The organism is Primorskyibacter sp. S187A (assembly GCF_049800955.1).
Lineage (GTDB): Bacteria > Pseudomonadota > Alphaproteobacteria > Rhodobacterales > Rhodobacteraceae > JAKVBH01.
The window spans coordinates 894,993-1,351,114 of sequence record NZ_JBNAGA010000001.1 but is presented as its reverse complement, the minus strand read 5'-3'; the positions used below and the strand labels follow the sequence as shown (position 1 = coordinate 1,351,114).

436 protein-coding genes, 8 tRNA genes, 3 pseudogenes and 1 riboswitch (2 of these 448 cut by a window edge) are annotated in these 456,122 nt (G+C 61.1%); of the genes and pseudogenes, 228 read left to right on the top strand and 219 right to left on the bottom strand.

Annotation, left to right across the window (positions count from 1 at the left end):
• The 4 genes from ACP15S_RS06795 to ACP15S_RS06780 form a co-directional block, all read left to right on the top strand.
• Positions 1–984 carry the 3' portion of a TRAP transporter large permease gene (locus ACP15S_RS06795; RefSeq protein WP_425038814.1) on the top strand. 324 nt of this gene lie to the left of the window's left edge, so only the last 984 of its 1,308 coding nucleotides appear in the window; the start codon falls outside the window, past its left edge; its stop codon occupies positions 982–984.
• Between the two features lie 16 nt (positions 985–1,000).
• On the top strand, positions 1,001–1,930 hold the full coding sequence (locus ACP15S_RS06790) for a hypothetical protein (protein WP_425038813.1): 930 nt from the start codon (positions 1,001–1,003) through the stop codon (positions 1,928–1,930).
• Positions 1,931–2,001: 71 nt separating this feature from the next.
• The gene (locus ACP15S_RS06785) at positions 2,002–2,643 is read left to right on the top strand and encodes a GntR family transcriptional regulator (protein ID WP_425038812.1); all 642 of its coding nucleotides are present in this window, start codon (positions 2,002–2,004) and stop codon (positions 2,641–2,643) included.
• Positions 2,640–3,665 (top strand): AbrB family transcriptional regulator, encoded by a 1,026-nt coding sequence (locus ACP15S_RS06780; RefSeq protein WP_425038811.1) that lies wholly within the window; start codon positions 2,640–2,642, stop codon positions 3,663–3,665. The genes ACP15S_RS06785 and ACP15S_RS06780 overlap by 4 nt, the downstream gene beginning before the upstream one ends.
• On the opposite strand, the gene ACP15S_RS06775 is transcribed toward ACP15S_RS06780, so the two are convergent.
• Positions 3,662–4,756 (bottom strand): isocitrate/isopropylmalate dehydrogenase family protein, encoded by a 1,095-nt coding sequence (locus tag ACP15S_RS06775; RefSeq protein WP_425038810.1) that lies wholly within the window; start codon positions 4,754–4,756, stop codon positions 3,662–3,664. The two genes, ACP15S_RS06780 and ACP15S_RS06775, sit on opposite strands and share 4 nt — an antisense overlap.
• A gap of 19 nt (positions 4,757–4,775) precedes the next feature.
• Positions 4,776–5,426 carry a GntR family transcriptional regulator gene (locus ACP15S_RS06770; protein ID WP_425038809.1) on the bottom strand — a complete coding sequence of 217 codons (651 nt, stop codon included), beginning with the start codon at positions 5,424–5,426 and terminating at the stop codon, positions 4,776–4,778.
• A gap of 139 nt (positions 5,427–5,565) precedes the next feature.
• On the opposite strand from ACP15S_RS06770, the gene ACP15S_RS06765 reads away from it, so the two are divergent.
• Positions 5,566–6,309, top strand: a complete 744-nt coding sequence (locus ACP15S_RS06765; protein ID WP_425038808.1) for a sulfite exporter TauE/SafE family protein — start codon at positions 5,566–5,568, stop codon at positions 6,307–6,309.
• On the top strand, positions 6,306–6,956 hold the full coding sequence (locus ACP15S_RS06760; protein ID WP_425038807.1) for a GntR family transcriptional regulator: 651 nt from the start codon (positions 6,306–6,308) through the stop codon (positions 6,954–6,956). The genes ACP15S_RS06765 and ACP15S_RS06760 overlap by 4 nt, the downstream gene beginning before the upstream one ends.
• Here the strand turns inward: ACP15S_RS06760 and ACP15S_RS06755 are convergent.
• Complete coding sequence (locus ACP15S_RS06755) at positions 6,953–7,966, bottom strand: LacI family DNA-binding transcriptional regulator (RefSeq protein ID WP_425038806.1); 1,014 nt, start codon at positions 7,964–7,966, stop codon at positions 6,953–6,955. The genes ACP15S_RS06760 and ACP15S_RS06755 overlap by 4 nt on opposite strands.
• A gap of 160 nt (positions 7,967–8,126) precedes the next feature.
• On the opposite strand from ACP15S_RS06755, the gene ACP15S_RS06750 reads away from it, so the two are divergent.
• The 10 genes and pseudogenes from ACP15S_RS06750 (at position 8,127) to ACP15S_RS06705 (ending at position 18,308) form a co-directional block, all read left to right on the top strand.
• On the top strand, positions 8,127–9,638 hold the full coding sequence (locus ACP15S_RS06750) for a tripartite tricarboxylate transporter permease (RefSeq protein WP_425039666.1): 1,512 nt from the start codon (positions 8,127–8,129) through the stop codon (positions 9,636–9,638).
• On the top strand, positions 9,635–10,099 hold the full coding sequence (locus tag ACP15S_RS06745; RefSeq protein WP_425038805.1) for a tripartite tricarboxylate transporter TctB family protein: 465 nt from the start codon (positions 9,635–9,637) through the stop codon (positions 10,097–10,099). The genes ACP15S_RS06750 and ACP15S_RS06745 overlap by 4 nt, the downstream gene beginning before the upstream one ends.
• A gap of 52 nt (positions 10,100–10,151) precedes the next feature.
• Positions 10,152–11,120, top strand: a complete 969-nt coding sequence (locus tag ACP15S_RS06740) for a tripartite tricarboxylate transporter substrate binding protein (protein ID WP_425038804.1) — start codon at positions 10,152–10,154, stop codon at positions 11,118–11,120.
• A 172-nt stretch (positions 11,121–11,292) separates the two neighbouring features.
• Positions 11,293–12,699: an acylating sulfoacetaldehyde dehydrogenase gene (gene sauS / locus ACP15S_RS06735; RefSeq protein WP_425039665.1), complete on the top strand. Its 1,407-nt coding sequence runs from the start codon at positions 11,293–11,295 to the stop codon at positions 12,697–12,699.
• Positions 12,696–14,186 carry an AMP-binding protein gene (locus ACP15S_RS06730; RefSeq protein WP_425038803.1) on the top strand — a complete coding sequence of 497 codons (1,491 nt, stop codon included), beginning with the start codon at positions 12,696–12,698 and terminating at the stop codon, positions 14,184–14,186. Before sauS ends, ACP15S_RS06730 begins: the two co-directional genes overlap by 4 nt.
• Before the next feature lie 124 nt (positions 14,187–14,310).
• Complete coding sequence (ihfA, locus tag ACP15S_RS06725; RefSeq protein ID WP_425038802.1) at positions 14,311–14,613, top strand: integration host factor subunit alpha; 303 nt, start codon at positions 14,311–14,313, stop codon at positions 14,611–14,613.
• A 17-nt stretch (positions 14,614–14,630) separates the two neighbouring features.
• Positions 14,631–14,889 (top strand): annotated as a pseudogene (locus ACP15S_RS06720) (MerR family transcriptional regulator); the annotation flags it as partial.
• Positions 14,890–15,839: 950 nt separating this feature from the next.
• A tRNA-Pro gene (locus ACP15S_RS06715) sits at positions 15,840–15,916 on the top strand.
• Positions 15,917–15,977: 61 nt separating this feature from the next.
• On the top strand, positions 15,978–17,057 hold the full coding sequence (locus ACP15S_RS06710; protein WP_425038801.1) for a 2'-deoxycytidine 5'-triphosphate deaminase: 1,080 nt from the start codon (positions 15,978–15,980) through the stop codon (positions 17,055–17,057).
• A gap of 153 nt (positions 17,058–17,210) precedes the next feature.
• A complete protein-coding gene (locus ACP15S_RS06705) occupies positions 17,211–18,308 on the top strand; it encodes a hypothetical protein (RefSeq protein ID WP_425038800.1) in 1,098 nt (365 codons plus the stop codon).
• Between the two features lie 4 nt (positions 18,309–18,312).
• Here the strand turns inward: ACP15S_RS06705 and ACP15S_RS06700 are convergent, their stop codons facing one another.
• The 8 genes from ACP15S_RS06700 to ACP15S_RS06665 form a co-directional block, all read right to left on the bottom strand.
• Positions 18,313–18,483, bottom strand: a complete 171-nt coding sequence (locus tag ACP15S_RS06700) for a hypothetical protein (protein WP_425038799.1) — start codon at positions 18,481–18,483, stop codon at positions 18,313–18,315.
• Positions 18,484–18,486: 3 nt separating this feature from the next.
• Complete coding sequence (locus tag ACP15S_RS06695) at positions 18,487–18,723, bottom strand: hypothetical protein (RefSeq protein ID WP_425038798.1); 237 nt, start codon at positions 18,721–18,723, stop codon at positions 18,487–18,489.
• A gap of 102 nt (positions 18,724–18,825) precedes the next feature.
• Positions 18,826–19,494 carry an SMC-Scp complex subunit ScpB gene (gene scpB / locus ACP15S_RS06690; protein ID WP_425038797.1) on the bottom strand — a complete coding sequence of 223 codons (669 nt, stop codon included), beginning with the start codon at positions 19,492–19,494 and terminating at the stop codon, positions 18,826–18,828.
• Positions 19,495–20,289, bottom strand: coding sequence for a segregation and condensation protein A (locus ACP15S_RS06685; protein ID WP_425038796.1), 795 nt, complete (start codon positions 20,287–20,289; stop codon positions 19,495–19,497). It abuts the gene before it with no gap.
• 71 nt (positions 20,290–20,360) lie between these two features.
• Positions 20,361–21,350, bottom strand: a complete 990-nt coding sequence (locus tag ACP15S_RS06680; RefSeq protein WP_425038795.1) for a glycoside hydrolase family 3 N-terminal domain-containing protein — start codon at positions 21,348–21,350, stop codon at positions 20,361–20,363.
• Positions 21,351–21,357: 7 nt separating this feature from the next.
• Positions 21,358–22,446, bottom strand: coding sequence for an SPOR domain-containing protein (locus ACP15S_RS06675; RefSeq protein ID WP_425038794.1), 1,089 nt, complete (start codon positions 22,444–22,446; stop codon positions 21,358–21,360).
• 129 nt (positions 22,447–22,575) lie between these two features.
• Positions 22,576–24,306: an arginine--tRNA ligase gene (gene argS / locus ACP15S_RS06670; protein WP_425038793.1), complete on the bottom strand. Its 1,731-nt coding sequence runs from the start codon at positions 24,304–24,306 to the stop codon at positions 22,576–22,578.
• 132 nt (positions 24,307–24,438) lie between these two features.
• A complete protein-coding gene (locus tag ACP15S_RS06665) occupies positions 24,439–25,602 on the bottom strand; it encodes a deoxyguanosinetriphosphate triphosphohydrolase (RefSeq protein ID WP_425038792.1) in 1,164 nt (387 codons plus the stop codon).
• A gap of 75 nt (positions 25,603–25,677) precedes the next feature.
• Between ACP15S_RS06665 and ACP15S_RS06660 the strand changes: the two genes are divergently transcribed.
• Positions 25,678–26,001 carry a HesB/IscA family protein gene (locus tag ACP15S_RS06660; protein WP_425038791.1) on the top strand — a complete coding sequence of 108 codons (324 nt, stop codon included), beginning with the start codon at positions 25,678–25,680 and terminating at the stop codon, positions 25,999–26,001.
• A gap of 53 nt (positions 26,002–26,054) precedes the next feature.
• On the opposite strand, the gene ACP15S_RS06655 is transcribed toward ACP15S_RS06660, so the two are convergent.
• From ACP15S_RS06655 to ACP15S_RS06645, 3 genes are read right to left on the bottom strand one after another with little or no spacing between them, the layout of a single operon-like run.
• A complete protein-coding gene (locus ACP15S_RS06655) occupies positions 26,055–26,960 on the bottom strand; it encodes a DMT family transporter (protein ID WP_425038790.1) in 906 nt (301 codons plus the stop codon).
• Positions 26,957–28,048: a DUF6902 family protein gene (locus ACP15S_RS06650; RefSeq protein ID WP_425038789.1), complete on the bottom strand. Its 1,092-nt coding sequence runs from the start codon at positions 28,046–28,048 to the stop codon at positions 26,957–26,959. The genes ACP15S_RS06655 and ACP15S_RS06650 overlap by 4 nt, the downstream gene beginning before the upstream one ends.
• 51 nt (positions 28,049–28,099) lie before the next feature.
• Positions 28,100–28,273, bottom strand: a complete 174-nt coding sequence (locus ACP15S_RS06645; protein WP_425038788.1) for a hypothetical protein — start codon at positions 28,271–28,273, stop codon at positions 28,100–28,102.
• 319 nt (positions 28,274–28,592) lie between these two features.
• On the opposite strand from ACP15S_RS06645, the gene xth reads away from it, so the two are divergent.
• Complete coding sequence (xth, locus tag ACP15S_RS06640; RefSeq protein ID WP_425038787.1) at positions 28,593–29,375, top strand: exodeoxyribonuclease III; 783 nt, start codon at positions 28,593–28,595, stop codon at positions 29,373–29,375.
• A gap of 128 nt (positions 29,376–29,503) precedes the next feature.
• Here xth and ACP15S_RS06635 read toward each other — a convergent pair whose 3' ends face one another.
• Positions 29,504–30,613, bottom strand: a complete 1,110-nt coding sequence (locus tag ACP15S_RS06635) for a HupE/UreJ family protein (protein ID WP_425038786.1) — start codon at positions 30,611–30,613, stop codon at positions 29,504–29,506.
• Between the two features lie 100 nt (positions 30,614–30,713).
• Here ACP15S_RS06635 and ACP15S_RS06630 point away from each other — a divergent pair, with 100 nt between their 5' ends.
• The 3 genes from ACP15S_RS06630 (at position 30,714) to ACP15S_RS06620 (ending at position 33,287) form a co-directional block, all read left to right on the top strand.
• Positions 30,714–31,598, top strand: coding sequence for a PfkB family carbohydrate kinase (locus tag ACP15S_RS06630; RefSeq protein ID WP_425038785.1), 885 nt, complete (start codon positions 30,714–30,716; stop codon positions 31,596–31,598).
• On the top strand, positions 31,595–32,497 hold the full coding sequence (locus ACP15S_RS06625) for a pseudouridine-5'-phosphate glycosidase (protein ID WP_425038784.1): 903 nt from the start codon (positions 31,595–31,597) through the stop codon (positions 32,495–32,497). The genes ACP15S_RS06630 and ACP15S_RS06625 overlap by 4 nt, the downstream gene beginning before the upstream one ends.
• Positions 32,498–32,588: 91 nt before the next feature.
• On the top strand, positions 32,589–33,287 hold the full coding sequence (locus ACP15S_RS06620) for a DUF502 domain-containing protein (RefSeq protein WP_425038783.1): 699 nt from the start codon (positions 32,589–32,591) through the stop codon (positions 33,285–33,287).
• 31 nt (positions 33,288–33,318) lie between these two features.
• Here ACP15S_RS06620 and ACP15S_RS06615 read toward each other — a convergent pair whose 3' ends face one another.
• Positions 33,319–34,362, bottom strand: coding sequence for a patatin-like phospholipase family protein (locus ACP15S_RS06615; RefSeq protein ID WP_425038782.1), 1,044 nt, complete (start codon positions 34,360–34,362; stop codon positions 33,319–33,321).
• 122 nt (positions 34,363–34,484) lie between these two features.
• The gene (locus ACP15S_RS06610) at positions 34,485–35,270 is read right to left on the bottom strand and encodes a 3-hydroxybutyrate dehydrogenase (RefSeq protein ID WP_425038781.1); all 786 of its coding nucleotides are present in this window, start codon (positions 35,268–35,270) and stop codon (positions 34,485–34,487) included.
• 490 nt (positions 35,271–35,760) lie between these two features.
• Between ACP15S_RS06610 and ACP15S_RS06605 the strand changes: the two genes are divergently transcribed.
• The 4 genes from ACP15S_RS06605 (at position 35,761) to ACP15S_RS06590 (ending at position 39,273) form a co-directional block, all read left to right on the top strand.
• A complete protein-coding gene (locus ACP15S_RS06605) occupies positions 35,761–37,578 on the top strand; it encodes an extracellular solute-binding protein (RefSeq protein ID WP_425038780.1) in 1,818 nt (605 codons plus the stop codon).
• A 189-nt stretch (positions 37,579–37,767) separates the two neighbouring features.
• Positions 37,768–38,244: an arsenate reductase ArsC gene (locus ACP15S_RS06600; RefSeq protein ID WP_425038779.1), complete on the top strand. Its 477-nt coding sequence runs from the start codon at positions 37,768–37,770 to the stop codon at positions 38,242–38,244.
• Positions 38,241–38,891 (top strand): aquaporin, encoded by a 651-nt coding sequence (locus tag ACP15S_RS06595; protein WP_425038778.1) that lies wholly within the window; start codon positions 38,241–38,243, stop codon positions 38,889–38,891. The genes ACP15S_RS06600 and ACP15S_RS06595 overlap by 4 nt, the downstream gene beginning before the upstream one ends.
• Before the next feature lie 151 nt (positions 38,892–39,042).
• Positions 39,043–39,273: a hypothetical protein gene (locus ACP15S_RS06590; protein WP_425038777.1), complete on the top strand. Its 231-nt coding sequence runs from the start codon at positions 39,043–39,045 to the stop codon at positions 39,271–39,273.
• On the opposite strand, the gene ACP15S_RS06585 is transcribed toward ACP15S_RS06590, so the two are convergent.
• On the bottom strand, positions 39,274–39,900 hold the full coding sequence (locus ACP15S_RS06585; RefSeq protein ID WP_425038776.1) for a helix-turn-helix domain-containing protein: 627 nt from the start codon (positions 39,898–39,900) through the stop codon (positions 39,274–39,276).
• 63 nt (positions 39,901–39,963) lie between these two features.
• Between ACP15S_RS06585 and ACP15S_RS06580 the strand changes: the two genes are divergently transcribed.
• The 3 genes from ACP15S_RS06580 to ACP15S_RS06570 are packed head-to-tail and all read left to right on the top strand — an operon-like array spanning position 39,964 to position 43,379.
• Positions 39,964–41,505, top strand: coding sequence for a class I adenylate-forming enzyme family protein (locus ACP15S_RS06580; RefSeq protein WP_425038775.1), 1,542 nt, complete (start codon positions 39,964–39,966; stop codon positions 41,503–41,505).
• 12 nt (positions 41,506–41,517) lie between these two features.
• Positions 41,518–42,156 (top strand): DsbA family oxidoreductase, encoded by a 639-nt coding sequence (locus ACP15S_RS06575; protein ID WP_425038774.1) that lies wholly within the window; start codon positions 41,518–41,520, stop codon positions 42,154–42,156.
• Positions 42,153–43,379, top strand: coding sequence for an MFS transporter (locus tag ACP15S_RS06570; RefSeq protein ID WP_425038773.1), 1,227 nt, complete (start codon positions 42,153–42,155; stop codon positions 43,377–43,379). The genes ACP15S_RS06575 and ACP15S_RS06570 overlap by 4 nt, the downstream gene beginning before the upstream one ends.
• Positions 43,380–43,382: 3 nt before the next feature.
• Here the strand turns inward: ACP15S_RS06570 and ACP15S_RS06565 are convergent, their stop codons facing one another.
• A complete protein-coding gene (locus tag ACP15S_RS06565) occupies positions 43,383–44,492 on the bottom strand; it encodes a PQQ-dependent sugar dehydrogenase (RefSeq protein WP_425038772.1) in 1,110 nt (369 codons plus the stop codon).
• Positions 44,493–44,646: 154 nt separating this feature from the next.
• Between ACP15S_RS06565 and ACP15S_RS06560 the strand changes: the two genes are divergently transcribed.
• The 7 genes from ACP15S_RS06560 (at position 44,647) to ACP15S_RS06530 (ending at position 50,747) form a co-directional block, all read left to right on the top strand.
• Complete coding sequence (locus ACP15S_RS06560) at positions 44,647–45,843, top strand: ABC transporter substrate-binding protein (protein WP_425038771.1); 1,197 nt, start codon at positions 44,647–44,649, stop codon at positions 45,841–45,843.
• A 96-nt stretch (positions 45,844–45,939) separates the two neighbouring features.
• A complete protein-coding gene (locus ACP15S_RS06555; RefSeq protein ID WP_425038770.1) occupies positions 45,940–46,716 on the top strand; it encodes an ABC transporter ATP-binding protein in 777 nt (258 codons plus the stop codon).
• 78 nt (positions 46,717–46,794) lie between these two features.
• Positions 46,795–47,508, top strand: a complete 714-nt coding sequence (locus ACP15S_RS06550) for an ABC transporter ATP-binding protein (protein ID WP_425038769.1) — start codon at positions 46,795–46,797, stop codon at positions 47,506–47,508.
• 2 nt (positions 47,509–47,510) lie between these two features.
• Positions 47,511–47,903 (top strand): hypothetical protein, encoded by a 393-nt coding sequence (locus tag ACP15S_RS06545; RefSeq protein WP_425038768.1) that lies wholly within the window; start codon positions 47,511–47,513, stop codon positions 47,901–47,903.
• A gap of 131 nt (positions 47,904–48,034) precedes the next feature.
• The gene (locus ACP15S_RS06540) at positions 48,035–48,448 is read left to right on the top strand and encodes a hypothetical protein (protein ID WP_425038767.1); all 414 of its coding nucleotides are present in this window, start codon (positions 48,035–48,037) and stop codon (positions 48,446–48,448) included.
• Positions 48,448–49,458: a branched-chain amino acid ABC transporter permease gene (locus ACP15S_RS06535; protein WP_425038766.1), complete on the top strand. Its 1,011-nt coding sequence runs from the start codon at positions 48,448–48,450 to the stop codon at positions 49,456–49,458. The genes ACP15S_RS06540 and ACP15S_RS06535 overlap by 1 nt, the downstream gene beginning before the upstream one ends.
• Positions 49,455–50,747, top strand: a complete 1,293-nt coding sequence (locus tag ACP15S_RS06530; RefSeq protein WP_425038765.1) for a branched-chain amino acid ABC transporter permease — start codon at positions 49,455–49,457, stop codon at positions 50,745–50,747. Before ACP15S_RS06535 ends, ACP15S_RS06530 begins: the two co-directional genes overlap by 4 nt.
• A gap of 13 nt (positions 50,748–50,760) precedes the next feature.
• Here the strand turns inward: ACP15S_RS06530 and ACP15S_RS06525 are convergent, their stop codons facing one another.
• Positions 50,761–51,378 carry a methyltransferase domain-containing protein gene (locus ACP15S_RS06525; RefSeq protein WP_425038764.1) on the bottom strand — a complete coding sequence of 206 codons (618 nt, stop codon included), beginning with the start codon at positions 51,376–51,378 and terminating at the stop codon, positions 50,761–50,763.
• Between ACP15S_RS06525 and ACP15S_RS06520 the strand changes: the two genes are divergently transcribed.
• Positions 51,353–51,643 carry a hypothetical protein gene (locus ACP15S_RS06520; protein WP_425038763.1) on the top strand — a complete coding sequence of 97 codons (291 nt, stop codon included), beginning with the start codon at positions 51,353–51,355 and terminating at the stop codon, positions 51,641–51,643. The genes ACP15S_RS06525 and ACP15S_RS06520 overlap by 26 nt on opposite strands.
• A gap of 100 nt (positions 51,644–51,743) precedes the next feature.
• Here the strand turns inward: ACP15S_RS06520 and mfd are convergent, their stop codons facing one another.
• Together mfd and ACP15S_RS06510 are read right to left on the bottom strand one after the other, a co-directional pair.
• Positions 51,744–55,217, bottom strand: a complete 3,474-nt coding sequence (gene mfd / locus ACP15S_RS06515; RefSeq protein ID WP_425038762.1) for a transcription-repair coupling factor — start codon at positions 55,215–55,217, stop codon at positions 51,744–51,746.
• Positions 55,218–55,270: 53 nt separating this feature from the next.
• Positions 55,271–55,801: a component of SufBCD complex gene (locus ACP15S_RS06510; RefSeq protein ID WP_425038761.1), complete on the bottom strand. Its 531-nt coding sequence runs from the start codon at positions 55,799–55,801 to the stop codon at positions 55,271–55,273.
• A gap of 149 nt (positions 55,802–55,950) precedes the next feature.
• Between ACP15S_RS06510 and hemB the strand changes: the two genes are divergently transcribed.
• Together hemB and ACP15S_RS06500 are read left to right on the top strand one after the other, a co-directional pair.
• A complete protein-coding gene (gene hemB / locus ACP15S_RS06505) occupies positions 55,951–56,943 on the top strand; it encodes a porphobilinogen synthase (protein WP_425038760.1) in 993 nt (330 codons plus the stop codon).
• A 118-nt stretch (positions 56,944–57,061) separates the two neighbouring features.
• The gene (locus tag ACP15S_RS06500; protein WP_425038759.1) at positions 57,062–57,619 is read left to right on the top strand and encodes a YSC84-related protein; all 558 of its coding nucleotides are present in this window, start codon (positions 57,062–57,064) and stop codon (positions 57,617–57,619) included.
• Positions 57,620–57,676: 57 nt separating this feature from the next.
• On the opposite strand, the gene ACP15S_RS06495 is transcribed toward ACP15S_RS06500, so the two are convergent.
• Together ACP15S_RS06495 and ACP15S_RS06490 are read right to left on the bottom strand one after the other, a co-directional pair.
• Entirely contained in the window at positions 57,677–58,432 is a 756-nt protein-coding gene (locus ACP15S_RS06495; RefSeq protein ID WP_425038758.1) for an SDR family NAD(P)-dependent oxidoreductase, read from the bottom strand.
• Between the two features lie 64 nt (positions 58,433–58,496).
• The gene (locus ACP15S_RS06490; protein ID WP_425038757.1) at positions 58,497–58,766 is read right to left on the bottom strand and encodes an usg protein; all 270 of its coding nucleotides are present in this window, start codon (positions 58,764–58,766) and stop codon (positions 58,497–58,499) included.
• A 192-nt stretch (positions 58,767–58,958) separates the two neighbouring features.
• On the opposite strand from ACP15S_RS06490, the gene gyrA reads away from it, so the two are divergent.
• Positions 58,959–61,685 carry a DNA gyrase subunit A gene (gene gyrA / locus ACP15S_RS06485; RefSeq protein WP_425038756.1) on the top strand — a complete coding sequence of 909 codons (2,727 nt, stop codon included), beginning with the start codon at positions 58,959–58,961 and terminating at the stop codon, positions 61,683–61,685.
• Between the two features lie 101 nt (positions 61,686–61,786).
• Here the strand turns inward: gyrA and ACP15S_RS06480 are convergent, their stop codons facing one another.
• From ACP15S_RS06480 to ACP15S_RS06445, 8 genes are all read right to left on the bottom strand, one after another.
• Positions 61,787–62,239 (bottom strand): CoxG family protein, encoded by a 453-nt coding sequence (locus ACP15S_RS06480; protein WP_425038755.1) that lies wholly within the window; start codon positions 62,237–62,239, stop codon positions 61,787–61,789.
• A gap of 138 nt (positions 62,240–62,377) precedes the next feature.
• Positions 62,378–63,172, bottom strand: a complete 795-nt coding sequence (locus tag ACP15S_RS06475; RefSeq protein ID WP_425038754.1) for an XdhC family protein — start codon at positions 63,170–63,172, stop codon at positions 62,378–62,380.
• Positions 63,169–64,353 carry a vWA domain-containing protein gene (locus ACP15S_RS06470; protein WP_425038753.1) on the bottom strand — a complete coding sequence of 395 codons (1,185 nt, stop codon included), beginning with the start codon at positions 64,351–64,353 and terminating at the stop codon, positions 63,169–63,171. Before ACP15S_RS06470 ends, ACP15S_RS06475 begins: the two co-directional genes overlap by 4 nt.
• Entirely contained in the window at positions 64,350–65,225 is an 876-nt protein-coding gene (locus ACP15S_RS06465; protein ID WP_425038752.1) for an AAA family ATPase, read from the bottom strand. Before ACP15S_RS06465 ends, ACP15S_RS06470 begins: the two co-directional genes overlap by 4 nt.
• 65 nt (positions 65,226–65,290) lie before the next feature.
• A complete protein-coding gene (locus ACP15S_RS06460; RefSeq protein WP_425038751.1) occupies positions 65,291–67,720 on the bottom strand; it encodes an aerobic carbon-monoxide dehydrogenase large subunit in 2,430 nt (809 codons plus the stop codon).
• On the bottom strand, positions 67,717–68,211 hold the full coding sequence (locus ACP15S_RS06455) for a (2Fe-2S)-binding protein (RefSeq protein WP_425038750.1): 495 nt from the start codon (positions 68,209–68,211) through the stop codon (positions 67,717–67,719). Before ACP15S_RS06455 ends, ACP15S_RS06460 begins: the two co-directional genes overlap by 4 nt.
• Before the next feature lie 12 nt (positions 68,212–68,223).
• Complete coding sequence (locus ACP15S_RS06450; RefSeq protein WP_425038749.1) at positions 68,224–69,078, bottom strand: FAD binding domain-containing protein; 855 nt, start codon at positions 69,076–69,078, stop codon at positions 68,224–68,226.
• 111 nt (positions 69,079–69,189) lie between these two features.
• On the bottom strand, positions 69,190–70,353 hold the full coding sequence (locus ACP15S_RS06445) for an MHYT domain-containing protein (protein ID WP_425038748.1): 1,164 nt from the start codon (positions 70,351–70,353) through the stop codon (positions 69,190–69,192).
• Positions 70,354–70,487: 134 nt separating this feature from the next.
• Here ACP15S_RS06445 and ACP15S_RS06440 point away from each other — a divergent pair, with 134 nt between their 5' ends.
• Complete coding sequence (locus ACP15S_RS06440) at positions 70,488–71,255, top strand: hypothetical protein (protein WP_425038747.1); 768 nt, start codon at positions 70,488–70,490, stop codon at positions 71,253–71,255.
• Positions 71,256–71,286: 31 nt separating this feature from the next.
• On the opposite strand, the gene ACP15S_RS06435 is transcribed toward ACP15S_RS06440, so the two are convergent.
• The 3 genes from ACP15S_RS06435 to ACP15S_RS06425 are packed head-to-tail and all read right to left on the bottom strand — an operon-like array spanning position 71,287 to position 74,700.
• A complete protein-coding gene (locus tag ACP15S_RS06435) occupies positions 71,287–72,762 on the bottom strand; it encodes a carboxypeptidase M32 (RefSeq protein ID WP_425038746.1) in 1,476 nt (491 codons plus the stop codon).
• Positions 72,763–72,765: 3 nt separating this feature from the next.
• The gene (gene ctaA / locus ACP15S_RS06430) at positions 72,766–73,905 is read right to left on the bottom strand and encodes a heme A synthase (protein ID WP_425038745.1); all 1,140 of its coding nucleotides are present in this window, start codon (positions 73,903–73,905) and stop codon (positions 72,766–72,768) included.
• Between the two features lie 27 nt (positions 73,906–73,932).
• Positions 73,933–74,700: an RNA methyltransferase gene (locus ACP15S_RS06425; RefSeq protein WP_425038744.1), complete on the bottom strand. Its 768-nt coding sequence runs from the start codon at positions 74,698–74,700 to the stop codon at positions 73,933–73,935.
• A 154-nt stretch (positions 74,701–74,854) separates the two neighbouring features.
• Between ACP15S_RS06425 and ACP15S_RS06420 the strand changes: the two genes are divergently transcribed.
• Positions 74,855–75,496, top strand: a complete 642-nt coding sequence (locus tag ACP15S_RS06420) for a thiamine phosphate synthase (protein WP_425038743.1) — start codon at positions 74,855–74,857, stop codon at positions 75,494–75,496.
• Positions 75,497–75,500: 4 nt separating this feature from the next.
• Here the strand turns inward: ACP15S_RS06420 and ACP15S_RS06415 are convergent, their stop codons facing one another.
• The 3 genes from ACP15S_RS06415 to ACP15S_RS06405 form a co-directional block, all read right to left on the bottom strand.
• Positions 75,501–76,337: a lysophospholipid acyltransferase family protein gene (locus tag ACP15S_RS06415; protein WP_425038742.1), complete on the bottom strand. Its 837-nt coding sequence runs from the start codon at positions 76,335–76,337 to the stop codon at positions 75,501–75,503.
• On the bottom strand, positions 76,334–77,107 hold the full coding sequence (locus ACP15S_RS06410; protein WP_425038741.1) for a GNAT family N-acetyltransferase: 774 nt from the start codon (positions 77,105–77,107) through the stop codon (positions 76,334–76,336). The genes ACP15S_RS06415 and ACP15S_RS06410 overlap by 4 nt, the downstream gene beginning before the upstream one ends.
• A gap of 119 nt (positions 77,108–77,226) precedes the next feature.
• Positions 77,227–77,379, bottom strand: a complete 153-nt coding sequence (locus ACP15S_RS06405; protein WP_425039664.1) for a DUF3553 domain-containing protein — start codon at positions 77,377–77,379, stop codon at positions 77,227–77,229.
• A gap of 66 nt (positions 77,380–77,445) precedes the next feature.
• Between ACP15S_RS06405 and ACP15S_RS06400 the strand changes: the two genes are divergently transcribed.
• Complete coding sequence (locus ACP15S_RS06400; RefSeq protein WP_425038740.1) at positions 77,446–78,069, top strand: histidine phosphotransferase family protein; 624 nt, start codon at positions 77,446–77,448, stop codon at positions 78,067–78,069.
• Between the two features lie 15 nt (positions 78,070–78,084).
• Here ACP15S_RS06400 and ACP15S_RS06395 read toward each other — a convergent pair whose 3' ends face one another.
• The 9 genes from ACP15S_RS06395 to ACP15S_RS06355 form a co-directional block, all read right to left on the bottom strand.
• Positions 78,085–79,350 (bottom strand): glutamate-5-semialdehyde dehydrogenase, encoded by a 1,266-nt coding sequence (locus ACP15S_RS06395; protein WP_425038739.1) that lies wholly within the window; start codon positions 79,348–79,350, stop codon positions 78,085–78,087.
• A gap of 93 nt (positions 79,351–79,443) precedes the next feature.
• A complete protein-coding gene (proB, locus tag ACP15S_RS06390) occupies positions 79,444–80,550 on the bottom strand; it encodes a glutamate 5-kinase (RefSeq protein WP_425038738.1) in 1,107 nt (368 codons plus the stop codon).
• Positions 80,538–81,575, bottom strand: coding sequence for a GTPase ObgE (obgE, locus tag ACP15S_RS06385; RefSeq protein WP_425038737.1), 1,038 nt, complete (start codon positions 81,573–81,575; stop codon positions 80,538–80,540). The genes proB and obgE overlap by 13 nt, the downstream gene beginning before the upstream one ends.
• Positions 81,576–81,707: 132 nt before the next feature.
• Positions 81,708–82,250: a GNAT family N-acetyltransferase gene (locus ACP15S_RS06380; protein WP_425038736.1), complete on the bottom strand. Its 543-nt coding sequence runs from the start codon at positions 82,248–82,250 to the stop codon at positions 81,708–81,710.
• The gene (locus tag ACP15S_RS06375) at positions 82,247–82,855 is read right to left on the bottom strand and encodes a LysE family translocator (RefSeq protein ID WP_425038735.1); all 609 of its coding nucleotides are present in this window, start codon (positions 82,853–82,855) and stop codon (positions 82,247–82,249) included. The genes ACP15S_RS06380 and ACP15S_RS06375 overlap by 4 nt, the downstream gene beginning before the upstream one ends.
• A complete protein-coding gene (locus tag ACP15S_RS06370) occupies positions 82,852–83,352 on the bottom strand; it encodes a GNAT family N-acetyltransferase (protein WP_425038734.1) in 501 nt (166 codons plus the stop codon). Before ACP15S_RS06370 ends, ACP15S_RS06375 begins: the two co-directional genes overlap by 4 nt.
• An 89-nt stretch (positions 83,353–83,441) precedes the next feature.
• Positions 83,442–83,711, bottom strand: a complete 270-nt coding sequence (gene rpmA, locus ACP15S_RS06365; protein ID WP_425038733.1) for a 50S ribosomal protein L27 — start codon at positions 83,709–83,711, stop codon at positions 83,442–83,444.
• Positions 83,712–83,722: 11 nt separating this feature from the next.
• Positions 83,723–84,364, bottom strand: a complete 642-nt coding sequence (locus ACP15S_RS06360; protein ID WP_425038732.1) for a 50S ribosomal protein L21 — start codon at positions 84,362–84,364, stop codon at positions 83,723–83,725.
• Between the two features lie 261 nt (positions 84,365–84,625).
• Complete coding sequence (locus ACP15S_RS06355; RefSeq protein ID WP_425038731.1) at positions 84,626–85,504, bottom strand: DUF2059 domain-containing protein; 879 nt, start codon at positions 85,502–85,504, stop codon at positions 84,626–84,628.
• A 161-nt stretch (positions 85,505–85,665) separates the two neighbouring features.
• On the opposite strand from ACP15S_RS06355, the gene ACP15S_RS06350 reads away from it, so the two are divergent.
• Positions 85,666–85,755 (top strand) — tRNA-Ser (locus ACP15S_RS06350).
• A gap of 95 nt (positions 85,756–85,850) precedes the next feature.
• Here the strand turns inward: ACP15S_RS06350 and ACP15S_RS06345 are convergent.
• Positions 85,851–86,027: a hypothetical protein gene (locus tag ACP15S_RS06345; RefSeq protein ID WP_425038730.1), complete on the bottom strand. Its 177-nt coding sequence runs from the start codon at positions 86,025–86,027 to the stop codon at positions 85,851–85,853.
• Between the two features lie 318 nt (positions 86,028–86,345).
• Here ACP15S_RS06345 and ACP15S_RS06340 point away from each other — a divergent pair, with 318 nt between their 5' ends.
• From ACP15S_RS06340 to ACP15S_RS06315, 6 genes are all read left to right on the top strand, one after another.
• Complete coding sequence (locus tag ACP15S_RS06340; protein WP_425038729.1) at positions 86,346–86,624, top strand: hypothetical protein; 279 nt, start codon at positions 86,346–86,348, stop codon at positions 86,622–86,624.
• A gap of 191 nt (positions 86,625–86,815) precedes the next feature.
• Positions 86,816–87,205 (top strand): hypothetical protein, encoded by a 390-nt coding sequence (locus tag ACP15S_RS06335; protein WP_425038728.1) that lies wholly within the window; start codon positions 86,816–86,818, stop codon positions 87,203–87,205.
• Entirely contained in the window at positions 87,202–87,897 is a 696-nt protein-coding gene (locus ACP15S_RS06330; protein ID WP_425038727.1) for a MotA/TolQ/ExbB proton channel family protein, read from the top strand. Before ACP15S_RS06335 ends, ACP15S_RS06330 begins: the two co-directional genes overlap by 4 nt.
• On the top strand, positions 87,875–88,273 hold the full coding sequence (locus ACP15S_RS06325; protein ID WP_425038726.1) for a biopolymer transporter ExbD: 399 nt from the start codon (positions 87,875–87,877) through the stop codon (positions 88,271–88,273). The genes ACP15S_RS06330 and ACP15S_RS06325 overlap by 23 nt, the downstream gene beginning before the upstream one ends.
• Positions 88,273–88,650 carry an ExbD/TolR family protein gene (locus ACP15S_RS06320; protein ID WP_425038725.1) on the top strand — a complete coding sequence of 126 codons (378 nt, stop codon included), beginning with the start codon at positions 88,273–88,275 and terminating at the stop codon, positions 88,648–88,650. The genes ACP15S_RS06325 and ACP15S_RS06320 overlap by 1 nt, the downstream gene beginning before the upstream one ends.
• A 14-nt stretch (positions 88,651–88,664) precedes the next feature.
• Positions 88,665–89,798 (top strand): TonB family protein, encoded by a 1,134-nt coding sequence (locus ACP15S_RS06315; RefSeq protein ID WP_425038724.1) that lies wholly within the window; start codon positions 88,665–88,667, stop codon positions 89,796–89,798.
• A gap of 95 nt (positions 89,799–89,893) precedes the next feature.
• Here the strand turns inward: ACP15S_RS06315 and ACP15S_RS06310 are convergent, their stop codons facing one another.
• Positions 89,894–91,912 (bottom strand): TonB-dependent receptor plug domain-containing protein, encoded by a 2,019-nt coding sequence (locus ACP15S_RS06310; protein ID WP_425038723.1) that lies wholly within the window; start codon positions 91,910–91,912, stop codon positions 89,894–89,896.
• A gap of 231 nt (positions 91,913–92,143) precedes the next feature.
• Between ACP15S_RS06310 and ACP15S_RS06305 the strand changes: the two genes are divergently transcribed.
• Genes ACP15S_RS06305 through ACP15S_RS06280 form a run of 6 tightly spaced genes read left to right on the top strand, consistent with a single transcriptional unit; the run spans position 92,144 to position 96,686 of the window.
• A complete protein-coding gene (locus tag ACP15S_RS06305; RefSeq protein WP_425038722.1) occupies positions 92,144–93,199 on the top strand; it encodes a hemin-degrading factor in 1,056 nt (351 codons plus the stop codon).
• 26 nt (positions 93,200–93,225) lie between these two features.
• Entirely contained in the window at positions 93,226–94,086 is an 861-nt protein-coding gene (locus ACP15S_RS06300; protein ID WP_425038721.1) for a heme/hemin ABC transporter substrate-binding protein, read from the top strand.
• A gap of 4 nt (positions 94,087–94,090) precedes the next feature.
• On the top strand, positions 94,091–95,164 hold the full coding sequence (locus tag ACP15S_RS06295; protein ID WP_425038720.1) for a FecCD family ABC transporter permease: 1,074 nt from the start codon (positions 94,091–94,093) through the stop codon (positions 95,162–95,164).
• A gap of 3 nt (positions 95,165–95,167) precedes the next feature.
• On the top strand, positions 95,168–95,956 hold the full coding sequence (locus ACP15S_RS06290) for a heme ABC transporter ATP-binding protein (RefSeq protein ID WP_425038719.1): 789 nt from the start codon (positions 95,168–95,170) through the stop codon (positions 95,954–95,956).
• Positions 95,957–95,982: 26 nt separating this feature from the next.
• Complete coding sequence (locus ACP15S_RS06285) at positions 95,983–96,312, top strand: antibiotic biosynthesis monooxygenase family protein (protein WP_425038718.1); 330 nt, start codon at positions 95,983–95,985, stop codon at positions 96,310–96,312.
• Positions 96,309–96,686: a glyoxalase superfamily protein gene (locus ACP15S_RS06280; RefSeq protein ID WP_425038717.1), complete on the top strand. Its 378-nt coding sequence runs from the start codon at positions 96,309–96,311 to the stop codon at positions 96,684–96,686. Before ACP15S_RS06285 ends, ACP15S_RS06280 begins: the two co-directional genes overlap by 4 nt.
• A gap of 598 nt (positions 96,687–97,284) precedes the next feature.
• On the opposite strand, the gene ACP15S_RS06275 is transcribed toward ACP15S_RS06280, so the two are convergent.
• A complete protein-coding gene (locus ACP15S_RS06275; RefSeq protein ID WP_425038716.1) occupies positions 97,285–98,088 on the bottom strand; it encodes a LuxR C-terminal-related transcriptional regulator in 804 nt (267 codons plus the stop codon).
• Positions 98,089–98,268: 180 nt separating this feature from the next.
• Here ACP15S_RS06275 and ACP15S_RS06270 point away from each other — a divergent pair, with 180 nt between their 5' ends.
• Both ACP15S_RS06270 and ACP15S_RS06265 read left to right on the top strand, forming a co-directional pair.
• Positions 98,269–98,682, top strand: a complete 414-nt coding sequence (locus ACP15S_RS06270; protein ID WP_425038715.1) for an ester cyclase — start codon at positions 98,269–98,271, stop codon at positions 98,680–98,682.
• Positions 98,682–99,854, top strand: a complete 1,173-nt coding sequence (locus ACP15S_RS06265; RefSeq protein WP_425039663.1) for a CynX/NimT family MFS transporter — start codon at positions 98,682–98,684, stop codon at positions 99,852–99,854. Before ACP15S_RS06270 ends, ACP15S_RS06265 begins: the two co-directional genes overlap by 1 nt.
• A 297-nt stretch (positions 99,855–100,151) precedes the next feature.
• Here ACP15S_RS06265 and ACP15S_RS06260 read toward each other — a convergent pair whose 3' ends face one another.
• Positions 100,152–101,333 (bottom strand): alpha/beta fold hydrolase, encoded by a 1,182-nt coding sequence (locus tag ACP15S_RS06260; RefSeq protein ID WP_425038714.1) that lies wholly within the window; start codon positions 101,331–101,333, stop codon positions 100,152–100,154.
• Between the two features lie 182 nt (positions 101,334–101,515).
• On the opposite strand from ACP15S_RS06260, the gene ACP15S_RS06255 reads away from it, so the two are divergent.
• On the top strand, positions 101,516–101,683 hold the full coding sequence (locus ACP15S_RS06255; protein ID WP_425038713.1) for a hypothetical protein: 168 nt from the start codon (positions 101,516–101,518) through the stop codon (positions 101,681–101,683).
• A 138-nt stretch (positions 101,684–101,821) separates the two neighbouring features.
• On the top strand, positions 101,822–103,372 hold the full coding sequence (locus ACP15S_RS06250; protein WP_425038712.1) for an acyl--CoA ligase: 1,551 nt from the start codon (positions 101,822–101,824) through the stop codon (positions 103,370–103,372).
• Positions 103,373–103,998: 626 nt separating this feature from the next.
• Here ACP15S_RS06250 and ACP15S_RS06245 read toward each other — a convergent pair.
• The 5 genes from ACP15S_RS06245 to ACP15S_RS06225 form a co-directional block, all read right to left on the bottom strand.
• A complete protein-coding gene (locus tag ACP15S_RS06245) occupies positions 103,999–105,048 on the bottom strand; it encodes an L-idonate 5-dehydrogenase (RefSeq protein WP_425038711.1) in 1,050 nt (349 codons plus the stop codon).
• 8 nt (positions 105,049–105,056) lie between these two features.
• On the bottom strand, positions 105,057–106,334 hold the full coding sequence (locus tag ACP15S_RS06240; RefSeq protein ID WP_425038710.1) for a TRAP transporter large permease: 1,278 nt from the start codon (positions 106,332–106,334) through the stop codon (positions 105,057–105,059).
• Entirely contained in the window at positions 106,334–106,831 is a 498-nt protein-coding gene (locus ACP15S_RS06235) for a TRAP transporter small permease (RefSeq protein WP_425038709.1), read from the bottom strand. Before ACP15S_RS06235 ends, ACP15S_RS06240 begins: the two co-directional genes overlap by 1 nt.
• 92 nt (positions 106,832–106,923) lie before the next feature.
• Entirely contained in the window at positions 106,924–107,901 is a 978-nt protein-coding gene (locus tag ACP15S_RS06230; protein ID WP_425038708.1) for a TRAP transporter substrate-binding protein, read from the bottom strand.
• Positions 107,902–107,913: 12 nt separating this feature from the next.
• Positions 107,914–108,639 carry a GntR family transcriptional regulator gene (locus ACP15S_RS06225; RefSeq protein ID WP_425038707.1) on the bottom strand — a complete coding sequence of 242 codons (726 nt, stop codon included), beginning with the start codon at positions 108,637–108,639 and terminating at the stop codon, positions 107,914–107,916.
• Between the two features lie 127 nt (positions 108,640–108,766).
• Between ACP15S_RS06225 and uxuA the strand changes: the two genes are divergently transcribed.
• On the top strand, positions 108,767–109,978 hold the full coding sequence (uxuA, locus tag ACP15S_RS06220; RefSeq protein ID WP_425038706.1) for a mannonate dehydratase: 1,212 nt from the start codon (positions 108,767–108,769) through the stop codon (positions 109,976–109,978).
• Complete coding sequence (locus ACP15S_RS06215) at positions 109,975–111,447, top strand: mannitol dehydrogenase family protein (RefSeq protein ID WP_425038705.1); 1,473 nt, start codon at positions 109,975–109,977, stop codon at positions 111,445–111,447. Before uxuA ends, ACP15S_RS06215 begins: the two co-directional genes overlap by 4 nt.
• 606 nt (positions 111,448–112,053) lie before the next feature.
• Here the strand turns inward: ACP15S_RS06215 and kynU are convergent.
• The 7 genes from kynU to ACP15S_RS06180 form a co-directional block, all read right to left on the bottom strand.
• A complete protein-coding gene (gene kynU / locus ACP15S_RS06210; RefSeq protein WP_425038704.1) occupies positions 112,054–113,250 on the bottom strand; it encodes a kynureninase in 1,197 nt (398 codons plus the stop codon).
• 51 nt (positions 113,251–113,301) lie between these two features.
• Entirely contained in the window at positions 113,302–113,928 is a 627-nt protein-coding gene (locus ACP15S_RS06205) for an STAS domain-containing protein (protein WP_425038703.1), read from the bottom strand.
• A 23-nt stretch (positions 113,929–113,951) separates the two neighbouring features.
• Positions 113,952–115,067 (bottom strand): SulP family inorganic anion transporter, encoded by a 1,116-nt coding sequence (locus ACP15S_RS06200; RefSeq protein WP_425038702.1) that lies wholly within the window; start codon positions 115,065–115,067, stop codon positions 113,952–113,954.
• 45 nt (positions 115,068–115,112) lie between these two features.
• Positions 115,113–116,741 carry an alkaline phosphatase family protein gene (locus tag ACP15S_RS06195; protein WP_425038701.1) on the bottom strand — a complete coding sequence of 543 codons (1,629 nt, stop codon included), beginning with the start codon at positions 116,739–116,741 and terminating at the stop codon, positions 115,113–115,115.
• A gap of 71 nt (positions 116,742–116,812) precedes the next feature.
• A complete protein-coding gene (locus ACP15S_RS06190; RefSeq protein WP_425038700.1) occupies positions 116,813–117,838 on the bottom strand; it encodes a TAXI family TRAP transporter solute-binding subunit in 1,026 nt (341 codons plus the stop codon).
• A gap of 21 nt (positions 117,839–117,859) precedes the next feature.
• Entirely contained in the window at positions 117,860–119,422 is a 1,563-nt protein-coding gene (locus ACP15S_RS06185; protein ID WP_425039662.1) for a TRAP transporter permease, read from the bottom strand.
• 18 nt (positions 119,423–119,440) lie between these two features.
• The gene (locus ACP15S_RS06180; protein ID WP_425038699.1) at positions 119,441–119,719 is read right to left on the bottom strand and encodes a hypothetical protein; all 279 of its coding nucleotides are present in this window, start codon (positions 119,717–119,719) and stop codon (positions 119,441–119,443) included.
• A 119-nt stretch (positions 119,720–119,838) separates the two neighbouring features.
• Between ACP15S_RS06180 and ACP15S_RS06175 the strand changes: the two genes are divergently transcribed.
• Positions 119,839–120,615 carry an IclR family transcriptional regulator gene (locus tag ACP15S_RS06175; protein ID WP_425038698.1) on the top strand — a complete coding sequence of 259 codons (777 nt, stop codon included), beginning with the start codon at positions 119,839–119,841 and terminating at the stop codon, positions 120,613–120,615.
• 207 nt (positions 120,616–120,822) lie between these two features.
• On the opposite strand, the gene ACP15S_RS06170 is transcribed toward ACP15S_RS06175, so the two are convergent.
• Genes ACP15S_RS06170 through ACP15S_RS06160 form a run of 3 tightly spaced genes read right to left on the bottom strand, consistent with a single transcriptional unit; the run spans position 120,823 to position 123,905 of the window.
• Positions 120,823–122,757: an acyl CoA:acetate/3-ketoacid CoA transferase gene (locus ACP15S_RS06170; RefSeq protein WP_425038697.1), complete on the bottom strand. Its 1,935-nt coding sequence runs from the start codon at positions 122,755–122,757 to the stop codon at positions 120,823–120,825.
• Positions 122,754–123,350 (bottom strand): SDR family oxidoreductase, encoded by a 597-nt coding sequence (locus tag ACP15S_RS06165; protein ID WP_425038696.1) that lies wholly within the window; start codon positions 123,348–123,350, stop codon positions 122,754–122,756. Before ACP15S_RS06165 ends, ACP15S_RS06170 begins: the two co-directional genes overlap by 4 nt.
• 27 nt (positions 123,351–123,377) lie before the next feature.
• Positions 123,378–123,905, bottom strand: coding sequence for a MarR family winged helix-turn-helix transcriptional regulator (locus tag ACP15S_RS06160; protein ID WP_425038695.1), 528 nt, complete (start codon positions 123,903–123,905; stop codon positions 123,378–123,380).
• 177 nt (positions 123,906–124,082) lie between these two features.
• Here ACP15S_RS06160 and hmgA (ACP15S_RS06155) point away from each other — a divergent pair, with 177 nt between their 5' ends.
• Genes hmgA (ACP15S_RS06155) through fahA (ACP15S_RS06145) form a run of 3 tightly spaced genes read left to right on the top strand, consistent with a single transcriptional unit; the run spans position 124,083 to position 127,334 of the window.
• Positions 124,083–125,432: a homogentisate 1,2-dioxygenase gene (gene hmgA / locus ACP15S_RS06155; RefSeq protein ID WP_425038694.1), complete on the top strand. Its 1,350-nt coding sequence runs from the start codon at positions 124,083–124,085 to the stop codon at positions 125,430–125,432.
• A 5-nt stretch (positions 125,433–125,437) separates the two neighbouring features.
• The gene (gene maiA / locus ACP15S_RS06150) at positions 125,438–126,073 is read left to right on the top strand and encodes a maleylacetoacetate isomerase (RefSeq protein ID WP_425038693.1); all 636 of its coding nucleotides are present in this window, start codon (positions 125,438–125,440) and stop codon (positions 126,071–126,073) included.
• 10 nt (positions 126,074–126,083) lie between these two features.
• On the top strand, positions 126,084–127,334 hold the full coding sequence (gene fahA / locus ACP15S_RS06145; RefSeq protein WP_425038692.1) for a fumarylacetoacetase: 1,251 nt from the start codon (positions 126,084–126,086) through the stop codon (positions 127,332–127,334).
• A 70-nt stretch (positions 127,335–127,404) separates the two neighbouring features.
• Here the strand turns inward: fahA (ACP15S_RS06145) and ACP15S_RS06140 are convergent, their stop codons facing one another.
• Positions 127,405–128,145 carry a pirin family protein gene (locus tag ACP15S_RS06140; protein WP_425038691.1) on the bottom strand — a complete coding sequence of 247 codons (741 nt, stop codon included), beginning with the start codon at positions 128,143–128,145 and terminating at the stop codon, positions 127,405–127,407.
• Between the two features lie 71 nt (positions 128,146–128,216).
• Positions 128,217–128,648, bottom strand: a complete 432-nt coding sequence (locus ACP15S_RS06135) for a DoxX family protein (protein WP_425038690.1) — start codon at positions 128,646–128,648, stop codon at positions 128,217–128,219.
• 108 nt (positions 128,649–128,756) lie between these two features.
• On the opposite strand from ACP15S_RS06135, the gene ACP15S_RS06130 reads away from it, so the two are divergent.
• The 11 genes and pseudogenes from ACP15S_RS06130 to ACP15S_RS06080 all read left to right on the top strand — a co-directional run bounded on the left by ACP15S_RS06130 (position 128,757) and on the right by ACP15S_RS06080 (position 139,369).
• A complete protein-coding gene (locus ACP15S_RS06130) occupies positions 128,757–129,662 on the top strand; it encodes a LysR family transcriptional regulator (protein ID WP_425038689.1) in 906 nt (301 codons plus the stop codon).
• A 160-nt stretch (positions 129,663–129,822) separates the two neighbouring features.
• Positions 129,823–130,560 carry an adenine phosphoribosyltransferase gene (locus tag ACP15S_RS06125; protein WP_425038688.1) on the top strand — a complete coding sequence of 246 codons (738 nt, stop codon included), beginning with the start codon at positions 129,823–129,825 and terminating at the stop codon, positions 130,558–130,560.
• An 11-nt stretch (positions 130,561–130,571) separates the two neighbouring features.
• Positions 130,572–131,192, top strand: a complete 621-nt coding sequence (locus ACP15S_RS06120) for a phosphoribosyltransferase family protein (RefSeq protein WP_425038687.1) — start codon at positions 130,572–130,574, stop codon at positions 131,190–131,192.
• A 267-nt stretch (positions 131,193–131,459) separates the two neighbouring features.
• A complete protein-coding gene (locus ACP15S_RS06115; RefSeq protein WP_425038686.1) occupies positions 131,460–132,344 on the top strand; it encodes a LysR family transcriptional regulator in 885 nt (294 codons plus the stop codon).
• Positions 132,345–132,491: 147 nt separating this feature from the next.
• Entirely contained in the window at positions 132,492–133,631 is a 1,140-nt protein-coding gene (locus ACP15S_RS06110; RefSeq protein ID WP_425038685.1) for an ABC transporter substrate-binding protein, read from the top strand.
• Between the two features lie 72 nt (positions 133,632–133,703).
• Positions 133,704–134,567: an ABC transporter permease gene (locus tag ACP15S_RS06105; protein WP_425038684.1), complete on the top strand. Its 864-nt coding sequence runs from the start codon at positions 133,704–133,706 to the stop codon at positions 134,565–134,567.
• Positions 134,564–135,364: an ABC transporter permease gene (locus ACP15S_RS06100; protein ID WP_425038683.1), complete on the top strand. Its 801-nt coding sequence runs from the start codon at positions 134,564–134,566 to the stop codon at positions 135,362–135,364. The genes ACP15S_RS06105 and ACP15S_RS06100 overlap by 4 nt, the downstream gene beginning before the upstream one ends.
• The gene (locus ACP15S_RS06095; RefSeq protein WP_425038682.1) at positions 135,361–136,446 is read left to right on the top strand and encodes an ABC transporter ATP-binding protein; all 1,086 of its coding nucleotides are present in this window, start codon (positions 135,361–135,363) and stop codon (positions 136,444–136,446) included. The genes ACP15S_RS06100 and ACP15S_RS06095 overlap by 4 nt, the downstream gene beginning before the upstream one ends.
• A 4-nt stretch (positions 136,447–136,450) precedes the next feature.
• The gene (locus ACP15S_RS06090) at positions 136,451–137,344 is read left to right on the top strand and encodes a polysaccharide deacetylase family protein (protein ID WP_425038681.1); all 894 of its coding nucleotides are present in this window, start codon (positions 136,451–136,453) and stop codon (positions 137,342–137,344) included.
• Complete coding sequence (locus tag ACP15S_RS06085; RefSeq protein ID WP_425038680.1) at positions 137,341–137,784, top strand: nucleoside deaminase; 444 nt, start codon at positions 137,341–137,343, stop codon at positions 137,782–137,784. Before ACP15S_RS06090 ends, ACP15S_RS06085 begins: the two co-directional genes overlap by 4 nt.
• A gap of 185 nt (positions 137,785–137,969) precedes the next feature.
• Positions 137,970–139,369 (top strand): annotated as a pseudogene (locus ACP15S_RS06080) (NCS1 family nucleobase:cation symporter-1).
• Between the two features lie 367 nt (positions 139,370–139,736).
• Here ACP15S_RS06080 and ACP15S_RS06075 read toward each other — a convergent pair.
• Positions 139,737–140,438: a GntR family transcriptional regulator gene (locus ACP15S_RS06075; RefSeq protein WP_425038679.1), complete on the bottom strand. Its 702-nt coding sequence runs from the start codon at positions 140,436–140,438 to the stop codon at positions 139,737–139,739.
• Complete coding sequence (locus tag ACP15S_RS06070) at positions 140,435–141,799, bottom strand: formimidoylglutamate deiminase (RefSeq protein ID WP_425038678.1); 1,365 nt, start codon at positions 141,797–141,799, stop codon at positions 140,435–140,437. Before ACP15S_RS06070 ends, ACP15S_RS06075 begins: the two co-directional genes overlap by 4 nt.
• Before the next feature lie 75 nt (positions 141,800–141,874).
• Here ACP15S_RS06070 and hutI point away from each other — a divergent pair, with 75 nt between their 5' ends.
• From hutI to ACP15S_RS06035, 7 genes are read left to right on the top strand one after another with little or no spacing between them, the layout of a single operon-like run.
• A complete protein-coding gene (gene hutI, locus ACP15S_RS06065) occupies positions 141,875–143,068 on the top strand; it encodes an imidazolonepropionase (protein ID WP_425038677.1) in 1,194 nt (397 codons plus the stop codon).
• The gene (hutH, locus tag ACP15S_RS06060; RefSeq protein ID WP_425038676.1) at positions 143,065–144,606 is read left to right on the top strand and encodes a histidine ammonia-lyase; all 1,542 of its coding nucleotides are present in this window, start codon (positions 143,065–143,067) and stop codon (positions 144,604–144,606) included. The genes hutI and hutH overlap by 4 nt, the downstream gene beginning before the upstream one ends.
• A complete protein-coding gene (gene hutG, locus ACP15S_RS06055; RefSeq protein ID WP_425038675.1) occupies positions 144,603–145,403 on the top strand; it encodes an N-formylglutamate deformylase in 801 nt (266 codons plus the stop codon). The genes hutH and hutG overlap by 4 nt, the downstream gene beginning before the upstream one ends.
• On the top strand, positions 145,400–147,073 hold the full coding sequence (gene hutU, locus ACP15S_RS06050; RefSeq protein WP_425038674.1) for a urocanate hydratase: 1,674 nt from the start codon (positions 145,400–145,402) through the stop codon (positions 147,071–147,073). The genes hutG and hutU overlap by 4 nt, the downstream gene beginning before the upstream one ends.
• Before the next feature lie 14 nt (positions 147,074–147,087).
• Positions 147,088–148,128 (top strand): Rieske 2Fe-2S domain-containing protein, encoded by a 1,041-nt coding sequence (locus ACP15S_RS06045; RefSeq protein ID WP_425039661.1) that lies wholly within the window; start codon positions 147,088–147,090, stop codon positions 148,126–148,128.
• A gap of 39 nt (positions 148,129–148,167) precedes the next feature.
• Positions 148,168–148,971 carry a phytanoyl-CoA dioxygenase family protein gene (locus ACP15S_RS06040; protein ID WP_425038673.1) on the top strand — a complete coding sequence of 268 codons (804 nt, stop codon included), beginning with the start codon at positions 148,168–148,170 and terminating at the stop codon, positions 148,969–148,971.
• A 10-nt stretch (positions 148,972–148,981) separates the two neighbouring features.
• A complete protein-coding gene (locus tag ACP15S_RS06035; protein ID WP_425038672.1) occupies positions 148,982–150,025 on the top strand; it encodes a GlxA family transcriptional regulator in 1,044 nt (347 codons plus the stop codon).
• 56 nt (positions 150,026–150,081) lie between these two features.
• Here the strand turns inward: ACP15S_RS06035 and ACP15S_RS06030 are convergent, their stop codons facing one another.
• Positions 150,082–151,314 carry an aminopeptidase P family protein gene (locus ACP15S_RS06030; RefSeq protein ID WP_425038671.1) on the bottom strand — a complete coding sequence of 411 codons (1,233 nt, stop codon included), beginning with the start codon at positions 151,312–151,314 and terminating at the stop codon, positions 150,082–150,084.
• A gap of 471 nt (positions 151,315–151,785) precedes the next feature.
• On the opposite strand from ACP15S_RS06030, the gene ACP15S_RS06025 reads away from it, so the two are divergent.
• Positions 151,786–153,885 (top strand): hydantoinase/oxoprolinase family protein, encoded by a 2,100-nt coding sequence (locus ACP15S_RS06025; RefSeq protein WP_425038670.1) that lies wholly within the window; start codon positions 151,786–151,788, stop codon positions 153,883–153,885.
• Positions 153,886–153,890: 5 nt separating this feature from the next.
• Entirely contained in the window at positions 153,891–155,600 is a 1,710-nt protein-coding gene (locus tag ACP15S_RS06020; RefSeq protein ID WP_425038669.1) for a hydantoinase B/oxoprolinase family protein, read from the top strand.
• Between the two features lie 383 nt (positions 155,601–155,983).
• Here the strand turns inward: ACP15S_RS06020 and ACP15S_RS06015 are convergent, their stop codons facing one another.
• From ACP15S_RS06015 to ACP15S_RS05985, 7 genes are all read right to left on the bottom strand, one after another.
• On the bottom strand, positions 155,984–157,369 hold the full coding sequence (locus tag ACP15S_RS06015) for an FGGY-family carbohydrate kinase (RefSeq protein WP_425038668.1): 1,386 nt from the start codon (positions 157,367–157,369) through the stop codon (positions 155,984–155,986).
• On the bottom strand, positions 157,366–157,680 hold the full coding sequence (rhaM, locus tag ACP15S_RS06010) for an L-rhamnose mutarotase (protein WP_425038667.1): 315 nt from the start codon (positions 157,678–157,680) through the stop codon (positions 157,366–157,368). The genes ACP15S_RS06015 and rhaM overlap by 4 nt, the downstream gene beginning before the upstream one ends.
• Positions 157,680–158,666, bottom strand: a complete 987-nt coding sequence (locus ACP15S_RS06005; RefSeq protein ID WP_425038666.1) for an ABC transporter permease — start codon at positions 158,664–158,666, stop codon at positions 157,680–157,682. Before ACP15S_RS06005 ends, rhaM begins: the two co-directional genes overlap by 1 nt.
• A complete protein-coding gene (locus tag ACP15S_RS06000; RefSeq protein WP_425038665.1) occupies positions 158,663–159,646 on the bottom strand; it encodes an ABC transporter permease in 984 nt (327 codons plus the stop codon). The genes ACP15S_RS06005 and ACP15S_RS06000 overlap by 4 nt, the downstream gene beginning before the upstream one ends.
• Before the next feature lie 12 nt (positions 159,647–159,658).
• Positions 159,659–161,191 (bottom strand): sugar ABC transporter ATP-binding protein, encoded by a 1,533-nt coding sequence (locus tag ACP15S_RS05995; protein WP_425038664.1) that lies wholly within the window; start codon positions 161,189–161,191, stop codon positions 159,659–159,661.
• Between the two features lie 71 nt (positions 161,192–161,262).
• Positions 161,263–162,264, bottom strand: a complete 1,002-nt coding sequence (gene rhaS / locus ACP15S_RS05990) for a rhamnose ABC transporter substrate-binding protein (protein WP_425038663.1) — start codon at positions 162,262–162,264, stop codon at positions 161,263–161,265.
• Positions 162,265–162,304: 40 nt separating this feature from the next.
• Positions 162,305–163,105: a DeoR/GlpR family DNA-binding transcription regulator gene (locus ACP15S_RS05985; protein WP_425038662.1), complete on the bottom strand. Its 801-nt coding sequence runs from the start codon at positions 163,103–163,105 to the stop codon at positions 162,305–162,307.
• Positions 163,106–163,291: 186 nt separating this feature from the next.
• On the opposite strand from ACP15S_RS05985, the gene ACP15S_RS05980 reads away from it, so the two are divergent.
• Together ACP15S_RS05980 and ACP15S_RS05975 are read left to right on the top strand one after the other, a co-directional pair.
• Positions 163,292–165,394 carry a bifunctional rhamnulose-1-phosphate aldolase/short-chain dehydrogenase gene (locus ACP15S_RS05980; RefSeq protein WP_425038661.1) on the top strand — a complete coding sequence of 701 codons (2,103 nt, stop codon included), beginning with the start codon at positions 163,292–163,294 and terminating at the stop codon, positions 165,392–165,394.
• A gap of 9 nt (positions 165,395–165,403) precedes the next feature.
• The gene (locus ACP15S_RS05975; RefSeq protein WP_425038660.1) at positions 165,404–166,642 is read left to right on the top strand and encodes an L-rhamnose isomerase; all 1,239 of its coding nucleotides are present in this window, start codon (positions 165,404–165,406) and stop codon (positions 166,640–166,642) included.
• A 33-nt stretch (positions 166,643–166,675) separates the two neighbouring features.
• Here the strand turns inward: ACP15S_RS05975 and ACP15S_RS05970 are convergent, their stop codons facing one another.
• The 8 genes from ACP15S_RS05970 to ACP15S_RS05935 all read right to left on the bottom strand — a co-directional run bounded on the left by ACP15S_RS05970 (position 166,676) and on the right by ACP15S_RS05935 (position 174,538).
• On the bottom strand, positions 166,676–167,371 hold the full coding sequence (locus ACP15S_RS05970; protein ID WP_425039660.1) for an RraA family protein: 696 nt from the start codon (positions 167,369–167,371) through the stop codon (positions 166,676–166,678).
• Entirely contained in the window at positions 167,352–168,119 is a 768-nt protein-coding gene (locus tag ACP15S_RS05965) for an alpha/beta fold hydrolase (protein ID WP_425038659.1), read from the bottom strand. The genes ACP15S_RS05970 and ACP15S_RS05965 overlap by 20 nt, the downstream gene beginning before the upstream one ends.
• Before the next feature lie 4 nt (positions 168,120–168,123).
• Positions 168,124–169,254 carry a hypothetical protein gene (locus ACP15S_RS05960; protein ID WP_425038658.1) on the bottom strand — a complete coding sequence of 377 codons (1,131 nt, stop codon included), beginning with the start codon at positions 169,252–169,254 and terminating at the stop codon, positions 168,124–168,126.
• Between the two features lie 5 nt (positions 169,255–169,259).
• On the bottom strand, positions 169,260–170,273 hold the full coding sequence (locus tag ACP15S_RS05955) for a LacI family DNA-binding transcriptional regulator (protein WP_425038657.1): 1,014 nt from the start codon (positions 170,271–170,273) through the stop codon (positions 169,260–169,262).
• A gap of 4 nt (positions 170,274–170,277) precedes the next feature.
• Positions 170,278–171,336 (bottom strand): ABC transporter ATP-binding protein, encoded by a 1,059-nt coding sequence (locus ACP15S_RS05950; protein ID WP_425038656.1) that lies wholly within the window; start codon positions 171,334–171,336, stop codon positions 170,278–170,280.
• Positions 171,337–171,426: 90 nt separating this feature from the next.
• Positions 171,427–172,254, bottom strand: coding sequence for a carbohydrate ABC transporter permease (locus tag ACP15S_RS05945; RefSeq protein WP_425038655.1), 828 nt, complete (start codon positions 172,252–172,254; stop codon positions 171,427–171,429).
• Positions 172,255–172,257: 3 nt separating this feature from the next.
• Positions 172,258–173,130 (bottom strand): carbohydrate ABC transporter permease, encoded by an 873-nt coding sequence (locus tag ACP15S_RS05940; RefSeq protein WP_425038654.1) that lies wholly within the window; start codon positions 173,128–173,130, stop codon positions 172,258–172,260.
• A gap of 79 nt (positions 173,131–173,209) precedes the next feature.
• Positions 173,210–174,538 (bottom strand): ABC transporter substrate-binding protein, encoded by a 1,329-nt coding sequence (locus ACP15S_RS05935; RefSeq protein ID WP_425038653.1) that lies wholly within the window; start codon positions 174,536–174,538, stop codon positions 173,210–173,212.
• Between the two features lie 131 nt (positions 174,539–174,669).
• Here ACP15S_RS05935 and ACP15S_RS05930 point away from each other — a divergent pair, with 131 nt between their 5' ends.
• Entirely contained in the window at positions 174,670–175,428 is a 759-nt protein-coding gene (locus ACP15S_RS05930; RefSeq protein WP_425038652.1) for an HpcH/HpaI aldolase family protein, read from the top strand.
• A complete protein-coding gene (locus tag ACP15S_RS05925) occupies positions 175,416–176,399 on the top strand; it encodes an ester cyclase (protein WP_425038651.1) in 984 nt (327 codons plus the stop codon). Before ACP15S_RS05930 ends, ACP15S_RS05925 begins: the two co-directional genes overlap by 13 nt.
• Before the next feature lie 28 nt (positions 176,400–176,427).
• On the opposite strand, the gene ACP15S_RS05920 is transcribed toward ACP15S_RS05925, so the two are convergent.
• Positions 176,428–177,051: a TetR/AcrR family transcriptional regulator gene (locus tag ACP15S_RS05920; RefSeq protein ID WP_425038650.1), complete on the bottom strand. Its 624-nt coding sequence runs from the start codon at positions 177,049–177,051 to the stop codon at positions 176,428–176,430.
• 90 nt (positions 177,052–177,141) lie between these two features.
• Between ACP15S_RS05920 and ACP15S_RS05915 the strand changes: the two genes are divergently transcribed.
• The 6 genes from ACP15S_RS05915 (at position 177,142) to ACP15S_RS05890 (ending at position 184,959) form a co-directional block, all read left to right on the top strand.
• Positions 177,142–178,299, top strand: coding sequence for an efflux RND transporter periplasmic adaptor subunit (locus tag ACP15S_RS05915; RefSeq protein ID WP_425038649.1), 1,158 nt, complete (start codon positions 177,142–177,144; stop codon positions 178,297–178,299).
• 21 nt (positions 178,300–178,320) lie between these two features.
• Complete coding sequence (locus ACP15S_RS05910; RefSeq protein ID WP_425038648.1) at positions 178,321–181,482, top strand: efflux RND transporter permease subunit; 3,162 nt, start codon at positions 178,321–178,323, stop codon at positions 181,480–181,482.
• Between the two features lie 62 nt (positions 181,483–181,544).
• A riboswitch (cobalamin riboswitch) is annotated at positions 181,545–181,755 on the top strand.
• 107 nt (positions 181,756–181,862) lie between these two features.
• Entirely contained in the window at positions 181,863–182,204 is a 342-nt protein-coding gene (locus tag ACP15S_RS05905) for a DUF1636 family protein (RefSeq protein ID WP_425038647.1), read from the top strand.
• The gene (locus ACP15S_RS05900; RefSeq protein ID WP_425038646.1) at positions 182,201–182,983 is read left to right on the top strand and encodes an ABC transporter ATP-binding protein; all 783 of its coding nucleotides are present in this window, start codon (positions 182,201–182,203) and stop codon (positions 182,981–182,983) included. Before ACP15S_RS05905 ends, ACP15S_RS05900 begins: the two co-directional genes overlap by 4 nt.
• An 11-nt stretch (positions 182,984–182,994) precedes the next feature.
• The gene (locus ACP15S_RS05895; RefSeq protein ID WP_425038645.1) at positions 182,995–183,945 is read left to right on the top strand and encodes an ABC transporter substrate-binding protein; all 951 of its coding nucleotides are present in this window, start codon (positions 182,995–182,997) and stop codon (positions 183,943–183,945) included.
• Positions 183,946–184,959 (top strand): FecCD family ABC transporter permease, encoded by a 1,014-nt coding sequence (locus ACP15S_RS05890; protein WP_425038644.1) that lies wholly within the window; start codon positions 183,946–183,948, stop codon positions 184,957–184,959. It abuts the gene before it with no gap.
• Between the two features lie 66 nt (positions 184,960–185,025).
• Here ACP15S_RS05890 and ACP15S_RS05885 read toward each other — a convergent pair whose 3' ends face one another.
• The 7 genes from ACP15S_RS05885 to ACP15S_RS05855 form a co-directional block, all read right to left on the bottom strand.
• A complete protein-coding gene (locus ACP15S_RS05885) occupies positions 185,026–186,531 on the bottom strand; it encodes an aldehyde dehydrogenase (NADP(+)) (RefSeq protein ID WP_425038643.1) in 1,506 nt (501 codons plus the stop codon).
• Positions 186,532–186,670: 139 nt separating this feature from the next.
• Positions 186,671–187,582, bottom strand: a complete 912-nt coding sequence (locus tag ACP15S_RS05880; RefSeq protein WP_425038642.1) for a dihydrodipicolinate synthase family protein — start codon at positions 187,580–187,582, stop codon at positions 186,671–186,673.
• Between the two features lie 223 nt (positions 187,583–187,805).
• On the bottom strand, positions 187,806–189,272 hold the full coding sequence (locus tag ACP15S_RS05875) for an aldehyde dehydrogenase (RefSeq protein ID WP_425038641.1): 1,467 nt from the start codon (positions 189,270–189,272) through the stop codon (positions 187,806–187,808).
• Between the two features lie 10 nt (positions 189,273–189,282).
• The gene (locus ACP15S_RS05870) at positions 189,283–190,320 is read right to left on the bottom strand and encodes an LLM class flavin-dependent oxidoreductase (RefSeq protein ID WP_425038640.1); all 1,038 of its coding nucleotides are present in this window, start codon (positions 190,318–190,320) and stop codon (positions 189,283–189,285) included.
• A gap of 12 nt (positions 190,321–190,332) precedes the next feature.
• On the bottom strand, positions 190,333–191,244 hold the full coding sequence (locus tag ACP15S_RS05865; RefSeq protein WP_425038639.1) for a flavin reductase: 912 nt from the start codon (positions 191,242–191,244) through the stop codon (positions 190,333–190,335).
• Positions 191,241–192,056, bottom strand: a complete 816-nt coding sequence (locus tag ACP15S_RS05860) for an alpha/beta fold hydrolase (protein WP_425038638.1) — start codon at positions 192,054–192,056, stop codon at positions 191,241–191,243. The genes ACP15S_RS05865 and ACP15S_RS05860 overlap by 4 nt, the downstream gene beginning before the upstream one ends.
• The gene (locus ACP15S_RS05855) at positions 192,028–192,630 is read right to left on the bottom strand and encodes an amino acid synthesis family protein (protein WP_425038637.1); all 603 of its coding nucleotides are present in this window, start codon (positions 192,628–192,630) and stop codon (positions 192,028–192,030) included. Before ACP15S_RS05855 ends, ACP15S_RS05860 begins: the two co-directional genes overlap by 29 nt.
• Positions 192,631–192,729: 99 nt before the next feature.
• Here ACP15S_RS05855 and ACP15S_RS05850 point away from each other — a divergent pair, with 99 nt between their 5' ends.
• From ACP15S_RS05850 to ACP15S_RS05810, 9 genes are all read left to right on the top strand, one after another.
• Complete coding sequence (locus tag ACP15S_RS05850; RefSeq protein ID WP_425038636.1) at positions 192,730–193,428, top strand: GntR family transcriptional regulator; 699 nt, start codon at positions 192,730–192,732, stop codon at positions 193,426–193,428.
• Positions 193,429–193,668: 240 nt separating this feature from the next.
• Entirely contained in the window at positions 193,669–194,169 is a 501-nt protein-coding gene (napF, locus tag ACP15S_RS05845; protein WP_425038635.1) for a ferredoxin-type protein NapF, read from the top strand.
• Positions 194,166–194,468 (top strand): chaperone NapD, encoded by a 303-nt coding sequence (locus tag ACP15S_RS05840; protein WP_425038634.1) that lies wholly within the window; start codon positions 194,166–194,168, stop codon positions 194,466–194,468. Before napF ends, ACP15S_RS05840 begins: the two co-directional genes overlap by 4 nt.
• Positions 194,455–196,944 carry a nitrate reductase catalytic subunit NapA gene (napA, locus tag ACP15S_RS05835; protein WP_425038633.1) on the top strand — a complete coding sequence of 830 codons (2,490 nt, stop codon included), beginning with the start codon at positions 194,455–194,457 and terminating at the stop codon, positions 196,942–196,944. Before ACP15S_RS05840 ends, napA begins: the two co-directional genes overlap by 14 nt.
• A 41-nt stretch (positions 196,945–196,985) precedes the next feature.
• Entirely contained in the window at positions 196,986–197,810 is an 825-nt protein-coding gene (gene napG / locus ACP15S_RS05830; protein WP_425038632.1) for a ferredoxin-type protein NapG, read from the top strand.
• On the top strand, positions 197,807–198,739 hold the full coding sequence (gene napH, locus ACP15S_RS05825) for a quinol dehydrogenase ferredoxin subunit NapH (RefSeq protein WP_425038631.1): 933 nt from the start codon (positions 197,807–197,809) through the stop codon (positions 198,737–198,739). The genes napG and napH overlap by 4 nt, the downstream gene beginning before the upstream one ends.
• Entirely contained in the window at positions 198,736–199,164 is a 429-nt protein-coding gene (locus tag ACP15S_RS05820) for a nitrate reductase cytochrome c-type subunit (RefSeq protein ID WP_425038630.1), read from the top strand. The genes napH and ACP15S_RS05820 overlap by 4 nt, the downstream gene beginning before the upstream one ends.
• A 24-nt stretch (positions 199,165–199,188) precedes the next feature.
• Complete coding sequence (locus ACP15S_RS05815) at positions 199,189–199,851, top strand: NapC/NirT family cytochrome c (protein WP_425038629.1); 663 nt, start codon at positions 199,189–199,191, stop codon at positions 199,849–199,851.
• A gap of 105 nt (positions 199,852–199,956) precedes the next feature.
• Positions 199,957–200,199, top strand: coding sequence for a hypothetical protein (locus ACP15S_RS05810; RefSeq protein WP_425038628.1), 243 nt, complete (start codon positions 199,957–199,959; stop codon positions 200,197–200,199).
• Positions 200,200–200,224: 25 nt separating this feature from the next.
• On the opposite strand, the gene ACP15S_RS05805 is transcribed toward ACP15S_RS05810, so the two are convergent.
• From ACP15S_RS05805 to ACP15S_RS05775, 7 genes are all read right to left on the bottom strand, one after another.
• Positions 200,225–201,460, bottom strand: coding sequence for a DUF2201 family putative metallopeptidase (locus tag ACP15S_RS05805; RefSeq protein WP_425038627.1), 1,236 nt, complete (start codon positions 201,458–201,460; stop codon positions 200,225–200,227).
• A complete protein-coding gene (locus tag ACP15S_RS05800; protein WP_425038626.1) occupies positions 201,457–202,563 on the bottom strand; it encodes an AAA family ATPase in 1,107 nt (368 codons plus the stop codon). Before ACP15S_RS05800 ends, ACP15S_RS05805 begins: the two co-directional genes overlap by 4 nt.
• On the bottom strand, positions 202,560–203,267 hold the full coding sequence (locus ACP15S_RS05795) for a hypothetical protein (protein ID WP_425038625.1): 708 nt from the start codon (positions 203,265–203,267) through the stop codon (positions 202,560–202,562). The genes ACP15S_RS05800 and ACP15S_RS05795 overlap by 4 nt, the downstream gene beginning before the upstream one ends.
• Positions 203,264–204,814 (bottom strand): alpha/beta hydrolase, encoded by a 1,551-nt coding sequence (locus tag ACP15S_RS05790; protein ID WP_425038624.1) that lies wholly within the window; start codon positions 204,812–204,814, stop codon positions 203,264–203,266. Before ACP15S_RS05790 ends, ACP15S_RS05795 begins: the two co-directional genes overlap by 4 nt.
• A gap of 421 nt (positions 204,815–205,235) precedes the next feature.
• Positions 205,236–207,839, bottom strand: a complete 2,604-nt coding sequence (locus tag ACP15S_RS05785) for an ATP-binding protein (protein WP_425038623.1) — start codon at positions 207,837–207,839, stop codon at positions 205,236–205,238.
• On the bottom strand, positions 207,839–208,345 hold the full coding sequence (locus tag ACP15S_RS05780; protein ID WP_425038622.1) for a response regulator: 507 nt from the start codon (positions 208,343–208,345) through the stop codon (positions 207,839–207,841). The genes ACP15S_RS05785 and ACP15S_RS05780 overlap by 1 nt, the downstream gene beginning before the upstream one ends.
• A 177-nt stretch (positions 208,346–208,522) precedes the next feature.
• Entirely contained in the window at positions 208,523–208,780 is a 258-nt protein-coding gene (locus ACP15S_RS05775; RefSeq protein WP_425038621.1) for a DUF1289 domain-containing protein, read from the bottom strand.
• 215 nt (positions 208,781–208,995) lie between these two features.
• Here ACP15S_RS05775 and ACP15S_RS05770 point away from each other — a divergent pair, with 215 nt between their 5' ends.
• The 4 genes from ACP15S_RS05770 to ACP15S_RS05755 are packed head-to-tail and all read left to right on the top strand — an operon-like array spanning position 208,996 to position 213,228.
• On the top strand, positions 208,996–209,613 hold the full coding sequence (locus ACP15S_RS05770; protein ID WP_425038620.1) for a paraquat-inducible protein A: 618 nt from the start codon (positions 208,996–208,998) through the stop codon (positions 209,611–209,613).
• Entirely contained in the window at positions 209,580–210,233 is a 654-nt protein-coding gene (locus ACP15S_RS05765; RefSeq protein WP_425038619.1) for a paraquat-inducible protein A, read from the top strand. The genes ACP15S_RS05770 and ACP15S_RS05765 overlap by 34 nt, the downstream gene beginning before the upstream one ends.
• Positions 210,230–212,665 carry an MlaD family protein gene (locus ACP15S_RS05760; protein ID WP_425038618.1) on the top strand — a complete coding sequence of 812 codons (2,436 nt, stop codon included), beginning with the start codon at positions 210,230–210,232 and terminating at the stop codon, positions 212,663–212,665. The genes ACP15S_RS05765 and ACP15S_RS05760 overlap by 4 nt, the downstream gene beginning before the upstream one ends.
• Positions 212,665–213,228, top strand: coding sequence for a PqiC family protein (locus ACP15S_RS05755; RefSeq protein WP_425038617.1), 564 nt, complete (start codon positions 212,665–212,667; stop codon positions 213,226–213,228). The genes ACP15S_RS05760 and ACP15S_RS05755 overlap by 1 nt, the downstream gene beginning before the upstream one ends.
• On the opposite strand, the gene ACP15S_RS05750 is transcribed toward ACP15S_RS05755, so the two are convergent.
• The 3 genes from ACP15S_RS05750 to ACP15S_RS05740 form a co-directional block, all read right to left on the bottom strand.
• Positions 213,225–214,139 carry a DMT family transporter gene (locus ACP15S_RS05750; RefSeq protein ID WP_425038616.1) on the bottom strand — a complete coding sequence of 305 codons (915 nt, stop codon included), beginning with the start codon at positions 214,137–214,139 and terminating at the stop codon, positions 213,225–213,227. The two genes, ACP15S_RS05755 and ACP15S_RS05750, sit on opposite strands and share 4 nt — an antisense overlap.
• 49 nt (positions 214,140–214,188) lie before the next feature.
• Positions 214,189–215,199 (bottom strand): pyridoxal-phosphate dependent enzyme, encoded by a 1,011-nt coding sequence (locus ACP15S_RS05745; RefSeq protein ID WP_425038615.1) that lies wholly within the window; start codon positions 215,197–215,199, stop codon positions 214,189–214,191.
• Positions 215,200–215,293: 94 nt separating this feature from the next.
• Positions 215,294–215,692, bottom strand: a complete 399-nt coding sequence (locus ACP15S_RS05740) for a GFA family protein (protein ID WP_425038614.1) — start codon at positions 215,690–215,692, stop codon at positions 215,294–215,296.
• Between the two features lie 138 nt (positions 215,693–215,830).
• Between ACP15S_RS05740 and ACP15S_RS05735 the strand changes: the two genes are divergently transcribed.
• The 3 genes from ACP15S_RS05735 to ACP15S_RS05725 all read left to right on the top strand — a co-directional run bounded on the left by ACP15S_RS05735 (position 215,831) and on the right by ACP15S_RS05725 (position 218,954).
• Complete coding sequence (locus ACP15S_RS05735; protein ID WP_425038613.1) at positions 215,831–216,712, top strand: TPM domain-containing protein; 882 nt, start codon at positions 215,831–215,833, stop codon at positions 216,710–216,712.
• A gap of 241 nt (positions 216,713–216,953) precedes the next feature.
• Positions 216,954–218,492 (top strand): trimethylamine methyltransferase family protein, encoded by a 1,539-nt coding sequence (locus ACP15S_RS05730; RefSeq protein WP_425038612.1) that lies wholly within the window; start codon positions 216,954–216,956, stop codon positions 218,490–218,492.
• Positions 218,493–218,621: 129 nt separating this feature from the next.
• Entirely contained in the window at positions 218,622–218,954 is a 333-nt protein-coding gene (locus ACP15S_RS05725; protein WP_425038611.1) for a DMT family transporter, read from the top strand.
• 68 nt (positions 218,955–219,022) lie between these two features.
• On the opposite strand, the gene ACP15S_RS05720 is transcribed toward ACP15S_RS05725, so the two are convergent.
• A complete protein-coding gene (locus tag ACP15S_RS05720; protein WP_425038610.1) occupies positions 219,023–219,211 on the bottom strand; it encodes a VPLPA-CTERM sorting domain-containing protein in 189 nt (62 codons plus the stop codon).
• A 345-nt stretch (positions 219,212–219,556) separates the two neighbouring features.
• On the opposite strand from ACP15S_RS05720, the gene typA reads away from it, so the two are divergent.
• Together typA and ACP15S_RS05710 are read left to right on the top strand one after the other, a co-directional pair.
• Positions 219,557–221,374, top strand: coding sequence for a translational GTPase TypA (typA, locus tag ACP15S_RS05715; protein ID WP_425038609.1), 1,818 nt, complete (start codon positions 219,557–219,559; stop codon positions 221,372–221,374).
• Positions 221,375–221,816: 442 nt separating this feature from the next.
• Positions 221,817–222,164 carry a hypothetical protein gene (locus ACP15S_RS05710; RefSeq protein ID WP_425038608.1) on the top strand — a complete coding sequence of 116 codons (348 nt, stop codon included), beginning with the start codon at positions 221,817–221,819 and terminating at the stop codon, positions 222,162–222,164.
• A gap of 288 nt (positions 222,165–222,452) precedes the next feature.
• Here ACP15S_RS05710 and alaS read toward each other — a convergent pair whose 3' ends face one another.
• Together alaS and recA are read right to left on the bottom strand one after the other, a co-directional pair.
• Positions 222,453–225,113 carry an alanine--tRNA ligase gene (gene alaS, locus ACP15S_RS05705; protein WP_425038607.1) on the bottom strand — a complete coding sequence of 887 codons (2,661 nt, stop codon included), beginning with the start codon at positions 225,111–225,113 and terminating at the stop codon, positions 222,453–222,455.
• 149 nt (positions 225,114–225,262) lie between these two features.
• Positions 225,263–226,342 carry a recombinase RecA gene (gene recA, locus ACP15S_RS05700; RefSeq protein ID WP_425038606.1) on the bottom strand — a complete coding sequence of 360 codons (1,080 nt, stop codon included), beginning with the start codon at positions 226,340–226,342 and terminating at the stop codon, positions 225,263–225,265.
• Between the two features lie 178 nt (positions 226,343–226,520).
• Here recA and ACP15S_RS05695 point away from each other — a divergent pair, with 178 nt between their 5' ends.
• Entirely contained in the window at positions 226,521–227,138 is a 618-nt protein-coding gene (locus tag ACP15S_RS05695; protein WP_425038605.1) for a gamma-glutamyl kinase, read from the top strand.
• Here ACP15S_RS05695 and ACP15S_RS05690 read toward each other — a convergent pair whose 3' ends face one another.
• The 3 genes from ACP15S_RS05690 to guaB form a co-directional block, all read right to left on the bottom strand.
• Positions 227,139–229,448, bottom strand: a complete 2,310-nt coding sequence (locus ACP15S_RS05690; RefSeq protein ID WP_425038604.1) for an ATP-binding protein — start codon at positions 229,446–229,448, stop codon at positions 227,139–227,141.
• 113 nt (positions 229,449–229,561) lie between these two features.
• Positions 229,562–230,719 carry an RsmB/NOP family class I SAM-dependent RNA methyltransferase gene (locus ACP15S_RS05685; RefSeq protein ID WP_425038603.1) on the bottom strand — a complete coding sequence of 386 codons (1,158 nt, stop codon included), beginning with the start codon at positions 230,717–230,719 and terminating at the stop codon, positions 229,562–229,564.
• Positions 230,720–230,724: 5 nt separating this feature from the next.
• Positions 230,725–232,173 carry an IMP dehydrogenase gene (gene guaB / locus ACP15S_RS05680; RefSeq protein ID WP_425039659.1) on the bottom strand — a complete coding sequence of 483 codons (1,449 nt, stop codon included), beginning with the start codon at positions 232,171–232,173 and terminating at the stop codon, positions 230,725–230,727.
• A 172-nt stretch (positions 232,174–232,345) separates the two neighbouring features.
• Here guaB and ACP15S_RS05675 point away from each other — a divergent pair, with 172 nt between their 5' ends.
• Positions 232,346–234,358, top strand: coding sequence for a protein-disulfide reductase DsbD family protein (locus ACP15S_RS05675; RefSeq protein WP_425038602.1), 2,013 nt, complete (start codon positions 232,346–232,348; stop codon positions 234,356–234,358).
• Positions 234,359–234,372: 14 nt separating this feature from the next.
• Here the strand turns inward: ACP15S_RS05675 and ccmI are convergent, their stop codons facing one another.
• The 9 genes from ccmI to ACP15S_RS05630 all read right to left on the bottom strand — a co-directional run bounded on the left by ccmI (position 234,373) and on the right by ACP15S_RS05630 (position 243,357).
• The gene (ccmI, locus tag ACP15S_RS05670; protein WP_425038601.1) at positions 234,373–235,524 is read right to left on the bottom strand and encodes a c-type cytochrome biogenesis protein CcmI; all 1,152 of its coding nucleotides are present in this window, start codon (positions 235,522–235,524) and stop codon (positions 234,373–234,375) included.
• The gene (locus ACP15S_RS05665) at positions 235,521–236,000 is read right to left on the bottom strand and encodes a cytochrome c-type biogenesis protein (RefSeq protein WP_425038600.1); all 480 of its coding nucleotides are present in this window, start codon (positions 235,998–236,000) and stop codon (positions 235,521–235,523) included. Before ACP15S_RS05665 ends, ccmI begins: the two co-directional genes overlap by 4 nt.
• Positions 235,997–236,551 carry a DsbE family thiol:disulfide interchange protein gene (locus ACP15S_RS05660; RefSeq protein ID WP_425038599.1) on the bottom strand — a complete coding sequence of 185 codons (555 nt, stop codon included), beginning with the start codon at positions 236,549–236,551 and terminating at the stop codon, positions 235,997–235,999. Before ACP15S_RS05660 ends, ACP15S_RS05665 begins: the two co-directional genes overlap by 4 nt.
• Before the next feature lie 3 nt (positions 236,552–236,554).
• Entirely contained in the window at positions 236,555–238,552 is a 1,998-nt protein-coding gene (locus ACP15S_RS05655; protein WP_425038598.1) for a heme lyase CcmF/NrfE family subunit, read from the bottom strand.
• A gap of 422 nt (positions 238,553–238,974) precedes the next feature.
• Positions 238,975–240,372 carry a TRAP transporter large permease gene (locus tag ACP15S_RS05650; protein WP_425038597.1) on the bottom strand — a complete coding sequence of 466 codons (1,398 nt, stop codon included), beginning with the start codon at positions 240,370–240,372 and terminating at the stop codon, positions 238,975–238,977.
• Between the two features lies 1 nt (position 240,373).
• Positions 240,374–241,018, bottom strand: coding sequence for a TRAP transporter small permease subunit (locus tag ACP15S_RS05645; protein WP_425038596.1), 645 nt, complete (start codon positions 241,016–241,018; stop codon positions 240,374–240,376).
• Position 241,019: 1 nt separating this feature from the next.
• Positions 241,020–241,436 carry an MmcQ/YjbR family DNA-binding protein gene (locus tag ACP15S_RS05640; RefSeq protein WP_425038595.1) on the bottom strand — a complete coding sequence of 139 codons (417 nt, stop codon included), beginning with the start codon at positions 241,434–241,436 and terminating at the stop codon, positions 241,020–241,022.
• Positions 241,437–241,445: 9 nt separating this feature from the next.
• Positions 241,446–242,462, bottom strand: coding sequence for a TRAP transporter substrate-binding protein DctP (dctP, locus tag ACP15S_RS05635; RefSeq protein ID WP_425038594.1), 1,017 nt, complete (start codon positions 242,460–242,462; stop codon positions 241,446–241,448).
• A 91-nt stretch (positions 242,463–242,553) separates the two neighbouring features.
• Positions 242,554–243,357 carry a DUF2189 domain-containing protein gene (locus tag ACP15S_RS05630; RefSeq protein WP_425038593.1) on the bottom strand — a complete coding sequence of 268 codons (804 nt, stop codon included), beginning with the start codon at positions 243,355–243,357 and terminating at the stop codon, positions 242,554–242,556.
• Between the two features lie 269 nt (positions 243,358–243,626).
• Between ACP15S_RS05630 and ACP15S_RS05625 the strand changes: the two genes are divergently transcribed.
• Both ACP15S_RS05625 and gatB read left to right on the top strand, forming a co-directional pair.
• The gene (locus tag ACP15S_RS05625; protein ID WP_425038592.1) at positions 243,627–244,835 is read left to right on the top strand and encodes a hypothetical protein; all 1,209 of its coding nucleotides are present in this window, start codon (positions 243,627–243,629) and stop codon (positions 244,833–244,835) included.
• Positions 244,836–244,896: 61 nt separating this feature from the next.
• Positions 244,897–246,408 (top strand): Asp-tRNA(Asn)/Glu-tRNA(Gln) amidotransferase subunit GatB, encoded by a 1,512-nt coding sequence (gene gatB, locus ACP15S_RS05620; protein WP_425038591.1) that lies wholly within the window; start codon positions 244,897–244,899, stop codon positions 246,406–246,408.
• Positions 246,409–247,016: 608 nt separating this feature from the next.
• Here gatB and ACP15S_RS05615 read toward each other — a convergent pair.
• Genes ACP15S_RS05615 through ACP15S_RS05600 form a run of 4 tightly spaced genes read right to left on the bottom strand, consistent with a single transcriptional unit; the run spans position 247,017 to position 249,882 of the window.
• Entirely contained in the window at positions 247,017–247,427 is a 411-nt protein-coding gene (locus ACP15S_RS05615; RefSeq protein WP_425038590.1) for a DUF6326 family protein, read from the bottom strand.
• A gap of 25 nt (positions 247,428–247,452) precedes the next feature.
• Positions 247,453–248,526: an RNA polymerase sigma factor gene (locus ACP15S_RS05610; protein ID WP_425038589.1), complete on the bottom strand. Its 1,074-nt coding sequence runs from the start codon at positions 248,524–248,526 to the stop codon at positions 247,453–247,455.
• Positions 248,526–249,269, bottom strand: a complete 744-nt coding sequence (locus ACP15S_RS05605; RefSeq protein WP_425038588.1) for a MipA/OmpV family protein — start codon at positions 249,267–249,269, stop codon at positions 248,526–248,528. The genes ACP15S_RS05610 and ACP15S_RS05605 overlap by 1 nt, the downstream gene beginning before the upstream one ends.
• Positions 249,270–249,276: 7 nt before the next feature.
• On the bottom strand, positions 249,277–249,882 hold the full coding sequence (locus ACP15S_RS05600; protein WP_425038587.1) for a hypothetical protein: 606 nt from the start codon (positions 249,880–249,882) through the stop codon (positions 249,277–249,279).
• A gap of 74 nt (positions 249,883–249,956) precedes the next feature.
• Between ACP15S_RS05600 and ACP15S_RS05595 the strand changes: the two genes are divergently transcribed.
• On the top strand, positions 249,957–250,493 hold the full coding sequence (locus ACP15S_RS05595; RefSeq protein ID WP_425038586.1) for a hypothetical protein: 537 nt from the start codon (positions 249,957–249,959) through the stop codon (positions 250,491–250,493).
• Between the two features lies 1 nt (position 250,494).
• Positions 250,495–250,716 (top strand): helix-turn-helix domain-containing protein, encoded by a 222-nt coding sequence (locus ACP15S_RS05590; protein WP_425038585.1) that lies wholly within the window; start codon positions 250,495–250,497, stop codon positions 250,714–250,716.
• Positions 250,717–250,728: 12 nt separating this feature from the next.
• Here the strand turns inward: ACP15S_RS05590 and ACP15S_RS05585 are convergent, their stop codons facing one another.
• The gene (locus ACP15S_RS05585; protein ID WP_425038584.1) at positions 250,729–251,838 is read right to left on the bottom strand and encodes a serine hydrolase domain-containing protein; all 1,110 of its coding nucleotides are present in this window, start codon (positions 251,836–251,838) and stop codon (positions 250,729–250,731) included.
• Positions 251,839–252,009: 171 nt separating this feature from the next.
• Between ACP15S_RS05585 and ACP15S_RS05580 the strand changes: the two genes are divergently transcribed.
• The 6 genes and pseudogenes from ACP15S_RS05580 (at position 252,010) to ACP15S_RS05555 (ending at position 258,159) form a co-directional block, all read left to right on the top strand.
• The gene (locus ACP15S_RS05580; protein ID WP_425038583.1) at positions 252,010–253,179 is read left to right on the top strand and encodes a M48 family metalloprotease; all 1,170 of its coding nucleotides are present in this window, start codon (positions 252,010–252,012) and stop codon (positions 253,177–253,179) included.
• A 394-nt stretch (positions 253,180–253,573) separates the two neighbouring features.
• Positions 253,574–254,163: pseudogene (locus tag ACP15S_RS05575) on the top strand (tyrosine-type recombinase/integrase).
• Positions 254,164–254,409: 246 nt separating this feature from the next.
• Positions 254,410–254,865, top strand: a complete 456-nt coding sequence (locus ACP15S_RS05570; protein ID WP_425038582.1) for a (2Fe-2S)-binding protein — start codon at positions 254,410–254,412, stop codon at positions 254,863–254,865.
• 17 nt (positions 254,866–254,882) lie between these two features.
• Positions 254,883–256,916 (top strand): molybdopterin cofactor-binding domain-containing protein, encoded by a 2,034-nt coding sequence (locus ACP15S_RS05565; RefSeq protein WP_425038581.1) that lies wholly within the window; start codon positions 254,883–254,885, stop codon positions 256,914–256,916.
• 338 nt (positions 256,917–257,254) lie between these two features.
• Positions 257,255–258,025 carry a helix-turn-helix transcriptional regulator gene (locus ACP15S_RS05560; protein ID WP_425038580.1) on the top strand — a complete coding sequence of 257 codons (771 nt, stop codon included), beginning with the start codon at positions 257,255–257,257 and terminating at the stop codon, positions 258,023–258,025.
• A gap of 11 nt (positions 258,026–258,036) precedes the next feature.
• Positions 258,037–258,159: a hypothetical protein gene (locus ACP15S_RS05555; RefSeq protein WP_425038579.1), complete on the top strand. Its 123-nt coding sequence runs from the start codon at positions 258,037–258,039 to the stop codon at positions 258,157–258,159.
• A gap of 3 nt (positions 258,160–258,162) precedes the next feature.
• Here the strand turns inward: ACP15S_RS05555 and ACP15S_RS05550 are convergent, their stop codons facing one another.
• The 9 genes from ACP15S_RS05550 to ACP15S_RS05510 form a co-directional block, all read right to left on the bottom strand.
• Positions 258,163–258,648 carry a DUF2867 domain-containing protein gene (locus ACP15S_RS05550; protein ID WP_425038578.1) on the bottom strand — a complete coding sequence of 162 codons (486 nt, stop codon included), beginning with the start codon at positions 258,646–258,648 and terminating at the stop codon, positions 258,163–258,165.
• A 91-nt stretch (positions 258,649–258,739) separates the two neighbouring features.
• Complete coding sequence (sigJ, locus tag ACP15S_RS05545) at positions 258,740–259,651, bottom strand: RNA polymerase sigma factor SigJ (RefSeq protein WP_425038577.1); 912 nt, start codon at positions 259,649–259,651, stop codon at positions 258,740–258,742.
• 1 nt (position 259,652) lies between these two features.
• Positions 259,653–260,087, bottom strand: coding sequence for a carboxymuconolactone decarboxylase family protein (locus ACP15S_RS05540; RefSeq protein WP_425038576.1), 435 nt, complete (start codon positions 260,085–260,087; stop codon positions 259,653–259,655).
• Positions 260,088–260,210: 123 nt separating this feature from the next.
• Positions 260,211–260,714: a GNAT family N-acetyltransferase gene (locus ACP15S_RS05535; protein ID WP_425038575.1), complete on the bottom strand. Its 504-nt coding sequence runs from the start codon at positions 260,712–260,714 to the stop codon at positions 260,211–260,213.
• A gap of 57 nt (positions 260,715–260,771) precedes the next feature.
• Positions 260,772–261,200: a glyoxalase superfamily protein gene (locus tag ACP15S_RS05530; protein ID WP_425038574.1), complete on the bottom strand. Its 429-nt coding sequence runs from the start codon at positions 261,198–261,200 to the stop codon at positions 260,772–260,774.
• Positions 261,197–262,585 (bottom strand): MATE family efflux transporter, encoded by a 1,389-nt coding sequence (locus ACP15S_RS05525; protein WP_425038573.1) that lies wholly within the window; start codon positions 262,583–262,585, stop codon positions 261,197–261,199. Before ACP15S_RS05525 ends, ACP15S_RS05530 begins: the two co-directional genes overlap by 4 nt.
• A gap of 231 nt (positions 262,586–262,816) precedes the next feature.
• Positions 262,817–263,773, bottom strand: coding sequence for a class A beta-lactamase (gene bla / locus ACP15S_RS05520; RefSeq protein ID WP_425038572.1), 957 nt, complete (start codon positions 263,771–263,773; stop codon positions 262,817–262,819).
• Positions 263,770–264,636, bottom strand: a complete 867-nt coding sequence (locus tag ACP15S_RS05515) for a class I SAM-dependent methyltransferase (protein WP_425038571.1) — start codon at positions 264,634–264,636, stop codon at positions 263,770–263,772. Before ACP15S_RS05515 ends, bla begins: the two co-directional genes overlap by 4 nt.
• Positions 264,637–265,119: 483 nt before the next feature.
• Positions 265,120–266,103: a LysR family transcriptional regulator gene (locus ACP15S_RS05510; protein WP_425038570.1), complete on the bottom strand. Its 984-nt coding sequence runs from the start codon at positions 266,101–266,103 to the stop codon at positions 265,120–265,122.
• A gap of 90 nt (positions 266,104–266,193) precedes the next feature.
• On the opposite strand from ACP15S_RS05510, the gene ACP15S_RS05505 reads away from it, so the two are divergent.
• From ACP15S_RS05505 to ACP15S_RS05465, 9 genes are all read left to right on the top strand, one after another.
• A complete protein-coding gene (locus ACP15S_RS05505; RefSeq protein ID WP_425038569.1) occupies positions 266,194–266,835 on the top strand; it encodes a class I SAM-dependent methyltransferase in 642 nt (213 codons plus the stop codon).
• 66 nt (positions 266,836–266,901) lie between these two features.
• Positions 266,902–267,582, top strand: coding sequence for a DUF2306 domain-containing protein (locus tag ACP15S_RS05500; protein WP_425038568.1), 681 nt, complete (start codon positions 266,902–266,904; stop codon positions 267,580–267,582).
• 32 nt (positions 267,583–267,614) lie between these two features.
• The gene (locus ACP15S_RS05495) at positions 267,615–268,019 is read left to right on the top strand and encodes a DUF6326 family protein (RefSeq protein ID WP_425038567.1); all 405 of its coding nucleotides are present in this window, start codon (positions 267,615–267,617) and stop codon (positions 268,017–268,019) included.
• Positions 268,016–268,717 (top strand): hypothetical protein, encoded by a 702-nt coding sequence (locus ACP15S_RS05490; RefSeq protein ID WP_425038566.1) that lies wholly within the window; start codon positions 268,016–268,018, stop codon positions 268,715–268,717. The genes ACP15S_RS05495 and ACP15S_RS05490 overlap by 4 nt, the downstream gene beginning before the upstream one ends.
• A gap of 51 nt (positions 268,718–268,768) precedes the next feature.
• Complete coding sequence (locus tag ACP15S_RS05485; protein ID WP_425038565.1) at positions 268,769–269,308, top strand: adenylate kinase; 540 nt, start codon at positions 268,769–268,771, stop codon at positions 269,306–269,308.
• Between the two features lie 156 nt (positions 269,309–269,464).
• Positions 269,465–269,641: a hypothetical protein gene (locus ACP15S_RS05480; RefSeq protein ID WP_425038564.1), complete on the top strand. Its 177-nt coding sequence runs from the start codon at positions 269,465–269,467 to the stop codon at positions 269,639–269,641.
• A 625-nt stretch (positions 269,642–270,266) separates the two neighbouring features.
• The gene (locus ACP15S_RS05475) at positions 270,267–272,780 is read left to right on the top strand and encodes a penicillin-binding protein 1A (RefSeq protein ID WP_425038563.1); all 2,514 of its coding nucleotides are present in this window, start codon (positions 270,267–270,269) and stop codon (positions 272,778–272,780) included.
• Between the two features lie 250 nt (positions 272,781–273,030).
• The gene (locus ACP15S_RS05470) at positions 273,031–273,651 is read left to right on the top strand and encodes a VPLPA-CTERM sorting domain-containing protein (protein ID WP_425038562.1); all 621 of its coding nucleotides are present in this window, start codon (positions 273,031–273,033) and stop codon (positions 273,649–273,651) included.
• Positions 273,652–273,788: 137 nt separating this feature from the next.
• Positions 273,789–274,874 (top strand): fatty acid desaturase, encoded by a 1,086-nt coding sequence (locus ACP15S_RS05465; protein WP_425038561.1) that lies wholly within the window; start codon positions 273,789–273,791, stop codon positions 274,872–274,874.
• Positions 274,875–275,001: 127 nt separating this feature from the next.
• Here the strand turns inward: ACP15S_RS05465 and ACP15S_RS05460 are convergent, their stop codons facing one another.
• The gene (locus ACP15S_RS05460; protein WP_425038560.1) at positions 275,002–275,670 is read right to left on the bottom strand and encodes a VPLPA-CTERM sorting domain-containing protein; all 669 of its coding nucleotides are present in this window, start codon (positions 275,668–275,670) and stop codon (positions 275,002–275,004) included.
• 353 nt (positions 275,671–276,023) lie between these two features.
• Between ACP15S_RS05460 and prfB the strand changes: the two genes are divergently transcribed.
• Together prfB and ACP15S_RS05450 are read left to right on the top strand one after the other, a co-directional pair.
• A complete protein-coding gene (gene prfB / locus ACP15S_RS05455) occupies positions 276,024–277,151 on the top strand; it encodes a peptide chain release factor 2 (RefSeq protein ID WP_425038559.1) in 1,128 nt (375 codons plus the stop codon).
• A 93-nt stretch (positions 277,152–277,244) separates the two neighbouring features.
• On the top strand, positions 277,245–278,633 hold the full coding sequence (locus ACP15S_RS05450) for an amidase (RefSeq protein WP_425038558.1): 1,389 nt from the start codon (positions 277,245–277,247) through the stop codon (positions 278,631–278,633).
• Between the two features lie 2 nt (positions 278,634–278,635).
• On the opposite strand, the gene ACP15S_RS05445 is transcribed toward ACP15S_RS05450, so the two are convergent.
• Positions 278,636–279,850, bottom strand: coding sequence for an N-acetylmuramoyl-L-alanine amidase (locus tag ACP15S_RS05445; protein WP_425038557.1), 1,215 nt, complete (start codon positions 279,848–279,850; stop codon positions 278,636–278,638).
• 3 nt (positions 279,851–279,853) lie between these two features.
• Complete coding sequence (locus tag ACP15S_RS05440; RefSeq protein ID WP_425038556.1) at positions 279,854–281,002, bottom strand: pyridoxal phosphate-dependent aminotransferase; 1,149 nt, start codon at positions 281,000–281,002, stop codon at positions 279,854–279,856.
• Positions 281,003–281,071: 69 nt separating this feature from the next.
• Here ACP15S_RS05440 and ACP15S_RS05435 point away from each other — a divergent pair, with 69 nt between their 5' ends.
• Together ACP15S_RS05435 and ACP15S_RS05430 are read left to right on the top strand one after the other, a co-directional pair.
• A complete protein-coding gene (locus ACP15S_RS05435) occupies positions 281,072–282,382 on the top strand; it encodes a M48 family metalloprotease (protein ID WP_425038555.1) in 1,311 nt (436 codons plus the stop codon).
• Between the two features lie 13 nt (positions 282,383–282,395).
• Positions 282,396–283,145 carry a DsbA family protein gene (locus ACP15S_RS05430; RefSeq protein ID WP_425038554.1) on the top strand — a complete coding sequence of 250 codons (750 nt, stop codon included), beginning with the start codon at positions 282,396–282,398 and terminating at the stop codon, positions 283,143–283,145.
• A gap of 314 nt (positions 283,146–283,459) precedes the next feature.
• Here ACP15S_RS05430 and ACP15S_RS05425 read toward each other — a convergent pair whose 3' ends face one another.
• The 5 genes from ACP15S_RS05425 to ACP15S_RS05405 form a co-directional block, all read right to left on the bottom strand.
• Positions 283,460–284,794, bottom strand: coding sequence for a sensor histidine kinase (locus ACP15S_RS05425; RefSeq protein ID WP_425038553.1), 1,335 nt, complete (start codon positions 284,792–284,794; stop codon positions 283,460–283,462).
• Between the two features lie 46 nt (positions 284,795–284,840).
• Positions 284,841–285,974, bottom strand: coding sequence for a flavodoxin-dependent (E)-4-hydroxy-3-methylbut-2-enyl-diphosphate synthase (gene ispG / locus ACP15S_RS05420; RefSeq protein ID WP_425038552.1), 1,134 nt, complete (start codon positions 285,972–285,974; stop codon positions 284,841–284,843).
• A gap of 130 nt (positions 285,975–286,104) precedes the next feature.
• Positions 286,105–287,721 (bottom strand): helix-turn-helix domain-containing protein, encoded by a 1,617-nt coding sequence (locus tag ACP15S_RS05415; protein ID WP_425038551.1) that lies wholly within the window; start codon positions 287,719–287,721, stop codon positions 286,105–286,107.
• 106 nt (positions 287,722–287,827) lie between these two features.
• The gene (gene hemA / locus ACP15S_RS05410) at positions 287,828–289,051 is read right to left on the bottom strand and encodes a 5-aminolevulinate synthase (protein WP_425038550.1); all 1,224 of its coding nucleotides are present in this window, start codon (positions 289,049–289,051) and stop codon (positions 287,828–287,830) included.
• A 258-nt stretch (positions 289,052–289,309) separates the two neighbouring features.
• Positions 289,310–289,954: a VPLPA-CTERM sorting domain-containing protein gene (locus tag ACP15S_RS05405; protein ID WP_425038549.1), complete on the bottom strand. Its 645-nt coding sequence runs from the start codon at positions 289,952–289,954 to the stop codon at positions 289,310–289,312.
• Between the two features lie 192 nt (positions 289,955–290,146).
• On the opposite strand from ACP15S_RS05405, the gene ACP15S_RS05400 reads away from it, so the two are divergent.
• Positions 290,147–291,523 carry a M20/M25/M40 family metallo-hydrolase gene (locus ACP15S_RS05400; RefSeq protein WP_425038548.1) on the top strand — a complete coding sequence of 459 codons (1,377 nt, stop codon included), beginning with the start codon at positions 290,147–290,149 and terminating at the stop codon, positions 291,521–291,523.
• 102 nt (positions 291,524–291,625) lie between these two features.
• Positions 291,626–292,504, top strand: coding sequence for an alpha/beta fold hydrolase (locus ACP15S_RS05395; protein WP_425038547.1), 879 nt, complete (start codon positions 291,626–291,628; stop codon positions 292,502–292,504).
• Here the strand turns inward: ACP15S_RS05395 and ACP15S_RS05390 are convergent.
• On the bottom strand, positions 292,501–292,935 hold the full coding sequence (locus ACP15S_RS05390; RefSeq protein ID WP_425038546.1) for a MarR family winged helix-turn-helix transcriptional regulator: 435 nt from the start codon (positions 292,933–292,935) through the stop codon (positions 292,501–292,503). The two genes, ACP15S_RS05395 and ACP15S_RS05390, sit on opposite strands and share 4 nt — an antisense overlap.
• Positions 292,936–293,010: 75 nt before the next feature.
• On the opposite strand from ACP15S_RS05390, the gene hmgA (ACP15S_RS05385) reads away from it, so the two are divergent.
• The 6 genes from hmgA (ACP15S_RS05385) to ACP15S_RS05360 all read left to right on the top strand — a co-directional run bounded on the left by hmgA (ACP15S_RS05385) (position 293,011) and on the right by ACP15S_RS05360 (position 298,959).
• On the top strand, positions 293,011–294,366 hold the full coding sequence (gene hmgA, locus ACP15S_RS05385) for a homogentisate 1,2-dioxygenase (RefSeq protein ID WP_425038545.1): 1,356 nt from the start codon (positions 293,011–293,013) through the stop codon (positions 294,364–294,366).
• 57 nt (positions 294,367–294,423) lie between these two features.
• The gene (locus ACP15S_RS05380; RefSeq protein WP_425038544.1) at positions 294,424–294,537 is read left to right on the top strand and encodes a FeoB-associated Cys-rich membrane protein; all 114 of its coding nucleotides are present in this window, start codon (positions 294,424–294,426) and stop codon (positions 294,535–294,537) included.
• A 1-nt stretch (position 294,538) separates the two neighbouring features.
• The gene (gene fahA, locus ACP15S_RS05375; RefSeq protein ID WP_425038543.1) at positions 294,539–295,789 is read left to right on the top strand and encodes a fumarylacetoacetase; all 1,251 of its coding nucleotides are present in this window, start codon (positions 294,539–294,541) and stop codon (positions 295,787–295,789) included.
• 57 nt (positions 295,790–295,846) lie between these two features.
• Complete coding sequence (locus ACP15S_RS05370) at positions 295,847–296,797, top strand: MBL fold metallo-hydrolase (protein ID WP_425038542.1); 951 nt, start codon at positions 295,847–295,849, stop codon at positions 296,795–296,797.
• Between the two features lie 319 nt (positions 296,798–297,116).
• A complete protein-coding gene (locus tag ACP15S_RS05365; protein ID WP_425038541.1) occupies positions 297,117–298,745 on the top strand; it encodes an FAD-dependent oxidoreductase in 1,629 nt (542 codons plus the stop codon).
• A 13-nt stretch (positions 298,746–298,758) separates the two neighbouring features.
• Entirely contained in the window at positions 298,759–298,959 is a 201-nt protein-coding gene (locus ACP15S_RS05360; RefSeq protein WP_425038540.1) for a DUF2783 domain-containing protein, read from the top strand.
• Between the two features lie 446 nt (positions 298,960–299,405).
• Here ACP15S_RS05360 and ACP15S_RS05355 read toward each other — a convergent pair whose 3' ends face one another.
• Complete coding sequence (locus ACP15S_RS05355; protein ID WP_425038539.1) at positions 299,406–300,278, bottom strand: glycosyltransferase family 2 protein; 873 nt, start codon at positions 300,276–300,278, stop codon at positions 299,406–299,408.
• A 99-nt stretch (positions 300,279–300,377) separates the two neighbouring features.
• On the opposite strand from ACP15S_RS05355, the gene ACP15S_RS05350 reads away from it, so the two are divergent.
• Complete coding sequence (locus ACP15S_RS05350) at positions 300,378–301,148, top strand: hypothetical protein (RefSeq protein WP_425038538.1); 771 nt, start codon at positions 300,378–300,380, stop codon at positions 301,146–301,148.
• A gap of 36 nt (positions 301,149–301,184) precedes the next feature.
• Positions 301,185–302,999, top strand: a complete 1,815-nt coding sequence (locus ACP15S_RS05345) for a leucine-rich repeat domain-containing protein (protein ID WP_425038537.1) — start codon at positions 301,185–301,187, stop codon at positions 302,997–302,999.
• Positions 303,000–303,334: 335 nt separating this feature from the next.
• On the opposite strand, the gene ACP15S_RS05340 is transcribed toward ACP15S_RS05345, so the two are convergent.
• Positions 303,335–303,411, bottom strand: a tRNA-Asp gene (locus tag ACP15S_RS05340).
• 211 nt (positions 303,412–303,622) lie between these two features.
• Here ACP15S_RS05340 and ACP15S_RS05335 point away from each other — a divergent pair.
• Positions 303,623–304,390, top strand: a complete 768-nt coding sequence (locus ACP15S_RS05335) for a polysaccharide deacetylase family protein (protein ID WP_425038536.1) — start codon at positions 303,623–303,625, stop codon at positions 304,388–304,390.
• A gap of 15 nt (positions 304,391–304,405) precedes the next feature.
• Here ACP15S_RS05335 and ACP15S_RS05330 read toward each other — a convergent pair whose 3' ends face one another.
• Together ACP15S_RS05330 and ACP15S_RS05325 are read right to left on the bottom strand one after the other, a co-directional pair.
• Positions 304,406–304,663 (bottom strand): hypothetical protein, encoded by a 258-nt coding sequence (locus tag ACP15S_RS05330; RefSeq protein WP_425038535.1) that lies wholly within the window; start codon positions 304,661–304,663, stop codon positions 304,406–304,408.
• Positions 304,664–304,773: 110 nt separating this feature from the next.
• Complete coding sequence (locus ACP15S_RS05325) at positions 304,774–305,523, bottom strand: helix-turn-helix transcriptional regulator (protein ID WP_425038534.1); 750 nt, start codon at positions 305,521–305,523, stop codon at positions 304,774–304,776.
• 231 nt (positions 305,524–305,754) lie between these two features.
• On the opposite strand from ACP15S_RS05325, the gene ACP15S_RS05320 reads away from it, so the two are divergent.
• Positions 305,755–306,636, top strand: a complete 882-nt coding sequence (locus ACP15S_RS05320) for a LytTR family DNA-binding domain-containing protein (protein WP_425038533.1) — start codon at positions 305,755–305,757, stop codon at positions 306,634–306,636.
• Positions 306,637–306,714: 78 nt separating this feature from the next.
• Here ACP15S_RS05320 and ACP15S_RS05315 read toward each other — a convergent pair.
• The 7 genes from ACP15S_RS05315 to tgt all read right to left on the bottom strand — a co-directional run bounded on the left by ACP15S_RS05315 (position 306,715) and on the right by tgt (position 313,136).
• Positions 306,715–306,790: transfer RNA gene (locus ACP15S_RS05315), tRNA-Val, on the bottom strand.
• Between the two features lie 46 nt (positions 306,791–306,836).
• Positions 306,837–307,409 carry a histidine phosphatase family protein gene (locus ACP15S_RS05310; protein ID WP_425038532.1) on the bottom strand — a complete coding sequence of 191 codons (573 nt, stop codon included), beginning with the start codon at positions 307,407–307,409 and terminating at the stop codon, positions 306,837–306,839.
• Positions 307,410–307,470: 61 nt separating this feature from the next.
• Positions 307,471–307,545: transfer RNA gene (locus ACP15S_RS05305), tRNA-Val, on the bottom strand.
• Positions 307,546–307,566: 21 nt separating this feature from the next.
• Positions 307,567–308,100, bottom strand: coding sequence for an HU family DNA-binding protein (locus ACP15S_RS05300; RefSeq protein ID WP_425038531.1), 534 nt, complete (start codon positions 308,098–308,100; stop codon positions 307,567–307,569).
• Between the two features lie 237 nt (positions 308,101–308,337).
• Positions 308,338–310,743 carry an endopeptidase La gene (lon, locus tag ACP15S_RS05295; RefSeq protein WP_425038530.1) on the bottom strand — a complete coding sequence of 802 codons (2,406 nt, stop codon included), beginning with the start codon at positions 310,741–310,743 and terminating at the stop codon, positions 308,338–308,340.
• Between the two features lie 432 nt (positions 310,744–311,175).
• Positions 311,176–311,757: a VPLPA-CTERM sorting domain-containing protein gene (locus ACP15S_RS05290; RefSeq protein WP_425038529.1), complete on the bottom strand. Its 582-nt coding sequence runs from the start codon at positions 311,755–311,757 to the stop codon at positions 311,176–311,178.
• A 251-nt stretch (positions 311,758–312,008) separates the two neighbouring features.
• The gene (tgt, locus tag ACP15S_RS05285) at positions 312,009–313,136 is read right to left on the bottom strand and encodes a tRNA guanosine(34) transglycosylase Tgt (RefSeq protein ID WP_425038528.1); all 1,128 of its coding nucleotides are present in this window, start codon (positions 313,134–313,136) and stop codon (positions 312,009–312,011) included.
• A gap of 289 nt (positions 313,137–313,425) precedes the next feature.
• Here tgt and ACP15S_RS05280 point away from each other — a divergent pair, with 289 nt between their 5' ends.
• From ACP15S_RS05280 to ACP15S_RS05245, 8 genes are all read left to right on the top strand, one after another.
• Positions 313,426–314,475, top strand: coding sequence for a PucR family transcriptional regulator (locus tag ACP15S_RS05280; RefSeq protein WP_425038527.1), 1,050 nt, complete (start codon positions 313,426–313,428; stop codon positions 314,473–314,475).
• Positions 314,476–314,631: 156 nt separating this feature from the next.
• On the top strand, positions 314,632–316,017 hold the full coding sequence (gene rimK / locus ACP15S_RS05275; protein ID WP_425038526.1) for a 30S ribosomal protein S6--L-glutamate ligase: 1,386 nt from the start codon (positions 314,632–314,634) through the stop codon (positions 316,015–316,017).
• A 342-nt stretch (positions 316,018–316,359) separates the two neighbouring features.
• Positions 316,360–316,869: an SRPBCC family protein gene (locus ACP15S_RS05270; RefSeq protein ID WP_425038525.1), complete on the top strand. Its 510-nt coding sequence runs from the start codon at positions 316,360–316,362 to the stop codon at positions 316,867–316,869.
• Positions 316,870–316,882: 13 nt separating this feature from the next.
• Positions 316,883–317,233: a YciI family protein gene (locus ACP15S_RS05265; protein ID WP_425038524.1), complete on the top strand. Its 351-nt coding sequence runs from the start codon at positions 316,883–316,885 to the stop codon at positions 317,231–317,233.
• Positions 317,230–318,441: an RNA polymerase sigma factor gene (locus ACP15S_RS05260; protein ID WP_425038523.1), complete on the top strand. Its 1,212-nt coding sequence runs from the start codon at positions 317,230–317,232 to the stop codon at positions 318,439–318,441. The genes ACP15S_RS05265 and ACP15S_RS05260 overlap by 4 nt, the downstream gene beginning before the upstream one ends.
• Positions 318,442–318,504: 63 nt before the next feature.
• A complete protein-coding gene (locus ACP15S_RS05255; RefSeq protein ID WP_425038522.1) occupies positions 318,505–318,867 on the top strand; it encodes an SUF system Fe-S cluster assembly protein in 363 nt (120 codons plus the stop codon).
• A 73-nt stretch (positions 318,868–318,940) separates the two neighbouring features.
• Positions 318,941–319,321, top strand: a complete 381-nt coding sequence (locus ACP15S_RS05250) for a HesB/IscA family protein (protein ID WP_425038521.1) — start codon at positions 318,941–318,943, stop codon at positions 319,319–319,321.
• Positions 319,322–319,648 (top strand): TfoX/Sxy family protein, encoded by a 327-nt coding sequence (locus ACP15S_RS05245; protein ID WP_425038520.1) that lies wholly within the window; start codon positions 319,322–319,324, stop codon positions 319,646–319,648. It begins immediately after the preceding gene.
• 16 nt (positions 319,649–319,664) lie between these two features.
• Here the strand turns inward: ACP15S_RS05245 and ACP15S_RS05240 are convergent, their stop codons facing one another.
• Both ACP15S_RS05240 and ACP15S_RS05235 read right to left on the bottom strand, forming a co-directional pair.
• Positions 319,665–320,303 (bottom strand): VPLPA-CTERM sorting domain-containing protein, encoded by a 639-nt coding sequence (locus tag ACP15S_RS05240; protein ID WP_425038519.1) that lies wholly within the window; start codon positions 320,301–320,303, stop codon positions 319,665–319,667.
• Positions 320,304–320,393: 90 nt separating this feature from the next.
• Positions 320,394–321,305, bottom strand: a complete 912-nt coding sequence (locus tag ACP15S_RS05235) for an isopenicillin N synthase family dioxygenase (RefSeq protein ID WP_425038518.1) — start codon at positions 321,303–321,305, stop codon at positions 320,394–320,396.
• Positions 321,306–321,397: 92 nt separating this feature from the next.
• Between ACP15S_RS05235 and tpiA the strand changes: the two genes are divergently transcribed.
• Positions 321,398–322,144 (top strand): triose-phosphate isomerase, encoded by a 747-nt coding sequence (gene tpiA / locus ACP15S_RS05230; RefSeq protein WP_425038517.1) that lies wholly within the window; start codon positions 321,398–321,400, stop codon positions 322,142–322,144.
• A 118-nt stretch (positions 322,145–322,262) separates the two neighbouring features.
• Here the strand turns inward: tpiA and ACP15S_RS05225 are convergent, their stop codons facing one another.
• From ACP15S_RS05225 to ACP15S_RS05205, 5 genes are all read right to left on the bottom strand, one after another.
• The gene (locus ACP15S_RS05225; protein ID WP_425038516.1) at positions 322,263–323,639 is read right to left on the bottom strand and encodes a TRAP transporter large permease; all 1,377 of its coding nucleotides are present in this window, start codon (positions 323,637–323,639) and stop codon (positions 322,263–322,265) included.
• Positions 323,639–324,316: a TRAP transporter small permease gene (locus ACP15S_RS05220; protein WP_425038515.1), complete on the bottom strand. Its 678-nt coding sequence runs from the start codon at positions 324,314–324,316 to the stop codon at positions 323,639–323,641. The genes ACP15S_RS05225 and ACP15S_RS05220 overlap by 1 nt, the downstream gene beginning before the upstream one ends.
• Positions 324,317–324,442: 126 nt before the next feature.
• Positions 324,443–325,447 (bottom strand): DctP family TRAP transporter solute-binding subunit, encoded by a 1,005-nt coding sequence (locus tag ACP15S_RS05215; protein ID WP_425038514.1) that lies wholly within the window; start codon positions 325,445–325,447, stop codon positions 324,443–324,445.
• A gap of 276 nt (positions 325,448–325,723) precedes the next feature.
• Entirely contained in the window at positions 325,724–326,953 is a 1,230-nt protein-coding gene (locus ACP15S_RS05210; protein ID WP_425038513.1) for a sigma-54-dependent transcriptional regulator, read from the bottom strand.
• The gene (locus tag ACP15S_RS05205; RefSeq protein ID WP_425038512.1) at positions 326,950–328,710 is read right to left on the bottom strand and encodes an ATP-binding protein; all 1,761 of its coding nucleotides are present in this window, start codon (positions 328,708–328,710) and stop codon (positions 326,950–326,952) included. The genes ACP15S_RS05210 and ACP15S_RS05205 overlap by 4 nt, the downstream gene beginning before the upstream one ends.
• 62 nt (positions 328,711–328,772) lie before the next feature.
• On the opposite strand from ACP15S_RS05205, the gene ACP15S_RS05200 reads away from it, so the two are divergent.
• Entirely contained in the window at positions 328,773–329,957 is a 1,185-nt protein-coding gene (locus ACP15S_RS05200) for a cytochrome P450 (protein ID WP_425038511.1), read from the top strand.
• On the opposite strand, the gene ACP15S_RS05195 is transcribed toward ACP15S_RS05200, so the two are convergent.
• Entirely contained in the window at positions 329,954–330,412 is a 459-nt protein-coding gene (locus ACP15S_RS05195; protein WP_425038510.1) for an Lrp/AsnC family transcriptional regulator, read from the bottom strand. The two genes, ACP15S_RS05200 and ACP15S_RS05195, sit on opposite strands and share 4 nt — an antisense overlap.
• Positions 330,413–330,564: 152 nt before the next feature.
• On the opposite strand from ACP15S_RS05195, the gene cobA reads away from it, so the two are divergent.
• The 6 genes from cobA (at position 330,565) to ACP15S_RS05165 (ending at position 335,468) form a co-directional block, all read left to right on the top strand.
• Positions 330,565–331,305 carry a uroporphyrinogen-III C-methyltransferase gene (cobA, locus tag ACP15S_RS05190; protein WP_425038509.1) on the top strand — a complete coding sequence of 247 codons (741 nt, stop codon included), beginning with the start codon at positions 330,565–330,567 and terminating at the stop codon, positions 331,303–331,305.
• Complete coding sequence (locus tag ACP15S_RS05185) at positions 331,305–331,604, top strand: DUF2849 domain-containing protein (protein WP_425038508.1); 300 nt, start codon at positions 331,305–331,307, stop codon at positions 331,602–331,604. The genes cobA and ACP15S_RS05185 overlap by 1 nt, the downstream gene beginning before the upstream one ends.
• Positions 331,604–333,271, top strand: coding sequence for a nitrite/sulfite reductase (locus ACP15S_RS05180; RefSeq protein WP_425038507.1), 1,668 nt, complete (start codon positions 331,604–331,606; stop codon positions 333,269–333,271). The genes ACP15S_RS05185 and ACP15S_RS05180 overlap by 1 nt, the downstream gene beginning before the upstream one ends.
• Before the next feature lie 51 nt (positions 333,272–333,322).
• Positions 333,323–334,039, top strand: coding sequence for a phosphoadenylyl-sulfate reductase (locus ACP15S_RS05175; protein WP_425038506.1), 717 nt, complete (start codon positions 333,323–333,325; stop codon positions 334,037–334,039).
• Complete coding sequence (locus tag ACP15S_RS05170) at positions 334,036–334,479, top strand: DUF934 domain-containing protein (protein ID WP_425038505.1); 444 nt, start codon at positions 334,036–334,038, stop codon at positions 334,477–334,479. Before ACP15S_RS05175 ends, ACP15S_RS05170 begins: the two co-directional genes overlap by 4 nt.
• A 140-nt stretch (positions 334,480–334,619) precedes the next feature.
• Entirely contained in the window at positions 334,620–335,468 is an 849-nt protein-coding gene (locus tag ACP15S_RS05165) for a ferredoxin--NADP reductase (RefSeq protein WP_425038504.1), read from the top strand.
• Positions 335,469–335,592: 124 nt separating this feature from the next.
• Here ACP15S_RS05165 and ACP15S_RS05160 read toward each other — a convergent pair whose 3' ends face one another.
• Positions 335,593–336,591: a hypothetical protein gene (locus tag ACP15S_RS05160; RefSeq protein WP_425038503.1), complete on the bottom strand. Its 999-nt coding sequence runs from the start codon at positions 336,589–336,591 to the stop codon at positions 335,593–335,595.
• A 193-nt stretch (positions 336,592–336,784) separates the two neighbouring features.
• On the opposite strand from ACP15S_RS05160, the gene infC reads away from it, so the two are divergent.
• Positions 336,785–337,333: a translation initiation factor IF-3 gene (gene infC / locus ACP15S_RS05155; RefSeq protein ID WP_425039658.1), complete on the top strand. Its 549-nt coding sequence runs from the start codon at positions 336,785–336,787 to the stop codon at positions 337,331–337,333.
• Between the two features lie 344 nt (positions 337,334–337,677).
• Here the strand turns inward: infC and ACP15S_RS05150 are convergent, their stop codons facing one another.
• The 5 genes from ACP15S_RS05150 to ACP15S_RS05130 all read right to left on the bottom strand — a co-directional run bounded on the left by ACP15S_RS05150 (position 337,678) and on the right by ACP15S_RS05130 (position 344,216).
• On the bottom strand, positions 337,678–338,676 hold the full coding sequence (locus ACP15S_RS05150) for a molybdopterin-binding protein (protein ID WP_425038502.1): 999 nt from the start codon (positions 338,674–338,676) through the stop codon (positions 337,678–337,680).
• Positions 338,673–339,647 carry an XdhC family protein gene (locus ACP15S_RS05145; protein WP_425038501.1) on the bottom strand — a complete coding sequence of 325 codons (975 nt, stop codon included), beginning with the start codon at positions 339,645–339,647 and terminating at the stop codon, positions 338,673–338,675. The genes ACP15S_RS05150 and ACP15S_RS05145 overlap by 4 nt, the downstream gene beginning before the upstream one ends.
• Positions 339,648–339,759: 112 nt before the next feature.
• On the bottom strand, positions 339,760–341,013 hold the full coding sequence (locus ACP15S_RS05140; RefSeq protein ID WP_425038500.1) for a vWA domain-containing protein: 1,254 nt from the start codon (positions 341,011–341,013) through the stop codon (positions 339,760–339,762).
• A gap of 144 nt (positions 341,014–341,157) precedes the next feature.
• Complete coding sequence (locus tag ACP15S_RS05135; protein ID WP_425038499.1) at positions 341,158–343,119, bottom strand: ATP-binding protein; 1,962 nt, start codon at positions 343,117–343,119, stop codon at positions 341,158–341,160.
• A gap of 182 nt (positions 343,120–343,301) precedes the next feature.
• Positions 343,302–344,216, bottom strand: a complete 915-nt coding sequence (locus ACP15S_RS05130) for an AAA family ATPase (protein ID WP_425038498.1) — start codon at positions 344,214–344,216, stop codon at positions 343,302–343,304.
• 192 nt (positions 344,217–344,408) lie between these two features.
• On the opposite strand from ACP15S_RS05130, the gene ACP15S_RS05125 reads away from it, so the two are divergent.
• The 10 genes from ACP15S_RS05125 to ACP15S_RS05080 all read left to right on the top strand — a co-directional run bounded on the left by ACP15S_RS05125 (position 344,409) and on the right by ACP15S_RS05080 (position 356,037).
• Positions 344,409–345,449 carry a glycosyltransferase family 2 protein gene (locus ACP15S_RS05125; RefSeq protein ID WP_425038497.1) on the top strand — a complete coding sequence of 347 codons (1,041 nt, stop codon included), beginning with the start codon at positions 344,409–344,411 and terminating at the stop codon, positions 345,447–345,449.
• Positions 345,446–346,087, top strand: coding sequence for a hypothetical protein (locus ACP15S_RS05120; protein ID WP_425038496.1), 642 nt, complete (start codon positions 345,446–345,448; stop codon positions 346,085–346,087). Before ACP15S_RS05125 ends, ACP15S_RS05120 begins: the two co-directional genes overlap by 4 nt.
• Positions 346,087–348,387: a glycosyltransferase family 2 protein gene (locus ACP15S_RS05115; RefSeq protein WP_425038495.1), complete on the top strand. Its 2,301-nt coding sequence runs from the start codon at positions 346,087–346,089 to the stop codon at positions 348,385–348,387. The genes ACP15S_RS05120 and ACP15S_RS05115 overlap by 1 nt, the downstream gene beginning before the upstream one ends.
• Positions 348,388–348,391: 4 nt before the next feature.
• Positions 348,392–349,096, top strand: a complete 705-nt coding sequence (locus ACP15S_RS05110; protein WP_425038494.1) for an FkbM family methyltransferase — start codon at positions 348,392–348,394, stop codon at positions 349,094–349,096.
• Positions 349,096–350,157 carry a glycosyltransferase family 2 protein gene (locus ACP15S_RS05105; protein WP_425038493.1) on the top strand — a complete coding sequence of 354 codons (1,062 nt, stop codon included), beginning with the start codon at positions 349,096–349,098 and terminating at the stop codon, positions 350,155–350,157. The genes ACP15S_RS05110 and ACP15S_RS05105 overlap by 1 nt, the downstream gene beginning before the upstream one ends.
• A 94-nt stretch (positions 350,158–350,251) precedes the next feature.
• A complete protein-coding gene (locus ACP15S_RS05100; protein ID WP_425038492.1) occupies positions 350,252–351,175 on the top strand; it encodes a phosphoadenosine phosphosulfate reductase in 924 nt (307 codons plus the stop codon).
• Between the two features lie 41 nt (positions 351,176–351,216).
• Positions 351,217–352,254 (top strand): dihydroorotase, encoded by a 1,038-nt coding sequence (pyrC, locus tag ACP15S_RS05095; protein ID WP_425038491.1) that lies wholly within the window; start codon positions 351,217–351,219, stop codon positions 352,252–352,254.
• A gap of 66 nt (positions 352,255–352,320) precedes the next feature.
• Positions 352,321–353,001, top strand: a complete 681-nt coding sequence (locus ACP15S_RS05090; protein ID WP_425038490.1) for an orotate phosphoribosyltransferase — start codon at positions 352,321–352,323, stop codon at positions 352,999–353,001.
• Positions 353,002–353,182: 181 nt separating this feature from the next.
• Positions 353,183–354,673, top strand: coding sequence for a replicative DNA helicase (locus ACP15S_RS05085; protein WP_425038489.1), 1,491 nt, complete (start codon positions 353,183–353,185; stop codon positions 354,671–354,673).
• A gap of 170 nt (positions 354,674–354,843) precedes the next feature.
• Complete coding sequence (locus ACP15S_RS05080) at positions 354,844–356,037, top strand: DegT/DnrJ/EryC1/StrS family aminotransferase (RefSeq protein ID WP_425038488.1); 1,194 nt, start codon at positions 354,844–354,846, stop codon at positions 356,035–356,037.
• On the opposite strand, the gene phaR is transcribed toward ACP15S_RS05080, so the two are convergent.
• The 3 genes from phaR to ACP15S_RS05065 form a co-directional block, all read right to left on the bottom strand.
• Positions 356,038–356,589, bottom strand: coding sequence for a polyhydroxyalkanoate synthesis repressor PhaR (phaR, locus tag ACP15S_RS05075; RefSeq protein WP_425038487.1), 552 nt, complete (start codon positions 356,587–356,589; stop codon positions 356,038–356,040).
• 187 nt (positions 356,590–356,776) lie between these two features.
• Positions 356,777–357,217: a phasin, PhaP gene (locus tag ACP15S_RS05070; protein ID WP_425038486.1), complete on the bottom strand. Its 441-nt coding sequence runs from the start codon at positions 357,215–357,217 to the stop codon at positions 356,777–356,779.
• A 149-nt stretch (positions 357,218–357,366) separates the two neighbouring features.
• Positions 357,367–359,160, bottom strand: coding sequence for a PHA/PHB synthase family protein (locus tag ACP15S_RS05065; RefSeq protein WP_425038485.1), 1,794 nt, complete (start codon positions 359,158–359,160; stop codon positions 357,367–357,369).
• A 137-nt stretch (positions 359,161–359,297) separates the two neighbouring features.
• On the opposite strand from ACP15S_RS05065, the gene phaZ reads away from it, so the two are divergent.
• Complete coding sequence (gene phaZ, locus ACP15S_RS05060; protein ID WP_425038484.1) at positions 359,298–360,623, top strand: polyhydroxyalkanoate depolymerase; 1,326 nt, start codon at positions 359,298–359,300, stop codon at positions 360,621–360,623.
• A gap of 53 nt (positions 360,624–360,676) precedes the next feature.
• On the opposite strand, the gene ACP15S_RS05055 is transcribed toward phaZ, so the two are convergent.
• Positions 360,677–360,988: an arsenate reductase family protein gene (locus ACP15S_RS05055; RefSeq protein ID WP_425038483.1), complete on the bottom strand. Its 312-nt coding sequence runs from the start codon at positions 360,986–360,988 to the stop codon at positions 360,677–360,679.
• 179 nt (positions 360,989–361,167) lie between these two features.
• Between ACP15S_RS05055 and ACP15S_RS05050 the strand changes: the two genes are divergently transcribed.
• Positions 361,168–361,374: a cold-shock protein gene (locus ACP15S_RS05050; RefSeq protein WP_425038482.1), complete on the top strand. Its 207-nt coding sequence runs from the start codon at positions 361,168–361,170 to the stop codon at positions 361,372–361,374.
• On the opposite strand, the gene ACP15S_RS05045 is transcribed toward ACP15S_RS05050, so the two are convergent.
• Positions 361,371–362,276 (bottom strand): LysR family transcriptional regulator, encoded by a 906-nt coding sequence (locus ACP15S_RS05045; RefSeq protein ID WP_425038481.1) that lies wholly within the window; start codon positions 362,274–362,276, stop codon positions 361,371–361,373. The two genes, ACP15S_RS05050 and ACP15S_RS05045, sit on opposite strands and share 4 nt — an antisense overlap.
• A gap of 86 nt (positions 362,277–362,362) precedes the next feature.
• Here ACP15S_RS05045 and metF point away from each other — a divergent pair, with 86 nt between their 5' ends.
• Both metF and ACP15S_RS05035 read left to right on the top strand, forming a co-directional pair.
• A complete protein-coding gene (gene metF / locus ACP15S_RS05040; RefSeq protein WP_425038480.1) occupies positions 362,363–363,229 on the top strand; it encodes a methylenetetrahydrofolate reductase [NAD(P)H] in 867 nt (288 codons plus the stop codon).
• A gap of 48 nt (positions 363,230–363,277) precedes the next feature.
• Positions 363,278–364,024 carry an SDR family NAD(P)-dependent oxidoreductase gene (locus tag ACP15S_RS05035; RefSeq protein WP_425038479.1) on the top strand — a complete coding sequence of 249 codons (747 nt, stop codon included), beginning with the start codon at positions 363,278–363,280 and terminating at the stop codon, positions 364,022–364,024.
• A gap of 9 nt (positions 364,025–364,033) precedes the next feature.
• Here the strand turns inward: ACP15S_RS05035 and ribD are convergent, their stop codons facing one another.
• From ribD to cobT (ACP15S_RS05010), 5 genes are all read right to left on the bottom strand, one after another.
• Positions 364,034–365,143, bottom strand: a complete 1,110-nt coding sequence (gene ribD / locus ACP15S_RS05030; RefSeq protein WP_425038478.1) for a bifunctional diaminohydroxyphosphoribosylaminopyrimidine deaminase/5-amino-6-(5-phosphoribosylamino)uracil reductase RibD — start codon at positions 365,141–365,143, stop codon at positions 364,034–364,036.
• A gap of 9 nt (positions 365,144–365,152) precedes the next feature.
• The gene (gene nrdR / locus ACP15S_RS05025; protein ID WP_425039657.1) at positions 365,153–365,626 is read right to left on the bottom strand and encodes a transcriptional regulator NrdR; all 474 of its coding nucleotides are present in this window, start codon (positions 365,624–365,626) and stop codon (positions 365,153–365,155) included.
• Between the two features lie 169 nt (positions 365,627–365,795).
• Positions 365,796–366,296, bottom strand: coding sequence for a histidine phosphatase family protein (locus tag ACP15S_RS05020; protein WP_425038477.1), 501 nt, complete (start codon positions 366,294–366,296; stop codon positions 365,796–365,798).
• Entirely contained in the window at positions 366,287–367,036 is a 750-nt protein-coding gene (locus tag ACP15S_RS05015) for an adenosylcobinamide-GDP ribazoletransferase (protein WP_425038476.1), read from the bottom strand. The genes ACP15S_RS05020 and ACP15S_RS05015 overlap by 10 nt, the downstream gene beginning before the upstream one ends.
• Positions 367,033–368,061, bottom strand: a complete 1,029-nt coding sequence (gene cobT, locus ACP15S_RS05010; protein WP_425038475.1) for a nicotinate-nucleotide--dimethylbenzimidazole phosphoribosyltransferase — start codon at positions 368,059–368,061, stop codon at positions 367,033–367,035. Before cobT (ACP15S_RS05010) ends, ACP15S_RS05015 begins: the two co-directional genes overlap by 4 nt.
• Before the next feature lie 84 nt (positions 368,062–368,145).
• Here cobT (ACP15S_RS05010) and alr point away from each other — a divergent pair, with 84 nt between their 5' ends.
• The 4 genes from alr to ACP15S_RS04990 are packed head-to-tail and all read left to right on the top strand — an operon-like array spanning position 368,146 to position 371,088.
• Positions 368,146–369,183 carry an alanine racemase gene (gene alr / locus ACP15S_RS05005; protein WP_425038474.1) on the top strand — a complete coding sequence of 346 codons (1,038 nt, stop codon included), beginning with the start codon at positions 368,146–368,148 and terminating at the stop codon, positions 369,181–369,183.
• On the top strand, positions 369,180–369,956 hold the full coding sequence (locus tag ACP15S_RS05000; RefSeq protein ID WP_425038473.1) for an MlaE family ABC transporter permease: 777 nt from the start codon (positions 369,180–369,182) through the stop codon (positions 369,954–369,956). The genes alr and ACP15S_RS05000 overlap by 4 nt, the downstream gene beginning before the upstream one ends.
• On the top strand, positions 369,953–370,699 hold the full coding sequence (locus ACP15S_RS04995) for an ABC transporter ATP-binding protein (protein ID WP_425038472.1): 747 nt from the start codon (positions 369,953–369,955) through the stop codon (positions 370,697–370,699). The genes ACP15S_RS05000 and ACP15S_RS04995 overlap by 4 nt, the downstream gene beginning before the upstream one ends.
• Positions 370,699–371,088, top strand: coding sequence for a hypothetical protein (locus tag ACP15S_RS04990; protein ID WP_425038471.1), 390 nt, complete (start codon positions 370,699–370,701; stop codon positions 371,086–371,088). The genes ACP15S_RS04995 and ACP15S_RS04990 overlap by 1 nt, the downstream gene beginning before the upstream one ends.
• On the opposite strand, the gene ACP15S_RS04985 is transcribed toward ACP15S_RS04990, so the two are convergent.
• A complete protein-coding gene (locus ACP15S_RS04985; RefSeq protein ID WP_425038470.1) occupies positions 371,066–372,202 on the bottom strand; it encodes an MFS transporter in 1,137 nt (378 codons plus the stop codon). The two genes, ACP15S_RS04990 and ACP15S_RS04985, sit on opposite strands and share 23 nt — an antisense overlap.
• Before the next feature lie 188 nt (positions 372,203–372,390).
• Here ACP15S_RS04985 and radA point away from each other — a divergent pair, with 188 nt between their 5' ends.
• The 3 genes from radA (at position 372,391) to purF (ending at position 375,937) form a co-directional block, all read left to right on the top strand.
• Positions 372,391–373,758, top strand: a complete 1,368-nt coding sequence (radA, locus tag ACP15S_RS04980; RefSeq protein ID WP_425038469.1) for a DNA repair protein RadA — start codon at positions 372,391–372,393, stop codon at positions 373,756–373,758.
• 31 nt (positions 373,759–373,789) lie between these two features.
• Entirely contained in the window at positions 373,790–374,350 is a 561-nt protein-coding gene (locus ACP15S_RS04975; protein WP_425038468.1) for a CvpA family protein, read from the top strand.
• 132 nt (positions 374,351–374,482) lie between these two features.
• On the top strand, positions 374,483–375,937 hold the full coding sequence (purF, locus tag ACP15S_RS04970) for an amidophosphoribosyltransferase (protein WP_425039656.1): 1,455 nt from the start codon (positions 374,483–374,485) through the stop codon (positions 375,935–375,937).
• Positions 375,938–376,130: 193 nt separating this feature from the next.
• Here purF and ACP15S_RS04965 read toward each other — a convergent pair whose 3' ends face one another.
• Positions 376,131–376,712, bottom strand: a complete 582-nt coding sequence (locus ACP15S_RS04965; RefSeq protein WP_425038467.1) for a biotin transporter BioY — start codon at positions 376,710–376,712, stop codon at positions 376,131–376,133.
• A gap of 111 nt (positions 376,713–376,823) precedes the next feature.
• On the opposite strand from ACP15S_RS04965, the gene ACP15S_RS04960 reads away from it, so the two are divergent.
• The gene (locus ACP15S_RS04960) at positions 376,824–377,471 is read left to right on the top strand and encodes an SDR family oxidoreductase (RefSeq protein WP_425038466.1); all 648 of its coding nucleotides are present in this window, start codon (positions 376,824–376,826) and stop codon (positions 377,469–377,471) included.
• Between the two features lie 21 nt (positions 377,472–377,492).
• Here the strand turns inward: ACP15S_RS04960 and ACP15S_RS04955 are convergent, their stop codons facing one another.
• On the bottom strand, positions 377,493–378,005 hold the full coding sequence (locus tag ACP15S_RS04955; protein WP_425038465.1) for a hypothetical protein: 513 nt from the start codon (positions 378,003–378,005) through the stop codon (positions 377,493–377,495).
• Positions 378,006–378,168: 163 nt separating this feature from the next.
• Between ACP15S_RS04955 and ACP15S_RS04950 the strand changes: the two genes are divergently transcribed.
• Complete coding sequence (locus tag ACP15S_RS04950; RefSeq protein WP_425038464.1) at positions 378,169–379,230, top strand: phospholipase D-like domain-containing protein; 1,062 nt, start codon at positions 378,169–378,171, stop codon at positions 379,228–379,230.
• A gap of 32 nt (positions 379,231–379,262) precedes the next feature.
• Here the strand turns inward: ACP15S_RS04950 and ACP15S_RS04945 are convergent, their stop codons facing one another.
• The 6 genes from ACP15S_RS04945 to ACP15S_RS04920 form a co-directional block, all read right to left on the bottom strand.
• Complete coding sequence (locus ACP15S_RS04945; protein WP_425038463.1) at positions 379,263–380,264, bottom strand: ABC transporter ATP-binding protein; 1,002 nt, start codon at positions 380,262–380,264, stop codon at positions 379,263–379,265.
• Positions 380,261–381,286 carry a Gfo/Idh/MocA family protein gene (locus ACP15S_RS04940; protein WP_425038462.1) on the bottom strand — a complete coding sequence of 342 codons (1,026 nt, stop codon included), beginning with the start codon at positions 381,284–381,286 and terminating at the stop codon, positions 380,261–380,263. Before ACP15S_RS04940 ends, ACP15S_RS04945 begins: the two co-directional genes overlap by 4 nt.
• Positions 381,283–382,122 (bottom strand): carbohydrate ABC transporter permease, encoded by an 840-nt coding sequence (locus ACP15S_RS04935; RefSeq protein WP_425038461.1) that lies wholly within the window; start codon positions 382,120–382,122, stop codon positions 381,283–381,285. The genes ACP15S_RS04940 and ACP15S_RS04935 overlap by 4 nt, the downstream gene beginning before the upstream one ends.
• A gap of 10 nt (positions 382,123–382,132) precedes the next feature.
• A complete protein-coding gene (locus ACP15S_RS04930; protein ID WP_425039655.1) occupies positions 382,133–383,044 on the bottom strand; it encodes a carbohydrate ABC transporter permease in 912 nt (303 codons plus the stop codon).
• A 130-nt stretch (positions 383,045–383,174) separates the two neighbouring features.
• Positions 383,175–384,428 (bottom strand): ABC transporter substrate-binding protein, encoded by a 1,254-nt coding sequence (locus tag ACP15S_RS04925; RefSeq protein ID WP_425038460.1) that lies wholly within the window; start codon positions 384,426–384,428, stop codon positions 383,175–383,177.
• Between the two features lie 17 nt (positions 384,429–384,445).
• Positions 384,446–385,342 (bottom strand): N-acetylmuramic acid 6-phosphate etherase, encoded by an 897-nt coding sequence (locus ACP15S_RS04920; protein WP_425038459.1) that lies wholly within the window; start codon positions 385,340–385,342, stop codon positions 384,446–384,448.
• Between the two features lie 207 nt (positions 385,343–385,549).
• Between ACP15S_RS04920 and ACP15S_RS04915 the strand changes: the two genes are divergently transcribed.
• The 5 genes from ACP15S_RS04915 (at position 385,550) to ACP15S_RS04895 (ending at position 390,037) form a co-directional block, all read left to right on the top strand.
• A complete protein-coding gene (locus tag ACP15S_RS04915; protein ID WP_425038458.1) occupies positions 385,550–386,320 on the top strand; it encodes a GntR family transcriptional regulator in 771 nt (256 codons plus the stop codon).
• The gene (locus ACP15S_RS04910) at positions 386,317–387,348 is read left to right on the top strand and encodes an SIS domain-containing protein (RefSeq protein WP_425038457.1); all 1,032 of its coding nucleotides are present in this window, start codon (positions 386,317–386,319) and stop codon (positions 387,346–387,348) included. The genes ACP15S_RS04915 and ACP15S_RS04910 overlap by 4 nt, the downstream gene beginning before the upstream one ends.
• The gene (nagA, locus tag ACP15S_RS04905) at positions 387,345–388,499 is read left to right on the top strand and encodes an N-acetylglucosamine-6-phosphate deacetylase (RefSeq protein WP_425038456.1); all 1,155 of its coding nucleotides are present in this window, start codon (positions 387,345–387,347) and stop codon (positions 388,497–388,499) included. The genes ACP15S_RS04910 and nagA overlap by 4 nt, the downstream gene beginning before the upstream one ends.
• 109 nt (positions 388,500–388,608) lie before the next feature.
• On the top strand, positions 388,609–389,520 hold the full coding sequence (locus tag ACP15S_RS04900) for a pirin family protein (RefSeq protein WP_425038455.1): 912 nt from the start codon (positions 388,609–388,611) through the stop codon (positions 389,518–389,520).
• Between the two features lie 118 nt (positions 389,521–389,638).
• Positions 389,639–390,037 (top strand): hypothetical protein, encoded by a 399-nt coding sequence (locus tag ACP15S_RS04895; RefSeq protein ID WP_425038454.1) that lies wholly within the window; start codon positions 389,639–389,641, stop codon positions 390,035–390,037.
• Between the two features lie 353 nt (positions 390,038–390,390).
• Here the strand turns inward: ACP15S_RS04895 and aqpZ are convergent, their stop codons facing one another.
• Positions 390,391–391,071, bottom strand: coding sequence for an aquaporin Z (gene aqpZ, locus ACP15S_RS04890; RefSeq protein WP_425038453.1), 681 nt, complete (start codon positions 391,069–391,071; stop codon positions 390,391–390,393).
• Positions 391,072–391,253: 182 nt separating this feature from the next.
• Positions 391,254–391,841 carry a TetR/AcrR family transcriptional regulator gene (locus tag ACP15S_RS04885; protein WP_425038452.1) on the bottom strand — a complete coding sequence of 196 codons (588 nt, stop codon included), beginning with the start codon at positions 391,839–391,841 and terminating at the stop codon, positions 391,254–391,256.
• Positions 391,842–391,919: 78 nt separating this feature from the next.
• Between ACP15S_RS04885 and ACP15S_RS04880 the strand changes: the two genes are divergently transcribed.
• The 6 genes from ACP15S_RS04880 to ACP15S_RS04855 all read left to right on the top strand — a co-directional run bounded on the left by ACP15S_RS04880 (position 391,920) and on the right by ACP15S_RS04855 (position 397,468).
• Positions 391,920–392,219: a hypothetical protein gene (locus ACP15S_RS04880; RefSeq protein WP_425038451.1), complete on the top strand. Its 300-nt coding sequence runs from the start codon at positions 391,920–391,922 to the stop codon at positions 392,217–392,219.
• 101 nt (positions 392,220–392,320) lie between these two features.
• On the top strand, positions 392,321–393,607 hold the full coding sequence (locus ACP15S_RS04875) for a homoserine dehydrogenase (RefSeq protein WP_425038450.1): 1,287 nt from the start codon (positions 392,321–392,323) through the stop codon (positions 393,605–393,607).
• Between the two features lie 292 nt (positions 393,608–393,899).
• Entirely contained in the window at positions 393,900–394,862 is a 963-nt protein-coding gene (gene glpX / locus ACP15S_RS04870) for a class II fructose-bisphosphatase (RefSeq protein WP_425038449.1), read from the top strand.
• Between the two features lie 141 nt (positions 394,863–395,003).
• Complete coding sequence (gene recJ, locus ACP15S_RS04865; protein ID WP_425039654.1) at positions 395,004–396,749, top strand: single-stranded-DNA-specific exonuclease RecJ; 1,746 nt, start codon at positions 395,004–395,006, stop codon at positions 396,747–396,749.
• Complete coding sequence (locus ACP15S_RS04860) at positions 396,742–397,290, top strand: hypothetical protein (protein ID WP_425038448.1); 549 nt, start codon at positions 396,742–396,744, stop codon at positions 397,288–397,290. Before recJ ends, ACP15S_RS04860 begins: the two co-directional genes overlap by 8 nt.
• Positions 397,291–397,393: 103 nt before the next feature.
• A tRNA-Glu gene (locus ACP15S_RS04855) sits at positions 397,394–397,468 on the top strand.
• 620 nt (positions 397,469–398,088) lie between these two features.
• Here the strand turns inward: ACP15S_RS04855 and ACP15S_RS04850 are convergent.
• Positions 398,089–398,178: transfer RNA gene (locus ACP15S_RS04850), tRNA-Ser, on the bottom strand.
• A gap of 266 nt (positions 398,179–398,444) precedes the next feature.
• Between ACP15S_RS04850 and ACP15S_RS04845 the strand changes: the two genes are divergently transcribed.
• From ACP15S_RS04845 to ACP15S_RS04810, 8 genes are all read left to right on the top strand, one after another.
• Positions 398,445–399,389 (top strand): SPOR domain-containing protein, encoded by a 945-nt coding sequence (locus tag ACP15S_RS04845; protein ID WP_425038447.1) that lies wholly within the window; start codon positions 398,445–398,447, stop codon positions 399,387–399,389.
• 25 nt (positions 399,390–399,414) lie between these two features.
• Entirely contained in the window at positions 399,415–400,593 is a 1,179-nt protein-coding gene (locus tag ACP15S_RS04840) for a D-alanyl-D-alanine carboxypeptidase family protein (protein WP_425038446.1), read from the top strand.
• Complete coding sequence (tmk, locus tag ACP15S_RS04835) at positions 400,590–401,210, top strand: dTMP kinase (protein WP_425038445.1); 621 nt, start codon at positions 400,590–400,592, stop codon at positions 401,208–401,210. The genes ACP15S_RS04840 and tmk overlap by 4 nt, the downstream gene beginning before the upstream one ends.
• A complete protein-coding gene (locus tag ACP15S_RS04830) occupies positions 401,203–402,330 on the top strand; it encodes a DNA polymerase III subunit delta' (protein WP_425038444.1) in 1,128 nt (375 codons plus the stop codon). The genes tmk and ACP15S_RS04830 overlap by 8 nt, the downstream gene beginning before the upstream one ends.
• 23 nt (positions 402,331–402,353) lie before the next feature.
• Complete coding sequence (locus ACP15S_RS04825; RefSeq protein WP_425038443.1) at positions 402,354–403,163, top strand: TatD family hydrolase; 810 nt, start codon at positions 402,354–402,356, stop codon at positions 403,161–403,163.
• On the top strand, positions 403,160–403,954 hold the full coding sequence (locus ACP15S_RS04820) for an MBL fold metallo-hydrolase (protein ID WP_425038442.1): 795 nt from the start codon (positions 403,160–403,162) through the stop codon (positions 403,952–403,954). The genes ACP15S_RS04825 and ACP15S_RS04820 overlap by 4 nt, the downstream gene beginning before the upstream one ends.
• A gap of 61 nt (positions 403,955–404,015) precedes the next feature.
• Complete coding sequence (locus ACP15S_RS04815; protein WP_425038441.1) at positions 404,016–404,945, top strand: AEC family transporter; 930 nt, start codon at positions 404,016–404,018, stop codon at positions 404,943–404,945.
• Between the two features lie 60 nt (positions 404,946–405,005).
• Entirely contained in the window at positions 405,006–405,974 is a 969-nt protein-coding gene (locus tag ACP15S_RS04810; RefSeq protein WP_425038440.1) for a hypothetical protein, read from the top strand.
• A 66-nt stretch (positions 405,975–406,040) separates the two neighbouring features.
• Here ACP15S_RS04810 and ACP15S_RS04805 read toward each other — a convergent pair.
• Together ACP15S_RS04805 and ACP15S_RS04800 are read right to left on the bottom strand one after the other, a co-directional pair.
• A tRNA-Leu gene (locus ACP15S_RS04805) sits at positions 406,041–406,127 on the bottom strand.
• 74 nt (positions 406,128–406,201) lie between these two features.
• On the bottom strand, positions 406,202–406,711 hold the full coding sequence (locus ACP15S_RS04800; RefSeq protein ID WP_425038439.1) for a DUF2306 domain-containing protein: 510 nt from the start codon (positions 406,709–406,711) through the stop codon (positions 406,202–406,204).
• Between the two features lie 149 nt (positions 406,712–406,860).
• Here ACP15S_RS04800 and ACP15S_RS04795 point away from each other — a divergent pair, with 149 nt between their 5' ends.
• The 5 genes from ACP15S_RS04795 to ACP15S_RS04775 all read left to right on the top strand — a co-directional run bounded on the left by ACP15S_RS04795 (position 406,861) and on the right by ACP15S_RS04775 (position 411,718).
• Positions 406,861–407,589 carry a LytTR family DNA-binding domain-containing protein gene (locus ACP15S_RS04795; protein WP_425038438.1) on the top strand — a complete coding sequence of 243 codons (729 nt, stop codon included), beginning with the start codon at positions 406,861–406,863 and terminating at the stop codon, positions 407,587–407,589.
• A 3-nt stretch (positions 407,590–407,592) separates the two neighbouring features.
• On the top strand, positions 407,593–408,255 hold the full coding sequence (lipB, locus tag ACP15S_RS04790) for a lipoyl(octanoyl) transferase LipB (RefSeq protein WP_425038437.1): 663 nt from the start codon (positions 407,593–407,595) through the stop codon (positions 408,253–408,255).
• Positions 408,256–408,441: 186 nt separating this feature from the next.
• Positions 408,442–410,115 carry a cytochrome c oxidase subunit I gene (ctaD, locus tag ACP15S_RS04785; RefSeq protein ID WP_425038436.1) on the top strand — a complete coding sequence of 558 codons (1,674 nt, stop codon included), beginning with the start codon at positions 408,442–408,444 and terminating at the stop codon, positions 410,113–410,115.
• A gap of 184 nt (positions 410,116–410,299) precedes the next feature.
• Entirely contained in the window at positions 410,300–410,791 is a 492-nt protein-coding gene (locus ACP15S_RS04780) for a DUF2244 domain-containing protein (RefSeq protein ID WP_425038435.1), read from the top strand.
• 21 nt (positions 410,792–410,812) lie between these two features.
• Positions 410,813–411,718: a glycosyltransferase family A protein gene (locus ACP15S_RS04775; protein WP_425038434.1), complete on the top strand. Its 906-nt coding sequence runs from the start codon at positions 410,813–410,815 to the stop codon at positions 411,716–411,718.
• Between the two features lie 211 nt (positions 411,719–411,929).
• Here ACP15S_RS04775 and ACP15S_RS04770 read toward each other — a convergent pair whose 3' ends face one another.
• Complete coding sequence (locus ACP15S_RS04770) at positions 411,930–412,397, bottom strand: GatB/YqeY domain-containing protein (protein WP_425038433.1); 468 nt, start codon at positions 412,395–412,397, stop codon at positions 411,930–411,932.
• Positions 412,398–412,591: 194 nt separating this feature from the next.
• On the opposite strand from ACP15S_RS04770, the gene carA reads away from it, so the two are divergent.
• The 4 genes from carA to ACP15S_RS04750 all read left to right on the top strand — a co-directional run bounded on the left by carA (position 412,592) and on the right by ACP15S_RS04750 (position 416,580).
• Positions 412,592–413,737: a glutamine-hydrolyzing carbamoyl-phosphate synthase small subunit gene (gene carA, locus ACP15S_RS04765; protein ID WP_425038432.1), complete on the top strand. Its 1,146-nt coding sequence runs from the start codon at positions 412,592–412,594 to the stop codon at positions 413,735–413,737.
• Positions 413,738–413,835: 98 nt separating this feature from the next.
• The gene (locus tag ACP15S_RS04760) at positions 413,836–415,719 is read left to right on the top strand and encodes a glycosyltransferase family 2 protein (protein WP_425038430.1); all 1,884 of its coding nucleotides are present in this window, start codon (positions 413,836–413,838) and stop codon (positions 415,717–415,719) included.
• A gap of 42 nt (positions 415,720–415,761) precedes the next feature.
• Entirely contained in the window at positions 415,762–416,157 is a 396-nt protein-coding gene (locus tag ACP15S_RS04755) for a CBU_0592 family membrane protein (RefSeq protein WP_425038429.1), read from the top strand.
• Between the two features lie 6 nt (positions 416,158–416,163).
• Positions 416,164–416,580: a DUF4177 domain-containing protein gene (locus ACP15S_RS04750; protein ID WP_425038428.1), complete on the top strand. Its 417-nt coding sequence runs from the start codon at positions 416,164–416,166 to the stop codon at positions 416,578–416,580.
• On the opposite strand, the gene ACP15S_RS04745 is transcribed toward ACP15S_RS04750, so the two are convergent.
• Positions 416,577–416,840: a BolA family protein gene (locus ACP15S_RS04745; RefSeq protein ID WP_425038427.1), complete on the bottom strand. Its 264-nt coding sequence runs from the start codon at positions 416,838–416,840 to the stop codon at positions 416,577–416,579. The genes ACP15S_RS04750 and ACP15S_RS04745 overlap by 4 nt on opposite strands.
• Positions 416,841–416,916: 76 nt before the next feature.
• Here ACP15S_RS04745 and ACP15S_RS04740 point away from each other — a divergent pair, with 76 nt between their 5' ends.
• The gene (locus tag ACP15S_RS04740) at positions 416,917–417,546 is read left to right on the top strand and encodes a J domain-containing protein (protein ID WP_425038426.1); all 630 of its coding nucleotides are present in this window, start codon (positions 416,917–416,919) and stop codon (positions 417,544–417,546) included.
• Between the two features lie 126 nt (positions 417,547–417,672).
• On the top strand, positions 417,673–418,659 hold the full coding sequence (cobS, locus tag ACP15S_RS04735) for a cobaltochelatase subunit CobS (RefSeq protein WP_425038425.1): 987 nt from the start codon (positions 417,673–417,675) through the stop codon (positions 418,657–418,659).
• Between the two features lie 55 nt (positions 418,660–418,714).
• Here the strand turns inward: cobS and ACP15S_RS04730 are convergent, their stop codons facing one another.
• Positions 418,715–420,121: an FAD-binding oxidoreductase gene (locus ACP15S_RS04730; RefSeq protein ID WP_425038424.1), complete on the bottom strand. Its 1,407-nt coding sequence runs from the start codon at positions 420,119–420,121 to the stop codon at positions 418,715–418,717.
• A gap of 97 nt (positions 420,122–420,218) precedes the next feature.
• On the opposite strand from ACP15S_RS04730, the gene ACP15S_RS04725 reads away from it, so the two are divergent.
• Both ACP15S_RS04725 and ACP15S_RS04720 read left to right on the top strand, forming a co-directional pair.
• The gene (locus ACP15S_RS04725; RefSeq protein WP_425038423.1) at positions 420,219–421,871 is read left to right on the top strand and encodes a chloride channel protein; all 1,653 of its coding nucleotides are present in this window, start codon (positions 420,219–420,221) and stop codon (positions 421,869–421,871) included.
• A gap of 184 nt (positions 421,872–422,055) precedes the next feature.
• On the top strand, positions 422,056–422,727 hold the full coding sequence (locus tag ACP15S_RS04720; protein ID WP_425038422.1) for a discoidin domain-containing protein: 672 nt from the start codon (positions 422,056–422,058) through the stop codon (positions 422,725–422,727).
• Between the two features lie 74 nt (positions 422,728–422,801).
• On the opposite strand, the gene ACP15S_RS04715 is transcribed toward ACP15S_RS04720, so the two are convergent.
• Together ACP15S_RS04715 and ACP15S_RS04710 are read right to left on the bottom strand one after the other, a co-directional pair.
• Positions 422,802–423,143 (bottom strand): DUF427 domain-containing protein, encoded by a 342-nt coding sequence (locus ACP15S_RS04715; RefSeq protein WP_425038420.1) that lies wholly within the window; start codon positions 423,141–423,143, stop codon positions 422,802–422,804.
• Between the two features lie 64 nt (positions 423,144–423,207).
• Positions 423,208–424,971, bottom strand: coding sequence for an aminopeptidase P family protein (locus ACP15S_RS04710; protein ID WP_425038419.1), 1,764 nt, complete (start codon positions 424,969–424,971; stop codon positions 423,208–423,210).
• A gap of 86 nt (positions 424,972–425,057) precedes the next feature.
• Here ACP15S_RS04710 and ACP15S_RS04705 point away from each other — a divergent pair, with 86 nt between their 5' ends.
• Positions 425,058–425,540, top strand: a complete 483-nt coding sequence (locus ACP15S_RS04705) for a hypothetical protein (RefSeq protein WP_425038418.1) — start codon at positions 425,058–425,060, stop codon at positions 425,538–425,540.
• An 18-nt stretch (positions 425,541–425,558) separates the two neighbouring features.
• Here ACP15S_RS04705 and cobT (ACP15S_RS04700) read toward each other — a convergent pair whose 3' ends face one another.
• The 16 genes from cobT (ACP15S_RS04700) to ACP15S_RS04625 form a co-directional block, all read right to left on the bottom strand.
• On the bottom strand, positions 425,559–427,436 hold the full coding sequence (cobT, locus tag ACP15S_RS04700) for a cobaltochelatase subunit CobT (protein ID WP_425039653.1): 1,878 nt from the start codon (positions 427,434–427,436) through the stop codon (positions 425,559–425,561).
• 131 nt (positions 427,437–427,567) lie between these two features.
• On the bottom strand, positions 427,568–429,214 hold the full coding sequence (gene recN, locus ACP15S_RS04695) for a DNA repair protein RecN (RefSeq protein ID WP_425038417.1): 1,647 nt from the start codon (positions 429,212–429,214) through the stop codon (positions 427,568–427,570).
• Positions 429,215–429,241: 27 nt separating this feature from the next.
• A complete protein-coding gene (locus tag ACP15S_RS04690) occupies positions 429,242–430,129 on the bottom strand; it encodes an outer membrane protein assembly factor BamD (protein ID WP_425038416.1) in 888 nt (295 codons plus the stop codon).
• A 171-nt stretch (positions 430,130–430,300) separates the two neighbouring features.
• Positions 430,301–431,224, bottom strand: coding sequence for a UDP-3-O-acyl-N-acetylglucosamine deacetylase (lpxC, locus tag ACP15S_RS04685; RefSeq protein WP_425038415.1), 924 nt, complete (start codon positions 431,222–431,224; stop codon positions 430,301–430,303).
• 241 nt (positions 431,225–431,465) lie between these two features.
• Positions 431,466–433,142, bottom strand: coding sequence for a cell division protein FtsZ (gene ftsZ / locus ACP15S_RS04680; protein WP_425038414.1), 1,677 nt, complete (start codon positions 433,140–433,142; stop codon positions 431,466–431,468).
• 379 nt (positions 433,143–433,521) lie between these two features.
• Positions 433,522–434,853, bottom strand: coding sequence for a cell division protein FtsA (ftsA, locus tag ACP15S_RS04675; protein ID WP_425038413.1), 1,332 nt, complete (start codon positions 434,851–434,853; stop codon positions 433,522–433,524).
• The gene (locus ACP15S_RS04670; protein ID WP_425038412.1) at positions 434,850–435,809 is read right to left on the bottom strand and encodes a cell division protein FtsQ/DivIB; all 960 of its coding nucleotides are present in this window, start codon (positions 435,807–435,809) and stop codon (positions 434,850–434,852) included. Before ACP15S_RS04670 ends, ftsA begins: the two co-directional genes overlap by 4 nt.
• The gene (locus tag ACP15S_RS04665; protein WP_425038411.1) at positions 435,797–436,711 is read right to left on the bottom strand and encodes a D-alanine--D-alanine ligase; all 915 of its coding nucleotides are present in this window, start codon (positions 436,709–436,711) and stop codon (positions 435,797–435,799) included. The genes ACP15S_RS04670 and ACP15S_RS04665 overlap by 13 nt, the downstream gene beginning before the upstream one ends.
• A gap of 134 nt (positions 436,712–436,845) precedes the next feature.
• Entirely contained in the window at positions 436,846–437,781 is a 936-nt protein-coding gene (murB, locus tag ACP15S_RS04660) for a UDP-N-acetylmuramate dehydrogenase (protein ID WP_425038410.1), read from the bottom strand.
• A gap of 62 nt (positions 437,782–437,843) precedes the next feature.
• Positions 437,844–438,098 (bottom strand): DUF2484 family protein, encoded by a 255-nt coding sequence (locus ACP15S_RS04655; protein ID WP_425038409.1) that lies wholly within the window; start codon positions 438,096–438,098, stop codon positions 437,844–437,846.
• Positions 438,095–438,361: a hypothetical protein gene (locus ACP15S_RS04650; RefSeq protein WP_425038408.1), complete on the bottom strand. Its 267-nt coding sequence runs from the start codon at positions 438,359–438,361 to the stop codon at positions 438,095–438,097. Before ACP15S_RS04650 ends, ACP15S_RS04655 begins: the two co-directional genes overlap by 4 nt.
• Positions 438,362–438,410: 49 nt before the next feature.
• Positions 438,411–439,808, bottom strand: coding sequence for a UDP-N-acetylmuramate--L-alanine ligase (gene murC, locus ACP15S_RS04645; protein ID WP_425038407.1), 1,398 nt, complete (start codon positions 439,806–439,808; stop codon positions 438,411–438,413).
• A complete protein-coding gene (gene murG / locus ACP15S_RS04640; protein ID WP_425038406.1) occupies positions 439,805–440,905 on the bottom strand; it encodes an undecaprenyldiphospho-muramoylpentapeptide beta-N-acetylglucosaminyltransferase in 1,101 nt (366 codons plus the stop codon). Before murG ends, murC begins: the two co-directional genes overlap by 4 nt.
• Positions 440,902–442,068 (bottom strand): putative lipid II flippase FtsW, encoded by a 1,167-nt coding sequence (ftsW, locus tag ACP15S_RS04635; protein ID WP_425038405.1) that lies wholly within the window; start codon positions 442,066–442,068, stop codon positions 440,902–440,904. Before ftsW ends, murG begins: the two co-directional genes overlap by 4 nt.
• 107 nt (positions 442,069–442,175) lie before the next feature.
• On the bottom strand, positions 442,176–442,856 hold the full coding sequence (locus tag ACP15S_RS04630) for an FG-GAP repeat domain-containing protein (RefSeq protein ID WP_425039652.1): 681 nt from the start codon (positions 442,854–442,856) through the stop codon (positions 442,176–442,178).
• A gap of 119 nt (positions 442,857–442,975) precedes the next feature.
• Complete coding sequence (locus tag ACP15S_RS04625) at positions 442,976–443,299, bottom strand: 2Fe-2S iron-sulfur cluster-binding protein (RefSeq protein WP_425038404.1); 324 nt, start codon at positions 443,297–443,299, stop codon at positions 442,976–442,978.
• A 154-nt stretch (positions 443,300–443,453) separates the two neighbouring features.
• Between ACP15S_RS04625 and ACP15S_RS04620 the strand changes: the two genes are divergently transcribed.
• Together ACP15S_RS04620 and ACP15S_RS04615 are read left to right on the top strand one after the other, a co-directional pair.
• Positions 443,454–443,870, top strand: a complete 417-nt coding sequence (locus ACP15S_RS04620) for an OB-fold nucleic acid binding domain-containing protein (RefSeq protein ID WP_425038403.1) — start codon at positions 443,454–443,456, stop codon at positions 443,868–443,870.
• A 43-nt stretch (positions 443,871–443,913) separates the two neighbouring features.
• Positions 443,914–444,453, top strand: coding sequence for a peptidoglycan-binding domain-containing protein (locus ACP15S_RS04615; RefSeq protein WP_425038402.1), 540 nt, complete (start codon positions 443,914–443,916; stop codon positions 444,451–444,453).
• A 70-nt stretch (positions 444,454–444,523) separates the two neighbouring features.
• Here the strand turns inward: ACP15S_RS04615 and ACP15S_RS04610 are convergent, their stop codons facing one another.
• The 6 genes from ACP15S_RS04610 to rpiA all read right to left on the bottom strand — a co-directional run bounded on the left by ACP15S_RS04610 (position 444,524) and on the right by rpiA (position 450,652).
• Positions 444,524–445,939, bottom strand: a complete 1,416-nt coding sequence (locus ACP15S_RS04610; RefSeq protein ID WP_425039651.1) for a Do family serine endopeptidase — start codon at positions 445,937–445,939, stop codon at positions 444,524–444,526.
• A gap of 220 nt (positions 445,940–446,159) precedes the next feature.
• The gene (locus ACP15S_RS04605; RefSeq protein WP_425038401.1) at positions 446,160–446,363 is read right to left on the bottom strand and encodes a DUF2065 domain-containing protein; all 204 of its coding nucleotides are present in this window, start codon (positions 446,361–446,363) and stop codon (positions 446,160–446,162) included.
• Entirely contained in the window at positions 446,360–447,241 is an 882-nt protein-coding gene (gene hflC, locus ACP15S_RS04600; RefSeq protein WP_425038400.1) for a protease modulator HflC, read from the bottom strand. The genes ACP15S_RS04605 and hflC overlap by 4 nt, the downstream gene beginning before the upstream one ends.
• Positions 447,241–448,392 (bottom strand): FtsH protease activity modulator HflK, encoded by a 1,152-nt coding sequence (gene hflK / locus ACP15S_RS04595; RefSeq protein WP_425038399.1) that lies wholly within the window; start codon positions 448,390–448,392, stop codon positions 447,241–447,243. The genes hflC and hflK overlap by 1 nt, the downstream gene beginning before the upstream one ends.
• Before the next feature lie 75 nt (positions 448,393–448,467).
• Entirely contained in the window at positions 448,468–449,826 is a 1,359-nt protein-coding gene (gene gor / locus ACP15S_RS04590; protein ID WP_425038398.1) for a glutathione-disulfide reductase, read from the bottom strand.
• Positions 449,827–449,866: 40 nt separating this feature from the next.
• Positions 449,867–450,652: a ribose-5-phosphate isomerase RpiA gene (gene rpiA, locus ACP15S_RS04585; RefSeq protein ID WP_425038397.1), complete on the bottom strand. Its 786-nt coding sequence runs from the start codon at positions 450,650–450,652 to the stop codon at positions 449,867–449,869.
• Positions 450,653–450,698: 46 nt separating this feature from the next.
• Here rpiA and ACP15S_RS04580 point away from each other — a divergent pair, with 46 nt between their 5' ends.
• Together ACP15S_RS04580 and ACP15S_RS04575 are read left to right on the top strand one after the other, a co-directional pair.
• On the top strand, positions 450,699–451,496 hold the full coding sequence (locus ACP15S_RS04580; RefSeq protein ID WP_425038396.1) for a glutathione S-transferase family protein: 798 nt from the start codon (positions 450,699–450,701) through the stop codon (positions 451,494–451,496).
• A 1-nt stretch (position 451,497) separates the two neighbouring features.
• Positions 451,498–452,871, top strand: a complete 1,374-nt coding sequence (locus tag ACP15S_RS04575; RefSeq protein ID WP_425038395.1) for an L-serine ammonia-lyase — start codon at positions 451,498–451,500, stop codon at positions 452,869–452,871.
• A 70-nt stretch (positions 452,872–452,941) separates the two neighbouring features.
• Here the strand turns inward: ACP15S_RS04575 and ACP15S_RS04570 are convergent, their stop codons facing one another.
• Positions 452,942–455,494: a hypothetical protein gene (locus tag ACP15S_RS04570; RefSeq protein WP_425038394.1), complete on the bottom strand. Its 2,553-nt coding sequence runs from the start codon at positions 455,492–455,494 to the stop codon at positions 452,942–452,944.
• A 138-nt stretch (positions 455,495–455,632) separates the two neighbouring features.
• Between ACP15S_RS04570 and ACP15S_RS04565 the strand changes: the two genes are divergently transcribed.
• Positions 455,633–456,122, top strand: the 5' portion of a protein-coding gene (locus ACP15S_RS04565) for a thiamine diphosphokinase (protein WP_425038393.1). It continues 197 nt past the right edge of the window; only the first 490 of its 687 coding nucleotides appear in the window; the start codon lies at positions 455,633–455,635; its stop codon lies off the right edge, out of view.

The following is a 456,122-nucleotide window of genomic DNA, read 5'->3' as shown; positions in this document are numbered from 1 at the left end:
TTTGCTGCCGTCTCCGGCTCTTCCGCGGCGACGCTCACAACCGTGGGCAAGATGTCGATCCCCGAGCTGCGCGCGCGGGATTACCCCGAGCGCATCGTCATCGGCACGCTTGCCGGCGCGGCCACGCTGGGCCTGATGATCCCGCCGTCGCTGGCGCTTATCGTCTACGGTGTGACTGTGAACGAGAGCATCACCCAGCTCTTCTTCGCCGGGGTTTTCCCGGGGCTTTGCCTTGCGCTGATGTTCATGGGCTATGTGGCGATCTATTCGAAGCTGTCGCGCAAGTGGAATCCCAAGCAGGAGCACGGCATGTCCTTCTCGGACAAGCTGAAGAACTCGCGCTTCCTGATCCCCGTGCTTTGCCTGATCTTCGTGGTGATCGGCTCGATGTATGGCGGCTACGCCACCGCGACTGAGGCCGCCGCCATTGGGGTCATCGGTGGTCTCGTGCTGGCGGCCAGTCAGGGATCGCTGAACTGGTCGACTTTTACCGAGAGCCTCATGGGGGCCACGCGCACCTCCGCGATGATCGCCTTGATCCTTGCCGGTGCGGCCTTCCTCAAGCTGGCCATGGGTTTCACCGGCCTGCCGCGCGCGCTGGCGGACGGGATTGCGGTGATGGAATTGTCTCGATTTGAGCTCCTGATGATCCTGATGGTCTTCTACATCATCCTCGGCATGTTCCTTGACGGGATTTCATCTGTGGTTCTGACCATGGCCGTGGTCGAGCCGATGGTGCGCGAGGCGGGGATTGATCTGATCTGGTTTGGCATTTTCGTGGTGGTCGTCGTGGAGATGGCGCAGATCACGCCGCCCATCGGGTTCAACCTCTTCGTGCTGCAAGGCATGACCGAACATGAGATGGGCTATATCACCCGCGCGGCCTTCCCGATGTTCATGATCATGGTGCTGATGTGCTTCGTACTGATCTGGTTCCCCGAGATTGCCATGTGGCTGCCGGAAAACATGCGACAGGCCCCCTGACCGGGCGGGCCGCGCCATGATCCGGGCGCTGGCATGGGTTGGGCAACAGGGCCGCTATTGCCTGATCCTGGGCCTCGCCCTGGGCCTTTTGGCCCCGGGCCTGGCGGAAGTGTTGCGCCCTTGGGTCGGCACGCTGGTGGCGCTTTTGCTCTTCGTGACAGGCATGCGCGTGGGCGCGCGCGCCGCCTTTGGTTCGCTGGACAATGTCGGTCCTACGCTCCTGCGCATCGGGTTTTTCCAGACGATGCTGCCGCTGCTGGTCATTGCGCTTCTTCTCGGGCTGGGTCTCATGGGCTGGCCGCTGGCCCTTGCGGTCTCGCTGATGCTGGCGGCCCCGTCGCTCACGGGCGCGCCCAATTTCGCGATCATGATGGGCCGCGATCCCGCCCCCGGCATGCGCCTTCTGGTGCTGGGCACGGCCCTCTTTCCAATCACCGCGTTCCCGGTACTCTGGGTGCTCAATCCGACGGGGGGCGGTGTCTGGGATGCGATGTCGCTCTCGCTGGGCCTTCTGGCGGCGATCCTCGCGGCGGTGGGCTGTGGGTTCGGGATCCGACGGTTGCTGCCCATCTTGGCGGAGCCCCCTGCCCAAAAGGCGCTGGACGGGGCGGCGGCCTTGCTGCTGGCGATTGTCGTCGTGGGGCTGATGAGCGCCATCGGCCCGCTCCTGCGCAGCGATCCGGGCGCCTTGGCGCTCTGGCTGCTGGCGGCGCTGCTGGTCAACCTCCTCCTCGTGATGACAACCTTGGCCATCTCCCGCCGCGCCGGGCTGGGCCAAAGCATTGCCACGGCCATATACGCCGGCAATCGCAATATCGCGCTCTTTTTGATCGTCTTGCCCGATGCCGTGGCCGCCCCCTTGATGATTTTCGTGGGCTGCTACCAGATCCCGATGTATCTGACGCCCATTGTCCTGGCCCGTTTGAGCCGCAACACGGACAGCTAGCGTCCACGCGCTTTGACAAAGCAGTGGCGCGCCCATAGACATATTGTATCCACAAGGATACAAAACATCACATGACACAGCCAGACAAATCCAGCGGCGAGCGCGCCTATGAGGCGCTTCTTGGCGAAATTCGCGCGGGCCAGTTTGCCCCGGGTGATCGCCTGCGTGAAGAAGACGTGGGCGCAAAGCTGGGTCTGTCGCGCACCCCGGTCCGCGAAGCGCTGCGCCGGTTGGAGAACGACGGCATTGTCGAGCATCGCCCGCGCGTCGGTGCCATCATCCGCACGCTAAGCCATACCGAGATTGTAGAGCTTTACGAAATGCGCATCGTTCTGGAACGAACCGCCGCCGCCATGGCCGCCAAACACGGGGCGGATGCGGAGTTTGACGCCATGGAGGCGATGAATGCCGAGATTGAAGCCGCGCGAGACGCGCCGATGCGCGGGGCCAGCATCAATCAATCCTTCCACCATGCCCTGCATTTGGCGGGGCGCAATCGCTTCCTGCTGGAGGCCGCGCGCGCATTGACCAATGCCCTGCTGCTCCTTGGCCCCACGACCTACACCGATCCCGCGCGTCTTGATGCCGTCACGGCGCAGCACCGCGATATCCTCACAGCCCTGCGCGCCCGCGATCCGCAAGCCGCCGCAGAGGCGGCCGAGGCGCATCTGCAATGCTCGCTGCGCTACCGGCTAAAGGCGCTCGCGCTATGAGACCCGTGGCCCATGCTTTCGGGGTGGCGCTTCTCGGCGTGGCTGTCTTCAAACTGCTGGGCCTGCCCCTGCCCTGGTTGCTGGGCCCGATTGCGGCGTGCCTTCTGGCCGCGCTCTTGCGGGTGCCGATGGGGGCCATTCGGCCTCTGAACGAGGGGATGCGGACCATTCTGGGCGTGGCCGTGGGCGCGACACTCACGCCCGCGGTCTTGCTGAGCTTTGGGGCCATGTGGTCAACGCTGATCCTGGTTCCCGTGATGGTGGCGCTGATCGGGCTTATTGGCGTGCCGTATTTCCAGCGTCTGTGCGGCTATGATTTCCCCACCGCGTACTACGCGACCATGCCCGGCGGCTTTCAGGACATGATCGCCTTTGGCGAGGAAGCGGGCGCCAATGTCCGGGCGCTCAGCCTGATCCACGCGACGCGGGTGCTGGTGATTGTCGTGAGCCTGCCGTTCATCCTCAAGGGGATCTGGGGTGCGGATCTGAGCAATCCGCCGGGCCTTCCCGCACGTGACATCGCGCTGCACGAACTGGCGCTCATGGCGGTTTGCGCCATCGTGGGCTGGCGCGTGGCCAAGCGGATCGGCATGTTTGGCGCCTCCATTCTGGGCCCCTTGATCCTGACCGCCGCCGTGACGCTTGCGGATGGGTTGCACAACCGCCCCCCCGCTGAAGCCATATGGGCCGCGCAGTTTTTCATCGGCATGGGGATCGGCTGCAAATATGCAGGGATCACGCTGGCCGAAGTGCGCCGCGATCTGGCGGCGGGGCTGGGGTTTTGCGGCGTGTTGATGGTGCTCACGCTGATCTTTGTGGAAGCGATCTACGGGTTCGGGCTGGCGCCCGGGATGGAGGCGCTTTTGTCCTTCGCGCCGGGCGGTCAGGCAGAGCTCACTGTGCTGGCGCTCATCGTCGGCGCGGATGCGGCTTTTGTCGTGGCCCACCACATCCTGCGCATTTTCGTGGTGATCCTCGGCGCGCCGTTTGCCGCGCGCCTGTGGGATCGCCCGCGCCTTTAGCCCAACCGATCCAAAAGCTCCCGCACCACCGCCCGCGTGCCCATATCGCCACCAAATTCCATGGGGCGCAGCGCGTTTGCCGCGAATCCCGCCTCCACGGCGTCCTCGATCAGCATCGCCGCCTCCCCAAGGTTGGCTCGGCCTGCCTTGTCGGCGAGATAATCCAGCATCAAGGCGCCGGAGAGAATGGCGGCGAGCGGATTGGCCTTGTCCTGCCCCATGATATCCGGCGCTGAGCCATGGGCGGGCTGAAAAAGCCCGGTCTCATCACCAATCTCAGCGCAGGATGCCATGCCCATACCGCCCACAAGCCCGCCCGCCAGATCGGACAGGATATCGCCAAACATGTTTTCCATGACCATCACGTCATACTCCCAGGGCTTGCGCACGAGATCGAGGGCCTGGGCATCGACGTAATTATACCCGGTCTCGACCTGGGGATAGAGCGGCGCAATCTCGTCGAAAATCTTGCGAAAGAAGGCCATGGAGGTGAAGACATTGGCCTTGTCCACGCAGGTCAACCGGCCGGGACGCCCGCGCGCCCTGCGCCGCTCGGCCAGTTTGAAGCCGAAGTGATGCAGCTTTTCCGTCGTGGCGCGCGTGATGCGCAGCGTATCGCGCACTTCCTCATCACCACGCACATCCGCCCGGCCATGCACCGCCGCAGAATAGAAGAGACCCTCCGTGCTCTCTCGCAGGATCACCATATCAATGCCCGCCGCGCGCGGATCCGCGAGACGTTGCGGGGCGTTGGGATAGGCCCGGACCGGGCGCACGCCAGCATAAAGCCCATAACGGTCGCGCAGCCTCAGATGGGGCGAGATCTCGGTCCCGTCGGCATGGCGCACGGCAGGCAGGCCGATGGCGCCCAGAAAGATGGCGTCCATCTCACCGGCGCGGACCTCGCCACCGGCCTCGATGTCGCGCCCGGTCTCGCGAAAGTATCCCGCCCCGGCATCGATGCTCTCATAGCGCAGCGGCGCCGCGCCCACTTTGGCCAAGGCCGCATCGACAATGGCGCAGGTGGCCTCCGAGACATCCACACCGATGCCGTCCCCACGGATCAGGGCAATACGCAAAGACTGGGACATGTTCACTCCTTTGACCAGCTCACAGCTGAGACAGTTGATAGGTTTCAAGACACTTCATGAGTTCGTCTGCCGCCCGCATGCGATGCGCGCGAAAGAGCCGCCGCGTGGCCTCCGCATCGCCCCGGCGCAAGGCGCTCAGGATATCGCGATGCTCGCGGGTGGACCGGTCCGGCAATTGGCGCAAGCGCAGGGTCACGATGCGGGCGCGGTGGGCCTGATCGAGCAGCGTGGCCACGATCCGGGCCAGCCGCCCGTTGCCCTGCGCGTCCAGCAGCGCCAGATGGAAAGCATCATCGGCGCGGGCCCAGCCGTCGAGATCTTCGCGCAAGAGAGCCTCTTCCATCTGCTGCGTCGCACGTTCCAGCGGGGCAAGCTCTGCCTCGGACGGTCCCCGCGCGGCGAGACGTGCGGCAGCGTCCGGCTCAAGCGCCGTCAACACGTCATAGATCTCGCGCATGTCGTCTGGCCGGATCGGTTTGACGCAAACGCCCCGGCGGGGCACCAACGTGATGAGCCCCTCCGCCTCCAGACGGATCAGCGCCTCGCGGACAGGCGTCCGGCTCATCTCCAGTCGCTGCGCAATCTCGGGCTCTGTCGCCTGAAAGCCCGGCGGCAGGACATTGGCACGGATCTCGGCCTTCAAGCGATCATAGGCATCCTGCACGCGCATGGTGGCGGGTCTCCTTTAGGTGAGCGCCATACAGGATACTCCTATTAATGTATACATTAATGTCAGTTTCTACGTTCAGAGCGCATATGACGCAGCACTGGCGCTCGACCTTCCTCCATATTATCGATAATCGATAAACATGCTCGATCTTGGCCTCCTCCCGATTCTCACCCTTGCCGCAGCCATCCTCTTGCTGGGGATTGCCAAAGGCGGCTTTGGCGGTGTTGGCGCGCCTGTCGCCTTGCCGATCATGGCGCTGGTCATCCCTGCTGACCTTGCCCTTGGAGCGCTGCTCCCCATTTTGCTGGCGATGGATTGCGTCAGCGTGACAGCGCACCGGCGTGCGGCGGACAGCAAAGCGGTGCTCTTCGCCCTGCCCGCAGCGGTCATTGGCGTCTTGGCGGGCGCGGCGCTTCTGGCTTCTGTGCCCACCGATATCGTGGGCATTGTGATCGGCTTGTTGGCGATCCTCTTTGCGCTCATGGCGTTGACGGGTTTCGGGCTCAACATCTCCCATTGGCCGCGCTGGACGAGCGGGCTTTTTGGCGGGCTGTCGGGTCTGACGAGCACTCTTGCCCATGCCGGCGGGCCACCGATCCATATCTACTTTCTGTCGCGCGGCTATGCGCCTGCGCAGTTCGTGGCGACGTCTGCGATGTTCATGGCGGGGGTCAATGTCATCAAGATTGTGCCCTTCCTTGTGGTCGGCGCGTTGAACACGCAGGCCCTCACGCTGGCACTCTGGCTGGCACCGCTGGCGTTGGCAGCGGCTTACCTGGGCGTCTGGATTGCGCGGATCCTGCCGAAACCCGCGTTCAAGTTGGCAGTCAATGGCCTCTTGATTGTAACCGGTGTAAAGCTGATCATGGACGGGCTTCTGTGAGCGCGGAGGCACATACGCAGTTGACCGAAGGCCATAAGGTCTCTGATGTCCCCACCCTGCCCGAGCGCATCAAGGCGCAGATCGTGGGGCAAATCCTCTCGGGCACACTTGCGCCGGGCGACCGCTTGGTCGAGCTCAGGATTGCCAAGGACATGGGGACAAGTCAGGCGCCCGTGCGTGAGGCCATCCGGGATCTGGAGGCTTTGGGGCTGGTCGAGACGCGGCGCAACCGCGGGGCCGTCATCCGACGGATCACGCCCGAGGAGCTGATCGATCTTTATGCGGTGCGCGCGCAGCTGGAGGGCTTTGCCGCAGAGCTCACCGCAACCCATGCGCCACAGACCGCCTCTGCCCTGGCGCGATTGTGCGATGAGATGGAAGCCGCGCGGGGCAATCCGCAGGCGTTTGTGTCGCTCAACACCCGGTTTCACCGCACGATCATCGAGGCCAGCGGCAATGCGCCCCTGCTCAAGATCTGGGAGCGGCTGGATATCCAGATCACCACCGCCGTAAACCGCGCCGCGCGAACCGAGGGGTTGGAGGCGGCCCTGGCCGATCATCGCGCCATTACAGCAGCGATTGCCCAAGGCGATGCGCGCGCGGCGCGCCGTGCCATCCAGGCCCATGTCAACAGGGTCGTTCTCTAGCCACAGCGCCGGCAGGTCTCGCGCACGATCAGTTCGGGGGCAAACCGCACGCTTTGGCGTTGCTCCAGCGGCGCTTGCAGCGCTTGAGAGATCATCGCAGCCGCCCGGGCGCCGATCTGGCGCGCCGGGATGCGGACCGTCGTCAGCGCGGGCTCAAAGGACCGCGAGCCGCGAAAATCACCAATGCCCGTCACACTCATGTCCTGCGGAACGGCCAGCCCGGCCTTGCGCAGCCCATGCAGCGCGCCCCAGGCCAGAACATCATTGCCGCAAATCAAGGCCGTCGGCAGTGCGCGGCCCTCCAAAAGCTGCGCCACCGCGTCTTTGGCCGCCTCGACGCTGTAGCGCGTTTCCAACCGGAAGGGCGCGTGAATCACGATCCCCTGCTCGGCCAAAGCCGCCTCGACACCCTGCAACCGCTGGCTCGCGCGGTCATTGTCCGCGACGGGCGGGAACAGCACGGCCACGTCCCGGTGCCCCAACGCCGCGATATGCGCCCCGATAACCCGCCCCGTCTCCGCATTATCCGCACCAACGCATGGAAACGGCGCGCGGGCCCCATGGTTCCACAGCAGAAGCGTGGGGATGTTCTGGCGTTGCAGAAGGTCCGTCGTCTCTTCGGCATGGGCCGTCCCGATCAGGGCCATGGCATCCACGCGATGCTCCAGCATCTTGCGGGTCAGCGCATATTCGCGTTGCAGATCATAGCCATGGGAGGCCAGCAGAATTGTGAAACCCTGTTCTTCCAGCGCATCGGAGACGCTTTGGATGAGCTCGGCAAAGATCGTGTGGTCAATCGTGGGCACGATGACGCCCACTGTGCCGGAGCGAATGCCGTGGATCGTTTGGGCTGCGCGGTTGCGGATATAACCCAGTTTGCGCACGGCACGGTCGATCTTCTTGCGGGTGCTTGGCTTGACAAGCTCGGGGTGATTGAAACTGCGCGAGACGGTTGAGGCAGAGACCTTTGCCGCACGTGCCACTGCAATGATATCCGCTTTTTTACTCATGATTCCAGCGCCTTAAATCACATATTCAAGAAATTTATGAAAACATTTGCAAAACTATTTTCATCCCTTACCGTCAAAGATCAAGTCCAAAAGGGCATGTCCTTGCGCGGCGCGAGCGTGGGACGAAAACAGGGAGAGCGCCTTGGAATTTCTGGCCTATATGGGCGATGTGTTCACGCCCATCAATTTCGGTCTGTTGCTGCTCGGCACGATTGGCGGGTTGATCCTCGGGGCGACGCCCGGCCTCTCCCCGACGATGGCGGTGGCGCTGTTGATCCCGTTTACCTTCAAGCTCGAAGCGGCGCAGGGTCTGATCCTTTTGGGCGCGGCCTATACCTCAACGGTGGCGGGCGGCGCGGTCTCGGCCATTTTGCTCAAAATTCCCGGCGCGCCCGCCAATATCGCCACGACACTGGACGGGCACACCATGGCCCAGAAGGGTCAGGGCGCACGGGCCTTGCAGCTGTCGTTTCTGGCCTCGGCGGTGGGCGGTGTGTTCGGGGTGATGCTGCTCATCTTCCTGACGCCGGTGCTCGCGCAATGGGCACTGGCCTTTGGGCCGTCGCATCTGTTCTGGCTGGCAATCCTCGGCGTGACGGTGATTGGTTCGCTTGATGGCGGCTCGGTCGTCAAAGGCCTGTTGGCGGGCTGTATCGGGCTCTGGCTCGCGACCATCGGGTTCGACGATATCATGGGCGCGCAGCGGTTCATCTTTCATGACGCTGTGGCAGGCGGGATCAATGTGATCCCCGCCCTCATTGGCCTCTTCGCGATCCCGCAGGTGATCACGATGTTTGCCAAGGGCCGCGTGCGGCTGGATGCGGAGGTGCTCGAGGTCAAGCGCCACCCGATAGGCGAAGCCGTGCGCGAAGTGGCCCGCCGGGGCCGTGCGCTCTCCATCGGGACGATCACAGGCTCTGTCATCGGTCTGATCCCCGGCGTGGGCGGCCAGATCGCGGGGCTTGTGGCCTATGACCAATCCAAGAAGATGAGCCCGGAGCGCGACAAGTTCGGCACCGGGCATTCCGAAGGTGTGATCGCGGCGGAGAGCGCCAACAACGCCATGGTGGGCCCCTCGCTGGTGCCGCTTCTGACGCTCTCGATCCCCGGCTCGCCCACGGCGGCGGTGCTCTTGGGGGGCTTGCTGATCCACGGGATTTTCCCGGGCTCCGATCTCTTTGACAACAACCCCGACGTGGCCTGGACCTTCATCAATTCGATGCTGATCGGTCAGATTCTGATGTGCATCTTCGGGCTTTATGTGGCCGGGCTCGCAGCAAAGGTGGCGCAGGTGCCCAATGCGGTGATGGCGGCCATTGTGCTGGGGCTTGCCGTCTTTGGCAGCTATTCGGTGCAGAACTCCATGGGCGATGTCTATGTCATGATGGCGCTTGGCACGGGGATGTATTTCCTCGAACGGTTCGGCTTCTCAGCCGCGCCATTGGTGCTGGGCCTGATCTTGGGGCCCATCGCAGAGGCCAACTTCATCCAAGGCTCGATGATCGCCAATGCCACCTCCAGCGTGGGCCAGTATTTCTTCACCGGCGCGCTCAATATCGCGCTCATTGCGGTGGTGGTCGCCTCCATCGCCTATTCGATCTGGATGGAGCTGCGCCAACGCCGGTACACCACCAAGGATGAGGCCGTGGCCAAAGAGGAGGCCCTGTCATGACCGACCTGCCCCGCTCCCAGCATATCGTGGCCTCGGGCATTGTGGCCGCTGTTGGCATCAGCGTCGCCTATATCAGCTTCACGCAGGAGCCTGCGGCGGCCTTCCTCTTTCCGCGCCTGATCTCGTCGGTCTTTGTGGTGCTGGCGCTCTGGACCTTTGGCAAGGCGCTTTTGGGGCGCACCAAGGTGGGCAATGGGCTCGATACGCGTGCGATGCTCAACATCCTGCCCGGGCTCATCGTGGCGCTGGTCTTTGTTTACTGGGCGGCCAAGGGTCTGGGGTTTTACACCGCCTCGACGCTGGCCTTCTTCGTTCTCCTGTCGCTCTACGATCCCGCGCCGCATTCGGAGCTGCGCAGCTGGGTCAAGCGGCTTGTCATCACGGCGGCCTATCTGGCTGTCATGTACGGCCTCTTCGCGGGGCTTTTGAATGTCTTCACACCGCGAGAAATCCTGTTCTGAACCGCAAGAGCGGCAGAGCGCATCTGTTGAAAAATCCTATGGGAGGAAATCCATGAAACATCTTATCGCAGCCGCCTCCATGGCGCTTCTGGGTCTGGGCACAAGTGCCTCGGCTGAGGGACATGCCAATTACCCCGAGCGGCCCATCATGATGATGGTCAGCTATGGTGCGGGCGGCGCCACGGACTTTCAGGCGCGCATCGTGACCATGACCGCAGGCAACGAAGACGCGCTTGGCATGCCGATTGCGATCATCAACAAGCCCGGCGCGGGCGGCCGCGTGGGATGGAACTGGTTTGCGAGCCAGGCGGAGGCGGACGGCTATACGCTGGGGGCCTACAACATCCCGCATTTCATTGCCCAGAGCATCGAAGGCGGCGTGTCCTACTCCGCCGACAGTTTCGAGCCCATCGCCAATTGGGGCGCCGATCCGGCGGTCTTCGTTGTGGGCGCGGACAGTGAATTCAATTCCATGGCCGACGTGGTGGATTATGCCAAGGCCAATCCGGGCAAACTCACCTTCTCGGGCGCCGGTCTCTTTGTGGGCCACCACATCGCAGCTTTGCAGCTTGAGAAAGCCGCAGGCGTGAAGCTTGCTTATATCCCGTCCAACAAAGGCGGCGCGGGCGCGATGAAATCGGTGATCGCAGGCGAGGTTCTGGGCGGGGTCAACAACCTCTCGGACGCTTTCCGCGCCCAGGAAGCGGGTAATGTGAAGATCCTCGGGGTCTTTGATCTAGAGCGGAACGACTTCCTGCCCGATGTGCCGACGATGAAAGAGCAAGGCTTTGACATCGACAATGCGTCGGTGAACTTCCGCGGCGTGATGGTGCCCAAGGGCACGCCGCAGCCGATCATCGACAAGCTCGCCGCGACGGTCCCTGAGATGTTCAAGAACAGCCGTGTGGCTGGCAAGATGAAGGCCGGTGGCTCGCCCATGCATATCATGACGCGCGATGAAGTTCTTGAGATGTGGGCCGCGCGCGAAGAGACGCTCAAGGAGCTTCTGGCCGGGCTGTGAGCCTTCCTTGTTTCGACGCCTGACGGCGCCGACCGACTGGGAGGGGCGTTGCCCCTCCCAGACCCTCCCCAGCGTATTTTCAGCCAGAAGAAGCCTGCAGGTTTCGCACTTTCGTCAGAACGGTGGCGAAGAGACTCTGGTTGCTGCATCTGCCAACACTCATGGTTAAAGGATCTTTTTCGTGTCTGAAGAGCTTGCTGAGATTGACGACATCCTCGCCAGGGCGCGCGCCGCGCAGACCCGTTTTGAGGCGCATGGCTCGCAGGCCTTGTATGATCAGGCAGCGCTGGCTGCGGGCTGGGCGATCATGGAGCCTGAGCGGAACCGACGTCTGGCGGAATTGGCTGTGGCCAGTACCGGGCTTGGCAATGTGGCGGACAAGATCACCAAGAACCATCGCAAGACACTGGGGCTCTTGCGCGATATTGCAGGGGTCATCACCCATGGCGTGATGCGCGAGGATGCTCAGAGCGGGATCACGGAAATTGCCCGGCCATTGGGTGTTGTCGGGGCGATCGTGCCCTCAACCAATCCTGCAGCGACGCCCGCCAACAACATCATCAACGCGGTCAAATGTGGCAATGCCATTGTTGTGGCCCCCTCGCCCAAGGGTGTTGCCGCCTGCGAAATGCTGCTTGCGTTCATCCATGCGGAGTTTGACAAGGTGGGGCTTGATCGTGATCTGGTTCAAATGATCCCGGCGCCCGGCTCCAAGGCCAAAACGCAGGCGCTCATGGAGGGGTGTGACAAGGTCATCTGCACGGGCTCACAAAACAACGTGCACCGTGCGCAGACCTGCGGCACACCGGCTGTGGCCGTGGGCGCGGGCAATGTCACTGTGATCGTCGATGACAGCGCGGACCTGGGTGACGCGGCCCGGAAGATCCGCGCCTCAAAGACCTTTGACAACGCGACCTCCTGCTCCTCGGAAAACGCCGTTGTCGTGCTGGACAGCGTGCGCAGCGCTTTTCTTGAGGAGATGGCGAGCGTGGGAGGCGCGCTGGTGGAGGATGAAGCGGGGATTGTTGCGAAGCTCTGGCCGGACGGTCATCTCAACCGCGCGGTCATCGCCCGCGATGCCAAGGACATGATCACAGCGCTGGAGCTTGATGGTCAGGTCCCGGAGACGACGGAGTTCATTCTCGTCCCAACACAAGGTATTGGCCCCGAGCATCCCTTGAGCGGCGAAAAGCTCAGCCGGGTTTTGGCGCTCTACAGCGCGCGGGATTTTGACGAGGCAGCAGCGCTCACGGAGCAGGTGCAACGCCATCAGGGCGCGGGCCATTCCGTCGGCATTCACACGAAGACCGAAGCGCATATTGAGCGCCTCGCCCGAAGCATGCCGACCTCTCGGATTATCGTGAACCAGGCCCATACCTTTGCGACCGGGGGCTCTTTTACCAATGGGATGCCGTTTTCGCTCTCCATGGGATGCGGCGCCTGGGGCGGCAATGCGGTCAATGAGAATGTGCACTGGCGCCACTTCCTGCAAAGCACCAAGATCATACGGGAAATCCCCGCCCGTGAACCCAGCCTTGATGAGATCTTTGGCCGTTATTGGCAGGAGGCCGGGGCATGATGTTTGCCAAGGACCAGCCGCCCGGCGGCACGTTGCGCGATTGGCTTGATACCCGTGCAGAAAAAGGCGGGCCGGCCATCGTCTTCCCGGAAACGGGCGATGTGCTCAGCTGGTCGGAGCTGCGCGACAAAGCGCGGGCTTTTGCCATGGGGCTCACGGCCCGCGGTCTGGCCAGGAGAGAGAGCGTGGCCATTGTCGGGCCCAATTGCCCTGAATGCGTCATTGCCTTTTATGGCGCGGTCTATGGCGGGTTTCGCGCGACAATGATCAATCTCGCAGCGGGCCATGAGGCCATGTCATACGCCTTGTCGCATTGCGAGGCGCGCATGGCCTATGTCTACGAGACCTGCCTTGCCGTCTTTGATGCGGCCAATACCACCGGGATCGCGCCGCTCCCCTTGCCGGAGCACAGCCATGGCGCGCTGCATGAAATCGGGCCGCAGGACCATGCACTACTCATGTATACCTCGGGCACGACCGGGCGACCCAAGGGCGTGGTGCACACCCATGCGAGCCTGCTTGCGGGCGGGTGGACAACGGTGCTGGCCCATGAGTTGAGCCCGGCGGATCGCGGATTTTGCGTGCTGCCGATCTACCATATCAATGGGCTCTGCGTGACGCTGATGGGGGCCTTGGTCTCCGGCGGGTCCCTGTCCATGGTGGGGCGGTTTTCGGCCTCGCGCTTCTGGGCACAGGCCGACGCGGCGGAGGTGACATGGTTTTCAGCGGTGCCGACGATCATTTCGCATCTCCTGCACGGCGCGCATGACCCCTCGGAGCGCTGTCGATCGCGCATTCGATTTGGCCGCTCCGCCTCCTCCGCTCTGGCCATCGAGACCCAATCTGCCTTCGAAAAGCGCTTTGACGTCCCCATCGTGGAGACCATGGGGCTTACGGAAACGGCTGCTCAAATCCTGTCCAATCCCCTGCCGCCGGGGCCGCGAAAGATCGGCTCTCCGGGCATTGCCTTTGGCTGTGACGTGGCCATTCAGGGCCCCGATGGCACGACGATGCCTGTTGGGCGCGAAGGCGAAATCGTGGTGCGTGGGCCGAATGTCCTGTTGGAATATCTCAAGAACCCGACCGCCACAGCCGAGACCTTTCGCGACGGCTGGCTGCGCACCGGCGATTTGGCGCGCATGGATGCGGATGGATATGTCTTCGTGACAGGACGGCTCAAGGAATTGATCATCAAGGGGGGCGAAAACGTGGCGCCGCGCGAGGTGGATGAGGCGCTTTATGCCCATCCCGATGTGATTGAGGCCGCGGCCTTCGCCCGCCCCTGCGACAGCTATGGCGAGCGCATTGAAGCGGCGGTGCGCCTGCGCGAGGGCAGCACAGTCCAGGCCAGCGCGCTGATTGACATCTGTCATGCGCGGCTGGGCGCGTTCAAATCGCCGGATGCAGTATATTTCATGGACGAATTGCCGAAAGGACCCTCCGGCAAGATCCAGCGTTTGAAGCTGGCAGACCTCATCCCGGGCTAGGCCGCAGTACCCCAGCCTGTGCCGAGGCGTGGCAAAACCCGCTTACGTTGTGTTTGACGCGCGCTCGTTATTGACTTTGAAATTCGCATCCCGCTAAAGTTCTCAAAATTCAGGGGGATTTTGTATGAGCTCGAAAACTTTGACCCGTATGGACCTGTCTGAAGCAGTGTTTCGCGAAGTCGGTCTGTCCCGCAATGAAAGCGCGGAACTGGTGGAGCGCGTCCTGGCGCTGATGTCAGATTCGCTCGTCAAAGGTGAGCAGGTCAAAATCTCATCCTTCGGCACCTTCTCCGTACGAGACAAGGCGGCCCGTGTTGGACGCAATCCGAAGACCGGTCAGGAAGTCCCCATCGAGCCGCGCCGGGTTCTGACGTTTCGACCATCGCATTTGATGAAAGACCGTGTCGCAGCTGGCAACAAGTCCTGAGCTAGGGAGGGTCCCGCGTGGCCGAGAAATCCGCCGACGCCTTCCGCACAATCTCCGAGGTTTCGGAATGGCTTGATACCCCCGCCCATGTTCTGCGATTTTGGGAGAGCAAGTTCAGCCAGGTCAAACCGATCAAACGCGCCGGTGGCCGGCGGTACTACCGCCCGGCCGACATGCAGCTTTTGGGCGGTATCAAGAAGTTGCTGCACGACGATGGCATGACCATCAAGGGCGCTCAGAAGCTGCTGCGCGAGAACGGCATCCGCTTTGTCGCCAATATGTCCCAGCCTCTGGAAGATGATCTGGAGCGGTTCGTGGAACCCTCCTCCCCGTCTCGGGACAGCATTCCGCCGCGCAAGGCCAAACCCGCGACGGATTCGCAAGACAAACCGGCCGTTCTGCCCTTCTCCGGACGAATGAACGAAGATCCGCCGAAACGTCCTGTGGGCGATGATGCTGTGGCTATGGGGCGCGATGACGACGATCTGGACGACGCGTTGGCCTCTGAGGCAGCGGCGTCTGTTGAGAGTGTCCCATCTCAGGAGCCTGCCACCCCGCCCCGCGCGGAAGGGTTGCCTCGTTTCTTGTCTGCGCAGCCCGCCGAGGAGCCCTCCGAGATCACGGGTGCGCCTGATGCTGAGGATAGCGCGGACCCGGCGACGCCGGTTGTTGCTGAGACCGCAGCTGAAAATCGCACGTCAGACACGGCCGCGACGGACGCAGCGGACACTTCTGATACGGATAGTAACAGTGATACCACGTCTGAGGTGGCAGAGGACGTGGCAAACGCTGGCGAGGCAGAGAGCTTCAAACAGGACGATGGTTTGCCCGAAGGCGTCAAAGAGCCTGATCAACCGCTCCCCGGTTTCCTGCGCCGCCCTTTGAAACCGGCTGACGCGCCAGACACGACAGCAGACGCAACCGCTGCCAGTCAGGATAGCGCTGAGGCAGCGCCTGAGGACGGACCCAAAGAAGCAGCGCGCGTCGGCGCACCGCTGGATATCCCGGACGACCCCGAAGATGACGCGATCACAGCGCCTCCGGGGCTGATGCATATGCTGGCCAAGCACAGCGCGGGCGATGTCAATCCGGACGATCTTGCCCCAATGGTCGCGCGTTTGGCGGCCCTGCGCGACAAGATGGCCGCAGCGCGACGCAACTGAAATCGAGATGATGCATATTTTGGGTTGCGGCGGGCGACAGATGGGGTATGACCAAGCCTCAGTCGGGCTATGGCGCAGCCTGGTAGCGCGTCCGTCTGGGGGACGGAAGGTCGCAGGTTCGAGTCCTGCTAGCCCGACCAAATTCACCCCCCGTTCAAGTGTATGGCGTGCTCCGGGTCCCATGGGATCAAGGGGCGAGACATGACCGGCGTATTGGCCAGCCAGCATATTGAAAAGCTGATCGAAACAGGCGCGCTCACGGGCGCACCTGCGGTCCTGGAAGATCAAATCCAACCGGCAAGCCTCGATCTGCGCCTGGGCGCGATGGCCTACCGCGTGCGCGCCTCGTTTCTTGCAGGCGAAGGCGCGTCTGTCGAGGATCGCCTGGCGGAGTTCGAAATGCATCGAATCGATCTGAGCCAGGGGGCGGTTCTGGAAAAAGGCGCGGTCTATGTGGTGCCGCTCATGGAGCATCTCGACCTGCCCGAGGGGCTGACGGCGGTGGCCAATGCCAAGAGCTCGACCGGTCGGCTGGATCTGCTCACCCGCCTGATCACTGACAATGGCACAGAGTTTGACCGCATCCCCGCAGGCTACCATGGCCCGCTTTACGCTGAAATCTGCCCGCGGTCATTCTCGGTTCTGGTGCGTCCCGGCATGCGCCTCAATCAGATCCGCTTCCGCGACGGGCAAGCTGTTCTGGACGACGCCACTTTGCGGCGCTTGCATGACACCGAAACTCTGGTCGACGGGCCTGCGGTTATTGACGATGGTCTGGGCTTCTCCGTCGATCTCAAACCCCATGAGGGGACGCTGGTCGGATACCGCGCGAAGCCGCACACAGGTGTGATCGATCTGGACAATATCGGCGGCTACAACCCACGGGATTATTGGGAAGAGCTGCATTCAGACAATGGACAGCTGATCCTTGACCCCGGCGCGTTCTATATCCTGGTGAGCCGCGAAGCGGTGCATATCCCGCCGCAATACGCCGCCGAGATGGCGCCCTACCTTGCCATGGTCGGCGAATTCCGTGTGCATTACGCGGGCTTCTTCGATCCCGGGTTTGGCCATGCGCAGGCAGGCGGCGCAGGCGCTCGGGGCGTTCTGGAAGTACGCTGCCATGAGGCCCCGTTCGTGCTGGAACATGGTCAGATCGTGGGGCGTCTGGTCTATGAGCGGATGGCAGAGATCCCGCGCGCGCTCTACGGCGCGGATCTTGCGTCGAATTATCAAGGCCAAGGCCTGAAGCTGTCCAAGCATTTTCGGATGGCGCCCTGATTCCGTCCATCTCCGCGCGCAGACGTGCTCTGATGCTCCCGGCAAGTGACCGGCGAGGCGCAAATCCCTCTCGGGTCCGGCTCAGAACCCGTATCTTCCTTTGCCTCCGCAGCGCAGGCGGTCTAGCCTTGAGGCCAAGAGGGAGGCTGACACATGCGCGACGAGACGGAGACCTTTATGGCCATGAAGGGCGCAGGCTATTACAGCCGCGCCACGACCGGGGCGCGAGACGTGATCAATGGGGCTTTGCCCTTGATCGAGGACCTGTTGTCTGCTGAAGGCAATGACGGGCCCCCGCTGACCTTCTCGGACATGGGCGCTGCGGATGGCGGGACCTCGCTGCCGATGTGGAGCGCGCTCATGGCGGGGCTGCGCAAGCGGTTGCCAGACCGGGCCATGCAACTCATCTACACGGACCTGCCCAAGAACGACTTTTCCCAGTTGTTTCAGATCGTCCACGGACAGACCGACATCGAGAGCGGGCTGGCCGATCTGCCCGGCCTCTCGATCATGGCCTCAGCGACCTCGTTTCACCGCCCCATTTTGCCGCCCGGCCAGCTGCGGCTGGGCTTTTCCGCCACTGCGTCTCACTACATTGTCGAGACGCCCTGCGATATTCCCGATCATGTCCACATGGTCGGAGCCTTGGGCGATGTCCGCGCGGCCTACCAGAGACAGGGCGCGCAGGATTGGGAAAAGTTCCTCCTGGCCCGCACCGCAGAGCTGCAACCCGGCGGGCATCTGGTCTTGTATAATTTCGGGATCGACCAAGAAGGCCGCTATCTGGGCCATACCGGCGGCGTCTCCATGTTCGATACATTCTCCGAGCTTTGGCACGCGTTGGCCGATGACGGCGTGATCACCCAAAAGGAATACCGCACGACGAATTTCCCGCAAGTCTACCGCAGTGTTGAGGAATTCGTCGCACCGCTTGAAAGCAGCGCATCACCGGTTCATGCCGCGGGGCTCAGGCTCGCTTCCGTCAAAACGCAGCTGACCCCCTGCCCTTACGCCACAGCCTTTGCCAAGGGCGGGCAAAGCGCCGCGGACTTTGCCAAGGCTTACATCCCGACGCTGCGCAGCTGGTCGGAGCCAACGTTCGTGAATGGCCTCTCGGCCAATAGGCCCGCCGCTGAAAAACGCGAGATCGTGGATCAATTCTACGCAGCCTACGAGGCGCGCGTGGCCGCTGATCCAGCGGGGCACGGGATGGACTACATCCACGCGGTTCTCGTTTGCGAGAAGAGCTGAAGCCTCAGCCTGTAACGAACCGGGTGTAGCGCCGAAGTTCCATCGTCGGCGCGCGCTGGATAAACCGGCGCCGGTAGACCTTGGCGGGCAATTCCCGCGCATATACGTCGGGCAGCGTTTCTGCCTCGGGCGTCTGCGCCTGTCGGGTTGGTGTGGGCAGGGATACGTCGCTCATCTCTCAAAACCTCCCGATGCGGCGTGCGGCGCGCATGGCTTGCTTCGCTTGCCGCGCCTGTTTGCGATTGGCCCGCTGTTGGGCCTGTTTTTGACCATTTGGAGCGCGATCCGACGCGGTCTCAGCGCCCCGCTTCGATGCGACCCGATGCGCGCTGTCGAGGCCCGCTTTCACCCCGCGATTGACGAGTTTGCGCATGACCATGCGCAGCACCATATTGATCAATCGATTTGCATTCATGACGCTCTCCCTGCGGGGCTATCTTGGTTACCTAGTGCATATCCGGGGCAAGATCTGGGCAGGTTTGCGCAAATTTGACGACGCCAGCTTTTGCGCGATCCATCAATCTTCAAAGAGCTCGGATTGCCCCTCGGTGGCTTCCATCTCGCCATCGTCTTCCTCGGTACCCAGGGGCGCCGAGCCATCAAGCGGACGGGATTCCAGCAAGCCTGCCTGACGCAATTCCTTGAGCCCCGGCAAATCGCGCGCAGATTCCAGCCCGAAATGATCGAGAAAGCTCTGCGTGACAACGAACGTGACCGGGCGGCCCGGCGTCATCTTGCGGCGTCCAAAACGGATCCATTCCAACTCGATGAGTTGGTCCAGCGTCCCGCGCGAAACGGAAACACCCCGGATTTCTTCGATCTCCGCGCGCGTCACCGGCGCGTGATAGGCGATAATGGCCAGCGTCTCGACCGCCGCGCGCGAGAGTTTGCGCGTCTCGACGGTTTCCTTTTGCATCAGATAGCCAAGATCGGGCGCCGTACGCATGGCCCAGGCATCGCCCACCTTCACAACGCGCACGCCCCGCCCCTCATAGCGTTTGCGCAGATGCACCAAAGCTTCAGCAGCATCACAGCCGTGGGGCATGCGCGCCTCAAGCTCCCGCGTGGACACAGGTTCGGCCGTGGCGAAGAGAATGGCCTCGACCATGCGCTCCTGCTCGCCCATGGGCGGCGCCTCGAACAGGCTTTCTTCCTGCGCGTCAATCTGCTCTGCGTCGTCGTTCATCTAGGTATCCTGCCTGCGGCGCAGTTGAAGGGGGGCGAATGTCTCGGATTGGCGGAGCTCGGCCTTGCCTTCCTTGACCAGTTCCAGCGAGGCCGCGAAGGTTGCGGCGGTGGCGGAGCGGCGCTTTTGCGGATCGCTTTCCCAGCCATCGGGAAGATAGGTCGAGATATCGGTCCAGGTGCCGGCAAAACCAATCAGCCCGCGCATCCGGTCCAGCGCCTGCTCCATGGTAAACACGTGATCGCGATCCATGACAAAGGGACGAAACTCATCCTTCGTGCGGATGCGGGCATAGGCCTGCATGAGATCAAGCAGGGTCGCGGTATAGGTCACGCGTTTGACGCGTTCATAGGCCTCCGGCAGACCGCGCTGGAAGAAGTCGCGGCCCAGCCTGTCGCGCGCCATGAGTTTGGCGGCGTGTTCGCGCATGGCTTGCAAGCGTTCCAGTTGAAAGGCCAGATGCGCGGCGAGATCTTCGCCGGACGGGCCCTCTTCGGTCGGATCCGGCGGCAACAGAAGGCGCGATTTCAAAAAGGCCAACCACGCCGCCATGACAAGGTAATCCGCAGCCAGTTCGATCCGAAGCGCCTTCGCGCGCTCGACAAACGCCAGATATTGCCGCGCCAGCGCCAGAATGGAAATTTGCCGCAAGTCCACTTTCTGGGTTCGTGACAGGGTCAGCAGGACATCCAACGGACCTTCAAAGCCGTCGACATCCACGATCAGCGCTTCCGCCGCCAGCCTGTCGGCCACGCTTTGTGGGGTCTCCTGCTCGAAGAGGGTATCGCTGCTCATCCGCTGCCGGGCCTTTGTGCATGCCGCCTTTGGGAAAGGATACACGGGTTTGGGGGCCCGTGAAAAGGGGATCAGGCAAGGCTCTCGTATTCGGCCATCCAGGCCTCAACATCTGTGGGCGCTGGCGTGGCACGCGCGTCCAAAGCACGGCGGGCGCGGCGGACGGCCTCGCGCGTCATGGCCGGGCATGCCTCGGCCAGCGCCTCCATTTCCGAAAGCGCTCCGTTGCAATGCAGCACGACATCACAGCCCGCCTCAAGCGACGCCCGCGCACGTGTCGTGACATCGCCATCCAGCGCATCCATCGAGATGTCATCGGTCATCAACAGACCCTCAAAGCCGATCTGCGCGCGGATCAGATCAATCATGATCGGGCTCTGCGTGGCCGGTCTGTCCGGGTCGATATCGCGGTAGATCATATGCGCCGTCATCGCCAGCGGCATCTCCGCCAGTGTCCGGAAGACGGCGAAGTCTTCGGCCTCCAGAACCTGACGCGGTGCATCTGTCTGCGGAAGACTGTGATGGCTGTCCACCGTGCCGCGCCCGTGGCCGGGCATATGTTTGATCACAGGCAGAACACCGCCTTCGAGCAACGCGCCTCCGACCGCCAGGCCAAGAGACGCCGCGCGCGCTTTGGTTGCGCCGAGACAGCGATTGCGCAGAAACGGATGGGTTTCGGGGCCTGCGATGTCCAGTGTCGGCGCGCAATTGACATCAATGCCAAGCGCCAGCAATTCAGCCGCGATGACTCGGTAGCGCAGCGCAAGCGCCTGTGCCGCCCTTGGCCCAAAACGCGCGGCATCATCCAGCGGAGGAAGCCAGTCTCGCGCCAGAGGCGGCCGCAGCCGTTGCACGCGCCCGCCTTCCTGATCGATGAGCACAGGCGCATCGCGCCCGACCGCATCGCGCATATCATCGGTGAGCCGCCGGATCTGGCCCGGCTCCTCGAGATTGCGGGTAAAGACAATGAAGCCCCAGGGATCACACTCCCGGAAAAACGCGGCCTCGCGTTGCGAGAGCGTTGGGCCTTCCGGGGCGAGGATCAGGGGCGCTTGCGCCATATTGGTCTCAGCGGGTTACAACAGGAATGCAATCGGCGCGCTCCGCCACAAGGGCCGCGCAAAAGCGGCGCGCATCTGCCAGATCGGCAAAGCCTTCGGCGCGCAAACGGTAAAAGGTCCGACCGCCGGATTGTGCCCGCTCAATCACGCGGCGTTTGCCATCGAAGAAGGTATCAAACCGGCCCGCGATACGGGACCATTCGGCCTGCGCCACCTCGGTACTGTCATAGGCCCCGAGCTGGACCAGCCGTGTCCCCACGGGCAGATCAGCGGCATTGAGGTCGAGCGCATCGGCGCTTGTTGCGGTTGCAGGCGCTGCCACCGGCGCAACCGAGGCTGTGCGCAAGGCGCCGGGGCGCGCTTGTGGCCGCAACGACCGTGCGTCCGGTGCGGCGCTGGCGGCGGCCACCGGGTTTGTTTCTGCGTCCGTGCCGGGATCGGTCACATTGGTTTGCACCGGCGGCGTGCCATCCAGAGACGTCTCGCTCAGAGGTGCGACGCCTGCTGCGATTTGATCCGCGAGGGCCTGAATGGCCGCGTCCTGCAAATCCGTGCCCACGGGCGCGGGCGGTGCAACCGCAATGTCTTCGGCCTCGGTCACGGCGCGTGCTGTCGGCGTCGCTGCCGGGCGGATTTCGGGGGAGACAGAGGTCAACTGCAATTGCGCGCCCGACGCGTCCTCGGTTGTCAGGTCAACAGGTGTCGGTGCGAGGGTCAATTGATCGACCGGCCCGGAAGCTGCGCCGCGCCCGGCCACTTCATTGACCGCAAGCCCCTGATTGGCGGTGATGGACCCGCCGGGATCTTCCGGCGCCACGCGCATGGGCCCTTCCGTGGCCTGCACAACCGGAATACCCGAGACATCGCGCATGATGAGCTTGTAGCCCCAGACCGATACGCCCGCGATGAGCGACAGCGAGACGAGCGCGCCTGCGATTTGCGTCAGCCCCATGGCGTTGGATGCGCGCGGCTCGGCCGGCGCATGGGGCCGGGCCTGATAGCCAGCGGCGGCCTGCATATGCGGTTGGGGTGGTGTTTGAACCTGTCTGTAAGGTGCGCCTGTTGCCCCGCCGAAGGGCATATTCGCTTCTGCCATTTTCGCCTCTCACCCGCGGGCTTGAGGTGCCCGCTGTCTCTTGGTTGGATGCACCCCACATGCGGATTGGCGCCCTTTTGGGGCGATACAGAATTGGGGTAGCCTGCTCAGAGCCAGCGGGGCGATGTCTTAGCGCATTTCCTCCACCGGCGTTACCCCAAGGATACCAAGACCGGCCGAAATCACAACGGAAACGGCCCGCGCGAGCGCGATTTTCGCCGATGTTGCGTCTGGGTCACTTTCCTGCACAAACCTTAACGCGGGCACATCATTGCCTTTGTTCCAAAGGGCATGAAAGTCCGCTGCCAACTCGTTGAGGTAGAACGCAATTCTGTGCGGCTCATTTGTCCGCGCGGCAATTTCGACCAAACGCGGCCATTCGGCCATTTTGGCGATCACGCCAAGTTCTGCTTCATGGGTGAGCAGGCTGAGGTCGGGCGTGCCCACGTCAATCCCCGCCTCACGGGCTTTGCGCAGCACAGAATGCACCCGCGCATTGGCATATTGCACATAGAAGACCGGATTCTCCCGGCTTTGCTCCAGCACCTTGTCAAAATCGAATTCCAGCTCAGCATCGTTTTTGCGCGTCAGCATGTGAAAGCGGGTCACGTCGGGGCCCACTTCACTCACGACATCGCGCAAGGTCACGAACGTGCCCGCCCGCTTGGACATCTTGAACGGCTCGCCGTTCTTGAAGAGTTTGACGAGCTGCGTGAGCTTGATATCCAGCGAGGTCTCGCCATCCGAGAGCGCAGACACCGCCGCCTTCATCCGCTTGACATAGCCGCCGTGATCAGCACCAAATACATCAATAAGGGCGTCGAAGCCTCTGGAAACCTTATCATAATGATAGGCGATATCCGGTGCGAAATAGGTCCAGGACCCGTCTGACTTCATGACGGGACGATCCACGTCATCGCCATGCTCAGTGGATTTGAAGAGGGTCTGTTCGCGCGGCTCCCAATCCTCGGGCTTCTTGCCTTTGGGCGGCTCCAGCACGCCTTCATAGATCAGGCCCTTGCCCTTGAGATCCTCGAGCGCCGCCTCGATGCGGCCCGTGCCATAGAGCGATTTCTCCGAGAAGAAGACATCCATTTCGACATTGAGCGCCGCGAGATCGTCGCGGATCAGGTCCATCATGGCGGCCGTGGCAAATTCGCGGACCTCCGCAAGCCAGACCTGCTCCCCCTGACCGACATAGGCATCGCCGACCTTGTCCTTGAGCGCCTCGCCCACGGGCACAAGATAATCGCCGGGATACGTGCCGTCTTCAAAGGCCACCTGTTGGCCATGGGCCTCGAGATAGCGCAGGTAGACGGACCGCGCGAGCACATCGACCTGTGCACCGCCGTCATTGATGTAGTATTCCCGCGTCACATCCCAGCCCGCATAGGCCAGCAGCGAGGCCAGCGCATCGCCAAAGACCGCCCCGCGGGTATGGCCCACATGCAACGGCCCGGTCGGGTTGGCGGAGACATATTCGACATTGACGCGCTTGCCCTGCCCCATATCGGAGCGGCCAAAGGCGTCGCCCGCCTGCAACACATTGGCCACGACACCCTGCCAGACCGACGGCGCAAGCCGCAGGTTGAGAAAACCGGGGCCCGCAACAGAAGCTTCCGTGATCCGGGCATCGCCGCCCAGTTTGGCAGCCAGCGCCTCGGCAATGTCGCGCGGTTTGGATTTGGCGGGTTTGGCCAGAACCATGGCCGCATTGGTCGCCATATCGCCATGGGCCGGATCCCGGGGCGGCTCAACCGTCACATTTCGGAAATCCAGCCCTTCCGGAAGAACGCTTTCTGCCTGCAGGCTTTCCAATGCGGAGATCACAAGCGCACGGATATCGGAAAAGAGGTTCATTGCGACGGTCCTTCGGGGATCATGTAAGGTGTGCGGTTTATCATGGCAGATCGTGGGGTCAATGAAGGGGCGTGAGCGCGTCTGGTTGTCCGCGGATTTGCGTATTTTTGGCCAGAAGAAACAGAGGTGGGGTCACAATCGGGCCCGTTCGGTCAGGCTGGAGGGGCCGAAGTGTTCTGCATGGGCCTGCAAGGCGTAGCGATCCGTCATGCCGGCAATGTAGTCGGCCACGTGGCGCGCGCGCTCGTCGGGCTCAGACATCTGGGCGCCTTGCCAATCGGGCGGCAGATGCTCTGGCGCCGCCATATAGAGCTCAAAAAGGGCGCGGACGACTTCGGTCACTGCGGCGCGGACTTCCATGACGCTCGGGGCGCGGTACATGCGGCTGAAGAGGAAGCCACGGATTTCCTTGAGATCGGTCCACATCTCGTCCGAGAAGCGGATGACCTGACGCCCTGCGGCGCGAATATCATCGGCCGAGCGCGGGTTCAGGCTTTGCAAGCTGCGTTGCGATGTTGCGATGACGTTTGTGACCATGGCCCCGAAGACACGCCGGAGCGCTTCGTGGCGGCGGCGCGTGGCATCGAGGCCCGGATAGAGCTCGTCTACTTCAGCGAAGGCCGGGCCCACCAGCGGCAGATCACAGATATCTTCCTCGCAAAACAGCCCCGCGCGCAGGCCATCGTGCAAATCGTGGTTGTTGTAGGCCACATCGTCGGACAGGGCAGCCACCTGCGCTTCGGCGCTGGCATGTGTCTGCAGCTCCAGATCGTGGTTTTGATTGTAATCCGCGAGCGCCAATGGCCATGGCTGGTCCACGGGGCCGTTGTGTTTGGCGATGCCTTCCAGGGCTTCCCATGTCAGATTGAGCCCATCGAACGCTGCGTAGTGACGCTCGAGTGTCGTCACGATGCGCAGGGCCTGGGCATTGTGATCAAAGCCGCCAAAAGGCCGCATGAGCCGGTCCAGCTCATCCTCGCCGGTATGGCCAAAGGGGGTGTGTCCAAGATCATGGGCCAGTGCGACAGCCTCGGTCAGTTCGGTATTGAGCGCGAGGGCTTGCGCGACTGTGCGAGCCACCTGGGCCACCTCGATGGAATGGGTCAGCCGCGTGCGGTAATAATCGCCTTCATGTTCGACAAAGACCTGCGTCTTGTGTTTGAGGCGGCGAAAGGCGGAGGCGTGGATGATCCGATCCCTGTCGCGTTGAAATGCGGAGCGATGCGCGCTCTCCTCTTCAGGCCAAAGGCGGCCGCGCGACTGGGCTGGATCGGATGCATAAGACGCGTGGGACATGACTGTGCCTTCTTGTCGGCGAGGAATGGACTTTCTATATGTAAAACAACGGCCCATGAAAACTGGTGAGACATCATGCAACTGCCCCCAAAAGTCACGGAACGCGCCTTTGCCCGACTGGCCGAGATTGGCGCTGCGGAGCAAGGTCAGGCGCTGCGCGTCGCGGTCGAAGGCGGCGGGTGTTCGGGATTTCAATACGAAATCGCGCTGGATGCCCCTGCGCAAGACGATCTGGTCCTCGAGGGCCAGGGAGAGCGCGTTGTGGTGGATGCGGTCTCGCTGCCGTTTCTGGAGAATGCCGTAATCGACTTTTCCGACGAGTTGATCGGTGCGCGCTTTGTGATCGAGAACCCCAACGCCACGAGTTCCTGCGGCTGCGGCACGTCCTTCTCGATGTAGCCGGGATCGGGGATCATCTCTGATCCGGCCGAGCGCTCAGGATACAACCAAACTCAGGATACAGTCGAAGCCGTTTCGCGGCGCGCGGGTGTGGCGCGCACTTTCTGCTCGTAGACCAGAAACAGCCCGGACAGGACGATAAAGACCGCGCCGCTCACCGTATGGGCCGCCGGGACTTCGTGAAAGATCACCATGCCCACCACGACCATCCAGACGAACTGCACGTTGATCAACGGCGTTGCCGCATAGGCTGGCAGGGATTGCATCGCCAATGCCAGCGCATAGCGCGCCCCGAACAGCGTGATGCCGCACATCAGCGAGAGCGACAGATCAAACTGGCTCATCGGCTGCCACACGAAGGGCGTGGCGATCAGCATACAGATGAAGACTGCCAGTTGGGGGTAGAAGACCTGCGCGATCGCATTGTCTTCGATGCGTGCGATGTAGCGTGACATGACGATGGCAAAAGTGCCGGCAGCGGCAGCGCCAAACGCCACGATGTGACCCGCGCCAATATCAGTATGTCCGCCCGGGAAAAGCAGATAGACACCAAAGGCGCCCACGCAGAGCGCCACCCATGTCGCGGGCGACACCTTTTCGCGCAGGACAGGCGCAGACATCAGGCCCGCCAGAATTGGCACCATTCCAATGAATAAAAAGACGTCCGCGAAGGGCAACAAAGCGAAGGCATAATAAAAGAGAACCGCAGCGACAACGGTCGCGCCAGACCGCAAGGCCATGGCGCGGGGTGCTTTGGTGCGCAGCGCGGATGTATCGTTGCGGACAAGAATTGTTCCCATCGAGATGAAAACGACCGCTGCCGATACAATCATCAAGACCTGCGGCGCCTCATAGGCGATCGCGAGATGTTTGGTCATTGCGTCGGCCATGGTAATGGCCGCGGTGTAGGCAATAACGAGAAAAGCGCCAACGAGCGGGGTGCGGATGGCCTCTTTCATGCCTGCACCACGCGGCTTGCACGGGCAAAGCCTTCAAAGAACCGCTCAAAGGCATCGCCCGTCTCGAGGGCGGACGCCAACTGGCCGCGCGCCTGATCCGACAGGCGGTCATCAAGTACGCCGCGCATGCGCGCCCAATCCGAAGACCTGTCGGGCATGCCATAGAGATGTCGTGACATTTCGCGCAGCGCGCTGTGATCGGGCTTGGGCATCATCAACACCGGCGCACCCTCGCCCGGCTGCACGTCCAGCGCGGCCAAACCGTCGCCGCCGCGCAAGGCACTGAGCCAGGCACCCATGAAAACGCTGTGATACGCGTCGCCCGCGGGAACGGCGGGGGCTCTTGTGAGAGTGACGGACTTCATCCTTTGCGCGATCCATGATTCCCAAGTATCGTATGGGTTGTATCCGGCATAACGCATAGCGATGCAAACTTCAGCCAAAAGATCGGCATTCCCGTCAAGAAAAGCCCAAACGCCCACGTTTTCGAGGCTTTCTTGCAAGGCCGCATCGAAGTCAGGCGCTATGCGCCCGTATTCCGTGAGATAAAACACGATGTGGGTCAGTTCATAAGCGGCCTTCTTGTTGGGAAGGGCAAAGCGCTGTGGCGCGCTGATAAATTGTCGAAGGCGGGCCTGCACAGCTGCGGTATCCAGTCGAGCCTGACAATTCCGCCTTGATAGAAGGCGTTGGGCCTCAAGGCGTTGGATATCGGAGGTTTCGCCCTCAGCCAAACCCTGATCCACGACCCAGTCACACATGCGTTGCGCGACATTGCCGGTGGGTCCGGCTGACAGGCCCAGATCTTCCAGATCAAGTGCCAGCGAAACCAAGAACCGGTAGTATTGCGGGAAAAAGGCGAGGCGCTCCGGCAGAGCGGAATAGGTCGCCTCATGTACGCCGAGAATGGCGGGCGCGACCTGCGCGCCCGTGCATTCCAGGATGTTGAGCAATTCGCCGTTCTCCTTGAGCCAGAATACATCGGTATCCAGGCGCCGGGAGATGGCGAAATCGCGGATGAGCGTGCCGAGCGCATCCGCTCGGCGCTCTTCGCGGGTGGGAAACGAGACATGGATTACGTTGGACATGGATTGGTCCTCCTTGCGTCACATGGGGTTTCCCACCCCGAGATCAGGCTCTTACGAGCAGGACATCATGGCTTGAACCTGGTCGCCGTCGAACATGTCCGAACCTTCTTCGATGGAGCAGGACATCATTGTGTGCACGAGTTCGCCTTCGGCGATTTCTGCAACGGGTGCAGCCACTTGTGCAGTTTCGATTTCCTTAACGTTTTCCTGTTTACGTGCCAGCATAGCTTGTCTCCTTGGTTGCTAAGCGAAGTTGTGCCTCAAGGTTTGCTCGCATGGCGGGAGCTGTAAAACGTTTTTTCTCGCAGAGGTGGCAGAACGAGACTTATCCACAAAAGCTGTTTCCGGCAGACGACCCGGATTTTTCGGCAATTCTTGTTGTGCTCAAATTTTGTGCGCACGTTCAGTTTACCCAAAATTAGCGACTTTTCAGCGTCAACCGAAGCGAATCAGCGGCGAATCGCCGGGCGTTTGACACAGTTGCAGCCTCTTGCCCCGCAGCCTGATCCCGCCGATAACCGCAGCAGATGGAGAGAGGGCAGCCATGAAAATCGCGACATTCAACATCAACGGCATAAAGGCGCGCATTGGCGCGCTGACGGCATGGCTCGAAGAGGCGCAGCCGGACGTGGCGCTCTTGCAAGAGATCAAGTCTGTCGACGAAGGCTTTCCCTCAGAGCATTTCGAAGCCATGGGCTACAATGTGGAGACCCATGGTCAGAAGAGCTTTAATGGCGTGGCAATCCTGTCAAAACTGCCGCTGGAGGACGTCACGCGCGGCTTGCCCGGCGATGAGAGCGACGAACAGGCCCGCTACATCGAGGCCAGTGTCATGGGCGACCATATGGCTGTGCGCCTGTGTGGCTTGTACCTGCCCAATGGCAACCCCTGCCCCGGCCCCAAGTACGACTACAAACTGGCCTGGATGAAACGCCTGAAGGCACGCGCGCAGAGCTTGCTCGACGCAGAAATGCCGTTTCTGATGGCGGGGGATTACAACATCATCCCGCAGGCCGAAGACGCCGCGCGCCCGGAAAGCTGGACCGATGATGCCTTGTTTCGGATGGAAAGCCGCAACGCGTTTCGCGAGATCGTCAATCTTGGCCTGACCGATGCCGTCCGCGCGCGCAATCCCGCGCCCGAGACGTATTCTTTCTGGGATTACCAGGCGGGCGCTTGGAACCGGAACGATGGCATTCGGATCGACCATATTCTGATGAGCGCACTTGTGGCGGATCATATGACCGATGTCGGCATAGATGCCGCCATTCGCGGCCACGACAAACCTTCAGATCATGTGCCGGTCTGGGTCGAGCTTGCGATCTGACGCTTGATGCCCGCTCTGTTGCCCTGAGCGCGTTTGGGGGCGCTGCCCCCGCCACAAACTGCGTTTGTGCCTCCCCCGAGGTATTTCGAGGCAAAAGAAGTCTGTTGGCGGTGTCATGGTGAGGGGTGCTACAGGAACACCCGCTCGACAACCCACCATGCCCCGATCAAGGCAATGATCACGCTGGCAGGGATCGCTATCGCGCGCCGGTACCATGGTTTGGCGCCGAACCAATAGACCACAAGGCCAAAGGCCATGGCAATCACGGCAATCTGCCCCAGCTCCACACCGATGTTGAAGCCGATCAGCGCAGGCACCACTTGACCTTCGGGCAAACCAAAAGCGCCCAGCACCGATGCAAAGCCCAATCCGTGCAGCAGGCCAAACGCAAAGACCACAACCGGACGCCACGGCGTCATTTTCGGAGACAGGATGTTTTCCACCGCCACGTATACGATAGACGCGGCAATGATTGGCTCAACCACGGCGCCGGGCAGCGATACCCAGCCCAAAACGCTCAACGCAAGCGTGACGCTATGTGCGAAGGTAAACGCCGTGACCTGCCACAAGAGCGCGCCCATGCGCAGCGAGAGAAAGAAAAGCCCCAGCACAAAGAGGATATGATCTAGGCCTTTGGGCAGGATATGTTCAAAGCCCACTGCGATGTAGCTGAGTAAAACACTGCCAGCGCTGAACTGTGTGGGCGATGCAATGGAAATCGGCCCGGACGTGCTGCCTCCGTCGATATAACCTGCGTATCCATCCTCCAGATCAATCTGGCGCAGGATCAAGGTGCCGTAGCCGCGTGGCCAAGTCACCTCCAGCGTTGTGCCACGTTCCAGATCGGCTGTGAGAATTAGCGTGCTGTCACGCAGGGCTTCGATATCGCCGATGGGGCCGATGTCCACGCGTTCGACCCGCAAGGGCAAGGCCGCGCCATCCGCTGACATCCCGATTTCAGCCGCCATGCGTTCTGCGACGGGCGCAAAACGGTCTGCGAGGGCGTCAGAGCTCAGCGCGCGCAGCGTGTCATAGGCTTGGGCCTCCGGGGCAGAATTGGTGTCTGCCGCCACATCGAGATCAACACCTGAAACAAAGGCCTCCACGTTCAGGTCAAGCAACAGAGTGACAACGCCGCCTGAGGTCGACAGATCCCCCACCGTGGGGCGTACTTCATGCGCAATCGCGCCGCTGGCCCAGATCACAATCGCCAAACAGATAAACCAGACCTGCCTCATGGCCATCCCCTCACATGTCTTGCGCGCAGACTTGCTCTATTCGCGCAAATGGGCAAGGCCCCGACTTGCGGATCACTGCGCAACAGGCCACTACTCCACCATGACAAACGTATTGTGCATTGGCTCTGTCCTTTGGGACGTGATTGGTCGGACGGCCAACCATGTCGGGATGGGGTCGGATGTGCCGGGGCGGATCACTCAGATCCCCGGCGGGGTTGCGTTCAACATTGCCATGACATTGCACCGCTTTGGCCTCACACCCGCGCTGATCACCTCGATCGGACGGGACAAGGAAGGCGAAGCGCTGATCGCAGAATGCAACGAGATGGGGTTAATCACGGATTACATTTACCGTTCCGATGATCTGGCCACAGATCGCTACATGGCCATTGAAGGCGCAGGCGGTCTTGTCGCGGCCATTGCCGATGCGCACTCCCTGGAGACGGCTGGCGAAAAGATCCTGCGTCCCGTGCTGGATGGCACCTTGAGCGCCACCGGAAAGCCTTTTGGGGGTTTGATTGCCCTTGATGGCAACCTGACCGAGGCTTTGCTCGCGCGGATCGCGTCGGACCCGGCTTTCGCCGCCGCGGATCTGCGCGTCGCGCCAGCCTCGCCCGGAAAGGCCCAACGCCTCGCGCCCTTCCTTTCAACACCAAGTGCCACGCTCTACGTCAACCTCGAGGAGGCCGGCATCCTGTGCCAGGACACATTCGAGACAGCCCATGACGCGGCCCGAGCGCTGGTCAAGCGCGGCGCCCTGCGCGCTTTGGTGACCAATGGTGGCGCCATGGCCGCTGATGCGACCAGCGAGGCAGTCCTCGAAGCGCATCCGCCCGAGGTCCTCGTCACACGGGTGACCGGTGCGGGCGATACCTTTATGGCCGCCCATATGGCCTACGAATACCGCGGACTGGACAGGCAAAGCGCGCTAGGCGATGCTCTGACCGCTGCCGCACGTTACGTTGCAGGAGATACCCCACAATGACCCCCGTTTACTCGCAGGAAGTGGCCGAGGCGCGAGCCGCCGGTGCGCCAATCGTTGCCCTGGAATCGACAATCATCACCCATGGCATGCCCTGGCCTCAGAACCTAGATATGGCGCGACGGGTCGAAGCCGAAATTCGCTCAAGCGGTGCCACGCCCGCGACCATTGCCGTTTTGCATGGCAAATTACACATCGGGCTCGATGATGATGCGCTGGAAGATCTCGCGGGGACGCGCGGCGCGGCCAAACTCTCGCGCGCGGATCTGGCGGTGTGCCTGTCTGAGGGCCGAACGGGTGCGACAACCGTGGCCGCCACTATGATCGCCGCGCATCACGCAGGCATCAGCGTCTTTGCCACAGGCGGCATCGGCGGCGTTCATCGAGGCGCAGATCAAAGCTTTGATGTGTCGGCAGATCTGCGTGAGCTGGCCATCACGCCGGTAACTGTCGTGGCCGCAGGCGCGAAAGCCATTCTTGATCTGCCGAAAACACTTGAAGTTCTAGAGACGTATGGCGTCCCTGTCATTGCCTATGGGCAGGATGCCTTTCCCGCCTTCTGGTCCTCCGATGCGGGCCTCAAAGCGCCTTTACGCATGGACACACCCGACGCCATCGCGGGCGCCCATGCAATGCGCGGCGCGCTCGGGCTTGCGGGCGGGCAGCTGATTGCAAATCCAATCCCGGTTGAGGCGGAAATTCCGCGCGCGGAAATCACGCCGATGGTGGAGCGCGCCCTCGCAGATGCCGAGGCCCATGGAATCACAGGCAAAGCCGTGACCCCATATCTCCTGCAACGCATTTTCGAGCTGACCGAAGGCCGTTCCCTGACCGCCAACATTGCCCTTGTTCTCAACAACGCCCGTCTTGGCGCGGAAATTGCCTGTGCATTGAGCAAATGACGCCCTGCGACGCTGTAAAGCGGCAAGACCCATTGTGAACGCCGCCAAGAGCCCCTAGCTATAGTACAAGACTGGACCATAGACCCGAGACATGACGACCCCATTTGACCCTGAACCCAGACGGCCGGGCCTGATCTCGCGCCTGCGCGCGTCTTTCCTGACAGGTCTAGTGGTGATCGCCCCTGTTGGCCTGACGATCTGGTTCCTCTGGACACTGGCAGGCTGGGTCGACAGTTTTGTGCTGCCTCTCGTTCCGGACACGTTCAACCCCGAGAAATACATTGGGATTAACCTGCGCGGTGTGGGCGTGATCATCTTCCTGATCTTCACGATCATCGTCGGCTGGATCGCAAAGGGACTGATCGGCCGGTCGCTCATCCGCTTTGCCGAGAGCCTGGTGGAGCGCACGCCCGTGGTCCGCTCGATCTATTCAGGCATCAAGCAAATCGCGGAAACCGTCTTCGCGCAATCCGAGCGCAGCTTCGAGAAGGCCTGCCTTTTCCAATACCCGCGCAAGGGCATCTGGGCCATCGGCTTTATCTCGACGACGGCGCGCGGCGAAGTGGCCGACCGCGCCGAGACACAGGGCGATCTTATCTCCGTCTTCGTACCCACAACACCCAACCCGACGTCAGGCTTCCTTCTCTTCTTCCCGAAAGAAGACATAATAGAGCTGGATATGAGCGTTGAAGATGCAGCCAAGCTCGTGATTTCGGCTGGCCTCGTCTATCCCAATGGCAAGGATGCCAAAGCCAAGATTGAAGAGCTGGCGCGCAAACGCGCGTCCTGAGGGCGCAGTCCCGCGCGCAGGCAGGCCCGTTTCAGGCAAACATATCGCGTAAATCCGCGCTTTGCCGCTGCCCCAGATCATCTGCGTGTTTGCTAAGAAAGACCTCGGCAGCCTCCTGCCCCGCCGCCTTGAGCTGCGCGATCACACTCGGCAGAGCGACCAGTTTGGTCGCAACGGACAGATCATTCATCAACCCATCATCCGCAATCATGTGCACCCGCAGGCGCTTCATCGCCCCCTCCGGGATCTGCCCTTGATCCAGCAACCGCTGAACAAACTCGATCGCGCGCAACTCGCGCAACAAGGAGGAGTTGAAACTGATCTCGTTGATCCTGTTGGCAATGTCCTGCGGCGTGGCCGGTATCCCCTCCCGCTCCAGCGGGTTGATGTTCACAATGACAATGTCATCGGGCAAATGCGCCTCAAACAACGGAAACAACGCAGGATTACCCGTATAACCGCCGTCCCAGAATGCCTCCGGCGCACCGGTAACCGGATCAGGCATCTCAATGGCCTGAAACAATGTGGGCAGGCAGGCAGACGCGAGAATGACATCGGTATTGATCCCCTCCCCGGTAAACACCCGCACCTTGCCATCCCGAACACATGTGGTGCAGACATGTAGCTCAGGCCCTTTGACACGCGTGCACACCTTGTCGAAATCAAATTCCGAGACGATCCGCTCCAAAGGGTTCTTGTAGAAAGGTCCATAGATATACGGCGACACAACGCGTGTCAGCGTATCCGCCATTGCAAAAAGTGGCGAATACTCAAGCGCTTTTGCCGTAAAAAACGGCTCCGGAACAAATCCCTGCATCCATGCCGGCATGCGCAAGTCGCTGATCCCCGAGACCTGCTGCCACAGCGCCTCCAGCGCCTCCCGAGCCCCCTCGCGGTCGCCCCGCACCCAACCAGACTTCAGCGCCGCCCCATTCAAAGCGCCCGCTGATGTGCCCGTCACCGCCGCGATCTCCAGCCAGGGCTCCTCCAACAAACGATCCAACACCCCCCAGGTAAACGCCCCATGGGCGCCGCCGCCTTGCAAGCCAAGATTGATGCGTACAGGCTCACGCATGTGCCGTCTCCTTCTTTTGTCCCCAAATACCTTGGGGGAGGCCGCAGGCCGGGGGCAACGCCCCCAAACCGCGCGTCAGCGCGCATCCAGTGTGTGCAGCACGCATTGAAAAACCGCGCGGTTCAGAGCGCAGTCCAGCCACCATCGACGGAGATCGTCGTGCCCGTGATCTGCGCGGCCGCGTCAGATGCCAGAAACACAGCCGTCCCACCAAGCTGCTCGACGGTCGCGAATTCCTTGGACGGTTGCCGCTCAAGGATGACCTTTTGTTTGGCCTCCTCCTCGGACATCCCGTATTTCTTGGCCGTGTCCGGGATCTGGCTTTCGACCAGCGGCGTCAGAACATAGCCCGGGCAAATCGCATTGGCCGTGATGGGTTCACGGGCCGTCTCCAGCGCCACGGTCTTAGTCATGCCGACGATGCCGTGTTTGGCTGAAATATAGGCCGACTTGTAGGGCGATGCGGTCAATCCATGGGCGGAGGCAACATTGATCACCCGCCCCCAGCCCGCAGCCCGCATCTTGGGCAAGGCGGCGGCGGTGGTGTGGAAGGCGGAGCTGAGGTTGATCGCGATAATGGCGTCCCATTTCTCGGTCGGAAACTCCTCCATCGGCGCCACGTATTGAATACCTGCATTGTTGATCAGAATATCGCAGCGGCCAGCGGTCTCGATCAGGGCCCGACATTCGCCCCCCTTTGACATGTCCGCCTTGATGTAGCGCGCTGTGACGCCTGTTTCGGCCGCAATCTGCTCCGCCAGTGCATGATCCTCGTCCCGATCCGTAAAGGAGTTCAGGACAACATCGGCGCCCGCGCGCGCCATTTCCCAGGCGATGCCCAGACCGATCCCGGAGTTCGATCCCGTAATCACGGCGGTCTTGCCCGCAAGCTGCGCTGTTTGTGTCATGTCCCCGGCTCCTGTTGCTGCATTGCCGCAATACTACATGCTGCGCGCGCGAGGGAAACCGCTAAACACGGGACACCAATTGTCGCCACGCACACCCGTGACACTTATCCGCAACATCGTCGTTAACCTCGTGTTAACTCAAAATGTGGTTACTACCTCTACATGTTGGGCAGCAAATCAACTCTCCCCCAAGATGAAAGGCGTCGCGTTCTGACCCTCCCGCAGAACGCGGCGCCGACGATGCGCACAGCCGTTGACCGAAACGATGTGATCGCGCGCGCAGATGTGCAAAAGGCAGGCACAAAAAAACCCCGGCACGAAGCCGGGGTCAGTTATTGAGGCAGGTTTCATACAGGCAAGAAACCTATCGAGCAGTGATCTCTTTATAAGCAATTTCTGTGAGCCATGAAAGCTAAAAGTTTGAAAACGCGTAAAACCCCCGCTACGCTCTGCGTCAATAATAATAGGGCAGATGAGGATTGTTGATAAAATGGGCCTAGATTTTTTCCGCCCCGCGCTTGGCGCCGGGCTGCTGATGGCCAGCATTTCGATTGGGGGATTCGCGCAAGCTGAGGCCAGCCATGGCATCGCTATGTATGGCGACCCTGCCCTCCCACCGGATTTTGTGTCCCTCCCCTATGCCAATCCCGACGCGCCCAAGGGCGGGCGCATCGTCATGGGCGAAGCTGGCGGCTTCGACAGCCTCAACCCATTCATCCGAAAAGGGTCCGTTCCGTGGATGCTCCGTTTCATCGCCGTCGAGAGCTTGATGGGACGTTCCTACGACGAACCCTTCGGACTTTACGGTCTTTTGGCCGAATCGGTCGAGACTGCAGAGGATCGCTCCTGGGCCGAATTCACCCTGCGTGAGGAAGCGCGATTCTCTGATGGCACGCCGGTTACGGTGGAGGATGTCATGTGGTCCTACGAGACGCTGGGCACCGTGGGCCACCCGCGCTACCAGGGGCTCTGGGGCAAGATTGAGACGATGGAGCAAACCGGTCCGCGCAGGATCCGCTTCACCTTCAACACCGAAGACCGGGAGCTTGCTCTGCTTGTGGGGCTCAGACCGGTGCTCAAGAAAGCACAATGGGACGGGATCGATTTCGCGGCATCGGGCCTTGATACGATCCCCATCACCTCCGCGCCCTATGTCATCGATGATTTTGAAGCCGGGCGCTTTGTCTCGCTCAAACGCAATCCGGACTATTGGGGCGCCAAGGTTCCGTTCCGCCGTGGCACCAACAATCTGGATGAGATCCGCATTGAGTTCTTCGGCGACGGCGCGGTCGCCTTTGAGGCGTTCAAGGCCGGTGAGCTGAACACGCATCGCGAGTTCAACGCCTCCAAATGGGCAACGCAGTTCAATTTCCCTTCGGTCCAGAACGGAGACGTGATCCTCTCGGAAATCCCGCACCAGAGGCCCACGGGCATCACGGGCTTCGTGATGAATTCCCGCAAGGATGTCTTCAAGGACTGGCGCGTGCGCGACGCGATGATCCATGCCTTCAACTTCGAGTTTATAAACGAGGCCATGACCGGCGGTGCACAGCCCCGGATAACGTCCTACTTCTCGAATTCGGTGCTGGGCATGCGCGATGGCCCCGCCGAGGGGCGCGTCGCCGAATTCCTCGAGCCTTTCGCGGCGGACCTTCTGCCCGGCGCATTGGAGGGCTACAGCCTGCCAGTGTCTGACGGCTCCGAGCGCAACCGCGCCAATATCGCCAAAGCCATGGCGCTGATGGAGGAAGCGGGTTGGACCATTCAGGACGGTGTCATGAAAGACAGCGCCGGCACGCCGTTCACGTTTGAGATCCTCCTGCGGCAGGGCTCTTCGGAAAACCAGGCCATTATTGATATCTATGTCGAAGCGCTGACCCGTTTGGGCATCACACCCACGATCACCACTGTCGACAGCGCGCAATATAAAGAGCGCACCAACGCATATGACTTTGGCATGGCGTACTATCGGCGCGGTCTGTCGCTCTCGCCCGGCAATGAGCAATTGCTCTATTGGGGCGCCGATGGCATCGACACGCCCGGCACACGCAACTGGATGGGCGTCAACTCACCCGCCGCTGAAGCCATGATCAACCGGCTTGTGAATTCCGAGAACAACGAGGATTTCATCGCCGCCACCCGCGCGCTTGACCGCATTCTGACCACGGGGCGCTATGTCATTCCGATCTATCAGTTCAACGTGGGCCGCGTGGCCCATGTCAAGGAGCTGAAATATCCCGAACGCATCCCGATGTACGGCGACTGGATCGGCTGGCAACCGGATGTGTGGTGGTATGACGAAAACTGACCGGGGCGCAGATCTCGCGCGGCGCTTGGTCCTGGCGGTGAGCCTCTTGGCGCTCGTCAGTTGCGGCGTGGCGCGAACGGCTGTGAAAGTGCCCGTCAAAGCCACCAAAACGGTCGTCAAAACCGTCTTATGAACCATGCTGATCGAGCCCGTCACAGGACCGTTACAAAGACGCCTTAGGCGGGCCTGATGAACATACTTGTTTTGTGCACCGGAAACTCCGCCCGCTCGATCTTGCTGGAATCCATCTTCAATACCGACGGCGCAGGCCGTGTACGCGCCTATTCCGCGGGATCGCATCCGACCGGACGGGTGCATCCGCAAAGCCTGAGGTTGCTGAGCTCTCGGGGCCATGACATATCCCAAGCACGCTCAAAATCCTGGGATGAATTTGCCTCTTGCGACGCGCCTCAGATGGATGTCGTGATAACAGTTTGCAGCGCGGCCGCAGGAGAAACATGCCCGCTATGGTCGGGCGCGCCCATATCCGTCCATTGGGGTGTTGACGATCCCGCAGCAGCGACAAAAGACGAACGGGCCACAGCCTTTGAAACGGCCTATGCCTTGTTGCAGGGCCGCGCCCGCAGCTTGCTCGATCTGCCTTTTGAGGCGATGGATCGCGGCGCGCTCAAAACCGCGCTGACCCAAATAGGAGACTTTCGATGACCGCGCAAAAGCTCGCCGCAGAAGCTCTGGGGACAGCGCTGTTGCTCATGTCCGTCATAGGCTCAGGGATCATGGGCGAGACTTTGGCTGGGGGCAACACGGCCATTGCGCTCCTGGCCAATGCAATCGCCACCGGCTGCATGCTCTATGCGATTATCACCGTGCTTGGCCCCATCTCGGGCGCGCATTTCAATCCTGTCGTGACCCTCGCCTTTGCCTGGCGCGGCGAGATCACGTTGGCGCTTGCGCTGGCCTACATCGCCGTTCAGGTTTCAGGCGGTATCGCGGGCGTCTGGCTCACGCATATCATGTTTGACCAACCCGTGTTTCAGCTCTCGCAAACCCTGCATCGCACCGGGCCCGCGCAATGGGTTTCCGAGAGTGTTGCGACCTTTGGCTTGCTCTTTGTCATTTTCGGGGGCTTGCGCTCGCGTCCGGATGCGATCCCAACACTGGTCGGGCTCTACATCACTGGCGCTTATTGGTTCACCGCATCCACCTCATTCGCGAATCCTGCCGTGACCATCGCGCGCACGCTTAGCGATACTTTTGCAGGTATTTTTCCCGCGCACGCACCAATGTTCATCGTGATGCAAGCTTTTGGAGCACTGGTTGCAGTAATTCTACTGCCTCGACTTTTCAGGTGAAATTTCAAAGTCTTAAAGTGCCCTGAAAAGTGTTTCTTTAACCAAAAAATACGGCAAATCGACTTTTTTCGAGATTAGCGTTTATTTAACTCTACTTCTTCCTAATGATCAGGCCCTAGGCAGGGGTGCTGGCAAACATGGGATACTTGCAATGAACTGGTCGGACCTCACCAACAATCTCACGGACTATCTTGGCCGTCTCAAGTCGCGATTTCCGAATGTCGACGAAGATGTGCTGCCCGATATGGACGAGCGTTCGCGTCTGGTCGAACATATCGCGGCGCGCCATGATTTGACAGCCTTTGAAGCCAGCCAGGAGATTGATGATTGGCTGTTTATCGAAAGCCTGGCGCGGCAGGCCTCTGAAATGCACGTACGCTGATCAACTGAGCGACGTGACCCATAGGATGGTCGCGTCTTCTTCGCTGGTTGAGATCACGTTATGCCCCATGGCGGCGTCGTAATAGGCGCTGTCGCCTCGCCGCATCTCCACAGGCTCATAGAACTCCGTATAGAGACGAATCGTTCCCGTCAGGACATAGAGAAATTCTTCTCCGTCATGGCGCACCCAGCCATCAAATTCGTCCATGGACCGCGCGCGCACGCGGGCCCGGTAGGGCAACATTGCTTTGCGCGTCAGCTGATCTGCCAGCAACTCATGCTCATAGGTCGCCGTGGCCTGCTCAGTCCCTTCCCCGGACGAAGTCACCGCCATCCGCCCCATGATCTGCCCATCCGAGGGCGCTGTGAACAGTTGCGGGATCGAGATGTCGAGCCCCAGCGCCAGCTTCTTCAGCGCGTCATATGTCGGCGACATCTGTCCATTTTCGATCTTCGACAAGGTTGAGCGCGCCAGACCCGCCTGTTTTGCCGCCTGTTCCAATGTCCAGTCCCGATCCTTGCGCAGCGCACGTACGCGGGCGCCAAGATCAAGGGGCTCGGCATGGGCATCCGCGCCATTCGCGCGGGCCAGCTGGATCAGGGATTTGGGGTCTCTGCGTTGGGTCATGGGGTCTGATAGTCGCCCTGTCCGACCCTTGCAACCGCAGGCCGCACTGCGTAGCAACATGGCATGACCCCACCTCACGTGTCCTCCCTCCTCGATCGGAGCCCCTGGCCTGCCTGTCCACGCCCGTTCAACATGGCCGCCCATGTCCTGCAACATGCCGAGTCCCTGCCTGACAAGGTCGCTCTGGCGGTTCTGGGTCCGGCCCGCGCCGAACGGTGGAGCTACGCCCGTCTCGCAACGGCCATCAGGGGAACCGCGACGGGGCTTTTGCAGTCCGGGCTGGCGCCGGGCGACCGTGTCCTCTTGCGCTTGGGCAATACGCCCGATTTTCCCATTGCCTATCTCGGCTGCATCACGGCCGGGATCTTGCCTGTCCCCACATCGGCGCAGCTGACGGAGGAAGAAGTCCAGAAACTGGCTAGCATCGTGGATCCGGCCTGCGCTCTGCGCGCGCCTGACATCGCCTGCCCCGACGCGCTAGCCCAAATATCGCAGGATAAGCTCCGCACATTCCATGAGCTGCCGCCCGCACCCTTTGCCATGGGCGACCCGGACCGCCCCGCCTACATCATCTTCACCTCCGGAACATCGGGGACACCGCGCGCGGTTGTGCATGCCCATCGCGCCATCTGGGCGCGCGGCATGATGCATGCAGGCTGGTATGGTCTGACGGGTACAGACCGTTTGCTGCACGCGGGCGGCTTCAACTGGTCCTTCACCCTTGGCACTGGTCTCATGGATCCCTGGAGTGTGGGCGCGACCGCGCTCATCCCAGCGGCCAACACAGCCCCGCAGATGCTTCCGCTCCTCTTGAAGAGACACGACGCCACGATTTTCGCCGCAGCTCCGGGGGTTTACCGACAAATCCTCAAGCACCATCAGAGCTTTGATTTACCAAAACTGCGCCACGGTCTTGCGGCAGGCGAAAAGCTCTCCGAGACTTTGCGCGCACGGTTTCAGGCGGCATCAGGCCGCGCGATTTACGAGGCTTACGGCATGTCCGAATGCTCGACCTTCATCTCCGCGAGCCCGGACGCCCCAGCTGCGCCCGGCGCTCTGGGCACAGCGCAACGCGGGCGCCGGATCGCCTTGATGCGCGATGGCGCACCCGTGGCCCGGGGTGAAACGGGCGAGATCGCCGTTGATGCAGCAGATCCGGGCCTGATGCTGGGCTATTGCAATGCCGCTGGCGCGACCGCTGAGCGACTGCATGATGGCTGGTTTCACACCGGCGATCTGGCGCGCATGGATGCCGATGGGCAGATTTTCTACGAAGGCCGCGCCGATGACATGATGAATGCCGGTGGCTTTCGGGTCTCGCCTTTGGAGGTCGAGGCCTGTTTGCAGAGCCTTGCTGGAATTGAGTCCGTGGCGGTCACGGATGTCGAGATCAAGCCCGAGGTCCGCGTCATCGCGGCGTTCTACACCGGCCCCGAGGCCTTGCCGGAGGAGCAGCTGCGGGCGCATGCGGAAGCACATCTGGCGCGTTACAAGCAACCGCGTCTCTTCCGACATCTCGACGGGCTGCCCACGGGCCCCAACGGTAAACTGTCGCGGGCCGCGTTGCGCCGGAGCTTTTCGCCTGACACCGGCCAAAACACCTGATAGGCCGCGCCCATGGTACAGCTCGACATCTTCTCCGATCCAATTTGCCCCTGGTGCTACATTGGCAAGGCCTATCTTGATCGCGCGCTTGAAGCGCATCCCGATCATCCTTTTGCGATCCGCTGGTTGCCCTTTCAGCTGAACCCGGAAATGCCCCGCGAAGGCATGGACAGGCGCGCCTATCTCGAGGGCAAATTTGGCGGCAAGCAAGGCGCGGTCACGGCCTATATGCCTGTGCAGGAGCATGCCGACAAAGCCGGGTTAAAGATCAATCTCGACGCGATCAAACGCACGCCCAACACGCGCGATGCACATCGTCTGATCCACTGGGCCGAGATTGAAGGGCGTCAGACGGCGGTCGTCTCAGCACTGTTCAAAGCCTATTTCGTGGAAGGTCTGGACATCGGAGATCGCGATATTCTCGCGGATATCGCGGATTCCGTTGAGATGGATGCGGCCGTGATCCACAAACTGCTGGCCTCAGATGCAGATGAGCGCGAGACGGTGGAGCGCGATGCGGCGGCCCGTGGTATGGGGATCAATTCCGTTCCAACTTTCATCGTGGCCGGCAAACATGCCGTACCCGGCGCGCAGCCGCCCGAGCTTTGGGCCAAGGTCATTGCCGAATTGTCCCAACAGGATGGCGCATGACGCAACCGCGGCATCGCGCAGCCCTGTCCCAGACGGAATTCGTGGCCCTGATGGCCATGTTGGCGGCGACGGTCGCTTTCTCCATCGACGCCATGCTGCCGGCCTTGACCAACATGGGGCAAGAGCTCTCACCGCAGGCTCCTGACCGCGCGGCGCTCGTTGTCACTGCATTCATCGGCGGGATGGGTCTGGGCACGTTGTTCACAGGCCCTTTGTCAGATGCCTACGGTCGGCGCCCGGTGATGTTCTGGTCCTCGGCACTGTTCATGTCCGCAGCCGCCTATGCCATGTTTGCCCAAAGCCTTGAGGCCTTGCTGATTGCGCGTTTCGTTCAGGGGATCGGCGCGGCAGGGCCGAGGATCGTCGCCATGGCGATCATCCGTGACAAATACCAGGGGCGCGAGATGGCGCGGCTTTTGTCTTTTGTCATGATTGTCTTCGCGCTGGTGCCTGTGCTTGCGCCCACCATGGGGGCCGGTCTTATCGCCATCATGGGCTGGCGCGGTATTTTTGGAGCTTTTGTCGTCTTTTCCTTTCTGACGAAGCTTTGGCTGTATCTACGCCAACCCGAAACGCTCACTGCCGATATTCAGCGCCCCTTCCGGCTTGGCCTGATCTGGGACGGATTGCGCGAAATGTGGGCCATTCCCATGGTGCGTCTGTCCATCCTCACGCAAACCTGCGCGTTTGGCATGCTCTTCGGGATGCTCTCCTCCGTGCAGCTGATCTATGATCAGACCTTTGATGCCGGCCACACATTTCACCTCTGGTTTGGCTTTGTGGCGCTTGTCTCGGCCAGTTCCGGCGCGCTGAATGCCTCGCTGGTGCAGCGCTTTGGCATGCGGGCCATCATCATGGTCATGTTCATGGTGTCCGCCTCGCTCAGTTTGCTTTTGGCGCTCATCTGGCCGTGGCTCTCGCCTGAGTGGCAGTTCGGAACCTTTGTGGCGTGGCAGATCCTGATCTTCTTTCAAGCCGGCATGACCATTGGCAATCTCAATGCGCTTGGCCTTGAGCCGCTGGGCCATATCGCGGGGTTGGCGGCCTCTGTCATGGGCGCGATTGCCACATTGGGCGCAGCAATTGTGGCTGCGCCATTGGGGATCGCTTTCGACGGCACGCCGGTGCCTCTGGCCTGGGGTCTTGGGCTGCTTGCTATTGCATGCACGGCCATGACCTTGCGGATGCGCAAGCTGGAACGGGTCATCGTCACGGCGGAGTAGCGCCTAGCCCGGCGTGATGCGGTAGAGCGCCCCCTCGCCCACGGACAGAAACCAGATCCCCCCGTTCGGACCTTCGCGCACATCGCGGACACGATTGGTCATGGGCCCGGAAATCTGTTCCACTTCCGATATGTCTGACCCGCTCAGCCGGGAGATGTAGTCGAATTTCAGCGAGCCTACGAAGATATCGCCCTCCCATTGCGGCCAGAGCGCGCCGGAGTAGATCATCATACCTGAGGGCGCGATGGAGGGATCCCAGTAGTGCTCGGGCTGTTCCATCCCATCGCGTGTGGTGCCTTCGCCGATCTTGAGGCCCGAGTAATGCCGCCCGTAGGAAATCACAGGCCAGCCGTAATTCGCGCCCCGTTGCACGCGATTGACCTCATCGCCCCCGCGCGCGCCGTGCTCGACAACGTAGAGCTGACCCGAGGCGTCAAGTGCTGCGCCTTGCGGGTTCCGGTGTCCGTAAGACCAGATTTCCGGCTGATCAAAGCCCGGATTGCCCGGCGCTGCGGCACCATCCCGCGTGATCTTTAGGACCGTGCCATTGTGATTGCCCGTGTCTTGCGCAGATGGCCTGTCGCCCCGGTCTCCGATGGTCACGAAGAGATGCCCGTCGGGCGCTTCGACGAGGCGAGAGCCGAAGTGGCGGCCGGAATTCGTGGGCTCGGCAATGGTGAAAATCGTCTTCGTCTCCAGCAATCTGGCCCCGTCATCCGACAACTTGGCCCGCAACACGGCCGTCGCCGAACGCCGCCCAAAGGGCTGTGCATAGGTCATGAAGAGCTCGCGCCGTTGTGCAAAATCCCGGGGTATGAGCACATCGAGCAAACCACCCTGCCCATCGGCGGCAATGTCGGGCAGCCCGGCGACCCGGTTCACCTGACCTTCGCGCGCCAACAGCAGAGCGCCGTCCCGCTCCGTGATCAACAAACCGCCTTCCGGCAGAAACCCAACAGCCCAAGGCGCATCAAGACCGGAGACGATCCTGTCGACCTGCAATTGCCCCGCAGCGCTGTCTATTTTCTCCGCGCTGAGAGGCGATGAGGCGGTGGCTATGAGAAAAGCGGCGGCCATCCCGCGCGCGAGACGTGAAGAGGATTTCAGCGACATGACAAACTCCTTTTGACAAAAGAGTTAGCGTCACGCCCGCCTCGCGCCAGCTTCCTCACGTGGACGTTAAGGCACCTGCGTTTCCCACTTTTCAATTCCGATCAGCCCGCATAATCTCCCGTGTTAGACGAAAGTCCAATTTGGGAGTTTAACAATGAAAAATCTGATGACTGCGACAGCAATCGCAGCTCTGAGTGCTGGCATGGCATCTGCCGCCGGCCATGGCGAAATCAAAGTCGGCGTATTCCTCGGCTTCACAGGCCCGATTGAATCGCTGGTGGCCGAAATGGGCCCGGCGGCCGAGATGGCCATTGCGGAAGTGAGCGACAGCGGCGCCTTTCTGGGCGGCACCAAGGTCGTTGCGGTACGCGGTGACACCACATGCGTAGATGCAGCAGCAGCCACAGCCACGATGGAACGCCTCGTGACATCCGATGGCGTCAAAGGCGTTGTCGGCGGCGATTGCTCCGGCGTGACCGGTGCGGCGCTGCAAAACGTGGCTGTGCCCAATGGTATGGTCATGGTCTCGCCTTCGGCGACATCGCCCGGCCTGAGCCACGCCAACAACGAAGACAATGGCCTGTTCTTCCGCACCGCGCCGTCCGACGCCCGTCAGGGTGTTGTGATGACCGAAGTGCTCATGGAGCAAGGCATCAAGGAAGTCGCGGTTACCTATACCAACAACGACTATGGCAAGGGTCTTGCCGATGCGTTCCAAGCGGCTTTTGAAGGCGCTGGCGGTACCGTGACCATCTCGGCGGCCCATGAAGACGGCAAAGCGGACTATTCCGCGGAAGTCGGCGCGCTGGCGGCTGCAGGCGGTGAGCGTCTGGTTGTTGCAGGCTACGTCGATCAGGGCGGCTCCGGCATCGTGCGCGGCGCGCTTGATACAGGCGCGTTTGACACGTTCCACTTCCCCGATGGCATGGTCGGCAATGCGCTGGAGACGATTTTCGGTTCTGAGATTGATGGCTCCACAGGTCAGGCACCGGGCACAGACAGCCCCGGCGCGGCCACGCTGGCCGAGATGTCCGGCGACGCGTTTGACGCCACATCGCCTTTCGCGGCGGAATCCTATGACGCGGCAGCGCTGATCCTTCTGGCCATGCAGGCCGCAGGCTCTGCGGAACCCGCTGATTACAAAGAGAAGATCATGATGGTCGCCAACGCACCCGGCGAACAGATCTTCCCGGGCGAGCTGGCCAAAGCGCTTGAGATCATCGCGAACGGTGGCGACATTGACTATGTCGGTGCTTCCGCTGTTGAGCTGATCGGACCCGGCGAATCCGCGGGCAACTACCGTCAGATCGAAATGAAGGACGGCAAGGTATCAACGGTTAAATTCCGCTGATCCACCGTCTATTGACACAGCAAGGGCGTGGGCTTCGGCCTGCGCCCTTTGCGGGAGGCGCCGGGTTTTTCTGTATCGAGACAAAGGGGAACTACCGTGATTGAGGTCCATGACCTTCACAAACACTTTGGCGGTTTTCGCGCAGTTGACGGCGCGAGCCTGTCTATCGAGACTGGAAAGATCACGGGTCTGGTTGGACCCAATGGCGCAGGAAAAACAACGCTTTTCAATGTGATAGCAGGCGTTCTTCCACCTACATCCGGCAGGGTCACGATGGATGGCGAAGACATCACGGGGCTTCCCCCGCATGTGCTTTTCCACAAAGGTCTTCTGCGTACGTTCCAGATCGCCCATGAGTTTTCCTCGATGAGCTGTCGCGAAAACCTGATGATGGTCCCGGGCGCGCAATCCGGGGAGACGCTTTGGAACACCTGGTTTGGCCGCAAGCGCATCGCCGATGAGGAGCGCGCGCTCAAGGCCAAGGCCGATGAAGTGCTCGAGTTTCTGACTGTTGAACATCTCGCCGATCACCCGGCCGGGGCGATTTCTGGCGGGCAGAAAAAGCTGCTGGAGCTCGGACGGACGATGATGGTTGATGCCAAGATCGTCTTTCTCGACGAGGTTGGCGCGGGCGTGAACCGGACCCTTCTGGGCACGATTGCGGGCGCGATTGAGCGGCTGAATCAGGAGCGCGGCTACACGTTCTGCATTATCGAGCATGACATGGATTTCATTGGACGACTTTGCGAGACGGTCATCGTGATGGCTGAGGGCAAGAAGCTCGCGCAAGGCACGATTGATGAGATCAAGGCCGATGAGCAGGTAATCGAGGCCTATCTGGGCACGGGTCTCAAGAACAAGGAAACCGCGTGATGACGCAGAGGGTCCGCCGTGAGGGGCCAGCCCCTCACACTCCCCGGAGTTTAACGGGCAAGATGAAGGGGACGACGGATGGCTGAGCCGTTTCTGATTGGTGACACCATGACTGGCGGTTATGGCAAGGGGCCCGACATTCTGCATGAGTGCACAGTCAAGGTTGATCCCGGCGAGATCGCTGTGATCGTGGGGCCAAACGGCGCGGGCAAGTCAACGGCGATGAAGGCGGTCTTTGGGATGCTGGACGTACGCTCGGGCGCGGTGCGGCTGGGTGGCGAGGATATCACGCATCTGAGCCCGCAGGACCGCGTGGCCAAGGGGATGGGGTTTGTGCCGCAAACCTCCAATATCTTCACCTCGATGACGGTCGAAGAGAACCTTGAGATGGGCGCCTATATCCGCACCGATGATTTCAAGGAGACCATGGCGCAGGTTTACGATCTGTTTCCGATCCTCAAGGAGAAACGGTATCAGGCGGCGGGCGAGCTCTCTGGCGGGCAACGCCAGCAGGTGGCCGTGGGCCGGGCGCTCATGACGCAACCGCAGGTACTCATGTTGGACGAACCGACGGCGGGCGTCTCGCCCATCGTGATGGATGAGCTCTTTGACCGGATCATCGAGGTCGCGCGCACGGGGATTTCGATCCTCATGGTGGAGCAAAACGCCCGTCAGGCTCTTGAGATCGCGGATACTGGTTACGTGCTCGTGCAGGGGCGCAATGCCCATACGGGGACGGGCAAGGACCTGCTGGCGGATCCGGAAGTCCGCAAGTCGTTTCTGGGGGGCTGACGTTGGATTTGCGTATTTTGGGCCAGAAGAAACTTGCAGCGTTGGCTTTATGCTCTGCGCCGGGTTTGGTCGCGGCGCAAGCGCTTGAGATTCTGGACTGTCGTTTTGAAAGCGAGTGCTTTGAGACGGAGGCCTGTGCCGCGACATCCTACGAGCTGACGTTAACCTTAACGCCCAGTGGTGGGCGGACGATGGCTGTGGCGCAAAGTGTGAATGAGACGATGTCTGGTGGTGGGTTTGATCTGGCGCAGGGCGGACGCTCGTTTTTGTTCCAAAGCCAGATGGGGCCGGTGATGCTGACGCTGGCCGCTGATGGCAGCGCGCGGCAGGCGGTGCATGGCGGCGGGGATGCGATGATGATCAATTACGCGGGCATGTGCGAGGTGCGAGGATGAATGCTATCGCAGCTCTTCACGGCACAGACGGACACTCATCTCGCAGGGACGCGCCGCGAGTGGCCAGCGGTGTTTGCCAGACGGCGGCTCGCGTTCGACCGCCTAATTGGCAGAAACAGGCAGGGGCCATTTTGGCATTTTTCGCCACGCTTCCCGCGAGTGATGCGACTGCCGAGGCCTATGCGTGTTCTTCTAAGGCGTTTTGCAGATGTGAAAGTGAGGACGGCTGTTCTTCTGTGGCGGCCTATCCTGACGCTTTACCGAAGATGACTTGCGGCCCCAGCGACGTTCAGTTTGACCTGCAGACCAAGCGGCGCTCGCTGCAGCTCCAAGGGGCTACCTTAAAGCTGACCCTACGAGAAGCGCGCCCTTACTTCGGCGATATGGACCGATATCAAGCTGGGGCCACTGCGACCAGGGGCCTCATCAATTTCAGGCTCGACAATGAAAGCCGCAAGACGCCGTTCCAAATGCGCGAGATGGCCGCAGGATCCGTGAATGACACTATTTGGCGCCTTGAGGGCACCTGCGAGGTGATGAACTGATGGACTTTCTCAATGCGCTTGTGGCGCTGACCAACTTCGTGATCATTCCAGCCACCGCCTATGGCGCGCAGCTTGCGCTTGGGGCGCTTGGCGTCACGCTGATTTATGGCATCTTGCGCTTTTCCAACTTTGCCCATGGCGACACAATGGCCTTTGGCACGATGGCCACGATCCTCTTTACCTGGGCGTTTCAGGCCATGGGGATCAGTTTCGGGCCTTTGCCCACCGCGCTTTTGGCCCTGCCCTTCGGGATCGCGGCCTGTGCGGCGCTTGTTTTGGTGACGGACAGGTCGGTCTACAGGTTTTACCGGGCCCAGAAAGCAAAACCTGTGATCCTCGTGATTGTTTCCATGGGTGTCATGTTCATCCTCAATGGGCTGGTGCGTTTTATCATTGGCACCGGAGATCAGCGCTTCTCGGATGGGGAGCGTTTTATCATCTCCGCGCGCACGTTCCGGGACATGACGGGCCTGCGCGAGGGGCTGGCCTTCAAGACGACGCAGGGGATCACCATTGTGGTCTCGGTCCTCTGCGTGATTGCGCTCTTTTGGTTTCTCAACCGCACGCGGACGGGCAAATCGATGCGGGCTTACTCCGACAATGAAGATCTCGCGCTGCTCTCGGGTATCAATCCCGAACGTGTGGTCATGGTCACATGGATTATTGTGGCCGCGCTGGCCACCATTGCGGGCACGCTTTACGGGCTCGACAAGAGCTTCAAACCCTTCACCTACTTCCAGCTGCTCCTGCCGATCTTTGCCTCGGCCATTGTCGGGGGGCTTGGCTCGCCATTGGGGGCCATTGCCGGCGGCTTCCTGATCGCCTTCTCCGAAGTCACGATCACCTACGCCTGGAAAAAGGTTGTCACCTATCTGGTGCCCGAGGCGTGGGAGCCTGACAGCTTGTTGCAACTTCTGGGCACGGATTACAAATTCGCGGTGAGCTTTGTCATATTGGTCATCGTCCTGCTCTTCCGGCCTACGGGCATCTTCAAGGGGAAATCGGTATGAGAACGCTTCTCCTTTTCGCACTTGTGGCCGCGCTTTTGCTGGGCACGGGGATGTTCCAATCATGGAACCTCGCGCTCACGATCCTCAATATGGGGCTCGTCTCGGCCATCATGGCCTTGGGGGTCAACCTGCAATGGGGGTTTGCCGGGCTCTTTAACGTGGGTGTTATGGGGTTTGTGGGCATCGGCGGTCTGGCGGCTGTATTGATTTCGATGCAGCCCGTGCCGGAGGCCTGGGATGCCGGCGGCGCGGGCCTCGTGATGGCGATGCTCATTGGATTGGCGACTATCGCTGCGGCTGTTTTCGTGACGCGCAGCATGCCGAAAGGTCGCCTCAAAGCGCTGGCCATGATTGGCGTCCTCGTCGTGGGATTTTTCATCTACAAATCGGTGTTCGGGCCCGCGCGGGATGCCGTTGAAGCGGTGAGCCCGGCGACGACCGGATATCTGGGCGGCTTAGGCCTGCCGATTGCGCTGTCCTGGCCCGTGGGTGGGCTGCTTGCCGCGGGCGCGGCCTGGGTCATTGGCAAGACCGCCCTGGGGCTGCGTTCGGATTATCTCGCGATTGCGACGTTGGGGATTGCCGAGATTGTTATTGCTGTCATGAAAAACGAGGATTGGCTGGCGCGCGGTGTGAAGAATGTCATTGGTCTGCCCCGGCCTGTTCCTTACGAAATTGACTTGCAGAACGATCCCGCCTTCGTGGAACGGGCAGCGGGCTTCGGAATGGATGCCACGACAGCGTCGACTGTTTACGTCAAAATCGAATATGCCTTGATGTTCTCGGCCGTTCTGATCGCCATTCTGATCCTCGCGCAACTGGCATTGCGTTCACCCTGGGGGCGCATGATGCGCGCCATTCGGGACAACGAGACAGCGGCGCGCGCAATGGGCAAAGACGTCACCGCGCGGCACTTGCAAATCTTCGTTTTGGGCTCTGCCATCTGCGGAATTGCCGGCGCGATGATGACGACACTCGATGGTCAGTTGACGCCATCATCCTATCAGCCGTTGCGCTACACCTTCCTGATCTGGGTGATGGTGATTGTCGGCGGCTCGGGTAACAACCTCGGCGCGGTTCTGGGCGGCTTTTTGATCTGGTTCCTGTGGGTTCAGGTCGAACCTTTGGGCAACGAGGTGATGCAGCTGATCACGGCTGGCATGGAAGATGGCTCGGCACTCAAGGCGCATCTTCTGGAAAGTGCGGCCCATATGCGTCTGCTGACGATGGGCGTTATCTTGTTGCTCGTCTTGCGTTTTGCGCCGCGCGGGCTGTTGCCCGAGAAGTAAAAGCCGGGGAGGCTCAGGCCTCCTCGGTCCACTCGGCCAGATCTTCTTCCAGAGGGCGGACACTTGGCCCTCCCTCCAGCCGGGCCAGCGCCCAGACCGCCACGGGAAACCCTGGTTCATTTTGAAGGTCATCATGCTCGCGGGAAAACTCCGGCGGAAACTTTCCAAAGGTGTTGCGCACAACGGCGGCCCGGTTGCCCCATTCGAAAGAGACGATCTGGTCTTCTGCAAATCCCGTTTCGATCAACAGGTTCTGCATGCCGCGCGCGGTCCAGCGCGAACAATCCACCGGCGCCCCATGGATGCGCACAAGGAAAGGGCATGCCAGCCAGAAATATCCGCCCGGACGCAGCATCTGGCGCACATGGCCGATGGCGGCATAAGGCCTGTCGAGATGTTCCCAGACCTGATTGGCCATAACCACATCCGCCCGCCACGGCGCGCCCTGGGCATCTTTGAAAGGTCCCGCGCAGATGTCGTAATCGGGGAAGAAGGCGTTGCGATATGTCTTGAACGGCAGGCGCCGCCCTGTCGTGCCTGAGATTTCAATACACTCGAGTTTGGCCGGGTGCAGCTTGCGCAGCATGGCCCGGCTGGCCTTTTGCATGACGATCCGATTGAGAGAGGCCATCGTGTCTGCCCTTTTTCGCGAACATGCCAGAGGGCTGGGCCTGTGGCCAGTGTTGGATGCCTCCGGCGGGAGTTTATTTGGCAAGATGAAGGGGGCCGTGCTTCTTTGGCGTTGCGCCGTTGTGCATCGTATTTTGGATGACGTTTTTGAAGGGGGCTCTTCGGCATTCCGGGGTAAACTCGTCGGTCTGGATAGAGACGTGGTGATCGCCGACGCAACGCGTTGTGTTGCGCCTCAAACGCCGGATGTTCGCATCCAGCAGTGAAGGCCCGCTATGAGACCCAGAGGGTTTGTCAGCTTTGGTGCGGAAAACGTGCTCCGTGAACTCATCGGTCAGAGCCGTCGGATTGCCGTTACACCCCTGTCTAGGACGCCTGGGCTTTGCGGCGCTTTTTCTCAGCGACAACCTTCTCAGCCAGATCGCGAGCAATGGCGAAGGCGCCTTTGATCTTGTCGCTGTCTTTCTTCCAATCCCGGCGCACGACGATCTTGTTGTCCTTGACCTTGGCAAGCCCACGCTGATCTTTGATGAAATCGACCAAGCCCTGGGGCGAGGCGAATTTATCATTGTGGAACTGGATCGTCGCGCCTTTTGGGCCGCCGTCGAGCTTGGCGATGCCCGCTTTCTTGCACATGCCCTTGATGCGCACGACCAGCAGCAAGGTATTCACCTCACGCGGCAGTTTGCCGAAGCGGTCAATGAGTTCGGCGGCAAAGCCTTCCAGCTCGACCTTGCTCGTGAGCGAGGACAAGCGGCGGTAGAGACCCAGCCGCACATCGAGATCGGGTACGTAATCTTCGGGGATCAACACAGGCACGCCAAGATTGATCTGCGGGGCCCATTGGTCATCGGCCTCGGACAGCCCTTCCATCTCGCCTGCCCGGATCTTGGCAATCGCCTCTTCCAGCATGCTTTGATAGAGTTCATAGCCCACATCGCGCATCTGGCCGGATTGCTCTTCTCCGAGCAGGTTGCCCGCGCCACGAATGTCGAGATCCTGGGAGGCCAGCGTAAAGCCTGCGCCCAGCGTATCGAGCGAGCCCAGCACGCGGAGGCGTTTCTCGGCGGTGGGTGTGAGGCGCGTGCGCGGTTTGGTCGTGAGATAGGCATAGGCGCGGGTCTTGGAGCGGCCCACGCGGCCACGGATCTGGTAGAGCTGGGCGAGACCAAACATGTCGGCACGGTGGATCACCATCGTATTGGCGCGCGGGATGTCGAGGCCGCTTTCGACGATGGTCGTGGCGACCAATATGTCGAATTTACCGTCATAAAAGGCGTTCATCCGGTCATCGAGCTCACCGGCCGCCATCTGTCCATGCGCGACCACATAGGTGAGCTCTGGCGCTTGCGTCTTGAGGAAGTCTTCCACCTCCGGCAAATCCTTGATGCGGGGAACAACGAAGAAGCTCTGCCCGCCCCGGTAATGCTCCCGAAGGAGCGCTTCGCGGATGGTCACGCTGTCGAACTCGCTGACATAGGTCCGGATGGCGAGACGGTCGACGGGCGGTGTGCCGATGATCGAGAGATCACGGACGCCAGTGAGGGAGAGCTGCAGGGTGCGCGGAATGGGCGTTGCGGTCAGCGTGAGGACATGGATGTCCGAGCGCAGTTGCTTGAGCCGTTCCTTATGGCCCACCCCGAAGCGTTGCTCTTCATCGATGATCAAAAGGCCGAGGTTCTGAAAACGGATCGACTTGGCCAGAAGCGCATGGGTCCCGATGACGATATCAACCGTGCCTTTGGATACGCCCTCGCGCGTCAGATTGGCATCCCGGGTAGAGACAAAACGCGACAGCGGGCGCACGTTGATGGGAAATCCGCGGAAACGTTCGGCAAAACTTTGATAGTGCTGGCGCGCAAGCAAGGTTGTGGGCGCGATGACAGCCACTTGCAGCCCCGACATGGCGGCAACGAAGGCCGCGCGCATGGCGACTTCGGTTTTGCCAAAGCCAACGTCACCACACACGAGCCGGTCCATCGGCGTGCCCGCATGCAGATCGGTGATCACGTCCTCGATGGCTTTGAGCTGATCATCCGTCTCCTGATAGGGGAAGCGGGCGGAGAAATCTTCCCAGGCCCCCGTCGGCGGATCCATGATAGGCGCCTTGCGCAGAGCCCGCTCGGCGGCCACGCGGATCAACTTGTCCGCCATCTCGCGGATGCGTTCTTTCAGCTTGGCTTTCTTCGCCTGCCAGGCGCCGCCGCCCAGCTTGTCGAGCAGACCTTCGTCATGGCCATATTTCGACAGCAATTCGATGTTCTCCACCGGCAGGTAGAGTTTCGAGGCCTCGGCATATTCCAGCAGGATACATTCATGGGCCGCGCCAGCCGCCGTGACAACCTCGAGACCTTTGTAGCGCCCGATGCCGTGATCGACATGGACGACGAGATCGCCGGGGCTCAGACTTTGGGTCTCTGTGAGGAAATTATCCGCGCGCCTCTTTTTCTTGGGCGCACGGATCAGACGATCGCCCAGAACATCTTGCTCGGAAATGACCGTGAGGGTTTTCGTGCCATCCGCTGCAAGTGGCCCCTCAAAGCCGTGCTCAAGCGCCCAGATCGCCAGATGCAGGCCCCGTTTGCCCACGCCTTTGAAATCGCGCACCGGGATGGCTTCGGCCAGCCCCTCGTCCTCAATGAGCCCGGTGAGCCTCTCGCGCGCACCCTCTGAATAGGAGGCAATGACCACAGGGCCCTGCTGCATCCGGGCTTTGACATGGCTCGCCAAGGCGCCAAAAAGGCTCACCTTTTCCTGCTGGCGCTCCGGCGCAAAGTTGCGCCCGATCCGCCCGCCGCCATCGACGACACCGGGGCCCGAGGCCTGCGCCAGCGGATGAAACTGCACCACACGCCGCGCGCCGAGCGCTTCACTCCATGCGGCATCATCAAGATAGAGCGTTTCAGGCGGGGCGGGTTTGTAGACCGTGTCCATCCGCCCTTTGTCCGCAAGGGCGAGGCGACGGGTCTCATATTGGTCAGCGATCATGTCCCAACGGGCAAGCCGCGCGGGCGTGAGCTGATCATCAAGCGTCACGGTGGCATTGGGCAGATAATCAAAGAGCGTCTCAAGTCGGTCATGGAAGAGCCCCAGCCAATGCTCCGCGCCCTGATGCTTGCGGCCCGCGCTCACGGCTTCATAAAGCGGATCATCGGTGCCTGCGGCGCCAAATTCGATCCTGTAGTTCTGACGGAACCGGGTAATGGCCGCCTCATCAAGGATGACCTCAGAGACGGGCGCGAGCTCAACCAGCTCCAGCTTCTCCGTTGTGCGCTGCGTCGCGGGATCAAAGCGGCGCGCGCCATCGAGCACATCGCCAAACAGATCCAACCGCACAGGCCCGCCCTCGCCCGGCGGAAAGATATCGATGATGCCACCCCGGATGGCATAGTCGCCGGGCTCCATGACCGTAGGCGCTTGCACAAACCCCATACGGACCAAAAACGCCCGCAGTGCTTTTTCATTGACCCGCCCGCCGACGCGCGCCGTGAAGGCCGCCTCCTTGAGCAAGGTTTGGGCCGGGACTTTCTGCGTGGCCGCGGCCATGGTTGTCAGCAGGATAAACTCTTTGGGCCCGCCATGGACGAGACCGGCCAGCGTCGCCATGCGCATGGCAGAGATATCGGCATTGGGGGAGACACGATCATACGGCAGACAATCCCAGGCCGGAAAGGTCAGCACGGGCATATCGGGCGCAAAAAACGCAAGTGCAGATTGCAGTGCTGCGAGCCGTTTGTCGTCGCGCGCGACATGCACAACCGGGCCACGCTGTGCCTCCTGCAAAAGCAGTTTCGCGTCAAACCCCTCGGGCGCGCCGCCTATTGTCAGTGTCTGTGCCATGAGGGCGTGCATGTGGCGCAGGCATGGGGTTTGTCAACTGCTGAGAGAGGACTTTAGCGCCCCAAAACGCCCATCGAAAAGTTCTGATACATGCCCCACATGGCGGTCACGAAAATGAACAGGATGCCAAGGACCTGAATGTGAAAGCGGTGGCGCGTGATGCGGCGGCACAGGGCTTCGCCGTGCAGCTCTTGCATTTCAATCAGTTTGGCCGTGTTCACGCTCAGCAACCAGATGATCGAGAGCGGAAACACCAGCAGGAACGTGGCCTGGGCAAATTCATTGGCCAGAACGAAGCCTGCGGTAAACAGGCCCGACAGGATGAAGCAGAACACCGCCACGAGCCAGATCCCGGCCATACGCCCAATGAAGAGCAATCGGTTCACGTTGATCCGGGTGAGATCTTCGAGATCGATCATCGTCTGGCCGCCGTATTTGCGCGCACGGGAGACCATGTCAAATGGCACGCCCAGCACCCAGTGGCTCGCGGTTGACCACATGACCGCCAGCGCGATCCAATACCAGAGGTTCGAAAAGCTCCGCATGTCGATCAGCTCGAACACGGAAGTATAGACGTCATTCATCGCAGGCCCGGCCTCATTTTGTCCCTGCTTTAACGCGAAGGCCCGGCGACGACCAGCCCTGCGTTGATCTGACCCAAACTGTCATGAGGGGTTTACACAAACATCCGCGCTTGGCAGGACTGGAGCAGACTTTGCGAAAGAAGACGATCATGACCCAAGCGCCCTTCCCCGCCACCCGTTTCCGCCGCACCCGCGCCTCCGGCGCCTTGCGCGACCTTGTTCGGGAAAACACGCTGACGCCGGGGGATTTTATCTGGCCCGTTTTTGTACGTGATGGCGAGGGCGTTGAGGAGCCCATCGGCTCCATGCCCGGGGTCAACCGTCTGTCGGTTGACAAGGTTGTGGAGGCCGCACGCGAAGCCCACAGCCTTGGCATCCCGGCGATTTGCCTGTTTCCCTATACCGATGAACGCCTGAAGACGAAGGATTGCGCGGAAGCCTGGAACCCCGAGAACCTCTCCAACCGGGCCACACGGGCGATCAAGGAGGCGGTGCCGGATATTGCGATCATGACGGATGTGGCGCTTGATCCCTACAATATCGATGGTCATGACGGATTTGTTGAGGACGGCGTGATTGTGAATGACCGCACGGTTGAGGCGCTGGTCAAACAAACCCTGAGCCAGGCCCGCGCCGGGGCCGATATCATTGGTCCGTCAGACATGATGGACGGCCGCATTGGCGCGATACGCGCGGCGCTCGAAGCCGAGGGCCATCAAAACGTCTGCATCCTGAGCTACTCCGCTAAATATGCGAGCGCGTTTTACGGCCCGTTCCGCGATGCCGTGGGCGCATCGGGCGCGCTCAAGGGAGACAAGAAGACCTATCAGATGGACCCCGCCAACAGCGACGAGGCCATGCGCCTGATCGAACGGGATCTGAATGAAGGGGCCGATATGGTCATGGTCAAACCCGGCCTGCCCTATCTCGATATTTGTCGCCGCGTGAAAGACAGCTTCGGCGCGCCGACATATGCCTATCAGGTCTCCGGTGAATACGCGATGATCGCAGGCGCGGCCGAGCGCGGTTGGGTTGATGGCGATAAGATCATGTTGGAAAGCCTGATGGCCTTCAAACGTGCGGGCTGTGACGGCATTCTGACCTATTTCGCACCCGCCGCCGCGCGCATGCTGAACGGCTGATCTCACATCAGCGCGCCCTTGCCCATGATGCAAAGGCTGCGTGACAGCCTGTGACAGCTGTTGTATAGTCCCGCCTAAACGGCACTAGACCGTGTAGACATCACATGAGGCGGTAGACATGAGCAGACTTTCTCGCAGACCTTTTCTTTTGGGCCTGGCGGCCACGACGGGCGTGGCAGCCTGCGGCAACGGCGTGGGCTCCCCAGCGCCCGCGACAATCGATGCGCGCGTTGATTCAACCCTCGCGGCAATGTTTGCCGAATTCCCGGGGACCCGGACACTGGCGGCGAAATCCGTGGGCATGCTTGTTATGCCTCTCGTGACAGAAGCCGGGCTTGGCATTGGCGGCGCTTTTGGGCGCGGCGCGTTGCGCATCAACGGTGTGACGACGGATTACTATTCAAACACCAAGATTTCGACGGGCCTTCAAATCGGGGCGCAGCAATACGCCCATGTTCTGTTCTTCATGACGGAAACGGCTCTGGAGAACTTCCGCCGGTCCTCCGGCTGGGCGGCTGGTGCCAATATTGAATATGCCTATCCAGAAGGCGGCGAGACACTTGCGGCAGAGACCACCACGTCTTTGGCGCCTGTCGTTGCCGTGATCTTCGGGCAAGCCGGTTTGCGTGCTGGCGCGACGCTGGAAGGCGTGAAGTACACCCGCATCATTCCTTGACGCGCCTCTGCCGCGAGCATCGCGGCGGACAGAACATGCGTTGTTTGAAGCGCGGCTTCAGATGGAGCCCGCTTCGACCATGAAATTGCTCGCCGAGCACATGGCCGCGTCGTCGGATGCCAGAAATACGGCCATGCGTGCGACATAGACCGGGTCAATCAGATCCGGCAAGCATTGGCGGTCACGGTGCTTGTCTATGGCTTCAGGCGTGACCCACAGCTCTTTCTGGCGTTCGGTCATGATCCAGCCCGGCACGATGCAGTTCACGCGAATGCGATGCTCGCCAAGGTCACGCGCCATGGTCCGCGTCAACCCGTGAACAGCCGCCTTGGCAGAGGTATAGGCCGGAAAACCACCGCCCGCTTCCCACCAGGAGTTGGACCCCATGTTGATGATAGAGCCCCCGCCCCGCGCGATCATATCCGGGGCCACCGCCTGAATGGCAAAGAACATGTGACGCAGGTTTGTGGCCATGCGCTCATCCCAATACTCGGGCGTGACATCCTGCCAATTGTGCCGATCATCCCGGGCGGCGTTGTTACACAGGACATCGAAACCTCCGAGCTTGTCACGCAACCGAAGAATGGCCTGTTGCAACGCGTCGATGTCCCGCAGATCGCAAATCTCATAGGCCACATTGCCCGGCGTCCTGCCCGCAAGGTCTGCGCTGGCGGCCGCATCAAGATCAAGAAAGCCGACATTGGCGCCCTGAGCGGCGAAGGCTTCTGTCATACAGGCCCCGATCCCGGACGCCCCTCCCGTAATCAGAACGGTTTTGCCCTTCAGGCTTGGATACATGGCAAACTCGGACATCTGGGGCCTCCCTGTTGATCAGGGCACCCTAGCCGTCTGAGACAGCTCTGCAAGGTCGGGCAGATCAATGGTAGGTGAATTCACCCGTCACATAACGCCATTCGCCCGGAGAGATCATCTTGCGGTGGGTGAACCTGACAGAATGCAGGGGGCCATCGATTTCCTTTTGCCAGAAGTCGATGAATTCAAAGAGCTTGGGATGGTCGGGCGCGAGGTCGTATTCCTGCCAGACGAAGGTGTTGAGCACATGGGCGTAGTCCGGCATTCGGTAGAACATTTCTGCTGTTGTGAGCCCATATCCTTTCAGCATCATTTCCGTTTCAGTCATGGCCATTTGTATCCTTCTTGCTGGCTACTCTCGTCAATGATGCCCAAGAAGAATTACTTTTCAATAAAAACAATATGTTAGCACAGGCCAGGGCTGGCTGCCAAATCGCTGTGTGCAGGAGCATTGCACCCCATATGATGGCTCTGATATAGTGATGTATAACAACATATAGATCGCAGCGGAGTGTCAGGCGACCACATGAGCGACAACGAACAAACCCCTGAAGATCAACAGAAAATTCCCTACGACGGCCCCACGGTCAGCATCGTGGACGAGATGCGCACCGCTTATCTCGATTACGCCATGTCCGTCATCGTCTCCCGGGCCATCCCGGATCTTCGGGACGGGCTGAAACCCGTGCATCGGCGCATCCTGTATGCCATGCACGAGACCGGCAACAGCCATGACAAATCCTATCGCAAGTCCGCGCGCCCGGTGGGCGATGTGATGGGGAAATACCACCCCCATGGCGATGGCGCGATTTATGACGCGCTGGTGCGGATGGCGCAGGATTTTTCCATGTCGCTGCCATTGCTGGATGGTCAGGGCAACTTTGGCTCGATGGACGGCGATAACCCTGCCGCCATGCGCTACACCGAAGTGCGGATGGACAAGCCCGCCGCCTATCTGCTGAATGACATCGACAAGGAAACGGTCGATTTTCAGGACAATTATGACGGCAAAGATCGGGAACCCACCGTTCTGCCGGCGCGCTTCCCCAATATGCTCGTCAATGGTGCGGGCGGCATCGCCGTCGGTATGGCGACGAATATTCCGCCGCACAACCTTGGCGAAGTCGTCGATGCAACGCTGGCGTTGATTGATGATCCCGATCTGACGTCCGAACAGCTTATTGACTACGTGCCCGGCCCTGATTTCCCCACAGGCGGCATCATGCTGGGCCGGTCCGGGGCGCGCAAAGCCTATCTGGAGGGGCGCGGCTCGGTCATCATCCGCGCGCGCACACGGGTCGAGGAAATTCGCAAGGATCGCTGGGCAATCATCCTCGATGAGATCCCCTATCAGGTGAACAAAGCCACATTGATCGAAAAGATCGCGGAAGCGGCACGCGACAAGAAGATCGAGGGCATTGCCCATGTGCAGGACGAGAGTGACCGGAACGGCGTGCGCGTCGTTGTGGAGCTCAAGCGCGACGCGACAGCCGAGGTTGTTCTGAACCAGCTGTTCCGTTTCACACCGATGCAAACCTCTTTCGGGTGCAACATGCTGGCTTTGAACGGCGGGCGGCCGGAGCAACTGACGCTGCGCAAGTTCCTGACAAGCTTCATTGATTTCCGTGAAGACGTTGTTGCACGGCGCACCGCGCATCTCTTGCGCAAGGCACGTGATCGCAGTCATATCCTGTGCGGTCTGGCCGTCGCCGTGACCAATGTTGACGAAGTCGTCGCCACGATCCGTGCCTCCCGCGACGCCGCTGAGGCCCGTGAGAAGCTGATGACGCGCCGCTGGCCTGCGGGCGATATCGTGCCTTACCTCAAGCTCATCGACGATCCGCTGCACCCGGTGAATGACGACGGGACCTATAACCTCTCCGAGACCCAGGCCCGGGCGATCCTTGAGCTGCGGCTGCAACGCCTCACGCAGATCGGCGTGAAGGAGGTCACCGACGAGCTCGAAGAATTGGCGGGCAAAATCCGCGAATATCTCGAAATCCTCGGCAGCCGCGAGCGGATCATGGGCATCATCGCCGATGAGCTGCGCGAGACAAAAGAGCTCTTCGCCGTCCCCCGTCGTACCGAGATCGTCGATTGGTCGGGCGACATGGAAGACGAAGACCTGATCGAACGCGAAGACATGGTCGTGACGGTCACGGAATCCGGCTATATCAAGCGCACCGCGCTGGCCGACTTCCGCGCGCAAAAGCGCGGGGGCAAGGGCCTGTCGGGCATGTCGACCAAAGATGAAGACGTTGTGACAACACTCTTCGTCGCCAATACGCATACGCAGCTGCTCTTCTTCACCACGGACGGGATGGTCTACAAGCTCAAGACCTGGCGCTTGCCACAGGGTGGGCGCACCGCCAAAGGCAAGGCGATTGTGAACATCCTGCCGATCCCCACGGGCGTCTCGATTGCGGCCATCATGCCGGTGGATCGCGACGAGAAGGACTGGGATGATCTGCAGGTCGTCTTTGCTACGTCTGCGGGCACAGTGCGGCGCAACAAGCTGAGCGATTTCACCAATGTGAAAGCCAACGGCAAGATCGCGATGAAATTCGAAGGCGAGCACGAGCAGACAACGTTGATCAATGCGCGCATTGCCTCCAATGAAGATGATGTGATGCTTGTGACGAATTCCGGGCGGGCCATTCGCTTCCCCGCCACGGATGTGCGCGTGTTCAACTCGCGGGCGTCAGTCGGTGTGCGGGGCATTACCCTCAAGGGCAGCGACGAGGTCGTGTCCATGTCGATCATTCGACATTCCAAATACACGCCGGAACAGCGCACCGCTTATCTCAAGATGCGCCGCGCCATGGCGGGCCTTGCGGACGATACCGATGCCGGTGACGAAGAGGCCGTGGCCGATCCCAATTTCTCGACCGAGCTCTATGCCGAGATGTCCGCGGCTGAGAACCTGATCCTCACGATCACCTCAGGGGGTGCGGGCAAGCTGTCATCCTCCCATGATTATCCTGTGCGCGGGCGTGGGGGCCAGGGCGTGATGGCGATGGACAAGGCCATGCGCGGCGGTGCGCTTGTCGCCTCTTTCCCGGTTGAGATGGATGATCAGATCATGTTGGCCACGTCCAAGGGCCAATCGATCCGGGTGCCTGTGGAGGGTATTTCCTTCCGCTCCCGCAGCGCCGGGGGGGTCAAGGTCTTTGATACGGGCAAGAATGAGGAAGTGGTGTCTGTGGCCTGGATTGCAGATCAAGGCGAGGACGACGAGGCTGCCGAGGAATAGGCTGACAGGCGCTTACGCGGCATAACCGCAAAGAAAGACCCTGCCAGCCATGCGCTGCGCAGGGTCTTTCCGTCTAAAATCAGTCTCAAAGAAGCGCTGGTTCAGGCGACGGTTTCGGCATCGACCACGTCAGCAAAAGACTTGAAGAACTTGGCCGCGAGCTTTTTGGCCGTGCTCTGGATCAGGCGGCTGCCCAATTGCGCCAGCTTGCCGCCGATGTCGGCCTTGGCGGTATAGCGAAGGATGGTCGTGTCGCCCTCTGTGGTCAGCGTGACATCCGCCCCGCCTTTCGCATGTCCCGCAGCGCCGCCGTTGCCCTGCCCTGTGAGCGAAAACGCCTCCGGCGCACCGGTCGTGTCCAGTTGCACATTGCCCGCGAACCGCGCCTTGACGGGCCCCACTTTCAGCACAACCTTGGCCTCCAGCTCGCTGTCCGAAAGCTTGATCAGCTCTTCACAACCCGGAATGCATTGCTGCAATACTTCCGCGTCATTGAGCACGGCATAGACGCGATTCCTGGGGGCGTTGATGACAATCTCATCAGAAAGTTCCATCGTGTTTCCTTTTTCCTTCAGCAGCAGGGAAATCTGATCTTTTCGGCCTGCTCGGGTGTCAGGGCCCATTTGCAGGCGTTCCGTCGAAACCATGATTTGAGCCGTGTCATCCGGGAGGCCTCCTTCGCTCAACTTCAATCAAGGCGCATTGCCGTGCGCCGCGCATTTCAATCGTCGGATCTGCACAAGCTCTGCGAGGATCGAAAGCGCAATCTCTTCCGGCGTCACCGCTCCCAGATCAAGGCCCGCCGGGGCTTTCACGCTTTGCACCAAAGCGGGCGCGATACCGGCCTCGATCAACTTCGCCGCCAGCGCCTCAAATTTCCGCCGGCTCCCGACAAACGCCACATGATCGGCATCTTGCGCGAGTGCCTGCTGCAACGCTGGGATATCCCCCTGCCCTTGTGTCGCGATCACAATCACCTTTTGATGCGAGGCAGGCGCAGGCTCCGCGTCCGGCATGTCGTTTGTGACAGCCCAGTGGAATTGCGGTGCAAGGGAGGCCAGCGCCTTGGCCACGGGCGATGCGCCAAGCACCACCAGCTGCGGCATTGGCAGGCAGGGCTCAATGAAAATGTCCACGCTGCCCTTGGAGGGGCATCCGTTGCGCGCAAACCGGGTCCCCTCGACCTGATCCCCCGGGCTGATCCCTTTTTCGGCCAAGAGCTCTTCAGGCGCCACGGAGACGAGCTGGGGTTGACCGCTTTGCAACGCGGCCAGGGCCGCTTTCTTGACAGCGCCTCGCGTGCATCCCCCGCCCAGCCAGCCATGCAGGATCGTGCCATCGGCCCCGAGCAACGCCTTGGCACCGGGCTTGGCCGCGGTGGCCCCGGCTGTGCGCACGATGGTGGCAAAAGCAAAGGGTTCATCCCGGGTGCGCAGGTCACGCGCCGCGCGCGCCAGTTCGTCGGAGAGGACTTCCGCAGGGCTCATAACCGGACAACCTCATTTTCCAAAGCCGCGAGATCGGCCAAGGTGTTGGCGGCACAAAAGAGATCAAGATGGGGCAAGGCCGCCGCCATTCCCTCGGCCACCGGGGCGTAATCACGCCATCCTTTCAGGGGGTTCAGCCAGATGATCTTGCAGCCGCGTTTCTTCAGAGCCTCCAAAGCCTCGCCCAAAATATCAGGGGCGGCGGTGTCATAGCCGTCTGAGAGGATCAGCACGACACTGCGCCCATCCACGAAACGTTTGGCATAGGTCGCCGAAAAGCGCGCCAGAGATGGCCCAATCTGGGAGCCGCCGCCGAACCCGTCTGCCATCAGCGACATGCGGCCAATCGCGCGCATCATATCCTTGTCGCGCAGCGCCTCCGTGATCCGCACGAGACGCGTGTGAAACAGATAGGCGTCTGCTGTCGTATCACTGCGCATGAGCCCTGCGAGAAAGGCGAGAAACACCTGGGCATAGACGGTCATGGAGCCCGAGACATCACACAGAGCCACGATCTTGCGCGGGCGATCCGGTCGCTTCTTGCGCATCAGGCGCAGCGGTTCGCCGCCGCTGGCAAGGCTCGCGCGGATCGTCTTGCGAAAATGCAGGCGATCCCCTTTGCGCTTGGCGATCCGGCGGCGCGAGCGTTTGTCTTTCAACGCCGCACCCAAACGGCGCGCCACGTCTTCGGCCTGTGCAATGTCCTGCGCGCGCACAAGATCGCGCAGGTCCTTGCGCATCAGGTTGCGGACTTCCGTCGCGATCAGGCGTCCCTCACCGTCACTTTGGGCGGCGCCATCACCGCCATCAGGCGACGTTGCGGCGCCCGCGCCACCGCCCTGATCCTCGCCATGCGTCTCACGCGAGGAGTGCACGTCATCGGCGCCTTTGTGGGGCGGTGTCTGCATGATCTTCTGTTTGACCCGCCCCGCATCCATCCAGAACGCGTCAAAAAGCGCATCGAACCGCTGCGCCTCCTCATGGCACCCAGCACAGACCGCGCGAAGCGCCTGGCGGCATTGCGCAGGATCCGCAGCTGCAACCTCGGCCAGCGCGGAGAGAGCCAATTGCGTCTCAGAGACGCCAAGACGCCAACCGTTTTCCCGCAAATGCGCCATGAAGCCAGCAACGCGGGCAGATGGCCCGGGATCGCGGGCGGCAAAACGGGTGACCCGGGTCACGCGGCGCGCCCCGCCAGCCGCCCGGCCACCTCCGGGGTGATCTGCGCCCGGTCGCTCTGGGTTTTGAGCAGCGTGCTCAATGTGTGCTGTAACGCCGCCGGATCAGAGGTCAGATCAGCAATACCGAGCCCCATGAGGGCTGCTGCGAAATCCAGCGTCTCGGCGATGCCCGGAACCTTCTCCAGCTCCTCTTCCCGCAACTTTTGCACGAAGCCCACCACTTGCGCGCCCAACCGCGCCTCAATACCGGGGCAGCGGGCATTGAGAATGGCGATTTCCGTCGTGCGGTCGGGATAGTCAACGTAGGAATACAGGCAGCGGCGACGCAAGGCGTCCGAGAGATCGCGGGTGCCGTTGGAGGTCAGGATGACGATGGGTTTGGACGTCGCAGAAATCGTGCCAAGCTCAGGGACCGTGATCTGGAATTCGGAAAGGATTTCCAGCAGATAGGCCTCAAACTCCTCATCCGCGCGGTCAATCTCATCAATCAGGAGGACGGGCGGCGTCTCTTGCGTAATGGCCGCCAGCAGAGGCCGCTCCAGCAGGAAATCGCGCGAGAAGATGCGCTCTTCGACCGCCCGGCCCGTCTCGCCATCTTCTGCCGCCGCGCGGATCGTGAGCAATTGGCGCTGGTAATTCCACTCATAGATGGCCTGCGCAGCATCCAGCCCTTCGTAGCATTGCAAACGAATGAGCTTGGTCTCGCGGTAGGTCGCAAGACTGCTGGCCAGCTGGGTCTTGCCCACGCCCGCAGCCCCTTCCAGCAAGAGCGGCCGCTCCAACGTCAACGCCAGATGCATGGCCACGCTCAGATCATCGGAGGCCACATAGCCATCCGCCGCCAGCGCCGTTTGCAGATTGGTCCAGGTCATTTGCTCACCCCGCAAAGCCGGCACCCGCCGCAGGACATGTCCCGACGGGTGCCTTTTGGTGCTGCCTAGTCATGCAGACCCAGTTCATTGGCGGTTTTCCAGATGCGCCAATGGTCGTGGGGCATGTTGGTGTGCCGATTGCCGAAGGGCCGGAAGGCGTCCTGAATGGCATTCGAGAAACAGGGCACGCCGCCCACATGCGGGCTCTCGCCCACGCCCTTGGCCCCGATGGGGTGATGCGGGCTGGGGGTCACGGTGTAATCCGTCTCGTAATTGGGGACTTCCCAGGCCGTGGGCAGGAAAAAGTCCATCAACGTGCCGGTCTTGACGTTGCCCATATCGTCATAGGCAATCTCTTGCCCCAGAGCGACGGCCAGCGCCTCCGTGAGCCCGCCATGGACCTGCCCCTCGATGATCATCGGGTTGATCCGCGTGCCGCAATCATCCAGCGCATAAAAGCGACGGATATCCGTCACACCGGTATCCACATCGATATCCATCACGCAGACATAAGCCCCGAAGGGATAGGTCATATTGGGCGGATCATAATAGCTCACTGCCTCAAGCCCCGGTTCGATCCCCGGAATGGCCTGATTATAGGCGGCGAAGGCGATCTCTTTCATCGTCTTGAACTTCTCCGGCGCGCCTTTGACGACGAAGCGGTCCACGTCGAACTCCACGTCATTGTCATGCACTTCGAGCAGATAAGCCGCGATCATCTGCGCCTTGGCGCGGATTTTTCGGCCTGCCATGGCCGTGGCAGCACCGGCGACCGGCGTGGAGCGCGAGCCATAGGTGCCAAGCCCATAGGGCGCAGTATCGGTGTCGCCTTCCTCGATGGTGATGCTGTCGGCAGGCAGGCCGATCTCAGAGGCCAAAATCTGGGCGAAAGTGGTGGCATGGCCCTGACCCTGAGAAATGGTTCCCAGCCGGGCAATCGCAGAGCCCGTCGGGTGGATGCGGATCTCGCAGCTGTCGAACATGCCGAGGCCAAGGATGTCGCAATTCTTGACCGGCCCTGCGCCCACGATCTCCGTGAAGAAGCTGAGGCCAATCCCCATCAGCGAGCGCGTCTTGCCCGCCTTGAAATCCTCAACCCGTTTGGCTTGTTCTGCGCGCAGGCCCTCATAATCGACGGTCTTGAGCGCCTTCTCCCACGCCGTGTGATAGTCGCCGCTGTCATATTCCCAGCCCAGAGCCGCTGTGTAGGGGAACTGCTCCTTGCGGATGAAGTTGATCCGGCGCAGCTCGGCCGCGTCCATGTTCAGCTCGATGGCCAGAACCTCGATCATGCGTTCAATGAAATACACCGCCTCCGTCACCCGGAAGGAACAGCGATAGCTCACCCCGCCCGGCGCCTTGTTGGTATAAACCCCGTCGACCTCAAGATAGGCCGTGGGGATATCATAGGAGCCCGTGCAGATGTTCATGAAGCCCGCGGGGAACTTCGTGGGGTCTGCACAGGCGTCAAACCCGCCGTGATCGGCTGTCACATGGCATTGCAGCCCGGTGATCTTGCCCTCCTTGGTGGCGGAGATCTTGCCGGTCATGTGGTAGTCGCGGGCGAAGGCGGTGGTCATCAGATTGTCCATCCGGTCTTCGATCCATTTGACAGGCTTGCCCGTCACGATGGAGGCCACGACCGAACAGACATAACCCGGATAGGCGCCAACCTTGTTGCCAAAGCCACCGCCGATATCAGGCGAGATCACGCGGATATTGTGCTCCTCGATGCCGGAGATCAGCGAAACCACGGTCCGGATCGCGTGCGGCGCCTGGAAGGTACCATAAAGCGTCAGCTTGCCATTGACCTTATCCATCGAGGCGACACAGCCACACGTCTCCAAGGGGCACGGATGCGTGCGGTGGTAATACATCGAGGCCTCAGCCACGACATCCGCGTTGGCGATGACTTCTTGCGTGGGGTCTTTGTCGCCTGCCTCCCACGTAAAGATATGGTTGTGATGCTTGCGCGGCCCGTGAGCGCCCGCCGGAATGGAGCCATCCTCCGCGACGAGATCTTCGCGCAACACCACATCGGATTGCAGCGCTTCGAAAGGATCGACGATGACGGGCAGTTCTTCGTAGTCCACCTCGACGGCTTCGATCCCATCCGCAGCAGCATAGCGGTCCTCGGCCACCACGAAGGCCACTTCCTGCCCCTGAAACAGCACCTTGCCATCGGCCAGCACCATCTGCTTGTCGCCCGCCAGCGTCGGCATCCAGTGCAGGCCCAGCGGCTCCAGATCCGCAGCCGTCAGAACAGCCAGAACGCCCGGGACCTTCATGGCCTCTTCTGTATTGATCGACACAATGCGCGCATGGGCATAAGGCGAGCGCACGAAATCGCCGAAGATCATGCCATCAAGCTTGATGTCATCGACGTAATTGCCCTTGCCTTGCGTGAACCGGGCATCCTCGACGCGCTTGCGCGAACAGCCCATGCCTTTGAGATTGGCGACGCGATCTTCGCGGTTGTCCACTTCGTCCTTCATTGCGCCGCCTCCTTGGATGCCTGCATTTCGGCGGCAGCCGCCTGAATGGATTTCACAATGTTCTGGTAGCCCGTGCAGCGGCAGATATTGCCCGCCATACCAAAGCGGATTTCTTCTTCGGTGGGGCTGGGGATTTCTTCCAGAAGCTTCGCGGCGCGCGTGATCATGCCCGGCGTGCAATAGCCGCACTGAAGCCCGTGATGCTCTTTGAAGGCCTCTTGCAGCGGATGCAGCGCGTCGGGCCCGCCCAGACCCTCAATGGTTGTGACGGACTTGCCATTGGCCTGGGCTGCAAACATCGTGCAGGATTTCACCGACTTGCCATCGATCGTGACCGTGCAGGCCCCGCAATGGGAGGTTTCACAGCCGATATGCGGCCCTGTGATGTTGAGCCGCTCCCGCAGCGTGTAGATCAACAATTCACGGGGCTCCGCGAGGAACTCCTCGTCCTTGCCGTTCACGTTGAGTTTGATGTGCATTTTGTTGGACATGCTCGTTTCTCCCTATGCCCGCGACCAGGCGCGTTCGATCGCGCGGCGCAGGATGACACCAGCCACATGTTTCTTGAACGCGATGGGCCCGCGATTGTCCTCAGATGGATCAATGTCGCCCAGCATCGCCGCGACGGCAGCCTTCAGGGCTGCGTCATCCACATTTGTGCCCACCAATGCCGCCCCGGCGGCCTCAGAGAAGATCGGCGTATCGCTGAGGTTGGTCATGGCGATTGAGGCCGCCGCACAGGTGCCGCCGTCCTTGACAATCTGCACCGCGGCAGCCGCCGTGGCATAATCGCCAATCTTGCGTTTTTGCTTCTCGTAGGCATGCCCACCCCTGGGCACAGGCATCGTCACCGCTGTGAGAACTTCGTCATCCTCCCGCGCCGTCATGTAGGCGGCCTCATAGAAATCGCGCGCCGGGATATCCCGCGCGCCATCTGGGCCCACGACCGTAAACTGCGCATCAAGGCACTGCATCAACCCCGGCATGTCGTTGCCCGGATCGCCATTGGCGACATTGCCTCCAACGGTCCCCATGTATCGCACCTGTGGATCCGCGATCTGCAACGCAGCCTCGCGCAAGATCGGCGCGGCCGCGGCAAGGGCGTCATCATCAATGATGTCGTGCTGGGTCACCATGGCGCCGAGGCGGATGCTGTCTGCGCCCACATCGATGCCCGCCATGCCGTCCACATCCTGCAAGTCAATCAGATGCGGGACATCGGCCATACGCAGCTTCATCATCGGGATCAGGCTGTGCCCCCCGGCCATGACGCGTGCATCGTCGCCATGCTCCTGCAGAATGGACAGGACTGCGTCCATATTCTGGGGTCGGTGGTATTCAAATGCCGCTGGTATCATCGGCTCTCCTCCCAAAAAGCGATTGTGCTGTTTCAGAAGACGCTGACACAATGTCGCAGGCGCAGGCTTTCAAAACCTCATGAAATGCAGGGGTTTTGCACGAAATGCGCCTCAGCTCTCACGAAATGCGCCGAGCTGTGCACCCAATGCATCCTGAATGCCTTTCAGCTTGCCACGGCTGACCGGCGCGGGCGGTAAATCCGCGCAGGCAAAGATGCAGCGGCCTTTGTCCTTGGAGCGCTCGAAGCGAAAAACCTTGGTTGGATTGACGAGATAACTGCGGTGCGTTTGCAGAAAGCCTGTGTTCATCAAACGCTTCGTCGCCTCCGTGATGGGCCATGCGCAAAACAGCCGATCTTGCTCAGTATAAATCTGCGTGTAGTGCCCGTCCGCCCGCACAAAGGCCACTTCCTGCGGAGAGACAAACACGCGCGCGCCGTCCCGTTCGCAGGGGATTTGAAGCGACTGCGGTTCAAAGACGCCTGGCGCACCTCGCTGTGTCGCCTCGAGAGGCTCAAGAACAGGCGCCGTGCTGCGGTCGTCCGAGGGTGCAGGGTCGGCAGGTTTGAGCAGATACGTCACGCTGACCCAAAGGAACGTCCCAAACAGGATGAAGCTTGTGAAGATCACACCAAGGGCCAAGAACTCATTGCTCATGGTTGGCCCGAATTCCGCGAAGCTTGGCACTTGTTCAAATCGCGTACCTGCCATGGCGAGAAAATGCACCGAGCAGACCGCAACCGCGAAGCACAGTGTTCCAAGAAAGATCGTTCGGTTCTCACGCCGCCCATAAGCCACCCAAAACGCCATGATGCACAGCGCAACCGCCACGAGCGACGACAAGATCACACCCGGCACCGTGTATATCGCGCGGCAGAGCTGCAAGCCGGCCATGCCGATGTAATGCATGCCCAGAATGCCGATCCCCACGATGCTGCCTGCCGCAGTGATCACCAAAGGCGTACGCTCCACAAAATGCAGCAACACAAGGGCGGCCCCCACCACGATGATGGCGGTCAGCGCCGAGACAAGCGTGATCGCGGCATCGTAGTAGAACAAAATCGGCAGCTCGAGACCCAGCATCGCCACGAAATGCATCGACCAGATGCCCCCTCCGAGCGCCACCGACGCCAGCGCCACGGAAATCTGCCGCTGCACTATGGGTTTTTGAGACAGGTCCCGGGTCAACGACAGGCCTGTGAACCCCGCCACAAGCGCCACAACGCAAGACATGATCACCAGAAACGTGTCGTGGTTGGCGTCGAGATATTCCATGTGGCGAAAGCATACCCAAAACAGACCTGTTAACAATGGTAAGCCCCCAACCCCGCAGGTCAAAAAACAGAGCCTCGATTTGACCATTTTGCGCCGCGTCGCATGTGTTGAGGTACCTAAACGGGAGGATCGCTATGTTTGGACGCGCTCTTGTACTGCTGGTAGCCCTCAGCCCCTGCGCTGCGCAGGCGCTCGATCTGCGTGAAACGGGCCGCTACGATCTCAACAGGCCCGCAAGCCTCGAATACGACCCGACCTTTTGCGGGCTGTGGATTGCCAATGAAGGGCCTGAGGCTGTTCTGGTCACCCTTCAGGGCGACGACCTCCGCCGCATCACAAGTGATTTGTTTCGGATCAAGGCGATTGCGCTGGAGGGCAATCATCTCATTGTCGGCGATGGCTTTGGCAGCTTGCAGCGCCTCACGAAAGACGGAACGCCCTTGGGGGCGCCCTTTACGCTGGAGGGCGGCGCCAGCGATGTCGAAGGCATTGCGGTGAACGCGCGCGGCGAATTTGTCACGGTTGAGGATGATCCGGAACGTCTCACATGGTTTGATCGCGATGGCGCGCTTTTGCGCCGCGTTGATACCATGACGCTCTCTCCCCCGCTCAGCGAGGCGCAAGGCATCGCCATTGATCCGCGCACGGGCTACCTGCTGATCGTGGATGATTGGGAAGGCACCAACGCCCTCTATGAATTCACCGCCGAAGGCGACCTTCTCGCGCAGGCCAGCCTGCTGGAATATGGCACCGATCCCGAAGGCATCGCCATCCGCCCCGGGTCCAACCAGCTGTTCATCGCGTTTGACGGCGGCGCGAAAATCGTCACCTTCGACTACGCGCCCACTCTCCCCGCAGGCAGCGCGCCTTTGGAGCCGGGCGCAGATTGCATGATGTTCTAGTCGCCAGATTGATTAACGCTTCACCAACGCCCTAGAGCCCGTAGAGCGCGCCGAACTTCGCATCGATGTAGTCAAGCAAAGGCCCCTCGCTCGGCTCAAATCCGCAAGCGCGCGCCACGGTGTCACGCGGCGCATACCGCCCGCCATGTTGCTGCAACGCCTCGCGCAGCCACGCTGTTGCCTGCTCGAGATCTCCGCGCTCCAGTTGGGCCTCCAGATCCGGCACCGCCACGCGCAGCGCCTGGTTCAAACATCCTGCATAGACATTGCCCAGCGTGTAGGTCGCGAAATAGCCAAAGAGCCCGACCGACCAATGCACATCCTGCAAACAGCCGTTTGAGGGACGATCGACCGCATAGCCGAAATCGGCCTCAAACCGCGCGTTCCACGCCTCCTCCAGATCTTCAGGCGCCAATCGTCCGGCGATCATCTCGCGCTCCAGATCAAAGCGCAAAAGGACATGCAGATTATACTGCACCTCGTCCGCTTCCGTCCGGATATAGCCCCGCTTCACACGGTTCACCGCGGCATAAAACGCGTCCTCATCGGCCACACCGATATCGCCAAAGGCCTGACGCATCTGGCCAAAGAGCCAGCCACAAAAGGCACGGCTGCGCCCAAGCTGGTTCTCATAGATCCGGCTTTGGCTTTCATGCACCCCCATGGAGACCCCACGGCCCAGCGGCGTCAACAGATACGCCTTGTCGATTCCTTGCTCATAGGCCGCGTGGCCAACCTCATGGATGGTCGAATAGAGGCAATTGAACGGATCCTCAGGGTCCGTACGTGTCGTGATACGCACGTCATTGCCTGACCCCGAGGAAAACGGATGAACCGCCTTGTCAACGCGCCCCATGCGCATGTCATAGCCAAAAACCTTGGCAATCTGGCGCGAGAGCTTCATCTGGATGGCCTCATCAAACGGCCCGCGCACATTGGCAGGCTCTGACTGGGCAAGCACCTTCTCACGCAAAGCAACCAGACGCGGCCGCAGCGCGCCAAACATCTGCTCAAGCTCTGCAGCCGTGGCGCCCGGCTCATAATCCTGCAGCAATGCGTCATAGGCATCACCACCATCGGCAATGGCCGCGCCCTCTTCCTGACGCAGCTGCACCACTTCCGCGAGGACCGGCGCAAAGGCCTTGAAATCATCCTCTGCCCGCGCCGCAGCCCATTTGCCCTGTGCCACAGACGTCACCTGCGCCAGCTTGCTCGCCAGCGCGGCGGGCACCTTGCGCGCCCGGGTGAAATTGCGCTGTATATGACCCACTTGCGCGGCCTGAACTTCATCAAGTTCCGCGCCTTCCAGTACAGCCAGCCACTCCCCCACTTGGGGTGCCGTACGCCGCGCATGCAAGACAGCCTCCATGGCCGCCATCTCTTCGCCGCGCTGCTCGGCCGCGCCGCGGGGCATCATGGTTTCCTGATCCCAGCCCAAGCGGCCCGCAACCTGCCCCAGCGCCTCGGTTTGGCGCTGGTGGCCCATCAATTCCTCATAGGCTTTCATGATTTAACCTCTCACGGATTCAAACGCAGGATACCCGGCCAGAAACCGCGCCCTCAAGATCAACACCCAAAGCACCACCGCGCCGAATTGGTGCACAATCGCGATATGCCAGGGCGCTGAATACATGACCGTCGCCACGCCCAGGGTCATCTGCAGAAGCATCACGGCCATCACGGCATTAAAGCCAAAACGGGTCTGCGCATTAGGTGAGCGCCGGGCGCGCAGCCAGACAATCAGCCCAAAGAGAAACAGCGCGTACCCCGCCATGCGGTGCATGAACTGCACCAGGCCGTCATCTTCGAAGAAATTGCGCCACAAAGGCTCCAGAACAAACAGATCCGGCGGCAGGAATGCACCCGCCATAAGCGGCCAATCCGTGTAGTTGCGCCCTGCATCAATGCCCGCCACAAGCGCGCCAATGAGGATCTGCAGGAAAGCAAAATGCATCAGACCTGTGCCCATGCGAAAGAGCTTGTCTTCCCGCACACGCCGCGCCTGCATCAGATCGCGCTCCTCGCGGCCCAGCAGGAACACGTACCACGCGATGAGACCGAGGATCACAAAGGCCAGGCCCAGATGCGTCGCCAGACGGTAGGAGGCCACATCAAGCATCGTGCCAGTGAGGCCCGAGGCCACCATCCACCAGCCAATCGCCCCTTGCATGCCGCCCAGAACCCCAAGCCCCAAGAGCCGCAATTTCCAGCCTTTGGGGATCTTGCGCGCAACAAGGAAGCCGAAAAACCCTAGCGCCCAGACCAAACCAATCACGCGACCCAATTGCCGGTGGCCCCATTCCCACCAGTAGATGAACTGGAACTCGGCCATGGTCATGCCCTTGTTCTGCAACTGGTACTCTGGGATCGCACGGTAGAGATCGAACTCCGCCTGCCATTCCTCGGCTGTGAGCGGTGGAATGGCGCCCTTGATTGGCTCCCAGACCGTGATCGAGAGGCCGCTATCGGTCAGCCGCGTCAGACCGCCGACTGCAATCATCACGACCACAAGGGCAAACAACATCATGAGCCACAGCCTGATGCCCCGGCGCGCCCCGCCGCGCCCGCGATCAATCCCACCTGCAACAGCCGGCGCCTCTTTTGGCGCAGCGTTGGCAACCTCTTCAAAAATAGCGCGTTTCTTGCTCATCGACTTATCCTTTTGAGACCGAGCTAGTCACTCGCCCCGCTCTTTCCAGCGTACCATTTGACGCATCACGCCATGCAGCATCTGTACATCCGCCCGCGTGAGCGGCATGCGGCTCCACAGGTTGCGCAGATTGATCTTCATATGCGCCGCCTTGGTCTCTGGAAAGAAAAACCCTGCTTGCGCCAAACGATCCTCGTAATGCTCGGCAAGCTTTTCGACCTCGATCGTCTCCGCCCAATCCGCGCCACCCATTTCGGTTGTCTGAGGGACAATCTCGCCCGCCACCGCCTCGCTCGCGCGGCGCCACTCATAGCCCGTGAGCAAAACACATTGCGCCAGATTGAGAGAGGGAAAGGCCGGGTTGACCGGGACCGTGACTATCGCATTGGCTACCGCAATATCCTCATTCTCAAGGCCCGCACGCTCGGGCCCAAAGAGCACGCCCACTTTCTCGCCCCTACCAATGCGCCGCGCGGCCTCGCGCATGGCCTCTTCGGGCGAAAACACCGGCTTGGTCAGACCCCGCTGTCGGGCCGTCGTGGCAAACACAAAAGAACAATCGCCCACGGCATCGGCCACTGAGCTGTGGAGTTGCGCATCGTCCAACACGCGTCCGGCCCCGCTTGCCATGGCAACGGCGCGCTCGGAGGGCCAGCCATCGCGCGGGCTGACAACGTGCATGCGCTGCAGGCCAAAGTTCAGCATCGCACGCGCCGCCGCGCCGATGTTTTCCCCCATTTGAGGGCGCACCAAAACGAAGGCCGGCTCGCCCGAATATGTCAAAGCATCTGTCATGGGCCCCTGATACGCGCGCCAAAGCGCCATCGCAATCCATTGAGGTTGTGTCAGATGCTTCTTCTGGCCTCAAATACGCAAATCCCGCCGCCTGCCCCTTTTCCCCGACGGATCAAAGGGCTATCACCCGTTTAGTACTTGCGTGAGGTCCAGCATGTCCACGTCCCAGAGCGCTGCGGAACATCCGCAGATTTATCTGATCACCCCATCCAGTTTCGAGCTGTCGAGTTTCCCCCGGGATCTCGCCAGCGCTTTGGATTGCGTGCCCATCGCCTGCCTGCGCCTCGCGATGGCCAGCCATGACGAGGACAAGATCATCCGCGCCGCGGACGCGCTGCGCGAAGTCACGGAACCACGCGATGTGGCACTCGTTATCGACACCCATATCCAGCTGGCAGAACGGTTGGGGCTCGACGGCGTCCATCTGTCCCATGGCGGGGCGAAGGCCATTCGCGATGCCCGCAAACGGCTGGGGCCGGACGCGATCGTGGGCGGCCATGCAGGCACGTCGCGCCATGACGGCATGAATATTGGCGAGGCAGGCGCGGATTACGTCTGTTTCGGCCCAGTCGGGGTCAGCCCGCTGGGCGATGGCGCACAGGCGGATGTGGAGCTCTTTGAGTGGTGGTCTCAAATGATCGAATTGCCTGTGGTCGCGGAGGGCAAGCTGGATGCCGAGAGCATTGCGGCATTGCGGACAAAGACAGACTTCTTTGGCCTGGGCGCCGAGATCTGGGATCACGAAAGCCCGCTGGAGCATTTGCAAACACTGGCGGCGCTGATCGCGTCAGACTGATCGCTCAGGCAGAGCCGCGCAGCGCCGCTTCATGGCCGGACCGGACCAAAGTTTCCGCATGTTTGGCCAGTGTCTTCCGGTTCGGGAAATCGTCCACGCGCAGAGGCGCATGATAGATCACCTCGGCGGTCCCCTGTCGCCGCGCAGCCAAAACCTTGAGCAGATGCGGCCCGAAGCTCATGTCGCCCCACCATCCGTAAAACCGTTCCCCTTCGCCGGGCGGCGCGTGATAGGCCACCGTGACCGGCTGGATATGCAGCTCATGGCGCAACTCATCAGTGAAGAACGCGGCGAAAAGCGTTGTTTTAAAAGGCAAAACCACGCGTCCATCGGTAGAGGTGCCTTCCGGGAAGAAAAGCAATTTATGCCCCGCAAGCAGACGTTGTTCGAAAATCTCCTTCTGGGCGCGGGCCTGCCTGGGATCACGCGCGATGAAGACAGTGCCGGTGGCGCGCGCAAGCCAGCCGATCCCCGGCCAACCCGCAACTTCCGCTTTCGAGACAAAGTAGATGCGCTTGGCAGCATTCAGAACGAAAATATCCAGCCAGGACCCGTGATTGGCGACAATGGCGCCGCGCTCCTGCATGGCGCGTCCGCGCACCACATAGGTAATCCCCATGAACCAGAGCGCACCCCGGCATACGGTCTTGGTGATGTAGGGCGTCACGGGGCGGGCCATCCCGAAGATCGGGCGCTCTATGAGCCGCACAAGCAACAACAAGGCCAGGCCGCCGAAGGTCAGCGTGCCCACAAACACACCCCGGATCACAATGCGCAGCCAGTCTGTCGCGCCGAAGCGTGGCGCGGGGGGTTCGGGCGGTGCGTCGGGCCAGAAGGTCATGACTGGCCTCGCGGGCTCGTGTAGATCTGTTTCTGGCGCGCGTTGAGCCGGGCCGTATCCATAATCAGGCAGACATCGGTTGTGTTGAACTCATGATCCGTCCACGCGCCTTCACCCACCACGCCGCCGAGACGCAGATAAGCTTTGATGAGCGCCGGCGTCTCCAGCATGGCCTGTTTCCGGTCGATCTGATCCTCAGGCAGCAAATCCATGGGGTGATACTGCTCTGCCCGGGCCCTGACACGCAAGGCCGGCGGTGCAAGATGACGGTGGTGCAGCAGTGATAGGGGCTGGGCCAGCGCTGCGGCGTTTGTCCCGTGAAAAGACGCCACGCCAAACAGGATATCGATCTGATGCGCGGCGACATAATCGGCAAGCGCTTGCCAGAGGTGGAACATGGCCGCCCCGCCGCGATACTGCGCATGCAGACAGGAGCGGCCCAGCTCCATCAACCGGCGCCCCGAGGCCTTCAGCGCGCTCAGATCGTATTCGCTCTCAGAGTAAAACTGACCGGCCGCGCGCGCCTGATCATCGCGCAACACCCTGTAAACGCCCACCACGGGCGCATGGTCGCGGGCATGATCGCGCAGCAGAAGATGGTCAACGAAAGGGTCGAAGCGATCTTTCTCAAGGCATTGATCGTGATCCACATCCGCACCGCCACCGCCCAACTCGCGCACGAAAACATCATACCGCAGGGCCTGCGCAGCGCGCACGTCTTCCGCGCTTTGCGCCAGTCGCACATCAAATTGAGGCTCTTGGGGGGCCATGGCATTCTCTTGGCTTTCGATGGGCCTTTCTACCACTCACGCCAAGGCACGCAATGTCACAAGGTTAATCTTATTTGACCAAGTCCGACGAACGTTAAGGCCTCATTAACCATGCCGACTTACGACAGATCGTAAACCGGATCGAGCGCAATGCGGGCCCCATCAATGACCATCTTGCCAGCTTCCCGAAAGTTGACAGTGATCTTGTTCCCGATATTGGATTGGACCTGACCAATGCCCCAGTCCGGTTTGTCGGGATGTCTCACGAGCATGCCCGGCTCCAAAATTGCGTTGATCTCGACGCTCACACCAATTGCCTTTCGCTACCCTGAGGGACCATGCAAGACCATAGAACACAACTCGCCACGCTGATAGCCTCCCGCATCTGTCATGACCTAATTAGCCCTGTCGGGGCTATTTCCAACGGGCTGGAACTGGTCTCTTTGGGGGGCGGCATGAGCGATGGGCCCGAAATGTCGCTCATCTCCGAGAGCTGCGACAATGCCAATGCGCGGATCCGTTTCTTCCGCGTGGCCTTTGGGACCGCCAATGACATGGCGCAGGTCTCAGCACTGGAGACGCGCTCCATTCTGGATGCCATGACGCGCGGCACGCGTCTGCAAATCGTCTGGCCCAGTGATGGCGATGCGTCGCGCACCGATGTGCAGCTGGCGTTTCTGGCGATCCAATGCGCTGAGGTGGCGCTGCGTCGGGGCGGTCGGATTGATATCTCCCTCGCGCCCAACCGTGTTGAGATACAGGCGAGCGCCGACACAATCTCAATCGATCCGATCCTGTGGCGACACCTCGATGGCCCACAAGCCACAACCCGGGTCCTGGGCGAGGCGTTGGACATTGCGCCCGCCCATGTTCAATTTGCTCTGCTGCCGCTTCTTGCAGGCGACCGCGCGCGCAAACCCAGCTATCAAGCCACCGAGAGCGACCTGACGATCGTTGTCTGAGCGCTGGCCGCGGCTTTAGTTGCGGGTCGTCCCGTCGCCTTCCACAAGGTATTTGAAGCTCGTGAGCTGCGTGGCCCCGACCGGGCCGCGCGCATGCATCTTACCCGTCGCGATCCCGATCTCCGCGCCCATGCCAAACTCGCCCCCGTCGGCAAATTGTGTCGAGGCATTGCGCATCAAAATAGCGCTGTCGAGCCGCTCAAAGAACCGCGCCGCGACCGCGTCATCCTCCGTGAGAACGCAATCGGTATGGTTGGAACCATAGGCGCGGATATGCGCGATGGCGGCATCCACATCATCCACCACACGCGCCGCTATGACCATGTCGAGATACTCACAGCCCCAATCCGCATCCGTTGCAGGCGTTGTGCCCGCGATATGCTGCAGCGCTGTATCGGCGCGCACTTCCACACCCGCATCAATCAGGGCCCGGATCACACCCTGCCCCACGCTATCAACCACATCCTTGTGGATGAGCAAGCATTCCGCAGCGCCGCAAATCCCCGTCCGCCGCGTCTTGGCATTGAGCACGACGTCGAGCGTCTTGATCGGATCCGCCGCAGCATCCACGAAAATATGCACGATCCCCTCAAGATGGGCGAAAACCGGCACACGCGCCTCACGCTGCACGAGGCCCACAAGGCCCTTGCCACCACGCGGCACGATGACATCGATGTGATCCGTCATGGTCAGCATGCATTGCACGGCCGCGCGATCCCGTGTCGGGACAAGCTGGATGGCGGCCTCAGGGAGGCCCGCGACGCGCAAACCCTCAACCAGACAGCTGTGCAGCGCGCTCGAAGAGTGGAAACTTTCCGAACCGCCGCGCAGGATCACCGCATTGCCCGCTTTGAGGCACAACGCGCCCGCATCCGCCGTGACGTTGGGGCGGCTCTCGTAGATCACGCCAACCACGCCAAGAGGCGTCCGAACCCGCTTGATGTTCAGGCCCGTCGGACGGTCCCATTCTGCCATGATCTCGCCCACGGGATCATCCTGCGCCGCAACCGCGCGCAATCCGTCGACAATGCCCTGAATGCGCGGCTCATCCAGCATCAGGCGATCCATCATCGCAGCGCTCAAGCCTTTGGCGCGGCCAAATTCCAGATCCTGTGCATTGGCCTCAATGATTTCAGCGCGGCGGGCCCAGACCGCATCGGCAGCGGCATTCAAGGCGGAGGTCTTGGCCTCGGCACTGGCAAAAGCCAGCTCAGCCGCCGCGGCGCGCGCCTGTTCACCGATCTCAGCCATGGTCGCGGCGATGTCTGTCATGTCTTTCATAGCTCAGTGCCTTTGTTGGTCCGGGAAGCCTCCGGCAGGTATATTTATAACAAGAGGAAGGAGCCCCTCAAAGCGCCTTCTGCACAGCTCTGATCAGAGCGCCATATCATCGCGATGGATGAGCACGGCCCGGCCCGGATATCCCAGAAGCCCTTCGATGTCGTGAGAGCGATGCCCTGCAATGATGCGCGCCTCTGCGGCGGTGTAGCGGGTCAGGCCTTGCGCCAGTTGATGACCATCGGAAGACAGGAGCGCCACCGGATCGCCGCGTTCAAACCGCCCGGTGACATGGGTCACACCTGCAGGCAAAAGCGATTTGCCGGAGTGCAGGGCCTGCACCGCACCGGGATCAAGGGTGATCTCTCCTGCTGGCTTCATCGATGCAATCCAGGCTTTGCGTGCGGCTTGAGGATCAATGCCTGCTGTGAACCACGTGGCCTTGGCGCCCTGCTCCAGAGCGCTCAAAGGCCGCAACACAGAGCCTTCCGTGATCGCCATGGCACAGCCCGCAGCCGTCGCCGTCTTGGCTGCCATCACCTTGGTTTTCATGCCGCCCTTGGAGAGCCCCGAGCCGGCATCGCCTGCCATCGCTTCGATCTCGGGCGTGATATCATCAATGATATCAAATCGGTGCGCTGTGGGTTCAACGGATGGATTGGCCGAATAGAAACCATCGACATCGGAGAGCAAGATCAGTTGGTCCGCACCAACGGTCACCGCGATTTGTGCCGCGAGGCGGTCATTGTCCCCAAAGCGGATTTCATCCGTTGCCACCGTGTCATTCTCATTCACGATCGGCACGACGCCAAAGGAAAGCAGCTGGCCCAGCGTGGCCCTCGTGTTGAGATAGCGCCGCCGATCTGCGGAATCCTCTAGAGTGACAAGCACTTGCGCGGTCGACAGACCATGCGGCGCCAGCGCCTCCTCATAGGCCCGCGCGAGACGGATTTGCCCAACGGCGGCTGCGGCTTGAGATTGCTCCAAGGGCAGTTCCGACACGCCCAGCGAAAGGACGCCTCGGCCAAGCGCAATAGAGCCAGAGGAGACCAGAACGACATCTGCGCCCCGCCCTTTGAGCCAGGCAACATCCTCGGCCAAGCCATTGAGCCAGCTCGTTTTTAACGCCCCGGTGTCGCGGTCCACCAAAAGAGCAGAGCCAATTTTTATGACGACCCGGCGCGCGGAGCTTAAGGCTGCCATGGCTCGGGCGTCTCATCTGCCGCCTTCTGGCGCAGGCGGTCTTCGGTAATTTCAGCACGCACCGCGCGCAGCACAGCGTCCAGCCCCTCGCGGCTCACACCAGACAGCATCATCACAGGGCTGCCCACCGCCTCTTCCAGCGCCGCGCGCGCCGCCTGCCGTTCGTCGTCATCCAGCGCGTCGATCTTGTTGAGCGCCGTCACGCGGGGCTTGTCTGCCAGATGCCCGCCATAAGCTTCAAGCTCTTCGATAATCGTCTGATAATCCTCAACAATCGTATCGGATGTGCCATCGACCAGATGCAACAAAACCGCACAGCGCTCCACATGTCCGAGAAACCGGTCGCCAATGCCGCGACCCTCATGGGCACCGGCAATAAGGCCCGGAATATCGGCCATGACGAACTCCGCATTGTCGATCCCGACGACGCCAAGATTGGGGTGCAATGTCGTGAATGGGTAGTCAGCGATCTTGGGGCGGGCGTTGGATGTCGCGGCTAGAAACGTCGATTTACCGGCATTGGGCATGCCCAGAAGGCCTGCATCCGCAATGAGTTTCAGGCGGAGCCAGATCGTGCGCTCAACCCCGGGCTGGCCCGGATTTGCGCGACGCGGCGCCTGATTAGTGCTTGATTTAAAATGTAAATTTCCAAACCCGCCGTTGCCGCCACGGGCAAGGACAACTTGCTCTCCGACCTCCATCAACTCGCAGATCTGGGTCTCCTGATCTTCATCGAGTACTTCCGTGCCCACCGGCACCCGCAGGATGATGTCGTCCCCATCCTTGCCCGTGCGCTGCTTGCCCATGCCGGGCTGGCCGTTCTTGGCGAAAAAGTGCTGTTGGTAGCGGAAGTCAATCAGCGTGTTAAGCCCTTCCACAGCCTCAATAATCACCGATCCGCCCGTGCCACCGTCGCCGCCGTCAGGGCCGCCATATTCGATATATTTCTCACGCCGAAAGGACACGGCCCCGCCGCCGCCGGCGCCAGACCGGATGTAGACTTTGGCGAGATCCAGAAACTTCATCTTATCCTCAATTGGCTCTTCTCTAAGCCGCTTATGTCATCCCGACGACGCGCTCAAGGGGGGGTATTTGTGCGATTTACCCTCCAAATCGTACAAAAGCCCTCGCAAGCACGCCTCGGAGCGACCGCTCGATTAACCAAGTTTGCGCAAATAGGTCCATGTGGGCACGGGGGCATTGCGCGCGACGCAAAAGGTCTCGGCATCGCCAATATATTTGAAACCGCAATTCGTCAGGACACGGGCCGAGGCAGGGTTGTCCTGAAAGACCGACGCGAACATCGTCACGTTGATCATCGGATTGGCCTCGACCAGCGCAGCCACGGCGTCGGACGCGAGCCCGGTGTTCCAAAACGCAGGCGCCACCCAGTAGCTGATCTCCGATTGCTCCCGGTCCATGCGGTGCAACGAGATGAGCCCCATGAGATCCGGCCCGCCCTGCACGGTGCCATCCATGGCCCAGACATCCTCGTCGCGCTCCATCTGCATGGCCCGGCTGACGAAGGCCTCCATCATGCCCGGGGGCAAGGGATGCGGGATCGCAGGCGTCATGCGCGCGACCCGGTCATCAGAGGCGTAATGCTCGATCAATCCCAGATCCGCCTGTTGCAAGGGGCGCAAGGTCAGTCGATCTGTCTGCACAATGGGTTGGTGGGATACCACCTGTTCAATACTCATGATCTCTCTCCTCCAAAGAGAACAAACAGAACCGAGGCCACTGTCAGAAGCGCCAGGGTTCCCATCAAAAATGGCTCAATACGGGTGCCCGCAACGCTGCGGGCCAAGGCCGCGCCCGCCAGCGTCCAGAGCGGATGCAGGACAAGCTGCAAGCTGAACAGACACAGGGCAATCACCGCCGTGGCTTCCAGCGTGGGTGTGCCCGGCGCGGTAAAACTGGTGAAGCCTGCGGTGATCATGGCCCAGGCCTTGGGGTTGAGCGGATGCACAACCAGCCCCGCGACGAACCCCGGCGCCGCGACATCGTCGCCCGCGCCGGATGCCAACCGCATCTGTGACACGCGCCAGGCCAACCAGATGATGTAGCCCGCGCAGATCCACTTGAGCGCTTCAAACAGGAGCGGCGCGGCCTGGGCGAGCTCCATCAGGCCAAAGCCTATGGGCCAGATGATCAGCTGCTTGCCAAGCGCGACGCCCGCGACGAACGGCAAAGCGCGGCGAAAGCCGAACCGCGCGCCCGTTGCCATGAGCGCCATATTCGCCGGGCCCGGCGTGCCGACCTGGCTCGCGCCGAAGATCAGGAAAGGCATCACAGCAACGCTCATGCCTGCCCCTCCCACCGCTCAGATGACAGGGTCATGACTTGCTGGCGGCGCGTCTCGCCGGTGATCTGATGGGTGCGGTCCACGACCCCAACATCCTCAAACCCCATCTTGAGCAAAACGGCACGGGAGCGCGCATTGCCAATGGCATGGCCGCTCGTCAGCGGCGCGTCCTCTTGGGCGAAATGCCAATCAATCACCGCGCGACTGGCCTCCGTGGCGTAGCCCTGCCCCCAGTGATCACGCGCGAGCCAATAGCCGAACTCTCCAACCGTACCGATGCAGCCGATCACCGCGCCTTGCAGGCAGATCAGAAAGGTCTTCCCCGAGGTTTGGCGGGCGATGAAGGCCTTGGCATCCTCCAGCGTGTAAGGATGGGGGACCTGCGTCAGCCAGCGCGCAATCTCCCGATCGTTCACGGCGCGCGCCACATCCTGCGCATCCGCCATGACAGGCGGGCGCAGGCTCAGACGCTCAGTCGTGATCATTTCGGCAGGCATGGGGCATCTCCGCAAACATGCGCGCTCAACAGAAAAGGGGGCCGGTTGTGCCCGACCCCCCTGTTTTTTCAAACACCGTGAAAGATCGGTTACTCCGCGGCCTCCGCCATCGGGAGAACGGAAATGAAGGTGCGGCCCTTGAGGCCTTTGTGGAACGTGACGTTGCCATCGACGGTTGCAAAGATCGTGTGATCCTTGCCCATGCCCACGCCTTCACCCGGCCAGAACTTCGTGCCGCGCTGGCGGACGATGATGTTGCCGGGGATGGCGGATTGGCCACCGTAGAGTTTCACACCAAGGCGGCGACCGGCTGAGTCGCGGCCGTTACGGGAGGAACCACCTGCTTTTTTATGTGCCATGCTGTCTCTCCTTACGCTTTCGAGAATTCTTTGGCTTGCTCGATCCAGTTATCCCGGTCGATACGGCCTTTGAAGTTCAGTTTGTCGTCCATCTCCGCGACATCTTCAGGCGACCAGGCGGCGATCTGGGCGAAGGTTGTCACGCCGAGGTCATTGAGCTTCTTGACGAGCACGGGACCCACGCCGGAAATCTTGGAGAGGTCATCCCCGCCAGCGGCCGCTGCGGGCTTTTCAGCCTTGGGCGCCGCTTTCTTTTCCGCCTTGGGGGCTGCGGCACCGGTGGCCACTGCGGCCACGGAGCCTGCGCCAACGGCGGCTTTGACGCCGGACTTGTCCGCGCCGGAGGCGAGGATCTCGGTCACGCGCAGCACGGTGAGCTGCTGGCGGTGCCCCTTGGTGCGCTTGGAGGAGTGCTTCCGGCGGCGGCGGACGAAGTGGATGACCTTGTCACCCTTGATCTGGTCCACGACCTCGGCCTGTACGGCCGCGCCATCGACGAGCGGCGCGCCTACAACGGTCTTGTCACCGCCAAGCATCAGAATTTCGTTGAACTGGACTGTTTCACCAGCGTCAGCAGCCAGTTTCTCAACGCGCAGCGTGTCGCCGTTGGAAACCTTGTATTGCTTGCCGCCTGTCTTCATGACTGCGAACATCGCGTCTTTCCTTTGTCTTCCGCGTCTCTGAGGCCCCGGATGTACCGGCGTTTGATGCCTTTGGACAGCGCGCCCGCGCAGGGCGTCATTAAATCAAAAAAAGGCGACCGGGAGGGCCCGACACACCTTGTGCGCGGGCTTATGCGCGGCGGGGCGTGCAAAGTCAACTGCGATGATGCGATTTGGTCGTGCCTTTTGCCTGTGCCTTTTGCGGCTTTGCCTTAGACCGAGCTGGCGGGCGCGCGCGCCGCCCTGCCCCGTTCAGAGATCCTGCACATCCATTTGCCCGGCGATGGCCCGGCCAAGCGCGTAGGAGATATCGCCATACATGGCGTCAAACCCGGCAAAGAGCGCCGTGTTCATGGCCTTTCCCTCAGGGGTCGAGACGACGTCGGCATAGGCCATGAGATCGTCATCCGAGAGCGGACGGTAGGCCATCATGAGAAAGCCAAAGATCCATTCCATCGTATCGGTGCGCGTTTCGCCTTCGCTGCCCCAGACCTCCGCGATGATTTTGGGCTCGCTCATATCCAGCGCGCCGCCATCCACGAGGCCTTGATAGAAGGCAATGGTCGTGTTCATCCCGCCCACCACATTGGCCTCCACAAGATCGTTGGCCTCCACGAAGGCCTTGATCTGCGCCAGGCGCGCGTCTTCGGCCTCTGTGGCGCCGGCGCGGTCCAGATAGGCCGCGCGGGCGGCATCCTCGATGGCCTGATCGACCATGGCCTCGCGGGCCGAGATTTCGAGGCGGATGATGTCCTGCCCCAGATCGGAGCCGAAGAACGTCTCGAGCGTGTCGGGGTTCACATCGCGCGACAGGAAGGAATCGGCAAAGCCCGCGCGCACGGTTTCTTCCATGCGGTCGGGATCGTAGATCGTCTCGATGGTTTTCTGCCAGGTCACGCCGGGGCTGGAGGGCAGCATATCGGCGGCCAGCTCATCCGCATAGGCCAGCCCCTCCACGCGCATGATCTCGATTGTTTCAGGAACGCCAAGGAGATCGAGCAACTTGTCGGTCGTGCGCGTCTCAGCCTGCGCCCCGAACGGTGAGCCAAGCGCGGGGGCAACAGCCAATGGCAGAGCCACGACAGCGGCACGGGTCACCCGGCCCACGGCCTGTTGAAAAGAGAATGTCATGCGTGCCTCGGATGAATTGTGTTTGGTTAACGGTAAGCAGTGGCGCAGGCAATTCCAACCTCCGGCGACGGCCATTGGGCAAAAAACCTTGTGAGCCTGCGCAGAAACCCGCTTGCGCGCTGATAGGCTTTTGGCTATCCCGCCTCCCACCAGACCCCCGCGGAGAGGTGCCGGAGTGGTCGAACGGGGCGGTCTCGAAAACCGTTGTCCCTTCACGGGGACCCAGGGTTCGAATCCCTGTCTCTCCGCCACTATGCCTGTTCAGCGCAACACTTTGGCCTTCGGGTCAGGAGCTCGCTTCGCGCCTACTGATCCTGTTCCTGCGGCTTTCCCGCGCCATGACCCGTCAAAACGCGTGGGCGATGTTCCATGCGTTTTGTCTCAGGTCGATGGGTATTGCTTCGTCAAGCATATCGAAATGCAGGGTATCGTAGGAAAACGCGCGGGCGTCCCGTTCTGCGCAATGCAAAGCTTCGGCATTCGCAATCAAAGCGCGCGCCGTGTCTGTGTTCGGCTGGGTCATAAAGTCCCTGTATGCGCTCGAATGCGCCAAAATTGAACACAACCTATTTTGGCAAGCGCCCTCTTTGCACGTGGGTTTTCAGGGGCTGACTGGCGCAACTCAGAGTAATTGCCATCGGTGATGCTCTGAAGCAGGGCGATGCAGAGGTCCGATGAAACATCCACGGGCGTGTGAACGATTGAATAGCGTGGGCACTGGATGTCTTTCACATGGCACACCGCCAATGTGCCCACCAAGTAGTGCGGGATCTCGAGGTTTCTGACAAGCGCCTCCCGCACGAGTTCTTCGTTTGCCTCGCCCGACGCCGCCAATTGGTCGTTGAGTTTTGCGATGGCGTCGTCTGCCAGTGACGCAGCGAATGCGCTGGTTGCCAGGCATAGCAAAAGCAAACAAAGCGTGGATTTTATCTTCAGTCTTGCCTTTCACATAGAGGATCCAACCGGCTCGGGGGATGCGTTGTCTAATATCGGTCATGTGGTCTTGTTGAGGCCGAACCGCGCCCCGTTTCTGACGTCGTTCAAAAAGGTGCCGGATGTGTTGTGCAACACCACCGCCCATTGGTCTGAACTTCTCGATCACCGGGACGCAGAGCCCTGAGCGGGCTTCCATCTCAAATCTGACTACTTCAATCAGATATTGCGCTTGAGCCGGGGCGCGCGTATGCTCGAACGGTGCGATCCAGCAAGGCAGATGCGCCTCCGCCAGACATCACGTCGGTTTAAATGACAGATGTAGGGTGTCTGATGATTAGGCTCTTTGGTGGACTTTTCTGCGCAGGATGTCTCAGCATGACGGGTATGGTTGCCAGTGCGGATGGGGCGCTCCAACCGCCCGGCATTGATCTGGAGCTCAACGCAACCCAAGCTCAGGACGCGGGCTGTCTGCTCAGCTTTGTGGTTCAAAACGGCCATGAAACGGACCTTGAGCGCGTCGTGTTTGAAGCGGTGTTGTTTGATACAGCCGGACAGGTGCACCAGCTCACACTGTTTGATTTTGGAGCATTGCCCGCCGCACGCCCGCGGGTGCGTCAGTTTGTGGTGCCGCAATTGGCCTGTTCGGATCTCAGCCGCATCATTTTCAATGGCGCCTCCACATGTGACGGGCAGGACATCGCGCCGGACCTGTGCACGCAAGGCCTCACCTTGCGCAGCCGTACAGCGACGGAGCTTTTGGGATGATCGAGGCGGTGTTGTCGATTATCCTTGAGGCGGCCGAGCTCGGAGGCCCCGTCGTTGTCATCTTGATGGCTGTATCTGTGCTCACACTGGCTGTGGTGATCTACAAGATCGCTCATTTTCAGATGGCAGGCGTGGGGCGCCATAAAAGGCTGTCGGACGCCGTGGCGCAGTGGGATGCAGGCCAAGTGGGCGCAGCACGCGCCACGCTAGAGCACTCGCGCAGTTTTCTCGGCCCGGTCGCAGCCATGGCGCTCTCGGGATGTCGCAATGTCACGCGTCTGGAAGCAGAAGCTGAGATGCATTTTGCGCGTCTGGAGCGTGGCTTCCGCCTCTTGGATACCGTGGCGCAGCTGGCGCCTTTGCTGGGCCTTTTCGGCACGGTTCTGGGCATGATTTCCGCCTTTCAATCCCTTCAGGACGCAGGCGCGCAAGTGGATCCCTCGATCCTGGCAGGCGGGATCTGGGTCGCCTTGCTGACCACGGCGGCGGGTCTGGTCGTCGCGATGCCCACAGCCGCAATGCTGAGCTGGTTTGAGGCGCGTATCGATGCAGACCGCGCCTTTGCCGGACAAATGATTGCCACCCTGGTGACGCCGCTCGGGCACACGGGGCAAGAGCAAGGGAGACAAAAGCACGGGGGACAACAGGAGGTTTCACAGGAGGGCTCTGATGCGGCGTATCTCCCGGCGTAGACGCTTGTCGATGACCTCCCTCATCGACGTGATTTTCCTGCTGCTGCTCTTTTTCATGCTGACCTCGACCTTCACGCGCTTCGCCGAGGTGGAGGTTGTGGGGGGCGGCAGTGGTGCGGTCGCGGGCGACGCCGCGCCGATCTTTGCTCAGCTGCGCCGTGACAGCTTGCGCATCAACGGGGTCGAGGTCGCGCTGGAGGCCCTGCGGCCCCATCTGGCAGGCCTTGCAGGCGCGGGTGCCAGCGCCAGTTCGGACGCACCGACACCGCTGCTCGTGGCTCTGGGCGAGGATGTCACGGCACAGCGTCTGACCGATCTTCTGGTCACCTTGCAGGGCGCAAAGGACGTCAGTGTGACGATCCTGGGGGCCAGCTGATGCGGCACAACCGGACACGAACGGCGCGCGAACCAACGATTGCTCTGATCAACATTGTCTTTCTCATGTTGGTCTTTTTCATGGTGGCGGGCACCTTGGCGCAGCCTATGGATGGCGACATCCGGCTCGTGCGCACGGCGGATCTCGATGGGCGCGCGCCGCCTGATACGCTGGTGGTGCATGCCGATGGGCGTCTGAGCTATCGCGGGGAAGAGATTGCGGATGTTGCGGGTTTTATGGCCGAAAAAGGCGGTGAGATCGCGCGGATCGTGCCCGACAGGGCGCTTGACGCGCGCAGGCTCATGGAGGTGGCTCAGGCGTTGCGCGCAGGTGGCGCGGCGAGGGTCATGATCGTGACGGAACGGGGGATCGAATGATTTTGCGCGGCACGATGCTGAAGGTCAGCGCGCTGGCACTTGCCGTGGCGCTGCATGGGGCGGTGGCCTACGGGCTCTATGACGCGCCGCAGGTTCTGGTGGAGGATCAGGACGGCAGCAGCGATGTGAAGCTGGGCAACAGTTTTGCGGATATGGCTATCGGCACGTTGGAGGCGGTGGATACGACGTCGGACATCACGGAGCCGGTCTCTGCGGAGGCAGCTGTCACGCCTCCTCCGCCAGAGCCCGCACAGCCCCACGCCCTCGCACAAGTGGCCGCGAAGGCCCCCGAAGCGCTGCCCGCGCAACCGTCCAAGCCAGCCGAAACCCCAGCGGCAAGCACGCCGCCAAGGGCGGCGACGTCGGTGCGTGACACCACACCGACCGCGCAGGCCGCACTGGCCGATCTGCCCGCTCTGGCGCTGCGCCCGGATACGCAAAGGCCTGTGGTTGCGCCGCAAGAGGCGCCTGCAACGCTGGAGGCACTGGCCCCACGCCCTGCGCCACCACCAAAACCGACGCAAGTGCCAAAACCGGCCGCACCCTCGTCCTCACAAATCCAACTGGCACCACCGAAACCTCTTGAATTGAGCCCCGCTGCACCCGCTCCGGCACAGGTCGTGACGGCAATAGATAACCCGGATGAAACGCCGATGCGCTCCAAAAGACCGCAACCGCGCAGCAAATCTTTTGAACAGCGGCACGCATCGAAGACAGCCCCGCCCCAGACACAGGCCAGAACACAGGCCGCGAAACGTACCGCACCGGCCAAACCTGCTGCGCGCGGCAATGCCAAGCGCAACGCGAAGGCAGGTACACAAACCGGCCGGACGGCGGCTGTGGCCCCGCGCAAGGGGACGGCAGGCCGCACGGGCAAGACCGAGGGCAACGCAGCGGTGAGCAATTATCCCGGCAAGGTGTTTTCCTGCGTGCGCCGCAGCGCCGGGCGCATCACGCAAAAGGGCTCGGCCGTCATTTCATTCAGCGTCTCGGGCAGCGGGCGCATCAGCGGCGCCTCCGTCTCGCGCAGTTCGGGCTCAAGCCGGTTCGACCGGGCAGCGCTCCGCGCGATCCAACGGGCAGGCCCCTGCCCCGCACCGCCCAGTGGCGCACAGCGCAGCTTCCGGATACCTGTGAAAATTCGCTAAGACCTGACCGCCCTCCGGTGAATTCCCCAAATGACAACGCCGCCCCGCATAGGCGGGACGACGCTCTGCTCGACGGTTTCGCGACTGCCCTGTCTTCAGAAGACCTTGGAGATCGACAGTTTGACATTGCGACCGGGGCCGTCTTTCGTGGCGAGATTGCTCCGATAGTCGATATCGAACGCGTTCTCGATGCCAAGACGCACTTCGAAATCCTCGAAGACACCGGATTGAGGCACATAGGTCGCACGCAGGTTGTTGAGCGTATAAGGATCGCTTTCCTCGCCGGTGCTGAATCTCGGGGCCTCCCCAACGGCCACCACTTCCCAGCTCAGATCGAGCATCTCATCCCAGCGTTTGCCGATGGTCAGGCGTGTCGTGTCGGCGGGGATATTGCGCCAGTCACCGGAGCCTCCGCCCGCATAATTCTCCTCGCCATCGACGAAATTGGCGTTGAGATCGAAATAGAGCCCGTTCTCCAGCCCATAGGACGCCTCAAGCTCAGCGCCGCGTTGCTCGACATTGTCCAGCAGGTTCGTGACGGATCCCGGCTGGGTGTAGGAGGTAATGTCCCACGTGGTCATGTGGTAGAGATTGAGGCGCACCGAGAGATTGTCGCCGGGCATAAAGACAGCTTCGTTCCCAAAGCCCGCACCGATCTCGTAGGTTTCGGATTTCTCGCTCTGCTCCATGCGATCAGGCGTGTCGATATCGTCGATGGGGGCGAGGCCCTCGGTATAGGCGTAGCTTGCGAAGACGGAAAACCCGTTGTCCCATTCATAGGCCAGACCAAGCCCGCCCATCAGAGCTTCGTTATAGAAATCGCCTGCGTCATCGCTCGTCACGTCGGATGTCTCAAAACGTAGCGCCGGTGTGACCGTCCAGCCGCCATTGGTCATCTCGTCGATGAGGACCAGCGCAAAGCGGTTGTCGATCCCGCCGGGCGCGCTTGCGCGGGAATTGAGTTCGTTTTCCTCACGCACGCGGCATTGCAGTTCGGCCCCCACGAGCAGGTTGTGTGACCAGACGCCTGTCTCGAAGAGGGCGCGGTTTTTCAGCGCGAAGGTCGTCGTGGTGTAATTGTGATCAGCGTCAGCCAGAGCGCGAATCTGCGGCCCGAAGAACGGATTGTCCTGAAAGGCGGATGAGCCTTCGAGATAGGTCTGATCAATACTCTCTCGGGCATAGGTCAGATCGGCGGTCAGGTTGATGAGATCATTGCCCGGGTTGAACCCATAGCGCAGCGAGGCCTGCTGCGTCTCGCGTCGCCGGTCGACCCGGCCAAAGAGATCGGACACGCTGGCAAATTCGTTTTGCGGCACATCGCTCTCGTCATTGACCGAAGACGTCGTGGAGAAGGTGAGGCTATGGGCATCATCATCGCCGAAGGTGAACCGGGCCTTGGCCAGCCAGGAGGGTTGATCGACGGAGCTGTTGCCGATCTCGTCGCCCTCACCGTTCTGCATGTCGTCCTGTTTGCGGATCGTGTAATTGGCGAGAAACTCTGCGCGCTCGGTCGGCTGCCAGGTCAATGTGGTCGAGCTGACGGCGCCGTTGCCGTTGGAGGAGAATTGCAGCGTCTGGCCCAGACGAAAGCCAATCTCGCCATCGGTGAAATCCGAGGCGTCTTTCGTCTCCAGCCTGACAACACCGCCCACAATGCCCGAGCCATATTCAAAGCTGCCGATTGTGCCGCGAAAGACCTCGACCTCGCGGTAGAGAAACGGATCGGTGAAGAGCTGCGAGCCCAGGCGGTAAAGCTCTTCCGAGCCCACGCGCGCGCCATCCACCACCACGGCGATCTTCTGATCATTGCCGAAGGTGCCATTGGCGCCCCAGCCGCGAATGTTGATGCCCGACCCTTGCGGCGTGGAGCCGTTGATCAGCGTTACCCCCGGCACGGAATCGATCAATTCGCCGATGGTCCCCGCTTGCCTGTCGGAGATCTCCGTGGCGTCGACCACAGTAGAGGTTACGGGCGTTCCCAGCTGCAGGTCGCGTTTGCCCAATGTCTGAAACAGGGTGTCAAGCAACACGGTTTCCTGTGCGGCGAGCGTCGTTGGCACAGTGGCGAGAAGCGCAAGCGCAGTTGTCCTGCGCAGATGATGTCTAGGCATTGAAATTCCCTCGGTTTGGCTGCTGTATGCCTGGCTGGCCGAGGGCTCGCGCGGTCTTGGGTAAAAGGTGTTTTCGAAACACAGATTTTACGTGCTTGCAGTCCTACCTTTAACCAAGTAAAAGTGTCAACAATAACTCGTTAACGTTCCAGGCACGGAACCCTATCCAGCCACGTGGGCGGCAATCGCGCCACACGCAGCCATTTGTTCTGACACATCAGGATCATGAAAATGGCTGACACGCACAAACTCACATCCCATGACATCCGCTCTGCCGTGGCCGAATGGCCAAAGCTGCGTGAGCGGGATCTGGCCGCCAAGCTCGGGATTTCAGAGGCACAATTGGTGGCGGCGCGTGCAGGCCATGGCGTGACGCGGATCAATGCGCACCCCGATGCGCTCATGCCTGCGGCAGAGCGTTTGGGCGAGGTCATGGCCCTGACCCGGGTCGAGGCAGCGGTGCATGAAAAGATCGGTGCCTATGCCAATTACCACCCGGGCCAACATGCCGCGATGGTGCTGACAGAAGACATCGATCTGCGCATTTTTCCGTCCCATTGGGTGCATGGGATGATGGTTGAAAAAGAAACGGAGGCAGGGCTGCAACGGTCTTTACAAGTCTTTGATGCGGCGGGGGATGCTATTCACAAGATCTTCCTGCGCGATGGCTCTGACTTGGATGAGTGGACCAAGCTGCAGCGCACGCTCGCTTTGCAAGATCAATCGGCGGAGCTCGAGGTCGCGGCGCGCAAGCCCGTGGAGGCGCCGAAATCCGCGCCCGACAAACTCGAAATCCTGCGCGCCGAATGGCGCAAATTGACCGATACGCACCAGTTCCTGCGGCTATGCTCCAAGCTCAAGATGAACCGTCTCGGCGCCTACCGGATTGCGGGCGCGCCTTTCGTCCGGGCGCTTGCGCCCGATGCGGTGGATGAGATGCTCACCAAGGTGGCGGCCAGCGACATGGAGATCATGCTCTTTGTTGGTAATCGCGGCTGCATCCAGATCCATACGGGGCACATCAATACGTTGCGCCCCATGGCGGCCTGGCAAAATGTCATGGACCCCCGGTTCAACCTGCATCTGCGGCGCGACAAGATTGCTGAGGTCTGGGCCGTGGTCAAACCCACGCAGCGCGGCGAGGCCGTGTCGGTGGAAGCGTTCGATGCCGAGGGCGGGCTCATCCTGCAGACCTTCGGGCTGGGCAAGGAAGGCCGCGATCACCGGCCCGCGTGGAAGACGCTGGTGGATAGCCTTCCAGACCTTGGCGCAGGAGACACACCATGACGTGCCGGGGTGGAAACTCCGCTCTGATGGCTGTTTTCATCGGGCTTTTTGGCGCCTTGACGGCCTGGATGGTCAGCGCTGAGCAGCCTCAGGCCCAAGCAAAGTCCCCTGAGGCAAATGTTTTGGCCCTTGGCGGAGACATCACCGAGATCGTCTTTGCCCTTGGCCAGGGTCATCGCCTTGTGGCCCGCGACACAACCTCCACCTACCCGCCCGAGGCCCGTAATCTGACGGATGTCGGCTATGTGCGCGCGCTCTCGCCAGAAGGGGTGCTCTCGGTGGAGCCGGAACTGATCCTTGCAGCGGAAGGCGCGGGCCCGGTCGAGGCGATAGAGGTTTTGCGCGAGGCCTCGATTGATTTTGTGACCGTACCGCAGGGGTTTGATGCCCAGGCCATTGCGGAGAAAATCCGCGTGATCGGGACTGCACTGGACGTGCCGGAGCGTGCCGAGGATCTGGTCTTCCAGATGATGGCGGGGCTGGATGCGGCCCGTGCACAGGCTGATGCCCGAGAAGATGCGGGCAAGCGCGTTCTGTTTGTCCTGAGCACGCAGGGCGGACGTATCATGGCCTCGGGCCGCGACACAGGCGCCGCGCATATCATCGAGATGGCCGGCGGCGTGAATGCGATATCTGAATTCGAGGGCTACAAGCAGATCTCGGAAGAAGCCGTCATCACGGCCGCGCCCGATGTCATCCTGATGATGGATCGTGGCGGCAATCACGGCGCGACGCCTGAAGAGCTTTTTGCCTTGCCCGCCATGGCGGCCACGCCTGCGGCTGAAACGGAAGCGTTGGTACGGATGAATGGCCTTTTGCTGCTGGGCTTTGGTCCGCGCACGCCCGATGCGATCCGGGAACTCTCTGCCGCGCTTGCAGAGAGCTGAGCCCATGTTTGCGCTCGATACGGCTCCACCTGCCCCGCGCCCGGCGGACAGACTGGTCTTTGCCCGGCGTCTGCATCTCTGGCTTGCGCTTTTCCTGCTCGCGGTCTCCTGTCTGAACCTGACGATAGGGGCGACCGGGGTGACGCCCTGGGATATGGCCGCGGCCCTTGCCCGTGGCGAGGCCCCGGCCGCGATGACCTCTGTTGTTCTCTTCGACATCCGCATGCCGCGTCTGTTCATGGGGATTCTCGTAGGCGCCGCGCTGGCCGTGTCTGGCGCGCTCATGCAGGGGTTGTTTCGCAATCCCCTGGCGGATCCGGGCATCGTGGGTGTCAGCGCGGGTGCAGGTCTTGGCGCGATAATGGCCATCGTGTTGGGCGCGATGCTGCCACTGGCCATCCTCGACTGGGCGGGCAACGCGCTTGTGCCGCTGGCGGCCTTTCTGGGCGGTTGGGGATCGACAATGCTGCTCTACCGTGTCTCGACCCGGGGCGGGCGCACGTCCGTTGCAACAATGCTGCTGGCAGGCATTGCCCTCGCCGCACTCGCGGGCGCCGTCTCGGGTCTATTGGTCTATGCCGCAGACGACAGGCAATTGCGCGATCTGACCTACTGGGGGCTGGGCTCGCTCGCGGGTGCCAGCTGGAGCAAAGTCCTGATTGCAGGCCCTTTGATCCTTTTGGCCATCGGTGCCTCCCTGACCTTGGGTCGGGGCCTCAACGGCTTGGCTTTGGGCGAGGCCACGGCGGCGCATATCGGCATCCCCGTGCAACGCCTGAAGAACATCGCCATTCTGGCTGTCGCTGCCGCGACGGGCGCGGCCGTCGCAGTCTCTGGCGGGATCGGCTTTATCGGGATTGTCGTGCCGCATCTTTTGCGTCTGGCGACAGGACCAGATCATCGCGCGCTCCTGATCAATTCGGCCCTGCTCGGTGCTGCACTGCTGCTTCTGGCAGATGTCATCGCGCGGGTCGTGATTGCACCGGCGGAGCTGCCCATCGGGATCGTGACAGCCGTTCTGGGCGCGCCCGTGTTCTTGTGGATCTTGCTGCGCAATCGTGGCGCAATGGGGTTTTGAGCCATGCTGAGCGTTTCTGATCTGCGCATCCGGCTGGGGCAAAAGGACGTTTTGCACGGGATAACGCTGGAGGCCCTGCCCGGCACGGTGACCTGCATCGTTGGGCCAAACGGCTCGGGCAAGACAACCACCCTGCGCGCGATGACAGGCGACGTGGCGTATTCCGGCACGGTGACGCTCAACGATCATACGCTCAAAGACCTCAAGCCCTGGGAGGCGGCGGCGCTGCGCGGCGTCTTGCCCCAAGCCTCTACGCTGGCCTTTCCCTTCACGGTGATCGAGGTCGTACGCATTGGATTGCAAGCCGGTACGCGTGGTGATGATGACCAGATCGCCATGCAGGCGCTCGCACGGGTCGATCTGGAGGGCTATGCCAACCGGTTCTATCAGGAGCTTTCGGGCGGCGAGCAACAGCGCGTGCAGCTGGCTCGTGTGCTGGCACAGATCCCCGCCCCCGTCACAAAAGATGGGCCGCGCTGGTTGTTTCTGGACGAACCCGTTTCCAGCCTCGATATTGCGCACCAGTTGCAGGTCATGACCATCGTGTCGCGGTTTGCCCGCGCAGGCGGGGGCGCGGTCGCCGTGATGCATGATCTCAACCTCTCCGCCATGTTTGCCGATCAGATCATTCTTCTGGCCGAAGGGTGCTGCGTCGCGGCCGGGTCTCCGAAGGAGGTGATGCGCGATGACACGCTATCGCGCGCCTATGGCTGCGCGTTGCGGGTCTGTGCACCACCCCCTGCAGATGTGCCCTACCTTCTGCCCCATAGCGCGGCCCTGGCTGCGGAATAAGCCCCCCCTGACGGAAAGGACAACGAATGTTTATCGCCATGAACCGGTTTACCGTACCTCTTGAGAATGCAGCAGCGTTCGAAGCGCTCTGGCTGGGACGCGACAGCCACCTCAAGGAGATGGAGGGTTTTGTTGAGTTTCACATGCTTAAAGGCTCCGAGGCAGACGGCAAGATCCTCTATGCCTCGCACACGGTTTGGGAAAGCGAAGACGTGTTTCGCGCTCGGACCCGGTCCGAGCAGTTTCGCGCCGCCCATGCAGGCGCAGGCAAAACCGCGAAATTGCATGAAGGCGCGCCCACGTTTGAGGGGTTCACAACCATTCAGCACCTCGCAGCGGAGACCGCCGCGCAGTGACGGCCTTCGCTCTCGAGACCACAATTCCTGCCTTGCGGATGTTTGATGTGGCCAAGACGCGCCACTTTTATGTGGATTGGCTCGGGTTTGACTGGGCTTGGGAGCACCGCCACTGCGAGAACGCTCCGCTCTATGCCGGGCTGCGCCTTGGCGCGCTCGAGCTGCATGTGACAGAGCATTATGGCGATTGCGCACCGGGCGCGCGCGTCATGCTGCGCGTCTCTGGTCTTCGGGCGTTTCACGCAGCACTTCTCGCCAAACCCTTTCGTTTCGCGCGTCCCGGCCTCGATGTGATGCCATGGGGGTTGGTGATGGCCGTGACTGATCCCAGCTTCAATACGCTGGCCTTCACCGATCCTGGCGAAAAGGCGTGAGGCAACGACACGCGTCACATGGGCAATTGGGTGATCAAGTCGGCATCAAGCATTCTGGTGGTCACAGCACCAAGGCTTGATGCACTGCGACGGAAACCTGAGACATCGGACATCACGAGAAAGCAGGGGCTTGGCCGTGTTTTCGTGATCGAGGTTTTTCGCGACGTGCTTTGGCTCCTTGGCTTAACGAGCACGCTGGAAAATGAGTGCCCAAGTGCCGCGCCCAGGCTTCCATCAGCTTGCGTCGTATATCAATCAGATCAGACCGCAGGTAAGCCGCCTCTGCTTTGTCTTGGACGTGGCAGAGAGGGGCTTGCCAGGTTTTTCCGCCACAAATCCTCCTAAAATTCTCATTTTATCAGCTACTTGGCGACGATCAATCCAATCCAATCTGCCATGAAGCGCCCCACAAAAACGATGTATGAGCGCGGCCAGCGCGGCGCGTCACGGATCGCGGGGTTTTGCAGGCCCGTTGTGGACATCAAGCGCGGCCATCACAGGCCAGAGCCGCAGCTCCAAAACGGACATGCAACACGCAACCGCAGCGTTGCGCAGGGTCAAAGCACCGGGAATACAAACGAAGAAACCGGTGGCCAAGTCACGTTGTCTGTTCGCGTTGATCGATGAGGCGCGCGTTTTCCAAGGCAATCACGCTTTGCGCGGCAAACATCTGCGCCAACCGGAGCGCATCTTCCGAAAATGGACGGACCGATTGTCGATAGATCGTGAAGGCGCCGACAAGGCGGTCCGCGGCCAGCATGGGAATCGCGACGAAGGACCGCGCGCCGCCCAGATCCGCCGTGGCAAAGCGCAGAGGATCGTCGGTACGATAGAGCGCCTCTGATTTCACATCCATGATGTTCACCATCGCACGTTGCGTGACCATTCTGCCGAGGCCGGTCTGATCACTCACGCTGAACGTTCCATTGTCATCGAGCCAGTCCTGAAAAGCCGCTGGGATGCCCAGCGTGAAACTTGCGTGGAATCTCTTTTTGTCCCGGTATTCAAACAGGATGCCAAACTCGGCATCGCAGAGATCCAGGGCGTAGCGCAGGATGGCCGGCATGACCCGGTCCAGATCGCCTTGCGCCGCGCCGATGATCCGCAGGACCTCGCTGAGCGCTTTTTCGCGGCTCAACGCGTCTTCGAGGCTCAGCGCAAGTTCGGAGATGATGGCCGCATGGTCAATCTCGCTGCGCGGGGCAGCAGTGACCCCGTTGAGGCGGTTGGCAAGCTCGACTTTGGATGTGATCTCCAGCTTGCGATAGATCGTGCTCAGATGGGTTCGCACCGTGGAGGGCGCGATATGCAGGTCCGCCGCGATCTCCTGATAGCTGGCCCCCGCAGCGTAACATTCCGCAATCTGCTGCTCTCTGGGGCTAAGGTCTGTTTCAACGAGCATCTGCCGGGACTCCATTGATTGTGCAGTCTTCAGGCTATCAAAAGCCAGCAGCAGAACAATCCTGCAGATGCTGTAGGCGCCTGGTGCCGGATTGTGCCGAAATTACTGCATTTGCCCGATAGGCAGTGCCGCGCGGCCCCCCTACTCTTCCTGTGATGCAACCCAGTGAAGGAGATCACCATGACACAGTTTGATACCGCCCAGGCTTTCTTTGACGCTTGCGAAACCGGAAAAGGATGGGAGGTTTGCCAGGCCTGGTGCAGCGACGATGCGAGTTTCGCGTGTCAGGCTGATGCGCTCGCCGAAACCACGACGCTCGCGGCGTATTGCGAATGGATGAAAGGTTTGCTGACCCCTGTGCCCGACGGGCGCTACAAGCTCACGTCCTTCGCGATGGATGAGACGCGCGGCACAGCGGTGGCCACCGCCACGTTCCACGGCACGCAGACAGGACCGGGTGGGCCCGTCGCACCGACCGGCAAGGCTGTGGCGTCCGATTACGCCTATGTCATGCACTTCGACGGCGACAAGATCGTGCATATGACGAAGATCTGGAACGACGTGCAGGCGCTGCGCGGACTCGGTTGGGCGTAGTGCGCTGGCGCATTCTGGCCTTGCTGTTTCTGGCCCGGATCGGGATGGGCTTGCAGTTCCAGACACTGGCCTCCGTGGGCGACAGTCTGACTGTCGCCTTCGGGCTGGATTATGCAAGCATTGGCCTGCTGATCGGGCTCTTCATGGCGCCGGGTCTGATCCTGGCGCTGCCGGCGGGTTATCTTGGCCAGCTCTTTTCCGATCGCGCGATGGCGGTTCTGGGCCTTATGGCGTTGGCCGTGGGCGGGCTCGTTTCTGCGCTTGCGGGCGGCAGCACCGGTATCGGAGCCGGTCGTGTCATCGCGGGCATCGGGTTTCTCGTCATCAATCTCTATTTCACCAAGATGGTCGCCGATTGGTTCGACGGCCATGAGATGGCAACCGCTATGAGCATTCTGGTCATGTCCTGGCCTTTTGGCATTGCCATGGGGCAGATCGGGCATGTTTGGCTGGCAGAGCTCTATGGCTGGCGCGCGCCGTTTCAAATCGCATCCGTCTATTGCGTCATGGCCGCAGCCGCCGTCTTTGCCGTCTATCGCGCCCCGGGGGGCCTGCCTGCCCCGAAATCCGGCGGCGCGACGCGTCTGACAGGGCAGGAATGGCAATTGGTCCTGTGTGCCGCAACCGCCTGGGGTGTCTTCAACGCGGCCTACGTCACCTATCTCTCCTTTGGGCCAAAGGTGCTTGAAGACCTGGGCCAGTCCGCCATTGCGGCGGCTGGTGTCATCAGCATCGGCAGTTGGATCATGATCGCATCCGGCGCGGTCTGCGGGCAGATCGTCGACCGTTTCGGCGGACGGAGTGTCGTTTTGATGGTCTGCATGGGCGGGGCCATTGCCGCGCTCCTGCTGCTCACGGTGCCCGGTGCGGGCTTGAGCGCCAGTGTTCTGTTCGGTTTGATCGGCATGGCCCCGGCTGGTGTCATCATGGCCATGGCAGGCCAAGCCATGCGGCCCCAGGTCAGGGCTTTCGGGATGGGCATCTTCTTTACGGTGTATCATGCGATCATGTGGATCACACCGCCCGTGGCCGGCGCCATTCTCGACGCAACAGGCAATGCACAGGGGCCCATGTGGCTCGCGATGTTGCTCTTTGCCGCCGTGGTGCCGCTGGGCCTCGCGTTCAATTACATCAAACGTGGCCCCCGCGTGGGCTTGGCAAAGGAACTTTGAATGCGGACATTCGGAAAACGGTTTTCGCAAAAGAAGCCTTCCCCGCAGATGAGATAGTCCTGTCTTGCCCAGCGATCACGCGGGTCGCTGCAATGACCCGCGTCACCCTCCCTGGCGGAGGTATCACTCAAACGGATTGCGTGCCTCGTTCGACCTGAGCGCGCGAGAAGCGGGGATAGGCGCATCCCAGATATGATCCAAGCACAAGCGCGGCCCCGTGGGAGCCAGCATTGATTTGCCATTGGGTCACACGGCCAAGGCCTGCATGCCGATCCTGTCCACACAGGCGCGCCCGCGCTACCCTGCCAAGAACTCCGCGAGCGTGCGATTGTAGCCCTCCCAGCATGGGCTGCCGTGCAAGGGCACGTGGTTGGCCGTTTCCAGAACCACCAGCTCCGCCCCTGCAATGCCAGCCGCCAGCGTCTGTGCCTGCGACAGGGGATGCACGGAATCGTCGCGCGCATGCAGGATCAATACCGGGCAGCGCACGTGCTCCAGCAGATGCGCAACTGTCGCCTGATTGACCGCGTCGCGGGCGCGCAGCATCATCTCGGGTGGGCTGGCAGCCTGCGTCATGCGCTGGACCTCGCGCCTTTCCTCTTCTGGACCTTCGGGAAAATATGCCGTTGCAAAGCCACTGACGAAGGCGCTGTCGGGCCGCGCCCAACCTTCGGCGATCATGGCTCTCAATGCATCCGGAGACGCATCCGCGCGGCGGCGCGACCGTCCCTCGATATATCCGCCCACGATCGCCAGCCGTTCAAGCCGCTCAGGGTAGCGCGCCGCGAAGGCCAGCGCAGGAATGCATCCGCCCGAAAAGGACACAGCGGCGAAGCGCTCAAAGCCAGCCGCATCGGCAACAGCCGCCGCATCGCGCGCCTCGATGTCAAAGTCCAGGTCGCGCAGGACCCGCTCCGACTGGCCGCTGCCCACGGTATCAAAGCGCAGGTATCGAGTGTGGAGCGCCATCGACGAAATCCAGGAGCGGTGAAGCCCATAGGTCCATTCGAGTTCCAGATCGTGCAGTGACGGAGGGCCGAACCGCAACACGGGCCTGCCCGCGCCGCTGACGGCATAAGCGATCGCACTGCCGTCCTCGCTTCGGCAATAGCGGATCCGCTGCGCTGCCGCGTTTGACGCCGGATCCGGGATCAAATCCTGCTCGGCCGTCTGACCCGACACGTCGCCCACCAGCATCAGCCCCCGCCGCGCAACGGTTCGGATGACGGCCTGTGCCTTGCCAGTATCGCCGACGGCCTTACGCGCGGACGCGATGCACGCTGACATCGCGGAGTCCGACACGATCCGCCCGCCCCAGACCTCCTCCACCATCCGGTCGCGCGGCACGAGCTCTCCCGCATGGCGCACCAGCAAATGGATGAGATCGAACACCTTGGGCTCCACCGCAACCGCAGTGCCGCCACGGGTCAGCGTCATGCGGGCGTCATCCAATGTGCAATCGGCGAAATGGTACTCCATGTGCTTACACTTAAACTGTTTTCCAACGTCCTCACCAACAAAATCGAAACGGCACAATGGTTTCCCAAGGCAATCCCAAGGGTTTCCAAACCTCCCCCTCAAGCACAAGCGCGCGAGACCGCGCATATTGGGTCAATCAGCAAAAGTGAGACCCTGCGATGACCCCAATGCATACCGACCTGATGAAGCATAGCGCACCCGCCGCCCCGACCGATCAAGAGCGTCAGGCACTGCGCATCCACCGCCACAACCGCCGCGCTGTGCTCTCTGCACTGATCGGAACGCTGCGTTTGCAGGCCATGCGCTTTGCTGCGCTGGCCAAGGTGCCAAGTCTCACCTCTCGGCCCTGATCCCAGCCTGAGCGCCAATGCAATGCACGCCTGCGCAGTCGCAATCAAACGCCACCTGCTGTGAAATCGCGAAGCCATGTGACGAAAAACTCGGGATCACCATTCCAGACGAACGCGCAGATATCCAAAGGCCTCAAAATGATCTTCAAAAGCCTTCTTCCCCCTGTTGAGCTGAAAAACACCTCTGTGACCGAAAGACTGTTTGAAGGGCTGGAGGCCAGAGCCGAAAAGACCGTCATGATAGATGGGATCACCGGACAGACAGTGACCGGGCACGCGCTGATGGATCGTATCCAGAGGCTCGCGGGAGGATTGACCGCACGCGGCATGGGCGCGGGAACGGTGACGGCTTTGATGGCATCAAACTGCATTGACTGGGTCACGGCCTTCCATGGTGCCGCCTATGCAGGTGGCACCGTGACCCCCGTCAATCCCGGCTATTCCAACGCGGAACTGAACAGGCAACTCATCGACAGTGGTGCCACGGTGTTGATCACCTCGCCCGAGTGCTTTGAGACCGCGCAGGCGGGTGCCGAGGGCACAAACGTTTCCGAGATTATCGTCATGGGAGATGCGCCCGGCGGCACGTCGCTGGAGGCCGTGATGGGTGAGCCATTGCAATCTCAAGCGCCCATCGATCCGGCAGAGACCGTGGTTGCGATACCGTATTCCTCGGGGACGACCGGCCTGCCCAAGGGCGTGTGCCTGACCCATCGCGACCTCGTGGTGAATATCGATCAATGCGTCGCGGCGATGCCCACGATTGATGCAGGCGACACCACCATCGCGGTGCTGCCGTTCTTTCATATGTTCGGTCTCACCGTCGTCGCCAATGTCACGCTGGCACAGCAGGGCTGCCTCGTGACCCTGCCCCGCTTTGATCTGCCGCGCTTCCTCGAACTGATTGAAGAGCACCGCATGCCTCTGCTCTATGTGGTGCCGCCCATCATCGTGGGCCTGGCCAAGCACCCACTGGTCGATGCCCATGATCTTTCCTGCGTGAACACCATTGTCTCTGGCGCAGCGCCCCTCGGCGAAGCGCTCGCGCAAGCGGTCACCAATCGTCTGGGATGTGCGGTCCTTCAGGGATGGGGCATGACCGAGGTCACGACCGTCGCGTCCTGTCAGTTCCCCGACACCAATCGACCGGGAACCGTGGGCCTTGTTTTCCCCAACTCAGAGGTCCGGATCGTTGACACAGAGACCGGTGACGACCTGCCAACGGGTGAACCCGGCGAGCTTCTGGTGCGCGGCCCGCATGTGATGAAGGGTTACCTGAATCGCCCCGACGAGACCGCCAGGACGCTGAGCGCGGATGGCTGGCTGAGCACGGGCGATGTGGCAAGCTTAGACACAGACGGTTATCTGACGCTGCATGACCGTCTCAAGGAACTGATCAAGGTCAACGGCTTTCAGGTCGCGCCTGCCGAGATCGAGGCCGTCCTTCTCGCTCATCCAGAGATCGCGGATGCCGGGGTCGTGGGGCGAGCGGACGCGGAGGCCGGAGAACGCCCTGTCGCGCATGTCGCCCTGGCACCGGGCGCATCGACAAACGCGGAGGCCATCACAGCTTTCCTGCGCGACCGTCTGGCCAGCTACAAGCTGCCTGCGGAAGTGCATTTTGTAGAGGCAATCCCAAAATCGCCCTCCGGTAAAATCCTTCGCCGCCTCCTGCACCAGTCAGCCTGATCCCGATGCGCGGCAGGCCTTCACTATGGACGTGAAATTGCGGGCCGACGGGACGTCGGGTCCCTGCGACATCGCCTTTGGGACAAACCCAGACGGCCGCCTGAAACGCTATCACTGGCGTCGACCTCCTCCCACAAGGGTGGCCGATAGTTGGACAGACCGACAAAGGAGGAGCGATTTCCACGCGGCTTCCTGCGCCAGACCAGCCGCTACCCTCCACGATCCGCGTCGGACCGCCAAAGCAATTGCCGCCACATAGACGACATCGACCTCGTGCCGAGCGCTGAATTTGCAGGTCGGACCACTTTGAAACATCTGCCACACGCCGACGTTTCTGGCGCTCACCGCTGAAGCGACGCTCTCGAAAGGGACCGCTGGACATGGACGGGCTCCCGTTGCGCATTGCGTCATGGCGTTGGACAGCGTCGGATGAGGGCCCCTTGGTCTCAATACGAGCACGCATCTGTTCCCAGATACGGTTTCCGCCCTTTGCAGCCATATTGTGCACCCATGTCATGCCCCCTTTGCAGATCAGGCTGCGCGGGACGCAAACGGAGCGTGGCGGTCAGCGTGTCCCCCACGACACTCCGTGCCTCACCGACGCGGGTGATCCGGCGGGGCAGAGGTCAGATCATGCCATCGAGCTTGAGCTGTACCTTCACTGCCTTCTCGCGGTTGGTCGCTGTTTGGAAGGCTTCAACTGCGTCTTCGAGGGGATAGGTCTGTGTCACGATCGGTGTCACGTCGATCACGCCGCGATCAATCAGATCCACCGCCTGTTCGAACTCGGGGTGGAAGCGGTGGGTGCCCTTGAAGTTGATCTCTTTGCCCACGATGGCGTTGATCGGCAGGCTCAGACTTCCAGCGACGCCCACCTGCACGATGGTGCCACGCGGGCGCACGGCCGCGATGGCAGACAGGATTGCCGGTTCCGCAGCGGAGCATTCAAAGACCACATCGAAGGGGCCGTGTTTGGCCACGTGATCGGATATGCCATTTTGATCGGCGCCAATGTTGATGGTCTGTGTCGCGCCCATCTTTTCGGAGACAGCCAGCGTGAAATCGAACAGGTCGGTCACCACGATACTGTCGGCGCCGTGCATCCTGGCAACCGCCACGCAGAGCGCGCCAATCGGGCCCGCGCCAGTCACGAGAACCTGTCTGCCCGCCAGCGGCCCCGCCTGTGCCGCCGCGTGCAGGCACACCGCCAGAGGCTCGCTGCAGGCGGCATTGGCCAGCGGGGTATCCTTGCCGATTTTGAAGCACTGGCCCTGCCCCGTCACCATTTTGGAGCGAAAGCCCCCCTGGACATGGGGCACCGTGCGCGCCGAGCCCATGAAACACATGTTGACGCAATGCTGAAACTCCTCACGGGCGCAGTAGGCGCAGTCAAAGCAGGGCTGGCTGGGGCTGACGGCGACGCGGTCGCCCACCTCGAGGTCGCGCACATCCGCGCCCACGGCCTCGATCACGCCGGAGACTTCGTGGCCCAGAATGATTGGTTCGACAACACGCACAGGGCCAAAGCCTCCGTGCTGGTAGTAATGCATGTCCGAGCCGCAAATCCCGCCATAGGACATGGCCACGCAGACGTCATCCGGGCCAAGATCGGCCAAGGCAACGTCATCAATGCGCAGATCGTTTTGTTTGTGAAGGACACAGGCTTTGACGGTCATGATGTTTCCTAGGGCATAAGGACGGAGGGCAGCCATGTCGATATCGCAGGCACGTAGGATACCAACAACAACACGATGATGTTGGTAAACAGGAAGGGCAGGATCGCGATGACGACCGGCGTCAGCGGCAAGCGCGCGATACCCGCGCAGACGAAGAGGCACACACCAAGCGGCGGCGTTGTCAGGCCAATCATCAGGTTGAGAACCGCGAAGGTCGCGAAATGCAAAGGCTCGATATCGACCGCGACGGCCAACGCCAGCAACGGCACGAACAGGATGATCAGCGCCGCAATCGTTTCCATGAACATCCCCACCAGCAACAGCAGGATGTTGATGATCAGGATCACGAGGAATTTGTTGTCGGTCATCGACAGAACCGCCGCGGCAATTGCCTGCGGGATCTGTTCGGACACCAAAATCCAGCCAAAGACATTGGCAAAGCCCACCAGCAGCAGGATGCCCGTGGCCGATACCGCACTGTCCACGACGATCCGGGGGATCTCCATGAAGGGCAGCTCACGGTAAATGAACAGCCCGATCACCATGGCATAGACAGAGGCCACAATGGCGGTTTCGGTCGGCGTGGCGATCCCGCTGAGCAGGCCGTAGAGGATGATCCCCGTCATCGCGAGCGCCCAGAAGGCCCCCGCGAATGACTTGCCGATTTCGCCGACGCCTTGCCAGTCCTGTTTCGGGAAGTTCTTCTTGCGGGCGATCAGGTAAGTCGTGACCATCATCGCCACGCCCATCAGAATGCCGGGAATGGCACCGGCCAGGAACATCTTGCCCACGGAAATGCCCGAGAGCGCACCGACGATGATCATCGGCACACTGGGCGGAATGATTGGCCCCACGGTGGAGGATGCAGCGGTCACGGCGGCGGAGAAATCGGCTGGATAGCCCGCTTTTTTCATGCCCGGGATCATCACGCCTCCGATTGAGGCGGCATCCGCCACGGCTGTGCCCGTGATGCCGCCAAACAGCATCGAGGCGCCGACATTGGTCAGGCCAAGGCCGCCCCTGATCCAGCCCACCAGCGAATTGGCGAACCGGATGATGCGTTCGGTTATGCCGCCCCGGTTCATCAGGTTGCCAGCCAGGATAAAGCCGGGAATGCTGAGCAGGACGAAGACATCCATGCCCGCATACATCTTCTGCGGCATCACCACCGGGGGGATGCCCATGACCAGCAGATAGCTGAGCGAGCTCACGCCCAGCGTCACAGCGACGGGCAGACCAATCACAAGCCCGACGACAAACACGAGGATCAAGATTGTAAGGCCCATCAGACGATATCCTCGCGCACGTCCGCTTTCCCGTCACGACCGGCAAAGAGCATGCCGATAACCCTGAAGGCGGAGAAAAGGAGAAGGGTCACAAGCAGCCCGAAGACCGTGAAGTGCACGTAATCCATCCGCAGGGTCATGGCCGGGGATGTTTGCATCGCACCGATGGACACGTATTTCCACGCGGGCAGAATGAGATAGGCACACAGAAGCGCCGTCAGCGTGGCCGCGACCAGCCGCAGCCGCCAGGGCCACTTGCCCGGCAGGTTTTCACAGACCACATCGACATTGACCAGATCGCCCGAACGCAGCGACAGGCCCGCGCCGAAGGCAACCATGTAGAGCATGGAGAACCGGGTCAGCTCCTCGGTCCAGATCGGGGACGATCCGAACGAACGCCCAAGAACCTGCGTCAGAACCGTCACGATCAAGACGAAAAACGAGACCCCGACGCCGATGCGGCAGAGGGTATAAACAAAGCTCTCAATTCTGGCCATGGGATGACTTCCGGTTGCGGCGGGTTCCGATTTTGGGGATGGGAATTGCCGACCCGTCGCCGGCAATTCCCCGTGTTGTCAGGCAGGTGCGCTTAGTTTGCGAACAGGCCCTCGACGATAGGCTTGATCTCGTCGCTGACATTGGCAAGGACCGCGTCACGTGCAGCCGCCTGGAAGGCCGCGCCATCAACCTCGACGAAGGTCATGCCGTTTTCCTCAAGGTAGGCCCGGTCGGCGGCAAGGCTGTCCAGCAGCAGGCCGCGCTCGTATTCCTGTGCGGCGGCGGCAGCTTCCATGACGGCGGCCTGATCGTCCTCAGACAGCTTGCCCCATGTGGACTCGGCAATCGTCAGGTAGATCCAGGAGCGCACATGCTCGGTCTGGTTCACGTAGCCCTGCACTTCGTTGAAGTTGGCAGAGCGGATCAGCGCGAGCGGGTTCTCCTGCCCGTCGATCACGCCGCTTTGCAGCGATGTAAAGACTTCGGAGAAGGCCATGGGTGTGGGGGACGCACCGAGAGCCGACCAGACATCAACGAACAATGGCACGTTGGGCACACGCATTTTCATGCCGTTGAGATCCGCGGGCGATTCAATCGGGCGCTGGGATGTCAGGTTGCGCGGGCCGCGTGCGAAATGGGCAATCGGGCGCACTTGCGCTTTTGAGATGATCTGTTCCTTGATCTGCGCGCCGATCTCGCCGCTGGCGACCTCATCCATATGCTCCAGCGAGCGATAGGCGTAGGGTACGGCCAGCAGGGCTGCCATCGGTGCCCAGTTTTGCAGGCTTTCACCCGTGATCGTCATGTCCACGGTGCCCAGCTGCATGCCGTTGATCAGGTCAATCTCCTTGCCCAGAGATTCGTTGGGGAAGACCTGAACCGCAATGCGGCCGTCCGTGCGCGCGCTGAGTTCTTCGCCGAAGCGAACAGCGGCGAGATGCCAGGAGTTTTCTTCATTGGCCAGGTGGCCGAGCTTCAGTGTCATTTCCTGGCTGAACGCGGCGGTGCCGGTGGCCAGCGCCATGCAGCTTGCGGCTGCCAGTGTGGTAAATTTCGAAATAAGGCCCATGGTAATCTCCTCCTAGGGTTTTGGCATGTCTTCGCGGGACGGACCGCGCGAATTTTCGAAGTAATCAGGGTAGAGGTCCTGAACACGCGGCAGACTGTTGAGAATCTCGCGCAGATGGTCGCGCATGGCGTCCTCTGCTCCGCTCACAGTCTTTTGCTCGATGAAGTCGACGATGCGTTCATGCTGATCGATCAACTTGGAAATCGGGAATTCCTCGAAGGTGATGAAGCGCACACGGTCCATCTGCGACTTGATGCCTTCCAGGAAGTCCCAGGATTTCGCAAACCCGGCCCCTTGCGCCAGGGTCATGTGAAACTGTTCGTCCAGCTCCATGAATTTCTCGGGCGCGTCCTTGGCGACATCCTTTTGCATCGTCAGCTGCCTGCGCAATTCCCTGATCAGGTTTGCATCATCCTCGGATGCAAGTTTGCGGACGATGTCGGCCTCAACCGCTTCGCGCACAAAGCGCGCGTTCAACACGGCGTTGTAGTCGATCTTGCACACATAGGTGCCGCGCTGGGGGCGGACCTCGACCAGGCCTTCGTTCATCAAAGTGATGAAGGCCTCGCGGACCGGCTGGCGGCTGACGCCGTATTCCTTTGCAAGTTCGGGTTCGGACAGGCGCGACATGGGGCGCAGATCATTGCGGATGATGCGGCTTCGCAGAATGGCGCGCAATTGCGGGCTCACGGCCCTGCGGTGATCCAGCGTCCATCCCTCAACGTCGACCAAGTCCACAATCAAAATCCTCCCGCCCTTTCTATACTTGCCTACTTCCATACAAGTCAACAAAATGTTAGGATTTGCAAAGGCCCTTCAGGTCATCAATAGTTTCAATGCGTTACACATCGCAGCGGAGGACAACATGCAGCAATCTTGGCGTTGGTTCGGACCGAAGGACACGGTTTCGATTCCCGATATGCGACAGGCGGGCGTCACAGGCGTCGTCAGCGCGCTGCATCACATTCCCAACGGGGTGGTCTGGTCTGACGAGGACATCCGCCTGCGGCAGCGCCAGATCGAGCAAACGCCAGACGGCGAGCCCACCACTCTGGTGTGGAACGTCGTTGAAAGCCTGCCGGTGTCAGAAAACATCAAGCAACAGACTGGCGACTGGCGCGCGCATATCGAAAACTACAAGCAAAGCATTCGAAACCTCGCGCAGGCCGGCATACCCGTGATCTGCTACAATTTCATGCCTGTGCTGGATTGGACGCGGACAGATCTGGGCTTTGAGCTGGCCAACGGCGCCAGATGCATGCGCTTTGACCTGATCGATTTCGCCATCTTCGACATCTTCGTGCTGGCCCGCGATGGGGCGCGCGATGATTTCCCCGCCGACGTTGTGCGTCAGGCACAGGACCGCCGCGACACCATGAATGACGCTGATCTTGATGCGCTGATGCAGAACGTGATCTGCGGCCTGCCCGGCGCCGAGGAAGGGTATTCCCTCGACGATCTGCGCACTCATCTGGACGCCTATGGCAAGATCGACGCGGACCGTTTGCGCCAACACCAGATTGATTTCCTGAGCGAGGTCGTGCCCGTGGCCGAGGAGGTCGGCGCGCGTCTGTGCTGCCACCCCGATGATCCGCCCTTCGCCCTACTGGGCCTGCCGCGCATCATGTCCACCGAAGAGGATTACGCCCGTCTGATGGACGCCGTGCCATCGCCAGCGAACGGGATCACCCTGTGCAGCGGCTCGCTCGGCGTGCGCCCGGACAATGACCTGCCGGGCATGATGCGCCGCCTTGGCGCGCGGGTGCATTTCGTGCACCTGCGCAACGTCCGCCGCGAAACCGAAGGCTTGCCGAATTCCTTCCACGAGGCCGCTCACCTTGAGGGCGAGACGGATATGGTAGATCTGATCGCCGCCATTCTGGAAGAGGAGCGGCGCCGCGAGGCCCAAGGACGCAGCGATTGCAACATCCCCTTCCGCCCCGACCATGGACAAGACATCCTGAGCGACCTGGGCCAGAACAGCCAGCCGGGCTATCCCGCCGTCGGCCGCCTCAAGGGGCTGGCCGAGTTGCGCGGCATCATGGAGGCACTGTCCCACCCAAGGTCGGCAGCATGACGGGTTTGGGTGCCCGCAGTATCGCGTCCCTGCCCGACACCGCCGCGACCCCTTCGTATGACCGCGCCGCTTGCGGCGTAGGCATCGTGCATCTGGGCCTTGGCGCCTTTCACAAGGCGCATCAGGCGTTCTACACTGATGCGGCGATGGCGGCGCAGGGGGGCGACTGGAAAATCATCGGCGTCAGCATGCGCAACGCGCAGATTGCAACGGATTTCAACGCGCAGGACGGGCTGTTCACGCTCCTTGAGAAAGGCGTGGGCGGCACAAGCGCGCAGATCATCGGCAGCATTGACCACGCGCTGTGCGCGCGCAGCCAGCCGGAAGCGGTTCTGGATGTGCTGAGCGATGAGACCATCCGCGTGGTCACGACCACGGTGACCGAAAAGGGCTATGGCATCGACCGCGCGACCGGCGGCGTCGATCTCTCCAACCCCGTCATCGCGCAGGACCTCGCCCGCGCGCACGCGCCGGTTGGCGTCCTCGGCTTGATCGTGACGGCGCTTGAACGCCGCCGCGCCGCTGGCATCGCGCCCTTTACGGTTTTGTGCTGTGACAACCTGCCTGACAACGGCGCGTTTCTGCGCGCGGGCATCATAGACTTTGCCAATCGGCTCAGCACCGACTTGGGCCAATGGATCGCCGACTCGCTCCCCTGCCCGTCGTCCATGGTGGACCGCATCACACCCGCCCAAACCGACGACACCCGCGCTCTCGCGCAGGAATTGACGGGCACCGACGATGCGCTGGCGATCGAAACCGAGCGTTTCCATCAATGGGTCATCGAGGACAATTTCCCCACCGGACGCCCGGCCTGGGACGCAGCAGGCGCGATCTTTACCGATGATGTCGCGGCGTTCGAGAAAATGAAACTGCGCCTGCTCAATGGCAGCCACTCGCTGATTGCTTACATGGGACAGCTCTTGGGCAAGACCTATGTGCGCGACGTGATGGCCGACCCATGCCTTGAGGCCATTGTGCGCCACCATCTTGACCAGGCGGCCGTGACCCTGCCGCCCTTGGCCGCTATTGATGTGCCAGAGTATTGTAACGCGCTGATCGAGAGGTTCCGCAATCCCAACATCGCCCATGAAACGCTCCAGATTGCGGCCGACGGCTCCGAAAAAATGCCCCAACGGATTTTTGCCCCGGCCCTGGACGCCATCGCGATGGACGGGCCCATCGATGGTTTTGCCTTCGCGACGGCCCTTTGGATGTGGTTTTGCAAAGGCGATGTGACATCGCCCACCCCCTTGAACGATCCGCGCGCGGACCTGCTGCGAAAGGCGGCCATGGCCGATACACCGGAAGATATGCTGGCGGGTTTTGAAACCCTGCAGAGCGTCTTTCCCAATGACCTGATATCGTCTTCAAGATGGCGCAAGGCCCTGCTTGAGGTCCTGAAAGATCTTGCGGACAATCCGATGGACCGCGTCATTGAAACGACCTGCAGACGGATCAACGGATGACGGCCTGATCGATGCGTGAGCCGGTCCTGGCGCTGTCTCATCCCAATCACGAAGCGCCACGCCCGGCCTCATGCATGAGCGCCATCCCGCCACTTATGTTGCCGGTCGAGCTTTGCGCAAAACTCCGCGGTTCGCGTTCATTGCGGCTACCGGAGCTCCTCGGGAAACGGCCCAAAACGCGGCGATGCCGGCGCGAGACACATGTGCCGAACTGTCGTGGCGCGATGTCCCGACCCTTGATGACAAGGCCCAGGTCATGACTGACCGCCAAAAGACGCGACACCCGATCCAAGACCGAAAAGGCCCCTGCCAGACCGGACGGCCAGACATCGGGAACATCGACAAGGACCGGCGCCTCGTCAGAATTGGCCCATAGCCAAACGTTTTCACCGCTTTCGCTGCCGCGCAGCCCGCGCTGGGTCTGAATGGCGCCGGGGGTCTCTGCCTTCGGTTCTACGGCCGGGGCAAGCGCGATCCGCGCACTGATATCATGCCGCGCATGGTTTAAGGGGAGTTCGGGATGGCTGGCCGGGCCTCAACCTCCTGACGGACGACCCCCGCGTGCTGCCTGAGGAAACTATGCCCCGGGGCGGAGCTTCCTGCGCCTCAAGTGACCAGCGCGCGTTTCTGAAATGCGTCTTGCGTGTAGCGTTCCTCGCGCAAGATCCGCTCAAGCGTGTCGACGGCTGCAATGATCTCGGCCTCGCCGACAAAGAGTGGCGTGATGCCAAACCGCATGACGTTTGGCGCGCGGAAATCACCGATCACATTATCGGCGATCAGCGCCTGCATGGCGGCATAACCGTGTTCGAAGGCGAAGGAGACATGGCTGCCGCGTCTCTGCGGATCGCGTGGGCTGACCAGCGTGAGGCCGGGGCACCGGGCTTCGACCTCGCGAATAAAGAGCTCAGACAATTCGATGGACTTCGCGTGAACCTCGGTCACGTCAACCTTGTCCCAGACATCGAGCGCAACCGACAGCAAGGCGAAAGAGGCAATCGAGGGCGTTCCGATGCGCATCCGCTCGATCTTGCCCGGCATGGGGCGGTAATCGGTGTCAAAGGCGAAGGGCGCTTCGTGGCCGTACCACCCGGAGAGAAATGGCTCGGCACTCTCCAGCAAGCGCGGCGCGACATAAATGAAGGCAGGCGCACCGGGGCCGCCGTTGAGGTATTTGTAGGTGCAGCCGACAGCGAAATCAGCGTCGAGCCCGCCCACATCTACGGGCACCGCACCAGCAGAATGCGCCAGATCCCAGACGACGACGGCTCCCTTGGCATGGGCGCGCTCGATGATGGCTCTCATGTCATGGCGGCGGCCCGTGCGGTAATCCACCTCCGTGACCATCACGACGCCGACCTCCTCGGTAATGTGATCCAGCACATCCTCGGGATCGGGCGTGCGCAACTCGTATCCGGCATCCTTCAGCTTGATCAGCCCCTCGACCATGTAAAGATCGGTCGGAAAATTGCCGTTGTCCGACAGGATCACCTTGCGCTCTGGCACCATCGCCATGCCCGCAGCCACCGCCTGAAACACCTTGATCGACAGCGTGTCGCCCACAACGGTGGTGCCCGCCTCAGCCCCGATCAACCGCCCGACACGGTTGCCCAGCGTATTGGTCTGCATGAACCAGTTCTTCGTGTTCCAGCCCTTGATGAGCTCCGAGCGCCATTCGTCATTGAGAAAACTGGTCATCGCCGGTACGGACGCGCGCGGCATCGGCCCCAGGGAATTGCCATTCAGGTAGATCATCCCGTCGGGCAGATCGAACTGCGCCCGTGTCCATTCGAAATCAGTCATGTCTCGTCCTTTCCGGAGCAATCGTCGTAGGGCTTGGCAGAGCGATGCACATCATGCAGCACCTCCCGGTTTTTGCGCGCATTCCATGAACATGCGCAGCTTGCAGTCTTTGCATATGTTGTCGTCAGCGGCCGCTACCGCGGCTGCGATGGCCTCGCCCTTGTTGTTGTGCAGATTCTCGCGGCCCAATTCATCGAAAACATGCAGCCGTTTCAAGATCAGCAGAGCGGGGGCATTTGTGGTGAAGATACGGAAATCGGCCCCGGCTTTGCGTGCGCGCCGAATTTCCTTGAGCAAGAGGCTCGCGCCGGACAGATCAATCTTCCACAGCCCTTTCAAACCCATGAGTTTGGTCTTTGGCACCGGGCTTGCGGCTTCGGCTTTTCTGAATTGTTGCTCCACGTTCTCAACTGAGGCAAAAAACAGCGGCCCATCGACCCGGATGACCGAAATCTGCGGGCATTCCGGCAGACCATAAGTGGCCGCGTTCTTGAACACACGCCGCCCGTTGATGTTGGTCGGTGCGCCCACAGCCACAACCGGGTGCGCGCTGTCATACAAAAACACGCAAAGCGATGTGATCGCGCCCACGACAATGGCCAGATCAAGCTCTGTGAAAATGCCGGTGAAGAACGTGGCCGCGAGGATCGCCGTCTCCTTGCGATTGGACTCCAGCACATGGCGGACTTCCGCGAAGTTTATCAGCTGTAGGACACAAACAGGATGACGCCCGCCATGGCCGGAACAGGGACAAATTCCAGATAGGGGGCGAGGACAAACAACAAGACCACCAGAAAGCCCGCCGCAAAGATGGTGGACATGGGCGTCTGGGCGCCCGCATCAGCGTTCAGGCCCGACCGGGTGAAGGACCCGGACCCGGCATAACACTGGAAGAAAGACCCCACGGCATTGGAGAGCCCCTGCCCCACCATCTCCTGGCTTGAATCGTAAGGCTCATCGCGGCGCAGGGCGAAGGCGCGTCCGATGGAAATGGCCTCCAACAGGCCGACGAAAGCCACAGTTGCGGCGATGGGCAGGAGTTCGACCATCAAGCCCGGCGACAGGTCCGGTGCGCCAATGGCCGGAACAATCGAGGCAAGAGGCGCGAACATGGCAACGCCTTGCGCGGGTGCCTGCAGGAACCACGCCACACCCGAGCCGACGGCTAGAGCGATGATGTAAGACGGTATCTTCTTGCTGAAGCGGGACAAGACAACGAGCGTGAGGATCGTGGCGCTTGCGATGATGACGGCGGTCATATTCACATGATCGATATGCCGGGCCACATGGATCAGCCGCTCCAGAACACCTCCGCCCCCGCCCGCTTTAAGGCCAAGCGCGCCACCAAGCTGGCTGGCGGCGATAAGGAACGCAGCTGCTGCGGTGAACCCGATCAGGACCGAGTGCGATATGAACGAAATCAGTCCGCCCAGTTTGAAGAGTCCTGCGATAATCTGGATCACACCCACCATCAGCGTCAGCGTGAAGATCATTGCGATGTAGTCTTCCGATCCCGGCGTCGCGAATTGCGACATGGAGGCAAAGATGACGGCCGAGATGGCGGTGGTCGGGCCGGAGACCATGATCATGGACGCGCCCCAGATCCCGGCGATCAGGGCAACGACAACGGCGGTGAACAAGCCGAACTCAGGCGGAAGCCCCGCGATGATCGCAAAGGCCACACCTTGGGGCAAAACGATCGCCGCACCGGTGAGGCCGGCCATCGCATCCGCCTTGAGCGTGCCGCTATCGACCCGGGCGAACCACGGTCGCACAGGGCTGAGCGATGATGCCAATGCTTTGAGCCTGGGGTGCATGGGGGTCTCCGAGCCTGCGCCTCAGGCCCTAGCGGGTGAATACGGTCAGCCTTGCGAGCGCTTTGCGTCCTCTTCCAGCGCGGCTTGGAGATCAGCTTCCGTTGGGAACCCGATAATGATCCCGGCCTTGGCCTCATTGAGGTCCTGCCCGCGCCGCTCGATCTCGGCATCGGATATCGTGGTGCGCTGGCTGATGCGGCGGGTCCATTGGAAGAACAGCGCCTGCAGGCGGTCGCATTCGGCGGCGTAATCGGGATTGTCCCCCAGATCGCGGAACTCGTCGGGGTCGGTCTCCAGATCAAACAGCATCGGGCGGAAGCCTTCGGCAAAGATGTATTTCCAGCGCCCGTCAAACAGCATCGTCAGTTTGGCATCTGCGACACTGACCCCCAGACGGCGGCGGACTTGCCGCATGGAATAGTCGTATTCCGAGACGACGAATTCCCGCAGGGTTTCGGTCTTGCCATGCAAGAGCGGCAGCAGGGATTTGCCTTCGATGATGTGGGGCACGTCCGCGCCGCCGAAATAATCCAGAAACGTCGGCGTCAGATCAATCGCCTCGACCAGCGCGTCAGAGACGGTGCCGCGCGTCGCGTCCGCCTCGGGGCTTGGATCAACGACAATAAGCGGAATACGGGCGGAAGGGTCGTGGAACAGCTCCTTCTCGCCCAACCAGTGATCGCCCAGATAGTCGCCGTGGTCGGAGGTAAAGACGATCATTGTCTCGTCCGTCAGGCCTTTGGCATCGAGATAGGTCATCAGCTCGCCCATCTGGTCGTCGATCTGCTTGATCAGGCCCATATAGGCGCCGATGACCATGGAGCGCGTGGTCCCATTGGTGAAGGCCTTGGAGACACGCTCTTGCATAAAGGCCCCAAAAACCGGGTGCGGGTCCTCCTGCTCGGCCTCGCTGCGCAGCACCGGGGCGTGCGTCTCGGGCGGGTACATGTCGTGATAGGGCGCAGGCACGATGTAAGGCCAATGCGGCTTGATAAAACTCAGGTGCAGGCACCAGGGCGTGTCGCCGGCCTCGTCGATGAATTCCATCGCGCGACAGGTAATATAGGGGGTTTCGCTTTCCTCGTCGGCGGCGCGCGCCTTGAGGTCCGAGTTATCAAGGAACCAACCGCTGAGGATGTTGCCATCGGCGTCCTCGCCGCTGTTGGCGACACTGTCCCAGGGGTTTTCATCCTCCCAGCCGCGCTCCTTCATGTATGCGTCATACTTCTTGTTGCGCTTGCCGTAGGCCGTGCTTGGGTGCAGCCCGTCATCGCGTTCATAGGGCTCGAACCCACATTCCGACACCAGCGCACCGATCTGGCTGTCGGGGGCCAGGCCAAGGCGTTTCATCCCTTCCGCATCGGCGGCCATGTGGGTCTTTCCGCAGAGCACAGTCCGCACGCCGAGGGGGCGCAAATGATCACCCAAGGTCATTTCGCCCACTTTTAACGGGATGCTGTTCCACGTCGATCCATGCGAGCTGACGTAGCGCCCCGTGTAGAAGGACATCCGCGACGGACCGCAGATGGGCGACTGGACATAGGCGCGATCAAACCGGACGCCGCGTTTGGCCAGCGCGTCGATATTGGGCGTGTCGAGGCCCGGATGCCCCGCGCAGGACAAGTAGTCCCACCGCAGTTGATCACACATGATGAAGAGGACGTTCTTGGTCATGAGACGCTCCGGGATCAGCCTGTCAATCAAGTTCGGGAGGCCGGGGCTTGGAACAGCCCCGGCCCAGTTTATCAGCTGCGGGCAGCGTCAGGGATATCGACACCAAGCTCTGTGAGCGCGCGCAGCGCCCCGGGATGCAGGGCCAGGTTGATGTCCTTGACCGCAGCAGCAGGCGTGACGGCGCGAAGCCAAGGCGCACTTTCACCGGCCTCTGCGACACCTGCATAGAACGCTTTGGTCATCTGATAGATCATCTCTTCATCAGCGTTCTCATTGGCCACGATGCCAACGGTCACGCCAAGCGTTGTGACATCGCTGTCGTTCAACTGATTGTCGCCATAGACGCCTGCGGGCAACGTGGCCGCGCTGAAGCCCGGACGGCCAACGAGTTTCTGGACCGCCTCGGTTTCGAGCTTGTCTGCGGGAATGCCAAGGAAGCGTATTTGGTTGGTCACGGCGATCTGCGTGAGCGCGGGGCTCGGCGCGTTGGTCGGGTTGCAATAGACGTCGATGTTGCCATCCTGGAACGCGGCGGCTGCGGCATCCCAGCCCAGCTTGACGGCCTCATAGTCTTTACCTTCTTCGAGACCCGCCACCGCTTTGAACGAACGGTTCATGGTGGCGAAGGCTGCGCCGCCGGGGGGGCCAAGGAAAACGCGCTTGCCCGCGATCTGATCCATCGAGGTGATGCCGGAATCCCCATAGACCGCGATATGGTAAACGCCCATTGGGAAATTCAGGACGGTGCGCAGTTTCTTGACCAGCTCGGGTGCTTCATCAATCTTGGCATACATCGCCGCCTTGTTGCGCATCAAAGCGTGGATGGCAGGTGAGGACATGCAGAAGTCGCTGCGGCCCATGGCCACTTCCAGCACGTGGCGTGTCGCGGCGCCAGTGGCGTTCAACTGGATCTCGTAGTCGGGCAAGGCGCCGTTTACGATATTGGCGAATGTCGTCATCACAAGGTTGGGGCTGGTGCCCGGCCCAAGCGTGGACATGCGCAGCAATTCCTTGGCGAAGGCCGCGCGGGGCAGAGCCGCGATGGCAGCGGCACTTGCGGCGGTTCCCAAAAGCGAACGGCGGGTTAGTGTTGTCATGGTGGTTTCCTCCTCTGGATTTTAAGACTTTTCGGGAACCATGAAGCTGCCGAATTTGACGACGGACCACATCGCGATCGTGGCGAGCACAGCGCGCCACGCAACAAGCGGGCTCAAGAATAGCAGCGCGAAGGCCAGCGCGAGGCCAATCGGCGCGTAGCGGGCCGTGCCCTTGGCCGGGTAACAGGCGCGCGAGATGTGTAGTACGGCAAGCGTGACGAACAGGATCGACTGGGCCGACTCGGCCAGCGGATATCCTGTGCCCAGAAGCATCGCGGGCTGGTAGATGAACGCGAACGGGATCACGAACCCGGGCAAGGCCAGCCGGGAGGCCTCCACGGCGGTGCGCATGGCCCCGGCCCCGGCAATGGGTGCTGCGGCGAAGGCTGCAAGGGCCACAGGGGGCGTCACGGCAGACAGCACGCCGAAATAGAGCACGAACATATGCGTGTGGATAATCGGTACGCCAAGCTGTTGCAGCGCGGGGCCCATGACCAGCACGATGATCAGGTAGGCAGGAACAGTTGGCATCCCCATGCCCAGAAGCAGACAGGCCAGCGCCATCAAGAGCAGCGAGACCGCCAGTTGCCCGTCCGCATAGCTGCCCACGAGGGAGGCAAACCGCAGGCCGACACCGGTCAGGTTCAGGATGCCGATGATGATGCCAACGGCACCCACGATCACCACGAGTTGCGCCGAGATCATACCAGCCGAGCGGATGAACTTGAGCCATGAGGCCGCATCCGTCAGCAACGAGGGCTTAAGGGCAAAGCCAAAGACGATGGCAAAGGCCACGCCGATAAACCCGGCATAGGCAGGAGACGATCCGCCCACCATGGCCACGACGATTGCCGTGAGCGACAGCATGAACACGATGATCTGGGCCACCTCGCGCCAGGCAAAGCGCATCTTTGGCTGCTCGGAGACATCAAGGTCCATGTCCCGTGCCGCACTGGACGTCGCCATGAACAGACCTGTGTAGTAGAGGATGGCGGGCACCGCGGCCGCGACACAGATCGTAAGATAGGGCTGCCCCGTAACGTCAGCCATGATGAAGGCGACAGCCCCCATGATCGGCGGCGTGATCTGCCCGCCGCTGGAGGCGGCCGCCTCAACTGCGCCGGCGAAATGCGCTTTGAACCCGCGCTTCTTGATCAGCGGAATGGTGATGACCCCGGTGCCCACGACATTGGCCACCGCACTGCCGGAGATCGTGCCGAATAGCCCGCTGGCAATCGTGGCTGCGGCGGCGGGACCGGACCGGACACGACCCGTCGCGGCCAGCGCGAGTTTGACCAGAACCTTGTCGATGGTCAGAAACTCAAGGATCGCGCCGAAGATGATGAAAATCAGGATGGTAGACACGACAGTCGCCATCGGACGCCCGAAAACGCCGTCAAACGAATACCAAAGCACCTGGATCAACTCTTCAGACGTCATGCCTGCATGGCGCATGAAACCCGGGGCATGCTGCCCAAACGCGCCATAGATCAGAACAAAGGCCGCGACGCAGGCCATGACCATGCCAACAGAGCGGCGCGTCAGCTCGATCACGGCGATCAGTCCCAGTGTCCCCAGCCAGATATCCGCTGAGGTCAGGAATTAAAGACCGGTCTCAATCTCCGCCGCCGCGCGAAAGTATTGATAAACAACGACGCTCAGAAGCGCCGCCGTGATGAGCGCCAGCAGCTTTCCAATGAGACTTTGGCTGCCCTCGATCTGCGCCAGCAGGATCAACAGCCCGCCCACCAGAAGCATACCCACTCGTAGATAGGACTCGCGAAAGACCCCGAATACCGAGACGTAGAAAACAACGACGATGACCAGAGCGCACAGAGCCAGGTTCAGTCCGGTGACGGATTTCGAAAGCACGTTCTGCATTGTTTCCCTCCTCCTCGATATGCGTCGGCGCGGCTCCCTGCCCGTCCAAAGCGCATGTGCGCAAAAGGCTAGACAAAAATAAAGCTTTGGTCGAACCTGCGTTTCACTAGGTGAAACGCATGACAAAAACCAATCGCTCTGTCGAACGCAGCATGAAAATACTCGAAGTAGTCTCGGGTAGTGGCGTGTGTTCCTTGGCTTTTTTGGCTGATCAGACGGGTTTGCCAAAATCCACCATTCTGAGAATCTGCGCGACCCTCGTGGGTCAGAGATGGCTCACCCAAAGCCGCAGCGACAACCGCTACCGGATTGGGTCCGGCTTTCCGCGACTTGGCGGCTCATCCGATTCGATGGATGCGCTTGTCGAAGCCGGAAGCGCGCAGATCATGGACCTTTCCGGGGATACCGGCCTCGGCGTCGATCTTGCGGCGGCCATCGGGAACGGGCGTGTCGAAATCGTTGATACGACGCGGCAATATAGCGAGCATGGCATCTTCCCCGATTGCATCGGGTATCGTCCCTCGCCTTTCCGGTCGGCCCTGGGCGGCGCCTTTCTCGCGGCCCTGGGGCCAAAGGAGCTCATGGAATATTCAGATGTTCTATCTGCCAATACCACAGGCCGGGATCGTGCGGCGGCCTTGCAGCTTCCGGCCAAACTCAAGGACATCCGGACGCGGGGCTTTGCCAGCCGCGAACCGGGGTACTGGGGGCGCGCGGTTGATTACGGGGGCGTTCCAAGCGCAATAGGCGTCGCCATTCGCGCAGGTGATCAGGTTGTGGGGGCGTTGAGCCTTGTCTGGCTGGCCGAGAGGCGCAGCGTTGACGAGGTGGCTCAGGCACACCTAGGGCGGCTCACTGTGACCGCAAAGACCATCGGCGCGCAATTCGCATCTTAAAGCCTGACGACCGAATATTGATCCCCAGTGTCTCCTGGTTGTGCTCAGCACAAGCCGACCGAGGGTGGCGCGGGACGCGCCGCCCCTGGGGGCGGTCGGCGCGTGGCCTTCCTTGCGGAAGGCTGGAGATACAATACTGTTGGGACCAATATTCGGTCGTCAGGCTTTAGGTTCGTCTAACCGACTTTGAGACACCCCAAGCGCCCATCACGACGTTTTGCCGGCTCCGAGAAATGCCTGCGCCTTTGCGCTGGTCTCGAAAATATGCGTGCGCGCGTCGGGAAAGACCTCTCCCAGTTTCATCCTCATGAAGGCGGAGCCGGAATAGCGCGAGACCTGGGCGTAGTACCGCTCGGTCAACCCGTTGACCATGTCGGCCCAGTTGGTTTCAAGCGCTTCATCAATGCGAAACCCGTCATAGTTCACAATGACATCCACCCGCGCGCCATGCGCCTCGCAGACCCGCGCCACGGCATCCCGCACAAGGTCGATGTCTTCATGCGTGCGGATGCGCATCTTCTCGAAGTTAAGGAACAACTGCCCAAGCTTGCTGTCGATCGCAACACGATCCGGCAGATCGAGATGCAGCAGGTCGGTCCGCAGCCCCATTTCGTCCGCGCCGAAGATGCGCGGGTCCATGAGAGAGACGTCTTCGACGATGGGCCGCGCATCCATCAGGCGCAGAATATCTCGCTCCAGATCAATACCGGGGGCGACTTCGATCAGTTTTAGGCCGCCCGAGGTCAGCTCAAAGACGCAGCGCTCAGTCACATACAGGACCGGTTGGCCCAAACGCGCCGCCCGCGCGCCCGAGAATGATATCTGCTCCACATGGTCCAGAAACTTCCGCGCCTTGCCCTCTTGCCGTATCTCCACCCCGTCTTCGCTGATCCGCACGTCCAGCCCCTGCGCGGTAAACGTACCCGCAAAGACCACGGCACGGGCGTTCTGGCTGATATTGATGAACCCGCCTGCACCGGCCAGCCGGGGGCCAAACCGCGAGACATTCACATTTCCTGCGGCATCGGCCTGGGCGAGCCCGAGACAAGCCAGATCGAGCCCACCGCCATCGTAGAAGTCGAATTGGTTGTTTTGTGGGATAACGGCATCGGTATTGACCGCGGCCCCGAAATCGAGACCGGAGGCGGGCTGGCCGCCGATGACGCCGGGTTCCGCTGTCAGCGTCAGATGCTCCAGCAGCCCTTCTTCCGCCGCGACCGAAGCCACCCCTTCCGGCATGCCAATGCCGAGATTGACCACGCCGTTCACAGGCAGTTCAAAGGCACAGCGCCGCGCGATCACCTTGCGCGCATCCAGCGGCATGGCGGGCATCTCACCCAGAGGCGGCTTGATCCGGTTGGTGAAGGCCTGGCTAAAGGCGGTGCTGTAGGTTTGCAGATGGTTCTCGGGTTTGGCGACGACAACGGCATCCACCAGAATGCCCGGAATATGCACATCCCGCGCAGGCAGCGATCCCGCGCGGGCAACGCGTTCGACCTGAACGATCACTACGCCGCCTGCGTTATGCACGGCCATGGCCTGCGCCAGATTGTCGATGGTCAGCGCCTCACGCTCCATCGTGACATTGCCCGCCTCATCCGCTGTTGTGCCGCGCAACAGAGCAACGGTCAGTTTCTGCGCCGGATAGAAGAGGATCTCTTCACCACCCATTTCCATCAGCTCGACCTGCGGCTCGGTGGAGACATCGTTGATCGCCCCGCCGCCGTTTCGTGGGTCAACAAAGGTCTCCAGCCCAACCTTGGACAGCATCCCCGGCTTGCCCGCGGCAATGTCACGGTAAAGCTGACTGATGACACCTTGCGGCAGGTTCCACCCCTCGATCTTGCCATCCGTCGCCAGTCTGGCAACCTTGGGGATCAACCCCCAATGTCCGCCGACAACCCGTTTTAGCAGGCCTTCATGGCCCAACCTGTTCAAACCGCGGTCTTTGCCGTCGCCTTGCCCCGCAGCAAAGACCAGCGACAAATCACGCGGATGCCCGGTTTCGACAAAGCGGGTCTCAAGAGCGGCCAGAAGTTCATCCGGTACGCCGATCCCCACGAAACCGGATGTCGTAATAGTGTCGCCGTCCTTGATCAGGGCGGCGGCTTCAGACGGGGAAACAACCTTGCTCGCTTTCATACCGCAGTCCCCCTACCATCCACCGGCAAGGCGACCCCGGTGATGTTTTCCGCAACCTCCGAGCACAGGGACACAGCAACGCCCGCCAGCTGTTCCACGGTTGCGACTTTCTTGGTCCATTGCGCAGCCAGCAAGACGTTTCGCTTGACCTCTTTCTCGGTCATGCCGCGCGATTTGGCCGTATCGGGGATTTGCTTCTCGACCAACGGCGTCAGCACATAGCCCGGACAGATCGCATTGCAGGTGATCCCATCTTCGGCCACTTCAAGCGCAATCGTCTTGGACATGCCGACCACACCGTGTTTGGCCGTGACATAGGCCGATTTGAAGGGTGATGCGACGAGCCCGTGCGCGCTGGCGGTATTGATCAAAGCCTCGATCTGATCCGGTTTGGTCATGTCGGCGCTGTCATAGCTCACCTGACCGGCGGCGGAGGCATCCAGGTCTGCGCGTGTCCTTTCGATCTCTGCTGCATCGCCAAAACCGTTCAGGACGACATTCGCGCCTGCTTGCGCAAAGCCCCGCGCCAGCCCCAAACCGATGCCCGAGGTTGAGCCTGTGATGACTGCTGTCTTACCCGTGAGATCTGTCATGTTCGTGTCCTCTGTCGTGTCGCGTGTTCAGCTCTTCGCGTCGCTCTCGCGCGCTTCTTTCGAACGCATGGATTGCGCAGCCTCGTCCATTTGCGGTCGGCGCGTGGCATCCGGCAGACTGTCTAGCACGTCATGGAGCCGTTCCATCAAGACATGCATTTGATCCAATTCCTCAGGTGTGAAAGCGCTCAAAATCGCCGTCTCAAACGAGAGCGCCTCGGGCACAATCCGGTTGAATAGGTCGAGCCCTGCGGCTGTCAGTTCGATTTCAACCAACCGGTGGTCCGCCTCGCAGGTCGTTTTCCTCAGAAATCCAGATTTTTCGAGCTTGGCAACGGCGCGGCTGACGGCAGGTTTTTCAAGATAAACGCTGTCATGAATTTCGCGAACCGACATTTTTTCACGACGGGCGACATGCACCAGCACCCGCCATTCCGGCGTCGAGAGCCCATATTTTTCGCAATAGACTTTCGACAACATCTTGGTGGTTCGCGAGGACAGAACCGACAGTTTGTAAGGCAGAAAGTCTGACAGATTGAAATTGTCTGACATCATGTGAATCAGCCTCCCGCATTTCGTTGCATATGAAACGATCTTGACTCACTCTCTCACAAAATGATAATCGTTGCAAGTGAAACGAATTTCCGCCCGGTCGGTTATCGCCTGTCCAAGCTAGACTTGGTCAAAGTCGGCTTCGGCTGCAAACCGACAGCACCAAATGAGAAAAAGCGCATGAAAGACCTAGATATCAGCCTCATGGTTCAGGCCGACGGTGGCTTGACGAATCCTGGCTACATGCCCGGTTTTGGCAACGATTTTGAGACAGAGGCCCTTCCCGGAGCGCTGCCTCAGGGCATGAACTCGCCTCAGAAATGCAACTACGGGCTTTACGGCGAGCAGCTCTCCGGCACGGCCTTCACCGATGTGCGCCCCGAGCGGACATGGTGCTACCGCATCCGCCCCTCGGTCAAGCACTCCCACCGCTATGAGAAAATCGACCTTCCCTACTGGCGCTCTGCCCCCGATATCCATCCAGACGTGACGTCATTGGGCCAGTATCGTTGGGATCCGGTGCCGCATACCGACGCGCCGCTCACTTGGCTGACCGGCATGCGCACCATGACCACGGCGGGCGATGTGAACACGCAAGTCGGCATGGCCTCCCACGTGTATCTGGTCACCGACTCCATGAAGGATGAATACTTCTTCTCGGCCGACAGCGAGTTGCTTGTCGTCCCACAAGTAGGCCGCCTGCGTTTTGCCACCGAGCTGGGCATCATCGACCTTGAACCCAAGGAAATCGCGATCATCCCGCGTGGGCTGGTCCACCGGGTCGAGGTACTGGAAGGGCCTGCGCGTGGATTTGTCTGCGAAAACTATGGTCAGAAGTTCGAGCTTCCGGGCCGCGGGCCCATCGGGGCCAACTGCATGGCCAACCCGCGCGACTTCAAGGCTCCTGTTGCGGCCTATGAGGACCGCGAAGTGCCCTCGACTCTGACGGTCAAATGGTGCGGCCAGTTCCATGAGACCAAGATCGGCCAAGGCCCGCTGGACGTGGTGGCCTGGCACGGGAATTACGCGCCCTATAAATACGACCTGCGCAACTATTGCCCCGTGGGTGCGATCCTGTTTGACCACCCCGATCCATCGATCTTCACCGTTCTGACAGCCCCCTCGGGCAAGCCAGGCACTGCGAATATCGACTTCGTGCTGTTCCGCGAACGCTGGATGGTGATGGAGGATACGTTCCGCCCGCCCTGGTATCACAAGAACATCATGTCCGAGATGATGGGCAACATTTACGGCGAGTATGATGCGAAACCGCAGGGCTTCGTGCCCGGAGGTGTGAGCCTGCACAATATGATGCTGCCCCATGGCCCTGACCGCGAAGCGTTCGAGAAAGCCTCCAACGCCAACCTCGGCCCAGACAAGCTCGACAACACCATGTCCTTCATGTTCGAGACCCGCTTCCCCCAGCAACTGACCCAGTTCGCAGGCAAAGAGGCCCCGTTGCAGGACGATTACATCGACTGCTGGGCGGACATGGAGAAGAAGTTCGACGGCACGCCGGGCAAGAAGTGACCGGCATGCTGACGCTCTATTCCTATTGGCGGTCCACCACATCCTACCGGGTGCGGGTCGCGCTGAACCTCAAGGGGCTGTCTTACGAGACAGTCCCGGTGGACCTTGTCGCTGGGGATCAGCGCGCACCGGACTACGTGGCGAAGAACCCAAGCAAGGGCGTGCCCGCACTGGTGCTGGAGGACGGCACGGTGCTGACGCAATCGCTGGCGATCCTCGACTATCTGGATCACATCGCCCCCGATCCCGCGCTCTTGCCAGACGACTCGATCCTGCGGGCCAAGGTGCAAGCGGCGGCACAGATCATGGCGCTCGACGTTCATCCCGTGAACAACCTTAAAGTCGTCATGCGTCTGAAATCCGAACATGGCTTCCCCAACGATGATGGTATCGCATGGATGCGCCATTGGATGAGCGAGGGCTTGCACGCCTATCAGGCACTGCTGCCCGAGGGCCCCGTCTACAGCTTCTCGGACAGCCCGCTCCTTTGCGACATCTGCCTTGTTGCCCAACTTTACAACGCACATCGCTGGGGCGTTGACATGACGCACTTTGCCCGGCTGCTTGAGATCGAAGAGCACGCTTTGAAACTGCCGGCCTTTGACGCCGCGCGCCCTGAAAACCAGCCAGACGCGAACTGAAGGAAAACCAATGACACAGCTTCTCCGCTCTTGGGTCGAAAGCGCCAATGCGCCCGACACCGACTTTCCCCTGAACAACCTGCCCTATGGCGCCTTTCGCGCGGCTGGCGGTGATCTGCATGCAGGCGTTGCCATTGGCGACCGCATCCTTGACGTGACCGCGCTGGAACATGCGGGCCTTCTCGACCTGCCTGCAAAGGGTGTTTTTGACGCCGGTACATGGAACGATTTGATGGCCCTTGGTGCCGAAGTCTGGTCCAGCTTTCGCGCCTACCTGACAGAGGCACTGGCCGAGGGTGCCGCGCAGCGCGACGACCTTGAGCCACATCTGGTTCCCATGGCCGATGCGACGCTGGAGATGCCCTTCACGGTGACTGAGTTCACAGACTTCTACGCAGGCCGCCACCATGCCTTCAACGTGGGCTCCCTCTTCCGCGATCCGGCCAACGCCCTGCCGCCCAACTGGCTGCATATCCCCATCGGGTACAATGGCCGCGCGTCGTCGGTCGTGGTCAGTGGTACGGATGTCACCCGCCCCAACGGGCAGTTGAAAGCCCCCAACGCGGATATGCCCGTATTTGAAGCCTCCAAGCGCTTCGATCTGGAGCTCGAAATGGGTGCTATCGTCGGCAAGCCGTCCAAAGGTCGCGTCAGCGTGCAAGAGGCCGATGACATGATCTTCGGCTATGTGCTGCTCAACGATTGGTCCGCGCGCGACATTCAGGCCTGGGAATATCAACCGCTCGGGCCCTTCCAGGCCAAGGCGACGGCAACAACGATCAGCCCATGGATCGTGACCAAGGCCGCGCTGGAGCCCTTCCGCACCTCGACCCCGCCGCGCGAAAAGGAGCTTCTGCCCTATCTCGCGGAACCCGGCCCGATGCTCTACGACATCGATCTGGAGGTCGGTCTCGCCCCGGAAGGTCAGAAAGAGACGATCATCTCGCGCACAAACTATAACGAGATGTACTACTCCGCCGCGCAACAGCTGACCCACCACACCACCAGCGGATGCCCGATGCGTGTGGGCGATCTTCTGGGGTCGGGCACGATTTCCGGGCCGCAGAAGGAAAACCGGGGCAGTCTGCTGGAGCTCAGCTGGGCGGGCAAGGAGCCTCTGACGCTGGACACGGGCGAGACGCGCACATTCCTTGAAGACGGTGACACGCTCACCCTGCGCGGCGCAGCCAAAGGGGACGGTTACAAGATTGGCTTTGGCGATTGCGCAGGCACATTGCGCCCCGCCCCCGCTCTGGACTGATCCAAGGCAAACAGACATGATAAAGCCCGCCATCACAGGATGGCGGGCTTTTGTCGTGGATAGGCAAGGGTCAGGCGGCGAGATCGAAGAACAAAAACTCCGCATCCTTGCCATCTGAAAAGGTCAGCGTGCCACTGCCTTCAATCGCCAACCCATCGCCCTTCGACAGGCGGACACCGTTCACGGACAGCGCGCCATCAGCCACTTGCACCCAACCCTTGCGGCCTGCTGCAAGCGCAGTCTCGATTGATTGCGCGCCGGTCAGCGTAGCGGCATAGACACTGGCATCAGCCTGCGTGGTCATGGAGCCATCGCGCCCGTCTTGAGACAGAAAGAGTTTCAACTTGCCGTCCTTATCTTCCGGCGTCAGGTCAATGGCGTCATAGGCCGGCGCGGTATCCTGCTTTTCGGGCAGTAGCCAGACTTGCAGAAAGCGCATGGCCTCGGTCTGGGACGGGTTGAACTCGGAATGGGTCACGCCCGATCCTGCGCTCATATATTGCACCCCGCCTGCGGCCACGACGGAGCCATTGCCCATACTGTCACGATGCTCCAGCGCGCCTTCCAGAACGTAGGAGAAGATCTCCGCATTGCGGTGCGGGTGCTGGCCGAAGCCCTTGCCACCATCGACAAGGTCGTCGTTGATCACGCGCAGGTTGCCAAAGCCCATATGGGCGGGGTCGTGGTAATTGCCGAAGCTGAAGCTGTGGGCGGATTTGAGCCAGCCGAAATCTGCCGCGCCACGCGCATCGGCGGGGCGGCGCGTCAGCTGTAGTGCGTCCTGCGGTGTGATATGCTGATGATGTGTCATGTCTCTTCTCCTGAACGCAGACCCCGCGAAAATGCGGAGCCTGCGGATGGGTTGGGTGGTTGTCTTGAGCGTCAGGCCTTGAGCGCGGTTGGCACGAAACCGTCCACAACCGGCAGTTTGCGCAGGGCAAAGGCTCCGCCACCCTGAAGCGTCACGGCCAGAGCCATGGCCACCAGAACCAGCGGGAATTCCCAGCCGCCATTGGGCGCGCTGAAGAGCCAGCCGTTGGCGGCATGGACCCAGACCGAGCCAATCAGGATCGGCAGGGACAGCGCCGCCACGAAGCGCGCGTAAAGGCCGAGGATCAGAGCCGTGCCGCCCGCAAGCTCACCGAAGATCACCAGATAGGCGGCCATGGCGGGTAGGCCGAGGCTCTCGAAATAGCCAATCGTCCCGGGGATCGTGAAGACGAGGACCTTCAGAAGCCCGTGGGCCAGAAGGACAACGCCCAAGGTTACGCGGATAAGGAAAGCGCCGTAGGTGAGTTCGTTTTGCTGTGTCATGGGTTTTCTCCAGATGTGTGTTTGGTCTGAAGCGGATATTGCATTTGTCGCCCAGATTGATAATCCTGAGATCAGGAAGATCACTCATTCCAATTAGTTGATAATGATATGGACCACATCTCGCGTATTGGCGTGTTCATTGCTGTTGTAAAAGCAGGCAGTTTCGCAGGCGCGGCGCGAACTTTGGGCATCACCAGTTCTGCCGTGTCCAAGCAAATCCAGAACCTCGAGCAGGACCTGCGGGTCAAATTGCTCAATCGCACCACCCGCATCGTCTCCCCCACGGAAGAAGGCGTGGTCTATTTCGACATTGCATCGCGCGCGCTGGAAGACCTCATCGAGGCCGAAAACCAGATCAATGAGCTGAAATCGCGCCCCCGCGGGCCGTTGAAAGTCAGTTTCCCCCAAAGCCTTGGCATCAAGTATTTCGGCCATGCCATCGCCGCTTTTGCCGCCGCTTACCCGGAGGTCGAGTTGGATGTCAGCCTTGATGACCGTCTCGTGGATGTGGCGGGCGAAGGGTTTGATCTTGTGGTCCGCATCGGCGCGCTCAAGGACACCTCGCTGATTGCGCGGCGACTTGCGCCCTGCCCGCTCATGCTCTGTGCCAGCCCGGCCTATCTCGAGCGCCATGGCACGCCGCACGGGCCCGACGATCTCGCGGCACACAACGTCCTTGAATTCACCGGAAACCGAGGTCCGCATGAATGGCGTTATCGCGATGCCGCCAGTGACACCGGCCAGGTTTCGCTGCGGGGCAGTTTCAAGGCGGATTCCGGCGAGATCCTGTGCAAGGCGGCGCTGGAGGGGCTGGGTATTGTCCTGCTTCCGATCTTTTATGTCGCCGAGCACCTCAACAGCGGGCGCCTGATCGCTGTCTTGCCGGATTGTTCAACCGATCCGGATCGCGAGATCTACGCTGTCTTTCCGCCAAACCGGTTCCAATCCACACGGCTGCGCCTGTTTGTCGATCACCTTGTGACGGAAGCCAAGACCTTGCCATGGGTCAGCTGATCTCCCGTGGCGCAGAGCGGTGCGACGCAGGTCATAATCTGCGGACTTGTCGCCGGGCCGGCATCCATAAAAAATCCGCATACACCGATTAACACAATAAATTTTCTAAATTTCAGTTCGGCTGTTAGCGTCACCGGACGAAATGGGATCGAGAGCTGAGATGGATCGACGCGACTTCAAAAACGCCTTTGGCACATCTGGCCCCGTCATTCTTCCTGTCATTCATGTCCTTGATAGCGAACAGGCGGGCCGCAATATCAAAACAGCGATCGCGGGCGGCTGCCGTGGCGTTTTCCTCATCAATCACGACTTTGAGAAGGAAAGGCTCGTCCCGATCATCAAAGAGATGCGGGCGGCGTTTCCGGACATCTGGCTCGGGGTCAATTTCCTCGCCGTTACGGGCAAGTATGCCTTCCCCATTCTGGGCCAGTTGCAAGCTGAGGGCTGCCGCGTTGATGGCTATTGGGCCGATGATGCCCGCATGGACGAGCGCCGCGCGGAAGAGGACCAACCGGAGGCCGAAGAGATTGCCGCGATTCGCACATCCAGCGGCTGGGATGGGCTCTACATCGGTGGCACGGCATTCAAGAAACAGCGCGAGGTGGACCCTGCGCACTACGGCAAGAGCGCGCGGATCGCGACGCGCTATATGGATGTGGTCGTGACCTCTGGTGTGGCGACGGGCCATGCCGCGGATGTTGGCAAGATCGATACGTTTCGCGCGCATTGCGGCGAGACAGCGCTTGGCCTTGCCTCGGGCATCACCCCCGACAACGCGGCGCAATACAAAGACGCGGTAGATCTTTTCATGGTCGCGACGGGCATCAATTTCGAGGGCGATTTCTACAATATCGATCCTGAGCGGCTCACGCACCTCATAGATCAAACACAGAGATAAGGGAGACAGACATGGCACAGGACAAAGGCCCCAGAGACGATCGTTGGTATTTCTCGCTCATGGCGCCCAATACCAAAGGCGACAAGTTTGCATGGCTTGACCCGACCTCGATCTACATCAACGGCCGCGCCTATCACGATCTGCTCGATGATCTGGTGGCTGATCTCGATGCCGATGAGATTGACGTCGTCGCGGGGCTCGATGCGATGGGCTTCGTGCTGGCCGCGGGCATTGCCGCGCGGATCGGCAAGGGATTTCTGCCCATTCGCAAGCCCGGCAAGCTCTGCGTGGACACAGACAGCGCATCCATGACCAATTATTCGGGCCAGACCCAATCGATGGAGATGCGCCTGCCCGCCTTCGCGCCCGGAACGCGTGTTTTGCTGGTGGATCAATGGGTCGAAACCGGCGGCACGATGCATGGCGCGGTCCAGCTGGTCGAGCAACAAAAGGGCACGGTCGCGGGCATGGTCGCGATTGTCATGGAAGAGAATGACAATACCAAATCCTATCGCGAAAAATACAAGGTCGTGACTGCGATCCAGCCCGGCACTGAATGGCAACGTCAGGCCAACGCGCAATATCTCGAAAGCTTCAAGACCTACAAACCCGAGATGGCCTTCCCCGTTTAGGGGCAGACCACAGCGCAGGGTCGCTAGCGCAAGACGTGCGGGGCGGGATAATGGCTCTGGCAAAGAACCACATCCCGTCCTACTGATGACAACGCGCCGCCGGTGCCCCTCGACGGGCGCCGCGCAACCAGGGGATGTGGTATCCCCTTGAGTGACGTTTTGTGGGGCAATGCCATCAGCAGACTACTCCGGCAGGCAAATGTCCGGCAGATACATAACCCAACATTATGGTTGCCCACCTGTCATTTTCGGCCCTAATGTTTCTCCATGGGCGCGGTTAACCTTTCCACAGAGCTTTTGCGAACCTTCATCACGGTGATCGAAGTGGCCAGTTTCACGCGTGCCGCAGAGATCCTGGGGCGCACGCAACCTGCCGTCAGCTTGCAGGTCAAACGCCTCGAAGAGGTCGTTGGCTATCCGTTGATTGCCCGCAAGGGCAAGGAAATTTCCCTCACCGAACGCGGCGAGGCGCTGGCTATCCACGCAAGGCAAATCCTGCGCCTGAATGATCTCGCCATCGCTCAGTTCGAGCGCCGCGATCCCGCCACGAAATTGCGGGTGGGCTTGCCCGTGGACTACGCCGTCACCACGCTGCAAGCCTGCGTGACGGATGTTGTCCGAAAATTCCCCGATACTCAGATCGAAATCCGGTGTGACCTGTCCAAAAACCTGCTCACCGCCATGCGCAGCAATGAGATCGATATCGCCATTGCGCTCTTTGATGGCGATGATCAACAGTTTCTGTTTCGCAACTGGAAAGAGCAGCCGACCTGGGTGGGCGCGACGGCGTTCGAGATCCCCCGGGAGGCCGAGATCCCCCTCGTTGCCCATCCCTTTGGCTGTGTGTACCGCGACCGTATGGCCGCCGCCTTGAAGCTTGCGGGCAAAAGCTGGCGGATTGCGTTCTCAAGCCCCGGTATTGGCGGGCTGCAACGCGCCGTGCAGGATGGCCTCGGTCTGTCTTGTCTGACCGCCCCGACGGTGCAAAGCGGGATGCGGATTTTCTCCGAGCAAGACGGCCTGCCGGTCCTCGCGCCGCTGCACATCGGGCTTTTTGCGCGACAGGCGCAGCTGGGCGCGGGCGGCTACGCGGCCATGGATGCGATGATCAAAACCCTTGAGCAGCGCTCATCCCGCACAGTTAACGCATAAGCGCTTATTATGAGGGCATATCAACGATAAATTTCCAAAAATTGGCCTTTTGCCATAGCATTCTTAAAAAATCCGATTGAACCTTGGAATTCAACGGAACCTCAAGATGCTCTTTTGTTGGAAAGGGCGACCAACCGGGAGACAAAAATGTACAGACCAACCGCAACCTCATCCCTCATTGGCCTGAACCGCCGCCAGTTGCTCAAAGCAGGGGGTGCCGCGGTTTTGACGACGCCTTTCGTCAGTCGCGCCTGGGCCTCGACGACCGAGATCAACATGCTGGCCTGGTATGGCCATGGTGAGCCCGACGTGGTTGCGGAGTACGAAGCTGCAAACAACGTGAAGTTCGTGCCGAAGTACTATGCCGGTGGTGACAACATGCTGGCGCTGATCGCGCAATCCCCTCCCGGTACCTACGACCTGATCCTGTCTGACGCCGAGTTCGTTCAGCAGTTGAACCTCGCGGGTTACATCGAAGAGATGAACCCGGCTGACTATCCGCTCGATGATATGCTGCATGAGGACTTCACGCAGTTCCCCGGCCATTGGGTCGATGGCAAGATGTATTCCATGATGCTGCGCGGCGGCCATCTGGGCGTGTCCTACAACAAGAACTCCGTGACTGCAGAAGAAGCGGAAAGCTATGCCTGTTTCTGGAAGCCCGAGCTTGAGGGCAAGGTTGGGCATTTCGACTGGCACCTGCCGTCGCTTGGCATGATGAGCCTCTATGACGGCAACGGCGCCGGTCTTTGGGATCTCAACGATGACCAATGGGCCAAGGTTCAGGAGACGACCATGAGCCTGCGCAAACAGGTCGGTGGTTTCTTCGACTATGGCGGCACATTCAACGGCCTCAAGAACGGTGAGATGCAGGCGATGTGCGGCATTGGCGATTGGATCACCGGCGTTCTCGAAAAAGACGGTGCGCCGGTGGCGTCCGTCATCCCGAAAGAAGGCGGCATCCAGTTCACCGAGAGCTATTCCATCGGGAAGGGCAGCGAGAAAGCTGAAGAAGCCAAGAAGTTCATCCAGTACATGATGTCGCCTGCCGGTCAGGTGAAATCGGCGCAAATGGCGGCCTATCCCGGCTTTTGCGTGACCAAGGCAGGCCGCGCGGCACTCATCGAGGCTGATCTGGCCGAGGCCACACGCTCGCACCAGATCGACGGCGATCCGCAGGATCCGATCACCCTGATCCGCGAAGGCCGCATCCACTATCGCAACATCCCCCAGCAGCAATCGCTGGAGGACTGGAACGACTTCTGGTCCGAATACAAAAGCGCCTGATCCAGTCTCTTGATTTCAAAGGAGCGGGCGGTCTCGGGGCCGCCCCTCAATCTCTGACCGCGCGAAAGCCCCATGGCCTCCGATCCAAACAGCCGCCCCAATCTCTATGCGCTGACGTGGCGCCTGCCGATCATCTTTTGGCAACTGCTCTTCTTTGTGGGGCCGGTTCTGTTCATGGTCGCGATGTCGTTCTTCCTCGTGAAGAACTACCGCATGACAGAAGCCTTCGAGTTCGTGAACTGGACGCGGATGCTGACACGCGGCTTTTTCTGGGACAGCTATTGGTACACGATCTTCATCGCCAGCGTCTCCACCATCTGCGCGATGTGCATCGCTTTTCCAGCCGCCTTCACCCTCGCCTTCCGCGCCTCCGAGAGCACGCGACGCTGGGCCATCTTCCTGCTGATCATTCCGTTTTTCACCAGCTATCTGGTGCGCACCTTTTCATGGTTCGTGATCCTGTCCGAAAGCGGCGTCGTCAATGCCGTGCTGGGCTATGTGGGCCTTGGCCCCTACACGATGCTCAACACCAATTTCGGCACTCTGGTGGGCTACATGACGCTCACGCTGCCGCTGGTCGTGATCCTGCAAACCGTCACCATGGCCAATATCGACAAGACCCTCATCGAGGCCGCCCGCAACTTGGGCTGCTCCCCGTTGCGCACGATCTGGCAGGTGATCATCCCGCTCTCCAAGACCGGCCTGATCATTGCCGCGATTTTCTGTTTCATCCTGTCTTTCGGGGATTTCGTGGCGCCCTTCTATCTTGGCGGATCGCAGGAGCCGACCTTGCCGATCCTGATCTTGGACACCACCAAATCCGGCCAGCAATGGCCGCGCGCCGCAGTCGTCGCGATCATGATGATGGTCACGCTCTTTGCCATCGCATTTACCGGCATCGCGCTGGCCTACCGCAAGGGAAAGGGCGCGAAATGAGACAGAGCCGCTCTCTCAACTTTATTCTGGGCCTCTATGTCCTGCTGATCTTCGCTTTTGTATTTGCGCCGATCGTGTTCAGCATGATCTTCTCGTTCAACTCGCAGCGCTTCCCGACGATCCCGCTCGGCGAATTCTCAACCGAATGGTACGAAAAGATCCTCGCAGACCCGGATATCTGGAAAGCGGCGCGCAACAGCCTGATCGTCTCCGTCTCGACCGCGCTGATCGCGACGTTCCTTGGCTTCTGCACGGCCTATTCTGATTTCCGCTACAACTTCCGCTTCAAGGGCCCCTATCTGGCGCTGATCCTGCTGCCGCCCACGATCCCGCTGATCATCATGGCTTTGGCGATGCTTGCGTGGCTCTCGAAGATCGGCATGTCGGGGCAGCTCTACTCGATCATCATCGCCCACAGTGTGCTGACCGCGCCCTTTGCCATGGCCGTCATCCGCCTGCGTCTCAACCAGATGGACCCGGATCTTGAATCCGCCTCCTGGAACCTCGGTGCATCGGAATGGCAGACCATGCGCCACGTGATCATCCCGTTTTGCAAGCCCGCAATCTTCTCGAGCCTGTTTCTGACGGCGGCGGTCTCCTTCGATGAATTTGCCGTCTCGTGGTTCGTGTCGGGCCTGAATTCCACGTTGCCCGTGGTGGTTCTCGAAATCGTGCAGGGCAACATCGACCCACAGGTCAACGCCATCGGCACATTTGTGTTCCTCACCTCAATGACGCTGGTTGTGCTGGCACAGCTCTTCTTCGCCAGCCGCCAAATCAAGGGTATGCAACCATGAGCAAACCGCTGGTCGTCTTTGACAAGGTACAAAAGCACTTCGGCAGTTTTGTCGCTGTAAAAGAGCTCGATTTCGAAATTCGCGAGGGCGAGTTTCTCGCCATCATGGGTCCTTCGGGCTGCGGCAAGACCACGACCTTGCGCATGTTGGCCGGGCTGGAAGCGCCCAGTGTCGGTGAAATCCGCCTGCAGGGTCGCGTAATGAATGACGTGGCGCCTCATGAGCGGGACACGCCACTGGTGTGGCAATCGCTGGCGCTCTTCCCGTTCCTGACGGCGCGCGAAAACGTCGAGTTTGGCCTCAAGATGCGCGGCATCGACAAGGCGGAGCGCAAGGAACGCGCCATCAAGTGGCTCGACAAGATGGGCATCCTCGAGTTCAAGAACCGCCACATCTCGACCCTGTCGGGCGGCCAGAAGCAACGCGTGGCACTGGCCCGGTCCCTCGTGATGGAGCCGCAGATCCTGCTGCTGGACGAGCCGCTCTCCGCGCTCGATGCGCATCTGGTCATCCGCATGCAGGCGGTGCTGACTGACCTGCAACGCGAGTTAGGGATCACATTCGTCTATGTGACCCATTCCCAATCCGAAGCCTTCGCCATGGCCGACCGCGTGATCATCATGGGCAAGGGCGAGATCGGCCAGATCGGCACGCCCAAGGAAATCTACCGCGCGCCTGCCAACCAGTTCGTGGCCGAATTCGTGGGCCGCAACAACATTCTCGCAGGAACAGTCAAATCCGTCGACGGCGATACCGCGTGCATCACCACCGCGTCGGGGGAATTCACCGTACCGACCAATGACGTGCAGCTGACCCCGGGCCATGACGCCAGCTTCGTGATCTCCGCAGACCTCGTGCATATCGCAATGGAAGAGCCTGCGGGCGGCAACAAGGCCCATTGCAAACTCATCTCCGAGGAATTCGTGGGCTCCATGGTCACGCTCTTCCTTGAGGATGCGCAGGGCCATGAATTCAAGGTTCAGATGCAGGAGCGCGAGCTGTCGAAGTTCGAACTGCATTCCGGCGATGAGCTCTGGCTGTCGTGGGATACGCAAAGCGCACACGTCCTGAACGAAAGCTGAAAGTGTGATCCGTAATCCCATTCCCTGGCCCGGCGGCGCGAAGTGTGCCGTGGCCATCACGTTTGACATGGATGCCGACAGCCTGATCCATATTGCCAAGCCTGCGGACAGTCATGACCGGCTCTATCCCATCTCGATGGGCCGCTACGGGCCCATGGTCGCCCTGCCCCGCATCCTCGACACCTACCGCCGCTTGGGGCTGAAACAATCCTTCTTCATCCCCGGCTGGTGTCTGGAGACCTACCCGGATGTGGCTGAGGCGATCCTGAAGGACGGCCATGAGATCGGCCATCACGGCTATCTCCACGAAGACCCGATCAAGACGCGCGGGGCTCAGCGCGAATGGTTCGAACGCACGCTGGAGGTGCATCAAAGGATCTGCGGGCAAAAGCCCCGTGGCTACCGCGCGCCGGTCTATAACATCACACAGGAAGTCGTCGATCTGATGATCGAGCACGGCATGCGCTATGACAGCTCCATGATGGCCGATGACATCCCCTACAAGCTGGAGGCCCCCGGCGGCGCGCTCTACGAGATGCCGGTGCATTGGGGCACAGACGATTGGCCGCCCTTCGCGCATTACGACGAAATCGGATACATGATGCCTGTCCGCGGGCCGTCGCAGGGGTTGGCGGGCTTCTGGGAGGAGTTTGACGCGCAATATGCAGCGGGCGGGTTCTTCATGCTCATCATCCATCCCTTCCTCACGGGCCGTTTGGCCCGTTGGGCACAGGTCGAAGCCTGGATCGCCAAGACGCAAGAGAGCAAAGATGTCTGGTTTGCCACCCTTGACGAAATCGCCGATCACATGGACCTTCTACAACGGAACGGCACTTGGAACCCAAGCGTCGAACGCCTGCCCTATTACGACGGCCCAATCCTGGGGGATCAGACATGAATGCAGATGACACACGCCTGCTGCGCATCGCTTACGACGAGGCCAAGGCCGGGTTCGACGAAGGCGGCTGCCCCATCGGGTCGGTTCTGGCCCGTGGTGGCGAGGTCGTAGCGCAGGGGCGCAACCAGCGCGTCCAGAAGGGTGACCCAATCGCCCATGGCGAGATGGACGCGCTGCGCAAGGCGGGCCGTCAGAAGACCTACCGCGACACAACGCTTTATACCTCGCTCAGCCCCTGTATGATGTGCACCGGGACGATCATCCAGTTCGGGATCCCCCGCGTTGTGGTTGGCGAAAACCAGAACTTTGGCGGCAATGAAGACTTCCTACGCTCCAAGGGCGTTGAGGTCATCGTTGCGAATGATCCCGATTGCATCGCCTTGATGCAGCGCTTCATCGAGGAAAAGCCGGAGCTTTGGGCGGAAGACATCGCCGAATAGGGCGTCGCGCGTCCCGCTTGCACGCATCCAGTCTTGTGCACGCATTCATCTTATGGATGCATAAACATTTCTCATGAGACCACGGGTTTCATTTGGCGCACTAATCCGCCCGATGACAATCAAGAGGGACGAGGAGACAGCCCATGGCTTCAATTGCTTCAAGTCACGTGCCACACGGCGGCACCATGGATGCGGATGGAAACACGCTCAATCCGGCCGGTGCAGGCGAAAAACCTGGGGGTCGTTTGCGATCTTCAATATCTGGGCCAACGATGTGCAATCGCTGTTTGGCTATTCGCTGGTGGCCTCGCTTTTCATCTCTTTTGGCGTGGGAGGGTGGACTGCCTTTGCCGCTCTGATCACCGCGGGCCTCTTCGTGATGTGGATGGTAAATCTCTCCGGCGCGCCGGGCGAAAAATATGGCATCCCCTACCCGGTCGTCGCGCGCGCCAGCCTCGGCACGCAGGGCGCAAAGCTGCCCGCCATATTGCGCGCAATTGTTGCCGTCTTCTGGTATGGCGTGCAGGTCTATTTCGCCTCCACGGCGCTCGCGCTGCGGATCTACTCGATCACGGGCGCCAGCGGTGGCACGGAATATCTGGGGCTGACGGCCGTTGGCTGGATTTCCTTCCTGATCGTGTGGTTGTTCCACATCATCATCTTCTGGCGCGGCATGAACTGGGTCGAAACCTTCCTGAACATCGCGGGGCCGTTTGTATATCTCGTGATGATCGGACTCGTGATCGTGCTGTGGCAGCGCTCGGACGGGCAATTGCTTGAAGCAACCGCGACAATCTTTGCGAACCCTGAAGGCACCTTCTGGACCGAAGCGAAGGGCTTTGTCGCCATCGTTGGCACCATGGTGGCCTATTTCGCCGCCGTCATGATCAACTTCAGCGATTTCTCCCGCTACGCCAAAGACAAGCCGACCATGATCCGTGGCAACCTGCTTGGCCTGCCGTTCAACATGATCCTGTTCTCGGCGCTGGCGCTTCTGACAACCGGCGGCGCGGCAGTGGTCTTTGGTGAAGAGATCATCAACCCGACCGAGATTGTGGAGCGGACAGACAGCGTGTTGCTCGGCATCATCGCGGCCATCACCTTCTTCGCCGCGACCGTGGGCATCAACCTCGTGGCAAACTTCATCCCGGCCGTGAACGGCATTGCCAATCTGGCCCCGGAGAAACTCAGCTTCCGCACATCGGGCCTGATCACATCGGTCTTTGCCCTTGTGATCGGCGGTCTGTGGGTGAGCTTCATCAGCCAGGTCGGGATCAGCGGGTTCGTGAACACTCTGGGCGCGGTGCTGGCTCCGATCTTCGGGATCATGATTGTGGATTACTATCTCCACCGCAATCAGGAGCTCAGCGAGGCGGACCTCTACAACATGGACGGCGGCATCTATCACTACAACAACGGCTGGAATGGTGCCGCGGTCAAGGCCTTTGCTGCGGCGGCAATTTTCTCGGTCGCCACAGTCTGGATCCCGTGGTTCTCCGTCCTGTCCGGGTTCAACTGGGTGATCGGGGCGGTCCTTGGCGGCGTTCTCTACAACGCCATCGCCAAGCCAGCCGCCAAAGCCTGAGCATTTGCAACCTGAAGGACCGGATGGGCATGTGCCCGTCCGGTCCTTTTCTCTACGAGCCGATCTCAAGCGGCCCCCGATTGAGACCCTCTGGCACGATCCGACGGGGCGCCGATACCAAAAACCAATTCATGTGCTTCGTATTGTCGGCATTGATGGCGCTGCGCCCAACGTGATCTGTGGATCAGTCAATGGTCGCGCTTGTGAAGCAACGTCTACGCAACAGCGTATTTTGCGAGTGTTTCATTGCAGTGAGAACCTCTGCTCTGCTTGTTTTTAGGCGGCGTGCCCAGCGTCTGCCGAGCGCGCTCGTGTCCCGCACTGCCATCACGTCCAATAGTCAATTGGTGTGGACGGGTCCGGCAGATCAAATCCGTGTGCGCAAGGTATAGCCGGGCGCGAACAACAGGCGGACCTTGGTCACGGATGCCGCATTGTCCCACGTCAACCGATCCATGGCGAAGAGCGCACTCTGAGTGGGCACACCGAGGATATCGGCAACCTCTGGCCCAGCTTGGACGGAGGAAAAAGCGATGTCGCCATGTGTGTAAGGCGCGTGTTTCAACAGCCATTCGTTTGCGCTGACGCGGTCAAACCCTTCCGAGGCCGCCTCGGGGACAACCTCGGTATTGATCCACCGGTCCTCGAAGGCATAAGGCGCGCCATCCGCGAGATGCAGCGCCCGCAGGTGAAGCAGTTTTTGCGCCGATCCCGTCTTCATGGCGCCGCTGACCTGCACAGGTGCCGCGACAAAAGCCCGTTCAATCAGGAAATAACCATAGCTTGCGCCGCCTTCCTCAATCTCGTGTCGGATCACGGCGATATTCAGCGTCGCTTTGGCCACCGGTGCCGCGGCGACCCGCGTGCCTGCTTTGCGCCTGCGGTCCAGCAGGCCGCTCTCCGCCAAAGACCTCAGCGCGCGGTTCACGGTCGAGCGCGCACAGCCAAACTCCGCCGCCAGATCAGCCTCGTTGGGGATCAGATCACCCGGCGACCATTCGCGCGCATGTATCCGCCGCAGGACTTCCTCCTGAACGCTCTGCCAGCTGCGAAAGGTCTGAGTGTTCATAGCGCGTCTCTCAAAGCGTCCATTGCCCGTTTGTAATCTGCCGTGATACGCGCGCGCTGGATATGCAAGCCATCCCTGACCATATGCCGGCCCGCCGACCAGACGTCGGTCACAAGACGGTCATCCCCGGCAAATATCCACGTGTCCAGAGCCGTGTCGCCCGTGCGACCCCACAGATGTTCGGATGTTGTATCAAGACAGAGCAAGTCTGCCCACGCGCCGGCTTCAATGCGCCCGGTCTGGCGGCCAGAGGCCTGCGCGCCACCCTTCAAAACCTCGTCGAACAAGCGTCGGCCCGTGGATTTTTCAGGCGTGGCCAGGGCAGCGCGTGTCCTGTCGCGCAGGCGTTGCGAATAGTCGAGCGTGCGCAACTCCTCGCTCAGCGAGATGCGGATGTTGCTGTCGGACCCGATGGCGATGGCCCCGCCGTTGTCCAACCAACGCACACCGTCAAAAATCCCATCACCCAAGCTGCTTTCCGTGATCGGGCACAGGCCCGCCACGGCACCTGAACGCGCGAGTGCACCGGTCTCTTGGGGCGTCATCTGGGTGCAGTGGATCAGGCACCAGCGCCCGTCCAGCCCCATATGCTCCAGCGCCCAGTCCACCGGGCGCGCGCCCCAGGCCTGCTGGACCTCTTCCACTTCCGCGACCTGCTCGGCCAGATGCATGTGGATGGGTCCGCTCGGGAAATGCGCAGCGTAGCGCTTCAGATCATCGCGCCCGACAGCGCGCAGCGAATGTGGCGCCACGCCAATCGCGGCATCCGGGGCCGCTGCATCAATCGTCGTGGATGCCGCCGCATGCAGCACCTGAAACTGATCAAACCCGTTGCCAAACCGGACCTGCCCGATCGTCAGCGCACGCTGATCACAGCCGCCAAATTGATAATGCACCGGCAAGAGGCACAGCCCCATGCCGGAAAGCCCGGACGCGGCAATCACCCGATCCGACATCTCGGCGATAGTGTCGTAGGGCGCGCCGCCGGGCTGGTGGTGCAGATAGTGAAATTCCACTGACGCGCCGTAGCCCGCCTCCAGCATTTCCATCTGCACAAACGCCGTGATGGCCTCGATATGCTCGGGCGTCAGACGGTCAAGGAAGCGGAACATCAACTGGCGCCAGGTCCAGAAACTGTCGGTCGGGTCCGGGCCGCGCCGCTCTGTGAGGCCCGCCATGGCCCTCTGAAACGCATGGCTGTGCACGTTGACCGGCGCAGGCAAGAGCATCGGCACCCGCATTCCGCGTTCCGGCGCATTTTCGGCAACGGTTTGGATGCGACCCATTGCATCAAGATCAACAGCGACGCCACAGGCCCAGCCCGTCGGCAACAACGCCGTCTCCGCCCAAATCGTCTGCATGAGTGCTCCGCTTGACAGGTTATTATGTCCATACATAAAAGCATTATACGTAGATTTTATCAAGCGAGTCGCCCCATGCTCCTGACAAATGCGCAGATCGTCTCCCTGCACGACGGGGCGAGCTATGGCCTGATCCGCGATGGTGCCATTGCCCTGCGCGGCCAGACGATCGCCTGGGTCGGTGAGGCTGATACGGTGCCGGAGCTTTACCGCGATGATACACGCCACGATCTGGGCGGCAGGCTTGTCACGCCTGCCTTGATCGATTGCCATACACATATGGTCTTTGGCGGAAACCGCGCCGCAGAGTTCGAGCAACGCCTCAATGGGGCAAGCTATGAAGAGGTCGCCCGCGCCGGTGGCGGGATCGTCTCGACTGTCAAGGCCACCCGCGCGGCCTCCGAAGAGGCCCTCTTGCAAGACGCGCTGACCCGTGTGGATGCAATGGTCGCCGAGGGTGTTAGCCTCCTTGAGGTGAAATCCGGCTATGGGCTCGACCAAGAGACGGAGCTGAAGATGCTCCGCGTCGCGCGCAAGATCGCGCAGGAGCGCCGCATCGACGTTCGAACAAGTTTCCTCGGCGCCCATGCGGTGCCGCCGGAATACGCAAACGATCCCGATGGCTATATCGACGACGTGTGCATCCCTGCCTTGCGCGCGGCCCATGCGGAGGGGCTGGTCGATGCCGTGGACGGGTTCTGCGAGGGGATTGCCTTTGATACGGCACAAATCGCACGCGTTTTCGATGTTGCTGTCGAGTTGGGCCTGCCCGTCAAACTCCATGCCGAGCAGCTGTCCAACATCGGCGGCACACAACTGGCGGCGCGCTACGGTGCGCTCAGCGCCGATCACGTGGAATATGCCACCGACGCCGATGCCCGCGCGCTGGCCGCTGCGGGCACCCTTGCTGTGGTCCTGCCGGGCGCATTCTACACGCTGCGCGAAACGCAAGTGCCGCCCATTCAGGCGTTCCGCGAACACGGCGTGCCGATGGCGCTGGCCACCGATTGCAACCCCGGCTCCTCGCCACTGGCCTCATTGTTACTCACGATGAACATGGCCTGCACCCTGTTCCGCATGACCCCGCTGGAGGCCCTACTGGGCGTGACCACCCATGCCGCCATGGCCCTTGGCCTGAGTGATCGCGGACGGATCGCCCCGGACATGCGCGCCGATCTGTGCGTCTGGGACGTCTCGCACCCCGCAGAACTCTCTTACCGCATCGGGTTCAACCCGCTTCACCAACGCATCTTCAAGGGGGTGCTATGACTGTCACACTCACACCCGGCGCCGCGACGTTGGCGCAGCTGAAAGGCATCTGGGCGCAGAACCGCCCCGTGGTTCTGGACCCTTCGGCCCATGCCGGGATCAGCGCGGCGCAGGCGCTTGTGACCGAGGCGGCCAATGGCGAAGAGGCCGTCTACGGTGTCAACACCGGGTTCGGCAAGCTTGCCAGCGTCAAGATCGCCGCCAGCGACGTGGCCACGCTTCAGCGCAACCTGATCTTGTCGCATTGCTGCGGTGTGGGAGAGGCGCTCGACGCGGCGACCACCCGGCTGATGATGGTACTAAAGCTGCTGTCGCTTGGGCGTGGGGCGTCCGGCGTGGCCATGAGCACGGTCAAGATCATCGAAGACATGCTGGCGCGCGGCGTGATACCAGTGATCCCCGCGCAAGGCTCTGTGGGGGCTTCGGGTGATCTGGCCCCGCTGGCCCATATGGCGGCGGCGATGATTGGCGAGGGCGAGGCGGTCTTTGAAGGCGCGCGCATGCCCGCAGCCGATGCGCTTGCCAAGGCGGGCCTAACGCCCATTGTGCTCGGCCCAAAGGAAGGGCTTGCCCTGATCAACGGCACGCAGTTTTCCACCGCCTGCGCCCTTGTGGGCCTTTGGGGCGCATGGCGCAATGCGGCGACTTCCGTCCTGACTTGTGCGCTTTCCACCGATGCCATCATGGGCTCCACCGCGCCGTTGCAGGATGCCATCCACACGCTGCGCGGCCATCCCGGGCAGATTGCCGTGGCGCGCGCACAGCGCGCGCTCATGGATGGCTCCGAGATCCGCGAGAGCCACCGCGATGGCGACACCCGGGTGCAAGACCCCTATTGCATCCGCTGCCAGCCGCAGGTGACGGGCGCGGCCATGGACCTCTTGCACTTTGCCGCCCGCACGCTTGAGATCGAGGCCAATGCGGTGACGGACAATCCGCTGGTGCTGGTGGAAGACGGCCTGATCGTCTCGGGTGGCAATTTCCACGCCGAGCCGGTGGGCTTTGCCGCCGACCAGATTGCTGTGGCCATTTCCGAGATTGGAGCGATTGCCCAGCGGCGCGTGGCGCTCATGGTAGACCCGACGCTCTCGTTTGACCTGCCCCCCTTCCTCACGCCTGATCCGGGGCTCAACTCCGGCCTGATGATCGCAGAAGTCACGACGGCGGCCTTGATGAGCGAGAACAAGCATCTCGCCAATCCTTGCACAACCGACAGCACGCCCACATCCGCCAATCAGGAGGACCATGTCTCCATGGCCGCCCATGCCGCGCGGCGGCTGGAGCGGATGAACCGAAACCTCAATGTCATCCTCGGCGTCGAGGCGATGTGCGGCGCACAAGGCATCGAATTTCGCGCGCCGTTGCAGACGAGCACAGCCTTGAAAGCCGCCATGGCGACCCTGCGTGCGGAGGTGCCAACGCTGGCGGAAGACCACTACATGGCGCCCGGCATCGAGGCCGCGGGCGCGCTTGTGGCCACAGGGGCCCTCGCCGCATCGGTTGATCTTCCGGCCTTCATCACAGGAGACAGCGCATGACGCCCGTAACGGTGCAACGCGGAGACGGCCCGATTGTTCTGGGGCTGCCCCATACCGGCACCTTTGTGCCCGACGATGTGCACGCCCACCTCAATGACACCGGGCGCAAGCTGGCCGATACGGATTGGCATATAGACCAGCTTTATGACGGGCTGCTGGAGGGCGTGACCATCGTGCGCGCCACCCATCACCGCTATGTGCTCGATGTGAACCGCGACCCGTCGGGCCAGAGCCTCTATCCCGGCCAGAACACCACCGGGCTCGTGCCGCTTACGGATTTCGAGGGGCGCGACATCTGGGATACGGCCCCGGATGCCGATGAAATAGCGCGCCGACTTGATGCGCTGCACCGGCCTTATCACGCGGCGATGGCGGCGGAGATGACGCGCATCCGGGATCTGCATGGCGTGGCAATCCACTATGATTGTCACTCGATCCGCTCGCGCATCCCGTTTCTCTTTGATGGAACGCTGCCGGATTTCAACATCGGTGACGACAGCGGCACCACCTGTGACCCGCGCATCACCGCGGCCGTCGAAGGCATATGCCATGGCGCGGAAGACTACACATCCGTGACCAACGGAAGGTTTCGCGGCGGTTGGACCACCCGTCACTATGGCAGACCCGCCGAGGGCTGGCACGCGGTGCAGATGGAGCTCGCGCAATCGAGCTATCTGACGGATGAGGCCCCGCCCTGGGCCTATGATCCCACCAAAGCAACTGCGCTGCGTCGCCACCTCGGCGCGATCCTCACCACATTGGCCGAATTGGCCCCGACCCTTGGAGGCATTCGATGAACAATCCTCGCCACAACCAACGCGACATTTTTCCGCCCACCGGCCCCGAGATCACCGCCAAGAGCTGGCTGACCGAAGCGCCCATGCGGATGCTGATGAACAACCTGCACCCCGACGTGGCGGAGAACCCCCATGAGCTGGTCGTCTATGGCGGCATTGGCCGTGCGGCCCGCACCTGGGAGGATTTTGACGCGATCGTTGCAGCCCTGAAGGATCTCGACGAGACCCAGACACTGCTGGTGCAATCCGGCAAGCCCGTGGGCGTCTTCAATACACACAAGGACGCCCCGCGCGTGCTCATCGCCAATTCCAACCTCGTGCCGCATTGGGCCAATTGGGACCACTTCAATGAGCTCGATAAGCGCGGGCTCGCGATGTACGGCCAGATGACCGCCGGGTCGTGGATCTACATCGGCACGCAAGGTATCGTTCAAGGCACCTACGAGACCTTCATGGAAGCAGGCAGACAGCACTACGATGGCAACCTCAAGGGCCGCTGGATCCTGACAGGGGGCTTGGGCGGCATGGGCGGCGCGCAGCCGCTTGCGGCGGTGATGGCCGGCGCCTGCTGTCTCGCCGTGGAATGCGACGAGAGCCGCGCCGATTTCCGCCTGCGCACCCGCTATGTGGACGAAAAGACCCATGACCTCGATGAGGCTCTGGCCATGATCGACCGCTGGACCGACGCAGGCGAGGCCAAATCCGTGGCGCTTATCGGCAACGCGGCGGATATCTTTGCCGAGCTGGTGAGGCGCGGCGTCAAACCGGATATGGTGACAGACCAGACCTCCGCCCATGATCCGATCCATGGCTACCTGCCGCAGGGCTGGTCGGTTGCGGAATGGCGCGCCAAGCAGGAAAGCGATCCCGCCGCGGTGGAAAAAGCCGCGCGCGCCTCGATGAAAACCCAAGTCGCCGCGATGGTGGACTTCTGGAACGCGGGCGTGCCCACGCTGGATTACGGCAACAACATCCGTCAGGTCGCGCAGGAGGAAGGGCTGGAGAACGCCTTCGCCTTCCCCGGCTTTGTGCCCGCCTATATCCGCCCGCTCTTTTGCCGGGGCGTGGGCCCGTTCCGCTGGTGTGCGCTCTCGGGTGATCCGGAGGATATCTACAAGACCGACGCCAAGGTCAAAGAGCTGATCGACGATCCGCATCTGCACAACTGGCTCGACATGGCGCGCGAACGAATTGCGTTTCAGGGCCTGCCCGCGCGCATCTGCTGGGTCGGTCTGGGCCAGCGTCATAAGCTTGGTCTGGCGTTCAATGAGATGGTCCGCACGGGCGAACTCAGCGCCCCCGTTGTGATTGGCCGTGACCACCTCGACAGCGGCTCGGTCGCCTCGCCCAACCGCGAAACCGAGGCCATGAAAGACGGCTCGGACGCCGTCTCCGACTGGCCCTTGCTCAATGCGATGCTGAATGTCGCGGGCGGGGCCACATGGGTCTCGCTGCACCACGGTGGTGGCGTCGGCATGGGCTTTTCGCAGCATTCCGGCATGGTCATTTGCTGCGATGGCACGGAAGATGCCGACCGCCGCATCGCCAATGTGCTGTGGAACGACCCCGCCTCCGGTGTCATGCGCCACGCAGACGCTGGTTACGAAGAAGCACTGGACTGCGCGCGCGAAAACGGCTTGAACCTTCCGGGTATTCTGGGCCGCGGATAAGAGCGATGACACAGATGTTTTTGAAGAACGCTTGGTATGTCGCCGCGTGGGACCATGAGATTACGCGCGATTTGCAACAGATCATGGTCCTTGGGGAAAAGATCTGCGTGTTCCGGTCTGAGGCAGGGGATCTCGTGGCGCTCGAGGATGCCTGCCCGCACCGCAAGCTGCCCCTGTCCAAGGGGCGGATCAAAGGCGACACGGTGGAATGCGGCTATCACGGGCTTACGTTCAACTGCGCGGGTCAATGTGTCTGGGCGCCGGGCACGGGCAGCATCCCTTCAAATGCCAAAGTCCATGCCTACCCGATGCATGAGAAATACGGGCTTGTCTGGATCTGGATGGGCAACCCGGCGTTGGCGGATCCGTCGGACATTTTCGAGATCGAGAACTATGACAACCCCGATTGGGGCATCAATCGCGGCGCGGCCATGGAGCTTGACTGCAACTACCTGCTGATGTGCGACAACCTGCTTGACCCGACCCATGTGGCCTGGGTTCATCAATCAAGTTTTGCCGCCGATGCCACCAAGGACACGCCGCTCAGGATCACCAAGACCGATGAAGGCGTGATCGTGCATCGCTGGATGATGGATCATGAGCCTGCCCCGTTCTACAAGAAGGTAGTCGAGTTCGAGGGGAACTGTGACCGGCTTCAGCACTATGAGGTCCGCTACCCGTCCCACGCGCTGATCAAGGCTGTCTTCACACCTGCAGGCACTGGCGGGCCGGACGGTCCGCTGCATGAGAAAACCTTCATCATGGACAGCTACAATTTCATGACGCCAACTGACGAGGGCCGCACGCGCTATTACTGGTTCCAGCTGCGCAACATCCGCCCGGATGACGAAGAGCTGTCGAAAATGATGTCAGAGGATGTGCAGCACGCCTTCGAAGAAGACCGTGCCGTTCTCAATGAAGTGCAGCTCGGCATGTCCAACAAGACCTCACCGCATGTCGACTTGCCGATTGATGGCGGGCAGCTGCGCTTTCGCCGACAGTTGCAGGCCATGATCAACGAAGAACACCAGGTTGACCGCCAGATGGCGGAATAGTTTTCACTCCCCCAACAATCGCAACGAGAGGTCAGACCCATGACACACCCTCTTTTGACCCAAGAGCATATCGAGGCCTACGCCCGGGACGGCGTCGTACTGGTGAAAGGTCTGTTCAAGGACCAGGTGGAGCAGCTCCGCGACGGCGTCGCGCGCAACATGGCCGAGCCTGGCCCCTACGCGGCCGAAAACCTCAAGGAAGGCGAAGGCGGGCGTTTCTTTGATGATTATTGCAACTGGACCCGGATCCCCGAGTTTCGGGAGGCCATCAAGGCTTCTCCCGCGGCTGAAGTGGCCGCGGAGCTCATGGGATCGCGAACCGTCCAGATGTTCCATGATCATGTGCTTGTGAAGGAGCCCGGCACCTCCAAGCCCACGCCTTGGCATCAGGATGCGCCCTATTACTTTGTCGAGGGGCAGCAAACCGTGAGCTTCTGGTCGCCGCTCGATCCCGTGCGCGAGGCCTCTTTGCGTTGCGTGGCCGGTTCGCACCTGTGGGAAAAGGCGGTCCTGCCAACGCGCTGGCTGGCCGAAACGAGCTTTTATCCGAACGACGATGAATATATGCCTGTCCCCGATCCGGATGCGGAAGGCATGGACATCCGCGAATATGAGATGGAGCCGGGCGATGCCGTCGCGTTCAACTACAAGACCCTGCATGGCGCGCGCGGCAATGAGGCGGGCACGCGCCGCCGGGCCTTCTCCCTGCGCCTCCTCGGGGACGACGCGCGCTACATTGAGCGCCCAGGGCCAACATCGCCTCCCTTCCCCGGGCATGATATGAAAGAAGGTGAGCGTTTGCGGGAAGACTGGTTCCCGATGCTTCTGGAGAGAACCGACTGAGGGGGCAATTGTGAGCAAAAATGAAGGCAGGGACACAGGTCGGCCCGATCTCGTGCCAGAAGGCGCATTCAGCTACCCGATCAAAGCCGCAAAAGAGACCCGATGGTTCGGCTTCCTGCTTCTGCCCCAGTTCACCTTGCTTGCCTTCAGCGCCGCACTCGATCCATTGCGCATCGCCAATCAGCTGGCGCAAAAGCCGCTTTATGGATGGTTGGCGATATCTGACGACGGAAGGACGGTCTCCTCCTCGTCAGGGATTGATATCGACGTGCATGCAAACCTGCGCGCGCTGACGCCGGACACCTATCTCTTTGTCTGCTCCGGCAACAACGGCATTCAGGCGGCCTCGGAGGATGTTCTGGGAGGCATCAGGCGCCACGTCCGCTTTGGCGGCGCGGTCGGCGGGATCTGCACTGGCGCTGCGACCCTGGCGCGGGCAGGCCTACTGAAGGGCAAGAGGTTCACGCTGCATTGGGAGAACCAGCCCGGTTTTATCGAGGAATTTCCTGATCTGGCCCCCACGCCGCAGCGGTTCGAAAAAGACGGAACACTTCTCACCTGCGGAGGTGGTGTTGCCGCGACCGAGTTGATGGTCTCCATTATCGCAGAGGACTACGGAGAGGACTTTGCTATCGCGGTCTCTGACATGTGTCTGAACGGGCCGGATATCACGACGCGCAGCGAACAGCGCTCCTCCATCGCCAAGGCCATCAGCTCGCGCAATCCACGTATCCTGGCCGTTTTGCGGGCGATGTACGACAATATCGAAAATCCCCTGACGCTGGATGAGCTTGCGATCCGCGCGGGAATTTCGCGCCGCCAGATCGAACGTCAGTTCAAACAATTGCTGAATGAGGCTCCCGCACAAACCTATCGCAATATCCGGTTGGATCGCGCGCGCACATTGCTGACGGAGACCAATCTCAGCGTTATGGAAATCGCCGTAGCGGCGGGCTTCAATTCCAACAACGTCTTTTCGCGCCATTACAAAGCCCGGTACGGGGAGACACCTTATGGGCACCGCGGGCGCCTGAAAGCCCGGGACGATCGCTGAACGCCCCGGGGTGGGTATGAGCAACCCGGGCCGCTCATACCTTTATTCCGATTCGATCACCCGACGACGTTGTGCTCCGGGCCGTAGGGGAAGCCGGTGATGTTTTCATTGCCGTCTTCCGTGATCACAAGGATATCGTGCTCCCGGTAGCCCCCCGCGCCGGGCTGGCCATCGGGAATTGTGAGCATCGGCTCCATCGAGATCACCATGCCGGGCTCGAGCACCGTGTCGATGTCCTCGCGCAGCTCCAGACCTGCTTCCCGGCCGTAGTAATGCGACAGCACACCGAAAGAGTGGCCATAGCCAAAGGTTCGGTATTGCAGCATGTCGCGTTCTGCGAAGAAGTCGTTGATCTTGTGCGTGACCTCAGCGCAGGACACGCCGGGCTTGAGCAGGCTCATCCCGTATTCATGGGCGCCGACGTTGGCCTCCCAGACCTTGAGGCTCGCAGGATCGACCTCTTCGACAAAGAGCGTACGCTCCAGCGCAGTGTAGTAGCCTGAGATCATCGGGAAGGTGTTGAGGCTCAGGATATCGCCGCGCTCAAGCTGCCGCGTGGTGACGGGGTTGTGCGCGCCATCGGTGTTGATGCCAGACTGGAACCAGACCCAGCTGTCGCGGATCTCGCTGTCGGGGAAGCGCTTGGCAATCTCCAGCTCCATCGCATCGCGGCCCGCCATGGCGATATCGACCTCGCGCGCGCCTGCCTTGATGGCATCGCGGATGGCATAGCCGCCCACATCCGCCGTGTTGGCACCGGCGCGGATCAGCTCGATCTCAGCGGCGGATTTGTGCATGCGCAGGCGCATCGTCGCGGGCGCGATGTCCTTCTTGCCCGACGGCTTGAGGAACGCGTCCAGCAAGCCAAGCTGGGTGTAGGAGATATGATCACCTTCAAAGCCAACGACCTTGCCCGAGCCCACCACCGAGTGGATCGCGCGCCAGTAATTGTTCCGCTGCCAATCGGTGTAGGTGATGTTGTCGCCATAGCCGCGACGCCAGGGCTGGGCCGCATCGATGCCCGCGCTGAAGGTCACGGTCTCGGTGGCCGTTACGACCTGCGCATAAGGCCTGCCAAACGAGCAATACAAAAAGCCCGAATAATAAGCGACATTGTGCATCGAGGTCAGCACGCAGGCATCAACGCCCTCATCGGCCATGACCGCGCGCAGCTTGGCCAGCCGCGCTTCATATTCGGCATCAGCGAAAGGCAGCACCTTTTCGCCCTGGTGAAAACGGTAAAAGTCGGGGCGCTGACCCGCGACGCCAAAGTTGGATGCTCCGTCCATCGGTTCACTCCTGTTCAGGCCGCTTTTGGTGATGAGGAGTGCCCTGCAGTCCGGTTGCACCTTCCCCCACCGTTAAACGGCAAAGCAAGATCCCGGCGTTCAGGATTTTTGGTTTGGGATGCTCTGACCGAGTTTCCATCAGCGACGACGCCATCGTCGATCCCACGGGGCATCCTTAGACGCAAAGCTCTTTTCGATCAAGAATTCTGGCACTAATTCGGCTGGAAAATTTGCAATGTTTTGCCCGCCGCAAACTGTGCTTCGCGCTTGGCAGAGACATGTGCAGTCCAGACCCGATCTCAGTTGCATTGGGCTTTGGGGAAGCATCAGCGCCACCTTTGATGACGGCCATATCGTAAGCCCCATGCAGCGATGTGCGGTTCCGGTCTTTCACGCACGAGACCGCAATTGATTTGATTTCCCCGCGCGACTGTCGTCATGTCAGCGCATAGGGCGCAAAGGGAGGTGTCGATGAAGGCCGGGTCTGTTCGCATGGGGGTCGATATTGGCGGCACCTTCACGGATGTCGTGCTCGAACAAGGCGCGACACGCGTCTCGGTCAAGGTGTTGACGACCTATGCCGCCCCGGAGGACGCGATCATCGACGGGATGCATCAGGCCTGCGCCAAAGCGGGCATCGCACCGTCTCAGATCGAGCAGATCATACATGGCACGACGCTGGCCACCAATGCGCTGATCGAGCGGCGCGGCGCCAAGACCGCGCTGATCACGACCGAAGGGTTTCGCGATGTGATCGAGATGCGCACCGAGTCGCGCTTTGAGCAATACGATCTCAACCTCAACCTGCCCGACCCGCTGCTGCCGCGCCATGTGCGCTTTACCGTCCCGGGCCGTGTGAATGCCAGGGGCGAGATTCTGGTTGCTCTTGAGCGCGCCGATGTCGAGGCCGTGGTCGAGCGCATTGCGGAAGCGGGCTTCAAAAGTGTCGCCGTTGGTTTGATCCACTCCTACCTCAACCCCGCCCATGAAGTATTGGTGCGTGATGTGCTGGCAGAACGTCTGCCCGATGTCTCGGTCTCGATATCGTCCGAGGTCTCGCCGCAAATGCGCGAATATGAACGGTTCAACACGGTTGTCGCCAACGCCTATATCAAACCGTTGATGGCCTCTTATCTCGGGCGTCTGGAAGAGCGGCTGCGCGGCGAAGGCGTGGGCTGTCGCATCTTTCTTATGCATTCGGGCGGCGGGATCATCTCGATCCAGAATGCGGCAGATTTCCCGGTGCGACTGGTGGAATCAGGCCCCGCAGGCGGTGCAGTCTTTGCGGCGCACATCGCGGCGCGCTACGGGTTGGACAAGGTGCTCTCCTTCGACATGGGTGGGACCACAGCCAAGATTTGCCTGATCAAGAACCAGACTCCCAAGACCAGCCGCGTCTTCGAGGTGGCCCGCACGTATCGCTTCAAGAAGGGATCGGGGATGCCGATCTCCATTCCCGTGATCGACATGGTGGAAATTGGCGCGGGCGGTGGAAGCCTGGCCCATGTGGACGCCCTGCGCCAAATCCGTGTCGGGCCGGAAAGCGCGGGCTCCGAGCCCGGCCCGGCCTGTTACGGTCGCGGCGGCGCGCGCCCCGGTGTCACGGACGCTGATCTTGTGCTGGGCAAGCTGGACCCCGAGAATTTTGCAGGCGGATCAATTGTTTTGCACCCTGAGAGCGCCCGGGCCGCGCTGACTGACCATGTCGGTGAGACGTTGGACATGGACGCGACTGAGGCTGCCTTTGGTGTGGCCGAAGTGGTCGACGAAAACATGGCCAATGCCGCCCGTGTCCACGCCGTCGAGAACGGCGAGGATTTGAGCGAGTACACGATGATCGCCTTTGGCGGTGCCGCCCCGCTGCATGCGGGCAGGCTTTGTGAGAAGCTTGGCGTTGCACGCCTTCTGGTGCCGCCCGGCGCGGGCGTCGGCTCTGCCATCGGATTTCTGCGTGCGCCTTTCAGCTTTGAGGCCAATCGGTCGGTCTATATGAAGCTGAGCGACTTCGATCCGGGAAAAATCAAAACCCTCCTGAGCGATCTTCAGACCGAAGCCACCGGCTTTGTCCGCACCTGTGACGCGGTCAGCCCGATCCTGTCGGAGTTCAAAGTCTATATGCGCTACACAGGTCAGGGCTGGGAAATCCCGATTTCACTGACCGAAGAACAGGCCATGACCCCCGATGCCGCGACCTTTGAGGCGCGCTTTGAGGAAGACTACACCAAACTCTTTGGCCGCCCCGTCGCCGGGATGGATATCGAGATAACGGTGTGGTCCGTGAATGCCACGACTCCCCCTGAAGACGTCGCACGCATTGAGACAACAGACGGCAGCGCGCCCGTCGCGACGGGCAGCACGCGGCCCATCTTCGATGCGGCGGGAGGCGCTTATCTCGACGCGCATGTGATTGACCGGCACGCCATGGGCACGGGTCAACGGGCGCAAGGCCCGGCGGCTGTGACCGAAGCCGAAACCACCATCATCGTGCCCGCCAGCCGCGACGCGATCTGCCAGCCCGACGGCTGCATCGATGTCGTCGCGCGCAAGCCGAGCAAAGACCCGAAAGGATAAGACCCATGGTACAAGAGCATTCCAAGGTCGTCTATCAGGTCATGTGGAACCGCCTGATCTCTGTGGTTGAGGAACAGGCGCAGGCGCTGGTCCGCACGGCCTTTTCAACCTCGGTGCGCGAAGCGGGCGACCTCTCGGCTGGCGTCTATGACACCCATGGCACCATGCTGGCCCAAGCCGTGACCGGCACCCCCGGTCATGTGAACGCCATGGCCGATGCCGTGGCCCATTTCATCCGCCGGATCGGGCGAGACAACATGTTCGAGGGCGATGTCTACATCACCAACGACCCTTGGGAAGGCACCGGCCACCTGCACGATATCACGATGGTCACCCCGTCGTTTCACGAGGGCGCTCTGGTCGGCTTTTTCGCCTGCACAGCGCATATCGTTGATATTGGCGGCCGTGGTTTTGGCGCCGATGCACAGAGTGTCTACGAGGAAGGCCTCTACATCCCGATCATGAAGTTTGCAGACAAAGGCGTTGTTGATGAGACGCTGGTGCGGATCATCCGTGGCAATGTCCGAGAGCCAGACCAGCTCATCGGCGATGTCTATGCGCTGGCCACCTGCAATGAGATTGGCCACAGGCGGCTTGTGGCGATGATGGAAGAGTTCGGCCTGGCCGATCTGGACGAGATTGCCGCGTTCATCCTAGACAATTCGCGCCGAGCGACACTCGACGCCATCGCCGCCCTGCCCCAGACCTCTGCCAGCGGCGAGATGACGATGGATGGCTTTGACGTGCCCATCACGCTCAAGGTGAACATCAGCATCAAGGGAGACCGGATCGTCACGGACTTCACCGGCACATCCGGGATCGACAGGAAAGGCATCAACTGCCCGCTGGTCTACACAAAAGCTTATGCCTGCTATGCCTTGAAAGTCGCCATCGCGCCCGAGATCCCAAACAATGCCGCTTCGCTGGCGCCCTTTGAGGTCACCGCGCCGGAAAACACCATCGTGAACGCGCTGCATCCCGCGCCCGTCGCGCTGCGCCACATTGTGGGGCATTTCGTTCCCGATGCGGTCTACGACGCGTTCGACAAGATCGTTCCCGGACTGGTCCCAGCCGAGGGCGCAGGATGTCTGTGCAATTTCCAGGTGAGCCTGCGCCCCCGCAGCGACGCCCCTGCCCCTGCGGATGCCAAGCGCGCCGAGGTCCTGACTTTCAATTCGGGCGGTTCGGGCGCGCGCCCTGAGCATGACGGGATGAACGCCACGGCCTTTCCGTCCGGCGTCATGACCATGCCCATTGAAGCCACGGAACACGCAGGCCCCGTCATCATCTGGCGCAAGGAGCTGCGGCCCGACAGTGGCGGTGCGGGCAAAACGCGCGGCGGTCTGGGCCAATTCATGGAAGTGGGCGCGCAAGAGGGTCACGAGTTCGATATTCAAGCCATGTTCGATCGCAGCCAGCATCCCGCGCGGGGCCGTCGCGGCGGCTTGAGCGGCGCGCCAACGACAATTGCGCGAGACGACGGGGCGGAGATGCGTGTCAAAGGCAAGCAATTTGTGCCCCACGGGCGCAGAGTGATGATGGCCTTCCCCGGCGGCGCGGGCTACGGCGATCCGGCTGAGCGCCCCAAAGAGCGCGTGAAGCGTGATCTTGCCCTCGGATATATCTCGCCCGAGACCGCCGCGCAGGACTATGGCCTCTCTGCGGATGAGATCGCCGCCGTCCAATCCGCCGTTGCAAAAGGCCAGCAGATATAGCCACACCGCACATATGACGCCGGCGTTGCGACGGCACCTGATTTGAACGCTTCCCGGCGATGAAGTGGCTCATGCTGACTGGTGCCGCAAGCAGGTTTGGCGGGTATGCGACGCATTGGTTTATTGCTCCCGTCGATACGGTGGCGTGGATTGAGCCTTCGGTGGCGCAAATGAAAGCAGATGCGCGCGCTGCGTCAGAATTCGGCTCGGGCGTTCTGCGGCCCCGTCGTCACGTAATACAAATCGGGATCCGTCGCCCATTTGTCCACGGCCAGTCGCTGAACCCCGCTTTGGCGTGCAGATAAGCGTCGGGGATATTGCCTTGATGTTGTGCGCACATCCAAGTGCCTCGCGGGATCACGGGGGATTGGCGGCAATGATCATCACGTCACACGGCCTCGCACCCTGTCCCGCCAAAGGGTTGCATAGGACATGAGCGCTTCGCGTCGGTCCGAACCGATCAAGACCGGATGTGCCTGCACCGGCGGCGGAACAGATGGCCCGGGAGCAAGGAGAGCCGCTCCCGCGCTGGTTCCGGTCGTGCCGAGCGCGCGATAGACGTCAGAGCCTGTCACGACGCTCAGCATATCGAGGAAGATCGAATTGCCCGCAAAGGGCCCTTCGACAATGATCTTGCCCTCCTGTCCGATATTGGAGAGGCATTCCGCAGTCACAAGTGCCAGATAGAGCGCCACGGCGGCGCCCCGCGCGCCTGTGCCGCGCTGAGGTTCTTCACCAATCCAAAGCGCCGTCTGCCCCTTGAAAGGCCCGGTGTCTGACACGACGGCGGGCAACAGCGTGATCTCCTCTCCAAGGATCGTCTCCAGATCCTGTTGCGTGGGATCCGGGTACGGGCCTGCGGTTGCCAGATCGTGTTCGCGTCCGCCCATGAAACGCGCCGAGGGCGCCGGTTGGCCTGTGGCTGTTACATTGATCAGCGTATCGCGGTTTGGATCCAGTGACCGCACCCTGCCACCAATCGACATGGCGATGACCCATGTTCCCGTCGACACTACGCTGAAAGGTGGCGTTTCGCTCAGAACATAAGGCAGGAGCGACGCATTGGAATCGTGAATGCCGCAATAGACCGGCGTCTCAGGCGCAAGCCCGGTTGCGTCGGCGACATGGGGCAGGATTGGGCCCAGGATATCCGAGGGTGCGCGCACAGGCGCCAGCTTGGATGCAAGACCAAATCCGTCCACCAGAGAGGACAATGTCGCATCTGTCGGGTTCCAAAGGTCACTATGGCAACCCAAAGAGGTCGGATCCGTCGCCGTCACACCGGTCAGCCGCGCCCCCCAGAATTGCGGATAGGTGACGATCTGATGCGTTCTGTCCTTGAGACCGGGATCGCTCTGAAACTGCCAAAACAGCTGTGCGCCGATGTTAAGACCACCTGCCAGTCGCGGCGATCCTGTCTCGGCAAACGGGGGGCGGATGGCGTCATACGCCGCTGCTGTGTCGTCGGGTCCTGCATGTTCGTAATCAAGGATCGGTGCGGCAAGCTGCCCATCTTTCGACAGCAGCGCGGCGCAAGCGCCATGGGTTGTGACAGAAATGGCCTCAATGCCATGGGCTGCATGAAATGCGCGCAATCCCTCCAGAAGAAAGCGCCAATGCCCCTCGACATCGAAATGCGGCCAGGGCGGGCCGGGAATGCATGTGTTGGGCCGTGTGATGACAGCGATCTCGGACAGGGTCTGCCGATCCACAAGCACGAGCTTTGCGTTGGTTTTGCCAATATCTATGACTGCTAAATGGCGCGTCATGGCATGTGAAAGACGCATTCAAGGGGGCGCGCGACAGGCGCGTTGTCGGAATGCGTTTCCATGATATCCGCCATATGCGCCCACCACTTTTGCATGATGGGATGGTTTGGCAGGTCATCCATGCCATGGCCCTGTTCGCGCCAAAGAACGCCAAAGAGGATGTGGGTTTCGGGATCGAAGTGTATTGAGTAGTCGCTCACGCCTGCATCTTTCAAAAGCGCGGACAATTCCGGCCAGATCTCATCGTGGCGTCTGATATATTCGGCACGGCACCCCGGATTGAGCTGCATTTTGAAGGCATATTTCTCCATCACCGCCCCCGCCACATCGACCACAAGCGCGGCAAAGCGATGACCCCGATCAAAAGCGCCCCGATCACGATGGACATTACAATGCCGGGCACGTTGAGGAGCCCAAGCCCGAACGTCACCAGCCCCATGACGAAGGCCGCGATCACAACACCCAGTATGGTGCCCGAGCCGCCGAGGATACTGACGCCCCCCAGAACCACCATTGTCACGATCTCCAGCTCCCACCCCGTCGCGATGGACGGGCGGGTGGAGCCCAGCCGCGCCGTCAGACAAACCGCTGCCACGCCGGACATGAGGCCCGTGAGAAGAAACAGAATGAACTTCACCCGCGGGACGCGAATACCCGAAAACATGGCGCCGGTTGCATTATTGCCTATCGCATAGACCGCGCGGCCAAAGTTGGTCTTGTGCAATACAACGGCGTAGATCAGCGCAATGACCCCGAAGAGCACGAACTCAAAAGAAATGACCCACCAGACATAGCCCTGCCCGAACCATGAGAAACTATCGGGGTACCCGCGATAGGCCTGGTCGCCCAGAACGATGAAACTGATGCCACGAAAGAGGCTCATCGTCCCGATGGTCACCACAATGGAAGGCAGGCCCATCCGCGTGACCAAAAGCCCGTTGAACGCACCGCACAACAGCCCGACGCCCAGCCCGATCAGCACAAGCCCCGGCGTGCCCACGCCCATCTGAACAGCCGCCCCCATGGCCGTGGACGCCAGCGCAATGATCGAGGCGACCGACAGGTCAATCTCACCTGAGATAATCAGCAGCGCCATCGCAAAGGCGATCATGGCTTTTTCCGTGAAATTGAACGTGGCGTCGCTCAGGTTCCACGCATTCAGGAAATAGGGAGACGCAAAGCTGTTGGCCACAAAGATGGCAATGGCCACCAATAGCAAAAGGGTCTCCCAGCTCTTCAGCCGTTGCTCCAGAGGAGACCGCAAGCGGTCGGGGACGAAACGATCGGTGGTGCTCATGTGGCCTGCTCCGCGCGTTTGAGGATGATCCGGCCTTTTTCCCGGTTGGCCTGTGCATTCAGGGCCACCGCGATGATGATCGCGCTGCCTGAGATCGCGAGTTGCCAGAAGGGGGAAATATCAACGACCGGCAAGGCATTCTTGATGATACCCAGAAACAAGGCGCCCAGAAGCGCGCCTGCGACCGTGCCGATGCCCCCCATGATCGACACCCCGCCAATAACGCAGGCAGCCACAACATCCAGCTCAAATCCACCGGCGATATCCACATATGAGACGGCAAAACGAGAGACCCACAAATACCCTGTCAGCCCGGCCAATGCGCCCGAAATTGTAAAGGCCCAGAATTGGGTTTTTCCGACATTGATCCCGGCATAAGTGGCCGCATGGGGGTTGCCGCCGGCGGCATAGAAGGCCCGGCCCAGTGTGGTTCGCGTCATGACAATCGTGAAGAGTATGACCGCAAGAATTGCGATCCATCCCAAAACAGGCAGACCCAATAGCTCGGTGCGCGGGAAGGCCTTGAACGCGGGGCTCATTTCGTGGCTGTTGACCCATTTCCCATCCGAGATGACGAAGATCAGGCCCCGGAAGATCGTCATCGTACCCAATGTGACGACAATGGGGGGGATGGCCAGTTTCCAGACCAGCAGGCCGTTGATCATGCCGAGAACCATCCCGAGACCCACGGCGATCATCAGGATGAAGACAATGGGCAAGCCCGGCATCGCCACATTGAGCATCGAGACGACCATACCCGTCAGCGCCAGATTGGCCGCAACGCTGAGGTCGATGCATTTGGTCAGAATGACAATCATCTGTCCGATGGCCAGCAGGATCAGTGGCGATGTATCATTGAAGACATTGGCCAGATTGCCCGGGGCAATAAAGGCAGGAAAGCGCGACGAGATCAGCGCCAGCAACACAGCGATGGCGCCCACAAGAAGGGCTTCGCGAGATGTCAGAATGCGTTTGAGCATGAGCGGTCCCTTCTAGATACCAGCGGCGTGACGGACGAGCGTTTCGGGCTGTAACTCCGCCTCGGACAGCTCTGCCACCATCCGGCCCTCGCGCATGACGATGACCCTGTCTGACATGCCCAGCACTTCGGGGATTTCCGAGCTGACCATGATGACCGCGAGCCCCTGGCCCGCCAATTCCGCCATGAACTCGTGCACGGCAGCCTTTGATCCGATGTCGACGCCTTTGGTCGGCTCATCAAGGATGATGACCTTGGGCTGGGTCGCGAGCCATTTCGCTATGACCACCTTTTGCTGATTGCCGCCCGAGAGGTTGCCCACATGGGTATCAAGCGACGCTGCGCGCAGATCCAGCCGCTCTGTGTATTCCCGCGCCAGCCTGAATTCCTCGGCAAGCGCCAGAAAGCCCCTGCTGGAGATGCGCCCCAGTGAGGGCAAGGTCACGTTCTGAAAAATGGGCAGATCAAGGATGGCGCCCTGTTTGCCGCGATCCTCTGGCACATAGACAATGCCGTTGGCGACCGCATCCGCTGGCGACATGATCCGGACCTTCTGCCCGTCAATCTCGACCTCACCGGCCGAGGCACGCGTGATGCCAAACAGAGCTTGCATGAATTCGGACCGTCCCGCCCCCACGAGGCCATAAAACCCCAGAATTTCGCCTTTTCGCAGAGTAAACCCGATGTCTTCGAATTCCGTTGGATGACAATAGCCGGTCACTTGCAAGATCGTGTCACCGGGATGGGCCGCGCGCTGGGGAAAAATCTGACTGACATCCCGGCCCACCATCATTTTCACCAACTCCGCCTCGCTGACATCGGCAATCGCACCATGACCAATCAACTGCCCGTCGCGAAAGACCGTGTAATTGTCCGCGATGCGAAAGATCTCATCGAATTTGTGGCTGATGAACAGGATCGCCTTTCCCTGCGCCTTCAGGCTTTCGACAAGCTCATAAAGCTCCTCGATTTCCTTGTGCGAGAGCGCGGCAGTGGGTTCGTCCATGATGACGACACGGGCATCGATCGATAGCGCGCGCGCGATCGCCACGAGGTGTTTGCTGGCAATGCCCAGATCCTTGAGCTTGTGTTCGGGATCGATTGTCGCGCCGATGCCAGTCAGGATCTCTCCGGCTTTGCGGGTCATCGCTTTCACATCGATCAACCCAAATGCGCCGCGCGGCGCATGGCCCAGAAAGATGTTTTCCGCCACGGACAATTCATCAAAGAGGACCGTTTCCTGATGAATGGCTGTGACACCGTGATCAGAGGCCGCCTGCGGGGCGGGAAATGCTGTGGGCTGTCCATCCATGAGGATTGTGCCGGCGTCGGGCTGGTAGATGCCGGTCAGGGTCTTCACGACCGTTGACTTGCCAGCGCCATTTTCGCCGATGAGCGCCGTGACCTTGCCCGGATAGAGCTCCAGCGACACGTCCGAGAGGGCTTTCACGCCCGGAAATGTCTTGGTGATCCCGTCCAGCGCAAGGATCGCCGCCTGCGTGGAAATGGCGGCCGGCGCACGTCTGGTGTCCGCTTGGTGTAACATCGAAAAACTCGGCTGAGGGATCGAAAAGCCTGCGCAGCGCGATGGTGCGCGCTGCGCAGGACAGGAGAGGCTTAGAAAATCGACTTGAACTGGTCGATATTGGACGCGTCGTAGATGAACGGATCGGCCATCGCGGCCTCGTTCTTGTCGTCCAGCGTGATGCTGCCCACGCGGCCAATCGAAATCTCCGCACCAGGTTCCGCCGTGACAGCGCCCGAGGCGAGCGCATGGGCAATCATCGCTGCCGAGTAGCCCAGATCAATCGGGTTCCAGATGGCAAAGGATTGCGACGCGCCGCTCTCGATGGCACCGGCCATCTCGGAGGGCAGCCCGAGACCTGTCACATTGACTTCGCCAACCTTACCCGCATCCACCACGGCCTGCGCCGCAGCCACAATACCCACGGACGTGGGCGCAATGATCGCGTCAAGATCGGGATAGGATTGCATCAGGCCCGTCGCCTCACGGTAGGATTTGTCCGCAAGGTCGTCGCCATAGACTGTCGTGACGACATTGATGCCGGGGTAATTGCCCATGACCTTCGTCATCTCTTCGATCCAGATGTTTTGGTTCGTGGATGTTGTTGTGGCCGACAGAACCGCCACATCTCCGCCATCGGGCAGATGATCGGCAGCCAGCTTGATGATCATATTGCCGATCAGCGCATTGGACGACGGGTTCAGATGCATCATGCGGCCTTCTTGGGCCACACCGGAATCCCAGCTGATGACCGTGATCCCGCGCTGCATCGCCTTTTTGAGGGTTGGAACGAGCGCATCCGTATCATTGGCCGATACGGCAATGGCGTCCACGCCCTGTGCGATGAGGGAATTTATCACCTCAATCTGGCCCTCGGCGGTCGTGTCCGTCGGACCGGTATAGATGATCTCGACATTCCCCAATTCCTTGGCGGCCTCCTCGGCTCCTTCCGCTGCGGCCTCGAAGAACCCGATGCCAAGCGCTTTCACAACCAGCGCAATGCGCATGTTGTCCTGCGCCATGGCTGTGGTGCCAAACAGGGTGGCCGCCAGGCTGAGACCTGCTGTGAGTTTGGTAAACGTGCGACGTTTCATTTGGAATCCTCCCTAAATACGTTCGCTATGACGGTCCCCTTCAGGAGGCCGCCGACCTGTGAGCGCTACCGGCTGGGGTAACGATCATCTTTACTTCAGCGGCCTCGAGCATCGCGGCCGCCTTGTCTGAGATCTGGTCATCTGTAATCACCGTCGTGATCCGGTTGAGCGGGCACAGGACGAGGCTCGAGCGCTGCTCGAACTTCGTGCTGTCAGCCAGAACGACAAGTTCATCGGCTTGCCCAATAAGCTTTTGCTCCGCCTGAATAAGCAGTGGATCCGCCTCCATGAGCCCCAGTGGCCCAAGCCCCTGCGCGCCCATGAACATGCGCCGCGCACAGAAATTGCGCGTCACATCATTGTCGAAGGGTGACAGGATGATGTTCTGCTCGCGGTAGATCGTTCCACCAGACAACATGATGGTATTTTTCGAATGCTTCAGCAGATGCTCTGCAATCGGAAAGGAATTGGTGAAGACCTGCAAACGTCGACTGGCCAAGGGGTGCACCATCTGGAAGGTCGTTGTCCCGCCATTGATGATGATCGCATCGCCATCCTCGCACAGCTCCACGGCTGCCGCTGCAATCGCCTGTTTTTCTTCAATCCGCATGGTCTCATTGACCGAGAACGGACGCCCGACAAGCCCCACGACCTGCGGTGGGTTCAGGGCCTCTGCCCCACCGCGCACGCGCCGGAGTTGGCCGTCCTTGTCCAGGGTTGCGATGTCGCGCCTGATTGTCGCCTCGGAGGCACCGGTCAGTTTGCACAGGTCAACCACCGTCACAACCGGCCGTTCTTCAACCGCAGACAGGATGATCGTGTGGCGCTCTTTCTCGTGCATTTTGGCCTCCCTCACCGCTTACGCTGTCGAGATTCGCGCCCTCTGTCAATCATAAACGATCATAATCAATCATTCTGCAGTGCAGCATGATTGATTGTGATTGAAATTGATTGACAAGCAAATTTACCAGGATCAAGCTCAACGCAACTTGTCATCACAGGCGCGTTGCGTTTGCCGGGAGGAAAAATGTTGAAATCATTGAACAATCAACTTCTGGAAAGTCGTTGGGACCCGACCGTGGCGGACGGCCTGAGCGAATCGGAATTGCTGCGCTATCGCTCCAACATCCTGGGATCCGACAAGCGCGTGACCAACTACGGCGGCGGCAACACGTCTGCCAAAGTGATGGAGACCGACCCCTTGACCGGAGAGCCCGTCGAGGTGCTCTGGGTCAAGGGATCAGGCGGCGATATCGGGTCCATGGGCATGGATGGCTTTGCCACCCTTTACATGGACAAACTGCGCGCGCTGAAGACACTATATCGCGGTGTTGATTACGAAGACGAGATGGTGGGCTACCTGCCCCATTGCACCTTCCGGCTGAACCCGCGCGCCGCATCGATCGATACCCCCCTGCACGCCTATGTGCCCCGCACGCATGTGGATCATGTGCATGCAGATGCGATCATCGCGATTGCCGCATCCACAAACTCCAAGGAGCTGACGCGCGAGATCTTCGGTGACCGTATCGGCTGGCTCCCATGGAAGAAACCCGGCTACGAGCTGGGATTGTGGCTCGAGACGTTTTGCCTTGAGAATCCGGATGCCGATGGCGTGGTGCTCGAAAGCCATGGCCTCTTCACGTGGGGCGACACGGCCAAGGCCTGTTATGATCAGACCATCGATGTCATCAATGTTGCCACCAAATGGCTCGCAGAACGCAGCAACGGAGTTCCGGCTTTTGGTGGCGCGATCCATGAAAGCCTGCCGCCCGAGACCCGCGCATCGATCGCTTCAAGGCTCATGCCTGCCATTCGCGGGTTTGTCTCCGGCAATCAGCATATGGTTGGTCATTTCAATGACGACGACGTGGTTCTGGAGTTTGTCAACGCAAGGGACATGGCGCCACTTGCCGCTTTGGGCACCTCCTGCCCGGACCATTTCCTGCGCACCAAAATCCGCCCGCTTGTCGTGCCCTTTGATCCTGCAAGCGGCAATATCGAGGAGGCCTTGTCCGCGCTGCCAGATCAGATTGCGGCCTATCGCGACGATTACGCGGCCTATTATGCGCGCTGCAAACACGAGGACAGCCCGGCCATGAGGGATCCGAATGCTGTGGTCTATCTCATTCCCGGCGTCGGCATGATCACCTTCGCCAAGGACAAGGCGACCGCGCGCATTTCCGGCGAGTTCTATGTCAATGCAATCAACGTGATGCGGGGCGCATCTGCGGTCAGCACATATCAGGGTCTGCCCGAGCAGGAAGCCTTTGATATCGAGTATTGGCTTCTGGAGGAGGCCAAATTGCAGCGCATGCCCAAACCCAAGTCGTTGGCAGGGCGCGTGGCGCTCGTCACGGGGGGCGCAGGAGGCATCGGCGCGGCAACAGCCGAGAGATACCTCAAGGAAGGCGCGTGCGTCGTTCTGGCAGATATCAACGAAGACGGCCTCGCTTCAACCCAGGCCATGCTGTCGCAGCGCTATGGCAAGGATGTCATCCGCAGCGTCACCATGGATGTGACACGCGAAGAGGCTGTCGCGGCGGCTTTTGCCTCGGCATCGGTTGAGTTCGGTGGGATCGATATTCTCGTCTCCAATGCCGGGATCGCATCATCCGCGCCAATTGAAGAAACATCTCTGGCTTTGTGGACCAAGAACATGGACATCCTGTCCACCGGCTACTTTCTGGTGAGCCGCGAGGCCTTCAAGGTCATGCGGGTTCAGGACATGGGGGGCTCTGTTGTCTTTGTGGCCTCCAAGAACGGACTTGCCGCCTCTCCCAATGCGGCGGCCTATTGCACGGCAAAAGCATCGGAGATCCATCTGGCCAGATGTCTGGCGCTGGAGGGGGCGGAGGCTGGCATCCGGGTCAATGTCGTAAATCCCGATGCGGTGTTGCGCGGCTCAAAGATCTGGGAAGGCGATTGGCTGGAACAGCGCGCGGGCACCTACGGCACGGACAAGGAGGGCCTCGAGGAGATGTACCGCCAGCGCTCCCTGCTCAAGCGTTCCGTGTTGCCTGAGGATATCGCTGAAGCCTGCTATTTCTTTGCCGCGGACACGTCAGGCAAATCCACGGGCAATATCCTCAATGTGGACGCTGGCAACGTCCAGGCCTTCACGCGATAGGAGGCGGGCATGAGCTATGACACAGCAAAATCCGCCTTTGCCGACTGGGGTGTCGATACGGATGCCGCATTGGAGCAATTGACGCGCATTCCGATCTCCATGCATTGCTGGCAAGGCGATGATGTTGTCGGGTTTGAACAGAAATCGGGCTCCTCTGGTGGAGGCATTCAGGCCACCGGCAACCATCCGGGCCGCGCGCGCACGCCCGATGAATTGCGCGCCGATCTCGAATTTGCCTATGCGATGATACCCGGCAAGCATCGTCTGAACCTGCACGCCATGTATCTCGATACGGACGCCCGCCCGGATCGTGACGAAATCGAGTTCGAGCATTTCGCGCCCTGGGTCGACTGGGCCAGAGATCAGGGGATCGGGCTCGATTTCAACCCGACCTTCTTTGCCCATAGCAAAGCCGACGACAATCTGACGCTCAGCCATCCCGATCAAGGCATCCGCGATTTCTGGATCGAACACGGCAAACGCTCGCGCGACATTGCAGCGCGCATGGGTGCGGCTCTGGCCAGCCCGTGTGTGAACAATATCTGGGTGCCCGATGGCTACAAGGACACGCCCATCGACCGCATGTCGGCGCGCGCGCGTCTGGAGGGCTCTCTGGACATCATGCTGGCGCCGCCGCAGGACAAGACGCATATGCTCGATGCCGTCGAAAGCAAACTGTTTGGTATCGGCGTCGAGGCCTGCACGGTAGGCAGCCACGAGTTTTACATGGGCTACGCAATCCGCAATGGCACGCTTTTGTGCCTCGACATGGGGCATTTCCACCCGACTGAAAACATTGCGGACAAGCTCAGCGCAGTCGCCCTGTCACTGGATGAAATCCTTCTGCATGTCTCACGCCCGATGCGGTGGGACAGCGACCATGTGATCTTGCTGAACGAGGACATCCTGCAGATGGCTCAGGAGCTGGTCAGTGCGGACCTGCTGGGCCGCACCCATATCGGGCTCGATTTCTTCGACGCCACGATCAGCAGGACAGCCGCCTGGACCATCGGTACCCGCAATATGCAAAAGGCCCTGCTGCGTGCGCTTTTGATGCCATGGGAGCAGCTGAAGGCGGCTGAAAGCACTCTCGATTTCTCGCACCGCCTGATTGTCACGGAAGAATTCAGGGACATGCCCTTCGGCGCGGTCTGGGCTGAGTTTTGTGCGCGTGAGGATCGTCCCAATGGACAGGCCTTGATCGCAGAACTCGACAGGTATCAGGCCAGCGTCGCGGGCCGGGGCTGACGCTCTGCGCAAACCGTGATGCCCTCACGCCGCTCAGGTGCGCCGCGCCTCGAATTGCGTCCAGACCTCTTCCAACCGGTCGATGTCAAAACCCGGGGCCCGCGCGGGTTCCAGGATCATGGCTTCATTGGCAAACACCGTGTCGATAGCCGCCTCCAGATCGCCGATGACGGCTTCCGGGATAACAACCGCGCCGTGCCGGTCCGCGTGGACCAGGTCATCTTCGGCGACCTGCATACCCATGATCGAGACCTCTCCCCCCAACTCGCGGACATGAACAAAGCCATGGCTGGGCCCGATGGAGCCTGCAAGGATGGGAAAGCCATCGTCGATCACATCGAGATCGCGCATGACGCCATTGGTCAGCGCGCCCGCCATCCCAAGCCCCTTGTGCACGGCGACATGCACTTCTCCCCACCATCCCGCGATGCAATGGGGATAGTCCAGATCTTCGATGACCGCGACGCTGGGCCCCGGCCCCCGCGCCATCGCCCGGAAATAGGCCAACCTGCGGGCTTTGATGGTTGCATCGTCCTCGGTGGGCGGCGCCAACCCCGCGATGCGCGCCGTGCGCGCCCGGCCCACCATGGCGGGCATGCCGGGCTTGCAATGATGCATGGTGCCCCGCGTGAATCTGTTGAAACCACGCTGGCCTTGCGCCACTTCGATGGCATTGCAGACCGTGGGCGTATCGACGCTCCGCAGTTTTTCAAGAAGTGATGTTGGAATGTCTGCGCGTGTCACTGGGGCTCTCCTCCCTGTCGTTAAATCCTGGGGCCGTCTCCAGACCGGCACGGATCGCCTGGGCCACTCGGGCCGGGGCTTCCAAGAGCGCAAAGTGCCCCAATCCATCGAGGATGGACAGATGCGCCCTGCAGGCCGTGTCCGTGATCTGTCGGATTTGATCCCCCGGGGTCAGACGATCTTGCGCGCCGGTGACGAAGACAAGCGGCAACGTACTGCGCCGCAGCGCCTCCGCAGCGCCCGGGCGCGCGGATGCCAGTTCGGTTTGGGCCGGGATTTGATCCCGTGTTTGCTCGGCCATGGCGATGACAGCCTCGCGCACGGCGGGATCGGTCGAGGTTGACATGGCGGACCAGTTCTCCGCGACCCATTCGCGCGCACCACCGCGCAGGATGCGATCGCGAACACGCTCGCGGTTGGCCCTGTTGCCGGGCGGATCAGGAAAGGGATTGCAGGCCAGCAAGACAAGCGCAGAGGCGTTCGCGAGGGCTCCAAGATTGTGCGCGGCAACCATCGCGCCGAGGCTGAAGCCGCACACGATCTCGCCTCCCGTGACCCTCTCACGCAAGCGCGCGTCATAATCGCTGACCCGCGGGGCATCCATGGGAACGAAGCTGCGGTTTTGCGGGCCGACACCAAGCGCGCGCATAACCGGATCAAAGACCGCCTCCGAACACAACGTGCCGGGAAGCAGCACCCATTTGGCGCGCGCGATCTCAAACGGGTCTGGCACGCGTCTATTCCGCGACCATGCCGTAGCTTGGGATCAGATGAGCCTGCGCCACGTAGCCCTGCGCATCAAGCGTGAGACCTTTTGCCAGCGCGGCTTCCAGCACATGGCCGCGGAACTGCGGACGCTTTTGATGATCTCCCGACACGATGACCAGAACCTCAAGCGCCTCTTCGCTCCTGTTTTCCAAAACGCGCACAACATCTGCGGGGATCGAATACGTATCCCAGGGGCCAAGATCGACGGCCACGTCGCGCGCGTCATTGAAATGCAGTCGCAGACCGCCTTCACGCGGGATGACGACCATCTTGTCAGACAAGCTAAACGCCGCGACGGACTGGCCCGGTTGCAGGCGCAGCCATTCCATGGAGAAACCATGCGGGTTCAGGATCGCAGCAGCGTGATTGCGGTTTTGTGTGAGGCCATACCCGATCACCGGCGCAATTTCCGCGCCGCATCCCTCAAGCCCCGCATCCACAAAGGCCGGTTGGAAATCACGATCTTCTGTCGCGACAACACGCTGGCGCATCTGTTGCGGGGTAAACGCGCGCAGTTTGGCCACATCTTCGTCAGCCATCGGCACCATACGCTGATCTTCCTCCGGGACCGTGTCACCCTGCGAGACGTCGATCAACTGGTTGTCCTTGGACAGATAGAGCCCGTAATCCGCAGCCTCGCGCAGGATGTCGGGATGGAAGATCACGCCGCCCGTGTTGTCGCCGCCAAGAGTGGTGAAGAGCCATCCATCATCCTTGCCGGTATTGGTAAAGCCGCGGAAAATCCATGTCGGCACGGACAGGATATCGCCCGGACGCCCGACAAACTCGTTCTCCCCATTGGGCCCCCAGCGGAACGTATATTCCCCGTCGTAGACCATGAAGACTTCGGCGGTGAAATGGATATGGAGGTTGTTTGTGATGCCGTTGGGCATCGCAGCGGCACCAATGTTGAACCCATGGGCTTCGGGCAGGTTGATCACCTGCTCAGACGACGAGGTCACGCCGGGGCCAATGATCGAATAATTCTCTTTGAGATGGGAGCCGGGCTTTTTGCAATCGATGAAGGCCACGGTGCAGGAGGTGTAGTCACTGCGGCGAATGTGGCGGGCGTCAGCTTGGGATTGGGTAATCGTGGGCATGGGTATCATCCTTTCGTCAAAGGCGGACGGGTCGAGCCGCGCACCACGAGGGCCGCAGGCAAAACGATGTTCTGAGGGAGGCGTTGATCTTCTTGAATGGGGCCATGCAGCAACCGGACGGTGGCTTCGATCATGTCGCTCATCGGCTGGCGGATCGTGGTCAGGTCAAACATGGCCCAGCTCGCCATGGGCGCATCATCATAACCCACGACTGAGACATCACCGGGCACGGAAAGGCCCAACTCCACGCGCAGAACTTCCAGCACACCAAAAGCCATATGATCACTGGCCGCGAAGATCGCGTCGGGCGGTGTCTCGAAGGCCATCAGAGCCCGCGTCTGCTCCATGGCGATCTCGCGGCGGAAATGGCAATCGACGCACGCCAAAGGCGTCAGGCCATGATCGGCCATGGCATCGAGAAAGCCCTGACGCCGCTCCTGCCCGTTGAGCGCATCGCTCAAGCCCGCGAGATGCGCGATGCGCGAATGACCACTTCTGATCAGGAATTCCGTGGCATCGTAGCCGCCTTGCAAGTTGGACGTCGTGACAACGGAGACCCCCGGCGCAGGTTGGCCCCGGTTGAACAAGACGCAGGGGATACCCGCGCGCTGGACCTGTTCCACCAGATGATTGGACAGGCTGGTCGAGGCCAGGACGATCCCGTCCACCTGATCGGCCAAAAGGTCAGACACGATGCTGTCTACGTCCCTTGGTCTATCCCCGGCAAAGTACACGGTGACGGAATAGCCTTGGGCATTGAGCGCCTTGGACAAATCCTGCAACGCAGCCGCAAAGAAGTTATTGTTGAGATGCGCCAGGATGACGCCGATCCGGTAGGACCGGCCGGAATTCAGGGTGCGCGCCACCAGATTGGGAATATAGCCAAGACGCTGCGCCGCGGCGCGGACCCGCTTTGCCGTGCCCGGATCGACGGCTGTGGAGCGGTTGAAAACGCGGGACACCGTTGGCTGGCTCACACCCGCCGCCCGCGCAACGTCACTTGCAGTGACCCGCCCCATCCTCTCAGCTCCTTATGCGGTTGCCCGTTTCCGGGTCAAAGAGATACAGGTGATCAGTGTTCAACGAGATGCCCACAACGTCATCCTGCTCTTTGCGAAGATGGCGATCTCCGCGCGCAATGACGCGCTGCTTGCCCCACTGGACGGTCAAAAGCGTGCTCTCGCCAGTGTTTTCAAAGGCATAGATGGTGACATCAATGTCGCCCTGCCCCTGGTCATGGACCATCATGTCATCGGCGCGAACACCCAGGATAGCACTCGCGCGGTCAGGTCCGGGAATAGCGACCAGCCTCGTGCCGCCCGTCGTGACGAACATGCCCGATTGCACCGACCCGTTGATCAGGTTCATCGCAGGTGAGCCAATGAACCCCGCGACAAAGAGATTGGCCGGGTCATTGTAGATCTCATCGGGCGTGCCCAGCTGCTGGATGACCCCGTGTTTCATGACGGCGACGCGATCGGCCAGTGTCATGGCCTCGATCTGGTCATGGGTGACGTAGACAGTGGTGATCTGCAGTTCACGGCTGAGATGCTTGAGCTCGGCGCGCATGGTCACGCGCAGTTTTGCATCGAGGTTCGACAGGGGCTCATCCATCAGGAATACTTTGGGCGTGCGGACAATGGCGCGGGCCAAGGCCACGCGTTGGCGCTGTCCGCCCGAGAGCGCCTTGGGCTTACGGTCCAGAAACTGGGTCAGCTCGACCTGCTCGGCCGCCTTTTTGACCCGCTCCGGGATTTGATCCTTCGGCACGCCGCGCACCTTCAGCGGATAGGCGATATTGTCGAAAATCGTCATATGCGGATAGAGGCCGTAGTTCTGGAACACCATGGCCACATCGCGGTCTTTGGGCAGGTCATCATTGACCTTGCGGTCGCCGATCCAGATCTCGCCGCCGGTGGGATCTTCCAGCCCTGCGATCATGCGCATCGTTGTTGTCTTGCCGCAGCCCGAAGGGCCAAGCAGGACAAGAAATTCGCGATCCTTGATGTGGAGCGATTGATTGTCGACCCCGATAAAATCACCCCAGCGTTTGGTGAGGTTGTTCAGTTTGATCTCAGCCATTGGCGGACGCTCCCCTCGCACCAAAGATGCGCAATGTGTTCGATGTCATCGCGCTGCTCCCGTCGCACCAAAGGTGCGTTGTGTGCGATGTCATCGCACGGCTCCCATTGTCATGCCCTGAACGAAATATTTGCGGATCATCAGGGTCAGCACGAACATCGGGGCCATGATGATGATCCCCGCCGCCGACAGCAGGTTCCACAGGTCGCCCTCCTCACCTTTGAAAAGCGCAAGCCCAATGGGCAGTGTGACTGCGTCCTTGTTGGTCAGGATCAACGCAAAGAGGAATTCGTTCCACGCGATGATGAAACAGAAGATACCCGAGGTCAGGAGCCCCGGCGCGGCCATCGGCAAAACGATATTCCAAATCACCTGCAGGCGCGACGAGCCATCAACCATCGCCGCCTCTTCGGTGTCCATCGGAATGCCGTCGATGAAGCCTTTGATCATCCAGATCGCAAACGGCATCACGATGGCGAGGTTCACAAGGATGAGCCCCAGCCGCGTATCGAGCAGACCAATATCACGGAACATGATGAAGAACGGCAGGATGATCACCACCGCCGGCAGGAACTGCGTGGCGAGGATCGTGACCAGCATTGCCGTCTCCCCGATCATCGAAAACCGGCTGAAGCTGTAGGCCGCCAGCGTCGCAATCGGGATCGCGAAAAGGACGGTCACCAGCGCCACGATGGTTGAGTTATAGAGCTTCTCGCCCAAACGGTAAGGATCATCGAAGACGACAGCGAAGTTCTCCAGCGTGGGCGTAAAGAACAGCTTGAGCTGATAGACGTCGACATGGGTTTTGAACGCCGCCAGAAAGATCCAGATGATCGGCACCAGCATGACGAACATCGCCATGAGAATGAGGATCGTGTGCAGCGCGCCGAAGAGCTGTTTGCGTTGTTTTCCAGTCATCGCTCAGGCCTTCCGAAAGACGTATTTGGCATAGGCATAGGTCAGGAAGATCATCGGGATGACCATCAGCCAGGCCACGGACGAGGCATAGCCGATCTGCCCGTATTTCATGCCGTTGAAGTAGATGTAGTGAGACAGGGTCTGCGTCGCCGTGCCGGGGCCGCCATTGGTCAGCATGAAGACCTGATCGAAGGTCTTGAGGCTGAAGATCGACTTGAGAATGATGACCACGGCCAGAACCGGGCCCAGCTGCGGCAGCGTGATATCCTTGAAGACACGCCACCCGCTGGCGCCATCCACCTGCGCCGCCTCGATCGTGTCCTGCGGAATAGACGCCAGCCCTCCAATAAGCACCAGCGTCAGGAAGGGGATCCAGCCCCAGACGTCCGCCATCACGACCACCGCGAAGGCCAGTTGTGGATCGGCCAGCCAGCTCACATCGGCGAGCGGGGGGAAGACAACGCCGAAGAAAGCATCAAAGAGCCCAAACTCGGGATTGAACATGAAGCGAAACGAGACCCCGATGAGCGCGGGGCTCATGGCAAAGGGCAGGATCAGAAGGGTCTGCGCCGTGCTGCGCAACTTGCCCCCGGGCGCGAGCAGGAGCGCCAAGCCAAGCGCGCAGAGCGTGGTCAGCGCCACGGTCACAACCGTATACATGCCCGTGACATAGACAGAATTCCAGAAGGCGGGCTCTTCGAAAAAGGCCCAGGTGTAATTCTCAACGCCCAGGTATTGCTCCAGCGAGCCAGGCCTGTTGAGACGCCCCACAGTAAAGGACATGCGGAAGGCTTCGATCAACGGCCAGATCGCTGTCGCAAAGACCACGATAACCGCCGGGAAGACCAGCAGGTATTTCAGGGTATTGTCGCGCATGGCAACCTCCCACAGGGCGGGATTGGAATAACGGAGATGTGCAGGGCGCGCTCGCGGCACGCCCTGCGACTTGTCGGGCTTAGTCGATCCGACCGGCGCGGCGCAGCACGCGATTTGCGCGATCGGCCGCAGCTGTCATCAGTTCCTCGACATCACCGCCAGCCGCGGCCTCGGCAATCGCTGCCGAAAGAATGTCGCCCACTTCAGGCCATTCCGGGATCTGAGGCATGATGTCGGATTCCTTGAGCGAATCCCAAGCCGCAGACTGGATGCCATCATTGGCCGCGTTGACCTCAGGATCCTGCAAAGAGGAGATATGCGTCACCACGTTATTGATGATGGTCTTGCCGCCCACCTCACGCACCGTTGCGTTGGCTTTGTCCATCTCTGGGTTGGAAAGCCATTTGAGGAATTCCCAGGCCGCATCCTTGTTGTCCGAATACTCGGAGATCGAGAAGGGCATCGAGATTGCGTAAGTCTTGGTCACGCCGTTGTAGGCCGGCATGCCAGTGAAGGCGACCTGCTCTTTTTTGAGCGTGGAGCTGTCGGGATTATAGAAGCCTGAATAGGCCCACCACCAGACGGGGATCATGGCTGAATTGCCCTGCATGAAGGACTGGCGCGCATCCTGCTCGACGAACGCAAGCGAGTTGGGGTTGGTCACGCCATGCACTGTGTGCAGCTCAATGTAGTCCTTGGTGGCCTGAATGCCCTCGGGCGTGGCCCAGGCCGCTGTGCCATCGTCGTTGAAGATGTCGGCCCCAGCCGCCCACAGGAAGTTGAGCCAGATGAACAGGTTCTGACGGTTGCCATCGTTGTTGTAGTAAAGCGCGAGTGGCGCGATGTCAGGGTTGCTCTCCTTGAGCTCCTTGCCAATGCGGATCACATCCTCCCACGTCGCGGGCGGCTCGTCGATCAGGTCGGCGCGATAGAACATCAACTGCGGATGCGCGCGCAGCGGGAAGCCGAGTGTCTCACCCTCATATTGTGCAGACCGTGCAAAGGCCGCCGGGTAGCGATCCATCGAGATGCCGTCGCGCGCCATCAGCTCGTCAATGCGCTTGAGCCAATGCGCATTGGGCGGACCCCAGCTGTCGAGATAGTTGACCACGTCAAAGGCGCCATTGGCGGCGATGCCTTCCGCGTTGATCTTCTCCTGAAGTGAGCCGAAGGGAATGAAGGTCCATTCTGTCTCGATCCCGGTCAGATCGGTGAATTCCTGATCGCGCAGCATCAGACCGTCAAATTGCGGTGTGACAACGCTCAGAATGTTCAGCTTGGTGCCTTCAAAGGGCTTACCCGGCAACAGGTTGTACTTCTCCAGATGCCCATCAGCGGCGGACATGACCGGGGAAAGAGCCATCATCGCGCCGAGGGCGAGTGTGCTCAGGAATGTTCTTTTACGCATGCGTTCCTCCCGTTGCTGCGTTTTATTGACTCATGCATAGATCTTTATGAATGCGCATTCAACACTTATGAATTCGCATTCACGAAAGATCAGTGTATCAGGCAGATGACAGGAAACGGGAGGTATTCATCATGCGCCAGAACGCGCTCAAACCCCTTTTGCACGGCGGCAAGCCGATTCTAAACGCATGGCTCTCTGTTCCGTCGGGATATCTGGCCGAGGGCGTCGGGCATCAGGGCTTCGACAGTGTGACCGTCGATCTGCAGCATGGGATGATCGGTTTCGAGACGGCAATCACGATGCTGCAGGCAATTTCCGCAACGCCCGCAGTGCCTCTCGTTCGTTGCCCCTCGCGCGACAGTGAGGCCATCATGCATCTGCTCGATGCAGGCGCCTATGGCGTGATCTGCCCCATGATCTCTACCCGACATCAAGCCGAAGACCTCGTCGCGGCCTGTCGCTACCCTCCCCACGGGACGCGCTCCTTCGGGCCCGCACGCGGCAAACTCTACGGCGGCGCGGATTACTTCGATGCCGCAAATGCTGAAATCATGGCCATCCCGATGCTGGAAACCGCGCAGGCGCTGGACAATATCGATGACATTCTCTCGGTGGACGGCGTGGATATGGTCTATGTGGGCCCCAACGATCTGGCCCTCGATCTGGGCGAAAGGCCCGGAGCAGAAATGCAGGACGGCAAAACAAGTGCCGCGATTGCGCACATACTGGCCCGCGCCAAGGCGGCGGGCGTTCCCACTGGCATCTTTTGCAGTGGTGGAGAACTGGCGCAGCGCCGGATCAAGGAAGGCTTTGACCTTGTGACGCCCAACAATGACTTCAATACTCTGATGGCCGCCATGCAAAATGAGATTGCCAAATGCAAAACCTGAGCCCGCCGCACGGGCCGATCATGGAGGGGTTCGGCGACAGGTTCGAGAGCCCCGAGGACTATATCCTCACCTGTACTGCGGACATTTGGGAAGGCCGGGGCATCGCGGCGCTCGACTGGCACTATGCGGACGACCTTCTTGTCCGCACACCCGCCGGGATCCACCGGGGCAATGACGCAGGCAAGGCCAACACCATGGCCACGCTGACCGAATTCCCCGACAGGCAATTGCTGGGCGAAGATGTGATCTGGTGCGAGGCGCCGGACGGGGGCTTTTTGTCCTCCCATCGCATTCTATCGACGGCCACGCATCGCGGCGGCGCTTTTGGTCCGGCCACGGGACGGCCCGTCAGGTTTCGGACCATCGCCGACACCTTTTGCAAGCAAAACCGCGTCTGGGATGAATGGCTGATCCGAGACAATGCCGCAATCGCGCTGCAACTGGGCTCAACCGCGCGGAACGTCGCTCAGGCCCTGATCGACGCGGGCGATCACTCCCCGCCCCTGACCCCGGAGACAGACCTGCCCGGCCCCTACACCGGCCAAGGCAACGCCAATAGCTGGGGCGATCGACATTGCGATCTGCTGCGTCGCCTCATGGCGCATGATTTTGCGGCAATACCCGGCGCCTATGACCGCGCATGCCATCTCTCGTCTCCGGGCGGTGCTGAAAGCCACGGATGGCCTGCAATCGAAGAGTTCTGGATCGGCCTGCGCAGCGCGTTGCCCGACGCGACGTTTGACATCGCACACCAGATTGGCCGGACCGATGCCGCCTGCCCACCGCGCAGCGCCATCCGGTGGTCCCTCACGGGCACCCATAGCGGTTGGGGCCGGTTTGGCGCCCCCACAGGCGCGCAGATCCATGTCATGGGGGTCAGCCATGTCGAATTCGGACCGCGCGGCATCAGGCGAGATATCACCCTGTTCGATGACATCGCCGTCTGGACGCAGATCCTGTTGCAAACATAACCCTGCGCCCAGCATACGGGCGATACATTCAATCGGCCAACATGCGCCGCGCGATATCATCCAACAACTCGTCCAGCACAAACTCACCGCCGAGTTTCGTCAGCTTCGGGTCAGCCATCAGAAAACTCAGCCCGTGCACGAAACTCCAGAGCATGAAGCCGCGACGACGCACGTCAGGCGTAATCTCGTCCTGCCCCAAACAGGTCGCCACTTCATGCAAGACAACATCGAAGGTGCCCTCTCCCGCTTCCTGAAGCCGGGGATCGTCAAGCCGGTCCGTGAAACCACCGAACTTCAGACGAAACACACCCGGCTCCCTGAGCGCGAAATCCACATATTCACGCCCCAGAACCTTGATCCGCGCAGGCGTTCCCGGCGGGACACCGTCCAGCGCTGATGTCATGTTCGTCCGGTGGCGGTACATGCCCTCCATCACCATGGCGGCAATCATTTCTGACTTATCCTTGAAGTGCTTGTAAGGCGCAGCCGTCGACACACCCGCCAGTTTGCACGCATCTGTCACGGAGAAGCCATCCGGCCCCTTTTCCTCAACAAGCTGCCGCGTCGCCTCGATCAATCCCGCCCGCAGATCGCCATGATGATAGCCATGTTTGCGCAGCTCGGCGGGTTTGTGTGTCTTTGCATCGGTCATGATCCAATATCTTTCAAAGATCGTATCTCTTGTCAAAGTGAGAACTTCTAACATATAAGTTAGACAGTCTAACTTTGGGAGAGTGAAGCGATGACGCAACCAAAGCAAAAGCCGAACCAGACCAAACCCGGGGCCTTTCGCCGCGCGGCCAGAATGGGCCTCACCGCGAGTATGACAGCGGGCGTGCTGCTGGCAGCCTTTGCGCTGGTGCAACTGGGCAGCCAGGAGCTGACGCGCCGCGCGGAGGCCGCGCCCACGGCTGATCCGGCTCAGGTGCTACCCGTCGAGACGCGCCCATTGACGCTGGAGGAGAGCTACGAGGTCACCCGCACATTCGTGGGCCAAATCGAGCCGCAACGCAGCCTTGTCGTCTCCTTCGAATTGAGCGGCACATTGCTGGATATCCAGGTGGATGAGGGTGATACGGTGCGTGCCGGCACGCCTGTGGCAACGCTGGATACCCGGCTGTTGACGGCAGAACGCGAGCGTCTTTTGGCCACTCGGAACGCAATTGACGCCCAACTCCGCTTCGCAAATCAGACCGTCGCGCGGCAATCCCAACTGAGCGAACAAGGATTTGCCAGCCAAGCCAAACTCGATGAGGCCCTGTCCCGCGTGGAAGAACTCAGCGCGCGCATCACCGAGATCGAGGCCAGTTTGGTGGCCAATACGATCCAGATGGAGAAATCCCACGTGCGCGCGTCCTTCGAGGGCGTGGTCTCCGCGCGGTTTGTCGATGGCGGCGAGAGTGTCGCGCCGGGCCAGGCTCTCATCGAGATCGTGGCCGCTGACGCGCCACGCGCGCGCATCGGAGTGCCGCTTGATGTGCGGGCTGACGATCTGAAGGGGGCAACACTTCAGATTGGCGACAAAATCTATGACGCAACACTGCTCACCCTGCGACCGGACATCGATCCCATCACGCGCACGCGCATCGCGCTCTTCGCGCTGGAGACGGACGATGCTCTGGCTTTCGGTCAAACCGCGCGGCTGCAAATGCGCGAGCATGTCGAGACCCCCGGCGTGTGGGTCCCCGTGACAACGCTGAAAGAGGGGTTGCGCGGGCAATGGACGATTCTGGCCGTGTCTGCGGACAATATCGTGCGCGCCGTGAGTGTTCAGGTGGTGCATGTGGCGGGCGATCAGGCCTTCGTGCGCGGCGCCTTTCCCGAAAAGGCGCGCCTGATCTCTGCGGGCCCCCAAAGGGTCACCGTTGGCCAAACCGTCGATCCGAAACCCGCATCCTGAGACCCCTGAGGAGACACGCCCATGGAAACGCTCACCTTTCGGCACCCCCGCCTTGTTGCGCTCATCATTTTGGTGCTGGTCTCCGCAGGCCTGTCGTCCTTTCTGTCGCTCGGACGGCAGGAAGATCCCACGATCACCAACCTCTTCGCATCCGTGACGACGCAATTCCCGGGCGCGGACCCGCAACGCGTGGAGGCGCTTGTTACAGCGGAGATCGAAGAAGAGCTTCGCAAGATCGCCGAGATTGATCAGATCAGCTCCGTCTCGCGCACGGGCGTCTCCGTGGTCTCCATTGACCTGATCGAGACGCTGGATGCGGCCACGATTGAACAGGTCTGGTCCGAGGCGCGCGATGCCATAGAAGACGCCCGTCGCGCGTTCCCCGCGGGCGTGCTGGCCCCGGATTTCAATGCTGAGGGCATCTCCGCCTATTCCAGCGTGATCGCAATCACCTCTACCGAGCCCGACATGCCCCTCACGCTCATGGCGCGCCATGCGGAAGCACTGGGCGACAGGCTGCGCGCCATCCCGGGCACACGCGCGGTCGATTACTTTGGCCTGCCGGACGAAGAGATCCTCGTACATGTCGATCCCGCGCGGGCCGCGGCCCTGGGCCTCACTGCACGGGACATCTCCAATCGAATCGCGGCGGCGGATGGCAAGGTGCAGGCCGGGCGCCTTCAGGGCGATGTGAATTTGACCATCGCGGTCAGCGGCGAGATCGACACGCTGGACCGTCTGCGCCAGATTGTCCTGCGCGAGGCCGAGACCGGCGCATCGAGCAGGCTGGCAGACATCGCAACGATCACGCGCGGCCCCAAATCACCCCCCGATGCGCTTGCCTTTTCCAACGGCAAACCTGCAATCCTCATCGGCACCTTGGCCCAGGAGGGCCAGCAAATCGACCGCTGGATGGGGTTTGTCCGCGCAGAACTCGAGGCCGGGGCAGACAGGATCCCCCTCGGGATCGAAGAGACCCTGCTCTTTGATCAAAGCACCTACACAACAGACCGTTTGGCAGAGGTGGCAACGAATATGGCCATCGGCGTCGGATTGGTCGTTTTGGTACTGCTCGTGACGCTTGGGGTCCGGGCCGCCCTGATTGTGGCGGCTGTTCTTCCCATCGTGTCGCTGGCCACGCTGGCCACGATGAACATCATCGGCCTGCCGATACACCAAATGTCGGTCACGGGGCTGATCGTGGCGCTGGGGCTGTTGGTCGATGCGGCCATTGTCATGGCGGACGAAGTGCGCAAGCGGCTCAAATCCGGCATGGCGCGCGCGATAGCCGTGGGCGACGCGGTGCGCCGTCTGGCAGCGCCCCTCCTCGCCTCAACGGTGACCACGGCGCTGGCCTTCACCCCGATGATCCTGTTGCCAGGCCCGGCGGGCGATTTCGTGGGCTCCATCGCGATTGCGGTTGTTCTGATGCTGATCTGGTCGCTCTTTGTTGCGCTGACGGTGACGCCCGCCCTTGCGGGCTGGATCCTGCCCTCAGCCGATACCAAAGGCGCGCTTTCCAATGGTATTCAGATCCCGGCCTTGGGACGGCTCTTTGAAGCCTCCGTGCGATTGGCCGTGAGCAATCCGCTGCGCGCCATCGCCCTGTCCCTCGTCTTGCCCGTCCTTGGTTTCGTGGCCTTCCCGACCCTGACCGCGCAGTTCTTCCCAGGGGTTGAGCGCGATCAATTCTACATCGAGCTCTCCATGCCGCCCGGCAGCGCGATCTCCGAGACCGCAGAGGTTGCCAAGGAAATGGACAACATCATCCGCAGCGACGACGGCTTGCGCAGCATCTACTGGTCCATCGGCCAATCCGGCCCTGCGTTTTACTACAACATCGTAGGCGGGCGCAGTCAGGAGCCTGGATTTGCGCAAGCGATGATCACAACCAAAACCGATGCAGATGCCGCGCGCCTCGTCGAGGGCTTGCAACAGCAATTTGATCGCGACTTTCCGCAGGCGCAGGTTATCGTACGCGGGCTTGTGCAAGGACCGCCCGTAGACGCCCCCGTTGAGATCAAAATTCAGGGGCAGGACATCGCCACCCTGCGCGCTCTGGGCGATGACATCCGTGCTGCCATGTCAGATCTGGATCTGGTCACGCAGGCGCGCTCGGGCGTGAACGGCGGGGCGCCGCAGCTACGGTTCGAGATCGACGAGGACAAGGCGCGGCTTTTGGGATTGAACGTCACGGATGTGGCCGCGCAACTCGATGCCGCCCTGATCGGCGTCACGGGCGGCTCTCTCGTGGAGGGCACGGAGCAACTGCCGGTCCGGGTCCGGCTGGGAGAGGGGATGGGAGAGGGTCTGCCCCGCAATGGCCTGCGCGGCGATGCAGAAGCCATCACGGATCTGCCTATCGTGCTGCCCAATGCTGCCACGCTCTCAGCCACAGGCATCTTCCCAGCTGTTCCCTTGTCGGAATTGGCCACACCCGTTCTTGAGCCTGCCGAAAGCGTGATCACGCGGGTCGACGGGGTGCGCGAAAACGTGGTGCAGGCGTTTCTCGTGCCCAATGTCCTGCCCGAAGAGGCCCTCCAACAGGTCCTTACAGCACTGGACGAACGCGGCTTGGAGATACCTGAGGGCTATACGCTCTCGCTCGGGGGCGACAGCGACGCGCGGGCCAACACAGTGGGCAATCTACTGGCGTCCATCGGCCTGATTGTAACGCTCACCGTGGCCAGCATCGTTTTGACCTTCAATTCCTTCAGGCTTGCGGGCGTCACCCTGGTGGTGTGCGTGCTTGCGGCAGGGCTTTCGATGCTGTCGCTGGCGATCATGCAATATCCCTTCGGCATCGTGGCTATCATCGGGGTGATTGGCTCGATCGGGGTTTCCATAAACGCGGCCATCATTATCCTGACAGCCTTGCAGGCTGATGCCGAGGCGGCGGCCGGGGATGCAGACGCGATGGCGCGTGTAGTGACGGGCTCAAGCCGCCACATCATCTCGACCACGATCACCACCTTTGGTGGCTTCCTGCCGCTCATTTTGGATGGGGGCGCGTTCTGGCCGCCCTTTGCCGTCTCCATCGCAGGGGGCGTCTTGCTCTCAACGCTGGTGAGCTTTTATTTCACGCCGCCCATGTTCGCGCTTGTCCGGCGGCGGCGCACGGTCCCTGCGCCGGTTGGTTTGACCACCCACGAGGTCGTCGATCTGCGCGTCGCCGCTGAATAACAGGACGCTGGCCGAATTTGCGCAACGCGGCATCTTGCCGATTGACACTTCCCGGCGCGCAGATAGTGTCGGCGCGTGATGGTTCTCGTGCAGGAGACTGCCGGGAATAATAGGGAACACGGTGCGGCACCGCATTGAGGCGCCAAATCCGTGACTGCCCCCGCAACTGTAGGCGGCGAGCAATGTTGGTTCACCACTGGCCATGACGGGCTGGGAAGGTCAACGGAGCCGGGACCCGCAAGTCAGGAGACCTGCCATCACCTGTTGTTCAACCCGGAGCGGGGCGCTCTGGAAGGAGGCGCGATGGCACAGATCTTGTGCAGAGACATGACCCGGCTCTCCCCTTGCCTGCTTTTTCCGGGGCGGAGGCCAAAACGGCAATGTCCTCAGACCTGATCATCCTGATTTGCACGACCTGCCGGGGCTCTGGGCCCGCGTCTGATCTGCGCCGCGCAATCGCTCGTGGCGCGCCGGAGAGCGCTGTTTTCAAGGCGGTGGATTGTCTGGCGGCATGTGATGCGCCCATTGCCGTGGGATTGCAGGGCCGTGGCAAGGCATCTTACCTGTTTGGCGGCATCGAAAGCGACATTGAGGCCCGCGCCATTGCGACATTTGCCCATGCCTTTGAGAACTCCGCCACCGGCTGGACCTCCTCGCAGGAACGGCCCGCAGCTCTGGCAGACAAGACGCTGGCGCGCCTGCCCGGGATTGCACTCTCATGAGCCACGCATTCCTGTGCTCCCATGATCTGAGCTACCACACCAGGGCCGGTGTGGAGCTTCTGAGCGGCGCCGAGTTCGAGCTGGACCCGGGCGCAACACTCGCGATCGCCGGGCCCAACGGTGCAGGCAAGACCACATTGATGCGTATCCTCGCAGGCACGGTCGCCCCCAGCGCGGGCCACGTAAGCCTTGATGGGCAAGACCTCGCGTCGCTCTCGCTGGAGGCGCGCGCCCGCCAGATCGCGCTCGTCAGCCAGCATGAGAACCCCGATGGCCGGTTGCGCCTGCGCGACTATGTGGCCTTGGGGCAGATGCCCATATGGGCGGATTATTCCAGCGCCGCGCACGCAGAGGCTCTGGATCGCGTGTTGGATCTCGCACAGCTGCGCGATAGGGCAGACAGCCCCATGGCGCGTCTGTCGGGCGGAGAACGGCAGCGCGCCCATATCGCCCGCGCCCTGGCGCAGCGCCCCAAGCTCTTGTTGCTCGATGAGCCCACCAACCATCTGGACCCGGATGCCAAGGGGCGCATGCTTTCGCTCGTCTCGGCCCTGGGCATCACCATCGTCATGATCCTGCATGACCTTGTGCTGATCCCCGAATTCGCGAGCCATGTCGCCCTCATGCAAGACGGCCGCATCATGCACTTTGGACCTGCATCGGAGGTTTTGACCCCTGAGGCCGTCCAACAGACATTCGGCGTGAGCTACCTGCTCCTGCCCTATGAAGAACGCGTCATCCCCGCGCTCGATATTCGCAAAACCTCTGTGTCAATTTGAAGGAAAGACCCATGACACCCTCCCGCATCGCCCCCCTGATGCTCTGCGCTTTCGCAGCCTCCCCTGCTCTGGCCGACGTGACCGTCGACAATTGCGGCACGCCCCTGAGCTTCGCAGAAACGCCTGAGCGCCTTGTTGTCCATGACATGAACATGACCGAAATGGCCTTCGCGCTGGGATTGCAGGATCGCATCGTCGGCCTCACTGGGATCACAGGCTGGTACAAGACAAGCCCCACCTTTGACGCCGAGCGCGGCGATATCCCCGAGCTTGCGCCAAAATATCCCACCGTCGAAAACCTTCTAACGGTCGAACCCGATCTGTTTTTCGCCGGTTGGTATTATGGCATGAAGCCCGGCGGCGATGTCACGCCCGATACACTGGCCCCGTTTGGCATCCAGACGATGGTGCTCACAGAAAGCTGTGTGCATCTGCACGATGACCGGCCCGGGGCCAGCATGGATCTGCTCTTTGACGATGTGCTGCGGCTGGGCAAGGTCATGGATGTCACTGAGACGGCAGAAGCGCTGGTTGCGGGCTGGAAAAAACAACTGGCCGCCATTGAAAGCAAGACAGACGATGTCGCCGCGCCGCGCGTTTTCCTGCTGGATGGGCCCGCCGATGCGCCGTTCACCGCCGGGAAATTTGCCATTCCCGACGCCATGATTACAGCCGCAGGCGGCGCGAACGTCACCGGGGACATGGAGACCAGCTGGGGGCGCTCCTCCTGGGAAGCGGTCGCCGCGGCGAACCCTGAATTCCTGATCCTGCTGGATTACCAGACGGGAAATGGCGCGGAAGACACGTTTCAGTTCCTCAAAGACCACCCGGTCATGTCGACCACGGATGCGGTTCGCAATGAGGCATGGATTGGCCTGCGCTATGAAGAGCTGACGCCGGGGCCTGCCAATATCGCCGCCATCGAAAAGATCGCGCGTGCCATGCATCCCGGCCTTTTCTAAGTGCCGCGTTTTGGCGTGGTGATGGTTTTGGGGGCGGCCGTGTTGGTCGCCCTCATTTTGCTGTCTGTCCTGTACGGCAGCGCGGACATCCCGCTCGCAACGGTCTTTACCGCGATCCAGGGCGGTTTGGGATTTGGCGAAACCGCGCCCGCGCCCATGGAGCGCATTGTCTTTGAGTTGCGTCTGCCGCGGGCGCTCTTTTCTGCAGTCATCGGGGCGGGTCTGGGCATCGTCGGGGCGCTTTTGCAAACCACGACGCGCAATGATCTCGCCGATCCGTTTCTTTTTGGGCTGTCGTCAGGCGCCGCCGCAGGGGCGGTTTTTGTCATAACAGTCACCGGCGATGTTCTGGGGTTCTGGACGCTGCCACTGGCGGCCTTTACGGGCGGTATCATCGCGTCCCTCATCGTTCTCGCGCTGGTCCGCAGCCTGCAAAGCGACGCGCCGGAAAAGCTGATCCTCGCGGGGCTGGCGGTCTCCTTCCTTTTCGCCGCGCTCACCAATTATCTCATCTTCGCAGGCGATAATCGCGCCGCACATTCCATCGTGTTCTGGATGCTGGGTGGGCTCGGCCTTGCGCGCTGGGATAGTTTGCCACTGATCCTCGCAGGGCTCGGTCTGATCCTCGGCCTGTCGCTCTACCGTCGTCGCTGGCTTGACGCGCTTCTTGCGGGCGATACCACGGCCCACAGTCTCGGCGTGCCCATTGCGCGTTTTCGCATGGGGCTCTTTCTCGCCTGCGCTTTGGCAACGGCGGCCTTTGTCTCGGTGGCGGGCGTGATTGGCTTCGTCGGGCTCATGGTGCCCCATCTGGCGCGCGGGCTTGTGGGGCCTCTGCATGGACCGCTCATCCCGGCCTCCGCCATGATCGGCGCCATCCTCTTGACCGCATCTGATCTGATTGCCCGGCTTGTCCTGGCTCCGCAGGAAATTCCTGTTGGCATTGTCACGACGTCGGTAGGCGCGGTCTTTGTCTTCGTGCTGCTCTTTGGCGCGCAACGGCGCGAACGTTGAACCGCCTGTCAGCAGGCGCAAAAGAGCGCGCCTGCCCGGATCGCCTTTTTTGCTCTCGGAAAAACCTCAAAAGTCCGTGGGCAAAAGCGCATCCGGCACATTCTGGTAGCACACGGGACGCAAGAAACGCCGGATGGCCAGGGAGCCTACGGACGTTGCACCAAAATTCGTCGACGCTGGGTAAGGCCCGCCATGCACCATCGCATCACAGACCTCCACACCCGTGGGAAACCCATTGACCAGCACACGCCCCGCCTTGCGCTCGAGCAGCGGCATGAGGGCTTTCGCGTGTTCGGTATCGCCCGGCTCCATGTGGAGAGTGCAGGTCAGCTGGCCCTGGATGGACCGCGCAATACGGGCCATCTCGTCAGTGTCTTTCGCGGTCACAACAATGCCCACCGGACCAAAAACCTCTTCCTGCAAATCATGATCGCGCAGCCAATCCTGCGCAGAGATCTCGAAGAGAAAGGGGGTTGCCATGCGCCCATCACAGGCCGTGCCCAGTCTTTGGCTAACCCCGTCTCCGCGGGCCAAACGCGCGACGCCGGACCGGTAGGCATCCGCAATGCCATCGGTGAGCATGGTCTGTGGGGCTTGCGCTTCCAAGGCCTCCACCGCTGCGGCCACGAACGCGTCAGACCCGGGCAGGACCACGGCAATTCCGGGGTTCGTGCAGAACTGCCCGGCCCCCATGCTCAGCGAGCCTGCCCAGCCGGACCCCAGCTCCGCGCCGCGCGCCGCCATGGCCTCGGGCAGAAGAAACATCGGGTTCACGGACCCCAGCTCACCAAAAAACGGGATCGGATCGGTCCGCGCCGCACAGAGATCAAAGAGCGCGCGCCCTCCCGCCAGTGAGCCTGTAAAGCCCACAGCGCGGATGAGCGGATGCTGGACAAGCGATGCGCCGACATCCCGCGTGCCGTCCTGGATCAAGTTGAACACACCGGCGGGCAGATCACTGGCCGACAAAGCCGCATGAATGGCCTCCGCCACGATTTCAGCCGTGCCCGGATGGGCCGGATGCCCTTTGACCACGACAGGACAGCCCGCCGCGAGAGCCGCAGCGGTATCGCCGCCTGCGGTCGAGAACGCCAAGGGAAAGTTGGACGCGCCAAAAACGGCGACCGGACCAATCGGTCGTTGGACCATTTTCAGATCAGGACGCGGCAGCGGCGCGCGGTCGGGCAGCGCCGTGTCGTGGCGGCGGTCCAGATAATCGCCTTGCAGAATGTGGCTGGCAAACATGCGCAACTGACCTGTTGTCCGTCCGCGCTCGCCTTCCAGACGCGCCTCGGGCAAGCCGGATTCCTGTGTCCCTATTTCCGTAATTGCGGCGCCACGGGCCTCGATTTCATCGGCAATGCTGGTGAGCAACGCAGCCCGCGCGGCGCGACTGCTCTGCCCGAACGTCTCGAACGCCTCTTCTGCGGCCTGACAGGCCTGATCTATCAGAGCGGGCGTACCAATCGAGAAGCTGTACGCCGGTCCGTGGGCGGGCTTGGAGGAAACGGTGCCTGACGTGCCAATCCATTGGCCTGCGATCAGGTGCTTTCCGTGCGGTGCGTAGGTCATGATGTGGTGTCCGTGTGATGAGATGCGTGTGGCGATGCTGATGGTTGACGGGGATACTGCTTGGCGCTGTCGCATTGCCTGATCCTAGCACGCCCTATGGGAGCCGCCAGAGCCCCCTGTCTGGGCAAATCCCTGCGGGTCAATGGCCCCACTTGAGCACAACAGGGTCCAGCGGGCGCAGAAGGTCCATCAGTCGCTGCCGGATGGCGGGATGCAGCGGCGGGATCGGATGGCGGCAGAAGTCCGACCTGATCACGCCGCCCTCGACCATGGCCGCCTTGCACGATTGCCAGCCGCATTGGCGGTTTTCGTGATTGATCGCCATCGCCACGCGCCCATAGGCCTCCGTCGCGCCGGAGATGTCGCCCGCAAGATGGCGCGTGATGACAGGTTTGATCTGATCCACGATCATGCCGCTTGTCATGGACCCTGTGGCGCCTGCATCCAGATCGGCCAGCAAGGTGATGGCTTCCTCACCATCAAAAGGCGCTTCAATGGCCGCGCCCCCCTGCTCGATCAAGGCGCGTATCTTGTTGGCGGCCCTGGGGCATTCGATCTTGAAGAGCTTCACCATCTCGATCTCTTGCGCCATGCGCACCAGCAGCGGCACGGAAAGGTCAACGCCCGAGAGCGGCGCATCCTGCACCATGATCGGCAGGCCCACCTCACTCACAGCGGCAAATTGCTCGAAGCTCTGCTCCGGTGTGCCCTTGAGCAACGCGCCGTGATAGGGCGGCATCATCATCACGATATCGGCGCCCAGATGTTTGGCAAACCGGGCACGCTCAACCGCGATCTGCGTGGCATAGTGGCTGATCGTAACAATCACCGGCACGCGGCCTGCGACGTGTTCCACGCTGAGCTGCGCCAGTGTCTCGCGTTCGGCGTCTGAAATCAGGAATTGCTCCGAGAAATTCGCGAGGATGCAAATCCCGTCTGCGCCCTGGTCGATCAGGCAATCAAGAACGCGTTTCATGCCTTCAAGATCAATGCGGCCATCATCATGAAAGGGCGTTGGGGCGACGGGCCAGATGCCGGTGTATGGTGTCATTCGAACGTTCTCAAAGGGCTAAACAAGAGGCTCAAGATGCTGGACCGCGGGAGCCCTACGGCTGCGCTGGCCATCCTGTGTCGAGAGATAGCCATCCTGCGCCGCCGCGTCACGCCCGAAGATGCGCGGCCGGAGTGTGTTGCCGACTGGCACGTTCTCATTTTGATCAGAAACCACGTTAAGGCTGAGAGACAGGGTATTGGTATTATTTCGTAAATTACGTCTATCGCATCACGAACGGGTCCGGGATCGGATCGTCACTCGTGCGCAGCCAGACGGCCTTGGTCCGCGTATAATCGAGCGCGGCTTGCAATCCCCCTTCGCGTCCGTGACCGGACAGGCCATGGCCGCCAAACGGCGCGATGGGGCTTACGGCACGGTATGTATTGACCCAGACAATCCCGGCCCTGATCCCCCGGATCATGCGATGCGCGCGGGTGAGATCACGAGTGAAAACCCCGGAGGCCAAACCAAAAGCTGTATCATTGGCGATGCGCAGCGCCTCGGCTTCCGTGTCAAAACTCACAACGCCGAGCACTGGGCCAAAGACCTCCTCATGCAAACAAGGCGCGTCTGGCGCATCGGAGCAATCGAGGATCGTGGGCGGGACGTAATGCCCTGCCCGATCCAGCGCGGCACCCCCCGTCACAAGCCTCGCACCTTTGGCCACAGAGGCCTCACAAAGGGCCACGGCCTTGTCGCGTTGCGCCTGCGTACACAAAGGCCCCACTTCTGTGGCCATGTCGTCAGGAGCGCCAATGACAATGGCCTCGGCTTTGGCCTTCAGCTGGCTCAGAAAGGCATCCTTGATCTGGCTTGAGATCACCAGCCGTGATCCCGCGACACAGCTTTGCCCGGTGGCGGCGAAAATGCCAGATATTTGCGCGTTCACGGCGCTCTCGATATCCGCATCCTCAAACACGATGAAGGGCGATTTGCCCCCCAGCTCAAGCGAGGTTGAGGCGAGGTTTTCCGCTGAGTTTCGCACCACATGACGCGCCGTTTCCGGCCCGCCGGTGAAGGCCACATGATCCACGTCGGGGTGGCTGGTGAGTACCGCGCCGCAGTCCGCGCCAAACCCGGTAATGACATTGAGCACGCCGGGCGGAAAGCCCGCCTGATCGAAGATCCGGGCAAATTCCAGCATCGGCGCAGGCCCATCCTCGGAGGCCTTGAGCACCATCGTGCATCCCGCCGCCAAGGCAGGGCCGATCTTGACCGCGGAGAGGAACAGCTGCGAGTTCCAGGGCACAACAGCGGCCACGACCCCCACAGGTTCACGCCGCAGCCAGACCTCCATATCCGGCTTGTCGATGGGCAGATGCGCCCCCTCGATCTTGTCTGCGAGCCCCGCATAGTAGCGATAATACTCGGCCACATAGGCAATCTGAGCGGAGGTTTCGCGAATGATCTTGCCTGTGTCCCGCGTCTCCAGCTCCGCCAGCCGGGGCGCGTTCTCCGCCACAAGATCGGCCAGTCTGTGCAATAGCTTGCCCCTCGCTGAAGCGGTCATACCCGCCCAAACAGGGCTGCGAAACGCATTGCGTGCCGCTCTGACCGCCGCCTCGACCTCCGCCTGACGCGCTTCGGGCATCCGCGCCCAAACCGCCCCGGTCGCGGGATCGTAGCTGTCAAACTGCGCCGCCCCGTCTGAGAAAGCGCCGCCGATATAGTGCTGAAACTGCTGCATTCTCTGTCCTTCAGGCAAAAGCGGGCATGACTTGCGTCATGAAGCGGGCAAGCGAGGCCTTTTTGCGCTCAAAACTCATGCCGCTGTCAATCCAGAAGGCATATTCGTCATAGCCCAGCGCTTCATAGCTTTTGATGCGCCGTGTCGCGTCTTCAGGCGTCGCAATCACATTGTCACGCACCATGGCCTCGGGGCTGTAGAACGGATGCGCCGCAATCTCGTCGTCCGAGAGCGGCGCGATCAGCCCCTGCGACACGGGCCGCTTGTTCTGAAACCAAGCCCCGAAATAGCAGTAGAAGCGATTGATCTCTTGGGCCGCCTGCGCCACGTCCTGCGCATCTTCGGCGATGTAGGTGTGGTTGAGCAGCATGATCTGGGGCCGCGTCACGTCCGGATACTTGGCGCAGGCCGCGTTGAACGTGTCCATCAAGCGCGTGATTTCCTCGTCGCCCTGCCAGAGCGGCGTGACCTGCACATGGCAGCCCTGTTCGATGGCAAATTCATGGCTGTTGGGATCGCGCGCAGCGACCCAAATCGGAGGGCCGCCCTCCTGAACCGGTCGGGGCGATGACGTCGTCGCCGGAAAGGAATGATAGACCCCCTCCTGCGCATAATCCCCCTCCCACAGGCCTTTGACCGCAGGCACCAGCTCGCGCATGCGCTGACCTGCATCCCAAGCATCCATACCGGGCACCATGCGCTCGTATTCATAGCTGTAAGCCCCGCGCGCAACGCCCAGATCAAGGCGGCCCTCCATGATCATATCCGCCATGGCCGCTTCGCCCGCAAGGCGGATCGGATGCCAGAACGGCGCAATGATCGTGCCCGTGCCCAGCCGCACATGTTTGGTCTGGCGCGCGAGGTCGATCAGGTTGAGGAAGGGATTGGGCGCAATGGTGAAATCCATCCCGTGATGCTCTCCAGTCCAGACCGCATGCATGCCGCCCTCATCCGCCATCTTGGCCAGCGCCACGAATTGATCGTAGAGCTCTTTCTGATCCTGTTCAGCTGCGGTGCGTTCCATATGAACAAACAGCGAAAACCGCATTGATCCCCCTCCTCAGACCATGGTGCGGACCTGGCCGCTCTTTTGTGTGCCAAAGTAAATGCCGAAATTGCCCAGCGCGCTCTCCATGGCAAAACGCTCCAGCATGGTCAGCATGGCGGGATCTGCGACATCATCAAAGCGCGCGTCCTTGGCGGGCACGAAGGTGCCATGGCGCGGCGTCGCATTGGCCTCTGCCTGACAGAGAAACGCAATATGCTGACGCTTGCGACCGACATCCTCAAACACAGAGTAGATGAAGCCGGGCTCTGCGTTCAGACCCGTCGTCGCGATCAAGCGGCGCAGCGCAGCCGTTGCCCCGTCGTCTGCCTGGACCACAGTCTCCGGCAACGTCACGCCACCAGCCCCATCATCAACCAGCAATACCTCACCCGCCCGCTCTATGAGCGCGGAGACAACCAATGCGCTGTCCTGGCCCAACGCGTCGCTTGTCGTTGATGGTGTAACATAGGCACCGCGCGCATAGCCCAGACCGGGCGCTGGCGTCGCATCAAAGGCCTTCACCTCGCCGATCAGGATGGCGTGATCTCCGGCCTCCACGATCTTGTGCATCGCGCAATCAAACCACGCAGAGACATCCTCAAGGATCGGCGCGCCATGGGGTCCATGGCGCCAGTTCACAGCGGCGAAGCGATCTTCGACCGGGCGCGCAAAGGTGTTGGACACCTCGATCTGTGTCGCGGACAGGATATTCACGGCGAAATGGCGCGCGCTCACCAAGGCCTCATAGTTCCGCGAGCTATTGGCCACGCAAACGAGGATCAGCGGCGGGTCCAGAGACACCGACGAAAAGGAATTGGCGGCAAATCCAATGGGCGCGTCAGAGGCATCGTAAGATGTCACCACCGTCACCCCGGTCATGAACACACCAAAGGCGTCGCGCAAGGCGCGCGGGTCATGGGTCATCGAAGCGCCTCCCTTGTCTTGGCTGTGCGCGAGAGCCATGCGTTGAGATGCCCGGTGACCACATCCGGCGCCGTGAGGTTGACCATATGCCTGTGGCCATCAATCACCACAGCCTGACCGTCCTGCACCGCTTCGGCCATGGCCTGCGCCATGCGCGGCGTGGAGTTTGGATCCTGTGCACCGGTCAGCGCGAGGAAGGGACAGCTGATTTCTGCAAACCTGTCGGCATAGGTCGCATCGCCCGTCGCAAAGGCCGTGTAGGCATTGGCGTAACCCTCCAGCTCAACGGCGCGAAGCCAGCGGGCAACGGCGGCCCGCGCCTTTTGCTCCGCAGGCGTGTCTCCAAACCAGCGTTTGAGCGGCGTGTCGATGTCGTGATGTCCCGCAGCAATCTCCGCGGCCCGCTGTCTGACGGCAGCGCGCGCTTCGGCGCTGCGGCGATACACGCCGTTGAGAAGCGCCACACGCGCGACCTGCCCCGGGTGGCTGACGGCAAAACCCGCCGCGATCAGCGCACCCATGGAATGCCCCACGAGGCTCACAGGCGCGGAGGTTATTCCCGTCAGAGCCTCCCGGAGCCAGGCCACATACGCGGGCAGCTGACTGCCTTGCGGCAGTGGCGCGCTGCTGCCATGGCCGGGCATGTCCAGTGCGATGACGTGATGTGTCAGGGACAAGGCTTCTATCTGGGGCGCCCAGGCAGCGGATTGCATCCCGACCCCGTGGATCAGGACAACCGGCGCGCCCGAGCCCGCCTCACGCAGACCAATGGCCCGGCCCGTCTCAGACAGCCGCAGGGTTGTCGACGTCATGGCCCAACTCCTTGAGGTCCTGATAGCGATCCCCGATGCGGTGATGCGGCCTGCCCCCGATGGAGGCCCCGAGTGCGATGAGGATCTCGTCCGCCGCTGGCGCGTCTGCGACGGAGGTCTGGATCGTAAGGTAATGAGAGCGGCGTCCACCATCATTCTTGTCCATCAGCGGGATCATCAGCGGTGCGTTTGCCGGTCCGCGCGTATTGCAAAAGGACAGATAGGACTTCGCCCCGACCGCATTGCGATAGTGATTGCCGAAATGCAGCGTGTGGATCAGCGCGGAGGCATGCTCGACCTCGCCGTTCAATCCCACAATTGCGGACTTGCCATAGCCTTCGACAGCCTGCCCCCCGCCCGCGGCCTCGAGGATCATCTGCGTCAGCATCTCTCCCAGATCCGAGGCACAATCCCGAATGCCGGGGCCGAGATCCTGCACAAACCCCTGACCTGCCCAGGGGTTTCGGATCACGGCCATCGCGGCGATCATCTTGAGAGGCACAGGCGCCTGCTTGCCGCCTTCGATCAGGGTCGTCTCTACATGCAGCAGTGTTTTACGAATCTCGGCAGGCATCGGGCATCCTCATCGGTGATTTCGGCCAGAGTGGTCTAATGGTATACCATATGTCAATAATTCTTGTGAGCGCCCTGCCCCGATGCTATCGCTGGCAGCATGGCGGCAGACAAACCCACCCTGCAAAAGATTGAAAAAGCACCGCAAACCCTGCGGGACATGGTCCAGTCGCGCATGCGCGATGCCATCATCTCCGGGCATTTTGCGCCCGGTGACAGGCTTGTGGAGCGCCCTTTGTGTGAGCAGCTGGGCGTGAGCCGGACGGTCATCCGCGAGACGATCCGCTATCTCGAAGCGGAGGGCCTCGTGGATATCCTGCCCAACAAAGGGCCCATCGTGGCGACCTTGAATTGGGATCAGGCCAAGCAAATCTACGACATTCGCCGCCAGCTCGAAAGCTCCGCCGCCGCCGCAGCTGCTGAGCGTCAGAGCCCGGCCTTCGGTCCCCGCCTGAGCGCTGCCGTCGATCAGGTCGGCGCCAAGATGTCTGATACGCATTGGTCAGATCTGCTGCAGGCGACCACCCGGTTTTATGCATTGATCTTCGAAGAAGCGGGCCATGACATCGCGTGGGATGTGGTGCAACGGCTCAATGGGCGGATCAGTCGCCTGCGCGCACTGACCCTGTCGACCCGCGACCGGGCACAGCCCGGGATACGCCACATCCATGCCATCCGGGATGCGATCCTGAGTGGCGACGGGGCGGCGGCGCGCAGCGCTGTTGATACGCATATCTCGGATGCCGCCCAGACCGCGCGGCGCTTTTTACAAGACGACGGGACTGACCCCTCGCCCTGAGCCTGTTTTTTAGGCAAGCCAGCTTACGAAAAACCTGTTGGGCAGCGCTTCCTCTGCATCGCAAGAAAAAAAAGAGACATCGAAAACACTCATTTGACCTGAATCAAAGCCGTGCGAGGACACCCGCCGCAAGTTGACACTCAACTCAGTTGGGAGATCACTCTTGTCCTTGCCTGTCGCAGACCATCTCAGGGCACATCCGAGCACCTTCGGGCGCCGGACCCCGGAGGCCATACAGCGATGAGCGCGTTTCAGGCGATATCTGCGCGCAGCCGCGACGTCCAGCGCCCGCCTTGGAGCAACGAGGCAAGCATACGCGCGGAGTGCACCTCATGCGGCGATTGCCTGCGGGCCTGCCCCGAAGCCATCCTGATCCCCGGTCCGGCCCGGACCCCCAGCGTCGATTTCAGCCGTGGCGAATGTACCTTCTGTGGCGCCTGCGCCGAGGCCTGTCACGAAGGGGTTTTTGCCCCAACAGATATGCAGCCCTGGGATCTCGTGGCCCAGATCGGCCCCTCTTGCCTGCTGGCCAGCCACGTGTCCTGCCGTCTGTGTACAGATTTTTGCGAAACTGACGCTTTGCGTTTTGATCTGCGTGCCGGAGGTGTCGGGGCGCTGCGTGTTGAGGCTGAGGCCTGCACGGGATGCGGCGCCTGCGTCAGCACCTGTCCGGTCGCTGCCCTTACCCTGACATCCGATCCAAACCCTGCCCGCCAAACAGCCAAGGAGCCCGTCGCATGAACATTTGCGGATGCCTGATCCACATTGCACCCGGCAAGGAGGCGCTTGCGCGCGAGGCCATGCAGGCCATGCCCGGCGTAGAGGTCCATGCCGAGAGCGAGGACCACCGGTTTGTCGTCGTGGTCGAGGATACGAAGGAGAGCTTCGCCTCCGAGATCATCATGGAGTTGCACAAGGTTCCCGGCGTGCTCTCCCTCACCCTGAATTTCCATCATTTCGAGGATCCGGCGGAGACACATCCCCGTCTGGCCCCCGCCCCGCAACACACATCCGGAGGTCCCATCCATGACAGTCTCTGACTCTCGCCGTACTTTCCTCAAGGCCACAGCCGCTGCAACAACCGCCGCGGCCGCAGGCATCCCAATGGCAGGCAATGCAACGGCCACCGCCCAAATTCAGGGCATCCGGTGGGACAAGGCGGCCTGCCGGTTCTGCGGCACAGGCTGCTCGGTCCTTGTGGGGACGAAAGAAGGCCGCGTTGTGGCCACGCAGGGCGACCCTGACGCGCCGGTCAATCGCGGCCTGAACTGCGTCAAAGGCTATTTCCTCTCCAAGATCATGTATGGCGAGGATCGCCTGACGACCCCGCTCTTGCGCAAGTCCAATGGCGTTTATGACAAGAACGGCGAGTTTGAGCCCGTCTCCTGGGACGAGGCCTTCGACGTCATGGCCCAGAAGTGGAAAGAGGCGCTGGCCAAGAAGGGCCCGACCTCCGTGGGCATGTTCGGCTCAGGCCAGTGGACGGTCTGGGAAGGTTATGCCGCCGCCAAGCTCATGAAAGCGGGCATGCGGTCCAACAATATCGACCCCAACGCACGTCATTGCATGGCCTCCGCCGTTGCGGGTTTCATCCGCACCTTCGGCATTGACGAGCCCATGGGCTGTTATGACGATCTGGAGCATGCCGATACCTTTGTGCTTTGGGGCTCCAACATGGCGGAGATGCACCCGATCCTATGGTCGCGCCTCACCGATACGCGCCTGACCAAGCCCGGCGCGGAAGTCCATGTGCTCTCGACTTACACGCACCGCTCTTTTGAGCTGGCCGACAATGGCATGATTTTCAAACCCCAGACCGATCTCGCGATCCTGAACTACATCGCGAATTACATCATCCAGACCGGCGCGGTGAACGAGGAGTTCGTCAAGAACCACGTCAACATCACCAAAACCGCGACGGATATTGGCTACGGGCTGCGCGATAGCCACGAATTGCAACAAGCCGCCGCCAACCCCAACGCGGGCAAGCTGAGCCCGATGACCTTCGAGGAATATGCCGAAGCGGTGTCTGAATATACCGCCGAGAAGGTCTCCGAGCTCTCCGGCGTGCCGGTGGCGGCTTTGGAGAGACTGGCCAAGCAATATGCCGATCCCAACCGCAAGGTGATGAGCCTGTGGACCATGGGCTTCAACCAGCATACGCGCGGCTCCTGGGTCAACTCGCTGATGTACAATGTGCATTTGCTGGTTGGCAAAATCTCCGAGCCGGGCAATTCACCCTTCTCGCTAACCGGTCAGCCCTCGGCCTGCGGGACCGCCCGCGAAGTGGGCACCTTTGCCCACCGTCTGCCCGCCGACATGGTCGTCAAAAACGACAAGCACCGCGAGATCTGCGAGACCGCCTGGAAAGTGCCCCCGGGCACGATCCCCGCCAAGCCCGGCTTCCACGCAGTCCTCCAGCACCGCAAGCTCAAGGACGGTGATCTCAACGCCTATTGGGTCCAGTGCAACAATAACATGCAAGCCGCGCCCAATATGAACGAGGAAGGCTTCCCGGGATATCGCAACCCCGAGAACTTCATCACCGTCTCCGACCCCTACCCCACGATGACAACCGTCTCGGCGGACTTGATCCTGCCCACGGCCATGTGGGTCGAGAAGGAAGGCGCCTATGGCAATGCCGAAAGGCGGACCCAATTCTGGCGTCAGCAAGTTTCGCCTCCCGGCGAGGCCAAGTCTGACCTCTGGCAGCTCATGGAGTTTTCCAAGCGCTTCACCGTTGAGGAAGCCTGGGGCGCCGAATTCGTGGCCACGGCCCCGGAATATGCGGGCAAGACGCTCTATGACGTGCTCTTCGCCAATGGATCGGTGGACAAATATCCCCTGTCCGAGACCGCGGAAGGCTTTGACAATGACGAGAGCCAGCACTTCGGCTTCTACGTCCAGAAGGGCCTCTTTGAGGAATACGCCAATTTCGGGCGCGGCCACGCGCATGATCTGGCCGATTTCGAGGTCTATCACAAAGCGCGCGGTCTGCGGTGGCCGGTCGTGGAGGGCAAGGAGACGCTCTACCGGTTCCGCGAAGGCTATGACCCTTACGTGCCGGAAGGTGCGGGCGTGAAGTTCTACGGCAAGAAGGACGGCCGCGCCAACATCATCTTTGCGCCCTACGAGCCTGCCGCAGAAGAGCCCGATGGCGAATATGATCTGTGGCTGTGCACAGGCCGCGTTCTGGAGCACTGGCATTCCGGCTCCATGACACGCCGGGTGCCGGAGCTGCACCGCGCCTTCCCCTCCGCTGTGGTCTACATGCATCCCGACGATGCCAAGGATCGCGGGTTGCGGCGGGGGCAGGAAATCTCGCTCTCCACACGGCGCGGCGAGGTCTTCAGCCGGGTCGAGACACGGGGGCGCAACAAGGTGCCGCGCGGTCTGGTCTACATGCCTTGGTTCGATGAGGGGCAACTCGTGAACAAGCTGACGCTTGATGCGACCTGTCCGATCTCCAAGGAGACCGACTTCAAGAAATGCGCTTGTAAAGTCACACGTGCATAAACCCTCGTAGCCCATTGATCTGAAAGTAAAAGGCCAGCTCCATGCCCGCCAAACGCTCCAATCCCAATGCCTCGCGCCGCCGGTTCCTGACAGATACTGCGCGTGCGGCAGCGGGCTGTGCCCTGGCGGGATCGGCGCTGGCCTATCTCGGATCACAAGCGCGCGCTTTGCCCGCACAAGCATTGCGCCCGCCGGGCGCTCTGCCAGAGGCGGATTTCCTGTCGGCTTGCGTGCGTTGCGGGCTATGCGTCCGCGACTGCCCCTATGACACGCTGCAATTGGCCGAGCTTGGCCTGACCAGCGCCGCCACGGGCACCCCCTATTTCACGGCGCGCGACGTGCCCTGCGAAATGTGCGACGACATTCCCTGCGTTGCGGCCTGCCCCACGGGCGCGCTTGATCCCCATCTGACCAATATTGACGATGCCGATATGGGCGTCGCGGTCCTTGTGGATCAGGAGAATTGCCTCAACGCGCTCGGTCTGCGCTGTGACGTGTGTTACCGGGTTTGCCCCGTCATTGACGAGGCGATCACGCTGGAGCTGTCGCATAATGCGCGCTCGGGCCACCATGCGATTTTCATGCCGGTCGTGCATGCCGATCATTGCACAGGCTGCGGCATGTGCGAGAAGAGCTGTGTCCTCCCCGAAGCCGCGATCAAGGTCTTTCCGGCGCGCATGGCGCGGGCCGAGGCCGCAGAGCATTATCGCCGCGGGTGGGAAGAAAAAGCCGACCGGGGCGCGCCGCTGCTCGATGATGTGATTGACTTGCCTGACCGGTTGCCCGGCCCCGGCACGGACAACCTCGCCGCGCCCGGTGGTTTCACACCAAGCTATACCCTACCCGGAACGGGAGCAGGCCAATGACCGCCTCCGCTCTCCCCGTCGGCCGCGAGGCCATCACCCGCAAGGGGTGGCTCAAGGCGCATCGATTCCTGTTGCTGCGCCGCGCGTCACAACTGGGGTTTCTCGCGCTCTTTGTCGCCGGACCCTGGTTTGGTCTGTGGATTGTGCAAGGCACTTTGGCCAGCTCGCTGACACTGGGCACGCTCCCCCTCACGGACCCGATGATGCTCTTGCAAAGCCTTTTCGCCGGGCATTGGCCGGAAATGACCGCGCTGATTGGCGCTTTCATTGTCCTGCTGGCCTACGGCCTTCTTGGCGGGCGCCTCTATTGTTCCTGGGTATGCCCCATTAACCCGGTCACCGATGCCGCAAACTGGCTGCATCGCAGGCTCAACCTGCCCAAAGGCTGGCAGCCCAAGCGCAGCACGCGTCTGTGGATACTGGGCGCGGTCTTTGCCGCCTCAGCCCTGACGGGCACCGTCGTGTGGGAGCTCGTGAACCCGATCACGCTTTTGCATCGCGGCATCCTCTTTGGCATGGGCTTTGCCTGGGTCTTTGTGCTCGGGATCTTCCTGTTCGACACGCTCCTGGCCCGGCACGGCTGGTGTGGCCATCTTTGCCCCGTGGGCGCCTTCTACGGCGCGGTGGGGGCCAAGGGTCTCGTCCGGGTGAGCGCCAGCGCGCGCAGCGCCTGCGATGATTGCATGGATTGCTATGCGGTCTGCCCCGAAAACCACGTCATCTCCCCCGCGCTCAAGGGTGCGGAGGGAACGTCCCCGCTCATTCTCTCACCCGATTGCACCGCCTGCGGGCGCTGCATCGATGTCTGTGCCGAGAATGTATTCACTTTCACCCATCGGCTCGATGCCCAAGGCGCCGCGCCGCATGTTCCAACGCCAAGAGCAGGCGTCCCGCCCCGCATGAGCGCGAAAAAGGAGTTCTCCCAATGAAGAAAACAATTCGAGTAGGTCTGGCGGCTGCCCTCACCCTGTGCGGGACACTCGCGCTCGCGCAATCGCTGAATGTCACCCTGCGTGGTGGCACGGTTGATGATCAGGTCGCCGTGGATCGCAACTACGACCAGATGGAGGGGCGCATCAAGCGCAACTACCGCCAGCAGCCGCCCCTCGTCCCACATTCGATCGCGCAATATCAGATCGATCTGCGCACCAATCAATGTCTGGGCTGTCATGACTGGAGCAAGGCTGGTGAGCGCAATGCGCCGACCCTGTCGATGACCCACTATCTCGACCGCGAAGGCCGCGAGCTCGATCAGATCGCAGGTACACGGTATTTCTGCAACCAGTGCCACGTACCGCAGGCCAATGCGCCCGCGCTTGTCGAAAACCTGTTCCAGCCGTCCATCGGACGCTGAGCCTCGCGCGCAAGGAGCAAAGAAATGGACGACAAATCGCAAAACCGTGGCGTGATCGGGCGCGCGTGGGACTGGTTCTGGGGGCCGGTGGCAGCTTTGAGCGTGGGCTTCACGCTGATCGCGGGCTTTCTCGTGGGCATTCTCTTCTGGGGCGGCTTTCACTGGACGCTGGAGGCCACGAATTCCGAGGAATTCTGTGTCTCGTGCCACACGATGGAAACAAACCTTGGCGAATATCGTGAGACCATCCACTACTCCAACCATTCCGGCGTCCGCGCGGTTTGCGCGGATTGCCACGTGCCCAAGGAATGGAACCACAAGGTCAAGGCCAAGATCATGGCTGTGAAGGATGTCTATCATGAAGCCATGGGCACCATCTCGACCCCCGAAAAATATGAAGACCACCGTCTGCAAATGGCCTCGGCGGTCTGGACCAAGATGAAGAAATCCGACAGCCGCGAGTGCCGCAACTGCCATGAGTTCGACGCTATGGATTTCACGTTGCAAGAGGCCCGCGCCGGCCGCGAACACCAGCGCGCGCTGGATGAGGGCATGACGTGCATTGATTGCCACCAGGGCATCGCACACAGCCTGCCCTCCGGTCATCTCGAGGAATACCAGCGGATCACGGAAGAGCTGGGCCTGCCTTCTGGCGCGGACCGCGAAAACGCCGGTCTGGCGGACTAACTTACTGTTGTCGCGAGGGCCGGTGTCAACCGGCCTTTGTGCCACCTGCCCTGCATCCGAGACACGAACCCGGGTGCCCAGGGTCAAAGAAATCAAGGAAACACCATGTTAGAACTTCTCGGAACCATTGGCGGCAACGTCCTGAGCCTTCCCGGCATCCTGGGCCTCGCCGTTGGCATGATGACCCGCAACATTGTCCTGGCTGCGATCCTCGGCGGGGTCGTCGGGCTTGGCGAAGCGTTCCTCTTTGGCGATCTGGCCGCCATGGAGCTTGGCGTCTCTGTGCTTGTCGGTGTGATCGCGGCCTCGCTGGGCTCGCTCATCCGGCGCAAGGGCGCAACGGTCTAAATCATGCTCTGCGAGCCTGGAGCCCTCAGCAGTCCATGCGCAGGAGCGTGCCATAGTCGGGCGTCCGTGCGGGCGGGGCTGGCACCGCCCAGATCACGGGACAGCGCAGCGGCGCGCCCAATGGTGCATCAAGATCGGTCATGATAATGATGACGGACGGATTTAGCCCCTGTGCCTCCTGCAAAAATGGCGCGTAATCCGTCCCGCCATCGCGCCGCATCTGCACATTCTCCAGCGTACTGGCCTCGGACAGATCGAGCCGCAGATGTACCTCTGTGTCAAAGCACAAGAGGTGCGCCTCGGCTCCGGACCGTCGGGCAATCCCCTGCGCTTCAGCTACAAACAGACGCCATTGCGTGGCCGTGATGGAGCTTGATGTATCAAGGCCAATCACAATGCGCGCGCGCCGCTGGTCCCGGGCAAAACCGGGCTCAAAGGCAGGTGACGGGTCATGAGCCAAGCGCGCCTGTGCGTCCCGCGCAATCCAGCCCCGCGCGGGCCGCTTGCTGCTCAGGCGCGGCTGATGGCTGACGGCCTTTGCCAAAAGACCCCGCAGATGGCGCTCCCAGGGGATGTGAGATTGCGGCAGATCCGCGATCTGGGCCAGCGTCGCGCCAATGCCGCTGCCCGCATGCCGCCCCGCGGCCCCGGCATCACGCAACCGCGCCGACCAGGCCTCTTCCATCTGACCGGCCTCGTCCTCTGCATCCAGATCCGGCTCGAAGCGCTTGGCCAGTGCATAGCTTTCGGCGGATTGACGCGCGTTTTTTGCGCCTGTGCGCGTGTGGCCCGCGATGTGCAGATAAAGCCGTTCGGTGTTCCACTCTGCCAGGAGACCATCGGTTGCCGCGTCTGGACATATCGCTTGCAGCAACTCGCGGGCGCGCACCGCAGGGCGCGGCACCGCATGGCCTGCCAACAACAGCACTTCATTGATGATCGCATCCCCCGCCAGCGCATAGAGCTTGGGATCAAAATCCGCCCCCAGCCTTTGCGCCATGTCAGCCGCCCGCGCGCTGTGTTGCAGCGCCACATGCAAAACGTGATGCGCGGCAAGGCCCACCTGTTCGGGCATCGGCAGGGTTTCGAACCCCGCTCCATAGGTGATGACAGAGCCTTGCGTGCGCGTCTGGCCCGGCCCATCGCGATGCTGACACCAGAGCGCCAAAACGCTGATCGCAGGATCCACGTCCGGCATGCGCGCGAGGGCCGCGCGCGCGCGATGGCTGTGGCGCGACCCGCTTGTTGGCGCAAGGCTCACGCGAGGCCTTCGGCTTCACGCTCACTTGCGTAATCCGCATAGGCCTTCGAGCTGCCAAAGGCGTCCTCAAGCCCCTCGGCCAGCGCTTTGCGGATCAACAGCTCAAAGCCAAAGCTGCACAATTCGGAGAGCGGCAGGCTGGTCCCTGCGCCCGCATCGAGCTTTCGAATATCTGCCATGATGTCGATTGTGCCCGGCATGGTCTCGGCATCGACCTGCGCCACGAGCGCGTAGATCAGGCCCACCAATCCATTGACACTGCGCGGCATCAGGGCACGGCGCTCGCGCGCATGGGCCGCAAGAAGCTCTGAGACCGTGACCAGCGCGTCCACCTCATCGGCCACGCGGGCAAACTCGACGGCGGCGGCCACGCCGATGGTGCCTGAGATCATGGTGCTGCGGTGGCGCTTATCGGTTACAGCCCCCATGATCTGGCTCACCCGTTCCCAGGAGCGCGGCGTACAGGCAATCATCTCTCCGCGCCGCAGCGCATCTTCCGTTGTATCCAGCAGATCAGGCCGCGCGCGCAGAAACGCTGTCACCGCCGGATGCAGACTACGGTCGACGGCATAATGCTCCAGCCAATCGCGCGCATTGGCCTCAACCTGCAAATGCACCAAGCGGTCAGAGAGCGCCGTGCCCATCTCATAGGCCACGGCACCATCCTCGACGGTATTGCCCGCAGCAATTATCAACACATTGGCGGGCAGCAGATGACGGCCCACGCGACGCTCCTGCAAGAGCCCGTAGACCGTGGGCTGCAGATAGGGCGATGCGGCGGTGAGCTCATCGAGAAACAGCACCGCCGGGCGCGTGGGATCATCGGGTAAGTCTTCTGGCCGGTACCAGACGGTCTGTTTGGTCTCATGATCGTAATACGGCAGGCCGCGCAGATCCTGCGGCTCGATGGTTGTCAGGCGAATGTCGAAGAGTTGCGCGCCGATCTCCTCGGAAAGGCTGCGCACAAGTTCTGTTTTGCCCACACCGGGGCGCCCATGCAGCATCCATGACACGGTCATGGTGCCTGCGGCCTGTGCTGCCCACCCTGCGCGCAGCACGTCCAGCGCCTCACCGGCAGAGACGGATTGTGCATTGATGCTCATGCCAGCGCCTGCGCCTCCTGCCGTTGCCTCAAGCGCGCCGCAAGCCGCGCGTGGCCCGAGACACCGCGCGTGTCAAACGTTGTCGTGCGCACGAAACTGTCCTCCCGCAAATTGGCAAGCTGCAACTGCGTCTCGGTAAAGCTGTCATCAAAGAGCGCGTCCCGGACAAGCGCACGATCCTCTGCATCCAGCGCGAGCAGTCTGGGTCTGCCAATGGCGGTTTGCACCGATACAAGCGTCAGCGGCGCGATATTGGCCAGTTCCGATTGCTCAACAACCAACAGAATCTCGCCCTCCAGATCCTCATGGCGCGCGGCAATCCGGCTCAGGATATTGCGGGCCCGAAAGGTCAAGGCATCAAGCGCCTGGGCGGCCTCGTGTTCCGCGATCAGCGCATCTCGTTTCTCGGGCTTGATACGCAGCACTTTCATCTCGACGAAGGCAATCGCCACAATCATCGCGATGGGGGCCTGCGAGATCGGCAGGGCAAGATCCGGCCAGACAAACATCGCAATGATAAAAGGCGTTAGCGCCACCATGTAGCGCAGGATCTGGCTTTCGAAAATCACGCGGGCCACGAGCTTTGCACCGGCCTCCCTGCGCGGCAGGATAGAGATGCGATTGATCACCTTGCGCGGCACATGGCCCGTCTCCAAAGCGCCGGGGTTCCAGACAGTGTCCTGCGTCAGAACGAGAAGGCTCATGGGAGAAGCTGCGTCGAGAAGAGCGGCGTGGAGGCGGCCAGCGCCCAGGCCAGGCAAACCCCCTGCGCCAATGCCGCGGACCCGGCCCCGCGTCGCTCCGAAATCCAGCGCGCGAAGCTGCCGTAGACCAACACGAAGAGCACAAAGACCGGCAAGACCGTAAAGGTCAGAGCCAGATCCTGTGCATTCAGCGCCATGGCCGCAGATAGCGCCAAGAGGATCGCAAATCGCGCCACGAGACGCCGCCAAAGCGATGCGCTTCCAAGCAGCATGGCATCAGCCAGCATGAGCGGCACGGTGCCCAGGGCAAGCAAGGCCATAACAGGCACACGTGGGCCCGAGGGCAGAAAGGCAGCCCCGTAGCGATCCAGCGCCAAGGCGAACACCGCGAGGCCCCAGACCAGCAGCGCCGCGCTCGCCCACGCATCGACGCGCGGAAAAGCCTGCCCGAAACGGCGCAGCAGGATTAGCTGAACGCCGCCCCAAATGCCGAAAAACCCCGCAAGCGTGGCAAAGCCCGCCGCAGGACCCACAGTCGCCGGGATCAGCAATGTGACGCCCACTGCGGGCAAAACAGGCAGGCCCACAGCCATCCAGAACTGTCGGCGCGGAAGATCGTTCGAAGCTGCCTGCGGGCGGGCGGGTAGAAGCCGCGACATGGGCCAAGCGAGGCCCGTCAGCGCGAGGAGCAGAAGGCCTGCCGTGATGCCACTTGTATCACTTTCAACGCGCCATCGTTCGCCAACGGCCCGTGAGAGCCAGTCTGCGGCCGCATCAAGTGTTGTCTCGCTGTAAAGCACCCCGACATGGCCCACGAACGGAGCTGCAATCGCTTGACGCGACGTATCACCTTGCCGAACAAGGTCGCCTTCTTGCGCCTCTGCCTGCAACATCCGGACGGCCTCCAGCGCGACGGCACGCAAATGGCCCTCTGACGCGCCCGAAACGATGAGCAGATCCTGTGGGAACTGGGGTGTGACAGCCTCGGAATACATGGAAATTGCTACAAGAGCGCCAAGGTCCGGCGTCTCTTCAGCGGCGCGGATAATCACATCTGTCGCCATGGAATGACCCACGAAGGAGATCGGGCCTGCAATATCGTCTCGCGCAGACATCGCGCGGGCGACCTCTTGCGTCACCGCCACAAGCTGCGCGGTGGTCCCGTCCAGCGATGTCACGTCACGAGACAATGGCTGCGGGTTGCGCCCATGACCCGGGAAGTCAAACGCGGCAACGGCAAAACCGGCGCGGGCCAGCGTGACCGAGATTTGATCCATCATCTGGCGTGAGCCACCGAACCCATGCGCAACAACGACTAGGGGCTGCGGCTCTGCGGCGGGCAGGCTGTAGAGCGTCACAGGGGTCGAACCGACATCGGCGGCGCGCACATCCAGACCGTCAAAGCGCCGCTCCAGTCCCAGAATACTGGCCAAGGCCACGGCTGCCAAAACGAGCCCCAAAGCAAGGGGCACCCAGCGGCGCCAAGAGATCGCGCGGCGCGGGCGCCCCTGCTGCGCCCCGTGCTGATATGTATATCCATCCGTCATGGCCGACAGATAGTGTTAATCGCACCCAAGGCCACGGGCTGGTCCATGCGTATTTTGCGCGAGGCTCATGCGCGTCTGACAAGATCTCGCGTATGCGACGTCTCGATGGAGAGCCCCCTTGCGAATAGATCAAACGCAGCCATGGCGTTCTTGCGCGCGAGCAAGATCCCGACGCGCGATGTAAATGCCGCGCATCAATCTGCGAGCCTGCCAGAGCATAATCGACGCCCAGATTGGCGGTCAGCCCAGGCCCCGCGCCGCGCGCTCTGGATCATGGGAGAAGTGCTGGAGTGCAACGCCCCTCCGATCCTCCAGATCCGCGCGGCGCGCGATATTCGGCTGGCTGATCTCGTCATCATCAAACGATGCACCTGTGCGGTTGCGGATTTCCGCAGGATGTGGTCTTCGGACCGGCCCACCATCAACCCGCCCTCACGCGATCCAACATCCAATCCAACGCATCCCTGTCCGCCTTTTGCAGAAGCATCTTTACGGTGGTTCCCATGCCCTGCTGCGATGACAAGGTGATGCTGCCGCCCATCAGGGTGACAAGGTTTTGCGCAATCGAGAGACACATTCCAGCCCCCTCGGCATCGGCAAACGGCAGGGTTGTAGGCGACAAATCCGCCAATTCGGCGCGGGTCATGCCTTGGCCGGTATCCGTTATGCGCACGCAGACATGGGTCTGTTCCTCGGTGATCGAGGCAAGGATATGACCGTTTGGTACGTTCCGGGAAATGGCGTTGCGCAGCAGGGTCAAGACAACCTCACGCAGCGCGCGCGCGTCCGCAAGTACATGCGCCTGCGTGCGCTCCGCGATCTCGAAGGTGATGTCACGCATCTGCATCTGGGCTTCCAGCGCTTGCGCGCATTCGGCCAACATATCCCTTATCTTGAGTGCCTCCAGTGTTTCTTCCCCCAAAACAGAGGGATGCACCGCGTTGTTCAACGTCATTTGGACAAGGTGGGTCATGTCCGCTGACGCCTCCTGCATGAACACGTGATCCGAGGCGGCCGTCCCCTCCAGCATGGCCTCGTCCTGGCCCAGGAGCGCGGACAGACCGAGGAGCGCGTTGAAGGGCGAGCGCAGATCATGGGCCAGTCGCGAATAGCGATCCTGTGGGTGCATAGTGTCGGCATCCGGGGCATGCTGGGCCTTAACCAGAGCGCCAGCGATGTGGCGCTCCTCCGTCACGTCGCGCAATGTGACCAGGTCCAAGCGGATCGTCTCATCAGGTTCGTTCTCCCGCCCCATTTCGATCACACGGGCGGATTGCAGGACAAAGTCCCTTGCGCCCTTGTTGTCCGTCGAGAGCGTTACTTGTGCCGCATCGGCTTCCAGAACCCGTGGCTCTAAGCCAAGCGCTTGCCCCATGTGATCAAGGCTCAGGCCGCGCGTCATCTCGGACGTAAGCGCGAAGGCCTCGGTCATGGCAGGGTTCACCTCCAGCACCTCGCACTGGCCTGATTTCTCGAGCTCCAAGGCAATGGCCATTGCGGACTTATTGCTCTGGCACAGCGACTGAACGTGGCGGCGCAGACGATCAGGCTGCGCCATCAGATCCATCATATGGGCCTGAACGAACGCTCCAAGATCCTGTGAGTCCAAACCAAAACCATCCGAGAGAACCGAGAGACAAACCGCGAGGATTTCTTCGGTCTGTTCAGACCAGGGCGCGCAACGGTCGGCAATGCGCTCGACCCAGATCTGAGGATTTGGGCTGAAAGCGCGCCTTTGATCGGGCCCATTTTGAGTGATCGCCTGAGGTTTGTCTCCCCACGTCAGCGCGTGCGCATGAAGGGGCCGATAGGTGAGCAGAAATGCCTCTGGGTCGGCGCTCAGCTTGGTGACGCTGGCGCCGGCGATGTCCCGGCGCTCTGTATGCGGGAGGACCGCATCAAGCCTGTCCAGCGTCGTTGTTTCAAAAGGGCATAGTGGTGCGCCAAGCGTATCTATCAGCCCCAGAATGACTGCCTGATCCGGCACATCCCCCGTGTGGCAATAGCTGTCACCGCACACGAGTGTTGCGCCCACAGCGCCCAAAATCCGCTGAAATGAGGTCCGGGACGTCATCAACGCAGACACGAAATTGTCCGTCTCCTTGGCCGTGTTCTGAAAATCCCGGGTCAACCGGCGCAACCGTCCACGACACAGCTGTTGATCGGCTTGCCGGGTCCGCTCCAGCGCTGTGGCAAATCCCTCCGACACGTTTTGCAAAAAGGCAAATTCAGGGACATTCAACGCCCTTGCCTGCTCGAAATGCAGCAAAAGCATCCCCCAGAGTCTGCCTTCGAACATGAGCGCGCAGGAGGCAGAACCGCCCGCGCCCATGCCTTCGAGAAATTGCACATGAAACGGCGAGACGTAGCGGCCAAGCGCATGGGTCAGATCAACTTGCGCGGCATCATCCGACACAGGCGTAAGCGGCACGGCCCCCATCTGCGGCGCAAATATCTGACGCGACCAGGTCTCTACGAAGAGCTGTCGGACCTGCGCAGGCATGTCGGTCGGAGGAAAGTGGCGGCCGAGGAAAGGCTCGAGATGCGGCGCGTGCCGTTCTGCAATGATCTCACCGCTCCAATCGCTGTCGAACCGGTATACCATGGCGCGTTGGGAGCCCAGCACACGGTGTGCATCCGCACAGAGATAGGCGCATAATTTCCAAAGATTGCCCCGGCTCGAGCTCTGCAACGCCTGCCAATCCACATGCGGCAAGGCCCAGTTTTTCCCGCCTGCGGACGGGCGCTCGAGAACAGTTGATCCGTCCCGCGAGTGACGCACCCAATCATGGCGGTCTGCGCCTGAGACAATGTCATGGTAGCGCCCGATGTGGTCAATCGCGGGTGCGATGGCCAGTTCCCGCAGATCATCTGCTGAATAATGGCCAAGGTCTGCGGTGCGCGATAGTGATCCGTTGGCACCCAGCGTAAAGGCACTTGTCCCTGCCTGTACGTATCCTGTTGCGCGCAATTCTTCTGTCTCGCACGCATCGTTGCGAGTTATGTAATCCAATTGTGAGCGCATCATTCCCTCCGCTCGGTATGAAGGACAGCGGCTAATCCGTCCTGAAATTCCCTATAGTCCAATGGCTTGGTTAGTACGGCGCGGAAACCGGCTTGCGCCATGGCCACCACATCCAATGAATCCGTTCGCCCGGTGTAAGCGAGAACAGGGGTGGACGTCTTTTGACTGACCTCACCTGCAAGCGCGAAGCTCTCTCCATCCGGCAGCATGATATCAAAGACGACAAGGTCATATGCGCCATTCTCGATGTCCGTCTGAAACGCCCGCGCATCCTTCAGGGTTGCTGCATGATCACAGGGCGGGCAGCCCATTTCCTTCAGATAAGCCTGAAAGACAAAGACATTGCCCGGGTCGTCTTCCAGCAACAGGATCTTGAGGGGCTTGATCGCGCAGGCTCCGAGGGAACAATCACCGCTTGGCTGAAGCGAGACCGTGGCTCCCTGCCCTGACCGGTCAGGCGAGAGGACGAACGCTCTGACGCGTTCGAAAAAACGGGTAAGCACCATGTGCCCCTTTTCCGAAAGAACTTCTGTTGTTCGCTTACCCCTTCGTTAACCATGCCCCAAAAGGGATTAATGAAAGGTTAAGGCAGAGCCCTGTGCAACACCTGCAAGGGGCAGGCTGAAACTCAGATTTCCAAAGGCCAACCGGGCCTCAAGCACTGGCGGTCTCGGTGCGCGCGGTTACGCGACCTTTTTGTCGTCCCACGTCAGCTTGATCTTCTTTTTCTTGAGCTTGCTGTCATAGGCTGGCGCCCAGTGCTTGTATTTCCCGAGGCTGTCCTGCTGGGTGCGCAGCATCTCAATAAAGGCCAATCTGTGCTTGTCCTTCTTGAGCTCCTTGAAGAGGCTTTTTTGGGCTTTGGTCATGGAGCACCCGATGCAATGGCCTGCACGCTTGAACTTGCATACATCAATACACGGGCTTGGGACCTTCGCCATCAACCTGCTCTCCTGACCATCACCGGGCCCTTCAAATTGTGTGGTATGCGGGCAGAAAAATCAATCCTGAGTGAAATACTCAAATTGACGCAGGCCGCAGCTTGTTGGCGCGGTCTTGGCTTGTGCCTGCCTGTCCCATGGCGTAATTTCACGATATTGCTGCCAATTGCTCTGCAAAGGAGCTGACCCTGCCACCCCTCCTCACACGGCCAGATTTGCCCCCGGATCGCTACATCGTCTGTCCGACCTGCGATGCGGCCTATGAATTGGTGCGCCCGAAACACGATGAGCAAGCGATCTGCGCGCGCTGTCATACAGTCCTGATCACGCCTAAGCGAAAGGCAGGCACCCAGATCATCGCTTTGGCATGTGCTGTCTGCATTCTCGTGACAGCGGCGATGTTCATGCCGTTTCTCGCCATCAAAGCGGGCGGGATGACCAATTCGATCTCCATTTTGGGAACAGCCTTTGCCTTCGACGGCGGCATCTATGAGCCGCTGGTATTGGCCATGATTGCGTTGATCATCGTGATCCCCGTCGCCCGTGCACTGGGGCTGATCTATGTGCTGACGCCGCTTGTGCTCGAACGCCCGATCCCGCCGGGGGCAAAACGTATCTTCGGCTGGGCCGAGGCGTTGCGGCCCTGGTCCATGGTGGAGATCTTTGTGCTGGGCTGTGCGGTTGCGCTGATCAAAGTGGCCGATCTGGCCGATATCTGGTTTGGCCCGGCGTTCTGGCTGTTTTCCATGCTTGTGCTTGTCGTGATTGCGCAGGATTCCTTTATGTGCAGGTGGTCCGTATGGAACGCACTCATTCATCCTCGCAAACCGTAACGGCGCGCGCGCTTGGCCTGGTGGCCTGCCGTCGTTGCTCGAAGGTACACGAGAGTAGCGATCGCATCCCTGCTCCCGCACGTTGCACGAGGTGCGGCAAGACGCTGAGCGCCCGCGATCCGCTTTCTCTGCAACGGGTCTGGGCGTGGTGGATCGTGGGCCTGCTGTGCTACATTCCCGCCAATATCTACCCAATGCTGCAAACCCGAACACTGCTGTCCACGCAGGCCGATACAATCGTTGGCGGCGCAATCGAGCTGTTTGATCACGGCGCTTACGGCGTTGCGGCCATTATCCTCATTGCGAGCGTCGCCATCCCCATCGGGAAATTCGTGGCCATCGCGCTCCTCGCGCTCAGCGTGTCCCGGGGCACGCGGTTGACCGGCGGACAGCTGCGCCTTGTCCATGAAGTTGTCGAATACATCGGTCGCTGGTCGATGATCGACATATTCGTGGTTGCCATCCTGTCATCACTCGTCCAACTGAATGTACTCGCGGCAATCCAGCCCGGGCCTGCCAGCCTGTTTTTTGCAATGTCGGTCATTTTTACGATGCTCTCTGCTCAAGCCTTCGATCCCCGCATGATTTGGGATGCGCGTGCGGCACAGGAGGCTTCATGAGCCAAACGCCGCCGCCTCTTCCCATCGAGCCGCCACAGCCCGGCGTGCTGTCGCGCGTGTCGCTGATCTGGTTGATCCCGCTGGGCGCAATCGTGACCGCGCTCGCCATCGCCTGGAGCAGCTACGCCAATCAAGGGCGCATCATCCATGTGATGTTTGAGAATGGCGCGGGCCTGTCCGCCAATTCAACCGAGCTGCGCTTCCGCGACGTGACCGTTGGCGTGGTCGAGGACATTGGCCTGACAGACGGGCTGGAAGCGGTCGACGTGGCGATCCGGCTGGATCGCGACATCGCCGCTTACGTCGATGACACGGCGCAATTCTGGGTCGTTCGGCCCGAGGTCACGACACAAGGCATCACAGGTCTCGATACCGTGCTGAGTGGCGTCTACATCGAGGGCAGCTGGGACACCGAGATCGGCGCGCCTGCCAGCACCTTCCGAGGTCGCCCAGAGCCACCGCTCTTTCGCTCCGATCAACCGGGCCTGCAAATCTCGCTGCGCAGCACCCAGCGCGGCACGTTATCAGCCGAAGGGCCGATCCTGTACCGCGGCATCGAAGTCGGGCGGATTGGCAAGGCCTTCATTGATCCTGTGGGCAATTTCGCCGTCGCCGAAGCTGTCATCTACGAGCCCCATGACCGGCTGATCAACGACAATACCCGCTTTTGGGACACGTCGGGATTTTCGCTCTCCGTGGGCGCTTCTGGCGCATCGCTGGACTTCAGCTCTCTGGCAAGCCTCGTGGCTGGGGGCATCACCTTCGAGACCTTTGTCTCTGGCGGCGCACCGGCAACGGCGGGGACGCAGTTTCAGGTCTATGGCAATGAAGACGGCGCGCGGGATTCGATCTTCAATCAATCCTTGGTGGAGGATCTCTCCGTCAGCGTCATTTTTGATGACAATATCTCGGGCCTCAATATTGGCGCGCCTGTCGAACTGGCAGGGCTGCGGATCGGTGCGGTCAGCTCGGTCTTTGGCGTGATTGATGCGGAGACGTTTGGCGACAATCGCGTGCGGCTCAATGCGGTTCTGGAAATCCAGCCCACGCGGTTAGGGCTGGAGGGCGAGGCAACTGCCGATGCTGCGCTGGACTTCTTGCGGCTGCGCGCGGGCGAAGGTCTGCGGGCGCAGCTGGCCTCGGCAAGTCTGCTGGCCGGGGGGCTGAAGGTTCAGTTTGTGGCTACGGACAATACCGACGGGCGCGCCTTGCGCGAGACTGCCGAAGGCTTGCCCGTACTGCCTTCGATTCCCAGTGAGATGGGTTCCGGACAAGCCTCCGTGGAGGGTGTGCTCAACCGCGTCTCATCTCTGCCCGTCGAAGAGCTGATGCAAAGCGCCATCGATTTTCTGGATACCGCGCGCAGCTTCGTCTCAAGCGACGCCTTGCGCGAAACACCTGAAGACCTGCGAGCGCTGTTGTCCAGCATCACAGACGTCGTGCAATCCGACGATGTGCAGGCGGTTGCGGGCAATCTCAATCAGGTTCTGAGCCAAACCGAGACCTTGCTGGCCGATCTGGAACGTGCGCAAACCGTGCAGCGTCTGGCCGATGCCGTGGATGCGGCGGCGCGCGCAGCCGATGCCGTGGACAGCTCCGTCGAAGGCCTGCCCGCCTTGCTTGAGGAACTCACAACCGTGGCTCAAAGCGCCCGCGATCTGCCGCTTGATGTGCTGACTGAACGGGTCATCGGGGTCATGGATGCCGCCGATGACATTTTGCAAAATACGGATGTGCAGGAACTTCCCGAAGACCTGCGCCTGTTGCTGGCCAGTATCACGGATGTAGTGCAATCCGATGACGTGCAAGCCGTTGCAGGCAACCTCAATCAGGTACTGGGCCAAACCGAGGCGCTCTTGCGCGATCTTGAGGAAGCGCAAACCATCCAGCGCCTGGCGGCTGCCGTCGATAGCGCGGCCACAGCCGCAGCTGCCGTGGAAAGCTCCGTGGACGGCATGCCCGGGCTGCTCAACGAGTTGACCGAGGTGGCGCGCACAGCCCGCGCCCTGCCCCTCGATGCGCTAACCGAACGGGTCACAGGCATCGTCGAGACAGCTGATGGTCTGTTGCAATCGGACGGCGTGCAGGAATTGCCAGAACAGCTCAATGCAGCATTGGAAGAGCTCAACCTGACGCTTTCGGAGCTGCGCGCAGGCGGTGCTGTAGACAATATGAACGCCACGCTGGCCTCCGCCCGCGACGCGGCCGATGCGGTCGCAGGCTCGACCCGGGATCTTCCCGCGCTCGTGACGCGGTTGACCCAGGTTCTCAATCAGGCCAGCGCAACCATTTCAGGCTATGACAAGGGCGATACGCTGAGCCGGGACGCCCAGGCCGCATTGCGCGACATCCAGAAAGCTGCGTCCGCGATCACATCGCTCGCGCGGACCATCGAGCGCAACCCAAGCGCCCTGATCCGAGGAAGAAACTGATGCGACTTGCCCCATCACTTGCGGCGCTGGCCCTGCTTTCGCTTGCCGCCTGCGGCTCCGAGCCTGAACTCGTCGCGGTCAGCGCGCCGGAGGCACAAGGCCAGTACCGTGTCAGCATGGCAACGCTGGAGCTCAAGGAGCCCTCGCTTCCGGCCTATGCGCTGGCAGATGAAATCGCCGTAGAGACAGAAACCGGCCTCGTGGTTTCAGGCAGCGATGTGCTCTGGGCGGACAAGCCCGACCGCGCCATCGCGCTGGAGATCACCCGGCATCTTTCGGCGCTGACCTCCGCGCGCATCGCCCCATCGCCCTGGCCCTTCGAGAGCCTGCCCGAGGCCGCGCTTGATCTGCGGTTTGAAACGGTCTTGGCGCGCGCCGACGGCACATTTGAGCTCGCCGGCCAGTATTTCCTCGGACGTCTGGATGACGGGCGGGAACGATCCGGACGGTTTGATCTCTCAGAGCCCATCGCGCAACCGGTAGGACCAGTCAGCATATCGGCGGCACGCGCGCGGGCCATCCTGGCCCTGTCAGAGCTTTTGGCCCGCGAGGCCCTGCGTTAGCCGAATTTGTCGAGCTTGGCCCGGTCCCGCCCACGCTCTATGCCCAGCTGCCGCTCACGCCAGATAATGAGCGCCCCGGAGATCATGATCACCGCAGAGCCCAGAAGCATCTGGGATGTCGGGACTTCTGCAAAAAAGACATAGCCCGCGATCAGGGCATAGATCATTTGCACATAATCAAACGGCGCCAGGACCGAGGCCGGGGCGAATTTATACGAGGCCGTGATGAAGATCTGCGCCACGCCGCCGATCAGCCCGGCCCCGATCAGCATGGCCGTTGTCGTCATATCGGGCACCACCCAGCCGAAGGGCAATGTGAGCAGCGAGAACAGGGTCGCCGTGAGCGAGAAATAGAAGACGACAGCCGCTGTCTCCTCACCAGACCGCATCAGCTTGCGGATGTGGATTTGCGCCAGGGCTCGCAACGCCGCCGAACAGAGCGCACAGATCGCGCCCAACGTCGCCGCGTCCTGCGCGGAGACGCCCAACTGAGGCGCCAGAACGATCATGACCCCGATGAAGCCCACGCCAATTGCGCTCAGGCGAAACAGGCGCAGCCGCTCTCCCAGCAAAAGGGCCGCCAGAATGATCGTGATGAGCGGCGCGGCAAAGCCAATGGCCGTGACATCTGGCAGAGGCAACATGCCCAGTGCGGCAAACCCCAATCCCATTGAGCAAACCCCAATGAAACCGCGCCAGAAATGGCCCAGCGGATTTGTCGTCTTCAACCCGCCACGCAACTCACGGCGCAGGGCGAGCCAGCCGATGATAATCGGCATCGCAAAGGCCGAACGGAAAAAGACCGCCTGCCCCGGTGGAACAACGTCGGACGCAGCCTTGATGAGCGAGGCCATGATCGTGAAGAGGGCAAGGGCAAGGAGCTTGAGCAAAATGCCGCGGGTAATGTGCATGGGCGCAACCTGCGCGCGGATGGCGGCAAGGTCAACGGGGCTTGGGTGACTATGCGTCTTCCAGACCTTCCGAGAGGATGACCAATGGCGCGGCCATAGGTTCTTCCTGCTTCAAAAGCGCCGCCAGACCCGACGCTCCGGACGGTGTCGAGCCAAATCCCATGGCGCCAGCCTCGGTCACGGCCTGAGCGCCTTCTTCGTCGGAGATGGTCACGTACCGATCCGCCGCTTCGCGCAGGATATCGAAGGCCAGCAAGGACGCGTCCTTGCAATCCAGACGCCCCATGTTGGACACAGGACCCTCTACCGTTACCATCCGTCCCGCCGCCACTGAGGCCTGAATGCACGGTGCCGCCGTGGGTTCAACGATGATGATTTCTGGTTGCCGGGCCCAGTTTTCCCGGATCATATGCGCCACAGCGCCCGCCAAACCGCCGACGCCCGCTTGCAGAAAAACATGGCTCGGCCAGGAATTCTGCGCCTCGAAAACCTGACGCATTTCTTCGGCAATGATCGTGTAGCCTTCCATGACAAGGCGCGGCGGCTCGGTATAACCGGGCCAGGAGCCATCGGCGAGGTGAATGGCGCCTGTGCTCTGCGCATCCGCGATGGCGGCGGCGATGCTTGCCTCATAGGTCGCGCCGGAGCGCACGACGCCTGCCCCCTTCGCGCGCAGGCGCGCGGCAAAGGCCTCGGGCACGGTCTCAGCCAGGTGGATGCGACATCCCGCGCCAAAGAGCTGTGCGCCAGCCGCGACCGACATGCCATGGTTGCCCGCGGAGGCGCAGACAAAGGTCAGATCGGAGGCTTTGGCGCGCGCGGCCTCGGATGTGAGCGCCGGTGCGGGCACGCCGGTGGATTGAGCCACCAGCTGCGCCACGGCATACACACCTCCCAACGCCTTGAACGCGCCAAGTCCCATACGTCCGGTCTCATCCTTGACCCAGATCCTGTGGCCCGCGTGGCTGTGTTGCGCCAAGGGCGAAGCTTCATAGGCCGGGCAATGCTGCAACAAGGCCAACGGCAGGGCGGGATCAAGCAGAGGGGATGTCTGTGTCATGGCCTGTGCCTATCATTCAGCGTGCGCCGCGCGCCATTGGAAAATCAGTGCAGACCAGGCAGGCAGGCAGCCAAGGCCGGGCCCTGCGCCGCGCTCAGTCAAAGGCCTCGAACCGCAAGATGCCCGCATCGCCAGAGGGCCCATCGGACGGATGATGCACACCGTCATGGACCAACACTTCTGGCAAAAACGGGGTTTGTCCGTCGAGACAAGCGAGGTTGACCCCGATTTCATTGGGATTGGAGCGGCGGCGATGATGGGTGTAAATCCCGCAAATAGAGCAAAAGTAATGCTCGGCAGTTTTCGTCCCGAATTGATAGAGCGTCAGCCTGTCCTGACCGGAAAGATAGCGAATGCCATCCAAGGGCGCAGAAACCGCGACGGCCCCGCGCCGCGCGCATAGTGAACAATCACAGCGCCGCGCAGAGGCGATTCCCTCACTCAGCGAGACTTCGAACGTGACGGTACCGCAATGACAGCGACCTGAGATCATGACCTGGCTCCTTGTGCCGCTCCCCTGCCGTAGTTTGCGCGGAAGACGCAGCCGAGACAAGGCACGCAAGCCAAACAGGGCATCTGGCGGGATCAGCCCCTTTGCGGCACGTGGCAGATCGCGCTACGCTGTTTTTTGATGTTTGCTCTGATCCGTCCCTCTATCGCTGCACTGTGCCTCACGCTGCTGGCGATCACCACCCTGCTGCACGCCCAAAGCGCCGCAGGCTATCCCGCCTCTGTCTCGACGACCGTCAATGATTTTGCCGATCTGCTGCCCGAGAAAGAGGAGGCCGCGCTTGACGCGATCCTGAAATCCTTCACGCAAGAGACCGGCGTTGAAATGACGATCGTCACGCTGGACAGCTACGACCGCTACGCGCCGCGCGAGGATATAAGCATCGAGCAATTTGCCACCGGACTTTTTAACGATTGGGGCGTTGGAGATGCCGCGCGCAATGACGGCGTGATGATCCTGGTCGTGCGCGATGACCGGGTCATGCGGATTGAGTTGGGCCAGGCCTATGGCCGAGCGTGGGACAGAGCGGCGGCCGTCGTGATTGACCGTCACTTTTTGGATGCGTTCGCGGCAGGCGATTACATCGGCGGTATTTTCAAAGGCACTCAGGCCACTATGAATCAGCTCGTGCGCCCCTTTTTGGGGTTGGAGCCGGTGACCATCGAAGAGACCCAGAGCACAGGCCGCTGGGTGCCTTTCACGATTGTGGGTGTGCTGATGGCTGCGCTGTTTTTTGGCATACCGCTCCTGAAGACGCTGCGCCGTTGCCCCAAATGCGGTGCGCGGAGCCTCAAGAGCACGCGCGAGACGATTATGGGCCCCAGTGCGGCGGTGCCCGGCATGGGGCGCAAAACGACGACCTGTTCCTCCTGTGGGCACCGGTTTGAAGACACCTATGTCATTGCATCACTGAACTCCCGCCACACGACGGGGGGCGCGTCTGGCGGCGGCTCTTTTGGGGGCGGGTCCTCAGGCGGCGGCGGCGCGACGGGCCGCTGGTAGCCTGCTGAAACGTCCAAAAACGACACATCGTCGCAATTGAGTAAGACCCAAGGCTGATCCGCGCTGACACTCCTTCCAACGAGGGAGGCCACATGCAGCATCATTCCTGCATGATTGTGTTGGTGAGCCGCACCATTGGTGCGGCACGGGGCCGTGCGGCACGCGGACGACCAGTGAGCTTGTAACAACCGCGCCTGCGGTGTCGCCCACGTCTTTCGCCCTTTGCCCCGATGAGGCCCCTATGAACACGCAAACACCATCCCGCGCCGGAGGGCGTTCTGCCCGCCGCGCCGCCCGCGCCGCCAAATTGCCGGAACATATGCGCCCGGTGCGCCCCGGTCTTGAAGGCGGCAGATATGATCCTTTGAGTGCGGCAGATGTCCGGCGTATTCACGACACCGCACTTGATGCGCTGGAACAGATCGGCCTTGCGGATACGCCGGCCTCGGGCATCGAGATCCTGACAAAGGCGGGCGCGGAGCTGGGCTCCGATGGGCGCATCCGCTTTCCCCGCGCGCTGGTGGACGACATGCTGGCCCTTGCGTGCAAGGATGTTGTCTTGCCCGGCCGCACTGAAGCCAATGATCTCGACCTCTCGGGCACGCGCGTGCACTACGGAACGGCGGGTGCGGCGGTCCATATGGTGGATGTGGATGGCAAGTCCTACCGAGAGAGCACCTTGCAGGATTTGCATGATGCCGCGCGCATTTGCGATGCGCTGGACAATATCCACTTCGTGCAACGGCCGATGGTCGCCCGGGATGTCATCGACAATCTGGAGATGGATCTCAACACGATCTATGCCTGCACAACCGGCACTCACAAACATATCGGCACGTCTTTCTCTGACCCGTCGCATATGCCGGACTGCCTTGAGATGCTTTACATGATCGCAGGCAGCGAGGAGGCTTTTCGCGCGCGACCTTTCGTGTCCAACACCAATTGCTTCGTCGTCCCGCCGATGAAATTTGCAACCGAGAGCTGCGAGACAATGGAGGCCTGCATCCGGGGCGGCCTGCCGGTTTTGCTGCTGTCCGCAGGTATGCTGGGGGCCACGGCGCCCTCAAGCATTGCGGGTGCCATCGTTCAGGCCGTGGCCGAATGTCTGGCGGGCGTGGTCTATGTGAATGCCATGGCGCCGGGGCATCCGGCAGTTTTTGGTACATGGCCCTTCGGCCTTGATCTGCGCACCGGCGCCATGTCTGTGGGGTCCGGCGAACAGGCGCTCCTCTCGGCGGGCTGCGCACAGATGCACCGGTTCTACGGATTGCCCGGCGGCGCGGCGGCAGGTGCCTCCGACAGCAAATTGCCCGACATGCAGGCAGGATGGGAGCAGATGTGTTCCAATGTGATGGCCGGTCTGTCGGGGCTCAATATGGTGTATGAGGCGGCGGGCATGCATGCCTCGCTTCTGGGCTTTTGTCATGAAAGCCTGATCCTGAGCGATGACCTGATTGGTCAGGCGCTGCGCTGTGTGCGGGGGATCGAGGTGGATGACGCCGCGCTGGCTTTGGAGGAAATCAGAGAGGTCTGTGTGGGCGGGCCCGGGCATTACCTGGGCACAGATCAGACGCTGGCCCGGATGCAGACCGAATGCATCTATCCCAGCCTGGGCAATCGGATGAGCCCCAAGGAATGGGACGAATCCGGACGGCCCGACCTCGTGGCCAATGCTGTGGCGCGCAAGGAAGAGATCCTTGCCGCACCGGCACCTGCGCGATTTGATCCAGAGATCGAGGCCACCATAAGATCCCGGTTTTCCATTCATTTGGCGCATTGAGGCCCGCGTGGATGGGGGCGCTGCCCCCGTCACAAACAGAGTTTGTGCCTCCCCCGAGGTATTTGCGGACAAAAGAAGGGCTGGTCACGGTCTCGCGGAACGGTCAGTCTGCGCAAAAGGAGTTCGTGCATGCCTGCCTATCTTGCTTTGATCATCGCGGTGGCGTTTGAGACCGTCGGGACCACCGCGTTGAAAGCCTCCGAGCAGTTTACCAAGCTGGGCCCATCGCTCATCGTTGTTGGGGCCTATGCAGTGGCGTTCTACTTTCTTGCGGTGACGCTGCGAACGATCCCGGTGGGGATTGCCTATGCCATGTGGTCGGCCTTGGGCATCTTCTTTATTTCGATCATTGGCTGGGTAGTTTTTGGCCAGCGTCTGGACTGGCCTGCAATTGCTGGGTTGGGGCTGATCATTGCGGGCATCGCGGTCATTCAGGTGTTTTCCAAGAGTGGCGCGCATTGATCTGAGCTCGAAAAAGAACAGCGCCGGTGACCCCGGCGCTGATCGGTGTTTCATCGCTTTTGATTGCTTCAGGATTTACGACGCAGCGCCGCGACACCACCAAGCGCAGTCAGCATCAGCAAGCCCCCCGCGGGAAGCGGAACCGGTGCAGTGGCTGTGAAATCATAGCCACAATCATCGCAAACGAGGCCTGCGCCGTCAGTGACATTGACAACTTCAATGCGGGTCACGTTCGAGAATGCCGTAAGATCCTGCATGTTTGTGGACAAGATATCTGCATCTCCAATCAAATCCACCCTAGACGACTGCAGACCGCCAACGAAGACGTTTATCGCCCCGACCACCCCGGTATCGTTGTCTGCACCAAGGTAAAACGAGAGGTTCGACACGCCGACGGCGTAATCGACATAGCGGTCTCCGTCAAAGCCGTTATCCCTAGGCCCGATGGTGTTGGATCCGGACTGCGCATATTGCGGGAAGTCGTAGATCCGTGCGCGTCATGAGGATATGTGGCCCGACGGCGCAAATTGCGCGGTCTTCGCTCTGGTCTTTGGCGGGCGGCCATTGTATGGCGCGCGCAACTCCCGACAAAGGCTGACCTCATGGACCTTCGCAATATCGCTATTATCGCTCACGTTGACCACGGCAAGACCACGCTGGTGGACGAGTTGCTCAAGCAATCGGGCGCCTTTCGCGCCAACCAGGCCGTGGCCGAGCGCGCGATGGACAGCAACGATCTCGAACGCGAGCGCGGCATCACGATTTTCGCAAAGCCCACGTCCGTGGAATGGAAAAGCACGCGGATCAATATCGTGGACACCCCGGGCCACGCGGACTTTGGCGGCGAGGTTGAGCGTATCCTGTCCATGGTTGACGGGGTTGTGCTCCTCGTGGACGCGGCAGAAGGGCCGATGCCGCAGACCAAATTCGTGACGTCAAAAGCGCTGGCCCTGGGGCTGCGCCCTATTGTGGTTCTCAACAAGGTCGACAAACCGGATGCCGAGCCGGACCGTGCGCTGGATGAATGCTTCGATCTCTTTGCCTCGCTCGATGCCAATGATGATCAGCTTGATTTCCCCCACATGTATGCTTCCGGGCGCAACGGCTGGGCCGATCATGAGCTGGACGGCCCGCGCAAGGATCTCACGGCCTTGTTTGATTTGATCGTGAACCACGTCCCCGCGCCCAAGCAAATCGCACAACAAGACGACGATTTTCGCATGCTGGCCACAACGCTGGGCTCGGATCCCTTTGTGGGCCGTATCCTCACGGGCCGGGTTGAAAGCGGCACACTCAAGGTTGGCGCGACGGTTCAGGCGCTTTCCCGCATTGGTCAAAAGATCGAGCAATTCCGCGTCACGAAAATCCAAGCCTTCCGTGGGCTTGAGGAAGCCGACATTCCTGAAGCGCAAGCAGGCGATATCGTCTCCATCGCGGGCATGTCCAAGGCGACTGTGGCCGACACGATCTGCGCCCTTGCCGTTGAAGAACCGCTGGACGCACAACCCATCGATCCGCCCACCATCACCGTCACCTTCGGCATCAATGACAGCCCGCTGGCCGGTCGTGATGGCAAGAAGGTGCAATCGCGCGTGATCCGCGACAGGTTGATGAAAGAGGCCGAGAGCAATGTTGCGATCAAGATCGCCGACACGCCCGGCGGTGAGGCCTTCGAGGTCTCGGGCCGTGGCGAATTGCAGATGGGTGTTTTGATCGAGAACATGCGGCGCGAAGGGTTTGAGCTGTCGATCTCCCGGCCCCAGGTCATCATGCGCGAGATTGATGGTCAAAAGGTCGAGCCAATTGAAGAGGCCACCATCGACGTCGATGACGATTACTCCGGCGCGGTGATCGAAAAACTGACCGGCGCGCGCAAGGGCGAGCTCGTCGAGATGCGCCCGGCAGGTGCAGGCAAGACCCGCATCATTGCCCATGTGCCCTCGCGTGGCCTGATCGGATATCACGGCGAATTCCTGACCGACACGCGCGGCACCGGCGTTCTCAACCGCGTCTTTCATGGCTGGGCGCCGCATAAGGGTCCGATCCCCGGCCGTCGCGCCGGTGTTCTCATCTCCATGGAAAATGGCGTCTCCGTGGCCTATGCACTGTGGAACCTCGAAGACCGTGGCAAGATGATGATCGGCGCGCAAGCGCAAGTCTATACTGGCATGATCATCGGCGAGCACAGCCGCGACAACGATCTTGAGGTCAACCCCCTCAAGGGCAAGAAACTGACAAACGTGCGCGCCAGCGGGTCTGACGAGGCCGTGCGCCTGACGACACCGATGACGCTCTCTCTCGAAGAGGCCATTGCCTATATCAACGATGACGAACTGGTGGAAGTGACCCCCAATCAGATCCGGCTGCGCAAGCGCTACCTCGACCCCCATGAGCGCAAGCGCATGAGCAAGCAAGCCTGAAGATAACTCCGTAAAACACTATAAAGCGCAAGGGCGTGTAACAGCTTCGTTACGCGCCTTTCTGCCTTAAATGTCACTACTTTCAGACAGTTACAACTTCCAGGCGAAAGTGGCGCAGCGTTAATAAACTTAACGCCTTGTGGATAAGTCTGTGCAAAGCATCCCGCCACAGACACGCGATCTCATCAGATTATTGACGAAACAGCGGTTTTTCGCACTTCACGCGCAAATCCAAACGCCACTCCACGCGTTTTGCAAGCTCTCACACCCGTCAGGTTGTGGCAGTAAGAACGCGCACCCACAATATATGCGTCAATGAGGGGAACCCGGAATAGACAAATGAAAAAAGCGTGACTACAGTTGACCTTGCGTCGCGGGGTTATGCGCCTGTTCGCTCGCCGCAAGCGCCGCAACAATAAACTTTTGATAGGGTAAACACACCATGATCCAATCCAAAAAAGCTCTTAAGCTGACAGTCTTGGCTGCCGCACTCGGTCTCGCGTCGCAAGCGTATGCGCACGGCCCCGAAACCAAGACAATGGCTCTGCCTTCGATCGCTGCTGGCGCGTCCATGGACGTCTCGATCACGTGCTCGCACGGACATTCCGTCATGTCCGGCGGCGTGCAAGGCATCGACCAGTTGAACGCAACTGGCCCGCTCGTCGTGACAGGTTCCGGCGCAAGCTCCACGAGCACATGGACAGCGACACTGACAAACCGTTCCGGTCGCCCCACAGGCGCGAACGAAGCTTCCGTGACATTGACAGCACTCTGCGGCTACCGTCACTAAGTTCTCGATTGATACGCGATTGTGCCAGACCTGGCGCAATCGCCACCCCCAAGACGGATCAATTGGTACCGTCCTGCAAGCTTAGGGCGCCATATCGGCGCGCTCGCGCTTAAAACCTAAACCACAGACATTTCTGTTCAGCGCACAGCCCGCTCCTGCGTTCCAGCTGTGACCAGTGTGTTAGCTTTTCGCAGACTGCCTCGTGCATCATCGAGATGGGATAGCGCGCCCCTCACTCGGGCCAACACGCACGCCGTGTGGCAGGGCAGCCCCAAGGCCGCGCCCCTCTCAGTTCTCCAAAACGGCCCGCGCGGCTGCAATCGCCGCCTCGGCATTCTCGGCGCTCGCCGCACCGCCCTGCGCCATGTCAGGACGACCGCCACCACCTTTACCGCCAAGCGCTTCCACTGCGGCCTGCACCACATCCACGGCATTGACCTTGTCTGTCAGATCTGAGGTTACCCCCACGGCCACGGCAGCCTTATTTCCCGCATCTGCAATGAAGAGCGCTACGCCCGAGCCCATTTTCTCTTTTGCCGCGTCAATCAAAGGCGGCAGGTCTTTTCCAGTGACACCAGAGACGACTTGCGCGGTGAAAGACATGCCTGCAACGCTCTCGGCCTCGGAAGCCGGACCTGAGCCCCCGCCTGCCATTGCCAATTCCCGACGCAGCTGCGCGACTTCATTCTGGAGCGATTTGCGTTCATCCAGCAGGGCTTTGACCCGATCTGGCACATCCGCAGCTTGGGCTTTAAGCGCCAGGGCCGTTTCCGCAAGCCGGTGATCCTGCCCGGACAGATAGGCAAAGGCCGCCTCACCGGTCAGCGCTTCGATCCGGCGTACTCCGGCAGACGACGCGCTGTCGCCCAGGGTGACAAAGACACCGATGTCTCCCGTCTGGCGCACATGGGTCCCCCCGCAGAGCTCGATTGAGTAGGTATCGCCGCCCTGCCCTTTGCCCGAACCCGATTGAGTACCCATCGAAACAACACGCACCTCATCGCCATATTTCTCGCCAAACAAGGCCTGCGCGCCAATCGCACGCGCATCGTCCGGCGTCATGATGCGGGTTTCGACCGCCGCGTTTTGGCGGATATAGGCATTCACCTCTTGCTCTACCTGCTTGATCTCTTCCAGCGAGAGGGCCTTCGTGTGGCTGAAGTCAAAGCGCAGGCGATCCTCGGCATTCAGAGAGCCGCGTTGCGCGACGTGATCCCCAAGCGCGTGGCGCAAGGCTTCGTGCAGAAGGTGTGTTGCGGAATGGTTCGCACGAATGGCGCTGCGGCGGGTGTGATCCACGCGCAGCTCCAGCGCATCTCCCACTTTAAGAGAGGCCTTTTCCGGCTTGATCTTATGGGCAAAAACGCCCCCGGCCATCTTTTGTGTATCCAACACGGCGCCATTGCCATCTGGCTTGAGATAGCTGCCACGATCGCCGACCTGACCTCCGCTTTCGGCGTAAAACGGCGTCTGGTTCACGACCATCCAACCCTCCGCGCCGCTGGCCAGCTCATCTGTCAACGCGCCATCTTGCACGATGGCCACAACCTGTCCTTCTGCGAGTTCGGTGTCGTAGCCCAGAAAATCGGTTGCGCCATGCGCTTCGGAGACGTCGAACCAAATGGCAGAATCTGCCGCCTCGCCTGAGCCGGACCACGCCGCGCGGGCTTTGGCCTTCTGTTCCGCCATCGCGGCATCAAACCCGTCCGTGTCCACGGAGCGACCCTTCTCCCGCAACGCGTCCTGCGTGAGATCCAGCGGGAAGCCGTAGGTGTCGTAGAGCTTGAAGGCCGTCGCGCCCGGCAATGGCGCCTCCTCAGGGAGATCCGAGAGCTCTTCATCCAGCAGCTTCAATCCGCGATCCAACGTGGCCTTGAAGCGCGTTTCCTCAAGGTTCAAGGTCTCTTCAATCAAGGCCTGCGCCTGCCCCAATTCGGGATACGCCTGCCCCATTTGCTGCACAAGCGCGGGCACCAGGCGGTGCATCACAGGATCCTTGGCGCCCAGCAAATGCGCATGGCGCATCGCGCGCCGCATGATCCGGCGCAACACGTAACCCCGCCCTTCATTGGACGGCATCACACCATCAGCCATCAGGAAAGACGTCGACCGCAAATGATCCGCGATCACCCGGTGATGGACATTCTTGTCGCCAAAGGGATCAACGCCTGTCGCATGGGCCGACGCCTCGATCAGCGCCTTCATCGTGTCAGTGTCATAATTGTCATGGCTGCCCTGCAACAAAGCGCCAATGCGTTCGAGCCCCATGCCGGTATCGATCGACTGCATGTCGAGTGCTTTCATCGAACCATCTTCGAACTGTTCGTTTTGCATGAAAACGATGTTCCAGATCTCGATAAAGCGATCGCCATCTTCTTCAGGCGAGCCGGGAGGGCCGCCCCAGATATGATCGCCGTGATCGTAGAAAATCTCGGTGCAGGGCCCGCACGGCCCCGTCGGCCCCATCTGCCAGAAATTGTCGGATGTTGCGATACGTATGATGCGGTCCTCGGGAACGCCCACTTTCTTCCAGATCTCCGCCGCTTCGTCATCGGTATGGTATACGGTCACGTAGAGCCGATCTTTGGGGATACCGAACGCATCCGTGATCAATTCCCATGCGAAGGGAATAGCCTCTTCCTTGAAATAATCGCCAAAGCTGAAGTTGCCGAGCATCTCGAAAAACGTGTGATGCCGGGCGGTATAGCCCACATTGTCGAGGTCGTTGTGCTTGCCGCCGGCCCGCACGCATTTCTGCGAGGTTGTGGCGCGCCTGTAGTCCCGCGTTTCCAAGCCGGTGAACAGGTTTTTGAATTGCACCATGCCGGAATTGGCAAACATCAACGTCGGATCGTTCCGCGGGACGAGCGGGCTGGAGGCCACCACCTCATGCCCATTTCGGGCGAAGTAATCGAGAAAGGTGGAGCGAATTTCATTGAGGCTGGTCATCGACGGTTTTCCTTTGGGCTTGACGTGAAATAGCCCTCACATGCCGTCCTCGCAACGAGAAAGAGCGGCCCCGTCGGACCGCTCTTTCATGAAGTCTTCTCGCTGCTCTGCCCGACATCAGTGGATCTGCTGCGCCGGCAGGTGACGGCTTACCCTTCCAGAACGCCATCATCCTCGATTTGTTCTTCGGGGGGCATGTCAAAATCCAACCCGTGAGCGGCGCGAATCTTGTCTTCAATCTCATAGGCCACGCGCTTATTTTCCCGCAGGAACGTCTTCGCGTTCTCGCGGCCTTGCCCAATGCGTTCATCGCCATAGGAGAACCATGAGCCCGATTTATCAACAACGCCTGCCTTCACGCCAAGATCCAGCAATTCCCCCATTTTGGAGATGCCTTCACCATACATGATGTCGAATTCGACCTGTTTGAACGGCGGCGCCACTTTGTTTTTAACAACCTTCACGCGGGTCTGGTTGCCGACGACCTCATCACGATCCTTGATCGCGCCAATGCGGCGGATATCGAGGCGCACGGAAGAGTAGAATTTCAGCGCATTGCCGCCGGTCGTCGTCTCCGGCGAGCCGAACATGACACCGATCTTCATCCTGATCTGATTGATGAAAATCACCATGCAATTCGAGCGCGCAATCGAGCCCGTCAGCTTACGCATGGCCTGGCTCATCAATCGGGCGTGTACGCCGACGGAGCTATCGCCCATATCCCCTTCCAGCTCGGATTTGGGTGTCAGTGCCGCGACCGAATCCACAATTACCATATTCACCGCGCCGGAGCGCACCAATGTGTCGGTAATTTCCAGCGCCTGCTCCCCGGTATCGGGCTGGGAAATGAGCAATTCGTCCAGATCAACGCCGAGCTTACGCGCGTATTGAGGGTCAAGCGCGTGCTCCGCATCCACGAAGGCACAGACGCCGCCTTTTTTCTGTTCCTCTGCCACGCAATGCAGCGTCAGCGTGGTCTTGCCGGAGCTCTCGGGCCCGTAAATCTCAACGATCCGCCCTTTTGGCAGGCCACCGATGCCCAGAGCGATATCAAGGCCGAGGGAGCCGGTCGATGTCGCCTCAATTTCCTGAATGGCGTTCTCGCCACCCAGCTTCATAATAGAACCCTTGCCGAACTGACGTTCAATCTGGGCCAAGGCACTATCAAGCGCCTTTTGTTTGTCTGCGTTGCGTTTGCTATCCATGGAAAGAAGATCTGCCGTTGCCATACGTCTGGTTCCTTATTTCACGCTGCCGCCGCAAGGTCCATGACTTGCGTTTGTTCTTGTCTTGTTCTTAATGCGATCAAAACAAGAACATTTCAAGATGAATTTTGTGAGCTTTACTTTTGTAGCGATTGGTTAAGGAGTAGTTTACAGTCACGAGAGCAACCAAAACGGTAGGCAAATGCTTGTTTTCTGGAAAGAAAAACTGACGATCTTGGCGGTTCCAAAGACCGGCACGACCGCATTGGAACATGCTTTGGGGAATCACGCCGATCTCGTGGTGCGCGATCCACCGCAGCTGAAACATGCTCCTGTCTATCGCTACAATCGATTTTTTAGGCCCATGTTTGAAAAACAGGGCGCACCGGACATGGAAACGCTGGCCGTCATGCGTGAGCCTATTTCCTGGTTGTCGAGTTGGTACCGCTACCGCGCGCGGCCGTTTATGGAAGGCAAACCGAACTCAACCGCTCGCATGTCATTTGATGACTTTGTCAACGCCTACATCAAGGGCGAGAAGCCCGGATTTGCCAATGTCGGCAGTCAACTCAAGTTTCTGGAGCCTCGCCCCAATGGGACCGAGGTTACGCATTTATTTCGCTATGACGATCAAGAGGCGATGATTGCGTGGATCGCTCATCGTCTGCGGCGGGATATCACACTGGAGCGTGCGAATGTCTCACCAAAGGTTCCAGCATCCTTGTCGCCAGAAGTGGAGCGGAAAGCGAAACGGAAATTGACGGCCGAGTTCGAACTCTATGCGTCAATTCCCGACGGGGGGCGTCACGTCAAAGCATAGTCAATGCAGTTGCCGTTGCACCGTGTCAGTGAGTTCGCTTAACGAAAACGGCTTTGGCAAAAACACTGAGTTGGGAATTCGGGTTTGATCCTCGCTGAAGCTCTCTTCTGCATATCCCGACACGAAAACAACACGCACGCCCGGCCTTTGCTCCAACGCCTGCTTGACCCAACGCGGACCGTCCATTCCGGGCATGACCACATCCGTGACAAACACATCAATCTTCAGGTCGGGGTCTTCGAGTTTCTCCAGTGCTTCTTCAGCGGACTGTGCTTCAACCACGGTAAAGCCTCGTAAGCGCAACGCGCGCGATGCAAAGGCCCGAACAGGCGCTTCGTCTTCAACGAGCAAGACAACAGCATCGCTTTGTTGCGGAAGCGCTTCACTGGCCACGGGCTCTTCCACAACCTCAGCTTCGACAACCTCGTCATGGACGGGAAAGAGAAGTGTAAAACACGTGCCCTGCCCCACGACCGAATCGACAAAAATGAAGCCACCGGTTTGCTTGATGATGCCGTAGACAGTCGACAAGCCCAGACCGGTTCCTTCACCGGCACGTTTTGTCGTGTAGAAGGGCTCAAAAACCTTTTGAAGATTGTCGGGCGCAATTCCGCAGCCTTGATCGGAAACTTTCACCGAGACGTATTCACCGGGAGAAACGACAGCCCTGTCCCGTTTGAGCGGTGTTTTCAAATGTACCACATCGGTTTGAACATCAATTTGCCCACCGTCGGGCATGGCATCTCGCGCGTTTACGACGAGGTTCATCATCACTTGTTCGAGCTGTCTCTTGTCCACTCGCACGGCGCGCAGGTCTTCTGCGTGGTTTAGGGAAAGCCTGACTTTTTCACCGACCAAACGGTTCAACAGGTGCGTCAGGTCAGACAGCGTATCGCGCAAATGCAACAATTCGGGTCGCAGCGTCTGTTTGCGCGAGAACGCCAATAGCTGGCTAACGAGAGCCGCGGCGCGATTGGCGTTCTGGTTGATCTGGACCAGATCTCCATAGTCAGGGTCACCCTGATCGTGACGCAGCAAGAGCAAATCGCAATGCCCGGAAATGGCCGTCAGAAGATTGTTGAAATCATGCGCGACACCGCCGGCCAATTGGCCGATAGCTTGCATCTTCTGGCTTTGAACGAATTGGGCTTCCAAAGTCTTGAGCTCAGTTGCGTCGCTCAAGACCGCAACGAGACCAACGCCATCGCCAACGATGACCCGCTTGAGCGATACCTGCAAAAAGCGTTCTTTGCTGGCATTAGACAGGCGCAAAAACTCACCGTGGTTTTGCGCGCGACCATTCACGACATCGTCAAGCCAGTCGCTTATTGGGCGCCCCAACCCTTCCAGAACATCTCCCAACCGCAGGTTGTCAGCCGATTGGATATCGAGCAACCGTAAAGCTTCACTATTGGCGCGTGAGATCAAACCATCCGCAGACAGGCGCAGCAAGGGCACGGGAAGTGTATCGAAGCCGGATTCATCAGGCGGTGTTGTCATCGTTTTGGGCGGAGGCAGGAAAAACAACTCTCGTCGCGCACCACTTATATCCACCTGCGCCACCAAGCACTGGATGGCTTTCTCTTCGCCCGCGACCGTAATTACTGCCCCTGCAGCCACATTACCAACGCCCAGATCATCAAGGGATTTCGCGCGTTTGCCGAACAAACGCCGGGCCGCATCGTTCATGAAGAGGATGGCGCCTGACCGACCAACAGTGACACGCGGCAGCGTCACGCCGTCTTGCGCACGCTGCAAATCAGTCTCACTGACCTCTTCGACACGCCACAGCATCAGCCCGCTGCCCACATCCTGCGCCGACAATCGGACCTGGCCCTTTCGGGTCACAACCGATTCTTGCGCCAGACCTTTCTGTATGGCCTTCGTCCGCATGCGGTGAATCAAACCGCCGGGACTTGCGAGCATCAGTTCAAGGATCTGCCCAAGCCGTTCGATTTCGCCAGCCTGCACGATCCTGTCATCACCGACATCCCGACGCAAACGGTCCAGGGCAGCAGCGTTAACCAGCTTCACCTCTCCATCAGCAGTTGTGACCACGCAGATCGCTTGCTCATGCTCGATAAGGCTGCGCAGCATCGTCTCTTGTGATGTACCCACGCGATCTCGCAGAAGGGTCCGCAGGCCAACGGACAAGCCCGCCAGTAGAATCGTGATGCCAGCTCCTATGAGAACAGATCCCAGGGCGCCAGAGGCAAAGAGCACGCCGAAGACGGCACTAAATGCCCCCAGCAGAACCGCGATGGCCCCCAGTTTTTGATGGCTCAGGTTAGATTGCTGCGCCGAAACCATTAGCCTGCCTAAGTAAGTCAACCTGCAAAACGCACACTCCTTTGCGCAACCCTATCGCTCATCACGTTAACGCGAGGTTAAACCAATTACCACCTAAGGTTGAAAAGAAATGGCTAACCCGCTTTTTGCAACACAGATACAAAGAACCCATCTCCGCCATCGCTTAACAAAAACTGACGCGACAAGACCTCAGACAGATTCTGGATTTCCTCTTTGATTTCAGATACCTGCAGCGCGTTCTCACAGTGCAGTATGGAACAGGTCGCATAGGCCAAAACGCCACCCTCGGCCGTAAGGCCGGCAGCTTTGCGCAATATGTCAGTTTGTACGCATCGAATATCTGACAGTTCTTTTGGCGTTAACTTCCACTTGCCATCCGGGGATCTGCGCCACGATCCACTTCCCGAACACGGCACGTCACACAGGACCAGATCATAGGATCCTTTGGGCTGCTGCGTCATTCGGAGTTCCACGCCCGCGCGCCCCGCCCGCTCCGGGATAGAGGCCATGCGTTCCGGCGATGCATCATGCACATCCACGGGCCCGGACACACGCGCGGCCATGGCCAATGCTTTGCCGCCGCCGCCTGCGCAATAGTCCAGAACACGCATTCCGGGTTTGAGCGGGAGAGACTCTATTACGGCCTGGCTGGCCGCATCCTGCAGTTCAACCAAACCGTCCTTATAGGCTTCGGATCGGGCAACGCGGCGCGCGCCCTCAGTCACGCGAAGTGCGGTGCGCGCCAAGGCAACGGTTTGCGTTTTAAGATCGTCGCGCGCCAATACGGCCTGAGCCGTCTCCAGATCGCATTTCGCCAGATTGACGCGGAGATCCACGGGCGCGCGCGCGCGCAGCGCTTGGGCCTGAGCGTCCGCCACATCCAAAGACATACCTTCGAGAAACAATGGCCATAGCCAATCCGGGAGATCACGAGCCGTTTGAGGGTCAGGCGCCGCGCCCATCGCGCGTTCGGCCTCGTCCAGCTCTTTCGGGGCATGACCTTGCCCGGTGAAAACATCATCGGGATCAATGCCTTGCGCACGACACAAGCCGATCATGCGCGCGCGCCCCGTGTCGCCTCCCCCCAGGGCAGCGGTTGAATGCCATTGCCGGCGGACATCAAAGACATGATCGCGCACGGCCGCGCGATCTTTTGACCCGGCGAAACGGCTGGCGCGGGCCCAACGTGTCAGGGCCTGCTCCGTGGGTAGGCCCGCAGCGATGGAATCCAAGATCTCTATGGCGGCCTGAACCCGTGCACCAGGCGTCATGGCCCTTATCCCGCCCGGTAGTTCGGCGCTTCCCGCGTGATCTGAACATCATGGACATGGCTTTCCCGCAGGCCCGCCCCGGTGATCTTCACGAAACGGCACGCGGTGCGCATCTCCTCAACCGTGGCGCAGCCTGTATAGCCCATGGCCGCGCGCAAACCGCCCACCAATTGATGCACGACGGCACCGGCCGGGCCTTTGTAAGGCACTTGGCCTTCGATGCCTTCAGGCACAAGCTTGTCAGAAGCGGCATCTTTCTGGAAATAGCGATCCGCTGAACCGCGCGCCATGGCGCCCAGGCTGCCCATGCCACGGTAGGCCTTGAACGAGCGGCCCTGATACAGGATGACCTCGCCCGGGCTCTCATCGGTCCCCGCGATCATCGAGCCAACCATGGCGCAGGATGCCCCCGCAGCAATGGCCTTGGCGAAATCCCCGGAGAACTTGATGCCACCATCCGCGATCACCGGCGTCTCGCCCGCCGCCTGCGCGCAATCCATGATCGCCGTCAATTGCGGCACCCCCACACCGGCGACCATGCGCGTGGTGCAAATCGAGCCGGGCCCGATCCCCACTTTTACGGCATCCGCGCCTGCATCGATCAACGCCCGCGTGGCCTCGGCCGTGGCGACATTGCCAGCAATGACCTGAACTTCGTTGGACAGCGTCTTTGCCCGGGTCACCGCTTCGATGACGCCTTTGGAATGCCCATGGGCCGTATCGACAACAACGATATCAACCCCGGCATCCACAAGCGCCTCGGTGCGCTCAAAACCGCTGTCCCCCACGGACGTGGCCGCAGCGACGCGCAGGCGGCCCAGCTCATCCTTGCATGCGGTTGGGTTCAGAACGGCTTGCTCGGTGTCCTTCAGCGTGAGCAGGCCCGTGAGCTTGCCCTTGCCATCATGGACCAGAAGCTTCTCGATCCGACGCGCGCGCATCAGGCTTTTGGCTTCTTCCAGATCCGCAGGCTCGGCCAGCATCGCAAGGTTGTCAGAGGTCATCATGACATGCACGGGCGTATCGTCGGAGTTTGCAAAACGCATGTCGCGGTTTGTCAGAATACCGACCACAAGACCTTTTTCGTCTGTGACAGGAAAACCGGTGAAATTGTAGCGCTCCACGAGAGCTTTGGCATCGGCCAGCGTCTGATTGCTCTTCAATGTGACGGGATTGTAGACGATCCCGCTCTCAAACCGCTTCACGCGCCGCACCTCGCGCGCTTGCGCTTCGACATCGAGGTTCTTGTGGATCACGCCCATGCCACCCCATTGCGCCATGGTAATGGCCATGCGGCTTTCGGTGACCGTATCCATTGCGGATGACAGCAGCGGAATGTTGAGACCGATCTGACGCGTCACGCGCGTTGTCGTATCAGCGGTGGACGGCAGGACGTCAGACGCACCGGGCACAAGCAGTACGTCGTCAAATGTAAGCGCGTCGCGAATCTCCATCTCAGAGACCTCCTGGGGCAGCATCATTTGACACCTCCCTATTTCACGCGCGCCTCTGAAAGGAAAGAGGCTTTCGCGCGGCCCCCGCCAAGATGCTCGCGGCTTCGTGATGCAATCAGCCTCTGCCCTTGGCGCGCAAGGACCGATATAAGACGAGAGAACTCAGACAAGGATGCGCCCGGTGCTGCGTGTGATCTCCCTCTTGATGCTCTTGGTGTTGGCCGTCCCGCTTTGGGCGGCGGAAAGCGCATGGGTTGAGCGCACAAGCGCGCGCGCGCAGCTCATCACGGCCGAAGACGGCATTGCCCCGGGGGCCCGGACGCTTTCTGCGGGATTGCGCGTGGAGATGACACCGGGTTGGAAGACCTATTGGCGCAGCCCCGGCGAGGTTGGCCTGCCACCCGAAATCCTGTGGGACGGGTCCCGCAACCTCGCAGAGGCTGAGCTGCTCTTTCCCGCGCCGGAGCGCTTTACCGCCTTCGAGATTGAGAATTTCGGCTATGGCGGCACGGTTGTCTTCCCAATCCAGATCTCGCTTGAGGCCCCGGGAGAGCCGGTAACGCTCAACGCCTCCGTGCGCTTGCTGGTCTGCGCCGATGTCTGCATTCCAGAGGACTTCACGCTGAGCCTTGAGCTTGCCGCGGGCGCCGGGATCAACCCGGACCATGCGGCGACGCTGGCAGAGGCTATCGCAGAAGTCCCCTTGTCCGGCGAAGACGCGGGCATGACGGATGTGCGCGCCCACTGGGATGAGAGGCAATTGACGCTGGAGGCGCGCCGCGACGTGCCGTTCATCGCGCCCGATGTCTTCCCGGAGCTGGGCGACGCCAGCTTTGGCAAGCCTGATATCCGCCTGTCCGATGGGGGAAGCACGCTCTGGGCGAGTTTGCCTGTCCTGTATCTGCCTGATGGCGCGGCTGCGCTGGATCTGACGATCACGGACGGCGCCTGGGCTGTCACCGCGGCCGCAGCCCAAGCCAATGCCCCCCTGCCCGCGCCGGTGGGCACCGGGCTTTTGATGACGGCCCTCATCGCCATTCTTGGCGGGTTGATCCTCAATGTGATGCCCTGCGTCCTGCCGGTCCTGTCCCTGAAAATCGGCCACGCGTTGGAGACAGCAACACAAGGCCCCGCTCGGGTACGGGCAGGGTTTCTGGCCTCAGCCTTGGGGATCGTGAGCTTCATGTGGCTGCTCGCCGCCATCGTTTTGAGCCTGCAAGGCATGGGGCGCATGGTAGGCTGGGGTATTCAGTTTCAAAGCCCGGTGTTTTTGTCGCTCATGATCCTTCTCATGGTTCTGTTTGCGGCCAACATGGCGGGGCTTTTTGAGATCAACCTGCCTGATGGTCTGCAAACACGCATGGGCGGGCCGCAGGGCGCCGGTCTGCTGGGAGATTACGCCACGGGCGCGTTTGCAGCTGTGATGGCAACGCCCTGTTCTGCGCCTTTCCTGGGCACGGCCGTGGCCTTCGCGCTCGCGGGGGGTGCGCTTGATGTCGTGGTCATCTTCACGGCGCTTGGCCTCGGTCTGGCCCTGCCCTACCTGCTCTTTGCGCTGCTGCCCGGTTTGATCACGGCGCTGCCACGCCCGGGCGCGTGGATGGTCAAGGTCAAATGGGGTCTGGGCGCGCTGCTGGGGCTCACCGCCCTGTGGCTGCTATCCATCCTCTGGGCATCGGCGGGCCTGCGCGCCGCGCTGGTCATGGCCGCCATTGCTGCGGCGATCCTTGCGCTCATGATCCTGCGCCTGCCCAAACGCGGCATGGTACTCAGCGCGCTTTCCGTGGCCGCCCTTGCCCTCCCCGCCGCTCTCGCCGCCCCGGCGCAGCTGGTTTCCGACACAAACTGGGCTGTGTTTGATCAGGCACGCATTGCCGAGGAAGTGGCCGATGGCCGTGTGGTCTTCGTTGATGTGACAGCGGATTGGTGCCTGACCTGCAAAGCCAACAAGGCCCTGGTGCTGGACCGTGAGCCCGTTGCAAGCCTTTTTGAAGACGAAAACCTCTTGCCCATGCAGGCGGACTGGACCCGGCCAGATGCCACGATCCAGAGCTATCTTCAAAGCTATGGTCGGTTCGGTATCCCGTTCAACGTGGTCTACGGACCGGCAGCACCGCAAGGCATACCGCTGCCCGAGTTGCTGACAGCGCAATCCGTGACCGACGCGATTGACGCGGCACGTTGACCGGCGGCTGAGGTTTAACCGCCTGCCGCTTCCAACCCTTGGGCGACCACTGCGCGGCGCGGATCGTCGACAGGCAGTGCTTGCAACAGACCTTCTGCCGCCTCATAGGCCGCGCGGGCCTGCTGCGGTTGTTGCAGGACCAGATAGGCCCGGCCCAATTGCAACCAGCCATCCAGATCGTCCGGCTCGTCTTCCAGCCGCGCGGCCAGACCCTCAACCATGGATTGGATCATGGCGCTGCGATCCTCAGCCGACATTTCGGCCGCGGCGTTCATATCTTCCTGAGACGGGCCGCGGGGCTGCTCCACAAAGTCTTCCACGCTGACAGGCGCGCCGCCGGATTGCGCCGCGATGCGATTGATCTGTTCGACGAAGATATCCATCCATGGCTGGTAGGAGGTCTCAAGGCCCAACCGATCGGCCAGCAGGGCTTGCGCTTCCTCGGCGCGGCCTTCCTGATCGAGCCATTGCGCCTGATAATAGGTGGCGGCAGGATTGCGCGGCTCCATCGCCATCGCCCGCTCAAGGATCACAGCGGCACGGTTTGTCACCAGCCCGTCCTCGGAGGCAATCAGCGCCTCGGCATATTGCGTCAACATGCCCGCGGTGGCCTCTGGCCTGTCAATCACACGGGCGAAGGCCAGCGCTGCATCGCCATAGCGGCCCATGCGAAAATAGGTCTGGCCCAAGAGGACCCAACCATCTGTTGGCCCGCCCGATTCATCTTCGAGCAGACGTGTGCGCAGGCGGCTTGCCAGTTGCGCAACCTCGTTGGAATTGGCCCGCTCGTCTGCACGGCTGGCATAGGGTTGGCTTGGAACATCGGGACTGCCCAGCTGCCAATACAGCCCCCCACCGATGACAGGCACAATCAGCGCCAAGACGACAATCAGCCCACGCCCGGAGCGCTCAGAAACAGAGCTGCCACGCGTTTTGGCCACCGCCAGCATGCGGCGCTTGATCTCGACCTTGGCCGCTTCCGCTTCCGCGCCCGAAATGAGCCCCTGGTCAGCCTCGCGTTCAACCTCTGCGATCTGATCCGCAAAGATGGCCAAGGCACCTTCTGCGTGATCCACATGGGCCTCATCGCTGCGCCGCACCAAGGGCGCCACCACAAAGGCAATTGTCATCACGGCCAGCGCCGCACCGGCGATCCAGAGCATCATGTCTTGTCGTTCTTTCCGTCTTTCTCGGCAAACTGCGCCAAAAGGGCTTCTGCCTCTGCATCTTCATCCGCACTCAAGCCTACAACCGCTTGCTTCTTTCGACGTGCGAAGGCGGAATACGCAGCCAGCCCGCCAAATCCAATCAACGCTACCGGCGCCAGCCAGAGCGCATAAGTGCTGGGCTTGAAGGGCGGCTTGAAGAGCACGTAATCGCCGTAGCGCGCCACGAGGAAGGCCTCCACTTCGGCATTCGTATCACCGGCCACCAACCGCTCGCGGATCAGGATACGCAGATCCCGCGCAACCCCGGCGTTGGAGCTGTCAATCGGCTCATTCTGGCACACCACACAGCGGACATTCTTGGAAATCTCCCGCGCGCGCTCCTCCAGCACTGGATCGGCCAGCACTTCATCCGGCTCAACCGCAAAGGCTGGCCCGGCGAAGACCAAGGCGAGGATCAACATCACATGCCTCATACGCCCGCCCCTCGTGCCTGGGCCAAGGCCGCACGCAGCTCGTCTTGCGCCTGTTCCGTGACGATGGGCCCGACGAACCGCCAGACAACCGTGCCATCCCGACCGATGATGAAGGTCTCCGGCACACCTGAGATGCCCCATTCGATCCCGGCGCGGCCCGAGAGATCAAAGCCGATCCGCTTGTAGGGATTGCCCAGATCTTCCAGCCAGCGGGACGCATCCTCTGCGCGGTCCTTGTAGTTGATGCCCATCAGGTCAAACCCTTCGGATTTGGCCAGCCGCGTCAGCACCTTGTGCTCAGCCCGGCAGGGCACACACCAGGATGCAAACACGTTGACCACAGCAGGATCGGGCCGGTCCGTCAAATCCGCCGTGGCCAGGCCCGGCACGTCAACGCCGGGCACAGCCTCAAGATCAAACACCGGCGCAGGCTGGGAGATCAGGACCGAGGGGATCGCATTTGGATCGCGGTTGGGGTTGAGCCCCCACAGGAAAAACCCGCCGATGACCAGCACCACGATAAGAGGCACAAAAACCAGTATTTGCCGCATGATCTACTCCGCAGGGGTGGCTTGCGCGGGAAGCGCGGTCCGCGAGCGCTTGGGCGCGCCCACTCGCAAGCGTCTGTCCGACAGGGACAGGCATCCGCCAATGACAAGCATCAACGTGCCCAGCCAGATGAAGTTGACCAAAGGCTCGTAGATGATGCGCAGGGTCCAGATGTTCCCACCCGTCTGTGCCGCAGGTTCCGCGACGGACGTGTAGAGATCGCCCGCCCATGAATGGCGGATCGCACTTTCCGTCGTGGCCATCCCGGCGACGGGATAGGTCCGCCGCTCCGGATTGAGAACGGTCACGAACTCACCATCGCGGGTCACCGTCAGCGTGGCGCGATTGGCGGTGTAGTTCGGACCTTGCACGCGCTCCATCCCCTCGAACGTGAGGGTGAAGCCCGCGATCTCCACATCCGTACCGACTTCTGCGAAGGTCACGATGTCATCTTTCCAGGCAGATGAGCCGACAAAGCCGAAGATGCAAACCGCAAGGCCCAGATGCGCCATGGTCATCCCATGGGTCGCTCGCGGCAAGCCCTTCGCGCGCCGCCAGCTCTCCGCCAGCGGGGCCGAGCCCAGCTTGATGCGCCCGGCCCATTCCATCGCCGTTGCTGCGAAAAGCCACAGGCCCAGAGCAAAGGACAAGACCGCCAGAACAGGGCCTTTCGTCACGACATACCAGATCACGAGGACCGCCAATCCCGTAAGACCCATCAGCCATTTCAGCCGCTGCACAACAGCCCCGAGATCGGCGCGTTTCCAGCTGAGAAACGGCCCCATGCCCATCACGAAGATCAAAGGCAGCATGAGCGGCACAAAGGACATGTTGAAGAAGGGTGGACCAACCGAGATTTTATCTCCCGTGACGCCTTCCAGGAAGAGCGGATAGAGCGTCCCGAAGAGAACCGTCCCCGTGGCCGTGGCCAAAAGCAAGTTGTTGACCAGCAGGCCGCCTTCGCGGCTCACCGGCTGGAAGAGACCCCCACCCTCCATCTGCGGCGCGCGCCAGGCGTAAAGCGTGAGCGAGCCACCTATGGAGACAGCCAGAAGACCGAGGATATACACCCCGCGCTCCGGATCGACCGCAAAGGCATGCACCGAGGTCAACAGGCCAGAGCGCACGATGAAGGTCCCCAGTAGCGAGAGCGAGAAGGTCAGGATCGCCAGCAGTATGGTCCAGCTTTTGAACGCCCCGCGCTTTTCCGTCACGATGGCGGAATGCAAGAGCGCCGTGCCCAGAAGCCAGGGCATAAAGGAGACGTTTTCGACCGGGTCCCAGAACCACCAGCCGCCCCAGCCAAGCTCGTAATACGCCCACCAGGACCCAAGCGCGATCCCGCCCGTGAGCGCGATCCACGCCGCCAGCGTCCAGGGCCGGACCCAGCGGGCCCAGGCCGCGTCCACGCGCCCTTCGATGAGGGCTGCCACGGCGAAGGAAAACACGATCGAGAAGCCGACATAGCCGATGTAGAGCAGAGGCGGGTGCAGCGCGAGACCGATGTCTTGCAACAAAGGGTTGAGGTCATTGCCATCCGGGGGGGCCGGGAAAATCCGGTCAAACGGGTTGGAGGTGAAGAGCATGAAGCTCAGGAACCCCACCGAAATCCACCCCTGCACCGAGAGCGTGCGTGCCCGCAAGGCATTGGGAATATTGGCCCCAAAGACCGCGACGCCCGCGCCAAAAAGCGCGAGGATCAAGGTCCACAAGAGCAACGAGCCCTCATGGCTGCCCCATGTGGCGGCCACTTTGTAGATCATGGGTTTGAGCGAATTGGAGTTCTGAACGACGTTCACAACCGTGAAATCGCTCACCACAAACGCCCACATGAGCGCCGCAAAGGCAACGGCACATAAAACGAACTGGCCGATGGCCGTCGAGATGCCCAATTGCATGAAAAGCGTATTGCCCTTGGCTGCGCCATACATCGGCACAGTCGATTGCACGAGCGCCACGCCAAGCGCCATGACAAGAGCTATCTGTCCTATTTCGGGGATCATCGCGCGTCCTCCTCAGGGTTTCTTCTCACCCTAACCTGTTCCGCGCCTTGACTTAAGTCATCTTTGCGCGAGCCAAGTGCGACGATGTCGCACCCGACCCTTTTTGTCGCGCTTTCCAACACATCAGAGCGACAAAAGGCCAATTTGCCCCGAAGCCAAAGCCATCCCCCTGCCCTTTGGGGCGGAGCCGCTCTCGCATGATCTCCAAAAGACCGGGCGCGGTGCGGGGAGACAAGGAAAATCGCGGAGGCTGCGCGTCCGCAAGGCGGGCGGGGAAACCGCTATTTTCCTTGACGCCACGTCCCACGCCCGGTCATGCAGGAGATCAGAAGAGCGCGGCTCCGGCCCTTTGGGGAGGTGAGCTCGAAGCGCCTTTGCCCCAAAGAAACCTGCGCGGGCGCAGCCCGCTCCTTGAAGAAACGTCACGCCAGTGAAGGTAGCCACAAGACAATCGCGGGAAACATGACCAACAAGGCGATGGTCACTGCGTCTGCCAGGAAGAACGGCGTCACGCCTTTGAACACGTCCTGCACCGAGAGGTCATCGCGCACACCCGCGACCACAAAGCAATTCAGCCCAATGGGCGGCGTGATAAGGCAGAACTCAGCCATCTTGACCACCAATATTCCGAACCAGATCGCACACATCGGCCCGGACATCCCGAAGGTGCTGTCCTGCGCCGAGACAAATTCCCCGCCGTTGAGCGCCATCACTGCCGGATAAACCACGGGAAGGGTCAGCAGGAGCATGCCAATGGCATCCATGAACATGCCCAGCACCGCATAAGCCAGCAGGATGCACACGAGGATCAGCATCGGCGAAACGGTCAGTGACGTGATCCAATCCGAGAACGCGCCGGGCAGATCGGCAAAGCCCAGGAAGCGCACATAGATCAACACACCCCAGATGATCGTAAAAATCATCACCGTGAGCTTGGCCGTCTCCAAAAGCGCCATCTTGAGCTCTTTCCACCGCATGCCCCGATAGAGCGCCATGCAAAAGACGATGAAAGCGCCAACAGCCCCGCCTTCCGTGGGTGTGCCCCAAGCATCCCCGAAGGGATTGTAGACGAAGAAGATGATGATCACGACGACTGCCACGATGGGCAATGCGGCAGGCAGGCTGGCAAAGCGCTCGCGCCAAGTAAACCCGCGCACCGGCGGGCCCACGTTCTTGAAGATCACGGCAATACCGATGATCAGCGTCGCATAGACCAACGCGGAGAAGGCGCCCGGGATAAAGCCCGCAAGCAGCAGCTTGCCCACGTCCTGCTCCACGATGATGGCATAGATCACGAGGATCGCCGAGGGTGGGATCAAGGAAGCCAGCGTCCCACCCGCCGCCACAACGCCCGCCGCGAATTGCTTGTTGTAGCCGATCTTGAGCATCTCCGGGATCGCGATCCGGGCAAAGACCGCCGCCGTGGCCACCGACGCACCGGAGACGGCGGCAAAACCTGCCGTCGAGAAGACCGTGGAGACCGCAAGCCCGCCGGGCACCCAGGCGATCCAGCGCTTGGCGGCTTCAAAGAGCGCCTTCGTCAACCCGGCGTAATAGGCGAGATAGCCGATCAGGATGAAAGTCGGGATGAGTGACAACGTATGAGCCGCCACTTTTGAGTGGGGCACCTGCCCCGCCGTCTTTACGGCCACACCCAGCGCCCAGCCGAAATGCTCCGTGCCAAAATTGCGCTTTTCCCAAAAGACGAGAATAAGCCCGATAAGCCCCGCCAGCCCCGCAGCAAAGGCCACGCGCATGCCCAAAACCACCATGAGCAGCAAACCGGCGGAGACGTATAAACCAATTGTGGTGGGCTCCATCTCAGCGCTCCCGCTCTTGGCCTGCGGCCTCGAGGGACGCGGCTTCTGCGGCCGCCTGCTCTGCGGCCGAGAGCACCATGGGCACCGCCACGGGCCGTTCCAGGCCCAGCACAAACGCGCGGCCATAGCCCCAGATCTGCACCAGAAGCCGGAGCGCCAGAACCGAGAAGGCCACGGGCACCATCAGCTTGGCTGGCCAGATGGGCAGGCCGATGTCGATGGAGCTGTCGCGGCTCCACATCGGTGCACCAAAGTCAAAACTGCGCTGAAAATGCGCCCAGCTGCCCCAGATGAGCAATGAGATCAGCAAGAAGATCAGGATGACGGAAATGAGCTCGAAGAGCCAAAGCGCCCGGCCTTTAAGGGCGCCCACGAGAATATCCATGCGAATATGGGTGCCATCGCGCTGGCAATAGGAAATGCCCATGAAGGCGATGAGCGGCATCGCCATCTCGATCCAGTCGACATAGCCCGAGAGCGGCACTTCGAAGAATTCCCGCCCTCCGACCGAGCGGACGGCCAACCACATCAGGGCAAAGACCGCGAGGCCGGAGATCAACGCGAAGAAACGCTCGAGCCTGAGCAAGCCTCGGTCCAACCGACTCAGCCGGGAGCCATCCTCCAGCACTGCTGCACTGCCTGCCATGTCACTTTTCCCCCAGACCCAGCGCGTGCCGGGCCTTTTTCGTCAGTTTGGCCACAACGAGCTCGTAAGAGACGTCGAGATGCTGGCGCAGGTCCGTGTCAGGCACCTCATCGGGCTCGTGCACTTGCAGCCATGTCATCCCGCGCGAGGCCATGTAAGGCGCCGGGCGGTAACCGGGTTCGCGCCCCAGAAGCTCGAACACCATGGGCGTGACCTTGAAGGTGAAGGCATCCCGCCCGTCATTCCAGCCGCACAGCGCGAAGACTTTGCCGCCCACTTTCCAGACGTCGGCATTGCCCCATTGCACCACATGGGTCGTGCCCGGTTTGGCGCGGCAATAGACGTTGAAGCTGTCACGATCCATCTTGGTCAAACCAGTTGCGAGGGCTTGCCCCGACGCCTCAAGAGGCTGGGACAAGCCAATGACTTAGTTCGACATTTTCGCCTTCTCAAGCGTCGACGTCACCAGATCGTAGAGCTCCTGCGCAGGCAGGCCTTGGGCGGACATGTCTGCAATCCAGGCGTCGCGCGCGGGTGCCGCTGCCTTGGCGCGGAACTCATCCAGAACGTCGCCGGAGATCTCGACCTTCTGCACGCCCTTCTCGGACAAGACACCGTCCCAGCGCTCCAGCAGATCGGCGTAATTGGCGAGGTAGTGGTCAATCGCTTCCGGGATGGAGCTTTCGAGCGCTGCGCGGTGCTCATCGGAAAGCGCGTCCAGTGCATCGGTGTTGACGACCACGGGGCAGTTCACGGTGCCGGGGTTGAGGTTCGCGGTCCACCAATCGGCTTCATTGATTGTGCCGAACGACAAATGGGCGTGCTGGGCGAAAGCCACTGTATCGACCACACCTGATTCCATCGCCTGGAAGGCTTCCGTCGCGGTCACCGATGTTGGCACGGCGCCCACGGCCTTGAAGGCCTCGCCCAGACCACCGGTGGCGCGCACGCGCATGCCTTCCATCTTGGCCAGCGTGTCACGCGGCTCGCCCGTGCCCACGATGTTGTATTGTGGCATGGGGCTCGTCATGATGATCTTGGCATTCCACTGCGCCATCTCGTCGATCACTGCCGGGTGATCATAGACTGCGTGGCTCACGGCCACTTCCTGATCCAGCGTTTCGACACCGAGGAAGGGCAGTTCCAGCACCGTGATCGCACGGTTCTTGTCGCGGTGATAGCCGGCGCAGAACTGGGCCATCTCAAATGCGCCGATGGAAATGCCATCGAGGTTTTCGCGGTTCTTGCTGAGACCACCGTAGGAAATGTTGATGGTAAACTCACCGCCCGTCTTTTCCGAGACCAGCTCAGCCAGCTTCTCGACATGTTCGGTAAAGGCGCGCCGCTTGCCCCAGAGCGATGCATTCCACTCCGTTGCCGCCGCTTCACCGGCAAACGCCACGATCACAGCCGTGGCGGCGAATTTCGCCGTCATATGTTTCATGATATGTCCTCCCAAGGATCATGGGCTTTGCGCCCTTGTTTGATGACAGGAAGGTAGCAGGCCCGCCGTGGGGTGCAAGCATCCTCGGCGTTTAGGCCGCTTCCTCTTCCTTCAGAAGATCATAAACATGCCATGTCGCATGGCCCAGCAAGGGCAAAACCAGAAACAGACCCAGAAACCACGGCACCAATGCCAAAAAAGTAAGCACGGCGATAAAGAGCCCCCAGCCGAGCATTTGCACGGGATTGTTCAGCACAACCTGAAAAGACGTGAGCATCGCGGTCACGAAATCGACCTCTCGATCAAGCAGCATCGGCAGCGCCAGCACCGATATGTTGAACAGGATGATCGCGAAACCGGCCCCCACCGCAGAGCCGAAAAGCAGCATGGAGGCGCCTTGCGGTGTCGTGAAGACCTCCAGCGAGGTCGAGACATTCACCATCGGCATGTGCCCCAGAAAGAGCGCAAAGACCATGTGGCCCAAAAAGAACCAGAACATCACGACAATCACGATCACAGCGGAGATCGAGGGCAATTGGCGCAGCCTTTGCGAGAAGATGACGCTCAGGACTTCGCTGACAATCACCGGCTCATTCGCCTGACGTTTCCGCGAAATGTCATAAAATCCCACCGCCGCGAAGGGCCCGATGAGCGGAAAGCCCGTCGCCGCAAGCACCAGCCAGTAGGTGGTCTCCGATTGCAGCGTGATCCAGACGAGGATCCAGCCACAAATGAAGTAGAACAGCGAAAAACACAGCCCGATGAACGGGGCGGCCTTGAGATCGGCCATGCCCTTACGAAGCGCTGTGCGAAAGATGTCCAAAGTGACGGGCTTGAACTTTGGGGCTCCGTGTAGCGGCGTGGGCGCCCCGCCCTTGCGTGTGTCTGTTCTCATGTCCGTCCCTCGCTATTGATGACAGGTTGGCGCAGGTCCGCCCCAAAGATCAAGTCGCGGTTTTGACGGGCTGGCCTGGCCACGACACAACCCAAGCGAATACGGCACCCACGCCGATCTCCCAAAAGGCATTCTATTGGTGCGCAATGCCAAACGCTGTGTTCCGATCCAGCCCGCGATTGCGCCATGCACACCGCTCAAACGCCATGTTTGCGCCCTTTTCACCCGTCAAATTTCCCAACAACCTTAACGATTGCGCCTGCGAATACATGTTCAAGAAGTCTGCCACCTTCCCCCGCATGCGGCCTTTGGGCCGCCGGTTGCCAGCCCCGCCCATGACCGACGCGCTGATCGAGGCGCGGCTCTCGATGCCTGTTTGCAAGGAAACCCCCGAAGAGACAGGCACCGCCGCGATTTTTGAGATGGGCCGGGATATGGCCCGGCAAGACGCATGGGACGAGCTCGCCGCCCTGATCATGCATCATGATCAGGCGCGCGACATGACCGCCGAGGGCACGCCTTTGGCAGAACTGCTCAGCGCAGGCGCGCGCTCTGATCTGGTGATGGCGCTGCAATCCATCGCTCGGTCGGGCCGGTTGTCGCAAAAGCATGGAGTGCTTGAGGATCTCGCAAGCTTCTGCACCGATCTCAATGATCCCGCCCTTGGTTACGGCGGCGCGGTGCTGGCGGCGGATGCGCTGATGGATGCGGGCTGGGCCTGGTATGAACAAGGCGTGGTCCTGCACACACCAAAACGCCATCTGCCCGAGTTCTGCGCGATGTTCGAACGCGCGGCGGCAACCATCAACGGCTTTGATGCCACGCAAGAGCGCTCCAGCATCCTCGCCGCGCTTCAGGCCGCGCTGCTGGCGGGCAACAACGCCGACAAACGCGCCGTGATCAAGGCTTATGAAACGCTCATCGGGCTCAACCCCGACGCACCCGGCCATCTGCGCGCCTATGGGCTGCACCTGTTGCCGCAATGGTTTGGATCTCATGGCGATCTGGAACTGCAGGCTCGGCGCTGCGCCGTGCAGACCCACCGGACATGGGGCAATGGCGGCTATACCTGGGTATGGCTCGATGCGCTGGCGCTGGACCCGGCGGGCTTTGCCTTCCTCGATACGGACTTCTTCCTGGACGGGATCGATGACATTCTCGCGCGCCGCTCCTCCCAGCATTTCGTGAACCTGTTTGCCGCCTATCTGTCCCGCTTTATTGACGTGGCCGACGGCAAAGGCCCCGATCGCGCGCAACGCAAGGCGCTGGTCAAACGGCGGGCAGGACTTGTGCGCGGACGGATGGAAGAGCTGCACCCCTGGGTCTGGGCGCTGGGGCCGCTGTCCAATTGCACCACCTTGCAGATGGATCGCACGCGCCGCGCCACGCTTTTTGAGGACGGCCACAATCGTGCCTGGGATGCTGTGGCCCATGTCTTTGCGACCGAATTGAAGACCCCCTCCGCCCGGCGCGTCTGAGGCTTGCTCCCCCCTGCCACCTGCCCTAGAAGCAGGCGAGACCAAGAGGAGCACGCACACCATGCTGGATCTGAGCTATGACACGCCCAAACCCAAGGTGATTTCCGGGGCAAAGGACGATTGGGAACTTGTCATCGGGATGGAGGTCCATGCCCAGATCTCCAGCCAGGCCAAGCTCTTCTCCGGCGCCTCCACACAATTTGGCGCGGAGCCCAATGCCAATGTGGCTTTCGTGGATGCCGCGATGCCGGGGATGCTGCCGGTGATCAATGAATTCTGCGTTGAGCAGGCGGTGCGCACTGGCCTCGGCCTCAAGGCACAGATCAATCTCAAATCCGCCTTTGACCGCAAGAATTACTTCTACCCCGATCTGCCGCAGGGCTATCAGATTTCCCAGCTCTACGAGCCCATCGTGGGCGAAGGCGAAGTGCTGGTCGAGATGGGCGACGGGACGGCCCGTCTGGTGCGCATTGAGCGCATTCACATGGAGCAGGACGCGGGCAAATCGATCCACGATATGGATCCCGCGATGTCCTTTGTAGACCTCAACCGCACCGGCGTCGCGCTCATGGAAATCGTCTCGCGCCCTGACATCCGGGGGCCGGAGGAAGCGGCGGCGTATGTGACGAAGCTGCGCCAGATCCTGCGGTATCTGGGCACCTGTGACGGCAATATGCAAAACGGCAACCTGCGCGCGGATGTGAACGTCTCCGTCTGCCGCCCGGGCCAATACGAGAAGTATCAGGAAACACAGGACTTTTCCCACCTCGGCACGCGCTGCGAGATCAAGAACATGAACTCCATGCGCTTCATCCAGCAAGCCATTGATTTCGAGGCCAGACGCCAGATTTCTCTATTGGAATCAGGCGGTTCCGTGGATCAGGAAACGCGTCTCTACGATCCCGACAAGGGCGAGACGCGCTCCATGCGCTCCAAGGAAGAGGCCCATGACTACCGCTACTTCCCCTGCCCGGACCTGCTGCCGCTTGAGATCGAACAGGCCTGGGTCGACGGGATCGAAGCCACGCTCCCCGAGCTGCCCGACGCCAAGAAAGCACGCTTTATCAAGGACTTCAGCCTGTCTGACTACGACGCCTCCGTGCTGACGGCCGAGACCACTGCCGCTGACTTTTTCGAGAAGGTCGCTGCGGGCCGGGACGGTAAAATGGCGGCCAACTGGGTCATCAACGAGCTCTTCGGCCGGCTCAAGAAAGACGACCGCGAGCTTGCCGACAGCCCCGTCTCCCCGGATCAACTTGGCGGCATTATCTCCTTGATTCAAAAGGGAGATATCTCCGGCAAGATCGCGAAAGACCTCTTCGAGATCGTCTATACCGAGGGCGGCGATCCAGCGGAGATCGTCGAGGCGCGCGGCATGAAACAGGTCACAGACACCGGCGCCATCGAGGCCGCCGTGGATGACGTCATCGCCGCGAACCCCGCGCAGGTCGAAAAAGCCAAGGAAAATCCGAAGCTTGTGGGCTTCTTCGTCGGTCAGGTCATGAAAGCGACTGGCGGCAAGGCGAACCCCAAGGCGGTCAATGACATCGTGAAAAGCAAACTCGGGCTGTAAGCCTCTTTTGCTTTTTCGATGCGGGCGCGGCAGCGGTTTGACCAAACCGCGAGAGCGGCACCCATCCGCCATCCAGGGCGCTGTAAGTGGGGGTATTTGTGCGAAACACCCCTCAAATCGCACAAAAGCCCTCAGGGGTAACAAAAGTTAAGAGCGCTTCGGTGATCTTGCCTTAACCAACAGCAACAACCCGCCAAAGATTCCATCAACTGGATGGTCCTCTGAATTGCTGATCAGCCAATGATATCAGAGCATGTCTCACGCGCACAGAACGACCGCTTCAAGCCCAACCTGTGACTTTGGATTTCTCGCTGCGTGCGCTCGCAGCGGAAAAACCTCTGCAAGTGCGTAGATTTGGATGCTGTGTCGCAGCAGCAATAGCAGCCATTGGGACGTCACGCAGCGAAGATTGAGCCGGCAAATCACAGTTCGCGGCCATAGGGTGAGTTTGCTGCGTTTGCGTGCAGGGCTGCTTTCGTGCGCTTTCCCAACCCTACTTTAGGTTGCACGCAAGCTGCACGCCTCCGGTGGGAAAGACTCTGATCCGGCGAACAGGTCTCTTTAAACCTGCATCGAGGCGATCCTCTGACGACCAACGCCTCCACTCTTTACGCGCTCTCCGCATCGGCCCATTCCGAAGTAGGAGCACGCCAAACCAAGACGACAATCGAAAGCAGCGCTACGATTTCGCAGCTCGCGACGAAGATGTAGTGAGGTCGTGGAGACCCGCCGGCGACAACAAAAACGGCTGTCACCAGAGCGGCCAAGATGTTGACCGCGCGCCACGCGCGGAGTGGCAGGAACTGCATCGCGACGATCAACGCGACCGGGATCTGGATGAACACCGCCGCGATGAGTATCATGTTCTCGGTGACGGTGACGCCTTCGATGACACCTTCGATGACCTCGGGAATGACGCCGGGCGTGTAGAGCCCGAGGATATCGGCAAACGCGATGTTGAGCGCGACAAAGGCCCAGAGAGAGGAGAGCGCGTTCCGACGCGCGGTGAGGGTATTCATCTTGGTCATCCTTTCGATGTGGTGATCACGGCTGGTCGAGCTTGGCCCGCGCAGTGGCGAGACCCCCTTTGGCCCCGGCCGAAACCGCAAGCGAGATCGCCCGGTCATAGGCGTCGCGCGCCTCCACAATGGCACCGGACCCCGCCAACAGGTGGGCGCGGGTTGCCCAATAGGGTTGAAATCGTTCAAGACGCGGATCGGCACGTTTTTCGAGCGCCGACAGGCCCGCCTCCGGGCCATTGATTTCGCCGACGACCGCGGCTTGGCTGACATATGCGCCCAGGGTTGGCGCGAAATGGATCAGACCCTCGTAAAGCGACAGCAGCGCTGGCCAATCGGTTGTACCGGTGCGGGCCCGCGCCGCGTGGACAGATTGGATCGCGACTTCCATCCGGAACCGGCCGGGACGTGCGAGTTGGAAGGCCTGTCTCAGCCGCAAATCGGCTGCGGCGACAAGTTCGTGATCCCAAATCTCGGTTGGCTGCTCGGCCAAGGGGACGAAGCACCCATCCCGAAGCCGCGCCGCGCGGCGGGAATGCAGGAAGGCAAGCAGTGCCGACAGACCCAGCACCTCCGGGTCGTCGTTCATTTCCGAGGCAAGCAGGTCGGAGAGGTAGACGGCTTCGCGCTGCATGCTGTCCGCCTCCTGCCCGTCGAGCCAGCAGAGGGCGTAACAGCCGTAGATCGCTTCCATCACGTCCGAAAGGCGTTCTGCTCTGATCTCGGGGTCCGGGACGCGGAACGGGATGGCATTGGCCTTGATGCGCTCCTTCGCGCGCACCAGTTGTTTCGGTATGGCGGCGGGAGAGCTGACATAGGCACGCGCAATCTCGGCCGCGGTGAATCCCAGAACGGCCTGAAGCATCAACGGGCCGCGCCCCGGTTCGGCGATACCCGGATGAGCGCAAACGAACAGCAGCGGCAAACACGGATCTGCAGTCTCAGCCGTGTTAGAATCCGAAACTGTCAAATCATGTTCTTCGAGTGCCCACACCCCACGCAGCTCTGTCGGAGTGTAGAACAACTCTGCAGAGCAGCCTGCCAGAATTCCAACGGCAAGGAGGGATGCCTTGAGCGTCTCGATGCGCATGGGAGACATCAGACACTCCTCATCAGCGACAATGCGATGCTCGTCTGATCCCGGTCCGCCCCGAGCGGACTGCCCGTGACCGGATCCGGCAATCGCCTGTATTCGACAAAATCAATCAACGACGCGCCGTTCTCGAACGGGAGTGCAGCAGAAAACTCGATCCTTGGGGGCAGGGTTTCACCGGGCGAATAGGCCACCCGCGAAGAGGTGGCCGCGTCCGGCCCGACGCCACAAAGATGGCATCCAAAATCAGCATCAAGGTACCCCACGCCCAAGCGCCCTCCCACCTGAAGACGAACGACCGACACCGTCCGGCCAACCAAGAGGTCCGCGCGAACCCCGTCATGGACAGATGAGATATCCGCGCCGACTTCCGTTGCGATATCGAAACCATCGAAGCCGTGGGCGATGGACGCGACAAGCTCGATGTTGCCGTCCCGATCCAGGCCATTGAAAAGCGCCGTCTCGGGCACATCAGGACCGAAACGGTACGCAGGCCCGACTTCGACCCGCGTACGATCGGTCGTCACAGCAGCATATCGAATGCCGCGTGACACATCTGCGGTCCAATCCCGGTATGTCGCCATCAGGATGGGGAACGGCAATACTTCATCGTCCTGCCCGACATAGAGGCCGGACGTTGCGGCAACACCTGCACCGAAAGTGAGCGTAACCCCTTCGTCGGCCTGCTGGGCAAGTGCAACTCCGGGGCCAAGGAGTGCCAACAAGATGAGAAAGGATCCGAGTTTCATTGTGCCATTACTCCGAGGCACAGGGGCTGAGTTGCGACATCAGCATCGCTGCGTCGCGGGCACCGATGGCCCGCATTACGTCCTGACGGCGCGTCAGCTGCACGAAGCCATCGGACGGATCGGTCTGGAGCCAGGTGCTGACCGAAATCACTTCCGGTGGCGCACCGAAAAAGCAGCCGCCGACAATCCTGACGGTCAGCGATCCGTCTCCGTCCGTTCCCGCAGCGCGCAGGTCACGGATTTCCTTCTGCACGGCTGCGATGCGGTCCGCGTCTTCCGGCGCGATACGAGCGATATAGACGGTCTCACCAGGTGTGCTTGGGCGCGGACCTTCAGAACCGGTCACTGACAAGCTCAGAGGCGCGACCCTCTCCAGCATGATCGTGGAGGCCGCCGATCCCCCACGGAAAGCGATGTGGAACTCCGCGTCGCCGTCTTCAAGTCGCAGAGTTTCAGGGACGCCGACGGCAACTGAGATCTCCGATGGCGGCGTGTTCAGGGGATCAAGGCGGCTCGCCGCGACAAGTGCTGCCGGGTTCATTGTGCTGCATGCAGACGCGGTTGCCACAATGGCCAATGTTGCCAGCGTCCGGAAAGAGGGTAACGTGTTCATGCTCAAGCCTATTGAATGATTCAGGTGAATTATTTAATGTAAAACATGAAACTTTTCGAGAGGGAAGCTGAAAGATGATTGACGCCACACGCACGCTTGCCGCCGCCCGCAAGATCGAGGTGATCATGACGGCCGGAATCGTGGTCTTGATCGGGGTCGCCTGCATCGGCGCCGTGGCCAGCGTGGTGTCTCCGACCGAATTGGCCGAAAGCATTGCGCATCGTGCCGGATATGTGACCGCCCCGCTTGTGCTTTGGCAGTCCTTGGCACTGATCGCGATCCTGGCGGCGCATCTGGCACTGTGGCTTGCCTTGCTTCTTGTCGCCCGGCGCCTGTTTGGGCAGCTTCGTCAGGGTAACTCCGCCGCTGCCGTGCAAAGCGCGCGATGGGTGGCCTATCTGCTTTGGATCATGCTGGCCTCAGGGCTCGCGTCGCAGGCGCTTGCCTCAGTCGCGGCGACCCGGGGCTACCCGGACGGATCACGTGTGCTGAGCATCGCCTTCGGAACGCCACAGATTTCGGTGGCTTTCACGGCGCTGATCGCAAGCTTCATGGCGCAGGCCTTCGCCCTCGGCGCGGAGCTTTGGCAAGATCACCGGGAGGTCATCTGAGATGCCGATTATCGTCCGCCTCGACGTCATGCTGGCTCGGCGCAAAATGACGTCACGGGACCTTGCTGCAAGGATCGGCATTTCGGAGCAAAACCTGTCGCTGCTCAGATCCGGCAAGGTGCGCGGCGTGCGGTTCAATACTCTCGAAGCGATCTGCCGGGAGTTGAACTGCCAGCCCGGCGACCTTCTAGAGTTCGATGGCGCTCAGACCGAGGTGGGGTAACAGCCCACACGCTCACCGTGTCCGAGCGTCCCGATCTGCCAGGCCATCCAGAACAAACCGTTCGATAAGGTCACGCGATCTCTCGAAATCGCCCGGCGTGTTGTAGTTCCTCGACTGAACCACAACGACAGCATCGTACTCGGGGATAACGGCGACGATATTCCCACCGTTGCCCATCATCATAATGGTATCGACGGTTCGGACGGAAGCACCGACGCGGAACTCGCCGCGCCACCACAAATAGCCATAGGACAAATCCTGCCTTGGCCACGACGCAGGGGTCACCATTTCCGCGATCCAAGCTGCGGGGACGATCTGCTGGCCGCCCCACCGCCCCTCGTTCAGGACCAACCGACCGATCCGCTCCGCGTCGCGTGCGCGCAGGCCCAGCTGGCCGCCGCTCTGGATTTCTCCACTTGGCGAGCGGGTCCATTCGACATCGGTTACGCCGATTTGGTCGAAGACGCGGCTTGCGACGTATCGATCGAAGCGCTCTGCGCTTTCGCGCTCGATCATCTGGCCGATCAGGAAGACACCGGCCGTGCAATAGCTGAACCGTGAGGCGCCGCCAGCTGCCGCCGATGCCCTTGGATCGACGGGAAGGTCCAACGCGAACCGCGTCCAGTCGCGCGTGCGATACATGCGCTCTTCGTTGCCGGGACTTGGGCGCCAATCGTTGCAATCAAGTGCCGAGCGCATGGTCAGCAGGTCGCGCAGCACGATGGACCGTTTGATCTCGCCATCAAGAGCGATGGGCGCACGATCCGCGAAGACCGAAATCACAGGCGCATCGACGCCCGAAATCAAACCCTCCTCAATCGCGATACCCGCGGCGATGGCGGTAAGGGATTTTCCGGCCGATCGCATATCGACCAAGCCGTCTGGCGACTGGCTTGCGAAATAGTCCTCGAAGACCACCGTCCCGCCTTGCGACACCACGACGGCGGCGATGCGACCAAAGGCGCCCGCATCGACCTCGGCGGACAGGGCGGCGAGGTTCAGCTGATCGACGACAGGGGGTGATACGGGCGTAAGGGACCCACAGGCACCGAGTGCCAGAAAGGCCATAAGGAGGTGTGACCAGCCAGGAACCGCAGGCATCAGCTGCTTGATCGGTGGCATTTTGTTCTCTCCTTGAGACGTCGCTCGCAATGACCCGGATCTAAAGCCGCAAGACACTGATTGCAATCTTTAGGGATAAATAATTAATGTTTTACTTTAATTTTTACCTTGTCTAGATCCTAGGCGACCGTGCCACTCACCGCGCTCCGCGCTTCTTGAAAGGACTGACCAATGACCCAAGCCGAACTGGAAACCCAAAACTGGCTTGGCTTGCTTTCCGCCGATGAGCTTGCCAAGGCGGTCGCCTATACGCAGGGGAACCATTGGATCTTGGTCGCGAAACTTGCTGTGACGCTTTTCGCCTGCGCACTGATCGCCCGTTCGGGCCTGCTCTCTCGGATCGTGGACGGGCTCAACGCGACGAAGGCCCGGCCCAATCTGTCGGCGCTCTCGGCGGCCTTCGTCTTCCTTCTTGCCCTCGCGGTGATGGCGTTGCCGTTCACAGCGTTTGTCGATTGGCATCGCGAACGCGCCTTCGAGCTCTCCGAGCAGCCGTTTGCGGACTGGGCCGTTCAATGGACGCTTTTGTCGGGCCTGACCGCACTCGCAGGCGCATTGATCGTTGCAGGCATTTACTGGCTTGTGCGACGCACTGGTAAAAATTGGTGGGTCTGGGCGAGCGGGCTGACCGCAGCAGCTTTGTTTGCGGTGACGTTCCTTGCACCGGTCGTCCTGCAACCTCTGCTGAACACCTATACCCCGGCACCGCAAGGCGAGGTGTTGACGGCTGTAACGGAGCTTGCGGATGCGGCTGGTATCGAGGCGGCCTCCATTCATCTTTACGACGGAAGCCGCCAGTCCGAACGCTTCACCGCCAACGTGTCCGGATTGTTCGGAACGGCGCGCATCGCGTTGAGTGATACCATGTTCCAGCAAGGCGCAGATCTGGCTGAAATCCGCGCCGTGGTAGCTCATGAGATCGGCCACTTCGTCAAACACCACGTCATGGTCACCCTGGTGGTCTACAGCGCTCTTGCCGGAGTCGCGCTCTACTCTACAGATCGCATGTATCGTTCGATACCATGGGAGCGCGCGGGACTGTCGGTCGCAAGGATCGATCATCCCGGCTCTCTCCCGATCCTATATGCCCTGTTTACCGTGGTGTTGTTGCTGGCAACGCCCCTGACCTCAAGCTACTCCCGCCTCCTTGAATCCGCAGCGGACCGCTACGCACTGGAGCTGTCAAATGAACCCGATGGCCTTGCCCAGGCACTCATGCGCACGGCCAACTACAGGGCGCCTTCGCCGCACTGGCTCGAGGAGGTGTTCTTCTTTTCTCATCCCAGTATCGAACGCCGCATTGGCCGGGCGATGGCGTGGAAATTCAAAGATCACGATTGATGCCGGGCGCTGCCTTTTGCTGGGTGACGGTGCCGGTGAACCGAACGTCTACAAGCATTTTTTGCGTGCACCAACCTGCAACCTGCCGTGGTAAAGGCACCAACCGTCGCGCAGCGGTTTCCTGCTTAATTGGCAATCGCGCGAAATGCCGGCGACGGAGCACGACATCACTGGATCAACCCGAGAACCATCCGCGAACGACTGCTTCGTAACTGTTTTCAGATCTCCGCGCATTCCGCACCATTCGGTAACCTGGGCTCATAGCAGCCGTATGCTCATGCAGCACTGACGCCGTCAGCCGGCTCGCGAAGACTGCCCTTGCGAAGGACGATACAATCCAGCCGCCAGCGCGGTGCTGGTGATTGGGTTTGAAGGGTGGATCGGAAGGCATATCATGCCAAGAGTCCAACTTCCCGCAACACCCCCGAAACGCAGAGCTTGGAACAAGGGGCGGATCATCGGCCAAAAAAGGCCTTACTGCCAAAACAGGTTTGGGCAATCCGGGCAAGGCTCGCACTCGCGGGCTATCTGCGCGGCTGTGATCTCGTCAAATTGGCCGTGTCGGAATTGGCGAAGGATGATCGCGTGCGAGAACGCATTTCGGTCATCCAGAGCAAGACCAAGCGACCGGTGCAGTTTGAACTGACGGAAAACACACGCGATACCGTCCTCGCGTGGGTCAAATCGCCCGAGATGTTTGCCTGCCGGTTCATGTTCCCGAGCCGCTTCCACGACAGACCGCATATCTCAACCCGCCAATATGGACGGCTTGTCCGCGATTGGGTAACGGCGATTGGCCTGGACCCAAGTGGATATGGCACTCATTCGTTGCGCCGGACCAAAGCGGCGGAAATTCATCGAAAGACCGGCAACCTCCGCGCGGTGCAACTGCCGCTAGGCCATACGAAGGTGGACAGTACTGTTCGCTATCTTGGCGTTGCGTTAGAGGACGCCCTGAGCATCGCAGAGCGCGTTGATATCTGAGACATCTTGGCGAACGGTCCTGCCGTTCGCCGTCTCAAAGCGGCTGTCGTTCCCTCACGCGGTATTGGTTGGCGCTAAGCCTAAATCTACCTCTTCTGCAAAGGTTGCAACTGACAGCTTTTGCCGGATAGCGGTCCTATCCCGGGCATATCTGGATTTTTTAAGTCCGTTGCGTTTTGGCGTAATTATTCAAGAACACCGCTTTTGCATTCCCATTTTCCAGAGAAAGCAAATGTGGAGAATACGATGCAATTCACGTTGAACGGAACCCAATCCGACGTCCCGGCAGACTGGAGCAATGAGCCGTTGCTCTTTGTCTTGCGAGAGCATTTCGGCCTGACTGGGGCGAAGTTTGGTTGCGGTGTGGGGCAGTGCGGCGCTTGCACGGTCATTGTTGATGGGGTCGCCACGCGGTCCTGTGTGATGCGGGCTGAGGACGTGGAAGACGCGGATGTGCGCACAATTGAAGGGCTGGCACAGGGCGAGGCCTTGCACCCCGTTCAGCAGGCTTGGCTCGACTTAGGCGTGCCGCAGTGCGGCTACTGTCAGGCTGGGCAAATCATGTCGGCGGTCGCCTTGCTTGAGGAAACACCGCAGCCTTCTGGGGACGAAATAGACGCCGCAATGAACGGTAATCTGTGCCGCTGCGGCACTTACCTGCGCATCAAGACGGCAATAGCCCGCGCGGCGGGGGCGGTCTGATGCGGCGGCGGGCATTTTTGAAAGCAGCGAGTGTCGGTCTTGTCGCATTGGTCGGCGCGGGCGCAGGCGTTTGGTCACAGATGCCCGTGATCCCCGCGCGCCCCGCCCCTGATCTGGACACTGCGGCAGGCTGGATTGCCTATCGGGACGGTCGCTACACGCTCAACCTGCCGCGGGCAGAGATGGGGCAGAACATCGCAACTGCCTTAAAACAGGTGGCCTGCGCGGAACTGGATGTGCCTTGGGAGGCCGTCAAAGTTATGCTGCACGACACGGACGCAGGTCGCGTAAGGGCGACGGTGGGCAGCGAGTCCGTGATGGAGTTCATGGAACCGTTAGCGCAGGCCTGCGCTGCGTTGCGTGATGCGCTGGACGCGGGGCAAACGACTGGCGCGATCATCGTTGAGGCGCGTCCACGCACCGAATTGCGGTCTTTTCAAGCCGGGGGGGTAATCGGCGCGAGCCCGGAGATCGAACAGGGTCGTGCCATCGTCACGGGCGCGCCGCTTTACGCCGCGGATGTGGTGCGGGACGGCATGCTTTACGGGCGTGTTTTAAGAGCGCCCGCCGCGCCGGAAGTAGCCTCAAAACCCGTAAGCTGGGACGCGGCAGCGGCCGAGGCTGTCCCTGGGTTCGTCGCAATTGTCCAAGAGGTCAGCCTGCCCATAGGACAGGCGCAAGGCCTCGGCATCGTCGCGTCGCGGCCCGGTGCCCTGGATGCCATTGCCGACGCCTTGGACATCAAGTGGGACATCGGGCCTGTGCACGCGCGGGCCAGTGTCACCGATGCAATCAACGTAGACGCCGCCCTTGCCCAAGGAGAGTTGCGGCACACTATCGCAACCGCCGCGACACCGGACGGCGGGTGGGACATCGATCTGCGTTTCGACGTGCCGCCTGCGGCCCATGCGGCGATCGAACCGCGCGCAGCTGTTGCCGAATGGCGGGACGGTGCGCTGAAAGTCTGGACCGGCTCGCAGGACGTTTTCTATGTCCGCGATGTATTAATGGATGCGCTCGACGCTGACGTGACTGTGCACTCCATGCGGATCGGAGGCGGTTTTGGTGGTCGCACGATCTGCACTGTCGAGGCGGAGGCCGCCGCGCTGGCCCGCGCGGCAGGTGCGCCGGTGAAAGTGCAATGGACACGCGCGCAGGAGTTTGCATGGGCTTTCCACCGCCCGCCATCCTCCCATCGCGTGCGCGCAAGGCTCTCCAACAGCCGAATAAGCGATTGGCGGCACGATCAGATGTCCTCGCATATTCTTTTCACATCTGCTGTGGTACCTTCGTGGATGCAGCGCGGCACGGATTTTGCCATCGGGGATCTGGGCGTCGCGCGGGGGATGCAGGTGCCCTACATCATCCCGAACCGTCATTTGGCCTATGACACCAGACGCTTGCCGATCCCGACCGGACCGTGGCGTGGGCTGGGGGCCGGACCGAATGCTCTGGCTGTCGAGTCTGCGATGGATGAAGCGGCACGCGCAGCGGGCGTGGACCCGTTGGATTTTCGGCTTGCGCATATTGATGACGCAAGACTTGCAGCGGTGCTGGGGCATGTCGCGGAGATCGCTGATTGGGGTGCCCCAACATCTGGCATCGGCCGTACAGGACGGGGCATCGCCTGCGGCATCTACAAAGAAACAAGTTACGCCGCCGTGGTGGCAGACGTAACCGTTTCGGATGGCGGGCAGACGCGCGTGACGCAGATGTGGTGCGCGCATGAGTGTGGGCTGGTGGTGAACCCGGACCAGGCCCGTGCGCAGTGCGAGGGTAACCTTGTCTGGAGCATCGGTTTGGTTCTGTCTGACGACATGCCTCTGGAAGAGGGTCGTGTGGTCGCCGAAACCTTTGCCGATGCACCGATCCCGACCAGCGCGGATGTCCCGCCGATGACCATCTCGCTTGTCGAAAGCACTTTGCCCCCATCGGGCGCAGGCGAAACCGCGATGGCCGCAGCTCCGGGCGCGATCGCCAATGCAGTGCGGGACGCAACGGGCATTCGACCCGCGCGCTTTCCCTTGAGACCGGCGGATTTCCTGGCATGACGTTTGTAAGCTCTGTGAGGTCACACCGCTGTTTATTTGGGTGAAATTGCCCGCATGTGCCGGTTTATCTCGGGTTCAGGGCGTCCGGTTTTGGCGGTCCTGCTGGCCAGGCCCGGTGGCGCGCTTCACGAACGGCAACAGTCCCTCTGAACATCCCCCTGCATCGTTCTATGTTCTCAGCGAGAGAGGTCGTTGATCACTTGAGAAGTCCGGACAAAGAAGCCTTCGCCTCGGCGGCAATGATGCGATTGGTGGCTACTGGCCTTGCGAAACAAGGGCTTGCGACTGTGTCGCGCCCCGCAGGTGCGCATGTACCGCAATCGGATAAGCGGGCGGTGTTGTCCGACATTCTGTCAAATCATGGGGCGCACGCGATCCTGTCAATCGCTGATGCGGTGTCTGAGATGGAGCCTGAACCTTTGGTTCAAGCACTCATGCGTGCCCGAAACATGTGCGATCTGATGGACCGGTGGGGACGATTGGAAAAATTCAGTCACGGCCGTCACCGGGTAACAGCGCAAGAGATTGGACAAGCTGACTGGCGTTTGGTCCACGTTGCAAAGGATGGGGGGCCGCCCCCCGCCATCGCGGAAAGCCTTCTGGTTCTGGGACTGATCATCATACTTTGTGAAATCGTCACGCAGACCCAAACCAGTGTGGCGGGTAAAGGTGGCCAGGTCTGGCGTAAGGCGGGTCAATGGAAGCTCACAAAAATCCCAGATGTCGCAAGCGAAATCTCCATTTGCTGGATTGAATCGAAAGCTGTGAAACCAAGCTCGCGGAGCAGGAAGGACGACACGATTGCGGCGCTGAAATCCCGAATATTGCGCGATCCAGCACGACGTTGGATCTTGCCAGAGGTCGCGCGGGAGATCGGAATGTCCGAAAGAACCTTGCAACGCAAGCTTCAGGCGCATTCGTTGTCTTTCTCGCGCGTGATCTGCGAGGCGCGTCTTGAAATTGCGGCATCATACCTTTGCTCCGAGGACGGCCCCGGCCTCGCAGAGATCGGCTTCTTGACCGGCTACGCGGACCAGGCCCATTTCACACGCACGTTCCGCCGCGAAGTCGGTACAACGCCAAGTGAGTATCGCGCGAATTTTGCTTGAGCCCTCGCGCGATGCGCGAAGGAGAACCGGGCTTTGAGCGGGTTTTTCCGGACTTGCCCGCCCCGCGCATGCCGGTCTGGCTGGCGACGCACCGCGAGCTCCAGACCAGCAAACGCAAGGATGACACATCCTAGGGCCTAAGGTCCGTCGACCTCATCGCCGACCTTCGCAACTCGCCGAACAGCATCACGCGCGATGGCTATGTGAAACGGCATGATCAGCGCAAGGTACAGACGTCCGCCGAGGTTATGCGGGCGAACCCAGGTCGCGAGCGAGACGCGCCCCGCATGCGCCATCACCGAAACGCGGAAATCGAGGTGCCGATCATCGAACCCGGCAATTATCTCGGTCTCGGTTTCATGTTCGACCGGAAAGACACCCAGCTTGTCTTCCGCTTCGGGCCCGTCCGCAGACAGCCCAAATGGCGCTGTCACGATGTTTCTGAGCGCGACCAGCGCCTGCGCCCACCCCGGGAATCGGACGATTTCTTCCGCCGCCAGTCGTGGAGAGAGGCTCGATGAAACCGCGTAGCAATCCAGAAAGTCGCCAGGGCGTCTGTACGCCTCCAGCAGACTGCCCGGCGGCAGTTCGATCTTCGATACGAAGGGCAAGACACGGGACATTCGGGATCTTACCGCCAACCGAGGGGTGCGGGAACGTGCCAAAGCGTCCACCTCAGCCGTTGCCCGTCCCAAAAGCGCTGTTGCGACGCCATCAATGAAACCACAGCGCACCGCCCCCTGCAGCAGTGCTCAGCGTCTCGCCGAGCTGACTGAGCTTGTCGGGATGTCGCAAAATGAAGAAATCGCGGACGCACCCCTCAGCATCATACGCGAACGTCACCGAGGCAAAGGGTATCGCGCCATCCTCGACCACAAGGCCCAAGAGGCCATTGATTTTCTTGATCGACAGCCGCATCCCCCGCCACGCCGGAGACAGAACCCCAGCGACGAAACGGCAAACGTCGCCTCGACCCTCGATCACCCGCCGAATGGCCGCAGCCTTGCCGTCGCTGTCCGCGCGAAGCGTGGTCTCGGCGTGAAGAACGTGAACCAGCCCACCGGTATCGCCGGTCGCCAGCGCGGATCGAAACGCCTCCATCAGTTCTGCCTGACGTTGCTCATTCGGAATATGGCGGACATGGCTTTGCGTCACGAAACGCCGCGCCCTTGCGGCGAGCTTCCGGCAATTGGCGGTGTTCAGATCAAGGGAGGCCGCGACTTCGTCAAAGGGCATGCCGAAGATGTCGTGCAACAAATACGCCGCGCGCTCCTTCGGTGTCAGCCGCTCCAGCAGAAGCAGAAAGGCCGTCGTCAGGGACGACGCGATCTCAACCTGCTCTTCCGCACTGGCGACATACTCGGTCTGGATCTGATCCGGTATCCAAGGCCCGACATAATCGACCCGCGTCTTGTGGGCGGACTTCAATCGGTCAAGGCATCGGTTCGTGCACACCCGCGACAACCATGCCGCGGGTGCGTCGATGGCGGGTCCGTCATACGTGACCCATCTCAAATAGGTATCCTGGACGACATCTTGCGCGTCGCTGACCGAGCCCAGCATCCGATATGCGATCCCTGTCAGTCGGGGCCGCTGCTCCTCGAAGATTTCGGTCTGCTCTCGCATCTCAGTGCTTGGACCTCTGCACCCGGTTCCACAGGTTGATCATTCCGACATCCGCGGTGATCACGGCGATCTCGGCGTCGTCGAAATGATGTTGCAAGTTCGCGCGCAGAGGGGCGAAGTCGACCCCCCGATCAAGATATGTCATTGCTTCAGCCCAGGCCAGGACAGCACGCTCAGCGTCCGAAAACACCTGCGCCTCCCGCCACACGACGAGTTGGTCGATCTTATCTTGCGCCACACCAACCTCGCGCGCGTGGGCAAGGTGCATGTTCACGCAATAGGCGCACTGATTGATCTGTGACACACGCAGTTCAGTCAGGGTCGAAAGTGTGGGCGCGAGGCCCAGGTTTGCCATCATCATGTGGGTCTGCCCAAGATGGGCATAAAGCTTGGGTTGGAGGGTTTCGTAGCCCACGGGTTCAGCGGTGTCTTTCATGAGGTCATCCATTTCATTGCATTGTATGACCTTGACGATTGTCGCCGATCAAATGTGACACTGGTCGGCAAACGCAATGCGCTGAATCCCCAGCCGCCGGCTCGGACAAGTGTCGCGATCGGGCTAGGCATCCTCAATTCTTGCCCGACGGACGAGCCATTTCTCCATCTCGTAATTGTGGATCAGCACATCACGCCGCCGAAACGTCTTGCGCGCAATCACCTCAAACCCCTCACGCAGAAAGAACCGCCTCGCCGCCTCACTCGCCTCAACGTAAAGCCGGGTTTGACCAGTTTCGATGGCATGCGCCTGAGCCTGCCGAAACAAGGCCTTGCCGACGCCTGATCCGGCCACATCGGGGTGGCAGTAGAAGCAATCGATATGACCATCCGCCTCAAGCTCGATGAACGCGACAGGCACATCCTCGTCCGAAACGGCGACCGTCACCAATCGTCCGTCCGCGACACGGGCGCGGTAGGTCTCCGGCGGCAAGGGCGCCAAGCTCCAAGCGTCAAGCTGTTCGGGCGTGTAGTCGCGCGCGCCGATCATATGAACGGCCTCGTGCAGGATGGCCGCCAGACGCTGCGCATCTGACGGCCTGAAGGGTCTGAACCTCACCTCAGGCATCGCCCACTGCCCCGAGAGTGTCCGCGACAAGCCCCGACTGCCATCTGCACACGACCATCACAGGTCAATCTCTGCATGGGGAACCCCGTCCGACGTGCGTTCCTTCGAATGACCCGCCGGGCCGATCTCGACCCGAACCTGTTTGCGCAGGTTCGAGAAACTGTCGAAGCGGACGACGTCCACAGCCTCATCAAGAGCAAGCACCAGCCGCAACCGTCCAGGTCGGATCTGCTCCGATTTCCGGACCGTCGCGCGGAACGGTTGAGACATGTACCGCCCCGTCACGCGCCCCCCGATCTGCAAATTGCGGGGCCAAACATTGATCTGCTTTGCGCAGAGCGCGTTCCAATCGCGAAAGCCATGATGCTTTGCAATCCGCTCAAGCGCTTGGGCGTGGCTGATCTGTTGGCGCTGTTCGGCAAGCGCGGCGCGCAGTCTCTTCGCCTCGCTTTTGACCTCTGCCACGGAAGGCAATTCACGGCTCATGAGGCAACCTCCTCGTTTGATGAAAACAGGCCCCATCTCAGCGATTGCTTACGGGCCAACCGCGCCAGGACGAGGCCAGTCAGTCCTGCCAAAAGCGCCTCGGCCAACGGACCGGCGAGCCATATTCCAGGCTCACCGATCAAGCCCGCAAGGACGAATGTCAACGGGATCGCAAAAAGATAGGGCTTGGACAGACCAAGGAGTGCCGCACGACCGGCATCGCCAATCGCTTGGAAATGCATCGCGATCATCATCATCGGGCCCGCCACGAAGAACCCGGCCGACAGCACCGGCAATATCCGCGCAACCTCGGCAATGACAACCGGGTCCGATACGAAGGCCGAGCCGATCGGCCCGGCAAATAAAGACATCCCGATCTGCAGCGTCAGACAATAGACCAAGGCCGCCATGACCGCCGCCCGCAAGCTGGCATCGCTGCGCCCGTAAAGGCCCGCGCCAAAATTGTTGCCGGTAATCGTTTGCATGGAATGTGCCAGCCCGAGAAGCGGCAGGAAGGCGAAGGTGATGAGGCGGGTGATGATGCCATAGGCCGAAACCGTCGCATCGTAATTGGGGGCTTCGACCCATTGCAAGGCAGCGATGATCGCCCCGGAGCCAAGTGCAAGGCCAATAAAATTGAGGCTTTGCGGCGCGCCGAGCGCAAGCATGCGGGCCCACCCTGACCAGAGCGAATGCTGCCACAGGGCAGCAGGTTTCAGCGCTGTCGCACCCAGAACGCGGTACCCGAGAATGAGGAACAATGCCAAACCCTGCGCCAATGCGGTTCCATAGGCAGACCCCGCCACACCCATATCGAGGCGCCCGATCAGGATGAAATTGAAGAGCATGTTGGCCAGCGATACAAAAAGGCTCATTCCTGCCATCAACGCGACAAGCCCTTCGTTGCGCAACGCATCGGAATTGACCGACAGGACGAAGACGATGGGCGACGCGAACGCAGTGATGCGCAGATAGATCAGCCCCATCTCGGCCAACTCTTCCGATCCACCGGCGACAAGAAGCGCCACCGGCTCTCCGAAGCCAAGAAACAGAGCCACAAGACCGACACCCACCGCCAGCGCCATGCCATGCGCGCTGGCATAGGTCGCGCGGGCCCCGGCCATCTCACCAGCGCCGATCTCTCGGGCGAGGCAGCTTGACATGCCCGACGACACCAGCGTCGCCAGCGAGACGATCAGCATGTAGAGCGGGAACATCAAAGTGACGGCCGCCAGGGCCTGGGGCCCTGCAAAATGGCCGAGAAACAAGGCATCGGCGACGGCAAGCAGCCCGTTCATGCTCATCACGAAGATGATCGGCAGTGCTGTACGGACATAGATCGGGCGCAGTGGCCCGTTGAGAAACCTATTGGTTTGGGACGACATGACCCCGTTTTCCTTCCGGCTTTGGTCGCGCAAGAAGTGGATGGGGCCCGCATTACCATCTGCACGACACAGGCCGAGGATGACGAAGATCGTATCTGGTACAGAACTTCACCGTGACGAATGTCGGCGGGCGGCGGGCGTCTGTGGCCTGCGGTCTCACTACGGAGACGTGCAATTTGTGTCAAGCGGGTCTGGATCGGCCAATGTGGCGCGGTGGTGAAGTACATCACTTCATTGATCCGCCATCAGATCAGCTACAGCGGCGGACAGCCCTATCAGCGCGGCGTTGCGCCTCTCAAAGCTCACTTCGGCGTCCGAGATGTAGATCGCGACGAAATACGGCGCCCCCACATTCGGCGTCACCATTGCAATCAGGCTTCGGCTGCTGGCGCTGGCCCCGGACTTGTCCGCAACATCCCACGTGTCCGGTACATACGGACGCAACAGGCTGCCCGTCACCCCGCCCAGGCCCATCCACGCGCGCAACTGAGATCTGGAGGGCTGAGAAAGCACATCACCCATCAGCAGTGTTTCCAGTGACGCGGCCATCGCATCCGGTGTCGAGGTGTCCCACAGACCGTTCGCGCTGAGTGTGTTCAGCTCGGGTTCGCGGCGGTCCAGCCGTCCCACCCCATCCCCGATGCTCCGCAGGAAGTCGGTGATCGAGTTCGGGCCACCCAAGCGGTCAATCAACAGGTTCGCGGCGGTGTTGTCGCTCAGATCGATGGTTGCAAGGCAGAGATCGCCGATGGACATGAAGGCCCCGACGCGGGCCGCGGTCACCGGGGCATAGTCCTGAAGGTCTGATGGCGTGATCGCAAGGGCCTCATCCAGATCAAGGGTGCCCGCGTCGGCGCGGGCAAGGATCGCACCGCAGAGCAGTGCCTTGAATGTACTCGTCATCAATACTCGCTCATCCCCGCGATGGCTCCATGACCAGTCGGTGCCGCTCCGGCGGATCACCAGCCCGACCCGCGCATCGAGCGTGTCTTCGACGCTCTGGACGGCTTCGCGCAATGTGTTCTGAGGCGTCTGGGCCAGCGCCGGAAAAGCGGCGACAAAGGCAAACGTGATTGTCCATGCGCTGCGACCCAGCCCCCGCCGCAGTCGAGCGGCACGCATCTTTGAGGGGCAGGGAAACGCAGCGAACAGGCGCCGTGGTAGTGTCGGGTTTTTCATGGCATTCATCTTTCACTGCTCGATATTGGTTTTGTCTTGCTAGAAACCGCGCGCCGTTTGGCGATTGGCTTGCGTCCGGTCGCGATCCATGCAGTCGCCGCCAACCTGTTCGGAAACGGTCCGGCCTTGGCATCGATGAACCTGACGGCATCATCCGATAGCGCCGCCCAGGCGTCGGCCGACAGACGCGACCGCATGACCGACACCGGTGCGCTGCCCTCCGTCAATCCGTGCCAAAGCTCGCTGGCCGACGGAAACGCGAAGCTGCGCTCAACCGGGTGCACGGCGACGTCCGCGAAACCGGCGGCCCGCATCTCGGACAAAAGAACATCCGGATTCTCCAACGAACTGATGTCGTATGCGGGGGGCCCTCGCGACGGATCGAGACGCGCGATCGTATGCGCCATCACTTCGAACAAGGGACAGAGAGACAGCCTGGCCCAGCTTGAAACGCACCCTGTGCCGCTCGGGCGCAACGTGCGAAGCATCTCGGCATAGCCCTTTGTTCGATCAGGGAAGAACATCAGCCCGAACAGGGAAAACGCCGCATCGAACTGGTCGTCCTCGAAAGGCAAAACCTGCCCATCCCCGTGATGGACCGACACACCCTCCAGTTGATCCCGGGCGACGTTCCTTTCCAGGATCCACAACATGCGGGGTGAGAAATCGAGCGCACTGACACGCGCACCGCGTTCGGCAAGCAAAATTGTGAGCGTTCCTGGCCCACAGGCAATATCTGCAACGGTCTGGCCGGGCTGCACGTTGGCGAGATGCAGCGCGGCGTCGGCGAATTCCGCGAACACGGGCCGCGCAGAGGTCTCATAACCATCCGCAACCCGGTCCCACGGGTCGACATCACTCAAATCGGTCATTCTTGGGTGGCTCCGTCCCTGGTACCTTGGCCGCCGAGATATGGCACGATCGGCTTTCGAACCGAGGAATGCCCATTTTTTCATGCTGGATACATTGCTGAAATTCGAACAGCGGCCATACACCGGTATATGAACTCGTACGGGCAGCGGGGCGTCGCCCGACAAGCGCCGGTCTGGTGCGCTCGTCAGATTTTCCGGGTCAGTTTTGTTTCAGGCGCCCTGACGACGAATCAATCGCAAGATCTGCGACCATCGAGGACATCGGTCTCGTCACGATGTCATTCGGCGAGTGCGACGCGATCCTTGCGGAATGGTTCGCACAAACTGGTTTCCACGGACTTTCTCCGTTCAGGCCTTGGCGCTCAACTTTTGCGCCATCAACGGCAAGTGGCCACTCATATATCGCCTACGGGATTGCCTCGCGGCTTGGTTGGAACCCGAGCAACCGGGCCATTGACCACTTGGCGGTACCATGCTGCCCGGTCACGCTTTGGGTGCGCGCGCTCCAGCAATCGCCTTGGACCCCGAACCAGGCGCGGCGATCTTGGGCGTAGAGTCCGACGGCCTTTGTCGCGCAAGACGTTCCGCAAGCCCTCTGGCCAACGTGTCAAACACGATGCGGATGCGCCGGCTTGTCTGCAATTCCCGGTGCGTGACGAGCCAGATCGGAAACTCGAGCGTCGGGAAATCGTCAATAACCCGTTCAAGGGTCGGTTCCGCATCGGCGAGCGCTTCGGGCAGCATCGACACGCCGTATCCGGCCTTCACCAGTTCCCACGCCACAACGCCGTTCGCGCTGGACATCACAAAGCTCTCGGCTCGCACCGGTATGCCCATGTTGTGAAGCGGTGCCATCAATCGTTCGGGGTCTGCGTTGCCGACGAAATCGTAGTCGGCAATGTCGCGCAAGCGGCCTGGACGACCCACCCGATCAAGATACGCGGAGGTCGCAAAGAGGTTGGCGCGAAAGTCGCCGATGTGCCGGGCGATCAGATCGGGCTGATCCGGCCGGACGTGACGGATCGCGATGTCGGCGTCACGTTCGGTCAGGTTCTCCAGCTCGCTCGATGTGAGAATACGAACGCGGACGCCGGGTGCAGTCTCGCGCAATGGCCAGAGCACACCCGGCAGCACGGACACCGATAGCAAATCGGTGCCGGTCACGGTGACCTCTCCCGTCACATCCTGCGAACTGCCATCCGCCACCATCGAGATCAGCGTCGCCGCTTCGCCCATCGCCCGCACATGGTCCAAAAGGTTGCGACCTGCTTCGGTCAGCTTCAGCCCGCGCACGCTCCGTTCAACGAGCGTCACCCCAAGCGCTTCCTCCAATGCACCGATCTGCCGACCAATGGTCGGTTGGGTCGTCTTCAGAGCCCGAGCTGCACCGCTGAACGAGCCCTTCTCGGCCGTGGCGAGAAACGCGCGCACCTGGTTCCAGTCAAAGGAGATGGCCTGCCAGTTCATGCATCTGCGTATAGCAAGTGTAGAAATTTAGGCAATCCACCATTTACTGACGCACAGATAAACGGTCTTCAATCTAGGAGGCCCGACGTGATGAACACCACCACCTACTCAAACCGATCCCTCTCTTTCTGGGACAAGGCCGCTGCGAAGTATGCCCGTAGGCCGATTGCCGACCCTGCAGCTTATGACGCCAAGATCGCCCGGGTCCGTGCCCTTCTGCATGCAGAGGACCGGATGCTTGAGATCGGGTGTGGAACTGGAAGCACCGCGCTCAGGCTAGCCGAGCATGTCGCGGAACTCACCGCAACGGACATCTCGGGCCGCATGATCGACATCGCCGAAGAAAAACGCGCGTCCGCCGATGTCTCCAATCTGACATTCGTGCGCGCTGATGCGACCGCGCGACTGCCCGGCGCGCCCTTCGACATCATCACGGCGTTCAGCATGCTTCACTTAGTGGAAGACGTGCCCTCCGTCCTGGGCGCCGTTTACGATCAACTGAAACCGGGCGGCTTGTTCATGTCGAAGACGGTGTGTCTCGGAGACGCGGGCAGGCCATTGCGCATTTTCGTTCGTGCCCTCGGCATCATTGGCATCGCGCCGCCCGTCACGATCCTGAGCAGGGCCGAACTGAGCCATGCCTTGGTCCGCGCAGGCTTCGACCTCGTCGAGTGCCGATATTTCGGCAAGGGACGACTGAACCCTTTCATCATTGCGCAGCGCCCCCTCTGACCTCAAGCCGCATCCTTTGCACCCCTCCCCCGTCGGGAGCGTGCATCAAAACAACCGGACCCCACCATGCGCAGACTTACAAAAAACGAATGGACATTCCTGGCGGTAGTGGCGGTGTATTCGTTCATTCCGGCAATTCTGGGCCTTTTCCGGATACCGGAACTTGTTGGCGGGCCGACGATCATGCCGCCAAATCCGCGCGCAGTCATCGACCCGGTCCCGATCATCCTCCACATCCTGGCGAGCTCGATCTTCTGTCTTGCCGGCGCGGTTCAGTTTCTGCCGAGCGTCAGACGGGATCGCCCAGCCGTTCACAGAGGCCTTGGCCGTGTAGTTGTCGCAGCAGGCGCGATCAGCGCGTTGGCCGGGCTTTGGATGACGGTTTTCTACGTCTTTCCACCTGCCCTTCAGGGACCGCTGCTTTATTGGGCACGTGTCTTTCTCAGCCTTGCAATGTTCGCTTTCCTGTTCCGGGCGGTGATTGCGCTCAGGGCCCGAAATGTCGCGGCACACCGGGCCGCAATGCTGCGGTCCTACGCTATTGGCCAGGGGGCCTCGACACAGACGGCACTATTCATCGTGGCTATGGCGTTTTCTGGTGTCGAGCCTCTCGACCTCTTCCGGGAGCTGATCATGGTCGCGGCGTGGGTGCTCAACCTCCTGACCGCGGAATTCGTCATCCGCCGCACCGTTGCGACGCCCCGATTTTCCGTGGCCGTCTCGCGTCGGTCGCAATCCCAGGACTGATGCCCTCCAACCCCAAGTACAAAGAAACCGATATGCGTAAACTCGACCCCCACACACTTCTGTCCACGCTCTGGCTGTTCATCCTGCTGAACATCATCTTTCGCGACATCCACCAATTCGCTCTGAAGTCGCATCTCGAGATGCTCCTGACCGGCTACTACGACGGCATGCTGATCACAGATGAGCTGATGCTGCTTGGCGGGTTTCTTGCGCTTGTGCCGATTTCAATGGTCCTTCTGTCGCTTCTGCTCCAGCCACGCTGGCTTCGTCCGGCAACGGCCGTCGCGGTTGTGTTCACGGCAGGTCCCGCGATCCTCTCACCGCCCACCGACCTCGACGATGTGCTGCACTTCTCGGTCGCAATTCTGGCGTTGGTTGCAATCTCGTGGATCGCGTGGACAACACTCGGCAAACCAGCCGCGCGGCCCGCGTCATGACCCACCATGCGAACCCCATGTGTTTCGTCTGGATCGGCAAACCTAAACCGCTGCGGCGCTGCGCCCGTCTGTTCTGTTTGGTTCTCATGGTCGGACTTGTGTATTCGCTGGTTTCCCATTCGCTCGAAGTCCCCGCGACACTCCTGGCAGAGCTGGAGATCGGAATGCAATCGCTCTGCATGGTCTGGATCGTTCTGCTGCTCTACGTTGTCCTCCTTGCCGTCCCGTTTGTGCCAAGCGCAGAAATCGGCCTCGCCGTCATGCTGGCCTTGGGATCGTCAATGGCCGTGCCAGTCTATGCCGCAACCGTTCTCGGTCTGACCATCGCCTTCATAGCGGGGCGCCACGCGCATCTCTACCCGCGCGGCAATGGCACGGGCGACGCTCTCCGGACGCCCGATGGGATCGCACTCCTGCACGACAGGCTGCGCAATCGGCCGACCCTGCAGCACCTACTACGATTTCGCGGTCTGGCGTTCATCGCCATGATCAACATGCCCGGCAACACGGTCGTGGGCGGCGGTGGCGGCATCGCGATGGCCATTGGATACAGCCGGTCGCTGACCCTCAGGCAATTCCTCCTTTGCACAGCAGTTGCAGTGGCGCCGGTCCCTGCGGTATTCCTCGCAGCCGACCTCATCGGGCTGGAAAGTTCGGTCCGCGATTGGCTCCATCACATATTGACCGCCTCGACTTGAAGCCCCCCGACGGGCTTCCATTGCCACGGCTTCGGCAGGTAGAAAAACAAGATGACACAGGACGCCTCAACCACAGCAACCATCAAAAGAGTGACGGTTTTCGGAAAGCCTGCGGGCGGCAAGTCGACGCTGAGCCGCAGGATATCCGAAGCGACCGGCATCGCCTTGTTTCCGCTGGACCTATTGGAATACAGTCAAAACGGCGACCTCGTTGACAGGAACGTCTTCCACCAGAAACATGCCGAGCTGATCGCATCCGACGAATGGGTGATTGAAGGCTTGGGAACCATGCGCTCCTTTTGGGATCGCATTGATGCGGCGGACACGCTCGTCTACGTCGATCTGCCCTACCGCATTCACTACTGGTGGGTGATCAAGAGGTTCCTCAAGGGCCCCTTCGTCAGGCCGCTTGGGTGGCCCGAAGGAAGCTCGGTTCTCAAAGGCACCCTCGCAGGTTTCAAGTACCTCAAGTTGTCGCGCGGTTTCTGGACGCAAGATCTGCTCGAAAAAATCAAAGCACGTGCCAAGGGCAAGACGTTGCACCACATCACGTCGCTCAAGCAGCTCAACACATTCACAGACAACCTGTAGGTTGCCCGTCTGGAAAGTCCGACCCGTGGCGTACTAGCTGCATCCCTTCCTGGGGAAGCCATGGCCATGAAACCAAACCTCAAATTCGTTTGGTAGTCACACATCGCTCTAGCCCATGTCGCACACCATATGTCCGATCCGCGGAGGGCAGTGCATATGCCCTTGCTGGAGCCGGCTTGGGATCAGGCGCAGGCCGTCAACTTCATCGCTTTGAATGAAGCGGTCTGGCGCGGGGCGGGCTGGGGCCTTGGGCGTTTCTGGCAGACGGCAATTATGCCTGTTGGGGCGGTTTTCAAAGAGAACGAGACGAGTGGGATTTCGGATTGGTACTGAGGCCCGATGCTTCCGGCCTCGGGACGCGCATAGCGAAGACGGCCACCCATTTCGCCATGGAAGGGGAGTGCATTTTCGTCGTGACGTTCCTAACGCCGCCGTCCGCATTGGTTATTTTGTGGCCGAACCCGTCGCACTGCCGATAGTTCACAACCTTCGGCGGTTGCGTTTTTCGCTGATATTGCAAAGCGCACATAGCAGACCTTCAAACGACAAAACTGATTTGTAGGAAAGTCCGCATCATTCCTGTCTGACGTGGCTGCCGCGAAAGTACGCGTCGGTGCGAGCGAAACCGACCCCTGCGAACGACCGCAGTGACGACACGCGTTGCGCTGTATCAAAAGTATTGCCGCATGTGCGAACAAATGCTGTGTCAGCGAAGTCAGAAAAGACAATGTCCGCTTCGTCCCGCACAGCAGCCGTCCCTCTCTCAATCAACCACAGCGCATCCCACCTTTGTCCCAAGCGCGCACATTCTGGCAGTCCACGGTTTCGGGGGCACCGGCCCATTGCGCGAGATGGGCACTTCCGCCCACCAGCAAAACCCCGCACAAATGTGACGCAGCCTCTTTTGACCCACCCCCGGGATACCTTTATAACGGGGTGAGAGCAGGAGGGCGCGCTGGTGCTGCGATTCATTATGTCGATCCTTGGAGGCGTGTTCAGCCTCATCACCCTGGGGGCTGCCGTTGTGGCGATCACCATCGGGGCGATTTTCTGGATGTATGGCCGGGATCTGCCCTCCCATGAAAGCCTCGCGCAATACACGCCGCCGACGATCTCCCGGATCTATTCCGGCGAGGGCAATATCATTGATGAATTCGCCCAGGAGCGGCGGCTCTTTACGCCCGCCGAGGATATTCCCGATCTGGTGAAACAGGCCTTCATCTCGGCGGAAGACAAGAATTTCTACACCCATGCGGGCTATGACGTGCGCGGGATCGGAGCGGCGGCGGTTGAGGCCGTGCGCTCGCGCGGCTCCAATGTGCGCGGCGCCTCCACGATCACCCAGCAGGTCATGAAGAACTTCCTGCTTTCGGGCGACCGGCGCGCCGAGCGCAAGATCAAGGAGATCATCCTGGCCACCCGGATCGAGGATACTCTCTCCAAGGAGAAGATCCTTGAGCTCTATCTCAACGAGATTTTCCTGGGCCAGAATTCCTACGGCGTGACCGCTGCGGCGCAGACCTATTTCAACAAGACGCTCTCGGAGCTTGCGCCTCATGAGGCGGCCTTCCTGGCCTCCCTGCCCAAGGCGCCCTCGCAATACCACCCCGTGCGCCAGATCGAGCGGCTCACAAACCGGCGCAATTTCGTGCTGCGCGAGATGAAGGAGAACGGCTATCTCACGCCCGCGCAATATGAGGTCGAGGTGGCCCAGCCCGTGCGCTCGGTCCAGAACGGTGATTTCGAGCCCTTCCGCCGCTCCCTGCCGCCGCGCGATTACTTCACCGATGAGATCCGCCGCCAGCTGAGTCGCGATTTTGGCGAGGAGGAGTTCTTCTCCGGCGGCATGGCCGTGCGCGCGACGATTGATCCCGAAATGCAGGTCGAGGCGGCGCAGGCGCTGCAGCGGCGGTTGGAGGCATATGACCGTGGCGCGGGGCGCTGGCGCGGCACGGGCAAGACGATCCCTGTCGAGACACTGGGCGACGAAAGCGCCTGGCGCGCGGCGCTCAGTGAGGTGTCCGTGGCGCGCGATATCGAGCTCGATGCCAAATGGCATGTGGCCGTGGTGCGCGAGGTCCGGGAGAACGAGCTGCTCCTGGGTATCGAGAATATCTCGACCGCTGATCCGCGCGGCATGACCCTGCCCCGTTCTGACACCAACTGGTTTACCGGCAATCTCTTCGAGAATTTCTCGCCTGGCGATGTGATCCATGTGCGCGAGCGGACGGAAGGCGGGCAGTTTGTCCGCTGGAGCCTGCGGCAGGTCCCGCAGGCGCAGGGCGCTTTCGTGGCCATGGACGTCAATACGGGCCGGGTGATCGCGATGCAGGGCGGCTTCTCCTACCAGAACTCCGTCTTCAACCGGGCAACACAGGCGCAGCGCCAGCCGGGCTCGGCCTTCAAGCCCTTTGTCTATGCCGCAGCGCTCGATTCCGGCTATTCCCCCGCGACAATCGTCGTGGACGCGCCCATCGAGATCAACACGCCGCAGGGCATCTGGCGGCCCAAGAACGCCTCCAACAAGTTCTACGGCCCCACGCCTCTGCGCACCGGCATCGAGCAATCTCGGAACCTCATGACGATCCGTTTGGCGCAGGAGGTGGGCATGGATGTCGTGGCGGGCTATGCCGAACGTTTTGGCGTTTATGACCGGATGAACCAGGTGCTGGCTGCGTCGCTGGGCTCTGACGAGACGACGCTCTACAAGATGGTCGCCTCCTACGCGATGTTTGCCAATGGCGGCGAGCGGATTGAGCCGACGCTGGTCGACCGGGTGCAAGACCGGTTCGGCAAAACAATCTTCCGCCATGACAGCCGCGATTGTACCGATTGCGACGTGCCGGGCATTGCCTCGGACCGGGGGCCGCGCGTCCTCTCTGATCGCTCGCGCGTGATGGATGCCGTCACAGCGCACCAGCTGCGCTCCATGATGGAAGGCGTTGTTGAGCGCGGCACAGCGGCCAAGGCCGTGAACCTCGGCGTGCCGACAGCAGGCAAGACGGGCACGACCAATGACGCCAAGGACGTCTGGTTCGTGGGCTTTACTTCCAATATCGTGGCGGGCTGCTATATCGGTTATGACAATCCCCGCTCGCTGGGGCGCGGCGCCTCGGGGGGCGGCATGTGCGGCCCGGTGTTCAACCAGTTCATGAGCAAGGCCATCCAGAAATACGGCAGCGGTCCTTTCCGCGCGCCGGAGGAATGTGAGTTCATCAACATCGACCGCTTCTCGGGCGCCCGGATCTCGGATGGGGCCTCAGGCGAAAATGTCGTGGCGGAATGCTTCCGTCCCGGCGAAGAGCCTGTCTTCGGCATCACCTTCGACGGCGGCTTCGCCATGGGCGGCAGCTTCGAGCGCTTCGATGTGGGCGGCGGTGGCTCGCGTCAGGTCACGACCTCCACCGGGCGCAAGGCAATCGTGGGCCCCAAAGCCTCCTTCGGTTCCCTCTCCTCAGGCGGTCTTTACTAAGCCTGCCCAGCGGCTGCCCGAGGCGCAACGACGCCCCCTCGGGCCTCCTTCATCTTGCCATGTAAACTCCGGGGGGAACGCGCGCAGCGCGTGGGGGGCTGGCCCCCCGAACTCCCGGTGGCGCAGGTGTCTCGTGCACGTATCGCAGCGCCAGATGCACCATGTTCCGGCGACGATGACTTGACAGGAGCTTTGCTCCGTCTCATTTCTAAAAAACCGAAACCGTTAACGATTTTGAAAGGCCCTTTCCATGAAACCCATTCTCTTCGCCGCTTTGGCTCTGTCCCTCAGCAGCCCCGCTTTCGCCGCCAGCGTTCTGTTTGAAGACGATTTCGAAAACAACACTGCAGGGGCCAACCGGACACCTTCGGGGTGGTCCGCAGTCAGTGGTGCCGTGGACATCACAGGCCCCGGCTACTTCCCCCAGATCTGCTACAATACGGGCAATTGCATTGACCTTGATGGCTCCTCGGGCACCGTCGGCCATATCCAGACAACCCAAAGCTTCACGCTGACCACGGGCGCGCTCTATTCGCTGACATTTGACTACACATGGAATTACTTCCAGCAACAAAACCCGAACTCGATGAACTTCGGCGTGGGCGGTTTTTCCGACAGCCTCACAACCACCGGGACCCGCACCAGCGATGGCACAGGCGCCTACGAAAGCCTCAGCTTCAGCTTTCTTGGCAATGGCAGCACGGGCGCCATCTTCTTCCAGCATCTGGGCGCCTCTGATCTGGGCGGCATCGTGATCGACAATGTGACGCTCACCGAAACACCCGTCACAGCGCCGGTTCCCCTGCCCGCAGGCCTGCCGCTGCTCTTGGCCGGCCTCGGCGGCCTGGCTTTGGCGCGTCGCAAGAGCTGACGGGCGCATCAGCCGCCAGACCCACCTGCGAGACCCGCCCCTCTTGGGGGCGGTCTCCCTGCCTCAGCCCCCGCACATCTCAGCATCTCTCCGCCTGTGCTTGACCTTGTTGCACGAGGTTTCCTAGGCTGCGACCCATGACAGAGACACATGCTCAGGATTACGCGCTATCCGGCGCAGGCGCGCGCCGCGCCGAGGCGGAGGGACGGGCCAATCCCAAATGGTACCGCACTAAAGTGGACCCCGCCGCGATCCGCGCCTTGATGGAAAAAGAGGATGCACGCCCCACGCGGGATGCGCTCATTTGGCTGGGTGCGCTTGTCATGAGCGGGGCCGCAGCCGTGACGCTTTGGGGCTCATGGTGGTCCCTGCCCTTCTGGATGGCCTACGGCGTGCTCTACTGCTCTGCCTCCGATGCGCGCTGGCATGAATGCGGGCACCGCACCGCCTTCAAGACGCCCTGGAAAAACGAGGTGATCTACCAGATCGCGAGCTTCTTTCTGTTGCGCTCGCCTGTGGTCTGGCGCGCCAGCCATGTCCGCCACCATACCGATACGATCATCGTCGGGCGCGACCCTGAAATTCAGGCCATGCGGCCGCCCGATCTGGTCAAACTGCTTCTGAATATCTTTGGCCTGACTGATCTCGTGACCCATGCGCTGCCGCGCTACTGGCTGCATCTGACGGGCCGCGTGCATCCCGAGGAAGCGCCTTACCTGCGCACACAGGATTATCCCGTGATCTTCCGGACGGCGCGGATCTGGGCTGTGTTGCATGCCGGTGTGATCGGTGCTGCGCTTTGGTCGGGCTCGCTCCTGCCGCTGATGCTTGTTGGCCTGCCGCGCATCTATGGTGCCTGGCATATGTGGATGACGGGGGTTTTGCAGCATCTGGGGCTGGCGGAGAACGTCACGGATCACCGTCTCAACACGCGCACGGTTCTGATGAACCCGATCTCGCGCTTTTTGTACCTCAATATGAACTACCATATCGAGCATCACATGTTCACCATGGTGCCCTATTACAATCTCCCGCGGCTGCATGCGTTGATCGCCCATGATCTGCCCCCGCCAGAGCCGTCTATCCCGGCCGCCTTCGGTAAGCTCGTGCCGGTCATGCTCAAGCAAGTGCAGCAGGAAAAGGCAGTTATCCTGCCGCAACTCCCTCCAACAGCTGCGCCTTTCGGGGCGGAAGCGGAGGTTCTGCGGCCTTACGCCATGTGAGCCTACGCGCTCCCCTGCTCTGCCCAGAGCGTCGCGGCCTGTGGAAAGTCCTGTAGTGTCGCAACGCAAAAAGGGCCAGCGCAGCGCGCCGACCCTTTTCACTCACGGGGTTTATGTCAATGAGACGTCAGGCGGCGCGGCGGCGCAGAAGCGCCAGCCCTCCCAGACCCGCCAGCAAGAGTGGCAATCCCGCAGGCAGCGGCACAGGCGCGATGAAGGGATCGGGCAGGTCTGATCCCGTGACTTTCAGGATCGAGGGATCACCATTTGTCGCCGCGTAAAGCAGGCGCCAATCGCCGCCGTCAAAGCCTGTCGCGTTGGTATTGACGACGGATGTCGGGTTGGCCCGTGTGGCATAGGCCACGCCATCGTCATAGGCGGTGATGCCATCGTCATGGCGGATGACAGAGTCAAAACCGCTCAGGAAGGTCGCCGTGAAGTCAAAAAACGTCACCGTGGCCGAGCCTTGGCGGATGTTCGGGCGGCTGAGCTGCAAGGCGGCTGTGGTGCTGGAGAGCGGTGTGAAGCTGCCGCCCACACCGGTGTTGAGCCAGTCTTCGATGGTGGTGCTGTCATCCATGTTGCGTGTGCCGAAGTCGATCTGGCCTGTGTAGGTGATCGTTTCGAGAAAGACCGTATCGGCCGCCAGAAGGTTGGCGGCATCTGCGCGCGCCTCGGCGGATGTGGCATTGGTGCGCTGGTAAATGTCGACGCTGAATGTACCGCTCAATGTTGCGGCGACAGCGGGCATGGCAAAGGCGCACAGAGCACTGGCGGCGATCAAAAAGGTCTTCATAACGTCTCCACTCGATAAGGTGCCCCCACCCGTACGAGTTACGCCCCTTTGTGCTACGAAGAACGCACGCGCACTGGCCAGAGGAAAAAGGCAGGTTCGCCGCATTTCCGTCCAAAAGTCGCCTGATTGGGTATCATGATACGCAAAGCCCGCCAGAATGGGGTATCTGGCGGACGCAGCCTGGGAGCGCCGTTTCGCGCATCTGTGCAATCGAGGCTCTGCGCGGTTTTTGTTTCCATGGGACTTCAGCCAGAATCACTTGTCTCGTCACCCAACGCATCACCCGCGCCATCTTGTGAGGCGCGCAGGGCTGGGCTACATCTCGCAGACAGAAGTCAGAACAAGGCCCCGGGATGCGCGCTGAAATTCAGAACATGGTTGAGAAGATCGAAACCTCGCTGGAGCTTCTAGCCCAGCGGATGGATTACGAGACCGCCCCGCACCGGCTGGAAGAATTCAATGCCATGACCGAAGATCCCGATCTTTGGAACGACCCCGAGAAGGCGCAAAAGCTGATGCGCGACCGTCAGACGCTGATGGACAAGGTCGCGACCTATGAGGGGATCAAGCAGGATCTGTCGGACAATATCGAGCTCATCGAGATGGGCGAGATGGAGGACGACGCCGAGGTCGTCTCCGAGGCGGAAGCCGGGATCGAGGCGCTGGTCGCCAAGGCCGCCGAGAAAGAGCTCGAAGCGCTGCTCGATGGTGAGGCGGATGCCAATGACACGTTCCTTGAGATCAACGCGGGCGCAGGCGGCACGGAGAGCTGTGACTGGGCCTCGATGCTGGCGCGGATGTATGTCCGCTGGGCCGAGAAGAAGGGCTACAAGGTCGAGCTGCAATCGGAGAGCCCGGGCGACGAGGCCGGGATCAAATCGGCGGCCTACAAGATCTCCGGCCACAATGCCTATGGCTGGCTGAAATCGGAAAGCGGCGTGCACCGGCTGGTGCGTATCTCTCCCTATGACAGCGCGGCCAAGCGGCATACCTCGTTCAGCTCGGTCTGGGTCTACCCGGTGGTCGATGACAATATCGAGATCGAGGTGAACCCCGCCGATATCCGCATCGACACCTACCGCTCCTCCGGCGCGGGCGGCCAGCACGTCAACACGACCGATTCCGCCGTGCGCATCACCCACAATCCCACGGGCATCGTCGTGACAAGCTCGGAAAAATCCCAGCACCAGAACCGCGACATCGCCATGAAGGCGCTCAAATCGCGGCTCTACCAGCTCGAGCTCGACAAGCGGAACGCCGCCATCAACGAGGCGCATGAGAACAAGGGCGATGCGGGCTGGGGCAACCAGATCCGCTCTTACGTGTTGCAGCCCTATCAAATGGTCAAAGACCTGCGCACCAGTCATGAGACGTCGGACACCAAAGGTGTGCTCGATGGCGATCTTGATGGGTTCATGGCTGCAACACTGGCCATGGATGTCGCGGGCAAAAGCCGGGCCGATGCCCAGAATGACGGCTAGCGCGCCGATACTGGCGTGCGATGTCGGGGGGTCAGACCCCCGTCCTGCGGACTCCCTCCGCGATGTTTTCAGCAACAGGAAGGGGGTGGCTCTATGGCAGATGTGATGGCACCAGCCCATGTCTTGGCAGCCCAGCTCCGTGCGGGGCGCCTGAAAGCGGTCGACGTGATGGCGGCCTGTTATGATCAGCTGGAGGCCCAGAATGGAGCGCTGAACGCTGTGGTCTCTGCCCTGCCCCGGGACGCGGCCATGGCGCTGGCCCATGCCGCGGATCAGAGCGCGCCGACGGGCTCGCTTCACGGCCTTCCCCTCGCGGTCAAGGATTTGGCCAATGCCGCAGGCTTTCCGACGTCGATGGGCTCGCCCCTTTCGAGCACGAGGGCCGTTTCAGCAGATGACCCGCATATTGCGCGGCTGCGTGCAGCGGGCGCTCTCGTGTTTGGCAAGACCAATACACCCGAATTCGGGCTGGGATCCCACAGCTACAACCCCGTGCATGGCGTGACCCGCAATCCCTTTGATCCCGCGCGCTCCGCTGGTGGCTCTTCGGGGGGGGCTGGCGTGGCGCTGGCCTGCGGGATGATGCCCATTGCTGATGGCTCCGACATGATGGGCTCCTTGCGCAACCCAGCTGTCTGGAACGGTGTCTATGGGCTGCGCCCCAGCTTTGGGCGTGTGCCCAGTGAGCCCAATGGAGACCGCTTTCTCAATATGCTCTCGACAAATGGGCCGATGGCGCGCTGTCCTGAAGATCTGGCGCTTCTGCTGGATGTCATGTCCGGGCCCGACGCGCGGCAGCCCCATGGGCGGGATCTGCCACAGGTCACGCCTGCCTTGACGGCAGAGACCGGCGCGCTGCGGCTCGGGTGGCTGGGCGATTGGGGCGGCGCCTGGCCCATGGAAGAGGGGCTGTTGGCGGCCCATGAGGCAGCCTTGGAACAGTTTGAAGCGCTGGGGCACGCCGTGACCGCCCTGCCCGCGCCTTTTGACCGGGACGCGCTTTGGCACAGCTGGATTGACCTGCGATCTCTTGTGGTTGCTGGGTCGCTGCGCGCGCTCGCCCATCGCCGCGATGGGCTCAAACCCGAAGCCCTGTGGGAGTTGGACCGGGGGCTCGCGTTCAGCGGTGCGGAGATCCTGCGCGCCTCCAGTGATCGCGCGGCGTGGTACCGGACGGTGATGGCGCTCTTTGAGACCTATGACGCGCTGATCCTGCCTGCGGCGCAGGTGCGTCCTTTCCCGGCGGACTGGGCCTGGCCGCGCGAGATCGCGGGCGTGGAGATGGACAGCTACCACCGTTGGATGGAGGCTGTGATCCCGGCATCGCTCATCGGGCTGCCCTGTCTGGCGGTGCCTGCGGGGCTCGATCGCGGCCTGCCATTTGGCCTCCAGATCATGGGGCCACCTGACAGCGATGCGCGGCTGCTGCAAATCGCGCGGGACTGGCACAGGCTTGGGCTGCAACCCCGGCCCGGGCCCTGATCCTATTGACGCCGCAAGGGCGCGATGGCGCGATCCTCCGTCGCCCAGCTGAGCACACCTTCAGCAAGGCCCCCCGCAATGCGCGCGCGCCATGCCGGATCCTTGAGACGTTCGAGCTCCGCATCGGTGGACAGAAACGCCGCCTCAACCAGCACGGAGGGAATGTCCGCTGATTTCAAAACAGAGAAGCCTGCCTCTTGCAGAGGATTTTTGTGCATCATGACGCCCGCGCCCACAATCCCGTCCTTGAGCGCCCGCGCGAGCGCTTGCGAGCGCTGCCGGCTGTCCTGACGGGCCAGATCAATGAGCACCTGGGCGACCTCGTCATCTGCGCGGCTCAGATCGACACCGGCCAGCAGATTGCCGCGTTCATGGCGTTCGACAAGCGCGGCCGTCGCCGCCTCACTGGCGCGGTCCGGAAGCGTGAAAATCGACGCCCCCTCCGCGCGGCCCTCTGCAATCGCATCGGCATGCAGCGAGACAAAGGCATCCGCGCCCGCCTGCGCGGCAATGGCCACGCGACGCTCCAGCGAGACAAAATCATCAGAGCGCCGGGTGAGAATGATGCGCAGGTCCGCGCCCGAGCGGATCAGCGCTTCCTCCAGCGCCAGGGCCAGTCGCAAGACGAGATCGGCCTCTTTGTAGCCTGCGCGAATGGCCCCGGGATCAATGCCGCCATGGCCCGGATCAATCACGATGGTAAAAGCGCTCTCCCCCGTCTCGGGCGTGCCCAGAACAAGCGGCGCGTCCTGCCAATCCGGGCTGGCGGGCGCGCCGGCTGTCGCGTCAAAGCTGGCGCGGTCCGTGGGTTGCAGGCGCAGCGAGAGCGCCGCACCCTCTGGTTCGGTCACAAGGCCCGCCTCGGCAATGGCCAGCGGCTCGGCCAGAACGAGCACCATGCGCGACCAGCCCGCGCGCAAGGGCCCGGCGGCCAGCTCACTGACGGCGTCAGAGCCATCAAAAGCCGCCAGATCGAGGCCAGAGAAATCCACTTCGCGGAAATCGAGGACGACGCGGTCCGGGGCCGTCAGCGTGTAGGCGCGCCAGGGCACACCGGCAGACAGCTCCAGCCGCAGCTGCGTCTCGCCGCGCCAGCTGTCCCGCAAAACGCTCTGCTCGGGCAGCGCGCGTGCCGCGACGCCAAAGTCCTGCGCCAGCGCGCCCGAGGGCAGCAGCGCCGCCACAAGGAGCATCCAGATCGCGCAGAGTTTGCCCATATGCTAGCCCCTCCGCCCGGCCATGAAAATCTCCAGCCGCCGCAAGCCCTCCACGATATCCTCTGTCGCGCGGGCGTAGGAAAAGCGCAGGGTCGTGGCCCCGCGCTTGGGATCGAAATCCAACCCCGGCGTGACGGCAACCCCCGCCTCCTCAAGGATTTCACGGGCAAAGGCGAGACTGTCCGAGGTATGCTCAGAGACATCCACATAGACATAGAAGGCCCCATCGGGCGGGGCAAAGCGCGTGAAGCCCGCCTTGGGCAGCCCCTCGATCATCAGGCGGCGGTTCTCGGCATATATGGCCAGATTGGCTTGCAATTCATCGTCACACTCCATCGCGGCCAGCGCGGCGCGCTGTGCAACATGGGGCGCACAGATGAACATGTTTTGCGCCAGCCGCTCGACCTGACGGATGTGATCTTCGGGCACAACCATCCAGCCCACGCGCCAGCCCGTCATGGAATAATATTTCGAGAATGAATTGATCACATAGGCCTGATCGGTGATCTCCAGCGCGGAGACGGCGCGGGCCTCGTATTCGATCCCGTGGTAGATCTCGTCTGAGATGAAGGCGGCGCCCTTGGCATGGGCCGCCTCGATCAGCGCGCGCAAGGCGGCTTCATTAAGCATCGTGCCTGTGGGATTGGCGGGCGAGGCCACCATGAGACCTTGATACTCCACATCTGCGAGATCAGACGGCGTGGGTTGCAGGCGCGCGGCATCAGAGGTTTCGATATCGAGCGGCACGAGGTCCAGCGCCTTGAGGATCTGGCGATAAGAAGGATAACCCGGCGCGCCGATGGCCACGCGGTCGCCCGGATCAAAGAGCGCGGTGAAGGCCAGGATGAAGGCGCCCGAGGAGCCCGGCGTGATGACCACACGGGCCGGATCGAGCGTCACGCCGTGCCGCTCGGCATACATCCGCGCAATGCGCGCGCGCAATTCCGGCAATCCAAGCGCCACGGTATAGCCCATGGGGTCCCCCTGCATCGCCTGGGCCACAGCGGCCCGAGCGCCTTGTGGGGCTGGGGTTCCGGGCTGGCCCACCTCCATGTGAATGATCGAGCGCCCGGCGGCTTCGAGGGCGCGCGCGGCCTCCATGACATCCATCACAATGAAGGGATCGACGGCCCCACGGCTTGAGTTCTTCATGCTTCACTCTCTATCCTAAGGATAAGAGCGGTTTCACCTATGTAGAGGCACCCGTCAATGCGCTGGCTTATGCCAAAGATCATCCCTGTGGTCCTCGTGACCGTCCTGACATTGGCCGCACTGCCCGCACAGGCGCGCGGGATCATCCGCGATGCCGATATCGAATATGCGCTGCGCCAGTTGGCCGCGCCGGTTTTGCAGGCCGCAGGGCTCAATGCCAAACGCACGAAGATCATCGTCATCAATGATGGCTCACTCAACGCCTTTGTGGCGGACAGTCGGCATATTTTCCTGCATTCGGGGCTGATCCTGAAGCTCCAAAACGCGCGGTCACTGCAAGCGGTGATCGCCCATGAGGCTGCCCATATCACCAATGGCCATATCACGCGGCGCGCAGGCAATGCGCGGGCGGCGCGCTCGGCTGCGGGGCTGGGGCTGGTTCTGGCAGCCGCCGCTGCGGCCAGCGGTGCGCCGGAGGCGGCAGCAGGGATTGCAGCGGGCTCGCGTTCCTCGGCCATGCGCCGCTTCTTCGCCCATACCCGCTCCGAGGAGGCCTCTGCGGACGCCACCTCCATCCGCACGCTGGTCAATGCCGGGATCGACCCGCGCGGCGCTCTGGAAGTGCAGGAGCTCTTTCGGGGGCAGGAAGCGCTGACCGCCGGGCGGCAGGACCCCTACAACCGCACCCATCCCCTGACCCGTGACCGGATCCGCGCCAATGAAGCCACGATCGCGGGCGTGCGCGGCACCTTCAAGGACCGTCCGGCGGATGCCTATTGGTTTGCCCGCGCGCAAGGAAAGCTCTCCGCCTTCACGCGCGCGCCCCGCTGGACGTTGCGCCGCGCGGGCAGTTCGCCCAGCTCTGATATCGCCGAGATGCGCCGCGCGGTGGCCTATCACCGGCAATCCAATCTGGGCAAGGCGCTCACCCATATGGACAAGGCCATTGCGCTGCGGCCCAACGATCCGTTCCTGCGCGAGTTGAAGGGGCAGATCCTGCTGGAGAACCGCAAGTTCTCGCAAGCGGCGCAAGTCTATGGCCAGGCGGCCAAAATGGCCAAGGGCGATGCGTTGATCCTTGGCGGCCTGGGGCGGGCGCAGCTCGCCGCGGGGCAAGTCAATGCCGCGCTCAAGACCCTGGAGACCGCCCGCGCCCGCGATTTCTCCGATCCGCGCATCCTGCGCGATCTTGCGGTGGCCTATGCGCGGGCGGGCAATAATGCCATGGCCTCGCTGGCCACGGCCGAGCGCTATGCGCTGGCCGGTCGCCTGAAAGATGCGCGGATCAATGCCGCGCGGGCCGAGGGGCTTTTGCCGCGCGGCTCTGGCCCTTGGCAGCGGGCACAAGATGTGCTCTCTGCAACGAGAAACCTCCGCTGAGGAAAGGATTATCATGACCCGATTGTTGACCACCACGGCCCTTCTGGGCGCGCTCGCCCTGCCCGCTCAGGCCTTTGACCTGACCGATATGAGCGATGCCGAACGGGCCGCCTTCCGCGCGGAAATCCGCAATTACCTGCTGGAAAACCCCGATGTGATCATGGAAGCGGTGGCCGTTCTGGAAGAGCGCCAGCAGGCCGATGCCGCGCAGAACGATGAGGCCATGCTGGAGGCCAACAAGGCGGCTTTGTTTGACGATGGGTTTTCGCATGTCGGCGGGAACCCCGAGGGCGATGTGACGATTGTCGAGTTCATCGATTACCGCTGCGGCTATTGCCGCCGCGCCCATGATGAGGTCGCGCAGTTGATCGCGGGCGATGGCAACATCCGTCTGATCACCAAGGAATTCCCGATCCTCGGCCCCAATTCGACCGCTTCCTCCAAATTCGCCATTGCCGTCAAGCATGTGGCGGGCGGCGAGGCCTATGAGGCGGCCAATGAGGCGCTGATCCGGCTCAATGGCGAGATGAGCCCCAAGGCGCTGCGGCGGCTGGCCGATACGCTGGGCGTTGATGCCGATGCGGTGATTGCGAAGATGGAGAGCGAAGACGTCGCCCGGGAGATCAACGAAACCCGCGCGCTGGCCCAGCGGTTGCAGATCAATGGCACGCCGACCTTCGTCGTCGAAAGCCAGATGTTGCGCGGCTACCTGCCTTTGCAAGCCATGCAGGAGATCGTCGCGCGCGTCCGCGCCGAAGGCTAACCGGAGGCGCCGCGCTCGCTTGCGGCGCACCGATGCACATTACGAGGCCCGTGCCCTTTCCGGCGCGGGCTTTGTCTTGTCTCCCATGTCCGCCAGCCAAACACCGTCGCGGGCAACACTGAACCAACTGGCCACAGCTACACGGCCCAGGCCGCGCCGCATGAGTGGCGATCTGGATGATGTCTTGCGGGGCCATGTGGCAGATAAGGAAGGTTGTGACCGCTTTTACCAACGGCTGATTGCGCCCGCGCCCATGGCGGCTTTCCCCGCCAGTTTCGGGATGAAGACATCAAGGACAGCACCGCCCGCCCCCTCTAGAGCTGCCCCGGCACCGTCTCGCGCGGTTGCGCCTCCAGCACGACCGAGGGAAAGGAGAGCGTTACGATGGTGCCGCGCCCTTTGATGGAGCTTATCTCCAAAAGCCCACCCGATTGCTCCATCACACCCTTCGCCATCGATAGGCCCAGCCCCGAGCCTTTGCCCACGGGTTTTGTCGTGAAGAAAGGATCGGTGACCTTGCCCAAAATCTCCTCCGGAATGCCCGCGCCATTATCCTCGACCTGGATTTGCAGGCAGGTCCGCTCCAGGGGGCGACGCGGGCAAGCCCGCTCGCGCGCGCGCAGCAGGACGCGCCCGCCCTCCGGCATCGCATCACGCGCGTTGATGACGAGGTTGAGGATGACGTTTTCGAGTTGCGAGACATCACAGCGGATCGGCGGCAGGCCCGACGGCATGTTGATCCGCAGGTCAATCGTTGCGGGCAGCGTCGAGTGCAAAAGCCGGTCCATATTGCCGATCACGTCCTCGATCAGGACCACTTCCGGCCGCAGCACGGACTTGCGGCTGTAGGCGAGCAATTGCTGGGTGGTGCGCGCGGCGCGGTGCGTGGCCTCTTCGGCTTCGCGGATCAATTGCTCGGCCTCGATGAGCGAGCCGCCCTGCTGCTGGATCTCGCGGCGCAGTTCAAGGTTTCCCTGAATAATGGTCAGCAAGTTATTGAAATCATGGGCAACACCGCCAGTGATCTGACCAATGGCCTCGACCCGCGCGCGCTCCACCTGCAAGGCCTGATTGATCTGGAGCTGCTCATGGGCCCTGCGCGTGCCGAAGGCGGCCTGAAGGTAATAGGCCAGAACGGCCACCAGCCCGAGCACCATGGAGACGGCCGGTCCGGTCATGTCTTCCATGAGCGCGGTATGCACCGCAAGCCCCAGCAGGCACAGCGACGTCAGCCCCACCTCGACGCGGGTAAAGATCGCATGATAGGTGCTCTGCGCCGTCGAATAGAGCATGACCGTCACAATCAGCAACAGCCCAAGCACCTTGCCCGCAGCGCCCTGCGTGACCCAGACATAGGCGGATGAGCTCAGAATGACTATGACGCAGAACCAGCCGATCCCGAAAAGCACCGCCAATTGGCGCAGGGACACCCGGTCCGGCAGCGCGCGCAATATCAGCAGGAACGCCAGCTGGCTCAGGTTATATGCCCCGAGGAAATACAGAAAAACCCTATCCTGAAACAGATAGGTCGCGATCAGCCCCGCCGCATTGAGGCCGACGACGCGAAACAGCATTTCCGCAACGTGGTTGCGGACGATGTCACGATAGGCCTCAAGATCATATGTCTGGCGCTCAGCGCTGCCTTTCACCCGATTGTCTTCCCTATTCTGGGCGAAAAACTCTGAAAAAAATTACTTATTCTGCCGCCTGCGCCTCTGCAGCGCTGGCTGCGTCCAATTCCGCAGCCTTCTTCTCAACCTGTTCGACGATATGATCAACCATCTGGTCGTTGCTCATCTTATGGCTTTGCTTACCAGCGAGATAGATCATACCCGCGCCATTGCCACCGCCGGTAAAGCCCACATCCGTCATCAGCGCCTCGCCGGGTCCATTGACCACGCAGCCGATGATGGAGAGCGACATGGGCGTTTTGATGTGCTCCAGCCGCGCCTCCAGCGTCTCGACCGTTTTGATCACGTCAAAACCCTGCCGCGCACAGGAGGGGCAGGAGATGATGTTCACGCCGCGATGGCGCAGGCCGAGGCTCTTGAGGATCTCATAGCCCACCTTGACCTCCTCCACCGGATCGGCGGAGAGCGAGACACGGATTGTATCGCCAATGCCCATCCAGAGCAGGTTGCCCAGACCGATGGCGGATTTGATCGTGCCCGAGGTGAGCCCGCCGGCCTCCGTGATGCCAAGATGGATGGGCGCGTCGGTCAGGTCCGCCAGCTGTTGATACGCTGCGGTCGCCATGAAGACGTCGGAGGCTTTGCAGGAGATCTTGAACTCGTGAAAATCGTGGTCCTGCAGGATCTTGATATGATCCATCCCGCTCTCGACCATCGCATCAGGCGTGGGCTCGCCGTATTTGTCGAGCAGGTGTTTCTCCAGGCTGCCTGCATTCACGCCGATCCGGATCGAGCAGCCATGATCGCGTGCGGCCTTAATGACCTCCTTGATGCGGTCTTCGCTGCCGATATTGCCGGGGTTGATGCGCAGGCAGGCCGCGCCCGCCTCTGCCGCCTCGATCCCGCGTTTGTAGTGAAAGTGGATGTCGGCCACGATGGGCACGGGGCTCTCGCGACAAATCTCCTTGAGCGCGCGGGAGCTGTCCTGATCGGGGACCGAGATGCGCACGATATCCGCCCCCGCATCCGCCGCCGCCTGCACCTGCGCCAGCGTCGCCTTGACGTCAGGCGTCAGCGTGTTGGTCATGGTTTGCACAGTGATCGGCGCATCTCCCCCGACCGGCACGGCGCCCACCATGATCTGGCGGCTCTTGCGGCGGTAAATGTTGCGCCAAGGGCGTATGTGGTTGAGGCTCATCGGGGCACCTGTCGCGTCAGTTCGAGCTACATCTAGCAAGCAGTATTGCAGATGCAATGCGTCAAGTGAAGTTTACACTTTGGGGAAGCCGCTGTTTCGGCCAAATGGCCGCATTCCGGCTCTTTGGGCGTTATTGGCCAGCCCGTTGCAGCGAGGCGTTCAGCTCCGCCACAGCCCGCGCGAGCGGTGCATTTTGCTGCACATCCGCCGGTTGGAAGCGATCCTGAATGGTGGCCACATCCAGCGCGAGATTGTCGGCAATCGCACCGCTGGAGCCATAGGGGCCAAAGGTCTGACCGGCGGCGGCGAAGAAAATTGCACCGGCATCGCCCGTGCGGATCGTGGGCGCGCTTTGCGTGGCGGGCACTGTGTAGAAATCCCCGGCCTCCATGACGCCCTCATAGAGGACCGTGCCCTGCGCCGAGCGCACCCTGACCCAAGCCGTCCGCGTGGCCACAACTGTCACGCGTTTGTCTGTGGAATCAAGAACTTGCGGGACGTTTGAGGCAATCGTGGTCTCTGTCTGACCCAATGAGGCCAACACGCGGTTGAGATCGCTGTCGGCCTGGACATCTGCATTGGGCAGGATCGCGGCCAGGATCTCGGCCTCCAGGGGCAGCCCCTCGGTCACGGTCCCGCGCGGACCGGCGGGCCCAAAGGTCCGACCCGCTGCCGCAAAGTAGACCGCACCCGATTCACCGACCTCGATGGCCGGATCAATCGATCCCGCAGGCACGTCAAAGACATCGCCTGCATTCATGATCCCGGCAAAGAGCTCACCGGAATTGGCATCCTCAATCCGCACCCAGGCCGGACGCACCGCCACGACCTGAACGCCGGACGTGCCAATGGACAAATCCGTCGAGCTGGCCCGACGGGTCACTGCGGGCGCATCGTCGTCGACCGACACGGCAGGTAAATCACCTGCGAAATTGCCAAACTGGCTCGGGTCCAGCGTCGAGATCGGCGCATCCCGCGCGATCAACACCGGCACGTCGAGCGCTTGCGGACGGTAGAGACGATCCAGCCCTTCGGTTTCCGGAGGGGTGAAGGCGCCGCCTCCAGCCCGCGCGGCCGCGATGACCTCGTCGTCGCCCTGCGCTGGCGCATTGGCGGACATTGGCGCGGTCGCGGCGCTCAGCGGATCAAGCTCCGAAAGGACAACAGGTGTCTGCTCGACCGGCGCAAGCTGCACACGCTGCACTTCCTGCAAGACCGAGTAGCCGCCGAAGCCCAACGCCCCGATCAACGCCACCAGCACGACCATGGAGCCAATCGCTCCCGGCTCGATGCCTGCGAAGATGGATTCGCGCGCCGGCGAGAAGGGTGTGGACGGGTTCTTGAACGGATCACGATCCAGCGCGGTCAGGCTTTTGGCCTGCGCGGCGGTCTCGGGCTTTTTGCGGGGGCCTTGCGCCCCGTCAATTCCAGTCGATGGCGCGAAGCCGCTCTCGGCGCAGAATTGCGCGAAGGTCGCGTCGGGATCCATCGCGAGATATCGCGCATAGGAGCGGACGTAGCCAGCGATAAACCCAGGGGTTTCAAAGGCATCGGGATCACAATTCTCGATGGCTGCGATGTAGGACGCCTTGATCCGAAGCTCGCGCTGCACGTCGAGCAGGGATTTGCCCATCGTCGCACGCTCGCCGCGCATGACGTCGCCCAGACGCAAGGCATAATCGTCAAACCCTTTCGGGCTTTCGGCCACGTCCTCCACTTCTGGCGTTTTAAAACGGCGCCCGATCATGCGTTCCTCGATGTCCCCAACATCATGTTTTAACAGGCGATTCGGCCTGCATGCTCACTTTCGTGAAGCATTAGCACATTGGAAGAGGAATTGCAGGCAAAAGGCGTCAGGCGCTGAGCTCTTGGCGATTAAGCGCGCAATGGGACCAGAGCTGGTCCATCGCGGTCACCAGAGCATCCATTTCCCGCGGTCCATGGACCGGTGACGGGGTGAAGCGCAAACGCTCCGTGCCGCGCGGCACCGTAGGGAAATTGATGGGCTGGACATAGATGCCAAAGCCATCCAGCAACATATCCGACAGCTTCTTGGTATGCACCGGATCGCCGACAATCACAGGCACGATATGGCTGCCATGATCGATGATGGGCAGGCCCAGACCTTTCAGGCGCATCTTGAGAATCCGCGCCTGCAGCTGGTGCTGATCGCGCAGGGTCTGATCGGTCTTGAGATGTGCGACAGAGGCCGCAGCGCCCGCCGCAACAGCAGGCGGCAGCGAGGTCGTGAAGATGAAGCCCGGCGCGTAAGACCTTATGGCATCACACATTTTATCGCTGGCTGCGATATAGCCACCCATGACACCATAGGCTTTGGCGAGTGTGCCATTGATGATGTCGATCCGCCCCATCAACCCGTCGCGCTCTGCAACACCTGCCCCGCGCGGGCCGTACATGCCCACGGCGTGGACCTCGTCGATATAGGTCAGCGCGCCGAATTCATCGGCCAGGTCGCAGATCGCTTCAATGGGTCCGAAATCGCCATCCATCGAATAGATCGACTCAAAGGCAATCAGCTTCGGCGCGGCGGGATCGTCAGCGGCGAGCAACTCGCGCAGATGGTCCAGATCATTGTGGCGGAAGATGCGTTTCGCCCCGCCATTGCGGCGCACGCCTTCAATCATCGAAGCGTGGTTGAGCGCGTCGGAATAGATGATGAGGCCGGGGAACAATTTGGGCAAAGTGCTTAAAGTTGCATCATTTGCGATATAGGCGGAGGTGAAGAGCAGCGCTGATTCCTTGCCGTGCAGATCGGCCAGCTCGGCCTCAAGGCGCTTGTGATAGACCGTGGTCCCGGAGATGTTGCGCGTCCCGCCAGAGCCTGCGCCGGTGGCGTCCAGCGCCTCATGCATCGCCGCCAGAACAGCCGGATGCTGGCCCATGCCGAGATAATCATTGCCGCACCAGACGGTGATCGGCTGCTCGGAGCCATCGGGCTTGCGCCACGTGGCATGGGGAAACTGGCCCTTTGCACGCTCGATATCGATGAAGGTCCGGTAACGGCCTTCTTCGTGCAGTTTATTCAGGGCTGTATCCAGCTGCGCGGTGTAGTCCACGTGGCCTCTCCTCATGTCATGGTCGAGAGCAACTTCAACCACATTCAAGCTTTGGAATGGATATAGGTTGCTCGAATTCCTGACAATGGTTTTGAAGGGGATAAACGGTCGCAGCCTTGATCTGTGTCAAAAGGCATAAATCCGGCGCAGGTTTTTCGCCTGCCCGGACAAGGCGGGACAAACCATCAGGAAGGGGGACCATAAAAAACACCGCGCGGGTGTACCGCGCGGCTGGTTAGCAAAAGATGAAAGTCTGGATCAGGCAGTCTTGCGTTTGCGGCGCGCCAGACCCAGCGCGCCCAAACCGCCCAAAAGGAGCGGCAGGCCAGCCGGCAGAGGCACTGGCGCTGTGACAACGCCCTCGCGGATTGCCGCTACGTCAATCGGATCAAATGCGCTGCCACTGAGGGTTTGCATCGAGAAACCGGAGACATTGGCGCCGTCCGCAATGCCAAAATCCGACAGATCTACAAGGAGCGCAAAGACGTCATATGTGTAGGAGGAGATAGCGTCTTCGAGGGCATCATCCACGCCGGTGTCATAAAAATCATCTGCGTCGAAGGCGAGGCTGCCGCCGCCCACTGTCACCGAGATAAACCCGGCATCGTAGCGTCCATCAATGATCAGAAAATCCGCACCCGCCTCATTGGTGATCCCTCCGTCAAAGCTGAACGTCAGGACATTGCCATTGTCCAGATTGGGAAATCCGGTCGACAGATCGCCATCCACCAGGTTTTCAAGCCCGCCGAAACCACCGGAGTCAGTGGCGCCCGATGCAGAGACCTTGATGGCGCCGTCAAGGATCGTGAACCCATCCTCTACAGCGGAAAGCGGGCCCGCGGCTGCGATCCCCGGTGCAACCATAATGGCGGCCGCGGCCAGTGTTTTACGTGTTAGTTTCATGTGTTCTATGTCCCCCTATGAACAAAAATAATCGATAATGCGAAAAGGTTAACACCACCGGCGCGCCGCCGTCAAAGCGCCTGTATGTGCAGGCTTCGAAAACAAAGCGTTTCCAGATTGTATCCAATCTGTCTGCTGGACACCGGACCATGGCGCGATAGGGTGCGCATCAACACAATCCGGGAGATTTGCATGACCCTTGAGACAGTTCTCGCCCGCATCGACGCTGACCTGCCCGCCGCCACCGAGCGGTTGCTGGATTTGCTGCGCATTCCCTCGATCTCCACCGATCCCGCCTTTGCCGATCATTGCCAGACGGCGGCGGATTGGCTGGTGGCTGATCTGGGCTCTCTGGGCATTGCAGCCGAAAAGCGCGAGACGCCGGGCCATCCGATGGTCGTGGGTCATGTGGACGGGCCCGAGGGCGCGCCGCATGTGCTCTTTTACGGCCATTATGATGTGCAGCCCGTCGATCCGCTGGAGCTCTGGGATCGTGATCCCTTTGATCCGGCCATTGAGGAGACGGAGGCCGGCGCGGTCATTCGCGGGCGCGGTTCGTCGGACGACAAGGGCCAGTTGATGACCTTCGTGGAGGCCTGCCGGGCGTGGAAGGCCGTACATGGTGCCCTGCCCTGCCGGATCACGTTTTTCTTCGAGGGCGAGGAAGAGAGCGGCTCGCCCTCGCTCGTGCCCTTCATGCAGGAGAACGCGGCGGAGCTGAAAAGCGATCTGGCGCTGATCTGCGATACGGGGCTGTTTCAATCCAAAACGCCCGCGATCATCACCCAGCTGCGCGGGCTCTTGGGCGAGGAGATCACGATCACCGGGCCCAACAAGGACCTGCATTCGGGCATGTATGGCGGCGTGGCGATGAACCCGATCCGGGTGCTGAGCCGCATCATCGCCAGCCTGCATGATGAGACGGGGCGGATCACGGTGCCGGGGTTTTACGACGGCGTGCCCGATCTCGACGAGGACCTCGCCGCGCAATGGCAGGCGCTGGCCTTTGATCACGCCACGTTTCTGGGCGATGTCGGCCTCTCGGAACCTGCGGGCGAGCAGGACCGCACGCCGCTTGAGATGATCTGGTCGCGCCCCACTTGCGAGGTCAACGGGATCCAGGGCGGCTATACCGGCGCAGGCTTCAAGACCGTGCTGCCCTCGGTGGCCTCGGCCAAGATCTCCTTCCGGCTGGTGGGCACGCAGGACCCGCTCGCGATACGCGAGAGCTTCCGTGAGATGGTGCGCGCCATGGTGCCCGGGGATTGCGAGGTCAGTTTCGCCGAGCATGGTGCGGGACCGGCCAGCCAGATGTCCGTGTCCCACCCCGCCTTTGAAGCCGCGCGGCGCGCGCTCGGGGCGGAATGGGGCGAAGCGGCCGCCTTTGCGGGCTGCGGCGGCTCGATCCCCATTGCCGGCCATTTCAAAGAGATCCTGGGCACGGATGCGATGCTCGTGGGCTTCGGCAAGGACGACGACCAGATCCACTCGCCCAACGAGAAATACGACATGGAGAGTTTCCATAAGGGTATCCGCAGCTGGGCCCGAATACTGGACGCGATGACTTAAAGGAGCGCGCTTTGCGCGCACTGGATCAGCCCGGCTGGGCGCCGGGCCTATTGGGGCTCTGCCCCGGTCACAAACAGGGTTTGCGCCCTCCCCGAGGTATTTATGGACAAAAGAAGCGACAGGTTTGAGCGGGATGGTCAGGTCATTGCCTATGATATTGCAGGGGATGGGCCGCCGGTTTTGCTGTTGCACGGGTTTCCGCAATGTCGGGCCATGTGGCATGGGATTTTGCCACCTCTTGTAGAGCGGTTTACCTGTGTGACGGCGGATTTGCGCGGCTATGGGGAGAGCCTCTGCGCGGGTGGTGTGTCTGCGATGTCCTTTCGGGAGATGGCGGCGGATCAGGTGGCGTTGATGGCGCATCTGGGCTTTGAGCGGTTTCATCTGGTGGGTCATGATCGCGGCGGGCGTGTGGCCCACCGGTTGACCTTGGATCATGGCGCGGCTGTGGCCTCGCTCACGCTGATGGATATCGTGCCGACGCATCTGTTGCTCAGTGAGCTGCGCCATGACGTGGCGCGGGCTTATTACCATTGGTTCTTTCTCGCCCAGCGCGGGGGGCTGCCCGAGCATATGATCGGGTTGGATCCCGACACCTATTATGAGAGCTGCCTCACCGGCTGGGGCAAGGACGGGTTGGCGGCTTTTGATGCGGAGGCCTTGGAGATTTATCGCAGCCATTGGCGCAAGCCCGAGGTCATTGCCTCGATGTGCGATGATTACCGCGCGGCGATTGATCTCGATATGGGTCATGATGCGGAGGATCTGGATCGGCGCGTCCCCTGTCCCGCGCTTGTTCTTTATGGCGCGGAGGGGTTGATGGCTGAGGCCTATGATGTGGGCGCCTGTTGGCAAGACCGGCTGGCGCAGATGCAGGCCCGCGCTGTGCCCGGGGGGCATTTCTTCCCGGACACACATCCGCGCGAGACCGCAGCGGCGCTTCTGGACTTTCTACCTCACCCCGACCGGCGGCAGCCCTAAAGGTCAGCCAGCTGTGCCAGGCAACGTTTCAGCACCGCGCGATCCGCCTCAGGGATCCGCGCCATGAGCCTGTCGTCAAACGCCTGCGCCACGCGGCACAGATCATCGAAGGCCGCCCGCCCCTGCGCGGTCAGGCTGAGGATCTCCAAGCGCCGGTCGGTCTCCTGTGTCTGGCGGGTCAGAAACCGTTTGGCCTGGAGAGCTGCCACCGCCCGGCTGACCTTGGTCTTGTGTATGCGGGCCTCGGTGCAGATCTGTTTAGCGGTCATCTCACCCCGCTGGCCCAAATGAAACAGCACGCGCCATTCCGTGCGCAGCATGCCGTAGCGCTCCTTGTAGGCGGGCTGAAACGCGAGGCTGGTGTGCTCTGCGGCGATATTAAGGAGGTAGGGCGTGAAACTGTTCAGGGTGAAGGGTTCAAGATGTGTCATGGATACAACTTTACTGGTTGTTAGTTACAAAACCAACTAATACTCCAACAGGAAACGCCTCAAGGGAGATGTGCCATGCGCCAACATGAGAGCTTTTCCGGTCTGACCCGCGCGCCCAGCGCCTCCGGCCCTCATGAGGGGTATATGCCCGGTTTTGGCAATGATTTTGAGACCGAAGCCCTGCCCGGCGCGCTGCCTCAGGGCATGAACTCGCCTCAGAAATGCAACTACGGGCTTTACGGCGAGCAGCTCTCCGGCACGGCCTTCACCGATGTGCGCCCGGAGCGGACATGGTGTTACCGCATCCGCCCTTCGGTCAAACATACGCACCGGTTCTCGCGGATTGATCTGCCGTATTGGCGCTCTGCACCGCATGTTGTGGAAGACGTCACGTCGCTGGGCCAATACCGCTGGGACCCGGTCCCGCATTCGGACACGCCGCTGACCTGGCTCACTGGCATGCGCACGATGACCACGGCAGGCGATGTAAACACACAAGTGGGCATGGCAAGCCACATCTATCTGGTCACCGACAGCATGGAGGACAGCTATTTCTATTCGGCGGATTCCGAGATGCTTGTGGTGCCGCAGGAGGGGCAACTGAGGTTTTGCACCGAGCTTGGGGTGATCGACGTCGCCCCGCGCGAGATTGCGATCCTGCCGCGCGGGCTGGTCTACCGGGTAGAGGTGTTGGAGGGGCCGTGCCGGGGCTTTGTCTGCGAGAATTACGGACAAAAGTTCGAGCTGCCCGGACGCGGGCCCATCGGCGCCAATTGCATGGCCAATCCGCGCGATTTCAAAACGCCCGTGGCGGCCTTTGAGGATCGGGACGCGCCCTCGACCGTGACGATCAAGTGGTGCGGGCAGTTTCACGAGACCCGGATCGGCCACTCGCCGCTGGATGTCGTGGCCTGGCATGGCAATTACGCGCCCTGCAAATATGACCTCACGACCTATTGCCCGGTGGGGGCGATCCTCTTTGATCACCCGGATCCTTCAATCTTCACCGTTCTGACAGCGCCGGGCGGGCAGCCGGGCGTGGCCAATATCGATTTTGTTCTCTTTCGCGAGCGCTGGATGGTCGCCGAGGATACCTTCCGCCCGCCATGGTATCACAAGAACATCATGTCCGAGCTCATGGGCAACATCTATGGCCAGTATGATGCCAAGCCGCAGGGGTTTGTCCCGGGCGGGGTCAGCCTGCACAACATGATGCTGCCCCATGGCCCGGACCGGGAGGCCTTTGAGAAGGCCTCGAATGCCAATCTCGGCCCCGACAAGCTCGATCAGACCATGTCGTTCATGTTCGAGACCCGCTTTCCCCAGCATCTGACACGATTTGCAGCCGAAGAGGCCCCCCTGCAGGAAGATTACATTGACTGCTGGACCTCGCTGGAGAAGAAATTTGACGGCACACCGGGCAAAAAGTAAGCGCGGCGCGCAACCTATCCTGCGCGCAGCAATGCGCCTGACTTTCGGGGAGCTTTCATGGAAGCCTTTCTTGATCTGATCTTCTGGGTGGTGGTGATGGCCGTCCTGTTCTTCGTGATCCGCCGCGCGCAAAAGAAAAAGCGCGATGGACAGCGCGGCAAGGACGAATGACATGCCTTTGATCCGCAGCTGGCTGGAGAGCGCCAATGACCCCGAGGGGGGCTTTCCCCTCAACAACCTGCCCTATGGTGTCTTCTCCGTAGGTGAAGGGGAGCTGCGCTGTGGCGTGGCGGTCGGGGATCGGATCTTCGATATGACCGGGCTCGAAGCGGCTGGCATCTTGCGCGCGGATCCGGCGGCCGATGTGCTTGATGCGCCTTACTGGAATGATTTCATGGAGCTCGGCCCGGAGGCCTGGGCCGCCTATCGCGCCGCCTTGCAGGAGATGCTCAGCGCAGGCGCACCCGAGCCCGTGCAAAACGCGCTCATCACCCATTCGGTGCCCCTGCGTAAAGCCCGGCTTCACCTGCCCCTGCGCGTGGCGGAGTTCACAGATTTCTACGCCGCCTACCACCATGCCCATAACGTGGGCACGATGTTTCGCGGACCGGAAAATGCCCTGCCCCCCAATTGGCTGCATATGCCCATCGGCTACAACGGGCGCGCCTCCTCCGTCGTGGTCTCCGGAACAGACATTCACCGCCCCCACGGCCAACTCAAAGCCCCGGACGACACGCAGCCCCGCTTCGCCCCCTCCCAGCGCTTTGATTTCGAGCTGGAGCTGGGCGCCATCGTCGGCACGGCCTTCCAAGGCCCGCTGACGATGCAGGAGGCCGAAGACCACATCTTCGGCTATGTGCTGCTCAACGATTGGTCCGCCCGCGATATCCAGGCCTGGGAATACCAGCCGCTGGGCCCCTTTCAGTCCAAGGCGACCGCAACAACCATCAGCCCCTGGATCGTGCCCGCCGCAGCCCTCGCCCCCTTCCGGACGAACGCGCCTGCGCGCCAGACGCCCCTGCTGCCCCATCTCGCGGATACAACCGCCATGCATCTCAACATCAACGTCACGGCGGAACTCAACGAGACCGAGATCACCCGCACCAACACCGCAGAGCTCTACTATTCCGCCCCCCAACAGCTGGTCCACCACGCCTCCTCCGGCTGCCCCATGCGCACCGGCGATCTGCTGGGCTCCGGGACGATCTCCGGCCCCACGCCCGAAAGCCGGGGCTGCCTGCTGGAGCGCACATGGGGCGGCCGCGATCCCATCACGCTAAACGACGGCACCACACGCACCTTTCTGGAGGATGGCGACACACTCACCCTCACCGCCGTGGCCCAAGGCCAATCCCACAAGATCAGCTTCGGCACCGCCACAGGCACACTCAAACCCGCAGCCCCCCTTCATCTTGCCCCATAAACTCCGGGGTCCGGGGCAGAGCCCCGGTCCGCGCGCAACAAAAGACGGACACACATAATGGCCAAAGCCTTCGCCTCCCAGGGAGACCTCACAGAAAAAACGATCACCTTCGACGAGATCGGCGACGGGCTCTGGGCCTTTACCGCCGAGGGCGATCCCAATTCCGGCGTGATCATCGGCGACGACAGCGTCATGATCGTCGAGGCACAAGCCACGCCGCGCCTCGCCCATAAAGTGATCGAGAAGGTCCGCTCGGTGACCGACAAACCCATCACCCATCTGGTGCTGACCCATTATCACGCCGTGCGCGTGCTGGGCGCATCCGCCTATGGCGCGGATCAGATCATCATGTCGGACGTCGCGCGCGGCATGGTGGCCGAGCGGGGTCAGGAGGACTGGGACAGCGAATTCCAGCGCTTCCCCCGCCTCTTCGAAGGCCATGAGAGCATCCCCGGCCTGACATGGCCCACCACGACCTTCTCGGACGCGATGACGATCTATCTCGGCTCCCGCCGGATCGACATCAAACATCTGGGCCGCGCCCATACAGCTGGTGACGCGGTGATCCATGTGCCCGACCAGAACGTGATGTTCACCGGCGACATCGTGGAAGATCACTCCGCCTGCTATTGCGGCGACGGATACTTCAACGAATGGGGCGGCACGCTCGACGCGATCCGCGCCTATGACGTGGATGCCATCGCGCCCGGGCGCGGCGGCGCGCTGGTGGGCAAAGCGGCCGTGGAGCGCGCGATCGAGAGCACCCGCGACTTCGTCGAGAGCACCTACCGCCCCGCCGCCCGCGTGGCCGCCCGTGGCGGATCACTCAAAGAGGCATGGGACGCCGTGCGCGAGAGCTGCGATCCCAAGTTCAAGGAGTACGCCATCTACGAGCACTGCCTGCCCTTCAACGTCTCCCGCGCCTATGACGAGGCCCGCGGCATCGCCCATCCCCGCATCTGGACTGACAAACGCGACATCGAGATGTGGGAGGCGCTGCAGGGATGAGTTCATACCCCGCCCTCCAGCACACCGCGAGCAGCGGCGGGCCAGCGCTGAGCCGGCACCGGTGGCGCTATTCGGGCCGATCCCCAACCACGGAGCGCACCCCCCGCAGCGGCGGGCCAGTGCTGACCCGCGGGGGAGCGCCGCCATTGTTATTCGACGCACTTTATCCCAACCAAGCCATCGCGCCAGTTGACCGACGCGCGAACGTTACCAAAGCGCTGCCCCGTGCGGGCGGGTCAGCGCTGGTCCGGCACCTGCGGTGCTGTTCGGACCAAGGCGCGATGATCTGGCAAATTCCCTTTATCGAAGAGCGCAAAACATGACCTTCCAACGCTACAAAACCGCCTTCACGCTCTACCCCTACACCCGGTCCCCGGCGCAGGACCGGGTGGACCACCATCCCGTCATCATCGTCGGTGGCGGACCGGTGGGGCTCGCCACGGCGCTGGATCTGGGCCAGCGCGGCACACCCGTGCTGCTGCTCGATGATCACGAAGGCCCGGGGCTGGGCTCCAAGGCGATCTGCTTTGCCAAACGAACTCTCGATATCTGCCATCGTCTGGGTGCCGCGCAGCCGATGGTCGAAAAAGGCGTCGTCTGGAACAAGGGCCGCGTCTTTCACCACGAGGGCGAGCTCTTCAACTTCGACCTGCTGCCCGAGGACGGCCACCGTCACCCGGCCTTTATCAACCTCCAGCAGCCCTATTTTGAACAATTCCTCTTCGAGGCCATCCAAAAGGCGCAGGCCCAGGGCGCGCCCATAGAGATTCGCGGCGCCAACAGGGTCTCAGCGCTCAGCGATCTGGGCGATCATGTGCATCTGGCCATCGATACACCCGACGGGGCCTATGAGGCCAAAGCTGACTACATCATCGCCTGTGACGGCGCGCGGTCTGCGATCCGCGACATGCTGGGCCTGAGTTTCGATGGCCGCGTCTTTGAGGACAATTTCCTCATCGCGGATGTGCGCATGCGGGCCGATTTCCCAACCGAGCGCTGGTTCTGGTTCGAGCCGCCCTTCGCCAAGGCCCAATCCGCGCTGCTGCACAAACAGCCCGACGGTGTCTGGCGCATTGACTTCCAGCTGGGCTGGGACATTGACCGCGAAGCCGAGCTTGACCCCGACCGCATCCGCAGGCGCGTCGATGCGATGCTCTCCAGTCAGACCGGCGACGTGCCGGATTATGAGCTCGTCTGGACCTCGATCTACACGTTCCAGTGCCGCCGCATGAAAGAATTCCGCCACGGCGCCATCTTCTTTGCCGGCGACAGCGCGCATCAGGTCTCGCCCTTTGGCGCGCGCGGGGCCAATTCCGGCCTGCAGGATGCCGAAAACCTCGCTTGGAAACTGGATGCCGTGCTCAAGGGCCAGGCCCCCGAGGCACTGCTGGAGACCTATTCCCCGGAGCGCAGCTACGGCGCGGATGAGAATATCCTCAACTCGACCCGCGCCACCGATTTCATGACGCCGAAATCCGAAATGTCGACGCTCTTTCGCAATGCCGTGCTGGATCTGGCCGAGACCCATGCCTTCGCGCGGCCGCTCGTGAATTCGGGGCGGCTCTCGGTACCCTGCATCTACGAGGCGGGCCCGGGCTTTGGGCCTGATGCGCTCGACGGGCCCGCGCGCACGCGCCCCGGCGCGCCCTGCCCCGATGCGCCGCACGGATCGGGCTTCCTGCTCGATCTCCTGACCGGAGGCTTCACCCTGTTGTGTCTGGGGGGCGCCGCGCCTGCCCCGCTCGACATCCCGGGCATCGCGCCCGAGATCGTGCATGTCGAAACGCCCGCGCCTGAGCTGGCCGCCCGCTATCTGGGCACGGCGACGCGCGCTGTCTATCTCATCCGGCCTGACCAGCATGTCGTGGCCCGCTGGCCCGATCTGCGGCCCGATGACATCAAGACCGCGCTGCGGCGCGCCCTGGGCCACGAGACCGAGACAGCCTGAAGGAGCAAAATTCATGACCGCGCCCCTCACTGTGACGCCAAATATTCCCGATCCGGATGATTTCTACACCGAATTGATCTGCGCCCACGCAGGCTTGAGCAAGGCCGACAGCGATGCGCTCAATGCGCGGCTCATCCTTGTGCTCGCCAATCATATCGGTGACCGCGATGTGCTTCGCGCCGCGCTGGAGGCCGCCGCGCCGAAGACAGGGTAGTCCAGGTCCGTGGGGAGCCGCAGGCCTGCGGGTAGCGCTGGCTTGTGCGCACAAAAAAAGGGGCTCCGAAGAGCCCCTGTTTCCCGCCGTGAGTGATGGTCCCAAATCTCAAGCGTGGCGATGCGGCGTGCTTCATCCCAAAGCTGCCGACGCCGTTTCTCGCCAAGCAAAGCCTGCGGGCCGCAGTATTCATGCGGCGCTGGCGCGCACCGTCATCCCGCTGCGGCCAAGGTCCGTGCCAAACCCAGTGCCCTGCAGACATATCAGACTGACCGCGCCGGACAGCGCAACGCGCGCCGCGCCGTCCGCAAGACTGTGCCGTGCCACAACATCCCCATGTCAACGCGTCGATACACGCCATGAGTGTGTTGGTGAAATGGCAACACGTCAAGAGAGAATGTGCGTAACAAAACGTCAAATCGTTAACGCCGCCGCCGCACGCGCCATCAGATGAGGCCAAAAAAGCGCTCCGGAAGCTCGTGGATCAGAGCGTCCTCCGGCCGGTCAAACTCGTAAAAGCCGGTCTCCCCGCGCGGCCGGAAGCTGGCCGCCATCCGCGCGCGCACGGGCTCGAAGTCAAAGGGCGCAAGCTGCCGGGTGGCAAAAGCATCAAACACCGCGCGATCCTCGCCGCGCGCCTCGGCAAACCAATGCCGCCCAATGGCCGCATCCTTGACGGCCACGCCCAAGGCCCCTGTGGTTGCATTGCGCCGATCCATCGCCGCAACATACTGACCAAAATCGCAAAACTTCAGATGCAGGAGATACAACTCCGGCGGGGCAAAGAGCTTGCCATATTGCGTGAAATGACCGCCCCGGGCGATCTTCGTTGCGCAGGACACCACACAAGGCTTCGAGTAATGCGGCGCATGGCGCACAAACCGGCGCGGGCCCAGAATGGCCCCCTCAATCGGCGCCTCTTCCAGATCAATCCGGTGGATCACCTCAAGCCCGACAGGCGTCAGCACGCGGCGAATGGGCTGCGCCGAAACCCAATCGAGCAAGCCCCGCCCCGTGCCCGGATCCACGACCACAAGCTCATCCACATCGCCCACGATCACATGGTCGTAATAGGAGCGCAAACCGCCCACGAGATTGTTCAACAGCCGCCAGCGCTTCATGTCGAAGTTGGGATGCGGATCGCCCGGAATGCCAATCACATTGCACCCCGCCGCCAGATCCGCGACATCCGCCCCACGCCCGTGGTTGATCACATAGCAATTCTCGCGCCCCAATGCCGCGCCGTAATGGCGCAGCCAGGCGGTCAGGAAAAACGCGTCCTCGCGCACCATGGTCACCGCGGCAACTTTGCTCTGCATGGCTCTACCTCTGCTTGCGCGGCTGGTCCCGCGTCGTTACTTTGGCGCCACTCTACCAGCCCCGCCCCCTCCCGCAAAGCACAGGCCCGCCCCAGAGACATGAAATACCCCTTTGCCGAAGAAATGGCCGACACCGGCCTCTTCCTGCGCCTGCGCCCCAAGGCGGAGTTCGAGATGTTTCAGGTCATGGGCGAGCGCGCCTCCGGCACGAATTACATCCGCAAGATCATGGAGCTCAACACCACGATCCGGCGCACCGATGCGCTGGGGTGGAAACACGGCTTTCCCACGATGGTGGCGATCCCGCCCAACCTGCTGACGATCTGCGCAATGCGCCACGCCGAGGCCTGGGCGCTCTCGATGCACAAACGGCCCTGGCATGCGCATCCGAACATCCAGAAGCTGGAGTTCTCCGAGTTCATCCGCAGCCCCTGGGTCGGCATCGTGGACCGGCTGGGCGATTTCGAGACCTTGCATGACGAGATCCGCCCCCATGTGACGGGCCGCACGCTGGAGCTTGACCGTCATCCGCTGACCGGCGCGCCCTTCCCGAACCTCTTCGCCTTGCGGCGCGCGAAGCTGCTGTCGCTGGTGGGCATGCTCAACCGCGATTGCTCGGTGGCGCTGTTGCAGATGGAAACGGCCACGATGGTGCCCGAAGCGCTGATCACCGCACTGCGCATGGCCACCGGCGCCGAGGGCAAAGGCCCCGCCTTCAAAACCCCCAAACGCCGCATGGGCAACAACTTCCGCCGCAGCGTCGCCGCCCGCCCGGAGACGCCGAAAGCGATGTCTGACGACGACCGCGCCTTCATGCGCAGCCAGCTCGACGTGGAGCTGGAGGCAGCACTGGGGTATGTCTACGACTGACTTGCGCTACCGACGGTCTCGGGTCACGCTGGAAGAATGAACGACAATCCGAACTCTGCGGAATTAGCCTATGAGGCCGCCGAGCGAGAAATCGCACGGGTGAAAGCCGCAAAGGAAGAGGGATTAGACCTACAAGCGGTGCAGTTCCATGGATTGGAAAAGCTACCTGAGTCGATCCGAGCCTTAACAGGCTTGACGTTCTTTGGCTTGCACAATGCAAAGGTCTCCGACTTCGGTCCGATTTCCGAACTCGTCTCGCTGAAAGCGGTCTATCTAGGTCGCACTCAGATCACGGACCTGACGCAGTTTGAAAAGCTAACAGAACTAAAACAGCTGAATCTTGACTTTACACCGCTTACGACAGTCGGAGCTTTGGCAGGCTTCCCCAAGCTGGAATACCTTGATCTGCGAGGGAGCGGCGTGTCCGATCTCTCCCCCCTGTCTCAACTCACCGCGCTTGAGCATCTGGACCTTCGCAAGACCAAGGTGGCAGACCTGTCACCGCTGAGAGAACTCACGGAACTTAGAGTGCTCTACCTCGACGGAACGCGAATATCGGACGCCTCTGCTTTGGCCGGTCTGTCTGGCCTACGCGCATTGTCCGCAAACAGAACCAAACTGTCCGATGTGTCTCCACTCTCACAGCTCACTTCATTGACGACACTGTATTTGTCCAAAACGCAGGTGTCAGACCTTGCGCCATTGGCCAAACTCACAGCGTTGAAAAGGCTCGATTTCGAACAAACACTGGTAGGCGATTTGCGTCCTCTTGCGTCTCTTCTCGCGAGCCGTGGTACGGAGAACGTCGATATCCGTTTTCAAGATATTCCGGCTCTGAAAGCATCTGAAGACCTGCTCCGGATCAGTCGGATTGGTGTTGCGGCGGAACGCAACCGCGAACTCGCCGCGTATCTTGATACCCTCCCGCCCTACCCTGAGCCATTGCCTTGGGATCAACGACCGCAGACAAACCCGATTGATCTGCCCTCCGAACCCCTTGCCCCTGTCATGGTGGACATGGGCAACGACGGGCGGTTGCATCGCAAAACACCGCCGCATGATCTGGACGTTGCGCAAGAGGCTCTCGCCCGTCAGGGATGGGAAGCGCTCTGCGCTTATCTGCAACAGATCGCGCCGCTCAAACTCAAATTGCACAACCAGATGCCCATGCTCGCCACCGCTTTGGAAAGTTTGTCCAACGCGTTTGGGGAGAGCTTCGAAACCTCCAACGAGGTAGGCGTCGGGATGCAGGTCGATCTGATCTCTCAACTGGCCGCTGTGTCCGATGAATATCTCGACACACAGGATGTCATCACCATCAAGGCTTTTGCTGCGCAGGCCGATCTTTACCTGATCCGCTTCTCCTCCTGGCAATCTTTTCGCGCAGCCGAACGGCCGGACGCCGCAGAGGTGGCGGCACTCAAGGAAGATGCGGCGGATTTCCTCGCTCTGCGCGACGGGCTGGCCGAGAGCGGCCTTGCTGGAGAGGATGTGCTCACACCGCTCACAGGTGTTATCGAAAGTGCCGTCGCGCCTGAAGCAGGGGATTTGCAGGCCCAAGGTTTGGTAAGCTCTATCACGCAGATCAACGTGACTATAGGACCTGCCGTGCTGGGTGAGATTGACAAGCCTGACAAGACCGAGGCGGAACAGGATTTTCTGACCTCCGTTCACGAAAGGTCACTCGACGAGCTGAAGGGCGGTCTCTTGTCCAACCCGTTGGTGAGTTTCCCGGTCGCGGCCTTCACTTATTTTTTGACCAGTCGGGGACCGATCTCGCGCCTTGCCACACGCTACCCCAAGCGGTTCGGTTTCATGGCCTCCATTTTGCGAGTGGTCTGCGGCGGATGATTTTGCGGTCGCAGTAGACGACCCCTTGCAACCGGGATCGCTCAGAAGCGCCGAATTGATCACCCGCACAATGCGGAGCGTTGTGCCGCGCCAAACGCCCCCACGGGGCGGCGCTTGTGAATGGCTCTGAAGCTTCGCCAATCGCCCGTTGCGCACCGACCGAACGCTCCGCGTCTCATGAGCGAGGGCTTTTGTGCGATTTGGAGGGGTGATCGCACAAAAGCCCCCCTGCCACTTGGCGCAACGGGGTGCGGGCGGTGGGGTTTCGGAACGGTAAACGACGGACGACGTCCCCGCGTTCTGCGCGGACCCAAAATCGAACGAAGGGGAGAAAGTGGCGCGGTTGACGGGGCTCGAACCCGCGACCCCCGGCGTGACAGGCCGGTACTCTAACCAGCTGAGCTACAACCGCGCGTGAGGTGGGTATTACGAATCCTGCGCGGCGGCGTCAAGCGCGTTTGGCTCGATAATGAGAAAAATTGCATCGCCGTCAGTCCATCCGCCTGCGTCACCTTCATCTTTTCCCTGAGCCGCCTGACATTAGGCATTGAATGTGAAGGATTTTTACGGTTAACGTGACGTGCTCGCGCGGTATTGGAGCCGCGCTCCCTGGGGAGGGACTTATGGACTTTACACGACGCCACGCGCTGGCTGCGGGGGTTGGCTTTGGCCTGGCGCCCGGGCTGATCCTGCCAAACAGCGCCGAGGCGCAGCGCGCCATCGCCTTGCCACGCGATATCGTCGAGCGCGATGCCGCCACGATCACCGCCGTCCGCACGCCCTCTCCCGTTGTGGCCATGACGTTTGACGATGGCCCCCACCCCAAACACACGCCGCGCCTGCTCGACATGCTGCGCGAACGCAACATCAAGGCCACCTTCTACCTCATCGGCAACCGCGTCGTCACCTGGCCCAAGATCGCCGCGCGCATCGCGGAGGAAGGCCACGAGGTCGGCAATCATTCGTGGTCGCATCCGTTCCTGTCGAAGATGGGCCAGTCTTCCGTCCTGCGCGAAATCGACAAGACCACGAACGCCATCTGGCACGCGACCGGGCGCCCGCCCGTCACGTTCCGCCCGCCCTATGGGGCCTTCACGCGGGCACAGCGCACATGGCTGCACGGCGCGCGCAAACTGCCCACGATCCTGTGGTCGGTGGACCCGGCGGATTGGCGTCGCCCCGGCGCGAATGTCGTGGCCTCCCGCATATTGAAGGCCTCACACAAGGGCGCGATCATCCTGAGCCACGACATCCATCGCGGCACAATAGATGCCATGCCGCGCACGCTTGACGGGTTGAGCGCACGCGGACTGAAATTCGTGACAGTCTCGCAAATTCTGGGCTGGCCCACCTGGCAAACGCGCAATTTCAGGCGCGTTGTCAAAGGCTGATCACAGGAAGGCTGATCACTGGGACGTCAGGCAGATGTCGCCACGGGGATCCAGACCCTGCGAGAGCCGCTCTACATCCGCGGCCAAAAGTATGATGCGCGCAACGGATATGTCGGACTTGACCTGCGCCAGCGCATAGGCCGCCGCTTCGAGACAGCGCGCCGCGCCGGCAAAGGCCGCACTGCTGCGCTCCTCGGCAGGAAGCTTTTCGAGGTCGGTTAGCCAAAGATCCAATTGGCTTGGGACGGGTTTCGGGGTCGCATAGAGTGTCATGATGCACCTTTTACAACAGGGTTTGGAGTTGAGTGTATAGGTGTGCACCTAAGCCCGAAGTGAACTCTGCGTAAGTCACGTAATTACGTGACAGCGCTGTGGCTCCAACGCTAGCGCGGGGTCACGTCACCGGGCAGGATCAATCCCGCACCAAGCCCCCGGATCGCGGCAGACGTTCTGTCGGCCACATCAAGCTTGGCAAACAAGCGGCGAATTTGCGTATCCACCGTGTGACGCGACACGCCAAGAATGGAGGCGATGGATGCATTCGATTTGCCCCGCGCCATCCACAACAGGATTTCGCGTTCACGCGGCGCAAGATCTTTCGACGCTGTTGCGCTGTCCATCTGGGTCAACTCGCAATAGCGGATATGGCCCAGCTGGACACCGCTTTGGATCTCGAAGATGTCCGATGCCGTGAAGTCCGGCCTGTCGGGCCCAAAGCCAATGCCCACATAGCCATTTCGCATGGCAGGTCCATAGACCTGCAGCGCCAAACCATCCCCCAAGTTGGACGATTCCAGCCGCTTCATGTAATCGCGCTCTGCAGCGTTCAGTTGCACAAGCCCCCGGACATCCTTCCAGAAGAAAGGCTGCATGGCGGAACGCGCCAGCGCCGGAATGGGATCAACAAGATAGAGCTTTTCGCCGAGATAAGTGCAGACCCAGCTGTCAGGAAAACCTTCGGCCCGAATGCCTACCGTCGAGACACCCTCGCCATCAAGCCCGGCGTAGTGATGATAACTGATCCGTTGCGCGCCATAGCCATGCAGAAAGGCCAGCATAACTTCCCAGAGCGCCTGCGTGTCCTCGCAGCGCCTGACATGCTGAATCAATTCTGAAATCGTTTGGCGGCTCACACCAGCTTCCCCCGACATACAATACCACACAAAGGGTCGATTCAGACCCTACCCGTCATCGACAGCGAGCCTGCCTGTCCTTGACCAAACCCTTGTATGCCACACAAACGCAAAAATGAAAAATCGGCCGAAGAGTCGCGCGCGGCAACCTTTACAACCCCCTTGAGTGCAATACACTCAGATCATAGCGAATTTTGGCCCACCATCTGCCAAGGACCGAGTACCAGAGATTTGCCTGCGAAGAACAACACCAATATCGCCCTGATGGATGCCATGGGCACACCGCTCACTTTAAGCTTGCGCGAGCTGTCGGGGTTTTTAGCGTCTAAACAAGGTATTGGCTTCCTTCTTCTGGCCGTGGCCTTGCTGTTGATGTCAGACCCGCCGGGGTTGCTGAGCTATATGGCGATCCACGAAGCTTTGCTGGTCTGGGTTTTGGCGCTTGGCTGCTATCTCGTCTCGTTCTTTCTGGTCACCCATGCTGCAAGCCTTCTGCAACACAAGCGCCGCGTGGGGCGCATCTGGACCCCGGCTGTCGGCTTGATTTGTATCGGGCCCGTGGTGTGCCAGTCGGAAATGCTTGTGCGGTATATCGTGGGTCCGGAGTACCAGATCGTTATCTTGCGCAAGATCGTCTTTTACTACTTCATTGTGCAGATCATCGAGTTTGCCTTCATCCGACTGATTCTGCCCACAATGCACGTCGAGGAGCAGGATGCGGAGCCAGACATTCCTGAACGGACCTTCTGGCTCGGCGATCGTGAGCTGCGGTCTTTGGATCTGCACTATGTGGAGGCCAAGGAGCATTACGTGCGGGTCGTCATGAAAGAGGACGAAATCCTGCACCGCCAGAGGCTGGGCGATCTTGTCGCGCAACTCGATCCGATGGATGGGTTGCAACCCCACCGCAGCTGGTGGGTCAGCCGGTACGCGGCGCCGCGCGCCGAAAAGATCAACGGGCGCGTGGTCCTGATCACCTTTGACGGAACGCAGATACCAGTGGCGCGCGGTCGCTATGCCGATGTGGAGGCCTGGCTGTCTGCATTGCCGGACGTTGCAGATCCAAATCAGGCGAGCCCGACGCGAATGGTGCGGGCCGAAGCGGCGGAATAAGTACCGGCGCAGGAGGCGCAACCCATCAGCCCTCAAGCGCCTGTGTTTCGGCGCGCCGGCAGGCTATCGGAGGGGGAATGGTGGGTGATGAGAGACTCGAACTCCCGACATCTTCGGTGTAAACGAAGCGCTCTACCAACTGAGCTAATCACCCGCTCCGCGCCTTGTAATGCAAGCACTCCACGACTTGCAAGACCCCTCTACAGCTTTCTGTGCACGCCATTCTCAACGGCATAAACCACGCCCTGCCCCCCAGGCAAATTGCCAATTTCCGCCGTGGGCAAATCCATCGCGATGGCGCGCAACATCCGCGATGTGATGCCATGGGTGACGCAGATGGTGGGGTTTTCGAGCGCGTTCAAAAAATCGAAGCACCGGACGCGCAACGCCTTGAAGCCCTCCCCGCCCGGCGCAAAGTCATAGAGCGCCAAAGGGCCGTCGGGCGTGTCTTCGCGGACCTCGCCCACCGCCTGCATCTCAGCGCGGACCTTGCCAGTCCATGCGCCCACGCCAATTTCCCTGAGCCGTGTGTCGGTATGCAGGTTTTGCACGAGACCCGCGAGCGCGATGCCCGCTGTCTGAAACGCACGCCCTTGCGGGCTCACGCGGATATCGTAAAGCGAAAGATCGAGCGCACTCAAAATGCGCCCCTGCGCCTCAGCCTGAGCGCGCCCTAGCGCCGTGAGAGGTGAATTCGACGCGCCTTGCCAGCGGCCTTCCGCATTCCATTCCGTTTCACCGTGTCGCAGGACGAGAATGGGTTGAAAGGTCATGATTTTCTCGCTTGGGAAAAACGATCGCAGCCTCCCCGTCTCACGGCGATGGGAAGGCTGATGGTGGGTGATAAGAGATTCGAACTCCTGACATCTTCGATGTGAACGAAGCGCTCTACCACTGAGCTAATCACCCGCCGTAGGCGCGCTGATACAATTACTCCGCTGCTGGCGCAAGAGGGGGATTCTGGTTCTTGGGACCCTCGGTGCGCTGGCGGAGCTTCACAACAGAGACCTTGACGCCTGCGCGTTGCTTGACCCGCGTCGTCTTGGTCTTGCCAAAGGGTTCGAGCTTTAACTCACGCCCTTCTTGCAGGGCATCGCCCAAGACCTCGAGCATCGCTTCAATAACCGGTTTTGCATCGCGCTTTTTGACGCCGGAGCGTTGGACAACTTTTTCCATGAGCTCTTGTTTGCGCAATGCCGCCGCCGTGGTGTGGAGCGGGGTGTCGGCCACAACGACCGGCGTCGTGGGAGTGCTCGCCCCTTGCGCTTTCGGCGCGTGTGTCTTGGGCTCTGGCGCCGGCACCTTGGCAATGCGCACGGGCCCTGCGGCCTTGGATTTCACGCGCGGCGCCGGCGCTTTTTCGGACGCGGGGGATTGGCCCGTGTCTGATTTGGCCGGGGTTTTTGGCGCCTTGCGCGCCTTGGAGCTGGTGGACGTCGTTGTTTTGGTTTTTCGCGGTGCCATGGGATCTGCTCTTTTTGTTGGTTTTGGTGGCGAGGCTCATCGAATCATAACACCCCTTGGTTGTTTTTCAACGTTCGCCTCATGACGCGTCGGGACGGCTACCGAAACGTCACGGTTGATGTCCCCAAAGGAAAAGGGGCGCTTTGCTGCGCCCCTGTCTGTCTTCTCGGTGTGTTGTTACCTCAGCGCCTTAAAGCACTTCGCGAAAACTGTGCATCACGTTTCCGTCGAAGTGCTTCAGTGGGCCACGGGTCGATCTCCTGCAGCCGCATCACCCTTGGCCGCGAGGGCGGCTTCTTCGGCTTCCGCGTCCCATTCAATGGCTTCAGGTTTGGCCGTCAAAGCAAGCTCCAGCACTTCGGACACATGTTTGACAGGGATCAGCTCCAGCCCGTCTTTCACGTTGTCCGGGATCTCGGCGAGGTCTTTTTCATTCTCTTCCGGAATGAGGACCGTTTTGATCCCGCCACGCAAGGCCGCCAGCAGCTTCTCCTTCAGACCGCCGATTGGCATCGCGTTCCCACGCAGGCTCACCTCACCCGTCATCGCGATGTCTTTGCGCACGGGGATACCCGTGAGCACGGAGACAATGGACGTCACCATGGCCAGACCGGCCGATGGCCCGTCCTTTGGTGTCGCCCCGTCCGGGACGTGCACGTGAATGTCGATCTTGTCGAACTTGGGCGGCTTGACCCCGATCTCAGGTGCGATCGAGCGCACATAGCTCGACGCCGCGTCGATGCTCTCCTTCATCACATCGCCAAGCTTGCCGGTGGTTTTCATCCGGCCCTTCCCGGGCAGGCTGAGCGCCTCGATATGCAACAGATCACCGCCCACGGACGTATAGGCCAATCCTGTCACAACACCGATCTGGTTCTCATCCTCTGCAAGCCCAAAGCGATGTTTCTTCACGCCAAGGAAATCGTCGAGGTTGTCGGGCGTGACCTCAACGGTATCGCTCTCCTTTCGGACGATCTTGGTGACCGCCTTGCGGGCGATCTTGGCGATCTCGCGCTCCAGGTTCCGCACACCAGCCTCTCGCGTGTAGTAGCGCACGATATCGGTCAGGCCGTCATCGGTCAGGGTAAACTCTTTCTCCTTGAGGCCATGGTTTTTAACCTGTTTGGAGATGAGGTGACGCTTGGCGATCTGCACCTTCTCGTCTTCGGTGTAGCCTGCAAGCGGGATTATCTCCATCCGGTCCAGAAGCGGGCCCGGCATGTTGTAGGAGTTGGAGGTCGTCAGGAACATCACATTTGACAGATCATACTCCACCTCGAGGTAATGATCGACGAAGGTGGAGTTTTGTTCCGGATCAAGCACTTCCAGCATGGCAGACGCCGGATCACCGCGGAAATCCTGTCCCATCTTGTCAATCTCGTCGAGCAGGATGAGGGGGTTCGTTGTCTTGGCCTTTTTCAGTGCCTGAATGATCTTGCCGGGCATGGAGCCGATATAGGTCCGGCGATGGCCGCGAATTTCGCTCTCATCGCGCACACCGCCCAGCGAGATGCGAATGAATTCGCGTCCCGTGGCTTTGGCGACGGATTTGCCGAGCGAGGTTTTGCCCACACCCGGAGGCCCAACAAGGCACATGATCGGGCCCTTGAGCTTCTTGGAGCGCTGCTGCACCGCAAGATACTCGACAATCCGCTCCTTGACCTTGTCCAACCCGTAGTGATCGGCATCCAGAATATCCTGCGCACGACCGAGGTCTTTCTTGACCCGGCTTTTCGTGCCCCATGGGATAGACAGCATCCAGTCGAGATAGTTGCGCACAACGGTCGCCTCGGCGGACATCGGACTCATGTTCTTGAGCTTTTTCAGCTCGCCCTCAGCCTTTTCCTTGGCTTCTTTGGACAGCTTGGTTCCGTTGATTTTCTCTTCCAGCTCCGCGATCTCGTTGGAGCCGTCCTCACCGTCACCCAATTCCTTCTGAATGGCCTTCATCTGCTCATTCAGATAATACTCACGCTGGGTCCGCTCCATCTGGGATTTAACGCGGGTTTTGATCTTTTTCTCGACCTGCAGAACAGACATTTCACCCTGCATCAGGCCGTAGACTTTCTCCAGCCGCTCAGAGATTGAGAGCGTTTCCAGAAGATCCTGCTTCTGATCCACCTCGATCCCCAAATGTCCGGCAACGAGATCGGCCAGTTTGGCGGGCTCTGTTGTCTCCGCCACGGACGCCAAGGCTTCCTCGGGGATGTTCTTCTTGACCTTGGAGTAGCGCTCAAACTCGGCGCCCACAGTGCGCACCAGCGCCGTCAGGCTCGCCTGATCGCCGGGCATCTCAGTCAAATACTCGCAAGAAGCTTCAAAGAAAACCGGGTTTTCGTGGTACTCGGTGATCCGCACGCGCGCTTGCCCCTCCACGAGAACCTTCACGGTTCCGTCGGGAAGTTTCAGCAATTGCAATACGTTGGCCAGAACACCGGCTTTGTAGATGCCCGATGTTTCCGGATCATCCTCTGCGGGGTCAATTTGCGAGGCAAGCAGGATCTGCTTGTCATCCGACATCACTTCTTCCAGCGCCTTGACCGACTTCTCTCGCCCGACAAACAGCGGCACGATCATATGCGGAAAGACGACGATATCCCGAAGCGGAAGCACCGGGTAGGAAGCATTGAGGGGGTCTTGCATGCTCTTATCCTTGTTATTGGCAAGCAGGCTCTGGCCCCACATCTGCGGCAGCGCTCGGCCCACTCCTTACAGGAGGGTTAACGTGGGGCTGGTTGCAGGCGAATTCAACCTCCCATCGGCTTGGGCGAGACAATAGCGGGCGTGCCCCTCCCTGCAAGGTGACAAAACGGCGAGCGGCGCGACAAATGAAGCCGGACGCCAGCGTTTCTCAAATTACAACCACGGCTAACGCCGCCACGGCGCACCAACTTGCAGTAAATATGGCAAAATGCATCGTGTATCTCCCCAGATAACGACGCGAGGATAGGACGCAAAAAATGAACAGGCTATTAAGGTATTCCTGACCCGGGCCCGTCAGTCACATCGATTTTTCAACAAAAAAGCTGCGCCCGATGGGCGCAGCCTTCATTTTCGATCAATGGCGCGATTTTTTTAGGCGCTGCGACGACGCACAAGCGCCAAGCCACCCAAGCCCGCCAAAAGCAGAGGCAAACCTGCTGGCAGCGGGACAGGCGCCGTGGTCATTCCAAGCGTGAGTTCGGAATAGTCGATAGCCCAAGTATCGACGCCGTCGACTACGAAACTCACAGTTGCGGCCCCGTCATTCACCAAGGCCGTGTCCACAGCAAATGTGAAAGTTTCGACCAGAATATGCCCGGAGCCGTCAAGTGGCATCTCGCCGACTTTTACCCCATCCACCAACACATCGTAAGGACCCGCAATATCTGCGATCCCTGCAGTGCGGAAAGACAAAGATGCCGAGCTATAGGTTCCTGCAGCGTAGGAATGTGTCCAGCTTGCGGAGCCACCGTTTGTGGTAATATCCATAAAAGTTGGATCAAGCCCGTCCTGCGTTACCGCGCTCCAGCCACCCGGCAGCCATGTCGTTCCGTCTTCCACGCAAACGTCATTGGTCCCGAAGCAATCTTTGTCGCCGATAAGGTCCACGGTTGCTGCACTTGCAGCGCCAGCCGTTGCTATCAAAAAAGCGCCAATCAAGGATGTCTTAATCATGTTACCCTCCAAGATTAAGGTTAAAATTAACGACCACATGATGAATTAACTTGGCTTCCATGTCCACACGACATTGTGATTTTTGCGCTATGACCGACGGAATCAACGCGTATCGCCCGGAGTTCGTTTGGTTTTCTCCTCCAGTTCAATGCATGTGTTGCAAAATCGGAAACAATATCAGTTGGCGGGAAGAATTGACGACCTACGCCACGCATTGACGAGTATACGCCACTGTTATCGAAACGAATTGGCTACAAAGGCTCGATATCGCCTTGCGCGCGCCCATCATGGAACGTCTTCTGCCAGGCCTCGAACCGGCCTTTGGCAATGGCCGCGCGCATGCCCGCCATGATCTCCTGATAATAGTGCAGGTTATGCCACGTCAGCAGCATGCCGGAGATCATCTCTTGCGCGCGGAAGACATGGTGCAGATAGGCGCGGGAATAATTGCTGCAGGCCGGGCATGTGCAATCTTCATCCAGCGGGCGCGGATCATCGGCATGGCGGGCATTCTTGATGTTGACGACGCCGCGGCGCGTGAAGACCTGCCCTGTCCGCCCTGAGCGCGAGGGCAGCACGCAATCCATCATATCAATCCCGCGCGCCACAGCACCCACGATGTCATCGGGCTTGCCCACGCCCATGAGGTAGCGCGGCTTGTCCCGGGGCAGTTGCTCAGGCGCATAGTCAAGGCAGCCGAACATGGCCGCCTGCCCCTCGCCCACCGCCAGACCGCCCACGGCATAGCCATCAAAGCCGATCTCGCGCAGCGCCTCAGCGCTTTGGCCGCGCAGATCTACTTCGAGCCCGCCTTGTTGAATGCCAAAGAGCATGTGCCCCGGCCTGTCGCCAAACGCCTCTCTGGAGCGCGCCGCCCATCGCATGGAGAGCTCCATGCTCTCGGCAATCCTGTCGCGCTCTGCGGGCAATGCGGGGCATTCGTCGAAGCACATGACAATGTCCGAGCCCAGCAGCTTCTGGATCTCCATCGAGCGCTCAGGGCTCAGCATATGTTGCGAGCCATCGATATGCGATTTGAAACGCACGCCTTCCTCGGTCAGTTTGCGCAACCCGGCAAGGCTCATGACCTGAAAGCCGCCGGAATCCGTGAGGATGGGCTTGTCCCAGTTCATGAACCGATGCAGCCCACCCAGCGCATCAATGCGCTCCGCACTCGGGCGCAGCATCAGGTGATAGGTGTTGCCCAGCAGGATATCAGCCCCCGTCGCGGCAACGCTTTCAGGCATCATCGCCTTGACCGTTGCCGCTGTCCCCACGGGCATGAACGCAGGGGTGCGGATCACCCCGCGTGGCGTGTTGATCTGCCCGGTCCGCGCGCGGCCATCCGTGGCATGGAGGTCAAAAGACGTCTGTTTCATGCGCCTCTCCTAGCGCTCGATCACAGACAATTCACCCCCCAAAAGGACGACCCTGCCAAGTTTACACAATTGTGCGCGGCGCCCGCATATGTACCGCAAACTTGACACTTGATTGTGTCATTTGACACTGACAATATAGGGGCTAGATTCCTTATCGGTGGGTTGGCCGACACAACAGGTAGACAGGTCTTTGCAGTGTAGCCGCTGATGCAACCAGTCGCCAAGAAACATGGAAGCGTCGTCCCTCAAGATATGCCCGGGGCGCGCCCCCCGGTCGAAAGGATTGACAATGACAAAAGTCATCACGCGGTATTTTGACGATGTCTCGACAGCACATGCGGTGCGCAGCGAGCTCTACCTCGGACAAGGATTACCCAAGCGGATCATCTCGCTCTACACAGGCGATGCTGGCGCGGCTGCGCTGGAATCTGCCCATGGCGTCGAGACGAAAACCGCGGCGGAATACAAAAAACGCCTGGCCAAGGGCGGCGCTGTGTTGCTCGTCCGCGCGGGCTTCAAGCCTCTCGGCGTGGCGCAAATCACCCGCGATGTCATGGCGGAAATGGGCGCGGCGGATCTCAAGGGCCTGGTTGAGGAGGTCACCGTTGGCGATGAAGGCTCGCACGCCCCATCCGTGTTGCGCGGCCATCCCCTCATCCTTGCCGGTGCGCGGGACGGAGATTCCAACACATTCCATATGGCCAACTGGCCCATTCCGCTGATCAGCCGCAGAAAACCGCTGACCGGTTCGATCTTCCCCGAACATGCGCGTATGGCCAATTTCCCGCTGCCGCTGATCAGCCGCAGAAAGCCGGGGAACGCCTCTATTTTCCCGCGCCACGCGCGAATGGCAAACTTCCCGCTGCCGCTGATCTCCCGCCGCAAGCCCAAGGACCGCTTCGCCTTCCCGCGTCATGCGCGGATGGCAAACCTGTTCCTGCCGCTTCTGAGCAAGCGCAAGCCTTCGGACCGGATGGCCATTCACCGCCATGGTCGTATGGCCAAATGGCCCTTCCCGCTGCTTCTAAGCGACAAGGTCGAGCCGACAGCGCTGATACCCGGCGGCCCACGGATGGCCAATTTCCCGATCAACCTGTTGAGCGATCGCAAGCCCAAGGACAACTTTGCCTTCGAGCGCCATGCGCGTATGGCCAATTTCCCGATCCCGCTCATCAGCAAGCGCAAACCGTTCACGGGCTCGATTGTGCCCAAGCACGGACGGATGGCCAACATGATCCTGCCGCTCGTTCTGCGACGCAGCGAAGATCCCAACAACAGCGACCCGAACCGGTTTACCATGTCGAGCCTCTTCGGCTGGCCGACCCTGATCCGGCGCTAGGGCGCAAACAGACAGGCACGTCTGAGACGGCGCGTTCCCCAAGCGGGACGCGCCGTTTTTTCGCGCATATTGTCCCCGCTCAGCCATCCCCGCCAAGGCGATCCGGTTGCGCCGACAGCGCCAGCCTTGTTAGCTTGGCACCAAAGGGAGAGCCGCATGACAGACAAATTGAATTTGGGCTGGGAAGAATGGGTCGCCCTGCCCGACCTCGGGCTTCCCGCCATCCGGGCCAAGGTCGACACGGGCGCGCGCACATCTGCCTTGCACGCATTTGACATTGAGACGTTTGGATCCGCCACCAAGCCCAAAGTGCGCTTCGCCGTTCATCCAATCCCGGGGCGCGATGACATCTCCATTGCCTGTTCTGCCGAAATCCTGGACCGGCGTGACATCACCTCATCCAATGGTGAAAGCGAGATGCGCTTTGTTATTGAGACGCAGCTGCGTGTGGGCGATCGCTCCTGGCCCATCGAAGTCACACTGACCGACCGGCGTGGCATGTCCAACCATATGCTGCTGGGCCGACAGGCGCTCAACGAGGATGTCACGGTTGTGCCCTCGGAAAAATTCCAGCAGCCCGAGCTGGATTTCGACATCTACCATTCTCGGACGCTGCGCTCCGACGCGCCCAAACGCGCGCTGCGCATCGCAGTCCTGAGCCGGGAAAACAACTACTCCACGCGGCGCTTCGTCGAGGCGGGCGAGGCGCGCGGCCATTCCGTCGAAGTGATCGATACAACGCGCTGCTACATGGCGATCAATGCCGAGAGCCCGGAGGTACACTACGATGGCAAGCGCCTGCCCCGCTATGACGCTGTGATCCCGCGCATCGGCGCGTCCATCACAAGCTACGGCACAGCTGTCGTCCGCCAATTCGAAACCATCGGCACCTATTGCATCAATGGCGCGCAAGGGATCACGGCCAGCCGGGACAAGCTCTTCGCGCACCAGCTCATGGCGCGTCACCGCATTGGGATGCCAGAGACGGCCTTTGCCGCCTCCCCCAAGGATACCGCATCGCTCATCGGCCTTGTTGGCACCGCGCCGTTGATCGTGAAATTGCTGGAGAGCACGCAGGGCAAAGGCGTCGTGCTGGCGGAGACGAAGAAAGCCGCCGAATCCGTGATCGATGCCTTTCGCGGCCTCAAGGCCAATTTCCTCGTGCAGGATTTCGTCAAGGAAGCCGCGGGCGAAGATATCCGGTGCCTGATCGTGGGCGGCAAAGTCGTGGCCTCCATGAAGCGCACAGGCGCTGAGGGTGACTTCCGCTCGAACCTGCATCGCGGCGGTCAGGCAACCCGCGTGCGCATCTCGAGGGAAGAACGCGACACAGCTCTGCGCGCGGCCCGGGTCTTCGGCCTCAACCTAGCCGGAGTCGATCTCTTGCGCTCCGAAAACGGCCCCAAAGTGCTTGAGGTCAATTCCTCACCGGGTCTGGAAGGCATCGAGAAAGCGTCCGGAAAAGACATCGCCAGCCTGCTTTATGACCACATCGAAACCCAGGTCCGCCCCCAACCCGCCAGACGCCGCAAGAAAAGCTGACCCCCCGACCTTTGGTTCGGAGCCACCGTCGCGCATGCGGCCAACGCGCAGCTGGCGCGACAGGGGGCCAGAAAAACCGCCGAGGCTCCACGCCAGTGGATACGGCTGTTTTTCTGGCGGCCAGACGTGACAGATGCAAAGGTGGCCGATGTGTGACGGTGGCTCCGAACCTTTGGTTGGGTGAGCCAGAGCAGGGTCAAATCCTTCTAAAAAGCGTGGGCGCAGCCCACTCATTTTGAAAAAATACAAAAAAGTTTTTGAGACCTGTCGATTGGCGGCGCCTCTCTGCGTCATGTCCGTGAAAGCATCAGGCTTTCGTTTCAAAACTAACGGAGATGACCCATGACAGTGACACAAATCCTTGGCCTCACGGCCGGCGCCGCAGCCCTTCTTGTGGCAGGCACCTTTGCCCTGCCCCGCCACATCGAGATCACCCGCAGCGCGCTTGTTCCCGCCGCACCTGAAGCGGTGCTCGCGCTTGCCGCCTCCTCGGAGGGCTATCAAAGCTTCAACCCCTATCTCAGCAAAGATCCCGCGCTCAAGATCTCGCCCTTTGGCCCCAGCACTGGCGTTGGCGCAGGCTTTCACTTTGACGGCAAAGACGGCAAGGGCAGCCAAACCGTCGCGGATATGACCGCCGATACGGTGCATTTCAACATTGATCTTGGCCCCATGGGCCAGCCGCGCCAAAGCATTACGGCACGCCCCAGCGAAAGCGGCTCGGAAGTCATCTGGCGCATGAAGGCCGATCTCGGGATGAACCCGATAGCCCGCGTCTTTGGTCTTTTCATGGACCGGATGATCGGCAAGACTTTCGAGACAGGCCTCGCCAATTTGCAAAAAGCCGCCTGAGGAGGGACACATCATGCGTTACACATTCTTGCTCTACACCGATCCTGCCGACATCGCCGATATGACACCGGAAGATTGGAGCGCGCTCAAAGAGGTCTACGGCCAATATATTGGCGCGCTGCATGAGGCGGGTGTCTTCGTGGATACCGATTGGCTCCAGCCCGTCGATACCGCCACAACCCTGAGCCTCAAGGACGGCAAACATGTCCAGGATGGTCCCTTTGCCGAGACAAAAGAGACGCTGGGCGGATATTTCGTGATCGATGTCCCCGATCTCGACACGGCCATGGCCTGGGCTGAGAAATGTCCCGCGGCCAAGACTGGCAAGGTCGAAATTCGCGCCTCCGCCATGGGCGCAGAGTGAGCGCAGACAGCGCCGCACGCGCCGAAGCAATCGCCCGGGATCAATACGGGCGGTTGCTGGCTCTTCTGGCCAGCCGCACCCGCGACATTGCCGCCGCCGAGGATGCCTTGGCCGAGGCCTTTGCCAAAGCTCTGCAAACCTGGCCCAAGCGCGGCGTACCCGACAACCCAGCCGCCTGGCTGCTCACCACGGCCCGCAACCGGCTGACCGACACACACAGGCGCGCCTTGAAAGAAGCCCCGCTCGATGCAGCCCCACCCCCACAAGCGAACCCTCCAACCGATATGACCGATGCCGATGCCACCCAGCCTGATGACCGTTTGAAGCTGATGTTCGTCTGCGCCCATCCCGCGCTCGATGCGCGCGTACACACGCCCTTGATGCTGCAATGCGTGTTGGGGCTTGAGGCTGCCGAAATTGCCCCGGCCTTTTTGTTGGCCCCCGCTACGCTCGCGCAACGGCTTGTGCGCGCCAAACGCAAGATCAAAAACGCGGGCGTCGCTTTTGCAATCCCAGAGATGCAGGATTGGCCCGAACGCGTGCCGCCGGTGCTGGAAGCTATCTATGCCGCCCATGCGCTGGATTGGCTGGCCCCGCGCGATGCTCTGGGGGAAGAGGCGCTTTATATGGCGGATCTGCTGGTGCGTCTGCTGCCCGATCATGCGGAAGCGATGGGCTTGTTCGCCCTGATTTGCATGAGCCATGCACGGCGCGATGCACGGGTGCGCGCGGGCCGGTTTGTGCCTCTGCCCGAGCAGGACACATCGCTCTGGGACGCGCAGCTGGCCACTCTTGGCCTGACGACCTTGCAACGCGCCGCCAAGCTGGGCACGCCGGGACGGTTCCAGTTGGAAGCGGCCATTCAGTCTGTACACCATCAACGCGCGGAGACCGGTGAGACCAACTGGAAGGCGCTTTTGCATCTGCACGGCGCCCTGCTGCGCACCGCACCCAGCCTCGGCGCCCATGTGAGCTATGGTGTCTGCCTGGCCGAGACCAAGGGGCCTGATGACGGCCTCGCCTATCTGGACAAGCTATTGCCCGAAGCGCAGTCGTTCCAGCCATGGTGGGCCAGCCGCGCCTCTATATTGCGCAGCAAAAACGCCCTGAGCGCGGCGGCGGACGCCTACGACACGGCCCTCTCGCTGACCCATGATCCTTTGCTGCAAGCCTACCTCACGCAACAGCGTTCTGCCTGCGGTCATTGAAGCACTGGACGCCGACCATCCCATTTCCTATATCTTTGGTAAGGATTACCGGAGCCCAATGACATGAACGATGCGACCGCGCCCATGGAAGGCACGCCTCTGATTGCCCCATCCAGCACGGACCACCCGCTGTATGATCAGGTCGTCGAGGCCTGCCGCAGCGTGTTTGACCCTGAAATCCCCGTCAATATCTATGATCTGGGGCTGGTCTACACGGTGGACATCAATGCCGAGAACGAAGTGAAAGTCATCATGACGCTGACAGCGCCCGGCTGTCCCGTCGCGGGCGAGATGCCCGGCTGGGTGGCCGATGCGGTCGAGCCGCTGCCCGGCGTCAAACAAGTCGATGTCGAACTCACGTGGGAGCCGCCCTGGGGCATGGACATGATGAGCGACGAAGCGCGCCTTGAGTTGGGCTTTATGTAGACCCACCAGCGGCGCCCCTTGAGAGCAAGAGCCGGACATCCTATTTTTCAGGTGTCCGCATAGGAGAGACGCGATGTTTGGTATCCCCGGCAAGCAAGCTGTGACCCTGACCCCCGCTGCTGTGGCCCAGATCACGAAGCTCATGGAACGTGACGGGCGCGCGGGCCTGCGCATTGGCGTCAAAAAGGGCGGCTGCGCGGGGATGGAATATACCATGGACTACGTGGACGAGATCGCCGAGAACGACGAAGTCGTCGAGCAAGACGGCGCCTGTGTGGCCATTGCCCCCATGGCGCAGATGTTCCTCTTCGGCACCGAGATCGACTATGAAGTGGCCCTCCTTGAAAGCGGTTTTAAGTTCCGCAATCCCAACGTGACCGATGCCTGCGGCTGCGGGGAATCCATCAAGTTCAAGGATGTGGACGCGCTGACCGCAGAGCAGAGCAACAGCTAAGTGCCTCTGACTTCAGAGGAAATCGTTTTCGCAACAGAGCTCTTTTCCGGATTGGGAGAGATCACGACACGCCGCATGATGGGCGGATTATGCCTCTATCATGAGGGCACGATCTTCGCGATTGTGCATTCCGATTTCGGGATCATGATCAAGGGCGCAGGCCCGTTTCAGGACAAACTCGATGCCATGGGATGCACGCGCTGGACTTATCAGCGCGAGGGCAAAAAAGAAACGGCAATGCCCTATTGGACATTGCCGGATGGTCTCGAAGATGATCCGGAGGCAGCGACGGTTTTGGCTCGAGAGGCTTTGGATCACCTCCGATAGTCGCCGCCCGGCGGGCTCAGCTCTTTTTGCGCAATGCCGCCATACCACCAAGTGCGCCCAGCATGAGCAACACGCTGGCCGGCAGAGGCACAGGCGCAGTCGTTGTTGTGGGCGCAGTTGTGTAGGCGATGTTGTCAATTCCCACGTCCCAAGCATCGGGGCCGAGGTTGATCTGAATGCCCACGTCGGAGCTGTAATCACCTGTGTAATTCGTCACACCGTCCGTGGAGAGGGTCGCGTATGCGTCGTCCTCCAGCAAGGTTCCATCAGCAAGGTCAATGACCTGCACAATCGTATCACGCAAACGGTTGGCATAAGGCGCAATATCAAAGCTCGTCACAGATACAGAGAACCCAGACAGCGCATTAAAGACAATGGACAAACCGCCGCCGCCATTGACACCATAGGCAACGCCATCAAGCGTCTCGTAATCGGGGCCCCAGTAAAACAGATCTTCCAGATCTGAGGTCGCACGGTTCGCGTCATAAACGACATCCACCTCGCCCACGATATCGCCGTAGGATTGCGACAATGTCTCACTATCGGTTCCGCAGGCGCCATCATTACACGCGGCGCCGTCAAAGGTCAGAAGAGCCGCGTAAGATGTCGAGGCGGAAAAAAGAGCCGCAGCAGCGGTCGTAACAAACAATTTCACGGAGATACCTCCTCCAAAATGTAACAGACAAAAGATAGGTTAACGAAATTATGTCAAATTCTCAACACATTTGCGCAGGCTGTCGCAACGTCACCTCTTCTGCAAATGCGTATAGGTTTCCGAAAACCGCCTCGCAAGATGCGCCCCTGCGAGGATGGGCGCCGTCTGCCCGGGTGAAGCAACATTTGCATCATGGTTGGGATTGAAAAAGAGTGGCACGGAGATCCGCTCCTGCGACCCGCCGACCACACGGTGCGGCGTCGCGCGCACGGCGCCCTCGGTCCACATTTCCAGCATCTCGCCAAAATTGATGACAAATGTGCCCGGCTGCGCCGTCACCGGGATCCAGCCCCCGCCCTTCTTGCGCACCTCAAGACCGGGCGTGCCATCCGTGGCCAAGAGTGTGATACAGCCGTAGTCGGTGTGCGTGGCGATCCCAAAGTCCTTCTCGCCCGCCCAATCTGGCCGGGGTGGATAATAATTGCCCCGCAGCAAAGCCATGGGCCGGGTGAACTTATCAGCGAAATACGCCTCATCCGCACCGATGGCCGCGGCAATCCCGGTCAAAACATGCTGCGCCACGCTGAGCGCTTCGGTGTAATAAGCCTGTACCTCGGCGCGAAAATCGACCTCACCCGCAGGCCATTGATTGTCGGCATAAACAGACAGAGCAGCCGCGCGCAGCGGATCATCGGCCGCCAACTCGAACCCGCAATCAAACACCTGCTTATAGTCAGGATTGGCATGCGGATCGACCTGCTCGGAACCCGGCGCGCCCCAGCCGCGATTGGAACCGGTCCGCGCCATATCAACAGCTTCCTTGGCCCGTTGCGGGAGTTGAAAGAAACTCCGGTATGCATGGATGACCCGCTGCACGCGCGGGCCCTTGAGCGGCGTGTTGTGCAGGGTCAGAAAACCAATGTCGCGCGCCCCATCGCGCAAGTCAGACATCACAACCGCATCACGCGCGCGCATCGCTTCAAAATCGATTTCCGGGATCATCTCTCTCGCCCCTGTGCTGGTGCCGCCTCTTAGACCCCTTGACGCGCCGCGACCACCCGTGAAGATGCACCAAGCCAAAGATGAGGATGGTCATGCGTAGAAAACTTGCCGCTGGAAACTGGAAAATGAACGGAACACAGGCCAGCCTGTCCGAACTCACCACCCTGGCGGCACACCATCCCAGTGCGGCTTGCGACATTCTGATCTGCCCACCGGCCACACTGATCACACCGGCCAGTCAAACAGCCGGTCCCATCGCCATTGGCGCGCAGGATTGTCACACCGCTGACAAAGGCGCACATACCGGTGACATCTCGGCCAGCATGCTCAAAGATGCAGGCGCCAGCGCTGTCATCCTCGGCCATTCCGAACGCCGCGAAGACCATGGCGAAAGTGAAGATCTCGTCCGCGCCAAGGCGCGGTCTGTGATGGAAGCGGGGCTCCTGGCCATTGTGTGCGTCGGCGAAAGCCTCGCGGAGCGGGACGCGCAAAACACCCTTGATATCATCGGCGGTCAATTGGCGGGCTCCATCCCCGATGGGGCAACGGGCCATAATCTCGTGGTGGCCTATGAACCCATTTGGGCCATCGGAACTGGCAAAGTGCCCACTTTGGACCAAATCGGCGAAGTCCACGATTTCATTCGCGCCCGGCTTGAGCGCCGCTTCGGTCAGGGCGTTGGAAGGTCCGTGCGCCTGCTCTACGGTGGTTCGGTCAAACCCGGCAACGCAGCAGACATATTCGCTGTCAGCAATGTCGACGGCGCGCTGGTGGGCGGCGCCAGCCTCACAGCGGCAGACTTCTCTCCCATCGTGAGAGCTCTCGAGGCCGCTAGCTAAGGCACAGCCCGCAGCTTCTTCTGGCCCCAAATACGCAAATCTGACGCACACGAAAAAGCGACGCCCGAAATCAGGGCGTCGCTTGTGCGTTTGTGAATAAATGCTGCGCGGTAGCGCGCTATTTGATCACGATTTCCGGCCCCATGAAGGTGTTGGGCAAGTAGGTCGAAAGCCAGGGAATATACGTGACCATGATGAGGAAAACAAAGAGCACGCACAGAAACGGCAGCGCTGCTTTCACCACATCCATCATGGGCATTCCCGCGACCCCCGAGGTCACAAACAGGTTAAGGCCAACCGGTGGTGTAATCATCCCGATCTCCATGTTCACGACCATGATGATGCCCAGATGGATCGGATCGATCCCCAGCTCAATCGCGATGGGAAAGACCAAGGGCGCCACGATCACGAGCAGGCCCGAGGGTTCCATGAACTGCCCGCCAATCAGCAAGATTACATTCACGATGATCAGGAACATCACCGGCCCATAGCCCGCTTCGAGCATGGCTTCCGCGATTTTCTGCGGGATTTGCTCATCTGTCAGCACATGCTTGAGGATCAGGGCATTGGCGATAACGAAAAGCAGTGTGATGGTCAGCTTACCCGCTTCAAAGAGCGTATCGCGCATATCGGGGTGGAAAAACGCGGTGACAACGGCCTTGGGCTTGCGCCAGAGCGGGATGTTCTGACTGCCCTCCTGTGTGGCCAGTGGCCCCATATCGCGGTACACGAAGCTTGCGATGAAAAAGGCATAGACCGCCGCAACCGCTGCCGCTTCTGTGGGCGTAAAGATACCGCCGTAGATGCCGCCCAGAATGATGACGATCAGGAACAGGCCCCAACCGGCATCCTTGCCTGCGGAGAAAACCTCTCCCCAGCCTTTCCACTCACCTTTGGGCAGGTTTTTGACCTTGGCGATGATGTAAATCGTGACCATCAGCATCAGCCCAGCCAAAAGCCCCGGGATCACGCCCGCGAGGAACATTCGTCCCACCGACACCTCGACAGCGGCTGCATAGACCACCATCACGATGGAGGGTGGGATCAGAATGCCCAGAGTACCGGCATTACAGATTACGCCCGCGGCGAAATCCTTGGTGTAGCCCACCTGGCGCATCCCCGCGATCACGATTGTCCCGATGGCCACAACAGTGGCCGGCGAAGAGCCCGAGAGCGCCGCAAAGAGCATACAGGCAAAAACGCCCGCAATCGCCAGACCGCCCGGAAAATGCCCCACGCAGGCGATGGAGAACCGGATGATCCGGCGCGCCACGCCCCCTGTCGTCATGAAGGCCGAGGCCAGAATGAAGAAGGGGATCGCAAGAAGCGTGAAATGTCCCTCAAACGCCTCAAAGAGTGTCTGGGCGATGGAGGCCAGTGAGCTGTCCGAATAGACCAGCAGGAAAAGTGTCGAGCTCAGACCAAGCGAGACCGCAATGGGCACGCCGATAAGCAGCAGGCCAATGACCATGCCAAAAAGAAGTGCGACTTCCATTATTTCTGCTCCGCATTTTGAGCGCGCAATTCATCGAGCTCGTCTTCAACTTCATGGCTGGCCACCAGCCGATCGTCCTCCCCGCGCCAGATCGCAATGGCCGCCTGCACGAAGCGCAGCATCAAGAGCGCCATGGACAGCGGCAAAATGAGATAGGGCACCACCTTGGGCAATTTCTCATAGCTGTCGCCGTAATTGATCATCGGCTCCAGAAAGCTGAGAAACGGCAGCATGGGAATGTCGTCGACCTCATAGAAGGACTGGCTGCGCGCCGCCTCGTTCAGGCCAGTGGGAAACCAGCGCCCAGATGTGGGGTACAGATCCGCAAACACCGCCCAGTAATCATAGGCGCCTTTGAGCATCAGAAAGGAAAACAGCAGGCAGCAGAAGACCGCAAAGAGCCCGAGCGCGCGCCGCGCGGGCGGCTCCAGCATGTTGACAATCAGATCCACGCCCAGATGCGCGCGCTTCTTGACAGCATAGGACGCCCCCAGCAGCACCAGCCAGCCAAACAGGAAAACCGTCGCCTCCAGCGCCCATAGGATGTTGGAATTAAAGAAAAACCGTGCGATGACATTGGCAAAAGTAATCGCCGTCATCAAACCAAGGATGATCGCGATCAGCGTTTCCTCGATTGTATCGATAAAGCCCTTGGGCCCGTGATCTTTGGCCTGCATGGCCTTGCCCCCTTGGTTCAAACCTGTCCCGTGTGAGCCCCGTTTATTGGTCCGGGGAGAAACCGCATGTTTCAGCCTTCGGTGCCCGGGCGCGCGGTTCTGCACGCCCGGGTCTGGTTCTCTGGATCAGAGACCCGCGTTGATGGATTGTGCCGCGTCGATCATGTCCTGACCGACGTCACCGGCAAACTTGTCCCAAACCGGGCGCATCGCATCGACCCATTCCTGACGCTGATCGGCATTCAGCTCACGGATGGTGCCACCGGCGTCAATGATGGACTGGCGTGCAGCCTGGTTCACGTTGAAGCTCTCGCCATTGCGCACTTCCGTGACTTCGCCGAGGATCGTCAGGAACTGATCGCGCACGTCCGCATCAAGGCTGTCCAGCCAATCAACAGATGTCACGACGAGATAGTCGATGATGCCGTGGTTCGTCTCCGTCACGCCGTCCTGAACTTCGAAGAACTTGCGGCCATAGATGTTGGACCATGTGTTCTCTTGTCCATCCACAACGCCCTGCTGGAGCGCGCCATACACTTCGGAGAAAGCCATTTTCTGGGGCGAGCCGCCGATGGCTTCCATCTGTGCGACCAGCACGTCAGAGCTCTGCACGCGGAACTTCAAGCCATTGGCATCTGTGGGCGAAACAAGCGGCACATTGGCCGACATCTGCTTCATGCCATTGTGCCAGAATTGCAGCCCCTGCAGGCCACGGCGCTGCATGCTGTCCTTGAGCGCCTGACCGGCCTCCGAGGATTGGAACGCATCAACCGCTTCGATATTCTTGAACATGAAGGGCAGATCGAAAAGGCGGAATTGCTTGGTGAATTTCTCGAACTTCGAGAGCGAGGGCGCGGCCATCTGCACATCGCCCTGCAGCAGCGCTTCGAGCACTTTGTCATCATTGTAGAGCGTGGAGTTCGGGAAGACCTCCATGCACATCGTGCCGTTCATCTCTTCGTTGATGCGGGTTTCCAGCAGTGAGGCAGCGATGCCCTTGGGGTGCTTGTCCGCGTTTGTCACATGGCTGAATTTGACGACGATCTCGCCATCATCACAGCCCGCAAGTGCTGTTGTCGCGGTCGTTGCCGTCAGAGCGATGGCTGCCACGGATGTCAGGAAATGTTTCATAATGCTTGGTCCTCCCTAAGCGTGTCCCGAGTCGCCCAAGGCTTGGGCAACATCTCCCAAAGCTGACCAAATCTTCACCGACCCCATCAAGACTTTGTGAGGTCGCATGGCCACCAGAACGAAATTGCACGTGTTTTCAGAGAGCTATGCGCATATGCCATGACCGGCTTGCGCTAGCCGAATAGGTGGGTGTGCGATTTTTCGCACGTCTCCCCAGGGCAAGTGTGCGGATTTCCGCACAAAACGCGGGTGGTCGCCCAGTTCTCAAATCGTGGCTCAACGGCGGTAGTCTTCCGGGCGGATCCCATGTTTGGCGAGTTTGTCATAGAAGGTCTTGCGCGGCAGTTTCAGAGCCCGCGCCGCCTCGGAGGCATGTCCGTTCTGCCGCCCCAGAGCGGCAATCAACAAAGAGCGCTCCACACGCCCCATTTGCTCGCTCAGGCCAAGCTCTGCGGCTTCCATGGCCTCCTGCGGCAGGCCCAGCACAAATCGCATGGCCGCAGACATGAGCGAGCGTGCATTGCCGGGCCAATCCTGCGCCATGAGCGCGCTGAGCATCTCTTCCTCGATCACAGGCGCGTCGATCCCCGATTGCTCGGCGGCCTGCGCGACGTAATGACGAAACAGAACCGGCACGTCTTCGGGGCGTTCGGCGAGCGAGGGAATACGTACCGGCGCAGCATCCAGCCGGTAGTACAGGTCCTCAATGATTTCGCCCGCACCATGGGCCTGCGCCAGATCGCGCGACGCGCCCGCAATCAGCCGTGCGCCTCCCGCCTCCAGCGCATCCAGCAGGGCAAGCTGCGTATCGCCAGGCAACGCGGTCACTTCGTTGAGAAACAACACACCTCCCGTGGCGCTCTCCCAAGCCTCCAGAAGCCCCGCACGATCCAGCCCGGCAGAGGCGCGTTTTTCAAATGGCCCTTTGGAATTTGGAGCGCAGAGATGGACAATTTCTGCCACTTTCGAGATGCCAGAGCCCGGCGGTCCGCAAACGAGCAAAGCGTCTTGCCGCCGGGCCGCGGCCCGGATCGCGCCGCGCAGGGCTTCGGCTTGTTCCGAGACCCCGAAGACAAGGCGCGCCGCAGGATCCCCCTCCGCCAACTGCGCCTTGAGGTGCCGGTTCTCCAAAACCAACGCCCGCGCCTTGAGCGCGCGCTCCAGCACGGGCAGGAGATCCTCGGATTTGCAGGGCTTTTCGAGAAAGCCAAAAGCGCCGTTCGACATGGCGCGCACGGCCATGGGAATATCACCCTCGCCTGTCAGCAGGATCACCGGCAGGTCCGCATCGCGCTCCAGCGTGTAGTCCAGCAGATGAAAGCCATCGCGGCCTGGCATGCGAATGTCGGACAAAATCACACCATCGAAGTCTGGCGTGATCACATCCTTGGCCACAAGAAACGAACCTGCAACGACTGGCTGCAAATCCGCAAGCTCCAGCGATTGCGCCAGCGCCTCACGCACGGACACGTCATCATCAACAACCAAAACACGCGTCAGCTTCATTCTGCGGCCTCTCGCCGGGCGGTCGAGGCGGCGTCCAGTTCGACCGTGAACACCGCGCCGCCCTGAGCGCGATTGCGTCCCCGGATGGCGCCGCCAAAGCTCTGCACCAGTCCATAGGAGATCGACAGGCCCAACCCCATGCCCTCGGACGCCCCCACTTCCTTGGTCGAATAAAACGGATCGAATATGCGCTCGGGTTCGGAAATACCCGGCCCGGTATCGGCAACCTCGAGCAGGTAGCGCCCATTCTGCCGTTCCAGAGTGAGGCTGAGATTTCGCGTCTCACTGTCGGCCATCGCATCGCAGGCATTGCTGATCAGATTGACGAGAACCTGCTCCAGACGCACCTCCCCGCCGCGCACCCAAACGGGCGTTTCGGGGGCATCATACTGAAGCGTCACGCCGCGCCGCTCGCGAGCCTCCCGGGTCATATCGAGCGCTGTCTGAATGATCCCGGCAAGATCCACGTCGCTCGCAGGCTCCACCTCCTGTTTGGCAAAGGCGCGCAGATTGCGGATGATCCGCCCCATGCGGCGGGCCAGATCGGCAATGCGCCGCAGATTGTCTTGCGCGCGCTCCGGCTTGTCACGCTCCAGAAACGTGACACCGTTTTCCGCAAAGGACAGCGTGGCCATCAAGGGCTGGTTGAGCTCATGGGCCAGCCCGGCGGACATATGCCCCAGGGCGCTGAGTTTGCTGGCCTGCACCAACTCGGCCTGCGCCTTGCGCAAGCGCGCCTCCGCTTCTTCGCGCTCCGCGACCTCGCGTCTGAGCGCGATATTGCTGTCCGACAAGGCTGCCGTACGGCGCGAGACCTGACTTTCCAACTCGGCATTGGCCTCCGCCAGGGTCCGCCTGCGCTCGGTCGCCACAAAGAGGAGCGCGCCAAACGTTGCCAGAACGGCCATCACCGCCAGCGCCTGAAGCCACGCAATGCGCATCGCAGGGGCCACGTCAATCAGCGCTTCGCCGCGCAGGTTGATGACCGGAAGATCCCGAACCAGATGCAGCGCCCGATCGGGCACGTATGGTGACCAATCCAGCCGCCAGACCTCATGCCCCGCAACATTGCGCGACGCTGGCGCAAAGAGCCCTTCCGGAGACGAAGGCCCCACCTGTCCGGAGGCCTGCTGCCAGCCCAGAAGCTCGGAGCGGTTGGAAATAAAGACTCGGCCCGCGCCGTCGGTAAAGTAGATGGCGGGCCTGTCGCCGCGCCATTCCCATTCGACGTTTTCGATATCAGCGCCGACGATCAATGCACCGCGCACGCGCCCATCAGGCCCAAAGGCCGGGGCTGCAAAGAAGTAGCTACGCGCATCAAAGGCCTCTGACGCGCCATGCGCGGCGCCCAAAGCCCCCGTCATGGCGCGACGAAAATAATCGCTTGTTGCCAGACCCTCGGGAACCGCCTCGGTCGCCGAAGCCAAAACCGCGCCAGTGCGGTCCACATAGACCAGTGTCAAAGCCGAGACCTTGTCCTTGGTTTGCAGCAACAGTTCATCTGCGGGCGCGCGCGGCCCTTGCAGGTGGCGTGCAGCGAGATCGGGATGATCTGCCAGCAAAACGGCGATTTCCTGATAGCGTTGCAATTGGCCCGTCAGCCGGTCAGACGCCAGCGCCAGATCCGCCTCTCCGCGCTCGCTCAACGGCCCCAGCGCCTGAAGATACGCCGCACGCCAGACCGCACCGCCCACCACCGCAAGGAACACGAGGTAGAGCAATACCAGACAGATGCGGGCCAAGCGGGTGTGCGTCATGGCCGTGAGCATAACCGCGCCGCTCTTGCAAAGCCAAGCCAAGCGCGTGCATGAGAGACGCCATGACACAGCTTTCGCAATCCCCGACCGATCCCGTTTTCGTGCAAGACCCCTACCCCTTCTATGATGCCGCGCGCGCACAAGGCGCCATCGGCGTCTGGGAAGAGTTCGGCATGCCCGCCGCTTTCACCTTTTCGGCTGTAAATGCGCTCTTGCGGGACAATCGGCTGGGCCGCGTGCCCCATACTCCGGTCAATGTGCCGGAGCACCTGCGCGACTTCTACGCGATCGAAGATCATTCCATGCTGGAGCTGGAGGCGCCGCGCCACACGCGTCTGCGCAAACTTGTCCTGCATGCCTTCACCTCCCGGCGCATCGCGGCGCTGGAACCGGAGATCCGCCAGCTCTGCCACGACTTGATAGATCAGTTCCCGGACGCGCCTTTCGATCTGATCCCGGCCTATTGCACACGGGTGCCCGTGATCATTATCGCGCGGCTATTGGGTGTTCCGGATGAGATGGCGGATCAATTGCTGCGCTGGTCCAATGACATGGTGGCGCTCTATCAGGCGCGGCGTGACCATGAGGTGGAAGTGGCCGCAAATGCGGCCGCACGGGACTTTGCGACTTGGTTGCGCGCCCATGTGGAGACGCGCCGCGAGACGCCCGCCGATGATCTGATCACCCATTTGATCCGCGCCGAAGAAGACGGCGAGCGCTTGTCGACAGACGAGCTGATCTCGACCTGCGTTCTCTTGCTCAACGCAGGCCACGAAGCGACGGTGCATACCATGGGCAATGGGGTCAAAGCGCTGCTTGAGCATGGGATGGGCGCAGACGTGCTGACGCCCGAGCATGTGGACGGCACGGTCGAGGAAATTCTGCGCTATGACCCGCCGCTTCATATGTTCACCCGGTATGTCTATGAGCCGGTAGAGGTGGGCAGGTCCGTTCTGGAGCCCGGCACGGAAGTCGCGTTGATCCTGGGGGCCGCTGGCCGCGATCCCGGCGTCTGGGACGCGCCAGAGGAATTTCGCCCGAACCGTCCGGTCAAGACCCATGCAGCCTTTGGCGCGGGTCGGCATTTCTGCGTCGGCGCGCCTTTGGCCCGGCTGGAACTCAAGATTGCCCTACCCGTGCTGTTTGAGCGGTGCCCGCACTTGAGGCTGGATGAGACGCCGCGTTACGCCAATCTCTATCATTTCCATGGCCTTGAGCGCCTGATGGTCTCGCAGGCGGGTGCCTAGAGCGGCAGCGCCGTGGTGGACTTGATTTCTTCCATGGACAACAGCGCCGTCACGTTGTGCACCTTCACCTCCGAGATGAGCGCCTGATAGAACGTATCGTAGGCGCGCGCATTCTGAACGCGCACCTTGAGGATGTAGTCAATATCCCCCGCCAGCCGATGCGCCTCCTGCACCTCCGCGCGTTTCAGCAACGCTTCGAGAAACGCCGCCTGCCAGGCCGCGTCATGCTCGCTGGTGCGGATCAGAACGAAGAAACAAGCCTCAAAGCCCAGCTTCTCAGCGTCCAGCTTGACGGTTTGGGCACCCACGACACCCGCTTCGCGCAATTTCCGGATGCGATTCCAAACGGGCGTCTTGGAAGAGCCCACAACCTTGGCAATCTCATCCAGAGACCGTGAGGCATCCTCCTGGAGCGCTGCGAGGATCTTCCGATCCATTGCATCAATGCGTGCCATCCGTTTGCCCTTTCTCGTCATTATGGAACCAAGATGCTCCGCTGAGCCTCTGATAAAACAAATGTTCTTAGTTTTGCAAGTATCTGGTCAATAATTGGAACAGTTTCCTATATTCCCCATCAAGCAACCCAGAGGTAGTCATGCCCCACCCCGTGACATTTATCGGCGCAGGCCCCGGTGATCCTGATCTTCTGACCGTCAAGGCGCTGCGCGCGCTGCAATCGGTTGATGTGGTCTTGCACGACCGGCTGATTGCGCAAGAGATCCTCGATCTCATCCCGGCCTGTATCCGTCTGATTGACGTTGGGAAAAAAGGGTTTGGCCGCCATACGCCGCAGGATGAGATCAACGCGCTGTTGGTGGCGGAAGCGCAAAAGGGCGCGCGGGTAGTCCGGCTCAAAGCCGGAGATTGCACGGTCTTCGGTCGGCTCGATGAAGAGATGGACGCGCTCGAGCAGGCGGGTCTCAGCTTCACGATTATCCCGGGCATCACCTCCGCCTCTGCCGCCGTCGCCGCCCTGAACCAGAGCTTTACTCGTCGCGGACGCAATTCCTCTGTGCGCCTGCTGACGGGCCACGACACGAAAGGCTTTGCCGATCAGGATTGGCGCAGCCTGACCCAGCCCGGACAGGTCGCCGCCATCTACATGGGCGCCCGCGCCGCGCGTTTCGTACAAAGCCGCCTGCTGATGCATGGCGCAGCCCCCGAGACGCCGGTCAGCTTTGTCGAGAATGCCTCGCGGCCGGATGAACGCATCATCGCCAGCACGCTCGCACACATGTCTCAGGACCTTGTGGCCGCCCGGCTTTCGGGCCCCGTGCTGACGTTTTGGGGCCTGAGCCCCCGCGCCGCCCAATCTCACCTGCCATCTCTTCAAGAGGAGTTTGCCTGATGCCCCGCCCCTTCTCTCCCAAAGTCGTCACGGCCAATGATCTTGTCCTGGGCGATGTTGTCTACCTGACCGCCGCGACCCGGTGGACGCGTGATCTTTCTGAGGCCGATGTGCTGACAGATGAGGCAGATGCGCAATTGCGGCTGCTGGAGGCTGAAGCGCAAAGCCATGAAGTTGTGGGTGCCTATCTGGCAGATGTCACGCTGCTCGAAGGCCAGCCGCGCCCGGCGCATTTCCGCGAGGCGTTTCGCGCCAAAGGCCCCTCCAACTATCTCCACGGCAAGCAGGAGCGTTTGTAATGTATCGCTATTCCGAATTTGACACGGCCTTCCTCGCGGCCCGCAACGATCAGTTCCGCGCGCAAGTCGCCCGCAGGCTCGATGGTTCGCTGACCGAGGATGAGTTCAAGCCGCTGCGCCTGATGAACGGCGTCTACCTCCAGCTGCACGCCTATATGCTGCGCGTCGCCATCCCCTACGGCACCCTGTCTTCGCCGCAAATGCGCAAGCTGGCCGAGTTGGCCGAACGCTGGGACAAAGGCTACGGTCACTTCACAACCCGTCAGAACATCCAGTACAACTGGCCCAAACTGACGGATATCCCTGACATGCTGGACAGCCTCGGCGAGGTCGGATTGCACGCGATCCAGACCTCCGGCAACACGATCCGCAACGTCACAGCCGATCATTTCGCAGGCGCTGCAGCAGACGAGATTGCCGATCCGCGGCCCATCGCGGAGCTCATCCGGCAATGGTCCACCGATCATCCCGAGTTCCAGTTCCTGCCGCGCAAATTCAAGATCGCCATCACAGGCAGCCCCAATGATCGCGCCGTGACGAAGGCCCATGACATCGGACTGCGCATGATCGAGCAGGACGGCCAACAGGGCTTCGAAGTCATCGTGGGCGGTGGTCTGGGGCGCACACCGATGGTCGGCAAGATCATCCGCGCGTTCCTGCCAAAAGCCGATCTGCTGCCCTATCTCGAGGCCATCGTGAGCGTCTATAATCTGCTTGGCCGACGCGACAACAAATACAAGGCCCGCATCAAGATCACTGTGCATGAACATGGGATCGAGAAGATACGCGCGCTCGTCGAAGAGCGGTTTGCCCTTCTCAAACCCCAGTTCGGCGGCGCAGATCAGGCCTTGCTGCGCGAGATCGAGGCGCATTTTGCAGCGCCCGCCTTCGTCAGCGCGCAAACCACGCCCTTCGCCGAGGCCTATGAGGGGGACCCCACGTTCCGCGCCTGGGCTGATACAAACCTCACGGACCACAAGCGCGCTGACCATGCGATCGTGACGATATCGTTGAAAGCCCATGGCGCCACACCAGGCGACGCGACAGCAGAGCAGATGCGCCTCATGGCGGATCTTGCAGAGGCCCATGCCTATGGCGAATTGCGCATCAGCCATGAGCAAAATGTCATCCTGCCCCACGTGCCGCGGGCGAAGCTGCCTGCTCTCTACGCAGCTCTGAAAGCGGCAGGTCTCGGCACAGCCAATATCGGACTGGCCTCTGATATCATCGCCTGCCCCGGCATGGATTACTGCGCCCTCGCCACCGCCCGCTCCATCCCGGTTGCCCAACAGATTGCCGAGCGGGTCGATGCGCTGAAGATCGAACACGAGGTCGGCGATCTCAAGATCAAGATTTCAGGCTGCATCAATGCCTGCGGGCACCACCATGTCGGTCACATCGGCATTCTGGGCCTCGATCGCGCCGGGGTGGAGAACTATCAGATCACATTGGGGGGCGATCACACGGAAAGCGCCGAAATCGGCACACGTGCGGGCCCGGGATTTGCCTATGACGAGATTGTCCCGGCCATCGAGCGGTTGATCACGGGCTATCTCGACCTGCGCGAAAGCGAGGACGAGCGCTTTATTGACACATACCGTCGATTGGGCGCCGCGCCCTTCAAAGCGCTGCTCTATCCCGAGAACGCACAAGCGCGCGCCGCCTGATCTGGCACCGCGCCCCCGTTTCTTCTGGCTCCAAATACGCAAAGTGCTCCCATGGCCCAGCCACATGACGTTGACCATCTGAATTCCACCTTTCGCCACCATGGCGCCCATGCCGTATTGCAAGAAGCCCTGTCCGGCAGACTGGGACGCATCGCCATGGTCTCCAGCTTTGGTGCGGATTCGGTAGTGTTGTTGCACATGGTGGCCATTATCAATCGCCGGGCGCCCGTGCTCTTTCTGGATACCGGAAAGCTCTTTGCCGAAACCCTCGCCTACCAGATGGAATTGGCTGAGCGACTGAATTTACAAAACATCCGCATCCTGTCTGCAGACGCGGCAGAGCTGTCGCGGGAAGACCCCCAAGGCGCCCTGCATGCCAGCGATCCGAATCGCTGCTGCGCGTTGCGCAAGTCACGGCCACTTGCGCGCGGCCTTGCAGGCTTTGACGGCTGGATCACCGGGCGCAAACGCTTTCAATCGGCTGAGCGCAGCTGTCTCGCGCATTTCGAACGCGCGGCAGGGCAACTCAAGATCAACCCGCTGGCGTATTGGGCACCACAAGATCTGAATGAATACATGGAGCAAAACCGCCTGCCCCGGCATCCGCTCGTGGCGCGGGGCTATCCGTCGCTGGGCTGTGCACCCTGTACCCAACCCGTGCGCGCTGGCGACGATCCACGCGCCGGTCGTTGGCGCGGATCCAACAAAACCGAATGCGGCATCCACCTCCCTCAGACGCGGGATGCAAAAACAGGAGAATTCACATGACCCATCTCGTGACCGACACAGGCTTTTCGCAAGATGACTGGACAGCCCCGTTCGCCACACTGGATTGCGCCAACGATGCGCCCGCGCTGGATCTTGCGTCGGACGCTGACATTGATCAGATCGAAAGCCGTTTCCCCGCCCTCGAGATGATCCGGATCACCTTCAAAAGCTCAGCAGACGGGCGCGGATTTACGCTCGCGCGGCTCCTGCGCCTCAAGGGCTACCGCGGTCGGCTGCGCGCCCGTGGTGATGTGTTGGCGGATCAATACGCAATGACCCGACGCGCGGGGTTTGACGAGGTCGAAATCGACGACGCACGCGCTGCACGCCAACCAGAAGCGCAATGGCGCTTTCGCGCCGATTGGCAAGCCCATGATTACCAATCGCGCTTGCGGGCTGGCCCTGCGGTCGCACCCGGCCCCGCCATCGTCGCAGGCTGACCGCGCCCCAACTGTCAATTGAAATTGACATCTCGACCCGACCTCGTCACCTTATGACAGGTCGGGACACGCCCATTTGAACCTGACGCAGATCAAAGCTAAATCCCGCATGTGGCTTTAGTGCTGCAAGAGACGATACCATGACAGAGCAAAAACCCGTGACCGAAGCATCCGCAATCAAAGTGCCCACCCTGCCCGACGCTCAGACGGTGACAGAGGTCAAACACTATACTGACCGTCTCTTTTCCTTTCGCTGCACGCGGCCTGCCAGCCTGCGCTTCCGATCCGGCGAGTTTGTGATGATCGGTCTCATGGGCGATCCGCATCCTGAGACGGGCAAACAAAAGCCGCTCCTGCGCGCCTATTCCATTGCCTCTCCGTCCTGGGACGAAGAGCTGGAGTTTTACTCGATCAAGGTGCCTGACGGCCCGCTCACATCGAAGCTTCAGCATATTCAACCAGGAGACGAGATCATCCTGCGGCCCAAACCCGTGGGCACGCTGGTCCATGACGCGCTCTTGCCCGGCAAACGCATCTGGTTTTTCGCCACGGGCACAGGCTTTGCGCCGTTTGCCTCGCTTCTGCGCGAGCCGCAAACCTATGAAGACTACGATGAGGTCATCATCACCCATACCTGTCGGGAAGTGGGCGAATTGACCTACGGCCGCGATCTGATCGATGCTCTGAAAGACGATGAGCTGTTGAACGAGGTGATCGGCGAGGGGTTCTGGAAGAAAATCAAGTATTACCCAACCACAACCCGCGAAGAGAGCCCCAAGATGGGGCGTATCACCGATTTGATGCGTTCGGGCGAGGCCTTTGCTGAGCTGGGCACGCCGCCGCTCAACCCCGAGACAGACCGCGCGATGATCTGCGGCAACCTCGCCTTCAACCTTGAGCTTAAGGAGATGTTCGAGGAATACGGGTTGGAGGAAGGGGCAAACTCGAAACCTGCTCATTACGTTGTGGAAAAAGCGTTCCTCGACTGAGCCAAACTGACCATCATATACCAGACAAAGGGCGGCCTCCGGAGAGACCGCCCCTTCTTTTGTCCCCAAATACCTCGGGGGAGTCCGAAGGACGGGGGCAGCGCCCCCATCCCTACTGTAGGGTTTAGAGCCCCATCGCCTGCTTGATCTGATCCAGCACACCTTGCAGCAACTCCGGATTGTCCTTGGCCTGGTTCGCCGCGAGCTTGAGCGCGGATTTTTGCAGATCGTCGATCTCGGATGCCTCGATCAGCTCGGACACTTTGTCGAGATCAAACCCATCGGGGCTGAGCAGGTCACGCGCCATCGACATGAGTTCCGTGCCACCGTCCGCGGCCGTTTCCGCGGCGTCGCTGACCTCGTCTTGCGTCGCTTGCGCGGCATCGTCTGCCGCTTCGGTTGCGGTTTCGGCCAGCTCGCTCGCGCCATCTGCGGCCTGTTGCGCAGCCTCGGTGGCGCTCTCAGTGGCGCTCTCTGCGGCATTTTCAGTGGCATTTTCAGTGGCAGCTTCGGCGGCATCGCCGGCCTCCTCTGCCGCGGCTTCCGCCGTTTCAGCCGCAGTCTCTGCCGCATCTGTTGCAGTGTCCGTCGCGGCCTCGACCGCGTCTTGCGCCGTTTGTGTAACAGCCTCTGCTGCACCCGAGGCCACATCACTGGCGGCGTCTGTCACCGCTTGCGCCGCGCCCTGAGCCGCCTCCGTCACGTCCTGCGTCAGGGCTTCAACGGCACCCGCCACGTCACTTGAGCCATCCAGTACGGACGCAACTGCACCTTCTACCGCCTCGCGAGTTGTCTCGACAGCGTCCTCAACAGCTGTTTCCGCAGCCTCCGTGACGCTTTCCGCGGCCTCTTCCACCGCGCCGGTTACGCTGTCCGCAACGCTTTGCGCTGCGTCTGACGCGTCTTCTACTGCCGTCTCAACGGCATCCTCAGTTGCTTCAGCCGCCTCGGCGGCCTCCTCAACAACGGTTTCCGCCTCTGCTTCGACAGCGTCCACAACGGGCTCTTCCGCCGGTGCAGCTGGCGCTGGAACAGCGGCCTCCTGCGTTTGCTGACCCGAAAACCAGACATACCCACCCACAGCCACAGCGGCCGCGACAATCGCCAAGATGAACGTTCTCATCTCAATCCTCTTACTATTGACGAGCAACCCCACCCGGGCCGCTCTTCTGCCCCTCAAATGCGTGTCCCTGGCCCCACCCTCAAGGGGAAGTTGCGCAAATGCGCATCAACTTGCCCAATTGCCGCTTGAAAGCGGAAAGGCGCGCATTTACCTTGGCTCCCATTGTTTCTGCAATGATCAAAGGAGTGATCCCATAGCCCGCAGACCACACAACGCGCCGCCGACACGAGATACTGGCCCGCGCGTCAACGACCGAATTCGTGCCAACGAAATCCGCCTTATTGGCGCAGACGGCGAGAATGTCGGGGTCGTTACACCAGACCGTGCGATGGATATGGCCGAAGATGCTGGCCTCGACCTCGTTGAAATCTCCCCCAATGCCAATCCGCCCGTGTGCAAGATTATGGATTTTGGCAAGTTCAAATATGAACAGCAAAAGCGGGAATCCGAGGCGCGCAAAAAGCAAAAGATCATCGAGGTGAAAGAGGTCAAGTTCCGGCCCAACACCGATACGCATGACTATGATGTCAAAATGCGCAATGTGTTCAAGTTTCTGGAAAACGGCGACAAGGTCAAAGTTACCCTGCGCTTTCGCGGCCGGGAAATGGCGCACCAGAACCTCGGGCGTGAGCTGCTGGAGCGTGTAGCCGAGGACATCAAGGAGCTGGGCAAAGTCGAGAACATGCCCAAGATGGAAGGCCGCCAGATGATCATGATGATCGGACCGCTCCCTCAAAAGTAAAACCTGCGCCCGGCGCAACCGCCGGGCCACCTCTCATTGATTGCATGCAATCAATTGCCGGTTGGTCACATCTTTCAGATATGACGGGAAGGCCGCCAGATGATCATGATGATCGGACCGCTCCCTCAAAAGTAAAATCTGCGCCCGGCGCAACCGCCGGGCCACCTCTCATTGATTGCATGCAATCAATTGCCGGTTGGTCACATCTTTCAGATATGACGGGAAGGTCGCCAGATGATCATGATGATCGCACCGCTTCCTCAAAAGTAAGCACCGTCACATCCCAATTGTGACGCGAGGCTCTGCGGAAATGCGGAGCCTTTTTTGCGAGATGCGTGTAGCGTTCAGCTCCGGCGCTTGCGGCGGGGATGCGGCCGTGTCGGGATTTCCTTCAGCAGCCCGCCGACGCCCATACCAGCGATATCCGCATGGCTCACCGTCAGGCCGCAGGCCACGCGCGACAGGACCCAATCCGCACCATTGAGCGCAGGGGAGCGCGCACAGCCCGGCAAACCTATGATCGGACGCTGTCCAAGTTCTCCCAGAAACAGGAGATTGCCGGGGTCCACCGGCATGCCAAACCGCGTGACTTGCCCGCCCGCCTGGCGCACAGCTTCGGGGGCCACGTCATGCGGGTCAGACGTGGCGGAGCCCGTCAGTATGAGAACCATGTCCCCTGGTACGGCCTTGAGCGCCTCGCAGATCCGGGATTGCTCATGCGGCACGCTCACCACCGCGTCGAGCGAGATATCCAGCGCGTCGAGGCGCGCTTCAATGGCTGCGACGCCTTTTTCCCCCGCACCGCCCGGGATTTCCGTCACGACCAGCCCCGCGCTCTTGATCTCAGGGGGCGCAAGAGCCATCGCATCTGTCCCAGCACGACATGCAGCCTCCAGCGCCGATTTTGGCACGCCGTAGGAGATGATCTTCACTGTCCCGACCATGCCGCCATCTGTCATCTGCTGGAACGGCGGCACGGTGGCCAGTGTGATCATTGGGTGCACCAGATTGAGCGCGCGCAACCGCGCTTCGTCCAATGTCACAACGCCCGGACCATCCGCGAGGATGTTCACGCGGCCCGTGAATGCGCTCTCAATGCGCAATTTTGCCGCGTCCGGATCAGGCACCAAGGCGCGCGCCAAAGCGGCGGCGGCCGTGTTTTCATCGACATCTTCCGCATCCAGAACGGCAGCCACCACCGTTTCATGCCCCTCAGCGCGCAGCATCGCGACATGGTCTTGCGTCAACACCAAGCCCTTGCGAAGCCGCGTCTCCGGCAAAGCCACGGAATGCGCCAGAACGGCGCCCGTGGCCTCACTCAAGGGAAGCGGGCCAAACTTCATTCCGACGGGCCCAAGCCGCCTATGCGCAGGACCTGCGTCATCTCCGCCATGATCGATACAGCAATCTCCGCAGGGCTCGCCGCTCCGATATCGAGGCCAATCGGCCCATGAATGCGATCCATCTGCGCCTGCGTAAAGCCTGCCTCGGTCAGGCGCTGCAACCGTTTGGCATGGGTGCGCGTCGATCCAAGAGCCCCAATGTAGAAGCACTCCGCGGAAAGGCCGGCCATGAGCGCGGGATCATCAAGCTTGGGATCATGGGTCAGCAACACCAGCGCGGTGCGCGCATCCATGCCCAGCGTCGCGACAGCCTCGTCAGGCCAGTCATGCATCAGATCCGTCTCGGGGAAGCGCTCGGGCGATGCAAAGCTTTCGCGCGGGTCAATGACCGTCACGTCATAGCCGACCGCGCGCGCCATGGGCACCAGCCCTTGCGCGATATGAACGGCGCCCACGCATATGAGCCTCAGAGGCGGGTTGTGAATGGCGACAAATGTCTCTCCATCCTCCTCGAAACCGGACCGGTCTTTGCGAAAGCGCGCATCATGGCCCTCGAACGCAAGATCGCGCGTATTCATTTGGGGATTTACCACATAGGCAATCGGACGCCGCGCGGCCCGCGCATCGACGAGGGCTGCCAGCATCTCCTCGGTCAGGACGGATCCGATCGGCTCAACGAGCACGCGGATCGTTCCACCGCAGGCCAGCCCCACGGCGAAGGCGTCACCGTCCGATATGCCGAATTCCAGGAGGCGGGACGCGCCCTCCTCCATGGCCTCGAGCGCCTCGACAACGACGGCCCCTTCAACGCATCCCCCCGAAACGGAGCCCATCATCTGGGCCTCGCCGTCCACAACCAATTGCGCGCCGACGCGGCGCGGCGCTGATCCCCAGGTCTCGACAACTGTGGCAAGCGCGACCTTTCGGCCAGCGCGGAACCACTCAAGGGCCACTTCGGGCATCATGTCCATTGGTGTCTCTCCCCTTGTGCGCAGATTGCGTGCGCGGCCTGATCTCACAAACCCAGACGGGCGCAGCGTTGCGCCCCTGCGCCTCTTGTTAGATATGCCCGGCGTTCCGTCTTCAAGAGACCGCCGCCAACAAACGCGATTTCTCACCCGGGTCAGACGGCGTGGCGATGGCCTCGGCCAGCGCTTCTATGGAGGCGATGGAATGGCCTGCGCGAAACGTATCCACATGGGGCAGCATCGTGCGTATGCCCTGCGCCTTGGCGGCAAATCCGTCAAAACGCAGAAGCGGATTGAGCCAGATCAGATGGCGCGAGGACAAATGGAGCCGCTCCATTGCATCGGCAAGAACCTTGGGCTCCCCGCGATCCAATCCATCTGTGATCAGCAGCACAACCGCGCCCTGCCCCATGACGCGGCGCGACCAGTCCTTGTTGAACGTGGTCAGACAATCCCCGATCCGTGTCCCGCCTTCCCAATCCTGCGCCTCCGAACCTGCCGCCGCCAGCGCCGCGTCGACATCTCTGCGCTGCAGATGACGTGTAATGTTGGTCAGACGTGTGCCGAAGGTAAAGGCATGAACCTTAGCCCAGCCAGCGCCCTTTTCATTGGAGACCGCATGCAGGAAATGCAGGATGACGCGGGAATACGTGCTCATCGAACCCGAAATATCGCAGAGCGTCACAAGATTGGGCCAACGGATCCGCGGTTCTTTGAAACGCAATTCGTGTAGCTCACCACCCCGGCGCATCGAGGCCCGCAAGGTGGATTTGAAATCCACCCTTGGTCCAAGGTGCGTCGCCTTTGCGCGGCGCGACTTGATGGGGGGCACGGGGAGTGTCAGCCGGGCCAGCATGCGCTTGGTGCGGGACATTTCCTCCGTCGACATCTGTTCAAAATCGAGCGATTTGAGCTTTTCCTCCTCAGAGATTGTCATCGAGGCGTCGACGTCGATCTCAGTTCCCTCATTCTTTTCGTTTTCGGGTTCGGGCGCTTCACCCATCCCGTCGAGCAAGGCTTCTGCGGCGCGTTTCTCTGCAGCTTGCGTCTGTCGGTCTTCGCTTACACCGCGAATGGCGGGCAACATGAGGGACATCATGTGCTCCATGAAGCGCGGGTCGCGCCAGTAAAGCCGGAAGATCTGGGAGAATGTCGCGCGGTGTTCGGGCCGGTTGACGAAACAGGCGTGCAAAGTCCAGTAAAAGTCCGTCTTGTTCGTGAAACCTGCGGCTTCGACAGCGCGGATCGCGTCCATCACGCGCCCGGGCCCAATCGGCAGGCCTGCGCGGCGCAACGCTCTGGCAAAATGAGTGATATTCTCGGTGAGCCGCGGATGCTCTGGCAGATCAAGTGGTGCATATTCAGGCATCGACAGCTCTTTCGTCTGGCCGAATGGCCCGCTTCGCTGGATAAACTGTGCGAGATTTTGGGTTCGGGATGCAAGCCCAACGGGGCTCTGCAGTGGCACGACCTTTGTCGCAAGAGCGCGCCTGCCTGCGCCTCAGAAGCCGGGTCACGCGGCCTGTTGCTGCGCCCATCGCGTCAAGACAGCCATGAGCTCCGATTTTCGAAAAGGCTTCGTCAGACACTCATTCATGCCCGCTTCAACGCAGCGCTCGAGATCATTCACTTGAACATGCGCTGTCAGCCCAATGATCGGCACAGGATCCATGGCATTGTCCTGTTCATGGCCCCGGATCGCGCGCGTGGCAGCGATGCCATCCATGACAGGCATCGAGACATCCATGAACACGAGATCAAAGCGGCGCTCCACCACGTGATTGAACGCGGCCAAACCATCGTCCACAATCGTCAGTTCAATATCAAGCCCTGTCAGCATCTTGGACAGAACAGCCTGATTCACCGCGTTATCGTCCGCCGCAAGAATGCGCATCAGCGATCCCGGCGCACTGCCGCTCAGGCGGCTTGACGGATGCGCCGCATGTTCTTGGGGCAATTCAATGTCCAAGAGCTCTGCCACGTTCTCAAATAGCTCGTCTGACCGAAACGGCGTCGGTATGAACTTTGCCGATGCTCTGGCCTGCACGTCCGGGGGCATATGCCCTATAACGATCACAGCAGGCCGTCCTTGCACATCATTTGATACCGACACCAAAGTGCGATCCGTCAGGATTAGATCAGGCACGTGATCCGTCTCACTGGTGTCCTGAATTAAGCCCCAGCGGTCACAAAGCGCAGCACATGACGCTTTCAGGACATCCAAATCGATATCCAGTTTGACACGGCGGCCGCGCAGAAGCTGTGGCACTGCCGGCGGCATATCATCAACTTCGGGAAGCGGCGCCGAAAACGAGAATTCGGATCCAACGCCCAATTCAGACGTGACTGTAATATCGCCCCCCATGGCTTTGACCAGACGCTTGGAGATGGCCAGACCAAGGCCGGTCCCTCCGTATTGCCGGGTCGTGAAAGCTTCCGCCTGGCTGAAACTGTCAAAAATCAAAGAGTGTTTCCCCTCCTCAATGCCGATCCCGGTGTCCTGAACGAGAAAACGCACCTGCGACACGCCAGCATGGACAACCTGCTCGACCTTGATTGCGACATGGCCTCTCGTCGTGAACTTCACCGCGTTACCGACAAGGTTTGTCAAAACCTGACGCACGCGCCCGACATCCCCCACCACGCGCACGGGGACATCAGGGGCAATATCCACGACAAGGTGTATGCCTTTGTCGCGCGCCTTTTGGCCCAAGAGCACCGCAACATCTTCGACACTGCGCCTGAGATCAAAGGGCGCCGTCTCCAGCGCGAGCTCGCCCGCTTCCACTTTCGAGAAATCCAGAATGTCATTCAGGATCGTCAGCAATGCTGTGCCAGATTCCTGTATCGTATGCGCCAACCGTTTGCTTTCCGCGTCCAGTTTCCCTTCGGCCAAGACATCCGCCATGCCGAGCACCCCTTGCATGGGCGTTCGGATTTCGTGGCTCATGGTCGCGAGGAATTCTGATTTGGCCGCACTGGCCCTTTCCGCCTCATGTTTGGCGCGCACCAAGGCTTGTGTGCGGACCTGAATTTCACGCTCGAATATGACGAACATCGCCGTCACCAAAACCAGCGTCGCAACAACACCGGCCAACTTGATATTGAGCAAGTAAGGTATGGGATCTTCGGGCAAATAATCGGGATCAATGCCCACAATCAGGTACATCGCAATGACACCGGCCAGAATGATAGTGGACATGATCAACCCAAGCTTCCAGCCCAGAAAGAAAATGGCCAGAGCGGCGAAAGGCAAAGACAGAAAGCTCTTGAATGACAGCAATCCGCCTTCTGCGAAGGACAAGTACCCGAAAACCAAAACGCCATAAACGACAAACGCCGCTGAAGTCAGCCTGAGGTTCCCTGTGATACGAAAGAAGATCGGCCAGAGCGCGTAACAGCATCCCAGCGTGACGGTCAGTTTCGCATTGGCCTGTTGCGCGGGCGGTTGGCTGGGAACGACGTAAAACAGCATCAAAAGACTCAAGAGGACAGACAGCACACAAGTGACCGTCAAAATCCGCGCACGCGCCGTATCCAGCGCGTGTTTTTGATTGCGGGGCCACACAAGCTCCCACAATAGACGTAAACCAGCCCAAATCATGGACGAAGGTGTACGTCGACAACCCTTGCCAACCGATTAAGCGCCCCGCGGGTTTATTCAGCGGGTTCCAGTGCGGCTTTTGCGTCGTCCAGAATGCGCTTGGCTTCAGAGCCCTGAAGTTTTTGAATGTCGTCCTGGTATTTCAAGATCGCCCCCAGCGTATCGGCAATAACCTCGGGGGAAACCTCAACCACATCCAACGCAAGCAGACATTTCGCCCAGTCAATTGTCTCGGCAACACCGGGCTTTTTGAACAGGTCTTCTGTGCGAAGTGCCTGCACGAAAGCGATGATTTCGCGGCTGAGAGCCTCGGCAGCCTCCGGGACACGGGCCTGCAAAATCTCAAGTTCGCGCGGAAAGGCCGGATAATCGACCCAATGATACAGACAGCGCCGCTTGAGCGCGTCATGGACCTCGCGGGTCCGGTTTGAGGTCAAAATGACAATCGGCGGCTCGGGCGCTTTGATCGTGCCCAATTCAGGGATCGTCACCTGAAAATCCGAGAGCGCTTCAAGAAGGAAGGCTTCAAACGGCTCATCGGTTCGGTCCAATTCGTCAATCAGAAGTACGGGCGCGCCGTTTTCATCCGCGCGCATCGCCTCCAGAAGGGGACGCTCCGTCAGGTAATCCTGAGAAAAGAGCTCCGCCTGCAGCGCAGATCTGTCAGCACCACCCGAGGCTTCGGCCGTGCGGATGGCGACCATCTGGGCCGGAAAATTCCATTCATACACGGCAGAAGACGCATCCAGCCCTTCATAGCATTGCAGCCGGATCAGCCTGCGCCCGAGCCCGGCGGCCATGGCTTTGGCAATTTCTGTCTTGCCCGTGCCAGGCTCTCCTTCGAGAAAGAGTGGCCGGCCCAGCTTGAGCGACAGGAAGACAACCGTCGCAAGGGCGCGCCCGCAAACGTATCCCTCGCCGGCCAACATCTCTTCGACGGCGTCGATGCTTTCGGGGATATGCGCCATGATTTTCTCCTTGGTCGTCGCGGCATAGCTGCATCACCTGCACGTGCAGTCAAGGCGACGAAAGTCGCGCAGCGTTGACGCTTGGCGCGCGAAATGCGAGGAATTTTGGAAATAATAAAGAAATTGCCTGTAAATCGCAGGCATGGGCAGGCGGGCAGCCATGCAAAGAGTTGTGAAGACGGAGGTATGCCGATGCGCGTAGCCGCCGTGACATGTGTTAAGAACGAAGGGCCCTTCCTTCTGGAATGGATCGCCTATAACCGCGCCATTGGCGTGACCGATCACTTGTTCTACTCCAACGATTGCAGTGACGCGACGGATCTGTTGCTCGACGCGCTGGCCGCGCAAGGCATTGTCATGCATCTGCCGAACCCGGCACAGGGGCGCAATTATCAGATGGAGGCGCTCAAGGATGCCGCGCGACAGGAGATGGTACGCGCAGCGGACTGGGTCTGGATCGCGGATGTGGATGAGTTTCTCAATATTCACGTGGGCAATCACACAATCGCCGATCTTGTCGCGGCATGTGACGCACCGCATGCGATTTCGCTCAATTTCCAGTTCTTTGCGAATGCCGGTATCGAGACGTTTGAAGACCGGCCGGTGGTCTCGCAATTCACCAAGACGCATAATCCAGACCTTTGGTGCGACGAACGCGCAATTGAAGTTAAAACACTGGTCCGAAAAGACTTTCCTCTGCAGTACTTCGGCGCACACAGACCGTTTTTCAAAGGTGATGTACCACCAGGCCTGCGCTGGTGCGATGGCGCGGGGCGTCCTGTGCCGCGCCGGTTTCTAGCCGCGAAAGGCAAGCAGCACATCCGCAAGTTTCCGGCCCAGGGCGCGCGGAAACTGGCCACGCTCAATCACTATGCCTTGCGCTCGTTGGAGAGCTATCTTGTCAAAAACGATCGCGGCGACGTGAACCGCGAAAACCGCGCGTTTGACGATACCTATTGGCGCGAACGCAATGACGACAGCTGGACGGATCTTTCGATCCACCGCATGCTGCCGCGCCTTGAGGCCGAACGCGCCAAATTGCTGGCGCTGCCCAAAGTCGCTGAATTGCATGCTGAAGCCGTGTCGCGCCATCGCGCCAAACTGGACAGTTTGCTGGAACAGAAACCCTACCGCGAGATGATCGAACATCTGCGTAGCGCTCCCACACTTTGCGACGCGGAGGCGCACCTGATCGAACGGATCGGATCGCAACCGGTGCTGGGGGCGGCATGAGTACCACGACGCACACGGGCATGATCATCAATCTGGGCCTGCCAAAATCCGGCACAACGACGCTGGCGCGCGCGCTGCGCCGCGCCGGTTTGCATACAGCCGATCATCGGATCAAACCTGCGCAAAGCCAAAACACTGCTTTGCACGGCGCATTCGTGGGCGATGTGATGTATCGCGGGTTTTTCCGGCATGGAGACCCGCTGGAAGGTCTCGAGGAGTTCCGCGCTCTGACGGAGATTTCCGCACTGAAAGGCGAGAAATCCCTTTGGCCACAAACGGATTGGGCGTTGCTTGATGCCATTCAGGCCAAACATCCCGATGCACGCTTTGTGGCCTCCCGGCGCGACGCCGTCTTGATGTCGGATTCAATGCAGCGCTGGTCCAACCTCGGACGCGAAAGGCTGCCCGGGGCCACGGTTCCGGGTCTGCCGTTTGGCTATGGCGCGCGCAGCAGCGAACGCGTCCGCTGGATCAATGGACACTACGCCGCGCTGGAGCGCTACTTTGCAGGCGCGACGCATTTTCTGTCATATGACACCGCCGCGCTCGACGCCCCTGATCTGCTGTCGCGCTTTCTGGATCTGGATCTGCCATGGTGGGGCCGCGCCAACAGCAATCCGGTCAGGCGGGTCGCCTAATGCGCGTGATCATTGATATTGGGCCCGATGCCTGGGCCAGCGCGTGTGTGCAGCGCAGTCTGGCCGACAAGCGGGACAAATTGAAAGCACAGGGCATTCTTTTTCCGCGCAGCCTCGGCAAGCACAACCACACCCGCGCCTTCATGGCGCTGCACAGCAGCGTCGACATCTTGCGCTACAACCGCGGTTTCGCCTCTGCAGACGCGCAACAAGGCCTTCGGTCCGACGTGATGCTCGAGCTGTCCGCCGAAATCAATGCAGCCAAGCCCAAGTGTTTGATTCTGAGTGCGCATCAATTCGGGTCGCACTTCCTTACCCCCGCAGACATTGACGGCTTGCACGCCCTGATCGCACCCTTCGCCACGTCGGTCGAGATCCACGCACAGATCGAAACGCCTTCAGAAATGGCCTTGCGCCACTACGCACAGCAAGTGCTTGAGGGGCGCGCGCGCGGTCTGGAGCTTGAGCTGGCATGTGCGGCGCAAAGGGCATCCGATTGGTGGGATTGCGCGCTTGGGACGCGCCCTGATCCGCAACCAGCCGCAGGCGTTTTTTCAGACGTGCAGATGGTGCCCGCCTTTCTCGACTTGCGTCGATGGGTGCATATCTGGGAGCAGGTTTTTGGCAGCGGAACATTCAGGCTGCACCAGCTCGACCGTTCCGCTTTGGCCTCAAAAGACCGGCCCAAACATGTCGCGTCTCTGCTTGAGCTCGATATTGCCTTGGGCAAAGCGGAGCCGGAGCGCTCGCCGGCCCTGCCATCCACAGAATGGCTTGCGCGGGCGCGTCATTTCAATGATGTCTTACTGCGGCTCTTGGCGCGCGAGCCCCATCACGTACCGCGCCAAACATGGCGCAAGCTGCTGGGCGAAATGCGCGTTGGGGGCGATCCGCTGCCCGCCGCGGCCCTCGCCCCGATTGATGCCCGCTTCGCACAGGATTGGCACGACTTGCAGGATCAACATCCTGGACACCAAGGCATGCGCCTGCACAGTGGGCCCCAAGATCCCACACCGCTTGAGCCCCCTTTCACAAAGGGGTTTCGGGCCACACAGTACCTTGCGGCGGCCCTCCCCCGTCTGGAACCGGCCAAAGCGGAGCCCGCGCACGCGGCAGCCCCAACCCGCCTCGCCACTCACCTGCCCGCGCACGTGCGCAAACGACATGACGAATTGCTCAGCTCCTCCTTTGCGCCCCACAATGAACTCGGGCATGTGAATGAGGAAGATCTCGCCGCACCTTACGCACCGATTGACCCGCGCAAGCTGCCGCAAGGCTCGAGCGGCAGGGTGATCGTGGGGTGCATGAAGAACGAAGCGCCCTACATTCTGGAGTGGGTCGCCTATCATCGCGCGATCGGTTTTGATCACTTCCTGATCTACACCAATGGCTGCGACGACCAGACGGTTGATATTCTCGAACGCCTCGATGCGCTTGGCATTGTCCAGCATCGCGACAACAACAACTGGTCCGGAAAATCGCCACAACAACACGCGCTGAACGCGGCGCTGCGAGAAGACGTCATCAGGAACGCCGAGTGGATCGCGCATATTGATGTTGATGAATTCATCAACGTGCGCTGCGGCAACGGCACAGTCGATGACCTGCTGGCACGGGTGCCCGATGCCACGAATATTGCCATGACCTGGCGGCTCTTTGGCCATGGCGATGTCGCGCAGATGCAAGATCGCTTTGTCATTGATCAATTCGAGAGTTGCGCGCCGCGCTATTGCCCGAAACCGCACACGGTCTGGGGGTTCAAAACGCTGACCCGCAATATCGGCGCTTACGAAAAGCTCTCCTGTCACAGGCCCAACAAGCTGATTGCAGAGCGCGCCCATGACGTGCGTTGGGTCAATGGGTCCGGGCAGGACATGGGAGGCGACATCAAGAAAAACGGATGGCGCAATTCCAAACGCTCCATCGGCTACGACCTTGTTCAGCTCAACCACTACGCGCTGCGCTCGGCAGAAAGCTTTCTTATCAAGAGGCAACGCGGCCGGGCCCTGCATGTGGATCGCTCCATTGGGCTGAATTACTGGATCCGCATGGATTGGTCCGGCGCGCGCGACCTCACGATCAAGCGCAATCTGCCCCGCCTGCAGGCGGCCTTTGATGCTTTGATGACCGATACCGAACTGTGCAGTCTGCATCACGCAGCGGTCGCGTGGCATCAGGACAAGGCGCAGGAATTGCGCCACATCCCTGAGTTTCAGGATTTATATGCGCAGGCGCTTGCCATGCAGCTGACGGAAACAGAGCGTGTCGCCTATGCGCTGGCGCTTGATATGGAGACATGAGCCGATGAGCGCAGATGTCAGTGATGATCTGGAAGAACGCGGGTTTCTCAAATCCGCTGAGCTGAAAATCCCGAAACACCCCATGATCACAACGGGCCGGCGTAGGCTGGATCTGCGCGACGGGACCTATGAACTCAAGGAAACACGCGCCGTCAAACGCATCGTTGAGGCAGAGGACATCGTGCTCGAACTGGGCGGCGGGATAGGCTACATGTCGACGGTTCTCGCGGCCCTGTGCGGCGCGCGAGAAGTGCATACTTTTGAGGCCAACCCGGGGCTCCTGCCCTATATGCACGACATGCACCGCGCCAACGGCGTCAGCGACAGGGTCCAAGTGCATCACGCTCTCCTCGCCGCCCAAGCAGGACCGCCGCAAAACTTCTATGTCCGAAACAACTTTCTGGCCTCTTCAATGGATCCTGACGTGGCCGCCTATGATGAGGTGGTGCCTGTCGAGGTGCGCGATCTGAACGCGACGCTGCAAACCCTCCAGCCCAGCGTCCTCGTCTGTGACATCGAAGGCGCTGAGGCGCATCTGCTGCCTGCGGGCGATTTTTCGATGCTGCGCGCGGCGATTGTCGAACTGCATCCGCAATGGATCGGGCAAGCTGGGGTTCAGGCCGTGTTTGACACCATGCATCGCGCAGGCCTGACCTATTACCACCGCGGCTCTGAGGGTAAGGTCGTTGTCTTCCTGAAGGGTTTTTGATGCAAGCGGTCGCGGTTCTCTGCATCCGCGATGAGGGCGCCTTTCTTCTGGATTGGCTCTCTCACCATATCGCCACGGGCTTTCATCACTTCGTCATCTGCTCCAATGCCTGTAGCGACGGCTCCGATCTCATGCTGGATCGGCTGAGCGATCTGGGCTGGGTGACACATCTGAGAAATGATGGGCCTTACGACAAGGGCGGCATTCAATTCACCGGGCTGAAAGCCGCCAGCGAAACGGAGGCCGTCCGGCACGCCGATTGGCTTCTCGCGCTGGATATCGACGAATTCGTCAACATCCACCTGGGCAAGCGCCAGTTGTCCGATCTTTTGGCCGCCTTGCCGGACGCTACGGCCATCACACTGACCTGGCGCTTGTTTGGCAATGGCGGCGTCATTGGCTATCAGGACAAACCGGTCCCCAAGGTGTTCACGCGCGCAGCGCCCGCAATCATGCACTGGCCGTGGCGGGCCGCAATGTTCAAAACGCTCTATCGCAACGACGGAACTTACGGCCGGCTGGGCGTCCATCGTCCAAGGCAAGCGCGCGCCGAGAGATTGGCCGAAGCGCGGTGGTTCGATGGCGAAGGCCGCGCGCTTGAGGAGCAGTTCAAGACCGGACGCATCTTCAACCGCTTCGGACAATCCAACACCAAGCTTGTCCAGCTCAATCATTATGCCTTGGGTGCCATGGAAAGTTTCGTCCTCAAAGCCGCGCGCGGCCGGGCCGTGCATTCTGATGACCTGCTGGGGCTCGATTATTGGGTCGAGCGAAATTTCAGCACTGTCGAGGATCGCAGTATCTTGGGCCTGCGGGACGAAACAGCCGCACAACGCGCAGCATTCGCCGCCGATCCCGAACTGGCGCGCTTACATGAAGCAGCCGTGGCCTGGCGCCATGCCCGCCTGCATGAGCTTCTGGCGCAAGAGCCCTACCGGGCGCTTCTGGGGCGACTTTTGACGACGCCGCCCTCCCAGCCGCTCGCGGAGAAATACGCGCGCGCGCTTATCAAACACGCCAACCGCGGGCGGCGATTGTCTCGGGATGATGCCAAGAAATAGCCACAATCCACAGTGATTGTTTCCAAGTTTCGCCCAATTGTCTGAATATCTTCGCATTCAAGCTCCCGCGAGAGAGCAATTTGAGGACGAAGATATGCAGGATTTGCACGACAGCTTTGATCTGTCCATGACGGATTTGAACCGCGCCGACTGGACGGATGCCTTGCAAGGCCTGGCACGGCAGCACGGCTTTTTCGAACGCCTCGGCGCGCGGCATATCGCGGCCCATATCAAAGGCAACACGACGCTTGTTGTCACGTTTGAGAGCCGACAAGGCATTCAGGCCCTCTCTGACAACGGACAACCTTTAGGCTTTGAGCTTGTGAAGGCCAATGGCTGGTCACATCTCGCGCTGGTGTCCGAAGGCGATACGTGGTTCCGCGATGGATCGGTGTACGGCTTCTTCGACAGGCTGACGGATGAGGGTTTTTTCGACACCTTTGACGACGTGCTGTTTTATGGCGCGGGCCCCTGTGGATATGCGGCCTGCGCTTTCTCGGTGGCCGCCCCCGGCGCCCTCGTGCTGGCGATCCAGCCGCAGGCTACGTTGGAGCCGCGCGTTTCTGGCTGGGATGAACGCTTCATCGATTTTCGCATGCTCGATTTCACAACACGGTACGGCTATGCGCCCGACATGATCGATGCAGCGCAACACGCCTATATCTTGTTCGATCCGCGACAAGCGCTTGATGCCATGCATGCGGCCCTCTTTCGCGCCTCCAACGTGACCATGCTGCGGGCCCCGTTCCTGGGCGCCGCCCTGCAATCATCATTGCTCGATATGGCATTGTTCTTTCGCATTCTGACCCGCGCCGGCACACGCACTCTCACACCGCATTGGTTCTACGCGATGCTGCGCACCCGGAGAAACTATCCGCCCTATTTGCGCGCGCTCATGACAGAGCTGGAACGCGATGACAGGCAAGAGCTTCTGGAAACACTCTGCGTCAACGTCACCTCACGCATGAAAGCCCCCCGTTTCCGGCGCAAACTCGAAGAATTACGCGCCGCGCAATAGCGCCTCTGGAAACCATCGGCGCTCCAGTGTAGGAGCGTCCCATGTCAGACAGCCTCACACTTCGCCGCCCGGACGATTGGCATTTGCATCTGCGAGATGGCGCCATGCTGCGCGCCGTCCTGCCCGAGACAGCCCGTCATTTTGCCCGCGCGATCATCATGCCCAACCTTGTGCCGCCCGTGGTCACCGGGGCGCAAGCATCCGACTACCGTGACAGGATCCTCGATGCTCTGCCCGCAGGGATGCAGTTTCAGCCGTTGATGACCCTCTACCTCACAGAGGAGACAGATCCCGACGATCTCGCTGCGGCCCACGCCTCCGGTCTCGTCACGAGCGTCAAACTCTACCCCGCTGGCGCGACGACCAATTCCGCCTCCGGCGTATCTGATTTCGACAAAGTCCGCCCGGTTCTGGAGCGCATGGCCGAGATCGGGTGTCCCTTGTGTGTTCACGGCGAAGTGGTGGATGCTGATATCGATATCTTCGATCGCGAAGCCGTTTTCATTGACCGCGTGCTGGATCCGATCCGTCGTGCAACGCCGGGCCTGCGTGTGGTCATGGAACACATCACAACCAAAACCGCGGCCGCGTATGTCCGCGCCCACGAAAAAGACCTGGGCGCCACGATCACGACCCATCATCTCGTGATCAATCGCAACCACATTCTCGTAGGTGGCATCAAACCGCATTACTATTGCCTGCCCGTGGCCAAACGCGAAGAACACCGGCTGGCCTTGCGCGCCGCCGCGACCTCGGGCGACGCGCGCTTTTTCCTCGGGACCGACAGCGCGCCACACACAGACGCAGCAAAGCTCCAGCCATGCGGATGCGCAGGCTGCTTCACAGCAACCAACACACTCTCGATCCTCGCGGAAGTCTTCGAACAGGACGGCGCTCTGGACAGGCTCGAGGCCTTCGCCGCGCTCAACGGCCCCGCGTTTTACGGTCTGCCCCCGAATGAAGAGACGATCACACTCACCAAGGGTGCGCCCGTGAGTTATCCCGATCACATTGCCACTGATGAGGGTCCCGTCACGGTGTTTGATCCCATGATGCCGCTGCATTGGCGCGTCAGCTGACTTCATCTTGCCCCAAAAACTCCCGCCGGAGGCTCCCCCGGCGCGCCACGAGAGGTGACCTTTGCCATGATCCCCACAAGCTACCCCACCCGCGAAGAAATTGCCCGGCTGACAGCTGCGATGCTTATTGAGATTGGCGCTGTCAACTTCAACACCGAGACACCCTACACGCTCTCTTCCGGCTTGCCGTCGCCCAGCTACATTGATTGCCGCAAGCTCATTTCCTTCCCGCGCATTCGCGCGACCCTGATGGATTTTCTGGTGTGCACAATCATGCGCAACGCAGGCTTTGAGGCGTTTGACAATATCGCCGGCGGCGAGACGGCGGGCATTCCGTTTGCAGCCCTTGTGGCCGAGCGCATGGCCTTGCCGATGACCTATGTACGCAAGAAGCCCAAAGGCTACGGTCGCAATGCGCGCATCGAAGGGGCGATGAGCGAGGGACAGCGGGTGCTTCTCGTGGAAGACCTGGCGACAGACGGCGGCTCCAAGCTCTCGTTTGTCGATGCGATTCGGGACACCGGCGCGGAGTGCGGCCACACCGCTGTGATTTTCTACTACGACATCTTCCCCGAGACCGAAAAAACCTTGGGGGACCATGGCGTTGCTCTGCATCATCTGTGCACGTGGTGGGATGTACTGGCTGTGGCGCGCGAGACGAACGCGTTCCCGGCCCAGACACTGGACGAGGTCGAAGCCTTCCTGAAAGACCCCCGCGCGTGGCAAGAGGCGCATAAACCCGCCTGAGACAGCGCCGCGCGCACCACAATATGTTGGATATGTGAACGCGCCTGTGGCAATATATGGCCATGGGCTTGCATCCACAGCTTATCCACAGAAACATACAATTTGCTCTGCGCGGAGCGGTTTTGCTATGCCACGCCCACAGGTGGCGCGCCATGAGAGCGTGCGGTGTGAGGGGCAAGGCATGAACGAAATCAGCACAATCAATCCCACTGGCGTCGCGGTTCAGGATGAGGCCACCATGCCCCATTCCATCGAGGCCGAGCAGCAATTGCTGGGCGCGATCCTGACAAATAATGACGTCTATGACCGTGTGACCTCTCTGATTGGCCCCTCTCATTTCTACGATCCCGTGCATGCGCGCATCTTCGAGACCGCTGCTGCCAGGATATCCAAAAACGCGCTTGCCTCTCCAGTGACCCTGAAATCCTTTCTTGAGGACGACGAAGGCCTCAAGGAGCTGGGCGGGCCGGCCTATCTAGCGCGGCTCGCAGGCGCGGCTGTCTCGGCCTTTGCGGTGCGGGACTATGCGCAGATGATCTACGATCTGGCGGTGCGCCGTGAGCTGATCTCGCTGGGGCGGGATATCTCCACCAAGGCCGCCAAGGTTGATGTGGCGTCTGAGCCCAAGGAACAGATCGTTGAAGCGGAGCAGGCGCTCTACAAACTGGCCGAGCAAGGCCAGGCAGAGGGCGGATTTCAGAGTTTTCTCAAAGCTGTCACCGATGCAGTCAATGTCGCCAATGCTGCGTATCAACGCGAGGGCGGTCTGGCGGGTGTACCCACCAAGCTCAACGATCTGGACGAGAAACTGGGCGGTTTGCACAAGTCAGACCTTCTGATTCTCGCTGGGCGCCCTTCCATGGGGAAGACATCGCTGGCCACCAATATCGCCTTCAACGTCGCCAAATCCTACCGACGCGGGCAGCGGCCTGACGGCAGCGAAGGCGCGATCGAGGGCGGCGTTGTGGGGTTCTTCTCGCTCGAGATGTCGGCCGAACAGCTGGCGGGCCGGATCCTTGCGGAAGCCTCCGAAATCTCCTCCCACAAGATCCGTCAAGGCGACATGGACGAGACCGAATTCCGCCGTTTCGTGGATGCCGCAAAGGAGCTCGAAGCCTGTCCGCTCTTTATTGACGACACCGCCGCAATCCCGATCTCGCAACTCTCCGCCCGCGCACGGCGCCTTAAGCGGACCCATGGGTTGGATTTGCTGATCGTCGACTATTTGCAGCTCGTGCGCGGCACGGCAGAAAACCGGGTGCAGGAGATCGGCGAGATCTCCATGGGCCTCAAGGCAATCGCCAAGGAGCTCGACATTCCGGTCATCGCGCTCTCGCAGCTCTCCCGGCAGGTGGAAAGCCGCGAAGACAAGCGACCGCAGCTGTCAGACCTCCGGGAATCGGGTTCGATTGAGCAGGATGCCGACGTCGTCATGTTCGTCTATCGCGAGGAATACTACAAAGAGCGCGAGAAACCCGCTGATGACGATCCCAAGATCGTGGAATGGCAGGAAGCCATGGCGCGCCTGCATGGCAAGGCGGAAGTCATCATTGGCAAACAACGGCACGGCCCCATCGGCACCGTCGAGTTGAGCTTCGAGAGCCAGTTCACGCGTTTCGGAAACCTCGTAAAGCCTTGGCAACAGTCCGGCGGCGGTTCCGAGGGTTTTTGAGCCGACGGGCACACAAATGACGATTGCTCCTTGGGGTCGCGCACGCGGCCCCATTTTTTTGTTCATGCGCGCCTTTTGGACGCGCGTCGCGTGCCTTGCGTCTTTCATCTCGCTTTTTCGGTCGAGTTCAGATATTTCATTTTTCAAAATACCTGATTAAGGAAATCAAAATGTCCATGCCGAACATGCATGATGCCGAGGCTATCCCTTCCGCCGCACGGGCCGAGATAGACAGGCTCCTCACTTCCGGTGATCTCTTCCGTTACACGGCGCCCCAAGACGCCCCTGTGGCCCTGTTGGAATCCGAGTTTGCAGAGTTCATGGGCGCGCGCTTCGCTCTGGCGGTCTCCTCCTGTTCGGCGGCCCTTTTTCTCTCGCTCAAGGCTCTTGGCCTGCCGCGGGATGCCCGCGTGTTGATCCCGGCCTTTACCTTCGCCGCGGTGCCCTCCGCGGTGGTTCATGCCGAGTGCATCCCGGTTCTGTGTGACGTGGGCGAGAATTACCGGATCGATTTGGCGGATTTCGAAGCGAAACTGCCCGGCTGCGACGCTGTGATCGTGAGCCATATGCGCGGCCATACATCCGATATGGATGCCATTATGGCGCTATGTGAGGCCGCGAACATTCCCGTCATAGAGGACGCGGCACATTCCCTCGGGACCACATGGCGGGGCCGCAAAATCGGGACGATCGGGCGCGTAGGCTGTTTCAGCTTTCAATCCTACAAGCTGATTAACGCGGGCGAAGGCGGCATTCTGATCACCGATGATGCAGACCTTGTGGCCCGCGCTGTGATCCTTTCGGGCGCATACGAGCACAACTGGAAAAAACATCCCGTTCTGGCGGAGGCTTTCGCGGCCATTCAAAACACATTGCCGCTCTACAATTTGCGCATGTCCAACCTCTCCGCGGCGGTGATCCGCCCGCAATTGCCCGAGGTCGCGCGTCGGGTGCGCGATGGCTTAGCCAATCACAACCGGGTCGCGGAGGTGCTGAATGACAGCCCTTGGTTGACCGTGCCAGAGCCCCTGAAAGGCGAAGACCGCGCACCGGACTCCATCCAGTTCAATCTGGTCGGGATGACCGACGCTCAGGCCCGCGCATTTGCACAGAACGCTCAGTCGATGGGGGTTTCCGTGCAGATTTTTGGATTATCCGACGATAACGCCCGCGCCTTTTGGAACTGGCAATTCCTGCCCGAAGCGCCCGGCCCCCTGCCCGGGACGCGCAATATGCTGATGCGCGCCTGCGACGTTCGCCTGCCCGCACGATTGAGCGCTGCGGAATGTGATCAGGTAAGCCAGGTCCTCATCAAAGCCGCTATTACGACAATGGCAGGACAGGCGTCCGTGGCTGCGGAGTAGCTACTTGTCCAGTTTTGACAACTTGGACTGAAGATCGGCGAGCTGGGCTTTGATATCGCTCAGCTCCTCGGAACTCTCGGGCTCTTCGCGCTCGGTCTCAGAGCTTGCTGAGGGCCAGTTTCCGCCCGTCATCGCTTTGAGAAAGGCTTGCTGCTGGGCGCGCATGGCGTCAAAGCCCGGCATGTTTGCCATGGGGTGCATGGCGCCCATGTTTTCCATCATCTTGGATTGCCCATCGCGGAGCATCTCGAAAGAGGCATGCAGGAACTGCGGCACCACGGATTGCGCCTGGGTCGTGTAGCTGCGGACCAGATCCGTCAAGACGCCCAGCGGCAGGACATTCTCGCCCTTGCTCTCATGCTCGGCAATGATTTGCAGCAGGTATTGGCGCGTCAGGTCATCGCCGGATTTCAGATCCACGATCTGGACCTCGCGGCCTTCACGGATGAAGCCCGCAATATCTTCAAGCGTCACGTAATCAGATGTTTCGGTATTGTAGAGCCTACGGCTCGCGTAACGCTTGATAAGCAGCGTGCCACCTGTTTCGCCCACGTGCTGTCCTCCCGCGAGTTGGCTGGTGCAGAAAGCCTATGCGCTTGGCGCACAAAAGGAAAGCGTTGAAAGCGCTGCGGCGCAGCGTCTCTGCAAAAGGAAAACGGGCCTGGCAAGGCCAGACCCGTTCCCGATGTCGATTTGCGTCTAGGTTGGGAGGAGACGACGCAGATCGTATCGTTCGAGCTTACTTGGCTGCTTTTTTCGCAGCGGCTGTCGCGTCAGCTGTCGCTTTTTTGACGGCGGCAGTTGCTTCTTCGGAGAAGTCTTTGCCAGCTGCCATCATCAGCTCAACTGTGTCCATTTGGACTTTCTTGGCGACTTCAGCGAATGCGGCCATGTTTTCGGCGGCAACTTCAGCTTGTGCGGAAGCGAAATCTGTCATCGCTTTTGCGTAATCTGCAGGCTCTGCCTTGGCTTTGGACATGTCGGCCAGTTTGGCGAGCGTGTCTTTTGTCCACTTGGAGGAAATTTCCGTGGATTTGCCAGCAGCTTCGAGAGCGACAGATGTCAGCTTTTCGTTAAGCGATGCAGTTGTTTTGAATGCGTCTTCCATAGCGGCTGTGTCGACCGGGAATGCACCCATCATGTCTTTCATCATCGCTGTCATGTCTTGCGTTTTAGCCATTGTATCAATCCTTGGTCAGTGAGCGTTCTGCTCTGAAAGTGCGTCCGGGCTCACCCCGTGCTGCATCTGCAAACAATATGCATGCTGCAGCGCGGCATTTCAAGTCTTTTTTTGCTGCAGCGCAGCATAAACCTGAAATGCCCGTCTTATCAGCGTCTTGCCTTGACCATGACGTAAGTCCCGGGCGCATCGCAGAGCGCCTTGTGCGCCGACTCACCCGGAATGCGCGCAGCGACAAGCTTGCCTGAACGTGGCTTGAGCCAGCTTTCCCAACGCGGCCACCAGCTGCCTTTGTTGAACTCGGCGCCCTTGATCCACTCATCGGCCGTCAGCGACATGTCATCGTTCACATAGTGGCCGTACTTCTCTTTGCTGGGCGGATTGACGATGCCTGCGATATGGCCCGATTCAGAGACGATGAAGGACTTGGAACGCGAGCCCATCTTTTGCACGCCACGGTAGCAATCCTTCCAGGCGGCAATGTGATCGGTCTCGGCGACAATCGCGCAGAGCGACACCGTCACGTCTTTGAGATCGAGCACCTCGCCCATCAACTCGAACGTGCCTTCGGAAAACTCGTTGCGCTGACACAGGCCGCGCAGATATTGCATCGCCATTTTGCCCGGCAGGTTCGCCCCGTCGCCATTCCAGTAGAGCAGATCAAACGCGGGAGGCGTCTCGCCCATCATATAGTGCCGGATCGCTGGCATGTAGACGAGATCATTGGAGCGCAGGAAGGAAAATGTCCGCGCCATGATATAGCTGTCGAGAATCCCGCGTTTGTCGATCTCAGCTTCGATCCCATCAATGAAATCGTTCTGAAGAAACGGCGTGAACTCCCCCTGATCCGAAAAATCCGTCAGCGTTGTGAAAAAGGTCGCGGATTTCACGGACGTATCGCCGCGCGCCTTGAGGAGCGCCAGCGTCATCGAGAGCGTGGTGCCCGCAATGCAATAGCCCACGGCGTTGACCTGTTTGGTGCCACAGATCTCCTTGGCCAATTCGATGGCGCGCAGGTAGCCGTCGTTGATGTAGTCTTCCAGACCGGTGTCGGCATAGCTGTCATCGGGGTTGATCCAGCTGACAACGAACAGCGTGTAGCCCTGTTCGACGATCCATTTGATCAAGGAGTTCTTTTCTTTGAGGTCGAGAATGTAGAACTTGTTGATCCACGGCGGGAAGAGCACGATCGGCAGCTCCCGGACCTTTTCGGTCGTCGGGCTGTACTGGATGAGCTCCATCATGTGATTGCGATAGACAACCTTGCCCTCACAGGTGGCGATGTTCTCGCCGATCTTGAAGGCCTGTTCATCGGCCAGCCGCACGATCAGCTCGCCATCATTGGCTTCCAGATCGGCAATCAGGTTTTCCATGCCCTTCACAAGGCTTTCGCCATCGGTCTCGACGGCCTTTTGCAAAGCATCGGGGTTTGTGGCGAGGAAGTTCGTCGGCGCCATCATGTCAACGATCTGCTCCGTGAAATACCGAAGGCGCCGCCGCTCGGTTTCGTCCACGTCATCGATATCCTGCACGGCCTGACGGATGGCCTCGGCGTTGATGAAATACTGCTGCTTGATGTAGTTGAAGTAGGGGTGGCTTTCCCACAATTCGTTGGAGAAGCGGCGATCGGACGGCGTGGGATCTTCGGGGGCCTTCAGCTTGCCCTGCGCGAGGGTCCGCTGTGCCGCGACGAAATGTGTCAGCGTTTTTGACCAATACGACATCTGGTGTTCGATAATCTTGGCCGGATTCTGCATGGCTTCCTGCCAATAGGCGGTTGCTGCACGTGCAAAAAGCTCCGATTCCGGCGCCTGAAGCGCTGTATTTGGCTGGCCCTTCCGGGAAATCGCGCTCGTCAGGCGGCGCGTAAGCTCTTCCATTTTCTCGATATTTTTATCCAAAAGTGCGACTTTTGTATCTGCGTCACTGTCTGTCGTTGTCATGTTGGACTTTCCCACCTATCTTCGCACATGCAAAATACAGTCGTGGCGCCTGGGGGGTCAAAGCGACGAAATGAAGCCCTTGGGCTACAAACGCCCCATATCTCACAAGATCAGGGCCGAGGGACAGGAGACCGTAGATGCGGTACATGATGTCATATGACTGGATGGAGACCGTCCGGAACACCAACCAATGGCTGGGAGCAACAGCGGAAGCCATGGCCTCCTACCCGGCTTTCGCCATGTGGCCCAACCCGGCGCTGTCCTGGATGGCCGCCTGGGGTGAAGTGACGGAGCGCAGCTTTCACCGGATGATTGTGAAGCCGGACTGGGGCATCGACAGCTTCACCTGCGCCGATGGCAAGGACCACATCGTAAATGTGCGCACAGTGGTCGAGAAACCCTTTGGGGATCTGCTTCACTTCGAGGTTTCCGGTCGTCCCGAAGCCCCGCGCAAAGTTTTGCTCGTGGCGCCGATGTCTGGCCACTACGCCACGCTCTTGCGCTCAACGGTAAGGTCCCTGATGCGCGATTGTGAAGTCTATATCACAGACTGGCACAACGCCCGTGACATTCCCGTGTCCGCAGGCAAGTTCGATGTTGAAGACTATACGCTCTACCTCGTTGACTTCATGCGGGAAATGGGCCCTGACACACATGTCATCGCAGTATGCCAACCCGCGCCGCTGACGCTGGCGGCCACGGCCTATCTCGCGGAAGAAGACCCGGCCGCGCAGCCCCGTACCCTCACGCTGATCGGCGGGCCGATTGACCCCGATGCGACGCCCACGGACGTGACCGATTTCGGCCGTCGCGTGACCATGGGACAGCTCGAAGAGACCATGATCCAGCGCGTCGGATTCAAATATGCCGGCGTGGGCCGCAAGGTCTATCCGGGCCTTTTGCAACTCAGCTCTTTCATGTCGATGAATGCAGAGACGCACAGCAAGGCCTTCATGGATCAGATCCAGCGCGTGATCCGGGGGGAAGCCTCCGACAACGACAAACACAACAAGTTCTATGATGAGTATCTCGCTGTCATGGACATGCCTGCCGAGTTTTATCTCTCCACGGTGCAGCGCATTTTCAAAGAGCGCGAAATCGCCCGGAACTGTTTCGTCGTTGATGGCAAAACCGTCGATATCGGCAAGATCACGACCGTCGCCGTCAAGACCGTCGAGGGGTCCAATGATGATATCTCAGCACCGGGCCAGTGCGTCGCAGCGCTTGATCTGCTGACTGGTCTGCCCGATGAGAAAAAGGCGAGCCATCTGGAGCCCGGCGCGGGTCATTACGGGATTTTCGCGGGCAAGAGCTGGCGCAACAATATCCGGCCCCTCGTGCTCGATTTCATCGATGCCAATTCCGAAATGCCCAACGAAGCACGTCAGACGCGCCACAAGCACGTCTCGATTGGTGATCTTGATAACGTCACGCCGATCAAGACAGGGTCCGTGCCCATCTGAGCACGGCCTCCCTGCCCCGTTCGAGGACAGTGCATGCGCTGAGCCTGACCGGCTCAGACCAATGCGGCTTCCGTCTTCGTGTCCCAACCCAGATACATTTGATCGCCCGCATCAATCAGCGGGCGTTTCATCAGGGTCGGATGGGCGCGCAAAAGATCGCCTTTGGGCTTGGCGCGGGCATCTTCCGAAAGCTCTCTCCAGGTCGTGGAGCGCGTATTCACAAGCTTGTCGCCAAACAAAGCCTCCGCGCGTGACAGAACCTCCTCCGGCACCCCTTCTTTCCGCACATCCACAAAGGTCGCCTGCGGCAAAGCCGCCAGCGCGCGGCGGCATGTGCCGCACGTTTTCAGTCCATAAAGCGTCATGATGCCTCCCATTCGCTCGAAATTACGACATATACGACGAAAGTCGGCCTTTGAACCTTGATTTTTGGCCAAACAGCACGATCCTTTATATTGCAGATCACCCGGAGGTTTAGCGCCCTGCCGGTGAGACGCGCGAAAGACCTCGCGACAACCGTGGGGGAAATGGGAGACTGGGTAGAATGCCTACCGGTACTGTAAAGTGGTTCAACACCACAAAAGGCTTCGGCTTTATCGAACCAAGCGAAGGCGGCAAGGACGTCTTTGTGCATATTTCTCAAGTCGAGCGCTCTGGGCTCACGGGCCTTGCCGACAACCAGAAAGTCGAGTTCGAAATGATCGACGGACGAGACGGCCGCCAGATGGCAGCGGATCTGAAGGTCCTCTAGACCTGCTGGAGTTTGACCGCTTCGTTTCGCGCGAAGCGGATCAGATCCTGCATATACGGCTTGCTCGCATCTTCGCGACGCACGGCAGCGTAAAGTCTGCGTGTCAGACCTCCCTCGGTCAGCGGCCGGGTGACATAGTCTGACGAATATTTCACCTCCCTGACGACCCAATCCGGCAGCACGGCCACACCTCTGTTGGAGGCCACGAGCAGCAAGATGACCGCCGTCAACTCGACCTGCCGCACCCCGGCTGGCTCAACCTTCGCAGGTATGAGCAATTGGCTGAAAACATCGAGCCTCTGACGATCCACTGGATAGGTGATCAGCGTTTGGCCCCGGAAATCCTGTGCCGAGACGAATGGCTTGTCGGCCAGAGGATGCTGGCTCGAGGCCACAAAAACCGGCGCGTAATCAAAGAGTTCGATGAAGTCCACGCCGGGGATCTCCTCGGGATCGGATGACACCACCAGATCGACCTCTTCCTTTTGCAACGCAGGCAGCGCATCAAAAGCCAGCCCGGGCCGGATATCGACATCCACATCCCCCCAGCTTTTGCGAAAACGCTCCAGAACAGGAAAGAGCCATTCAAAACAGGCATGGCACTCGATAGCGATGTGCAAACGGCCCGCATGGCCCGCGCGCACGCCAGCAAACTCATCTTGCAAGGCTTGCACTTGCGGCAAAACCTGCTCCGCAAGGCGCAGGAGCCGCAAACCCGCCGCCGACAGTTTCATTGGCTTTGAGCGTCGCACGAAAAGCTCCACCCCGGCCTGATCTTCCAGGCCCTTGATCTGATGGCTGAGGGCGCTTTGCGTGATGTTGAGTTGCTCGGCGGCGCGCGCCACGCCGCCTGCATCGTGAATGGCTTTGATCGTGCGGAGGTGGCGAAACTCGATATGCATGTGCGACTCATGATCCTGATGAGATTTATGAGTTTGTCTCACGTGATCGCCTGTGCAACAAGCCATTACCGACCAAAGGAAGACCAATGCCGACCCCTGCCGTCTCTTTCGAATTCTTCCCCCCGCAATCGCTGGAAGCCTCTTTCCGGCTTTGGGATACAGTGCAAGTGCTGAGCCCGCTGGAGCCGCGCTTCGTCTCTGTGACCTACGGCGCGGGCGGCACGACCCGCGAGCTGACGCGCGATGCTGTCGCCACGATCCATGCGCATTCCGGCCTGCGCACCGCTGCACATCTGACATGCGTGGATGCGACCCGCGACGAGACACTTGCCATCGCCCGGGATTTTGCCAAGGCCGGTGTTCGGGATATCGTGGCGCTCCGGGGGGATCCGCCCAAGGGCACGGCGCGGTTCACGCCCCATCCCGACGGTTTTGCCAATGCCTGCGAATTGATCGAAGGGCTGTCCGCCAGCGGTGACTTTACCATCCGCGTTGGCGCCTACCCCGACGTGCACCCTGAAGCCGCCGACGCACAATCCGACATCCAGTGGCTCAAGGCCAAGCTTGCCGCCGGCGCCTCCGAGGCGTTGACACAGTTCTTCTTTGAACCGGAGACCTTCCTGCGTTTCCGCGATGCCTGTGCCGCCGCTGGCATCCAAGCGCCCATCACGCCCGGCATCCTGCCCATTGAAAATTGGGCCGGTGTGGTGCGGTTTGCCAAGCGCTGCGGCACGCAGGTGCCCGGCTGGATGGTCGAGGCCTTCGAGAAAGCAGAGCGCGATGGCAGGTCTGACTTGCTGGCAACGGCAATTTGCACAGAGCTGTGCGATACCCTTCTGTGTGAGGGCGTCGAGACCTTGCATTTCTACACGCTCAACCGACCGGAATTGACCCGCGACGTCTGCCATGCGCTTGGCGTGGTCCCCAAGGTCAAACTCGAAAACGTGGCTTGAGCCTGCTCCCGCACTGCGCCAGTTTGGCGTCAGAGCGAGGGAGGCATCATGGATAAGGTAGCACTGGTCACGGGAGCCGCGCGCGGGATTGGTCTCGCGACGGTCAAGCTTTTCATGGAAGAGGGCTGGCGCGTTGTGGGCGTGGACCGCGACGCAGAGGCCTTGCGCGATGCGGCGGGCGAGGCAGGCTTCACCCCCATCGTCGCGGATGTCAGTCAACCCGATGCCGTGGCGCGGTTTATGCAAGAAGCCGCAGAGCAGATGGGCCGTATTGATGCGCTCATCAACAACGCGGGCGTGGCCGACTTCGGGCCCATCGAAGAGACGGATTTTGCCCGCTGGCGCCGCGTCATGGAGACCAATCTGGACGGTGTTTTCCTCACCTCCCAAGCCGCGATCCCCCATCTTAAAGCGACCAAAGGCGCAATCGTGAATATCGCGTCCATCTCAGGCTTGCGTGCCTCGACCCTGCGCGTGGCCTACGGCACCTCCAAGGCAGCCGTCATTCAACTGACGCTCCAGCAAGCCGCAGAACTCGGCGAATACGGCATTCGCGCCAATGTCGTGGCGCCCGGCCCCGTGCGCACGAAGCTCGCCATGGCGGTGCACAGTCCCGAGATCATTGCCGCCTACCATGACGCGCTGCCGCTCAATCGCTACGGCACGGAGCGCGAAATTGCGGAAGCCATTTGCTTTCTCGCGTCGGACCGCGCGTCTTTCATCACCGGGCAATGTCTCGCCGCTGATGGTGGTTTTGAAGGGACAGGCATTGGGCTGCCAGCCTTGCGGGGCTGAACCACCGGGCTAGCGCGTGGCGGCGAAGCGCTTGTTTTCCCAGATGCTCAGGGTATCGCTGCCGATTTGACGCTGGTCGCGCAAGTCAAAGCGCGGCGCTTCTGACAGGCGCTCGATGCCAAGCGCGCCGAGGCCCGGTTGGCCCTCCGCGCCGAGCGCCAGACCAGCGGAAAAGACGACAAGCCGGTCGACCAGATCAGCACTCATCAGCGAGGCCGCCAACAGCCCGCCACCTTCACAAAACACCCGGCATATGCCGAGTTCGCCGAGGCACGCGAGCGCTGCGGCCATATCGATCTGCCGTCCGGCCAGCGCAACTTCGTGGGTTTGCGCACCCGCAGCGCGCCAGGCATCTCGCGCGCTTTCTGGCGCATCCTTGCCGTGCAGCAGCCAGACCGGCACCTGTGAGGCCGTGCGCTGCAACAGGCTTGCGTCTGGCAAATCCAGTTTGCGCGAGATCACCACACGTGTCGCCTGATGTGCGATGCCCAAATTGCGTACTGTGAGGGAGGGGTCATCCGCACGCACAGTCCCTGCCCCAACCATGACAGCATCGTGCCGGGCCCGCATCGCATGCACTTCCCGGCGCGCCTGCGGGCCTGTGATCCACTGGCTCTCGCCCGACGCCGTGGCAATCCGCCCGTCAACGGTCAAAGCGAGTTTGAGTGTGACTTCTGGCCGTCCTTGCCTGCGGTTCAGCAGAAAGCCGCGCAAATCCCAGCGCGCCTGCTCCGCCATGAGCCCGGTTTCGACGGATATGCCAGCTGCGCGCAGCATCTCGAAGCCGCGGCCAGACACGCGCCTATCGGGATCTTCAATCGCCGCAACCACGCGCGACACGCCCGCCTCGATCAAGGCCTTCGCGCAGGGGGGGGTTTGGCCCGTATGAGCACATGGCTCCAGAGTGACATATGCGGTGGCGCCCCGGGCCTCTGCCCCGGCTTGCGCCAAGGCCATGGCTTCCGCGTGGGGGCGGCCGCCGGGCTGCGTCCAACCCCGCCCCACCACACGACCATTCCTGACGACGACACAGCCCACAGACGGGTTCGGCGCAGTCTGCCCCAGACCACGCCGCCCAAGGCTCAGAGCATGTACCATGTGGTCTCGATCAGAGACCATCAGCCGCCTTTACCCATCCTTGGGATCATCCGTTTTGGGGCGCAACTCACTGACAAATTTGTCAAAATCGTCAGCCGCCTGGAAATTCTTGTAGACGCTGGCAAAGCGTACATAGGCAACCGTATCGATACGGGCGAGCGCTTCCATCACGATCTCACCGATCTGCTTGGATGGGATATCCGTCTCACCCATGCTCTCAAGTCGACGCACGATGCCCGAGATCATCTGATCCATACGTTCGGGTTCCACCGGGCGCTTCTGAAGCGCGATACGGATCGAGCGCTCAAGCTTGTCGCGGTCAAAATCTTCCCGACGCCCATTCGTTTTGATCACCACGAGATCACGCAGTTGCACGCGCTCATACGTGGTAAAGCGCCCCCCACAGGCCGGGCAAAAACGCCTGCGCCGAATGGAGACGTGATCCTCCGCCGGGCGGGAATCCTTAACTTGTGTATCGATGTTTCCGCAAAACGGGCAGCGCATGGCCAGCCCCCCTTTTTCGTGTTTCTGCCTCAGGTCCGCGCCATCTTTTGGTGACACCAATGGTGCCTCGAGCGCAGTTATCCACAAGGTATAGGCCAGATGGGTGGGTTTGGGTAGGGGGTATTTGTATCATCGCAGATGCTGTGGCAGAGCCTTCCCCGACAGCCGTTTATCCCGCAGAGGGAAACGTCAAAACGGCGCCAAAAGCGGGCTTGATGTCCCATCCCTCGGGGTGGCCCGTCAGCGCAGCAACCGCTTTGATGATACCAGCATGCGTGACCACGACAGCCCCGTCGGGCAAGACGCGCAAGGCGTCAGCAACACGGTCCCGAAGTTCGGCCACGCTCTCGCCGCCATGCGGCTTGGCGTCAAAGAAATCATCGGCCCATTGGTCCAGTTCCTGTCTGGGAATTTCATCCCAAGGCGTCATCTCCCAGCGCCCGAAGTCCATCTCGACTACGGCATCGAGAATCTCATAATTTCCTAACATACCAGAGAGTTGCACGCATCTCTTGAGTGGTGACGTGAAGATCTGTTGACGATTTCCCAACGCAGCGCGGACCGCTTTGACCTCTGCCGCAAAGGTTGTGGCCAGATCCAGATCAGTGCGTCCGTAGCACACCCCCTTGGCGACCTCCGGGGTGGTATGACGCACAAAGGTCAGAGCCATGCGACCACCCCAAGATAGACGCCCAGCTCCGCCATTTGCTGCAATGCCCCGAGGCAGTCGCCCGTAAACCCGTTGAGCTTGCGCAGATAAAGCCGGGACGTGACCCACACGAGGCCGCCTGCGACGAGACCGCCGATCAACCCGGCCAGCCCAAAAGCGAGGCAGAGCAAACCAAGTGCAGAAGCCGCAGTGATTAAAGCAATCACATGGCCCCGGCCCGTCATCTCAGGCGCGGTGAACTTGGCCCCAGCGCTCCGGGCATAGGTCTGTGTGTAGATGGCCCAAACCGGTGCGTAGCGGCTCATCACATGGGCGGCGATCATGGCCAAGGCCGCGTCAGACGGCCCCAGGTCAATGAGCAGCGCCACCTTCAGGGCAAGCACGATGACCAGGGTCAGCACACCAAATGCCCCGATTGCACTGTCGCGCATGATGTCCATAGCGCGCTCTCGGGTGGCGCCGCCGCCAAGCCCGTCCGCCATATCCGCCAGACCATCTTCATGCAGCGCACCCGTGGCCAGAAGGCACGCTGCCACTGCGAGGATGACCGCCACAGCGACCGGCAACACCAGCGACGCAGACCACAGCACCAATGCACCGATGCAGCCGACGACCAGACCCACCAACGGATAGTATTTGCCCGCTTCGGTTTGCCGCTCCGCCGAGAAAGGCACCTCCGGCATGGGCAGGCGCGTCATGAATTGCACTGCAAGTGCAAAGACTTGCAGCTCTCTTTTCATTCTTTTTCTGAGACCCCGGCGTCTGCAAAGGACGCCATCTCGTTGAGCATCGCTGCTGCAGATTTGACCAGCGGCCATGCCAAGGCCCCGCCTGTGCCTTCGCCCAGGCGCAGGCCAAGATGCAACAAAGGCTGCGCATCGAGCCCGGCCAGGATTGCAGCATGTCCGGCTTCAGCGGAGTGATGCGCAAAGACCATGGCCTTGCGCGTCTGCGGGGCGATGCGCGCCGCGATCAGAGCCGCCGCGGAGGCGATGAACCCATCCACGAGGACAATCCGCTTGGCTTCCGCCGCGCCCATCATCGCGCCTGCGATCATGGCGATTTCGAAACCGCCGAATTCTTCGAGGGCCCGCTCTGCCGTCAACGGTCCGGGTACACGGGCAGACGCCCGCTCCAGCACATCCTGCTTATGGGCGAGGCCAGCATCGTCCACACCTGTTCCGCGCCCGACCAGATCGCCAACCGGCAAATCCAGCAGACGATGTGCGATCAATGTAGCGGCAGAGGTATTGCCGATGCCCATTTCGCCAAAAGCCATGGCGTCATATGCGCCGGCGACGCCAAAATCGCGGCCTCTTGCGAGCGCGGATTTACAGGTCTCTGCACTCATGGCCGGCTCCGTCAGCGCAGAGGCCGTGCCCTCCCCCATCGGTGCATCCACCACGCCGGGCATATCAAACGCGCCGCCCATCACGCCGGCATTCACGACCTGAAGATCCATGCCCGTGCTGCGGGTAAAGACATTCGCAGCCGCCCCGCCGCCCGCAAAGTTGAGCACCATTTGCCGCGTCACCTCAGCCGGGAACGCTGAAACGCCCTCGCGCGCGAGCCCGTGATCTGCTGCGAAGATGACCAGCTGGCACGTCTCCATGCGCGGGTTCAGATTGCCTTGAACACGCGCGATCTGCGCGGCAATCTCTTCGATGCGCCCCAAAGCGCCCAACGGCTTGGTCTTAGTATCAATCTTGGCTTGCAGCGCCGCTGCGAAATCCGTGTCGTTTTGCGTGGGGGCGGTGGTGCTCATGGTCTGTCCTGTCTCTCTGGCAAAGGCGCGCTGTCGCGTCGATTCGCGCTTGACCTTCGGTGCGCCTCACAAGAGACAGTCTGCATGGCACAAGCAACCCTTACTGTGAACCTTGGCGCGATCTGCGACAACTGGCGCGCGCTGGCGGCGCGGTCGCAAAGCGAGACCGGCGCAGTCGTCAAGGCCAACGCCTATGGGCTGGGCGTGGAGCAGGTCTCGCAAAGCCTCGCCCATGCCGGCGCCCGGCAGTTCTTTGTGGCGGTGGCCGATGAAGGCGCAGCCCTGCGCCGCGCTCTCGGACGCGGTCCTGAAATCTACGTCTTCTCGGGTCATATGAACGGAGATACGGCCACCATTCGGGATCATCAGCTCACCCCGCTGATCAATTCGATTGACCAGATGTTGCGCCATGTTGAAGCCCTGCCCGGACAGCCCTTTGGCTTGCAGCTGGATACGGGCATGAACCGGCTTGGCATGGAGCCGTCCGAATGGTCGGCCCTGCGCGACATTGCGCTGGCCCAAGCGCCGCGCCTCGTGATGTCGCATCTGGCCTGTGCTGATGAGGCGCATCACCCGATGAACAACCACCAATTGCAGGCGTTTCGCGAGATGACCGAGGGCATTGAAGCCCCACGCTCGCTTGCCGCCACAGGGGGCATCCTGCTCGGGGCGGGATATCATTTCGACATGACCCGGCCAGGGATTGGGCTTTACGGCGGCCTGCCCTTCGCGGAGGCCAAGCCGGTTATCCAGTTGCATATCCCTGTCATTCAGACGCGTGCCCTAGAGCCCGGCGAAACCGTGGGCTATGGCAACACATTTGTCGCGCAGAGGCCCATGCGCATTGCCACCATTTCGGCGGGCTACGCGGATGGCCTCCTGCGCGCCATGGGGCCTCGGGCGCAGCTGGTCTCGGGCGGGCAGTACTGCCCGGTGGCCGGGCGGGTTTCCATGGATCTGATCGGCGTCGACATTACAGACCTCGCCCATGAGCCCGAAACACTGGAGTTGATCGGGCCGCATCAGGGAGTTGATTTGCTGGCGGATTGGGCGGGCACAATCGGCTACGAAGTGCTGACTTCGCTGGGCGCACGCTACAACCGGGTGTATCTGGCGTCGTGATCCGGCTGCTGGCGTCCCTTGGCCGCAATGTGCTGGCCCTGTTGGCGGCCGTCGGCCGGGTGACGCTCTTTGCATTGGAGACGGTCTCTCATCTTGCGCGTCCGCCGTTCTATTGGCGCGAGTTTGGCCACGCATTGGTCCAGATCGGGTGGCTGTCGCTGCCCGTTGTGGGGCTCACGGCGCTCTTTACGGGCGGTGCGCTGGCGTTGCAGATCTACGCAGGCGGTGCGCGGTTTAACGCAGAAGCCGTTGTTCCCTCCATCGTTGCGATCGGCATGGTGCGCGAGCTGGGGCCGGTTCTGGGCGGCTTGATGGTCGCCGCGCGGGTGGCGTCTTCAATCGCTGCCGAGATTGGCACGATGAAAGTCACCGAACAGATCGACGCGCTTGTCACCCTCTCAACCCATCCGATGAAATACCTCACGCTGCCGCGCGTGCTTGCGGCAACGCTGGCTGTTCCGGTGCTTGTCGCGGTGGGTGACAGTATCGGCATCTTCGGCGGCTATCTCGTGGGCGTGACCCGCCTTGATTTCAACGCCGCCGCCTATCTCAAGAACACGGTTGATTTTCTGGAGTTCTGGGATGTGGCCTCGGGCCTCGTGAAAGGCGCAGTCTTCGGCTTTATCGTGGCTCTCATGGGTTGCTACTACGGGATGCACTCGGGCCGTGGTGCGCAGGGCGTGGGCCGGGCCACGAAGGCGGCAGTGGTCTCGGCCAGCGTGCTGATCCTGGCCGCGAATTACATCCTGACGGAGGTGTTTTTCGCGGCATGATCACTCTTAGGGACGTCCATAAATCCTTCGGCGCCAACCACGTGCTGCGCGGGGTCAACCTGCATGTGCCTACGGGCGAGAGCATGGTCATCATCGGCGGCTCGGGCACCGGAAAATCCATCACGATCAAGACGGTGCTGGGCCTTGTGGAGCCAGACAGCGGCGAGATCGAAGTGAATGGTCAGAGCATCGCCAATGCTGACCGAGATCAATTCCTCGCGGGCTTTGGCATGCTGTTTCAGGGCGGCGCGCTTTTTGACAGCCTGCCGGTGTGGCAGAACGTGGCCTTCCGTCTGCTACGGGGCAGCCTGAAGAAACCCAAAGATGAGGCGCGCGAGATCGCCATTGAGAAGCTGCGTCGCGTGGGCCTCAAGCCTGACGTCGCGGACCGCTTCCCCGCCGAGCTCTCCGGTGGCATGCAGAAACGCGTGGGTCTCGCCCGCGCCATCGCCGCCGAGCCGCGCATCATCTTCTTCGATGAGCCCACCACAGGCCTCGATCCGATCATGTCCGGCGTCATCAATGACCTGATCCGCGAGATCGTGACCGAGATGGGCGCCACAACCATCACCATTACCCATGACATGACCTCCGTGCGCACCATTGCGGACCGGGTGGCCATGCTGCACGACGGGGTGATCCAGTGGACCGGGCCCATCGCTGATCTGGAACGCTCGGGCGATCCCTATCTCGATCAGTTCATCCATGGCCGCGCCGAAGGTCCGATTGAGGCGGTGCGCTGATGTTGTTGGAGCCATCTCCTGCGCTCTACGCCTTCTTCTTCCTGCAGACCTTTCTGTTTGTCCCGATCATCGCAGTGCTGGCGGTGCTGCGCTTTGCGGTTGCGGGAGGGCACGCGAGGCTGGCAGGCTTTGTCGCTATTCTGACCGCCTTTGGGGCGCTGTTTTTGCAGTTCGGCCCGGCGCTTATGGGGCTCTATGAAGGCGCGTTGCCCGTCATCGCAGGCCAGATCACGCGCGCGGGGCTGGGGCTGGCCTTGCCGCTGGCTGTCTCGGCGCCGCTGCTGCTCTCCGCCGTCCTGCCCGGGCGGCGCTGGTGGGGGGTCGACCTGTTGCACATGCTGGCGCTGGTCTCCCTTCTGGGGCTGTTCATCTGGACGCGCGTTCTTTGAGCAGGCGGCTGACAGCCATGAGCGCTGCGGGCACAATACACAGCGCCCCAATCGACGCCACCGCGCCAAACCCCAGCGCAGAGAAAACAGGTCGCATGGCCGCGACACCGGCAAACATCGCCACATAAGTGGTCGCGGAATAGAGGCCCAGAATTGCGCCGCGCTGCGTGCGGTCCAGAGCGGTCAGGCGGCTCACGATCAGGTTGAGACCCAGATGATTGACACCTCCCCAGACCAGACACATCGTCAAAAGTGACCAGACAGCGCCCGCGCTGACATTCAAAACAAGATAGACCGCGATCAACGCACCGAACACCATAGGTGCCGCGCGCGAGGTCCCGAAACGGTCGATCAACCGATCCAGCGGCGCGACCGCGCCAAAGCCCACCCCGTAGCTGAGCGCCGAGATCCCCGCCAGCGTTGTGCTTGTGCCCAGAACGCTGGTCATATGTGCGCCCAGATAGCCATAGGTGCCATAAAACGCCGCCATGAAGAGCGCCGCTGTCAGAAGCGCGGGCCACAGGCCTGGCACGCGCAATGCACTGAGAGGCGCGCTCCGCGCTCCGGTGCGCGCCGTACCCTGTGCTGTGGGCGCGAGGATGGCCGCCAAGACAAACGTCATGAGACCCATCCCCGCAAAAACACCGCGCCAATGCACGAGATCCGCGAGAATGGCCGCGAGCGCCACCCCCACGACGAGGCTCAAGGTCCACCCGGTCAAAACGCGCCCCAACGTCTCGCTTTCCCGGCCCTCTGGCGCCAGTTCTGCCGCCAGCGCATAAATCACTGGCAAGGCCACGCCCGCCCCCACGCCGGCCAACGCTTGCCCCAGGGACAGGCTCATCACGCCAATCGCACCCGCGGACAGGATCAAACCAATAGTGATGACGCCAAGCGCCCACACCAGCGACCGGCGCAAGCCAAAGCCATCCGCGCGCGGCGCCAGCGTCAAGGCGGACAACGCCGTCGCAGCCCCATAGACCGCGGAGGCCTGCACAACGCTTGCAGCCGACGTATCAAAACTCACGGCAACAGCCGCCGCAAGCGGGCTCAATGCAAGGGAATTTGCGCCAACCGTCGCAATGGCCAGCGTGAGAAGCAGGATCGGAGACATGCACGCGCTCTTGAACCGGCCTGTTGTCAGACGCAAGCCTCTCTTGAACCCCGACCAATTCCAGAGCGCCATTCCTCTTCTTTTGCCCTCAAATACCTCGGGGGAGCGCAAACGCAGTTTGCGCGGGGGCAGAGCCCCCAATCCTGCGGGCTCTTGGCATTTCCCCCGTTTTGCCGGACAAGCGCACCATGGCAAAAGCAAAGACTTCCTTCTCCTGCGCGGAATGCGGCAATGTGACATCCAAGTGGTCAGGGCGCTGCGAAGCCTGTGGCGCCTGGAATTCCATTTCCGAAGATGCTGGCATCTCCGACGGCCCCGCCGCCACCTCGCTGGGACAGGCCCGGGGCCGCGCCGTAGCGCTGACGGATCTGTCAACCGAGGAGACGCCCCCGCCCCGCAGCCTCTCAAGGTTGGGCGAGCTTGACCGGGTCCTCGGCGGTGGACTGGTGGACGCCTCCGCGATCCTCGTGGGCGGCGATCCCGGCATCGGAAAATCCACGCTTCTTCTGCAAGCCGCGGCCCGGTTTGCCCAATCAGGCGTCAAGACAATCTACATCTCCGGCGAAGAGGCCAGCGCGCAGGTCCGTATGAGGGCCCAACGCCTTGGCCTCGCCGACGCCCCCGTCAAGCTGGGGGCCGAAACCAACCTGCGCGATATCCTGACGACGCTGGAGCAGGAGAAGCCGCGTCTCGCGATCATCGATTCCATTCAGACCATGTGGGCCGACAACGTGGGCTCCGCGCCCGGCTCCGTCAGCCAGGTCCGCGCCGCCGCCCATGAGCTCACGACCTTTGCCAAGCGCAAGGGCATGTCCGTTGTCCTTGTGGGCCATGTCACGAAAGAGGGCCAGATTGCGGGCCCGCGCGTGGTCGAGCATATGGTCGACACTGTGCTCTACTTTGAAGGCGAACGCGGCCACCAATTCCGCATCCTGCGCGCTGTCAAAAACCGCTTCGGCCCCGCCGATGAAATCGGTGTATTTGAGATGACGGGACAGGGTTTGGCCGAAGTGACGAACCCGTCTGCGCTCTTTCTGTCGGAACGCGGCACGCCCGCACCCGGCTCCGTGGTCTTTGCGGGCATCGAGGGCACGCGGCCCGTTCTGGTGGAGCTACAAGCCCTCGTGGCCCCCTCGCCCCATGCGCAGGCTCGCAGGACAGTCGTGGGTTGGGACGGCTCACGTCTCGCCATGATCCTCGCCGTGCTCGAGGCCCGCTGCGGCATCCCCTTTGCCGGGCTCGATGTTTATCTCAATGTCGCAGGCGGTATGAAGATTTCAGAGCCCGCGGCCGATCTCGCCGTCGCTGCCGCTCTCCTCAGCGCGCGCGAAGACACCGCCCTGCCTGCCGAGTGTGTCGTTTTTGGCGAGATTTCTCTCTCCGGTGCCCTGCGACCCGTGGGTCAGGGTGAGAATCGGTTGAAAGAAGCGGCCAAACTTGGTTTTACGTCAGCCATCGTGCCGCAAGGGGGGAAATTGGCGGGCACGGAGGGTGTGGCCTTGTCCCGTGTGGGCGATCTGGCGGCATTCGTGGGTGAACATTTCGGCGCGGGATAGCGCGCCCAAGACACGAAGAGAGGCAGAGCAGATGGACGGCTTTACGCTCGTGGATGGCATTGTTGCCGTGGTCATCGTCATGTCAGCGCTGCTGGCCTACAGCCGGGGCTTCGTGCGTGAGGGTCTGGCCATCGCAGGCTGGATCGGCGCCGCCATTCTGGCCTTCATCTTCGCGCCGCAGGTCGAACCACTGGTCAAGGAACTGCCCGTCGTGGGCGGCTTTATTGGCGACAGTTGCGAGCTGGCCATCATCACAGCCTTCGCGCTCGTGGTGGCAGCCGTGTTGGTCGTCTTCTCGCTTTTCACACCGCTCTTCTCCTCGCTTGTCCAACGCTCGATCTTCGGCGGTTTGGATCAGGGGCTGGGCTTCGTCTTTGGCGTGTTGCGCGGCATCCTGCTCGTGGCTGTGGCCTATTTCGTCTATGAAACCGTGCTCACAACGCAAGACATCGCCATGATCGATGACAGTCGCTCCGCCCGCGTCTTTGGCCGCCTGACCGGCACGATCGAAAACCAGAACCCCGAAGCAGCGCTCAGCTGGATCACCCGCCAGTACGAACAACTCGTGGGCGTCTGCGACACACCGACCTGATGGCGAACAAGAGCGGCGTGCCATTGTGGCGCGCCAAATCGACCGATCCTGTCGTGACAGCGCCCGCCCGACGCTTTAAGACTTTGCCCATCATTTAACCGGATTCGGAGCTGCCGCTTGTCCGACCACGTCATGCCCCCCGCCCATCCTTTCGATGATGACAAACTGAAGGAGGAATGCGGGATCTTCGGCGTCATCGGCGTCACCGATGCTGCCAATTTCGTGGCCCTTGGCCTGCATGCCCTGCAACACAGGGGTCAGGAAGCAGGCGGCATTGTCGCCCATGATCCTGACACCGGTTTCAACTCCGCGCGTCGTTTCGGATATGTGCGCGACAATTTCACATCGCAGAAGCTCATGGAAACCCTGCCCGGTCCGCTGGCCATCGGCCATGTGCGCTACTCGACCGCGGGCTCCAAGGGCCAGACCGCCATCCGCGACGTGCAGCCCTTCTTTGGCGAATTCTCCATGGGCGGCGCTGCCATCGCCCATAATGGCAATATCACCAATGCCGATGCGCTCCGCCGCGAGCTGATCGAACGCGGCTCAATCTTCCAGAGCTCATCTGACAGCGAATGCATCATCCACCTCATGGCCCGCTCGCTCCAGCGCAATATCCCCGAGCGGATGGAAGACGCGCTGCGCCGCGTCGAAGGCGCTTTCTCCGTCGTCGCCATGACCCGCACCAAACTGATCGGTGTGCGTGACCCGCTAGGCGTGCGCCCGTTGGTTCTGGGCAAAGTCGGCGATGGCTGGTGCCTCAGCTCGGAGACCTGCGCGCTGGATATCATCGGCGCGGAGTATGTCCGCGAGATCGAGCCCGGCGAGATGGTCGTGATCACCGACAAGGGCGTCGAAAGCATCCGCCCCTTCCGCCCGCAAAAATCCCGCTTCTGCATCTTCGAGCATGTCTATTTCTCGCGCCCTGACAGTATCCTCGGCGGCCGCTCCGTCTACGAAACCCGCCGTCAGATCGGCGTGGAACTCGCCAAGGAAAGCCCCGTGGAGGCCGACCTTGTCTGCCCCGTCCCCGACAGCGGCACGCCCGCTGCCATTGGCTTCAGCCAGGAATCGGGCATCCCCTACGCCATGGGCATCATCCGCAACCAATATATGGGCCGGACATTTATCGAGCCCACCGAGCAGATCCGCAACATGGGCGTGCGCCTCAAGCTCAACGTGAACCGCGCGCTGATCCAAGGCAAACGGGTGATCCTCGTGGACGACAGCGTTGTGCGCGGCACGACGTCGCGCAAGATCAAGGAAATGATCCTCGATGCCGGCGCCGCCGAAGTGCATTTCCGCATCGCCTCCCCGCCCACGGCCTGGCCCTGCTTTTACGGTGTGGACACGCCACAACGCGAAAAACTCCTCGCCGCGACCATGAGCGAAGAGGAAATGCGCGACCACCTCGCGGTCGACAGCTTGAAGTTCATCTCGCTCGATGGCCTCTACCGCGCCGTGGGCGAGGCACAGGGCCGCGATCCCAAAAGCCCGCAATATTGCGACGCCTGCTTCTCGGGCGAATACCCCGTCGAGCCCGCAGACATGTTGGAAAAAGGCTTCCAGATGAAAGCTGCCGAATAACCGCAGGGCAACTGGGCCCAAGCCTTCTTTTGTCCCTAAATACCTCGGGGAGGCGCAAACCCCGTTTGCGCCGGGGCAGAGCCCCATACCCAAAAAATCCAGCGCGGGCGCAGCCCGCTCCTTGTGGAAACGTCCCCGAAAAGAAAAAGGCCGGAGCAATGCCCCGGCCCGTTTCACATCAGATGGCGCAGGCTCACCGCTTGGAGAGAACCTTCCAGCCGCCGGTGACGATCAGAGCCGCCAAAACCGCTTTCACGGCATCGCCCAGCAGGAACGGTGTCGCGAACCATCCCAGCGTCGTGGCCAGATCCGCGCCCGCCCAACCGGCCGAGATGCCCGTCGCGTTGGCCACGGCCAGCGGCCAGGCCAGACCGGGGATATAAATCACAGCCGTCGCAAGTGCTGCGGCCAGTGTCGTGCCGACAATCCCGCGCACGCCCATGTCAGCGGCTTTGCCCGCGATCCAGGCCAGCGCCACAAAACCCACGAGGAAGCCCGCCGTGGGGCCCGCGAACGCCGCGCCATTGTTGAAATTGGCAAAGACAGGCAAGCCCATCGCCCCTTCCGCGAGATAGGCCAGCACCGCAATCGCGCCCAGACGCGCCCCGAGCGCAAAGCCCACCAGCAGAATGGCCAGCGTCTGCAGCGTCAGCGGCACGGGATAGAACGGCACCGAAATCTGCGCGGCAACAGCGATGAACATCGTGGCGGCCAGAACAACCAACGCCTGACGCATCAGGCTCATCTGTCCGAGAGCGGCTTGGGTGAGGGTCATGGGCAACTCCTTCAGGGTCTTTTACCTACGTTGTTACCGTCTTGCGGTCTGCCCCCCGGCAAGTCAAGCGGGGCTTGCGCTAACAGGCCCGCTCTGGCATGTCGCACCCCCATGACAGACAGCAAACCCACCGCCCTGATCACCGGCGCCTCGCGCGGCCTTGGCTTCTCACTGGCCGAACAATTGGCCGAGACCCATCATGTCATCGCCGTCGCGCGCACCACCGGCGCCCTTGAAGAACTCGATGACCTGATTCAGGCCAAGGGCGGACAGGCCACGCTGGCACCGATGGACATCAGCGTCGAGCCCGCCATGGCGCAGCTCTGCCGCGGGATCTATGACCGCTGGGGCACGCTCGATCTGTGGATCCACGCCGCCGTGCACGCCGCGCCGCTGACGCCGGCGGGCCATCTGAACATGAAAGACTGGCAGAAATCGGTGGATATCAATGTGACCGCGACAGGTCGCCTCATCGCCTTTGTGGCCCCCTTGCTGGGCGAGCGCGGCACGGCCGTCTTCCTTGATGATGCACGGGCGGGCGAGAAATTCTTCGGCGCTTACGGATCAACAAAGGCCGCGCAGATCGCACTGGCGCGCAGCTGGGCTGCGGAAAACACGAAAAGCGGCCCACGCGTCATCGTGCATGAACCGGCCCAGATGGGCACCGCCACCCGCGCCCGCTTCTTTCCGGGTCAGGACCGCGATGCGCTGGCCAAACCCAAAGACGAGGCTGCACGCCTCATCGCATCACTGGGTTAAGACAGAGCGCCCCGCGCCAAGCTAGTCGTCTGACATTTCGTCGACACGCCGCTCAGCCAGGATCATGGTGATCGTGTCTGACATCAGCTTTGCCTGCGCCCGGCTGGTCACGCCGCCCACACCGATGCGCCGTCCCATGGTCCAGTAGAGCCCGGGCCGCCAACTGCGACCCACAGGATCGCGCGTTTTGAGCAAAAATCCATTGGACGGTTTGAACGCAAAGACCCCGCGATCCACGTTTTCGATCTCATCAAGCGAGACGATCCTGCGGCCACTGGTGTCCCAAAGTCCGTCATCGGTCAGGCGCAGACCAAGGGCCGTGGATTGCCGCATCTTCTCGCCGCCCCAGATCGCCAAAGCGCCGGTTGCGAAGAGAAAGACAACCCAGCCCACGCTGTCAGGCGGGCGCAAGGCCCCAAGCGTTAGCAGCAACAGGCCAAGCCCATAGAGCATGCCCACGCCCAACCAGCGACGACCGGGCGGCGCGTACATTTCCGCAATGACCTCAGGTGGCGGTGCGTTCGATGCTGGCATGGAGACTCCCTTTTGCGTCTGCCTACCCGATGTCATCGGACTTGGCGAGTGGGCGCGGCCTTTGGCCCGCTCAGGCCTCATCCTGAATTCGAACATCCTTCTCAAAAAACACGTCAAACGTGTTAGGCTGAGGTATTCATTCAACGATTCATTGAGGCATTTCATGGCTATAGAAGTTGGAGACATCAAAGTGTATCACGGGCCCGCGGCCCATGGCGGGCCTGACGACCTGCTGGCCCCGATCCTCGGTTTCATTGCGCGGGCGAAGAAACGCCAGAACCTGATGATCGCCATTCAGGAGATCGACCACCCGGCCATTGCCGAGGCGATCATCGCGGCCCGGCTGCGCGGGGTCACCATCGATCTGGTCATGGAGCAAAGCTACCTGCTGGCCGCGCGCAAGCCCAAAAGCGTCGAGGACACCCGCGCGCCGGGCGGCAAGCACGAGATCAACCGACAGCTCTTCAATGCGATCCTGCGCTCGACCACGGATGTGAAGGTCGATTTCAACCCTGCGATTTTCCACCAGAAATTCATGGTGTTGGGCGATGCGGTCCTGACAGGTTCCACCAACTTCACCACCACAGGCGTGACGAAGAACCTCAACCACGTCGTCATCATCGAGGACAAGGGCATCGCCAATGCCTATAAGCGCGAGTTTCGCGATATCCGCGAGGGGCGCTTCGGGAAGTTCTCGCTGGGCCATGGGCGCAAACCGATTGAGGATGATGTCTCGGGCATCCGCGTCAAACCGCTCTTTGCGCCGGACCATGGCCCGGAAATGGAGATCATGAAGCAGATCCTGAAGGCGCGCCGCCGCGTGGATTTCGCCTCCTTTACCTTCGCGCAAAGCTCCGGGATTGATGACGCGCTGATCGCGGCCCACCGCAATGGCATCAAGGTGCGCGGCGTGCTGGATCGGCGGCAGGCCAACCAACGCTGGGCCGCCAAGGTGCCTCTGCAACAGGCGGGCATCGACATTCGCATCGCAGGCGGGACGGGCCAGCTTGGCAAGGTGCACCACAAGTTGATGGTCATTGACGACGAGGTCACGATCTTCGGCAGCTTCAACTACACCCGCCCCGCCAACAAATCGAATGATGAGAATATCATCGTGGTGGGAGACGCGGAGGAAACCCGCGCCGCCTCCCGCGCGGGTCAAGCCGAGATTGCCCGGGCCTCGCGCGCCGAGATCGACCGGATCATCGACACGTTTGCGGATTGAAGGTGAGTGGCGAGGAAGATGAGTGAGAGGCCTTAGCTCCTAAGTCTCGCGCCCGCGCTGTCGAAGGCAAAGGCCAGATGGTCGTCGAAATCCAAAGAGATATCCGCGCCGACCTGTGTCGGGTCCTGTCCGAAGATGCGCACGGTCAGCGCCTCGCCCTCAGCCGTGCGTACCAGCAGGTTGGTATCCCCGCCCAGACGTTCCACATGGGTGACGCGGCCCGCAATCCGGCCTTCCGCTGTGGGGCGCAAGTGTTCAGGTCTGATCCCCAGATGCCCGCCCTGCGGGATGGCAAGCGCCGCTTTTTGCAGAAAGTTCATGGAGGGCGCGCCCAGAAAGCCTGCCACGAACTGGTTGGCCGGATTGTTGTAGAGCTCCATGGGTGAGCCCACCTGCTCCACCCGGCCATCGCGCAGCACGACGATCTTGTCGGCCAGCGTCATGGCCTCGGTTTGGTCATGGGTCACGTAGATCATCGAGGCGCTCAAGGCGCGGTGCAACTCGGCAATCTCGATCCGCGTGTTCATGCGCAGCGCCGCGTCGAGATTGGACAGAGGCTCGTCAAACAAAAACAGTTTGGGCTCCCGCACAATGGCGCGCCCGATGGCCACGCGCTGACGCTGCCCGCCGGAGAGATCCGAGGGCCGCCGGTCCACATACGCCGCGAGATCCAGCATCGTGATAGCTTTCTCGACACGCGCCTCGATCACCGCTTTGGGCTGTTTCTCCTGTTTGAGGCCAAGGGCCATGTTGTCTCGTACGCTCAGATGCGGGTAGAGCGCGTAGGATTGGAACACCATGGCAATGCCCCGCTTTGCGGGCGGCACGGCATTGACCACATCGCCACCAATCTGGACCGTACCGCGTGTGGCGTCCTCGAGACCCGCGATGACGCGCAGCAAGGTAGATTTGCCGCAGCCCGAGGGCCCGACGAAGACGACAAACTCGCCCTCCTCCACGGTAAGGTTGATGTCCTTGAGCACCTCGACCGGGCCGAAGCTCTTGCAGACATCTGTCAGGGTCAGGGCGGTCATGGCTGCTCTCCCAATGCGACGGGCTGGCCCGTGCGGATGCTCTCGTCGGCGGCCAGACAGATGGCCAGGGACTGGATGGCGTCGCTCATGTGGCGCGTCAGGTCGATATCCTCCGCAATAGCGCGGATCATGAAAGCCTGTTCGGCATCGCAAAGCTCCTGATGGCCCGGCTCATCGGGCATTTCGATCAACTGATCGCCGCCGGGCCTGTGCACGAGGATACCTCCCACCTTGGTGTGCCCATCCACATCGTCTGACGCCCCCTTGTTGCCCTCGGTGATCGAAACGGCCCCCGCAGGCGAGACCACGTCTTTGACGAAAAAGGCCGTCTCCGACATCATCGGACCCCAGCCCGCCTCGTACCAGCCGACCGATCCATCTGCGAACCAGACTTGCAGCTGGCCGTAATTGTACATCTCGGGTGCAATCTCCTCGGAGAGCCTGAGCCCCATGCCCGAGACGCGCACAGGAGCGGCATCGGTGATCTGGCACATGACATCGACGTAATGCACCCCGCAATCCACGATGGGGCTCGTGGTCTGCATGAGCGCCTTGTGGGTCTCCCATGTGGGGCCATCCGATTGCTGGTTGAGGTTCATGCGGAACACGTAAGGCCCGCCGAGATCCCGCGCCTCTGAGATCAGCCGCTGCCAGCTGGGGTGGTGACGCAGAATGTAGCCGATGACGAGCTTGCGGCTCAGCCGCTGCGCTGTCTCGACCACGCGGCGGGCATCTGCGACGCTGGTGGCCAGCGGCTTTTCGACAAAGACATCCGCCCCTGCCTCCATCGCGGCAATGGCGTAATCGGCATGGCTGTCGGAATAGGTGGCGATGCAGACCAGATCGGGGCGCAGCGCCAGCCCCTCCTCGAAGGTTTTAAAGCGCGGATAACCCTGCAAATCCTCCGGCAGATCCGCCTCGGAGCGATTGACCAGCCCCACGATCTCCGCTTGCGGATGGGCGTGATAGGCCAGCGCGTGGCTGCGCCCCATATTGCCAAGACCTGCAACCACAACTCTCATTTGACCGCTCCCGATGTGATGCCGCGAATGAGCTGACGCGAGAAGATGACGTAAAGCGCCATGACCGGCAGGATCGCCAGCGACAGCGCCGAGAGGACCGCGTTCCAATCGGTCACGAATTGCCCGATGAAGACCTGACTGCCGAGCGTGAGCGTCTTGACCTCTTCTGCCGGAGCCAGGATCAGCGGGAACCACAGATCGTTCCAGATCGGGATCATGTTGAACACCGCCACCGTCGCCATCGCAGGGCGCACGAGCGGCAGGACCAGCTGAAAGAAGATGCGGTATTCCGAGAGCCCGTCGATCCGGCCCGCGTTCTTGAGATCGTCCGAGACCTGCCGCATGAATTCCGACAGGATGAACACCGCCAGCGGCAGGCCCTGCGCGGTATAGACAAGGATCAGCGCCCACAGCGTGTTGACCAGCCCGGTGGCCACCATCATCTCCAGGATCGCGACCGTGCCGATGCGAATGGGGATCATGATGCCAAGCGCGAGATAAAGCCCCATCAGCGTATTGCCCCGGAAGCGGTATTCGGCCAGCGCAAAGGCCGCCATCGCGCCAAAGAGCAGGATGAAGAAGAGCGAGGCCACCGTCACGATCATCGAGTTCTGGAAATAGAGGAAGAAATCCCCCTGTTTGAGCACCGTCTCATAGCCGATGAGCGAGAAACTCTCGGAATTGGGCAGCGCCAGCGGCTCGCGAAAGATCGCCCGACGTTCCTTGAAACTATTGATCACAATCACAAAAACCGGAAAGAGCGCGATCAGCGTATAGAGCAAGAGCGCGCCATGGGCGGCGATGGTGTTGAAGCGGTTTTGGCGGGCAATGGACATCGGCACCCCCTCAGAACTGATAGCGGCGCATGCGCGATTGTATCCCGAAGAGATACAGGCACACGCCCAGCAGGATGATCACGAACATGCCCGAGGCAATAGCCGAGCCCATATGCGGATCGCCCAGTTGCAGCTGAAAGCCGAAGAAGGTGCGATAGAGGAAAGTGCCCAGAATATCGGTGCTGAAATCCGGCCCGGCCAGCGCGCCCTGGGCGGCATAGATCAGATCAAACGCGTTGAAATTGGCCACGAATGTCAGGATCGAGATGATCCCGATGGACGGCAGGATCAGCGGCAGCTTGATCTTCCAGAAGGCCGCAAAGCCCGTGATGCCCTCGACCTCCGCCGCCTCCAGGATTTCATCGGGGATCGACAGGAGCGCGGCATAGATCAGCATCATCGGAATGCCCACAAACTGCCAGACCGAGACAAGCGAGAGCGTCGTGAGCGCGTATTCCTCTTTGCCGAGCCAGGGCGCGTAGAGCGATTTCAGCCCCACCGCGTCCAGCATGCCCGGCGCAATGCCCCAGATGGGCGAGAGGATCAGCTTCCACGCAAAGCCCACGATCACGAAGCTCAGGATCGTGGGGATGAAGATGGCCGAGCGGTAAAAGCTCGCGAAGCGCAAACGCGGATGGCTCAGGATCGCCGCCAGCGCGATGCCAATGGGGTTCTGGACCAGCATGTGGATCACGAAAAACCACAGGTTGTTGCCCAGCGCGTTCCAGAACTGCTGGGACCAGAGAGGATCCCCGAAGAGTGTCCTGAAGTTCTGTAATCCTACGAAAACCCGTTCCTGATCGACCTCCGTAAAGAGCGCCAGCCGCAGCGTATTGAAGAGGGGATAGATCATCACCGCAGTGTAGACGAGCACAGCGGGCGCGAGAAACACCGCGATATGCCAGCGCCGCTTGGGGCGCATGTTGTGATCATCCATCGACGGGGTCCTCTTCTTCTGCGGCATTTTTCTTGCGCCATTATTCGCTGCGCGAGACAGAAGCGGCCCGCCCCGGCGCACACAGGCACCGGAGCGGGGCATATCACCAGCAGGATTACTGCTGCGGTGCGTACCAGCTGGCGAGGCCCTCTTGCAGACGCGCGCCTGCTTCTTCAGGCGTCTCATCGCCCTTGATCACGGCCACGGAGGCGTTCCATGTCTCGTTCTCAAGATTGGGCGTGCCGCGCGAGAGGACCTGATAGGTCGAGCGGATCGTGCTTTCACATTCCCCGCGCCAGGAGATGAACTCCTGCGCCAGCGGATCTTCCAGCGTCACCGGCGCATCAGAGAGCGGGAAGAAGCCGGGCAGCGCATTGGCAAAGATCGTCGCGAATTCGGACGAGCCGACCCAGTTGAGGAAGACCTCAGCCGCTTCCTTGTTGGGCGTGGCTGCATTCATCCCGATGCCGATATCGGTGTGATCAGAAATGTAGCAGGTATCGCCTGCGTTCTGCACCGGCGGATAGAAAGCACCCATCTCGAAGTCGGCGAGATTGTTGAAGCCCGAGATTTCCCAGGAGCCCGTCGGATAGATCGCCGCGCGGCCCAGTGTGAAGATGTTCTGGCTGTCGGGATAGGTCTGCGCCTCAAACCCGTCACCCAGATAGTCTTTCCAGCGTGCCAGCTGGCGGTAGGGCGCAACCCAAGGCTCATCGGTCAGCTTCTGTTCGCCCGAAAGCAGCGCGAGGCGGCCCTCCTCGCCTTTCCAGTAGTTCGGCCCGATGTTGTTGTAGCCCATCGTGGCCGCTTCCCATTGGTCATTGGTGCCCATGGCCATGGGGATGTAGCTGCCATCTTCCTTGATCTTGTCGAGGGCGGCGAAGAACTCGGCCTCTGTGGCAGGCTCTTCAAGGCCCAGTTCGGCAAAGGCATCCTTGTTGTAGATGAAGCCGTGGATCACCGAGGCCATGGGCACACAGAATTGCACTGACGCGTCATCCGTGCTCCAGCCCGATTTGGCCACAGGCGAGAAATTGGCCATGCCGTCGATATTGGTAATGTCGGCCAGATGGCCCGCCTCAAAGAGCGCCAGAGACGCATCAAAAGGTCGACAGGTGATGATGTCCCCGGCCGAGCCCGCTTCCAGCTTGGAGTTCAGCACGGCGTTGTATTCCGCAGGCGCGGAGGGGGTGAAATTCAGCTTGATGCCGGGATGGGCGGCCTCAAACGCCGGGATGATTTCGTTTTGCCAGATCGTCAGATCGTCATTGCGCCAGCTCTCGATGGTCAGCGTGACGTCTTCGGCCTGTGCCGCGCCTGCGATGCAGGTTGTGGCCATCAAGGCCAGGGTGAGTTTGGTTGTTCGCATGGTGATCTCCCTGTTGATTAAGTGTCGTTTCTTGATCCAAGCGCTTGAAAACACGCGCCGAGCTGGCCCTCATGTTGCGCGAGCAAGGCTTGCGCCTCGGCGCGATTGCAGCCGCTTGCCACAAGGATGGCCGGTTTTGCATGCCCCCCGGTCTGTGCCAGCGCGGCCTCCGCAATGTCCTCCGATACATCTGCGATCTGCCTCACAATGCCCACGGCGCGGCGCTTCAATTTCATATTGTCGGCGATCACATTCACCATCAAGCCCTTGTAGACGTGGCCCAGGCGGACGCCCATCAGCGAGGACATGATGTTGAGCGCGATTTTCTGTGCCGTCCCCGCCCCGAGCCGAGTGGATCCCGCGACCAGTTCAGGCGGCGTCGGCAGGCAAATTGCGATCCGGGCCGCGGCCAGAAGCGGCGTGTTTGCGTTGTTGGCCAGAGCGATGATCGTCGCTCCCCGGGCCCGTGCCGCAGCCGCAATGCTGAGCGCATAGGGCGTGGTCCCGCTGGCGCTGAGCACGATGATCGCATCCTCCGACGTGACATCCGCCATGGCCTGCAAGGCTGTGTCGGTGTCATCTTCCGTCTCGCCCGGCATATGCCCCGACGCAGGGACACCGCCTGCCATGTGAATTCTGACTTGGCGCTGCGGGATCCCGAAGGTTCCGGGCAGCTCGCAGGCATCCGCCAGAGCCATCAGGCCCGAGCTGCCTGCGGCGGCGTAGATGATACGCCCACGCGCGCGCAGCGTCCGCGCCATCACATCAGACGCAGCAACAACTTCGGGCATGGCCTGATCCACGACCGCAGCCGCCTGTCGATGCGCGGCAGCCATCATGGCGCCCGCATCCAGCGCCGACGCCGCGTCGATCGTGTCGCCCTGACTGACTGCTTCTGTCGTTGGCACTGACATGCGAATCCCCCTTCTGCCATCTAATACCTTTTAAATACCTATTGTCTACAATCACGTGTCGCGCGCCATTGGGCGACGATTGACCAGACCAAAATAGCCAATTTGGGCTTTCTTTTCACCAATAGGTATCCTAAAGGTATTAATTAGAGCATCGTGGCCGAACATGCGCTCGAGCTGCGGCCAAGGCGCAAAGAGGGACAGCGCGGCATGACCATCCAGGAGTTTCTCAAGCCTGATGACTGGCTTCATCCAGACGCGGGCCCCCGGTATCGACAGCTGCGCCAGCGCCTCAACGCGGCCGTGACGGCCGGCACCCTCAAGGCAGGCGATTCCCTGCCCCCGGAGCGCGAGTTGGCCGCTATAACAGGGCTCTCGCGGGTCACCGTGCGCAAAGCCATTCAGGCGCTGGCCAAAGACGGCGTCATCATTCAGCGGCAAGGCTCCGGCTCTTTTGTGACGGACGACACGCCGCATATCGAGCAATCCCTCTCCCGCCTGACATCCTTCAGCGAGGACATGGCCCGGCGCGGCCTGAACGCGACAAGCATCTGGCTCGAACGTGGTGTCTTCATGCCGTCGCCGGATGAGGTCATGGCGCTGGCCCTGCCCTCGGATGCCTCGGTCTCCCGCATCGCGCGGCTCCGGCTGGCTGGTGGCAAGCCAATGGCCATTGAACGTGCGTCGCTGCCCCCGGACATCCTGCCCAATCCGCTCATTGTCGAAGCCTCGCTCTATGACGTCATGGCGCAAAACGGTCATCGGCCCGTGCGGGCCTTGCAGAAGATCTCCGCCATCAATCTCGATGAGGAGACGGCGCGCTTGCTGGAAAGCGCGCCGGGCAAGGCCGGTCTGAGCATCGAGCGCAGTTCGTATCTGGCGGACGGCCGTGCGGTTGAGTTTACGCAATCCATCTACCGGGGCGACGCCTATAATTTCGTGGCCGAGCTGCGGCTTGGGAAAGAACAGGGTCCAAGATGAGCATGGCCGAGACACAGATGCGCCGCGAGGTGTTGGAAATTCCCGAAGCCGTCGCGCGGCTGCTGGCCCATGGCGCGGAAGATTTGGACCGCGCAGCGCAAGCCCTGCGCGCGCAGGCGCCTCGCTTCATGATCAGCGTGGCGCGGGGATCCTCCGACCATGTGGCAAGCTATCTCAAATATGCAGCAGAGCTTGAAACCGGCACGCCCATGGCCTCCGTCGGCCCCTCGATCGCCTCGGTCTATGACAGAAAACTTGGCTTGGATGGCAGCGCTTGCCTAAGCGTCTCTCAATCCGGCCAAAGCCCTGACATCGTCGCGATGGCGCGCATGGCCCGGGAGAGCGGCGCGCTCTCCATTGCCCTGACCAATGATCCCGCAAGCCCGCTGAGCGGCGTCGCGGATCACACCCTGGCTCTGCATGCCGGGCCCGAACTTAGTGTCGCCGCAACCAAGACCTTCGTGAACTCTGCCGTTCTGGGGCTTTGGCTTCTGGCGGCCTGGGCGGAGGATGCGCAGCTTCTGGCGGAAATCAGAGCGCTGCCCGATGCGTTGGACAAAGCGGTCCGGGCGGATTGGTCAGAGGCCTGCGCGGCCCTTGACGGGCGCAGCTCTGTCTTTTGTCTGGGCCGTGGCCCCGCCTACGCGATGGCCCATGAGGCGGCGCTCAAATTCAAGGAGACCTGCCAGCTGCACGCCGAGGCCTATTCCTCGGCCGAGGTCTTGCACGGGCCGGTCTCCATTCTGGACGCAGGCTTTCCCGTTCTGGCCTTTGCCGCCGCCGACGCCGCAGAGCCTGCCCTGATCGGCGTGGCGGACGCATTGGCCCAAAAAGGCGGCGCGGTTTTCGTCACGAGCCCCTTAGCCACAACTGCGCAGGCCCTGCCCGTCACACGCACAGGCCATGGTCTGACTGATCCGATCGCCCTTATCGCGAGCTTTTACGCCATGGTCGAACAGATCGCTGTATCCCGGGGGATCAACCCCGATGCGCCGCGCCATCTCCAGAAGGTGACGGAAACACGATGAGCCAGCCAGAAAGCGCGTTTGTCGGCGCGGACATCTTTGATGGAGAACGCCTGCAAACCGGCAAGGCCCTTGCGATTTGGGCCGATGGCACGTGCCAGATTGTCGCCGAGACCAATCTGCCCGTGGATTTGCCGAGGCACCTTCTCCCGGGCGGGACGATCACACCGGGATTTGTCGATCTACAGGTCAACGGCGGCGGCGGGCGGATGTTCAATGATGATCCGTCATGCGAGACGCTGGCCATCATGGCCGAGGCCCACCGGCGCGGCGGCACGATTGCGCTACTGCCGACGTTGATCACGGATACGCCCGCGCGCACAGCCGCCGCGATTGACGCCGCAGAACGCGCCATGGATGCCCGTATCCCGGGCATTGTCGGCCTGCATCTGGAGGGGCCACATCTGTCGGTCGCACGCAAGGGCGCCCATGATCCCAACCTGATCCGCACCATGGAGGCCGATGATCTGGCGGCGCTTTTGGGGGCTGCGGAGCGCTTGCCGAACCTTCTTGTGACAATCGCCCCAGAAAGCGTGACGCCTGCTCAGATCCACAAGATGCGCGACGCGGGCATAATCGTTTCGCTGGGCCATACCGATGCCAGCTACGACACCTGCATGCATGCCTTTGAGGCCGGAGCCAGCATGGCCACGCATCTGTTCAACGCCATGAGCCAGCTGACCAATCGCGAGCCGGGCCTTGTCGGGGCGGCGCTGGCGCGTGATGATGTTTTCGCTGGTGTGATCGCCGATGGTATTCATGTCCATCCGGTCAGCTTGCGTCTCGCTCTGGAGGCCAAATCCGAACCGGATCGCCTGTTCCTCGTGACCGATGCCATGGCAACGGCGGGCTCGGAGATCACCAGCTTCCAGCTCAATGGCAGACGCGTTCTGCGCCAGGACCAGCGGTTGACGCTGGAGGATGGCACTTTGGCCGGCGCGGATCTCGCACTCCCGAGGGCGCTACAAGTGATGACTGAACAGGTCGGAGACCCGCTGGAGCGCGCGCTGGCCCGCGCCACCCGGACCCCGGCCTCCCTGCTGCGCGCGCCGGGCCGCCTTGGCACATGGCCGCAAAACCTCTCGGATCTGATGTACCTCAGTGGGGGCCTGACGCAGGTCTGTGCCCTCGCGGACGCCCCATCTCGGCCATAGCCATCGAGTACCCTGTGCATCGCTGCACAAAGACGGCGCAGTTCTGTTGAATTGTGCGCCGCCCTCGCGCGCCCTATCTCCTGCGCAAATGCTCTACAGGAGACATCCCATGTCACTCAGACCCACTTTGGAAACCCGCAAGGCAGTCCCCACCATGGAAGGCGCAGGCGTGCACCTGCACCGCGCCTTTGGTTTTCAGGACCCCTCCGAGCTGGATCCGTTCCTGCTCTTTGACGATTTCCGCAATGACACGCCCGCCCATTTCGAGAAGGGCTTTCCCTGGCATCCCCATCGCGGGATCGAGACGATCACCTATGTGCTGAACGGCGAGGTTGATCACGGCGACAGCTTGGGCAACACCGGCACGCTGGGCGCAGGCTCCGTGCAATGGATGACCGCAGGCTCCGGCATCCTGCATCAGGAAATGCCGCGCGGGAATGCGCAGGGCCAGATGCATGGCTTCCAGCTCTGGGGCAACCTGCCCTCGTCGCTCAAGATGACCGCGCCGCGCTATCAGGATGTCGAGGCCAAGGAGATCCCCGAGATCATCGATGATGACGGCACGAAGGTGCGCGTGATCGTGGGTGAATTCTGGGGCAAGAAAGGCCCCGTGGATGGCATCGCCGCCGATCCGCAATATCTCGACGTGACGATCCTCGCGGGCGTGAAAAAGACGTTTCGGATCGACACCTATCGCCGGGCTTTCGCCTATGTCTTCGAAGGGGCTGGCGCCTTCGCTGATGCCTCCAACCCATCGGGCGTGCTTCTGGAGAAAGAGGTGGCGGGCGAGGAGGTCAATATCCGCGATCTCTCCGGCGACCGGACGCTCATCCGCTTTGGCAAGGGCGATGAGATCACGGTGCAGGCGGGCCCTGAGGGCATGCGCTTCCTGCTGATCTCCGGCGCGCCGATCAATGAGCCGGTGGCCTGGCACGGGCCCATCGTGATGAACACGCAGGAAGAGCTGATGCAGGCAATGCGCGATCTGCGCAACGACACGTTCATCAAGCCCGCGCACTGACCTGAGCTTTGGTCCGAGCCAGTCGCGCGCAGGCAGGCCTTGCTTGCGCGCCCTACTGCGCCTGTGACACGGGAGACCCTCCAGCGCCCATGTGCGGGCGATCCACGGGAGGGCGGCCATGATCCGAATATTGATGAGCGCGACATGTCTTTGCCTGCTTCTCGCGGCTGACCCGGCCTATGCCGAGGACTACCTTGGCAGCTATACCGCCTATATCGGCCCGGAGGATTTCTACAATTCATCCGGCGCGCGGATTTCATCGGTCTGCGGCGTCTTGCAGCAAGACCGGACCAATTACCATCGCTTCGGCAAACGCGATCCGCAAGATCAGGGGGATCCCTATTTCGCGACCCCTGCCGCCCGTGCTGTCATCGGGCGCGCCTGCGTGGCTGCGCAAGGGCACCAGCCGCGGATCATCGATGCAATCCGCGCAGGCAGGCCCATCGCCGTACCTGTGACTGTGATCGGCAGCGGGACAACACCTATGCGCGTCATTTTTGGCGAGATCGCCGGGTAACGCTGCGCCCGCCCAAGCGGGCTGGACATTGACACAGCCGTCTTGGCATCGACTTCAGCCTGTCTGAGACCAAAAGAACCGCGCGGTTGGCGATCTGACAGTCTCAACGGCGGTTCCCGGCCAGCGCCGGTCAGGCGAAACGGCAGGAGACTGCTGATACCACTCCCGCGCGCTCCACAGACTTGCGCGCTTTGCGACAAGCCCGCAGGCTCCACACCAGCGACGCGACCTGACAAACCACCACTCACGCTTTGGCCAAAGAAAGAGCGGCGCTGCGGAGGATACATCCCGCAGCGCCGCTTGGTATAGCTCACATGGCTTTGATTGCAGCGATGCCTGGTGATCAGAGCGCGTCAGTCCCGCTCAAGCAGGCCCGCACGGAAGAGAAGGCCCGCGACAACCGCGCCGATGATCGGGGCGAGAATGAAGAGCCAAAGCTGTGCAATTGCCGTCCCACCGACCATGATTGCGGGACCAAAGGAGCGCGCCGGGTTCACCGAGACGCCCGTGATATTGATGCCCACCAGATGAATGACGACCAGCGCCAGACCAATGGCCAAACCGGCGAATTCATCGGGCACGCCAACGCTAGTTGCCCCGAGGATCACAACCATGAAGAGGAAGGTTGCCACCACTTCGAAGGTAAACGCCGCGGCCATGGTATACTCGCCCAGATACCCCGCGCCCCAGCCGTTCTGGCCCAGACCATTTGCGGCAACGGAGTAATCCGCTTTGCCCGACGCGATCACCATCAAGATCACCGCCGCCACGATCGCGCCTGCGACCTGCGCTATGATGTAGCGCACGGCCTCCGAGATCTCCATCCGGCCCGCAGCGACAGCGCCCAACGATACGGCCGGGTTGATATGGCAGCCCGAGATTGGGCCAATTCCGTAAGCCATGCCAATCAGCGCGAGGCCAAAGGCGAAACTGATCCCCATCAGCCCGATATCACCACCGGCAATCACCGCGGCCCCGCATCCCAGAAACACCAACGTGAATGTGCCAATGAATTCCGCAAACATTTTACTCATGACATTGTCCCTCTTGTCCATCATGGCCTTGGGATGCGCTTTGCGGCGCGCGAATGCATGGGGAAAAACAGTTAGAAAAACCCGAGGGCTGATGCGCGTGTTGGACACGCGGGCCAGCGCGACAGACAAATTCCGCAGATCGACGACAAAGCCAAACGACCGCCAGACGGCGCCCGGGGGTCTCAGGCGCCGACCATCCCGCGCACCATGTCCCAGTAGATCGTCTGCACGTCATCCCGGTCCAGCCGACCGTCATCGCGATACCAGGTATTCACACCTGTGAGCATGGCAATGATGGCCATGGTCGTGATCTTGGTGTCCTGGACCGTCAGGCTGCCTTCGGCGAGCCCGGCGCGCAAGATGCCTTCAAGCTCGTCTTCATAGGCCCGGCGCAACGCCTCCACATCGGCAAAATGCGCCTCGGTCAGGTTGCGCAATTCCATGTAGGATACAAAGACAGCATCGGGCCGCTCAAGATGAAAGGCGATGTGAAACCGCGTAAAAGCCTCCAGCTGAGCCAGAGCGCCTGCCGGTGGTGCCGCCGCCCGTCGCGCCGCCAAAAGCTCGTCCATATGCCCTTTGAGCAAAGAGACGAGCAGCGATTGTTTGTCGGGCGTGTAATTGTAGAGCGCGCCAGCCTGCACGCCGACCTCCGCTGCAATCTGGCGCATGGAGACGGCTGCATAGCCATGCCGCGCAAACAGGCGCAGCGCCGCTGCGCGGACACGCGGTCCTGTGATATCGGAGTGAGAGCCTTGGGTGCGCGCCATGCGCTCAGGTTAACTGAACGAGCGTTCAGATCAAAGAGCCCGCTTGCCCCGGGCGCGCAATCGCGGCAAGAGAGACACATGCGGGTTTCGTTTCCTCTCCTCAGCCTTTGCGCCGCCCTCGGGCTGGCCGCCTGCGCTCAGTTTCCCCAGCTTGACGCCGTGGAGGAAGGCGGCGTGGATACGGCGCCCTACCCGCAGCTGTTGCCGCTCGAGCAACTCACCGAAGGCCCGGCTTTGACCGCGACACCGCAGGTGCGCTCCGGAATTCTGGCCCGCGCGGAGAGCCTGCGCGCCCGCGCCGCGCGATTGAGCAATCGCCCTGTGATCGACACCACGACGCGCCGCCGCATGGCGCGCGGGGTTCGTCGGGCGCGCTAGCCACACCGCGCCAGAAGCGCCCGGCGGTCACGGCCCCGTTGCATCCCTGCGTTGCGCGCGGTATCGCAGCTTCAAGCACCATCCAGATCAAGGACATCCCCATGAGTACTCCCCTCCGTATCGGCATCGCTGGGCTTGGCACTGTGGGCATCGGCGTTGTCAAAATTCTGCGGCAGAAATCGGCCCTGCTGGAGGCCCGCACCGGTCGCAAACTCGAACTCACCGCGATCTCTGCGCGGTCGAAGTCCAAGGACCGTGGCGTGCCTCTCTCCGGCTATGCCTGGGAGGATGATCCTGTGGCTCTGGCCCGCCGCGGAGATGTTGATGTCTTTGTTGAGTTGATGGGCGGCGAAGATGGTCCGGCGAAAGCCGCGACAGAGGCAGCGCTCGACACAGGAAAAGACGTTGTGACCGCGAACAAGGCCATGCTGGCCGTCAACGGGCAAGCGCTGGCGGCGCGTGCGGAAGCCGCCGCGCGCGTGGTGCGCTTCGAGGCAGCCGTGGCGGGCGGTATCCCTGTCGTGAAAGCATTGACCGAGGGGCTTGCGGGCAATGACATCACCCGGGTTCTGGGCGTCATGAACGGCTCGTGCAATTATATCCTGACGCGCATGGAAGACGCCGGGCTTACCTACCAGGAGGTCTTTGATGAGGCCAATGCGCTTGGCTATCTCGAAGCGGACCCCGAGCTCGACGTGGGCGGGATTGATGCGGGTCACAAGCTGGCGCTTCTGGCGTCCATTGCTTTTGGCACGCAGGTGAATTTCGCAGGCGTCGAACTGGAAGGCATCGGCGCTGTGTCCATCGATGACATCCGGCGCGCGGGCGATATGGGCTATCGCATCAAGCTTCTTGGCGTGGCTCAAATGACCGGGCGTGGGCTGGAACAGCGCATGACGCCCTGCCTTGTGCCCAAAAGCTCGCCCATGGGGCAGCTCACTGGCGGGACGAACATGGTTGTGCTGGAAGGCGATCAGGTCGAACAGGTTGTCCTGCGCGGCCCCGGCGCGGGCGAAGGCCCCACGGCCAGCGCGGTGTTGTCCGACATCATCGACATCGCGCGTGGCACGCGGCTGACCACCTATGGCCAGCCCGCTCATACTCTGGTGCCCGCAACGCCAGCCCGCTCCGCGACGCCCGCGCCTTATTACCTGCGCATGGCGCTGGAGGACAAACCCGGCGCCCTGGCCAAGATCGCCACGGTTCTGGGCGAGGCCGGGATCTCCATCGACCGGATGCGCCAATACACCCATGAAGGCCCCCATGCGCCGGTCCTGATCGTAACGCATAAGACAACCCGCTCGGCGCTGGATGAGGCCTTGGCGGCCATGGGCGGCACGGGCGTTATGGCGGGCGAACCGGTCGCGCTGCGTATCGAGAACCTCTGAACCGCGCCCGCATTGGGCTTTGGCAGGCTCGGGTGCAGGGCGCGTCGGGTGCTCCTGTGCTATGGGATGCCCCTTTGCCGCAGTGATCTGCAAGAGTATCGAAGGCCCGGGATTTGGCGGCTTAAGCTTGCGTGACGCGCTTGCCCCCGTGGCCTTGCACGGCTACACCCCGTCGCAAGATCGCTCTGCAAATCCTGTGCAGGCCCGTTACGACCCCGCGCCAATGGCGCCCGAGTAACGCGCCCGTCAGCCCGCAGTGCTCTGCAAACAAAAACATTTCGGGACGAACCAGATGACCGACCAGATTGATTTCAATGACCGCATGCTTTCGCTGGGCCTCGCCCGCGTGGCGGAACAAGCCGCCATCGCTAGCGCGGACCTGATTGGCCGTGGCGATGAAAAAGCGGCGGATCAGGCCGCTGTGAACGCCATGCGCGAACAGCTCAACCGGCTCGACATCGCAGGGGTCGTGGTGATCGGTGAGGGAGAGCGGGACGAAGCACCCATGCTCTACATCGGCGAGGAAGTGGGCTCGGGCAATGGCCCCGGCGTTGATATCGCGCTGGATCCACTGGAGGGCACCACGCTGACCGCCAAAGACATGCCCAACGCGCTCACAGTGATCGCCATGGGTCCGCGCGGCTCCATGCTGCATGCGCCCGACACGTATATGGACAAGCTGGCCATCGGGCCCGGATTTCCCGAGGGGATCGTGACGCTCGACATGCCGCCCGCGACGCGTGTCTCTGCGCTGGCCACCGAGAAGGGCTGTCACCCGCGTGACATCACGGTCTGCATTCTCGAACGCCCCCGCCATGTGGATATGATCGAGGAAGTCCGTGCGACGGGCGCATCCATTCGTCTGATCACCGACGGGGACGTGGCCGGTGTCATGCATTGCGCCGAGCCCGATGTGACGGGGATCGACATGTATATGGGACAAGGCGGCGCGCCCGAAGGGGTTCTGGCCGCAGCCGCGCTCAAATGCATGGGCGGGCAGATCCAAGGCCGGCTCCTGTTCCGCAATGATGACGAAAAGGGCCGCGCGGCAAAGGCAGGCATAACGGATCTGGACCGGATTTATGCCCGCGACGAGATGGTGACGCAGGATGTGATCTTTGCCGCAACAGGGGTGACGTCCGGCTCTCTCCTGCCTGGTATCCGCCGCGCGCCCAATTTCATCGAGACACAGACCTTGCTCATGCGCTCCAAGACAGGATCTGTGCGCCGCATGATCTACCGCAACCCGCGCTAACGCGCTTTCGCCGCGGGCGCTGCCCGCGTCGACCGGTCGGGGGGCGTTGCCCCCCGAACCCCCCAGAGTTTATCTGGCAAGATGAAGAGGGTTTTGCATCACGATGGGTCTGATGGTCTGGCAGCACAGGTGAGCACAGCTATGGAGGCGGCATATCTCGGCGTTGCGGCATCGCTCTCGGGGCGGCGCTGGGTTGGGCCGAGTGTCGAGATCGCGCGGGCGTCTGAGACCTTGCGCCAACGCGCGGACCTGGCCCCTGCCCTCGCTTCGGTTCTTGCGCGCAGGGGTGTCGCGCCTGAAGACACAAGCGTTTTTCTGGATCCGAAGCTGCGTGATCTTCTGCCCGACCCGCGCAGCATGCGCGACATGGAAACCGCCGCAGAGCGCTTGAACGCGGCAGTGGCCAAGGGCGAACGCATTGCGATTTTTGCGGATTACGATGTGGATGGTGGCAGCTCTGCTGCGCTGCTCATTGATTGGCTGCGCCAGCAGAGGCTCACGGCCACACTCTATATCCCGGACCGGATCGACGAAGGCTACGGGCCAAATGCGCCTGCGATGACGCAACTGGCGGGCGCTCATGATCTGATCATTTGCGTGGATTGCGGCACGCTGAGCCATGACGCGCTGGCGGCTGCACAGGGTGCGGATGTGATTGTACTCGACCACCATCTGGGCGGTGAGACGCTGCCACCGGCTTGCGCTGTCGTTAATCCCAATCGGCAGGACGAAACAGGCGATCTGGGGCATCTGTGTGCGGCGGCAGTGGTCTTTTTGTGTCTGGTGGAGGCAGGGCGGCAATTGCGTGCGGCGGGCAAGACCGGGCCAGACCTCATGGCGATGCTGGATCTCGTGGCACTGGCCACGGTGGCGGATGTGGCACCTTTGATCGGCGTCAATCGGGCGCTGGTCCGTCAGGGGCTGGTCGTCATGGCGCGCCGGGCGCGGCCGGGGATTGTCGCGCTGTGTGATACGGCTAGGCTGGAGCGGGCGCCGGAGAGTTATCATCTGGGCTTCGTTCTGGGGCCGCGGGTGAATGCGGGCGGGCGGATTGGCGCGGCGGATCTTGGCGCGCGCCTGCTCGCCACGCAGGATCCACATGAAGCCGCCGCGCTGGCCGAACGGCTGGAAGCGCTCAATGCCGAACGGCGTGACATCGAGGCCAAGGTGCGGGACGCGGCATTGGAACAAGCAGAAGCGCGCGGGCTGGAAGCGCCCCTCGTCTGGGCTGCAGATGATGGCTGGCATCCGGGCGTTGTGGGCATTGTGGCGTCGCGACTGAAGGAACGGACCAACCGGCCTGCCATTGTCATTGGCTTTGACGGCGATGATGGCAAAGGCTCCGGCAGATCCGTGACGGGCATTGATCTGGGCGCATCGATCCAGCGCCTTGCGGCGGAGGGGTTGTTGGTCAAAGGTGGCGGCCACCGCATGGCCGCGGGCCTCAGCCTGACGCGCGCGCAGCTCGAGCCCGCCATGGCACGCCTCGCGGAGCTTTTGGCGAAACAGGGGGCGGGCCAGGCGGGCCCTGCCGATCTGCGCCTCGATGGAACATTGATGCCTGCGGCCGCCACGCTGGAGCTTTGCGCGCAATTGGAAAGCGCGGGCCCTTTCGGAGCCTCCGCCCCTGCCCCGCGCTTTGCCATGCCAGACATGCAGATCCGGCACACGCGGCGCGTTGGCGAGAGCCATCTGAAACTGTCGGTCAGCGACGGCATGTCACCTGCCATGGACGCCATTCTCTTTGGCGCGTTTGAAGGCCCCCTGGGGCCGGCCCTTGAGGCCCATGGCGGCGCGCGTTTTCATCTGGCCGGACGGCTCGACGTCAACCATTGGCAGGGGCGCTCGACCGTGCAACTCAGACTTGAGGACGCCGCACATGCCTAAGCCTACACATGTGATCCCGGCCGTCGCGCTGAGCCTTTGCGCAAGCTTGCTGATGGCGGAAGAGCAATTGGTGTTCACGCCGCCCGAGGGTTTCTCGCTCGCATTCGAGAGCAGCACGCCGGAACTCTCGATTTCGGAATACACCCCATCGGGGGCGCTGGACGCGGATTGGACCCGCCTTGTCACCCGGACGACAGCGCCCGGCAAAGCCGGATTGCCAGCCGAGCTCGTGGCCGAGCAAATCGCAAACACGGTTGCCGCAAATTGCCCCGGCGCGGGCGTTCAGATGGTCGCGTCCGGCTTGCAGAACAACTACGGCGTTGCCGTCTTTTTCACGCAATGCCCAAACTCGCCTCTCGGTGAGGGCATACCGGAAACCGCCGCGATCAAGGTCCTTGTCGGGGCGCAGGCCAGCTACACGGTGCAATATGCCTGGCGGGGTCCGTTCACGCGGGAGCAAGTGCTGGAACACACGCTTTGGCTGCGCGGGCAGCTCCTGTGTGATACCAAGCGCCCCGGCTCTCCCTGCCCCACGCCGTGAGCATTTGCGGTCATGCCGTTTCGTTTGAAAAAAGTTTACCCCGCATAGGTTTTTGCCCTTGCGCAGCGGCGCGCCATTTTCTAGACAACGCGTCACCAAGAGTGGCCCGTTCGTCTATCGGTTAGGACGCCAGGTTTTCAACCTGGAAAGAGGGGTTCGATTCCCCTACGGGCTGCCACTTCTCCTTCCAAGTCAGCGTAATTCCAGGGATTTCCCCAGCGTGCCGTCCGACGCGTCGGATTGGTGGCACAGCTTGTCTGTGTTCAACCTGTGTTCAACTTGGCAAATCGCTGTCAGCGTGGCGCGCTCGGTTGGCCTGTTGGATGCAAGTTGTGATCTGCGATATATCCCTGTGTGCAAGCACTGAAACTTTCTCCGCCGCCGTAGTCACAGTCTTGCGCAAGCTGTGCAGGGCTGGGCTAAAGCTGTCTGAGCGCAGGCAACCTGGAGCGTCGCGGGAGGCCTCCGGGTGGACGCTCAATACGAAAGCGTCAGGGATAAGTTATTGATTAGCTTTTCTCTTTCAACTTGGGTGAAGCGAAACCCGGATCACAGAGCGGAGGAATGAAAAGCGTATTAGGCGGCCTCTCTTCGGCACTGCAGAGACCATGACGATGGAGGACCTACGATGAGACACTCAAATGTCCGCGAAGCCGCTGCGTGGATCACCGAGGTCAACGCCAGCCAACGCGGGCGGTGCTTTTATGCGCTGCCTCAGACGCGTTTTCGCCCCATCAAAAGCCTTGCGCTCCAATGCGTCCCACTGGCTTTGTCTACAACTGGATATGCCGGGCGCTGTGGCGGAGGAGGAGGGATTCGAACCCCCGGACCGCGTTAACGATCAACGGTTTTCAAGACCGCCGCATTCGACCACTCTGCCACTCCTCCGCAAGGCGCAACGCGCTCGCGTGCGACACGCCATATCGCGCGTCTGGCGATTCTAAAAGCATCCATGGTTAAAGCCGCGTAAAAACCAGCGCCTCGCGGGACAGAAAACGGCCACAACGGGATGTGACGTCGAAATCCGCTTACACATTATTGCAGCCCTTTTCTTGCACGCCCTGCATCGCTACACTGTTAACGAGCAGCAGCAGACCGGAAAACCGGCAAAGCCCACGCCGCGTGGGGTGAAGGGAAGAGGCAAGAGGCAGACCATGAGCGTGCTTTCGAAAACCAAGACGTCCTATCTGAAACCTGTCAGCCTGGCTTGCATCGCCAGCCTCGCCCTTGCGGGCTGCGAAAACGGGATGGAAATGCCCGCTTTCCTGCAACCCAAGGACAGCGCCACAAGCCCCGCATCTGATGCGGGCCCGCGCGCGACCAAACTGGTCGAACGCGATGTCGAAGCGCCAGAGGTGTTTCAGGTCACCGAAGCGGGCCTGTGGGACGGACGCCCCTCTCTGGGCGGTGTCTGGGTGGCGCATCCTGATGTGACAGATCCCGAACGCGTCATCATTCGCAATCCGAGCAATGGCAATTTTGTCATTGGCGCCCTGTTTCGCCGCGACAGAAACCTGTCGGGGCCACGCTTGCAAGTCTCCTCGGATGCCGCCGCAGCGCTCAAGCTTGTTGCCGGTCAGCCGACCAATCTCAATGTGACGGCCCTGCGCCGCGAGACAACGCCGGAGGCCACCGAGCCTGACCCCGCGCCGCAGCCCGGCAATCTCGATGCGCCCGCCGATGTGGCCGAGACAACGCTGGACGACGCGCCCGCGTCAGAGGATGTGAACGCGACAGCGGCCGCTGCCATTGCCGCCACGGAACTGCCCCCCACCCCGGGTTCGACCGCGTCAGCCCCTGCCGCCAGCGCCGCAGCCCCCCAGCCCGCGCCCCGTCCGGCCCCGGCCCCCCGCCCGGCCTCATCTTTGGAAAAGCCCTTCCTGCAGATCGGCATCTTCTCCATCGAGCAAAACGCCAAAAACACCGCCGCCACGATGCGCAACGCGGGCCTCGTGCCCACAGTCATCAAAGGCGAAAGCTCCGGCAAGACCTTCTGGCGCGTCATCGTAGGCCCGGCCACATCGCGGTCCGAGCGCGCGGATCTGCTCAAAACCATCAAGGCACAAGGCTTCACGGATGCCTATGCCGTGACAAACTGAACCGCTCCTCGGAGGAATACGGCCCATGTTCCGCCCCCTCATCGCAGCCCTCGTCCTGGCGCTGGCCTCCGCGCCCACAGCCCAAGCCTTTGACACGCGGGCCACATCCGCCTTCGTGATGGACATGACAACCGGGACCGTTCTGCTCAACAAAAACGCAGACGTCCCCCTGCCGCCGGCCTCCATGTCCAAACTCATGACGCTCTACATGGTCTTTGAAGCCCTGCGCGACGGCCGGCTGCGGATGGACGAAAAACTGCCGGTCTCCAGCCATGCGATGTCCTTTGGCGGATCGACGATGTTTCTCGACACGACGGACCGTGTGACGGTTGAAGATCTGGTGCGCGGCATCATCGTTTTGTCGGGCAATGATGCCTGCGTCGTGCTGGCCGAAGCGCTGAGCCCGGACGGGACGGAGGCGGGCTTTGCCCGGCTCATGACCCGTCGCGCCGCGCAAATGGGCATGTCCCACTCCACATTCGTGAATTCCAGCGGCTGGCCTGTTGCCGGGCATCGGATGTCGATGCGCGATCTGGCGCTGCTGGCGCGCGCGATCATAACGGATTTCACTGAATTCTACCCGATGTTTGCCGAGCGCGAATTTCTCTTCGATGGCCGTGCGCCGCAAAACAAGCGCAATCGCAACCCCCTGTTGGGTCTGGGCATCGGCGCGGACGGGCTCAAGACAGGGCATACGCAAGAAGCGGGCTTCGGGCTGACCGGCTCTGCCGTGCAGGGCGATCGCCGTGTGGTCTTTGTCATCTCCGGGCTGCAAACCCAGCAAGCCCGCGCGGAGGAAGCCGAAGCCATCGTCAACTGGGCCTTCCGGCAATTTGCGCAAAGCGATCTGCTGCGGCAGGGCGAAGTTGTGGCTGAGGCTGACGTCTGGATGGGCGCGGAAATGAAGGTGGGGCTTGCGGCCAAGGAAGATCTCTCGCTGCTGATCCCGGTTCTTGCGGGCGGAAAAGTGAATGCTGAGGTGGTCTATGACAGCCCCGTTGCCGCCCCGATCAAGCGCGGCCAACGGCTGGGTGAGATGATCATCACGCTGGACGAATTGCCCGAACAACGCATCGAACTCGTCGCGGATCGCGATATCGCGCTTGGCGGTTTCATGTCCCGCATCACCACAGCCGCGCAATTGCTGCTCAAGCAGATCAACGAAGCCCCCCTCAATCAAACCCCGCAAGAGGACGCCTCTTGACGGGCCTCTTTATCTCCTTTGAGGGGATCGACGGGTCAGGAAAATCCACACAAGCGCGCGTGCTGGCCGAGGCGCTGCGCTCTGAGGGCCACGATGTCGTGCTGACCCGGGAGCCCGGCGGCTCAGACGGCGCCGAGGAAATCCGCGCGCTGGTCTTGCAGGGCGATCCGGATCGCTGGTCTGCCGAAACCGAGCTTCTGCTCTTCACGGCGGCCCGGCGCGACCATCTTGAACGGGTCATCGATCCCGCTCTGGCCCGGGGCGCCATTGTCATCTGCGACCGCTTTGCGGACAGCACCCGCATGTACCAGGGCCTCTCGCGCGGCGATCTGCGCGACAAGGTCGATACGCTGCACGCCCTCATGATCGGGCGCGAGCCGGATGTGACGATCCTCGTGGATATGGACCCCGAAGAAGGCCTCAAACGCGCCAAGTCCCGCGCCACCGTGGAAGAGCGTTTCGAGGATTTCGGCCTTGCGCTGCAAGAGAAAATGCGCGCGGGCTTTCTGGAGCTGGCCCGCGCCCATCCCGAGCGGTTCCGCGTGATCAATGGCGCGCAGACCCCCGAGGCCGTAGCCCACGACATTCGCACTGTGCTACCCCTGCCCCATGAGTGAAGACCGCCTGCCTGAATCAGACCGTCTGGGCGACGCGCCGCATCCGCGCGACGCGACCCGCCTCTTTGGTCAGGCGCAAGCCGAACAGGCCTTTCTCGATGTGCTCAACGCAGATCGCCTGCACCATGGCTGGATGATCTCCGGCCCGCGCGGCGTGGGCAAGGCGACACTGGCCTGGCGCATGGCGGCAGCCTTGATCGCCGAGCCGCCCGGTCAGGAGGCCGGGCTCTTTGGCGCGCCACCCCCACGCGAAACGCTGGATTTGCCGGATGATCATCCCGTGGCCCGCCGCATGGCTGCGGGCTCCGAGCCGGGCCTGAGCCAACTCACCCGGCCGTGGGATGAAAAACTCAAGCGGTTCAAGGCGGATATCACCGTTGATGAAGTGCGCAAACTCAAGTCGCGCTTCACGCTGGCGGCCGCCGATGGCGGATGGCGCGTCTGCATTGTCGATGCCGCCGACGATCTCAATACCGCTGCCGCCAACGCCTTTCTGAAATTGCTGGAAGAGCCACCCGAGCGCACGACCTTCCTGCTGGTCACCCACCAGCCCACGGCGCTTTTGCCCACCATTCGCTCGCGCTGTCGCATGCTGCGCTGCGCGCCCCTTGGCCCGGAAGACATGGCTGCGGCACTGGCGCAAGCGGGCCATGAGATCACATCGGAAGACACCGCGCTGGCCGCGCTGTCCGGGGGATCCGTGGGCCGCGCCTTTCAGCTTCTGGAAGGTGACGGGCTGCGCCTTTATGGCGCGATTGTCTCGCTTCTGGGTACGCTGCCCCGGCTCGATCGCGCGCGGGCGGGAAAACTGGCTGAGGCGGCTGCGGCGCGCGGCAATGAGGCTCAGGTCACCCTGATCTTCGATCTGCTCGATGTCGCGCTGGCACGTCTGGCCCGTGCCGGTGCCACCGGCGCGCTGGATGTGGAGGCCGCGCCCGGCGAGGCGCAGGTCTTTGCCCGCCTCGCCCCCTCGCCTGCCGCCGCGCGCCAATGGGCCGCGCGGGCCCAGGAGGTCACGGCGCGGGCGCGGCACGGGCGTGCAGTCAATCTTGACCCCGGCGCGCTCATCCTTGATACGCTGTTCAAACTCTCCGACGTGGCCTCTCGCTGTGCCGCCTGACCGGAGAGGCGACAGGCAGGCCCATGACCCAGACAGACGACGCACCCAAGATCACCGACAGCCATACGCATCTGGACTTCCCGGATTTTGACGGCGAACACGACGCCCTGATCACACGCGCCGCCGCCGCAGGCGTGCACCGGATGGTCACCATCTGCACGCGCATGCGCAATGAGCCCAAGGTGCGCGCGCTGGCTGAGGCCCATGCGCCAGTGTTCTATGCCGCAGGCACCCATCCAATGAGCGCCGCAGAAGAGCCCATGGTCACGCTTGAGGCGCTGGTGGCCCTTGATGCCCATCCCAAATGCGTGGGTCTGGGAGAGACGGGTCTGGATTATCATTACACCGCTGAGAGCAAAGAGGTGCAGCAGCGCTCGTTGCGCCTGCATATCGAGGCCAGCCAACACACAGGCCTGCCGCTCATCATCCACGCCCGCGCTGCCGACGAGGATATGGCGCGCATCCTGAGCGAGACATTCCGCACCGCGCCTTATACCTGCGTGATGCATTGCTTTTCGTCCTCAGCAGAGCTCGCCAAGACGGCGCTGGATCTGGGCTTTTATCTCTCCATGTCCGGCATCACCGCCTTTCCCAAGAGCCAGGAGCTGCGCGATATCTTCGCCGCAGCGCCGCGCGATCGCATTCTGGTGGAGACAGACGCGCCCTATCTCGCGCCGCCGCCCCATCGCGGAAAACGCAATGAACCTGCCTTCGCCGCCCATACCGCGCGGCGCGCGGCGGAGACCTTCGGCATGGATTATCCCGATTTTGCCGCGCAGATTGAGGCCAATTTCGAGCGCCTTTTTCCCAAAGCTGTGATGGCGCCTGCATGAGCTACAGGTTCACCATATTGGGATGCGGCTCCTCGGGCGGCGTGCCGCGCCTCGGCGGCCATTGGGGCGCGTGCGATCCGGACAATCCCAAGAACCGGCGGCGGCGCTGCTCCTTGCTGGTGGAGCGTGACGGCCCGGAAGGCACCACCTCTGTCCTGATCGACACCTCGCCTGATCTGCGCCAACAGCTGCTGGATACCGGCACCGGGCGGCTCGATGGCGTCCTTTACACCCATTCCCACGCCGATCATGTGCACGGGCTGGACGATCTGCGCATGATCGTCTTCAACATGCGCGCGCGCCTGCCCGTCTGGGCCGATGGGCCCACGCAAGACAACCTGCTGGCGCGCTTCGGCTATGCCTTCGTCCAGCCCAAGGGCTCGCCCTATCCGCCGATCCTCGATCTGCACACGATCAGCGGCGATGTGACGATTGACGGGCCCGGGGGCGCCATCACCTTCCAGCCCTTTGAGGTCAATCACGGCTCAATCGACGCTCTTGGATTTCGCATCAATGGCCTGGCCTACCTGCCCGATGTGGCCGCCATCCCCGATGATGTCTGGCCCCAGCTGCGTGATCTGGATGTCTGGATCGTCGATGCCCTGCGGCGCGATCCACATCCGACCCATTCCCACCTCGCCCAAACGCTCGAATGGATCGAACGCGTGGCCCCCAAACAGGCCGTGCTCACGAATATGCATATCGATCTCGATTACGAGACACTCAAAGCCGAAACCCCCGCGCATATCACGCCGGCCTATGACGGGCTGGTGCTGACACTTCCGGACTGATGGCTTCTTCTGGCTCCAAATACGCATATCCGACACGCGCCCAAAGGCGCGCGGGGCGCCCATGCAGGATTTGATCAACGTCATCTTGCCGGTCTTTCTGGTGCTGGGCGCGGGCTATGTCGCGGCATGGCGCGGCGTGATTTCGGAGACCGCCGTGGACGGTCTGATGAGCTTCACGCAGAATTTTGCCATCCCCTGCCTGCTCTTCAGCGCCATCGCGACGCTGGATCTGGGCGAGAACTTCGATCCGGCCCTGCTTGTGAGCTACTACACCGGCGCCGCCACCTGTTTCGTCCTGGGCATCCTCGGCGCGCGGCTCCTCTTTGCCAGACCCTGGACAGACAGCGTCGCCATCGGCTTTTGCTGCCTGTTCTCCAATTCGCTGCTCCTGGGCCTGCCCATAACCGAGCGCGCCTTCGGGCCCGATGCCTTGGCGGGCAATTTCGCCATTATCGCGATCCATGCGCCGTTTTGCTATGCGCTCGGCATCTTGACGATGGAGATGGTGAAACCCAAAGCGGAAGGCAGCCCGAACCTCGTGATGCGGCTGGCAGATGCGATGTTTCACAACGCGCTTGTCATCGGCATTGTGCTGGGCTTCGCGGTCAATCTGGCAGGCATCCGCCTGCCCGTGCCATTGTGGGACGCCATCGATCTGATCTCGCGCGCGGGCCTGCCGGCGGCGCTCTTTGGGCTGGGCGGCGTCCTCGTGCGCTACCGGCCGGAGGGCGATCTGCGCGTTGTGGGCTTCATTTGCCTGTTGTCGCTGGGGCTACACCCGGCCATCACCTGGACATTGGGCACCACGCTGGGACTGGGACCAGACGCATTTCGCTCCGCAATCCTCACAAGCGCCGTGGCCCCGGGGGTCAATGCCTATATCTTCGCCAATCTCTACGGCGTGGCCAAACGCGTGGCCGCCACGACTGTACTGGCCGCGACAGCCGCTTCGCTCTTCAGCGTCTGGATCTGGCTACAGATCCTGCCCTGATCCCGCCCATGCACGCACCGGAGATTGCCGCCCGGAGCGCACGCTGCTAGCCTTGGCCCCATGATCCTCTCGATTGCCAAACGCCCGCTTTTGATCGCCTCTTTCGGTGCGATCCTCGTCTCGATCTCCGAGTTCTGGTTCTATCAGGTCGACGAAGAAGTGAGCCATGTCGGCATCCTGCTGGCCTACGGTCTGCTGGGATATCTCTTTCTGGTGGTGGTGGAGCGGTTCAAAGTCCGCGACGGCGCGGCGCTCTTCGTGGCCGCGGCCATGCTGGGCTACCTGATCGAAGGCGTGCCCGTCCCTGTCATGTATTCCGGCCCGCCTTTCACAATCGTCTGGACAAGCCTCGCCTGGCACGCGCTCATCACCGTGGGCATCGGCTGGATCGTCTTCAAACAAGTGATGACCCATGGCGGTATCCTCCGCGTCATCCTGTTCAACGCCGCGTTCGGCGCCTTCCTCGGCCTGTGGAACAGCTACATGTGGCACGCCCTTGAAAACGATGCGACAGGCGAGGTCCGGTTCGAATGGGCGCCGGTGCAACCCTTCATTGATCAGTTCCTGATCGGCTATGGCCTGTTTCTGGCCGGGCATCTCGTCTTTGAGCGCGTCTGGTCCCCCAGCGAAGGGCTGACCAAGGGCGAGCACTACGGCTTGTGGATCCTGGCCGCGCTCTTTGCGGCGCTGACGGGGCTGGCCTCCGGTCTGTGGTTTTTCTTCCCGGTTCTGCCGGTCATGGTCCTGATCTGTCTTTGGGCCCTGAAACGCAACGCCCGTGCAGATCTGCCCTTTGCCGGCAGCAAGGTCGCCGCGCTGGCGGAGCGGCCCATCCCGCTCTGGCGTTACGTTTTCACGCTTTTGATCCCGCTCTGCGCCATTGGCACCTATGTGACGATGGTCGAGGCGCAGATCGGGCTCGAGATGAACGCTTTTGTCATCATCACGGCTGGACCCATCTCGCTGGGGCTTTTCCTATGGGGGCTCTGGCGCTGCGCCCGCGCCATGCGACGCTCAGGCAACGCATGAAGAGATCTGCGCAATAAGCTGTTTTCAAAACAAAAAGGCCCGCTCGAATGGAGCGGGCCTTTTCGATGGTGCGGTCGAGAGGACTCGAACCTCCACGGGAGTTACCCCACAGCGACCTCAACGCTGCGCGTCTACCAATTCCGCCACGACCGCTTCGAGGCTTGGTAGCGCGGTCTCTAGACCAAGCCCGTCGCAGGCTCAAGGGAAAAAAGTGGCCGCCGGGTTTTTCATGCCCGCGCGCCCGTCCGCCTCCGGTCCGCCGGGCCACGGCGGCTCACGATCTCCCGTAAAACCACCCCGAAGAGGATGAGCGCGAGGACCACAAATCCAGCTTCGCGCAGATCGTCGAACACCATGCGATTGACCATCCGCCCGGGCAGGAAATTGAACGCAGAGGCCAGAACCACGCCAAACCAGTAGAGATTGTTCATGATCCGCGCATGCAAGGCCACGCGGCCCGCGAAAACATGGCGCATCGCCTCAACGATGCCCCAGAGCAGCGAAATCGCCAGCAGGTGCAGCGGGGAGAAGGGCCCGATCACCGCAAAGCCCGAGATGAAAAACGCCGAAATCCCCGTCACACTCATCGAGGTGACCCAAAGGTAGCCCGCGCTTTTGTGCACGGGACTGCCTTTGCGGGCGTAGAGCGCGACAGGCCCCAATAAAATCGACAGACAAGCCGCCACGGCGTGGATCTGAATATGCAAAGGTTCGGTCAGGAAAGGTTCAAACGACATCTCATGGCTCCATTTATGCGTCAATTCAGTGCGATGTCCTCACCTAGACAAACCCCACCGGCCCATGCCATCTGACATGCGTGAACCAGCGGAGATCCTTCGTGAGCAACGGCCAAATGTCACTCGCGCTTCGTGAATGGCGGAGAATAATGGCGTCTCGTCAGACACTTGCATCCCTTGCAGCTGTCAGCGCCATTCTCGTCATCGTGGCCCCTTTCGAGACGAATGTGCGCCTCGGGCTGGCGGAACGTGCCGTGTATTGGACCGGTCTGACGCTCCTGTGCTATGCGGCGGGGGCTTTCGTGAACATCATGATCGAACATATCTGTGCGCACAAAGCGGCTGCCGTCCGGATCGTGGCCTCGGGCCTTGTATGTGCGGCCTGCATTCTCGCGCTGGTGGTTCTCTTCAATTACGTGACCTTCGGCTGGGTGCCGCAGGGTTGGGACTGGGTCACGTTTGTGGGTACCGTTGGCGCGATTGCGCTCATCGTGAACACCGCGCTGGTGTTGACCTCACAGCCCTCCGCCGAGACCGTCGCCGCCCCGGTGGCGCCCGTGCCGCCGCCTCTGCTGGACCGTCTGCCGCTGGAAAAGCGCGGCGCGCTCGTGGCTCTGAGTGTCGAGGATCACTATGTCCGCATCCGCACGGTAGAGGGCGAAGAGCTGGTGTTGTTGCGGCTGTCCGATGCAATACGGGAGGTTGGCGACACGCGCGGCGCGCAGGTCCATCGCTCGCATTGGGCCGCCTGGAATCAGGTCGTTTCCGCCCGTCGCGAGGGTGATCGCGCGATCCTGACCATGTCACAGGGGCCGGAGGTGCCGGTTAGTCGGGCCAACCTGCCCAAACTCAAGGAGGCGGGGCTCCTGCCCCGGTAGGCCATGGTGGAATGGAAGACGTCAGAGGGGTTTACCGCGTATGAGACCGCCCTCACCTTCATGCAGGAGCGCGCCGCCGCCATCGCGGCAGGCACGGCGGAGGAATGCATCTGGCTGCTCGAACATCCCCCGCTCTACACCGCCGGATCCTCCGCCGATCCTGCGGATTTGACCGATCCCGATCGTTTTCCGGTCTATCAAACCCGGCGCGGCGGCCAATACACCTATCACGGCCCGGGCCAGCGTGTGGTCTATGTCATGCTGGATGTTGGCCGGCGCGGTCGCGATCTGCGCCGCTTTGTCGAGCAGCTGGAGGCCTGGGTGATCACGACCCTGGCGACGTTCAACATCACCGGCGAAATCCGCCCCGGCCGCGTTGGTGTCTGGGTGCAACGTCCTGAAAAAGCGGCCAATCCCGACGGAACATGCGCGGAAGACAAGATCGCTGCCATCGGCATCAAGATGCACAAATGGATCAGCACCCACGGCCTGTCGATCAATGTCGAGCCGGATCTCGAGCACTTCTCGGGAATCGTGCCTTGCGGGATTTCCGAGCATGGCGTGACAAGTCTGGTGGATCTCGGCCTGCCCGTGACGATGGCAGATCTCGATGTGGCGCTAAAGCAGCAATTTGAAGCGATTTTTCCGCCGCCCGATGCGCGCTGAGAGAGGCGTTAGGGATCTGTAAAGGCACCGTCCTGTAGAGCGTCTGCAACTGCAAGAAGGCGCGACACTTTTTCTTGATCCAGATCAAATTCGCGCGTTGAAGCAGGCTGGGTAACGATTTAAAACTCTGCCCAATTGAGTGACTCCTATGGTGGAGCGCTCTGTAGCCAACTGAGGAGGCATGACATGGCTGACGCCGCCATTCACGGCCACGAGCATGAAGATCAGCGGGGGTTCTTTACCCGTTGGTTCATGTCCACGAACCACAAGGACATCGGGATTCTCTACCTGATCGTTTCCGCGTTTGTGGGCTTCATTGCCGTTGCTTTCACTGTCTATATGCGTCTGGAGCTGATGCAGCCCGGCGTTCAATACATGTGTATGGAAGGGGCGCGCCTCTTCGCTGCTGCTGCGGGCGAATGTACGCCCAATGGCCACCTTTGGAACGTGTTGATCACGGGCCACGGCATCCTGATGATGTTCTTTGTGGTGATTCCCGCCCTGTTTGGTGGCTTCGGCAACTACTTCATGCCCTTGCAGATCGGCGCGCCCGACATGGCGTTCCCCCGCATGAACAACCTGTCGTTCTGGCTCTACTGCACGGGGACAACGCTGGCCATCTGTTCGGTCCTCGCACCGGGCGGCAATGACCAGCTTGGCTCTGGTGTGGGTTGGGTGCTCTATCCGCCTCTGTCGACCAATGAAGGCGGCATGTCGATGGATCTCGCGATCTTCGCGGTCCATGTCTCGGGTGCCTCATCGATCCTGGGCGCGATCAACATGATCACGACCTTCCTGAACATGCGCGCGCCGGGCATGACGCTCTTCAAAGTGCCGCTCTTCTCCTGGGCGATCTTCGTGACATCCTGGCTGATCCTGCTGGCCCTGCCGGTGCTCGCGGGCGCCATCACGATGCTGCTGACGGACCGCAACTTCGGGACAACCTTCTTTGATCCCGCCGGCGGCGGGGACCCGATCCTCTATCAGCACATCCTGTGGTTCTTCGGCCATCCGGAAGTCTACATCATCATCCTGCCGGGCTTCGGCATCATTTCCCACGTCATTGCGACCTTCTCGCGCAAACCGGTCTTCGGCTACCTGCCGATGGTCTGGGCGATCATCGCAATCGGTGTTCTGGGCTTCGTCGTCTGGGCGCACCACATGTACACAGTGGGCATGTCGTTGACGCAGCAGAGCTACTTCATGCTGGCCACCATGGTCATCGCGGTGCCCACCGGCGTGAAGGTCTTTTCCTGGATCGCCACGATGTGGGGCGGCTCCATCGAGTTCAAGACGCCGATGCTCTGGGCCTTTGGCTTCCTGTTCCTCTTCACCGTGGGCGGTGTGACCGGTGTGGTCCTCTCCCAGGCGGGCGTGGACCGGGCCTATCATGACACCTACTACGTGGTGGCGCATTTCCACTACGTGATGAGCCTCGGTGCCGTGTTCGCGATCTTCGCGGGGATCTACTTCTACTTCCCCAAGATGACCGGGCGCATGATCCCCGAACTGGGTGGCAAGATTCACTTCTGGGCGATGTTCATCGGCTCCAACCTGACCTTCTTCCCGCAGCACTTCCTCGGGCGTCAGGGCATGCCACGCCGCTACATCGACTACCCGGAGGCCTATGCCTACTGGAACTGGTGGTCGTCGATCGGTGCATTCCTGTCCTTCGCGTCGTTTGTTTTCTTCTTCGGCCTCATCGCCTATTCGCTGCTGCGCGGCGCCCGGGTGACAGAGAACAACCCGTGGAACGAATACGCGGATACGCTGGAATGGACCCTGCCCTCACCCCCGCCGGAACATACGTTCGAGATCCTGCCCAAGCAGGAAGACTGGGACAAGGGCCGCGCGCACTAGAGGACTTCGACGGAACCCTGCATAATGCGCATCACGAAAGCACCATATAACCCTTGCGGCGTGCTTTCGTGATCCAAGGTTTCCGCGAAGGTCTTACTGGGGCTCGCAGACCACCAATGCACACAAAGGCCCCGGGCATTCCCCGGGGCCTTTTCATTTGAACGACCGGCGCTAGAACATTGCTATGCCCTACAATTGGACCGACGACACGCCAACCCGGTGCGAGCTTCAGCTCTGGCCACACCAATCCCTGCCGCCAAAGGGTTTTGCGGCCTTCATCGGCGCGACCATCTGCCTGATCATGATCCCGATGTTCCCGCTTCTGGGATCCGTCGTACTCTGGGGCATCCTGCCCTTCATGCTGGCCGCGGTTGGCGGGATCTGGTGGGCGCTGCAACGCAATTGGCGCGATCACCAGATCCTCGAAGTCCTCGATATGACCCGCGAGGATATCCGCCTGATACGGCACAACCCGCGCAAACCGGATCAAAGCTGGGAGTGCAACGCCTACTGGGCCGAGGCCCATCTGCACCCCTCGGGCGGCCCGGTGCCGCACTACCTGACCCTGAAAGGCAATGGCCGTGAGGTTGAGCTGGGCGCGTTTTTGAGCGAAGAGGAACGGCAGGCGCTCTACGGCGATCTGCGCAGCCGTTTGGCCACGTTCAAACATCCCTGACCCGTTTCCCGCGAGGCACCCATGGCGCAGGCCCCTGCTACCCCGAAAGCGAGACGCGCCGCCCATCTGCTGCGCGCCGCGTTCAGGGGGATCAGCCCGGGCAGCCCGGGCCTTGCCCCATCCGAGAGTGCCGCCCTCAAGCTGCGACGTGCGCGGGCCGGGGAGAGCTGGCTTCCACCCAAGACGGTCACCTTCCTGATCCCGCTCGTGGGTCCCGAAAGTGTCGGCAATTGGAGCGCCGTCACAGCGCTTCTGGAGCGCACTCTGAACAGCCTCTTGCTGCAAACCGATCCCAACTGGCGCGCGATCATTTGCTGCCAGACACAGCCGCCGCTGCCCCTCTCTGACAAGATCACGTTTCTGCCCTTTGAGGATCCCACACCGGGCAATGACAAATGGCGCAAGCTCGCCGCGCTTTACGGGCATTTGGCCCACAACGCCGATGCGCCCGGCCTCGTCATGACCTTTGATGCCGATGACCGGGCAGACCCGACCCTTGTGCACAGGCTGCTGGAGCATCCGGGAGGTGCGCTCCTGGAGCGCGGCTATGTCTATGACGCGGGGCACGACCGGATCGCTCTGGCCCGTCCACAGACAATGTTTGCGCCGGGAGCCAAGGCCTTCTGGAAGCTCTGCGGTTCCTGCGCCGCCCTGCCCTTCGATCCGGGCCAGGCCTCACGCGCGGCGCAATGGGCGTTTCTGTCGGAGCTCAGCCAGCACGAGCATCGCATGGTGCCCTATCTGGCGCGGCTTGCGGGCCAGCCCTTGCACGCCATCGCCGTGCCGCTGGCGCTCTACATGTTGAACCATGGCGAGAACTTCGGCGCGCGGCGCGGCCGGGTCACCTTCAAGACACGCTTTGCAGAACGCTTCGCGCTCACCGACCCTGCCGTTGAGGCTTCGGTAAGAAAGTTCTACGGCCTGTAAAGAATTTGGCGAGGCTTTCTTTGCGAAGGTTAATGCGGGGTGGTCCGCACGACGCCGCAAGATTTCGCTAAGAAAGCTGCGGACACAAAGGCCTAACGCCGCTTGAAAGCACCGCTCGCTTTAACCGCAGACCAAGAGGGCTTTTGTGCGATTTGGAGGGTATTTCGCACAAATACCCCCTCCAAGGCCAATCCATTGCCCCAGTTGTCGTCTAGCCGCTCGCGGCCAGCCGATCCTTGACCATCGGGCCAACAGCGCCGAAATCCATCTGGCCCGCGTAGCCCGATTTCAGCGCCCCCATGACCTTACCCATATCGCGGATCGACGAAGCGCCGACCTCTTCCATGGCGGCCACAATCGCGGCTTCCACCTCGCCGTCATCCAACTGGCGCGGCAGGAATTCTTCGATCACGGTAATCTCGTTCAATTCCCGCTCCGCCAGATCAAGCCGCCCCCCCTCTTCATAGGTGCGCGCGCTTTCCTGACGCTGCTTGACCATCTTGGCGAGGATCGCGGTCACATCCGCTTCGCTCACGCCCTCTTCCTTGCCTTCACCCCGCATCGCAATTTCGCGATCCTTGATGGCGGCGGAAATCAGGCGCAGCGTTGCCAAACGATCTGCCGCCTTGTCTTTCATGGCCTGTTTGAGGCCAGTGGTGATCTTGCTTTTCAGATCCATTGCGGTCCCATCCCCATGGAATTGCTCATGAAGCGCTAACTTATGCATTGCGACACGGCGGGGCAACATCTGATGGCCAAAGTTAAGCCTTTGAAATTAAACAATATCCAAAATTTCCCCAAGTCTTGACGCGTGCGCGTGCCCCCCGTAGGTTCGCGCAAATTTGCCCATTTCCAAACAGACGAGTCGCGCTCATGACCGATCATCCCACCGCCTGCCTTGTGCTCACCGATGGGTCCGTTTTCTATGGTCACGGCTTCGGCGCGACCGGTCAGACCACGGCTGAGCTGTGCTTCAACACGGCGATGACGGGGTATCAGGAGATCATGACGGACCCGTCTTACGCCGGGCAGATCGTGACATTCACCTTCCCCCATATTGGCAATACCGGCGTGAACCCCGACGATGATGAAACGGCGGATCCGGTTGCGGAAGGTATGGTGGTGAAATGGCTCCCGACGCAGGCGTCCAATTGGCGCGCGACGCAGGAGCTGACCGAGTGGCTCAGCGCGCGGGGCCGCATCGCGATCGGGGGCATCGACACGCGGCGGTTGACCCGCGCGATCCGGCAGTTGGGCGCGCCCCATGTGGCGCTGGCCCATGATCCGGAGGGCAAGTTCGATGTGGAGGCACTGGTGGCCGCTGCACGGGGGTTTTCTGGCCTCGAAGGCCTTGATCTTGCACAGAAAGTGACCTGCGCGCAAAGCTACCGTTGGGATGAGATGCGGTGGGCCTGGCCGGAAGGCTATACGCGTCAGACCGCGCCCAGGCACAAGGTTGTGGCCGTGGATTACGGTGCGAAGCGCAATATTCTGCGCTGTCTGGCGAGCGCGGGATGTGACGTGACGGTTCTGCCTGCCACGGCGACTGCGGAAGAGGTGCTGGCGCATGATCCAGATGGCGTTTTCCTCTCGAACGGCCCCGGCGATCCTGCGGCGACGGGCGCTTATGCGGTTCCAATGATCCAGCACTTGCTCGACAAGACGGACTTGCCGATTTTCGGGATTTGCCTTGGCCACCAGATGCTGGCGCTCGCTCTGGGCGCACGGACCATCAAGATGAACCACGGCCATCACGGCGCCAACCATCCCGTAAAGGACATGCGCTCCGGCAAGGTGGAAATCACCTCCATGAACCACGGCTTTGCCGTCGACGCCGCTACGCTGCCCAGCGGCGTCATCGAAACGCACCGCTCGCTTTTCGATGGATCCAACTGCGGGATCGCGCTGGATTCGGATCGCTGCGTTTTCTCCGTGCAGCAACACCCGGAAGCCAGCCCGGGCCCCCAGGACAGCTTCTACCTGTTCGAGCAGTTCGCGGCATCCATGGATGCCTCTTAACGCGGCATCCGCTTTGGTAACTTTCTGTTAACCAGCTGTTTACGCACAGTTAACCAAGCGCTGACAAAGTGCCTTCGTTCTATAACGCGAGCGAAGACATGAGCACTCAACGCCTCCAACTCAGAGGTCCCGAAACAGCACGATTGACCCCGGCTTATCACAAGCCGCTCGGTCAAATTCTTGTGGACCGGGGCGTTCTCGACCACGAGATGCTGTTGCACGCGCTGACAATTGCTGATCAGGTCCAATCGCCTCTGGCGCAGGTTTGCCTGTCCGAAGGGCTCGCAACCGCCGACGAGATACGGGCCGCACAGGCTGAGCGATTCGCCGCAATGGCGCTGAACACGCGGGAAACGCCCGCTGATTTAACCGTTGCGTCACAGCTTGACCCACTTTTTTGCCTCAAGCATGGCGTGGTTCCATGGATGAAGCTTGGCGACACGACCGTTCTGGCCTCGGCCTCGCCCGATGCTTTTCGCGTCGTGACGCGCGCATTGCCGGAGGGCTTTGGCCCCGTTCTGATGGGGCTCGCCGCGCAGGACGATATCGAACAAGTCGTGGCCAAGGTGCATGGCGCACAGATGGCCGTCTTGGCGGAGACCGAACTCGAAGACAGCTACAGCTGCCGCAATATGCATATTCTCGCAACGCGCCGGCAGACCGGGCTCGCCGCTCTCGGCGCGGCTTTGATTGGTCTGGGCGTCTTCCTTGCGCCCAAGGCGTTCTTCATTGCTGCTGCGACTTGGGCCATTGCGACGCTCTTGCTGATTGCCGGTATGAAACTCGTCGCGCTGATCGCGCGGGTCTTTGGCGGATTGCGCACAAACACGTCTGCCCCCCAAGACATGGACAGCTTTCCGACAGTCTCGCTGCTGGTGCCGCTCTACAAGGAGACGGACATCGCGGGCGTTCTCGTGGACAGGTTATCCCGCCTGACCTATCCAAAGTCCAACCTCGAGACCTTGCTGGTGCTGGAGGCCGAAGACACGCAAACCCGTGAGACCCTGCGCAACACAACCTTGCCGCCCTGGATGCGCGTCATCACGGTGCCTCCCGGAGATCTCACGACGAAGCCACGCGCCATGAATTACGCCCGCCGCTTCGCGCGTGGCGAGATTATCGGCGTCTATGACGCAGAGGATTCCCCCGCGCCCGACCAAATCGAGACGATCGTTTCGGCGTTTCAGCGCGCCCCGCCCGAGGTGGCTTGTCTGCAAGGTGTGTTGGATTTTTATAATCCGAGAATGAACTGGCTCGCGCGATGTTTCACCATCGAATACGCGGCCTGGTTTCGCATTTTGCTCCCCGGTCTTGCCCGGATTGGAATGCCAATCCCCTTAGGCGGCACGACGGTGTTCTTTCGCCGCTCCGTGCTCGATGAGTTGCAAGGCTGGGACGCCTTCAACGTGACTGAAGACGCAGACCTCGGCATGCGTTTGGCGCGCGCGGGATATCGGACAGAGCTCGTTGATACCGTCACCTTGGAAGAAGCCAATTGCCATCTGTGGCCATGGGTCAGGCAACGCTCCCGCTGGTTGAAGGGCTATATGATCACCTATCTCGTGCATATGCGCGCGCCGGCGCAGCTCTGGCGACAGCTGGGCCCGGGCGCTTTTTTTGGCTTTCAGGTCTTTTTCCTGGCCAGTCTCAGCCAATTCGCGCTGGCCCCGCTTCTCTGGTCATTCTGGCTGGCCGTGGCAGGCTTTCCCCATCCCGTAGTGGATGCGCTGCCCCCGGTGGGGTTCGTGATCCTCGCCTCCCTCTTTGTGTTGACCGAGGTCATCGGCCTCGTCGTTGGCATGACGGCTGTCGCAAGCCACAGGCATCGCCATCTGATACCCTGGGTGCCCACACTTCTGTTTTACTTTCCACTCGCCGCCGTGGCGACCTACAAGGCGCTGTGGGAGCTGCTGCGCAAGCCGTTTTTCTGGGACAAGACCACCCACGGGCTTTCGATCGGGCGCACGACAATCGACCACTGATTGACCAAAGGTCAGGAATACCTCCATCGACGGCTGCAGATCATGCTTCTAGCTTTGCTCTACGCAGGCGAGACCGCTGTTTTTTTGATGATCATTTTTGCTTTGAGCCTTGAGGTATTTCACGTGAGCATTGCCATTCAAACCTATGATTTACATGAGCTTGCGCGGTTTATCGGTGTGGTTGGTTTCCTGCTCTACATGGCCGCTTTTGCAGGGCTGCAACTGGGCTGGCTCTGTGGCAACGGCATTTTGTATTCCGCGCTGAACGTCGGTGCTGCTGCGATGGTACTGATTTCGCTCAGCACAGAATTCAATCTCGCCTCGGCGCTCATTCAGGTGAGTTGGATTTCCATCGGCATGATCGGCATCAGCTTGCGCATCTGGGCGCGTTCAAGAGCCATGAAGACATTGCAACTGCGCGTGGAGCATGATCAATAGCGCGCCATGAGCCAGTACGAATACAAAGTCATCCCCGCCCCGACACGCGGTCAGAAAGCGCGCGGCGTCAAAGCGCCTGAAGCACGATTTGCCTTGGCGCTGGAGATGTCGCTCAACGCCGTTGCGGAAGACGGCTGGGAATTTCTGCGCGCTGAAACCCTACCCAGCGAAGAGCGTCAGGGGCTGACAGGAAGCACCACCAGCTACAGAAACGTGTTGGTCTTTCGCCGCCCGGTTGCTTTGGACGATATCGACGCGGACGCCGCTGAAGACACACCGCTTGCCCTTCTCGAAGACCGCTCCGAGGCAGAGGAGCCCGACGGGACCGCAGAGGAGGCGACAGAGAGCCCTGACGCCGAGCAGACCTCCGAGGATGTTCGGGAGCCCCTTGAGGCCTCCGAAAACGACACGCCGCGTTCCTAACCTGCGTCCAACTCCAGCGCGAGTGCATGAATTTGGCCAATCAGATCAGCCCCCAGGGCCGTATGCACGGCGCGATGGCGCGCAATGCGCGACTGCCCCTCGAACGCCGCAGACCGCATGCGCACCCGGAAGTGGCTTTCACCGCCTTCTTGAAATCCGGCATGCCCACGATGGCTTTCGCTCTCGTCGATCACTTCCAGAAGGCTGGGCGAGAACGCGTCTTGCAAGGCGTTGCGGATCGCTTCAGTACGGTTAACCATTTTTTGTATCCATTCCCTCTTCAAACTCTCGCCTGACAAGCTAAACTTTGCAGCCCGAGTCGAAAAGGTAAGAGCCATGCCAAAACCCGACCCCTTTGGATTTGATATGTCCGTGTCTTCGGCCAAGAAGAAGAACCCCCGTGGCCGACGGGGCATGTCCGGCGCGTCGGAGACATCGACGCGGGTGTGCGATCATGAGGGCTGTCAGGAACAGGGCCAGTACCGTGCGCCCAAAGCCCCCGACGTGCTCGATGACTTCTTTTGGTTCTGCAAGGAGCATATCCGCGAGTATAATCTGAAGTGGAACTTCTTCGACGGGACAACCGAGGCGGAGATGAATGCCCAGATGTCGAAGGACAAGGTCTGGGAACGCGAGACGCGGTCTTTCGTAGACCCGGAAGCGCGCGCCTGGGCACGGTTGGGGATTGACGATGCCCATCAGGTTCTGGGCGACAAGGCCACGCGCAACCCCGGGCGCGGCGGTGGCACAGGTCGGCGCCTGCCCCCCACCGAGAAACGCGCGCTGGAGCTTCTGGAAGCCAAAGACACAATGACCAAGCCCGAGATTCGCAAGTCCTACAAAGCGCTGATCAAGGTGTTGCATCCCGACATGAACGGCGGCGACCGTTCGCAGGAGGAGCAGTTGCAGGAGGTCATGTGGGCCTGGGATCAAATCAAGGACAGCCGCAATTTCAAGGACAAATAGGGCCCGGGCCGCAGCATCTGGCATGCCGGGCAAAAGCGGCAAAAAGCACGCGCCTTTCCCTTGCCCTTCTTTGAGATATGTTGCATCCCGGGCAAGTTAGTCCCGCAGGTATGAAGGACAGGTGAGATGGCCGACGGCAGCATGGATATCAACGCAAAACCCTCTGAGGAGATATCGGTTCGCGATGTCTTCGGCATCGACACGGACATGGTCGTCAAGGGGTTTGCGGATCGCACAGACCGGGTGCCGGATCTGGACTCGACTTACAAGTTTGACCCCGACACGACGCTCGCGATCCTCGCAGGCTTCAGCCACAATCGCCGCGTGATGATCCAGGGCTATCACGGGACAGGGAAATCGACCCATATCGAGCAAGTCGCCGCGCGGCTCAACTGGCCTGCCGTTCGTGTTAATCTCGACAGTCACATCTCCCGGATTGACTTGATCGGCAAGGACGCGATCAAGCTCAAGGACGGCAAACAAACCACAGAATTCCAGGAAGGCATCCTGCCCTGGGCCCTGCGCAACCCCACGGCCATCGTGTTTGACGAATACGACGCGGGCCGCGCGGATGTGATGTTCGTGATCCAGCGGGTGCTGGAAGTGGATGGCAAGCTGACGCTTCTCGACCAGAACAAGGTGATCAACCCGCATCCCTATTTCCGCATTTTTGCGACTGCCAACACGGTGGGCTTGGGCGATACGACAGGCCTCTACCACGGCACACAACAGATCAACCAAGGCCAGATGGACCGTTGGTCGCTCGTGGCCACGCTGAACTACCTGTCTGTTGATGCGGAAAGCGCCATCGTTTTGGCGAAGAACCCGCATTACAACAGCGAGAAAGGCCGCAAGACCATCAAACAGATGGTGACAGTGGCGGATCTGACCCGGACGGCGTTCATGAACGGCGATCTTTCGACCGTGATGTCGCCCCGGACGGTGATCGCCTGGGCGCAAAATGCCGAGATCTTCCGCAATGTGGGCTACGCCTTCCGCGTGTCATTCCTCAACAAATGTGATGAGCTGGAGCGCCAGACCGTGGCCGAATTCTACCAACGCTGCTTCGATGAGGAGCTTCCCGAAAGCGCGGCCAGCGTCTCGCTGGGATAAACGCGCGCCGCAAACGGCGTTAAAGGGGGCGTGCCAGAGGCGCGCCCTTTTGCGGTCAGGAGGTGAGCCGCGATTTGGGTGGCACCAGTTTGCCCGGATTGAGAATGCCCAAAGGATCCAGCGTGTCTTTCAAAGCGCCCATGATCGCCCAGGCGTCGCCGTGTTCGCGCTCCATGAATCCCAATTTTCCCATCCCGACGCCGTGTTCACCCGTCGAGGTGCCACCCAGAGCGAGCGCCCTGTTGGTCATGGCATCGCTCAGGCGCTTGGCTTCCTCAAACTCGGCGGGTTGGGTCGGGTCGACCAGCAGGATCGCATGGAAATTCCCATCGCCCACATGGCCGAGGATCGGCGCGGGGATTGAAGCCCTGGCCAGATCGGCCTGCGTCTCTTCTACCGCGCGCGCCAGCTGCGAGATCGGGACACAGACATCTGTCACCAAGGCGCGCGCGCCTGGGCGCATCGCCTTGATCGCGTAGAGCGCATTGTAGCGCATGGTCCAAAGCGCCGTGCGATCCTCGGGGCGGGTGGACCATTCAAAGCCTGTCGCACCGTGATCCGCGATGATATCGCCAAAGCGCTCCGCCTGTTCCGCAACACCGCTTTCGGTGCCGTGGAATTCCACCAAAAGATGCGGTGTCAGCGGAAAAGAGACGCCCGCATAGTCATTGACCGCCGCAGCGGTTGCGCTGTCCACGAATTCAATCCGGGCCATGGGCAGGCCCATTTGGATTGTGTCCTGCACCGCGGCGACCGCCGCATGCAGGTTTGAGAAGCTGCAAACTGCGGCGGCCACGCTCTCGGGTTGACCATGCAGGCGCAGCGTCAGACCGGTGCACAGGCCCAAGGTGCCCTCGCTGCCCACCATGAGCGCGGTCATGTCATAACCTGCCGAAGATTTGCGCGCCCGACTTCCCGTCTCAATCACACGCCCATCCGCGAGCACAACTTCCATCCCAAGCACATTGTCCCGCATCGTGCCGTAGCGCACCGCCGTCGTGCCCGACGCCCGCGTCATGGCCATGCCGCCGAGCGAGGCATTGGCGCCGGGATCCACCGGAAAAAAGAGCCCACTGTCACGCAGCTCCGCATTGAGCGCCTCGCGCGTGAGGCCGGGTTCCACAGTGACGCACATATCTTCCAGGTAAAAGCTGCGGATGGCCGCCATCTTGGAGAAATCCAACACAACACCGCCCTCAATCGCCAGCGCATGCCCCTCTACGGAGGTCCCCGTCCCCCACCCGACAAGCGGGCAACGATACTCGCTACAGATGCGTGCAATATGACTTACTTCCGCCGTGGTTGTGGGGTATGCAACGGCATGGGGCAAGGTCAGGGGAAAATAACTCTCGGAACGGCCGTGGTTTTCCAGATCGGGCTTGGAGCGGCTCAAGCGATCGCCTAGAACTTGTTCAAGCGCTGCAAGGGTTTGCGGGATGTCCGTCGAGATGTCACGTGGCATGAAAGCACCTTTCTTGCCCTATCCTAATCCGCGCCAATGGCTGAGGAAAGCACAAGCGCAGATGAGCGACACAGAGCAAAGTTCATGGCGGCGACAAATGGCTGAGACAGCCAGGGAATTCGCACGCGGATGGCAATTGCTCAAACATCGCGGGCCCTCGCAAATTCAGTTCTGGTTTATCGCCCTTGCCATCGGGATCGCGGCCGGGTTTGCCGCAGTTCTGTTCCGCTCGGGCATCACGTTTTTGCAGCGCACGCTCTACGGCGTGGATGACATCACGATGCTGCATTCCTTCGCCACGACGCTGGATTGGTTCATCGTTTTGCTCATTCCCATGGCGGGCGGGATCGCCGTGGGGCTGATCCTGCATCATTTCACGCCGGATGGACGGGTGCGCTCTGTGGCCGATGTGATCGAGGGCGCGGCCATCAACGACGGCCGGGTCGAACGCAAAGCCGGTTTGGCCTCTGTCGCAGCCTCCATGATCACGCTGGGCACCGGGGGCTCCACCGGGCGTGAGGGGCCGGTTGTGCATCTGGCCGCGCTGATATCGACGTGGATTTCCAACTGGATCCGCGCCGATGGCATCACAGGGCGTGATCTTTTGGGATGCGCTGTCGCCGCCGCCGTTTCCGCCTCCTTCAACGCGCCCATTGCCGGCGCTCTCTTTGCCATGGAGGTGATCCTCCGCCATTTCGCGTTGCATGCCTTCGCGCCGATTGTGATTGCCTCGGCGGCAGGCACGGTGATCAACCGGCTGGTCTTTGGCGATGTGGCCGAATTCGCTCTTCCCGGCGGCACGGCGCTTGAGTTTTACCTCGAATTACCGGCCTATCTGATCCTTGGTCTGGTCTGTGGCCTCGTGGCGGTGGTGCTGATGCGCAGTGTCTTCTGGGCAGATGATTTCGAAACGCGGCTGCAACAGAAGCTCGGGTTGCCGCATTGGGCCCGACCTGCTGTGGCGGGCGCGGTGCTTGGGGTAACGGCCATCGCCTTTCCGCATATCATCGGGGTGGGCTACGAGACGACGTCGCGCGCGCTCACTGGACAATTGCTGCTGCATGAAGCCATGGTGTTTGCCGTCATCAAGGTGTTTGCCGTGGCGGTGACCATGGCAGGCCGCATGGGCGGCGGCATATTCTCGCCCTCGCTGATGATCGGCGCCTTGACGGGTCTGGCCTTTGGGCTGATTGCCACGGGTCTTTTCCCGAATGTTTCGGGACAGCATACGCTCTATGCGCTGGCAGGCATGGGAGCCGTTGCGGCCGCTGTTCTGGGCGCGCCCATTTCCACAACGCTGATCGTGTTTGAACTGACGGGCGACTGGCAAACGGGCCTGGCGGTGATGGTGTCCGTCTCCATGTCCACAGCGCTCGCCTCACGCCTTGTTGACCGCTCTTTCTTCCTGACCCAGCTGGAACGGCGCGGCGTGCATCTGGCGGCAGGACCACAGGCCTATTTGCTCGCGATGTTCCGTGTCGCGCAGGTCATGCGCCCCTGGGACGACCCCACCGCGCCCTCGGAAGACCGCGCCTGGGAGCTCATCGACCAAGGCATCTATCTCGACGCCAACGCGACGCTGGAGACAGCCATGCCGATGTTTGATCGCGCCTCTGTGGTCTTCATCCCCGTCGTGGCCTTGCGCGGCGAAGGCCAAGCGCCAGAACTGCGCGGCGCGCTCTTTCATGTGGATGCGCTCAAAGCTTACAACCGCGCGCTGGCAGCGACGGCGGCGGAAGAGCATAGCTGAGGGGGTTCGCCCCAGAATCGGAAATAATCGATACTGAATCAGGGCATTGTTCTGGTTAATAGCACAATCAATACCCGCCAAGATTGAATTCGTCACAATGAGGGCCGCTATGTGGCGCAGTCGCTTGGAGATAGCTTCAATTGAACATAAACAATGATTGAGACCATGAGGAGCGGAGTATTTCATGTCATATTTGAAAACAGCACTGGCTGCGAGCGCAGTCGCAATTGCAACAACGGGCATGGCGTCAGCCACCATCATTGGCGCAACAGGCGTCGTCGTCGATGCAGGCGGCAGCTCTGGTGGGCCAGTGGCCGTGACGATCGACCAGACAGGCCTCAACGCCAATTACATCTCAGGCACGACTGACTTTGACAGCTTTGTCGCGACGACGACTCATTCGTTTATTGCTTCCACCGAATGGTTCGGCGATTTCCAAACGAACTCCGGTCAGCTGACCTTTGATCTGGGCTCGGCCCAAGCCATTGATGCGATGGCCTTGTGGAACGAAGAAAGCTCTGGAGCCGGCACCTTTGACCTTTCCACGTCGTTGGATGGATCGTCCTATACATCCCTGCTGACCGGGTTGAGCGGCACGGATCACACAACGCTGACGGATTATGCCGCAGACGTTTTTACCTTCGCGACGACGACGTTCCGTTACATCCGTATGACGATGAGCGGTTGTCCGCAGCCTGGGATTGGCAGTTATGAATCCTGCGCCGTGGGTGAAGTTGCCTTCCGCGCTGGCGAAGATGTTATGGCACCCATCCCGCTTCCAGGCGCTCTGCCTCTCGCGCTGAGCGGTCTCTTCGCCTTTGGAGGATTGCAGCTGCGCAAGCGCCGCAAGAGCTAAACGCGATACAAGACATACGGGAAAAGGGCTCCGCAACCGGAGCCCTTTTTCGTTAACGCGGAGAAATTGGCTGCTCAGGCCTGCTCGACGGTGAGGTAGTCGCCCGGAGTGAAAGCCAAATGACCTGCGATGCGCGCCGCAGCCTCTTTGGGCGCCTCAAAAGACCAGACGGCATCCGTCAGGGTCCGGTTTTTCGCCTCGATGGAGAAATACTGCGCATCGCCTTTGTACGGACACGTGCGCGTTGTGGCCGAGGGCTCCAGAAACGCCATGGCCACATCACCCCGCGGGAAATAGATCACAGGGGCGAGATCTCCCTCGCTCAGCTCAAGCGCATGCGTCGTCTCCGCGATGACAGCGCCGCCGGCGCGCACTGTCCATTTACCGGCTGCTTTCACGATACGAATTGTCGTCATGTGTCCCCCTGGTCTTTCTCGGGGGTGCCCCCGCAAATAGTGTCAGCGCACGCGCCTTCGCCCGTCATAGAGGGGCACACGCGGCGCGCAGCCATTCCGCCACATCGCCCGTGACATGTGGCGACAGCTTTTCAAGGCAATCCGCATGATAGCTGTTCATCCACTCCCGCTCCGGAGCGGTCAGCATTTCCCGCTCGATCATATGTCGGTCGATGGGCACAAAGGTCAATGTCTCAAACTGAAGCAATTCAGGAAGCGACTGATCTGGCTGGCGCGGTGCGGGCTCGACAACAATCAGATTTTCGATCCGGATGCCAAACTCACCTTCGGCATAAAAGCCCGGCTCGTTGGACAGGATCATCCCTTTCTGCAAAGGTTCACGCCCTGTGCGCGCGAGCCGTTGCGGGCCCTCATGCACCGAGAGATAAGCCCCCACGCCATGACCCGTGCCATGGGCGTAATCCTGCCCCGCCGCCCAGAGCGCAACACGGGCCACGGAATCGATGTCTGCGCCACTGATGCCCGGCGGGAAGCGCAAGCGCGAGATGCCGATCATCCCTTGCAGAACGCGCGTAAAGGCGCGGCGTACGTGGTCCGCTTGTGGGCCGATCCCGATAGTGCGGGTGATGTCCGTTGTCCCGTCCTGATACTGGCCGCCACTGTCGACAAGATACACCTCGCCCTCTTTCAGGGCGCGGTTGCTGTCTTTTGTGACACGGTAGTGCGGCAGAGCGGCATGGGGGCCCGCACCGCTGATCGTTTCAAAGGAGATATCCCGCAGTTGATTGGTCTCCCGCCGAAAGCCTTCGAGTTTCGTGGCCACGTCAATCTCCGTGAGATCGCCGGGCGCATGGGTCTCCAACCAATGCAGAAAGTGCACCATGGCCACCGCATCACGCAGGTGCGCTGTCCGGGCGCCGGAAATTTCGGCCTCCGTTTTGCAGGCTTTCGGCAAAAGGCAAGGATCGCGGGCTTCATGCACGTCAGACAAGACGTCAAAAACAGCTTGCGGCGCCGTATCCGGATCGGCCATCACAAGGCCCGTCAGCGCGGCACATGCGGGGATGAACGCATCCGGCGCGTGCAGCGTAACGCCCGCACCAAGGTCGACATCAGCGAGCTTGGCCGCATCGATGAAGAGATCCACATCGCCCGTGTCGTGCAGGATCGTCATGCCATGGACAACCGGGTTGCGCGGGATGTCCTCACCTCGAATGTTCAGCAGCCACGACAGGGAATCGGGCAAGGTAATCACACAGGCCGTACATCCGGCCGCGCGCAGCTCCTCCGCCAGCCCCCCCCTTTTTTCAGCGCTGCTGCGCCCCGCCAGGGCATCGGGTTGAGAGATCACCCGACCGACGGGCGGCGCGGGCTGATCGTCCCAGATCGCGTCCACCGGATTGCGCACCGCTTTCAGTTCGATGCCTGCTGCCACCAGCTGGCGGATTTCGCGCGGCGTATGCAGCCAGGGATCATAGCCCACAACGCCTTTGGGCATGGCGTCCTTGAGCCAGGCGTCCAGCGATGTTTCGGGCCAGTCCACCGGTTCAAAGACATCGGCCACCTGCGCACGGACCTGCACGCGATACCTGCCATCCACGAAAACCGCCGCGCGGCTTTGGGTGACAACCGCAAAACCCGCAGATCCCGTAAAGCCCGTCAACCATGCCAACCGCTCATCATGGGGGGCCACATATTCCCCCTGGTGCGCATCTGCACGAGGCACAATGAAGGCATCCAGACCACTTTGCGCCATCGCCGCGCGCAAGGCTTGCAACCGGGGTGGCCCCTGTTCGGGGCGCGCCGTGACCTCAAAACTCTGAAACATGCCCATCTCCCTTTTTCGCCAAACGGCGCCTTGTGACACAAAAACGCCCCTAGAACGGTCATTTGCAACTGTTTTATCTTGATGCCATGGTTATGGAAACTGGAATACCTGCGCACGATACCGTGCAGACCGAGGTGCAATCTGTTCTCGATGCCACCGGACAGGGTCTGCACGTTGGCAACTTCGAGGATTTCGCACGCTATTTCGCACTTCCCTATACCGTGGACACCTTTGAAGAGGCGATCACAGTGCAAGATGCCTTGTCGCTGCGCAATCTGTTCAATACCGCACGCGATTACTATGCGCGCATCGGTCTGGTGCATTTGTTGCGAACGGTTCTGGATGCGGCCTACCGGTCCGATGGCACATTGAGCGCCACCTACGAAACCCACCTGATCACGCGCGAGGGCACGCAAACACGTGCGCCCTATCTGTGCCATGTCGAGTTGAGCAAGACGGCGGATTTCTGGCAGGTCTATCGCACGCAATACGCCATCGATGACAATGCGCATTTGGTATCAGCGCTCTTGGGCCAGTCACCAATGCACGCAAGGCGCGCTGCCGGCTGATCGACTTCACGTGCAGCGTCAGCTGGCGCGCTTCATGCCCATAATGCGGGCCCGGGCGCGCGGGTCTGCATCAAAGAGCGCCGCCAATTGTTCGGTCATCGCACCCGCCAATTGCTCAACATCCGTGATCGTTACCGCGCGGTCATAATACCGCGTCACATCATGACCGATGCCAATCGCCAAAAGCTCAACCGCGCGGCGCCGCTCCACCATGGCAATGACATCACGCAGGTGCTTTTCGAGGAAATTGGCCGGGTTGACCGACAGCGTGGAATCATCGACCGGCGCCCCATCGGAAATAACCATCAGGATCTTGCGCGCCTCAGGCCGGGCCAGCATCCGACGATGGGCCCATTCGAGCGCCTCACCATCGATGTTTTCCTTCAAGAGGCCTTCCTTCATCATCAATCCCAGATTGGAGCGCGCGCGCCGCCATGGCGCATCGGCCCCTTTGTAGATGATGTGGCGGAGATCATTGAGGCGGCCGGGTTGTTGCGGCCTGCCATCTGCCAGCCATTTCTCACGGCTGAGCCCACCTTTCCAGGCCCGCGTCGTGAAGCCCAGAATCTCGACCTTCACAGAACACCGCTCCAAAGTGCGCGCCAGAACGTCAGCGCAAATGGCCGCAATCGAAATTGGCCGGCCACGCATGGACCCGGAATTATCCAGAAGCAACGTCACGACCGTGTCGCGGAACTCTGTGTCTTTTTCCACCTTGAAGCTCAGCGGTGTTGTCGGGTTGGCCACAACCCGCGCCAACCGGCCGGCATCGAGAATGCCCTCTTCGAGATCAAACTCCCAGGAGCGGTTTTGCTGGGCCTGCAAGCGGCGCTGCAACTTGTTGGCCAAACGCCCAACAGCGCCTTTCAGTGGTTCCAGCTGCTGATCGAGATAGGCCCGCAAACGCTCAAGCTCGACAGGTTCGGCCAGGTCTTCGGCCTTGATCTCCTCGTCATTGGCAGTCTCAAACACAATGTAATCGGGATCCGCATCTGAGATGGGCTGTGGCGCAGGAGGCTCGAGAGGCGCTTCGCCTTCCGGCAGCTCCGCCTCATCGCCCATCTCCTGATCGGCCATCTCATCCATGGACACACTGGCCTGCTGGGCGTCCTGCGTTTCTTCCTGGCTTTGCTCAGGATTGGCTTCCGCCTCCTGGTCGTCGCTGTCATCCTGACCGGTGCTATCGGGCTCGGATTGATCGTCCTCGGCGTCCTCGGCCTGATCATCGGCGTCATCATCGATCTCATCGGGATCATCTCCCAGCTGATCGCCGTAGCCCAGATCCGTTATGACTTGCCGGGCAAAACGGGCAAACGCACTCTGGTCATCGAGTATCCCTTGCAGGTTCTCGAGCGATCCACCGGCCTGCTGCTCAATATAGCCGCGCCATAATTCCATGACATTGGCCGCCGCAGGTGGCATGTCACGACCCGTCGCCATATGGCGCACGAGATAACCGGCCGCGGCCGCCAGTGGCGCTTCCGAGGCCTCCTTGATCTGATCATACCCCCGCCGCGTCGCATCCTGGCCAATCTTGGCGTCAATATTGCCAGCGGTGCCCGGCATATCCCGCGCGCCCATGGCTTCGCAGCGCGCCGTCTCCATGGCCTCATAGAGATCGCGCGCCATGTCACCGGGCGGGGCATAGCGATTGTGCACGCCAGTGTCGTGATACTTGTGCTTGAGCGCCAGCGCATCCGCCGTCCCGCGCGCAACGAGCACTTCTTCCCGCGTCATACGGCGCGAAATCTGCGGCAGGCGCATCGTATCGCCCGCCAGCCCCGACGGGTCGACCGAATAAGTGACCGAAAGCTCAGGATCATTGGCCATGACCTTTGTCGCCTCGGCCAGTGCCTTCTTGAACGGATCAGCAGGATTGTCGTTTTGCGCCATGATAGACCTCAGATATCGCTGGGTCAGAAACTAGGTCATTCTGCAGCCAGACAACAGAGGGAAACCGCCCCATCATCTTGCCTAAAAAACTCCGGGGAGGCACAAACTTTGTTTGTGACGGGGCAGAGCCCCAGCTAGCCCGCCAAAAGCGATTGCGCCGCAGATCGGGCCGCATCCGTGACACCAGCGCCGGAGATCATCCGCGCAATCTCATCCACACGCTCCTCTCTAGCGAGCGGATCCACACGGCTCAGCGTGGCACCGCTGACCACTGCTTTCGAAACACGCCAATGATGCGCCCCAAGCGCGGCCACCTGAGGCGAATGGGTCACCACAAGCACCTGCCCGCTATCGGCCAATTGCTGCAAGCGCCGCCCCACCGCATCGGCGGTCGCCCCGCCCACGCCGCGATCAATCTCATCAAAAATCATTGTCCGGGCGCCTGCGTCAGACAAGCAAACTTTCAAGGCCAGCAAGAACCGGCTGAGCTCACCCCCCGACGCAATCTTGGCAAGCGCGCCCGAGGGGGCGCCGGGGTTGGTGGCCACGCGAAAGGCCACGGCATCGCTGCCAGACGGGCCCGGCTCAGCCTCCGACATCTCCGTTGTAAACACCGCGCGTTCCATCTTCAGAGGCGCAAGTTCGGCCATGACGGCGCGATCCAGCCGTTTTGCGGCTTGCGTTCGTGCTGTGCGCAGCTTCTGCGCTGCGGCCTCATAGGCCTCCCGGGCCGCTTGAGAGGCCTGCTCAAGCTCTGCCACATTGCCCGCGCCTGCATCGAGAGCCGCCAGGCGTGCTGCAAGGGTCTCCGCCAATTCCGGCAATGCTTCGGGCGTCACATTGTGTTTGCGCGCCAAACCGCGCAGCGCGAAAAGCCGCTCTTCCGTCGCCTCGAGAACATGGGCGTCAAAGGCCATGGTCTCGAGCGCATCCGAGATGCCGCGGGCCGCATCGTCCAGTTCCACCAAGGCGCGGGACACTGCCGCCAAAGGGGCATCCAGCGTCCCGTCAGCATGTTCTGCAGCGCCTTCGAGCCAGCGCAGCGCATCGCCCGCCTGCCCTTCCGCCCCATCAGGGCCCAGAAGGCTCGCGGCCCGCTGGACTTCCTCGCCAATCCGCTCTGCCGCCTGCATCAAACGCCGCTTGGCATCCAGCGCGGCGTCTTCGCCCTTTTCCGGCGCGAGCTGTGTGAGCTCTTCGACCGCGTGACGCAGGAAGTCCTCTTCCTCTTTCAACGCCCGCAACTCTGCCAAGGCTGCGTCGAGGGCCTGAGCGGCAGCGCGTTTGACGCTCCAAGCCTTTGCAACAGCCGCGCGTTTGCTCTCCAGCCCGCCAAAGGCATCGAGAATATCCCGATGGGTGCGCGGGTTGAGCAGACCTCGGTCATCTTGCTGTCCATGCAATTCGATCAGGGTTTCCGATATCTGGCGCAAGACATCACCGGACACACGGCGATCATTGACCCATGCGGTTTTGCGCCCGTCTGATGTATTGATCCGTCGCAGGATCAACTCCGAACCGCCCGGCAGACCGGCCTCTTCCAGAATGGCATGGGCGGCGTGCCCTTCGGGCAGATCGAATACCGCGACGACCTCACCCTGATCCTGCCCTTGCCGGACGAGTTCAGCCCGTCCGCGCCATCCCAGCACGAAACCCAACGAATCCAGCAAGATAGACTTACCCGCACCGGTCTCACCCGTGAGCACGTTGAGCCCGGGCCGAAACTCGAGTTCCAGCCGGTCAATGATCAACATGTCCCGAATATCAAGTGCGCGCAGCATGCTCGTCTCCGACGGAGGGCCCGCCCTCTACAGCCACTCGCCTCTGACCATCTGACGGTAGACGGCCGACAGCCAGCTGTTGCCGCGGACCTTGAGCTCAAGACCTTGGCCCGTCAGAAGGGCGAAGCTGTCCTCATACCAATCGCTGGATTGATAGTTGAAGCCCAAAATCGCCCCCGCGGTCTGTGCCTCATCGGTCAGGCCAAGCGAGAGATAGGCTTCGACCAGACGGTGCAAAGCTTCGGCCGTGTGGGTCGTTGTCTGGAAATCCTCAACGACGACGCGGAAGCGGTTGATCGCGGCTGTGTAGCGTTCGCGCTTCAGGTAGAACCGCCCAATCTCCATCTCCTTGGAGGCGAGGTGATCGAAGGCGAGGTCAAACTTGAGGATCGACGACCGGGCGTATTCACTATCGGGATAGCGCTCGATGACTGTCCGTAGCGCTTGCAGCGCCTGAAAGGTCAGACCCTGATCCCGACCCACGTCTTCGATTTGGTCGTAATAGGACAAGGCCAGCAGGTACTGCGCATAAGCCGCGTCTTCATCGGCAGGATAAAAGTCGATATACCGCTGCGCTGCTGCCCGCGAGTTTTCATAGTCCCTGTCCTTGTGGAACGCGAAGGCCTGCATGATCACAGCGCGTTTGGCCCAATCAGAATAGGGGTAGAGCCGCTCGACTTCCTGAAAGAAGCCCGCCGCCTCGCCAGCCTTGTTGCGCGCAAGTTCATACTCGCCGCGACCGAAGATTTGCTCTGCCGTGAAAGACTCGATGGGCGTATTGGCAAAACCGATATTGCCACGCGTGTTCACGAAGGAATCGCCGCATGCGGCCAACCCGGCCACGACAAGCACCATGGCTCCGCCGAGGCGCAGCCTAGCCGCTCTGTCTGGTGATGTTCTGCCTGTCTTGCGCATCAAACCTGTCCGACCTCACGTCTCGCTCTCAATGCCGGTTTGCCCGACTTGTCTGCGCTGCACCCGAAAGGCATGCGCAGATGCGTCAAGACATACACCAGCGAGATTAGGATGGGAATAGCTTGGACGCCCGCGCCCGACAAGCGTCCGGACGCGCCCGAACTGTCACACTCAAGCGACAGCGGGAACCTCATCACGGCGCACGCCAACGCCCGGCAGCATGGCCGTCAGAGAGGGATCACATTCGACCCAGGCAATGGCGCCCGGCGTCTCAAAAAGGGCGCGCAGCAGGCGGTTTGTCATGGCATGACCCGAACGCACGCCCGTGTAGGTGCCCAGTATCGGGGCACCGGCCAAGGCCAGATCGCCAACCGCATCAAGCATCTTGTGGCGCACGGGCTCATCGGCGTGACGCAGACCTTGCCCGGATTGCACCTCCGCGCCATCAAACACCACCGCATTCACCCCCGGCACACCGCCCAGAGCCAGGCCATTGGCGCGCATCGTATCCACGTCAATCCGGCGACAGAAGGTCCGGCTATCACAGAGCTCACGCACGAACGCGCCATTGGCGAGGCTCATGCGACGGCGCTGTTTGCCAATCGCAGCCTCGTCGAAGTCAATTTCGAATTCCATCGAGAGATGCGAGCCCGGCGCCAGACGAGCCCAGCCTTCCGGTGTTTCGACGGTGACGGATTTCATCACGCGGATCGCGCGTACCGGGACGCCCTGCCCTTGCAGGCCCCGGCTAAGGAAAGCGTCGACAAATTGCGCCGACGACCCATCAAGGATCGGAACTTCAGGGCCATCAATCTCGATCAATGCGTTATGGATGCCGCAGCCTGCAAGAGCGGCCATCAGATGCTCAACGGTCGAGATGCTCACGCCTGCGGCATTGACGAGCTTGGTACACAGCGGCGACAGCTCGACCTGATCCCAGCGGGCTGGGACAAGCGCGTCGCCCACCATCACATCAGTGCGGCGGAACCAGATGCCATAATCTGCCGATGCCGGGCAGACACGCATCGTAACCGGCTGGCCAGAATGCAGGCCAACGCCGGAAAAGCGAATTGCGGATTTTAATGTCGTCTGCACGGTGACCTCAAGAGTGGCTCATCATCTGCGGCTTTCACCCGGATCATCCCTCCGGACGGTTTACCGCCATTAATCTCTGCCTAGCCCAGCCCTCGCGCGATGCTCAAATCACGTATTGTAACCTGAGTGTAACAAGATGAAGCCCCCTTGAGCGAAAGCCCGCCTCACGTCCGCAACCAATTGTTTTCAAAAGAAAAACGGGCCCCGAAATGGGGCCCGTTTCGCATGTTTCGTGATGCTTTTAGTTGGCTTGACGCCGCAGGAATGCCGGAATTTCGATCCGTTCCTGATCTGGATCAGCCTGCGCCTCGGGGGCCGGGTGCGCCGCGGGCGCCTGCATGCTGGGCTGTTGACGCGCCACGGGGGGCTCCTGGCTCGCGGAGCCGTGACCTGTCATGCGGTTGATGAGCGAGTTCAACCCAAAGCGGGATTTCTCGGCATCATGAGCTTGCGGCGCGGCAGGCTGAGCTTGCGGCGCGGGATGGCCCTCATGGGTCCGCGCATGCTGTGCTGCTGCTTGCAGACGCGCCATCGCTTCAGGCGTCGGCGTGCCGGGCGCTGGTGCGCGCGGGGCCACGAAGGCGTCAGCCGGATCGTCCACGGATGTCATGGGATCAAAGGCTGGAACCTGCGGCTGATAGGCCGGGGGCGGAAGACCATCGTCAGCCGCGGCCGTGCGGTCATCAAAGATGTTGTCTGCTTGCTGTGCAACTTGGCGGCCATCCATGTCGTCGCGGTCAAAAAGCGAAGGCTCTTCAGCGGCTTCTGCCATGGACGGCGCGGGCTGCGATGCAGCTGTTTGAGCCGATGCGGCCACCGATGTGATTGCCACGGCAGGTTCGGGGCGCGCCGCGGGTGCGGGGGCAAACTCTTCATTCGCCGGGGCCACCTCTGCTGCGGGCAAGGGCTGCGCCATGGACCGGCGCGGCACGGGAATGTCTTTCGCTTTCTCGGACGCATCGATGCCTGTCGCCACAACGCTGACCCGCATGCCGCCGGCCATGACGTCGTCCAGAGTCGAGCCCACGATGATATTGGCATCCGGATCCACTTCTTCGCGGATGCGATTGGCGGCTTCGTCCAGCTCGAAGAGCGTCAGATCGTGGCCGCCCGTGATGTTGATCAAGACGCCTTTTGCGCCTTTGAGGCTGATCTCGTCGAGAAGCGGGTTGGCAATCGCCTTCTCGGCTGCCTGCACCGCGCGATCTTCGCCTTCGGCCTCGCCTGTGCCCATCATCGCCTTGCCCATCTCGTCCATCACGGCGCGCACATCGGCAAAATCGAGGTTGATGAGACCGGGACGCACCATCAGGTCCGTCACGCCTTTGACGCCCTGATACAGAACGTCATCAGCCATGGAGAAGGCTTCTGTGAAGGTTGTTTTCTCGTTGGCGAGGCGGAAGAGGTTCTGATTGGGGATGATGATCAGCGTATCAACGACCTTTTGCAGCGCCTCAACACCGTCCTCGGCCTGACGCATGCGCTTGCCACCCTCGAACTGGAATGGCTTCGTCACAACGCCGACGGTCAGAACGCCAAGTTCCCGGGCCGCCTGCGCAATGATGGGCGCCGCACCGGTGCCGGTCCCGCCTCCCATGCCTGCCGTGATGAAGCACATGTGCGCACCGGCGAGGTGATCGACGATCTGCTCGATGCTCTCCTCTGCTGCCGCTGCGCCGATGGTTGCTTTCGCGCCAGCGCCAAGCCCCTCGGTCACTTTCACACCCAGCTGCACACGGCTGGAAGACAACGACTGCTGGAGCGCCTGAGCATCTGTGTTCGCGACAACAAAGTCCACGCCTTCCAGCGCTTTCTCAATCATGTTGTTGACCGCGTTACCACCTGCACCGCCTACACCAAATACCGTGATCTTCGGTTTCAAATCGTCCTGTCCGGGCACCGAGAGGTTCAATGTCATGTCTATCCGCCTTGTCTGCCTGTTGACCCCGCTCCACCCGGGGCGCGTTTTACCGCGTATTGCGTGACATTATGGCGGAGGCGAAGGACTGCGTCACGTCAAATTCTCGATTTATCCACAAAATATAGGCCAATTTTAGGCGGAATCGGCGGTATTTCGCGGGTCGATCATAGATTTTGGGATGCTGGGCACTAAGCACACCAAACCTGCCGGTAGAATCAGGGCTCTACCACGCGAATCTCTCGTTTTTGGGCACCTGCTCGTGCCGTTTTGCCTCTTCAACCGATCTTTCGCCGGTTATCACAATTGCTTAACAGATTCTCTTAATGTTGTCACGATGCTGTGGTGCACTTTCCGCCAACCACAACCTGTATTGCTCTCACCAATTGTCCCGGAACCATTGCACCGCCCGTTTGAAGGAGCGTGCCGGATAGCGATCCACGGGGATTTCGAAATCCCACCATTCGTCCTGTGGATGGGCCGCGAAAAGACAGAGCCCCACCGTCGCCGCAAAGCCCGGTCCCGTGACAGCCTGTGGCAGGCCGTGGACGCGCAGCGGACGGCCGAGGCGCACCTGGTGCCCCAGAATGCGCGCCGCCATGGCATCCAAGCCGGGGATCTGGCTTGCGCCCCCTGTCAGCACGATCTGCTGGCTCGGCAAGTGATCAAAACCTGCCGCATCAAGCCGGAGGCGGACTTCTTCAAGGATTTCCTCAACCCGCGGGCGCATAATGCCAATGACCTCTGCCCGGCTCGCGGTCCGACGGTCATGTTCCCAATCGCCGGTGTCGCCGCCGATCTCGATCATCTCGCGGTCATCCATACCCGTGGCGACCAGTCCGCCATGCACGGTCTTGATCCGCTCTGCCGTCGACATCGGCACCTGCAGACCCAGCGAGATGTCCGACGTCACGTGATCGCCGCCCATGCGAACGGTATCGGCATAGATCATGTGTTTCTTCATGAAGATCGACAGACCCGTGGTGCCGCCGCCCATATCGATGCAGGCCGCGCCCAGCTCCTGTTCATCTTCCACCAGCGCGGAAATACCCGAGACATAAGACGACGAGGCCAATCCCGCCAATTCGAGATCACAGCGCTTCACAGCATAGGCGAGATTTTGAATAACCTGCGCATTCACGGTCAGCATATGCATATCCGTGGAGAGCGCATTCCCCATCTGCCCGCGCGGGTCGTTGAGCCCGGTGCGGTGATCCAGCGCGAAGTTCACGGGTTGCGCATGCAGCACATCCCGGCCCTGCCCGTAGTCCGGCACATCGCAAGCCGCCAGAACGCGCGCGACATCCTGCTCGGAGACAACCTCTCCCGCAACATCGACTTCACCGGCCAAACCGTAAGAGCGCGGATCTGCGCCCGAGAAGCACGCAATCACATGATCAACCCGGATGCCCGCCATCTTTTGCGCCGACTGCAACGCCGTGCGCACAGCGCGCTCCGTCTCGCCCATGGCAGCGATTTCGCCAAACCGGACCCCGCGCGACCGTGTCGTCGCAGCGCCAATCACCCGGAAGCCAGATTGCCCGGCCAGCGAACCGATCCCATCGTCGCCCAGCTTGTCCGTCCCGTCAAAGCGCAGCACAAGGCAGGCAATCTTGGAGCTTCCAACATCCAGAATAGCGATGACGCCGCGTTGCATCGCCGCTTCGCGCATCCGCCGCATCGCCCGTTGAGATTGGTAAAGTTCAATCATTGCTCAGCCGCCCCAAATCCAAATTCCACTGCCTTGATCCTCCGCAGTTCTTCGACTGCGTTTTCCTTCATCCGTAACGTCGGGCGATGCCGCAACCGCAAGTCCACCGATGCGATATCGCGATCCAGCAGGTCCATGGCCGCATCCATCGCAATGACGCGTTCGAGCGCGCGGACCGGCCCATCGACGGGCAACATGATCCGCTTGTCCTCGTCCAGCACCACATCCCAGCGCCGCTCCCCCATGCGCATCAGGCCGCGTATCTTGCCCAGCAGCGGCCCCGCCGCATTGATGATCTGCAGGGCTTCCCCCACAGCGTCATCGGCGCCATCGCCTACGATAAGCGGCAAATCGGGCCGCTCGGTCCGCCGCACAAGGGGGCCCACGCGAAATCCCTGCGCATCGAGAACTTCGATCCCCTGCCCCGACCGCCAGACCACAGCCGGCAACCGTTCTGTGATCTGGACACGCAAGGTGCCCCCCGGCTGTATCCTCAGTGAGACACGCTCAACCGGGTCCAAGCCTGCGATGGTCTCACGCATATGATCCAGATCGAGATCAAAGGAGGAAATCGGAAAATCCACGGGCAGGATTTCATGGATGTCCTGCGCAACCTCGGCGCTGGCCCCGTCGATCTTCATGAGCTTGACCATGAATTCCGGCCGCTCTTCGATGGCCGCGCGCATATCGACAAAGACCTGCACCACATGATCGCGGCGTGTCTCGTCGGCGAGGTACCCGCCCGTCACTGCGAAGGCCACAGCCATCGGCACACCGACGCGCAGCGCCAGCCGAAAGAGCGGCGTCAGCATCAAGCGCTGCATCCGATAGGCCCAACGCGATGGCGCGGGATCCGCGCGCTTTGGAGCGGAGGCGAAAGACGGCTGATCAGAGGGCGCATTGGGCACGGGCCCGCCATGGGCGGGATGATAGGCGGTCCGCATTATCTTTGGCATGAGGCATCCTCCACCATCCAGCGACACATCTGCGCAAAACTCATACCCACTTGTCCGGCCTGCTCTGGCGTCAGCGAGGTCGGCGTCATGCCGGGCTGCGTATTGGTCTCCAACAGGATCAAGCCTTCGGCGCCCTTGCTCTCGTCCCAGCGGAAATCCGTGCGCGTCACACCGCGACACCCCAGACACGCATGCGCTTTGAGCGCGTAGTCCAGACAGAGGTCAAAAATCTCCCGAGGCACCTCAGCCGGCACCACATGGCGCGACCCGCCTGCCTCATACTTGGCGGCATAGTCGTACCAGCCGTCCGTCAGGATATCTGTCACCGACAAGGCGCGATCTCCCATGACAGTCGTCGTCAGCTCACGGCCCGGCACAAAGGCCTCGACCATAACTTCGTCGGGCATATCACTGGACAATTGCGGCGGGCCATTGGCCACCTCATGCACGATGTAGACGCCAACAGAAGAGCCCTCATTATAGGGCTTCACAACATAAGGCGGCGCCATGACATGACGGCGGCGCACCTCATCTGCGGGAAACAACCCAGATGGCGCAACAGGCAATCCCGCCGCGCGGTAAGCCGCCTTGGTGCGCTCCTTGTCCATCGCCAGGGCAGACGCCAGCACGCCGGAATGCGTATAGGGCAGACCAAGCCACTCCAGGACACCCTGAACGCAGCCGTCCTCGCCAAAGGGTCCGTGCAAAGCGTTGAAAACAACGTCTGGCGCAATAGCCTTCAAATCTTCCACGAGCGTCGGGCCGGCATCAAGCTCCACGACGTCAAAGCCCTCTTCACGCAGCGCGGCTGCGCATTCTCGCCCGGAGACAAGCGATACAGGGCGCTCCGCAGAGGGACCACCCAACAGGACTACAACCTTAGAAGCCGCCCTTCGCGACATACCCAAACCGCCTCACCAAAGCGCCGGATGTGCCGCAGACCTGCGACACTCACGCTGTCTTGTTGTTCGGGGCCTGCTCGCCCCTCTTGCCTGAAATGCTCCGGGTTGGCCCGGATGCAGCGCCATTTTATGGCTTAATCCTCGTGCGTGCCTGCAAGTGGCTCACCACAACGGATCACTTCCCAGTGTAGCTCTATTCCACTGGTTTGGAAAACCTTTTTTCGCACGTCTTCGCCCAGACCTTCCAGATCCGCAGCGCTGGCGTCGCCTGTGTTCACAAGGAAGTTCGAGTGCTTCGGGCTCATCTGCGCCCCGCCGCGCCGCGCGCCGCGCATTCCCGCATCATCGATGACCTTCCACGCTTTCAGCTCATGGCTGTCATCAGCCTGTCCGGTAGAGGAAAAGCCTGCGGGATTGCGAAAGGTTGAGCCCGCCGTGCGCTCCTTTGTGGGTTGGGTCTCGTCTCGCTTGCGAAGTTGCGCCTCCATCTTGCGGGCCAGCTCGGCCGGATCGCCTGGCTCGGCTTGAAACACCACCTGCGTGATCACACATCCTTCCGGCAAATCAGTCTGGCGATACCGAAAGCGCAGGTCCTCCGCGCTCAGCGTAATCATCGTCCCATCACGCGTGACCGCCCGGGCCTCAACGAAATGATCGGCAACGTAGGATCCGTAACAGCCCGCATTCATACGAACAGCACCGCCGATCGCACCAGGAATGGTGCGCAGGAAGGTGAGGTCAACCCCTGCGTCCGCCGCGCGCCGCGCCACATGCGCATCAAGTGCGGCCGCGCCAGCCACCACACGGGTGCCGTCCACGGATATAGCGTTGAACCCCCGCCCCAAACGGATCACGACCGCGCGCAATCCCCCATCACGCACGATCAGGTTGGATCCAACCCCCATTGGAAAAACCGATACCTCGCGGGGCAAGGCGCGCAGAAACTCCGCCAAGTCCGCCTCATCAGCGGGTTGAAACAGCCAATCCGCCGGACCACCCACACGTAGCCATGTCAGATCGGCCAATGGTTTTCCCGGCGTCAGACGGCCTCGAACCTGCGGCATCTCCATGGCGCGCTCCTTCTTTTGTCTGCAAATACCTTGGGGGGAACGCGCGGCACGCGCGTGGGGGGCTAGCCCCCCGCTCCCGCGCGCCCCTTGATCCAACGCCATAAATAAATCACCGGCCAGCGCAAGAGGCTCATGCCCGCGAGCATGACAAACAAGCCAACCCAAGGCCCGTGCTGCCAAGTGACAAAGCCCAAAATAGGCACACCAATCGCGATGAGCACGTAGGCCCATGTCCAATGGTTGTCACGCGACGGCAGCATCGCAACCAGATTGGCCGCAAGCGCCCAGGCGCAGGCAAGGGTCAGCGATGCCGTCATTGCGTCCGACCACGCGGCGCGACCAAGCGTCCCAGCCCCAAGCCCACAAGTGAGCCTGCCGCAGAGGCTGCAAAGATCGTCAGCATCCCCGACAGGATCAGACCCAACGCCAGATCACCGCTCAGGTAGCGCCAGATCGCAAGCGCCACAGCCAGCAGGACCGGCGGGATAACCAACCACAGCTCGATATTGCGCTGCCCCTTGAGGCCCGCATAGAGCCCCGATGCGCCGAAGAGCACGAAAAAGAAAATCGAAAGTGTCATGTGTTCTGCCTTTCCTCGATAGCGCCCCGGCGTCTGTCGCGCCGGTGACTCAAGCTGTCAGTCTCTCGACCAACCCGTAAGCCCAGGCCGAGATCGTTCCCGCACCCAGACACACCACCATATCTCCCGGCCGCGCCTGTTCGCGGACCAGCCGTTCCAGATCATCCTCGTCCACAATGGCCCGGGCATGCCGGTGCCCGTGCCCGATCAGCCCCGCGACCAGATCATCACGAGACGCCCCCGGGATCGGCTCTTCGCCCGCCGCAAACACTTCGGCAATTGCCACGACGTCTGCTTCATTGAAGCAGGTGCAGAAATCCTCGAAATGATGACTGAGCCGGGAATACCGATGCGGCTGATGCACAGCGATAACACGACCCTCAGAGGCCTGCCGCGCCGCTTTCAGCACAGCGGATATTTCCACCGGGTGGTGTCCATAATCGTCGATCACTGTCACGCCACGTGCGTCGCCCACACGGGTAAACCTTCGGTTAACACCGCCGAACTTCGCCAGCGCCTGACGGATCTCTTCGCTGCGCATCCCAAGGTGACGGCATACCGCCACTGCCGAGAGCGCGTTGGAGACGTTGTGATCCCCGGGCATCGGCAAAGTGCATCCTTCGATGACCCGGTCTTCGCCCTGCAAGGCGATATCAAAATGGGCCACGCCCTTCTCATAGGTCAGGTTCACGGCGCGCACATCGGCTTGCGCATTGAAGCCATAGGTGACGATCCGGCGGTCCGTGATCTTGCCCACCAAGGTCTGAACATCGGTATCATCGGTGCAACACACCGCCAGCCCGTAGAAGGGGATGTTGGAGACAAAATCCAGAAAGCCCTGATGCAGGGCCTCTTCGGTGCCCCAATGCTCCATATGCTCGGGGTCAATATTCGTGACGATGGCGATGGTCGCGGGCAGCCGGTTGAAGGTGCCGTCGCTCTCATCGGCCTCCACAACCATCCACTCGCCCTGCCCCATGCGGGCATTTGAGCCGTAGGCATGGATGATCCCACCATTGACGACAGTCGGGTCAAACCCGCCTGCGACCATGAGCTCGGCCATCATCGTTGTCGTCGTGGTTTTGCCGTGGGTTCCCGCAATCGCGATATTGGATTTGAGCCGCATGAGCTCGGCCAGCATCTCTGCGCGTCGTACAACGGGCAGACCCTTGGCGCGCGCCTCATCGAGCTCTGGGTTGCCGCGTTTGATCGCCGAGGAGATGACGACCACTTCAGCATCGGCAAGATTTTCGCCCCGCTGTCCCTCGAAGATATGTGCGCCCAGTTTTTCCAACCGGTCGGTGATCTTTGAGCGTTTCAGGTCCGACCCCTGCACGACATAGCCGAGGTTCAGCAACACTTCCGCAATGCCGGACATGCCAATGCCGCCAATGCCAACAAAATGAATTGGGCCCACGTCCCCGGGCAGTTTGGTGGCGGCATTCATGCGGCGTGTCCTCTTGTGCTCAATCCCTCAACCAGATCCGCAAGATCGCGCGCGGCATCAGGGCGCGCCAGCGTCAGCGCGGCCTGGCTCATCTGCAACGCGCCTGCGGGTTGGCTGAGGATGGTGTGTATCTGTGCGCTCAACGTCTCAGGCGTGAGCTGGCTTTCCGGGATGACAATGGCCGCACCCGCCTCTGCCAGCCCGCGCGCATTCGCGCTCTGGTGGTCGCCCGCTGCTGCCGCATAGGGCACAAGGATCGAGGGACGGCCAATCAAGGTGATGTCAGCTACGGAAGACGCCCCTGAGCGCGAGATGACCAATTGCGCCTCGCTCATACGGCGCGGCACATCCTCAAAGAACGGCTGGACATCCGCGTTGATGGCCTGCTCGGCGTAATACGCACTTACCCGTTCGCCGTCTTCGTCCCGGGCCTGATGCGACACGCGCAGATTGGACAGCATCTCAAGCGGCAGGGCTGCAATTGCAGGCGGGACGACATCCGACAGGATGCGCGCGCCTTGGCTGCCACCAATCACGAGAACCTGCATCGGGTAATCGCCGGGCTGGATGTAAGGCGCTGCGGCTCGTTCAAGCACGGCCCCCCGCACGGGATTGCCCACGTAAATGCCCTCGACGCCCTCGGGCAACGCAGTCGGCCAGATACCACAGGCCACTGCCTCCACCCGCTTTGCGAAAAGTGTGTTCACCCGGCCCAAAACGCCGTTTTGCTCATGAATGAGGCGCGGTATCCGCAAAAGCCAACTGGCCGCGATCGCCGGGATCGACGGATAGCCCCCAAAGCCTGCAACGCAGGCGGGTTTGTCACGCAGCATCGCGCCCACGGCAGACGCCACACCCGCTCCAATGCGAAATGGCACAGCCAGCTTCGCCATGAGCCCACCGCGCGCAAATGTGGCCGAGGCCAGTTGCACAATCTCGACGGCGTCAGGGAAGTTGCCCGTGTAGCGCGCGCCGCGCGCATCGGTCGACAGCTTGACCCGCCAGCCTCGCGCCAGCATCTCCTCGGCAAGCGATTGGGCGGGAAACATATGCCCGCCCGTTCCGCCCGCCGCAATGATGAGGAGTGGCCGCGTCATGACCGCCGCCCTCGCAAGAGATCTCCGATCTCGCCTTGCGGGCGTGTGCGTGTGAAGGCCAGCAGCATGCCAACGGCAATCCCCGTCGCAATCACGGAGGAGCCGCCATAGGAAATGAAGGGCAGCGTCATGCCCTTTGCGGGCAGCAGGCGCACCGCAACACCCATGTTGATCATCGCCTGAACCGCAAACATCGCCACGAGACCTGTGCCCGCGAGGCGAATGAACGGATCACGCTCCCGCATCAAGCGCGTGAAGGAGCTGACCGCAATCCCCGCGTAAAGCGCGATAATGACCAGTACGAGAATGAGACCATATTCCTCGGCTGCAACCGCAATGATGAAGTCGGTATGCGCATCCGGGAGCGACCATTTCACCTGCCCCTCACCCACGCCTACGCCAAAGAACCCACCTTCGCGAATAGCGTTGGTGGCGTAACCCAGCTGGGTCGTCGGATCGACATCAGGGTTCAGAAAGCCATCGATGCGGCGCGCGAAATGCTCGGAATTGGAATAAGCCACTGTCCCCGCCAGGACGACTGCCCCCGCAATACCGACCAGCAGAAGCATCGGCGCGCCCGCAATGAAATACATCACGCCCCAACCAAAGAGCACGAGGCAGGCCTGCCCGAAGTCCGGCTGCAGGGCCAACATCAAAACGATGGAAACACAGAGCATGAAGGACCACATTCGCCCCGGCGGGCCATTGATCTCTTGCGCGGCAGACAGCATCCACGCGGCCACGATGACAAATCCCGGCTTGAGGAATTCGGACGGCTGGATTGAGGCAAAGCCCAGCGAATACCAGCGCGTGGCACCCTTGCCAAAATCCGTCCCAAAGAAAGGCAGAAGCGCGAGCGCCACGAAAGCCACGAGAAAGCCAAGCGTCGCCAAGCGGCGCACCAGCGTTGGTGACATCATCGAGGTCAGGATCATGGCCAGAAGCGCCAGCCCGCCAAAGACCGATTGGCGCGAGACATAATGGAACGGTTCAAATCCGTTCTTGGACGCCAGCGGCGGAGAAGCCGCAAGGCCCAGCAGGATGCCGATGGCAAAAAGGGTCAAGACAAAGCCGAGCGTGACCTTGTCGATGGTCCGCCACCACTTTGGCAAAATGGGCTCGCCGCCCCCCGAGGGCGCGGCACCATACACCATTTCCGTCATTTGAAACCTGCTACTCGATTGCCTGCACTGCCTGTCCCCGTCGTAAGGCGCGGGGTGTTTTGCAGAAATGTAGCGGAATTTTCGCGCTCAGGCCAGATAAAAGCGAATCACTTACAGCCCATCGCCTCAGAAAAGCTGCCGCGCCCCTGGTGTGGGCCAATGTCACGGGCCGTGAGGGCGCCATCTGTGAGCGTCACCGCCATGAGGCGGCGCCAGTTGGCATCTGCCACGATGATTTCGGGGGCTGCGCCGCAATCGCGGATGCCACCCGCAATATCACGCTCGCCGATCCGGTGATTGGTCACACCGGGCAGGCTGGCAACCTCGGCGAGCTTGTCTTGCTCGAACCGCCAGACCCGCAAGGTCTTGGCCAGATGCGGACGATCGACATACGCGAGCTCCATGCGCCCATCGCCATCGAGATCTGCAGCGCCGATGCCAGTGGGCGCGAGCCAGCGAAACCGTGTGCCGATATGCGGTGTCGCTGCAATCTGGCGCAGCTCCCCTGCGCGCAGCCCCCAGATCGCCAGACGCGCACCGCGCGTCTCATGGCTTTCGACCGTGATGACTTCCGGTGCACCATCGCCATCCAGATCGATCACTCTCGGGGCGGTATCTTCAAAAACATGCACGTCGGGATAGCGCGCGCGGATCTCGCGGCCATCGCTGAGCGTCACGCGCAATGTGTCATGCTCAATCGCATCGCCCAGAACCGCATGGGGATAGCGCTCTGTGGGCCCCACGTAACGTGCGGCGGTAATCTCAGCGGCCTGCGCGGCGCTCACCAAGAGCACAGCGCCTGCCACCGCGCCGCGCGCCAGAGACAGACAAACGCGCGACAGAAAACGCGGCGCCCTACCGGGAAAAGGCAAGGCCTTCCGCATTTGCCCGCCGCGCCTCAAGGACATCAGATTTGCTTTTCGGGCATCTGCACGACAAGGCCATCCAGCGCATCAGTAACCTTGAGCTGGCAGGTCAACCGCGACCGCGCGGGATCAGGCTCATAGGCGAAATCAAGCATGTCTTCTTCCATGTCTTCTTTCGCAGGCAGCTTCTCCACCCAGGCGGGATCCACATAGACATGGCATGTGGAGCAGGCGCAGGCCCCGCCACAATCCGCCTCAATCCCGGGAATGCCATTGTCACGTGCGCCTTCCATGACGGTCAGGCCATTGGCCACGTCCACTTCATGTTTGGTGCCATTGTGCTCAATATAGGTAATCTTGGCCATGGAGGCTCTCCTGCAAAAGTGTTCCGAGCGTTTCTAGCCAAGGCAGATAGGGCGCGCCAGCCCATTTTGCGAGGGCCGATGGTGATCTTTCATGCGGGATGATCCCCCGGGACAAGTGTTTGCAAGCCCCCGGATTTGTTCTATATTTGTTCCCATGCAGATCATAACGCCCCCCTCCCAGAGCGATGGCCCGCCCACCTGGCCGCGCCCGCCCGCCTGCGCCACAGCCCATCAGCTCGTACACCCGCCCAATGGCGCGCGCGTGAGCGTGGCGGGGCTGGTCATTCTTCGGCAGCGGCCCGGAACAGCAAAGGGCGTCATCTTCTTGACGCTGGAAGATGAAACCGGCGTTATCAATATCGTCGTCTGGCGGGCACTCTACGAGAGGTTTCGCCGGGCGGTTGTGTCCGGGCGGTGTTTGCGGGTAACGGGGCGCATTCAGCGGGAAAACGGCGTCATCCACGTGCTGGCTGAGAAAATCGAAGACATTTCGTACCTTTTGGACACACTTCTTGAGCCAAATCACCACGCGCCCCCCTCCGCGCTTCCCCCGGACCCGGCTGCGCGCTAGGTTTGTCTCAATAATGAGGCAGACACCGCAAAGGTGACCGAGCATGACCAGAGGCCGCAGACCACAGCCTGCCGTGCCGCTCTTCCTGAGCGCGTGCGCCTTTGTGCTGTCAGGATGCATGCAGAACTACGACGAGCCTGCCCGTTTCACCGCGCTGGAGGTATCACGTATCGCGCCTCCTCCAGGCGCGCCGGCCGACAGCTGCTGGGCTCAGGACGTCACGCCTGCCGTGATTGAAACCGTGACTGCGCAAGTGATCGTTTCTCCAGCCCAATATGACGAGACAGGGCAAATCATCCGCCCCGCGAGCTACGCCACCGAAACCCGACAGGAAATCGTGGAGCCGCGCCGTGAGATCATTTTCGAAACCGTTTGCGCAACAGAAATGACGCCACAGTTCATCGCCTCCCTGCAACGCGCGCTACAGGCTCGCGCGATTTACCTGCATGAGATCACCGGGACGTTTGACCCTCAGACAGATGCCGCCCTGCGCCTCTATCAACGCACCCAAGGCCGCGAGACCGGGCTTTTGACGATTGAGACCGCGCGGGAATTTGGCCTGGCGCCCGCCGTCTGGAACTGAACCACCCTCTCCTACCAATGAAAAAAGGCGCTCAAAAGAGCGCCTTTTCTTTAGACTGTAGGGCCTTGCATCACTCTTCGAGCGAGAGCGCCACAAAACGGGGATCACCGGCGCGGCGCACCAGCAGCAGGAGCGACTTGCGTCCTGCCTCTTTCGCTGCGTCCACCTGAGCGGTGAAATCCTCGATCCCGGCCACCTTTTCCTGTCCGGCTTCGGTGATGAGATCCCCAGCACGCAGGCCTTTCTCAAACGCGGCGGAGGTTTCCTCCACATCCGTGACCACAAGGCCTTCCGCCCCTGCAGACAGCTCCAATTGCTCGCGCAGCTCATCGGTCACGGGCATCAAGGTCATACCAAGGGTTTCGAGCTCTTCAGGCACGTCCGGCGCATCGCCCGGCTGTGCTGCAGGAACAGCCGCTTCGGCGGTCTCACGACGGCCCAAAGTCACTGCGATGGTCTGTGTCTGACCATCCCGCATCACGACGACACGCACGGTTTTGCCGACATTCGTTTCGCCAACCTGGCGCACGAGCCCACGGGTATCAGCGACATCGACGCCATCAAAAGTCATGATGACATCACCGGCCTCAATTCCGGCCTCGCGGCCCGGACCCGGCGGGACATCCGTGACCAAGGCACCTGCGGCTTCCTCCAGACCAATCGCCTCCGCGATTTCGTCCGTGACGTCCTGAATGCGCACACCCAGCCAGCCGCGGCGCGTTTCACCGAACTCTTGAAGCTGATCGATTACGCGGGTCACGACGTTGGACGCCATGGAGAAGCCGATGCCAATGGATCCGCCATTGGGCGAGAGGATCGCGGTATTCACACCGATCACCTCACCATCCATGTTGAACAGCGGCCCACCCGAGTTGCCCCGGTTGATGGCGGCATCCGTCTGAATGTAGTCGTCATAGGCGCCAGACAGGGCGCGACCCCGCTGCGAGACAATCCCGGCCGACACAGAGAAGCCCTGCCCCAGCGGGTTGCCCATGGCCATGACCCAATCACCGACACGCGCCGTATCACTGTCCCCGAAGTTGACGAACTTCAAAGGACGATCGGCCTCGACCTTCAACAGGGCGATATCGGTGTTGGGATCGGTCCCGATCAATTCGGCGGGCAATTCGAAGCCTTCGAAAAACTCGATCAGGATTTCATCAGCGCCTTCAATGACGTGATTGTTCGTCACGATGAAGCCGTCCTCGGAGATCACAAAGCCTGAGCCAAGCGCAGAGGAGCGGCGGGGCCGGTTGCCCTGCCCGTTACGATCCTGAAATTCGCGGAAAAAGTCCTCGAAGGGAGAGCCTTCCGGCACGATGCCCTGCGGGCCGGTGCGCCCGGCGACCGTTGTCGAGGTTGTGATATTCACGACCGAAGGGCTGATCGTTTCAGCCAATTCAGCAAAGCTTTCCGGCGCAGCGCGCGCAGTGCTCGCGAGCGCGGCGGCAAAGACAAACATCAGCGAGATGCCTGCCATCCACATCAAACGCAGACGCGACGCCTCCTCGACAGGGCGCGCCTCCACGAATGCTTGGGGGTGTTTCTGAGGTTTCAAGGGTACTGGCCTCCTTCAGGTCCGCTTATCTGTGCGGAATAGATTGATGCAACTAAGGTAGGGACCAAAAAGCCACATGCAAAATTTCATTTCCGTGACACACGCGTGTGTGATTGCTTTGTAACGAAATCGCGAGCGCCTGCGGGGGTCACGCCCCCAGCAATTTCGCGCCCCAAACCAACAAAACACCAAAGGCAAGCGCCATGAGCCCCATGCTGCGCCTTTGCTCTTCGGGCACCATCCGCATCATCTCAAGCAACCGCTCCACAAGCGAAGGGGCCAGCGCATAGGCCAGCCCCTCCACAATCAGCACGAGCCCGAGCGCCAGAAGCGCCGTCTCGACAAAGCTCATTGGCCAGCGACCGCGCCTTGATCAGACTTCAGGTAGTTGAAGAACTCGCTGTCCGGCGACAGCACCATGGTCGAGTTATTGCCCTGAAGCGCACGCTCATAGGCCGTCAACGACCGGTAGAACTCAAAGAACTCAGGGTCTTCGCCGAAGGCTGACGCAAAGATGTTGTTGCGTCGTGCATCCGCTTCACCTCGGATGATCTCGGAGGTCTTGTTCGCCTCGGAGACAAGCTCAACCACGGTCCGATCCGCCTGGGCACGAACCCGTTGCGCGGCCTCGTTACCACGGGCGCGTTCGTCAGTTGCTTCCCGTTCCCGCTCAGCCCGCATCCGCTCGAAGGTCGCGTCAAGGTTTTCCGCCGGGAGGTCGGTCCGTTTCAAACGCACGTCAACAACCTCGATACCGAGGCTCTCGGCTTCGCTGATCGCCCCGTTCCGGATGCGCAGCATCAGCGCTGCCCGGTCCGAGCTCAGGATGTCATTGGACGACACGTTACCCAGAACGCCCCGCAGCTCGGCGCGCAAAATACCATCAAGACGGTTTTCAGCGGCCATTTCGCCACCCGTACCAACGGCTTGGCGGAACTGGTTCACGTCAACGATGCGGTAGCGCGCGAAGGCGTCAACCACGAGACGACGATCATCCAGCGGTGTGACTTCGAGCGGCTCCACGTCAATAGACAGGATCCGGTCATCGTAGCGCACCACTTCCTGAATAACAGGAAGTTTGAACGCCAGACCGGGGTCTTCCTTGATCGCCACGATCCGACCAAACTGCAGCACAAGTGCCTTCTCACGCTCGTCGACGATGAAGATCGAAGACAGGCCCAAAGCACCGATGACAAAGAGCACCGGTAGAAGAAAAGCAGATTTTTTCATCAGTTGGTTCCTCCCGCAGGACGACGCAGCTCATTGAGCGGCAGGTAAGGCACGACGCCTTGTCCACCTGCGCCACCCGCGCTTTCATCGAGAATGATCTTGTCCACACGGCCCAGCACGTTTTCCATCGTTTCAAGATAGAGACGCTTGCGCGTGACCTCGGGTGCCTTTGCATATTCCTCCAAAACGGCCGAGAAGCGCGAGGCTTCACCTTCCGCTTCGTTCACGACCCGCGCCCGGTAGGCTTCCGCCTGCTCAAGCACCTGCGCCGCTTCACCACGCGCTTCAGCAAGCACACGGTTGGCATAGGCATCCGCCACGTTTTGCAAACGGTCCCGCTCCTGTTCAGCGGCCTGAACGTCGCGGAATGCGTCGATCACGGGCTGCGGCGGGTCGGCTTTGTCGAGGTTGACCCGGACAATGTTAACGCCGGCATCGTAGGAGTTGAGCGTGTTCTGGATGAGATCCTGAAGACGATCGGCAATGGCCTGACGATCCCTGTTGAGGATCGGGGCCAGCTCGGATTGCGCGATGATCTCACGCATGGCCGATTCAGAGACCGCCCGAATGGTGGGCCGCGCATCGCGCAGGTTGAACAGGAACTTGTCCGGCTCAGTGATGTTCCAGACCACCTGGAAGTCGATATCCACGATGTTCTCATCACCCGTCAGCATGAGCCCGGCATCCGAGCCCCGCGCGCCCACACCGATCTCTTCGGTCTGTTCGCGCGTCACCGGAATAACCTCTGCGGTGACCAGTGGCCAGGGCGCGAAATTCAGGCCGGGATTGCCGATGGACGAAAACTCGCCAAGAAACAGCTCAACCGACTGCTCTTCCGGGCGCACCGTGTAAAAGCTTGCCATGCCCCAAAGCACGAGCGCACCCACAAGACCAAAGCCAATCATGCCTTTGGAGATGCCGCCACCGCCGCCGCCGGAGCCACCTGTGCCAGATCCGCCGCCGCGGCCGCCCATGAGAACGCGCAGCTGCTCCTGGCCTTTTTTCATCAGCTCGTCGATTTCGGGGATCTGAGGCCCGTCATCGCCGGGCCTGCGCCCGCCGCCACCGTTATTGCCTCGGTTGTCGCCCCCGTTCGGGCCACGCCCGCCAGAGCCGCCCCCACCCCAGGGGCCTCCGGAATTGCCTGCCATCTAAGTACCTTCCCTTTGGGTCAAAAAGTTTAGCGTTCACGCTTGCCTTCATACCTGTGCGCGCGCGCGCGAATTTCAAGCCGTGCGCATCGGTGATCGCATCGTTACAAGTTCTTCCGACATCGTCGGATGAACCGCGACGGTCCGATCAAAATCCTCCTTGGTGGCGCCCATTTTGACGGCAATGCCCGCCAGCTGGATCATCTCGCCCGCATTTGGCGCCACGATATGACACCCCAGAACCGTCCGATTGGCCTTGGACACCACGAGTTTCATCAAAACCCTGTCTTCGCGACCTGCAAAACTTTGCTGCATCGGTTTGAAGGAGGTGCAATAGACCTCAACCTCTTCGTTCTCGCGGGCGGCCTCCTCGGACAGGCCAACAGTGCCCAGCTCAGGCTGCGTGAACACCGCCGAGGGGATCAGATCATGATCCACGGGCGTTGGATTGCCTTTGAACACCGTCTCGACAAAGGCCATGCCCTCGCGGATCGCCACAGGTGTCAGGTTGACCCGATCCGTCACATCGCCGATGGCGTAGATCGAGGGGACAGCGGTTTGCGAAAAGGCATCGACGACAACCTGGCCATGGCGACCCAGCTCAACGCCGACCTCTTCCAACCCCATGCCCTCGGTATTGGGCGCGCGGCCCGTGGCAAACATGACCTCATCGTAATGGCTCTCTGTGCCATTGGTCGCCTTGACCCAAATGCCCTCGCCATCACGCTTCATCTCGAGAATGTTCGTGCCCAGATGCAGATCGACGCCCGCCTTGCGCATCTCTTCGGCCACGAGGCCACGCGCTTCATCGTCAAATCCGCGCAGGACCTGCGCACCGCGATAAAACTGCGTCACCTGCGCGCCCAAGCCGTTGAGAATGCCCGCAAACTCACAGGCGATATAGCCGCCTCCCACGATGAGAACGCGCTTGGGCAATGTCTCGAGATGGAAGATTTCATTGGATGTGATGGCCAGCTCTTCACCGGGGATGCCGGGCTTCACGGGCTTGCCGCCCATGGCCAGCAGAATGTGTTTGGCCGTCTTGGTCTCACCCGTGGAAAGCTGGACCGTATGCGCATCCTTGACCGTCGCACGGGCATCAAACATCTCCACATCTGATCCCGCCAGAAGCTTGCGATAGACCCCTTCGAGACGATCCAGCTCGGCCTCAAGTTTTTCCTTGAAAACCTGCCAGTCAAACCCGCCCGCATGCATCGCCCAGCCATAGGACGCGGCATCCTTCGCCATCTCGCCGTAGCCGCTGGCAAAAACCATCAGCTTCTTGGGAACACAGCCGCGCTGCACACAGGTCCCCCCGTAGCGGTCTTCCTCCGCCAGAGCGACCTTGGCGCCGGTCTCACCCGCCGCCACACGCGCCGCACGCACACCGCCGGACCCGCCGCCGATGACAAAAAGATCATAGTCGAATGTCATGCTGTATTCCTTATCGCGCGACGCTGCCGGTCAGCTGCGGTCAATCAAGATCCGCAAAGAGATTGTCGGTTTCAACAAAATCAAGCCGATCCTCTTCTTCCGTGCCCTCATTGATATCCTTGACCACCACACGGCCATCGCCATAGCCAATGACCACTGTGTCGCAGATATCTATGAAGAGGCCATTTTCCACGACACCCGGCATTTGATTGATCACAAGTGCGAGTTGGCGGGCATTCCCGATGCGCTGCAGGTGCAAATCGAGGATATGGTTGCCTTCATCAGTGACATAGGGCGTCGCACCGTTCATGCGCAGGCTGGATTCGCGCCCCAGAACATCCATCGAAATCAGTGTCTCTTCGACCAGCGCCTGCGTCGTTTGCCAGCCAAAGGGGACAACTTCGACAGGCAACGGAAAAGCGCCCAATGCCTCCACGCGCTTGGCCGCATCGGCAATCACAATCATGCGATCTGACGCCGTGGCCACGATCTTCTCCTGCAAAAGCGCGCCACCGCCGCCTTTGATCAGGTTGAGCTCATGATCGAACTCATCCGCGCCATCAATGGTCAGATCGAGCCATTTGGCCTCATCCAGCGAGATGACTTCGATCCCGACATCCCGCGCGAGTTCGGCCGTCCGCGTCGACGTGGGCACGCCTTTGAAACGCAAGCCATCATCACGGACCTTCTCCCCCAGACAGCGCACCAACCACGCCGCGGTTGATCCTGTACCAAGCCCGACACGCATGCCGGGCTCTACAAATTCCGACGCGCGCTTGGCGGCAACAAACTTCGCTTTGTCGATGGGGGACAATTCACCGGTCATGGGGCAGCTCTCCAGATCTTGCACAATGCTTATAGACGCGCCCCCAGTGGGACGCACCCCCCAAAACGCGGCCACGTCCCTCAAGGCCGCGTCTGCGAAGCAAGCTGTCGCTTTCCGCGTGTTTTCCCGCGCCGCTCTGCCCTATGTGACGGCCATGGCTTACAGACTGCACTACGCGCCCGACAATGCGTCGCTCATCATCCGCTTAGCGCTGGAGCTGGCAGAGGTCCCCTTTGAGACGCTGCTTGTCGATCGTCGCGTGTCCGCGCAGCACAGCGCCGATTTCCGCGCGCTGAACCCGCAGGGGCAAATCCCTGCGCTGGAGACGCCCGATGGCCCCTTGTTCGAGACCGGTGCGATCCTGTGCTGGCTCTCGGAGCGGCATGCGGAGCTGGGACCAGCCCCCGGGACGGCCCTGCGTGGGCGGTTTCTGAGCTGGCTCTTCATGATCTCCAACACCTTGCACCCCGCCCTCCGCCAGACCTTTTACGCCGACAGGTTCATCGCGGCGGATCTGATGCAGGATTTACGACACGGCCTACAAACAGAGATCCGGCGGGCGCTTGATCTGCTGAACATCGAGGCCGCGCGTGGCGACGTTATGGGAGCGTCGCCCCTGACGGTGCTGGACATCTATGTCGGGGCCTGCCTGCGCTGGCTCCGCTTGTATCCGGTGGACAAACCCGGTCTGACGGATCTGGAGCCTTGGCCCAATCTGAGCAACATTTGTTTACAGCTAGACGCCCATCCCGCTTGCGCGCGCGTCGCCGCGGCGGAAGGGCTGGGGCCCCATCCGTTCAGCGCCCCCGACTTGCCCACCCCCCCTGAAGGAAGTGCGACCTGACATGTTTCTCTCCGTTTTCGATATGTTCAAGATCGGCATTGGCCCGTCGTCCTCCCATACCATGGGCCCCATGGTGGCGGCCGCGCGCTTTTTGCAGACCTTGCGCGACGCGCCTTACAGATTCCACGGCCTGCGCGCCTCACTGCATGGATCCCTCGCCTTCACCGGTGTGGGTCACGCCACAGACCGCGCCACAATTCTTGGATTGGCCGGGTTCGAACCCGAGCGCTACGATCATGCACAGGCCGAACGCAGCCTCGATTTGATCCGCCGAGACAAACAGGTCTGCCCCGATGGCCTGCCTCCACTGGCCTTTGATCCGGAACATGATCTTGTGTTTGACTACGGCCCGCCCCTGACCGGCCACGCCAATGGCATGATCCTGAAGGCCACCGATGCGCAAGGCGATATCCTTCTTCAGGAGACCTATTATTCCATCGGCGGCGGGTTTGTCATGACGGAGAGCGAACTGGCACAGGGCAAGGCGACCGATGAAGGCGCGCCTGTGCCCTACCCGTTCAAGACGGCAACCGAGATGCTCGAGATGGCGCAGAGTTCTGGCAAAACCATTGCCGAGATGAAGCGCGCCAATGAAATCAGCCGAAACGGCGAAGTGCGCTTGCGCTCCGGGACGGCGCGGCTCTGGGATGTCATGAATGCCTGCATCGAGCGCGGCCTGACCACTGACGGAATTCTGCCCGGTGGGCTTAGCGTCAAACGCCGCGCGAAAGGCATACATGACGTCTTGTTGGCCGAACGCGGCATGAACATGAACGCACCACATACGATCAACGACTGGATGAGCGTTTACGCGATGGCCGTGAACGAAGAAAACGCCGCTGGCGGCCAGGTCGTAACGGCGCCCACCAATGGCGCGGCGGGCGTTGTGCCCGCGGTGATCCGCTATTGGCTGGATCACGTGCCCGGAGCCCGCGCGTCACAGATCGAGGAATTTTTGCTCACTGCGGCTGCCATCGGCGGGTTGGTGAAATTCAATGCGTCTATCTCGGGCGCGGAGGCCGGGTGTCAGGCGGAAGTGGGCTCTGCTTCCGCCATGGCCGCAGCGGGACTTTGCGCCGTGATGGGTGGCACAGCGGAACAGGTCGAGAATGCAGCCGAAATCGCGTTGGAGCATCACCTCGGGATGACCTGTGATCCCGTGAAAGGTCTGGTTCAGGTGCCTTGCATCGAGCGCAATGGGTTGGGCGCGATCAAGGCGGTATCGGCGGCCTCGCTGTCTTTGCGCGGCGACGGCACGCATCTTGTGCCGCTCGATGCCTGTATCGAGACCATGCGGCAAACGGGCCTCGATATGAGCGAGAAATACAAGGAAACGTCGCTTGGGGGATTGGCCGTAAACATTCCCAATTGCTGAGCGCTCTCGCATCGGAACAAAAAAGGCGCGCCGAAGGGCGCGCCTTTTTATTGGGGGAAAAGCGTGGTGCTCAGCTGGCCGCGCGTTCGTCCGGGCGAAATCCAATGTCCTCGGATGCCGTAAACCGCCCACTGGCCGTCTTTTCGATTTTGCCTTCGCGCAGGAGCTGACCGAAGTAGCGCAATCTGTCCTCGCGGCTGTGGTCTGACGCATCTACCTCGCGCACCTTGTTCATCAATTGCGGACGCGAGAACTGCGCGCGCTTCTCAACAAGCGTCATGTAAGCTGCCGCAGCTTCCAGAAGTTCCGGCAAATCGACCGCGTTGTTTTCCTCGGCGTAGGCCATGAAGCCACCATCGCCGTTGGTTTCCGCAGCATCCCGATCAACAGCGACGCGACGCGGCGCAACGCGGCGCGGGCGCACGGTCTGCATGCTGGGAGCCGCGCGACGCTCTGCCTCGCTGGGCATTTGCGCGCCGGCGGGCGCCGGATCTACTTCGGTAGGTTCATCCAGATCAACATCCACCCGCTGCTCTGCCACCAGTTTCAGCGGCGCCGAGCGTTTGGGCTCTTCCGTCTTGGGGCGCACTGCATCGAGGTCCTGACGGAACTGCGCTTCGCGCGCCTGAACGGGGTCTGCGGGTTTCTCCGTCGCCTGGCGCTCTTCCTTGGTGGCAGCGACGGCCGCGCGCAGATGCGCGATGGCGCGACGTCGGCTGCGGTTTTCCGGTTGCTCCATCTGTGCGTCCGTTGCCGCCATAAGGCGCGACATGTCGCCATCGCCTTCACCTGCCGCATTGTCCGTCAGGCGAACCCTGCGTGTCAGCGCGCGAATGGAGCGTGACAGAGATGAGACTTCGGGCGATTTCTCGGCAACCTCAGGCTCTTCGGCTTGGGCAACATCCGACTCATTGGCTGTCTCAACCGCCTCGTCCGCTTCCCGGTCAGCCACATCGTGGTCCTGATCTGGCTGGTCCACCTCGGCGACGGGAGCGAGTTCATCTTTCTCCTCCGCCGCCTCAACCACGTCGGCGTTGTCACTCCAAGTGTCTACGGCTTCGTCCGCGTCAAATTGAGACGCATCGTCAGACTGAGACGCGTCTGCTACGACGTCTCTCAGGTCCGAGGCAGGCTCAACCTCCAATGATGTTTCTGGCGCGTCGTCCTGTCCTTCGCTGTCTTCAAACGTCACATCAGACAGTTCCGCCTCGACCTCTGCCAGTTCGCGCAGAAGATCGGTCTCTTCTTCGTCTGACAAGGTCGTTTCGCTGTCGTCGGAAGCGGCGTCCAACATCAAAGGCTGGGCGGCGTCTTGCACTTGCTCCATCGCGCGGCGCGGCTTGCGCTTGATGCGCACAACACGGACCGGCACTTGCTTTTGCGACGAGGGTTCCTCAGGGGAGCTCGGTGCTTCCTCTGGAGCAATGGCCTCTTCAGTTTCGAGATCACGCGTCAGGATTTCGCTGGCCGTTTCTTCCAGCTCGTCAGGGCTGTCCAGCACGGCGTCGAGGGAAGCATTGGCGATCTCTTCGCCATTTGCGCCTGAACTCTCGCGCACTGTGTCGGTGAGCGCCTCGTCTTTCAAGACGCTATCATCAATCAATGTTGAAGCATCTGGCGCCTCAATTTGATCATCATCCTTGGTCTCAGCGGGCGCTTCGGCGTCCTCCGCTGCCACTGCAGATGCAACACGGTCCAGCACATCGGCCATGTCATCTTGGGCATCAGTGTCACTCTCCAGGACTGCGGATGCATCGGCTGCATCCATCTCATCCGCATGTTCATCTTCCGAATAGGACTGAGACCCACCGCTGGAGACAACGGCTCTGATGCGCGCAAGTTTGTCTGCGACGGAATCTGCTGTTGTGTCTTCGCTGTCAGAAGCGTCGCTGGTGTCTTCCGCCACGGCCTCATCGGCAACAAGCTGATCCGTATCAGCCGCTGCGGCGCCAGCAACATCGTTCTCAGGGGTTGCGGCACCATCTTGCGCGCTATCGGCATCAAAAGCGGCAATGGCTGTGGCCGTTTCATCCGCCACATCAATCGGCGCAGGCTCTGCATCAGCTTGTGTCGCTTCGTCGGTTGCGGCCGGATCCTGCGAGACAGGCGTCTCGTCTGCGAGGAGGGTTGCGGGCGCGACAGCCTCCGCAGCTGCCTCGTCTACCTGTTCACCTTCGGCCGTTGCTATGTCCAAGGTGTCGGCAGGTGCATCAACTGTCTCCGCCTCTTCATCGGCAGAAGCTTCGTCCGGGGACACATCTCGCACCACATCAGTGGCCACAGTTGCGGCGCTCGGACTAGCTTCCGGTTCCCGTTCGGCGATCTCATCGGATTGGACCGGCTGGACCAGGCTGCTTGCCACTGACTCAGGCTCCGCGCGCAGAAGGATGCCGTGGCCGTCCATGCGCGCTTCCACGCGGCGCTCAATCTCGCGCTCGGCGATACGGGCCAGCATCTCTGCGTCCGGCGTCGGCGGTTCCGCGCCGAAATAGCGATCATCGGCGGCCAAATCACGAAAATACTCCGCAATCGCCTTCATCGTATCGAAGCTGTCTTCAAACCCTTCAAGGGTGCATGAAAACGTGCCATAGGACACGGTAAGAATCTTATTGCTCTGAACCATTACTTGCTCGCCTTCCATTCTCCTGCCCTGATTGTTTACCATGTGGCAACGGGCCAAAAGCGGCACGACTATGTGCTTTCTCTCGTATCATTTTGCGGCCAGATTGTGTTCTGTTTCCACGATGAGCCCTAAGAAACCATGAACCCGATCATTGTTGAAAGCCCAAAACCCCTTGTTTTGGTCGGTGGCGGCGCAGGATCTGCGCAAGATCTTCAAGAAATACGCCACTTTAGCGACACATTTGTTGCCGCAGACGGCGGTGCCGAATTGTGTCTGGCCGCTGGCATCATGCCTAACGCGACCATCGGTGATCTTGATTCGCTCAGCGCGGAGACGCGCGCCAGACTGCCCAGCGAGCGTGTTCATTGTATCGAAGAGCAAAACAGCACGGATTTTGACAAGGCGCTGCGGTCCATTCATGCGCCGCTAGTGATCGGTGTGGGGTTTCTTGGTAAACGCATTGATCACCAGTTGGCCGCGCTCAATCGGCTTGTGGCGCGCGCGACCATGTCGATCATCTTGCTGGACGGCGAAGATATCGTGTTTCACTGCCCTCCAGCCTTATCGCTCGATCTGCGCGCAGGCGCGCGCGTGTCGCTCTTTCCCATGGCCCCGACGCAAGGGCGCA

Coding starts and splice junctions, on each gene's coding strand:
- ACP15S_RS05820 (WP_425038630.1), top strand. CDS start 198,736: ATGAAGAAAACAATTCGAGTAGGTCTGGCGGCTGCCCTCACCCTGTGC.
- ACP15S_RS06285 (WP_425038718.1), top strand. CDS start 95,983: ATGTTTATCGCCATGAACCGGTTTACCGTACCTCTTGAGAATGCAGCA.
- ACP15S_RS05105 (WP_425038493.1), top strand. CDS start 349,096: ATGCAAGCGGTCGCGGTTCTCTGCATCCGCGATGAGGGCGCCTTTCTT.
- ACP15S_RS06535 (WP_425038766.1), top strand. CDS start 48,448: ATGGACTTTCTCAATGCGCTTGTGGCGCTGACCAACTTCGTGATCATT.
- ACP15S_RS05110 (WP_425038494.1), top strand. CDS start 348,392: ATGAGCGCAGATGTCAGTGATGATCTGGAAGAACGCGGGTTTCTCAAA.
- ACP15S_RS04775 (WP_425038434.1), top strand. CDS start 410,813: ATGGCGCAGGCCCCTGCTACCCCGAAAGCGAGACGCGCCGCCCATCTG.
- ACP15S_RS05165 (WP_425038504.1), top strand. CDS start 334,620: ATGACAGAGCAAAAACCCGTGACCGAAGCATCCGCAATCAAAGTGCCC.
- gatB (WP_425038591.1), top strand. CDS start 244,897: ATGCTGGATCTGAGCTATGACACGCCCAAACCCAAGGTGATTTCCGGG.
- ACP15S_RS05070 (WP_425038486.1), bottom strand. CDS start 357,217: ATGGCTAAAACGCAAGACATGACAGCGATGATGAAAGACATGATGGGT.
- typA (WP_425038609.1), top strand. CDS start 219,557: ATGGACCTTCGCAATATCGCTATTATCGCTCACGTTGACCACGGCAAG.
- ACP15S_RS05625 (WP_425038592.1), top strand. CDS start 243,627: ATGTTCAAGAAGTCTGCCACCTTCCCCCGCATGCGGCCTTTGGGCCGC.
- ACP15S_RS06005 (WP_425038666.1), bottom strand. CDS start 158,666: ATGAGCACCACCGATCGTTTCGTCCCCGACCGCTTGCGGTCTCCTCTG.
- ACP15S_RS06330 (WP_425038727.1), top strand. CDS start 87,202: ATGATCGAGGCGGTGTTGTCGATTATCCTTGAGGCGGCCGAGCTCGGA.
- ACP15S_RS06550 (WP_425038769.1), top strand. CDS start 46,795: ATGGCTGAGCCGTTTCTGATTGGTGACACCATGACTGGCGGTTATGGC.
- ACP15S_RS06705 (WP_425038800.1), top strand. CDS start 17,211: ATGCGCGACGAGACGGAGACCTTTATGGCCATGAAGGGCGCAGGCTAT.
- nagA (WP_425038456.1), top strand. CDS start 387,345: ATGAGCCAGCCAGAAAGCGCGTTTGTCGGCGCGGACATCTTTGATGGA.
- ACP15S_RS05860 (WP_425038638.1), bottom strand. CDS start 192,056: ATGACGTCGACAACCCTGCGGCTGTCTGAGACGGGCCGGGCCATTGGT.
- ACP15S_RS05535 (WP_425038575.1), bottom strand. CDS start 260,714: ATGCCTGAGGTGAGGTTCAGACCCTTCAGGCCGTCAGATGCGCAGCGT.
- ACP15S_RS06100 (WP_425038683.1), top strand. CDS start 134,564: ATGAGACAGAGCCGCTCTCTCAACTTTATTCTGGGCCTCTATGTCCTG.
- ACP15S_RS05650 (WP_425038597.1), bottom strand. CDS start 240,372: ATGGAGCCCACCACAATTGGTTTATACGTCTCCGCCGGTTTGCTGCTC.
- hemB (WP_425038760.1), top strand. CDS start 55,951: ATGACCCAAGCGCCCTTCCCCGCCACCCGTTTCCGCCGCACCCGCGCC.
- ACP15S_RS05790 (WP_425038624.1), bottom strand. CDS start 204,814: ATGACGGATGGATATACATATCAGCACGGGGCGCAGCAGGGGCGCCCG.
- ribD (WP_425038478.1), bottom strand. CDS start 365,143: ATGGTCTCTGATCGAGACCACATGGTACATGCTCTGAGCCTTGGGCGG.
- maiA (WP_425038693.1), top strand. CDS start 125,438: ATGCTGACGCTCTATTCCTATTGGCGGTCCACCACATCCTACCGGGTG.
- ACP15S_RS05735 (WP_425038613.1), top strand. CDS start 215,831: ATGTTTGCTCTGATCCGTCCCTCTATCGCTGCACTGTGCCTCACGCTG.
- ACP15S_RS06110 (WP_425038685.1), top strand. CDS start 132,492: ATGTACAGACCAACCGCAACCTCATCCCTCATTGGCCTGAACCGCCGC.
- ccmI (WP_425038601.1), bottom strand. CDS start 235,524: ATGATGCTCTGGATCGCCGGTGCGGCGCTGGCCGTGATGACAATTGCC.
- ACP15S_RS06405 (WP_425039664.1), bottom strand. CDS start 77,379: ATGCTCGTGAGACATCCCGACAAACCGGACTGGGGCATTGGTCAGGTC.
- ACP15S_RS05065 (WP_425038485.1), bottom strand. CDS start 359,160: ATGACAACGACAGACAGTGACGCAGATACAAAAGTCGCACTTTTGGAT.
- ACP15S_RS06465 (WP_425038752.1), bottom strand. CDS start 65,225: ATGACCTGGACCAATCTGCAAACGGCGCTGGCGGCGGATGGCTATGTG.
- ACP15S_RS05880 (WP_425038642.1), bottom strand. CDS start 187,582: ATGACACCATACACCGGCATCTGGCCCGTCGCCCCAACGCCCTTTCAT.
- ACP15S_RS06625 (WP_425038784.1), top strand. CDS start 31,595: ATGACCCCCGTTTACTCGCAGGAAGTGGCCGAGGCGCGAGCCGCCGGT.
- ACP15S_RS04795 (WP_425038438.1), top strand. CDS start 406,861: ATGGCGTCTCGTCAGACACTTGCATCCCTTGCAGCTGTCAGCGCCATT.
- ACP15S_RS04840 (WP_425038446.1), top strand. CDS start 399,415: ATGTTCCGCCCCCTCATCGCAGCCCTCGTCCTGGCGCTGGCCTCCGCG.
- ACP15S_RS05215 (WP_425038514.1), bottom strand. CDS start 325,447: ATGAAACATTTCCTGACATCCGTGGCAGCCATCGCTCTGACGGCAACG.
- tpiA (WP_425038517.1), top strand. CDS start 321,398: ATGCGTAGAAAACTTGCCGCTGGAAACTGGAAAATGAACGGAACACAG.
- ACP15S_RS04925 (WP_425038460.1), bottom strand. CDS start 384,428: ATGCGAACAACCAAACTCACCCTGGCCTTGATGGCCACAACCTGCATC.
- ACP15S_RS06590 (WP_425038777.1), top strand. CDS start 39,043: ATGAACTGGTCGGACCTCACCAACAATCTCACGGACTATCTTGGCCGT.
- ACP15S_RS05800 (WP_425038626.1), bottom strand. CDS start 202,563: ATGAGCATCAATGCACAATCCGTCTCTGCCGGTGAGGCGCTGGACGTG.
- ACP15S_RS05595 (WP_425038586.1), top strand. CDS start 249,957: ATGATTGACGCCACACGCACGCTTGCCGCCGCCCGCAAGATCGAGGTG.
- ACP15S_RS05405 (WP_425038549.1), bottom strand. CDS start 289,954: ATGAAACTAACACGTAAAACACTGGCCGCGGCCGCCATTATGGTTGCA.
- ACP15S_RS06000 (WP_425038665.1), bottom strand. CDS start 159,646: ATGCTCAAACGCATTCTGACATCTCGCGAAGCCCTTCTTGTGGGCGCC.
- ACP15S_RS04605 (WP_425038401.1), bottom strand. CDS start 446,363: ATGAGCTTTGTCGAGACGGCGCTTCTGGCGCTCGGGCTCGTGCTGATT.
- ACP15S_RS06730 (WP_425038803.1), top strand. CDS start 12,696: ATGATGTTTGCCAAGGACCAGCCGCCCGGCGGCACGTTGCGCGATTGG.
- ACP15S_RS04990 (WP_425038471.1), top strand. CDS start 370,699: ATGTTGTTGGAGCCATCTCCTGCGCTCTACGCCTTCTTCTTCCTGCAG.
- ACP15S_RS05280 (WP_425038527.1), top strand. CDS start 313,426: ATGACAAAAGTCATCACGCGGTATTTTGACGATGTCTCGACAGCACAT.
- ACP15S_RS05720 (WP_425038610.1), bottom strand. CDS start 219,211: ATGCAGGATCTTACGGCATTCTCGAACGTGACCCGCATTGAAGTTGTC.
- ACP15S_RS04710 (WP_425038419.1), bottom strand. CDS start 424,971: ATGTTTCAGAGTTTTGAGGTCACGGCGCGCCCCGAACAGGGGCCACCC.
- rhaS (WP_425038663.1), bottom strand. CDS start 162,264: ATGAAACGTCGCACGTTTACCAAACTCACAGCAGGTCTCAGCCTGGCG.
- ACP15S_RS04740 (WP_425038426.1), top strand. CDS start 416,917: ATGCCAAAACCCGACCCCTTTGGATTTGATATGTCCGTGTCTTCGGCC.
- ACP15S_RS05725 (WP_425038611.1), top strand. CDS start 218,622: ATGCCTGCCTATCTTGCTTTGATCATCGCGGTGGCGTTTGAGACCGTC.
- ACP15S_RS04770 (WP_425038433.1), bottom strand. CDS start 412,397: ATGGATCTGAAAAGCAAGATCACCACTGGCCTCAAACAGGCCATGAAA.
- ACP15S_RS05730 (WP_425038612.1), top strand. CDS start 216,954: ATGAACACGCAAACACCATCCCGCGCCGGAGGGCGTTCTGCCCGCCGC.
- ACP15S_RS05960 (WP_425038658.1), bottom strand. CDS start 169,254: ATGCCCACGATTACCCAATCCCAAGCTGACGCCCGCCACATTCGCCGC.
- ACP15S_RS06135 (WP_425038690.1), bottom strand. CDS start 128,648: ATGACACAGCAAAACGAACTCACCTACGGCGCTTTCCTTATCCGCGTA.
- ACP15S_RS05795 (WP_425038625.1), bottom strand. CDS start 203,267: ATGAGCCTTCTCGTTCTGACGCAGGACACTGTCTGGAACCCCGGCGCT.
- ACP15S_RS05080 (WP_425038488.1), top strand. CDS start 354,844: ATGTCCATGCCGAACATGCATGATGCCGAGGCTATCCCTTCCGCCGCA.
- ACP15S_RS05210 (WP_425038513.1), bottom strand. CDS start 326,953: ATGAAGCTGACGCGTGTTTTGGTTGTTGATGATGACGTGTCCGTGCGT.
- ACP15S_RS06445 (WP_425038748.1), bottom strand. CDS start 70,353: ATGGAATATCTCGACGCCAACCACGACACGTTTCTGGTGATCATGTCT.
- ACP15S_RS04715 (WP_425038420.1), bottom strand. CDS start 423,143: ATGACGACAATTCGTATCGTGAAAGCAGCCGGTAAATGGACAGTGCGC.
- ACP15S_RS05955 (WP_425038657.1), bottom strand. CDS start 170,273: ATGGGGCGGGTCACTGCAAGTGACGTTGCGCGGGCGGCGGGTGTGAGC.
- ACP15S_RS05500 (WP_425038568.1), top strand. CDS start 266,902: ATGCGCAGACTTACAAAAAACGAATGGACATTCCTGGCGGTAGTGGCG.
- ACP15S_RS06195 (WP_425038701.1), bottom strand. CDS start 116,741: ATGACCAAGAACGTCCTCTTCATCATGTGTGATCAACTGCGGTGGGAC.
- ACP15S_RS05605 (WP_425038588.1), bottom strand. CDS start 249,269: ATGAAACTCGGATCCTTTCTCATCTTGTTGGCACTCCTTGGCCCCGGA.
- ACP15S_RS05875 (WP_425038641.1), bottom strand. CDS start 189,272: ATGCAGCAGTTTCAGCACTATATCGGCGGCGCTTTCTCAGACGGGGCG.
- ACP15S_RS06300 (WP_425038721.1), top strand. CDS start 93,226: ATGGCTGTTTTCATCGGGCTTTTTGGCGCCTTGACGGCCTGGATGGTC.
- ACP15S_RS04985 (WP_425038470.1), bottom strand. CDS start 372,202: ATGTCTCCGATCCTGCTTCTCACGCTGGCCATTGCGACGGTTGGCGCA.
- ACP15S_RS05905 (WP_425038647.1), top strand. CDS start 181,863: ATGTCCTCAGACCTGATCATCCTGATTTGCACGACCTGCCGGGGCTCT.
- ACP15S_RS06245 (WP_425038711.1), bottom strand. CDS start 105,048: ATGACCGTCAAAGCCTGTGTCCTTCACAAACAAAACGATCTGCGCATT.
- ACP15S_RS05185 (WP_425038508.1), top strand. CDS start 331,305: ATGCCCCGCCCCTTCTCTCCCAAAGTCGTCACGGCCAATGATCTTGTC.
- ACP15S_RS04815 (WP_425038441.1), top strand. CDS start 404,016: ATGCAGGATTTGATCAACGTCATCTTGCCGGTCTTTCTGGTGCTGGGC.
- ACP15S_RS05765 (WP_425038619.1), top strand. CDS start 209,580: ATGGAACGCACTCATTCATCCTCGCAAACCGTAACGGCGCGCGCGCTT.
- ACP15S_RS04960 (WP_425038466.1), top strand. CDS start 376,824: ATGACAGACAGCAAACCCACCGCCCTGATCACCGGCGCCTCGCGCGGC.
- ACP15S_RS06655 (WP_425038790.1), bottom strand. CDS start 26,960: ATGAAAGAGGCCATCCGCACCCCGCTCGTTGGCGCTTTTCTCGTTATT.
- ACP15S_RS06270 (WP_425038715.1), top strand. CDS start 98,269: ATGACACAGTTTGATACCGCCCAGGCTTTCTTTGACGCTTGCGAAACC.
- ACP15S_RS06475 (WP_425038754.1), bottom strand. CDS start 63,172: ATGAGCCCTGCGGAAGTCCTCTCCGACGAACTGGCGCGCGCGGCGCGT.
- ACP15S_RS06595 (WP_425038778.1), top strand. CDS start 38,241: ATGACCGCGCAAAAGCTCGCCGCAGAAGCTCTGGGGACAGCGCTGTTG.
- ACP15S_RS05290 (WP_425038529.1), bottom strand. CDS start 311,757: ATGATTAAGACATCCTTGATTGGCGCTTTTTTGATAGCAACGGCTGGC.
- ACP15S_RS05195 (WP_425038510.1), bottom strand. CDS start 330,412: ATGGCACGCATTGATGCAATGGATCGGAAGATCCTCGCAGCGCTCCAG.
- hutH (WP_425038676.1), top strand. CDS start 143,065: ATGACTGTCACACTCACACCCGGCGCCGCGACGTTGGCGCAGCTGAAA.
- ACP15S_RS05885 (WP_425038643.1), bottom strand. CDS start 186,531: ATGACCTACGCACCGCACGGAAAGCACCTGATCGCAGGCCAATGGATT.
- recN (WP_425038417.1), bottom strand. CDS start 429,214: ATGCTGCGCGCACTTGATATTCGGGACATGTTGATCATTGACCGGCTG.
- ACP15S_RS05355 (WP_425038539.1), bottom strand. CDS start 300,278: ATGCAGAGCAAAGTTGCCGCGGTGACCATGGTGCGCGAGGACGCGTTT.
- ACP15S_RS04725 (WP_425038423.1), top strand. CDS start 420,219: ATGGCTGAGACAGCCAGGGAATTCGCACGCGGATGGCAATTGCTCAAA.
- ACP15S_RS04760 (WP_425038430.1), top strand. CDS start 413,836: ATGAGCACTCAACGCCTCCAACTCAGAGGTCCCGAAACAGCACGATTG.
- ACP15S_RS05050 (WP_425038482.1), top strand. CDS start 361,168: ATGCCTACCGGTACTGTAAAGTGGTTCAACACCACAAAAGGCTTCGGC.
- ACP15S_RS06335 (WP_425038728.1), top strand. CDS start 86,816: ATGACGGGTATGGTTGCCAGTGCGGATGGGGCGCTCCAACCGCCCGGC.
- ACP15S_RS06650 (WP_425038789.1), bottom strand. CDS start 28,048: ATGTCCAACGTAATCCATGTCTCGTTTCCCACCCGCGAAGAGCGCCGA.
- ACP15S_RS05205 (WP_425038512.1), bottom strand. CDS start 328,710: ATGACGCACACCCGCTTGGCCCGCATCTGTCTGGTATTGCTCTACCTC.
- ACP15S_RS06630 (WP_425038785.1), top strand. CDS start 30,714: ATGACAAACGTATTGTGCATTGGCTCTGTCCTTTGGGACGTGATTGGT.
- ACP15S_RS06240 (WP_425038710.1), bottom strand. CDS start 106,334: ATGGGCCTTACAATCTTGATCCTCGTGTTTGTCGTCGGGCTTGTGATT.
- ACP15S_RS05710 (WP_425038608.1), top strand. CDS start 221,817: ATGATCCAATCCAAAAAAGCTCTTAAGCTGACAGTCTTGGCTGCCGCA.
- ACP15S_RS05945 (WP_425038655.1), bottom strand. CDS start 172,254: ATGACTGGAAAACAACGCAAACAGCTCTTCGGCGCGCTGCACACGATC.
- ACP15S_RS05435 (WP_425038555.1), top strand. CDS start 281,072: ATGCCAAAGATCATCCCTGTGGTCCTCGTGACCGTCCTGACATTGGCC.
- ACP15S_RS05490 (WP_425038566.1), top strand. CDS start 268,016: ATGACCCACCATGCGAACCCCATGTGTTTCGTCTGGATCGGCAAACCT.
- ACP15S_RS04750 (WP_425038428.1), top strand. CDS start 416,164: ATGAGCCAGTACGAATACAAAGTCATCCCCGCCCCGACACGCGGTCAG.
- ACP15S_RS06780 (WP_425038811.1), top strand. CDS start 2,640: ATGAGACCCGTGGCCCATGCTTTCGGGGTGGCGCTTCTCGGCGTGGCT.
- ACP15S_RS06140 (WP_425038691.1), bottom strand. CDS start 128,145: ATGACACATCATCAGCATATCACACCGCAGGACGCACTACAGCTGACG.
- pyrC (WP_425038491.1), top strand. CDS start 351,217: ATGTCAGACAGCCTCACACTTCGCCGCCCGGACGATTGGCATTTGCAT.
- ACP15S_RS06025 (WP_425038670.1), top strand. CDS start 151,786: ATGAAGGCCGGGTCTGTTCGCATGGGGGTCGATATTGGCGGCACCTTC.
- ACP15S_RS05530 (WP_425038574.1), bottom strand. CDS start 261,200: ATGAGCCGTGAATTGCCTTCCGTGGCAGAGGTCAAAAGCGAGGCGAAG.
- ACP15S_RS06510 (WP_425038761.1), bottom strand. CDS start 55,801: ATGAATGACGTCTATACTTCCGTGTTCGAGCTGATCGACATGCGGAGC.
- ACP15S_RS06565 (WP_425038772.1), bottom strand. CDS start 44,492: ATGTCGCTGAAATCCTCTTCACGTCTCGCGCGCGGGATGGCCGCCGCT.
- xth (WP_425038787.1), top strand. CDS start 28,593: ATGAAAATCGCGACATTCAACATCAACGGCATAAAGGCGCGCATTGGC.
- rimK (WP_425038526.1), top strand. CDS start 314,632: ATGACAGACAAATTGAATTTGGGCTGGGAAGAATGGGTCGCCCTGCCC.
- ACP15S_RS06700 (WP_425038799.1), bottom strand. CDS start 18,483: ATGAGCGACGTATCCCTGCCCACACCAACCCGACAGGCGCAGACGCCC.
- ACP15S_RS05100 (WP_425038492.1), top strand. CDS start 350,252: ATGCAGGATTTGCACGACAGCTTTGATCTGTCCATGACGGATTTGAAC.
- ACP15S_RS05125 (WP_425038497.1), top strand. CDS start 344,409: ATGCGCGTAGCCGCCGTGACATGTGTTAAGAACGAAGGGCCCTTCCTT.
- ACP15S_RS05390 (WP_425038546.1), bottom strand. CDS start 292,935: ATGACACATCTTGAACCCTTCACCCTGAACAGTTTCACGCCCTACCTC.
- ACP15S_RS05685 (WP_425038603.1), bottom strand. CDS start 230,719: ATGACGCCTGGTGCACGGGTTCAGGCCGCCATAGAGATCTTGGATTCC.
- ACP15S_RS05850 (WP_425038636.1), top strand. CDS start 192,730: ATGGCGGCAGACAAACCCACCCTGCAAAAGATTGAAAAAGCACCGCAA.
- ACP15S_RS05175 (WP_425038506.1), top strand. CDS start 333,323: ATGGCCCAGCCACATGACGTTGACCATCTGAATTCCACCTTTCGCCAC.
- sigJ (WP_425038577.1), bottom strand. CDS start 259,651: ATGCGAGAGCAGACCGAAATCTTCGAGGAGCAGCGGCCCCGACTGACA.
- ACP15S_RS06530 (WP_425038765.1), top strand. CDS start 49,455: ATGAGAACGCTTCTCCTTTTCGCACTTGTGGCCGCGCTTTTGCTGGGC.
- ACP15S_RS06360 (WP_425038732.1), bottom strand. CDS start 84,364: ATGTTCGCAGTCATGAAGACAGGCGGCAAGCAATACAAGGTTTCCAAC.
- ACP15S_RS05655 (WP_425038598.1), bottom strand. CDS start 238,552: ATGATCCCCGAAATAGGACAGATAGCTCTTGTCATGGCGCTTGGCGTG.
- kynU (WP_425038704.1), bottom strand. CDS start 113,250: ATGACTGATTTCGAATGGACACGGGCGCAGTTCGATCTGCCCGACGGG.
- ACP15S_RS06770 (WP_425038809.1), bottom strand. CDS start 5,426: ATGCGCGTGCAGGATGCCTATGATCGCTTGAAGGCCGAGATCCGTGCC.
- ACP15S_RS05915 (WP_425038649.1), top strand. CDS start 177,142: ATGACGCAACCAAAGCAAAAGCCGAACCAGACCAAACCCGGGGCCTTT.
- ACP15S_RS05220 (WP_425038515.1), bottom strand. CDS start 324,316: ATGCAGGCCAAAGATCACGGGCCCAAGGGCTTTATCGATACAATCGAG.
- ACP15S_RS04920 (WP_425038459.1), bottom strand. CDS start 385,342: ATGTCAGTGCCAACGACAGAAGCAGTCAGTCAGGGCGACACGATCGAC.
- ACP15S_RS04910 (WP_425038457.1), top strand. CDS start 386,317: ATGAGCATGGCCGAGACACAGATGCGCCGCGAGGTGTTGGAAATTCCC.
- proB (WP_425038738.1), bottom strand. CDS start 80,550: ATGGCAGCCTTAAGCTCCGCGCGCCGGGTCGTCATAAAAATTGGCTCT.
- ACP15S_RS05810 (WP_425038628.1), top strand. CDS start 199,957: ATGTTAGAACTTCTCGGAACCATTGGCGGCAACGTCCTGAGCCTTCCC.
- ACP15S_RS05980 (WP_425038661.1), top strand. CDS start 163,292: ATGTTGAAATCATTGAACAATCAACTTCTGGAAAGTCGTTGGGACCCG.
- ACP15S_RS06395 (WP_425038739.1), bottom strand. CDS start 79,350: ATGAAAGACATGACAGACATCGCCGCGACCATGGCTGAGATCGGTGAA.
- ACP15S_RS04620 (WP_425038403.1), top strand. CDS start 443,454: ATGCAGATCATAACGCCCCCCTCCCAGAGCGATGGCCCGCCCACCTGG.
- ACP15S_RS04875 (WP_425038450.1), top strand. CDS start 392,321: ATGAGTACTCCCCTCCGTATCGGCATCGCTGGGCTTGGCACTGTGGGC.
- ACP15S_RS05660 (WP_425038599.1), bottom strand. CDS start 236,551: ATGCGGCAAATACTGGTTTTTGTGCCTCTTATCGTGGTGCTGGTCATC.
- recJ (WP_425039654.1), top strand. CDS start 395,004: ATGGAGGCGGCATATCTCGGCGTTGCGGCATCGCTCTCGGGGCGGCGC.
- ACP15S_RS06015 (WP_425038668.1), bottom strand. CDS start 157,369: ATGACGCGCCATTTAGCAGTCATAGATATTGGCAAAACCAACGCAAAG.
- ACP15S_RS06200 (WP_425038702.1), bottom strand. CDS start 115,067: ATGCACCCCAGGCTCAAAGCATTGGCATCATCGCTCAGCCCTGTGCGA.
- ACP15S_RS05465 (WP_425038561.1), top strand. CDS start 273,789: ATGACAGAGACACATGCTCAGGATTACGCGCTATCCGGCGCAGGCGCG.
- ACP15S_RS05345 (WP_425038537.1), top strand. CDS start 301,185: ATGAACGACAATCCGAACTCTGCGGAATTAGCCTATGAGGCCGCCGAG.
- argS (WP_425038793.1), bottom strand. CDS start 24,306: ATGAACCTCTTTTCCGATATCCGTGCGCTTGTGATCTCCGCATTGGAA.
- ctaD (WP_425038436.1), top strand. CDS start 408,442: ATGGCTGACGCCGCCATTCACGGCCACGAGCATGAAGATCAGCGGGGG.
- ACP15S_RS05540 (WP_425038576.1), bottom strand. CDS start 260,087: ATGAAAGACACCGCTGAACCCGTGGGCTACGAAACCCTCCAACCCAAG.
- ACP15S_RS06410 (WP_425038741.1), bottom strand. CDS start 77,107: ATGGCCCCCCAAGAGCCTCAATTTGATGTGCGACTGGCGCAAAGCGCG.
- ACP15S_RS06480 (WP_425038755.1), bottom strand. CDS start 62,239: ATGGAACTTTCTGATGAGATTGTCATCAACGCCCCCAGGAATCGCGTC.
- ACP15S_RS04915 (WP_425038458.1), top strand. CDS start 385,550: ATGACCATCCAGGAGTTTCTCAAGCCTGATGACTGGCTTCATCCAGAC.
- ACP15S_RS04615 (WP_425038402.1), top strand. CDS start 443,914: ATGACCAGAGGCCGCAGACCACAGCCTGCCGTGCCGCTCTTCCTGAGC.
- cobS (WP_425038425.1), top strand. CDS start 417,673: ATGGCCGACGGCAGCATGGATATCAACGCAAAACCCTCTGAGGAGATA.
- ACP15S_RS06785 (WP_425038812.1), top strand. CDS start 2,002: ATGACACAGCCAGACAAATCCAGCGGCGAGCGCGCCTATGAGGCGCTT.
- ACP15S_RS06320 (WP_425038725.1), top strand. CDS start 88,273: ATGCGGCACAACCGGACACGAACGGCGCGCGAACCAACGATTGCTCTG.
- ACP15S_RS06190 (WP_425038700.1), bottom strand. CDS start 117,838: ATGACAACACTAACCCGCCGTTCGCTTTTGGGAACCGCCGCAAGTGCC.
- ACP15S_RS06115 (WP_425038686.1), top strand. CDS start 131,460: ATGGGCGCGGTTAACCTTTCCACAGAGCTTTTGCGAACCTTCATCACG.
- ACP15S_RS04975 (WP_425038468.1), top strand. CDS start 373,790: ATGGACGGCTTTACGCTCGTGGATGGCATTGTTGCCGTGGTCATCGTC.
- ACP15S_RS04800 (WP_425038439.1), bottom strand. CDS start 406,711: ATGTCGTTTGAACCTTTCCTGACCGAACCTTTGCATATTCAGATCCAC.
- ACP15S_RS06175 (WP_425038698.1), top strand. CDS start 119,839: ATGACAAAAACCAATCGCTCTGTCGAACGCAGCATGAAAATACTCGAA.
- ACP15S_RS06575 (WP_425038774.1), top strand. CDS start 41,518: ATGGTACAGCTCGACATCTTCTCCGATCCAATTTGCCCCTGGTGCTAC.
- ACP15S_RS05930 (WP_425038652.1), top strand. CDS start 174,670: ATGCGCCAGAACGCGCTCAAACCCCTTTTGCACGGCGGCAAGCCGATT.
- ctaA (WP_425038745.1), bottom strand. CDS start 73,905: ATGAGCAAGAAACGCGCTATTTTTGAAGAGGTTGCCAACGCTGCGCCA.
- lon (WP_425038530.1), bottom strand. CDS start 310,743: ATGCAAGACCCCCTCAATGCTTCCTACCCGGTGCTTCCGCTTCGGGAT.
- ACP15S_RS05360 (WP_425038540.1), top strand. CDS start 298,759: ATGACCGCGCCCCTCACTGTGACGCCAAATATTCCCGATCCGGATGAT.
- ACP15S_RS06040 (WP_425038673.1), top strand. CDS start 148,168: ATGACACACCCTCTTTTGACCCAAGAGCATATCGAGGCCTACGCCCGG.
- ACP15S_RS06295 (WP_425038720.1), top strand. CDS start 94,091: ATGTTTGCGCTCGATACGGCTCCACCTGCCCCGCGCCCGGCGGACAGA.
- ACP15S_RS06570 (WP_425038773.1), top strand. CDS start 42,153: ATGACGCAACCGCGGCATCGCGCAGCCCTGTCCCAGACGGAATTCGTG.
- rpiA (WP_425038397.1), bottom strand. CDS start 450,652: ATGACCGGTGAATTGTCCCCCATCGACAAAGCGAAGTTTGTTGCCGCC.
- ACP15S_RS06615 (WP_425038782.1), bottom strand. CDS start 34,362: ATGCGTGAGCCTGTACGCATCAATCTTGGCTTGCAAGGCGGCGGCGCC.
- ACP15S_RS05120 (WP_425038496.1), top strand. CDS start 345,446: ATGAGTACCACGACGCACACGGGCATGATCATCAATCTGGGCCTGCCA.
- ACP15S_RS06755 (WP_425038806.1), bottom strand. CDS start 7,966: ATGAGTAAAAAAGCGGATATCATTGCAGTGGCACGTGCGGCAAAGGTC.
- ACP15S_RS06345 (WP_425038730.1), bottom strand. CDS start 86,027: ATGACCCAGCCGAACACAGACACGGCGCGCGCTTTGATTGCGAATGCC.
- ACP15S_RS05690 (WP_425038604.1), bottom strand. CDS start 229,448: ATGGTTTCGGCGCAGCAATCTAACCTGAGCCATCAAAAACTGGGGGCC.
- hflK (WP_425038399.1), bottom strand. CDS start 448,392: ATGGCAGGCAATTCCGGAGGCCCCTGGGGTGGGGGCGGCTCTGGCGGG.
- ACP15S_RS05870 (WP_425038640.1), bottom strand. CDS start 190,320: ATGCGGTTTTCGCTGTTTGTTCATATGGAACGCACCGCAGCTGAACAG.
- ACP15S_RS04650 (WP_425038408.1), bottom strand. CDS start 438,361: ATGACACTTTCGATTTTCTTTTTCGTGCTCTTCGGCGCATCGGGGCTC.
- nrdR (WP_425039657.1), bottom strand. CDS start 365,626: ATGCGCTGCCCGTTTTGCGGAAACATCGATACACAAGTTAAGGATTCC.
- ACP15S_RS06790 (WP_425038813.1), top strand. CDS start 1,001: ATGATCCGGGCGCTGGCATGGGTTGGGCAACAGGGCCGCTATTGCCTG.
- ACP15S_RS05495 (WP_425038567.1), top strand. CDS start 267,615: ATGCGTAAACTCGACCCCCACACACTTCTGTCCACGCTCTGGCTGTTC.
- alr (WP_425038474.1), top strand. CDS start 368,146: ATGGCACAAGCAACCCTTACTGTGAACCTTGGCGCGATCTGCGACAAC.
- gor (WP_425038398.1), bottom strand. CDS start 449,826: ATGACATTCGACTATGATCTTTTTGTCATCGGCGGCGGGTCCGGCGGT.
- ACP15S_RS05445 (WP_425038557.1), bottom strand. CDS start 279,850: ATGGGCAAACTCTGCGCGATCTGGATGCTCCTTGTGGCGGCGCTGCTG.
- ACP15S_RS06325 (WP_425038726.1), top strand. CDS start 87,875: ATGCGGCGTATCTCCCGGCGTAGACGCTTGTCGATGACCTCCCTCATC.
- ACP15S_RS06695 (WP_425038798.1), bottom strand. CDS start 18,723: ATGAATGCAAATCGATTGATCAATATGGTGCTGCGCATGGTCATGCGC.
- ACP15S_RS04885 (WP_425038452.1), bottom strand. CDS start 391,841: ATGGCGCGCACCCAAGGCTCTCACTCCGATATCACAGGACCGCGTGTC.
- fahA (WP_425038692.1), top strand. CDS start 126,084: ATGACACAGCTTCTCCGCTCTTGGGTCGAAAGCGCCAATGCGCCCGAC.
- dctP (WP_425038594.1), bottom strand. CDS start 242,462: ATGAAACATATGACGGCGAAATTCGCCGCCACGGCTGTGATCGTGGCG.
- ACP15S_RS06085 (WP_425038680.1), top strand. CDS start 137,341: ATGAATGCAGATGACACACGCCTGCTGCGCATCGCTTACGACGAGGCC.
- ACP15S_RS05430 (WP_425038554.1), top strand. CDS start 282,396: ATGACCCGATTGTTGACCACCACGGCCCTTCTGGGCGCGCTCGCCCTG.
- alaS (WP_425038607.1), bottom strand. CDS start 225,113: ATGACCAGCCTCAATGAAATTCGCTCCACCTTTCTCGATTACTTCGCC.
- ACP15S_RS06275 (WP_425038716.1), bottom strand. CDS start 98,088: ATGCTCGTTGAAACAGACCTTAGCCCCAGAGAGCAGCAGATTGCGGAA.
- ACP15S_RS05750 (WP_425038616.1), bottom strand. CDS start 214,139: ATGCACATTACCCGCGGCATTTTGCTCAAGCTCCTTGCCCTTGCCCTC.
- ACP15S_RS05460 (WP_425038560.1), bottom strand. CDS start 275,670: ATGAAGACCTTTTTGATCGCCGCCAGTGCTCTGTGCGCCTTTGCCATG.
- ACP15S_RS05450 (WP_425038558.1), top strand. CDS start 277,245: ATGGCAGATGTGATGGCACCAGCCCATGTCTTGGCAGCCCAGCTCCGT.
- ACP15S_RS04625 (WP_425038404.1), bottom strand. CDS start 443,299: ATGGCCAAGATTACCTATATTGAGCACAATGGCACCAAACATGAAGTG.
- ACP15S_RS06075 (WP_425038679.1), bottom strand. CDS start 140,438: ATGAACACTCAGACCTTTCGCAGCTGGCAGAGCGTTCAGGAGGAAGTC.
- ACP15S_RS06420 (WP_425038743.1), top strand. CDS start 74,855: ATGTCCACGTCCCAGAGCGCTGCGGAACATCCGCAGATTTATCTGATC.
- ACP15S_RS06520 (WP_425038763.1), top strand. CDS start 51,353: ATGACGATCCGATTGAGAGAGGCCATCGTGTCTGCCCTTTTTCGCGAA.
- gyrA (WP_425038756.1), top strand. CDS start 58,959: ATGAGCGACAACGAACAAACCCCTGAAGATCAACAGAAAATTCCCTAC.
- aqpZ (WP_425038453.1), bottom strand. CDS start 391,071: ATGAGTAAAATGTTTGCGGAATTCATTGGCACATTCACGTTGGTGTTT.
- ACP15S_RS04965 (WP_425038467.1), bottom strand. CDS start 376,712: ATGACCCTCACCCAAGCCGCTCTCGGACAGATGAGCCTGATGCGTCAG.
- ACP15S_RS05480 (WP_425038564.1), top strand. CDS start 269,465: ATGCCCTTGCTGGAGCCGGCTTGGGATCAGGCGCAGGCCGTCAACTTC.
- phaZ (WP_425038484.1), top strand. CDS start 359,298: ATGCGGTACATGATGTCATATGACTGGATGGAGACCGTCCGGAACACC.
- purF (WP_425039656.1), top strand. CDS start 374,483: ATGCCCCCCGCCCATCCTTTCGATGATGACAAACTGAAGGAGGAATGC.
- ACP15S_RS06095 (WP_425038682.1), top strand. CDS start 135,361: ATGAGCAAACCGCTGGTCGTCTTTGACAAGGTACAAAAGCACTTCGGC.
- obgE (WP_425038737.1), bottom strand. CDS start 81,575: ATGAAGTTTCTGGATCTCGCCAAAGTCTACATCCGGTCTGGCGCCGGC.
- ACP15S_RS06255 (WP_425038713.1), top strand. CDS start 101,516: ATGAAGCATAGCGCACCCGCCGCCCCGACCGATCAAGAGCGTCAGGCA.
- ACP15S_RS05695 (WP_425038605.1), top strand. CDS start 226,521: ATGCTTGTTTTCTGGAAAGAAAAACTGACGATCTTGGCGGTTCCAAAG.
- glpX (WP_425038449.1), top strand. CDS start 393,900: ATGACCGACCAGATTGATTTCAATGACCGCATGCTTTCGCTGGGCCTC.
- ACP15S_RS05130 (WP_425038498.1), bottom strand. CDS start 344,216: ATGGCGCATATCCCCGAAAGCATCGACGCCGTCGAAGAGATGTTGGCC.
- ACP15S_RS04690 (WP_425038416.1), bottom strand. CDS start 430,129: ATGCGCAAGACAGGCAGAACATCACCAGACAGAGCGGCTAGGCTGCGC.
- murC (WP_425038407.1), bottom strand. CDS start 439,808: ATGAATGCCGCCACCAAACTGCCCGGGGACGTGGGCCCAATTCATTTT.
- hmgA (WP_425038694.1), top strand. CDS start 124,083: ATGAAAGACCTAGATATCAGCCTCATGGTTCAGGCCGACGGTGGCTTG.
- murB (WP_425038410.1), bottom strand. CDS start 437,781: ATGGAGATGCCGCAGGTTCGAGGCCGTCTGACGCCGGGAAAACCATTG.
- ACP15S_RS05815 (WP_425038629.1), top strand. CDS start 199,189: ATGGACGACAAATCGCAAAACCGTGGCGTGATCGGGCGCGCGTGGGAC.
- ACP15S_RS06490 (WP_425038757.1), bottom strand. CDS start 58,766: ATGGCCATGACTGAAACGGAAATGATGCTGAAAGGATATGGGCTCACA.
- ACP15S_RS05570 (WP_425038582.1), top strand. CDS start 254,410: ATGCAATTCACGTTGAACGGAACCCAATCCGACGTCCCGGCAGACTGG.
- hutG (WP_425038675.1), top strand. CDS start 144,603: ATGACGCCCGTAACGGTGCAACGCGGAGACGGCCCGATTGTTCTGGGG.
- ACP15S_RS06635 (WP_425038786.1), bottom strand. CDS start 30,613: ATGAGGCAGGTCTGGTTTATCTGTTTGGCGATTGTGATCTGGGCCAGC.
- ACP15S_RS05630 (WP_425038593.1), bottom strand. CDS start 243,357: ATGAGAACAGACACACGCAAGGGCGGGGCGCCCACGCCGCTACACGGA.
- ACP15S_RS05780 (WP_425038622.1), bottom strand. CDS start 208,345: ATGGTGCTTACCCGTTTTTTCGAACGCGTCAGAGCGTTCGTCCTCTCG.
- ACP15S_RS06235 (WP_425038709.1), bottom strand. CDS start 106,831: ATGGCCAGAATTGAGAGCTTTGTTTATACCCTCTGCCGCATCGGCGTC.
- ACP15S_RS06660 (WP_425038791.1), top strand. CDS start 25,678: ATGCAACTGCCCCCAAAAGTCACGGAACGCGCCTTTGCCCGACTGGCC.
- ACP15S_RS04825 (WP_425038443.1), top strand. CDS start 402,354: ATGACCCAGACAGACGACGCACCCAAGATCACCGACAGCCATACGCAT.
- ACP15S_RS05580 (WP_425038583.1), top strand. CDS start 252,010: ATGACCCAAGCCGAACTGGAAACCCAAAACTGGCTTGGCTTGCTTTCC.
- ACP15S_RS04755 (WP_425038429.1), top strand. CDS start 415,762: ATGCTTCTAGCTTTGCTCTACGCAGGCGAGACCGCTGTTTTTTTGATG.
- ACP15S_RS05645 (WP_425038596.1), bottom strand. CDS start 241,018: ATGGCAGGCAGTGCAGCAGTGCTGGAGGATGGCTCCCGGCTGAGTCGG.
- ACP15S_RS06020 (WP_425038669.1), top strand. CDS start 153,891: ATGGTACAAGAGCATTCCAAGGTCGTCTATCAGGTCATGTGGAACCGC.
- tgt (WP_425038528.1), bottom strand. CDS start 313,136: ATGAAACAGACGTCTTTTGACCTCCATGCCACGGATGGCCGCGCGCGG.
- guaB (WP_425039659.1), bottom strand. CDS start 232,173: ATGGAGATTCGCGACGCGCTTACATTTGACGACGTACTGCTTGTGCCC.
- ACP15S_RS06665 (WP_425038792.1), bottom strand. CDS start 25,602: ATGTCCCACGCGTCTTATGCATCCGATCCAGCCCAGTCGCGCGGCCGC.
- napF (WP_425038635.1), top strand. CDS start 193,669: ATGAGCGCGTTTCAGGCGATATCTGCGCGCAGCCGCGACGTCCAGCGC.
- ACP15S_RS06215 (WP_425038705.1), top strand. CDS start 109,975: ATGACGGGTTTGGGTGCCCGCAGTATCGCGTCCCTGCCCGACACCGCC.
- ACP15S_RS05055 (WP_425038483.1), bottom strand. CDS start 360,988: ATGACGCTTTATGGACTGAAAACGTGCGGCACATGCCGCCGCGCGCTG.
- ACP15S_RS05515 (WP_425038571.1), bottom strand. CDS start 264,636: ATGACCGATTTGAGTGATGTCGACCCGTGGGACCGGGTTGCGGATGGT.
- ACP15S_RS06460 (WP_425038751.1), bottom strand. CDS start 67,720: ATGAAGGACGAAGTGGACAACCGCGAAGATCGCGTCGCCAATCTCAAA.
- ACP15S_RS06070 (WP_425038678.1), bottom strand. CDS start 141,799: ATGCAGACGATTTGGGCGGAGACGGCGTTGTTGCCGACGGGCTGGGCC.
- ACP15S_RS05740 (WP_425038614.1), bottom strand. CDS start 215,692: ATGATCTCAGGTCGCTGTCATTGCGGTACCGTCACGTTCGAAGTCTCG.
- ACP15S_RS06560 (WP_425038771.1), top strand. CDS start 44,647: ATGAAAAATCTGATGACTGCGACAGCAATCGCAGCTCTGAGTGCTGGC.
- ACP15S_RS05610 (WP_425038589.1), bottom strand. CDS start 248,526: ATGTCTCCCATGCGCATCGAGACGCTCAAGGCATCCCTCCTTGCCGTT.
- bla (WP_425038572.1), bottom strand. CDS start 263,773: ATGAATGCCATGAAAAACCCGACACTACCACGGCGCCTGTTCGCTGCG.
- ACP15S_RS06380 (WP_425038736.1), bottom strand. CDS start 82,250: ATGAGTATTGAACAGGTGGTATCCCACCAACCCATTGTGCAGACAGAT.
- cobT (WP_425038475.1), bottom strand. CDS start 368,061: ATGAGCACCACCGCCCCCACGCAAAACGACACGGATTTCGCAGCGGCG.
- ACP15S_RS06310 (WP_425038723.1), bottom strand. CDS start 91,912: ATGCCTAGACATCATCTGCGCAGGACAACTGCGCTTGCGCTTCTCGCC.
- mfd (WP_425038762.1), bottom strand. CDS start 55,217: ATGGCACAGACACTGACAATAGGCGGCGCGCCCGAGGGGTTTGACGCG.
- ACP15S_RS05855 (WP_425038637.1), bottom strand. CDS start 192,630: ATGCCTGCCGAGATTCGTAAAACACTGCTGCATGTAGAGACGACCCTG.
- ACP15S_RS06440 (WP_425038747.1), top strand. CDS start 70,488: ATGTTTGGACGCGCTCTTGTACTGCTGGTAGCCCTCAGCCCCTGCGCT.
- ACP15S_RS06425 (WP_425038744.1), bottom strand. CDS start 74,700: ATGACAGATGCTTTGACATATTCGGGCGAGCCGGCCTTCGTTTTGGTG.
- scpB (WP_425038797.1), bottom strand. CDS start 19,494: ATGAACGACGACGCAGAGCAGATTGACGCGCAGGAAGAAAGCCTGTTC.
- ACP15S_RS06675 (WP_425038794.1), bottom strand. CDS start 22,446: ATGGCAGAAGCGAATATGCCCTTCGGCGGGGCAACAGGCGCACCTTAC.
- ACP15S_RS05865 (WP_425038639.1), bottom strand. CDS start 191,244: ATGACCCATGACCCGCGCGCCTTGCGCGACGCCTTTGGTGTGTTCATG.
- ACP15S_RS04780 (WP_425038435.1), top strand. CDS start 410,300: ATGCCCTACAATTGGACCGACGACACGCCAACCCGGTGCGAGCTTCAG.
- ACP15S_RS05675 (WP_425038602.1), top strand. CDS start 232,346: ATGCGCCCGGTGCTGCGTGTGATCTCCCTCTTGATGCTCTTGGTGTTG.
- ACP15S_RS04950 (WP_425038464.1), top strand. CDS start 378,169: ATGGCTATAGAAGTTGGAGACATCAAAGTGTATCACGGGCCCGCGGCC.
- ACP15S_RS05270 (WP_425038525.1), top strand. CDS start 316,360: ATGACAGTGACACAAATCCTTGGCCTCACGGCCGGCGCCGCAGCCCTT.
- ACP15S_RS06740 (WP_425038804.1), top strand. CDS start 10,152: ATGAAACATCTTATCGCAGCCGCCTCCATGGCGCTTCTGGGTCTGGGC.
- ACP15S_RS06160 (WP_425038695.1), bottom strand. CDS start 123,905: ATGATGTCAGACAATTTCAATCTGTCAGACTTTCTGCCTTACAAACTG.
- lipB (WP_425038437.1), top strand. CDS start 407,593: ATGGTGGAATGGAAGACGTCAGAGGGGTTTACCGCGTATGAGACCGCC.
- ftsA (WP_425038413.1), bottom strand. CDS start 434,853: ATGATTGAACTTTACCAATCTCAACGGGCGATGCGGCGGATGCGCGAA.
- metF (WP_425038480.1), top strand. CDS start 362,363: ATGCCGACCCCTGCCGTCTCTTTCGAATTCTTCCCCCCGCAATCGCTG.
- napA (WP_425038633.1), top strand. CDS start 194,455: ATGACAGTCTCTGACTCTCGCCGTACTTTCCTCAAGGCCACAGCCGCT.
- rpmA (WP_425038733.1), bottom strand. CDS start 83,711: ATGGCACATAAAAAAGCAGGTGGTTCCTCCCGTAACGGCCGCGACTCA.
- ACP15S_RS05910 (WP_425038648.1), top strand. CDS start 178,321: ATGGAAACGCTCACCTTTCGGCACCCCCGCCTTGTTGCGCTCATCATT.
- ACP15S_RS05370 (WP_425038542.1), top strand. CDS start 295,847: ATGGCCAAAGCCTTCGCCTCCCAGGGAGACCTCACAGAAAAAACGATC.
- ACP15S_RS05585 (WP_425038584.1), bottom strand. CDS start 251,838: ATGCCACCGATCAAGCAGCTGATGCCTGCGGTTCCTGGCTGGTCACAC.
- ACP15S_RS06105 (WP_425038684.1), top strand. CDS start 133,704: ATGGCCTCCGATCCAAACAGCCGCCCCAATCTCTATGCGCTGACGTGG.
- napG (WP_425038632.1), top strand. CDS start 196,986: ATGCCCGCCAAACGCTCCAATCCCAATGCCTCGCGCCGCCGGTTCCTG.
- ACP15S_RS04830 (WP_425038444.1), top strand. CDS start 401,203: ATGAGTGAAGACCGCCTGCCTGAATCAGACCGTCTGGGCGACGCGCCG.
- ACP15S_RS05785 (WP_425038623.1), bottom strand. CDS start 207,839: ATGCGCTCACAATTGGATTACATAACTCGCAACGATGCGTGCGAGACA.
- ACP15S_RS05925 (WP_425038651.1), top strand. CDS start 175,416: ATGCAAAACCTGAGCCCGCCGCACGGGCCGATCATGGAGGGGTTCGGC.
- ACP15S_RS06620 (WP_425038783.1), top strand. CDS start 32,589: ATGACGACCCCATTTGACCCTGAACCCAGACGGCCGGGCCTGATCTCG.
- ACP15S_RS05935 (WP_425038653.1), bottom strand. CDS start 174,538: ATGCGTAAAAGAACATTCCTGAGCACACTCGCCCTCGGCGCGATGATG.
- ACP15S_RS04820 (WP_425038442.1), top strand. CDS start 403,160: ATGAGCTACAGGTTCACCATATTGGGATGCGGCTCCTCGGGCGGCGTG.
- ACP15S_RS05090 (WP_425038490.1), top strand. CDS start 352,321: ATGATCCCCACAAGCTACCCCACCCGCGAAGAAATTGCCCGGCTGACA.
- ACP15S_RS05920 (WP_425038650.1), bottom strand. CDS start 177,051: ATGACCGATGCAAAGACACACAAACCCGCCGAGCTGCGCAAACATGGC.
- hmgA (WP_425038545.1), top strand. CDS start 293,011: ATGCGCCAACATGAGAGCTTTTCCGGTCTGACCCGCGCGCCCAGCGCC.
- ACP15S_RS05745 (WP_425038615.1), bottom strand. CDS start 215,199: ATGACACAGACATCCCCTCTGCTTGATCCCGCCCTGCCGTTGGCCTTG.
- ACP15S_RS05225 (WP_425038516.1), bottom strand. CDS start 323,639: ATGGAAGTCGCACTTCTTTTTGGCATGGTCATTGGCCTGCTGCTTATC.
- ACP15S_RS06455 (WP_425038750.1), bottom strand. CDS start 68,211: ATGTCCAACAAAATGCACATCAAACTCAACGTGAACGGCAAGGACGAG.
- ACP15S_RS06580 (WP_425038775.1), top strand. CDS start 39,964: ATGACCCCACCTCACGTGTCCTCCCTCCTCGATCGGAGCCCCTGGCCT.
- ACP15S_RS05235 (WP_425038518.1), bottom strand. CDS start 321,305: ATGATCCCGGAAATCGATTTTGAAGCGATGCGCGCGCGTGATGCGGTT.
- ACP15S_RS05150 (WP_425038502.1), bottom strand. CDS start 338,676: ATGAAGTTTGGCCCGCTTCCCTTGAGTGAGGCCACGGGCGCCGTTCTG.
- ACP15S_RS05300 (WP_425038531.1), bottom strand. CDS start 308,100: ATGGCACCGCGAAAAACCAAAACAACGACGTCCACCAGCTCCAAGGCG.
- ACP15S_RS04810 (WP_425038440.1), top strand. CDS start 405,006: ATGATCCTCTCGATTGCCAAACGCCCGCTTTTGATCGCCTCTTTCGGT.
- ACP15S_RS06610 (WP_425038781.1), bottom strand. CDS start 35,270: ATGACACAAACAGCGCAGCTTGCGGGCAAGACCGCCGTGATTACGGGA.
- murG (WP_425038406.1), bottom strand. CDS start 440,905: ATGACGCGGCCACTCCTCATCATTGCGGCGGGCGGAACGGGCGGGCAT.
- ACP15S_RS05330 (WP_425038535.1), bottom strand. CDS start 304,663: ATGACACTCTATGCGACCCCGAAACCCGTCCCAAGCCAATTGGATCTT.
- ACP15S_RS06370 (WP_425038734.1), bottom strand. CDS start 83,352: ATGCCTGCCGAAATGATCACGACTGAGCGTCTGAGCCTGCGCCCGCCT.
- ACP15S_RS04655 (WP_425038409.1), bottom strand. CDS start 438,098: ATGACGGCATCGCTGACCCTTGCCTGCGCCTGGGCGCTTGCGGCCAAT.
- hutU (WP_425038674.1), top strand. CDS start 145,400: ATGAACAATCCTCGCCACAACCAACGCGACATTTTTCCGCCCACCGGC.
- ACP15S_RS05335 (WP_425038536.1), top strand. CDS start 303,623: ATGGACTTTACACGACGCCACGCGCTGGCTGCGGGGGTTGGCTTTGGC.
- ACP15S_RS04945 (WP_425038463.1), bottom strand. CDS start 380,264: ATGACCGCCCTGACCCTGACAGATGTCTGCAAGAGCTTCGGCCCGGTC.
- ACP15S_RS05550 (WP_425038578.1), bottom strand. CDS start 258,648: ATGTCCCGTGTCTTGCCCTTCGTATCGAAGATCGAACTGCCGCCGGGC.
- napH (WP_425038631.1), top strand. CDS start 197,807: ATGACCGCCTCCGCTCTCCCCGTCGGCCGCGAGGCCATCACCCGCAAG.
- ftsW (WP_425038405.1), bottom strand. CDS start 442,068: ATGACGGAAATGGTGTATGGTGCCGCGCCCTCGGGGGGCGGCGAGCCC.
- radA (WP_425038469.1), top strand. CDS start 372,391: ATGGCAAAAGCAAAGACTTCCTTCTCCTGCGCGGAATGCGGCAATGTG.
- ACP15S_RS06400 (WP_425038740.1), top strand. CDS start 77,446: ATGCAAGACCATAGAACACAACTCGCCACGCTGATAGCCTCCCGCATC.
- ACP15S_RS06355 (WP_425038731.1), bottom strand. CDS start 85,504: ATGACATTCTCTTTTCAACAGGCCGTGGGCCGGGTGACCCGTGCCGCT.
- ACP15S_RS05115 (WP_425038495.1), top strand. CDS start 346,087: ATGCGCGTGATCATTGATATTGGGCCCGATGCCTGGGCCAGCGCGTGT.
- rhaM (WP_425038667.1), bottom strand. CDS start 157,680: ATGGAGAAATATGCCTTCAAAATGCAGCTCAATCCGGGGTGCCGTGCC.
- ACP15S_RS06230 (WP_425038708.1), bottom strand. CDS start 107,901: ATGGGCCTTATTTCGAAATTTACCACACTGGCAGCCGCAAGCTGCATG.
- ACP15S_RS04930 (WP_425039655.1), bottom strand. CDS start 383,044: ATGCGCCCCAAGCGGCGCTGGCATATCGCGGTGTTTCTCGCGCCCGCT.
- ACP15S_RS05470 (WP_425038562.1), top strand. CDS start 273,031: ATGAAACCCATTCTCTTCGCCGCTTTGGCTCTGTCCCTCAGCAGCCCC.
- ACP15S_RS04900 (WP_425038455.1), top strand. CDS start 388,609: ATGTCACTCAGACCCACTTTGGAAACCCGCAAGGCAGTCCCCACCATG.
- ACP15S_RS05255 (WP_425038522.1), top strand. CDS start 318,505: ATGAACGATGCGACCGCGCCCATGGAAGGCACGCCTCTGATTGCCCCA.
- ACP15S_RS05415 (WP_425038551.1), bottom strand. CDS start 287,721: ATGATCGGGCGCCGTTTTAAAACGCCAGAAGTGGAGGACGTGGCCGAA.
- ACP15S_RS06415 (WP_425038742.1), bottom strand. CDS start 76,337: ATGACCTTCTGGCCCGACGCACCGCCCGAACCCCCCGCGCCACGCTTC.
- ACP15S_RS05600 (WP_425038587.1), bottom strand. CDS start 249,882: ATGAACACGTTACCCTCTTTCCGGACGCTGGCAACATTGGCCATTGTG.
- ACP15S_RS06165 (WP_425038696.1), bottom strand. CDS start 123,350: ATGACAGATCTCACGGGTAAGACAGCAGTCATCACAGGCTCAACCTCG.
- ACP15S_RS05895 (WP_425038645.1), top strand. CDS start 182,995: ATGACACCCTCCCGCATCGCCCCCCTGATGCTCTGCGCTTTCGCAGCC.
- ACP15S_RS05590 (WP_425038585.1), top strand. CDS start 250,495: ATGCCGATTATCGTCCGCCTCGACGTCATGCTGGCTCGGCGCAAAATG.
- ACP15S_RS04955 (WP_425038465.1), bottom strand. CDS start 378,005: ATGCCAGCATCGAACGCACCGCCACCTGAGGTCATTGCGGAAATGTAC.
- ACP15S_RS05380 (WP_425038544.1), top strand. CDS start 294,424: ATGGAAGCCTTTCTTGATCTGATCTTCTGGGTGGTGGTGATGGCCGTC.
- ACP15S_RS05760 (WP_425038618.1), top strand. CDS start 210,230: ATGAGCCAAACGCCGCCGCCTCTTCCCATCGAGCCGCCACAGCCCGGC.
- ACP15S_RS06710 (WP_425038801.1), top strand. CDS start 15,978: ATGACCGGCGTATTGGCCAGCCAGCATATTGAAAAGCTGATCGAAACA.
- ACP15S_RS06750 (WP_425039666.1), top strand. CDS start 8,127: ATGGGCGATGTGTTCACGCCCATCAATTTCGGTCTGTTGCTGCTCGGC.
- ACP15S_RS06680 (WP_425038795.1), bottom strand. CDS start 21,350: ATGGCGCAAGCGCCCCTGATCCTCGCCCCGGAAGGCCCAACGCTCTCG.
- ACP15S_RS05085 (WP_425038489.1), top strand. CDS start 353,183: ATGAACGAAATCAGCACAATCAATCCCACTGGCGTCGCGGTTCAGGAT.
- ACP15S_RS05775 (WP_425038621.1), bottom strand. CDS start 208,780: ATGGCGAAGGTCCCAAGCCCGTGTATTGATGTATGCAAGTTCAAGCGT.
- ACP15S_RS05045 (WP_425038481.1), bottom strand. CDS start 362,276: ATGCATATCGAGTTTCGCCACCTCCGCACGATCAAAGCCATTCACGAT.
- ACP15S_RS06500 (WP_425038759.1), top strand. CDS start 57,062: ATGAGCAGACTTTCTCGCAGACCTTTTCTTTTGGGCCTGGCGGCCACG.
- ACP15S_RS04845 (WP_425038447.1), top strand. CDS start 398,445: ATGAGCGTGCTTTCGAAAACCAAGACGTCCTATCTGAAACCTGTCAGC.
- ACP15S_RS04705 (WP_425038418.1), top strand. CDS start 425,058: ATGGTTATGGAAACTGGAATACCTGCGCACGATACCGTGCAGACCGAG.
- ACP15S_RS05525 (WP_425038573.1), bottom strand. CDS start 262,585: ATGTCGTCCCAAACCAATAGGTTTCTCAACGGGCCACTGCGCCCGATC.
- ACP15S_RS04940 (WP_425038462.1), bottom strand. CDS start 381,286: ATGAGAGTTGTGGTTGCAGGTCTTGGCAATATGGGGCGCAGCCACGCG.
- ACP15S_RS06170 (WP_425038697.1), bottom strand. CDS start 122,757: ATGAAAGCGAGCAAGGTTGTTTCCCCGTCTGAAGCCGCCGCCCTGATC.
- ispG (WP_425038552.1), bottom strand. CDS start 285,974: ATGAGCCTCAACCACATACGCCCTTGGCGCAACATTTACCGCCGCAAG.
- ACP15S_RS06605 (WP_425038780.1), top strand. CDS start 35,761: ATGGGCCTAGATTTTTTCCGCCCCGCGCTTGGCGCCGGGCTGCTGATG.
- ACP15S_RS05440 (WP_425038556.1), bottom strand. CDS start 281,002: ATGAAGAACTCAAGCCGTGGGGCCGTCGATCCCTTCATTGTGATGGAT.
- ACP15S_RS06495 (WP_425038758.1), bottom strand. CDS start 58,432: ATGTCCGAGTTTGCCATGTATCCAAGCCTGAAGGGCAAAACCGTTCTG.
- ACP15S_RS06375 (WP_425038735.1), bottom strand. CDS start 82,855: ATGAGCGTTGCTGTGATGCCTTTCCTGATCTTCGGCGCGAGCCAGGTC.
- ACP15S_RS05615 (WP_425038590.1), bottom strand. CDS start 247,427: ATGAATACCCTCACCGCGCGTCGGAACGCGCTCTCCTCTCTCTGGGCC.
- ACP15S_RS04895 (WP_425038454.1), top strand. CDS start 389,639: ATGATCCGAATATTGATGAGCGCGACATGTCTTTGCCTGCTTCTCGCG.
- ACP15S_RS04745 (WP_425038427.1), bottom strand. CDS start 416,840: ATGGTTAACCGTACTGAAGCGATCCGCAACGCCTTGCAAGACGCGTTC.
- ACP15S_RS04995 (WP_425038472.1), top strand. CDS start 369,953: ATGATCACTCTTAGGGACGTCCATAAATCCTTCGGCGCCAACCACGTG.
- ACP15S_RS04720 (WP_425038422.1), top strand. CDS start 422,056: ATGTCATATTTGAAAACAGCACTGGCTGCGAGCGCAGTCGCAATTGCA.
- ACP15S_RS06450 (WP_425038749.1), bottom strand. CDS start 69,078: ATGATACCAGCGGCATTTGAATACCACCGACCCCAGAATATGGACGCA.
- prfB (WP_425038559.1), top strand. CDS start 276,024: ATGCGCGCTGAAATTCAGAACATGGTTGAGAAGATCGAAACCTCGCTG.
- ACP15S_RS05940 (WP_425038654.1), bottom strand. CDS start 173,130: ATGCGCGACAATACCCTGAAATACCTGCTGGTCTTCCCGGCGGTTATC.
- ACP15S_RS06045 (WP_425039661.1), top strand. CDS start 147,088: ATGTTTTTGAAGAACGCTTGGTATGTCGCCGCGTGGGACCATGAGATT.
- ACP15S_RS05840 (WP_425038634.1), top strand. CDS start 194,166: ATGAACATTTGCGGATGCCTGATCCACATTGCACCCGGCAAGGAGGCG.
- ACP15S_RS04860 (WP_425038448.1), top strand. CDS start 396,742: ATGCCTAAGCCTACACATGTGATCCCGGCCGTCGCGCTGAGCCTTTGC.
- ACP15S_RS06120 (WP_425038687.1), top strand. CDS start 130,572: ATGGCACAGGACAAAGGCCCCAGAGACGATCGTTGGTATTTCTCGCTC.
- ftsZ (WP_425038414.1), bottom strand. CDS start 433,142: ATGACATTGAACCTCTCGGTGCCCGGACAGGACGATTTGAAACCGAAG.
- hflC (WP_425038400.1), bottom strand. CDS start 447,241: ATGAAAAAATCTGCTTTTCTTCTACCGGTGCTCTTTGTCATCGGTGCT.
- ACP15S_RS05015 (WP_425038476.1), bottom strand. CDS start 367,036: ATGAAAAGAGAGCTGCAAGTCTTTGCACTTGCAGTGCAATTCATGACG.
- ACP15S_RS05365 (WP_425038541.1), top strand. CDS start 297,117: ATGACCTTCCAACGCTACAAAACCGCCTTCACGCTCTACCCCTACACC.
- ACP15S_RS05140 (WP_425038500.1), bottom strand. CDS start 341,013: ATGCCTGAATATGCACCACTTGATCTGCCAGAGCATCCGCGGCTCACC.
- ACP15S_RS05505 (WP_425038569.1), top strand. CDS start 266,194: ATGAACACCACCACCTACTCAAACCGATCCCTCTCTTTCTGGGACAAG.
- hutI (WP_425038677.1), top strand. CDS start 141,875: ATGCTCCTGACAAATGCGCAGATCGTCTCCCTGCACGACGGGGCGAGC.
- ACP15S_RS05985 (WP_425038662.1), bottom strand. CDS start 163,105: ATGCACGAGAAAGAGCGCCACACGATCATCCTGTCTGCGGTTGAAGAA.
- uxuA (WP_425038706.1), top strand. CDS start 108,767: ATGCAGCAATCTTGGCGTTGGTTCGGACCGAAGGACACGGTTTCGATT.
- ACP15S_RS04730 (WP_425038424.1), bottom strand. CDS start 420,121: ATGCCACGTGACATCTCGACGGACATCCCGCAAACCCTTGCAGCGCTT.
- ACP15S_RS06125 (WP_425038688.1), top strand. CDS start 129,823: ATGGATCGACGCGACTTCAAAAACGCCTTTGGCACATCTGGCCCCGTC.
- ACP15S_RS05900 (WP_425038646.1), top strand. CDS start 182,201: ATGAGCCACGCATTCCTGTGCTCCCATGATCTGAGCTACCACACCAGG.
- ACP15S_RS04880 (WP_425038451.1), top strand. CDS start 391,920: ATGCGGGTTTCGTTTCCTCTCCTCAGCCTTTGCGCCGCCCTCGGGCTG.
- ACP15S_RS05035 (WP_425038479.1), top strand. CDS start 363,278: ATGGATAAGGTAGCACTGGTCACGGGAGCCGCGCGCGGGATTGGTCTC.
- ACP15S_RS05350 (WP_425038538.1), top strand. CDS start 300,378: ATGAAATACCCCTTTGCCGAAGAAATGGCCGACACCGGCCTCTTCCTG.
- ihfA (WP_425038802.1), top strand. CDS start 14,311: ATGAGCTCGAAAACTTTGACCCGTATGGACCTGTCTGAAGCAGTGTTT.
- ACP15S_RS06030 (WP_425038671.1), bottom strand. CDS start 151,314: ATGGACGGAGCATCCAACTTTGGCGTCGCGGGTCAGCGCCCCGACTTT.
- ACP15S_RS05020 (WP_425038477.1), bottom strand. CDS start 366,296: ATGGCTCTGACCTTTGTGCGTCATACCACCCCGGAGGTCGCCAAGGGG.
- ACP15S_RS04610 (WP_425039651.1), bottom strand. CDS start 445,939: ATGTGGATGGCAGGCATCTCGCTGATGTTTGTCTTTGCCGCCGCGCTC.
- ACP15S_RS04570 (WP_425038394.1), bottom strand. CDS start 455,494: ATGGTTCAGAGCAATAAGATTCTTACCGTGTCCTATGGCACGTTTTCA.
- ACP15S_RS05160 (WP_425038503.1), bottom strand. CDS start 336,591: ATGAGAACGTTCATCTTGGCGATTGTCGCGGCCGCTGTGGCTGTGGGT.
- fahA (WP_425038543.1), top strand. CDS start 294,539: ATGCCTTTGATCCGCAGCTGGCTGGAGAGCGCCAATGACCCCGAGGGG.
- ACP15S_RS06290 (WP_425038719.1), top strand. CDS start 95,168: ATGCTGAGCGTTTCTGATCTGCGCATCCGGCTGGGGCAAAAGGACGTT.
- recA (WP_425038606.1), bottom strand. CDS start 226,342: ATGGCAACGGCAGATCTTCTTTCCATGGATAGCAAACGCAACGCAGAC.
- ACP15S_RS06250 (WP_425038712.1), top strand. CDS start 101,822: ATGATCTTCAAAAGCCTTCTTCCCCCTGTTGAGCTGAAAAACACCTCT.
- ACP15S_RS06525 (WP_425038764.1), bottom strand. CDS start 51,378: ATGGCCTCTCTCAATCGGATCGTCATGCAAAAGGCCAGCCGGGCCATG.
- ACP15S_RS04575 (WP_425038395.1), top strand. CDS start 451,498: ATGTTTCTCTCCGTTTTCGATATGTTCAAGATCGGCATTGGCCCGTCG.
- ACP15S_RS05400 (WP_425038548.1), top strand. CDS start 290,147: ATGACCCTTGAGACAGTTCTCGCCCGCATCGACGCTGACCTGCCCGCC.
- ACP15S_RS05180 (WP_425038507.1), top strand. CDS start 331,604: ATGTATCGCTATTCCGAATTTGACACGGCCTTCCTCGCGGCCCGCAAC.
- ACP15S_RS06315 (WP_425038724.1), top strand. CDS start 88,665: ATGCTGAAGGTCAGCGCGCTGGCACTTGCCGTGGCGCTGCATGGGGCG.
- ACP15S_RS06685 (WP_425038796.1), bottom strand. CDS start 20,289: ATGAGCAGCGATACCCTCTTCGAGCAGGAGACCCCACAAAGCGTGGCC.
- ACP15S_RS06585 (WP_425038776.1), bottom strand. CDS start 39,900: ATGACCCAACGCAGAGACCCCAAATCCCTGATCCAGCTGGCCCGCGCG.
- ACP15S_RS06600 (WP_425038779.1), top strand. CDS start 37,768: ATGAACATACTTGTTTTGTGCACCGGAAACTCCGCCCGCTCGATCTTG.
- ACP15S_RS05200 (WP_425038511.1), top strand. CDS start 328,773: ATGACACAGCTTTCGCAATCCCCGACCGATCCCGTTTTCGTGCAAGAC.
- ACP15S_RS05485 (WP_425038565.1), top strand. CDS start 268,769: ATGACACAGGACGCCTCAACCACAGCAACCATCAAAAGAGTGACGGTT.
- ACP15S_RS06775 (WP_425038810.1), bottom strand. CDS start 4,756: ATGTCCCAGTCTTTGCGTATTGCCCTGATCCGTGGGGACGGCATCGGT.
- ACP15S_RS04935 (WP_425038461.1), bottom strand. CDS start 382,122: ATGTCCATTGCCCGCCAAAACCGCTTCAACACCATCGCCGCCCATGGC.
- ACP15S_RS05310 (WP_425038532.1), bottom strand. CDS start 307,409: ATGACCTTTCAACCCATTCTCGTCCTGCGACACGGTGAAACGGAATGG.
- carA (WP_425038432.1), top strand. CDS start 412,592: ATGACCGATCATCCCACCGCCTGCCTTGTGCTCACCGATGGGTCCGTT.
- ACP15S_RS05995 (WP_425038664.1), bottom strand. CDS start 161,191: ATGTTACACCAAGCGGACACCAGACGTGCGCCGGCCGCCATTTCCACG.
- ACP15S_RS05665 (WP_425038600.1), bottom strand. CDS start 236,000: ATGAGGCATGTGATGTTGATCCTCGCCTTGGTCTTCGCCGGGCCAGCC.
- ACP15S_RS06745 (WP_425038805.1), top strand. CDS start 9,635: ATGACCGACCTGCCCCGCTCCCAGCATATCGTGGCCTCGGGCATTGTG.
- ACP15S_RS04670 (WP_425038412.1), bottom strand. CDS start 435,809: ATGCCAAAGATAATGCGGACCGCCTATCATCCCGCCCATGGCGGGCCC.
- ACP15S_RS05975 (WP_425038660.1), top strand. CDS start 165,404: ATGAGCTATGACACAGCAAAATCCGCCTTTGCCGACTGGGGTGTCGAT.
- ACP15S_RS06765 (WP_425038808.1), top strand. CDS start 5,566: ATGCTCGATCTTGGCCTCCTCCCGATTCTCACCCTTGCCGCAGCCATC.
- ACP15S_RS05510 (WP_425038570.1), bottom strand. CDS start 266,103: ATGAACTGGCAGGCCATCTCCTTTGACTGGAACCAGGTGCGCGCGTTT.
- ACP15S_RS05950 (WP_425038656.1), bottom strand. CDS start 171,336: ATGGCTGAGATCAAACTGAACAACCTCACCAAACGCTGGGGTGATTTT.
- ACP15S_RS05755 (WP_425038617.1), top strand. CDS start 212,665: ATGCGACTTGCCCCATCACTTGCGGCGCTGGCCCTGCTTTCGCTTGCC.
- ACP15S_RS05265 (WP_425038524.1), top strand. CDS start 316,883: ATGCGTTACACATTCTTGCTCTACACCGATCCTGCCGACATCGCCGAT.
- ACP15S_RS06130 (WP_425038689.1), top strand. CDS start 128,757: ATGGACCACATCTCGCGTATTGGCGTGTTCATTGCTGTTGTAAAAGCA.
- ACP15S_RS05555 (WP_425038579.1), top strand. CDS start 258,037: ATGCGCGAAGGAGAACCGGGCTTTGAGCGGGTTTTTCCGGACTTGCCC.
- ACP15S_RS05395 (WP_425038547.1), top strand. CDS start 291,626: ATGGACAAAAGAAGCGACAGGTTTGAGCGGGATGGTCAGGTCATTGCC.
- ACP15S_RS05145 (WP_425038501.1), bottom strand. CDS start 339,647: ATGGACATGATGCCCGAAGTGGCCCTTGAGTGGTTCCGCGCTGGCCGA.
- ACP15S_RS06645 (WP_425038788.1), bottom strand. CDS start 28,273: ATGCTGGCACGTAAACAGGAAAACGTTAAGGAAATCGAAACTGCACAA.
- ACP15S_RS06305 (WP_425038722.1), top strand. CDS start 92,144: ATGGCTGACACGCACAAACTCACATCCCATGACATCCGCTCTGCCGTG.
- ACP15S_RS05135 (WP_425038499.1), bottom strand. CDS start 343,119: ATGCTGTTTTACGTCGTTCCCAGCCAACCGCCCGCGCAACAGGCCAAT.
- ACP15S_RS06435 (WP_425038746.1), bottom strand. CDS start 72,762: ATGAAAGCCTATGAGGAATTGATGGGCCACCAGCGCCAAACCGAGGCG.
- ACP15S_RS06260 (WP_425038714.1), bottom strand. CDS start 101,333: ATGGAGTACCATTTCGCCGATTGCACATTGGATGACGCCCGCATGACG.
- ACP15S_RS05250 (WP_425038521.1), top strand. CDS start 318,941: ATGTTTGGTATCCCCGGCAAGCAAGCTGTGACCCTGACCCCCGCTGCT.
- ACP15S_RS04665 (WP_425038411.1), bottom strand. CDS start 436,711: ATGTCGCGAAGGGCGGCTTCTAAGGTTGTAGTCCTGTTGGGTGGTCCC.
- ACP15S_RS06180 (WP_425038699.1), bottom strand. CDS start 119,719: ATGCAGAACGTGCTTTCGAAATCCGTCACCGGACTGAACCTGGCTCTG.
- ACP15S_RS05170 (WP_425038505.1), top strand. CDS start 334,036: ATGACCCATCTCGTGACCGACACAGGCTTTTCGCAAGATGACTGGACA.